Below are 447,673 nucleotides of genomic sequence, written 5' to 3'. Positions count from 1 at the left end.
GCCTGAACATGGCCGCCATCGAGCCGGCCGAGGATGCCGGCGAAGGCGTGTGGCGCCCGCGCGGCCGTGGCAACAAGCGCTCCGCCCGGCGCTATCGCCTGTGCCACAACCACACCGCGCAGAACGCCTGCAACTTCGCCGTTCCCGTGGACGACCCCAACCCGCTGTGTGCCGCCTGCCGCCTCACCCGCGTGCTGCCGGACCTGTCGGTGCCGGAGAATCCCGCGCGCTGGTACCGCCTGGAGGTCGCCAAGCGTCGCCTGTTCTATACGCTGGGCAAGCTGGGCCTGCTCGCGACCGCGCCCAAGGATGGGGCCGCGGACGGCCCGATCTTCGAGTTCCTGGCCGACCTGCCCGGCCAGCCGGTGATGACCGGCCACGCGCAGGGCCTGATCACGATCAACGTCGCCGAGGCGGACGACGCCGAGCGCGTGCGTCGCCGCGTGGAGATGCACGAACCCTATCGCACGCTGCTCGGGCACTTCCGCCACGAGTCGGGGCACTACTACTGGGACCGCCTGATCGACGAAGGCGGGCGCGTCGAGAGCTTCCGCAAGGTCTTCGGCGACGAAACCCAGGACTACCAGCAGTCCTTGCAGGCCCACTACGCGCGCGGCGGCACCTTGCCGGACTGGCAGGAGGAGTTCGTGAGCGAGTACGCGAGCTCGCACCCCTGGGAAGACTGGGCCGAGACCTGGGCCCACTACCTGCACATGGTGGACCTGCTGGAGACGGCCGCCTCGTACAACACGCGCCTGACCATCCCCGGGCAGGAAGTCGAGATCGACGAGGTGGTGAACCCGCTGGAGTCCGGCCACCCGGACTTCGACGCGCTGGTGGAGCAGTGGGTGCCGGTGACGCTGCTCCTGAACAGCCTCAACCGCAGCCTGGGCCAGGAGGACGCCTATCCCTTCGCGCTCTCGCAGGGGGCGCTGGAGAAGCTGCGCTACGTGCACGACGTGATCTGCGAAACGCGCTCGGACTCCGCCAACCAGGGACCCGACGCCAAGGGCTCGTCGCGGGTGGCGAGCGATCGCGCCGCCGAGGCCGCCACGACGGCAAACGCGACGACCTGAGCGGAGCGTGCCGATGCAAAGGGCCGCGCGAGCGGCCCTTTGCATTGGCGACGGATCAGCCTGGGCTGAGCTGGTTGTCCACCGAGCGCACGTTGGGAATGGTGCGGGCGATCTCGGTGGCCTGCTCGCGGGCAGGCCGGTCGGGCGCGTTGCCGCGCAAGGTTACCTCGCCGTCGTTGCTGTGCACGTCCACCCGGGACGCGACCAGGCGCGGGTTGGAAGCGATGGCCGCCTTCACCTGCTCCGCGATGAGCACGTCGGGATCCAGCACGCTGGTATCGCCCTTGGCGCCCAGGCTGTTGACGAAGCCCACCTGCTCGCCCTTGCCCTTGTTCTGCACGCCGACCGCGGCATCGGCATCCTTCGCGCCGTCCATGCCCTGGCGGTTGATCTCCACGTTCGCCTGCGCAGGCGGGGGCATCCCGGACTTCTCGGCACGGTCGCCACACGCGGCCAGCGTGGCGGCGAGGGCCACCGAGGCGATGAAGGCGGCGCCGCGGCCGCTGCGGGTGTTCATCTTGCTTCTCCCTGAAACGCCGGGACACGGGCGCTGGTGGCCCACTGGATCCAAGGTACGACGCCTTGCGCGCGGCGCCCGTCGGGTCGCCTTGGCGGTGCGTGTAGGAAGCTTCAGCTATCCGCTTCCACGTCCTGGAGGACTCTCTCCAGCCGCGCCGCCAGCGTCTCGGTCGTCAATTTCTCGCGGAAGCGCTCGACCATCAGGGGCAGGCTCATGGGGCTGGGATGCCGCAGCTGCACGAAGACGAGCTTCTTCTCCCGCATGCGCCGCAGCGTGTCGGCAAGGCGGGAGAGCTCCAGCTCCTGGCTGAGCACTTCGTTTTCCGCCTGCGTCAGCAGCAGGTTGGCCGCGTCGTACTTGCGGAAGACCTCGTAGAACAAGGCGCTGGACGCCTGCAGCTGGCGCGCGGACTTGGGCTGGCCGGGGTAGCCCTGGGAGATGAGGCCGGCGACGCGGGCGATCTCGCGGAAGCGCCGCTGCGCCAGTTCTGTGGAGTTCAGCGACGCGAGCACGTCGTGCAGCAGCTCGTCGCCGGAGAACACGCGCTGGCTCGTCACCGGCTCCACGTCGAAGGGCCCGGCGCTCACCAGTTCCAGGCCGTAGTCGTTGATCGAGATGCTGAAGGTGTTGGGCCGCTCGCGCGCCAGGCGCCAGGCCAGCAGGCTCGCCAGTCCGAGGTGCACGTTGCGGCCGGCGAACGGATGGATGTACAGGTGCTGGCCTTCGCGCGACTGGTAGGCCTCCACCAGCAGGGTGCCGGGCGTCGGGATCTGCGACAGCCGCTGCTGCGTGAGCAGCATGGGGCGCGCGGCCTGCAGCTCGGGTTCGAGGAACTCGCCGTGCGCGGCGTTCTGCATCATCTCCAGCACGGCGTCGGACAGCTCGGTGGACAGCGCCATCTTGCTGCCCTGCCAGGTCGGCACCGTGCCCTTGTTGCGCGTGGCCTTGCGCACATAGGCGGCCATGTCGCGCACGCGCACGAACTCCAGCAGGCGGCCGGCGAAGAAGAAGTGGTCGCCGGGCTTGAGCCGCGCGATGAAGCCCTCCTCCATGGTGCCGAGGTTGGCGCCCGTCAGGTACTTCACCTGGATGGCGGCGTCGCTGACGATGGTCCCGACGCCCAGCCGGTGCCGCTTGGCCACGCCCTTGTCGGCGACGCGGTACACCCCGTCCTCGCCGCGCACGATGCGGTGGTACTCGGGATAGGCGGCCAGGCTCTCGCCGCCACGCTCGCAGAACACCAGCGTCCAGTCGAACTCGGCGCGGGTGAGCGTGCGGTACGACCACGCGGTGGTCACCTCCGCGTAGAGTTCGTCGGCACGGAAGCCGCCGCCCAGCGCCACGGTGACCATGTGCTGCACCAGCACGTCGAAGGGCTTGGACGGCGGGGTGCGCTTCTCCACGCGCCCCGTGCGCGCCGCCCAGCGCGCGGCCGCCGCTTCGATGATCTCCATGGTGTTGGTGGGCACCAGCGTCACGCGGCTGGGCCGGCCGGGCGCGTGCCCGCTGCGACCGGCGCGCTGCAGCATGCGCGCGACGCCCTTGGCGGAGCCGACCTGCAGCACGCGCTCGACCGGCAGGAAGTCCACGCCCAGGTCCAGCGAGGAGGTCGCCACCACCGCGCGCAGCGTGCCCTCCTTGAGGCCCTGCTCCACCCACTCGCGCGTCGCCTTGTCCAGCGAGCCGTGGTGCAGCGCGATGTGGCCGGCCCAGTCCGGCCGCGCCTCCAGCAGCAGCTGGTACCAGATCTCCGCCTGCGAACGCACGTTGGTGAACACCAGCGTGGTGCCGGAACGCTCGATCTCCTGCACCACCGGCAGCTGCATGCGCGCGCCCAGGTGGCCCGCCCAGGAGTACTTGCCGGGGTCCGGCGGAATCAGCGTGTCGATGACGAGCGTCTTGTCGATGCGCCCGCGCACGAGGCGCGGCGCCGGCTCGGGGTCGGGGCCGCACAGCACGTGCATCGCGTCCTCCAGGTTGCCCAGCGTCGCGCTCAGGCCCCAGGCGACCAGGCCCGGATGGAAGCCGCGCAGGCGCGCGAGCGCCAGCTGCGCCTGCACGCCGCGCTTGCTGCCGATCAGCTCGTGCCATTCGTCGACCACCACGTACTCGACGCTCGCGAGCTCCTCGCGCGCGTTCTCGCGCGTGAGCATGAGGGTCAGCGACTCGGGCGTGGTGACCAGCACCGTCGGCATGCGGCGGTCCTGGCGCGCGCGCTCCGCCGACGCCGTGTCGCCGGTGCGCAGACCGATGGTCCAATTGGGCGCCAGGTCCTGCAAGGGTGCGGCGAGCGCCTTCGTCGTATCGGAGGCCAGTGCACGCATGGGCGTGAGCCAGACCACGCGCAGCGGCTCGGGCGAAAAATCGGGGTCAGATTCCAAATTCGCTGAGCGAACGCTCCTGGCCTTCGGGCCGCGGCGCGACGCGCCGCTGCGAAATTGGAATCTGACCCCGATTTTTCGCCGCAGCAGCGCGTCCAGCATCCCGAGCCAGACGGCGTAGGTCTTGCCCGAGCCGGTGGTGGCGTGCAGCATGCCGCTGCGTCCCTCGGCCACCGCCTGCCACACCTCCTGCTGGAAGGCAAAGGGCTCCCAGCCCCGCCCCTGCAACCAGGCGGTCGCCTGCGCGCCGGGAGCCGCTGCGGCCGCCGCGTCCATCGCTCAGCCCATCTCCAGGCGCGCGCGGCCGCCGCGGCGGCGGTCCGCCTTGGGCAGGTCCGCCGCGTCCACCATGACTTCGGCCTGCGCCTGCAGGCGCACCAGCATGGCGTCGAGCTGCCGCACCTCGGTGGCCGACAGCGGCGACAGCAGGTCGCGGTTGATGCCGCACACCAGCGGGTACAGCGCCTGGTACAGCGAGCGGCCCTTGTCGGTCAGCGCGAGCTGGGCCTGGCGGCGGTCCGCGGCGCCCGCCTGGCGCCGCACCAGCTTCTTGGCCACCAGCGAACTCACCGCGCGCGAGGTGCGTGCGCGATCGAGCTGGATGGCTTGCGCCAGCCCGGAGGACAGGATGTCCTGCTCCTGCGCCAGGCGCGCGATCACCCGCCACTCGCGCCGCGTGATGCCGAAGCGGCCTTCGCACAGCCGGATGACCATGCTGCCGCCCACCGACAACAGGCGGCTGAGCTTGTAGAGCAGGAGTTCGTCCAGGCCGGCGGGTGGGCGCGCAGCGGGCATGCGGGTTTGTGCCGAAAATGATTGATTTGAACAATCGATTGTGCGGCAACCAGAATGCACGCAGGCGGGCCGCGGCCCACTGGAGATCGCCATGCAACGAAGAATTCTCACCCTGGCCGCGCTGAGCGCGGCCCTCCTGGCCGGCGCCGTCCACGCGCAGGAAAAGCCCCCGCTCAGGATCCTCGTCGGCTTTCCGCCCGGCGGCTCGGCGGACGTCATCGCGCGGCTCGTCGGCGACGCCTTGCGCGAGGACTTCTCGCCCGTGGTGGTCGAGAACCGGCCCGGCGCGGGCGGGCGCATCGCCCTGGCCGCCGTGAAGAACGCCAGGCCGGACGGCCAGACCGTCATCATCCTGCCCAGCGGGCCGATGGTGCTGTTCCCGCACGTGTACAGGAAGCTGGAGTACGACGCGGTCAAGGACTTCACCCCTGTGTCGCTGCTCGCGCGCTTCCAGTTCGGCGTGGTGTCCGGTCCGGCGAGCAACGTCAGGAGCGTCGCGGAGATGCTGGCCAAGGCCAAGGCGGACCCCAAGAGCGCCACCTACGGCTCGGCCGGCAGCGGCACGCTGCCGCACTTCATGGGCGTGATGATGGAGCAGGCCGCGGGCGTGCCCTTCACGCACATCCCCTTCCAGGGCAGCTCCCCCGCCAACACCGCGCTGCTCGGCGGGCACGTGGGCTACAAGTTCGACGTGGTGTCCGAGACGGCGGAATTGCACCACGCCGGCAAGGTGCGCATCATCGCCGTGACGGGCAGCAAGCGCGACCCGCAGGTTCCCGAAGTGCCCACCCTGAAGGAGCAAGGCATCCCCATGGAAGCCACCGCGTGGTTCGCGATGTACGCGCCGGCAGGCCTGCCCGCGGCCACGCTGGCGCGGCTCGAGAAAGCCGTTGCCACCGCGATCCGCAAGCCGGCGATGCAGGAGCGGCTGCAGAAGCTGGGGTATGAACCGGTCGGCTCCGGTTCGACCGAGCTCGCCGCCGCACAGAAGGCGGACCTGGCGCGCTGGGAACAGCCGATCAAGGCCACCGGCATCACGCTCGACTGACATGCGACAAGCTCCTTTCCCGTTCTCCCGCCGCGGCTGCGTCGCCGCGCTGCTGGTCCTCGCCGCCCTGCCCGCGTTCGCCCAGGCGCCGTCCTGGCCGACGCGCGCGGTGAAATTCGTCAACAACTTCCCGGCCGGGGGTCCGTCCGACCTGATCGCGCGCTCGGTCGCCGACGTGCTGCAGAACCAGTTCAGGCAGCCCTTCGTGGTGGAGAACAAGGCCGGCGCCAGCGGCAACATCGGCGCCGACGCGGTCGCCAAGGCCGCGCCGGACGGCTACACCGTGCTGTTCGGCATCGACAGCACCTTCACCGTCAACCCGCACATCTACAAGGGCATGCCCTTCAAGCCCGCGGACCTGCGTCCGGTGCTGGTGATGGCGTCTTCCGGTCTCCTCGTGGGCGTCCATCCTTCCACCGGCTTCAAGACGCTGGGCGAGCTGGTGAACGCCGCGAAGGCCAGGCCGGTGACCTTCAGCTCCGCGGGCAGCGGCAGCCCCGGCCACCTCGCCGCCGAGGTGATGACCGAAGCCACCGGCGCCAAGATCACGCACGTGCCTTACAAGGGCAACACGCCGGCCGTGACGGCCATCCTGGCCGGCGAGGTGAACGGCGGCGCGCTCGCCACGCCCGGCATGCTGCCGCACGTGAAGGCCGGCAAGATCGCGCCGCTGGCGGTGACCAGCCGCAAGCGCTCCACGCTCGCACCCGACATCCCCACCGTCGCCGAAGCCGGCCTGCCGCAGCTCGAACAGGAAGTGCTGTACCTGGCCATGGTGCCCGCCGCCACGCCGGAAGCGATCGTGCAGGCGCTGCAGAAAGGCATGGTCGACGCCCTCGCCCGGGCGGACGTGCGCGCGCGACTGGAGAACCTGGACCTGCACTACGAGGGCCTCGCGGGCGCGGCCGCCGGCAAGCGGCTGGCCGAACTCTCCGATCGCTATGGCAAGGTGATCCGGGCCACGGGCATGAAGGTGGAATGAACATGAAACGACCCAACATCATCTTCATCGTCGCCGACGACCTCGGCTTCGCGGACCTGGGCTGCTACGGCGGACGCGAGGCGGAGTTCGGCGCGGTGTCGCCGCAGCTCGATGCGCTCGCCGCGAACGGCTTGCGCTTCACGCAGGGCTATTCCAACTCCCCCGTGTGTTCGCCCACCCGCTTCGCCCTCATGACGGGCCGCTACCAGTACCGCCTGCGCGGGGCGGCGGAGGAGCCGATCAACAGCCGCAGCCGCGGCAGCAGCACGCTGGGCCTGCCGACCGAGCACCCGACGATGCCTTCGCTGCTCAAGGCCGCCGGCTACCGCACGGCCCTCATCGGCAAATGGCACCTCGGCTACCCGCCGCACTTCGGCCCGCTGCGCTCCGGCTACGACGAATTCTTCGGCCCGATGTCGGGCGGCGTCGACTACTTCACCCACTGCAGTTCCAACGGCCAGCACGACCTCTGGTTCGGCGAGGAAGAGCGGGCGGAGGAAGGCTACCTCACCGACCTGCTCTCGCGCCGCGCCGTCGACTGGATCGACCGCATGGCCGCGCGCAACCGCCACGAAGGCGAGGCGCCCTTCCTCCTGAGCCTGCACTACACGGCGCCGCACTGGCCCTGGGAAACGCGCGACGACGCCGCACTCGCGCAGGAGGTGAAGGACAACCTCTTCCACCTCCACGGCGGCAACATCCACACCTACCGCCGCATGATCCACCACATGGACGAAGGCATCGGCTGGGTGATGCAGGCGCTGCGCAGGCACGGCATGGACCGCGACACGCTGGTGATCTTCACCAGCGACAACGGGGGCGAGCGCTTCTCCGACAACTGGCCCCTGGTGGGCGGCAAGATGGACCTCACCGAAGGCGGCATCCGCGTGCCGTGGATAGCGCACTGGCCCGCCGTCATCCCGGCGGGACGCACCAGCGCGCAGCAGTGCATGACCATGGACTGGACCACGACGGTGATCGCCGCCGGCGGTGCGCAAGCCGATGCCGCCTATGCGCTGGATGGCGTGTCGCTGCTGCCGGTGCTGGCCGATCCTGCGCATGCCTTCGCGCGCCCGCTGCACTGGCGCATGAACCACCGCGGGCAACGTGCGCTGCGCGATGGCGACTGGAAGTACCTGCGCGTCGATGGCCACGACTACCTGTTCAACATTCCCGCCGACGAACGCGAACGCGCCAACCTCGGCGGCCGTCAGCCCGCGCGCCTGGCCGACATGCGCGATGCCTGGGAAAGCTGGAACAACACGATGCCCCCGATCCCCGAGGATGCGACGGTCAGCCTGGGCTACTCCGTGAAGGACATGCCGCAACGCTGATGGCCAGCGCCGTCCTCCCGCAGGCGGAGTCCCGCAGCGCCTGTCGTCAGGCAGGCGACGCTCCCGCGCGGGCATACTTGCGCCGATGTCGTCTCTTTCCCGCTGGTTGCCTTTCCTGAACTGGCCGCGTCCCACCAGGGAGCTCCTGCACAGCGAGGCCATCGCCGCCCTTACGGTGGCGGTGGTCATGATTCCGCAATCGGTCGCCTATGCGGGCCTCGCCGGCATGCCGCTGGTCACGGGCCTGTATGCGACTTTCCTGCCGGCACTGGTCGCGGTCCTCTTCAGCGCTTCCACGCGGCTCTCGGTCGGTCCTTCGGCCTTGAGCAGCGTGCTGGTGGGCGCCTCCCTGGTCGGCATGGCGCAACCGGCGAGCGCCAGCTGGGTGGCCCTGGCCGTGTGGCTCGCCTTGCTGGCCGGCCTGCTGCAACTGGTGGTGGGGCTCACGCGTTCCGCCTGGGTGTTGAACCTGGTGAGCTCGCCGGTGCTCGCCGGCTTCAGCCAGGCCGCGGCGCTGCTGATCATCGCCTCGCAGCTGCCGGCGCTGATCGGGCTGGAAGGCTCGCTCGCACAGCTGCTGCATTCGCCACGCATCGACTTCCAGGCGCTGGCCTACGGCGCGGTGAGCCTGGCGCTGTTCGTCGCCGCCAAGCGCGTTGCGCCGCGGCTGCCCATCATGCTGATCGTGCTGGCCGCGGCCGGCGCGATCGCGTACTTCTCGGGGTATTCGCGCCATGGCGCGGTCGTGGGCGCCTTGCCGCAAGGCCTTCCCGCCCTCTACTGGCCCGACTGGCCGGGATGGGACCAGTTCTCCAGCCTGATCGCGCCCGCCCTGGTGCTGGCGCTCGTGAGTTCGCTCGAGATGGCCTCCAGCGCGAAGATCGAGAGCCAGCGCGATGGCAAGCGCTGGGACGCGAGCCAGGACCTCGTCGGCCAGGGGGCCGGCAAGCTGGCGTCGGCCTTCTCCGGCGCCTTCGCCACCAGCACCTCGTTCTCGCGCTCGGCCCTCACGCTCTATGCCGGTGCGAAGACGGCGTGGGCCACGGTGATCGCCACCGGCTTCGTGCTGCTGGTGCTGCTGTTCCTGACGCCGGCGCTGTCGCACGTGCCCCGCGCCGTGCTCGCGGCCGTCGTCGTGGCCGCCGTGTCCAGCCTGTTCAAGCCGCGCACCTTCGTCGAGCTGTGGCGCATCGACCGCGTGGAAGCGGTGACCGCCGGCGTGACCTTCGCCGTCACGGTGCTGTCGGCGCCGCGCATCTACTGGGGCGTGCTCACCGGCGTGCTGCTGGGGCTGGCGCACTTCCTCTACCTGCGCCTGCACCCGCGCATCATCGAAGTGGGCCTGCATCCGGACGGCAGCCTGCGCGACCGCCACCTGTGGAAGCTGCCGCCGCTGGCGCCCCAGCTCTTCGCGCTGCGCATGGACGCGGAGCTGGACTTCGCGTCGGCCACCGCGATCGAGCGCGACATCGTGGAACACCTCGCGACCCACCCGGAGGTGCGGCACGTCTGCCTGTTCGCGCAGCCGATCAACCGCATCGACGCCACCGGCGTGGAGATGTTCATGCAGTTGCGCAAGACGCTGGCCGAACGCGGCGTCACGCTGCACATCAGCGGCATCAAGCTGCCGGTGGAGCGCGTGCTGGCCCGGGCCGGCGCCCTGGGCGAGGGGCCGCTGCTGAAGATGTACCGCACCGACACCGAGGCCCTGGTCGCCTTCGGCCGCCTCAGCCCCTGATCACTTGGGGCGCGGCCGCGGCAAGGTGCTTCCCGGTGCGCTCAGCCGGCCCTCGCGCAGCTCGCCCACTGCTTGCGTCAGCGCGCGGGCGACGTTGCGCACTTCGTCCTGCACGGCCTGGTCGCGGTCCAGCGTCGCGTGGCTGGTGGCATAAGGCTCGTAGTAGCCGATGTAGCGGTCCAGCCGGCTGGTGGGGCCGGCGTCGATCAGGCCCATCCAGTCCAGCCAGTCGCACAGGGCGCGCCGCGTTCCTTCGATGCCGGCCACGTCCCCGTGCACGATCACGCCGTAGGTGCGGCCCGCCAGGTGCTTCGGGTAGTCCCAGCCCGCGAGCTCCACGGCCTTGGCCTTTTCCGCGTCCTTGCCGCCCGTGCGTGTCGGATCCGGGTTGCCGCCATCGGCGCACACCAGCCGGTCGATCATCAGCTTCAGGGGGCTGGCCATCGTGTACCAGTGCGTGGGCGTCACGAGCAGCACGCCATGGGCCGAGACCCAGCGCTCGTAGATCTCGTTCATCCAGTCGTTCACCTGGTTCGTCGCGTGGTTGGGATAGCAGCTGCACGGCCAGTGGCACAGCGGCATGGCCGTGGACACGCAGCCCTTGCAGGGATGGATGTGGCGGTCGAAGTCCGAGGTCAGCTGGCTGAGGTCGAGGAAGTCCACCTCGATGCCGGATGCGCGCAGCGTCTCCTGCGCGATGCCCGCGAGCCGGAAGGTCTTGGACATTTCACCGGGGCAGGTGCCGTCGTTGCGGGGCGAGCCGCAGATGACGAGCACGCGCGAGCGCGTGGCCGGGTCTTCCCACCGCTGCTGCGCGGCCAGCAGGCGCTGGCGCGCCTCGTACCATTCGACGGACAGGTCGTAGTCGGGATCCGCGAACCCGGCACCGGCCTTGCGCGTCACGGGGGCCTTGCGTCCCTTCGTGTAGCCCTGCCACGCGATCTCCTCGAGCCGCGCGATCGCCTCGTCCTCGGGACGGAAGGCGGGGTCGAAGAAGCGTGCGCGGAAGCGCTCGCGGAACTCCTCGCGCGTGTGCAACCCGCCCCACTGCCCCTTGCGCACCTCGGGTTTCATCTCGGCCGCTCCTTGTGGCTGGAAGGCCGCCAGTCTCCCTCAAACGCGGCGCTTGCGGTGGCGCGCGAAACCCAGCAGGTAGACGATCGCATTGAACGCCACCAGGCTGCTTCCCAGCAGGACCTGCAGGCCCGGCGTCAGCGCTGCCGGATAGAGGAGGGGCAGCAGGTAGTGCTCGATGAAGCTGCCTTCGTAGCCTGCCGCGCCGCCGGCCGCGCGCAAGCGGTTCTCCAGCGGCGTCAAGGGGCAGATCCAGCCCTGGAACTCGACCCAGGCCGCCCACGCCAGCGCCGGCAGGTGCAGCAGCACGGCCGGGCGCCAGTACCAGGTCCACAGGCCGCCCAGGACGGCGAAGCAGATGAACAGCAGGTGCAGCAGCAGCACCACGTCGGCCAGCAGGCGCCAGAGCATGTCAGGCGCTCACGATCCAGCCTTCGAGCGGGTCCAGGTCCTGAGGCAGCCCGTAACGAGGCGCGCCGTGCTGCGCCGCCCACGCGGCCTGCACCAGGCACAGCACCGCGTCCAGGCTGTCGCCGCTGGCGTCCCCCACGAGCGCGTCGCCTTGCGCATGCGTCAGCTTCAGGCGCAGCCCCAGGCGCGTGCGGCCCTGCTCCAGCGCCGTGACGATGTCCTTGCGGGCGATCAGCCGGTCGGGTGTCTGCTTGGCCTTCTCGTCGCTCTTGTAGCTGCGGCGCCCGATCAGCTCGCGCGCCAGCAGGCCGGGGTAGGCTTCCAGGGCGACGCGCTGCGGGTCGCCTGCGTGCAGGCCGGGCAGGTGCACGCCGGCTTCCAGCAACAGCGGCACCGCCGCATGCAGCATGTACGCCACCGGCGGGTTGACCCACTTCATCGAGGGACTGGACCCCGCCAGCTTGTCGAAGCGCCGGTGGGCGAACTTGGACCCCACGGGCCGCGCGGCCGTGTAGGCGGCGAAGGTCTCGCGGATCTGCGGCCGCGTGAGGCCCGTGTAGTGCCGCATGCATTCGCGCCAGTCCGTGGGCCAGCCCAGGTGCTCGACCAGCTCGCGCGGCAGGCCGAAGGGCACGTCGAAGCCGCCGACCCAGGGCTGCGGCTCGCGCAGCCAGGCGCCGAAGGCTTCAAGGGTGGGCAGCTTTTCCAGCCGCTGCAGCTGCACGCGGCCGGAGCCCGCGTGGCCGAGGGCGAGCACGATGGGCTTGCGCTTCGTCGGCGTGCTGGAGAAGTCGCAGCCGACCAGGAGCGTCATGCCGCGCGGACGGGACTCAGGTGCGGCCGCAGATGGCGGCGGTGGCCGTGAGGTCCTCGAGCAGCGACAGCGAGACCTTGCCGGAGACGGCGTACGGGTCGAGCTCCGGCTTCTCGGAGTACTTCAGGAGGATGGACTGGTTCAGCTGGGACACGTTGACCTGGCCCATGCTCCAGCCGCTGAAGCGCCGCTCCGAGATTTCCTCGTAGTGCAGCAGCGCGACGTCCTTGTGGCGGGCGTCCTTCTGGATGGTCCCGTACAGCTCGCTCACCTGCATGCGGCCGCCCTCGATGCACTGCAGGAAGATGCCGCCGCCGTAGCAGAGGATGCCGGTGATGCCGGTCATGGCGTTGTGCTGCCGGGACTGCGTCAGGATGGACTCGATGGCCTCGGCGCCCGTGTCCACGGCGCGGCTGCAGTAGAGGAGGCGGACCAGCATTCAGTCCTTCTGCGGGATCAGTGCGAGGAATTCGCGGCGCAGGGCGGCGTCCTTGAGGAAGGCGCCACGCATCACCGAGTTGATCATCTTGCTGTCCAGATCCTTCACGCCGCGCCAGGCCATGCAGTAGTGGCGCGCTTCCATCACGATCGCCAGGCCATCGGGCTGGGTCTTGCGCATGATCAGGTCGGCCAGCTGCACGACGGCCTCTTCCTGGATCTGGGGGCGGCCCATGATCCACTCGGCCAGCCGCGCGTACTTGGACAGGCCGATCACGTTCGTGTGCTCGTTGGGCATCACGCCCACCCACAGCTTGCCGATGACGGGGCACAGGTGGTGGCTGCAGGCCGAGCGCACCGTGATCGGACCCACGATCATCAGCTCGTTGAGGTGCTCCGCATTCGGGAACTCGGTGATGGCGGGTGGCTTCACGTAGCGGCCCCGGAACACCTCGTTGAGGTACATCTTGGCCACGCGGCGCGCCGTGTCGCCGGTGTTGTGGTCGTTGGTGGTGTCGATCACCATGCTGTCCAGCACGGCCTGCATCTTCTCCTCGACCTCGTCGAGCAGCTTGTCCATCTCGCCCGGTTCGATGAAATCGGCGATGTTGTCGTTGGAGTGGAAGCGCTTGCGCGCCGCGAGCACGCGCTCGCGGATCTTCGCGGACATGGGCACGCCCTCGTCGGGTAGGGCCGGAGTGAGCTGGCTGGACGGATCGGCTTTCATCAGCATGTTGGACTGTAACACCGGGGTTGCGACCCCGGCATGGACGCTACGAACCCAGCAGGCGTTCCAGGTCCTGCAGGGTATTGGCCTCGTGCAGGGGCTTGTCCTGCCGGATCCGCAGCATCCGTGGAAAACGCACGGCAATGCCGCTGCGGTGACGGCCGGAGCGGTTGATGCCCTCGAAGCCCAGTTCGAAGACCAGGCCGGGTTTCACGCTGCGCACCGGACCGAACTTGTCCACCGTGGTGCGGCGGATGACCGCGTCCACCATGCGGAACTCCTCGTCGGTCAGTCCCGAATACGCCTTGGCGAAGGGCACGAGCTGCAGCGCGTCGGGCTGCGGCGGCTCCTTGCGGGCGATCGCCTCGACCACCGCATCCGCTTCCTCCTTGTCCGCAGGGGCCCGGTTCCACACCGCGAAGGTGTAGTCCGTGTAGACCGACGAGCGGCGGCCGTGTCCCGGCTGCGCGTAGACCAGCACGCAGTCGATGGTCATGGGGTCGATCTTCCACTTCCACCACAGGCCTTCCGCCTTGGTGCGGCCGGTGCCATAGGCCGCGTCGAGGCGCTTGAGCATGAAGCCCTCCACGCCCAGTTCGCGCGAGCGCTCGCGGCGGCGCGCGAATTCCAGCCAGGATGGCGCCGTCTCCACCGGCGACAGCTTGAAGTCCGTGCCCGCGAGCAAGGCTTCGAGCCGATCGCGCCTTGCCTTCTGCGTGAGGCCGCGCACGTCCGCGCTGTCCTGTTCCAGCAGGTCGTAGGCCATGAAGCTCACCGGCGCGTCGGCCAGGATCTTCTTCGTGAGGTTCTTGCGGCCGATGCGCTGCTGCAGCAGGGAAAAGGGCGCGGGGCGGTCCAGGAGTTCCCCGGTTTCCGGGTCGGCCCCCTGCTTCCACACGAGGATCTCGCCATCGAGGACGGTGCCGTCCGGCAGCGCCTGGGCCAGCGCCTCGATCTCCGGGAAGCGTTCCGTCACCAGCTCCTCGCCGCGCGACCAGACCCACACGCGGCCGGCGCGCTTGACCACCTGGCCGCGGATGCCGTCGTACTTCCACTCCACCAGCCAGTCGCCGACGTCCCCCAGGCGCGCGGCGAACAGCTCCGGCGGCAGGTCCAGCTGGTGCGCGAGGAAGAAGGGATAAGGCTGGCCCGCGTCCGGCTGCTCGGGCACGCCCTCTTCCGCCTTCGCCACCAGCTGCCCGTAGCGCTCCGGCGAGGGCATCACCTTGCCGTCGGTGTACCCCATCATGCGTTGCGCGACCCGCTTGGCATCGATGCCCGCATGCGTCGCGAGCGCCCGCTGCACCAGCAGCTTGCTCACGCCCACGCGGAAACCGCCGCCCACCAGCTTCACCAGCAGGAAGCGGCCCAGCGCGTCCAGCTCGCGCAGGTAGCCCGCCACCCGTGCCGCGACCTCCGCCTCGGGCAGGCCGCGCAAGGGCAGCAGGCGGTCCTCGACCCACTCCGCGAGGCCGACGTCCGAGGGCGCGTCACCCCGGGGCAGCACCAGCGAGATCGTCTCGGCCAGGTCGCCCACGGACTGGTAGCACTCGTCGAACAGCCAGTCGTCGATCGCGGCCATCTCGCAGGCCAGCGCGACGAGCGATCCGGTCTTGACCACCTGGCGCGGCTTGCCGCCCGCGAGGAAATACACCGCCCACGCCGCATCGCGCGCGGGCGCCTCGTCGAAGTAGCGCGTCAGCGCCTCGACCTTCTCGTTGGTGGACGTCGTCGCGTCCAGTTCGCTGAACAGTTTCGCGAAGCGGCGCACTAGCTTGCCTCCGGCGCCGGCTGCAGGTCCGCTTCGACCACGTCGTCCCCGTACTCGGTCTGGAAGGAGCCGGCCTGCAGGCCGCGTTCGGCGAGGTAGCGCACCATCGCGCCGGAACTGCCGTGCGTGACGATCACCCGCTGCGCACCGGTGGCGGTGATGGCCTCCAGCAGGCCGGGCCAGTCCGCGTGGTCCGACAGCACGAAGCCGCGGTCGTAGCCGCCGCGACGGCGGTTGCCGCGCACCTGCATCCAGCCGCTGGCGAAGGCGGTCTGGGCGTCGCCGAAGCGGCGCAGCCAGGGGCTGGCCGCGGCGCTGGGCGGGCACACCACCAGGCAGCGGCGCAGGTCCGCCTTGTCCTTGACCTCGGTCACCATCCGCGTGTCGGGCAAGGCCACGCCGGCGGCGCGGTAGGCCTCGTTCAAGGGGCGCACCGCGCCATGGACGATGATGGGGCCGATCGACGGGTCGACGCCGCTGAGCACGCGCTGCGCCTTGCCGAAGCTGTAGCAGCAAAGGACGCTGGCCCGCGCGTGGGTGGCATTGCGGGCCCACCAGGCGTTGATGTCCGCGAACAACTCGTCGTCGGGACACCAGCGGTAGATCGGCAGGCCGAAGGTGGATTCGGTGATGAACACGTCGCAGCGCACGGGTTCGAACGGCAGGCAGGTGGGGTCGGGTGCCACCTTGTAGTCGCCGCTGGCCACCCAGACCTGGCCGCCGTGCTCCAGCCGCACCTGGGCCGAGCCGAGCACGTGGCCCGCCGGATGCAGCGACACCGTCACACCGTGGTGCACGATGCGCTCGCCGTAAGGCAGCGTCTGCAACGCGATGTCGCCGAGCCGCGCGCGCAGCACGCCTTCGGCCGCAGCGGAGGCGAGGTAGTGGCCGTTGCCGTAGCGTGCGTGGTCGGAGTGCGCGTGCGTGATGACGGCCCGTGCCACCGGGCGCCAGGGATCGATGTAGAAGTCGCCCGGCGGGCAATACAAGCCCTCGGGCCGCTGCACGACGAGGTCGCTCACAGGTACTTCTTCCCCTGGATCATGAGCAGCGCCCGCATCACCATCAAGGCCAGCCGCTCCTTCACGCGCTGGCCGACGGATCGACGCTCGTACGCGGCGGGGTCCATCCGCGCGCCCTCGTGCATGGCGTGCACCAGGCGTTCGCGCAGCCGCTGCGCGAAACCCTCGTCTTCCACCACCACGTTGGCCTCGCGCGCGAGCAGCAGGCTCAGGGGGTCGAGGTTGGATGAGCCGACGGTGGCCCAGCGGCCGTCCACCACCGCGACCTTGGCGTGCAGGAAGCTGGGTGCGTACTCGTGGATGTGGACGCCGGCGCGCAGCAGCGCGCCGAAGACCGGCCGGGAGCCGTAGTACTGCATGAAGTATTCGTAGCGGCCTTGCAGCAGCAAGGCGACGTGCACGCCGCGCCGCGCCGCATTCACCAACGCGCGGCGCATGCGTCCGCCCGGCACGAAGTAGGCGTTGGCGATGATGATCTCGTTGCGCGCGCGGCCGATCGCGCGCAGGTAGGCGCGTTCGATCACGGCACGGTTGCGCAGGTTGTCGCGCAGCAGCAGGGCCGCGCGGGCGTTGCTCGCGTCCTGGTTCGCAGGCGGCGGCTGCGACGCCGCCCGGTAGCCGGCGCGCCAGAGTTCCAGCGCGCCCGTCCAGTGGGCGCGCTTCAACTGGCCCACCGCGACGATGCGGGCCCACTGGCGCTGCATCGTTTCGTGCATCTGCGGCACCAGCGGCCCTTCGACGCGCAGCGAGAAGTCCAGCCGCGGGGACGCGAGCGGGCCGTGGTTGGGGTCGTGGAAATCGTCCAGGATGTTGATGCCGCCGCAGAAGCCCACGGTCCCGTCGACGACGCACAGCTTGCGGTGCAGCCGCCGCCATTGCCCGGGCCACAGCAGGCCCAGCGCGCCGGTGCGCTGGTACAAGGCCCACTGCACGCGCGCCTCGTCGAAGCGCGACTGCCAGAAAGGCGGCAGCTGTGGCGTGCCGAAACCGTCCATGACGAGGCGCACGGTCACGCCGCGGCGGGCCGCGCGCTCCAGCGCGTACGCGATCTCCGCGCCGGTGCCGGTCGCGTCGAAGATGTAGGTCTCCAGCATCACCTCGCGGGTGGCGGCGTCGATCGCAGTGACCAGGGCGGGAAAGAAGTCGCGGCTGCCCTCGAGCAGTTGCAGGTGGTGTCCGGCGCGCAGCGGTGGCGGATGGGCCATGCGCCGTCTGCTAGTCCAGTGAAACAGGGAAATAGCACCCCCCGCCGGGGCGAGAAGGGGCGCAGGAGTAGGCGCGGTTCGCAGCCCAGGCTGGCCGCCTGGGCAAGGACCGCAACGACCTCCTGCGCCCCTTATCGCCCCGGCCCGTCGGGTGAGCGCCAGAAAGGCCGCATGCGTTGTTGCAAATCCTCGCCAGGTGTCCAACCTGGCTGCGGTTTGCGCCTGGCCTGCGGCCTTTCTGGCGCTCACGGGGGGTGCTATTTCCCTGTTTCACTGGACTACAGCTTGAACTCCGCGATCAGCGGCAGGTGGTCCGACATGCGCCACCAGATGCGGCCGCGGGGAATCTCGATGCCGACCGGCTTCAGGCCGCGGGCATAGACATAGTCGAGCTGCGCCAGGGGCAGCCGCGAAGGATAGGTGGCGGCGCGTTCACCCACGAAGTCGCGGAAGCCATGCCCGCACAGGACCGGCCGCAGCTTGCCGCCCCAGTCGTTGAAGTCGCCCGCCACCAGGACCGGCGCGCCGCTCGGGACCTCGCGCTCGATGAAGCGCACCATCTGCTCCACCTGGCGCACGCGGCTGCCGGCGATGAGGCCGAGGTGCAGCACGATGACGTGCACCACCCGGCGCTTGACCTTCAGCTCCACGTGCAGCAGGCCGCGCTGCTCGAACCGGTGGTCCGACATGTCCTCGTGGCCCTGGGTCACCACCGGCCAGCGCGACAGCAGGGCGTTCCCGTGCTCGCCGTGCTTGGTCTTCGCGTTGGTCTGGTACACGGCGGAGTAGCCTTCCGGGCAGAGGAACTCCGCCTGCGGCAGCTCCGGCCAGCGGGTGAAGTACTGTTCCTCGCGCCGGTGGAGCTTGCGCACCTCCTGCAGGCAGACGACGTCGGCGTCGAGCTGCTCCACCGCATGGCCGATGTTGTGGATCTCCAGCCGCCGCGCCGGGCCCAGTCCCTGCACGCCCTTGTGGATGTTGTAGGTGGCGATGCGAAGGACGCTCATGAAATGAATTCTGGCAGCATCAGGATCGCTTCGGCGTTCGAAGGAGAGAAGCAGGTGTCCGCCGCCTGTCGGTAGGGCAGCCACTGCCAGGCCGTGTGCTCGCGCGGGTTGAGCGTCACGGGCGTGCCGGCCGGCACGCACAGGCCGAACACGTGTTCCCGGTTGCGCCACACGCCGGGGGCGTAGCGGTGCAGGTAATGGGAGTAGATCGTGTAGACGTTCTCGAGATTCCAGTCGGTCAGCGTGCCGATGGACGCGTCGATGCCGGTCTCCTCGCGGACCTCGCGCACCGCGGTTTCGCGGAAACTTTCGTCTTCGTGGTCCTTGGACCCGGTCACGGATTGCCAGGTGCCCGGGGTGTCGGCCCGGTTGATCAGCAGCACGTCCAGGGCGGACGTGTGGATCACGACCAGGACGGAGAGCGGGATCTTGTACGGGCGCGGCGTCACCGGCGCATTCTGCCGGGAATCCCATCAGCGCAGAGGCGCGCAGGGCAGCAGAGGATGTGCAAGGAAGCCTCCCTGCAACCCCTTGCGCCTCTGCGGTGGAGGGTCCTACTCCGTCTGCGGGTTGCGCAGCCGGATGTGCAGCTCGCGCAGCTGCTTTTCGTCCACCGGACCCGGGGCCTGGGTCAGCAGGTCCTGGGCGCGCTGGGTCTTGGGGAAGGCGATCACGTCCCGCAGCGACTCGGCGCCCGTCATCAGCATGACGAAGCGGTCCAGGCCGATGGCGATGCCGCCGTGCGGCGGCGCGCCGTACTGCAGCGCGTCCAGCAGGAAGCCGAACTTCGCCTTGGCTTCCTCTTCGCCGATCTTCAGGGCGCGGAACACCTTGCTCTGGACTTCCTCCCGGTGGATACGCACCGAGCCGCCACCGAGTTCGATGCCGTTGAGCACCGCGTCGTAGGCCTTGGCCAGGCAGCGGCCCGGGTCGGTCTCCAGCCAGTCCTCGTGGCCGTCCTTGGGCGAGGTGAACGGGTGGTGCACCGCGTTCCAGCGCTGCGCGTCCTCGTCGAACTCGAACATGGGGAAGTCCACCACCCACAGCGGCTTCCACGCGCCCTGGATCAGGCCCTTGGCCTTGCCGAACTCGCTGTGGCCCACCTTCACGCGCAGCGCGCCGATGGCGTCGTTGACCACCTTGGCCTTGTCGGCGCCGAAGAAGATCAGGTCGCCGTCCTGCGCGCCCGTGCGCTTGAGGATCTCGGCGATCGCGCGGTCGTGCAGGTTCTTCACGATCGGCGACTGCAGGCCCTCGCGGCCCTTGGCCACCTCGTTGACCTTGACCCACGCCAGGCCCTTGGCGCCGTAGATCTTCACGAACTCCGTGTAGCCGTCGATCTCGCCGCGGCTCATCTCGCTGCCGGCGGGCACGCGCAGGCCGACCACGCGGCCGTCCTCGGCGTTCGCCGGGCCCGAGAACACCTTGAAGTCCACGTCCTTCATGACGTCGGTCAGCTCGGTGAACTCCAGCTGCACGCGCAGGTCCGGCTTGTCGGAGCCGTACAGGCGCATGGCGTCGGCATGCTGCATCACCGGGAAGGCGCCGATGTCGATGCCCAGCACGTTCTGGAAGGTGCTGCGGATCATGCCCTCGAACATCGTGCGGATCTCTTCCTCCTTCATGAAGGAGGTCTCCACGTCGATCTGCGTGAACTCGGGCTGGCGGTCGGCGCGAAGGTCCTCGTCGCGGAAGCACTTGGTGATCTGGTAGTAGCGGTCGAAGCCGGACACCATCAGCAGCTGCTTGAACAGCTGGGGCGACTGCGGCAGCGCGAAGAACATGCCGTCGTGCACGCGCGAAGGCACCAGGTAGTCGCGCGCGCCTTCCGGGGTGCTCTTGGTCAGCATCGGCGTCTCGATGTCGATGAAGCCGTTGGCGTCCAGGAACTTGCGCACTTCCATCGTCACCTTGTAGCGCAGCATCAGGTTCTTCTGCATGTACGGGCGGCGCAGGTCCAGCACGCGGTGCATCAGGCGCGTGGTCTCCGACAGGTTCTCGTCATCGAGCTGGAACGGGGGCGTGACCGAGGGGTTGAGCACCGTCAGCTCGTGGCACAGCACCTCGATCCTGCCGCTCTTGAGGTTCTCGTTGGTGGTGCCGGCGGGGCGGGCGCGCACGACGCCCTTGACCTGGATGCAGTACTCGTTGCGCAGGCCTTCGGCGGCCTTGAACATCTCGGGACGGTCCGGGTCGCACACGACCTGCACGTAGCCTTCGCGGTCCCGCAGGTCCACGAAGATCACGCCGCCGTGGTCGCGGCGGCGGTTCACCCAGCCGCACAGGGTCACGGTCTGGCCCATCAGGGCCTCGGTCACCAGGCCACAGTAGGTGGTACGCATCGATTGGGACATGGGAAAGCTCTCGGGGAGAAAACGGGCCGGCGGGAAGCGCCGGCTTCAGCGGTTCGCGGGGGCGGTGGCCGGGACGACGACGCCCATGGACACCACGTACTTCAGCGCCTCGTCGACGCTCATCTTCAGTTCGATGCAGTCGCTCTTGCGCAGCATCACGAAATAGCCGCCCGTGGGATTGGGGGTCGTGGGGACGTAGACGCTGAGGTATTCCTCGCCGCGCAGGTAGGTCATGACGTCGCCGCCGGGGGCGCCGGTGACGAAGCCGATGGTCCACACGTCGGGGCGCGGCCACTGCACCAGCACCGCGGTGCGGAAGGCGTTGCCGCTCTCGGAGAACAGCGTGTCCGACACCTGCTTGACGCTGGAATAGATGCCGCGCACCACCGGGATGCGGGCCAGCATCCGGTTGCCCAGGTTGACCAGCTTGCGGCCGACGAAGTTGCTGGCGATGGCGCCGACGATCAGCAGGATGGCCAGCGTCAGCAGCACGCCGAAGCCGGGGATGTGCACCCCGATCAGCCGGTCAGGCCGCCAGGCCTCGGGCAGGATCAGCAGCGTCTGGTCGAGGGTATCGATGACCCAGCGCAGCACCGCCACCGTGATGGCGACCGGGACGATGACGAGCAGCCCCGCCAGCAACCATTTGCGCAGGGCGTGCATCGCTTCAGTGGCAGGCGCAGGACGCGCCGCAGCCGCCGGCCGACGCGCTCGGCGCGTCCGTCTTGGCCGGGGACGCCGGAGCCTCGCCCTTGCCGGAGTCGGCGGGCTTGCTCTCGGCCGCCGCCGGGGCGGGGGCGGACGCCGCACCGTTGCTGCGGAAATCCGTGGCGTACCAGCCCGAGCCCTTGAGCTGGAAGCCGGCGGCGGTGATCTGCTTGGCGAACTGGTCGGCGCCGCAGGCCGGACACTCGGTCAGCGGGGCGTCCGAAATCTTCTGCAGGACATCCTTGGCGTGGCCACAGGAGCCGCACTTGTAGGCGTAGATGGGCATGGCTGTGTCAGTCGTGGGATGCAAAGCCCTCAATTATAGGTGTCCCACCGAAAACCAAGCCCCGCGGGGAAATCGCCGGGGTGGGCGCTCACCGCGCCGGCATCCCCGCCACGTGGTGCACCAGCTCGTGCCGGTTCCTCAGGACCTGCGGCATCAGCGATCCCGCGATCATGCCCGCGAAGGCGGCCACCAGGCCGGCGAGCTGGCCGGGGAAGGCCTTGCCGAGCGCCTCGCCGCCCACCTGCGGGAAGAACAGCACCCACACCGCCACGCCCGCGGCCACCGAGCACACGGCGCCCTGGGTGGTCGCCCGCTTCCAGTACAGGCCCATCACCAGCGGCACGAAGGCGCCGACCAGGGTGACCTGGTAGGCCGTGGACACCAGCTCGTAGATCGAGGTGCCCTTCATCGCCACGGCGTAGGCCAGCACCAGCGCGGTGAAGGTCACGATGGTCGCCCGCATGGCGAACAGCTGCTCCTTGTCGCTCATGCGGGGGCGCATGTTCTTCAGGATGTTCTCCACGAAGCTGGTGGACGGTGCCAGCAGGGTTGCCGAGGACGTGCTCTTGATCGCCGAGAGCAAGGCGCCGAAGAACAGGATCTGCATCACGAGCGGCATCTTCGTCAGCACGAAGGTGGGCAGCACGCGCTGGTAGTCGTTCTTGGCCAGCTCCATGGCGCTGTCGCCCATCACCACCACGGCGCTGGCCACGATGAACATGGGGACGAAGGCGAACAGGATGTACGAGGCGCCGCCGATCACCGCGCCGTTGCGGGCGGTCTTCTCGTCCTTGGCCGACATGACGCGCTGGAACACGTCCTGCTGCGGGATGCTCCCCAGCATCATGGTCACGCCGGCCGCCACGAAGAAGGCCATGTCGGTCAGGGAGGCCTCGGGGAAGAAGCGCCAGAGGTCCTTGGAGGACGCGAGGGCCAGCACCTTGTCGGCGCCGCCGGCCAGATCGGCGGAGAAGATCGCGATGACGGCCAGGCCGATCACCAGCACGATCATCTGGATGAAGTCGGTCCAGGCCACGGCCAGGAAGCCGCCGATCACCACGTAGACCAGCACCGCCAGGGTGCCCACCACCATGCCGGTCGTCTCCGACATGGCGCCGTTGGTCAGCACGGAGAACACGAGGCCCAGGGCCGTGATCTGCGCCGCCACCCAGCCCAGGTAGCTCAGGATGATGGCCAGGGAGCAGAACACCTCGATGCCGCGCCCGTAGCGCAGGCGGTAGAAGTCGCCGATCGTCAGCAGGTTCTGCTTGTACAGCCGGGTGGCGAAGAACAGGCCCACCAGGATCAGGCAGGTGCCGGCGCCGAAAGGATCTTCCACGATGGCGTTCAGGCCGCCCTGCACGAAGCGCGCCGGGATGCCCATCACCGTCTCCGCCCCGAACCAGGTGGCGAAGGTGGTCGTGACCACCATGATCAGGGGCAGCCGGCGGCCGGCGATCGCGAAATCGGTGGTGTTGTGGATCCGCGTGCCGGCCCAGACCCCGATCGCCAGGGTCCCCAGCAGGTACAGGACGACAAAGGCAACGAGCGTGTAATTCATGGTCCCAACCCCCTCTCTCCCGCACCTGTCGGGCTGCGCGGCATTATGCCGAAGGGTCCCCCGGCCTAGAAGATCCGCATGCGGAGGAACAACAGGAGCATGCCCACCATGCCGATGGCGAATCCCAGGCCGGAATAGATGATGGTCTGGAGGAGCCGGTTGGTGCGGCGGAGTTCCGCCATCAGTTCATCGGCGTCCTCCTTGAGGATGCCGCGCTCGTGCCGCAGCCGGCGGTGCAGCAGGTGCGGCAGCTCGGGGAGGATCTTGGCGTAGCGGGGCGCCTGGTCGCGCAGCTCCTGCCACAGCTTCTGGGGACCGATCTGGTCCATCATCCAGCGCTCCAGGAAGGGCTTGGCCGTGCTCCACAGGTCCAGGTCCGGGTCCAGCTGGCGGCCCAGGCCCTCGATGTTCAGCAGGGTCTTCTGCAGCAGCACCAGCTGGGGCTGGATCTCCACGTTGAAGCGGCGCGAGGTCTGGAACAGGCGCATCAGCACCATGCCCAGCGAGATCTCGCGCAAGGGCCGGTCGAAATACGGTTCGCACACCGTGCGCACCGCGCCCTCCAGCTCGTCGACGCGCGTGCCCGGCGGCACCCAGCCCGACTCGATGTGCAGCTCCGCGACGCGCTTGTAGTCGCGCCGGAAGAAGGCGGTGAAGTTCTGCGCCAGGTAGTCCTTGTCGAACTCCGTGAGCGTGCCGATGATGCCGAAGTCCAGCGAGATGTAGCGCCCGAAGGTGCCCTGGGCCACGCTCACCTGGATGTTGCCCGGGTGCATGTCGGCGTGGAAGAAGCCGTCGCGGAACACCTGGGTGAAGAAGATGGTGACGCCGTCGCGCGCGAGCTGGCGCAGGTCCACGCCGTGCTCGCGCAGCCGCTCCGTCTGGCTGATGGGGATGCCGACCATGCGCTCCATCACGATGACTTCCGGGTGCACGAAGTCCCAGTGCATCTCCGGGATCATCACCAGGTGCAGGCTGGTCATGTTGCGGCGCAGCTGCGCGGCGTTGGCGGCCTCGCGCACCAGGTCCAGCTCGTCGTGCAGGTACTTGTCGAACTCGGCGACCACCTCGCGCGGCTTCAGCCGCCGGGCGTCGGCCGAGGCCTTCTCCACCCAGCGCGCCATCATGCGCATGAGGTCCAGGTCCTTCTCGATCACCGGCAGCATGCCGGGCCGCAGCACCTTGACCGCCACGTCGCGCACCTCGCCCGAGCGCAGCCGCGCGGTGGCGAAATGGACCTGCGCGATGGACGCGCTGGCCACCGGCTCCTGCTCGAAGGACTCGAAGACGGCGTTGAGCGGCCGGCGGAAGGCCCGCTCGATCGTCGCCACCGCCACCTCGGAGGGGAACGGCGGCACCCGGTCCTGCAGCAGGGCAAGTTCGTCGGCGATGTCGGGCGGCAACAGGTCGCGGCGGGTGGACAGCACCTGCCCGAACTTGACGAAGATCGGGCCCAGGTGCTCCAGCGCCTGGCGCAGGCGCTGCCCGCGCGGGGCATCGAGCTGCCTGCGGCGGCCGAAGGTGATGATCCGGGCCAGCCCGCGCAGACGGAAGCCGGAGAGCACCAGCTCGTCCAGCCCGTAGCGGAGGATGACCCAGAGGATGACGATGGCGCGCACGTAGCGCGTCATCCGCCTGCCTGCCCCGGAGTGCCGGGTGCCGCGGGGGCGGCGGTGCCGGCCGGCGCCGCGGCCGGTCCGCGGCCCGCGAACTGGCGCACGGCCTCGGCCATGCGCCGCATGGCGCCGCCCATGGCGTGGGCCGGCGCGTCGCCGAAGACGCGGGCGAGGTCTTCCTCGAGGTCCCAGCGCACGTGGTCGACCAGCCACTGCACCTCGGCTGCGAGCTGCACGTCGCCGGCGATGCGCACGGCCGGCTTGTCGCCGCGCAAGGCGGTCTGCGCCAGCGCCCAGGGCGACTCCTCGGTCAGCGTCAGCGTGAGGTCGGCCGCCTGCGACGCGGGGCCGAGGTCCAGCAGGCCCGCCGGCGTGGCGAGCAGCCGGACATTGAAATGGCGCCAGTGCGCCTCCACCAGCCGCCCCGCCTGGCGTTTCAGGCGCGCCTGCGCTTCCGGTTCCTGCTGCAGCACGTGATTGAGCAGCAGCACCAGGCGGTGCTGCATTTCCTGCACCATCCACGCAGGAGGCTGCAGCGCCTGGCCGACGCGGTCGAAGAGCTGGTCGAGGAAGGAAGGGGATGCACTGGCCATCCCCCGATTATGGGCGTACGGCGTTCGGCGTTGACGGGGTCCAGCCCCGTGCAACGCCTGACCCTGGCGCTATTGCAGCGCTTGCACCCCGGCCACCAGCCAGCCGGCCGTGCCGTCCTTGGGCTTGATCATGTTCCAGACCTCGCGGAAGGGTGCGGGACCCGCGGAGGGGTCCTCGCGGATCATGCCGGAGAACTCCACGCTGGCCATGAATTCCGTGGCGAGCTCCTCGATGCCGAGCAGTTGCGCCTCCAGCAGGACCACGTCCGTCTTCTGCGGCGTGGCGCCCTGCGCGCGGTCGCGGTCGGCGATCTGGCTGCGGATCTCCTGCAGCATCTCGTCGGTCATCATGCTGCGCAGGGTGGCGAGCTCGCCGCGGTCCCAGGCATCCTGCAGCGTGAGGAAGTTGCGCTTGGCGGCCTCCAGGAAGCCCTGGGTGTCGAAGCCGGCCGGGACGCCCCAGTTCTGCGTGCCCTGCAGCGCGTCCTGCTGCCCCTGGGGGGCGAGGGCGGAGCCGATGCGAACGCTGCCGCGCGCCGCGTCCTGCGCATGCTGCGCATCGAAACCGCTTTCCCACGGCCGCGCCGACGCATCGTTGCCCACCTTGTGCGGGTTGTACTGGCGCGGCGACAGCGGCTGGTCGGCGCTGAGGCCGCTGTTCTGGTAGGAGCCGCGCGGCATGCCGGCGGCGGCCGGTTGGGCGGAGCGGCGGCGCATCATGCCCACGGCCATCAGGACCAGCAGGCCCACGAGCAGCAGCAGCATGACGTTGCCGAAGCCGGCGCCGAAGCCCAGCGCATGCGCCAGCGCGGCGAGGCCCAGGCCGGCGGCCAGGCCGCCCAGCATGCCGCCCCAGCGGCTGCGTTGCGGCTGCGGCGCGGTGGCGGGGGACGGCGCGTCAGGCGCCGTGCTGCGTTGCGCGTTGGCGGGTGCCGTGGGCGTGGCCGTCGGCGGGGTGGCCTGGCGCTGCGTCACGTTGGACGACTGGCGCCCGATCGAGCCGCCGCCGCCCATGCGGCGGGCCGCATCGGCGTCCATCGCCCCCAGGGCCAGCACGCCGGCGAGCAGAACGGTCCAGAGTTTCATGCGTCTCTCCTTTGCCTGCGCAGATGCGGCCTCAGCACTTGATTGCAACATGCAGGGCGGCAACGCCGGCCGTGAGGTTGTGGTAATCCACGTGCCCGAAGCCGCTCTGCTTCATCATCGCCTTCAGCTCCTCCTGCCCCGGATGCATGCGGATCGACTCCGCCAGGTAGCGGTAGCTCGCCTCGTCGCGGGCCACCAGCCGCCCCAACCGCGGCAGGATGTTGAACGAATACCAGTCATACGCCTTTTCCAGGGGCTTCGCCACCTTGGAAAACTCCAGCACGAGCAATTTGCCGCCCGGACGCAACACCCGGTGCATCTCGGCCAGCGCGGCACCCTTGTGCGTCATGTTGCGCAGGCCGAAGCCGACGCTGACGCGGTCGAAGCTCTCCGGCGCGAAAGGCAGTTTCTCCGCGTCGCAGACCAGGGTGGGAAGGACGATGCCGGCATCGAGCAGCCGGTCCCGTCCGACGCGCAGCATGGCGGCATTGATGTCGGTGTGCACCACCAGGCCCTCGCTGCCCACCTTGCGCGCGAACGCGCGGGCCAGGTCGCCCGTGCCGCCGGCGATGTCCAGCACGCGCTGGCCGGGGCGGATGTCCGCCGCGAGCACGGCGTAGGCCTTCCAGGCCCGGTGCAGGCCCATGGACATGAGGTCGTTCATCATGTCGTAGCGCGGCGCGACGGAATCGAACACGCCGCGCACCCGGCGGGCCTTCTCGCGTTCCTCGACGGACTGGAAGCCGAAGTGGGTCTGGCTCATGGCGCCCCTCCGTCAGTGCCCGCAGGCGTGACCCGCCTTGGCGGGCATGGCGGCGTCGCGGTCGACCCCGGCCTCGCCCAGGCGGCGGGTGTAGTCCTCCCACAGCTGTGCCTGCTGCGTCCCCAGGAAGTAGAGGTAGTCCCAGGAGAAGATGCCGCTGTCGTGCCCGTCCGAGAAGGTCGGCTTGACGCCGTAGTTGCCCACGGGCTCCAGCGACACCACCTGCACCTCGCGCTTGCCGGTCTGCAGCACCTCCTGGCCGGGTCCGTGCCCCTGCACCTCGGCGGAGGGCGAGTACACCCGCATCAGCTCGAACGGGATGCGATAGGTGGAACCATCGGAAAAGCCCACCTCCAGCACGCGCGAGGCGCCGTGCAGGGTCAGGGCTGTGGGGGAAGGGGTGTCGCTGCGCAAACCGGCCATGGGCGCAGTTTACGCGGCGGCTTCGCTAAAACCGGATACCGAGCGTGACGTAGAGCCGGTCGTCGCCTTTTTGCGGCGAACCCGCGTTGAGCGCCAGCGGCACGCGGCTGCCACGCACCAGCTTGCCGTAGTCGGCGGTCGCCACCAGCGCGCCGCGCACGAAGCGCAGGCCCACGCCCACGCTCGCCAGGTGATCCCAGGCGGGATTGGTGAGGTCGTCGGGCTTGTTGTTGCGTACGTAACCGGCGTCGGCGAAGGCCAGCAAGCGCAGCCCCGGCGCCGGCTCGGGCGTGAGCAGTTCCACCGTCACGGAAAGGCCGGAGTCACCCGTCACCGGACGGTCGGCGTCGGTCCCGCGCACGGAGCCCACGCCGCCGATGCCGAACTGCTCGCCCGCGATCATCACGTCGGGGCTGTACTGGAACAGGGCGCGCGTGTTCAGCAGCCAGCCGGTGAACACGCCGCCGGTCATGCTGGCCGCGCCGCGCACGGCCTTGAAGTGCACGGTCTCGATGCGCGGATCCTCGCTCCGGTGGGAGGCCAGGTCGTTGTGGGAACCGGATCCCGTGTTCCACGCGAGTTCGAGGTTGTAGCCCCATGCGGAGTTGTCGGCCTCGGTGCGCGCCGTGTAGCCGAGCGTGAGCGGACGGCTGCGCCGGTCTTCCTGCCCGAACGGCAGGCCGTTCAGCAGCCCGGCATCGAACACCTTGTCCTCGAGCCCGAAGGACAGGTAGCTGCGGCGGCCGCCTTGGGGCGGCAGGTACTGCGTGTACGCGGCCGCGAAGGTGTGCCCGGCGCCCGTGCTGCGGAAGCCGCCGAAGTCGCCGACGACGTCCGAGCGCGTGTAGGTGGCACCGATGACCCCGCCCCACGCGTACAGCGGCACCTTGTACGTCAGGCCGAACTGCTTGACGTCGTCCGTGCGCTCGACGGAGGTCGTGTACGCGGCGACGAACTGGTGGTCGCGGTTCCACAGGTTGGTATGGCCCGCGGTCAGGATCACGCGGTCGCGTCCGGTCGACTCCGGCCCGGTGTTGGCGACGGCCACGCCCGCGGTCCAGGGACGCTGCTCCTTCACGGTGATGGTCGCGTCGATGCGGTCCGGCTCCGCGGACTCGCGCAGCCCCACCTGCACCTGCTTGTTCGGGTTCTCGTTGGCGATCGCCGTCTGGACCGCGAGGGTGCGGAAGTTGGGGCTCCCGCCTTCGCGCAGCTCCGGCAGCGTGCGCCGGATGTTGCCCTCGTCGTGGATCCGCGCGCCTTCGATGGCGACCTTGCCGATCGTGAACTTCACGATGTCCAGGCGCACGGTCGCGCCCACCTCCTGCGGCGGCAGGGCGACGCGGTGCAGGCCGTGGCCGCGGGCGCGCAGTTCCGCCTCGAGGGCAGCCGTGGCCTGCTGCAGCGTGGCCAGGGTCGCGTCGGCGCGGACGAAAGGCGCCAGCACCCGCTGCGCATCCGCTTCGCCGATCGGGTTCTCGCCGCCGATGCGAAAGCCCCGGATCGCGAACACCACCGGCGCGGCGGGCGTCGCCATCGGCGGCTCCGGGCGCGGCGCCGCGGGAGGGAGGGTAGCCTGCGCCTCGGCGTTGCCTGCGGCGAGAGCGACGAGGGCGAGCAGGGCGTGCCGCGCTGCGCGCGGCGGGACGGTGCCAGTCATGTTTCTATGCCGCTCGTTCTTCTTGGGGGAACCGCCTGCCACGCGGGCGTCTATTTGCAGACCTGGCTGCCGCGCACGCCGGACTCGCCCAGCACGCTCATGAGCAGCGGGTTGCGCGAGGTCGGCAGCGGAATGCGATCGAAGTCCATGAACCGGGGGATGAAGGTCGGCCGCAGGGTGTCGCCCCCCGGGCCCGCGAAGCCCGCCTCGCCGCGGCCGAGGTGCAGCACCTCGCCCAGCGTGGCGATCTCGATGTGCCCGTCGCGCACGAACACGAACAGGCCCTGCTCCGCGTCGGACAGGTCGGCCTCGGCGAACAGCCTGGCCGGCAAGTTGACCTGGTCGGGGCGTGGCAGCGTGCTGCCGGGCTCGTTGGCGATCGGGACCAGCGCGCCGCTGGCCGGGATGAAAACGCCCTGGCCGGCCTGCAGCACCTGCAGCGCGGCCTGGCCGGCCTGGCCGACCTCGATCGCACCCAGCCAGGTCCACAGGGTGAGGCCCGTGTCCGCTTCGCCCGGCTCGGCGGCACAAGGCCCGGTGCAGGTGAGGTCGAAGCCGGTGCCGCGGACACCGATGCTGGCCGTCGCGGTGCCGAAGCCCACGTTGCGGTTGTTCGCCCGCGCGATCAGCCCGGTGAGCGCCCGGATGGAGCCGCGCAGCACGGACACCAGGAACCGGCCCTCGGCCGCGTTCCGGTCGTCGTAGACGAAGTTGTCGATGCGAAAGCGCGCCTGCGAGCCGAGCGCCACGCGCGTGTCGTCGCGAAAGGCGAGCACGGCTTGCGCGCCGCGGGCCGTCTCCACCACGTCGCCGGGGTAGACGCTGCCGCCTTCGACGACGCGGCGGCGGTTGCCGGCAGCGTCGGTCGCGAAGATCTCGCCCTGCACGCCCGTGAGCCTGGCGCTGGCCTGGACGGCGTTGGGTCGCGCGCTTTCCTGCACCTGGCTGGACTCCTGCGCGCACTCGCGGGTGGTGCACAGGCGGGCGTCGAAATCGGTGCCGCGGATGCCGATCGTGGCGGTGCTGGTCTGCACGCGCGCGGCGCTGGGCGAGCCCTTGACAAGCAGGCCGGTGACCGCGCGGAAGCCGCCGCGCACCAGTTGCATCAGCATGCCGTTGTCCGACGCGTCCGGGCGGAACCGGTATTGCTGCAGCACCAGCTCGGAGTCGGGGCGCACGGTCACGCGGGTGCCGTCCTGCAGCCGCACGATGGCGAACGCCCCTTGCGAAGTGGTCAGCCGGTCGCCTTCGCGCAGGGGAAGGCCGCGGCCCAGGGTGCGCGGCGCCTCGCCAGGCGCCTGGGCGAAGCCGACGCCGCGCGCGAACTCCACTTCACCCGCCGTATGGGCCCGCGCGGGCGCCAGCACCAGCAGCAGGCTCGCGGCAACGAGCGACGCGAGCCACTGGAATCGACGGGGGCCAGGCATGGGAGGAACCTCCGGGAAGCGCTGTCGCAACTCGACCGGGTGGGTTATACACGGTCACCGCGGGACACGGTGCCCGCCGCCCGGGGGAGGCAGCCGCTTCCCCCGCGCGGGATGTCACGAACGCGGGTGTTTCAGGCCGCGCCCGGCAACACGCGCCGCAGATCGTCCTCGAGCGCCGGCAGGCGCGCGGCGACTTCCTGCAGCCGCAAGGCGTCCGCCGGCCGCTGCGGGCTGGCCCAGACCGCGCCGGGGAAGTGGCTGTCCCAATCGAAGCGGGCGATGACGTGCCAGTGCAGGTGCGGCACCGCGTTGCCGAGGGAAGCGAGGTTCACCTTGGCCGGCTGCAGGTGACGGATCAGCGCCTGCTCGACCGCGACGGCCACGTCGAGGCAGGCCATGCGGTCGGCAGCGGCGAGCTGCGAGAACTCGCGCATGTGCTCCTGCCACACCACGCGGTAGAAGGCGGGAAAGCCGGGCTCTTCGGCGTGGATCAGGCGCCACCTGGGCGCCTGCACGACCACCCGGCCGCCGGCCGCATCGCACAGCGCGCAGCCCGCGGGATTCACACCAGCACCCGCTCGATGCCGCCGTTGTTCGCAGCCGCCACGTACTGCTTCATCCAGTCCTCGCCCAGGATCTTGTTCGCCATCTCCACGACGATGTAGTCGGCCTCCAGCAGGCCGTTCTGCAGGTCGTGGTTGTAGCGGTGCATGCCTTGCAGGCAGCTCGGGCAGCTGGTGAGGATCTTGATGTTGCCCTTCTCCGGCACGGCCCCCGAGGCGCGCAGCGCCGCTTCGTCCTTGCGCAGCTCTTCTTCCTTGCGGAAGCGCACCTGCGTGGCGATGTCGGGGCGCGTCACGCCGAAGGTGCCGGACTCGCCGCAGCAGCGCTCGGACTTGCGCACGTTCTCGCCCATGAGCGCCTTCACGGTCTTCAGCGGCTCCTGCAGCTTCATCGGCGAGTGGCACGGGTCGTGGAACAGGTAGCCGCCGGCGCCTTCGAGCTTGATGCCCTTTTCCAGCAGGTACTCGTGGATGTCGATGATGCGGCAGCCGGGGAAGATCTTGTCGAACTCGTAGCCCTGCAGCTGGTCGTAGCAGGTGCCGCAGGAGACCACCACCGTCTTGATGTCCAGGTAGTTCAGCGTGTTGGCCACGCGGTGGAACAGCACCCGGTTGTCGGTGATCATCTTCTCGGCCTTGTCGAACTGGCCCGAGCCGCGCTGCGGATAGCCGCAGCACAGGTAACCTGGCGGCAGCACCGTCTGCACGCCCGCATGCCACAGCATGGCCTGCGTCGCCAGCCCCACCTGCGAGAACAGCCGTTCGGAGCCGCAACCGGGGAAATAGAAGACCGCTTCGGATTCCGCGTTGGTCGCCTGCGGGTCCCGGATGATGGGGACGTAGTCCTTGTCCTCGATGTCCAGCAGCGCGCGCGCGGTCTTCGTCGGCATGCCGGCAGGCAGCTTCTTGTTGACGAAGTGGACCACCTGCTCCTTGATCGGTGCGGGGAAATGCGTCTCCGGCGGCTTGTTCACCTGCAGGTGCGCCAGGGCGCGCAGCACCGTGTTGCCCAGGCGCTGGGCCCGGAAGCCGACGCCCACCATCAGCCCGCGGATCACCTTGATCGTCTCCGGGCTGGTGGCGTTGAGCATCAGCATCGCGGCGGCATTGCCGGGCCGGAAGCTCTTCTGCCCCATCTTGCGCAGGAGGTTGCGCATGTTCATCGACACGTCGCCGAAGTCGATGTTCACCGGGCAGGGGTTCACGCACTTGTGGCACACCGTGCAGTGCTCGGAGACGTCCTCGAACTCCTCCCAGTGCTTGATGGACACGCCGCGGCGCGTCTGCTCCTCGTAGAGGAAGGCCTCCACCAGCAGCGAGGTGGCCAGGATCTTGTTGCGCGGGCTGTACAGCAGGTTGGCGCGCGGCACGTGGGTGGCGCACACCGGCTTGCACTTGCCGCAGCGCAGGCAGTCCTTGATCGAATCGGCGATCGCGCCGATGTCCGACTGCTGCATGATGATCGACTCGTGCCCCATCAGGCCGAAGGACGGCGTGTAGGCGTTGGTCAGGTCCGCGTACACCGAGGTGTCGGCGTCCACTTCGCCTGCGGTCGAGGGGCGCAGCAGCTTGCCCTTGTTGAAGCGGCCCTCGGGGTCGACCCGCTGCTTGTAGTCGGCAAAGGGCGCGATCTCCTCGTCGGTGAGGAATTCGAGCTTGGTGATGCCGATGCCGTGCTCGCCGGAGATCACGCCGTCGAGCGAGCGCGCCAGCACCATGATGCGCTTCACCGCCTCGTGGGCCGTCTGCAGCATCTGGTAGTCGTCGCTGTTGACGGGGATGTTCGTGTGCACGTTGCCGTCGCCGGCATGCATGTGCAGCGCCACCCAGACCCGGCCCTTGAGCACGCGCTTGTGGATCGCGTTCACTTCGGCCAGCAGCGGCGTGAAGGCATTGCCGGAGAAGACGGCGGCCAGCGGAGCGCGGATCTGCGTCTTCCAGCTGGCGCGCAGCGAGTGGTCCTGCAACTGCGGGAACAGCGTCTCCACGCCGTCCAGCCAGCCCTGCCACTGCGCGCGCACGTCGCGGATCAACGCGATCGCCTGCTGCACGCGGTCCTCCAGCAGTTCCGCCGAGGGGATCTCGCCGGCATCGTCCTGCCGGCCGAGCGGCAGGTTGCCGCGCGCGAAGAAGACTTCGAGTTCGCCGGCGAGCTGGATCTTGTTGCGCAGGCTCAGCTCGATGTTGATGCGCTCGATGCCGTCGGTGTACTCCGCCATCCGCGGCAAGGGGATCACCACGTCCTCGTTGATCTTGAAGGCATTGGTGTGCTTGCTGATGGCGGCGGTGCGCTTGCGGTCCAGCCAGAACTTCTTGCGCGCTTCCGGGCTGATCGCGATGAAGCCCTCGCCGCTGCGCGAATTCGCCAGGCGCACCACTTCCGACGTCGCACGCCCGACCGCATCGGGGTCGTCGCCGGCGATGTCGCCGATCAGGACCATCTTGGGCAAGCCGCCCCGCTTCGATTTCGTCGTGTAGCCGACCGCACGCAGGTAGCGGTCGTCCAGGTGCTCCAGGCCGGCGAGCACCACGCCGCTGCGGCGCTGCTCGGCGAACATGAAGTCCTTGATCTCCACGATGCTGGGCACCGCGTCCCTGGCGTTGCCGAAGAACTCCATGCAGACCGTGCGGGTGTGCGCCGGCATGCGGTGCACGACCCAGCGCGCGCTGGTGATCAGGCCGTCGCAGCCTTCCTTCTGGATGCCGGGCAGCCCGGAGAGGAACTTGTCGGTGACGTCCTTGCCCAGGCCTTCCTTGCGGAAGCGCGAACCCGGGATCTCCAGCCGCTCGGTGCGGTCCGGCTTGTTCCAGTCGATCCGGTTCGACGCGCCGAAGTAGCGCAGCTCGAAGGTGGCGACCGGCGCGTCGTGGATCTTGCCCAGGTTGTGGTCCAGGCGCACGACCTCCAGCCACTCCGCGTCGGGCGTGACCATGCGCCAGGACACCAGGTTGTCCAGGGCCGTGCCCCAGAGCACGGCCTTCTTGCCGCCGGCGTTCATCGCGACGTTGCCGCCGATGCACGAGGCCTCGGCCGAGGTCGGGTCGACGGCGAACACGAAGCCCGCCCGTTCGGCGGCATCGGACACGCGCTGCGTCACCACGCCGGCCTCGGTCCAGATCGTCGGCACCGGCTCCGCATGGCCGGGGATGGCGATCTTCTCGACCTCGGTCATGGACTCGAGCTTCTCGGTGTTGATCACCGCGCTCTTCCACGTGAGCGGGATCGCGCCGCCGGTGTAGCCGGTGCCGCCGCCGCGCGGGATGATCGTCAGGCCCAGCTCGATGCAGCCCTTGACCAGGCCGGCCATCTCGGCCTCGGTGTCGGGCGTCAGCACCACGAACGGGTACTCGACCCGCCAGTCGGTCGCGTCGGTCACGTGCGAGACGCGCGACATGCCGTCGAACTTGATGTTGTCTTTTGCCGTATAGCGGCGCAGCAGGCGTTGCGCGCGCGCACGCAGTTCCGCGGTCTTGGTGAAGGCGCGGTCGAAGGCTTCGACGGCGCGGCCCGCATCCGCCAGCAGTTCGCCCACCAGCGCGTCGCGCTGCGGGTCGCCCTGCGCGTCACGCCGCTTCTCGACTTCGCCCAGGCGGTGGTGCAGCGCCTCCACCAGCTGGCGCCGGCGCTTGGGGTTGTCCAGCAGGTCGTCCTGCAGGTAGGGATTGCGCTGGACCACCCAGATGTCGCCCAGCACCTCGTAGAGCATGCGTGCCGAGCGGCCGGTGCGGCGCTCGTCGCGCAGGCGATCGAGGATCTCCCAGGCGCGCGAGCCGAGCACCCGGATCACGATCTCCCGGTCGGAGAACGAGGTGTAGTTGTAGGGGATCTCGCGCAGGCGCGGGGCGTCGCCGTCGACGGCCGCCATGAGTTGTTCGAGTGTCGTTGGCGCGTTCATCGTGTCAGGGCTGTGTCAGCCAGACGTTCACTCGGCTGAAGGGGGATGTTACCGCAGCGCAGCAAGGCCGAGGCGGCGGTCATGGGAAACCCGCTTGCCGCGCTGGGGGCGCCTCTGTCTAATGCCCGGTCACCCGAAGACCGTAGAGTTACGGCCTTCACCGCAATCCGTTCAGGAGTCATCGAATGAAAATGAAGCTATCCGCCCTGGCGCTCACCGCCGCCCTCTTCGCCGCTGCCCCGGCGCAGGCGCAGACGGAGATCCAGTGGTGGCATTCCATGGGCGGGGCCCTCGGCGAGTGGGTCAACGACCTGGCCAAGGACTTCAACGCCAGCCAGAAGGACTACAAGGTCGTCCCCACGTTCAAGGGCAGCTATGCCGAGTCGATGACCGCCGGCATCGCGGCCTATCGCGCGGGCAATGCACCGCACCTGATCCAGGTGTTCGAAGTCGGCACCGCCACGATGATGGCCGCCAAGGGCGCGATCGTGCCGGTGGCGCAGGTGATGACCCAGGCCGGCCTGAAGTTCGATCCCAGCATCTACGTGCCTGCCGTGGCCGGCTACTACACGGCGCCGAACGGCCAGATGCTCAGCTATCCCTTCAACAGCTCGACGCCCGTCTTCCACTACAACAAGGATGCCTTCAAGGCCGCCGGGCTCGATCCCGAAAGCCCGCCGAAGACCTGGCCGGAAGTGGCGCTCGCCGCGGCCAAGCTCAAGGCTTCCGGCCACAAGTGCCCCTTCACCACCAGCTGGATCAGCTGGACCCAGCTGGAAAGCTTCTCGGCCTGGCACAACGTCCTGTACTCGACGAAGAACAACGGCTTCGGCGGGCTGGACACGCGCCTGGCCTTCAACAGCCCGCTGCACGTGCGCCACATCGAGAACCTGGCCAACATGGCCAAGGGCGGCCTGTTCGTCTACAAGGGCCGCGAGAACAAGGCCGACGCCACGTTCGTCTCGGGCGAGTGCGCCATGATCACCGGGTCCTCGGCGCTGGCCGGCAGCGTCAAGCGCAACAGCAAGTTCGGCTACGGCATCGGCGCCCTGCCCTACTACCCGGACGTTCCGGGCGCGCCGCAGAACACCGTGATCGGCGGCGCCAGCCTGTGGGTGATGGCCGGCAAGAAGCCCGACGAGTACAAGGGCGTCGCGCAATTCCTCAACTACTTGTCGAAGCCCGAAGTGGCGGCGGCGAGCCACCAGCGCACGGGTTACCTGCCGGTGACGAAGGCGTCGTTCGAACTCACCGAAAAGGGCGGCTTCTACAAGCAGAACCCCGGCTACGACGTCTCGGTCAACCAGATGGTCCGCAAGACCACCGACAAGTCGCGCGGCGTGCGCCTGGGCAACTTCGTGCAGATCCGCACCATCATCGACGAGGAACTCGAAGGCGTCTGGCAAGGCAGCAAGTCCGCCAAGGAAGCCCTCGACAACGCCGTCAAGCGTGGCAACGAGCAGCTGGAGCGCTTCCAGAAAGCCAACAAGGCCTGACGCCACCGCCGTCGTTCCCGCCCAGGCGGGAAGCCAGGGCAGGAAGGAAAGCCCCGCGCCGCGGGGCTTTTTCTTGCCAGCCCGGGGCTGCCCGCCTGCGCGGGCGTGACGGATCACAGGCAACGCACGCGTTCAGACACAATACGCCGCCATGGAGAAAAGGGTCCTGTTCAAGTCCGCCTGGCTGCCGTGGGTGCTCATCGCACCCCAGATGGCCGTCATCCTGGTGTTCTTCTTCTGGCCGGCGGGCCAGGCCCTGTACCAGAGCGTGCTGCAGGAGGACGCCTTCGGCGCCACCCGCGAGTTCGTCGGCCTGGAGAACTTCAAGCGGCTGTTCTCCGATCCGGGCTACCTGGTGTCCTTCCGCGTGACGGCCGTCTTCTCGGCGCTCGTCGCGGCCGGCGGGCTGGCGATCTCGCTGCTGCTGGCCGTGATGGCGAACCGCGTCGTGCGCGGCGCCGGCATCTACAAGACCCTCCTGATCTGGCCCTACGCGGTGGCGCCGGTGGTCGCCGGCGTGCTGTGGCTGATGATGTTCGCCTCGCCCTACGGGGCGATCCGCTACGCGCTAATCCAGATGGGGTTCGAATGGAACCACGTGCTCAATGGAAACCACGCGATGGCGCTGATCGTCATGGCGGCCATCTGGAAGCACATCTCGTACAACTTCCTGTTCTTCCTGGCGGGCCTGCAGTCGATCCCGACCTCGCTGATCGAGGCCGCGACCATCGACGGCGCCGGCCCCTGGAAGCGCTTCTGGAGCATCGTGTGGCCGCTGCTGTCGCCCACCACGTTCTTCCTGCTCGTCATCAACGTCGTCTATGCCTTCTTCGAGACCTTCGCCATCGTCGACGCGGCCACCAACGGCGGCCCCGGCAAGGACACGTCGATCCTGGTCTACAAGCTCTACTACGACGGCTTCAAGGCGATGGACATCAACGGCTCGGCCGCCCAGTCGGTGGTGCTGATGGTGATCGTCGTCGCGCTCACCGTCATCCAGTTCCGCTTCGTGGAAAAGAAGGTCCACTACTGATGGTCCAGCGCAATCCCATCCTCGATTTCTTCTCGCACCTGATCCTGGTGGTCGGTGTCGTGGTCATCTTCTTCCCGATCTACGTCACCTTCATCGGCTCGACGCAGACCTCGCAGCAGATCAGCTCCAGCTACCCGATCTCGTTGCTGCCCGGCAGCAACATCGTCGAGAGCTACCGGTTCGCGCTGTTCGGCGGCAAGACCGAGGCCGGCGCGACGGTGGCGCCCGCGCTGCCGATGATGGGCATCAGCCTGGCCAGCGCGCTGATCATCGCGATCGGCAAGATCGCCATCTCCATCCTGTCGGCGTTCGCGATCGTGTATTTCCGCTTCCCGGCCAAGAACATCGTGTTCTGGATGGTGTTCCTCACGCTGATGCTGCCGGTGGAGGTGCGCATCGGGCCGACGTACGAGGTCATCTCCGACCTCAAGATGCTCAATTCGATGGCGGGCCTGACCGTGCCGCTGATCGCGTCGGCCACCGCCACCTTCCTGTTCCGGCAGTTCTTCCTGACCGTGCCCGACGAACTGGTGGAAGCGGCACGCATGGACGGGGCCGGGCCGATGCGCTTCTTCCGCGACGTGCTGCTGCCGCTGTCCAAGACATCGATCGCCGCGCTGTTCGTCATCCAGTTCATCTACGGCTGGAACCAGTACCTCTGGCCGCTGCTGGTGACCACCGACGAACGCATGTACCCCATCGTCATGGGGATCAAGCGCCTGCTGTTCGGCGAGGTCTACATCGAGTGGAACGTGGTGATGGCCACGGCCATCCTGGCGATGCTGCCGCCGGCCGTGGTGGTGATCCTGATGCAGAAGTGGTTCGTCAAGGGCCTGGTGGATACGGAAAAGTAGGAACCTGCGTGACAGGCCGGGAAATTGCGCAGCGCATGGCTGCCCTGTCGCCAACCGATTAGAAACATGGCCTCCATCTCTCTTCGCAACGTCGTCAAGAAGTACGGCAAGGGCAAGCAGGAACTGCAGGTGATCCACGGCGTGAACGCCGAGATCGCCGACCGCGAGTTCGTCGTCATCGTCGGGCCGTCCGGCTGCGGCAAGTCCACCCTGCTGCGCATGGTCGCCGGCCTGGAGGAAATCAGCGGCGGCGAGATCGCCATCGGTGACCGGGTGGTGAACAGGCTCGAGCCGGCCGAGCGCGACATCGCCATGGTGTTCCAGAACTACGCGCTCTACCCGCACATGAGCGTGTTCGAGAACATGGCGTACGGCCTGAAGATCCGCAAGATGCCGATGGCCGAGATCAGGCAGCGCGTCGACAAGGCGGCCGGCATCCTGGAACTGGCGCACCTGCTCGATCGCAAGCCGCGCCAGCTCTCCGGCGGCCAGCGCCAGCGCGTGGCCATGGGCCGCGCCATCGTGCGGCAGCCGCAGGTCTTCCTGTTCGACGAGCCGCTGTCGAACCTGGACGCCAAGCTGCGCGCGCAGACCCGGCTGGAGATCCAGAAGCTGCACCGCGAACTGGGCATCACGTCCCTCTTCGTGACGCACGACCAGGTCGAGGCGATGACGCTGGCGCAGCGCATGATCGTGATGAACGCGGGCCGCATGGAGCAGTTCGGCACGCCGGAGGAGGTGTACCACCGGCCGGCGTCGACCTTCGTGGCCAGCTTCATCGGCTCGCCGCCCATGAATTTGCTCAAGCAGGCGCAGGGCGGCCGCGACGGCGCCATCACCGGCATCCGTCCCGAGCACCTGGACGTGAGCGACACCGGCTGGGAAGTGCGCACGGAGACGGTGGAACTGCTGGGGGCCGAACGCCTCGTCTACGGGCGCCTGAACGGCGAGCAGCTCATCGTCCGCATCGAGGAGGGGCAGCCCTCGCCGGTGGCCGACCAGGTGATCAAGGTGACGCCCCGCGCGGACCGGCTGCATTGGTTCGACGCCGGCACCGGCAAGCGGATCGCGGCATGACGGCCTGGCCGTACGCGCGCTGGATCGCCCATCGCGGCGCGGGCAAGCTCGCGCCCGAGAACACGCTGGCCGCCTTCCGCCTCGGGGCGGAACACGGCTACCGCATGTTCGAGTGCGACGTGAAGCTGTCGGCCGACGGCGTGCCCTTCCTGATGCACGACGCGACGCTGGAGCGCACGACCAATGGCCTGGGCACCGGCGGCGACCAGCCCTGGGACCAGCTCGCGCGGCTCGACGCCGGCAGCTGGCATTCGCGCCGGTATGCGGGCGAGCCGCTGCCCAGTTTCGAGAACGTCGCGCGCTACTGCCTGGCCAACCGCCATCTCCTGAACATCGAGATCAAGCCGACGCCGGGACACGAGGCGAAGACCGGCGAGGTCGTCGCGAACTACGCCGAGCGCCTGTGGCGCGGCCAGCACGTGCCGCCGCTGCTCACGTCGTTCCGCCCGGAGTCGCTGCAGGCCGCCCTGCAGGTGCAGCCGCAGCTGCCGCGCGGGCTGCTGCTGGACACTCTGTGGGACGGCTGGTGGGATGTCGCGCAGCGCCTGCAATGCGTGGCCATCGTGTGCAACCACGCGCTGTGGGATGCAGCCACCGTGAAGAAGGTGCAAGCCGGCGGCATGCGCTGTCTGAGCTACACCGTGAACGACGAATGGGCGGCGCAGCGGCTGTTGCAGCTGGGCACCGACGGGATCATCACGGACCGGGTGGAGCTGTTCTCGCCGGCCTGAAGCGGCGGGGTTCGCTGGCGCTCAGCGCAGATCGCCCGCCAGCGACGCCAGCGTCTCCGGCGCTATCGCCACGTGCGCCGGATAGTGCGTGTGGTCGCAACCCAGTTTCACCGCCGCGCCCGCCTTCACCGCCGCGCGCATCGCCGGCGTGAGCTCGAAGCGCAGGAAGTGCACCGCCGACGTCTTCTCGTCGTTCTCGCGCTCCAGGTCCTCGTCGGCGATCGCGTACACGCGGGCGTGGCCCTCGACCTCCACGAACATGCGCTGGGCCACGCCGATCAGCCGCGCGAGTTCGCGCCGGCGCTCGTTCTCGTCCGGGTACTCGATGAGCATCGTGGCCTTCCAGTTGCCGCCGTCCGGCACCAGCGGCGCATAGGCATCGATCTCCTGCTGGATGCCCTCCTCCTCGAAGATCTTCTCGATGCGCAGCATCTCCTGGATCTGGTAGCGCATCGTGAGTTCGCTTTCGAACTGCACGGTGAGGTTCTCGCCGAGGTGCACGTTGCGCAGCTTGCGGTGCGCCACGAGCTCGCCGTGGTGCAGCTTGCGCCATTTCGCATAGGCCTCCAGCGTCATGAGGCTGTCGGCCGTGATCTTGCCGGTGAGTTGCATGGCTGGAATTCAGTCCAATCCGTAGGCCATCCGCAGCAGCGAGATGGGATGCTCCAGCCGCGGCGTGCCGAGGCCGTTGCGGTCGAAACCCTGGTCGATGTGGTGCCCGCCCAGCGGGCAGTCGGAGCTGATGTAGTCGGGCGCGCCGCCCTGCGGGTGCTCCGCCATCTTGCGGAACAGCGGCCGGCCGATCTTCATCGCGACCTCGTGGTAGGGCTTCTTCACGCCGAAGGTGCCGGCATGGCCGGAGCAGCGCTCGTTGGTGTGCACGAAGGTGCCGGGCACCATCTTGAGCAGCTCCTCGGTCTTCTTGCCGAAGTTCTGCACCCGCGTGTGGCAAGGCACCTGGTAGCTCACCTTGCCCAGGGGCTGGGGGAACTCGGTCTTGAGCAGGCCGTCGCGGCGGCGCGCGGCCAGGTACTCGAAGGGATCCCACATGGCTTCCTTGACCGCTTCCACGTCGGCCTCCCCGGGGTACATGAGCGGGATCTCCTGCTTGAACATGAGGGTGCAGCTGGGGACGGCGGAGAGGATGGCGTAGCCCTCCTTCGCGTACTTCAGCAGCACCGGCACGTTGGCGCGCTTGGCGGCGTCCACCGACTCCAGGTCGCCGAGCTCCAGCTTGGGCATGCCGCAGCACTGCTCCTTGTTCACCAGCACGTAAGGGATCTCGTTGTGCGCCAGGACCTTCAGCAGGTCCAGGCCGATGCCGGGCTCGTTGTAGTTGACGTAGCAGGTGGCGAAGATCGCGACCTTGCCCGGCGTGCGTTCGCCGTCCTTGACCGGCAGGTCGGCGGCTTTCGGCGCGGCACTGCGGAACTTGCGCGTGGCCAGCGCCGGCAGCCAGGCATTGCGGTCCACGTGCAGCGTCTTTTCCATGGCCGCGCGCATCGGCTTGGTCTGGTTCACCGCGTTGGCAATCTGCACGACCACCGGGATGCCGGCGAACTTGCCGTGCACGTCGGTGGAGGACAGGAATTTCGAGCCGAAGTCCACGCCGCCGTTCTTGAACTTGATCGCCTTGGCGCGAAGCATGGTGTGCGGGAAGTCCACGTTCCACTCGTGCGGCGGCACGTAGGGGCACTTGGTCATGTAGCACAGGTCGCACAGGTAGCACTGGTCGACGACCTTCCAGAAGTCCTTCTTCTCGACGCCGTCGATCTCGCCCGTCTTGCCCTCGTCCACCAGGTCGAACAGCGTGGGGAAGGCGCCGCACAGGCTCACGCAGCGGCGGCAGCCGTGGCAGATGTCGAAGATGCGCTCCAGCTCCTGGAGGGTCGCGCCCTCGTCGTAGTACTCGGGCGATTTCCAGGCGATGGGGTGGCGCGTGGGCGCCTGGAGATTGCCTTCGCGGACGGCCATCTTGTCTCCGTGGAGCGGGGTGTCTATGGGAGGGCTGGGGTCGGGACGCGCGCCGGCAGCGCCCCCACCCCAACCCTCCCCCAGTGGGGGAGGGACAGGCCGGATCAGTCGGCCAGTTCGTTCAGCGCCTTCGTGTAGCGGTTCGCGTGCGAGCGCTCCGCCTTGGCCAGGGTCTCGAACCAGTCGGCGATCTCGTCGAAGCCTTCCTGGCGCGCGGTCTTGGCCATGCCGGGGTACATGTCCGTGTACTCGTGGGTCTCGCCGGCGACGGCGGCCTTGAGGTTGTCGCGCGTGGGGCCTATGGGCAGGCCGGTGGCGGGGTCGCCGACCTGTTCCAGCCACTCCAGGTGGCCGTGGGCATGCCCCGTCTCGCCTTCGGCCGTCGACCGGAACAGCGCCGCCACGTCGTTCTGGCCCTCGACGTCGGCCTTGTTCGCGAAGTACAGGTAGCGCCGGTTGGCCTGGGACTCGCCCGCGAAGGCGGCCTTCAGGTTCTCTTCCGTCTTGGAGCCTTTGAGTGCTGCCATGGAGATCTCCTTCTGCGTGGATGAACAGGGGAAGCGATGCGCTCCGGCCGGGCCGGAGACGCTGCAAGCGTAGTGACGCGCCCGGGCGCCGTCTAATAGTGAGCCTCAATGCACCCTATGGAACAAGGCTATTCGTTTTCCGTGATGGATAAGTGTTGCCAAACGCCTTGCGCAGGCGCTCTGGAGCGGGGGAGAGCGTTACGGTATAGTAAACGCGTTACGCATAGGTAAATCCAGGAGCTTCCATGGCCGCCGTCATGAAGGACGCGGGCGCGCTGCCCGCCCCCGCGCCGATCCACCAGCTGCACCACGTCGCCTACCGCGCCAGGGATGCGGAGGAAACCCGCCGCTTCTACGAGGACATCCTCGGCCTGCCGCTGTACCACATCATCCAGAGCGACGTCGTGCCGAGCACGGGCGAGTACTGCCCCTACACGCACTTCTTCTTCCGGCTGCAGGACGGCTCGTTCATCGCCTTCTTCGACCTCGGCGACGACGTGGCCGCCGAGCCGTCGGCCAACACCCCCAAGTGGGTGCAGCACATCTCCTTCCGGGTCGACTCGATGCAGGCGCTGCGGGACATGAAGGCCCGGCTGGAGGCCAACAGCGTCGAGGTGCTCGGCATCACGGACCACCACATCTTCCACAGCATCTATTTCTTCGACCCGAACGGGATCCGCCTGGAGCTCACGGCCCAGCTCGCGGACGAGTTCCAGATGCTGCAGGAGAGCAAGACCGCCCATGCGCGCCTGAAGGAGTGGACGGCGCGCAAGGAGCAATGGCGCGCCGACCGCGCCGCCGGCAAGGCGGCCGCGCCGCTGAAGCCCCAGCAGAACGACCGTCCCGAGTTCGTCAAGAAGTGACGGCAGCGCCGCCGTCCCGCGGCTGACCGGGATCCAATTCCAACGAGGAGACACGCCATGGCGGAGAGCTACGCCGAGACGGCGCTCACCAACGGCTACCAGTTCGCCCAGGGCAGCGGCTACCAGCTGCCCGAATACGCCTTCCGCGAGCCGCCGGAGATCGCCTCCGGCCAGGCGAGCCACCACCCGATCGTCATCGTGGGCGGCGGCATCACCGGGCTCACGGCTGCCTGCGCGCTCGCGCAGTACGGCATCGAGGCGGTACTGCTGGACGAGGACAACACGGTCGGCGTCAAGGGCGCTTCCTCCCGCGGCATCTGCTACACGCAGAAGTCGCTGGAGATCTTCGAGCGCCTGGGCGTGTACGAGCGCATCGCGGCAAAGGGCATCCAGTGGAGCGTGGGCCGCACCTTCGCCGGCCAGCACGAGGTCTATTCCTTCGACCTGCGGCAGCAGAGCGCCTACAACCTGTCGACGCAGCCGCCCTTCATCAACATCCAGCAGTTCTACATCGAGGCCTTCCTGGTCGACCGCATCGTGGAATTGGGCAACGTGGACCTGCGCTGGCAGAACCGCGTCACCGCGTTCCGGCAGGACGGCGAATGCGCCACGCTGTCGATCACGACGCCCGCCGGCGAGTACCAGATGCGCGCGGACTACGTCATCGACGCGACCGGCTCGCACAGCCCCTTTCGCCAGTGGGTGGGCGCCTCCGTCACGGCGAAGAAGGGCGACGACCGCTGGTGCATCGCGGACGTGCGCTTCCGCAAGCACCCGCCGGTGGAGCGCCACACCTGGATCGAGGCGCCGTTCAACGAGAACCGCGCCGTCTGGCAGCACCTGATGGGCGACGACGTCTGGCGCATCGACTACCAGATGGCGCCGGACGCCGACCCGGCGGAGGTGAGCCGCGAGGACGTGGTGCGCGAACGCCTGGCGCGGCAGTTCGGCGCCGACGCGGGCATCGAGATCGTCTGGGTCGGTCCTTACGCCTACCGCAGCGAATGCGTGGACGAGATGCGCCATGGCCGGGTGTTCTTCATGGGCGACTCGGCCAAGGTCGTCAGCCCCTTCGGCGCCCGCGGCGGCAACACCGGCATCGCCGATGCGGACAACCTGGCCTGGAAGCTGGCCGCGGTGATCCGCGGCCGTGCGGCGCCGGCGCTGCTGGACAGCTACCACGAGGAGCGGCACGAGGCGGCCAGGCAGAACGTGATGGTGACCAACCGCACGGCCCGCTTCCTGCGCCCCGCCACGCCGGTGGAGAAGCTGTTCCGGGACGCGGCGCTGAGCCTGGCCAAGCAGCACCCGTTCGCCAGGCAGTTCGTGAACACCGGCCGCATGGCGATCGCCAACCCCTACACCCGCTCCAGCGCCTGCGACCGCACCGGCGGCCTGTCGGTGCAGAACGTGTCCTTCGCCTGGCCCGACGGCTCGCCCGGGCGGGTCAACGACCTGCTGCGCTGGGCCGACGGCCGCCTGCTGGTCCTCCTCTTCGGCTCGGTCGGCCAGGCCTCCCTGGCGCGGCTGCGCGGCCTGTGCGAGTCCGCCCCGGTGCGCTGCGTGCAGGTCCTCGGACCCGACGACCCGCCCGGCGCCCTCGAACACGTGCGCGACCCCAAGGGGCACCTGCAAGGCGCCTGCCACGTGTTCGGCCACGCCTGGGCGCTGGTGCGACCGGACAGCTACGTCGCGGCGACGGGCGAAACCGTCGACGCCGCCCTGGTGCACGCCGTCGGCCAGGCCCTGGGCACGGCGCTGGAGGAGGAAGCCGCATGAAGACGCAACTGAACCTGCAGGACGCCGACGGCTTCTACGAGCAGCTGCTCGACGCCCACCAGGGCCTGTCCGAGCAACAGTCCGCCCTGCTCAACGCCCGCCTGGTGCTGCTGCTGGCCAACCAGGTCGGGGACGCCCGCGTGCTCAAGGAGTGCGTGGAGGCGGCGAGGGCCTTGCCCGAGTAAAGGCCCGCCGCCCCGGTCCGGCTGGCCCCGGCCCATAAAATCACCCGGGTGAGCAACGAACAACCCGGGCTGAACAGCCTCTCCAAGTCCTTCGAACCCGCCGCCATCGAGGCGAAATGGGGCCCGCTGTGGGAGCAGCGCGGCTACGCGCGGGCGGGCTACCGCGGAACCGGCAAGGCGCTGCCGGGCGAGCCCTCCTTCGCGATCCAGCTGCCGCCGCCGAACGTGACCGGCACCCTGCACATGGGCCACGCGTTCAACCAGACCATCATGGACAGCCTCACGCGCTACCACCGGATGCGCGGCTTCAACACGCTGTGGGTCCCCGGCACGGACCACGCGGGCATCGCCACGCAGATCGTGGTGGAGCGCCAGTTGCAGGAGCAAGGCATCAGCCGCCACGACCTGGGCCGCGCCGAGTTCGTCCGCAAGGTCTGGGAGTGGAAGGAGAAGTCCGGCAACACGATCACCACGCAGATGCGCCGCATGGGCGACAGCGTCGACTGGTCGCACGAGTACTTCACGATGGACGAGAAGCTCTCGAAGATCGTGACCGAGACCTTCGTGCAGCTGTACCGGCAGGGGCTGATCTACCGCGGCAAGCGGCTGGTGAACTGGGATCCGGAGCTCAAGACCGCCGTGTCCGACCTGGAAGTGGAGAGCGAGGAGGAGGACGGCTTCCTCTGGCACATCCGCTACCCGCTGTCCGACGGCTCCGGCGCGCTGACCGTCGCCACCACGCGTCCCGAGACCATGCTCGGCGACGTCGCGGTCATGGTGCATCCGCAGGACGAGCGCTACCAGCACCTGGTCGGCAAGACCGTGAAGCTGCCGCTGTGCGACCGCGACATCCCGGTGATCGCGGACGACTACGTGGACAGGGCCTTCGGCACCGGCGTGGTGAAGGTCACGCCCGCGCACGACCCGAACGACTACGCGGTGGGCCTGCGGCACAAGCTGCCCATGATCGGCGTGCTCACGCTCGACGCCAAGATCAACGAGAACGCACCGGCCGCCTACCGCGGCCTGGACCGCTTCGAGGCGCGCAAGAAGGTCGTGGCCGACCTCGAGGCGCAGGGGCTGCTCGCGGAGACCAGGAAGCACAAGCTGATGGTGCCGCGCTGCGCCCGGACCGGCCAGGTCGTGGAGCCCATGCTGATGGACCAGTGGTGGATCGCCATGACCAAGGTCGGCGACGGCGATCCCACCGGCAAGTCCATCGCGCGGAAAGCCATCGACGCCGTAGAGAGCGGCGCCGTGCGCTTCGTGCCGGAGAACTGGGTCAACACCTACAACCAGTGGATGAACAACATCCAGGACTGGTGCATCTCGCGCCAGCTCTGGTGGGGGCACCAGATCCCGGCCTGGTACGACGAGGAGGGCCGGGTCTACGTGGCCCGCAACGAAGCGGAAGCCCAGGCGCAGGCGCCCGGCCGCAAGCTCACGCGCGATCCGGACGTGCTGGACACCTGGTACTCCTCCGCGCTGGTGCCCTTCTCCACGCTCGGCTGGCCGGAGAAGACGCAGGACCTGGATCTGTACCTGCCGTCCAGCGTGCTGGTGACCGGCTACGACATCATCTTCTTCTGGGTCGCCCGGATGATCATGATGACGACCCATTTCACCGGCCAGGTGCCGTTCCGCGACGTCTACATCCACGGCCTGGTGCGCGACTCGCACGGCAAGAAGATGAGCAAGTCCGAAGGCAACGTGCTGGACCCCGTGGACCTGATCGACGGGATCTCCCTCGCACCGCTGCTGGACAAGCGCACGACCGGCCTGCGCAAACCCGAGACGGCGCCGCAGGTGCGCAGGAACACGCAGAAGGAGTTCCCCGAAGGCATCCCGCCGTACGGGGCGGATGCCCTGCGCTTCACCTTCGCTGCGCTCGCCACGCTGGGCCGCTCGATCAACTTCGACTCCAAGCGTTGCGAGGGCTATCGCAACTTCTGCAACAAGCTCTGGAACGCCACGCGCTTCGTGCTCATGAACTGCGAGGGCCAGGACCTCGCCGAAGCGGGCGCCACGCTCACGCCGGCGGACCGCTGGATCGTCTCGCTGCTGCAGAAGGCCGAAGCCGAGGTCGCCAAGGGCTTCGCCGAATACCGCCTGGACAACGTCGCCAACACGATCTACCAGTTCGTGTGGGACGAGTACTGCGACTGGTACCTGGAGATCGCGAAGGTGCAGATCCAGGTGGGTGACGAGGCGCAGCAGCGCGGCACGCGGCGCACGCTGATCCGCGTGCTGGAAGCCATCCTGCGCCTGGCGCACCCCGTGATCCCGTTCATCACCGAGGAGCTGTGGCAGAAGGTCGCGCCGGTCGCGGGCAAGAGCGGCAACTCGGTGAGTGTCGCGCCCTACCCGGAAAGCAATCCCGCCAACGTGAGCCCCGAAGCCGAAGCGTGGATGGGCAAGCTCAAGGCCGTGGTGGACGCCTGCCGCAACCTGCGCGGCGAAATGAACGTGTCGCCTTCGACCCGGCTGCCGGCGTACGTGGTGGGCGATGCGGAGTTCGTCCGGGCGGCGGCCCCCGTGCTGCAGGCGCTGGCGAAATTGAGCGAGGTGAAGGTGTTCGACGACGAGGCGGCGTGGGCCGCGGCCGCGCAGGCAGCACCCGTGGCGGTTGCGGGCGATGTCCACCTGTGCCTGTACATGGAGATCGACGTCGCCGCCGAAAAGGCGCGCCTGGCCAAGGAGGAGAAGCGGCTGGAAGGCGAACTCGCCAAGGCGAACGGCAAGCTGTCGAACGCGGCCTTCGTGGCCAAGGCGCCGCCCGCGGTGATCGAACAGGAGCGCAAGCGCATCGCGGACTTCGCGGCGGCGCTGGAGAAGATCCAGGCGCAGCTGCAGCGCCTGGGGTAAGCCTGTCCTTGCGGGCGCGAGCCGCAATCCTCGGGGCGCCGCATCGGCCGCCCCGCGGAGCGTTTCTCAAGGCCGGGACGGCGTACCGGAAGCGTCGGGCAGCGGTGCCGGCCGGCTGTCCGGCGGCGACACCGAATCCAGCCCCATGGAAGTGCTGAAGATGGACTCGAAGCCGCAGTGGTGCGGGGCGGCCAGCGTCTCGTGCAGGCGCTGCGCCACGTACCAGCTGGCGCGCACCCGCGATTCCCGGGTCCAGGAGCCCATGCGCGGCGTCAGGAAGAGGTTGCGCTGCCCGTGCAAGGGCGTGCCGCGCGCGGCGAAGCCGGCTTCGGCGCCGTCGAGCATCGCGGCTTCTATCCTGCCGTCGGCCAGCGCGCGGGCGAAGGCCTCGGGTTCAAAGATCGAGGTGCGGGTCGTGCCGGTCCACACCTGCCCGGGGCGGCAATGCGCCAGCACCTTGTCGTTGATGAAGTGCTCGTAGCGCGAGGCGTACAGCACCTGCACGGTGATGGCGTCCGCGTGCGCCACCAGGTCCTGCAGCGCCACCGGCTGCACCTTCAGGCGCTCCCACATCGGCGAGGTGTGGTGCACCGCGGGGTCGTATCCGATCAACTTCACGCCCAGGGCGTCCAGCATCGCGGCCAGCGCATGCGCCGAGGGCGCCAGCCCGAGCAGGCCCACGGTGCTGCCGTGCAGTTCCCGCCCGAGGGTGGCCGGCGCATGGCGGTCGCCCTTGAGAGCGGTCCCTATGCCGCGGCGAAACAGCAGCAGCAGGCTGGCCAGCAGGTACTCCGCGTTGGAACGCACGTGCGCATTGATCGGCTGGATGACGCGCACGCGATGGTCGCGGCAGGCTTCCAGGTCCGTGTTGTCGGTACCCACGTGCATGCGCCCGACGGCGCGCAGCACGGGGGCGAAGTCCAGGAATTCGCGGGTGACCATCACCTTGCGCGGGAGCACCAGCGCCTGGACGTTGTAAAGTTCAGTGCGCAGGGCGTGCAGGTCCTGCGCGAGTTCGGGCCGGTACACGGCCTGGTGCCGCGCCTCCAGCCAGGCCTGCGCTTCGGGGACGAGCCGCTCCAGCAGTAGGATTTCCAAGACAGATTCCCGGGTTGCAACCGCGCGGCGCACTTCTTCAGCACAATCGCCGCTTGCAGTGCCACCGGCGCACTCTAGCCATCACTCTACAGGCGGTCGATGAAAAAGTTCACACATGTCAACAAAGCGGTGTTCCCGGTCGCGGGCCTGGGCACGCGCTTCCTTCCGGCGACCAAGGCGCAGCCCAAGGAAATGCTGCCGATCGTGGACAAGCCGCTGATCCAGTATGCGGTGGAGGAGGCCTACGAGGCGGGGATCCGCCACATGATCTTCGTCACCGGCCGCAACAAGCGCGCCATCGAGGACCATTTCGACACCGCCTACGAGCTGGAAACCGAGCTGGAAGCCAGCGGCAAGCACGAACTGCTGTCGCTGGTGCGCAGCCTCGCGCCGGACGACATGGACTGCTCCTACGTGCGCCAGCCGCGTTCGCTGGGCCTTGGCCACGCGGTGCTGTGCGCGGAGCACATCGTGCGCGACGCCCCGTTCGCGGTGCTGCTGGCCGACGACCTGATGGTCGGCGCCGACGGCGGCCCCGGCGTGCTGGCGCAGATGGTCAAGGTGTTCCAGGAAGTCCAGAGCTCGGTGCTGGCCGTGCAGGAAGTGCCGCGCGAACACGTGAAACGCTACGGCATCGTGGCCGGCGACCCTGCCGGCGAGCGCCTGGTGAAGGTCAAGCAGATGGTCGAGAAGCCCTCGCCCGAGCAGGCGCCGTCCCGCCTGGGCGTCGCTGGGCGCTACGTGCTCACGCCCAGCGTCTTCGAATGCATCGCGCGCCAGCCGCGCGGCAGCGGTGGCGAGATCCAGCTCACCGACGGCATCGCCCAGCTGATCCCGACCGAGGGCGTGTATGCCTACAGCTACGAAGGCAAGCGCTACGACTGCGGCAGCAAGCTGGGATTCCTGGAAGCCTCCGTCGAATTCGCGCTCAAGCACGACGAGGTGGGGCCGGCTTTCCGCGAGTACCTCGCGGGCGTGCAGGCGCGCTAGGCGAGCGCGATCCTCTGGGTTCCGCTCCAGGTCTTGCCCGGGGCGAGCTCGACCGGCTGGGCGACGGCGCCTGCTTCCACGCAGAGCATGCGCAGCCAGTCATCCGGCGGCATGTCGCCCAGGCTTGCGGCTTTCGCGGGGCCCGGGTTCCAGACGACCGTGTCGCGAAAGCCTTGCTGCGTGATGCGCCGCGCCGGGTACCCCGGTTCGCTGAGGTCGAGCGGCCGGCCGGCCTCGCGGTACACGCGGTCGGTCTCGTCCGTGATCGCCAGCACCGGATCGGTTTCGGTGCGGATGGCGGCGGCGCCCACCATGTCTTCGTAGTCCAGTCCCCGCAGGCCGGCCAGCCGTACCGCGCGCACGTCGCCCACCCGCAGATACGTGTGCAGGGCGGCCGTGAAGATCCACGGCGTGCGCCCGGTGTTCGCCGCCTGCAGCTCCAGCTCCAGCCAGCGCGGCCCCAGGCGGGCGGCCAGCACGACACAGAAGGCACGGTCCCAGGCGCCGGACATGGTGGAGTCCAGCTGGAAGCGGCATTCCGTGACCTCCCCGTGCGCCGTGGGCGGCACGAGGAGCTGCCAGACCTGGGTCCGGACGAAACCATGCTTGGGCAGCACGCCGCGCCCGGAGAACTGCGGAAAGCACACCGGCGTGCCGCCGCGCACCGCCACCCCCGGCGCTGCGCGCGAGATGGGACTCAGGTAGATCTGCTCGTCCCCTCCCGCGGGTCGCCAGGACAGCAGCTGCGCCCCGTGGGTGGCCAGCCTGGCCTCGTCCCCCGCGCGGTTGCGCAGCACCACATCCGCGCCGGAGGCAGGACCTTGCATCAGCGCCGACGCAGGACGTGGATGAACTCGTCGCCCACCGTCTGCTGCTCCACCAGCTCGTTGCCCGTCTGCCTGGAGAACGCCTGGAAATCCCGCAGCGATCCGCCGTCGGTGGAGATGACCTTGAGCAGTTGGCCGCTGCGCATGTCGGTGAGGGCCTTCTTCGCCTTGAGGATGGGCAAGGGGCAGTTCAGGCCGCGCGTGTCGATTTCCTTGTCGATGTCCATCACGTCTCCCGCCGCTGGGACTCCATGTACTGCGGTTCGTGGCCCTGGCTGCGCAGCCAGTCGGCCAGCGCATGGCCGGTGCCGGCCGGCCAGCAGCGCACCTGGTCGTACGCGAACAGCTTGTAGTCGACCAGTTCCGGCGAGAGCTTCACCTCGCCCTCGCACACCGCATGGTAGGCGATGATGACCTGGTTCATGCGCTGGAAATCGTAGACGCCGATCAGGTCCAGCGAAATCGCGCGCAGGCTCGTCTCCTCGGCGATCTCCCGCGCGATGCCGGACCGGGGCGTTTCGCCGGCTTCCATGAAGCCGGTGATCAGCGCATACATCTTGTGCGCCCAGGCCGCGTTGCGGGCGAGCAGGATGCGGTCCTGGTACTGGATCACGGCCGCCAGCACCGGCGTCGGGTTGTTCCAGTGCGTCCAGCCGCAGGCAGGACAGCGCAGCCGCTGCTTCTCGCCGCCATCCTCCTGCTGCGCGATCCACGCCAGCGGCGTCGCGCACTGCGGGCAGAACCTGTAGTCGGCACTCACGCGGGGAACACGCCGGTGGACAGGTAGCGGTCGCCGCGGTCGCACACCACGAACACGATGGTGGCGTTCTCCACCTGCTGCGCCACCTGCTGCGCAACCCAGCAGGCGCCGGCCGCCGAGATGCCGCCGAAGATGCCCTCCTCGCGCGCGAGCCGCCGGCACATGTCCTCGGCGTCCTCCTGGCTCACGGACACCAGCTCGTCGACGGCACTCGGGTCGTAGATCCTGGGCAGGTACTCCTGCGGCCACTTGCGGATCCCGGGAATGCGCGAACCCTCGCGCGGCTCCGCGCCGATGATGCGGATTGCCGGATTCTTCTCCCGGAGAAATCGCGACACGCCGGTGATCGTTCCGGTGGTGCCCATCGCGCTCACGAAGTGCGTGATGCGGCCGCCGGTCTGCTCCCAGATTTCCGGCCCGGTGGTTTCGTAGTGGATGCGCGGGTTGTCCGCGTTGGCGAACTGGTCGAGCACGCGGCCCTTGCCCTCGCGCTGCATGTTCTCGGCAAGATCGCGCGCATATTCCATGCCGCCGCTCTTGGGCGTGAGCAGGAGCTCGGCACCGAAGGCCTTCATGGTCTGCGCGCGCTCGATCGAGAGGTCCTCCGGCATGACCAGGACCATGCGGTAGCCCATGATCGCCGCGGCCATGGCCAAAGCGATGCCGGTGTTGCCCGAGGTGGCCTCGATCAGGGTGTCGCCCGGCTTGATCTCGCCGCGCTCCTGCGCGCGCCGGATCATGGACAGCGCCGGGCGGTCCTTCACCGAACCTGCCGGGTTGTTGCCTTCGAGCTTGCCGAGCAGGACGTTGCCGCGTTTCTGGTTGTCCTGCAAGCCGATGCGCTGCAGCGCCACCAGCGGAGTGTTGCCGATCGCGTCTTCGATCGTTGGATAGTGCATGCATGGCACTGTGCCATAATTTCCCGCTCCCTCTCTCCAGCTGCCGGAGTGGCGAAATCGGTAGACGCAGCAGACTCAAAATCTGCCGGTGGCAACACCGTGCCGGTTCGATTCCGGCCTCCGGCACCAATCCATCCAGCGATCGATCCAGGAGCACGCGTTTGCGTCCTGCTCGTATCGGTTGCCGCACGCAGCCCCTGCGTTGAGCGTGACCTCGCGTGACAGTGCCCTTCGGGCCGCGCCGCCAAAGTGCTTGCAGTCGTCGCGCACCTCATCCGCCTGGTGCCCCGTGGATCTTCCGGGTTGAATGCGGTTTGCTCGACCGTACGACCGCGAGAGCATCGGAAGCGTTGCTAACACCCCTGTAACAGCCGCGCTACCCGCCAGCGCCCACACTCCCGGTCCCTATTCCTGCCCGCGCGCCGGTTTCCCTCGGGCGGGTGTCGTTCAAGCCAGCGGCCATCGCATCGGCCTGCTATGGACACAGGAAGGAGTTGCCAGACCGTACGGGTAGCAATAAAGTGCGACTCGTTGTCGCGAGTTGTTGAAAAGGTTTTCAGTTCAGAAGAGCGATCCCCGTGAGAAAAGGAAACGCGTCGTGCTGTCTGTCTCCACCTTGCTGGTCGTTGCGGCCACCCTCGCCGGCTCATTCACGTTAGCCCAAGCGCTCGTGCTGAGCGCACACAAGCACGGGCACCTCACCATGGACATGCCAGGGGCAGTCCAGAAATTCCACTCTATGCCCACGCCGCGAGTGGGTGGCATCGCGATCTACCTGGCGATGACCGGCGCCTGGATCTTCCTTGCCAAGCCGCGGGAAACCGCCCTGCTGACCACCTTGCTGCTCGCCGGGATGCCGGCGCTGCTGGTGGGTCTTGCCGAGGACGTGACCAAGCGCGTGAGCGTGCGCACACGTCTGCTGGTCACCATGGGCAGCGGCGGCCTGGCTGCCCTGTGGACCGGGATCGGCCTCACCCGCGTCGACATCCCACCGGCGGACCTGCTGCTGTCCTACTGGCCCTTCGCTGTGCTATTCACGGCCTTTGCGGTCGGCGGCGTCGCCAATTCCATCAACATCATCGACGGCTTCCACGGCCTTGCCAGCGGCACCGTGATCATCTCGTCGCTCGCCCTCTCGGCCATCGCCTTGGGGGTAGGCGACGTGCCGCTCGCCGGCGTCGCGGTTGTGCTCGCCGCCGCCGTCGGTGGATTCTGGCTGGTCAACTTCCCGTGGGGCAAACTGTTCCTCGGCGACGGCGGCGCCTATTTCTCGGGCTTCGCGCTGGCTTGGCTGTCCGTGGAACTTCTTGCTCGCAATCCGGCCGTATCCCCTTGGGCCAGCGTATTGCTGTGCGGCTATCCCACCATCGAGGTCGTCTACAGCATCGTACGCCGCAGCCGGGGCCGCCGCTCGCCAGGGCAGCCGGACCGACGCCACCTCCACAGCCTCGTGGCGACGCAACTGGTGCACCCACGCCTCGGCGCGTTACCAGCCAACCTACGCAACGCCGCCGTCTCCGTCCTGATGTGGATCTGCGCCATCGTGCCCGTGGTACCTGCACTTTTCTTCCACGGCCGCCCGGAAATTCTCGTGCCTGCCCTGTTGCTTTGCGCAGCGGGTTACCACTTGCTCTACCGCCGCATGTCCGTGGCCGCGGAGCCCGACCTGGCCGATGCGCCGGCCGACGTAGGCGCCTGAGCCCGCCCGCCGCCCACGCGCCCGCGCTCAGCGGCCGTTCTTGACGGCGAAATCCTCCAGGCTGCGGCCTTCCTGCAGCGCCTTGGTCACCCATTGCGGCTTGCGGCCGCGGCCGCCGGACCAGGTTTCGCCATTGGGGCCGCGGTATTTCGCCGCCGATTTGGCGGATTTGGCCGCCTTCACGCGCGAATTGCCGACGGGCCCGGAACGGGCAAATCCCAGGTCCGCCGCCGTCAATCCATAAAGCTCGATCTTGGTCTTGATATCGGCGATGGCATCTGCGATTTCCTGCTCCCGCATCCTTTCGGCTTCCGCCAGAAGCTTTTCGGCCTGTTCCTTCAATTCGAGATAAGTCGCCACGCAATTTCCTCCGCAATGTCGCGGGCCATTATGCAAAAAACAATACGCGGCGCCGGTGCGATGTTCCCGCCTCCGGGAATGTCCCTTTGGGGCAACTTGCAGTGCAGCATTTTTTGCAGCATCCTGATTGCCAACTTCGGAGGAAGGCCGTGTCGCTCCAGTCCGTGGCAAGCCGGCTCGCCGGCATGATCCTCCTGGCTCTCGCCGGGGCTGCATCCGCCCAGGCCGCCCTGTCGCCGCAGCAGGCCAGCGTCGATGCGATCACGCGGGCCATGGAGGCGGTCGTCGGCTTGCAGATCACCACGGCGGACGGTGCGCGCTCGGCGGAGACGCTGGGCAGCGAGCGCGAAGGCTCGGGCGTCGTGATCGGCAGCGACGGCCTGATCCTCACCATCGGCTACCTCATTCTCGAAGCGGACAGCATCCAGGTCACCACGCACGACAGCCGCGTCATCCCCGCGCGCGCGGTCGGCTACGACCAGGCCACCGGCTTCGGGCTGGTGCGCTCGGTGCTGCCGCTGCGCGGCATCCAGCCCGTCGCGCTCGGCGATGCACGTGAAGTGCCCGCGCGCAGTTCCCTGCTGGTGGCCACCGGCGGCGAGGACGGCGGCATGGGGCTGACGCAGCTGATGGGCAAGCGTCCCTTTTCCGGCTACTGGGAGTACCACATCGACAGCGCGCTGTTCACGAGCCCGCCCCTGCGCAACCACAGCGGCGCACCGCTGTTCAACCAGCGTGGGGAACTCCTGGGGATAGGCAGCCTTTTCGTCGGCAATGCGCTGGGCAACAGCGAGCAGGTGCCCGGGAACATGTTCGTCCCGGTCGACCTGCTCAAGCCGATCCTCGCGGAGATGCAGCAGACCGGCAGCACGCGCGTCAGCCGCCGCCCCTGGCTCGGGCTCAGTTCCACGGAACAGGGGGGGCGTATCCAGATCGTGCGCGTCAATCGGGACAGTCCCGCCCAGGACGCCGGCCTGTCCGCCGGCGACTTCGTGCTCGCCATCGACGGCGAGAAAGTCAGCACGCTCGAGGGTTTCTACAAGAAGCTGTGGGCGCGTCCCGAGCCGGAAAGTGAGGTACAACTGACCATCCTGCACGGGGCGCAGGTGCTGCAGGTGACGGTGCGCGCAGTCGACCGGATGAAGACGATCCGAAAACCCGAGGGAATCTGATCCGAAAGCCCTGTCCGACAGGGCCTCCGGATAAACGCTGACAGGGATCCGGGCGCCGGTCCTTAGCCTTGGCACTGCAATCTGAAGAGGGGCGCTCATGTCGACGGAAGTTCCAGGGTCCATGGAAGCGCAGCCGGCGAAGGCTGGCTGGCGGCCCTGGCTGCGCGTGGTGCTCGCCGCCGGCGCGCTGCTGCTGCTGTCCGAGGCGCTCTGGCTGTGGCAGACCTGGCCGGTGCGCGAGCTCCTGCAGCCCACTTCCACCGAGGCCCAGTCACCATGACGCACCCGCTGCTGCGCCGCGCCGTGGGCCTGCTGCGGGCCCGCTCCCCCGCGCTGACGCTCGCGTGGCTGGTGCTGGGCGTCTGGGCGTTCGGCATCGTCGTGGCCGCGGTGCAGCTGGACGGATGGCGCCAGGACCTCTCGCGCATGCTGCTGCAGCTCAATGCGGATGCGCGCTTCCGCGCCCGCGCCCCGAGCCGCGAAGCCGTGGACCCGGAGTGGTACCGCCGCAAGGCCGTGGCACTGCTCGCCGCGACCGAGCGCCTGCAGCAGGACGCGGCCTGGACCTCCTTCCTGCCCGGCTCCTGGCACGCCTTCGACAACCTCGAGGAACAGGTGCAGTCGCGGCTGGCGCGCGAGTTCGGCGACATCGTGGTGGAAACCCTCAGGCGCGAGCTCTATGCCCGCGCGGCCAAGCTCACCGGCGTGCCGCTGGCGCGCGGTTCGGGCGACCTGCAGATGGGCGCCGACTGCCAGTCGCCGGTGCCGCAGAACCTGGACCGGCGCCTCACCGCCGCCGCCGAGGACCTGCCCGAGTTCGTGGCCGTCGCCGACTACGTCAGCAACGTGGAGCGGCTCGACGGGGCGGTGCAGTCCTTCCTGTCGCTGCAGTACGCCGGCGGGCAGCCGGAACAGCTGCGCAAGCTGGTGGCCTATACCCTGGGCAAGGACCTGCCCGGCGCGCTCGAAGGCGCCGTGCGCATGTTCCAGGGCAGCGAGGAAGTCAACATCGAACCGGCGCTGATGCAGTCGCGGCTGCAGTGGGCCGCGCGCTGCTCGCTGCTCAAGGCCATGGGGGCGCTGCACACGCGGCTGCTGAACACCAACGACCTGTTCGCGCTGGAACAAGGCTACATCGAGCGCAGCAACGGCTTGTTCGGGCCGGCAACGCGCACCGCCGCCTTCGACCGCACGCTGGAACGCTACAAGGCCGTGCATGCGCTGCTGGAGGACCAGAACGCGCTGCTGTCCAAGGGACGCAACGACTGGATGCGCCAGGGGACGCTGCAGCTCGGAGGCGCCTACCAGGACGTGCTGCGGCGCGTGGAGCGCACCCGCCTGCTCGGGCCCGAGACCATGCAGCAGCTGCAAGGGCAGTCGGGTGCTGCCTTCATCGAGTTCCGGCGCCAGTTCGAGCTGGCCTTCGGCAAGCAGGGCGAAGCGGGCATCGTCTGGCTCGCGAGCGAGAACCGCTTCGGCCTGTCGTCGGAGCGCGCGGCGCTGCGACTGGGCCTGTCCGCGCTGCTCAAGACCTCCTTCATGGCGGAAACGGCGCCGCCCGCAGCCGGCAAGGATGCGGCGCGCGACACCGGCTCCCTGCCCAAGGCGCTGCAGGAAGCCAAGGCGCTGGCCGCGGAACGCGCGCGCGCCGTGGCGGAGGTGCTGCCGCTGTTCCCGCCCCACGCGCAGCCGGTGGTTGCGCGCGTGGTCGATGCGCGTGTGTCCGAACTGATCTACCAGCGGGCCTTCCGCACGCTCAAGGCCGGCCTGACTGCCGACGCCCAAGGGCCGCTCGACACCGCGGCGTTCCGCCAGCAGCGCGAACAGGTGCTCGCCCTGCAGGCCGTGCTGAAGGAAACCGGCGGCGCCGGGCTGGGCGAGCGCCTGGTGGCCACGCTGGACGGCGAGCTATTGCGCCGGCTGGCGTCCCTGCAGGACGACTGGCGCCAGCAGCCGCTGCAGGACGTGCGCGCCATCGACTTCAGCTGGTGGCAAGGCGAGAGCCTGGCGCTGGCGCAGACCCTGGGCGCCGCGGACGCCGGGTCGCCGGTGCCGCCGTCCTTCAGCCGCACGGCCACGCGGCTGGACCTGCTGGTGCAGCAGGCCAAGCCGCTGCTCGCGCTGGGCAGCCCCGCGCTGGCCCACGATCCGGCGGCGGCGCGCTGGCTGCAGCTGCAGGCGGAACTTGAACGCTATGCGGCACGCGCCAGCGACAGCAGCCTGCTGCGCCTGGAGCGTTACGTCGCGGCCGTGGGCCCCGACCTCAGGCGCGACAACTGCGCCGAGCGGCTGGCGGCCAATACGCCGGTGGCCGAGGCGGAAGACGAGATCGCCCAGCGCCACCTGCAGATGCACCAGGCGCTGTCCCAGCGCTGCCACGAGCTGCGCGTGCAGGCCGCGCTCACCGGCGCCTCGCTCACGCAGTGAGCGCCCTCAGGCACGCAGGCCGCTTTCGACGGTCTCGTGCCGCAGCCGCAGGCGCAGCTCCTTCTTCAGCCGCGTGTTGTCCAGGCGGCGCGATTCGCCCATGAAGCTCAGGAGCACCAGCGGCAGTTGCTCCTGCGCGGTGTGGCGCGGCACCCGCGGCGGCCGCGGCAGCCCATACAGGTCCGCGGCCAGGTCGAAATAGTCGCCCATCTTCAGCTCGCTGTCGTCGCTGGCGTTGTACACGCGCTGGGCCCGCCCACGCCACAAGGCGGCCAGCACGGCGCGGGCGAGGTCGTCGGCGTGGATGTGGTTGGTGTAGACGTCGTCCTGCGGCACGAGCACCGGCGTGCCGCGCAGCAGCCGCTCCCGCGGCGTCCCGCCGGCGCGGTCCGGCGCGTAGATGCCCGGGATGCGCAGCACGCTCGTTCGCGCCCCGGTGGCACGCCCGAAGAAGCGCACCTGGCGCTCCGCGTCCACGCGCCGTTGCGCGCGCGGCGTGCCGGGAGCGACGGCGCGCTCTTCCCGCACCCGGGCGCCGGCGCAATCCCCGTACACGCCGCTGGTGGAGGCATAGACCAGCACCTGCGGCGGGTTGCGCAGGCGCAGCGCCCGCAGCAAGGCGCTAGTGCGCGCATCCCGCCACCAGTCCCGCGGCGGCTCGGCGGGCGGCGGCGCGAGGTGCACGACACGCTGCGCCAGCCCGGCCAGCCGGCCGAGCCCCGCGCGGTCGTCGAGGTTGCCTTGCAGCGGCACGATGCCGGCGGCACGCAGCAGCGGCACGCGCTCGGGCGAGGAAGTCAAGCCCAGCACGCGGACCCGGGGCGGCAGCGCACGCGCGGCGCGCAGGCCCACGTCGCCGCAGCCGACGATCAGCACGCGCAGCCGGCGAAAGCGCCCGGGCAGCGCGCCGAGAGGGGTCTGGTTTGAGGGCAAAATCGCGCCAGCGAAGACGAAAGAGCCCAAGGATATCCAAAGCATGACTGCCGCCCCCGGAGCCGCCGGACCGTTCACGATCACCGTGCAGCCCAGTGGCCGCACGTTCTCCACAGAGAGCGGCGAGGCCATCCTGGCGGCCGCCATCCGCCAGGGCGTGGGCATGCCCTACGGCTGCAAGGACGGCGCCTGCGGTTCCTGCAAGTGCAAGAAGCTCGAAGGCACCGTCGTCCACGGGCCGCACCAGAGCAAGGCCCTGTCGGAGGAGGAAGAGGCTAAGGGCCTGATCCTCACCTGCTGCGCGGTGCCGCAGACGGACATCCTGCTGGAGTCGCGCCAGGTCACGGACGAGAGCGCCTTCCCGGTTCGCAAGATGCCGGCGCGCGTCACATCGCTCGAGAAAGTGTCGCACGACGTCATGATCGTGAAACTCCAATTGCCGGCCAACGACACCATGCGCTACCACGCCGGCCAGTACATCGAGTTCATCCTGCGCGACGGGGCCCGGCGCAGCTACTCCATGGCCAACGCGCCGCACAGCGGGCCGGGGGTCGAACTGCACATCCGGCACATGCCCGGGGGCAAGTTCACCGACCACGTGTTCACGGCGATGAAGGAAAAGGAGATCCTGCGGGTGGAAGGTCCGTTCGGCAGCTTCTTCCTCCGGGAAGACTCCGACAAACCGATGATCCTGCTCGCCTCGGGCACCGGCTTCGCGCCGATCAAGGCGCTCCTGGAGCACATGCAGAACAAGGGCATCCAGCGTCCTGCCACCCTGTACTGGGGCGGCCGCCGCCCTGGCGACCTGTACATGGACGCCTGGGTGCGCGAGCGGCTGATCGACCTGCCGCAGCTGAGGTACGTGCCGGTGGTCTCCAATGCCCTGCCCGAGGACAACTGGATGGGCCGCACCGGCTTCGTGCACCGGGCGGTCATGGAGGATTACCCTGATCTTTCGGGCCACCAGGTCTACGCCTGCGGGGCGCCGATCGTCGTCGACTCGGCGCGGGAGGAATACAGCACCCGCTGCAAGCTGCCACCCGAGGAGTTCTTTGCGGACTCCTTCACCACGGAGGCGGACAAACACTAAGAAGGAAGCGTGCAACTGCGCTTGTAAGGGGCGCCCGAGTTCCGTAGGATGCCCCTTCAACTCCCGGGGGTGCGTATGTCTCCGATCACTTCGCGGTGCGGGCTTGCTGCAGTCCTTCTGTGCATCACCACGGTGTGCGTCGCGCAGGCGCAGCCGGGCGCCTCGGGGTCCACGCCGGCCGACGGCGTGTTTCGACCAACGGCCCTGGAGGAAAAGGAAGACCAGCGCAGGTCGTCCCAGGCCCCGGCGCAACTCTCCCCCGTGTACACGATCGGCAAGGAGTACCGGGTCGGACCGAATGACCTGCTGGACATCGAGATCCTGAATCTCGAGAACGCCAAGCGGATGGTGCGCGTGAACGCCGGCGGGGTGGTCACCCTGCCGCTGGTCGGCCAGGTCACCGTCGCCGGGCTCACGCAGCAGCAGATCGAGGAGCACGTCGCCAGGCTTTACGGCGAAAAATACCTGCAGGACCCGCAGGTCTCCGTGTTCATCCGGGAATTCACCACCCAGAGGATCACCATCGACGGCGCGGTCGGAAAGCCCGGCATCTACCCCCTGGTCGGCGACATGACGCTGTTGCGCGTCATCGCGCAGGCGGGAGGCTTCGGCTCCATCGCCAAGCGCTCGGAAGTGATGCTGTTTCGCAAGGGCGACGGCGGCGAGCGCCAGGTCGCCACGTTCAACGTGGACAGGATCCGCGCAGGCGAGGACCAGGACCCCCCGATCCGGGGCGAGGACCTGATCGTGGTGCAACGCGATCCCAATCGGGCCTGGCTGACCGATTCCCTGTTCCGAGACGTCCTGAACGTGTTCAATCCGCTTTCCTATATCCCCAAGTAAGGCAGGTTCCACTCCCACCAACCCGTGCAGTCGCCTCGCAAGGCACGGCCGAAACACCCTCGCAAAACATGTCCACGTCCGAACTCTCGCGCGATGATGCGTCCGGCTTCGCGCCGCACGGGTCGAATGAACTGGCTGTACGCCAGCCATACCAGCTGCAGACCGGCGCGAGCCGGTCGGACGAAGAACAGATCGGCGACGACTCGCTGACGCTCACGGACATCGGCCGGATCCTCCTCAAGCACAAGTGGACGCTGCTGCTGGTCGTCGCGATCACGTGCACGATCGCGGCCGTCCGCACTTTCCTCAGCACGCCGGTCTACCGCTCCACGGTGATCCTGCAGATCGACCGCGCGACGCCGAGGGTGGTGCGCTTCGAACAGGACCCCGAGCAGGAGCGGATGGGGAGCGACGACATCTCGATGCGCACGCAGCAGGAACTGCTCAAGAGCCGTTCCCTGGCCGAGCGCGTCATCGACGAACTCCGGCTCGATCGCTCCACCCAGGCCGCCCAGGCGCCCCTGACGTTGACGCCGACGCAGCTCGGGGAAGACGGCGACGCGCCGCCCGCCGAGACCCGCTCCGCCGACTACCTGGACCGGCTGATCGCGGGCTACCGCAAGATGACGAACCCCAGCGTGCGAAGCACGGAGGTCCTGGGGCGGGAAGCGATCATCAGCAAGTTCCTGGGCTCGCTGTCAGTCGAGCCCGTGCGCAGTTCCCGGCTCGTGAAGGTGCACGCGGACAACACGGACCCGCAGCTCGCCGCGAGGATAGCGAACGCGACGGTCCAGGCGTATATCGCGATGGCCATGGAGCGGCGGCTGGAAGCTTCTTCCTATGCGAAGAGCTTCCTCGAGGACCAGATCAAGCAGACGAAGGCGAAGCTGGAGGACTCCGAGCGCCGGCTGAACACGTACGCGCAGGCGAACCAGATCCTCACGCTGGATGACAAGACCAGCGCGATCTCCGCCACCTACACCGATTTCGCAAGCGCGCTCGCCAAGGCCGAACAGGAGCGCATCAAGTTCGACGCCATCGTGGCGGAGGTCAGGCGCAATCCGGAAGCGTCGCTGGCCGTCATCGAGAACAAGTCGGTCCAGACATACAAGGAGCGGCGCGCCAAGCTGCTCATCGAGTACCAGGAAAACCTGCGCATCTTCAAGCCGGACTATCCGAAGATGCTGCAGATCAAGGCGCAGATCGGCGAGACCGAAGCGCAGATCAAGGAGGAGGTGCAGAACGTCCTCGGCAGCCTGCAAGCCCAGCGCGATTCGTCCTTCAAGCAGGAAGAGTTGCTGCGTGAAAAGCTGAACCAGACCCGCAAGCAGGTGCTGACGACGCAGGATCACAGCATCGACATGAACCTGCTCAAGCGCGAGGTCGACACCAACCGCCAGCTGTACGACAACCTGCTCCAGCGCTTCAAGGAACTGGGTGTCTCCGGCGCCATCGTGAGCAACAACATCTCGGTCGTGGATTCGGCCGAGCCTTCGCTGTTCCCCTACAAGCCGGACATCGCCGCGAACCTGCTGATCGGCATGGTGGCAGGCCTGCTGCTTGGTGCAGCGATCGTCGTCGGGCTGGAGATGATGGATGACTCCATCAAGTACCCGGACGAGGTGGAACGGGTGCTGGGGCTGCCGCTCATGGGCATGATCCCGAAGATCGCCCGCAAGCGGAACGCCCAAAGGGCGGTGGCGCTGGAGGTGCACGACGACCCGCGCTCGACGCTCGCCGAGGCTTACCGGTCGGTGCGCACCGCGCTGCAGTTTTCCACGCCTGAAGGTGCGCCCAAGCGCCTGGTCATCACCAGCACGACCCGCAACGAAGGCAAGAGCACCACTTCACTGGCACTCGCGATCAACTTCGCCCAGATGGGCCAGCGCGTGCTGCTGATCGATGCGGACATGCGCAATCCGACGGTGCACAAGCTGCTGGGGATGCCGAACGATTTCGGCCTGTCCAACCTGCTGTCGAGCGACAACCGGGGCGAGAAGATGATCACGCCCACGTCCATCCCGAACCTTTCCGTGCTGACCGCCGGCCCGATCCCGCCGAACCCGGTGGACTTGCTGACCGGGCCCAAGCTGCTGCTGCTGCTCAATATCACGGCCGCCCTGGGCATCGACTACGTCGTCGTGGACGCTCCTCCCATGCTGGGTCTCGCCGACGCGGTGGTGCTCGGGAACCAGCTGCAGAACGTGCTGTATGTCGTCCAGGCGAGTTCCACGCGCAGGACCCAGATCAAGCATGCGCTGCGCCGGCTCCGGCAAGGTGGCCTGATGCCGAGGGGCGTCGTCCTCACCCAGACGCTCAAGCATGCGATGCAGCAGGATTACGGCACGTATTACGGGTACGGTGCGGAGAGCGGGGAAGGCCCGGCGGCCCTGTCGCGCGCAACCTAGGGCGAACATGACCAGGGCAACCGGGTCGGCGAGGGATCTCCACGACGCGCTCCTGGAGTATTCGACCGCGCCGGGGAAGTACCAACTCCTGCTGCGCCATCCGGCTGTCCTTTTCGCCGCCATCCCCGAGATCCTGCAACTGGCGGCTGGCCGTGGCTTGCCGGCCGGCGGGGATGCCCAGCAAGTACGGGAGTCCGCTGCATTCTTCATCCGCGCAGCACTCCTGTTCCCCGGTGCCGACCACTACGCGGTCCTTGGCCTGCGTTCGGGCGAAGAAGCCCCGGACCTCAAGGAACGCTACCGGCTGATGATGCGGCTGATCCATCCCGACTTCGCGCCGGGCGGCGGTGGCTGGCCGGCGGACGCGGCAGTGCGCGTGAATCGCGCTTACGAAGTGCTCTCTTCGGCCGTGCAGAGGCGGCAGTACGACGACCAGCTGGCCGCGGCGGCGCGGGTGCAGCGGCCCCCGGCGGCGCGGCCATCCGCACCCCATGCGAGGCCGTCGGTGCGCAAACCGGTGGAAGCGCCCCTGCGGTGGCGCAAGGGCGCGAAGGTGGCGTGGGCACTCGCGATTGGCGTCCCGGTCGCACTTCTGCTTGCGCCCCGGCCCGAGCCCGACCACCTGGTGCAACGCGCGCCCGCACCGGGCGCGGCGCCACGTGCCAGCTCCCTGCCGCAGCCGTCCGCGCCTCCTGAGGCGCAACCCGCGCCCGTCGCGCCACCGCCCGACCAGGCCGCGGCCGCTGATTTGCCGGCGCCCGCCCTGCCTGCCCCGATACTGGAAAGCCCAACCCGGCACGCGCACGCACAGCGCAGCGCCCCCGCCGCCCCGAACATTCCCGTGACTGCAGCTCGGGCCCAGCCCTTGCCGTCGGCCCCGCAACCCCCTTCGCTGTCGCAGCCGCGACCCTTGCAGGCGCCGCAGCCCTTGCCGACGCCGCAACGTTCCGTCGAATCCGCAGCGCTCCCGTCCATGCCTGTTCCCCCCCTCGAGCGGCCGAACGCGAGCGTCCCCTTGCTGCTCGCCACGGTGCCCGGCACCCCGGCGCCGCCGAGGCTGGCATCGACCGTGCCAGCGTTGCCGGTGCCGACGTTGAGCGACGCGCAGCCCCTCATCACCCAGATGCTCCAGCTGCTCGAGGCAGGCAGCGGCGAGCAGTTGCTGCGCTTGCTCGACGCCGACGCGCGCAGGGACCCGGCCGCACAGTCGCTCTCGCGGCAATACGACCAGTTCACGCGCCCGATCCGGATCGTCCATGTCGAGTTCGACGGCGAACCGCGCGAAGGAAAGCTGCTGGTCACGGGCCGCATCCGGTTGCACGCCGGCGAGCCGACGATCGGCTCGTCCGGCGAGAAATTGCTGTTGCGGGCCGAATTCGCGCAGCGCGGCGGAAAGACCCAGCTGACGAGCCTCAGCGGCGGCCCGGATTGAGGAGTGATGATGCGACTCGCGATGCACCGCTGGATCCTCGCAGCTCTTGGAGCCTTCGCGGCCGCCATGCTGTTCGGGCAGGCCCTGTCCACGCACCTGCACAATGCCTGCGTCGAGCTGGACACGCCGTACCTGCCGCTTTGCCCTGAGCAGCGGGAGGAAGTCGCCCGCGCCGAACTGCTGGACCGGCTCGAACGAAACCCCGGCGATTCGACCGCGTGGACATCGCTGCTGGCGGGCGATACCACCCGCAGCGCGCTTCCCGGGGCGATCCTCGTGGCTCCGCACCAGCACGCCGTCGCGCGATGGCGCGCGCTGCTCGCCCTGGAATCGGGCAAGCTGGAGGAAGCGGTCGCCGTCTTGGTCGGCATCCTGCGGTACCGCACTTCGCCCGAAAGCGCGAAGGTTCTTGCGCAGATCGCCGTGACGCCGGAGGGCCTCGGCCTGCTGCGCCCGCACATGCGCACCGCGCAGAGATGGTTGCCGCAGGTGCTGGCCGCCGGCCGCGGCCTGAAGCAGTCCCCCTCCGAACTGCTGCCGCTGGTGGCGATGGCACAGTCGCAGGGGCGCATCGCCCCGCAAGTGGGCCAGGACTACATGCGCTCCCTGAAGGCGGCGGGCCTCTGGCTGGACGCCTACGGCTTCTGGGTGGCGCAGCACAAGGACGTGGTGCCCCTGCTTTACAACGGCAGCTTCGACCAACCCTTCGCGTCCGAAGGCTTCGACTGGGAGATCCGGCCGACGCTCAGGAGCCGCGCGGGCTACCTGGTCGACCAGGAATCGGTGGCGCGCCGCGGACTGGTGCTGGCCGTCGAATTCACGGGGCGCACCTTCACGGTCCCCGTGGTGCGCCAGTTCCTGTTCACCCCGCCCGGCACCTACCGCCTGCGCGGCGACTACATGGTGCTGCGGCTGCGGTCCGAGCAAGGGCTGGCCTGGACGGTGCAGTGCCCGGGCAAGCGCAGCGAAGTGGGCCGCTCCGAGGCGCTGCGTGACACGGGCGGCGCATGGCGCCAGCTGGAGTTCGAATTCACCGTTCCGGCCGACTGCGGGCCGGTAGTGAGCGTGCAGCTCCAACCATCTTCGCCCCTGGACGCACAACTGGGCATGCGGGGAGCAGCGGCTTTCGACGCGTTCAATCTTGCGCCGTCGGTGTCCGGCAGTGTTCCGCCGGATCCGGTGCAAAGGAACATGCGTGCCATCGTGCCCGTCCACCGCACCAGGAGCCCCGCATGTTGCTGAAGCCGGCGAATTCCATCGACGCGTATTCGCTGGAGGGCGAGGACAAGGGGCTGGTCGGCGCGGTTGCCTTCATTGCGCTGCTCTTCCTGATCATTGCTTCGCCCTTGATGCGGGGCGGCAACCGGCACGTCGCCCTGATCGCGCTGGAAGGCGCGGGGCTCGTCTTCCTGGTGGCGCTCATCCCCGCGGCGGTCACCATCCACACGCGCCTCACGTGGCGGTCCGTTCTGATTGCGTTCGTGCTGTTCAGTCCCTTGTGGCTGGCGTTCCTGTACCTGTTTCCCATCCCGGCATCCCTGTGGGTCCTGGCGCCAGGCCGCGACCTGTACCCCGCAGCCCTGGCCTCCGTCGGCGTGGACCTGAATGCCAGGCTGCCCCTGTCCCTGGTCCCGGACGCCACGGCGGCCTCCCTGCTCTCGGGCATTCCGTTGGTGGCCGCGTTCATCGCCGGGTTTGCCTTGCGGGTGCCGCAGGTGGAGCGCATCCTCGCCGCGTTCCTCGTCGTCGCCTTCGTGGAAGTCGCCATGGGCCTGCTGCAGGCCGGCGGAGGAGCGAGCTCGACGCTCTATTTCGGCGTGCCTGGCGGGCGCCCGTTCGCCACGTTCGCCAACCCCAACCACTTCGCGAACTACCTCGGCATGGCCCTGGTGGTGTACATCTGGTTCGCGAGCAGCAAGACGCAGTCGCGCCGGCGCCAAAGCCATCGCGGGATGGAGGCGCGGACGCGGCTGGTCGCCCTCTGGGGTTTCGGCGCCTTGCTGCTCGTGCTCGGCATCCTGCTTTCGCGCTCGCGCGGCGCGGCGTTGGCCGGCCTGACGGCCGCCTTGTGCGCGTTCGCCCTCGCCTTCGCCTCGGGATCCCGGTTGCGCTACTTGCGCCTGCTGCTCGTCGCCTCCTTCGTGGTGCTGGTCGGCGCCGTGGCCATGATGGGTTCGGACCTCCTGGCCACGCGTTTCAGCCTGCAGGTGATCGGGACCAGCGCCGAGATTCGCAGCCTCCTTGCGAAATCGACCATGGAAGGCGCCGCGCTCTTTTGGCCGCTCGGCGCCGGGTGGGGCACCTTCGGTACCGTGTACCCCCGCTTCCAGCCTCCGGCCATCGTCGGCAGCGCCGGCTACGCCCACCACGACTATGCGCAGCTGCTGTTCGAAGGCGGCATCTTTTCCGTGCTCCTGATGGCCGCCGTCGCGGTCCTGCTTGCCGCGCGCGCCATCGAGCTGCTGCGCAATGCGCGCCGCCGCGGCCGCCTGCGCAGCGAGGAAATGATGAGCGCGGTGTGCGGCGTCGGGCTCGTGGGGTTCCTGCTGCATTCCTTCATCGAGTTCAACATGCACATCCCCGCCAACGCGATCATGGCGTGCCTCCTGGCAGGCATCTACCTGCGTCCGCTGGGCCACGACACGACCAGGGAACCGGTAGCAAAGCATGATTGACCTGCACTGCCACATCCTGCCTGCCATCGACGATGGATCGCGCAGCCTCGACATGTCGCTGGAGATGGCGCGGATGGCCGTCGACGACGGCATCACCATGATCGCGTGCACGCCGCACATCTACCCCGGGCTGTACATGAACGACACCGCGGGCATCAAGGCCGCCCGCGACAACCTGCAGCGCGAGTTCGACCAGCGCGGCATCCCGCTCCAGCTCACCACCGGCGCCGACGTGCACCTGGTCCCCGGCCTGGTCGACGGCCTGCGCTCGGGCATCGTGCCCACGCTGCACGACACGCGCTACCTGCTGCTGGAGCCTTCGCACCACGTGGCGCCACCCCACTTCCAGGAATCCGTGTTCCGGCTCGTGGCGGAAGGCTACGTGCCGGTCATCACGCACCCGGAGCGCCTGACCTGGGTCGAGGACAACTACCCGGTGTTCGGCGAGCTCGTGAAACAGGGGGCGTGGATGCAGCTCACCGCCGCGTCGCTCACGGGCTTGTTCGGCGCGCGTGCCCAGTACTGGAGCGAACGCTTTCTCGACGACGGGCTCACGCACATCCTGGCGACCGACGCGCACTCCAACGGCCGCCGCTCGCCGGTGATGTCCAAGGCGCGTGCGATCGCCGAGCGCATGCTCGGGCGCGAAGAGGCCGAGCTGCTCGTGCGCGGCCGGCAGGAATGCATGCTGCGCAACGTTCCACCTTCGGCCGTGCCCCCGCGGCCGGACGTCGAGCCGCGGCGCGAAGGCTGGTTCCAGAAGCTGTTCGGCGGCCGCTGATCAGCGGTGCCGGGCGCGCCAGTCGGCGTACGCCTGGTCGATGCGGCGTTGCCGCGCCCCCGCATCGAGGTCCGTCGTCGGCGCGGCGGCGCCCGCCCCCATCTTCCGCGTCGCGTGGTGCGCGCTCGCGTGCGTCTCGACCTTCTTCTGGCTCTTCTTGTGCACCTTCGCCGGCGCGTGCGCCTTTTCCGCGGGTGCCGCCGCGGGTGCCGTGCCGTCGCCGGACATCTTGGCGCTGCCACCGGGTGCCTGCGCGAGGGCGGTGCCGCCGGCGAGCGCCAGCGCGATGAGCAATGCGGGGATCTTCATGGGGGTTCCTTTCTGGAGGGCCTCTCTCACAACGCAATGCCGCGAGCGGCGCGCGTCGGACGCCGCAAAAGCGCGGCGTGGGAGAAGGCAGACCCAGCCATGCCCGGCGGACTTGCGACAATGGCGGCATGAAACGCCGAGCACTGATCCTCTCCTCCCTCAGCGCGGCCGCCGTCGCCGCCGCTCCCGCAGCCCGGGCACAGGCCCGCCCCATCCGCATCATCGTGCCCTATGCCGCCGGCGGCCCGATCGACGTCACGGCGCGCGTGCTGGCCGAGCGCGTGAAGGACTCGCTGGGCCCGGTGATCATCGAGAACCGTCCGGGCGGCGGCGGCAACATCGGTGCCGATGCGGTGGCGAAGTCCGCGCCCGACGGAACGACCATCGGCATCTCCGCCGTGGCCACGCATGCGATCAACCCCTGGTTGTTCTCGAAGATGCCGTACGACGCGGTGAAGGACTTTTCGCCCATCACGCAGATGGTGCGCGTGCCCAACGTGCTGGTCGTGAACGCGGAGACGGCGGCGCGCCTGAAGATCAACAGCCTAGGCGACCTGATCGCGTACGCGAAGGCGAACCCGGGCAGGCTCAATTACGGCAGCGGCGGCAACGGCAGCGCCGGGCACCTGGCCGGCGAGATGTTCAAGCGTGACGCCGGCATCTTCGCGGTGCACATCCCGTACAACGGCGGCAATCCCGCGCAGCTGGCCCTGCTCTCCGGCCAGGTGGACTTCAATTTCGACAATCTCGCAACAGCCGCGCCCAACATCCGATCCGGCAAGCTCAAGGCCCTGGCCGTGACCACCTTGAACCGCTCGCCCAGCCTGCCCGACGCGCCGCCCGTTGCCGATACGCTGAAAGGCTTCGCCATCGACACCTGGTGGGGCCTGGTCGGCCCGGCCGGCATGCCGCGCGAGGTAGTGCAGAAACTCAACCAGGCCTTTGTCGCGGCGCTGAATTCCCCGGAAGCGAAGACGCGCTTCGCCGGACTGCTGGCCGAGCCCGTGCCCACCAGCCCCGAGGAATTCGGCCGCTTCATGCAGGCCGAACTGACCAAATACGAGAAAGTGGTGAAGGCCTCGGGCGCTAAGGTGGATTGACAGCTGAGCCGCGGCTCCTACAGGCCTTGTGAGATTTGTCTGACACCGGCTACCTCAGCCGCGCTGGACATTGGGCACAACTACAACGAGGAGCCCGCCATGAGGTCGCTGTGCAATCTCCTGGGTTTGGTGGTCGCAATCGCGGCGGTCGGCACGGCCGCGGCGCAGACGAGTGGCGCGCTGCGCTGGCGCGCGAACAGCGCTCCGCTCGGGCTGCAGGCCGCGGGTGCGCAGGCTCCGCTACCCTGCGGCAGCTACACCCTCTCGTGCAGCGACAGCACGACCTTGCCCCTGTACACGAGCGTCACGGCACCGCGAAGCCTGAGCATGCAGGTGAGCCCGAACGAGGCCACGTCCATGCGCCTGGCAGGCACGCAGGGGCTGAACGTCAAGTTGGTCGGCAAGGCGAGCATCGCCCCGGAACTGGGTGTGTACGGCCGCGTGGGGACGACGCTGAACCGCACTGCGCCCGCGCTTGGCGGCACGGCGAACGGGGAAAGCGGCCTGACCTATGGGGTCGGCTTCAGCTGGGACTTCTCGCGCAGCGCATCGGCTTCCATGGGGCTGGACAGCTATGACATCCGGGGCAGCATGGGGGACCAGCGGGAGGTGCGTACGAGTTTGGGGTTGCAGTGGCGGTATTGACTTGCGCTATCAAGGCAACAGCAGAATCTGCACGCGACGCCACGATAATCCAGGGATCAATAAGTCAACGACCGAGCACGTGATCCCATCGGCACAGGACCGCAGGCAGCGGCCGGGTCTTCTGGCGCTGGCCGTCGTCGTTCTGTTGATTGGCACCACGATGCCCGGCGCCCTGAAGGGGAGCATCGAAGGCGAGCTTTGGCACGGCTGGCCCTGGTCGGCTTTCGCGCATTTCACCCTCTTCGCGCTCATCGCCGCGACCCCCGCGTATGGCGAAGACCGCTGGTGGCCTTTCAGGGCGGCGGCCCTCGCCCTCGCCTTGGCGTTCATCACCGAATTCCTGCAGCAATTCGTCCCGGGGCGACACCCGCTCGTGCGCGACGGGTTCATCGACCTGGCGGGAACGCTCACGGGGCTGATGATCGCGGTGGCGCGACGCCGATGAAAAAAGCCCGCCGAAGCGGGCTTTTCATCCAGAGAGCGGGGATCAGGAACCCGAACCGCCGGTGGCCGGCGTCACCGTCACGGTGCCCACCACGACGCCGTCGACGATCACGTCGCCGGACGGAGTGACATCCACCGTCAGTTGAACGGCGGCCGACGTGTTGGTACCCAACACGAAAGTCACCGCCTTCGCGGCAGCCGCTGCGTCCACGGCCACGCCCGCCGTCGGGATCTTCAGCTCGCACGGGCTCACTTCCACGCGCGCGCCCACTGCCAGCTTGGAGCCGGCCGCGAAGGTGGAGTCCGTCACGGTGAAGATGCACGAGCCGAAACTCAGGTTGCCGCTCGCGTTGCCTTCCGACGAAGCCACGCTGAAGGTCGAAGCGCTATTGACGGTAAGCGTCGTCGGGCTGCTGGTACCCAGGGCCGTGACGCCGGTCGCGAAAGCGAAGGACTCGCCAGTGACCGCACCCACCGACTTGGCGGTGATGGGAGCGGTCGTATTGCTGGACGCGGCGAGAGGCGCCGAATCACCGCCACCCCCGCCGCCACATGCGACGAGCATGGCGGAGGCCGCCAGCAGCGAAAAGAGGCCGAGGCCGAGCTTCTTCAAAATTCAAACTCCTTGTGCGTGTTGCTGCCAAAAGGACTTCCTTGGCAAGCCTTCGAGGGTACTGGTTTTGTGTTTAAACGTAAACCATCGGGGACCTGAATGCGCCCGATCTGTAGTTTTGTCATCCGTGGCGACTTTAGTGTTCATCTACAATCGAACCCCAAGAATGTGTTTTCCAACACAATTCGATGCGCTCCCAGTTTGCAAACATTCAGTAACGAACGCAGAATCGCGGGTTCACCTCAGGTAATCACCGCCCTCCAGCCTTTCGCCAGGTACGCCGCCGTCCCTCGAGGTTCGGGGACCGTTCCCGCGCCCTGACACCGCTTCTCCTCATGCGTTCCTGTTTCGCCCTCATGGTGGGGGCCACCGCGTCCTTGTGCCTCGCCCAGACGCCCCCCACCACACTCACACAGGCCGGCTACACCGGCTTGGGGATCACGCCCAACGCACATCTTCTCGGCTGGGGGCGCATGGAGTTCGCGTACGACAACCAGCTCCCCGGTGCCGTGCGCAATCCCTCCGGCCACAACTACGTCCTCGGTTTTGGATTGCTGCCGAACCTCGAGATCGCGGGGCGACTGGCTGCCAATTCCCCACTGGACCGCAGCTGCTTTGGCCCACCGGGCTGTGGCGTGCGCGATCTCTCGGCGTCCGCGAAACTGGGCATCGGGCTGGATGCCGCAGGCCGCTTTCGCATCGCAGGCGGCGCGACGGACGTGGGCGGGGCCGCCACCAATTTCCGCAGCTACTACGGAGTGCTCACGTACAACGAAGGGCGTTGGGAAGCGAGCGCCGGATACGCTCGCAACAGCAGCAGCGGCTCCAACGCGCCGCGCTCACCACTCGACGGCCCATTCGCCGCCGCGGCCTGGCAGCCGTTGCCCTGGGTGCGCGGGCAAGTGGAATACACCGACGGCAATGCCTGGGCGGGGGTGCGCCTGTTCGCTCCCAGGGAGTGGCTGCCGGATGGGTGGTCTGCCTACCTGGGCGCCAACCAACGCCTGACCAGCACCACGCTGACCGAAAAGACGTGGCTGAGCGCAGGCTTGTCCATCCCCCTGTACAAGGTCCCCAAGCTGCCGGCGGGTGGCGAGCAGGTTCCACCTCCGGCTTTGCGCGGGAACCAGCAGCCACTGCCTGCGTACGAAGCCCTCACAGCCCCGGTGCCTGGCCTCGCGTGGCCTCAGCCGCAGCCCTCATCGGCGCGTACGTCCTCCTCGCCTGTCGATGATGGCCGGCTCCACGAGCTTGCCGCAGCACTCCGCGCACGGGGGCTGGAAGACCTCTGGGTCGGCCGGATGGAAGATGGCTCGGTAGCCGTGCGAGCCAACAACGCGACCTACAACTGGAACTCGGTGGATGCGCTCGGCGCTGCACTGGCAGCGATCGCCCAAGCGCTCGGGGAGTCCAGGACCGCGTACCGCTTCGTGCTGACACAACGCCAGACCCCGTTGGTGGGCGTGACGGGACAAGCCGACTGCCTCCGGCAATGGATTCAGAGCGACACACCCGCTTGCGCAGCGGGAGAGCTCTCCACTCCGGGGACCACCGTCCTGGACCGCTTGCACACGGGCGCAAGCTGGGTCGTTCGCGGCGAGTCACCGAGCTGGAAAACCCTGCGCGTGAGCCTCAGCCCCGTGCTGCGCACGAACCTCGGAACGGAGGTCGGCGCCTTCGACTACTCACTGGGGGCCAATGTGGGGCTGCAACTTCCGCTCTGGGCCGGGGCCAGCGTGGAGGCACGGTACGACGTGCCCTTGGCAAACAGCGCCAATTACGAGCCGGGCGGACTCTTTTACGGCCGCCGGGTGCAATCCCGCTTGGAGCGCGCCGCCTTCACCCAGACGCTTCGCCTACCCCTGGAAACCTGGATGCGCGAGTCTGACGACGTGAGCATCCATCGCCACGGGCTCGGCAGCGTGGTGGCACAAGGGTCCATCGGCCGGTTCGGCAATTTCTACGACGGCGTGCACGGCGCGCTTCGCTGGGAGCCGGGGGACGGCAAGCACAGGCTCAGTGCGGAAGCAGGATGGTTCGAGCACCAGGAGTTCGGCCTCGCGGGCTCGCCTGGGCCACGCAATCCCAGGCCTGCCCTCGTGCAATACCGCTACCACCTGGCCCCGACGCGTACCTACTGGGAAGCGACGGCCGGCAACTTCATGAACAACGACTACGGGTTCCAGCTTGGCCTGCGGCAGTGGTTCAGCGACGTGGCAGTGCACGTGTACTACAAACGAACGCAGTTCGAGAACACGTCCGCGCGTCAGTTCGTGGGGATCCAGGTGTCCGTACCCATCGGCCCGCGCAAGGACATGAACCCGAACGGGATCCAGGTGACGGGCACGCCCCGGTTCACGCACGGCATCGAATCGGTGGTGCGGGAGACTGCAAACGCGGTGAGCACAGGGTACGGCGCATTGCCGCCGGTTCCGTCGCTCGAGAGCGTGTTCAATTCGGACCGCGCGGGCCTGGCGTACTTCCAGGACAACGTACCCCGTATCCGGGATGCCGCAAGGCAGTCCGCGCGGTAGGGACCTTTTCACGTTTAACGAAACCAGCCGAAAGGCCGAAGTGCAACGGTCGAGCTGTACGTTAGAGTTACTCGCTTCGCCTCGCGCGACATAAGAACATGGGGCTCATGCATCGCTTTATTCCCGGCCGGCTGGCCACGTTGATGGCGCTCGCCGTGGCCTTGCTGCAAGGCTGCGCCGTCGTCACGGCGCCAGGCTTCGACTATGCCGACCCGGCGGATCGCACGAGCATCACGCTGGGGCAGTACGTCCCCGCGGATGCGGCGAATCCGCCGCAAGGCGTCGTGACGCCGATCACGCCGCAGCTGATTCAGGCCGAACGGCTGCAGCAGCCCGCCGGGGTAGCGGCGGATATCCAGGCGCTCTTTGCCACTGCAAAGCCGTACACGATCGGGGTGAGCGACATCTTGCAGGTCGTCGTCTACGACCACCCGGAACTGCTGCCAAGCGCAGGGACCGTGGTCAACCAGCAGGCCGACCCGACAGGCATCAGCAGTGCCCCGGGCTTCATCGTCGATGCGAACGGCCAGATCTTCTTCCCGCACGCAGGCCGCGTCACGGTGGCGGGACTGACGGAGGCGCAGGCCGCCGAGATCGTCGCAAACCGGATCCGCCGCGTCATCAAGGACCCGCAGGTCACCGTTCGCATCAACTCCTTCCGCAGCAGGCGGGCGTATGTCGATGGTGAGGTGCGGGTGCCGGGCACGCAGATCTTCACCGATGTCGCGATGACACTCCCGGAGGCGATCAACCGCGCCGGCGGCGTCACGGCCAACGGAGACCGTTCCTTCGTCACGCTCACGCGTGCAGAGAAGACCGTGGTGATCGACCTCCTGCGCCTGCAGGAGCTGGGCATCAATCCCACCCGGATCCTGCTGGAAAACGGCGACCTGGTGACGGTCCGTCATCGCGAGGAGCGAAAGGTGTTCGTGATGGGCGAGATCCTTCGGCCGACGGCTCTCCAGATGCGCAACGGCCGCATGACGCTGAACGAGGCTCTCGGCGAGGCAGGCGGCCCGAACCTGGGGACGGCCAACACGGACCAGATCTACGTGATCCGCAACAACACGGAAGGCCAGCCGGTTGTCTTCCACCTCAAGGCGAACAATCCAATTGCGCTGGCCTTGGCGGAAAGCTTCCCCCTGCGTCCGCGCGATGTGGTTTACATCGACCCCGTGCCGCTGGTGTACTGGAACCGCATCATCAGCCTGATCCTGCCGAGCGCGCAGGCGCTGAATCTTGGACGGCAAGTGATCAGTCCATGAAGTCCATCCTGGTCCTGTGCGAGGGCAACATCTGCCGCAGCCCGATGGCCGCGGGCCTGTTGGCCGCAGCTCTCCCCGACCTGAGCGTTCGCTCCGCGGGGCTGGGTGCGTTGGTGGGCGAGCATGCACAGGAGAAGGCCGTGTCGCTGATGCGCGATCGCGGCATCGACATCAGCGGCCACCGTGCCCGCCAAGTCACGCGGGGCATGTGCCTCGAATCCGACGTGATCCTGGTCATGGACCGCGAGCAACGCCAACGGCTGCAGGACATGTACCCGGAAGCTTGCGGCCGCGTGTTCCGCATCGGTGAGTACGCGGATCTGGATGTTCCCGATCCTTACCGACAACCCACGCAAGCCTTCCGGCACGCGCTCAATTTGCTCGACCTGAGCATCCAGCCTTGGCTGCAACGCATCCAGAGACTTTGAAGAGCCCACCATGAATGCTCCGCACCCGTTGCAGAACCAATTGCTGGCCCGTCCCGCGCCGATGGAAGATGATGAAGACACCATCAATCTGGTCGAATACTGGGACATCCTCGTCGACAACCGCTGGCTCATAGGCGCTGTAACGGCCGTCGCGTTAGCGGTCGGAGTCACTTATGCGGTGCTCGCCCGGCCGGTCTACGAGGCCAACACGCTGATCCAGGTCGAAGACAGCGCGGGCAGCGCCAAGGACCTGATCGGCCAGGCGGCCGGGCTGGTGGACGTCAAGACAGCAACCTCCGCCGAACTTGAAATCCTCCGCTCACGTCTCGTGATCGGCCAGGCCGTGGACGGCGCACGGCTGTACATCTCCGCGCGCCCTCGCTATTTGCCCTTGGTCGGCTCCATGGTGGCGGCTCATTCCAAGGACTTGTCTGAGCCCGGCTTCCTTGGCGTGTCCGGCTACGTCATGGGCACGGAGTCGATCACCGTGCCGACGTTCAACGTTCCCCGGGACATGGAAGGCTCGCCATTCCGCCTGAGCGTGCTGGAGGGCGGGCAGTTCGTCCTGCGTCACGTCGATCACAACCAAGTATGGCGCGGGTCGGTGGGGAAGCCTCTGGTCGCGAACACGCCCTCGGGTGTGCTCGAACTCACCGTGAGCAGCCTGGAAGCCAAGCCCGGCGCCGACTTCGAACTGGTGCGCCGCTCGCGACTCGCGGCCATCGAGGATCTGCAGGCGACGCTGCGCCTGACGGAAAAGGGCCGGCAGTCCGGCGTGATTGAAGCCACGCTGCGTGGCGGCGATCCGGATCAACTCACGACGATCCTGAATGGTATCGGTCGCCAGTATGTGCTCCAGAACACCGAGCGCAAGGCGGCTGAGGCCGGCAAGACCCTGGCTTTCCTGGACACGCAGCTGCCGCAGTTCAAGAAGCAGCTCACGCAAGCCGAGGAGCAATACAACAGCTACCGCAACCAGCAGGGGACGGTTGCACTCGACGAGGAAGCGAAGCTGGTGCTGGCGCAAAGCGTCGACCTCCAGGCCAAACTGATGGAGGCACAGCAGAAGCGGCGTGAACTCATTGGCCGCTTCACTTCGGAGCATCCGTCGGTGAAGACCCTGGATGACCAGATCGCTGCCTGGACGAACGAAATCGGGCGCATGAATGCGCGCATTCAGCGCATGCCCAACGTGCAGCAGGACGCATTGCGCCTGGAGCGCAACGTGAAGCTCAATAGCGAGCTGTACCAGCAACTGCAGAACAGCGCCCTGCAGCTGCAACTGGTGCGCGAAGGCAAGATAGGCAACGTGCGCGTCATCGACGAAGCCGCCCGGCCGGAAAAGCCGGTCGGTCCAAACCGGCTGGCTGTCCTCGGTGTTGCCGGCATCCTCGGCCTGCTTGGTGGCGTGATGTTCGCCCTAGCACGCAACGCATTCTTCCGCGGCGTCCGCAATGCGCAGGAGATCGAGGCCGAGACCAACCTCAACGTCTACAGCACGATTCCTCTCAGCACGGTCCAGGAGTCCCTGGCGCGCAAGGCCTCCGAGAAACAACCTGGCTTGCATGTGCTCGCGGCTCAGATGCCCGACGACCCCGCCGTGGAAAGCCTGCGCAGCCTGCGCACGGCGCTGCAGTTCGCGATGCTGGAGGCACCGAACAACCGCATCATCATCACCGGCCCCACTCCGGGTGTTGGCAAGAGCTTCGTGTCCGCCAACTTTGCCGCCCTGCTCGCAAGCACAGGCAAGCGCGTGCTGCTGATCGACGCCGACCTGCGGAAGGGCCCGCTGAGCGAGTACTTCGGCGTTCCGCGCACGGGCGGCCTGTCGGAACTGGTGCTCGGGTCGATTTCTGCCAAGGAGGCCGTGCGGCGCAACCTGCTGCCCAATCTGGACCTGATCACCACGGGCAAGAGACCGCCCAACCCGGCCGAACTCATGACGAGCAGCGCGCTGATGGCGTTGTTGCAACAGTTCTCTGCGCAGTACGACCTGGTGATCATCGACACGCCGCCGGTGCTGGTGGCAGCGGACACGCCATCCATCGCGGCGCAAGCCGGCACCTTGCTGCTGGTGGCGCGCGCAGGCGAGACGCAAATGGGTGAAGTCCACGAGTCCGCGAAGCGTCTCACGCATGCAGGCAAGAGCGTCACCGGCGTCCTGCTCAACGCGCTCGACCTGAGCCGCCGTCACTACGGCAGCTATGCGTACAAGTACGGCGGGTACCGCTACCGCGAGTACAGCTACACAGAGTCGCGCTAGGGCTCATGGGCCTGCCCTCCGCTCGCACGGATCGTGCGGGAACGCGCTTGCGTGGGGAAAATCCCGCACCGCGTGATGTATTTTGGCCTAAGTGGTCTTGTGTAGCTCAGCAGTTGAAATAGAATTCATAACGTTCTGTCACAAGGCGTGCCAGAGGGGGGACGGCCGCAAAGTCCCAAAGTAGTAACAAAAAAAGCAGTCGGAGGGTGCCCCATGCTGAGCTCATACGCCGCCATCGGCGTCACGGTGGTCGCGTCGTTTGCGCTTGCGTATTTGTTGGTGGTGAGCGCGAACAAGCACGGCCATCTCACGATGGATCGGCCAGGCGCCATCCAGAAGTTCCACGATGTCCCCACGCCTCGCGTCGGCGGTGTAGCGATCTACATCGCGCTGACGGTGGGCTGCTTTGTCATGCCCGGCGCAGCCGAGCGCAAGTTGCTCGCCACGCTGCTGCTCGCCGGCATGCCGGCGCTTTTGATCGGGCTGCTGGAAGACGTGACGAAGCGGGTGGGCGTGAGCACGCGGCTGCTGGTCACGATGGCCAGCGGGGCACTGGCCGTGTGGGTGACAGGCACCGGCCTGACGCGGGTCGAAATCGGGCCCGTCGACATGCTGCTGTCGTACTGGCCCGTCGCCCTGGTCTTCACGGCGTTCGCGGTGGGCGGGGTGGCGAACGCCATCAACATCATTGACGGCTTCCACGGCCTCGCGAGCGGCACCATGATGATCTCGCTGGGTGCCTTGGCCGCGATCGCTCTCAGCGTCGGCGATCTCCCGCTGGCGCTCGTCGCAGTGTTAGTCGGTGCCGCCGTGTGCGGCTTTTGGTTGGTGAACTTCCCCTGGGGCAAGTTGTTCCTGGGAGACGGGGGCGCCTACTTCGCCGGCTTCGCGCTGGCCTGGCTTTCCGTAGAAGTCCTTGCGCGCAACGCGAGTGTCTCGCCCTGGGCCAGCGTCCTGGTGTGCGGCTATCCCACCATCGAAGTCGCTTACAGCGTGATACGGCGGCGAAAACAACGGCTCTCGCCGGGGGCTGCCGATCGCCACCACCTTCACAGTCTGGTGGCTACGCAGATCGTCCAGCCGCGTCTGCAATACCTTAGCCCCAACCTGCGCAATGCCTCTGTGTCCCTCGTGATGTGGCTTTGCGCGCTTGCGCCAGTGGTGCCGGCCGTGCTGTTCCCGTCTCGGCACGACATTCTGCTGGCCGGCTTGCTCGCCTGCTTCCTTGGTTATCACCTTTTCTATCAACACGTGGCTGCGTCGGCTCCTGCCATGAACGAGCAGCCCGATCGTGTGGACGTTTGCGCCTAAAGGGCGTGGCTTCTACGCAAGAGGATTCAGATGCGATTGAGTGTCATCATCATCGAGTATCGGTGCATGAACACCGTACATGCATGCCTAGATACAATTGCCAAGCACCTTGGCGGCGTCTCTCATGAGTGCATTGTCCTTTCGAATTCGTCCTACTCAGACACCGAGATTCGGGAGCACCAGTCGCGTCTCTCGCCTCGAGTCAAGTTTATCTCGAGCGGCGACAACTTGGGATACGCAGGTGGCGTGAATGCTGCTCTCAAGTACGCAGCCGGCGAGTACATCTATCTGCTGAATCCTGATGTGCTACTGGCGGATAGTGCTGCAATTGACTTGATGGAAGCCATGGATGCTGACAGGGCATGGGCTTTCGCAGGACCCCAGGTCCGTGACAGTGCAGGCAGCGTACAACCCTCGTGCCGTCGGTTTCCGAAGCCCTGGACCTTTCTGCTTGTGAGAAGCTATCTAGCTGCTCTCCCCGGATCGTCGAAAGAGCTCCACCGCTATCTGATGCAGGATTGCTCCCGGGAGGGGAGGCAATGCGTCGACTGGCTCTCAGGCGGCGCTATGCTGCTAAAGGCCTCGGCGATCAAGACGATTGGCGGCATGGATGCTCGGTTCTTCCTCTACATGGAAGACGTTGATTGGTGCAGAGCAGCTTGGCAGCGTGGCTTCAAAGTCGTTTACGCGCCAGAATCGATAGTGATCCACTCGGGTCAGCACCAAAGTATCTCGACCATCCTGAACCGCCATTTTTGGTGGCACCTCAGCAGCTTGGTCAAGTACTTTGCCAAGCACCGGGGTATGTCGCTGCCGACGTCGGACCAATACGAGAGGTCCCGTTCACCGAGTCTCCTCGGCGAACTGGCTTAGGCCTCGGCCACGAGGGTTACGTCGCCTTACTTGACAGCGTGTCTATGGCGTGTGGCATGAGTCGCCGGGCGCGCCCCAATGCCAGCGGTGACCCAGATGATAGTAAGGCATTTCGTTCCTCGCGCCCAGCTAGCGTCAAGAAGCGAGGACACAAGGAGCGCGACACCCATCTGCTCGGAACTGCTTCGCCGAAGAGCGCGATTCGAGAGGGCCCATCGTCAAAGTTCCAGCCATTTCTAGGACGCCTCGCGCTTGAGCACAACAGCAACATGCCAAGAGCTACGTGTAGCAAATTTGACGTTCTCGTTCAAGAACATTCCCGCGGCCCAACTCGGCTGTTAGAGTGCTCACCAATGAGCTGGGGCCCGCAGCCAGTGAGTAGCAGTGGTCAAAGCGTCCTTCTCGGATTCGAAGTGCCGTCTCGAGGTTGGCGATCTGTCACGCCCACGAGCATGACCAAGGAGGCGAGCTTGGCGAGCGCGTTTCCGGCACGAACGGCCTCCGAATATGAAGCTCCGCACGCCGGGATTCGACCCTTAGAGCAGAAAGCGCGTCGCAAACCTGCGATGCCGGTATCCACAGTCGTCTTTGAGCCTTTCTCATGAACACACATCCGCAGGGCAGCGCGGCAGCTGCGGCGTTGCCCGGACAGAAAGGTCTCGGACCGGTCGCCTACGTCGTTTCCATGGGGAACGGAATGGAATCGTTCATATACCGCGAAGTTGACGCGCTCTACGCAATGGGCCTGCGCATCGTTCTCTTTGCCACGAAATTCAAGTACAACGACGTATTTTCGCCGAAGCCGGATTGGACGTGTTTTGCACTGCCAATGCCGAAGCTTCTTGGAAGACTGCCGCTTCTCATGGCGAGGGCGCTGGCCCATCCGAAACTGCTCGTCGAAGCCATTCGCTCGAAGAGCACTGCGGACTTTATATTCGCGCTCCACTTCGCTCCGATCATGCTTCGCCAAGGGGTGGCCCAAATACATTGCCACTTCGGGGATCACAAGCTTTTCGTGGGCTACTACTGCAAAAGAATCACTGGATTGCAGTTGAGCGTCACGATCCACTCGCACGAACTCCACGTAAATCCAAACGAAGCAATGTTTCGGAAGGCTATCCTGACCTGCGATCGCGTATTTGCCATATCCGATCTAGCCGTGGGAATCTTGAAGGAAAGATACTCCGTATCTCCCGAGCGGTTGATTCTTAGTCGCCTTTGCGTTGACACAAGCGTGTGGCGCAAGCGTCGCCCCGTGCGGGTCCTCACGGTGGCACGATTCCAGCCTCAAAAAGGCTTCGAAGATCTTTTCAAGGCTGCCCGGCTTCTCGCCGATACAGACATTGAGTTTGTTGTCGTCGGCTTTGGTCCACTTGATGTGAGAGGTTTGGCGCGTGATGCAGGCGTGGACCACAAGGTGAGCTTCTTCGACAAGCTTGGAGGCGCGCAACTACGGCTGCTGTACCAGTCGTGCGATATCTACTGCCTGCCGTCCATCACGCACTCGGAACAAGGTAAGGAGGGTGTTCCCGTCGTGTTGATGGAAGCGATGGCCTGCGGTATGCCCGTCGTCGCAACCCGATGCGGAGCAGTCGATGAAATTGTCGAAGACCTATTAGTCGATGAATCCTCACCGGAGCAGATCGCACAAGCAATACTGAGGCTCGCTGGAGACGAGCGGCTGCGCAGCTCTCTAGGGTCGCGGAATCGGAGCATCGTGGAATCGAAGTACTCGGCGTCGAACGTCCATGCATTCGCACGCGAGTTGCTGCTTGAAGTGGGGTGAGAGACGTAATGGCAACGATCGTGTTTGTCGCACATGGCGTACGCCGCGCCAACGTTCAACTGCAGCCCTGGCGCTACCTTTATGAGCTCGCCGTTCATTTTGCGAAAACCCAGCCGGTGGTTTTCGTCACCGACTCAGACGCTGCAGAAATCGATGAGGAATGGAGCCCGCAGCTCAGAGTAATCTCGACCCGCTTTCTGTCGCCAAGATACAGGACTCAGCTTGAGGCGCTCATCAAGTCGAATCAGCCGGAGCAAATCTGGTGGAGCGTAACACCACGTTCAGTGCTCTACCGTGCGAGTTGGAGGCGGCTCGGGATTCCGCTCGTTGCCGTGGTCACTTGTCCGCTGTACTCCTGGAGTCTGCTTCTGGGGGCGCTAGCGATCGGCGTCCCCTGGGCGGAGCTCAGTGCATTGATCCGGCAGAGATTGGTGCCGAGATGGGCATTCGCGGCGCTGCTAAACGACAACGCGGTGGCAGGCATCGTCACGCAGAGTCTGAACAACCGTCGGCTCCTTATTGCGGCAGGTGTCCAGGACGAAAAGATTGCCCATGTTCCTGTCGGTATTGATCACTCAGACGCGCAGAGCGTGCCGCTGTCGGAGATCGTGCGCGCGCGCACAAGGCTCGGGTTTCCCAGCGACGCCGTGGTGTACGTATATCTGGGCGCAGCACGCCGTATCCGGGGCTTGCCTGGCTTGCTTTCTGCATTTTCGATTGTGTGTCAGCAGCACTCGAACATGTTTCTGGCAGTACTCGCACGAGGGGCCGATGATGCGGTCCAGCGTTCAATTCAGCGTTCCTGTGCGAAGCTCAAGATTTCTCATCGCGTCAAGGTTGTTGGAGGATGGCTCTCACGCGACGAGGTGTGGGCCCACCTTGAAGCGAGCGATGTTGTCACTCTTCCATTCGTAGTAGTGCCTTCCGACGTACCCATAGCGATACTCGAGGCGCTTGCTCGAGGTAAACCGGTCATAGCGTCTGCTGTTGACGGCATACCTGAGCTCGTTGAAGGCCGGGGCGAGGTTGTGCACCCGCTGAAACCTCGCCACCTTTCTGAGGCGCTGGCGCGATTCGCTACGGACGTGAAGTACAGGCAGGCGATGGGCTCAGCTGCGCGCGAGTTCATGCGCACTTACCCAACTTGGCCAGCGGTCGGAATAGTTGCCGCACAAGCGCAACAAACTTGGGGGAGGCCGAGATGAACATCCCTTCAATTATCTACGTCACGGGGATCGACGGAAGCGGCAAGACGACCGTTGTGGAGTGGCTCGGACGTGAACTACAGCAGCGCGGGTGCAAAGTCGAAGTTCGCTGGTTGCGCTTCAACCACCTGCTGACCAAGCCGCTGTTGGCATTCTGTAGGCTTGTTCGACTCACCAGATACGAATCAGTTCAGGGGATTCGAGTCGGCTATCACGACTTCCATCGATCGCTTGTCGTGTCTTGGTTATTCATTGCTCTTCAGTATCTCGATGCTGCCCTCGTGCATTTCGCGTACATGGCGCGCCGTTCGAAACAGGACCGGCAAGTCCTGATCTTGGATCGCTACGTCTACGATATTTTGATCGACCTGATGATTGACACTAGGGTTCCACAATTGGACAAAACCTGGATCGGTCGTGCGTTCCTTAGGCTTCTCCCCCCGGAGTCCGCCGTGATCGCTTTGAGACGTAGTCGCGCTGATCTCGTAGTGGCCAGGCCGGAGTCTGCGGTAGACAGCAACTTCGGCTGCAGGCTCGCACTGTATGAAGAGTTGGTGACAAGGCAGAACCTGAGAGCAATAGAAAACGACGATACGTTGCAGAGTCTTTTGGATAAAGTTGCCAATCGGGTTGGTCTGAGAACATGAAGCCGAAAAAGCTGCCTGGCTTTTTGACCAACGGCGCCTCCATCGCTTTCTTCCAATCGAAGGTGGGCCGGCTGTCGTCAAACTGGGTTCTTCAAGGCATGCTGTACATGAACCCCGTGGAAGTCGCCCTGAAGCTCACGCTGGACGTAGTTGTCACGGTATTCTTCGTTGCACTTTGGGGATCCGACTCACATCCCCTCGTGTGGGTTGGCGCTGCCGCCGCTGCGCACAGTATCAACTGGGTCATCAATGGCCAGCCGGTGGCACTGTTCTTCCACCTCGACTGGGGCAGAAAAGATGCTGCTCAGTTTATTAGATATGTGGAAGGCTTGCACGATCGGCTGCAGGGCCGGGCCTACATCGCTGGCGCCGCGTCTTTCGGAAGTCTTTCTAAAGGCAAATACGGAGCGCGTTCGGACATCGACATTCGAGTTGTGCTGAGTGGGCACCCGCTAGAACGACTGCGCACCGCGATCTTCTGTTTGAAGGAACGTATTAGGGCCCTTGTCTTCCTATTTCCTCTGGATCTGTATGCGTTCGACCTCGACGAACTCCAGCGGAAGATGAAGGCGGACGAGGTTCCCGTCTTGTTTTGGGATCCTGGCAATGTTATCCATGCCGTTTACCCGCAGACGCTAACTTTCCAAGAGTTTAGAGGCCGCTTTCGAAGGGGCGTTTTGGGAGAGGTGACAGAATGAGCGTGTGCGTAGTCTGCTCCGCAGGTGGGCATCTCTCTGAAGCCATCGGTGCGGTCCGCCTCGTGAAGGCACCCATCTACTACGTAACCTATGACCAGCCTCACGTACGTGATCGGCTCGGACAAGAGGAAATGTATTTCGTAGTCGACCCGCACGTCAGCGCTCGACTTTTTGTTGTGAATGCCTGGCAGTCGTTGTCGATTTTTGTGCGTAAGCGTCCGAAGGTCGTTATCAGCACCGGCTCTGGAATAGCGCTTGCAACGTGCTTGCTCGCGAAGCTTGTGGGTAGTACTGTCATTTACATCGAGAGCGGAGCTCGAGTCCGCACACTTTCTCGCACAGGGAGACTTTTGTACCGATTCGCCGATGTTTTCATCGTGCAGTGGAAGGATCTCAGTGAGCAGTTCTCGGAAGCAATATACGGGGGCCCGCTGCTTTGATTCTTGTCCTTCTTGGCACCAACCCATATTCCTTCGGACGCCTTCTGGAAGCGGTAGACCGGTGGGCAACCGATTCCGGTGAACACGTAATTGCGCAGACTGGGTATACGCCACCGAAAGGGTTGCATGTGGAGTGTCATCCCTTCGTTGCCCATTCGCAGATTCTGCGCTGGATCGACCAGGCAGAAGTCGTGATATGCCAAGGAGGCCTCGGAAGCCTCCGAGATTGCCTTGTGGCGGGAAAACCTGTCGTTGCGGTTCCTCGAAGGCCGGAGTTAGGGGAGAGTCAGGACGTTCAGGCCGAGATAGTAGAAGCCCTCGCTAGGGAAGGCCGGGTCGTTCCAGTCGACGATGTTCGCGCCCTTGCAAGCGCCATAGAACGAGCTCGCCGGATGCCCATCCCGAAGCGCCCGGATTCGCGCATTCCGCAGATTGTTGCTGACAAAGTTCATTCTCTTCTGGGGCTGTCATGAACACCCTCCAAAGCAATCCGTTATAGCGAAGTACTAGGGAGGGAACGCTGTGGTTAGCTGGAGGCACCCTGTTGCGCAAGTGATAGCGGCACTGTGCGCGTTGTTGGTCATTCTGCCGGTACATACCGCCTCCGCTGAACCTAGCGTGGTGGGACCGCTCACGCGCGTGTTCCCATCTATCCATCCAGTGCACTTGCGCGCGAAGCACGCAGAGCTTTGGGCTGCCCGCAACGAGTACGAGACGTTCCAGATTGTCCTTGGCTCGGGCCCTGCAGCCCTTGTCAGCAAGGTCGTGGCCTCAGATCTAAGGAGAGCGGACGGGAAACTCCTGTCTGCAGACAACTTCGAATTCCGCTTTCCCGGTTATGTACATGTAGGGAAACACACCCCCAGCACCGCCGAACTAGAAATGGAAGGGACCGTGCCGGGACCTTTTCCGGATCCGTTGGAGATTCGCCCGGTAACCAGTGCTCCGATACACATTCTATGGGGAACGTGGTTCGTACCGCCGGGGACACCAGCCGGTGAGTACAAAGGCGAAATCACCATTTGGTGTGGATTAACGCCCATCACGGTCCCGGTGGCGCTACACATATGGAACTTTACGCTTCCGGCTCGCCCCAGTTTCTATATGACGAACTGGGTGCATCTCTCCCAGATCGAGTCTGGGTTTCATGTCGTACGCGGGACGCGTGAATTCTGGCAGGTAGTAGATCGGGTTGCCGCGGACATGGCGCGTCATCGGCAGAGCGTTATCTACACACCCCTGAATCTCATTTCAGCGAAAGAAAACCGTGACGGAAGCTATAGCTTTGACTTCACGCAGTACGAACGCTGGGTCCAGGTCTTTCGAACTCATGGCTTCGAACTGTTCGAGGGTTCTCATTTGATGGGTCGCTCGGGCTCGAACCTGCTAGTCCCGGACACCGCACCAAGACTAACGGCACGGTCCCCGCATGTGGACGTGAAGACCGCCGAAGGTCGGGCGTTCCTTGATCGGTTTCTGCACGACTTGCATGTGATAAACGTGCGTCTGGGCATCGCCGATCGTTACCTCCAACATGTACTGGACGAGCCCTCCCAGGGGCACATGCCGCTGTACGCACATGTCTCCACGCAAGTGCACAGGTGGCTTCCCGGTGTTCCAGTCATTGATGCGGTCACGCTGCCGTCGTCCAAAATTAAGGGGGCGATAGACATGCCCGTGCCGCTGCTTGGCTCCCCGATCCGACCATCTTCGCCAACGAGCAAGTGGGGGCAGTGGTGGTATACCGCGGTGGTTCCCACCGGAAAGGCACCTAATCGGTTTATCGATTATCCACTAGTGAAACTGCGTGCGATCCCTTGGCTAAGCTGGGGAAACGGGGTTCGGGGGCATCTCCACTACGCTTACAACTGGTGGTACACCCCATCGGGGCGGCCCGTCAGACTCGACGTCGAACAGTCAGGCAGCTACCCTCCGGGCGACGGCTTTCTCGTGTATCCGCCTCACGCAGGAGGGCGGGATCCTGTCACGAGCATGCGCTGGGAGGCGTTCCGAGACGGGATGGAGGACTACGAGTATCTCGTACTCCTCGAGAAGGCTCGGGACGCTTTAATAAGTGTGAGTGGCGAGAGCGGGGCAGCCTTGGCGCGCGATGTGAACGTCGTCATTCAGATGGTGCGCGCAAAGTTCGATGGCACTGAGACGTACCCCCGCGACCCTCGAGTATTGGAGGAACTCCGTTACCGAGCAGGAGACGTTTTGAATCGTGCGGCGACGCATGTGTCACTCGATTAGTCATGGTTGAACAACAAACAGCACCGGCGGCAGCGCATCAGCAACGAAGCCTCGTCGCTCGTACGGCCACAGTCACTCTCGCGGGGACGATTTTTCAGCTCGCAATTACTTTTGTATCCGGATGGCTGGTGGCGCGTGTCATCGGGTCGGCCGCGTTCGGCGTTTTCAACATCGCGCGAAGCCTGTGCGAAACGACTACCGTGTTCACGAAACTGGGCCTTGACATTGGCGTCGTTAGGCATTTCGGGGCGCATCCACCTGAACGCTTCGCCCAGCAGAACGGACAATTTCTCAGGGTAGCGCTAACCGTAGTGATTGCCGTTTCCGCGTTGCCAGTGGCTGCCGCTTTTCTCGGCGGCGCCAACTGGTTGGAGGGTCACGTGTATGTCTATCCCGAGTTCGGGAACGTGATTTCCGTCATGTCCTTGGCAATTCCTTTGATCGCCATCACCCAAGTGCTTGGGGGAGCTTTTCGCGGCTACCTCTTTGCGTACCCCCGAGTAGTCGCAGAGCTTTTTCTCCAACCAGTGGTGAGGGTATTGGCGATTCTCGTTCTGTTCCTGGCTGGGTGGCGACTCTGGTCGGTCGTTACGGCAACAGTGGTGTCGTTTGCTGTTTCATCGTTATACCTACTCTGGATCGCACGCCAGCGGGACATTTTTGGGCATTCGCATCGCCCCTCGTTTCAACAAAGTGTAACGTGGTCGGAGTTCAGGCGGGTGGCGTCCTACTCCTTTGTCATTTCCCTTACGGTGTCAGTTGCTGTGCTGCTGCAGAAAGTGGATGTGATGATGCTTGGATATTTCGCTCCTGCAGCCGACGTGGGCCGTTATGCACTCATTCAGATGCTGACCGGGCTAATTTTGATCTTCAACGGTGCGTTGAACCAAGCGGTCGCACCGCTGCTCGCTCGACTATTCAAAGAGGGTGACGTCGGGGAGATGCGGAGGCTTATGGATCAACATACGCGATGGGTGGCGCTGGCATCTTTGCCTCTCTTTTTTGTCATAGGCTTTCTTGGTAGTCGATTCACGCCCATCTTCGGCCGTGATTTCGAGATCGACACGATACCTGTGGCGTTGCTGGCATTCAGCCAACTAGTCCTCGCGATAATGTCCTCTGCAGGTTTCCTGCTCTCCATGACAGGTCGCCACATGCTTGAATTCCACACGATGCTATTCGCGCTGCTCTGGAACGTCGTATTGAATCTAGCGTTGATTCCTCGTTTTGGACTTTCGGGCGCGGCCGCTGCAACTCTCCTTTCAGTAGTGTTGGCGAACTCGCTGAGGATGTGGCAGGTGTATCGCGTGCTTGGCTTCGTGCCTTTGAACCGGCAGATTGCTCGGATCTCTGTCGTTGGCTTTGGATCGTTTGCATTTGCATTCGCCACCATGAGCACTTTCAATTCACGTACGGGAATGGCCTCCGCCGTCGTGGAGGGCTTGCTTTTTCTTTGCCTATACTGCTGTTTCGCGTACAAGCACGCGACAACTGAGGACGATCGAGCGATCATTGCGAAGGTGATCCTGCGACTGCTGCCTAGAAAGGCAGCATGAAAATCGCACTGTTCGGACTGCATTTTGCAGAGTACACATACGCCCTCGCTCGATCCTTGGTGCATCAAGGACACGAAGTCCTCGTGTACTTGACCCACGACAATGCTGTTCAGGAGCTCGGGGAGGAATTCTTAAGTGCCGATATTCCTCGCCTTGAGATTCGCTTTCTTCCCAGACTCGGCCCAGGAAGCGGCCGTCTCCTCATTGAGACCTTTCGTCTGAATAGACAGCTTACTGCGTTCAGTCCAGACGTCATTCACTATCAGGAATCACTGAGTTATGTATTCACCTTACAGTGGTGGCTAATTAGGCGCGCACCTCTTGTGCTAACCATCCACGATCACGTGCCTCATTCTGGCGCCGATTCGCGTCGCGGATGGCTGCCCCGGCTTCATCAGCGGCTACTCCGACACTTTGCCGACGCCATTGTTGTGCATGGTGAGAGGATTCGACGTGAGACTGTTGAACTCTTGAGGCCAGCTAAACCGGTGTATTCAGTCCCTCACGGACCGATTGGCCGCATAACGTCTAAGATGCCCGCAGCGGAATGGGAACCTGGCGCGCTCTTGTTTTTCGGTCGCGTAGAGGAGTACAAGGGACTCACATATCTGATTGCGGCTATACGCCAACTCGCGGCGGCAGGACTCAAGCCAAAGGTCATCATCGCCGGACGCGGCAGCGACCTCGACAGGCACCGAGCGCAGATAGCAAGCGATCCCCAGTTCGAACTCCACGAGGCCTTCATCGACCCGGTGGACCTGCAGTCCTTGTTTACCCGCGCTAACGCCATCGTCTTACCATACACCGACGCTACGCAAAGCGGCGTAGCTGCGATGGCGCTACAGTACGGACGGCCCGTCATCGCTACCGATGTAGGTAGCTTGGCGGAGATGGTGCGCGATGGCGTAAACGGACGGCTCGTTCCGGCTTGCGATTCGGCAGCTTTCGCGGCAGCCATCCGCGAAATACTGGAGGACCATGAATTTGCCAAACGTTTGTCCGCTGGCGCTCGGGAGCTAAGTGCGAATGAGTTGTCTTGGCAAGTCATCGGTGAGAGGACAGTCAGAGAAGTCTATTCGGTCGCGATAACAGCTGCATCCAGCAGCTACTTGCTCTGACTCGGGACCAATAATGAGCGACTACGTTCTATACGCACTAGCACCGGTGGGACTTCCCCTGCTTTCTTGGATCGCAATACGGCGGCCACAGCTGATCCCAGCCTTTGTCTTTTTGACGATGTGCATAGTTGGCGCGATTCTGCAGGAAACTGGACTCCAGAGCATCTCGCTTCTCAAGAGTGCGCTACTGCCGTACCTGTTTGCTCTGCTTCTGTTGGTGCGTATTGCGGAGCACAAGAGGTTGCGCGTGAGAGCAATGCTGCTGACCATAGCATTCATCTCAGCGGTGATTATTTCCAGCAGCATGGGTGGCGTGCGATTTGAGGTCGTACGCCCCTACCTCGGTACGCTAGTGATCGCTTTGGTGATTTCGCTTTGCCCCCCGCAGGCGCGAACAGCCCGACACCTTGTAATCGCCTTTTCCACATGGGCCCTTGTGAGCTTGGCGGCCGCGCTCATAGGTGGCACCGGTTGGGAACAGCACGCAGACCTTGCACACACGGGAGAACGAGTATCTGGCCTTGCCGGCACGTCGACGCAGATGGGTGTGTATTGCGTTCTCGGACTCAATGCGTTGCAGGTCTTCATTTATGAATCTCGCGAGACCCTAAAGCGATGGGCTTTTATAGTTGCGAGTATCGCAGTCCTCCTTGCGTTACTGGCCACGTTGTCGCGCGCGTCTGTCACCGCGTGGTTGATAACAAGTCTGTTCATTCACTACCGGCTGCGCGGAATGAGGCTTATCAGCATGATCGGGCTCGCCGCGGCGGGAGCGGGCATGTTGGGTGCGGCGATGTTCTTTGATTTGGATACGGCCATCCTTGGCCGCTTCGGAATTGTGGACGAGGATCCGTCAGCTTTGTACAGGATGGTCTTGTTCGAACAGGCTGTAGATAAATTCCAGCAAAACCAACTTTGGGGTATCGGCTTGAGTCAGGGCGGGCTGGACGCTGACAATGTTGTAGTCAATAGCCATAACACGTTTCTGCAACAGCTAATGGAGGGCGGCGTGATCGGATTTCTTCTGTTCGCCTCTCTGCTCACGCACGCATATCTAAACCTCGGCAGACGAGCCCTCAGGCGCGAGCACAACCAAGGCGGCCCGTTTTTCCTCGCACTCCAAGGTATGTTGCTGTCGATATTGATTAACGGCATGTTCCATGACCTCTCGTACTTCACCCCGCTATGGGTGCTTGTGGGCGCTGGCCTGATGAGTGCGCCAAGACAAAAGTCGCGAGCCCTGAGGAATAGTATTCGCCGAATAGGCATGGGCTCGCCACCCGTTAACGGTATCGTTGGAATTCGTCAACACCAACCAGAATGAGGCCAAGCAATGGACACCCACAGCGCTAATCATTTGCTTGCGAAAGAGCGAGGGACGCCACGAATTCGCGTCCTTCATATGCTCGGTTCCCCGCAAACTGGAGGAGCGGAGACCAACCTTCTCGCGCTCCTCCCAGACATGGATCACGTGAAGTACGAGCACGCGGTCGCATTTGGGGGTACTGGACTCTTGGAGGCCGAGTTTGTGAAAAAGGGAGTGCGATGCATACGCCTCTCGCCCCGGCCGTTGTCGCTGCGATCTATTGCACACGCTCCGTCGATGCTTCGGAAAATGCGCAGCTTCGCTCCAGATGTCATCCACTCCCACTTGGATTTAGGGAATTTTTACTCCCTTCTTTTCTGTGTAGTTAGCAAAGCGAAGCTCATATTGCATCTTCACGGTTTGGGCATCGTCCCTTACGACTTGCTTTCTGGTCGGGGCGTGAAGCATCGTGTATGGAATGCGATTTCCCGTCTTTATCGACGTGCTGACCACGTGATCGCCATCTGTGATTTTCAGCTTCGTTATCTCGAGCGTTTGAAAATCCAACGCCGCCGGATATCCGTCATTCCAAACGGAACGACTATCGACACTGCCGCTGAGCCAATGAACGGGCCACAAAGTGACGACTATCGCTTTGTCATGGTGGGGAGATTCTTCCCAGAGAAGGATCATTCCTCCTTGATCAAAGCGTTCGAGAGAGTCGCGCGTAAGCTACCCAACGTGCGGCTGGTTCTTGCCGGCGACGGACCGCTGCGTGCCGAGGTTCAGCGGCAAATTCGCGCCTTGCACTTGGGCGAGCGAGTCGAGCTACTCGGGGTGCGCCGCGACATCCCCCAAATTCTCGCGGGATGCCATTGTTTTGTACTTAGTTCCCGATGGGAATTGCATCCTATAAGTATCCTCGAAGCCATGCACGCCAGTCTGCCGGTGATTGCAACCAAGGTGGGTGGCGTGCCGGATACCGTTGTTGACGGACAGACAGGCCTGCTGGTTCGCGCTGAGGACACGGATGCGCTCGCGGATGCCATGTTGAGGATAGCGAGCGATTACACAGCCAGCTTGAAGATGGGGCGTAACGGCCGCTTGCGGCTAGAAGAACATTTCTCCAACGCGATGGTGGCTAAAAGAATAGAAAGCGTCTACGAACGCATTCGATATCGTGCAGAGTAAGTTACTTGAGGATCTCGATTGCTACGCGTTCAGGAAAAGCTGGCCGCGTGCCCTGTGCGTTCTCGTTCCGCTGTTCTATCCGTGCACTTGGCCTGTGATCGTGTACCGTTTTGGGTCGTGGGTCGTTGGCCTGCGGAATCGCTGGGTTCGGCTTCCTTTGTATCTGACTTACTTCCCCCTGAAACGAATCACAGAACTGCTAACCACGATCGAGATTTCTGAACATGCAGAGATCGGGGGCGGGTTCTTTATCGCTCACCTCGGCAACATCGTAATAGGCCACCACACGAAAATTGGACGTCACGCGTCGATGCATCAAGGCGTCACGATCGGGGGGGGAGGCAAAGGCGGGACGTTTCCCGAAATCGGGGACTGTGTCTATTTCGGGGCTGGAAGCAAGATCGTGGGCGCAGTGAGCATTGGGTCCAATGTCGTCATCGGTGCTAACGCTGTCGTCACGAAAGATGTGCCCTCGGACGCCGTAGTTGGTGGGATCCCTGCGAAAGTAATCAACTACAACGGAAGCGGAGAATTCATACACTACAGAAGCAAGTGAATGACGCCCAGGATTGACGTGCACTGCGTGCGCCACCTGCATTTCCGATTAAATTTCGCCCGGAGTTTGGTTCAACATGGCGGCTACCGGCTCGAATTAATCACTCCCCCAAATACGCTGCCCTTACCTTCGGATCATTCAGCATCTGCTTCGCATCCCCGCTCATGCTGATCAACCCCGACTCCATCACGTAGCCCCGGTCCGCGAGCTCCAGCGCGCGGCTGGCGTTCTGCTCCACCAGCACGATGGTCACGCCTTGCGCGTGCACCTCGCGCACGACTTCGAAGATCTTGTCCACCATGATGGGTGACAGGCCCATGGAGGGTTCGTCCATCAGCAGCACCTTGGGGCGGCTCATGAGGGCGCGGCCCATGGCGAGCATCTGCTGCTCGCCACCGGACATGGTGCCGGCGAGCTGGTCCTTGCGTTCCTTCAGGCGCGGGAAGGTCGTGAACACGCGGTCCATGTCTTCGGCGATGGCCGCCGTGTCCTTGCGGATGTGCGCGCCCATCTGCAGGTTCTCGGTGATCGTCATGCGCGTGAACACGCCGCGGCCTTCCGGCACCATGGCCAGGCCCTGCTTGACCATGTCCCAGGCGCCCCGGCCGCGGATGCTGCGGCCCATGAACTCGATGTCGCCTTCTTTCAGGGGCAGCAGGCCCGTGATGGCCTTCATCGTCGTGGTCTTGCCCGCGCCGTTCGATCCGATCAGCGTGACCAGCTCGCCCTCGCGCACCTCGAAGTCCACGCCCTTGACGGCCTGGATGCCGCCATAGGCGACCTTCAGGCCGCTCACCTTCAGCAGCACCTCGCTCATAGCGAAACCTCCGTGCTACGCACTGCGGTACGAGCCCCTTCGGGCGGCCGTGCGGGGCTCATGTCACGTCTCCGGTGGGCAGCGCCTGCGTGGGCTTGTGGCTGTGCCCCAGGTAAGCCTCGATCACTTTCTCGTCGCGCTGCACGTCGTACGGCGAGCCTTCCGCGATCTGCTTGCCGTAATCCAGCACCGTCACCCGGTCGCACAGGCCCATGACCAGTTTCACGTCGTGTTCGATCAGCAGGATGGTGCGGCCGTCCTTGCGGATGCGGTCGATCAGCTCGCGCAGCACCACCTTCTCGGTGGAGTTCATGCCGGCCGCGGGCTCGTCGAGCGCGATCAGCTGCGGGTCCGTGGCCAGGGCGCGGGCGATCTCCAGCCGGCGCTGGTCTCCGTACGACAGCGTGCGCGCCTTGAACTCCGCCAGCCGGCTGATGCCGACGTAGTCGAGCAGTTCGCGCGCCCGCTGGGCGATCTCGGCTTCTTCCGTCTTGAAGCCCTTGGTGCGGAGGACGGCTCCGATCAGGCCCGAGCGCGTGCGCACGTGGCGCCCCACCATGACGTTTTCCAGCGCCGTCATGTCGGCGAAGAGGCGGATGTTCTGGAAGGTGCGCGCGATGCCCGCGCGCGCGACTTCGTGCACGGCACTGGGCGTATACGGCTTGCCCGCCAGCTCGAAGCTGCCGCTGTCCGGCGTGTACAGGCCGGTGATCACGTTGAAGAAGGTGGTCTTGCCGGCGCCGTTGGGCCCGATCAGGCCGTAGACCTGGCCACGCTGGATGGTGATGCCCACGTCCGAGAGGGCCTGCAGCCCGCCGAAGCGCTTGGAGATGCCGGCGACGCGAAGGACGGTTTCCGTCATGTTCTTGTTGACCTCACTCGCTCGGGGACATCGCGGCGCTCGGCTTCGGTTCGCCGCCCGCAGCCTTGGCAGTGCCGTTGGCGGCCTGCAGCGACTTGCCGTGTTCCGACGTCGGCCAGAGGCCGCGCGGTCGCAGCAACATCACGATGATCATGGCCAGCGCGATCAGCAGCTGGCGCAGGATGGATGCGTCCAGCCGGCCACCCGTGACGGACTGCAGGTCGAACACGCCCGACACCCAGCGCAGCACCTCGGGCAGCGCGGAGAGCAGGACCGCGCCCAGGATCACGCCCGGCAGGTGGCCGATGCCGCCCAGCACCACCATGGCGACGATCATCACCGACTCCATCAGGCTGAAGGACTCGGGCGAGATGAAGCCCTGGAAGGCCGCGAACATCGTGCCGGACACGCCGCCGAAGGTGGCGCCCATGCCGAAGGCGAGCAGCTTCATGTTGCGGGTGTTGATGCCCATGGCCTTGGCGGCGATCTCGTCTTCACGGATCGCCATCCAGGCGCGGCCGATGCGCGAGAGCTCCAGCCGATGGCAGATGATGACGCTGGCCACCACCAGCAGCAGGAACAGGTAGTAGTAGAGCGTGACCGAGTTGATCGCGTAGTCCTCGGTGACGTCGAGGCGCTGCGACAGGTTCAGCCCGGGGATGCCGAACGCATCGAACTTCATCAGCGTGACGCCGTCGATCTGCGACAGGCCCTTGGGCCCGTTGGTGAGGTTCACCGGGTGGTCCAGGTTGTTCAGGAACACGCGGATGATCTCGCCGAAGCCGAGCGTCACGATGGCCAGGTAGTCACCGCGCAGCTTCAGCGTGGGCGCGCCCAGCACGATGCCGAAGAAGCCCGCGACCGCCGCCCCGAGCGGGATGACCAGCCACACCGAGGTGTGCAGGCCTTGCGGGAACATCGCCGCGAACCACGGAAAGTTTTCCGACAGGTGCGGCGACGCCATCAGGCCGTACATGTATGCACCGAGGGCGAAAAAGGCGACGAAGCCCAGGTCCAGCAGTCCGGCGTAGCCGACCACGATGTTCAGGCCCAGGGCCAGCAGCACGTACAGCAGCGCCGAGTCGGCGATGCGCACCCAGAAGTTGCCGGCGGACTGCAGCAGCAGCGGCAGGATCGCGAGCGCGAGCGCGCCCAGCACCCAGACCACGGTCTTGTTCTGCTTGTTGATCATGGCGCGGGCTCCTTCAGGCGCGGTCCGCGACGCGTTCGCCGAGCAGGCCGGAGGGCCGCAGCGTCAGCACCACGATCAGGACGATGAACGCGAAGATGTCCGAGTAGTGGCTGCCCAGCACGCCGCCGGTGAGCACGCCCAGGTAGCCGGACCCGATCGATTCGATCAGCCCCAGGAGCACGCCGCCGACCACGGCGCCGGCCAGGTTGCCGATGCCGCCGAACACCGCCGCCGTGAAGGCCTTCAGCCCGGGGAGAAAGCCCATGGTGTGCTGCACGGTGCCGTAGTTCGACGCGTACATCACGCCGGCGATGGTCGCCAGCACCGCACCGATGATGAAAGTGGCCGAGATCACCATGTCGGGCTTGACCCCCATCAGCGCCGCAACGCGCGGGTTCTCCGCGGTGGCACGCATGGCCCGCCCGAGGCGCGTGTAGTTCACCAGGTACATCAGCACCGCGAGCGACACCGCCGTCATGCCCAGGATCATGATCTGCGTGGTGGTGATCACCGCGCCGGCGAACTGGATGGGCGTGGGGGGCAGCAGCGTGGGATACGGCTTGTAGTTCGGCTTGAAGATGATCATCGCCAGCGTCTGCAGCAGGATGGACATGCCGATGGCGGTGATCAGGGGCGCGAGCTTGGGGCTGTTGCGCAGCGGCCGGTAGGCGACCTTCTCGATGGTGAAGTTCAGGGCCGCCGCCACCACGCAGGAAATCACGAGGGCCACGATCAGCAGCAGCCAGCCGGGAATGCCCGGCATCGCCTCCTGCGCGTTGGTGATGATCGCCCAGCTGGTGAGGGCTCCCACCATCAGCACCTCGCCGTGGGCGAAGTTGATCAGGTTGATGATGCCGTACACCATGGTGTAGCCGAGGGCCACCAGGGCATACATGCTGCCGAGGACCAGACCGTTGATGATCTGTTGCAGCAGGACTTCCATAGAAGTTTTCTCCGGTTTCTTCGCCGCCTGTCGTGTCGATGGACGCCTTCGTGGGACGGCCTCGCCATCTAGCAAAAAACCCGCCATGCGGATCCGTGGGCGGGTTCTTGGCGCGCGATTGTAACGGGGCTACCTGACAGCGCCCGCACCCGTTTTCCTAGGGGTTTGTCCCTTGTTCCCTGGCGTTGCGCTCGCGCAGTTCGCGCAGCTTGTCGGCAATGCGGATTTCCAGCCCGCGCTCCACCGGGCGGTAGAAGCGCGGTTCCTTCATGCCCTCGGGGAAGTAGGTCTCGCCGGCCGCGAAGCCGCCTTCTTCGGCATGTGCGTAGCGGTACTCCTTGCCGTAGCCCAGGTCCTTCATCAGGCGGGTGGGCGCATTGCGCAGGTGCATGGGCACCGGCCGCGTGCCGTCCTTGCGCACCAGCGCGCGCGCCTCGTTGTAGGCGACGTAGACCGCGTTGGACTTGGGCGCGACCGCCAGGTACACGAGGCACTCGGCCAGGGCGAGCTCGCCCTCGGGGGTGCCCAGGCGCTCGTACACGTCGGCCGCGTCCAGGGCGAGCCGTAGCGCGCGCGGGTCGGCCAGGCCGATGTCCTCCACCGCCATGCGGATCATGCGGCGGGAGACGTAGCGCGGGTCCACGCCGCCATCGAGCATCCGCACGAACCAGTACAGGGTGGCGTCGGGATCGGAGCCGCGCACCGACTTGTGCAGCGCGCTGATCGTGTCGTAGAACTGCTCGCCGCCCTTGTCGTAGCGGCGCATGCGCTCGCCCAGCACCTTCAGCAGCCATTCGTCCGTCACCTCCGGGCGCTTTTCCTTGGTGGCGGCGACCGCCAGCGTCTCCAGCGTGTTGAGCAGCCGCCGGGCGTCGCCGTCGGCATAGGCGATCAGGCGGTCGAGCGCAGCGGGCTCGATCGCGGGCACGGCCTTGATCGCCTGCGCGCGCTGCACGATCTGCTTCAGGTCGTCCTCGGACAAGGGCTGCAGCACGTACACCGCGGCACGCGAGAGCAAGGCCGAATTCACCTCGAAGGACGGGTTCTCGGTGGTCGCGCCGATGAAGGTGAACAGCCCCGACTCCACGTGCGGCAGGAAGGCGTCCTGCTGGCTCTTGTTGAAGCGGTGCACCTCGTCGACGAAGACGATGGTGCGCCGCCCATGCCCCTGCGCGACCTGCGCCTGCTCCACCGCCTCGCGGATGTCCTTGACGCCGCCCAGCACCGCGCTGATGGTGATGAACTGGGCGTCGAAGGCGTCGGCCATCAGCCGCGCGATGGTGGTCTTGCCGGTGCCGGGCGGCCCCCACAGGATGCAGCTGTGAGGCTGGCCGGACTCGAAGGCGATGCGCAGCGACATCCCCTCGCCCAGGAGGTGCTGCTGGCCGATCACTTCGCCCAGGGACTGCGGCCGCAGGCGCTCGGCCAGGGGAGCGTGGGCGGATTTGCTGCTCATGCGGGGCAGTTTATATTGCGCCCATCATGGAACCGGCCCTGTGGTCTTCGCTTTCCGCCCTCTTCGGCGTCATCATCGGCGGCGGCATCAGCTGGCTGCTGAACCGCCAGCAGCTCGCCAACCAGCTGCGCATGCTGCAGGAGCAGCACAAGGTGGAGTTCATGGCGGAGACCACCGCCCGCCATTTCCTCAGCCACAAGAGCTTCACCGACCGCTCCTTCGAGACGCTGCGCAACCACCTCGGCGGCTTCGCCGACGACGAGTTGCGCAAGATCCTCGTGCGCGCGGGGGCGATCCGCGTCTACCGAGAGGACGGTTCGGAGTGGTGGCGCTTGCTGTCCCGCATGGAGGAATACATCGAACGCAAGCAGCTGGACCAGATCGCGCGGGAGATTTGACCGACTTGCTCCTTCCCCCTTTGGGGGAAGGTTGGGATGGGGGCGTTGCGCGCACATTCGAGCGCCCAAGTGCCCCCACCCCTGCCCTCCCCCAGAGGGGGAGGGAGAAAGACGAGCGACCCTCCCGCAGAGTGGGAGGGAGATAAACCTCAAGGCGCCTCGACCACGTCCACGCCCTTCGGCGGCACGAAGCGGAACACGTCCGCGGTGATCGGCGCGTTCACCTGCATGTTGCTGAAGGTCATCACCGAGCGCTGGCCGAAGGAGTCCAGGATCTCGAGGGCCGCGAGCTGCTCGCCGCGGAAGCCCACCTTCATGCTCGTGAGCTGGCCGTCCTTCTGCCTCGGCGTGGCCTGCACCCATTGCAGCCCGCCCGCGTCCGGCAAGGCCTGCAGGTCGAAGTCGCGCTTGATCGTCTCGATGTCGGGCGAAGCCGCGATCACGGCGGCCGGCGTCTGCGCCAGCACGCGCGCCTGGCGGCGCTGGCTCACTTGATTCAGGTCCTTGTCGTGCAGCCACACGGTCTTGCCGTCGGCGACGATGGTCTGCGCGAAGGGCTTGCGGTACTCGAAGCGGAAGCGGTCGGGCCGCTGGAACTCGAACGACCCGCTGGAGGTCTTCACCCGTCCGGCCTGGCCGTCACGCGCCGGTCCGGTGATGGTCTGGGTGAACTCCGAGCGGCCGGTCTTGGCGGTGCGCACGAAATTCTCCAGGCTCTCCAGGGCGCCCGCATGGGCGGCCAGGGCGAGGGCGGACAGCGCGAAGCCGGCAAACAGTTTCTTGATCATGGACTCTCCCAACAGTACATTGTCCGTTGGGTGGAGCCCTGCGGGCGAAGTTCGTTACGAAGCGTTATTCCACCCGGCCGGGAACCAGGATCTCGCGCTGGCCGCGCCCGTTCATGGGACTCACCAGCCCCGCCTTTTCCATCGCTTCCAGCAGGTTCGCGGCCTTGTTGTAGCCGATGGCCAGGTGGCGCTGCACCAGCGAGATGCTGGCCTTCTGGTTCTTCAGCACCACTTCGACGGCGCGGTCGTACAAGGGGTCGGCCTCTCCGCCTGCGCCGCCTTCGCCACCGAGGAGGTCACCGCCCTCGTCGTCCACCGTGCCGCCTTCCAGCAGGCCCTCGATGTAGTTCGGTTCGCCCTGCTCCTTCAGGTAGGCCACGACGCGGTGCACCTCCTCGTCGCTGACGAAGGCGCCGTGCACGCGCACCGGCAGCCCGGTGCCGCTGGCCATGTAGAGCTGGTCACCCATGCCGAGCAGCGCTTCGGCGCCCATCTGGTCCAGGATGGTGCGGCTGTCGATCTTGCTGGAGACCTGGAAGGAGATGCGCGTGGGGATGTTGGCCTTGATCAGGCCGGTGATCACGTCGACGCTGGGCCGCTGCGTCGCCAGGATCAGGTGGATGCCGGCGGCGCGCGCCTTCTGCGCCAGGCGCGCGATCAGGTCCTCGATCTTCTTGCCCACCACCATCATCAGGTCGGCGAGTTCGTCGATCACCACCACGATGTAAGGCAGGCGCTCCAGCGGCTCGGGGCTCTCGGGCGTGAGGCTGAAGGGGTTGTAGAGGAACTGCTCCTTCGCCTTCGCCTCGTCGATCTTGTTGTTGTAGCCGGCCAGGTTGCGCACGCCCAGCTTGGACATGAGCTTGTAGCGCCGCTCCATCTCGGCGACGCACCAGGTCAGGCCATTGGCCGCCTGCTTCATGTCGGTGACGACGGGCGCCAGCAGGTGCGGGATGCCCTCGTAGACCGACATCTCCAGCATCTTGGGATCGATCATCAGCAGGCGCACGTCACGCGCCTCGGCCTTGTACAGCAGGCTGAGGATCATCGAGTTGATGCCGACCGACTTGCCCGAGCCGGTGGTGCCGGCCACCAGCACGTGCGGCATCTTGGCCAGGTCTGCCACCACGGGATTGCCCACGATGTCCTTGCCCAGGCCCAGCGTGAGCTGCGACTTGGCCTCGTTGTAGGCCTGCGAGCCCAGGATCTCGGACAGCTTGATCGACTGCCGCTTGGCGTTGGGCAGTTCCAGCGCCATGTAGTTCTTGCCCGGGATGGTCTCGATCACGCGGATGGACACCAGCGACAGCGAGCGCGCGAGGTCCTTGGCGAGGTTGACGATCTGCGAGCCCTTGACGCCCGTGGCCGGCTCGATCTCGTAGCGCGTGATCACCGGGCCGGGCTGCGCCAGCACCACCCGCACCTCGACGCCGAAGTCCTTGAGCTTCTTCTCGATCAGGCGCGAGGTCATCTCCAGCGTGTCGGAGGAGACGGTTTCCTGCCGTGCCGAAGCGCCATCGAGCAGGTCCACCTGCGGCAGCTTGTTGTCCGGCATCTCGGAGAACAGCGGCTTCTGCCGCTCCTTGGCCACGCGCTCGCTCTTGGGCACGTCCACGATCACCGGCTCGATCAGCACCGGGGTGGGATGGTGCTCCTCGATCTCGATGCGCTCCTCTTGCAGCGTTTCCTCGCGCTCCCTCGCGGCGCGCTCGCCGAGCGCCAGGTCCACGGCCATCTCGCGCTTTTCGCGGCGCGACTCGATGAAGGCATCGATGCTGCCGCCGATGCGCTCGGCGACGTGGCTCCAGGAGAAACGGAACACGATGCCCGCGGCCAGCACCATGAGGGCGACGAACAGCAGCCCCGAGCCCGGAAACCCCAGCCACTTCATCGCGGTGGGGCCGACCAGGTAGCCGAGCGCACCGCCGGCGTGGTCCGGCAGCCGCGGCTCGAACCGGTACAGGCGCGACCACTCGAGGCCGGCGCTGGCGGCCAGCAGCACCGCCAGGGCGATCCAGAACGCGACCTTGCCGTGCAGCCAGCGGTGCGCGGCCGGCTCCGGTGCGGCTTCGCCGCCGCGCATCCAGCGCGCGAGCGAGGCGAGCCAGGCCCGCAGGCCGGCGGCGAAGCACCACCAGGCCGAGTAGCCAAGCAGGAAGAAGCTGCCGTCGGCCAGCCAGGCGCCGAAGCGGCCGCCCCAGTTGCGCACCGGGCCGCCGTCGCCGGAGGTGGAGAAGGCGGCGTCGGCGGGCGAATGCGAGAAAAGCGCGAGCAGCCAGAAGACCAGGGCCGCTGCTCCGAGCACCAGCGCCGTCTCGTGGGCAAAGCGGGCCAGGCCCGCGCGCGAACCGGACGGCGCGGGCGCGGCATCCGTGAGGGTGTTCAGGGAGTACGTCATGCGCAAGCAGGAGCTTAGCGCAGGGGCACGAGGACACCGCATCGAAGAACGTCATCCCGGGCTCGAGCCGGGATCGATGGGGCCGAAAACCAACACGCGGCAGGGTGCCGCGCCGCAGGCGGTGCGGGTGCAGCCCGCAACGGCATCACCCCAGCGTCGTCAGCCGGTCCTTCACCAGCATCGAGCCGTCTTCGCGCGTCTCGATGAAGCCGCGGTCCTCGAGGTCCTTCATCACGCGGCTGACCATCTCGCGCGAGGCGCCGACCATCTTGGCGATGTCCTGGCGGGAGATGCGCTCGCGGATGGTCATGAGGCCTTCGCGATCGGGCTGGGCGAATTCCAGCAGGGCGCGCGCCACGCGCCCGTACACGTCCATGAGGGCCAGCGACTCGATCTTGCGGTCGGCCTGGCGCAGGCGCTGCACCAGGCCCTTCATGATCGCGTACGACATCGAGCTGTTTTCCGGCAGGCAGCGCGCGAACTCCGCGCGGCCCAGCGTCAGCATGTCGGTCTGCACTTCCGCCCGGCAGGTGGCCGAGTGCGGCTCGTTGTCGATCAGGCTCATCTCGCCGATGTAGTCGCCCGGATTCAGCGTCGCCAGGATCACCTCGCGCCCGCGCTTGTCCGAGGTGACGACGCGCACGCGGCCGGTCAGGATGATGAACAGGGTGTTGGTCTTCTCGCCCTGCTCCACGATGGTCTCGCCGCGCTTGAACCGGCGCTTGACGACCGCGTCGGCCACCGCCTCGGCCTGGTTGGAGGTCAGCAGGGCAAACAAGGGCACCCGGCGGATCAACTCCAGGTTCGACAGCATCGACATGTTTCAAATCCCTCCTGACGTGGCGGCCGCGATGGGTTCTTACAATCCCTTTGATTGAGAAGCCGCAAGCATCGGCCCTGCGCGCATGCTGGATACTTCTCGAATCGCCGCCAAATGTACACCGACCTGTCGTGTTTCCCACACAGGTCTTGACCCATGAACAACAAGCACGCCAAAGTACTGATCCTCGGTTCGGGCCCCGCCGGCTACACGGCCGCCGTCTATGCAGCCCGCGCCAACCTGCAGCCCGTGCTGGTCACCGGCATCGCGCAGGGCGGACAGCTCATGACCACCACCGAGGTGGACAACTGGCCCGCGGACGTGCACGGCGTGCAGGGTCCGGAACTGATGCAGCGTTTCCTCGAACACGCCGAACGCTTCAAGACCGAGATCATCTTCGACCACATCAACAAGGTCGACTTCAGCAAGCGCCCGTTCACGCTGACCGGCGACAGCGGCACGTACACCTGTGACGCGCTGATCATCGCCACCGGCGCGTCCGCCCAGTACCTGGGCCTGCCGTCGGAGCAGGCGTTCATGGGCAAGGGCGTGAGCGCATGCGCCACCTGCGACGGCTTCTTCTACCGCGACCAGGTCACCTGCGTGATCGGCGGCGGCAACACCGCGGTCGAAGAGGCGCTGTACCTGTCCAACATCGCCAGGAAGGTCTACCTCGTGCACCGCCGCGACAAGTTCCGGGCGGAGCCGATCCTGGTGGACAAGCTGCGGCAGAAGGAAGCCGAAGGCAAGATCGAGCTGAAGCTGTTCAAGGTGCTCGATGAAGTGCTGGGGGACGCCAGCGGCGTCACCGGCATCCGCCTGAAGGACACGCAGACCGGTGCCGTGGAGGACATCAAGCTGCAGGGCACGTTCATCGCCATCGGGCACAAGCCCAACACCGACATCTTCCAGGGGCAACTGGAGATGAAGGACGGCTACATCCTGACCAAGTCCGGCCTGGCCGGCTTCGCCACCATGACCAGTGTGCCCGGCGTGTTCGCGGCCGGCGACGTGCAGGACCACATCTACCGGCAGGCCATCACCAGTGCCGGCACTGGCTGCATGGCGGCGCTGGACGCGCAGAGGTTCCTCGAGCAGGAGGAGTGAACAGGGCAGGTCGTCCCGGGCCTGGCCCGGGGATCCATGGGGCGGCCGGTCGCGCGCCCCATGGATTGCGGCTCAAGCCCGCACTGACCCCGGGGTTGGCGGGCCAGGCCCGCAAGGCCGGAGTTGGCTATAATCGCGGGCTTCGCCGGATTCCGTCCGGCCGGTTACCGCCCCCGTCAGGGCGAGGTGAGCCCCTCACGGGAGTGACGGGCGGATCATGGAGAGTCAGATGTCACGCGTCTGCGAAGTGACGGGCAAGGGCCCGATGGTGGGGAACAACGTCTCCCACGCCAACAACAAGACCAAGCGCCGGTTCCTGCCGAACCTGCAATACCGCCGTTTCTGGGTCGAGAGCGAGAACCGCTTCGTGCGCCTGCGCGTTTCCAACGCCGCTGTGCGCCTGATCGACAAGAACGGCATCGACGCTGTGCTGGCGGACATGCGCGCCCGCGGCCAGGCCTAAACCCAGGAGCACACACCATGGCAAGCAAAGGCGGTCGCGAGAAGATCAAGCTGGAGTCCACCGCGGGCACCGGCCATTTCTACACCACGAGCAAGAACAAGAAGACGATGCCGGAGAAGATTTCGATCATGAAATTCGACCCGAAGGCCCGCAAGCACGTCGAGTACAAGGAAACGAAGCTGAAGTGAGCGCGGCGCCTGCGGGCGCCAGGTCACTTCATTCCCGCCCAGGCGGGGATCCAGGAAGCCCCGCATCGCGGGGCTTTTTCATTGCGGGTCCAGGAAGCGCACCCGCCCCGACTCCAGCTCGTAGATGGCGCCGACGAGCTTCATGTCGCCCAGCGCCAGCCGCGTGCGGGCCTCGGGCGTGCGGCGCAGCTCGCGGATGGTGTGGCGCACATTGGCTTCGACCGCGGCGTGCAGCAGGGTCTCGTGCGGCTGCTGCGCATCCAGCCCGTCCAGCGCGGGCACGATCTCTTCCAGCAGCACCTCGATGCGGTGCCCGTGGGTCGCACCCTGGAACCGCGAGGCGATGGCGGCGTCCACCGCGCCGCAGCCTTCGTGGCCCAGCACGACGAACAAGGGCGTGCGCAGGTGCGCACCCGCGTACTGCAGCGTGCCCAGGATGGACGGGCCCAGCACGTTGCCCGCGACCCGCACGACGAAGAGTTCGCCGAAGGACGCATCGAACACCAGCTCGGGCGGCACCCGGCTGTCGCTGCAGCCCAGGATGGTGGCGAAAGGATGTTGCCCGGTGGCCAGTTCGGCCAGCACCTCCTTCTGCACCGTGGGAAAGCGCGCCTCGCCGCGCACGAAGCGCTCGTTGCCTTCTTTCAGGCGCGCCAGCGCCTCGGCAGCGGTCAGTCCCGGCGTGGAAGTCGCGGTCATGCACAGGATGCTAGGGCGCGCCTGCGCCGGGGTGCATCCGGGGCAGGGGCAGGTCGTCTGTCCCGGCCTTGCAGGAGAGATGCCATCGCGCTTGGCGGGAAGCTCCGACAAGCCCGGTCGGATGCTGTCCGGATCATCTGCAGGTTCCGCCACAACCATGGAGAAAGAACGATGAGCATCCTCGGCAAGATCTTCGGCCGCATCTTCCCGCACGCGAATGCGGGCCAGGCGACCGTCGCCACCCCCTCGGCGCCGCAGCCCGCCAACACCCAAGCCGCCGCGCCCGCGCGCCCGGCGACGCAGCCCGGAGCGACGCAGGCCGCGCCGCAGCAGGCCGGCGCTGGAGCCGCTGCGACGATGGAGCGGGTGGACGTGGAGAAAGTGCTGGACGGAATGGCCGCCGGCAGCCAGCAGAAGCTGAACTGGCGCACGTCCATCGTCGACCTGATGAAGCTGGTCGGCATGGACAGCACCCTGGACGAGCGCCGCGAGCTCGCCGACGAACTGGGTTACACCGGCGACAAGGGCGACACGGCCAAGATGAACATGTGGCTGCACAAGGAAGTGCTGCGCCGCATGGAGCAGAACGGCGGGAAGGTTCCCGCCAACCTGCTGGACTGAGCCTTAGCGGCGGCGAGCGTCGTAGGGGCGGCGGTCCTGCGCGTCCACGACGCCGTCGCCATCGCTGTCGCGGTAGTAGCGGTTGTCGTAGTAGCGGCCGTTGGCTTGCGCGCCGTACACGGGGCGGCCATAAGGGTCGACACCGGCCGTGCCCGTGCCGGCCGAGGCGACCATGGTGTGCCGGCCGGCGCCGTCCACCACCCACAGCCGGCCGTACTCGTCACGGTAGGAGCCCTGGACCGTGTCGTGCGCGGACGCGGCCGGCGCGCCGTAACCAAGGATGTTGGTCAGGATGCCGCCCAGGTCCTGGGCCGACGCAGCTCCGCCCGCCGCCAGGCCAGCGGCCGCTGCCGCCGTGAGAATCCATTTTTTCATGCCGTCACTCCTGTTGTTGCTGCTCCCATTGAAAGGGTCGCAGCGCCGGCGGCCTAGAGGCCGGAGCCCACGCGCAGGTGCGTCCAGCACGACAGCTCGCGTAGGAGCAGGATGCTCAGCACGGCGGCCATGAAAAAAGCCCCGCGTCGCGGGGCTTTTCCGGGGCAAGCAGCTGGCTCAGGCGTGAGCGGCGCGCAGCTTCAGCGAGAACCGGCGCAGGGCCTCGATCCCGCTTTCCTCGGCGCGGCGGCACCAGGCCTGCAGGTCGACGGCGAGCTGCTCGCGCGACTGGTTGGTGTTGAGCCACATCTGGCGCAGCTCCTCGCGCATGCTGACCATCTTGTCCAGCACCGGGTGCGCGGCACGCACCTGGTCCAGCTGGGGACGGGCCGCTGCCGGCACCTTGTCCGCGTCACGGTGCAGCCAGCGCTTGGCCGCCTTGAGCATGCCGGCTTCCTGGCCCTTGGCCTTGAGCTGGGCCAGCTCGGCCTTGCAGACACCGCGCAGTTCGCGGGCGTAGCCAGCCATCACCTCGTAGCGGTTGGCAATGAGGGCTTCCAGCGTCTTCTCGTCCGCCACCGGCTTGATCGTGCCCAGGCGCAGCTTGGGCGGCACCTTCTTCACCGTGGCCCAGCCGATCTTCGACATCAGGCTGATGTAGAACCAGCCCAGGTCGAACTCGTACGGCTTGACGGAGAACTTGGCGGACGTCGGGTACGTGTGGTGGTTGTTGTGCAGTTCCTCGCCGCCGATGATCAGGCCCCAGGGCGACACGTTGGTGCTGGCGTCCGGTGCCTCGAAGTTGCGGTAGCCCCAGTAGTGGCCGATGCCGTTGATGATGCCGGCGGCGGTGATCGGGATCCACAGCATCTGCACGGCCCAGACGGCCAGGCCGATCGCGCCGAACAGGGCCACGTTGATGATCAGCATCAGGGCCACGCCCTGCCAGCTGTAGCGCGTGTACAGGTTGCGCTCGATCCAGTCGTTGGGCGTGCCATGGCCGAACTTGGCGATGGTTTCCTTGTTCTTGGCTTCCGCGCGGTAGAGCTCGGCGCCGCGCCACAGCACCGTCTCGATGCCGCGGGTCTGCGGGCTGTGCGGGTCGTCGACGGTCTCGCACTTGGCGTGGTGCTTGCGGTGGATGGCGACCCATTCCTTGGTCACCATGCCCGTGCCCAGCCACAGCCAGAAGCGGAAGAAGTGCGACGGAATCGCGTGCAGGTCCATGGCCCGGTGAGCCTGGGCGCGGTGCAGGAAGATGGTCACCGCGGCGATCGTGATGTGCGTGGTCGCCAGCGTGTACAGCACGACCTCCCACCAGGACAGGTCCCAGAGCCCGTTGGCGAGCCAATCGATTGCCGCGTTCAGCACGGCCCAGTCGGGTAGCAACATGAAGGAAAAGTCTCTTTCTCTTGTAAGACAACGCGCGCAGGAATCCCCCTGCGACGATGTTGGAGGGATTTTAAGTCCCGGGGTTCAGTCGCGCAGCCTCTTTTTTCGTCCAAATCCTTGTCACGACTGGACTTTTTCCCAGGCGGCGGCATAAAAACCGTCCGTGCCATGGCGGTTGGGCCATAAGCGAAGGTCGTTGCCGTCCGCACTGCAGAGGCTGCCCGGCGCCGGCACCTTGGCCTGCTCCAGCAGCTCTTCCACGCGCAATCGCCGGAAACCGGGGTGTGCAGCGGTGAAGGCGGCCGCGATGTCCTCGTTTTCCGCCCGCAACAGGCTGCAGGTGGCGTAGACGATACGGCCGCCGGCTTTCAGCAACCTTGCAGCGCTTTCGAGAATGGCCGCCTGCTTGGCCGTCAGCTCCGCCAAAGCCTGGGGCGACTGCCGCCACTTCAGGTCGGGGTTGCGCCGCAGGGTCCCCAGCCCGGAACACGGCGCGTCGACGAGCACGCGGTCGATCTTGCCGGCCAGGCGCTTGATGCGTTCGTCCCGCTCGTGGGCGATAGCGGCGGGATGCACGTTGGACAGCTTGCTGCGCGCAAGCCGCGGCTTGAGGTTGTCCAGCCGGTGCGCGGAGACGTCGAAGGCGTACAGGCGCCCCGTGTTGCGCATGGCCGCGCCCAGCGCCAGGGTCTTGCCCCCCGCCCCGGCACAGAAGTCCACCACCATCTGCCCGCGGCGCGCGTCCGTCAGCAGGGCCAGCAGCTGGGACCCCTCGTCCTGCACTTCCACGGCGCCACGCGCGAACGCGTCCAGCTTCGTGAGCGCGGGCTTGCCCTCCACGCGCAGCCCCCATGGGGAATACGGCGTGGGCCTGGCGTGAATGCCGGCCTGCTCCAGCTCGCGGCGCACGTCCTCGCGCTTGTCGGTGAGCGCGTTGACGCGCAGGTCCAGCGGGGCGACCTGCTCCAGCGCAGCCACCAGCGGCCAGAAATCGTCGCCGACCTGGGACTTCAGCGGCTCGGCCAGCCAGTCCGGCAGGTTGTGCCGGAAGCGCTCGGGCAGCGCGGCGACGTCGATGCCGTCGCAGTGTTCCAGCCAGGCCTTCTCCTGGTCCGTGAGCGCACCCTGGAGGAAATCGCGCGGCCCGGCAAAGGCGAGGATGGCCAGGCGGCGCTCGCGCGGGCCGCTGCCGGACTGCGCGAGGTGCTCGTACAGCAGCTTGCGCCGCAGCAGCGCATAAGCGGTTTCGGCGAGCGTGGCGCGCTCGCGCGGGCCGAGCGAGCGGTGCTCACGAAAGTAGTGCGAGACGATCGCATCGGCGGGATGGTCGAACTTCAGGACCTGCGCGACCAGTTCGGCGCAGGCCTCCAGCAAGGCTTTGGGGTGCATGGTTCCTAGAGGGCCGGCAGCAGCTGCGCGATCGCCCGGGGATAGAGGATGTGCTCCTGGGTGAGCACGCGTGACGCGACGGTCTGGGCCGTGTCGCCCCGCAGGATGGGCACCACGCCCTGGTCCAGGATCGGGCCGTGATCGAGTTCGGCGGTGACCTGGTGCACGGTGGCGCCGGCGAAGCGGCAGCCCGCGTCCAGCGCGCGCTGGTGCGTGTGCAGGCCGGGGAAAGCCGGCAACAAGGAAGGATGGATGTTGAGCAAGCGCCCCTGGTAGCGCGCCACGAAACCGGGCGTCAGGATGCGCATGAAGCCCGCGAGCACGACCAGCGCGGGCTGGTGCCGGTCGATCGCGGCGGCCAGCGCATCGTCGAAGGCCTCGCGCGTGGCGAACTGCTTGTGGTCCACCGTCTCCGTCGCGATGCCCTGCTCGCGCGCGAACGCCAGTCCGCCCGCATCCGCGCGGTTGCTGATCACGGCCTTGACCTGCGCGCCCAGCCGCTTGCGCCAATCCTCCCGCTCGGCGGCGCGTACGATGGCGGCCATGTTGGAGCCTCCGCCGGAAATCAGGATCACGATGTTCTTCATGTCGAGCGCAATTATCCGGGAGGCCCGCCCCGCACGGCCGCCCGAAGGGGCGTTCACCGCAGCGCGCAGCGCGGAGGTGCTCCTGTGACCATGGAGCCGCTGACCGCCACGGAGGCGCGCGTGCTGGGCACGCTGATGGAGAAGGCGCGGACGGTCCCGGACAGCTACCCGATGTCGCTCCATTCCATCGTCTCCGGCTGCAACCAGAAGAGCAGCCGCGACCCGATCACCAACCTGGGCGAAGCCGAAGTGCAGGAAGCGCTGGACGGCCTCAAGCGACGGTCGCTCGCCTTCACCATGCGCGGCAGCCGCACCGACCGCTGGGAGCACAACTTCCAGCGCGCCATGGTGGTGCCGGAGCAGTCCGCCGTGCTGCTGGGGCTGCTCATGCTGCGCGGGCCGCAGACCCCCGGCGAGCTGCGCATCCATTCCGAGCGCTGGTACCGCTTCGCCGACATCTCCTCGGTCGAGGCTTTCCTGGAAGAGATGCGCGACCGCAAGGAGGAGCGCGGCGGCGCGCTCGTCGTGCAGCTGCCCCGCGCGCCCGGGGCGCGTGAAGCCCGCTGGGCGCACCTGCTGTGCGGCCCGGTGGACACCAGCGCACTGGCGCAGCAGGAGGTGCGGCCGCCGGCGCAGGAAAGCGGCCCGCTCGAAGCGCGGGTCGCCGCGCTGGAAGCCGAGGTGGCGCAGCTGCGCGCGCTGGTGCACGATCTGGCCACCGAGCTCGGTTTGTCGCCGCCCGGACAGGCCGAAACGAACGACCGTGCTTAAATAACCCGTTGCAGAAATTCCCGAGGCGCCGGAGACGATTCATGGACCTTGCTTTCACCCCTGAAGAACAGAAGTTCCGCGAGGACATCCGCGCCTGGGTGCGCGCGAACCTCCCGCAGGACATCGCCCACAAGGTGCACAACGCCCTGCACCTCACGCGCGAGGACATGCAGCGCTGGGCCAAGATCCTGGGCAAGAAGGGCTGGCTGGGCTACGGCTGGCCCAAGGAATTCGGCGGCCCCGGCTGGACCGCCGTGCAGAAGCACCTGTTCGAGGAAGAGTGCGCCTTGGCCGGCGCGCCGCGCATCGTGCCTTTCGGACCGGTGATGGTCGCGCCCGTGATCATGGCCTTCGGCAACCCCGAGCAGCAGAAGCGCTTCCTCCCCGGCATCGCCAGCGGTGAAGTCTGGTGGAGCCAGGGCTACAGCGAGCCGGGTTCGGGCTCGGACCTGGCCTCGGTCAAGACCCGCGCCGAGCGCAAGGGCGACAAGTACATCGTCAACGGACAGAAGACCTGGACCACGCTGGCGCAGTACGGCGAGTGGATCTTCTGCCTGGTGCGCACCTCCACCGAAGGCAAGCCGCAGACCGGCATCTCCTTCCTGCTGATCGACATGAAGTCGCCGGGGGTCACCGTGCGGCCGATCATCATGCTCGACGGCGGCCACGAGGTGAACGAGGTGTTCTTCGACAACGTCGAAGTGCCGGCGGAGAACCTGATCGGCGAGGAAAACAAGGGCTGGACCTACGCCAAGCACCTGCTGTCGCACGAGCGGACCAACATCGCCGACGTCAACCGCGCCAAGCGCGAACTCGAGCGCCTCAAGCGCATCGCCAAGAGCGAAGGCGTCTACACCGACCAGCGCTTCCGCGACGAGATCGCGAAGCTGGAAGTGGACGTCGTCGCGCTGGAGATGCTGGTGCTGCGCGTGCTGTCGGCCGAGAAGTCGGGCAAGAACCCGCTGGACATCGCGGGGCTGCTGAAGATCAAGGGCAGCGAGATCCAGCAGCGCTACTCGGAGCTGATGATGCTGGCCGCCGGTCCTTACGCCATCCCGTTCATCCGCGAAGCGATGGAAGCCGGCTACCAGGGCGACTACGTGGGCGCGGCGACGCTCGCGCCGCTGGCCGCCACCTACTTCAACATGCGCAAGACCACGATCTACGGCGGCTCCAACGAGGTGCAGCGCAACATCGTGGCGCAGACCGTCCTGGGCTGAGGAGCAAGACATGGATTTCAACTTCACCGACGACCAGGAACAGCTGCGCGACGCCGTGCGCAAGTGGGTGGACCGCAGCTACACCTTCGAGCGCCGGCAAGGCATCGCCAAGGCGGGCGGCTTCGACCGGGCGGCCTATGGCGAGCTCGCCGAGCTGGGCCTGGCGGGCCTGTACGTGAGCGAGGAGCACGGCGGCATGGCCATGGGCCCCGTCGAGGCGATGGTGGTGCTGGAAGAACTCGGACGCGGCATCGTGCTGGAGCCGCTCGCGCAGACGCTGGTGGCCAGCGGCTTGCTGGGCGCCTATGCGCCCGATGCCGTCAAGGCGCAGTGGCTGCCGAAGATCGCCTCGGGCGAGGCGCTCGTCGTGCTGGCGCACCAGGAACGCAAGGCGCGTTACCGCCTGGACGCATGCGAAGCCACGGCCACGCAGGCCGGCGGCGGCTGGAAGGTGTCGGGCGACAAGAGCATGGTGCCCGCCGGCGACCAGGCTGACGCCTTCATCGTGCCGGCCCGGGCCGACGGCAGGATCGCCCTCTTCCTCGTGGAGCGCGCCGCCCAGGGCGTCACCACCCGCGGCTATCCCACGGTGGACGAAAGCCGTGCGGCCGAAGTGAGCCTGCGCGATGCGGGCGCGACGCTCGTGTGCGCCGACGGCCTGCCCGCGCTGGAGCACGCCGTGGACATCGCCATCGCCTGCGCCTGCGCCGAGGGCGTGGGTGCGATCGACAAGACGATGCAGCTCACCGCCGAATACATGAACACGCGCAAGCAGTTCGGCGTGACGCTCGCCACCTTCCAGGCCCTGCGCCACCGCATGGCGGACATGAAGATGCAGCAGGAGCTCGCGCGGTCCATGAGCTATTACGCCTCGCTCAAGCTCAATGCGCCTGCGGACGAACGCCGCCGCGCGATGGCGCGCGCCAAGTACCAGCTGGGCGTGAGCATGCGCTTCGTGGGGCAGCACTCGGTGCAGCTGCACGGCGGCATCGGCGTGACCGACGAATACGCGGGCAGCCACTACTTCCGGAAGCTCACGCAGCTGGAGCTGCAGTACGGGGATACCCTGCACCATCTCGGCGAGGTGTCGGAAAGAATGCAGGACACCGCGGGCGTGTTCGCCTGAAACAGCCCCGCAAGGTCAACGCCCGCGGCCCGCGGGCGTTTCTTTTTGGGAGTACCACGACGATGTCCAGCCGCCGCCAGTTCCTTGGGGCAGCCCTTTCGCTGACCGCCACCGCCTGCACGACCGGCCCCTTCATGTCCGAGCACCCGCCCATCGTCTTCGTCCACGGCAACGGCGACAGCGCCGCCCTCTGGCAGACCACGATCTGGCGCTTCGAGTCCAACGGCTGGCCGCGCGAGCGCCTGGTCGCCATCGACCTGCCTTACCCGATGGCGCGGGCCGAGGACAGCAAGCCGGAGCCGGGACGCAGCTCCTCGGCGGAGTACATGACCTTCCTCCGCGCGCAGGTGGACAAGGTGCTGCTGGCCACCGGCGCGCGCCAGGTGGTGCTGGTGGGCAACTCCCGCGGCGGCTACGCGATCCGCAACTACATCCAGAACGGCGGCGGCGCCGCGAAGGTGAGCCATGCGGTGCTGGGGGGCACGCCGAACCACGGCGTGTGGAACGTCCCCGGCCGCGCGCCGGACAACGAATTCGCCGGCAACGGGGCTTTCCTGCAGGCGCTCAATGCACCGAAGAATGGCGCAGGCGACGAAGTCGTGGGGCCGGTGAAGTGGCTCACGCTGCGCTCGGACAACAACGACAAGTACGCGCAGCCGCTCGGCACCTGGATCGGCGACCCGAAGCTGAACACCGGCGTGACCTACGCCGGCCCGGAGCTCAAGGGCGCGACCAACATCGTGCTGCCGCGCGTGGACCACCGGGAGACATCCTTCTCGCCCGCCGCTTTCGCCGCGACCTGGCGCTTCCTCACGGGCAAGGAGCCGCGCACCACGGAGATCGTGCCCGAGGACCGCGTCCTGCTGCGCGGCAAGGTCACGGGGCTGGGTGCTTCGTCCACCGACCCGGCCAGCGGCAACGTGGGCAACAACCTGCCGCTGCCCGGTGCCCGGCTGGAGGTCTACGCGATCGATGCCGCCACGGGCCAGCGCCAAGGAGCGCCGGCGCATTTGCAAACCATAGGCGCGGACGGGTCCTGGGGCCCTTTGCAGGCGCAGCGCGGCACGCATTACGAGTTCGTCGTCAGCGCGCCTGGCTACGCCACGACCCACATCTACCGCAGCCCCTTCCCGCGTTCCAGCGACCACGTGCACCTGCGGCCCGAGCGCATCCCCGAGACGGACCGTGCCGGCCCCGCGCTGGTCATCCTGACCCGCCCGCGCGGCTACTTCGACCCTGCCCGTGACCGGATGAGCTTCGACGGACAGAGCCCGCCGCCCGGGGCGCTGCCGGGAGCGGGCGTATCGAGTTCCCGCATCAAGCCGAACGGGCCGCCACGGGCCGTGGTGGCGGAGTTCAACGGCGAAAAGGTCGTGGGGCGGACCTGGCCGACGGCGGGCAACGAGGTGAGCGTGCTGGAGCTGACCTACTGAGGCAGGTCATTGCGCGCTCGACCCGCGATCCCTTCCCGGGTCAAACCCGGGATGACGGTGTCTGGGGCGCCGAACCTAGGAGTCGTGCAGCCGCGAATTCTTCGGCAAATGCGCCATCAGGAACTCCATCTGGTCGGCCAGGATGCGGCGGTTGCGCAGGATGAAGTCTTCCCAGAGGCTGGGCACGTAGGGCGCGTACAGGAGCGACATGCCCGCCTGCTCCGGCGTGCGGCTGCCCTTGCGGTGGTTGCAGGCCCGGCAGGCCGTGACCACGTTCATCCAGTGGTCCTTGCCGTTCTGCGCGAAAGGCACGATGTGCTCGCGGGTGAGCTCTTCCTCTTCGTGCAGCTCGCCGCAGTAGGCGCAGATGTTGCGGTCGCGCGAGAACAGCTTGCCGTTCGTGAGGCCGGGCTTGAGTTCGAAGGGGTTGATGTTCGGCACGCCCTTGGTGCCGATGATGCTGTTGACCGTGATCAGCGACTGCCGGCCGGTGTGCGCATTGATGCCCCCGCGGAAGATGGCCACCTCCGCGCCTGCCTCCCACCGGACCTGGTCGGCGGCATAGTGCAGGACGGCTTGCTCCAGCGAAATCCACGACTGGGGCAGTCCCTGGGCGGACAGCTTCAAGACCTTCAAAACGCGCCTCCATTCCAGAACGAACAGACCGACTGCGTCCCGGGAGCGTGGGGCCGCCCAGGCTCCCGGGCGTGAGAGACAATATACAGTGTTTTGACGGCGCGCTTGTGGCAGGCCATCGGTGCGTTGGCGCCGTCCAACGTGCGCTCCCTGCTACAAAAACGATACCACCTTCGATGCAGATCCTGCGCGGCTTCCACCACCCCCAGATCGCCCGGGCGTGCGCGCTCACCATCGGCAACTTCGATGGCGTGCACCGCGGCCACCAGGCGATGCTGGCGCTGCTGAACAACGAGGCGCGCCACCGCGGCGTGCCCAGCTGCGTGCTCACCTTCGAGCCGCACCCGCGCGACTACTTCGCCGCCCTGCACCGCAAGCCGGAACTCGCGCCCGCCCGCATCGCCACGCTGCGCGACAAGCTGACCGAACTCGCCAAGTGCGGGGTCGAGCAATGCGTGATCCTGCGCTTCGACGCGCGCCTGTCCAGCCAGCAGCCGGAGGCCTTCATCTCCAATGTCCTGGTGCAAGGCCTCGGTGCGAAGTACGTGCTGGTCGGCGACGATTTCCGCTTCGGCGCCAAGCGCGCGGGCGACTACGCCATGCTGGATTCGGCCGGCAGCCGCCTCGGTTTCGACGTGGCCCGCATGAACAGCTACGAAGTGCACGGCCTGCGCGTGTCGAGCTCGGCGGTGCGCGAGGCGCTGGCCCGCGGCGACATGGCCGGCAGCGCCGCCCTGCTGGGCCGCCCCTACAGCATCAGCGGCCACGTGGTCCATGGCCGCAAGCTCGGGCGGGAGCTCGGGTTCAAGACGCTCAACCTGCGCTTCGCCCACTGGAAGCCGGCGGCCGGTGGCATCTTCGCCGTCCGGGTCCACGGACTGGGCGAAGCGCCGCTCGAAGGCGTCGCGAACCTGGGCATCCGCCCTTCGCTGGACCCGCGGGACGCCAATGGCGGCCGCGTCCTGCTGGAGACCCACTGCCTGCAATGGCCTGCCGGCCTGGGTGACGAGGGGGGGTACGGTAAAATCATCCGCGTGGAACTGCTGCACAAACTGCACGACGAGCTGCGCTACGACGGCCTCGAGGCCCTGCAGGCGGGCATCGCGCGCGATTGCGACGCCGCGCGGGCGTTCTTCGCGTCCACGCACGCCGAGACGCGCCGGCAGACCACGCGCGACCGAATTTGAATTTGTCATTGCGGCCTCGAGCCGCAATCCATGGCTCTCCGTTCCCCGATGGATCCCGGCGCGACGCCGGGATGACAGATCAAGGCTTTCCATGACCGACAAGACCGATTACCGCGCGACCCTGAACCTGCCCGATACGCCCTTTCCCATGCGCGGCGACCTGCCCAAGCGGGAGCCCGGCTGGGTGAAGGAGTGGGAGGACCAAGGGCTGTACAAGCGCCTGCGCGAGGCGCGCTGCGGCCGCCAGAAGTTCGTCCTGCACGACGGCCCGCCCTATGCCAATGGCCAGATCCACATGGGGCACGCGGTCAACAAGATCCTCAAGGACATGATCGTCAAGTCGCGCCAGCTCAAGGGGCTGGACGCGGCCTACATCCCCGGCTGGGACTGCCACGGCCTGCCGATCGAGAACGCGATCGAGAAGAAGTTCGGCCGCAACCTGCCGCGCGACGAGATGCAGGCCAAAAGCCGCGCCTTCGCGACCGAGCAGATCGGCATCCAGATGGGCGACTTCAAGCGCCTGGGGGTGCTGGGCGACTGGGACCATCCGTACAAGACCATGGACTTCGTCAACGAGTCCCTGGAGATCCGCGCCTTCAAGCGCGTGATGGAGCGCGGCTTCGTCTACCGCGGCCTGAAACCCGTGTACTGGTGCTTCGACTGCGGCTCCTCGCTGGCCGAGTTCGAGATCGAGTACGCCGACAAGAAGTCGCAGACGCTGGACGTCGGCTTCAAGGCCAACGAACCGGCGAAGGTGCATGCGGCCTTCGGCCTCGCGCCCCCGCCCCAGCCCTCCTCCGGGAGGGCAGGCAGCGAAGACATCTTCGCCGTCATCTGGACGACGACCGCGTGGACCATCCCGGCCAACCAGGCGCTGAACCTGAACCCGGAGATCGTCTACGCGCTGGTCGACACGCCGCGCGGCCGCCTGATCCTGGCCGAGGTGCTGGTCGAGAAGGCGCTTGCGCGCTACAAGCTCGAAGGCCGGGTGCTCGCCACCACCGAAGGCAGGAACCTCGGCGGCCTCGAATTCCGGCATCCGCTGTACGACGTCGACCCCGGCTACAGGCGCCTGTCGCCCGTGTACCTGGCCGACTACGCGACCGCCGAAGATGGCACCGGCATCGTCCACTCCTCGCCGGCCTATGGCCTGGACGACTTCAACAGCTGCGTCGCCCATGGGGTGAAGTACGACGACATCCTGAATCCGGTGCAGGGCAACGGCTCCTACGCGCCCGATTTCGCGCTGTTCGGCGGCGAGAACATCTGGAAGGCCGTCCCCCACATCATCGACACGCTGGACAAGGCGGGGCGCCTGTTCGCCACCGAAGCGATCGTCCACAGCTATCCGCACTGCTGGCGCCACAAGACGCCGGTGATCTACCGCGCCGCGGCCCAGTGGTTCATCCGCATGGACGAAGGCGCCGGCGTGTTCACCAAGGACAAGGCGCCCGACACGCTGCGCAACATGGCGCTCAAGGCGATCGAGGAGACCAGCTTCTACCCGGAGAACGGCCAGGCCCGCCTGCGCGACATGATCGCCGGCCGGCCCGACTGGTGCATCTCGCGCCAGCGCAGCTGGGGCGTGCCGCTGCCGCTGTTCCTGCACAAGGACTCGGGCGAGCTGCATCCGAAGACGCCGGAGATCCTCGACGTCGCGGCGGACATCGTGCTGGCCGGCGGGATCGAGGCCTGGAGCAAGGCCTCCACCGAGGAGATCCTCGCCAAGGTGGGCGCCGCCGCCGATGCGCCGGCCTACAGCAAGAGCCAGGACATCCTGGAAGTCTGGTTCGACTCGGGCACCACGCACACCACCGTGCTCAAGGGCTCGCACGCGGGGGCCGCGCACGAGAGCGGCCCCGAGGCGGACCTGTACCTGGAAGGCCACGACCAGCACCGCGGCTGGTTCCACTCCTCGCTGCTCACCGCCTGCGCCATGTACGGCCGCGCGCCCTACCGCGGCCTGCTCACGCACGGCTTCACCGTGGACAGCCAGGGCCGCAAGATGTCCAAGTCGCTGGGCAACGGCGTCGATCCGCAGGAGACCAGCAAGAAGCTGGGCGCGGAGATCATCCGCCTGTGGGTGGCCGCCTCGGACTATTCGGGCGACATCGCCGGCGACGACAAGATCCTCGCGCGCGTCGTGGACGCGTACCGGCGCATCCGCAACACCCTGCGCTTCCTGCTGGCCAACGTGAGCGACTTCGACCCGGCGCGGGACGCCGTGCCGCTCGGCGAGATGCTGGAGATCGACCGCTACGCGCTCGCGCGCGCCGCCGAATTCCAGGCGGAGGTACTGGCCCACTACGAGGTCTACGAGTTCCACCCGGTGGTGGCGAAGCTGCAGGTCTATTGCTCCGAGGACCTGGGCGCCTTCTACCTCGACGTGCTGAAGGACCGCCTCTACACCACGGCGCCCCGTTCACTGGCGCGCCGCAGCGCCCAGACGGCGCTGTGGAACATCACGCATGCCATGCTGCGCTGGATGGCGCCCTTCCTGTCCTTCACGGCCGAAGAGGCCTGGAAGCTGTTCGGCAGCTCCCCGTCCATCTTCCTGGAGGAGTACGCCGAGATCGGCGGACCGGACGCGACGCTGCTGGCCAGGTGGAGCCGCATCCGCGCCATCCGCGACGCGGCCAACAAGGAGATCGAGGCGCTGCGCGAGAAGGGCCGCGTCGGTTCTTCCCTGCAGGCCAACCTCGTGATCACGGCGCCACCTGAGGACCATGCGCTGCTCGCCAGCCTGGGCGAGGACCTGAAGTTCGTCTTCATCGCCTCCGCCGTGAAGCTGCAGGCGGGCGCCGAGCTCGCGATCGAGGCCCATCCCAGCACGCAGGCCAAGTGCGACCGCTGCTGGCACTGGCGCGCCGACGTCGGCGTCGACGCCGAGCACCCGGCGATCTGCGGGCGCTGCGTGAGCAACCTGTTCGGCGCGGGCGAGCCCCGGGAGCACGCCTGATGGCCCGCACCACCTCCTTCACCCGTTCCGGCTTGCAGTCGCAGGGCATCCTGCCCTGGCTGGGGCTGGCGCTGATCGTCCTGATCGCCGACCAGTTCACCAAGGTCCTGATCCTCGGCTCCTACCAGTACGGCGACTCGACCACCATCGCGCCCTTCTTCAACATCGTCCGGGCGCACAACACCGGCGCCGCGTTCTCCTTCCTGGCGGCGGCCTCGGGCTGGCAGCGCTGGCTGTTCGTGGGCATCGGGGCGGCGGCCACGCTGTTCATCCTCTACCTGCTGCGCAGCCATGCCGGGCAGCGGCTGTTCTGCTTCTCGCTGGCCTGCATCCTCGGCGGCGCGGTCGGCAACGTGATCGACCGGCTGCTGCACGGCTACGTCGTCGACTTCCTGCAGTTCCACTGGCAGCAGCGCTGGTACTTCCCGGCCTTCAACGTGGCCGACACGGCCATCACCATCGGCGCGATCGGGTTGATCCTCGACGAGCTCCTGCGCGTGCGGCGCAGCAAATAGTTCGCGTGCGGGGGCGCGCACGCCGCCTCCGTGCACTACGTCATCCCCCGCGCGGGGATGACGGGCCGTGTGTGGACAGCAAGATACGGCTTTACCCTGTCCTCGGCACGGGCGGCGTATCATTGTTTCAAACATGAAGCATCTGCTGAACCTGCTGGCAGCCGTGGCGCTGCTGGTCTGGGGCACATATCTCGTTCGCACCGGCATCCTGCGCGTCTTCGGCGGCAACCTGCGCCACGTGCTCGCGCGCAGCATCGCCACCCGCCCCACCGCCGCCATGGCGGGGCTCGGCGTCACGGCGCTGGTGCAGTCCAGCACCGCCACGGCGCTGATCGTCTCCTCCTTCGTGGGCCAGGGCCTGGTCGGCCTCGCCACGGCGCTGGCGGTCATGCTGGGGGCCGACGTCGGCAGCAGCCTGATGACGGTGGTGTTCTCCTTCGACCTGTCCTGGCTGTCGCCCCTGTTCATCCTGGTGGGCGTGGTGCTGTTCATCACCCGCCAGTCGACGCCGCTCGGCCGCTTCGGCCGCGTGCTGATCGGCCTCGGCCTGATGCTGCTCGCCTTGCGCCTGGTGGCGGAGTCCACCGGCATCATCGTGCGCGCCCCGGCGGTCAAGGCCATGCTGGAGTCCCTGTCCAGCGACATCCTGCTGGAGATCACGGTCGGCGCCGTGCTGGCGGTGCTGGCCTATTCCAGCCTCGCGATCGTGCTGCTCACGGCCACGCTGGCAAGCTCCGGCGCCATCCCGATCGACGTCGCCCTGGGCCTCACGCTGGGTGCGAACCTGGGCAGCGGCCTGCTGGCCGTGGTCGCGACCGCGAATTCGGCGGTCGAGGTGCGCCAGGTGCCCATGGGCAACCTGGTGTTCAAGGCCGTGGGCGTGCTGCTGGCCGCGCCCTTCGTGGGCCTGTGGGTGCGGCACGCCAGCCCCTACATCGCCGAACACGCGACGCTCGTGGTCCTGTACCACCTGACGTTCAACTTCCTCATCGCGGTCGGCTTCCTCGGGCTGACGCACCGGGTTGCCGGGCTGGTGGAGCAATGGCTGCCGAAGGCCGACAAGAACATGGTGGCGGGCCGGCCGCACCATCTCGATCCCTCGGCCCTCGTCACGCCGTCCCTGGCCATCTCCAATGCCGCGCGCGAAGCGCTGCACCAGGCCGACATCGTGGAAACCATGCTGCTCGGCATGCTGCGGGTGATCAAGGACAACGACCTGCGCCTGGCCGAGGAGCTGCGCAAGATGGACGACACGGTCGACCAGCTCTACTCCGCCATCAAGTACTACCTGACCAAGATCTCGCGCGAGGCCCTGGGCGACGAGGAAAGCCGCCGCTGGACGGACATCATCAGCTTCACGATCAACATGGAGCAGATCGGCGACATCATCGAGCGCATCCTGCTGGACATCGAGGACAAGAAGATCAAGAAGGGGCGCCGCTTTTCCGACGCGGGCATGGCAGAGATCTGCGAGCTGCACGCGCGCCTGGTGGACAACCTGCGCCTGGGCATGAGCGTGTTCCTCAACGGCTCGGTGCGCGACGCCCAGAAGCTGCTGGAGGAAAAGGCGCGCTTCCGCGACCTCGAGCGCGCCTACGCCGGCACCCACCTCACGCGCCTGAGCGAGAACACGATGCACAGCATCGAGACCAGTTCGCTGCACCTCGACCTGATCAGCGACCTCAAGCGCATCAACTCGCACATCTGCTCGATCGCCTACCCGATCCTCGACTCCGCCGGCGCGCTGGCGCCCAGCCGCTTCCGCGCGCCGGACAGCCGCCAGGGCGCGCTGCTCTGAGGCGTCCGCGCACCCGCCGCGTTCATCCGGCGTAGTGCCGCAAGGCGGCGCGCACCTGCTCCGCCCGGGGGATGGGTTCCACCGCACCGTAAGCCTCGGTGGAAAGCGCCGAGGCGACCACCGCATAGCGCGCAGCGTCGGGCAATGCGTCGCCCGCGACGATGCGCGCCAGCAGCGCGCCGCCGAAGGTGTCGCCGGCCCCGGTGGCGTCCACCGGCGTGCAGCGGTGCGGCGGCAGCCGCCAGCGCTGCACGCCGTCGCTGACCAGTGCGCCCTGCGCGCCCATCTTCAGCGCGACGACCTTCGCTCCCAGGCCCAGGCAGAAGTCGAGCAGCGCCTCCGGCTCCCGCAGGCCGCTGATCGCCTGCACGTCGTCCAGGCTGGGCAGGCAGATGTCGCTTTGCCGAATGAGCTCGCGCATCACCGCGCCCGCCCGCGCGATCGGCCAGAGCTTCAGGCGCAGGTTGGTGTCGAAGGAGACCTGCACGCCGGCGGCCCGGGCGGCCGCCACGGCGGCGAAGCAGGTGTCGCAGGCGCTGTCCGAGAGGGCGGCGGAAATGCCGGACAGGTGCAGCACGCGGGCCTGCGCGATGCGCTCGCGCGGCAGGTCTTCGGGGCGCATGCGGCTCGCCGCCGAGCCCTTGCGGAAGAAGCTGAACTGGTGGCCCCCCGCATCGTGCGTCACGAAGTACACGGCGGTGAAGCCTTCCGCGTCGGTCCGCACGCCGGCGTCGTCCACGCCTTCGGCGCGCCACAGGCCGCGCAGCATCGCGCCGTACACGTCGTCACCGACGGCCGACAGGTAGCCCACGGTCGCGCCCTGGCGTGCCGCTGCGATCGCCGCATTGGACGTGTCGCCGCCGAAGCCCTGCAGGTAGCTGCGGCCTCCTCCGGCGCCCGTCTGGTTGAATTCGACCATGGGCTCGCCCAGGGCCAGGATGTCGATCGCCACGGCTGCTCCCTCATCTTGTCAGGAGCCGTACTGTGCCAGCAGTCGGGCGCGATGTACGCGCGCGTCGGTGTGCCCCCTAGGCCGCGGCCCGAGCCGTGGACCCGCTGGATGCAGCGTCCGCCGCCGGGGTGTCGTGGCGCTGCGCGAGCTCGGCGCAGTAGGTGATCAAGGCCTCGAGCTCGGTGGACTTGTCGAAGCAGGCATCGGCGCCGAGCTGCTGGCAGCGCCAGCGCACGTCACGCGTGGAGTGGTTGGAGAGGATGACGACCTTCTGGCCGGGCTGGCGCTTGCGGCAGGCCTCCAGCACGTTCATGCCGCTGCCTTCGCGCAGGAAGAGGTCGATGATGGCCAGGTCCCAGGGATTGGCGGCGAGCCAGCGCCTGGCCTCGTGCTCGGATTCGGTGGCGCCGACCGGCTCGAATTTGGCCAGGTCCTTCAGGGTTTCGATCAGGTTGTCCCGGATCGTCGAGCTGTCCTCGACGATGTAGGCACGAAAGGTCATGGCATGGTCTCCGGCGGACAGGCGGCTGTGCCTGCCTCGTGGACGACTGTAGGCCTGGCCCTACGGCCCGGCTGAAAGCCCGCAAGCCAAGCCCTTGTAGGAAACGCATCACTCCAGCCGAACGGCCGTGCAGGGTCGCAGTTCGGCTGGCAGGCGGCTACAGCGTCAGGATGGTGCTGCCGGTGGTCTTGCGCGCCTCCAGGGCCTGGTGCGCTTCGCGCACCTGCGCCAGCGGGAAGCGCTGGTCGATGCGGATCTGCACCTTGCCGCTGGTGACGACGTCGAACAGGTCGTCGGCCATCTGCTGCGTGGCTTCGCGCGTGGCGATGTGCGTGAACAGCGTCTGGCGCGTCACGTAGAGCGAGCCCTTCACGCCCAGGACGCCGGGCGCGAAGGGGGCCGGCGGGCCCGAGGAATTGCCGAAGCTTGCCATCAGGCCGAAGGGCCGCAGGCAGTCCAGGGACTTGTCCCAGGTGTCCTTGCCCACGGAGTCGTACACCACCTTCACGCCCTGGCCGCCGGTGATCTCCATGACGCGGGGCTTGAAGTCTTCCTTGTTGTAGTTGATCACGTGCGCCGCGCCCAGCGACTTGGCCAGCTGGCACTTCTCCTCGCTGCCCGCCGTGCCTATCAGTTGCAGCCCCAGCGCCTTGGCCCACTGGCAGGCGATCAGGCCCACGCCACCCGCGGCGGCGTGGAACAGCACATAGTCGCCCGGCTGCAGGCCGCCTTGCGGCAGCGTGCGCTTGAGGAGGTATTGCGCGGTGAGGCCCTTGAGCATCATTGCCGCGCCGGTCTCGAAGCTGATGGCGTCGGGCAGCTTGCACACGTTCTTGGCCGGCATCACGCGCAGTTCGGAGTAGGAGCCCGGCGGATGGCTGGCGTAGGCTGCGCGGTCCCCCGCCTTCAGGTGCGTGACGCCGGCGCCCACGGCCTCGACGATGCCCGAGGCTTCCATACCCAGCGACAGCGGCATGGCCATGGGGTACAGGCCGCTGCGCTGGTAGACGTCGATGAAGTTCAGTCCGATGGCCTTGTGGCGGATGCGGATCTCCCCGGGGCCGGGGTCGCCGACCTGCACGTCGACGATTTCCATCTGCTCGGCGCCACCGTGCTGGCGGATCTGGACGGCTTTGCTCACGGGGGTCTCCTGCGTTGTGGTCGGGGAATGGCGCGCATCCTGCCACGAAACCGCCGGCGCCGCCTCGGGGCCTTCGGCTAAAGTGCCCGGCTGCCCGCCCGTCCCCCATGAACCAGCGCCTGACCTTCTCCACCGTCCTCTTCCTGACGCTTCCGCCCCTGATGTGGGCAGGCAACGCGGTGGTGGGCCGCGTCGTCGCGCCGCTGGTGCCGCCGCTGATGCTCAACTTCATGCGCTGGGCCATCGCGTTCGTGCTCCTGCTGCCCTTCGCGTGGCGCCTGCTCGGGGCGGGGAGCCCCCTGTGGGACCGGATCGGCCGCTACGCGGTGCTCGGCTTCCTGGGCATCGGCTGCTACAACGCCCTGCAGTACCAGGCCCTGAAGACCTCGACGCCCATCAACGTCACCCTGGTCGCTTCCAGCATCCCGGCCTTCATGCTCGGGCTGGGCGCGGCCTTCTTCGGCCAGCGCATCACCGGCCGCCAGGTGCTGGGCGCTGTGCTGTCCATCGCGGGCGTGCTGCTCGTGCTGTGCCGCGGCGAGCCTGCGCACCTGGCGGAGGTGCGCTTCGTGCCCGGGGACCTCTACATCCTGCTGGCCACCGCCGCCTGGGCGCTGTACAGCTGGCTGCTCACGCGGCCCGGCGACCCGCCCGCGGTGCGCTCCGACTGGGCGGGTTTCCTCATGGCGCAGCTGGTCCCCGGCCTCGCCTGGTCGGGTATGTTCGCGGCCGCGGAAACGGTCGTGAACCCCCAGTCCATCGTGTGGGGCAAGCCGCTGCTGCTGGCGCTGGCCTTCATCGCGACCGGACCGGCCATCGTCGCGTACCGCTGCTGGGGCGCGGGCGTGCAGCGCGTGGGCCCCAACATCGCCGGCTTCTTCTCCAACCTGACGCCGCTGTTCGCCGCGATCCTGTCGGCAGCCTTCCTCGGCGAGCCGCCGCGCCTGTACCACGCGCTTGCCTTCGTGCTCATCGTGAGCGGCATCGTGGTCACGTCGCGACGCTAGCAGCGCGCACGGGGCCGGCGTTGCCGGCTTCCGGTGCTCAGTAGGTGCCGGGGTAGGCGCCGCCGTCGATCAGGACGTTCTGACCCGTGATGTAGCTCGCATGGGCGCTGCACAGGAACGCGCAGGTCGTGCCGAACTCCTCGGGCGTGCCGAAGCGCTTGGCCGGGATGGTGTTCATGCGCTGCTGGCGCATTTCGTCCACGGTCTTGCCGGCCTTCTTCGCGCCGCCTTCCAGCGTCGTCTTGATGCGGTCGGTGTCGAAGGTGCCGGGCAGCAGGTTGTTGATCGTGACATTGGCCGACGCCAGCTTGCTCGTGCGCGCGACGCCGGCGACGAAGCCCGTCAGGCCGCTGCGCGCGCCGTTGGACAGGCCCAGGATGTCGATCGGCGACTTCACCGAGCTGGAGGTGATGTTGACGATGCGCCCGAAGCCGCGCGCGGCCATGCCGTCCACCGTGGCCTTGATCAGCTCGATGGGCGTCAGCATGTTGGCGTCCACCGCCTTGATCCAGGCGTCGCGGTCCCAGTCGCGGAAATCGCCGGGCGGTGGCCCGCCGGCATTGGTCACCACGATGTCGTAGTCCTTGCGGAAGCCGAAGACCTTCGCCCGGCCCTCGGCCGTGGTGATGTCCACCGCGATGGCTTCCACCTGCGTGCCCTGCGGCGCTTCCTGCCGCAGGCGCGCCGCCGCCGCCTCCAGGGCTTCCGCCCCGCGCGCCACGATCACGACGTGCACCCCTTCGCGCGCGAGTGCCTGCGCACAACCGAAACCGAGACCCTTGCTTGCGCCGCACACCAGCGCCCATTTGCCCGCGATACCCAAGTTCATAGAATGCCTGCCAGAAAGGATTGACCCGCGCATGATACGCACCGCCTTGCGTGGTGCGGCGCTGGTGTTCCTGCTGCTGGCTTCGGCCTGGACGCGGGAGGCCGCCGTCCCCCCCGACCAGCGGCGCTGCGGTCACGCTGAGCACGCCCCGCCAGGGAGCGTGCCGCGCAGTGCCCTAGCGTGCGTTTTCCAGGTACCAGTACTTGCGCTTGCGCGTCGGCGTGACGGTGGGCTTCACCTTCGTGCCTTCGATGCCGGAGTTCTTGGAGTTCGGGCCGCCGATGATGAAGGGCACCTGCTTTTCCACCGTCTGCTGGCTGCCGTCGGCGGCCGTCACCGTGTAGGTGACGCTGACCACGCCCACCACCGGGCTGGGCGGCAGGCCGCCGCCCTTGATCTGCTGGAACGTTGCGGCCTTGCAGAACAGCGGCGCGGAATAGCTCTTGGCCTCGCCGAGGTTGTTCACGCACACCCCCGGCTGGGCCGGCGTCGGCCGGTTGGTGCTGAAGTAGGTGATGCCCGCGGCGGTCACCGGCGCGTTCACGGCCTTTTCCCCGTTGCTCGAGAAGGGGATGTAGCAGCCATTTTCCATGGAGGCGGCGCCGCCGACCAGGCCCAGCTGGCTCGGCACGATGGGCGTGGGCAGCGGATCCGGCCTGCCCTTGGCCGTGTTGGTGTCGTAGAGGGTGAAGAAGCGGTCGTCGCTGGTGGTCGCGAGCGGCTTCTCGCGGTCGCCGGTGGCGAGCAGCACGGCGGCGAACGTCCGGGCCAGCACGACGTCGGGCGGGTAGAAGAACTTGCGGATGGTGGTGGCGCCGGTGGAAAGCGCCGCCACCTTGTACATGCTCCAGTCGGCCGCGCCCTGGCTCGTGGGCGTCTCGAAGTCGATCCGGTACAGGTTGCCGCCGACATCCACCGCGTAGGCGCGGTCGACCAGGCCGTCGTAGTCGGCGTCCACCAGCGAGATGTCCGCGGGGACGCTGCGATCGGTGTCGAACTTCTTCACCACGCTGCCGTCGGTGGCGTCCAGCACGAGGACGGCGTTGCCCATGGTCGTCGTGCCGGGGGGCGTCAGGTCCTCGGCACCAGCGTCGTAGCCCGCGCCCATGATCAGCACCGGGTTGGTGTAGCCGCGCAGGCGCGCCACCTTCGGCTCCGACCAGGTCTGGCCCAGCACCGGGATGTCGGTGTTCGACTTCTTCCACAGGAAGACGGGCTGCGCCGGATTGGTCACGTCGAGCGCGTAGAGGAAGCGGCCGCCGCGGCGCATCGCCGCGAACAGGACCACCTTCTCGGCGACGCCCCGGTTCATCTTCTGGTACACCCCGATCGGGCCGTCGGCGAAGTAGTCGCGCGGCGCCGGGTCCGACGTGCTGGGCGTTCCGGGCATGATGGTCGTCGACAGCCGGATCAGCGGCGCGTTGCCGCGCAGGCGCTTGATGTTCTTCAGGTGTTCCTCCGGGATGAAGCCCCAGAGTTCCTGGCCGGCGCCCGTTCCGGACTGGTTGCCGTTGACGGCCCGCAACAGGCCGTCGTTGGCCCCGTAGAACACGACCACGCCGGTGTCTCCGCCGTAGTTCACCACCGCCGGCCGCGAGTGCAGCACGTCGCCGTGCACGCTGGGGCGGATGTTCACGCTGCCGCCGGGTCCTCGTTCGTCGCCGGCGTTGTCGTTGCCGCGGAACCAGTTCACCAGCAGGTCGCGCTCCGCGTCGGTCGTGACGTTCAACGCAGTGCGGGACACGTTGGTGGTGTTGAACTGCGTGCCGGTGGTGGTGGCGAGATTGGTGTTGCCCGTGCAGCCGATGCAGGTGAGGATCTTGCGGCTGGCCTGGCTGGTCGCGTAGGTCTCGCGGATCAACTGGGCCACGCCGCCCTTCTCGACCACCTCGCCGTCGGGCGCGTCGGAGGTCAGGGACGCGTCGAGGGAGCCCAGCGGCTGGTTGACCCAGAAGGTGCTGGGATGGGACCAGTACGAAGTCGCTTCCGGGTTGATGAAGCCGGTGGCGCCCGTGATCGCTGCCTTGCCGTAGGGGTCCACGAGGCTCAGGCTGTCCGTGGTCACGTCGTAGCCGAAGCGGAACTGCTTGAGGTTGCCGCGCCAGCGCGGCTTGCTCGTGCCGTCCGGACGGAACATGCCCATGAACACCTGGTTCAGGTAGGTGCCGCGCGCGTTGACCGACACCGGCAGGCTCGCGGAGGCGAACACGCTGTTGACCGACTGGATCTTGTTGAAGATGCTGCGCATCGCGGCATCGAGCTGCGTGCCGACGTCGTCGCCCGCATAGAAGTACTCGCCGCCGCTGGCGGAGGCCATGCTCTTGAGCAGCGGGCGCCAGTCATCGGCCTGCGCCGCCTTGGCCACGTCGATGGTGAAGGTGGTGATGGACTGGTCGGACTGCTTCATGAAGCGCGCCCACTCGTCCGCGACGAGGCCCTGGTACTTCGTCACGTTCATCACCAGTTGCGTGGGCGCCGGGAGCTTGGTGTCCGCGTGCGTGTTGTTGAACTCGGTGATTGCGGCGTTCAGGCGGCCGCGCGCCGAACCGGAGGCGGTGTCGCCCCATTCGTTCGTCTTGCCCGCGGGGCCGTTGCTGATGAAGATGACGTAGTTCGGCGCGCAGTTGCCGACCGCGAACGAGTTGTTGTAGTTGGGCGAACTGCTGGCGGTGACGGCGTTGCCGGGCGTACCGTAGATCGCGACCTCGGCCGGGATCTTGGCGTTGGTGTTGCCGGCGTAGTCCACCTTCACTTCGCTGCCCGGCACGCCGATGATGGGCCTCTTCCCGGCGAAGTAGTGCCAGGCTTCCACCATGCCCATGGACGGCGACACGGAGTTCATGTCGGTCTTGTGGCCGCCCTTGTTGGGCGTGTCGTCCGACCACGAATCCACCAGGTTCACCAGCTTGGTGCGGTAGCCCGTATCCACCGGCCGGATGCCGGCCCAGACGAACGCGCCTCCGTCGGTGCCGGATTGCTGGGTGAACATCGCCATGCCGACGCGGAACTTGTCGACCGGCAGGGAGCTGAACGTGGACTTGAACGCCCTCTTCAGTGCCAGGTAGTCCCAGTTCGCCCCGTTGTCCACGATGATCAGGACGTTGGGCATGTCCTGGGTCGAAGGAATGCCGCTGTAGATGTCGATGTCGCTCGTGTTCTGCGACTGGGCCGGGATGGAGTGCAGCGCCGCGAACAAGGTGACGGCCACGGCGGAGAGCTGGCGCAGGAAGTGTCCCATCGTGTGTGTCCTTCTCTTCTTCTTACTTGCAGGAGTTCATGGCGTCGGTTTCCAGCACGCGGATGGCCACGCCCTGGTTCACCGCCACCAGCGCGCCGCTGCGGTCGTCCTGCACCTGCGCGCGCACGTTCCACTCCGTGCTGGAGCACAGCGAATTGCCCGCGATGCCCCCCGCTTCGCCATCGTCGAGGCCACCCGTGTTGACCACGCCGGACTTCATGCACGCGAGGTCCGCGGGCAGCGATGCATCGAGTTCCACCGTCTTGATCGGCCGCATCCGGTAGCACTTGGGCTGCGGGGTCAGCGTGACCCTGTAGTCGGCAGTGCCGTTGCCGTCGACGTCCACGTTCACCGCGTTGGCGGCCACGATGTCGGGGTTGCTGCTGAAGGTCGGCGAGCTGAGCGTCTGCTCCACGGCGACCTGGGCGGCGCCCAGCGCCTCCTGGCGCGCCTGCATGTTGCCCACCACCCGCAGGTTGGTGCTGGAACCGTCGAACGCGCTGATGGCGAACAGGCTCATGAGGATCAGGAAGATCAGCGCCACGACCAGGGCGGTGCCGTTCTGGAACTTCTTCTGGCCGGTCATTCGCGCAGTCCCGCAATGCTGTTGAGGCGCACCGTCGTCGAATAGGCGCGACGCTTGTACGCGTCGTCGAACGGGCCGATCGAGGTGGTCGACGCCGTGCCGTCGAGACCGATGTCGTAGGTGCGCGTGTCGGTGAAGCCCGCCGAAGACTCCGTGGTTCGCGCCAGCACGTTGACGCGCACCGCGACGACGTTGCCCCACCCGGCCGCCGCGGCTGCCGTGGAGGCCGCGCCCGCGCCGGGGCCGTTCAGGCCGATCCAGCTGTTCGGGAGCGCATCGGCATCGGTGTCGAAGCCGTAGTCGAAGCCGATGCGCTCTATGCCTTCGGCGATGGGCGTCACGACCACGTGGTCGCCCTTGAGTTCCAGCCGCTTGAGGGTGGGGATGGTGTCGACCCCGCAGTCGCTGCAGCTGGAGACGTAGTACACCCGCGACTGATACCGGCGGACCTTGTTCACCGAACCGTCCATGTTCTTCAGCACGAGCGGAGCGGCGGTGGTCGCCGCCTTGTAGGTGGCGTTCAGATCCGAGGTGTTGTTGGACGCCTGCACGTACACGTGGCCGACTTCCATGCTCGCCACGGGCACGGCGGTGGTGACGAGCCGGCGCACCACGAGCGCCGGCGTGCCGGCGACGTGGTGGTCCAGGCAGCCGAGCGCATCGGCTTCGTCGCCGGTGAGGCCCTGCACGCCGAAGGGCAGCTTGGGCGGGGCCGCCGCGCGCTTGGCCTCCAGGTCGGCCGCGACCGCGGCGCTGGGCGAGCAGGGCGACACGGTGGCGGCCATGCCCTCGGCCACCGCTTCGCCGAAATACCCCGCCACGCTGAGGTCCTCCGCAAGCAGGTCCACCGAATAGCGCCCGTTCTCGATCTGGCGCAGGCTCTTCTCGTGTTCGGCCGCCGACTTGCTGCTGTTGGCGAAGAGCACGGCGAGGCCCGCCACCAGCATCAGGCCGATGGTCACGCCGACCATCAGTTCGATCAGGGAGAAGCCGCCCTGCCGGCCGGGTGCGCGCTGCTTCATGGTCATGAGGCGGTCAGGTTGGCGATGCGGATCACGGTGGACACGCCGCGCCGCAGGTTCTCGCTGGCGTAGGCGCCGCTGCCGCAGGTCAGGGGCGTCGCCCCGGTGGCCTGCACGCCCTGCCACACGACGCTCACCATGTACTGGTCGCTGCCGAGGCTGGCGATGCAGCCGCGCGCCGCGGTGATTGCGCCGACCTTGTTGCCGGCCTGCTGTTCGGCCGCGCCGCGCAGCAGCTGCGCCCACTGGCACAGGTCGCGGGCCGCGACCGGGGTCACCGGGCAGGCGCCGGGGTCGGTGGCGCCGATGTTGACGGCGACATAGGAAGCAGCCGCGGTGCGATTGAGGTTCATGCGCTGCGTGATGTCGTTCAGCAGCACGAGCGCCTGGGCGCGCTGGTAGCCCTCGAAGGTGCCCACGACGGTGCGCGCCTGCAGGCCCACGTAGCCGAGCACACCGAAGGCGACGATCAACATCGCGACCAGCACCTCGAGCAGCGTGAAGCCCTTCTGGGCGGATGCCTTTCTCATGACGGGCACTCCACGGAAGTGGATTTGGGGCGTCCGGACGGATCGAGCGAGATGCAGCGCTTGCCGGTGCTTCCCGTCAGGCCGATGCGCACTGCGGCATCGGTCGTGACGACCCGGCCATCGACGTCGAACGTGATCAGGGCCGGGCCGCTGGTGACGGCGACACCGGGGCGATCACGCTGGGCGAGCGTCCCGCCGGCGAACTGCACGCTCCAGCCGCCGCCCCAGCCCGCGGCCGAGGGCACCAGTTGCACGGTCGCGCGACGCTTGACCGCTTCGTTGCGTGCCAGCACCAGGTCGGACACGAGGTTGTAGCTGGCGGCGCGCAGGCGCTGCGCCGAGACGAGCTTCTGGAAGCCCGGCACGCCCAGCCCGAGCAGGACCGCCGCCACCATCAGCGTGACGATGAATTCGATGAGGGTGAGGCCTCGCTGGCGGGCGCCCCGCCGGGATGGGAGTGCGCGGACCATGGCTACCAGCACCCGTTGGGCGCCTTCGCGCCGGTGTTGTCGAGGGTGAGCGTGCCGCACTTGTCGGCCGCCTGTCCGCCTCGGGGCGCGGCGGTCAGCGTAAAGGTCGGCGCGGCGCCGGCGCCGAGGGCGAGGCTCACGTTGTAGTGGTTCGCCACGTTCGGCGGCACGGGCACGTTGAGCGCATCGACCGTGGCCGCATAGGCACGGGTGTCCAGCAGGAACTGCTGCTGGCGGCTCGCCAGCGCCATCAGCGTGCTCTGTGCATCGGCGCGATGCGACTTGCGCAGGTGCTGCGTGTAGGAGGGATAGGCGACAGTGGTCAGGATCGCGACGACGGCCACGGCAATCATCAGCTCGATGAGCGTGAATCCCGACTGAATGCTTTCGTTGTTGTTCATTGTTCCGTACCGCCATGCTGGTAACGGAACCGCATTCTGCCGTGCTCGGCTATGGGCGCGCGTGCATACTGCTCAGTCGGCCGGACACGTGTGATCAGCGGCCCACACGTGGATTCCTTCTTAAGCAGAATTCATTCATCGACGCTGCGTGCGCGCCGCGCGCGTGAAGACGAAGATCCCGGCGATGACCAGCGCCGTGCCGGCCGCGATCCACGGCGTGAACGGCTCGCCGAGCAGCCACACGCCCAGGAGGATGGTCGACACCGGTCCCACCATCCCGGTCTGCGCCGTCACCGAAGCCCCCACGCGCTCGATCGCCATCATCACCAGCAGCACGGGCACCGCGGTGCACACGACGGCATTGAGCACGGACAGCCAGACCACCTGCGGCGCGACGGCGAAGGCGCTGTCCACTGGCCGCAGCACGAGGTACTGCGCGATGCACAGCACGCAGGCCACGCTGGTGGCCAGGCCGACGAGCCGCGTCGAGCCCAGGCGCTTGACCAGCTGGCCGCTGTAGACCATGTACACGGCGTAGCTCACGGTGCTCAAGAACACGAGCAGTGCGCCCAGGGGCACATTGCTGCCTTCCACGCGCGCTTCCATGCCGAACACCAGGACCACGCCCAGGTAGCTGATCGCCATGCCCGCGAGCTGCCTGCGGTTCCAGGGCTTGCGATGCAGCAGCCAGGCAAGCAGCAGGACCAGCGTCGGGTTGAGGTAGAGGATCAGGCGCTCGAGCGACGCGGTCACGTACTGCAGCCCGAGGAAGTCCAGGAAGCTCGCCAGGTAGTAGCCCGTCACGCCAAGTCCCAGCACGCCGATCCAGTCCGCGCGCGTGAGCGCAGGCTGCCCGCGGCCCGCCCACCACGCCATGGCCGCGAAGATGGGAAAGGCGAACAGCATGCGCAGCATGATCACGGTCACGGCGTCGACGCCGTAGCGGTACGCCAGCTTCACGATGATCGCCTTGCCGCTGAACGCCATGGCGCCCGCCAGCGCGAGCACCACGCCGGACAGCGGCACGGCGCGCGGCTCAGTGCCCGAGGAGCCGCGCATGCAGTCGGCGCAGCGAGAGCCACACGCCCAGCGCCACCAGCGGGATGGCACTGGCGGCCGTGGCCTCCGCGCTGAACGGCCAGCCGAGCGCCTGTGCGCCCTTGGCGAGGTAGCTCACCAGGCCCACGATGTAGTAGGTGATCGCCGCGACCGACAAGCCTTCGACGGTCGCCTGCAACTTCAGCTGCAGGTCCTGGCGCCGGTTCATCGTCGCGAGCAGGGCCTGGCTGCTTTGCTGCTGCTCGATCTCCACGCGGGTGCGCAGCAGGTTGCTGATGCGCGAGACGCGCTGCGACAGCGCATCCTGCCGGCGCACCGACCAGGCGCAGGTCGCGCGCGCCGGCGACAGGCGCCGCTCGATGAATTCGCCCAGCGTCTGCAGGCCGCCCAGCTTGGCCTCGGCGATGTCCTGCACGCGCGCATCCACCAGTTCGAAATACGCGGCGCTGGCGGAAAAGCGCGCGTGCGTGGCGGCGTAGTGGCTCTCCACCTGGCCCGCGAGCCGCGTGAGGCGGTCCAGCAGGTGCTTCTCCTGGTCGCGGCCCGCCACCCGGATCGCCTCGGCCAGCGCCGCCAGTTCGATTTCCGCGACCCCCAGCAAGGCGGACGACTCGCGCGCGGCGGGCAGCCCCAGCAGCGCGGCCATGCGGTAGGCGTCGATTTCCAGCAGCCGCTGCACCAGCCGGCCCAGCCGGCGGGAAGGCATGCCGTCGGCCAGCAGCACCATGCGGGAGTAGCCGTCGGCGTGGATGGCGAAGTCGGTGTAGACCTCGCCCTGGCCGCCCGCGACGGTGGAGCCGACCAGCGTGTCCTCGCGCAGCAGCGAGCGCGTGAGGGCCTGCTGCGGCAGCTCGCGCGTCGGCAGCACCCACAGGTGCAAGGCGGCCAGGCACTGGCCCGGCAGGGCGGCGAGCCACTCCTGGGGCACCTCCTGCACCGCCGTGGGCGGCTCGTGCCCGCCGAACGCGGCGTCGTCGAAGGCGCGGGAGAAGGTCCAGGTGACGAACTCGGTGTGCAGTTCCCAGCGCACGCGAAACCCGGCCACCTCCATGCGCACGTGCGTGATGCCCGCGGCCGGCTCCGGCAGGTGATGGTCCCGCAGCAGCGCGGCGAGATGCACGCGGCTCGCTTCGCGCGCGGCCGCATCCCCCGTCATGACCAGGTGCGAGAGCACCAGCGGCGCGCTCATCGCCTCCGGCGGGCGGGCATGGATCTCGTTGTGCAGCACCACCCGTTGCGGGTGCGCGGTCGGCTGGGCCATGCGCGGATTGTGGCGCAAGAAAAAGGGCGCCCCGCGGGGCGCCCTTCTCATCTCGCGAAGCCGTCGCTCGCGCGATCAGTCCTCGACGAAGGCTTCCTCGCGCTTGTTCTTCACGGCGGGCAGCGCCACGATGACGATCAGCAGCAAGGCGGCGGCGAGCAGGCCCGCGGACAGCGGACGCGTGACGAGCACGCTCCAGTCGCCGCGAGACAGCAGCAGGGCGCGCCGCAGGTTCTCCTCCATCATCGGGCCCAGGATGAAGCCCAGGAGCAGCGGCGCGGGTTCGCAACCGAGCTTGATGAAGATGTAGCCCACCACGCCGAAGATCGCGACCATCCAGATGTCGAACACGTTGTTGTTCGTGGAGTAGACGCCGATCGCGCAGAACAGCACGATGGACGGGAACAGCCAGCGGTAAGGCACGGTCAGCAGCTTGATCCACATGCCGATCAGCGGCAGGTTCAGGATGATCAGCATCGCGTTGCCGATCCACATCGAGGCGATCAGGCCCCAGAACAGCTGCGGGTTGCTGGTCATCACCTGCGGGCCCGGCTGGATGTTGTGGATGGTCATCGCACCCACCATCAGCGCCATCACCGCGTTGGGCGGGATGCCCAGCGTCAGCAGCGGAATGAAGGAGGTCTGCGCACCGGCGTTGTTGGCCGCCTCGGGGGCCGCCACGCCGCGGATGTTGCCCTTGCCGAACGGCACTTCGCCCGGCCTCAGCTTGGTCTTCTTCTCGATCGTGTAGGCCGCGAAGGCCGACAGCAGCGCACCGCCGCCCGGGAGAATGCCCAGCGCGCAGCCCAGCGCCGTCCCGCGTAGGACGGCCGGCAGCATGCGCTTGAAGTCGTCCTTGGTCGGGAACAGCCCGGTGACCTTGGCCGTGAACACTTCGCGGTGCTCGTCGCTCTTGCCCAGGTTGGAGATGATCTCGCCGTAGCCGAACACGCCCATGGCGATCGTGATGAAGCCGATACCGTCGGTGAGTTCCGGGATGTCGAACGAGAAACGCGCGACTCCGGAGTTCACGTCGGTGCCGACCAGCCCCAGCAGCAAGCCGAGCACGATCATGCCGATCGCCTTGACCAGGGAGCCTGAAGCCAGCACCACGGCGCCGATCAGGCCCAGCACCATCAGCGAGAAGTATTCGGCGGGGCCGAACTTGAACGCGACTTCGGTCAGCGGCGCCGCGAAGGCGGCCAGGATCAGGGTCCCCACGCAGCCGGCGAAGAACGATCCGAGGCCGGCGGCGGCAAGCGCTGGTCCGGCGCGGCCCTGCCTTGCCATCTGGTAGCCGTCGATCACCGTCACCACCGAGGACGATTCGCCTGGCAGGTTCACCAGGATGGCGGTGGTCGAGCCACCGTACTGTGCGCCGTAGTAGATGCCGGCCAGCATGATGAGCGCGGACACGGGCGGCAGCGCGTAGGTGGCCGGCAGCAGCATGGCAATGGTCGCCACGGGGCCGATGCCCGGAAGCACACCGATGAGCGTGCCGAGCACGCAGCCGATGAAGGCGTACAGCAGGTTGATCGGCGTGAAGGCGACGCCGAAGCCGATGGAAAGATTGCTGATCAGGTCCATGGTGTCTCTCTCAACCGGAAATGAAGCTGGGCCACACCGGGAACTGCAGTTTCAGCAGCAGGATGAAGGCGAGGTAGCTGCCGATGGCCAGCACGGTCGCGAGGACCGCCACCTGCTTGTTGCTGTGCTCTTCACCGGCCATGCTGGCGATGAAGGTGAGCGCATAGATCGCCACGATCAGGCCCATGGCGGGGATTCCGAATTTGGGCAGGCCCGCAAGCAGCACGCCGAACACCAGGTTCGAGAAGATGATGAAGAACAGCGGCTTCCAGGCGAAGGCGCCGATCTTCTCGCCGTCTTCCGTCTCCACCACCAGCGACTCGAACACGATGAACACGCCGATGAGCGACATCAGGATCCCGAGCATGAGCGGGAAATAGCCGGGGCCCATGCGGGCGCCTTCGCCGACGGTGTAGCTGGTGGCGCCCCAGGCGAACGCGATGCCGAACGCCAGGAACATGAGCCCGGACCAGAAATCCTTCTGGCTCTTTATTTTCATGCTGTCTCCAGGGAAGGGAATAGAACCGGCGGATTTTGCGGGCAAAGGGCCGCCCTCCCCATGTGGGTTCCACCTACATCCGGTTACCCGACCGCAAGCTGACTTCCCCACCGGCTGGCGGGTCAATTCATTCCAGTGGCGGGGTCGCGCTCAGCACTTCCTCGAGCGTGGTGAGGCCCTCCGCGACGCGCAAGGCGCCCGCGAGGCGCAGCGGCCGCATCCCATCGGCGATGCCCTGGCGGCGCAGCGCCTGCAAGCTGGGCTCCTTGTGCACGAGGTCCTTGAAGGCATCGCCCACGGCCAGCAGTTCGTACAGCCCCATGCGGCCGAGAAAGCCCGTCATGCGGCAGTCCACGCATCCCACGGGGCGGTAAGGCTGCCAGCTGCCGCTGATCTTCCAGGGCTTCACCACCTCTTCCAGCGCCTCGCGCGCGGTCGCGCCGTCGGGCTCCTTGCACTGGCGGCACAGCGTGCGCACCAGACGCTGAGCCAGCACGCCCAGCACGGTCGCATTGATCAGGTACGAGGGCACGCCCAGCTCCATCAGCCGGCTCACCGCCGAGGGCGCATCATTCGTATGCAGGGTGGAGAAAACGAGGTGGCCGGTGAGCGCGGCCTGCACGGCCATCTCCGCCGTGGCCAGGTCGCGGATCTCGCCGATCATGAGGATGTCCGGATCCTGCCGCATCAGCGCGCGCAAGCCTTCGGCGAAGCCGAAGTCCAGCTGCGGCTGCACCTGCGTCTGGTTGAACGCCGGCTCGATCATCTCGATCGGGTCCTCCACCGTGCTGACGTTGACTTCCTCGGTCGCGAGCCGCTTGAGGGTCGAATAGAGGGTGGTCGTCTTGCCCGAGCCGGTGGGCCCGGTGACCAGCACGATGCCGTGCGGGCGCTTGACCAGTTGCTCCCAGCGCTGCGCGTCGTGCGGCGAGAAGCCGAGCGCGTCGAGGTCCTTGACGGCGGTGTCCGGATCGAAGATGCGCATCACCATCTTCTCGCCGAAGGCCGTGGGCAGCGTCGACAGGCGCATCTCCACCTCGTCGCCGCGGGGGTTGCGCGTCTTGATGCGGCCATCCTGCGGCCGGCGCTTTTCCACCACGTCCATGCGGCCGAGCAACTTGACGCGCGCCGTCATCGCATTGAGCACCGTCATGGGCATCTGGTAGACCGGGTGCAGCACGCCGTCGATGCGAAAGCGGATCACGCCCTGTTCGCGCCGGGGCTCCAGGTGGATGTCGCTCGCGCGCTGGTCGAAGGCGTACTGCCACAGCCAGTCGACGACTTGCACGACGCCCTGGTCATTGGCGTCGAGCTGCTTGTTGCTGCGCCCGAGCTCCACCAGCTGTTCGAAGCTCGCCGCGCCGCTGTTGCCGCCCGTCTTCTGGGCCGCGCGCACGGACTTGGCCAGCGCGAAGAATTCGGCGGTGTAGCGGTGGATGTCCTGCGGATTGGCCACGACGCGGCGCACGACCCGCCGGGACTGGCGCTCCACTTCCTCGACCCAGTCGGACTGGAAGGGCTCCGCCGTCGCCACCGTCACCTGCGCGGCCGTGACCGCCACCGGCAGCACCTTGTGGCGCTCGGCGTAGGCGGCGCTCATGACATCCGCCACCTTGGAGACATCCACCTTCAGCGGGTCGATGCGCAGGTACTCCAGCTGCGCGCGCCCGGCGACGTACTGCGCCAGCGCCTCGATGTCCAGCGGCTTGCCGTCGGACACCCGTGCCATCGCCACGGCGGCCAGCCGCACCAGCGGGTGCTGTGCGCTTTCGGCCTGCGAGCAGCGGGCGATGGTGCGGCGAGCCTCCTCGGCGGAAATGACCCCGTCCTCCGACAGCCACTCGACCAGCTGCTGCCAGTGCAAGGGGCCGCGCGGGTGGGTGCGGGCGGAGATCCCGGGCTTGGCTTGCGCGCTCATGGCTGCATGGTACTCAGGCACTGGGCCGGAACACGCGCAGCCATTTGCGCGCCGGCAGCCCCCATCGGGCCTCGATCACGTCCGCCCGCTCCGAAAGCAGCCCCCGCACGGGGTGCTGCGGCTCGCGCAGTGCCAGCACCACGGTGTTGCCTTCACGCGTCGGTTTGAAGGACCACACCGCGTCGGCGCCGAAAGCGGACTGGATGCGCTTGAGGCTGCGCTCGTAGCTGGAGGAGCGGCCGAACAGGTTGACGGTCATGCAGCCGTCATCGGTCAGCAGGTGGCGACAGTCGCGGTAGAAGGCCTCGCTGTCCAGGACGGGCGCTGCCGCCTCGTGGTCATAGAGGTCCACCTGCAAGGCGTCGACCTGGCCCTGCCAGTGCGCGTGCGCGGCGACCTCCGCGGCGTCGCCGAGGATCACGGACAGCTTGCCGTCGTCGCCAGGCAGCTTGAACCACAGCCGGCACGCGGCGACCACCTGCGGGTTCAGCTCGATGGCGGTCGTCTTCATGCGCAGCTTCTTGCGGCAGAACTTGGTCAGGGCGGCCGCCCCCAGTCCAAGCTGCATCGCATGGCGTCTGGCAACCGTCTGCGGCTCGACGAACAGCAGCCAGGCCATCATGCGCTGCACGTATTCGAGGTCGAGCGCGAACGGGTCGTCCAGCCGCATCGAGCCCTGGATCCATTCCGTGCCCAGGTGCAGGTAGCGGATGTCGCCATGGTCGGAGAAATTGACTTCGGGGAGCGCGCGGGCGGAGGTTTTCACGGCCGCGGATCATACGGGGCGTGGGCATCGGCCCACGCGCGGGACCCGTCCGTCGCGGCCGGCCGGCAGGCGAACCAGTGCCGCAGGCGTTTCGTGACGCACTTCACGCTTTCCACCCCCAAAAAGATCAGTTTTGGTTACAAGATGTTGGCAACACCCGCATAGATGTAACCCAATGACCGACTTCGTGCCGGAATCCTCGTGGATCGAATCGCCGCCATCGGACGGCGCGACCTTCTGGGAATCCTCGCGTGCCGTCCCGCTCCAGGAGCCGGCGGCCCTGCGCAACGGCGGGCGCCCCGCCGCCGCGCTCGCCGCCGACGTGAATGAATTGCTGGAGTCCATGGCCCGCAAGCGGGTTCCTCGCCTCGATTCGGTCCGCCAGCGCCTGCAGGAGGCCCGCGCCGGGCTGCCGCTGGACGAGGTCGAGGCGGCCTTGCAGGCCCTGCAGGCCGCCACGGGCGCGGTCGACTTCCTCGCCGGCCGCAGCGGCGGCGAGCGTTCGGCAGAGTTCCTGCGCCACGGCGAAGAGCTCGTCGCCGCCCTGCGCCGCCTCGGCCCGGCGCTGGCGGACTTCGTGCAGCGTGAAGCCGTCGGTGGCCCGGTCACGCGCCTGGTGTGGATGGACCTGGTGGTCGAGTCGGCTTCCCTGCGCAAGCGGGTGCGGCAGGCGGCGCGCTGGCTGGCCGAGATGGACCACGACCTGCTCCAGCGGCGCAAGGGCGCCAACTCGGCCGTCACCCTGCTCGCGATCGACGAACTTGCCCGCCGCGGCGCCGGCATGCACGGGCGGCTGCAGGCCGTGCACCGCCTGTGCACCCAGGCGCGTGCGGTGCATGCGCTGAGCGAGCGCATGGCCGCCGACCGCGCCGGCCTGTGGACCACGCTGCAGGAGCGCCTGCTGCCCGCGTGCAGCCGCCTGGACGAAGCGCTGCAGCCGCTGCTGCACGCGGCGTCCTACCGGGTGCTGGTGCCCACCGAACTGATCGGACCGATAGACGCCAGCCACGAACTGCAGGTGGTCGTCACCCAGGCGGCCGCTGTCATCGCCCGCCTGGCAAGCGGCCAGCGCGAGCTCGCGGCGGAATTCGGGATCATGGAAGGGAAGGCGCGCGAACTGCTGCCGTAGCGCGCAGCAGGCAGGCCATGCGCGGCAAGGCCTCGCAGGCATTCAGGAAAGTGGCTTCGGCCAGCGCCCCGGCTTCGATGCCGCGTTGGCGGGCGAGCACCGCTGCGATCCGCGGCAGCTCCCCGGGTTCATTGCGCCCCTGCGCCGCCCCTGCTGCGCGTTCTTCGGCGGTCCGGTAAAGCCAGTGCGGCGGGATGTCGGGCGCATCCGTTTCGAGCACCAGTGCCGACAGGGGCAACGCGCCGGCAAGCCGCCGCACCTGCAATGCCCGCTCGTAGGTGACCGTGCCGCCGAAGCCCAGCTTGAACCCCAGCTTCACGAACTCGCCGGCCTGCTGCGCGCTGCCGTTGAAGGCGTGCGCGATGCCCGCGACCCCGGCCTGCCGCAGGTGCTTGAGCAGTTGGTCGGCCGACCGGCGCACGTGCAGCAGCACGGGCAGCCCGTGGCGGCGCGCCAGGGCCAGCTGCTCGCGATAGAACAGCTCCTGCCGCGGCCCGTCCAGGCCGGGCACGAAGTAGTCCAGGCCGATCTCGCCAACGGCCACCAGGCGCGGGTCGTCCCGGTGCGTGGCGAGAGCACGGTCGAGCAATACCAGGTCCTCCTCCGTCGCCGCGTCCGTGCACATCGGATGGATGCCCAGCGCATAGCTGTCCCCATGCCGGTGCGCCAGCGCGCGCACCGTTTCGAAGTTCGCCGGGGCGACCGCGGGGATCACGATGTGGGCGACACCGGCGGCGGCCGCGCGGGCGCGCACCGCAGTGCGGTCGGGGTCGAATTCCGGCGCGTCCAGGTGGCAATGCGTATCTATCCACATCGTGTCCCGCATGATGCCGCAAGGCCGTGCACATGCCGGGAAACCGTGATACCGTGTGCCATCGCCAGGGCTGTCATCGTGGTGGCCCCCGGTCGCACGCAACCGCCAAGGATCACGATGCGCAGGCCCGCCCTCTACAGCTCCAGCCGCCCTGCCCGCGCCGCGCCGGCGCTCCCAGAGGCGCAGCCCTCCTCCCCCGACCAGGCCCTGCCCGAGGCGACCGCCGCGGCGCCGCGCCGCCGCCGCTTCGCGCTCTCCGCCTCCAGCCCCGCCTTGCTGTGGAGCGCCATCCTCGTGCTCGGGATCGCGCTCGCCTCCAGCCTGCTGCTGCACCCCGGGCAGCGCCGCCTGACGCAGGAAGACATCAACGCGGCGGTGCTCAAGACCATGGAGACGCACGTCATGCCGTCGGAGTACGCGCGGGCGTACGAGAACGTGCGGCCCGCCGTCGTGCGCGTGGTGAGCTATGTGAAGAAGAGCCGCCTGCGCGAGGAAGACCAGAAGCTGGCGGCTAAGAGCGCCAAGCCCAAGCCCCTGGGTCCGGCCAAGGAGGACCTGACCGGCGAGGGCGACGAGATCGAGAACGGCGTGGGCACCGGCGTGGTCATCATCGACAAGGGCGTGATCCTCACCAACCTGCACGTCGTCAACGGCGCCGACCGCATCAAGGTCATCTTCTTCGACGGGCTGGAGGCCGCGGCCACCATCACCGGCGTGCAGGCGGAGAACGACCTGGCCGTGCTGCAGGCGAGCAAGATCCCCGACGACCTGATCGCGGCGACGATGCGCTCCACCGCCGACCTCGCGCCGGGCGACAAGGTGCTGGCCGTGGGCTTCCCCTTCGGCATCGGCCCGTCGGCCTCCGGCGGCATCGTCTCCGGCCTCGGCCGCGTCTTCCGCTCGCCCGAAGGCAAGCAGGAGATGAAGAACCTGATCCAGTTCGACGCGGCGGCCAACCCGGGCAACTCCGGCGGGCCGCTGGTCACGATGGATGGCGAGGTGGTGGGCATCGTCACCGCCATCCTCAACCCCACCTCGGCGCGCACCTTCCTGGGCATCGGCTTCGCCGTGCCCATCGAGAACGCCGCCTCGGCCGCCGGGCTGCCGCCGTTCTGACGGCGCGCCCTTCCTTTCCACCAGCAGGACCTCCATGGAAACCTTGACTCGCACGGACAGCGCCACGGCGCAATTGATGGAACAGATCCTCTACGAGGTCAAGCGCGTCGTCGTCGGGCAGGACCGCTTCCTCGAGCGCGTCATGGTCGCGATGCTGGCGCAGGGCCACCTCCTGGTGGAGGGCGTGCCGGGCCTCGCGAAGACGCTGACCGTCAAGACCCTGGCCAACACCATGCGGGGGCAGTTCAAGCGCATCCAGTTCACGCCGGACCTCGTGCCCGCGGACCTGGTGGGCACGCGCATCTACAACCAGAAGAACGGTGACTTCGCCACCTCGCTGGGCCCGGTGTTCGCCAACCTGCTGCTGGCCGACGAGATCAACCGCGCGCCGGCCAAGGTGCAGAGCGCGCTGCTGGAAGTGATGCAGGAGCGCCAGGTCACCATCGCCGGCGAGACGCACAAGGTGCCCAGCCCCTTCCTGGTGATGGCCACGCAGAACCCGATCGAGACCGAAGGCACTTACCCGCTGCCCGAGGCGCAGGTCGACCGCTTCATGATGAAGGTGCTGGTGGACTACCCCACCGACGAGGAGGAGTTCGTCATCGTCCAGCGCGTCACGGGCCCCAGCGTCGACGTGACGCCGGTCGCCACCACCGAGCAGCTGGCCGCCTTGCAGAAGGAATGCCGCGAGATCTACGTCGACCCGTCGCTGGTGCAGTACGCGGTGAAGCTGGTGTCGGCCACCCGCCAGCCGGATCGCCACGGCCTGAAGGAACTGAGCCGCTTCATCACCTACGGCGCCAGCCCGCGCGCGACGATCGGGCTGGTCGAAGGCGCCCGCGCGCTGGCCATGCTGCGCGGCCGCGGCTACGCGCTGCCCGAGGACATGGTGGACCTGGTGCCGGACGTGCTGCGCCATCGCGTGGTGCTCTCCTACGAGGCCCTCTCCGACGGCATGAGCGCCGATGCGGTGGTCCAGAAGATCATGGCCAAGATCCCGGCTCCGGCCAAGCCGCTCGAACATGACAAGCTGGTGGCGTAGGAAACCCGCGGCCGAAGCGCAGCCGGCCCTGCTGGCGCCGGCCGCGCAGGCCCACCACGCCGAGCACGTCCTGCGCCGGCTGGAGTGGAAGGTCATCCGCCGGCTCGACGGCCTGCTGCAGGGCGACTACCGCACGCTGCTGCGCGGCGCCGGGCTGGACCTGGCCGACCTGCGCGAGTACCAGCTGCACGACGACGTGCGCCACATCGACTGGAACGTGACGGCGCGCATGCAGACACCGCACGTGCGCGTGTTCACCGAGGACCGCGAGATGTCGGCCTGGTTCCTGCTGGACCTGAGCCCCTCGGTGGACTTCGGCTCGGGCGAGCTGCGCAAGCGCAATGTCTCGGCGGAGTTCGTCGCCGTGCTGGCGCGCCTGCTCACGCGCCACGGCAACCGCGTCGGGGCCATGCTCTATGGCTCCGGCGTCGACACGGTGATCCCCACGCGCAGCGGCCGCCGCCACGTGCTGCACCTGCTGCACAGCATGCTGGACCGGGTGACCGCCGAAGGCAGCCCGACCCGCCTGGCGGACCTGCTCACGTCGGCGGCCAGCCTGATCAAGCGCCGCTCGACCGTCTTCGTCGTGTCGGACTTCATCAGCGAGCCCGGCTGGGAAAAGGCACTCGCCCTGCTCGCGCAGCGCCACGAGGTGGTGGCGGTGCGCGTGCTCGACCCGCTGGAGCTGGACCTGCCGGACCTCGGCCTCCTCACGCTGCGCGACGCCGAAAGCGGCGAGCAGGTGGTGGTGGACACGCACGACACGGGCTTCCGCAAGCGTTTCGCGCGCATCGCGGCGCAGCGCGAGGCGGAGCTGCGCGAGGCCCTCGCCAAGTGCGCCGTCGACGCGCTGGAGCTCTCCACCGACGCCGACCTGGTCGACGCCATCGTGCGCTTCGTCGAGATGCGCAGGCGCCGCAGCCAACTCGCTGCCGGCAGCCTGCCCGCGCACCTGCGGCACGTGGCCTGAACCTGGAGAATCGAAGCATGCAATTCCTCTGGCCCCAATTCCTCTGGCTGCTGCTGGCCCTGCCGCTGCTGGTGGGGCTCTACGTGTTCCTGCTGCGCCGCAAGAAGAAGCTGGCGGTGCGCTATGCGTCGCTGTCGATCGTCAAGGAGGCGATGGGTGCCGGCTCGCAGGTGCGCCGCCACATCCCGCCGCTGCTGTTCCTGCTGGCGATGACGGCGCTGCTGCTGGCGGCGTCGCGCCCGGTGGCCGTCGTCACGCTGCCGTCCAACCAGCAGACCATCATCCTGGCCATGGACGTGTCGGGCAGCATGCGCGCCACCGACGTGCAGCCCAACCGCCTGGTCGCCGCCCAGACGGCGGCCAAAGCCTTCCTGCAGGAGCTGCCCCGGCACGTGAAGGTGGGCGTCGTCGCCTTCGCCGGCTCGGCGCAGGTCGCGCAGCTGCCGACGACCAATCGCGAAGACCTGGTCACCGCCATCGACCGCTTCCAGCTGCAGCGCGCCACGGCCACCGGCAACGCCATCGTGATCTCGCTGGCGACGCTGTTCCCCGACGCGGGCATCGACCTGGAGTCCATGCAGGGCGGCCAGCGCATGCGCGGCTTCTCGCTGGACAACGACAAGAAGCCCAAGAAGGAGTTCACGCCGGTGGCGCCGGGCTCCTATCCGTCGGCGGCCATCATCATGCTCACCGACGGCCAGCGCACGACGGGCGTGGACCCGCTGGAGGCCGCCAAGATCGCCGCCGACCGCGGCGTGCGCGTGTACACGGTTGGCATCGGCACGGTGGACGGCGAGACGATCGGGTTCGAGGGCTGGTCCATGCGCGTGCGCCTGGACGAGGAGACGCTCAAGGCGATCGCGCAGAAGACCTCGGCGGAGTACTTCTATGCGGGCACGGCCACGGACCTGAAGAAGGTCTACGAGACCCTCAGCTCCAAGCTGACCGTGGAGAAGAAGGAAACCGAGATCTCGGCCCTGTTCGCGCTGGCGGCGGCGGCGCTGGCCCTGCTGTCCGCCGGGCTGTCGCTGGTCTGGTTCAACCGGATTCTGTGAGGGCGGGGTAGGAGCCGGGCGCATTTGCCGTGGCAGGGGCCGCGCCCCTGTAGGGTGACGCGGCGCAGCCGCGGACAGTGAGCGCAAGCGAACCCCACCGCCGCGCGCAGCGCCTCACACCGTCGCTGCCGCCTCTTCCGTATCCAGCTTTCCCAGCGTCAAGCGCACCAGCCGACCGCAGCGCGCGGCCAGGTGCTCGTCGTGCGTGACCATCACGAACGCCGTGCCGCGATCACGCGCCAGCCGCAGCATCAACTCGAACACCGTGTCGGCTGTCCGGCGGTCCAGGTTGCCGGTGGGTTCGTCCGCCAGTACGCAGGCCGGATGCGCGACCAGGGCGCGGGCAATCGCCACGCGCTGGCGCTCGCCGCCGGACAGCTCCGCCGGCCGGTGCTTCATGCGCTCCTTCAGCCCCACCGCCTCCAGCATCTCCGCCGCCTGCCGGTGCACCGCCTCCAGCGGCTCGCGCCGGATGCGCAGCGGCATGCCGACGTTGTCCAGGGCGCTGAACTCCGGCAGCAGGTGATGGAACTGGTAGACGAAGCCCAGGTGCTGGTTGCGCAGGCGCCCCTGGGTCGCCGGATCCAGCCGCGCGAGATCGCGCCCCATGAGTTGCACCGAACCAGAGGTGGGCGCGTCCAGCCCGCCCAGCACGTGCAACAGCGTGCTCTTGCCGGAACCCGAAGCCCCGACCACGGCGAGCGTTTCGCCCGCGTGCACTTGCAGGTCCACGCCGCGCAGCACCTCGACGTCCAGGCCGCCTTCGCTGAAGCGCTTGGTCAGGCCCTGGCAGGAGAGCACCACGCCGGTGTGCGGCGTCACGTCATTCATAGCGCAGCGCCTCCGCCGGGTTGACGCGGCTCGCGCGCCAGCTCGGATACAGCGTGGCGACGAAGGCCAGCGCCAGCGAGATCAGCGCGATCGGCACGATGTCGTTGGCCTGCGGGTCGCTGGGCATGCGGTTGATCAGGTAGATGTCCTTGGGCAGGAAGCTCGCGTTGAGCGCGTGCTCCAGCGCCGGCACGATGGTGTCGATGTTGAAAGCCACCGCCAGCCCCAGCAGCAGGCCCGCGAGCGTGCCGATCACGCCGACGGCGGCGCCCTGCACGACGAAGATGCCCATGATGCTGGACGGGCTCGCGCCCAGCGTGCGCAGGATCGCGATGTCGGCGCGCTTGTCGGTTACCGTCATCACCAACGTGCTCACCAGGTTGAACGCCGCCACCGCCACGATCAGCGTCAGGATGATGAACATCATGCGTTTTTCCAGCTGCACGGCGGCGAACCAGGTGCGATTCTGCCGCGTCCAGTCGCGCACGAGGAAGTCGCCGGACAGCTGCGTGGTCAGTTCCGCGGCCACTTCGCGGGCGCGGTTCAGGTCGCGCAGCTTCAGGCGCACGCCGGTGGGGCCCTCCAGCCGGAACAGGCGCTCGGCGTCCTCGATGTTCACCATCGCCAGCCCGCTGTCGTACTCGAAGTGGCCCGAATCGAAGGTGCCAACCACCGTCATCTGCTTCAGGCGCGGCACCACGCCGGCCGGCGTGACCTGGCCCCCCGGCGCGATCATGGTCACGGGGTCGCCCTCGCGCACGCCCATGTTGCGCGCCAGCTCCGCCCCCAGCACGACGCCGAACTGGCCCGGCACCAGCTTGTCCAGCGTGCCCTGTGCCGCGGCGGCGAGGTCGGTGACCTGCCCTTCCATCTTCGGGTCGATGCCGCGGACGATGGCGCCGCGCATGTCCTCGCCCCGCGCCAGCAGCGATTGCGCGGCGACGAAGGGAGCGGCACCCACCACCTCCGGGTTCCTGCGCACTTCCTGCAGCGTGCGCGCCAGGTCCGGCAGCGCGCCGCCGCCGGGGCCATAGACCTCGATGTGCGAGACGACCCCCAGCATCCGGTCCCGCACCTCCTTCTGGAAGCCGTTCATGACGGACAGCACGATGATCAGGGCGGCCACGCCCAGCGAGATCCCCAGCATCGAGACGCCCGATATGAAGGAGATGAAGCCGTTGCGGCGGGTCGAGCGGCCGGCGCGGGTGTAGCGCCAACCCAGCACGAGCTCGTAGGGAAGCGCCATTCGCGCCCCTTCAGTGGGTGGATTCCATCGGGCGCGATTGTGGCATCCCCGACAATACGGCTGTGTCAGACGGAGTCCACTTGCTCGTTCCCTTCGCGGCCTGCTCGGCCGCGGAGTGCGCACAGGTCCTGCAAGGCCTGGCTTTACCCAACCTCCAGCGCCTCGCCCGTCGCCTGGGCGTGGAGTCCGCCGACCTGGGCGATCCGGCCAGCCTGTCGCCGCCCCACGAGCGCGCGCTGGCGCGTGCACAGGGACTGCAAGCGGCGGACGGACTGATTCCGCTGGCGGCCCTGCAGGTGCGCCACGCGGACCCGACGGAGCCGGGCGCCGGCTGGGCCTGGATCCATCCGGCGCACTGGCGGGTGGGGGCGGACCACATCGCCATGGCCCACCCCCAGGAGCTGCAGCTGGACGCCGAGGACTCGCACGCCCTGCTGGAGGCCATGCGTCCCTGGTTCGACGAGGACGGCATCACCCTCGCCTACGACGCCCCGCTGCGCTGGCTGGCACGGGCCGACCTCTTCCGCAGCCTGCCCACCGCTTCGCTGGACCGCGTCGCAGGCCGGCGCATCGAGTCCTGGCTGCCCTCCGGTGCCAGGGGAGCCCCCGTGCGGCGCCTGCAGCAGGAGATGCAGATGCTGCTGTACACCCTGCCGCTGAACGATGCGCGCGAGCGCGGCGGGCAGCTGCCGGTCAATTCCTTCTGGGTCAGCGGCTCGGGCGCGCTGCCGCCGCATGCCGACGTCGGCCCGGTACCCGGCCTGCAGGTGTCGCCCTACCTGCGGGATGCGGCCCTGCTGGGTGACTGGCATGCCTGGTCGGCCGCCTGGCAGCAACTGGATGGGCGAGAATTCGCCCGCCTGCTCAAGGACCTGGACCAGGGCCGGCCGGTGCGCCTCACGCTCTGCGGCGAGGTCGGCGCGCGCACCTGGTCGTCCGCCGCCCCGCACGGCGGCTGGCGCCGGCTCACCCAATTTTTCGCCGCCCCATCGGCGGCCAGCCTCCTGGAGGGCCTGTGAAGATCATCACCCGTGACGTGCCACCGCGCGCCGCCTGGGCACTGGAACAGGCGGGCATCCACCCCCTGCTCGCGCGCCTGTATGCGGCGCGCGGCGTCGCCGGCAAGGAGGAACTGGACAACGGCCTCGGCCGCCTGCTCGCGCCCGCGACGCTCAAGGGCGCCAGCGAAGCGGCCTGCCTGCTGGCCGACGCCATCGCCGCGGACCGCAGGCTGTGCATCGTGGCCGATTACGACTGCGACGGCGCGACGGCCTGTGCCGTGGGCGTTCGCGGCCTGCGCCTGCTCGGCGCGAAGAACGTCTCGTACCTGGTGCCGGACCGCGTGGTCGACGGCTACGGCCTCACGCGCAGCATCGCCCAGCGCGTGCACAAGCTGGGCGCCGACCTGCTGATCACCGTGGACAACGGCATCGCCAGCATCGACGGCGTCGCGGCCGCCCGCGAGCTGGGGCTGCAGGTGCTGGTGACCGACCACCACCTGCCCGGCGCCACCCTGCCGCAGGACGCGCTGATCGTGAACCCCAACCAGCCCGGGTGCGGCTTCGAGAGCAAGGCCATCGCCGGCGTCGGCGTGATGTTCTACGTGCTGCTCGCCGTGCGCGCGGAACTGCGCGCACGCGGGGTGTTCGACGAGCGCACGCAGCCCAAGCTCGATGCGCTGCTGCCGCTGGTGGCGCTGGGCACGGTCGCCGACGTGGTGAAGCTGGACGCGAACAACCGGCGCCTGGTGGCGCAAGGGCTGCGCCGCATCCGCGCGGGCGCCTTGCCTTGCGGGCTCGCGGCCTTGTTCCAGGTGGCCGGACGCAAGGGGGAGACGGCGACGACCTTCGACTTCGGCTTCGCGCTCGGCCCGCGCATCAATGCGGCCGGCCGCCTGGCGGACATGACGCTGGGCATCGAATGCCTGCTGACGGAAGACGCCGCGCGTGCCGACGAACTCGCGCGGACGCTGGACGGCATCAACCGCGAGCGGCGCGAGATCGAGGGGGACATGCGCGAGCAGGCGCTGGCCATGGCGGAGGCCCTGTTCGAGGAGGGCGAAGAGCCACCGCCCGCCATCTGCGTGTTCGACCCGGACTTCCACGAAGGCGTGGTGGGCATCGTCGCTTCGCGCATCAAGGACAAGCTGCATCGTCCGACCTTCGTGTTCGCCGCGAGCCAGGCCCCGGGCAAGGAGCACGAACTCAAAGGCTCGGGGCGGTCCATCCCCGGCTTCCACCTGCGCGACGCACTGGACCTCGTGGCCAAGCGCCATCCGGGGGTGCTGCTGCGCTTCGGCGGCCACGCGATGGCGGCAGGCTGCACCATCGGCGAAGAGCACCTCGAGGTGTTCGAACAGGCGCTGGCGCAGGTCGCGCAGGAGTGGCTGGACGCCGCCACGCTGCTGCGCAGCCTGCACACCGACGGGCCCCTGGCGCCCGAATACCGGCGGCCCGACCTGGTCGACACCTTGCACCAGGAGGTGTGGGGCCAGGGCTTCGCGCCACCCATGTTCAGCGAGGAGGTGGAGGTGCTGTCCCAGAAACTGGTGGGCGAAAAGCACCTGTCTCTGAAGCTGCGCCACCAGGGGCAGCCCGTGGACGGCATCTGGTTCGGCCGCACGCAGCCTCTGCCCGGCAAGGTGAAGATCGCCTTCCGCCTCGACGCGGACGAATGGCAGGGGGTGCGGAGGGTGCGCTTCCTGGTGGAAGGCGCGGAGCTGTAACGCGGGGCGACGCCACCCGAAAACGTAGCGTGGCGCGTCAGTTGCGAGGCATAGGGTGGCGCGGCGTCAGCCGCGGAAGGTGAGCGAAGCGAACCCCACCGCCGACGCGAACCCCGCCGCCTAAGCCGTCCCCAGCACCGGCATCCCCGAATGCTGCGGATCGTCGAAGTAGGCGAACAGGCGCGTCGCCACCTTGTCCAGTTCCTTGTCGTCCATCGCGCGGGCGCAGGCGAGCTGCCACATGGCGTATTCGCGGTCGCCCAGCATCATGTCGGTCTTCACGCAGCGGCCGTGACCCGCCATCAGCAAGGCGAAGCTGGCCAGCAGCCGCGTCGGGCAGTAGTTGGCCTCGTCGAAGACTTGCTGGTCATCCGACGCATCGAGCGAGCCGCTGGCCATGGCCGCGACCGCCGGACCGGAGCCAGGGTGCGCATGCAGGAAGCTCATGGCCGGACCTCAACGGAAGCTGAAGCTGACCGGCACTGCGGCGGACACCTTGGGGGTGCCGGCCGACGCCTGCGCCTGCAAGCCGCTGCGGGTGGCGCAGCTCGCGATGGTGGAACCCGGGATGTATTGCAGGCAGTCCGACAGCGCCATCTGCTGCACCACCGTCTCGTTGTGCCGCGCTTCCGCCTTGCGCACCTGGTGGCTGCACAGGAGCCAGAAGGCGAACAGCTGTCCGGCCGCGATCGCGCCGAGAAGCACCCAGAACATGCGGGAGTGCGCGGGCTGCGTGTCGACGGCGTGGACGGTGAGGGAGGACATGGCGGGACTTCCTTGAGGTAAGTCGATCGTAGGCCTCCGCCTGCTGCCGCGCCAGAGTGGCGTGCGCGAGATTCTGTAGGACGACTTCCAGACGCGACCGTGGGCGACTTGCCGACCCTGCTGGACGCGGTGACGAGCCCGTGCCAGCTGCATCGGACTGGTGCGTCCACGCGCCCGTAGCCCGCGGCATTGCGCACGCCGCCGTTGCTCCGCGGCCACCCGGGCGTGACGGGCGCTCGGGGAAAGTCGCCGCAAGACACGGGAACGCCTGTGAATCGGGGGGCGAGCCGGAGGCCGCTGCTTCCCCGGTACTCTTCCGTTCCGCCATCCGAAGCGAGCGCACACGTGGCGCCCTCGCGCAGCCCCTATTTGGCCTGCAAAGCCGGTTGCGCCGCACCCGGGCGGCCACGAGGTCTCAGGCCTTGGGCAGCGTCACCCCATGCTGGCCCTGGTACTTGCCGCCGCGGTCCTTGTAGCTCACGTCGCATTCCTCGTCGCTCTCGAAGAACAGAACCTGCGCGCAGCCCTCGCCCGCGTAGATCTTCGCGGGCAGGGGCGTGGTGTTGGAGAACTCCAGCGTCACGTAGCCTTCCCATTCCGGCTCGAAGGGCGTGACGTTGACGATGATGCCGCAGCGCGCGTACGTGCTCTTGCCCAGGCAGATGGTCAGCACGTTGCGCGGGATGCGGAAGTACTCCAGCGTGCGCGCCAGCGCGAAGCTGTTAGGCGGGATGATGCACACGTCGTCGTGGAAGTCGACGAAGCTTTTCTCGTCGAAGTTCTTCGGGTCCACCACCGTGCTGTGGATGTTGGTGAAGACCTTGAATTCCGGCGCGCAGCGGATGTCGTAGCCGTAGCTGGAGGTGCCGTAGCTGATCACCCGGCGGCCGTCCACCTCGCGGACCTGCTTCGGCTCGAACGGCTCGATCAGGCCATGCTGTTGCGCCATGCGGCGGATCCACTTGTCGCTCTTGATGGTCATGCGGAAGGCTCCTGGGCCGGGATTGTAGGGCGGCCGTTCACGTAGGCCGCCTGCACCACCCGGTCGTCCCCCAGCACGATCAGCGAGAACAGCAGTTCGTCGAGGTTGCGGGCACTGCGCGTCTTCCGCGCGAGCAGCGGCGTGGCCTGCGGATCGAGCACCAGGAAATCGGCTTCGCAACCCGGTCGCAGGTTGCCGATCACGCCGTCCAGTCCCAGCGCCTCGGCCGCGCCCGCGGTGTGCTGCCACCACAGGTTCTGCGGGCTCAGGCCGATGCCCGGCTTGGTCTGTCCTTCCCGCGCCACGTAATACGCGGCCAGCATCGTGTGGAAGGGCGAGAAGCTGGTGCCGCCGCCGACGTCGCTGGCCAGGCCGTGGCGGAAGCCGACGCGCAGCGCCCCTTCGTAGTCGAAGAAGCCGCTGCCCAGGAACAGGTTGCTCGTGGGGCTCACCGCGGCCGCCGCGCCCGTGTCGCGCATCAGGGCACGGTCCTCGTCGTCGAAATGGATGCAGTGCGCGTAGATCGAGCGGTCGCGCATCAGCCCGAAGTCCTGGTAGATCGACAGATAGCTGCGCGCGGACGGAAAGAGCTCGCGCGCCCAGCGGATCTCGTCCTTGTTCTCCGCGACGTGCGACTGGATCCACACGTCGCGGTGCTGCGCGGCCAGTTCACCGGCACCGCGCAACTGCGCCTCGCTGCAACTCGGCGCAAAGCGCGGCGTGATCGCGTAGCCGAGCCGGCCGCGGCCATGCCAGCGGCGGATCAATGCCTCCGTGTCGACCAGCGACTGTTCGGTCTCGTCGCGCACGCCATCGGGCGAATGCCGGTCCTGCAGCACCTTGCCGGCGATCATGCGCAGCGAGCGCGCTTCGCTTGCCTCCATCAGCGCGTCGACCGAATGCGGGTGCGAGGTGCAGAAGGTGAGCGCGGTGGTCACGCCGTTGCGCAGCAGCTCGTCGAGGAAGACCTGTGCGACCCCCGCCGCGTACCCGTGGTCCGCGAAGCGCGCCTCGTGCGGGAAGGTGTAGTTCTCCAGCCAGGGCAGCAGGCCGTCGGCGGGCGAGCCGATCACGTCGGTCTGCGGGAAGTGGACGTGCAGGTCGACGAAGCCCGGCGCCAGGATGCGCCCGGGCAGGTGCGTGACCGGCACGCCCGGATAGTTGCCGGCCAGCGCCGCGTGGGCACCCGCCGCCCGGACCACCTGCGCGCCGGTGGCATCGGGGCCGACCACCAGCAGTCCGTCCTCCTCGTAGCGGGCGGAACCGTCGTCCGCGAAGGACAGGAGGGCGGCGCGGTAGGCGTGCATGGACCTATTGTCGGACCTTCCCCTGGACGCCCGATACGAGATAGTCCATGAGGAGTATCTGCTGGTCCGTCAGCGCCTGGCCCTGGGCCGCCACGGTCCTGCCTTCGTTGTCCACGATGGGGCCCGCGAAAGGCCGCAGCTTGCCCGCCGCGATGTCCTTCTGGCGCGCGAGCACCTCGTCCTGCACCGCCTTGGGCACCTTGCTGCCGAAATAGCCGACGCGGATCATGCCTTCCCTGACGCCGCCCCAGACGTTGCCCGGCTTCCACTTGCCATCGAGCACCGCCTGCGTGCGCCGCTTGTAGTAGTCGGCCCACTGGTGCGTCACGGCGACGAGCTGCGCGTCGGGTGCGACCTTGCGCATGTCGGAGTGGTAGGCCACCGCGAAGCGCCCGCGCTCCTGCGCCGCGGCCATCACGGCGGTGGAGGCGGTGTGGAAGGCCAGCACGTCCGCGCCCTGGTCCATCAAGGCCATCGCGGCGTCGCGCTCCTTGCCCGGGTCGAACCAGGTGTTCAGCCAGGTGACCTTCACCTGCGCCTTCGGGTCCACCGAGCGCATGCCGAGCGTGAAGGCGTTGATGCCCTGCAGCACCTCGGGGATGGGCAGGCCCGCGACATAGCCCGCGAGGTGCGACCTGGTCATGCGCCCGGCGGCGACGCCGGCCAGGTAGCGGCCTTCGTAGTAGCGCGCGTTCGCGGCGGCGACGTTGGGCGCGGTCTTGTACCCGGTGATCGATTCGAACTTCACATCGGGGAAGTCCTTCGCCACCTTCAGCGTCGGCTCCATGTAGCCGAAGCTGGGCGTGAAGATCAGCCGGTGCCCCGTGCTCGCGAGGTCGCGGATCACGCGCTCCGCATCGGCTCCTTCCGGCACGTTCTCGACATAGGAAGTCTTCACGCGCTCGCCGAATGCCGACTGCACGGCAAGGCGTCCCTCCTCGTGCTGGCGGACCCAGCCCGCGTCCGTGAGGGGCGCCACGTAGACGAATCCCACCTTCAGCGGCTCGGCCTTCTGCGCGTGCGTGGGGAGTGCGATGCAACTGGCCGCCATGGCGATGGCGGCGAGGTTTTTGTACATGGTGTTCCTCGACATGGCCCCGGGATTCGACAAAGAAAAAAGGCCGCCGGGGCGCGACCTCATGCGTCGATTGTAGGTGCACCGACCATTCGGCAGCTTCGACCGGGGGAGATCGAAGCGAGCGCCCGGATCACGAATCCGCGCCGGCGCCCTGCCCCGCCGTCATCTCCGGATGGCTCTTCAGCCAAAGCCGGATGCGCTCCGGGTCCTTCATGCGCGCGATCTTGCTCGCGGAATCCAGGAACACCATGATCAGCTTGCGACCCGCCAGCTCCGCCTGCATCAGCAGCGTGTAGCCCGCTTCCCGGATGTAGCCCGTCTTCTGCACCCCGATGTCCCAGCTGCCGCTGCGCACCAGCCGGTTGCTGTTCACGTACTGCAGCGCGCCCTTGTCCGTGGCCAGCCGGTAGCCCGGCGAGGTGGTGTAGCGCCGCAGCAGCGGGTGCTCGTACGCCTCGCCGGTGAGCAGGGCCAGGTCATGGGCGCTGGAGCGGTTGCCGCTCGAGAGGCCGGTGGGTTCCACGTAGCGCGTCTGGCGCATCCCGAGCTGCGCCGCCTTGACGTTCATCGCGCTCACGAACGCGCTCTCCCCGCCAGGGTAGGTACGCGCCAGCGCATGCGCCGCGCGGTTTTCGCTGGACATCAGCGCCAGGTGCAGCGCCTGCGCGCGCGTGAGTTCGGTGCCCACCTCCAGGCGCGACCTGCTGAATTTCACCACGTCGACGTCGTCGCCCGTGATCGTGATCTTCTCGTCCATCGGCAGCTTCGCTTCCGCCACGATCAGCCCCGTCATCAGCTTCGTGAGCGAGGCGATCGGCTGGACCGAGCCGGCGTTCTTGCCGAACAGGACTTCGCCGGTCTCCTGGTCGATCACGTAAGCCGCGCTGGCGCTGACGCGCAGCGGCCCCGCGGGCTGGGCGCGCGCGGCCACCGCGTTGCTGGACTTGCGCGCGTGCGCGAACCTCTTGGTCCGGGTGGACTTCGTCGCCATGACCGCCTTGCGGGAATGCGCAGGCTTTTTCTTCGCGCTCGCATGCTGCACGGAGCGCGCCTTGGCGGCTTCGGCAGGCTGCACGCCCAGCGTCGCCAGCAGCGGAAACAACAGGTAGACGAGCCAGCGGCTGGCCCGCCGCGCAGGGACTTCTCGCGTCATAGGGTGGTCAGTGCCGTCCTACGCGCGGAAGTTCCCTCGTCGGGCCAGCAGGTGCCGGGCGCCTGGGCGGTGGCCGCCCATCGGTGCTTTGCGCGTGACGCCGCGCGCGGCGCCCTGTCCGTCTACTGGCGTTCGGCGCCCGCCACCAGCCCGCCGTACAAGGGCAAGGGCACGGTTTCCGCTTCGCGCGGATCGGGCAGCCCGGGCACTGGCTGTTCCGGGTCCACGAGCGTGGGTTCCCAGGTGCGTTCGAGCCAGCGGGGAAGGCGCAGGAGGTCGGTGAGGCGTGGCATGGCAACGCGACAGTACGCGCAGTGTCCGTCGCACGCCAGCCGCAGCCGGCTTAAGCCCCGCTGGGAAAACGCTTAAGCCGCAGCGGCGAAGAAGGCGTCGAGCCGGTCGACGTAGTGCGCTTTGCGCGACGGCTCCGCGAACGAACCCTCGAAGCTGTTGCGCGCCAGCCGGTACGCGTGCTGCCGGTCCAGCCCGATGGCGGCCGCCGTCTGCAGGAAGTTGTCGTTGATGTAGCCGCCGAAGTAGGCCGGGTCGTCGGAGTTGACCGTGACGCACAGGCCGGCATCGAGCAGCCCGCGCAGGTTGTGCTGCTTCAGCTCGGGGAACACGCACAGCTTCAGGTTGGACAGCGGGCACACCGTGAGCGGGATGCGCTCCTGCGCGAGCCGCTTCATCAGCACCGGATCCTTGGCCGACTGCACGCCGTGGTCGATGCGCTCGACCTTCAGCACGTCGAGCGCGGACCAGACATAGGCCGGCGGTCCTTCCTCGCCGGCATGGGCGACGAGGTGCAGGCCCTGCTGCCGGCACCTGGCGAACACCCGCGCGAACTTCTCGGGCGGATGCCCCATCTCGCTGGAATCGAGGCCGACGCCGATGAAGTGCTCGCGAAAGGGCAGCGCCTGCTCCAGCGTCTCGAAGGCCTCCGCCTCGCTGAGGTGGCGCAGGAAGCACAGGATCAGTTCGGCATCGACGCCCAGTTTCTGCGCGTCCTTGCAGGCCCGGGACAGGCCGCGGATCACGGTCTCCATCGCCACGCCGCGGGCCGTGTGCGTCTGCGGGTCGAAGAAGATCTCGCTGCGGATCACGTAGTCGGTCGCGGCCTTGCGCAGGTAGGCCCACGCCATGTCGTAGAAGTCCTGCTCGTGCAGCAGCACGCTGGCGCCGGCGTAGTAGATGTCGAGGAAGCTTTGCAGGTTGGTGAAGGCGTAGGCGCGCCGCAGTTCGTCCACGCTCGCATACGGGAGCGCCACGCCGTTGCGCTGCGCCAGCTGGAAGATCAGCTCGGGTTCCAGGGAACCCTCGATGTGGATATGCAGCTCCGCCTTCGGCATGGTGGCGAGCAGGGACGGGAGATTCATCGCAGGACTCCGAAGGTGATGGCCTGGCGGGAAAGATAACGGCGGTAGGCGGAGGAGGCTCGGTCGGCGCTGGTGTGCAACTCCGCGCGCAGGTCCAGCGGCAGCCGCCTGGGCTGCTGCGATTCGAGCACGGGCTGGTCCTGCCGGAAGATGGTGTCCTGGAAGGCACGCAGCTTGTCGTTGGGCGATGCGAAATCGGCGACAGCGAGACGGAACCACACGACGCTGCGCTCCTGCTCCACCGGTGCGATGAACAGCGCGATCGCCTCGCGCCAGTCGGCCACCGCGGTCTTGCCGGCTTCCGGGATCTTGGTGAGCACCGCGGTGTAAGGGGCGCTCACCTCGTAGGTGTACTCCACCTGCGCGGGGGCGGTGGAATGGAGGTTCGACTGCGGCTGCCAGGCCTTGCACTGCGTCGCACGCAGGCCGGTGGGCGTTTCCTCGACCCGGTAGTCGTCGATCGCGGACGCGCCGCGGGCGCCCAGCCAGCCTTCGTGCACGAAGGCGAAGTGCGCGAGGTCCAGGAAGTTCTCGACGATGCGCGGGGCGCTGGTTTCCACGGTGTAAGGGCCGCAGTTCAGCTTGCGCAGGCGGGCGTCGTCTTCCGCAGTGAACGCCGGCAGGGCGACGTCGCCGGGTGCGAGCCGCACCCACACGAGGCCGTGCGACTCACGCGCCTGGAACCCCTGCACGCAGTGCGTCGCGGGTGGGGTGAAGGTGGGCAGCGCCGGCACGTGCAGGCATTGTCCCGACGGCGCGAACTGCCAGCCGTGGTACGGGCACTCGAGGTGCCCGTCCTCCACCCGGCCCAGCGACAGGCGCGCGCCGCGGTGCGGGCAGCGGTCCGGCCAGGCGTGGACCGCACCATCCGGATCGCGCCAGAGGACGATGTCTTCGCCGAGCAGGCGCGCGGCGTGCGGCGCGTCCCGCACCACCTCGCTGCCGGCCACCGGATGCCAATGCTGTCGTTCGATCATGCCTGCATGCTACCCAGCCATGTCATTGCGGGCCCGACCCGCAATGCCAGGGGAAAAGACAAAGGGCCGCACGAGCGGCCCTTTTGCACGTCTTGCTACCGCCTTACTTCTTGTCCGCGCCCGGCACCTTGCCTTCGACGCCCTTGACGTAGAAGTTGATGCCGCCCAGGAACTTGTCGTCGGCCACGGCGTCCTTGGCCAGGATTTCCTTGCCGGTGTTGTCGGCCAGGGGACCCTTCCAGATCACCAGCGAGCCGTCCTTCAGGCCGGCCTTCACCTTTTCCAGCTGCTGCTTGGCGCTGTCGGGCACGTCCGCCGCGACGGACACGAAGTCGATCGCGCCTTCCTTGACGCCCCACCAGCTCTGGCCGGTCTGCCAGGTGTTGTTCAGCACGTCGCCGATGGCCTTCTTGTAGTACGGGGTCCAGTTGATCACCGCGGAGCCCAGGTGCGCCTTGGGACCGTAGCTGCTCATGTCGCTGTCCCAGCCGAAGGCGCGCTTGCCCATCTTCTCGGCGGTCTGCAGCACGGCCGACGAGTCGGTGTTCTGCATCAGCACGTCGGCGCCGCCGTTGATCAGGGCCGTGGCCGCTTCGGTTTCCTTCGGCGGATTGAACCAGTCACCGACCCACACGACCTTGGTCTTGACCTTGGGGTTCACCGACTGGGCGCCCAGCGTGAAGCTGTTGATGTTGCGCACCACCTCGGGGATGGGCACCGAGCCGACCACGCCCAGCGTGTTGCTCTTGGTCATGCTGCCGGCGACGATGCCGGCCATGTACGCGCCTTCGTAGGTGCGGCTGTCGTAGGTGCGCAGGTTCTCGGAGGTCTTGTAGCCGGTGGCGTGCTCGAACTTCACGTCCTTGTTGTCGGCCGCGACCTTGAGCATGGGCTCCATGTAGCCGAAGGTGGTGCCGAAGATCAGCTTGTTGCCCTGGCCCACCATGTCGCGCATCACGCGCTCGGCGTCGGCCGACTCGGGCACCTTCTCGACGAAGGAAGTCTCGATCTTGTCGCCGAACTCCTGCTGCACCGCCTTGCGCGCGTTGTCGTGCGCGAAGGTCCAGCCGCCGTCGCCCACCGGGCCGACGTAGGCGAAGGCCACCTTGAGCTTCTGCGGCGCCGCCGGGGCGGGGGCCGCGGCCGGGGCCTGGGCGGCCGGCGTGGGCGCCGGAGCCGGTGCGGGGGTCTCCTGCTTGCTGCAGGCGGCCAGGCCCGCCACCGCGGCGGCCAGGGCCGCCACGTGCAGCAGAGCGCGTTTCTTGGTATCGATCATTGCTTCCCCTCTTCGAGGTCTTGGACGAAAGTACGAATTATGTTCCGGGATAAAACGGTTTTCCAAGCGAGGCGGGCATGTTGACCCGGATCCAGGCCGGATTGCGGGAGATCAGCGCCAGCACCACGATGGTGGCCAGGTAGGGCAGCATCCCCAGGAACTCGCTGGGAACCTCCACCCCGGTGCCCTGCAGGTGGAACTGCAGCATGGTGACGCCGCCGAACAGGTAGGCCCCAAGCAACACGCGTGCCGGACGCCAGGTGGCGAAGGTGGTCAGGGCCAGCGCGATCCAGCCCTTGCCGGCCACCATGCCTTCCACCCACAAGGGCGTGTAGACGATCGAGATGTAGGCGCCGGCGAGCCCGCAAAGCGCCCCGCCGGCAACGACGGCGCCCAGGCGGATGCGGCGCACCGGGTAGCCCAGGGCATGCGCGGACTCGGGCGACTCCCCCACCGAGCGCAGCACCAGGCCGGAGCGCGAGCGGTACAGGAACCACATGAGCCAGGCCACGAGCGCGATGGCCAGGTAGACCATGGGATGCTGGCGGAACAGCGCCGGCCCCAGCACGGGGATGTCGCCCAGCAGCGGGATCGCGAAGTGCGGCCGCTCGGGCAGTTTTTCCTGCACGTACTTGATGCCGGCGAAGGCGGAGAAGCCGGCGCCGAACAGGCTCAGTGCCAGCCCGGTCGCGTACTGGTTGGTGTTCATCCAGATCACCAGCAGGCCGAAGGCCGCCGCCAGCAGCGCCCCGGCGCCGATGCCGGCGGCGAACCCGATCCAGTCGTTGCCCGTGTGGACGACGGTGGCGAAACCCGCGATCGCGGCGCACAGCATCATGCCCTCGGCGCCGAGGTTCACGATGCCGGCCTTCTCGTTGATCAGGAGGCCCAGCGCCGCGATGGCCAGCACCGTGCCGGCATTGAGCATGGAGGCGAAAAGGAGTGCGTATTGGTCCATGGTTCAGATCCCGGCAGCCTTCGTCAGATCGCCTGCTTTGCAGCCAGGAAGCGGACGCGGTAGGCCATGAGCGTGTCGCAGGCCAGCAGCGTGAACAGCAGCAGGCCCTGGAACACGCCGGTCAGCGACTTGGGCAGGCCGAGCCGCGACTGCGCCAGCTCGCCGCCTATGTAGAACATGCTCATGAGGATGGCGGAGAACACCATGCCCACCGGGTGCAGGCGGCCGACGAAGGCCACGATGATGGCGGCGAAGCCGTAGCCCGCCGGCACGTAAGGCGTGAGCTGGCCGATGGGGCCGGCGACTTCCAGCGCGCCGGCCAGGCCGGCGGCGCCGCCCGAGACCAGCAGCGCGGTCCACAGTGCCTTGCGCGAGGAGAAGCCCGCGTAGCGCGCCGCCGCCGGCGCCAGCCCGCCGACCTGCTGCGCGAAGCCCGCCCGGGTGCGGAACAGGAAGACCCACAGCGCCGCGACGCCGACCAGCGACAGGATCACGCCGATGTTCACGCGCGAGCCGGCAAACAGCCGCGGGATCTGCGTGGCCGCCTCGAACGTCTTCGTCTGCGGGAAGTTGTAGCCGGCCGGGTCCTTCCAGGGCCCGAACACCAGGTAGTTGAGCACCAGCGTCGCCACGTACACGAGCATCAGGCTGACCAGGATCTCGTTGGCATTGAAGCGGTCGCGCAGCAAGGCCGTGATGGCCGCCCAGGCCATGCCGCCCACCACGCCGGCCAGCAGCACCGCGATCACGATCAGCCGGCTCGAGTCCTTGCCCGCGAGCAGCGCGACGCCGCCCGCGACCACCGCACCGATGACGAACTGGCCTTCGGCGCCGATGTTCCACACGTTGGAGCGGAAGCACACCGCCAGCCCCAGCGCGATCAACAGCAGCGGGGTGGCCTTGACCATCAGCTCGCCGATGCGGTAGCCGGAACTGATCGGCTCCCAGAAGAACACCTGCAGGCCGCGCACCGGGTCCTTGCCCAGGGCGACGAACAGGATGCTGCCCAGCACCACCGTGACCAGCAGCGCCAGCAGCGGCGAGGCGATGCTCCAGAACTTGGACGCCTCGGGGCGTGCTTCCAGCTTAAACATTGTTGCTCCCCTGGCCTTGCTCCTGGATTTGCTCCCTCTCCCCCCTGGGGAGAGGGCTGGGGTGAGGGGCATCGCGCAGCGCCTGCACCACCCACAACCCGCTCATCCACTCGCCGATCTGCGTGACCGTCGCCCGCGCCCGGTCGACGCTGGGCGACAGCCGCCCCTTGGCGATGACGTGCATGCGGTCGCTGATCTCGAACAGTTCGTCCAGCTCCTCCGACACCACCAGCACGGCGCAACCCGCGTCGCGCAGCGCCAGGATCTCCGAGCGGATCTGCGCCGAAGCGCCCACGTCCACGCCCCAGGTGGGCTGCGACACGATCAGCAGCCTGGGCTTCGCATCGATCTCGCGGCCGACGATGAACTTCTGCAGGTTGCCGCCCGAGAGCGACTTGGCCGCCGCGTCCGGCCCGCCGGCCTTCACGTTGAAGCGCCGGATGATCTCGGCGGCCTGCGCACGCAGCGCACCGGTGCGGATCCAGCCGCTCCTGCCGACGGCATCCGTGCGCGTGAGCAGGAGGTTCTGCGCCAGGCCCAGCGTGGGCACCGCGCCGCGCCCCAGGCGCTCCTCCGGCACGAAGTGCAGGCCCAGATGGCGGCGCCGCGCCGGCCCGAAGCGGCCCGCGGCCTTGTCGCCGACCTGGACCATGTCCGGCGCGGCGCGCCTGTCCTCGCCCGAAAGCGCGAACAGCAGCTCGCGCTGGCCGTTGCCGGACACGCCGGCGATGCCCACGACTTCTCCCGCGCGCACCTCGAAGGAGATGTCGTCCAGGTCATGCCCGAACTGGTCTTCGCGCGGCAGGGTCAGGTTCTTCACGCGCAGCACCACCTCGCCCGGCTGGCGCTCATGGTGCTCGAGCTGCGGCGGCTCGGCGCCGATCATCATGCGCGACAGCGAGGCATTGCTCTCGCGGCGCGGATCGGTCACGCCCGTGACCTTGCCGCCGCGCAGCACGGTGCAGGCGGTGCACAGCTCGCGGATCTCGTGCAGCTTGTGGCTGATGTAGAGGATGCTGCAGCCTTCGGAGGCGAGCTGCTTGAGCACCACGAACAGCTTCTCCACCGCCTGCGGCGTCAGCACCGAGGTCGGCTCGTCCAGGATCAGCAGCTTGGGATTGGTCAGCAGCGCGCGGATGATCTCCACCCGCTGCATCTCGCCCACCGACAGCGTGTGCACGGGGCGCGACGGGTCCACGTCCAGCCCGTACTCCTGCGCCTTGGCACTGATGCTGTGGGTGACCTGCTGCAGCGTGAGGCTCTTGTCCAGGCCCAGCCAGACGTTCTCCGCCACGGTCAGCGTGTCGAACAGGCTGAAGTGCTGGAACACCATGCTGATGCCCAGCGCGCGCGCCTCCTGCGGGTTGCGGATGTGCACGGGCTGGCCGTTGAACATCACGCTGCCCTCGTCCGGCTTCAGCGCCCCGTAGATGATCTTCATCAGCGTGGACTTGCCGGCGCCGTTCTCCCCCAGCACGGCATGGGTCTCGCCGGGTTGCACGGTCAGCGAGACGTCGCTGTTGGCCACCACGGAGGGAAAGCGCTTGGTGATGTGCGCCAGCTGCAGTCGCGGGATGCTCAAGGGCGGACCTCCGTCAGGCAGTGGGCCGCAGCCCGGCGGCCACGGCCTTGGCCCGCTCGCGCAGCCAGCGGCCCGCGGCGGAAGGATGGCTGCGTTCGTGCCACAGCTGGTAGTAGACGAGTTGGGGGAAAGGCACGGGACAAGGCAGGATCTGCACCGGCAGCTGGCTCAGGTAGCGTTCACAGAATTGCCGTCCGGTGGTCAGGATGAGCAAGCTCGATGCCACCATCCGCGGCAGCAGCCCGAAATGCGGGCAGCGGGCCGTGATGTTACGCGCAAGCCCCTGCGCCTCCAGGAACTCATCGATGACGCCGCGCGCGCCCGGATGCGTGGGCGTCGGCGCCACATGCTCGGACTCCAGCCAGCTTTCCTTGGTCCAGCCCCGCTTCACGGCGGGATGGTCGCGCGAGACGAGGCACACGATCTCATCGGCGAACAGCCTGGCCAGGTGCAGGTCTTCCGGCGGCTGCAGCCAGTTGCCGATGACCAGGTCCACGTCGCCGCCGGCGAGCTGCGCGTGGTAGTCGGCGGCGGCGGTCAGCGGGTGGATCTCGACCTGGCTGCGCGGCGCCAGGTGCTTCACCTGGGCGACCAGCTGCGGCAGGAACTCGGGGTCGAGGTAGTCCGCGGCGGCGATGCGGAACACGGGCGAGGAGGTCTGGGGCTCGAAACCGCGGGCCTCGGAAAACATCACCTCCGCGGCACGCAGGATGCTGGCGCTGGGCTCGATCATGCGCAGTCCCGCATCCGTGGGCACCATCGCGGCGCCCGAGCGCACCAGCAGGGGGTCGCCGGCCAGTTCCCGCAAGCGCTTGAGCGACGCCGACACCGCCGGCTGGTACATCCCCAGCTTGAGGGCGGCTCGCGACACGCTTCGTTCGGTCAACACGGTATGCAGGACCCTGATCAAGTGGAGGTCGATCTTGTCGAAAAGAATCTGGTCCCTCATACCTTTGCCTGCATCCGGCCCATAAGGCCACCGGTATGGCGGTGGCCAAGGGTTCCCCCTAACCTCCGCGTTGTACTCCCCAGTAGAAAAACCCATACTGAATCGCATGGAAGCCAAGACGATCCGATTTGTCCGGCGTGGCGAGCTCGTCCGCGTGGCCAATGTACCACCCGACCGAACGCTGCTGGAGGTGCTGCGGGAAGACCTTCAGTGCACCGGCACCAAGGAAGGCTGCGGCGAAGGCGACTGCGGCGCGTGCACCGTGGTGATCGCCGAGCCCGAGGGCGGCGCGCTGAAATACCGTGCCATCAACAGCTGCATCCGCCTGGCCCACTCCGTCGATGGCATGGCCGTGTGGACGGTCGAGGACCTCGCCGGCGAGGACGGCGGCCTGCATCCCGCGCAGGAGGCCATGGTGCAGTGCCACGGTTCGCAGTGCGGCTTCTGCACGCCCGGCTTCGTCATGAGCCTGTTCGGCATGTACCAGAACCACGTCTGCCAGGGGCAGGCGATCACGCGCGAGCTGGCGCAGGAAGAGCTGTCGGGCAACCTGTGCCGCTGCACCGGCTACCGGCCCATCCTGGATGCCGCGCAGCAGATGGAACAGCTGCCGCGCGTGTCCGTGGACGAAGCGGCGATCCTCGCGCAGCTGCAAGCGCTGCGCCCGGACGCCGGACAGGTGCCGGCCGCCGGCGGCTACCTCGCCCCGCGCTCGCTGTCCGAGCTGCTGGACCTGCGCGCCCGCCAGCCGCAGGCGCAGCTCGTTGCCGGCTGCACCGACGTGGGCCTGTGGGTGACCAAGATGCACATGCAGTTCCCGGTGGTGCTGGACGTGACCCGCGTGGCGGAACTCAGGCGCGTGGAACGCTATGACCACCACATCGCCATCGGCGCCGCCGTCACCTTGACCGAAGCCTACGAGGCGCTCGTCGCCGACCGGCCGCAGCTGAAGACCTTCGCGAACCGCTTCGCCGGCCTGCCGGTGCGCAACTCCGGCACGCTGGGCGGCAACGTCGCCAACGGATCCCCCATCGGCGACTCCATGCCGCTGCTGATCGCGCTGGGCGCGCACGTCGTGCTGCTGTCCGCGCGCGGCCACCGCGACATGCCGCTGGAAGACTTCTACACGGGCTACCGCAAGAACGTGCTGGCCCCCGACGAGGTGCTGGCGTGGATCAAGGTGCCGCGGCCGGTCAGCCCTCAGCGTGGCCCGCTCCCGGCGGGAAAGGGGGAGAACGGTGCTGGCGCGAAGGAAGGGATGGAATTCCTGCGGGCGTACAAGATCTCGAAACGCTACGACGACGACATCTCCGCCGTCTGCCTGGTGGTGAATGCGCGCCTGCAGGACGGCGTCGTCGCCGCGATCGGGATCGGGGCGGGCGGCGTCGCTGCGACACCGGCGCGCGCGGTGAAGACCGAGGCGGTGCTGCGCGGCCAGCCGTGGACGCTGGAGGCCGCCAGGCAGGCCACCGCCGCCCTGCGTTCCGAGTTCCAGCCGATCGGAGACATGCGCGCATCGGCCGCCTACCGCTCCGAAGTCCTGGGCAACCTGATGCAGCGCTTCTGGCTGGAGAGCCAGGGCCTGCAGCACATCAACCTGGAGAGCTTCCGCCTGGCGGAAGCCACGACGCCATGAACGCGCCCGAGAAGTTCCTGGCCGGCCCGGCGGCCGCTGCCGCCACCGGCACCTCCCATGCCCACGAGAGCGCCCGCGCGCAGGTCGCGGGCGCGGCCACCTACGTCGACGACGTGCCCGAGGTGCGCGGCACGCTGCACGCCGCGCCCATCCTGTCCAACGTCGCGCGCGGCAAGCTGCTGGGCGTGGACACGGCCGAAGCGCTGCGGATGCCGGGCGTCAGGGGCGTGATCCTCGCGCAGGACATTCCCGGCGATCCCATGCTCGCCACCTTCACGCACGACGAACCCATCTTCGCGCGCGAGACCGTGGAGTTCATCGGCCAGGTCGTGGGCGTGGTGGTCGCCGAGACGGTCATGCAGGCGCGCCGCGCGGCGCGCAAGGTGAAGCTGGAGATCGCTGCGCTGCCCGCGGTCGTCGACGTGCGCGAAGCGGTGAAGGCGCAGAGCTTCGTGCTGCCGCCGGTGACCGTGCGCCGCGGCGATCCCGAGCAAGGCATCGCCCGGGCACCGCACCGCCTGGCCGGCTCGCTCGACGTCGGCGGCCAGGAGCATTTCTACCTGGAGGGCCAGGTCGGCTACGCCCTGCCCCTGGAACAGGACAACTGGTGGATCCATTCCAGCACGCAGCATCCGGGCGAGGTGCAGCACTGGGTGGCGCACGCGCTCGGCCTGGACAACCATGCGGTGAAGGTCGAATGCCGGCGCATGGGCGGCGGCTTCGGCGGCAAGGAGACGCAGGCGGGCCACATCGCCGTGTGGGCGGCACTCGCCGCGCGCAAGCTGAAGCGGCCGGTGAAGATGCGCCTGGACCGCGACGACGACTTCATGGTCACGGGAAAGCGCCACCCGTTTGCCTATGACTACGAGGTGGGCTTCGACGATGCCGGCCGGGTCACCGGCCTGAAGCTGATGCTGGCCGCCAACTGCGGCTGGAGCGCCGACCTGAGCGGCCCGGTCGCGGACCGCGCCGTCTTCCACGTCGACAACGCCTACTTCCTCGGCGACGTGGAGATCGTCTCCTACCGCTGCAAGACCAACGTGCAGAGCCACACCGCTTTCCGCGGCTTCGGCGGGCCGCAAGGCATGATCGTGATGGAGGCCATCCTCGGCGACATCGCGCGCGCGCTGGGCAAGGACCCGCTGGACGTGCGCAGGGCCAACCTCTATGGCGTGACCGAGCGCAACGTCACGCACTACCAGATGCCGGTGGAGGACAACATCCTCGAGCCGCTGATCGCGCGGCTGGAGCAGGACGCCGGGTACCGGCGGCGGCGCGCGGAGATCGCCGCCTGGAACGGGAAGAGCCCGGTCATCAAGCGCGGCATCGCGCTGACGCCGGTGAAGTTCGGCATCTCCTTCACCGCGACCTTCTTCAACCAGGCGGGCGCGCTGGTGCACGTCTACACCGACGGCAGCGTGCAGGTGAACCACGGCGGCACCGAGATGGGCCAGGGCCTGCACACCAAGGTCTGCCAGATCGTCGCGGACGAACTCGGCATCGCGTTCGAGAAGGTGCGCATCAGCGCCACCGACACCAGCAAGGTGCCCAACGCGAGCGCCACCGCCGCCTCCAGCGGCACGGACCTCAATGGCCGGGCGGCGCAGTTCGCGGCGCGCCAGGTGCGCCAGCGCCTGGCGGAGTACGTCGCGGCGAAGCAGAACTGCCGGCCCGAGCAGGTGATCTTCGCCCATGGGCAGGTGAGCGGCCCGGAAGCGGTCATGACCTGGGAGCAGTTGCTGGACGACGCCTACCATTCGCGCGTGCAACTGTGGAGCGACGGCTTCTACAAGACGCCCAAGATCCACTACGACAAGCACACCCTGACCGGGCGGCCGTTCTACTACTTCGCCTACGGCGCCGCCTGCAGCGAGGTGGCGATCGACACGCTGACCGGCGAGAGCCGCGTGCTGAAGGTGGACATCCTCCACGACGTGGGCACCTCCATCAATCCGGCGATCGACATCGGCCAGATCGAAGGCGGCTTCATCCAGGGCATGGGCTGGCTCACCACCGAGCAACTGGTCTGGAACGACAAGGGCTACCTCGCCACGCACGCGCCCAGCACCTACAAGATCCCGGCCACCGGCGACGTGCCGGAGCACTTCAAGGTGGACCTGTGGCCGGAGGCCAACCGCGAGGACAACGTCGGCGGCAGCAAGGCCGTCGGCGAGCCGCCCTTCATGCTGGCGATCAGCGTATGGGAGGCCTTGCGCGACGCGGCCGCCGCCGCACGGCCGGACGGACGGGTGCACATGGATGCACCGGCGACCGCGGAGAACGTGCTCAACGCCGTGCAGGCACCGGCCTGACGCTCAGTACCCGGGCGGCGCGAACTGCTGCCGCGTGGTCTCGGTGTCGGACCACTCGTAGACCAGTTGCGTCGGCGGCCCTTCCGGCATCTGGCTCGGGTCCACGCCGCTCAGGCGCTGGATCTGCTGCTTGAACCACAGGGCGAAGCTTTCCTGCGACTGCGCGAACGCCTGCGACGCGGTCGCCACGTCACGCACCTGGGTGAGCCCGATCACCAGGTTGCCTTGCGGCGTCTGTTGCAGGTACCAGGATTCGTGGGTGACGCCGTGGGCCTGGTAGAACGCGTCACGCTGGGCGTCCCGCGGGCCGTTGAGCTCGGCGATCATCGCCTGCAATTCGGCAGGCGGCTGAGCGAGGGGGAAGGCACGGACGAGCAGTGACATGGCGGACTCCTGCGACAAGGGGTCGGTCACTGTCCTCCTGCCGTGCCGGGCACCGCATCGCCCAAAAGAAGGAAGCGGCACACCGCTGCCGCGCCGCGGGGGGATGTCGGCCTCACTCGGGCCACCTGCGCTGCTTGAACCACTGCGCCAGGAAGTCGATCAACAGCCGCACCTTGGGCGTCAGGTGCTTGCGGCTCTGGTACACCGCATGGATGCCCAGGGTCAGGGAGCGGTACTCGGGCAGCACTTCCACCAGCCGCCTGGCCTGCAGGTCCTCGCCCACGAGAAACGTGGGTTGCAGGATGAACCCCTGGTGCTGCAGCGCCGCCGCGCGGCACACGTCGCCGTTGTTGCTGCGGATGCAGGGCTGCGTGCGCACGCGCACGACGCCCTCGGGCCCGGTGAATTCCCACTCGTCGCGGTCGGACCAGTAGCTGTAGGCGACCACTTGGTGCGCGGCCAGCTCGGACGGGTGGCGCGGCCGCCCCGCCTTGCGCAGGTACGCGGGCGACGCACACAGCACCATGCGCGTGCGGGCCAGTTCGCGGCTCACCAGCGTGGAACTGGGCAGGCGCGCGATGCGCACCGCGATGTCGAAGCCTTCGTCGGTGAGGTCGTCGATGCGGTCGGACAGGTTGACCTCCAGCGACACCTTGGGGTGTTTGCGCCGGAACGCGCCCCACACCCCGGCGAGGTGCTGGATGCCGAAGCTCACGGGCCCGCTCACCCGCACCAGTCCCACCGCCTCGCGGCTGCGGCTGCTGATCTCGGCCTCGGCTTCGTCCATGTCGGCCAGCAGCTGGCGGGCGCGGGCGTGGAAGACCTCGCCCTCCTCGGTGAGAGACAGCTTGCGTGTCGTGCGATGGAGCAGGCGCACGCCCAGGCGCGCCTCCAGTTCGGCCACGTGCCGCGACACGGCCGCCTTGGACAGGGCGAGCCGGTCGGCGGCGGCGACGAAGCTGCCCGCGTCCACCACCTCGGTGAAGGAGCGCAGCGCGAGGAATCGGTCCATTGTCTTGCTCTGCGAAACACTCATTCCCATTGGAGCATGTTTATCTTGCGGTGCGCGACAACTACATTCGGCGCATGGCCGCTCGCCGGCCCTTTTGCAAGGAATCCATCATGTCCCGCATGCCTGTCCTCTTCGTCTCGCACGGTGCGCCCACCTTCGCGCTGGAGCCCGGCCTGCTCGGCCCGCGCCTCACCGCCGCCGGCAGGAAGCTGCCCCGTCCGCGCGCCGTGCTGGTGGTGTCGCCGCACTGGATGACGCGCGGCGTGCGCGTGGCCAGCACGGCAACACCCGCCACCGTGCACGACTTCGGCGGCTTCGACCGCGCCCTGTACCGCATCGAGTACCCCGCGCCTGGCGCGCCGGAGCTGGCAGCGCGCACGGTGGAGGTGCTGCGGGCCGCCGGCTGGCCGGCGCAAGCCGATGCCGAACAGGGCCTGGACCACGGCGCCTGGGTGCCGATCCGCTTCCTTTACCCCCAGGCGGACGTGCCCGTGTTCCAGGTGTCCCTGCCCGCGGACCTGACGGCGGCGCAGGCCTATGCCCTGGGCGAAGCGCTGCAGCCGCTGCGCGACGAAGGCGTGCTGGTGGTGGGCTCCGGCTCGCTGACGCACAACCTCTACGAATTCCGCCTGCAGGGGGGCGAGGACGCGGCGTACGCCCGCGAGTTCGCGGCCTGGATCCGGCAAGCCGTGGAAGCACGCGACGACGAGCGCCTGCAGCAGGCGCTGGACATTGCGCCGCACGCGCAGCGTGCGCACCCGACGCCAGAACACTTCCTGCCGTTGCTGGTCGCCGCCGGCGCTGCCGGGGGCGAGCCCGAGGCGCAAACGCTCGAAGGCGGCATCACCTACGGCGTGCTGGCCATGGACTCCTACCTGTTCGGAGCGCAAGCATGAGCGCGTCCTTGCTGCTGCAATCGCCGCCGGCGCCCACGCACCTGTTCCTGCTGTTCCACGGCGTGGGCGCCAGCGCGCAGGACCTGGCACCGCTGGGCGTGCGCCTGGCGCAGGAGTTTCCCGACGCCGCCGTGGTGAGCGTGGCCGCTCCCGACCGGTCGGACCTCGGACGCGGCCTCCAGTGGTTCTCGGTGATGGGAGTGACCGAAGCCAACCGGCCGGAACGCATTGCCGCCACCCTGCCCCGCTTCGTCGCGGCCGTGCAGGCGTGGCAGCAACGGCTGGGCGTGGGTCGCGACAACACGACCCTCGTCGGCTTCTCCCAGGGCGCGATCATGTCCCTGGCCGCCAGCGAGCAGGAGAACCCGCCCGCCGCCCGCGTGGCCTCCCTGTCCGGCCGCTACCCTGCGTTGCCCACGCGGGCGCCGCACGGCGTGCGGGTGCATTTCGTGCACGGAGATGCCGATCCGGTGATCCCGGCCGCGCATGCGCAGGCCGCGGCGCAGGCGCTGCGCTCACTGGGTGCAGAGGTGACGCTGGACGTGCTGCCCGGCCTCGCGCACGGCATCAGCCGCGACGCGGAGGACGTGCTGGTCGCGCGACTGAAGGCCTAGCCGATGTTGATCACACGCGCATTCGGGAAGCGCGTGAACGGGTCGTAGCCGCGCAGGCCTTCGCGCAGCGTGGGCTCGTGGTTCTGCGCGATGCGGGCGCGCTGGCGCGCATCGGCCTTCCGCATGGTGTCCACCAGGACCTCGTCGAAGCGCAGCAACACCGGCGCCGCATACGGGTACTTCGCATGCGGGTCGTCCAGGATGGACCAGGAGATCACGACATTGCCGTTCGCCATCTGGGCCGCGATCGAATGCGGCGGGAACAGGTGGCGGTACGACTGCCAGAACGCCGCGCGCACGTTGTCGAGCGTGCCCACGCTGAGCGCGGGCGGCTGGCTGCTCTCCGGTGCGGAGGCAGGCCGGATGTCGCTGCCGGCCCAGCGCGACGGGGACCAGAAGGAGGCCTTGCCCGTCCGCTCCGCGCGCGCGCTTGCTGCTTTCGTACCCATGGCCAAACTCCGAAGATGGGCGGATCGTAGGAGTCGCCTGCGCTCGTGGTTGTAGGACATTCCCGACAGGCCGATGAGCTGCCGACGCATGGCGCTGCGGCGGCGGCGGCCCACGACCTAGAGCGAATGGATCCAGTCAGCGATCACTTCCGCCGTCTGCTGCACCAGGGCAGGCTGGCCCGCGAGATAGTGGTTGCCCCCGGGGATGTCGACATTGCGGATGCGCGGCCCGCCGGCCGCCAGCCAGGCGGCACGCGTGCTCGGAAACGTGGACTGGTCGCCTGTATAGGTGCACAGCAGGGTCGGCACGGACGTGCGCGCCAGGTTGCCGGGACCGTCGGCCCGGCTGCGCGGCGACCACTGCGACAGCCACGCGGTCAGCGACGTGACCCGGCCCATCTGGCTGGCCGCGTAGTTGACCGCGCGGGCGCCGTTCGCCCCGGCCCCCCACACGCTGCCCACCGGCCGGTCGTTCGCGTCGAGGGTGAGGTCCAGGAAACGCGGGTCCGCGTGCGTGCGGTAGACCACGAACACCTCGTCGCGCGGGCTGCCCGGCGCCGTGAGGGCGCGCAATTGCCGCAGGCGCTCGCCCACCCACTGGTCGACGCGTTCATAGCGTTGCTGCTGCGCATTGCGGAAGCGCTCGAGGAAATCGTGGCTGAAAGGCGGGGCGTTGGCCGGGTCGTACATGTCCAGCGACGGGTCGCGGGACAAGCCGTCCCGCTCGTCGGTCAGCGATGGATCGATCCAGTTGCGCATGAGGGTCGAGCGGCCTTCGTGCGCCGCGCACAGCGCCAGCCCTTGCACCGGTGGCAGGTCCTGCGGCGACAGGCGCGCCGGGTCCCCGTCGACCATGTGCTCGATGGTCAAGTGCTCGGCCTGCGCCTGGTAGAAGCAGGACAAGGCGGCGCCGCCCGAGTTGCCGACCAGCACCACCTTGTCGTAGCCCTGCGCCCGCAGGAACTGCACGCCGGCGCCCAGATCCTGGATCACGCGCTCCATCAGCAGCAGCGTGTCGTTGCCCGCATAGCGCGAATTCAGGCCCATGCAGGCCACGCCGCGGGCCGCCAGCGGCTCGATCAGGTAGTGGCCCATGAAGTTGCTCGTGGGGTGCATGACGATGGCCGCGGCGCGCTTGGGCCCCGGCGGCTGCATCCAGGCGCCGTAGATGCGCGGGCGCAGCAGCTGCAGCCCGGACTGGCTTTCCATCGCAGCGCCGGGCTGCACGTCGATCGTTGCGAGTTGGAGGTCGGGCATGGCCCGATTGTGTCTCCTCGTGGTGGCCGGCCCGAGCGCGACTATGATGCGCGCCAGGGAAACCAATAACGCCGACCAGACGCGTCAACCGCGCGGAGCCGGCCGACACCGCCAGATATGCCGAACATCGCCGCCCTCCTCAAGGACGAGATTGCCCGCATCGCACGCAAGGAAGTGCGCGCGCAGACGGAAGACGTCCGCAAGGCCTCCGTCCAGTACCGGACCCACATCGCCGGCCTGCGCCGCCGCATCGACGAGCTCGAGCGCGAGCTCAAGCGGGTGCGCAAGGGCGCGACGCGCGCGGCGCCCGCAACGGCGGAGGAAGATGGCGACAACAGTGGCACGCACCGGCGCTTCAGCGCCACCCGGCTGGCGGCGCAGCGCCACAAGCTGGGCCTGTCCGCCGCGGACTTCGCCGCCCTGATCGGCGTGTCTGGCCAGTCCGTCTACAAGTGGGAACACGGCGAAGCGCGCCCGCGGGCCAAGCAGCTCGAAGCGATCGCTGCGCTGCGCGGCATCGGCAAGCGCGAAGCGCAGACGCGGCTGGAACAACTGAAGTAGCGGCGTCGCAGCGCCGTTGGGCGGCCGCGGCGCTCACCGGCCCTTGGCTGCCGGCGCGCAGCGCCGTCGGGTGGCGTCGGCGCGGCGCCGGCAGGTGAACGACGTGACTCCCACCGCTTCGCGACGAATCTTCGGTGGGGTTCGCTGCGCCCACCACCACCCCTACAAGAACCACAGCCTTGCGCTGACAAGCACAGCCGCGCGCGAGGCCCAAGCTCTGGCACATGGATGCTCCTTCCGTTCAGCTGTCCCGCACCGAGCTGGATTTCCTGCACCGCCTGCTGCTGGACCTGCAGTGGCGCGCCGGCGCCGCAGCGGGCGACGACGAGCAGGTCGCGGCACTGGAACTGGCGCTCGCGATGCTGCGCTGGGACGGCGAGCCGCCGCCGGCGCTCGAAGCACAGGTCGGCCTCGGCGCCGCCGTGCAGCTGAAACTGGGGGCCGACGCCATGGTGGCCTGGCGGCAATGGCGCGAAGAGCGCCGCCGCGCGGCCCTCACTGCCTGAACAGTTCCTGGATCTGCTCGCGCAGCCAGCGGTTGCCCGGGTCCGCCTCGAAGCGCCGGCTCCAGTGCAGCGACACGGTGAAGTCGCGCTGCGGAAACGCCGGCTCCACGATCGCATACCCCCCTTCGAAGCCGCGCGCGATGTTGCGCGGCATGATGGCCGCGAGATCGGTCGCCTTGACGATCTCCGGCAGCACCAGGAAGTGCTCGGTCACCAACCGCAGCCGGTCCTCCACGCCCACCTGCTGCACGATGCGCAGCGTCTCGGCATGCGAGCGCACCGCCACGAACTCCAGTTCGCGCATCCCCTGCAAGAGCGCCGCGCCCGCGCGCCGCCTGCGCGTGAAGGGGTGGCCCTCGCGCAGCAACACGATGTAGCGATCCTCCAGCAGGCGCAGGCGCTGGCTGTCCTTGACCATGGGCAGGAAGCCGAACGCGAAGTCGATGCGGCCGGCGTCCAGCGCCTCCATGATTTGCTCGCGCGGCACCGGATGCGTCTGCACGCGCAAGTTGGGGGCGCGCTCGCGCAGCACCACCATGAGCTCCGGCAGGAAGCGGCTCTCGCCGATGTCGCTCATGTGGATGTGGAAGGTGCGGCTGGAGCGCGCCGGGTCGAAACCGGCACTCTCCCCCAACGCCTGCTCCAGGGTCGCGAGCGCCTGCCGCACGGGGTCCGCCAGGCGCTGTGCCTTGGGCGTCGGCTGCACGCCCCCTGCCCTGCGCATGAACAGCGGGTCCTGGATCAGGGTGCGCAGGCGACTGAGGCCCTGGCTGGCGGCGGGCTGCGTGAGGTCCAGCAGTTCGGCTGCACGGCTGACGTTGCGCGTGCGGTAGACCGCATCGAACAGGCGCAGGAGGTTGAGGTCGATGTCCTTGAGATGCATCGGCTGAATGAAGCTTCAGCCGATTATGCGGTTCCCGCCTCTACTTGGCCGCTGGTGCCGCTGGTGCCGCGGCCGGCGCAGGGAACCTGGCCGCGAAGTACGCCAGCGTGTCCAGGTCTTCCACCGGGATCTGGCTCACGGCCTGTGGCATCGCCTGCGTGTAGGCGGGACGCGTGCCCGCATGGTAGCCATGCAGGCTGTCTTTCAGGTAAGCCTCGTGCTGGCCTGCGATGCGCGGCACCTGCTGGCCCCCGCCCAGGTCGGCACCGTGGCAGAAGACGCACTTGTGCTGATCCGCCAAGGCCTTGCCCTTGGCCATGCGTGCCGCGTCGGGCGGCGTCGCAGGCGGCGGGGCCGGCACCGGCGGCAGCGTGCCGATGTAGTCGGAGAAGCCACGCATGTCATCGTCGGTCATGGTCTTCGCCACGGCCGTCATCGCCGCGTTGCTGCGACGGCCTTCGCGGAACAGGAACAGCTGCGTGATCGCATAGAGCGAGGGCTGGCCGGCCAGCACCGGCGTGAGCGGGTCGACCGCGCGCCCGTTGGCGCCATGGCACGCCGCGCACAGGCTGGCGAAGCGCTCCGCATACGACGGCTTGGCAGCCGGCGCGGCGGGCGCCTTGGCAGCACTCCCCGCAGCCTTGGCAGCCGGGGCCTTCTGCTGCCCGTCGGCCTGCGGGGAGACCACCACCAACACCAGCGCCGTCGCACAGGACAGCAGGACTGCGGCCCCTTTGGTCATCACTTGCCGTAACTGATGCGGTAGATCGCACCGGCGTGGTCGTCGCTCACGAGCAGCGAGCCGTCCTTCATCACCAGGAAGTCCACCGGGCGGCCGAGGTACTCGTTGTTCTCGATGAATCCGGTCATGAAGGGCTCGACCTTGGCGCCGCCCTTGCCGTCAGGCCAGGCGACATAGACGCCGTTGTACTTCTTGCTGCGGTTCCACGGGCCATGGATGGCGATGAACATGGCGCCCTGGTACTTCGCCGGGAACATCTTGCCGGTGTAGAACTTCAGGCCGAGCGAGCCGGCGTGCGGGCCCAGCAGCGCGGCGGGCTTCTGGTAGTCGGAGCACGACTTGCCCCAGCCGAACTCGGGGTCGGGGATCGTGCCCTGGTGGCAGAACGGATAGCCGAAGTGCTGCTTGCCCGGCTGCGTGACCACGTTCAGTTCGTCGTTCGGCAGCTCTTCGCTGAACCAGTCGCGGCCGTTGTCGGTGAACCAGAGGTTGCCGGTCTTGGGATCGAAGTCGAAGCCGACCGTATTGCGTACGCCCGAGGCGACTGTCTGGACGTCCGTGCCATCGAGCTTCATGCTGAAGATCTTCGCCCATTGGCCGGGGTCGCAGATGTTGCAAGGCGCCCCGACCGGGTAGTACAGCCTGTCCTTGTAGACACGGATGAACTTCCAGCTGTGGTCGCTGCCGCCGGGGAGATCGTCCTTGAGCACCTTGCTCGGTTCGCCGAGGTTGTCCAGCTTGTCCTCGACGTTGTCGTAGCGGACGATGCGCTTATGCGTCGCGAAGTACAGCGAGCCCTTGTAGAAGTCGATGCCGGTCGCCTGCTCGGTCTTGTCGATGATGGTCTTGGGCGTGCGCTTGCCGTCCACGGCTTTCTCGGGGATGGCATAGACCTTGTTGCCGACGAACAGGGTGCTGACGAAGATGTTGCCCTTGTCGCCCTGGCGCAGCTCACGCGCATCCAGCACGCCCGAAGCCCAGGTCTCGACCTTGAAGCCGGGGGGCAGCTTGAACTTGGAAGTGGGCAGCTTGTCGGGCGCGGTGGGAATCGGGAAGGCCGGCACCGGCGCCATCTTCATCGCGCTGTCGTTCGCCTTGGGGCGCCCCTTGGCCCATCCGGGCTCCTCGGCCGGTGGCGATTGCGCGAGCGCCGAAAGCGCGACGCCGCAGAGGGTTGCAAGCACAAGCGAGCGAACGTGCACCATGACTTGTCTCCGTTGGTTTTGGGAGCGCCGATTCTGATCCATGCCCAGCAGGGGAGCAATAAGCAGATGAGCCGGAATTCGAAAGTCCAGCTCGGCCATTTGTTACCAAATTCCAGAACGTGCCGTCATGCCTTGCCCGCATACCGCTTAGTCGCCTCATTGGATTGATCGATGGCGCCGCTTCGCGGACACTGGCACGTTCCCCGGAGGTAGGCTTTGGAAGTTTCATTCAGCAAGGAAATCGAATCGTTGCGCCTGGGCGCGGGCGACACCTTCCACGGCGAGGGCATCCTCGCCATCACCAAGGCCCTCCTGCAGTCCGGGGTTGCCTACATCGGCGGCTACCAGGGCGCGCCCGTGTCGCACCTGCTGGACGTGATGGTCCAGGCCAAGGACTACATGGACGAGCTGGGCGTGCACGTGGAGGCCTGCTCCAACGAGGCCTCGGCCGCCGCGATGCTGGGCGCGTCCATCCACTATCCGCTGCGCGGCGCCGTCACCTGGAAGTCCATCGTCGGCACCAACGTCGCTGCCGACGCGCTGTCCAACCTCAGCTCGCCCGGGGTGACCGGCGGGGCGCTGATCGTCGTGGGCGAGGACTACGGCGAAGGCGCTTCCGTGATCCAGGAGCGCACGCACGCGTTCGCGCTGAAGTCCACCATGTGCCTGCTGGATCCGCGGCCGGACCTCGGCGTCATGACGCGCATGGTGGAGGAAGGCTTTCGCCTGTCCGAGACCTCCAACATGCCGACGATCCTGGAGCTGCGCATCCGCGCGTGCCACGTGCGCGGCAGCTTCGAGGCCAAGGACAACGTCAAGCCGCCGGTCTCCACGCGCCAGCTGATGGAGGACCCGGCCGGCTTCGACTACATGAAGCTGGCACACCCGCCGGTGACCTTCCGCCAGGAAAAGCTCAAGGGCGAGCAGCGCATCCCCGCCGCGCGCAGGTACATCGTGGAGCACAAGCTCAACGAACTGTTCCCCGGCAAGCACGAAGACCTGGGCATCATCGTGCAGGGCGGCATCTACAACGCCTTGATCCGCAGCCTGCAGCAGCTGGGCCTGGCAGACGCCTTCGGCGAGACCCAGGTTCCGATCCTGTGCCTGAACGTGACCTATCCGCTGGTGCCCGAGCAGGTCGCGGACTTCTGCGTCGGCAAGCGCGCGGTGCTGGTGGTCGAGGAAGGCCAGCCCGAGTTCATCGAGCAGGAGATCGCCACGCTGCTGCGCCGGCGCGACCTCCAGACGAAGCTGCACGGCAAGGACCTGCTGCCCATGGGCGGCGAGTACACGGTGGAGGCGCTCTCCGTCGGCCTGACGCAATTCGCGTCCAGCTACCTGCCGGGCCCCGCCGTCGAGGAAGCCAAGCGCTGGCTGGCCGGCAACAAGGAGCGGCGCGACGCGGTTGCCAAGGCCACCCGGCCCCTGCCGGCCCGTCCGCCGGGTTTTTGCATCGGCTGTCCCGAGCGGCCGGTGTTCTCGGCGCTCAAGCTCGCGCAGGAGCAGATCGGCAAGGTGCACATCGCCGCCGACATCGGCTGCCACGCGCTGGCCACCTTCGAACCCTTCTCCAGCGGCCATTCCATCCTGGGCTACGGCATGTCGCTCGCATCGCGCGCGGGCGTGTCGCCGATGATGCAGCGGCGTACCCTGGCCATCATGGGCGACGGCGGCTTCTGGCACAACGGCCTGCTCACGGGCGTGCAGAGCGCGCTGTTCAACAACGACGACGCGGTGCTGCTGATCTTCAAGAACGGCTACACCTCCGCCACCGGCACGCAGGAGATCATCTCCACGCCGCAGGAGGACGCGAAGTACAGCGCCTCCGACAAGGGGGCCAGCATAGTCCACACCAACCAGACGATCGAGTCCGCGCTCAAGGGCCTGGGCCTGCAGTGGATGCGCACGGTGAACACCTACGACGTGGAGCAGATGCGGCGCACGCTCACCGACGCTTTCACCAGCGACTTCAACGGCCTGAAGGTGATCATCGCCGAGGGCGAATGCCAGCTGGAGCGCCAGCGCCGCGTCAAGCCCTGGATCCAGTCGCTGCTGAAGAAGGGCGAGCGCGTCGTGCGCGTGAAGTACGGCGTGGACGAGGACGTGTGCAACGGCGACCACGCCTGCATCCGCCTGTCCGGCTGCCCGACGCTCACCATCAAGGACAACCCCGATCCGCTGAAGGTGGACCCGGTGGCGACCGTGATCGACGGCTGCGTGGGCTGCGGCTTGTGCGGCGCCAACGCGCACGCCGCAACGCTGTGCCCCAGCTTCTACCGCGCCGAAGTCGTGCAGAACCCCCGCTGGCACGAGCGCCTGCTCCACTCTTTCCGCAGCGCCGTCGTGCGTGCGCTGCAACCGGCATGAAGACCCAACCCATCACCCTGCTGGTCGGCGCCCTGGGCGGCGAAGGCGGCGGCGTCCTGACCGAATGGCTGGTCGACACTGCGCTTCATGCCGGCTACGCGGCGCAAGCCACCTCGATCCCCGGCGTGGCCCAGCGCACCGGTGCGACGACCTACTACATCGAAGTGTTCCCGGTGCCCGTCTCCGAGCTGGGAGGCAAGCGTCCGGTGTTCAGCCTGAACCCGGTGCCGGGTGCGCTCGATGCGCTCGTGTCCTCCGAACTGCTGGAGACGGCGCGGCAAATCGGCAACGGCCTCGCATCGCCGGACCGCACGCTGGTCATCTCGTCGTCGGCTCGTGCGCTCACGACCATGGAGCGCATGCAGATGGGGGACGGGCGCATGGACACGGGCGAGCTCGTGAAGGTCGTGCAGCAGTTCAGCCGCGTGCACCATGTGTTCGACATGAACGTGATCGCCAAGGAAAGCGGCACGGTGGTGAGCGCCGTGCTGCTGGGCGCCATCGCGGGCAGCGGGCTGTTCCCGTTCCGGCGTGAGCATTACGAGGCGGTGGTGAAGGCCGGCGGCCGGGGCGCGGATGCGAGCCTGCGCGGGTTCGCGAAGGCCTTCGAGATCGTGGCGAAGGGGAAGGTGCAGGCCGACTTCCTGGAGCAGGTGATGGGGGCGAACAAGCTTTCATCCGGCATGCTCACCAACGAGGGCTCGGTGCTCCAGAGCGATGCCGCGGCCGACGCGACCGCCGCGGCGACACGCAGCAGCGCGTCGGCAGCGCCGCACGCCGCGCGCTTTCCCGCGCCCGTGCGCGAGATGTTCTCCCTCGGCCACGCGCGGCTGCTGGAGTACCAGGGCCAGGCCTACGCCGACCTGTACGTCAAGCGCCTGCAGTCCGTCCTCGAGGCCGAAACCGATGCCGACCCGCAAGGCACGCACGGTTACGCGATCACCCGCGAGATGGCGCGCTGGCTGGCGCTGTGGATGGCCTTCGACGACATCGTGCGCGTGGCCGACCTCAAGAGCCGCGCGTCGCGCTGGACGCGCGTGCAGGGTGAGGTCAAGGCGGGCGAGGACGAGCTGCTGAAGGTCTACGACCATTTCAAGCCGGGCGTTCCCGAATTCGCGGCCATGCTGCCCCCGTCGCTGGCCGGCCGGCTGGTCGCGTGGGACCGCAAGCGCATCGCGCGCGGCAAGCAGGCCTGGGCCCTGCCCCTGAAGATCGGCACGCACAGCGTGTTCGGCATGCTGGCCCTGCGTGTGCTGGCCAGCACGAAGGCGCTGCGCCGGCACGGCAGCCGCTTCGCCCTGGAGCAGCGCATGATCGAGCAGTGGCTGCAGGGCGTGGTGCAAGGCACGCAACGCCTGTGGGAGCTGGGGCACGAGATCGCGCTGTGCGGCCGGCTGATCAAGGGCTATGGCTCCACCAACGAACGCGGCAAGGAGAACCTGCTGCACGTGCTGGAGCACCTGGCCATGGGCGGCGTGCCGGCCGAAGCCGCTGCCGCGGTGCGCGCAGCGCGCGTGGCCGCGCTGGCCGACGATGCGGGCAAGGCACTGGACGTCGCACTGGTGCAGCACGGCGCCCCGCCGCGCCCGGTGAAGGCCGTGCCCATCCACTGGGTGCGCAAGCCCCGCGGCCTGGCCGCCGGCGAAGAGACCAACCTGAAGGCGCACTGAAGCGATGCAAGACCTGATCAACATCTCCGACGTGCCGGTGGTCGAGCGCCAGCATGCGCGCGCCGGCCTGTTCCACTCGCAGTCCCTGCTCAATGGCACGGAACGCACGCCGGAGAACTTCTACCTGCAGCTCTCGCACCTGCACGACGACTTCTTCTCGCCGCGCCATCGGCACAACTTCGACCAGGTGCGCGTGCAGCTCGTGGGCGACGCCAGCTTCACGCGCGACGGCGTCATGCGCCCGGGCATGGTCGGCTACTTCCCCGAAGGCGTGTACTACGGACCGCAGGAGAACGCCGGCGAGTCGAAGACGCTGGTGCTGCAGTTCGGCGGCGCGAGCGGCAGCGGCTACATCTCCGAAGAACGCTTCCAGCAGGGCGTCGAGGAGCTGAAGGCCTTCGGCAGCTTCGACAAAGGCGTGTTCCATCGTCCGAAGGAGGACGGCGGCCGGAAGAACCAGGACGCCTACGAAGCGGTGTGGGAACACATCCACGGCCGCAGGATGGAGTACCCCCGGAGCGAGCACGCCGAGCCGGTCTTCATGGACCCGCAGGCCGTCGCCTGGCAGGACGAGCCCGGCGCCCCCGGCGTGCAGCGCAAGCTGCTGGGCGTGTTTTCCGCACGCAAGACCCGCATCAGCGTCCTGGGCATCGCCGCCGGCGCCACGGCCACGCTGGCCCCGCATTCCATTGCCTTCGTGTTCTCCGGCCGCGGAGCGACGGCCGGCCAGCAATGGCGCCAGCACGCGACGCTGCGCACGGGCGCGGAAGCGGGGACCCTGCGGGCCGAAGAAGCCAGCGACGTGCTGGAACTCCACATCCCGCCGCTCGGCCTCGCCGGGAACTGAGGGAAACCACGATGGCGGCACGGCGGTTTTCGTTATACAAAGTAACGGTTCATGAACCAGGAGAAGAAAACGATGCGTAACCGATTCACGATGGCGGCCTTGGCCGCCGCCCTCGCACTGGCTGCCGGCTGGGCGCAAGCGCAGGACAAGGCGGTGACGATGAAGCTTTCGAGCTGGGTGCCGGCGCAGCACCCGCTGAACCCGAGCCTGCAGGCCTGGGCCGACGACATCAAGAAGGCGTCCAACGGCACCATCAACGCCACGCTGTTCCCGAGCGAGCAGCTGGGCAAGGCCTTCGACCACTACGACATGGCGCGAGACGGGATCGCCGACTTCGCGTACGTGAACCCGGGCTACCAGCCGGGCCGCTTCCCCATCTTCGCCGGCACGTCGATCCCCTTCCTGTTCGCCAACGGCAAGGGCGGCACCGCCGCCATCGACGCCTGGTACCGTCAATACGCCGAGAAGGAGATGAAGGACGTGAAGTTCTGCTTCGCCTTCGTGCACGACCCCGGCACCTTCCACGCCCGCAAGAAGATCACCCTGCCCTCCGACATCAAGGGCATGAAGATCCGTCCCGCCACCAGCACCATCGGCCAGATGGTCACCTCGCTGGGGGGCACCAACGTGCAGGCTTCGGCGCCCGAATCGCGCGACATGCTGGAACGCGGCGTGGCCGACGCCCTCACCTTCCCGTGGGGTTCCGTCGTGCTGTTCGGCATCGACAAGGTGGTCACGTTCCACATGGACGCGCCGCTGTACGTGACGCCGTTCGTGTGGGTGATGAACAAGGACAAGTACAACGCGATGTCCGCCGCCCAGAAGAAGGTGATCGACGACCACTGCACGACCGAGTGGGCGGAGAAGGTCGCGACGCCCTGGGCCGATTTCGAGTACGGCGGCCGCGCCAAGATCGGCGCCCAGCCCGGCCACGAAATCTACAAGCTCACGCCGGAGCAGATGAAGGCCTGGCACGACGCCATGGGTCCGGTGGAGGCGCAGTGGGCCGAAAGCGTCAAGAAGGCGGGCCAGGACCCGAAGAAGGTCATGGACTCCCTGAAGGCCAACCTGGTCAAGTACAAGGCCGCGCTGTAACCCCGAGCAAGCCTGCGGGGCCGTGCCTGCCCGCCTTGGGGAGGCCGGCCCTTTTCTTTGCGGAACGAGCCTGTGAAAAAGCGGAACTTCGCCGACAGTTTCATCAACACCATCGAGTGGCTCGCCGCCATCTTCGTGGGCCTGGTGGCGCTGAACATCTTCGTGAACGTGCTGCTGCGCAAGTTTTTCAGCACGTCGATCCCCGACTACTACGACTTCGGCCGGCTGCTCCTGGGCATCCTGATCTTCTGGGGCATCGCCGCCACCAGCTACCGCGGCGGCCACATCACCGTGGACCTGGTCTGGTCCGCGGCCAACCAGAAGTGGAAGCGCATCATCGACGTGTTCGCCACGCTGGTGCTGCTGTTCGTCGTCGCCGTGCAGACCTACACGCTGTACGACAAGGTGCACGTCACCTTCTCCGACAACATCCAGACCGCGGACCTGAACATCCCTACCTGGCCCTTCGCGCTCATCGCATGGGTGGGTGACGTCTGCGCCGTGCTGCTGATCGCGGTGCGCACGTTCCGCCTGGTCTTCAAGCCGGAGTCGCTGCACGACGAGCACTACGAACAGAAGGCGATGGAATAAGAACAATGAGCAACGACCTCATCGCCCTGCTGGGCTTCGTCTCCCTCTTCGCGCTGATGCTGCTGCGCGTGCCCGTGGGCATGGCCATGGGCCTGGTGGGCATCACCGGCTACGGCTTCATCAACGGCTTCGGCCCGGCGCTGAAGCTGGTGGGCCAGACGTCCATGCGCACGGTGACCGACTACACCTTCGGCGTGATCCCGATGTTCATGCTGATGGGCGCCCTCGTGTCCGTCTCGGGCGTCAGCCGCGAGCTGTTCAAGGCGGCGAATTCCATGATCGGCCACCTGCGCGGCGGCCTCGGCGTGGCGACCGTCGTGGCCTGCGGCGGCTTCGCGGCGATCTGCGGTTCGTCCGTGGCGACGGCGGCCACCTTCTCCGGCGTCGCCTACCCGGAGATGCGACGCTTCGGTTACCCGCAATCGTTCGCCACCGGCGTGATCGCCGCGGGCGGCACGCTGGGGGCCATGTTGCCGCCTTCCACGGTGCTCGCGGTGTACGCGATCCTGACGCAGCAGGACATCGGCAAGCTGTTCATGGCCGGCATCATCCCCGGCCTGCTGGCGATGCTCATGTACGTGATCACCATCATGATCATCGTGCGGGTGAAGCCGGACTGGCTGCCGCGCGGCGAAGCGAAGTCCTGGTCCGAGCGCGCCGCCGACCTGAAGAGCGTGTGGGCGCCGCTGGTGCTGTTCCTGTTCGTGATCGGCGGCCTCTACGGCGGCTTCTTCACGCCGACGGAAGCCGGCGGCGTGGGCGCGAGCGGCGCCTTCATCCTGGGCATCCTGCGCGGCAAGCTCGATCGCGCCAAGATCAAGGAAGCGCTGCTCTCGGCGACCCGCACGGCCGCCGCGGTGTTCACCGTGCTGATCGGCGCGCTGATGTTCGGCTACTTCCTGACCATCACGCAGACGCCGCAGAAGCTCACCGGCTTCCTCACTTCGCTGGGCGTCGGCCCCTATGGCGTGCTGATCCTGATCATGATCATGTACCTCGTGCTGGGCTGCCTGATGGACGCCATGGCCATGATCATCCTCACGGTGCCCATCATCTTCCCGGTGATCATGCACCTGGGCTTCGACCCGATCTGGTTCGGCATCATCATCGTGATGACCGTGGAGCTCGGGCTGATCCATCCACCGGTGGGGATGAACGTCTTCGTCATCAAGTCCGTGGTGCAGGACGTGACGTTCACCACCATCTTCCGCGGCGTGCTGCCGTTCGTGGCGACCGACATCATCCGCCTGGTGATCCTCATCTCCTTCCCGATCATCGCGCTCTGGCTGCCGGGGAAAATGGGTTAATCGTGAGCAAGGAAGTCATCTACACCGTCCAGGTCGAGTTCGGCCACTGCGACCCGGCGCGCATCGTCTGGTTCCCGAACTTCTTCCGCTGGATCGACCACGCGTCGCGCTACTTCTTCATCGAATGCGGCGTGCCGCCCTGGCACGAGACCGAGAAGACGATGGGCATCATCGGCACGCCGGTGGTGGACTCGCATTCCCGGTTCATCAAGACCGCCACCTACGGCGACACGCTGCAGTTCCACGTGAGCATCCCCGAGTGGCGCGGCAAGAGCTACGTGCAGCGCTACCGCTGCTTCCGCGGTGCCGACGCCATCATGGAATGCGACGAGGTGCGCATCTTCGCGGCGCGGCGCGACGACGATCCCTCGCAGATCCGCGCCGTGCCGGCACCGGAGGAGATCCGGCGCCTGTGCACGTGAGCGCGGTTCAGGCCGCCTGCGGCCGGATGTTCTGGTTCACCCGGAACAGGTTGGCCGGATCGTACTTCGCCTTGATCGCCGCCAGCCGGTCGTAGTGTTCGCGGTAGGTCGCGCGCACCCGCTCCTGGCCTTCGTCCATCATGAAGTTCACGTACGCGCCGCCCGCCGAGTAGGGGTGCAGCGCGTCCCAGTAGTTGCGGCACCAGCTCGCGATGAGTTCGGCGTTCGCCGGATCGGGGTCGACGCCCACGATCACCTCCGCGAACTTCGCGTCGCGGTAGGCGAAGGGGGTGTCGTTGCGCCCGACGCGGTGCACGGCGCCGTCGATCGGGTACAGGTGCATGCTGGACTGCCAGGTGGGCATGCGTGCCCCGTGCTCCACATGCCGGGCGATCGCCTCGTCGGAGAGTTCGTTGACGAAGTCCGCGCGCCAGTACCACTGGTGGCCCGGCGGGTAGATCGGGTCGAACGCACTCTGGAGAACCGGGTAGGGCATGGGCTGGATGCCGTAGAGCGCAGGCTCCATCGCGCGCACCGGGGCCAGGTCGCGGTCGGCCTGGGCCGCGCTGCCGCTGTGGCACCAGACGACGCCGCACATCTTCTTCAGGTGCAGGGCCTCCGGGAACGGGGGGCCGGGTGGCACCGTGAGGAAGGCAAAGAAGCCGTTGAGCTCGGTCGGCGCCTGCACGATGAAGTCGCGGTACCACTTCATCACGCGCTCGGCCTGGTCCAGGGGCCACAGCGTCGGCCCCGCATGCACCGTGCCGACCGCGTGCAGCTTGAACTCGAAGGACGTGACCACGCCGAAGTTGCCGCCGCCGCCGCGCACGGCCCAGAACAGGTCCTCGTTTTCGCGCGCGCTGGCCGTCACGAAACGCCCATCGGCCAGCACCACGTCCACGCCCAGCAGGTTGTCGATGGTCAGGCCGAACCGGCGCGCCAGGTGGCCGATGCCGCCGCCCAGCGTGAGGCCGCCGACGCCGGTGGTGGAGATGATGCCGGCCGGGGTGGCCAGCCCGAACGCATGGGTGGCGTGGTCCACGTCGGCCCAGGTGCAGCCGCCCTCCACCCGCGCCGTGTGCGCCCTGGGGTCCACGCGGATGCCGCGCATGGCGCCCAGGTCGATGACGAGGCCGTCGTCGCAGGTGCCCAGCCCGCCGCCGTTGTGGCCGCCGCCGCGCACCGCCAGCAGCAGCTTCTCGTCGCGGGCGTGGTGCACGCAGGCGATCACGTCGGCGACGTCGGCGCAGCGCGCGATCAGCGCCGGCTTGCGGTCGATCATGGCGTTGTAGACCTTGCGCGCGGTTTCGTAACCGTCATCGCCGCGCTGCAGGAGCTTGCCGCGCAGTTGCGCGCGCAAGGCCTGGACGGAGGGGGTGTCGCTCATGGTCGGCTCCTCGGTGGATGGGAGCACCCAGTCTAGGAAGCGCCCGCGCGCGCCGCCATGGACAGCATTGATCAATTTGCGCGAGCCCTGCCATGCGCCGCGAATGGTCAGACCTGACTAGTTGACCCTGCCGGGCCCAGCCCGCAGAATTTCCCTTCCGAGGCCGATGGAGGTCCCGTGGCCCTGTTCCTCATCGAACGCAACTTCCCCGGCGCGCTGGAGCTCGACGCGCAAGGGGTGGCCGCGATCCACGCGGTCAATGCCGAGGTGGGCGTGAACTGGCTGTACTCCTTCCTGTCCGCCGACCGCCGCAAGACCTACTGCCTCTACGAGGCGCCGAATGCGGAGGCGATCCGCGAGGCGGCGCGCCGTGCCAGGGTGCCGGCCGACATGATCATCGAGGTCTCGCACCTGCAGCCCGAGCTCGTGCGCTGAAGGTTCCGCCATGACCCTGCCCTGTCCCCGCTGCGGCCGCCGGACGCGGCCGGATGCGCGCTTTTGCGACGGCTGCGGGCTGGGCCTGCCCGGCGCGGACGAAGCGGAACCCGCCGCGGCGGACCCGGACGCGCAGGACTGCGGGCGCGAAGCCGAACTCGCGGTCGTCGAGCAGCGCGTGCGGGCCGCCCTGGCCGGCAGCGGCGGCACGCTCGCGTTCTGCGGCGAGCCCGGCATCGGCAAGTCGCACACGGCGCAGGAGGCGGCGCGGCGCGCCGGTGCGCGTGGCATGCACGTGCTCTGGGGACGCTGCAAGGAGGAACCTGGGGCGCCGCCCTACTGGCCCTGGCTCCAGCTGCTGCAGTCCTGGATGGATGGACACGACGACGCTGCCCTGCAGCGCGCGCTGGGACGCGGCGCGGACGCCCTGGCCGATCTGCTGCCGGAGCTGTCGCAGCGCGTGCCGGGACTGCGCCCGCAACCGGCGCGGCGCGATTCGCTCCAGGCCCGCTTCCGCATGTTCGAAGCGGTGGCGGCCTTCTGGAAGCGCGCGGCGCTCGAGCAGCCGCTGCTTGTGGTGCTGGAGAACGTGCACTGGGCCGATGCCTCCTCCCTGCGGCTGCTGGAATTCCTGGCGCCCGCACTGCCGCAACAAGCCCTGCTGGTGCTCCTCACCTACCGCGACATGGAGCTGTCGCGCCAGCATCCGCTGTCCGCCACGCTCGCGGCGCTGGCGACGGAGACGGCGTTCGAGCGCGTGCGGCTGGCGGGCCTGCCGCGCGCGTACACCGCGCGCCTGATGCAGCGCGCCGCCGGAGCGGGCGTGCCGACGGCGCTCGTGGACGAAGTGCATGGACGCACGGAAGGCAACCCGCTGTTCGTGGGCGAGATGACGCGGCTGCTGCTGCAGGAAGGACTGCTCGGGCCGGCGGCGGCAGCCTGCCGCGGGGGGCCGCAACGCATCCCCGAAGGCATCAAGGAGGTGATCGGCCGCCGCCTCAATCGCCTGGCGGAGGCGACCAACCAGGTGCTCTCGTGCGCCGCCGCGATCGGCCGCCAGTTCGATGCGGGACTGCTGCTGCGCGTGCTGCAGGACGTGGACGTGGACGAGGACGCGTGCCTGCGCGCGCTGGAAGAGGCGCTGCAGGCGCGGGTGCTGGAGGCGCTGCCGCAGCCCGGCACCTACCGCTTCGGCCACGCGCTGTTCCGCGAAACGCTGTACGAAGAGATCGCGGCGCCGCGGCGCAGCCGGCTGCATCTTCGGGTGGCGCGGGCGATCGAGGAGAGCGGCGATGCCGGCCCGGGAGCCCTCGCGGCCCTGGCCTGGCACCACGCCGCCGCCCTGCCCGGCGGTGACCCGGTGCGCGCCGCCGGCCATGCGCGCCGTGCGGCTGAACAGGCCGCGGCGCTGCTCGCCCACGAGGAGGCCGCGCGCTACTACGCCCTGGCCCTCGACTGCATGGAGGCGGGCGGCAGTTTCCCGCCGGGCCTGCGCTGCGAGCTGCTCAATGCGCTGGGCGAGGCGCACAACCGCGCCGGCGATTACGTCCTGGCGCGGCAGGTGTTCGAGCAGGCCGCACGGCTCGCGCGCCACGAGCAGCACGCCGGGGAGCTCGCGCGCGCTGCCATCGGGTTCGAGGTGGCGACGTGGTGCCCCGGCCTGCCGGGCGTGGCGGCCGCGCGCTGGCTGCGCGAGGCGCTGGACCTGGCGCCCGCCGAGGACCTCGCGTCGGTCGCGCGCCTGCTCAGCGCGCTCACGCGGGCCCTGATCTACAGCGGCGAGGAAGCGCAGGCCATGCGCGTGCATGGGCAGGCGCTGGCCACCGCGCGCCGCTGCGGCGACCCGCAGGTGATCGCCACGACGCTGGTCTCCACGCTCTCGGCGCGCTGGCAGCACGAGCGCCGCTGCGAGCGCAGCGCGGCGGCCGAGGAGGCGCGCCGGCTGGCCGCCTCTGTCGGCGACCGCGCACTGGAAGTGGATGCCTCGGCCTGGATGACCTTCGACCGCTTCGAGGCCGGCGACATGGACGCCTGGCGCGCGGGCGTGGCCGAGTACGAGCGCCATGCGGAGGACCTGCGGGAGCCCTTCCTGCTCTATGTCGCGGCCTCCTCGCGCACCATGCACGCGCTGCTGGAAGGGCGCTTCGCCGATGCGGAGGAACTCGCCCGCCAGACCTACGCCGTGGGCGCGCGCATGCCCGGCCTCGACGCGGCCGGCGTGTACGGCGTGCAGATGTTCACCTTGCGGCGCGACCAGGGCCGGCTGGCGGAGCTCGGTCCCGCCGTGCAGCGCTTCGTCGACGACAGCGGCGGCGCCCACGTGTGGCGCCCCGGGCTGGCCATGGTCTATGCGGAACTGGGCCAGCTGGAGGACGCACGGCGCGAGTTCGAACTGCTGGCGGCCGACGACTTCGGCGGCATCGCGCGCGACGGCGTGCGCGCCGCCAGCATCGCCTACCTCGCGCAGGTGGCCGCGGCGCTGGGAGACGCCGCGCGCGCGGAGCGGCTGTATGCGCTGCTGCTGCCCTTCGCCGGGTGCAACCTGATGGCCGGTACCACCATCGCCTGCCTGGGGGCGGGCGACATGCTGCTGGGCCTGCTCGCATCCACCATGCACCGCTGGGACGCCGCGCAAGCGCACCTGCGCGCGGCCCTGGCCTTCAACGAGCGGCAGGGCGCCCGGCCCGGGCTCGCGTACACGCGCCAGCACCTGGCGGCCATGCTGCTGGCGCGCGACGCGTCCGGCGACCGCGCCGAGGCCCGCGGCCTGCTGGCCGCGGCGGCGGCCGAAGCGCAGAGCCTGGGCATGCGCGCCCTCGAACAGCGCGTCGCCACCTTGCAGGGCCAGGCCGGGCCCGCGCGCACCTACCCCGCGGGCCTGAGCGAGCGCGAGGTGCAGGTGCTGCGCTTCGTGGCGGCGGGCAGGAGCAACCGGCAGATCGCCGACGTCCTGTTCGTCAGCCCCAACACGGTGGCCAACCACGTGCGCAGCATCCTGAGCAAGACCCGGTCGAGCAACCGCACCGAAGCGGCGGCGTTCGCGATCCGCAACGCCATGGGCGGCCCGCCGGCCTGAGCCCGCGCCGGTTCAGGACGCCTTGGCGGTCCGCTTGCGGGCCGGGGCCGCAGACGCCGGGCGTACGTCGCAGCGCAGGACGTCGCGCATGTAGGCCAGGCTCGCGTTCTTCGCTTTCGTGGTCTCCGCCGCGGTGCAGTCCGCCGGGACCCAGATCCCTTCGTAGCCGCGCAGGAAGGCGTCGGCCGCCGTCATCTGCACGCACATGTCGGTCGCCAGCCCCGCCAGGATCAGTTCCTTCGCGCCCATGTCCTTGAGCAGCAGTTCCAGCGCCGAACAGAAGAACGCCGAGTGGCGCGGCTTGAGCAGCGTGATGTCGCGCGGCCGCGGCGCCACCAGCCGTGCAATCTCGCCGCCGAGGTCGTCGCGCGCGCAGCACTGCGCCACCAGCGCCTGGAAGTCCGACTGCCAAACGCCGTAGTTGTCGTTGGCGTACACGACGGTCACCTGCTCGGCTTGCAGCTTTTCGCGCAGACGCACCGTCGCGCGCGCCGCGGCCAGGGCCGGGCGTGCCAGCCTTTCCGCTCCCGGGAAATTGAGCGGGTTGATGAAGTCGACGAGGACCAGCACGCGCGGGCTGCGCGGCACCTTGGCAGGTTTCATGGGTGCAAAAGCAAACGGCGCCCATGGTAGGGCGCCGTCCGGCTGGCTCCTGTAGGAAGCCGGCTTTACTTCTTGCCGAGGCCCATGCGGGCAGCGCCTTCCGTGTACAGCTTCGTCTTGCCGGCCATGAAGCTGTCCATCTCCTCGACGCCGACGTTCACGAGCTCGAAGCCGGAGGCCGCGGCCTTCTCCTTCATCTCGGGATCGTTGTTCAGGGCGCGCCACAGGTCGGAGATGCGCTTGCGCTCGGCCACCGGCGTGGACTTGGGCATGCCGATGCCGCGGTACGCCCCGTCGATCCAGTCGACGCCCAGTTCCTTGAAGGTGGGCACGTCCGGCATCAGCGGGTGGCGCTTCTCCATCGCCACGGCGATGGGACGCACGCCCTTGTCCTTGTTCGCGATCGCGAAGGGCACGTAGGTCATGGCACCGTCCACCTGGCCGCCCAGCACGGAAGTCGCCAGGTCGCCCGTGCCCTTGAACGGGACATACAGCGTCTTGATGCCGAAGGCGGCGTCCAGGCGCTCGTGCGCGGCGTGGTTGGCCGAGTACTGGCCCGAGCCCGCGAGGCTGAGCTTGCCCGGTTCGGCCTTGGCCGCGGCAAGGAATTCCTTGAAGTTGTGGATGTTGCTCTTGGCGCTGACCACCAGGATGTCCGGCGTGAAGTGGAACCAGAACACCGGCGTGACGTCCTGGGTCTTGTACTGCACGTCGCCCTGGATCGGCTGGAAGACGATGTGGGGCAGGTTGACGCCCACGACGTTCAGGCCGTCGCCGGGCAGCTGGTTCATCTGCGTCCACATGAGCGCACCGCCGGCTCCGGCCTTGTACTGCACGATGGTCTCGATGGCGGGGCACTTCTTCTTCAACACACCCTGCTGGTGGCGCGCCGACAGGTCGGACTCGCCGCCGGGCGGGAAGGCCTGCCAGTACTGGACGTTGCCCGTGGGGCAGGTCACCGTCTGCGACCAGGCCAGGGGAGCGAGCGCGGCGAGGGCCAGCGCGGCGAGAGTGCGTTTCATGTCTGTCTCCTTGTTATGGACTGCGAAGCCCAGCGTTGTGGCACGGAATCAGCGGTTCTTCAACCGGGAAACCACGGCGGCGGTCACCTCCGCGGTCCTGGCCTTGCCGCCGAGGTCACCGGTGTGCAGCCTGGGATCCGCAGTGACTTCCTCGACCGCCTTCATCAGGCGCGCCGCGGCTTCCTTCTCGCCCAGGTGCTCCAGCAGCATCACGCAGCTCCAGAAGGTGCCGACCGGGTTGGCCAGGCCCTTGCCCATGATGTCGAAGGCCGAACCGTGGATGGGCTCGAACATGCTGGGGTAGCGGCGCTCGGGATCGATGTTGCCGGTGGGGGCGATGCCGAGGCTGCCGGCCAGCGCCGCGGCCAGGTCGCTCAGGATGTCGGCGTGCAGGTTGGTCGCGACCAGCGTGTCGAGCGAAGCGGGTCGGTTGACCATGCGCGCGGTGCAGGCGTCGACCAGTTCCTTGTCCCACTTCACGTCCGGGAATTCCTTGCTCACGGACAGCGCGATCTCGTCCCACATCACCATCGCGTGGCGCTGCGCGTTCGACTTGGTGACCACGGTGAGCTGCTTGCGCGGGCGCGACTGGGCCAGCTTGAAGGCGAAGCGCATGATGCGCTCGACGCCCGCGCGGGTCATCATGCTCACGTCGGTCGCCACTTCGATCGGGTGGCCCTGGTGCGCGCGGCCGCCGACGCCGGCGTACTCGCCTTCGGAGTTCTCGCGCACGATCACCCAGTCCAGGTCCTTGGGCGTGCAGCGCTTCAGCGGCGCGTCGATGCCCGGCAGGATGCGCGTGGGCCGCACGTTGGCGTACTGGTCGAAGCCCTGGCAGATCTTCAGGCGCAGGCCCCACAGCGTGATGTGGTCGGGGATGTGCGGATCGCCGGCGGAACCGAAGAGGATGGCGTCCTTGTCGCGCAGCGCCTCGAGGCCGTCGTCCGGCATCATCTTGCCGTGCGCGCGGAACCAGTCGCCGCCCCAGCCGAAGCTGCTGAATTCGAAGCGGAAGCCGGCGCCGGACGCGGCCAGCGCCTCCAGCACTTCCTGGCCGGCGGGAACCACTTCCTTGCCGATGCCGTCGCCCGGGATGCAGGCAATCTTGTAGGTCTTCATGGGATGTCCTTTCGCGCCAGACTTTAGGGCCTGGCGGGCGGAAAGAACGCGGGCAATTTCATCCCATTGTTAACCTGGGTGGCATGAATCCGCCCAGCTCATCCCGGCCTGGGGCCGCGATCCGTGGCGGGTCCGACCCGGCGCCGCATGGATTGCGGGCCGCAGCCCGCAATGACCCGGTGCGTCAGAGCGCCTTGTTGAGGTCTATGTCCAGGCCGGCCTGCTTCATCTGTCGCGCGAGCAGCAGCTTCCACACACCCCCGTTGTCCACGGGAATGCGCACCAGCGAATCCAGCCCGGGCGCGGAGGACTGCGCCGGCACCAGCAGGCACACGCGCGCGGCGCCCAGCGCGCCGAGCAGGAAGCCCGTCTCCAAGGGACGGTCCGAGCGCATCAGCACGGCGAAGCGCACGGGGCGCAGCTTCTCCAGCGTCTCCGGCGAAGGGGTGGCACCGGAACCGCCGGTGACCGTCTCGATGCCCATGTCCTTGAGGAAAGCGGCCAGCGCTTTCGCCGCCTCGTCCCCGGCGCGGCAGACGACGGCCACGCGGGCCATGGCGCTGTCGGAGGGGACGGCAGTGGTGCTGGCAGCACGGGCGGGTGTGGGTGAAGGGGTCGCTGCAGGCGTCGGCGCAGGCGTCGGCGCGGGTGTTGGCGCAGGCGTCGGTGCCGGTGTCGGTGCCGGTGTTGGCGCGGGCGTCGGTGCCGGTGTCGGCGCGGGCGTCGGTGCGGGCGTCGGTGCAGGCGTCGGTGCGGGTGTCGGTGCGGGTGTCGGTGCAGGTGTCGGTGCAGGGGTCGGCGCGGGCGTCGGTGCGGGCGTCGGCGCAGGCGTCGGTGCGGGCGTCGGCTCCGGCTCGGCTGCCGCTTGCGGATGCTCCATCCGGTGCTTCAGCTTGGCCGCCGCGGCCTCCAGGCGGCTTGCTGCGCTCGCCACCGCCTTGCGGATCTCGGCGTGAAATTCTTCCACGGTGAAGCGGTCGCCGAAGGTCGTGTCCAGGGCCGCGTCGATCGGGGGGACGGCGAATTCGCGGTACAGCGCGCTGCCGGCGCCGAAGGCCTCGGCGACGAGCTTGTTGACGTTCTTCTGCACCACCTCCAGGCGCGTGTCCCAGCGGTCCTGGATGCCGGTCGCATCGAAGGTCTTGAGTTCCTTCACGCGTCGCGCGATGCGATCGAGCACGGCCTCCACCTCCGCCCGGCCCTGCGCGCCGCTGCCTGCCGGCTTTGCGTTCGACATGCTTTCTTCCTCCTTGGGCCACTGTACCAGCGGCTCCCGCGCAGGGATCCCGCCGGCCGGGGCAGAATGCGCGCAATTCGCCTCGCCGCCACATGTCCGCGCACACCGCCTCGCAGGAAATACAGTTCTTCAGCGTCCTGATGCGCTGCGGCAGCCTCGCGGCCGCGGCGCGCGAGCTGCAGGTCAGCCCGCCGGCGGTGAGCAAGCGGCTCGCCGCCCTCGAAAGCCGCCTCGGCGTGACCCTGCTGCACCGGACCACCCGCCGGCTGATGCTCACGCACGAGGGCGAGACCTACCTGGCGCACGGGCGCCGCATCCTCGGCGAGATCGAGGCGCTGGAACGCGAGCTGCAAGGCGCGCGCTCGGAACCCACCGGCGTGCTGCGCGTGAACGCCACCCTGGGCTTCGGCCGCATGCACGTGGCGCCGGCGATCGCCACCTTCGCCAGGCTCTACCCCAAGGTGGAAGTGCAGCTGCAGCTTTCGGTGAACCCGCCGCCGCTGACCGACGACGCCTTCGACGTGTGCGTGCGCTTCGGCGAACCGCCCGACGCCCGCGTGGTGGCGCGCCTGCTGGCGCCGAACCGCCGGCTGCTGTGCGCCTCGCCCGCCTACCTGCAGCGCCACGGCACGCCGCGCACGCCGCACGAGCTCGCCGGCCACAGCATCATCGCGATCCGCCAGGGCGACGAGGCCTACGGCTCCTGGCGGCTGCGTTCGGGCAAGCGCGTCGAGACGGTGCGGGTGCGCGGCAACCTGAGCACCAACGACGGCGAGATCGCGGTGAGCTGGGCCCTCGGCGGCCTCGGCATCGTGCTGCGCGCCGAGTGGGACATCGCGCGCTACCTGCGCAGCGGCCGGCTGCAGCAGGTGCTGGAGAACTGGCAGACACCGCCGGCGGACATCCATGCCGTGTACCCGGTGCGGCACCAGGGCACGGCCCGGGTGCGGGTGTTCGTGGACCATCTCGCGCAGGAGTTCGCCAGGCGCTTCACGGCCTGAGCGGCACTGCACAATCCCGGCCATGGAACTGAACCCCATGGACAACCTGGAGGCGCGCGCCTCGCGCCTGAACGCCACCGTCGCCGTCACCGTCGCCCTGCTGGGGACCGTGATGGGCGTGTGCAAGGTCAAGGACGACAACATCGTGCAGGCCATGCAGCAGGCGCAGGCCGACAAGGTGGACCACTGGTCCTTCTACCAGGCACGCAACCTGCGCGAGGAACTCGCCCGCGCCACCACCGTGCAGCTGAAGCTGCAGGCGGCGGGGCGCGCGCAGCCGGAGCGCGCCGGCTACGACGAGGCGATCGCCCGGTACGAGTCGCTCGCCACCGAGCAGGCGCAGAAGAAGGCGGAGCTGCTGCAGCAGGCGCAGCAGGACCAGAAGAACTATGACGCGCTGAACGATCGCGACGACCAGTTCGACCTGGCCGACGCGGCGATCTCGATCGCGATCGCCGCGCTGGCGGTCGCCTCGCTCACGCAGGCCTGGTGGCTGTACGCGCTGGCACTGGTGCCCGGTCTGTTCGGCAGCTTCATGGGCTTTGCCGGCCTGGCGGGCTGGCCGGTGCACCCGCAGTTTCTCGCCGGCCTGCTCTCCTGAGGCCGGCTCAGAGCACCAGCATTGCGCGGAAGTCGTTGACGTTGGTGTGGGTCGGCCCGGTCACCACCAGGTCGCCCAGCGCGCTGAAGTAGCCGTAGGCGTCGTTGCGGGCGAGGAAGGCGTCGACCTTCATGCCTTGCGCGAGCGCGCGGGCCAGGGTGTCCGGAGCGACGAAGGCGCCGGCGTTGTCTTCCACGCCGTCGATGCCGTCGGTGTCCGCCGCCAGGGCCCAGACGCCGGCCTGCCCTTGCAGCGCCTGCGCCAGGCCGAGGCAGAACTCACCGGCGCGGCCGCCGCGGCCGCGCGGCGTGCCTTCCGGCTGCTTGCGCACCGTGACCGTGGTCTCGCCGCCGGAGAGGATCACGCAGGGACGGCCGAAGGGCTGCCCGCGCTGCGCCACGGCGCGCGCGATCGCGGCGTGCACCTTGCCCACCTCGCGCGACTCGCCTTCCAGTTCGTCGCTGAGGATGTGCGCGTCGATTCCGGCGGCACGCGCCGCGGCCGCGGCCGCCTCCAGCGACTGCTGCGGCGTCGCGATCAGGTGCACCGGCTGGTCCGCGAAGGCCGCGTCGCCCGGCTTGGGCGTCTCCAGCGCACCCTGCTCCAGCAGGCTCATGATCGCGCCGGGCACCTCGATGGCGTAGCGCTGCAGGATCGCCACCGCGTCGGCGCAGGTGCTCGCGTCGGGCACCGTGGGGCCGCTGGCGATGACCGAGGGATCGTCGCCCGGCACGTCGCTGATGGTCAGCGTCACGACGCGCGCCGGCGCACAGGCCGCCGCCAGCCGCCCGCCCTTGATGCGCGACAGGTGCTTGCGCACGCAGTTCATCTCCACGATGTTGGCGCCCGACTCCAGCAGCCGGCGGTTGATGCGCTGCTTGTCCTCCAGCGTCAGGCCTTCGGCGGGCAGCGTGAGCAGCGCCGAGCCACCGCCGGAGATGAGGCACAGCACCAGGTCGTCGGGCGTGAGCCCGCGCGTGAGCGCGAGGATGCGCTCCGCGGCGCGCAGGCCGGCCTCGTCCGGCACGGGATGCGAGGCTTCCACCACCTCGATGCGCTGCGGCAGGCCCGCGGGACGCGGGGGCGTGTGGTGATAGCGCGTGACCACGAGGCCGGACAGCGGCGCCTCCGCCGGCCAGAGCGCCTCGACGGCCTGCGCCATCGCGCCGCCGGCCTTGCCCGCGCCCAGCACCAGCGTGCGGCCGCGCGGCGGCGGCGGCAGGAAGCTGGCGGTGTTGTGCAGCGGCAGGGCGCGGTGCACCGCGGTGCGGTACAGGTGCTCGAGGAAGGCGCGCGGCTGCGCGCGGGGATCGGGGGCGGTCATGGGCGGTCTCCAGCGCGGATTGTGCCGCGCGCCACGCCCGCTAGCGCGCGGGCACCGGCGCGAACAGCACGGTCACCACGCCGTTGGGCAGGTACTCGTTCTGGCCGTAGAAGTCGAAGGCGACCAGCAGGCGCACCTGGCTGCCGGCGCGCGCCTGCACCAGGCTGCATTGCTGCACGGCGGCGAGGGCGCCTGCGCGCAGGTGGGAGCTGAAGGGCCCTTGCTCCAGCACGGGGTTCACCAGCCGGCCATCGGGGCCGACCTCGGCGCGCACGAGCGCGTGTCCGTGCTCGAAGTCCTGCAAGGACTGGAAGGGATATTGCTGCGGCCCGCAGACCGGCCCTGCCCCGACGGCGCCGGGGTCCGGCGGGATGGCAGCGGGCCAGGGTGCCGCGCACGCGGCAAGCCCGAGGGCGGCGGCGAGGCAAAGCAGGCGGGTGCGCATCGCGACAGTATCGCGCGGATCGCCGGGCATGGGGCCGCCGGAGGCTCACTCCGTCTTGGCGCCGGCCTGGAACCACTGGCCGATCAGCGCCCGCTCGCCATCGGTGATGCCGGTCGCATTGTTCAAGGGCATGGTCCTGGCCACCACGGCCTGCTGGTACACCGCCTGCGCATGCTGCTTCAGGCCCTCGGGCGAGTCGAGCCTCACGTTCTTCATCTGCAACTGCGGGCCGTGGCACTGGTAGCAGCGCTGCTCCAGCACCTTGTGCACGGCGGCGTAGTCCGCCGCCGCCGGCGGCACCCTGGCGGCGGCGCTTGGCTCGGGCGTGAGCCACACGAGCGTGCCGGCGATCAAGGCGACGCCCACCAGCGCGTAGCCGACGGGATGGCGGTTGCGCCCCAGCTTCCAGCCGTGCCGCATGACGAAGAACTGGCGGATCGCAGCGCCAGCGAACATCATCAGCACCAGGACCAGCCAGTTCAGCTTGTGCGTGTAGAGGAAGCCGTAGTGGTTGGACAGCATCGCGAACAGCACCGGCAGCGTGAAGTAGGTGTTGTGCACGCTGCGCTGCTTGCCGCGCCAGCCGTGGATCGGGTCCGGCGCCTCGCCCGCCGCGATGGACTTCACCACCTTGCGCTGGCCGGGGATGATCCAGAAGAACACGTTGGCGCTCATGGCCGTGGCGATCATCGCCCCGACCAGCAGGAAAGCCGCGCGCCCGGCGAACCAGTGGCACGCCAGCCAGGCCGCCACGCACACCAGCGCGAACACCAGTGCGCCGACGATCGCGTCCCCGTTCCTGCGACGGCCGAACACCCGGCAGATGGCGTCGTACAGCATCCAGAACACCACGAGGAAGCACAGGGCGACGGCCACCGCGGCACCCGGCGACCAGTTCACGAGCGACTTGTCGACCAGGTAGCTGCCCGCGTTCCAGATGTACGACACGGTGAACAGCGCGAAACCCGAGAGCCAGGTCGAATAGGCTTCCCAGTAGAACCAGTGCAGGTGCGGCGGCAGCTGCGGCGGCGCGACCGCGTACTTCACCGGGTGGTAGAAGCCGCCCCCGTGCACGGCCCACAGTTCCCCGGTCACCCCTTCGTCGCGCAGCCTGGCATCCGCGGCGGGAACGAGGCTGCTGTCGAGGAAGACGAAGTAGAAGGAGGACCCGATCCAGGCGATCGCGGTGATGACGTGCAGCCAGCGCAGCAGGAGGTTGGCCCAGTCGAGAAGATAGCTTTCCATGCTTCTTGCCGATTGACCTGCTCACCACCGCGGGCGCTCTGAGCAGAGTGGGTCGCGCACACTCCTTGCCGGGGTCGGATTCCAATTTCCCGGCCAGGAGGCGCCGCTGCGACTGTGGACCGGAGTGTATACACTCCGGCGGCTTCATGAAAGCGGGACTTGCAGCAGCTGCGCCGCGACCGCCACCGCGATCACCTCCGGCTCCTTGCCCGTGATTCCGGGGATGCCGATGGGACAGGTGATGCGCGCCAGTTCCCCTTCCGTGAAGCCGCGTTCCTCCAGCCGGTGGCGGAAGGTCGCCCACTTGGTGGCGCTGCCGATCAGGCCCACGTACGGCAGGTCGTCGCGCTCGCGGCGGCGCTTCAGGCAGGCGGCAACGATGTCCAGGTCCTCGGCGTGGCTGAAGCTCATGATGAGCACGCGCGACCCGGGCGCGAGCTCACCCACCGCGGCATGCACCGGGTCCGAGTGCTCGCACTGCACCGTGTCGGGGACGTCCTCGGGAAAGATCTCGTCGCGGCTGTCGATCCAGGTGATGGCGAAGGGCAGCGTGCGCAGCACGCCCACCAGCGCCTTGCCGACGTGTCCACCCCCGAACAGCGCCACGGGCGTGCGCTGCGCCTGCAGGCGTTGCGCGAGGACGGGCGCGTCGGCGGCCGTGAGGCGCTCGTAGCGCAGGTGCACGACCCCACCGCAGCACTGCCCCAGGGCCGGCCCGAGGGGATAACGCAACACCGCTTCGCCGCCCGTCTGCGACAAGCGGCGGCGCGCCTCCTCGATCGCCTGCAACTCCAGGTGGCCGCCGCCAATCGTCCCCGCCACCGCGTCGCGAAAAACCGCCATCCAGGCGCCCGCCTCGCGCGGCACCGATCCCGCCGTGGCGTGGACGCTGACCAACACCCCGTCCGCGGACGCCAGGCGTTTCGTGACTTCTTCAATGGCGGACATTCTTTACAGTGAAGCGGGACGCAAGGACGCGAAGCGTTTGGTAACCATGGTCATCATTGCGGCAAGCGCTGCCGTTGTAGATTGGACCCGCACGCGCCCGCGTGCCATCGCGAGGAGTAGCTGACATGAAGTATCGCCCGAGCCTGCGTTCGCTGACACCTGCCATGCTGGCCGGCACCGCCGCCTTGCTGGCGTCCTGCAGTTCCGCGCCGCCGCCGGCCGAACAAGCGCGCGCCGCCGTGGTCAAGCCCGCGGAAGGCCCGGTCGCCCAGTCGGCGCACCCGGCGCCGGCCATGATGATGAAGACCTCGGCCGCGACGAACCCGCGCGCCTACCGCCAGGACGCCGCGCAGCACCTGTACAGCCTGAACCAGGATCGCATCTGGAAAGGCCGCATGCCCCCGCTGCTGTACGCAGTCGGCGTCCTGCAGGTGGAAGTGGACGGCCAGGGCAACGTGCGCAACCTGAACTGGATGCGCGCCCCCAGGCACGCACCGGAAGTGATCGCCGAAATCGAGCGCACCGTGCGCGCCGCCGCGCCCTACCCCGTGCCCGCCCGCATGGGCAAGGTGGTCTACACGGACACCTGGCTGTGGCACAAGACGGGTCGCTTCCAGCTGGATACGTTGACGGAAGGGCAGGACTGAGCGCTTCCTGCGGCATCGCGCAAAGCGGCCTGCGGGCCGCTTTTTCCTGGCGGTGCGCCAGCGACCCCCCCCCCCTCACGACCCCCGGTACGTCGAATAACTCCACGGGCTCACCAGCAGGGGCACGTGGTAGTGCTGGTCCTCGTTGGCGATGCCGAAGTCCAGCGTGACACGGTCGAGGAAGGGAGGGTCGGGCAGCTGCACGCCGCGCGTGCGGAAGTACGGAGCCACGTCGAAGACCAGCCGGTAAGTGCCCTTCTTCAGGCTCGCGTTGTCGAACAGCGGGCCCTCCGGGCTGCGGCCGTCGGCATTCAGCACGAAGCGCTTGACCAGGGTGGCGCCGCCGCCGGCGGTGGTGGAATACAGCTCCGCCGCCATGCCCGCCGCGGGCGTGCCATGCATGGTGTCCAGGACGTGGGTGCTCAGGCCCATGGCGATCTCCGGGGATTGTGGACCGGAGTGTATACAGTTTTGGCGCCCGCGGCTATCATGCGCCGCATGGAGCCGTCCACCACCCGCACCATCGTCGACGCGCTGACGCGCGCGATCGTGGAGCACCGGCTGCAGCCCGGCACCAAACTGGCGGAACAGAAGCTCGCCGACCACTTCGGCGTATCGCGCACGCTGGTGCGGCAGGCCCTGTTCCAGCTGGTACAGAAGCACCTGGTGAAGATGGAACCCGCGCGTGGCGCCTTCGTCGCAGCGCCGACCGTCGAGGAGGCACGCCAGGTGTTCCAGGTGCGCCGCCTGCTGGAAGCGGAGATGGTGCGCGAGTTCCTGCGCAAGCAGACGCCGGCCAAGCTCAAGGCGCTGCGGGAGCACGTGGCGCAGGAGAAGGCGGCGATGGCGGGCAGCGACGTGAGCGAACGCCAGCAGCTGCTGGGCGACTTCCACGTGCGCATGGCCGAACTCGCCGGGAACGCGGTGCTGGCGCAGATCCTGCGCGACCTCGTCTCGCGCAGCTCCCTCATCACGCTGATGTACCAGCGGGACAGCTTCGAGCCGCACTCGCAGGAGGAGCACGTGGAACTGATCAAGGCGCTCGCCGCGAAGGACGAGAAGCGCGCGGTCAAGCTGATGGAAGAACACCTGCGGCACGTCGAGGAAAGCCTGGCCTTCGACCGCAACGTCCCCACCCACGACATCGCACTGGCACTGGCATGAGCACCGTCTACGACTCCACTGCGCCCTACCCGCGCGACCTCGCCGGCTATGGCCGCAACCCGCCCCATGCGAAGTGGCCGGGCAACGCGCGCATCGCGGTGCAGTTCGTGCTGAACTTCGAGGAAGGCGGCGAGAACGCCACGCTGCACGGCGACCCCGCGTCCGAGCAGTTCCTGTCGGAGATGTTCAACCCCGCCGCCTTCCCCGGCCGCCACCTGAGCATGGAAGGCATCTACGAATACGGCTCGCGCGCCGGCGTCTGGCGCATCCTGCGCGAGTTCGAGCAGCGCCGGCTGCCCCTCACGGTGTTCGGCGTCGGCTCGGCGCTGCAGCGCTGCCCCGAGCTCACGCAGGCCTTCGTCGAGGCCGGCCACGAGATCGCCTGCCACGGCTGGAAGTGGATCCACTACCAGGACGTGCCCGAGGACGTCGAGCGCGAGCACATGCGACTGGGCATGGAGGCGATCGTCAAGCTCACGGGCGAACGGCCCCTGGGCTGGTACACCGGCCGGGACAGCCCGAACACGCGCCGGCTGGTCGTGGACTACGGCGGCTTCGAATACGACAGCGACTACTACGGCGACGACCTGCCCTTCTGGATGAAGGTGAGCAAGTCCGACGGCAGCACCGTGCCGCACCTCGTCGTGCCTTACACGCTGGACTGCAACGACATGCGCTTCGCCCTGCCCCAGGGCTACTCGCACGCCGATCCCTTCTTCCAGTACATGCGCGACAGCTTCGACGCGCTCTACGCCGAAGGCGACGAGGCGCCGAAGATGATGAGCGTCGGCATGCACTGCCGCCTGCTGGGTCGCCCCGGACGCATCACCGCGCTGCAGCGCTTCCTGGACCACGTCGCGAAACATGACCGTGTGTGGGTGTGCACGCGCCTGGACATCGCGCGGCACTGGAAGCAGGTCCACCCCTACGAGGAGGCCTGAATGGCCATCACCCTGGAACAAATCAACGCCGCGGATGCGGCCGAAGCCGCGCGCCTGCTGGACGGGCTCTACGAGCACTCGCCCTGGATCGCCCAAGCCGCGCTGGCGCAGCGGCCCTTCCGCTCCTTGGGCCACCTGAAGCAGGCCATGGCGGACATCGTGCGCGACGCGGGCGAGGCCAGGCAACTCGCGCTGATCCGCGCGCACCCGGAGCTCGCCGGCAAGGCGATGGTCGCGAAGACGCTCACCAGCGAATCGACCAGCGAGCAGGGCAAGGCGGGCCTGACCGACTGCACGCCCGAGGAGTTCGCGCGCATCCAGCAGCTCAACGCCGACTACAACGCCAGGTTCGGCTTTCCCTTCATCCTGGCCGTGCGCGGCCCGCGCGGCACCGGCCTGCACCGGCGCCAGATCATCGACACCTTCGCCCGCCGGCTGGACAACCACCCGGACTTCGAGCGCGCCGAGGCCTTGCGCAACATCCACCGCATCGTGGAGCTGCGCCTGAACGACAAGTTCGGCGTCGAGCCGGCGCTGGGCAACCTGGTCTGGGACTGGCAGGAGCAGCTCGCGCGGCAAAGCGACCCGGGGTACCAGGAGAAGGGTCAGCTGACGGTCACCTACCTCACCGATGCGCACCGCGCCGCGGCGAAGGAGATCGCGGACGTGATGCGCCAGGCGGGGTTCGACGAGGTGGAGACGGATGCGGTCGGCAATGTCGTGGGACGCTACCGCCCTGGCGCCGCTTCGGCGAAGTACCTCCTCACCGGTTCGCACTACGACACGGTGCGCAACGGCGGCAAGTACGACGGACGCCTGGGGATCTTCACGCCGATCGCCTGCGTGCGCGAGCTGTCGCGGGCGCAGCGCCGCCTGCCTCTGGGCATCGAGGTCGTCGCCTTCGCCGAAGAGGAAGGGCAGCGCTACAAGGCCACCTTCCTGGGCTCGGGCGCTCTCACCGGAGACTTCGACCCCGCCTGGCTGGAGCAGAAGGACGCCGAGGGCATCACCATGCGCGAGGCGATGCGGCAGGCCGGCCTGCCCGCGCAACGCGAGGCGATCCAGGCCTTGAAGCGCGACGCCGGGCGCTACCTCGGCTTCGTCGAAGTGCACATCGAGCAGGGCCCGGTGCTGAACGAACTGGACATCCCGCTGGGCATCGTCACCTCCATCAACGGCGGCCGCCGCTTCCAGTGCGAAGTCACCGGCATGGCCAGCCACGCGGGCACCACGCCGATGGACCGCCGGCGGGATGCCGCCGTGGCCGTGGCGGAACTGGCCTTGTTCGTCGAACAACGCGCGGCGCGCGACGGCGATTCGGTGGGCACCATCGGCATGCTGCAGGTCCCCAATGGCTCCATCAACGTGGTGCCGGGCCGCTGCCTGTTCTCGCTGGACCTGCGCGCGCCCGACGATGCGCAGCGCGACGCCCTCGTCAACGACGTCCTGGCGAAGCTGAAGGACATCTGCGAGCGGCGCGGCGTGCACCACGTGGTCGAGGAAACCATGCGCGCTGCCGCCGCCCCCAGCCATCCGGCCTGGCAGCGGCGCTGGGAAGCCGCCGTGGAGTCGCTGGGCCTGCCGCTGTACCGCATGCCCAGCGGCGCCGGGCACGATGCCATGAAGCTGCACGAAATCATGCCCCAGGCCATGCTGTTCGTGCGCGGCCAGAACGCGGGCATCAGCCACAACCCGCTCGAATCCACCACCAGCGACGACATGGAGCTGGGCGTGCGCGCCTTCCAGCACCTGCTGGAGCAGCTCGCCAGGGAGACCGCATGAACGACCACCAGAAACTCGACGCCTGGATCGACGCGCACTTCGACGAGGAGGTCCGCTTCCTGCAGGAGCTGGTCCGCGTCCCCACCGACACGCCGCCCGGCGACAACGCCCCGCATGCCGAGCGCACCGCCGAACTGCTGGAGGCTTTCGGCATGGAGGCGGAAAAGCACACCGTGCCCCAGGGCGAGGTGCAGGCCTACGGCCTGCAATCGATCACCAACCTGGTCGTGCGCCGCAAGTACGGAACCGGCCCCACCATCGCCCTGAACGCGCACGGCGACGTGGTGCCTCCCGGCGAAGGCTGGACGCATGACCCTTACGGCGGCGAGATCGCGGACGGCAGGATCTACGGGCGCGCGGCGGCCGTGAGCAAGAGCGACTTCGCCAGCTTCACGTTCGCGGTCCGCGCGCTGGAATCGCTGGCGGCGCCGCTCAAGGGTGGCGTCGAACTGCACTTCACCTACGACGAGGAATGGGGCGGCGAGCTGGGCCCCGGATGGCTGCTGAAGAAAGGCATCACCAAGCCCGACCTGATGATCGCCGCCGGCTTCAGCTACGAGGTCGTCACCGCCCACAACGGCTGCCTGCAGCTGGAGGTCACCGTGCACGGCAAGATGGCCCACGCCGCCATCCCGCACACGGGCGTGGACGCGCTGCAGGGCGCCGTGCAGATCCTCAATGCGCTGTACGCGCAGAACACGCGCTACCAGCAGGTCACGTCCAGGGTTCCCGGCATCCGGCACCCGTACCTGAACGTGGGCCGCATCGAAGGCGGCACCAACACCAACGTGGTTCCGGGCAAGGTCATGTTCAAGCTCGACCGCCGCATGATCCCCGAGGAGAACCCGCAGGAGGTCGAGGCGAACATCCGCCAGGTGATCGCCGAGGCGGCGGCGCGCCTTCCGGGCATCACGGTGGACATCAAGCGCCTGCTGCTCGCCAACGCGCTGAAGCCCTTGCCCGGCAACAAACCGCTGGTTGAAGCGTTGCAGAAACACGGCAAGGAAATCTTCGGCCAGGACATCCCCGCGATGGGAACGCCCCTGTACACCGACGTGCGTCTGTATGGCGAAGCCGGGGTTCCCGGCGTGATCTATGGCGCCGGGCCGCGCACCGTGCTGGAGTCCAACGCCAAGCGCGCCGACGAGCGCCTGGAACTGGAGGACCTGCGCCGCGCGACCAAGGTCGTGGCGCGGGCCCTGTACGACCTCCTTCGTTAGGCTGCGCGGCCCGCGGGCGCGCCGGCTTCACCACGACCTTGCGTAAGACACCCACGGCCCGCCGGCGCGCCACGCCACGCCGACCACGGCCCCGTCCGGCAAGGGCTTGGTGAGCAGGAATGCCGAGCCGACGCCGATCACGGCGCCGCCCACCACGTCCGTGGTGGAGTGATGGTGGTGGCGGACGCGCTCGTACGCAGTGACGGTGCCAAGCACATAGAAAGGCCAGGCTTCGTCCAGGCCGTAGCGCCGGTGCACGAAGCCGGCGGCCGCGAACACGATGGAGGTGTGGCCGGACGGAAAGCCATAGCCGGTACCGTCGGGGCGCGGGCTGTTCACCACACGCTTGGCAACCTCGGTGGTTCCCTGCGCCAGCAGCGTGGACAGGCCCCACTGCTTGAATCCGTCCAGGTCCTGGTGATAGAGCGTGAGGCCGGCGGCTGCCAGGGGCACGGCAATGGCCAGCGCATCGCCCACCGGATCCGCCGTGGCGGTCACCTGCGCGCTCGCGGGCAGCGGGGCGAACCAGCCGATGCAGATCGCCAGCAGGACGGCCGCGCAAATCCTCATGGTCCCGCTCCTGAAGAAGGACCAGGCCACTGTTTGCCGCCCGGCTTAATTCGCGCTTAAAGGCGGTCGCGTGCCGCGTGCTATACAGCCGCATGCCCCCTTCGAACGCAGTACGCGCAAGCGCATCGACCGGCGACGCCGCGCCCACGCGCATCGCCACGCACAGCGGCAGCTTCCACGCCGACGACGCCTTCGGTGTCGCGGTGCTGGCCGCGCTCCATCCGCAGCACGAGATCGTCCGCAGCCGCGACCCCGCGGTGCTGGCGGGAGCCGATTACCTGGTGGACGTCGGCGGTGAGTGGGACGCCGCACGCGGCCGCTTCGACCACCACCAGCGCGGCTTCGACGGCCGGCGCGCGGGTGACGATGGGCCGGCCGAGGGCTATGCGAGCGCCGGCCTGGTGTGGCGGGAATTCGGCGACGCCTATGTGCGGCAGGTCATGCAGGAACTCGGCGCAGACGTGAGCGGCGATGCCGTCTCGCGCATCGCGCAGGACGTGGACGCCTCGCTCGTGCGCTACCTGGACCTCGTCGACACCGGCGCGCAGATGGTGGCGCCCGGCGTATTCGGCCTGTCCAGCCAGGTGGCGCTCCTGAACAGCAGCTGGCTGGAGGAACAGGGACTGGACGGTACGGCTCTCGCGGCGTTGCAGATGGAGCGTTTCCGCGAAGCCATGGAGCTGGTGCAACGCCAGCTGCATCGCCTGGTGCTGCGCCGCATCGGCCAGGAACTTGCCGCGGCCAAGGTGCGCGCGGCCGGCCGGCTGCTGGACGGCCGCGTCCTCTACCTGAAGGAAGGCGGAATGCCCTGGACCGCCGTCGTGGTGCAGGAGATGCCGCAGGTGCTGCTGGTGGTCTATCCGGAAATGGACGAGCGCGGGCAACGCTTCGTCCTGCGCACCGTGCCGGCTGCGACCGAATCGTTCGCGAATCGCATGGACCTGCCGCGCGCCTGGGCCGGTCTGCGCGACCGGCAGCTGGCCGATGTCACCGGGGTGGCGGACGCGCTCTTCTGCCACACCAACGTCTTCATCGCGGTGGCAGGCAGCATGGAAGGCGCGATGCGCCTTGCGGAGCTCGCGCTGGACGCAAGAGCAGCGGGCTGACGCACAAGGACACGCCGCGCTCTTGCGGAAGAAAAAAGCGGAGCACCAGGACCGCCGCTCCCGCGCCACGGCAAACCGAACGACCGCTCCAGGCGGGGGGGTTCGTGCGATGCGCGTCCAGGGTTTGCGCACAGCACGACCGCACAGGAGGGCTTTCCGGTTCGCCCGGGATCCCAGGCTCCAGGGCCAATGTCGTCGGCGATCCTTAACGGCCGCTTAAGCGCCTGGAGCCGTTGGTCGGTTCAGGCGCAGCCCTGGGTGTTCACGTACAAGGCGTACACCGAATGGCTCGCGGCCATGAAGAGCCGGTTGCGGTGGCGCCCGCCGAAGCAGAGGTTGGCGCAACGCTCGGGCAGGTGGATGTGCGCGATCGCCTTGCCGTCCGGCGCGAACACGCGCACGCCGTCGAGGCCTTCCGGGTCCACGCCCGGTGCGCCGTTGCTGCCGAAGCCGCACCACAGGTTGCCGGCCACGTCGACGCGGAAGCCGTCGAAGGCGCCCGGGCCTTGCGCATCGGCGCCGATGCGCTTGTTGGACAGCGTGCCGTCCTTCGCGTGGTCGTAGGCCCAGATCTTCCGGTGCGGCGCGGCGCGGCTCTCCACCACGTAGAGAACGGACTCGTCGGGCGAGAAGGCCAGGCCGTTGGGTGCGTTCAGGTCGGTGATCACCTGCTGCAGCTTGCCGTCCGGCGCGATGCGGTACACGGCATGCGGCAGTTCCTGCTGCGCCGGCTCGCCTTCCCAGTAGCCGCCGATGCCGAAGCTCGGGTCGGTGAACCACACGCTGCCGTCGCGCGCGCAGACGATGTCGTTGGGGGAGTTCAGGCGCTTGCCTTCGAAGCGGTCGGCCAGCACCGTGACGCTGCCGTCGTATTCGGTGCGCGTGACGCGCCGCGTGAGGTGCTCGCAGGACAGCAGCCGCCCCTGGCGGTCGCGGAAATGCCCGTTGGCGTTGTTCGACGGAATGCGGAAGTCGCTCACCGTGCCCGAGGCTTCGTCCCAGCGGATCACGCGGTTGTTGGGAATGTCGGAGACCAGCAGGAAGCGGCCATCGCCGAACCACACCGGCCCCTCGGCCCAGCGCAGGCCGGTGGCGATGCGCTCCACGTGCGCGCTGAACAGGCGCAGCGCGAGGAAGCGCTCGTCCAGCACCTCGATGGCGGGATCGGGGTAGCGCAGGCTGGGCGTGAAGTCGCTCATCACTCGGCCTTGATGCCCGCGGCCTTGATGACCTTGGCCCACTTGGCGACCTCCGCCTTCTGGTACTCGCCGAGTTCCGCCGGCGTCATGGTGGACGGGGCCATGCCGAAACTCTTCAGGCGCGCCTGGACTTCGGGCGTGGCGACGATCTTCATGATCTCCGCGTGCAGGCGGTCCACGATGGGTTTGGGAGTGCCAGCGGGGGCGAACACGGCCTGCCACGAGCCCATGTCGAAACCCTTCTGGCCGGCTTCGGCGATGGTGGGCACGTCGGGCAGGGACTCCAGCCGCCTGGAGCTGCTCACGGCGATGGGGCGCAGCTTGCCGGCCTGGATGTGCGGGCCGACGATCAGCGTGGTGTCGAACATCATGTCCACCTGGCCGCCGATCACGTCCTGCACCGCCGGGCCGCTGCCCTTGTAGGGAACGTGCGTGAACTTCACGCCGGACTGGTAGGCCAGCAGCTCCAGCGCCATGTGCGGCGAGGTCCCGTTGCCAGGCGACGCCGACGACAGGCCGCCCGCCTTTGCCTTGCTGGCGGCGAGCACGTCGTTGAGCGTCTTGTAGGGGCTGGAGGCGGGCACCACCAGCACCAGCGGGCCGGAGCCGAGCATGGCCACGGGCACGAAGGAGGTGACCGGGTCGTAGTCCAGCTTGGGGTACAGGCTCACGTTGATCGCGTGCGAGCTGATGGTGCCGCCCAGGATGGTGTAGCCGTCGGCCGGTGCGCGCGCGGCGAGAGTCGAGCCCACGCTGCCGCCCGCGCCGGGCTTGTTGTCGATGACCACGGGCGTGCCGAGCGCAGCGCTCAGGGGCTGGGCGATCAGGCGGGCGAGCGTGTCGGTGTTGCCGCCGGGCGGGAAGGGAACGACGTAGGTGATGGCCTTGCCCGTGGGCCAAGTGCCCTGGGCGGCGGCGGGCAGCGCGGCGAACGCGCCCGCCAGCAGCAGGGTGGCGAGGAGCGAGCGGCGAATCAGCTGGCGAGCTTGCATGGATATCCCTTGGTTGTCTTCAGAAACGGGGCTGGCTACCCGTGAAAGCTGGATCGTATTTCTTCATCTGCCCCAGGTCATCGCGGTTGCGGATCCCGCAGCGCTGGTAGTTGTCGTGCAGGCGGGCCAGCGCTTCCCGGTCGATGGTGACGCCCAGGCCGGGACCGGTGGGCACGCGCACACTGCCTTCCTCGAACAGGATGCGGCCCCCCGCGACGATCTCTTCATCCTGCCACGGGTAATGCGTGTCGCAGGCATAGGTCAGCTGCGGCACGCTCGCGCACAGGTGCGTCATGGCGACGAGGCTGATGCCCAGGTGGGAGTTGCTGTGCATCGACAGGCCCAGGTCGAAGGTGCGGCACAGCGTGGACAGGCGCTGGGTGGCGCGCAGCCCGCCCCAGTAGTGGTGGTCGCTCAGCACGATCTTCACCGGGCAGCCCGCATCGGCATTGCGCCGGAACTCGGCGAAGTCGGTCACGACCATGTTGGTGGCCAGCGGCACCTCGCATGCGCGCGCCACCGCCGCCATGCCGTCCAGGCCGGGCGCGGGGTCCTCGTAGTACTCCAGCACGCCGCGCAATTGCTGCACGATCCTCAGGCTGGTTTCGACCGTCCAGTTGGCATTGGGATCGATGCGCAGGGGCGTGCCCGGAAAAGACCGCGCCAATGCGAGGATGCCCGCGGCCTCCTGCTCGGGCGGCAGTGCGCCGGCCTTGAGCTTGATGCTGCCGAAGCCGTACTGGTCGACCATGCGGCGCGTCTGCGCCACGAGCTGCTCCGGGGTGAGCGCTTCGCCCCAGGGATCGGGCGCGTAAGGCTTGCCGACGTGCTCCGCGTACTTGTAGAACAGGTAGGCCGAGTAAGGCACGCGATCGCGCGCCGCGCCGCCCAGCAGGTCCACCACCGGCGCGTTCGCCAGCTGGCCCTGCAGGTCCATCATCGCCACTTCGAAGGCGCTGACGACCTTGGCGACGTTCTTCGAGACGTGCATGCCCGGCGCCAGCGAAACCTGCTGGCCCAGGAACTCGGAGGCGGCTGGCTCGCGCGGCGCGACCAGCGCACCCACGCGGCTTTCCATTTCGTTCAGGGACCAGGGCGACAGCCCCGTGAGCGCGGGCGCGGCCCTGGCCAGCACCTCCAGCATCGGCAGGTCGCCGTAGCTTTCGTTGATGCCCACGAGACCCGAATCGGTCTCGATCTCGATGATGGAGCGCAGCGCCCACGGTTCGTGGATGCCCGCCGCGTTGAGCAGCGGCGGATCGCGAAAGGCGATGGGCGTGACGCGGACGTGCCGGATGGCGTGCGAGGTCTTCATCGGCCTTCAGCGGATCATCAGGCGCGGCAGCCAGAGCGAGAACGCGGGCACGTAGGTCACGAGCAGCAGGCAGACCGTGAGGGCGCCGTAGAAGGGCAGGATCGAGCGCATCACCTGTCCCACCGAAATCTCGCCGATGGCGCAACCGACGAACTGGGTCGTGCCCACGGGTGGGGTGTTCAGGCCGAGGGCGCAGTTGATCAGCATGATGACGCCGAACTGCACCGGGTCCATGCCGAACTGCACCGCGATGGGCAGGAAGATCGGCGTGCAGACCAGGATGGTGGCGGCCATGTCCAGGAAGGTGCCGAGCAGGAACAGCAGGATGTTGATCATCAGGAAGATGACCCACGGCTCGCTGCTGATGCTCTGCATCAGGGCACCGGTCTTCTGGGGCACTTCGTACAGCGCCATGAAGTAGCCGAAGGCGGACGAAATGCCGATCAGCAGCAGCACGACGCCGGTGGTCTTGCACGCCTTGGCACAGGCCTTGAGGAAGTCGTGCCAGGTGAGAGACCGGTAGACGAGGGCCGTGACCAGCAACGCCCACAGCACCGCGGTCGCGGCCGATTCGGCCGGCGTGAAGACGCCCGACAGGATGCCGCCCAGGATGATGAAGACGACCAGCAGGCCGGGCATGGCGGCCATCATGGCCCGGAGCACCTCGCCCCAACCGGGGAACTTGCCGCGCGTCGCATAGCCACGCCTGACCGCGACGTAGTAGGCCGCACCCAGGTTGCACAGCGTCAGCAGCAGCGCGGGCACGATGCCGGCCAGGATCATGGACAGGACGCTGACCGAAGCGATGCCCGTGGTCGCCAGGGTGAAGATGATGAGGTTGTGCGAGGTCGGCATCAGCACGCCCACCAGGGCGGCGTGGGTGGTGACGTTGACCGCGTAGTCCGCGTCGTAGCCTTCCTTCTTCATCAGCGGGATCATCACCGAGCCCATCGCGGACACGTCGGCGAGGGCCGATCCGGAGACGCCCCCGAACAGCGTGCAGCCCACGACGTTGCTCATGCCCAGGCCGCCGCGCACGTGGCCCACGAGGCTGTTGGCCAGGCGCACGATGCGATCGGCGATGCCCCCGTAGAGCATCAATTCGCCCGCGAACACGAAGAAGGGGATCGCCATGAAGGAGAACACCTGCATGCCACCCACCATCTTCTGGAAGATGATGGGCACCGGCACGCCCGCATACAGCACGGTGGCGATCGACGACAGTCCGATCGAGAACGCGACCGGCACGCCGAACATCAGCAGTGCCAGAAAGGTGACGGAGAGGACGACCAGTTCCATGAAATGCGCCTTGTCGGGGGGATCAGTGCCAGGCGGGCACGACTTCTTCGCCGCGCAGCAGGGCCAGGATGTGTTCGAAGGAGAAGAGCACGATCAGCACACCGGCGATGACCAGCGCCAGGTAGTCCAGCCCCGCGGGCACGCCCAGCATCGGGTCGAGTTCGTTCCACTTCATGCGGGTCCAGAGCCAGCCGCTCGTGATCATGAAATAACCGAACAGCGCGACCAGGGCGTGGATCAGCACCTCGATCTTCAGGCGGAAGCGCTCGGGCAGCAGCGTCACCAGCGACTCCAGGCCGATGTGGCCCGCGTCGCGCACGCCCACGGCCACGCCCAGCGCGGTGATGTAGAGAACCAGCTGCAGCGCCAGCGCCTCGGTCCACGTGGGCGTGTCGTTGAAGACGTAGCGGCCGACCACCTGGGTCTGCACCGAGATCACCAGCAGGAGCAGGCCGACGATGGCCAGCATCAGGCAGGCCTTGCTCAGGAAGGCGCAGAACCGCGTGTAGAGATGGTTCGCGGGGGGACCGCTGCCGACGGCAAGGTCTTCCTCGGTGACGGGTGTGGAGGTCATGGATGCGCCAGTTGGGAGGCAGACGGAGGCTGGACGGGAAACAGGCGCACGTCCGGGGCCGCCCGGGAAGCGGCGGTGCGAACGTGCGAGCGGCCAGGGCTTACTTGGTGTCCTGCGCGGCCTTCACCAGGCGCTGCAGGTCCGGCGTGGTCATGAACTTCGCGTAGACCGGCTTCATCGCGTTCTGGAATTCCGCCTTGTTGACGTCCTTCACCAGCTGCGCGCCGGCCTTCGTCACGACGTCGATGGCCTTGGCGGTCTGCTCGTCCCACTTCTGGCGCTGGAACTTCACCGATTCCTTGGCCGTCTCGCGGAACATCTGCTGTTCGGCGGGCGACAGCTTGTCGAAGAACACCTTGGAGATGACCAGCATCTCGGGCGCCATCGAGTGTTCGGTATAGGAGTACACCTTGACGGCCTCGTAGTGCTTGAAGCCTTCGTAGGAAGGCTCGTTGTTCTCGGCGGCGTCGATCACGCCCGTCTTGAGGGCGGTATAGACCTCGGCGGTGGGCATGGGCGTCGCGTTGGCGCCCATGGCGTTGGCCACGGCCACCCACAGGTCGGACTGCTGCACGCGGATCTTCAGGCCCTTCGCGTCGGCCAGCGTGCGCACCGGCTTCTTGGCGTAGATCGAACGCGCGCCGCTGTCGTAGAAGGCCAGGCCGACCAGGCCCTGGTGCTCGCAACCCTTGAGGATTTCCTCGCCGACCGGGCCGTCCAGCACCTTGCGCATGTGGTCCACCGAGTGGAACAGGAAGGGCATCGTCGGCACCAGGCTCTTGGGGCAGATGCTGTTGAGCGAACTGATGTTGACGCGGTTCATCTCCAGCGCGCCGATCTTCACCTGGTCCAGCGTCTCCTTCTCGCTGCCCAGCGCGCTCTTGTTGAACACCTTGATCTTGTACTTGCCGCTGCTGCGCTTTTCCAGCAGCTCGCTCATGTGGCGCACGGCCGTGACGGTGGGGTAGTCGTCGCTGTTGTGGACGTCGGCCGAACGCAGCTCGACGGCTTGGGCGGCGCCCGCCAGGCCGATGGCGGCCAGCAGGGCGACGAGGGGGCGGATGGATCGCTTCATGGTTGTCTCCTGGAGGTGGAAGTGAACGGGATCAGGACGTTTCGAAAGGCCCGAGGTGGACGAAGCCGCCGGCCTGGTAGATAACCGCGGGGTCGTTCAGGTCGAGCCGGGGCTGCGCGGCCTCCTTGGCCGCGCGGAAGGGTTCGGAGCTGTCCTGCGGCCGGTAGCCGATGTGGCGCGCAGACGTGTTGTCCCACCAGGTGGTGGTGTTGTCGGACATGCCGTAGATGATCGTGTGGCCCGCCACCGGGGCGGTGAGGCTGGCGACGACCAGGCGTTCCAGGTCGTCGAAGCTCAGCCAGGTCGCCAGCATGCGGCGGTCGCGCGGCTCGGGGAAGGAGGAGCCGATGCGCAGGCACACGGTCTCGATGCCATAGCGGTCGAAGTAGAAGCGCGAGAGGTTCTCGCCGAACGCCTTGGAAATGCCGTAGTAGCCATCCGGCCGCACCGGCATGGAAGGGTCGACCACCTCGTCCTGGCGGTAGTAGCCGGTGACGTGGTTGGAACTCGCGAACACGATGCGCTTGACGCCGTGCTTGCGCGCCGCCTCGTAGACGTTGTACGTGCCGACGAAATTGGCCTGCAGGATCGCGTCGAAGGGCTGCTCGGTGGAAATGCCGCCCAGGTGCACGACGGCATCGATGCCGGCCAGCAGGTCATGCACCGCGGCGCGGTCCTCCAGCTTCGCCTCGACCACCTCCTCGCCGGCCTGGGCCGGTTCCATGGTCGCCAGGTCGCTCACGCGCAGCAGGCTGCAGCGCTTGCGCAGGCGCGGACGCAACTGGCGACCCAGGCCGCCGGCGGCGCCGGTCAGCAGGATGCGTCCTAGGGACACGGTGGGAAGGGGCGACTCCATGCTTTCCTTTCGTCGGGGTCCTGCTACATTAGGGCTGGACCCGGTTGTCGTCTGTTATCAGTCGTCGTACAAGTATTCCCGGACAACAGCCTGTCTCCACAGAGGGTTTACCCGCATGACCGAAGTCGCCGCCCGCCGCCGCCCCCGCAGCCTTGCCCACGACGTCGTCGACGCCCTGGGCGGTCGCATCCGCGACGGCTCGCTCACGCCGGGCGAGAAACTCCCCACCGAGGCGGCGATCATGGAAGAGTTCGGCGTCAGCCGCACGGTCGTCCGCGAGGCGATTTCCCGGCTGCAGGCCGGCGGCCTGGTCGAAACCCGCCATGGCGTGGGCACCTTCGTCGTCGGCCTGGGCGAAGGCTCCGCCTTCCGCATCTCGCCCGAACAGCTCGGCACGCTCAACGACGTGATCGAGGTGCTGGAGTTGCGCATCGCCGTCGAGACCGAAAGCGCCGCCCTGGCGGCCATGCGCCGCACCCCGGAGAACGTCGAGGCCCTGCGCAACGCGCTCGCGGCGTTCACCAGCGCGGTGGAGGAAGGCCGCGACGCCGTCGGCCCCGACTTCCAGTTCCACCTCGAGATCGCCCGGGCCACCCAGAACCACCACTTCATGGACCTGATGGGAACCCTGGGCGGGATGATGATCCCACGGGCGCGCCTGGAGCCGCCCGGCCCGCTCACGCCGGAGCGCCAGGCCTACCTGCGCCGGGTGAACGCGGAGCACGAGAGCATCGTCGACGCGATCAGCCAGCAGGACCCGGAAGGCGCCCGGGCCGCGATGCGCACGCATCTCGCCAACAGCCGCGAGCGCAGGCGGCGGTTGGCCGAAGGGCGCTAAACCCTTTCGCGTTGTCGGACATCCTTGCTAACGCGGTCCGGGCAGTTGTACGATGTCCTATCTCTTGACCGGACACACCATGACCCCCAACGAATTGAAGAAGGCCCTCTCCACCGGGCTGCTCTCCTTCCCGCTGACCGACTTCGACAAGGAGCTGCGCTTCGATCCGAAGGGCTACGCCGGCCGCCTGGAGTGGCTGATGCCCTATGGCGCCACGGTGCTGTTTGCCGCCGGCGGCACGGGTGAGTTCTTCTCGCTGGAGCCGACCGAGTACGCGCAGGTGATCAAGACCGCGTCCGAGACCTGCAAGGGCCGCGTGCCCATCGTCGGCGGCGCCGGCGGCGGCACCACCCTGGCCATCAAGTACGCGCAGGAAGCCGAGCGCAACGGCGCCGAAGGCGTGCTGCTGCTGCCGCACTACCTGACCGAAGCCACGCAGGAAGGCCTGGTGCAGCACGTCGAAGCCGTGTGCAAGAGCGTGAAGATCGGCGTGATCGTCTACAACCGCGGCGCGACCCGGCTGACCGCCGACTCGCTGCTGAAGCTGGCCGAGCGCTGCCCCAACCTGATCGGCTTCAAGGACGGCACCGGCGACATCGAGCGCATGGTCTCCATCCGCCAGAAGCTGGGCGACCGCTTCGCCATGATCGGCGGCATGCCCACCCACGAGGTCTACGCCCACGCGTACAAGGCCCTGGGCGTGCCAACCTATTCCTCCGCGATCTTCAACTTCATCCCGCGCACGGCGATGGAGTTCTACAACGCGTACTGGGCCGGCGACACCGCCACCACCGGCCGCCTGATCGACGAGTTCTTCCTGCCCTACCTGGCGATCCGCGCCAAGGGCGAAGGCTATGCCGTGTCCATCGTCAAGGCCGGCGCGACCATCGTCGGCCACGGCGCCGGCCCGGTGCGCCCGCCGCTGTCGGACCTCAAGCCCCAGGAAGTGGAAGAACTCGCCGCACTGATCCGCAAGCTCGGCCCGCAGTAAGGCCGGCGAAGAAAAGGAGACCTCCCCATGATCAAGAAGACCCTGATGGGCCTGGCCCTCGCCGCCGCCGCCGCGAGCGCCTTCGCCGCCTACCCCGACAAGCCCGTGACGCTGGTCGTGCCCTTCCCGCCGGGCGGCTCCACCGACGCCATCGCCCGCGTGCTGGCGCAGAAGCTGCCCGAGAAGCTGGGCGGCACCTGGATCGTCGACAACAAGCCGGGCGCCACCGGCACCATCGGCGCGGCCTTCGTCAAGCGCGCGCCGGCCGACGGCTACACGCTGTTCGTGTCCTCCCTGGGCCCGTTCGTGATCGCACCGCACTTGATCAAGGGCGTGCAGTACGACGCCCTGAAGGACCTGGACCCGATCACGGTCGCCGTGCAGGCGCCCAACGTGCTGGTCGTGCCCGTCAACTCCGCCGACAAGTCCCTGGCCGACCTGCTGGCCCACCTGAAGAAGACCCCCGGCAAGGTGAGCTTCGCCTCCTCCGGCAACGGCTCCTCCGACCACCTCTCGGCCGAACTGTTCTGGCAGCAGACCAAGACCGAAGGCCTGCACGTGCCCTACAAGGGCGGCGGCCCGGCCATCAACGACCTGCTGGGCGGCCAGGTGGACGCTGCGTTCGTCAACATCAACAGCATCATCCAGCACATCAAGGGCGGCAAGGTGCGCGCGCTGGGCATCTCCTCCGACAAGCGCTCGCCGCTGCTGCCGGAAGTGCCGACCCTCGCCGAGCAGGGCGTCAAGGGCGCCGAAGTGCAGTCCTGGCAGGCCGTGGCCGCGCCCAAGGGGCTGCCGGCGGACATCAAGCAGAAGCTGTACACCGCGATCGCCGGCATCCTCAACGAGAAGGACGTCAAGGACAAGCTGCTGGCGCAGGGCTTCGAGATCGTGGCCGACACGCCGGAGCATTTCGCGAAATTCCAGGCCGAGGAATTCGGCAAGTGGAAGCAGTTGATCGAGACCCGCAAGATCACGGCTGACTGACCATGAGCGCCCCCGTCGTCAAGACGATGCGTGTGGTCCCGGTCGCCGGCCGGGACGACATGCTCCTGAACCTGTCGGGCGCGCATGCGCCCTTCTTTACCCGCAACATCGTCCTGGTGACCGACAGCGAGGGCCACACCGGCCTCGGTGAAGTCCCCGGCGGCGAGAAGATCCGCCAGACGCTGGAAGACGCGCGCCCGCTGGTGGAAGGCCAGTCGATCGGCAACCTGCAGGCCATCCTCAATGCGATGCGCACCAAGTTCGCCGACCGCGACTCCGGCGGCCGCGGCCAACAGACCTTCGACCTGCGCACCACCATCCACGCGGTGACGGCGGTGGAATCGGCCCTGCTGGACCTGCAAGGCCAGCACATGGGCGTGAGCGTCGCGGCCCTGCTCGGCGAAGGCCAGCAGCGCGACGCGGTGCAGATGCTGGGCTATCTCTTCTACGTGGGCGACCGCAGGAAGACCAACCTGCCCTACGCCTGCGAGCCGGACGCGAAGGACGACTGGTCCCGCCTGCGCCACGAAGAAGCGATGACGCCCGAAGCGATCGTGCGCCTGGCCGAAGCCGCGCAGCAGCGCTACGGCTTCCAGGACTTCAAGCTCAAGGGCGGCGTGCTGCGCGGCGACGAGGAAGTCGAAGCCGTGACGGCGCTGCACGAGCGCTTCCCGACCGCACGCGTGACGCTGGACCCGAACGGCGGCTGGCTGCTGAAGGACGCGATCCGCCTGGGCCGCAAGATGCAGGGCGTGGTCGCCTACGCCGAAGACCCGTGCGGCGCCGAGGACGGTTTTTCCGGCCGCGAGGTGATGGCGGAATTCCGTCGCGCCACCGGCCTGCCCACCGCCACCAACATGGTCGCGACCGACTGGCGCCAGATGGCGCACTCGCTCGCGCTGCAATCGGTGGACATCCCGCTGGCCGACCCGCACTTCTGGACGATGGCGGGTTCCGTGCGCGTGGCGCAGACCTGCCGCGACTGGGGCCTGACCTGGGGCTCGCACTCCAACAACCACTTCGACATCTCGCTGGCGATGTTCACGCACGTCGGCGCCGCGGCGCCCGGCAAGGTGACCGCGATCGACACGCACTGGATCTGGCAGGACGGCCAGCGCCTGACGAAGAACCCGCTGCAGATCGAAGGCGGCTACGTGGAGGTGCCGAAGAAGCCGGGCCTGGGCATCGAGATCGACGAGGCCGAGCTGCGCAAGGCCAACGCGCTGTACCAGCAGCACGGCCTGGGCGCCCGCGACGACGCGATCGCGATGCAGTTCCTGGTGCCGGGCTGGAAGTTCGACCCGAAGCGGCCCTGCCTGGTGAGAGAGTGAATTTCTCCTTCCCCCTCTGGGGGAAGGCCGGGATGGGGGCGCTCGACGGTCAAAGCGCCCCCACCCCAACCCTCCCCCAGTGGGGGAGGGAGTGATCCAGAGACAGGAGAGTCCCAATGTTCAAGAACCTCATCGGCGGCGAGTGGGTCGAGTCGACCCGCGTTTCCCGCAACATCAACCCCTCGGACACCCGCGACCTCGTGGGCGAGTACGCCCAGGCCAGCGCCGACGATGCGCGGCAGGCCATCGCCGCGGCCACCAGGGCGCAGCCCGCCTGGGGCATCGCCACGCCGCAGCAGCGCTTCGACATCCTGGACGCCGCCGGCGCCGAGATCCTGGCGCGCAAGGCCGAACTGGGCGACCTGCTGGCGCGCGAGGAAGGCAAGACCCTGCCCGAAGCCATCGGCGAAGTGGTCCGCGCCGGCAACATCTTCAAGTTCTTCGCCGGTGAAGCGCTGCGCTCCGGCGGCGACGTGGTCCCGTCCGTGCGCCCCGGCGTCGGCGTGGAAGTCACGCGCGAGCCGGTCGGCGTCGTCGGCCTGATCACGCCCTGGAACTTCCCCATCGCGATCCCCGCCTGGAAGATCGCGCCCGCCCTGGCCTATGGCAACGCCGTGGTGCTCAAGCCCGCAGACCTCGTGCCGGGCAGCGCCTGGGCGATCGCCGACATCCTGCACCGCGCGGGCCTGCCCGCGGGCGTGTTCAACCTGGTCATGGGCCGCGGTTCCGAAGTCGGGCAGGTGCTGCTGGACGACAAGCGCGTGCATGCGATCAGCTTCACCGGCTCGGTCGCCACCGGCCAGCGCATCGCGCAGGCCTGCGTCGCGCGCATGGCGAAGTTCCAGCTCGAGATGGGCGGCAAGAACCCGATGGTGGTGCTGGACGATGCCGACCTGGACGTCGCCGTCACGGCGGCGCTCAACAGCGGCTTTTTCTCCACCGGCCAGCGCTGCACCGCGTCCTCGCGCCTGATCGTCACCGAAGGCATCCACGACCGCTTCGTCGCCGCGATGGCGGAAAAGATGAAGACGCTCACTGTGGACGATGCGCGCAAGAAGGGCACCGACATCGGCCCCGTGGTCGACGACAAGCAGCTCGCGCAGGACCTGGAATACATTGCCATCGGCAAGTCCGAAGGCGCGAAGCTCGTCGCCGGCGGCGAGGCGCTGGGCAAGAACGCCGACGGCGCCCCGGGCCACTACCTGCGCCCGGCCCTCTTCACCGAGACCAGCAAGGACATGCGCATCAACCGCGAAGAGATCTTCGGCCCGGTGGTGAGCGTCATCCGCGCGAAGAACTACGACGAGGCGCTGGCCCTGGCCAACGACACCGAATTCGGCCTGTCCGCCGGCATCGCTACCACGTCCCTCAAGCACGCGACGCACTTCAAGCGCCACGTGCAGGCCGGCATGGTGATGGTGAACCTGCCCACCGCGGGCGTGGACTACCATGTGCCGTTCGGCGGCCGCAAGGGTTCGAGCTTCGGCCCGCGCGAGCAGGGACGTTACGCCGCGGAGTTCTACACGACCGTGAAGACGGCCTACACCCAGGCCTGAGCCCGGGCCCGGCCTGGGCCCACCCATACCGGAGGAGCTGCCATGAGGGAAAACCGCCTGCGCACTTTGTGGAAGTCGGGAGGCGCGGCCGTCAACGGCTGGCTCGCGATCCCCAGCGGCTTCTCCACCGAGGTCATGGCCCAGCAGGGCTGGGACGCTCTGACCATCGACCTGCAGCACGGCGTGGTCGACTACAACGGACTCGTCCCCATGCTGCAGGCCATCTCCACGACCGACACGGTACCGGTGGTGCGCGTGCCCTGGCTCGAGCCCGGCATCCTGATGAAGGTGCTGGACGCCGGCGCCTACGGCGTGATCTGCCCGATGGTGAACTCGCGCGAGGATGCGCAGAAGCTGGTCGCCTGGACGCACTATGCCCCGCGCGGCACGCGCAGCTTCGGCCCCGTGCGTGCCCTGCTCTATGGCGGCGCCGACTACCCCGAGCACGCCAACGACACCATCGTCACCTTTGCGATGATCGAGACCGCGGCGGCGCTGGACAATCTCGACGCGATCTGCTCCGTCGAAGGCCTGGACGCCATCTACATCGGCCCGTCGGACCTGTCGCTGGCCCTCGGCTGCAAGCCGGCGTTCGACGACGTGGATCCCAAGGTCGCGCAAGCCATCGACCACATCCTGGACCGCGCCAAGGCGCACGGCCTGGTCGCGGGCATCCACAACGGCGCGCCGCCGGCAGCGCTGGCCCGCATCGCCAAGGGCTTCCAGTTCGTCACCGTCAGTTCCGACGCGCGCCTGATGGCCGCCGGGGCGCAGCAGGTGATGGCCGCGATGCGCGCCGGCAAGCCGGCAGCCTCCTCCTCCGGTTCGTACTGACCCCTCCCCAGAAAGGCAAAAGCCATGAAGATCGGATTCATCGGCCTGGGCATCATGGGCGCGCCCATGGCCAGGCACCTCGCCGACGCCGGCCACCAGCTGTACGTGCACACGCGCAGCCAGGTGCCGCCCACGATCGCCGAAACGAGCGCGGTGCGCTGCGCCAACGCCGCCGAGGTCACCAGGCAGTCCGAGGTGATCATCACCATGCTGCCCGACACGCCGGACGTGGAGACGGTGCTGTTCGGCGAGAACGGCATCGCCGCCGGCCTGCAAGGGGGCGGCGCGCGCAAGGTGGTGCTGGACATGAGCTCCATCTCGCCGACGGCGACCAAGGCCTTCGCGCAGAAGGTCAACGCGCTGGGCGCGGACTACGTCGACGCGCCCGTGTCCGGTGGCGAAGTCGGCGCCAAGGCGGCGTCGCTCACCATCATGTGCGGCGGCGACCCGGCCGTGTTCGAGCGCGTGAAGCCCCTGCTGGAGAAGATGGGCAAGAACATCACGCTGGTAGGTGGCGTCGGCGACGGCCAGACCACCAAGGTGGCCAACCAGATCATCGTGGCGCTGAACATCGCCGCCGTCGGCGAGGCGCTGCTGTTCGCGAGCAAGGCCGGCGCCGATCCGGCCAAGGTGCGCCAGGCGCTCATGGGCGGCTTCGCCGCCAGCCGGGTGCTCGAAGTGCACGGCGAGCGCATGGTCAAGCGCACCTTCAATCCCGGCTTCCGCATCGCGCTGCACCAGAAGGACCTGAACCTCGCGCTGCAGGGCGCCCGCGAGCTGGGCGTAGCGTTGCCGCAGACGGCCAGCGCCGCGCAATTGATGGCCGCCTGCGCCGGCAACGGCATGGCCGGCCTGGACCACTCCGCGCTCGTGCGGGCGCTGGAGCTGATGGCAGGCCACGAAGTGGCGAAAGCCTGAACGCGACCCGCGACCCGCAATCCAACCCATGTCATCCCGGGCTCGACCCGGGATCCATAAGGCGACCGATCAGGCGCCCATGGATTGCCGGTCGAGCCCGCAATGACAACTTCCAAGGAGACACGACACATGACGATCCAACGACGCAAGGTGCTGCAGGCCACTGCCGCTTTCATCGCCGCCCCCGCCGCGTTCGCCCAGGCCGACAAGTGGCCCAGCAAGCAGGTCCGCATCGTGGTGCCCTACCCGCCGGGCGGGTCCTCGGACATCCTCGCGCGGGCCGTCAGCAACCTGCTGGCGGAGTCGCTCAAGCAGACGGTGATCGTCGACAACAAGCCGGGCGCAAATGGCAACCTCGGCGCCGATCTCGTCGCTAAATCCGCGCCTGACGGCTACAACCTGCTGCTGTGCGACGTGGGTGCGCTGTCGATCTCGCCGGCCATGTACCCAAAGCTGGCCTTCGACCCGTCGAAGGACCTGCGCGGGGTGACCATGCTCGCCTACTCCCCCCACCTGCTGGTGGTCCATCCTTCCGTGCCCGCCAACAACCTCAAGGAACTGGTGGCGCTTTCGAAGCAGAAGGAGCTGAATTTCGCCGTCAGCGGCACCGGCGGCGCACCACACCTCGCGGGCGTGTCCCTGGCACAGGCCAGCGGCGCGCGCTGGCAATACGTGCCCTACAAGGGCGGCAGCCAGGCGATCACCGACACGGTCGGCGGCCAGTGCCAGGTCATGATGAACGGGATGCTGGCCACGCTGCCGCACGTGCAGGGCGGCAAGCTGAAGCTGCTGGGCGTGTCCAAGGGCACGCGCATGCCCTTGATCGGCGACGTGCCTACGATCGCGGAACAGGGCGTGCCGGGCTTCGAGTCGGGCAGCTGGCAGGGCGTCCTGGTGCCGCGCGGCACGCCGGAAGCCATCGTGCAGAAGCTGAACGCGGAACTCGTGGCCGCGATCCGGAACCCGGAAGTGCGCGGCCGTCTCGCGGGCCAGGGCGCCGAGGTTGTGACCATGACGCCCGTGCAGCAGGACCAGTTCTTCGACAAGGAGCGCCGCCGCTGGGCCCAGGTGGTCGCCTCCGCGAACATCAAAGCCGAGTGATGGCCGAGCCCCTCTACATCACGATGCACGCGGCGGACAACGTCGCGATCGTGGCCAACGACGGCGGGCTGCCGCCCGGCACCGTCTTCGCGTCCGGCCTCACCTTGCGCGACAAAGTGCCGCAGGGGCACAAGGTGGCGCTGGTCGATATTCCGGCCGGCTCCGCCGTGCTGCGCTACAACGTGCCGATCGGCTATGCCGAGAAGGACATCGCGGCGGGCAGCTGGGTGCACGAGCGCCTGCTGCGCATGCCGCAGGCGCGCAGCCTCGAGGACCTGCCGTTCGCCACCGCGGCGCGCGACGAAGCGAAGCCGCTGGAGGGCTACACCTTCGAGGGCTTCCGCAACCCGGACGGCTCGGTGGGCACGCGCAACATCCTGGCCATCACGCAGAGCGTTCAGTGCGTGGCCGGCGTGACCAACTTCGCCGTCGACCGCATCAAGCGCGAGCTGCTGCCCCGCTATCCGCACGTCGACGACGTGGTGGCGCTGGAGCACGGCTACGGCTGCGGCGTGGCGATCGACGCGCCCGATGCCGTGATCCCGATCCGCACCCTGCGCAACATCAGCCTGAACCCGAACTTCGGGGGCGAGGTGATGGTGGTGAGCCTGGGCTGCGAGAAGCTGCAGCCGGAACGCCTGCTGCCCCCCGGCACCATCCCGATCGCGGACACGCGCGGCGAAGCGCCCGAGCTGGACGTGGTGTGCCTGCAGGACGAGGCGCACGTCGGCTTCATGTCGATGGTGGACTCGATCATGCGCCAGGCCACGGTGCACCTGGAACGCCTGAACCAGCGCCGGCGCGAGACCGTGCCGGCCAGCGAGCTGGTCGTCGGCGTGCAGTGCGGCGGCAGCGATGCGTTCTCCGGAGTGACGGCCAATCCGGCGGTGGGCTACTGCGCCGACCTGCTGGTGCGCGCGGGCGCCACCATCATGTTCTCGGAAACCACCGAGGTGCGCGACGGCGTCGCCCAGCTCACCTCGCGCGCAGCCACGCCCGAAATCGCCCAAGCCATCGTGCGCGAGATGGGCTGGTACGACGAGTACCTGCGCCGCGGCTCGGTGGACCGCAGCGCCAACACCACGCCCGGCAACAAGAAGGGCGGCCTGTCCAACATCGTCGAGAAGGCGATGGGCTCCATCGTCAAGTCCGGCAGCTCGCGCATCGCCGGCGTGCTGTCGCCCGGCGAGAAGGTCAAGCAGAAGGGCCTGGTGTATGCGGCGACGCCCGCCAGCGACTTCATCTGCGGCACCCTGCAGCTGGCCGCGGGCATGAACCTGCACGTGTTCACCACCGGCCGCGGCACGCCTTACGGCCTGGCCGAAGTGCCCGTGATCAAGGTGGCGACGCGCAGCGACCTGGCGCGGCGCTGGCACGACCTGATGGACGTCAACGCCGGCACCATTGCCGAGGGCAAGGCGACGATCGAGGACGTGGGCTGGGAACTGTTTCGCCTCATGCTGGACGTCGCCAGCGGCCGCAAGAAGACCTGGGCCGAGCAGTGGAAGCTGGCCAACCAGCTGGTGCTGTTCAATCCGGCGCCGGTGACCTGAGCGTGCGCGTGTCAGAGGGGCCGGCGAGCTGTAGTGCGAATCCCTCTCGCCACCGCCCCCATTGCATGGCAATCTCGGGGCCGGCACTGTCGCCACGCACTGAAAAAGACCATGCACATTCCCAGGAACCTGATCCTTGCCACAGCCTTCGCGGCTGCGCTCAGCGCCTGCGCCTCAATGCCCTGGAACACCGTGCGCATCGGAGGCAGCATGTCGGGTTCGGAGGAGGTCCCCGTCGTGAACACCGCGGGTCGCGGCATGGTCGAAGGCACGTACAACAAGGAAACGCGCAAGCTGGCCTATACGGTCACCTATACGGGCCTGAGCGGCGCCGCGACAGCCGCCCACTTCCACGGCCCGGCGTCGAGCGGACAGAACGCCGGCGTCGTCCTGCCGTTCGCGAATCCGGCGGATCCGATCAAGGGTGAAGCGACGCTGACCGAGGCACAGGCCGCGGACCTGCTCGCCGGGCACTGGTACGCGAACGTGCACACCCGCGCGCATCCGGGCGGGGAAATCCGCGGTCAAGTGATGGCCAAGTGAGCGCCGCATGGCCCAGCTCTCCCTGGATGAAATCGCCCGCTACCAGCACGAAGGCTGGGTGAAGCCCGCGTGGCGCCTGCCCCGCGAACGCACGGACGCGATGCGCGAGGCGCTGGACGAGCTCATTGCGCGAAACCCTGGCGTGCGCCCGGAAAAGCTCGTGTCCGCGCACATCGAAGGCGACAACGGCGAAGGCGTGCGCGGCAGCGCGGCGTTCCTGGAACTCGCGCGCGATCCGGAAATCGTCGACCTCGTCTCGGGCGTGATCGGCGAGGACGTGATCCTCTGGGGCTGCCACGTGTTCTGCAAGCCGCCCGTGGACGGCTACGAAACGCCCTGGCACCAGGACGGCCACTACTGGCCGATCCGGCCGCTGGCCACGTGCACCGTGTGGGTCGCGCTGGAAGCATCCGACCGCGGCAACGGCTGCCTGCGCGTGGTGCCGGGCTCGCACGCGGCGCGCACGCTGCATCCGCACCTGCACGAAGACCGCACCGACCTCACGCTCAACCAGCGCATGGCCGCCGGTGCGTTCGACGAGGCGCAGGCCGTGGACGTCGAACTGGAACCGGGCGAGATGTCCCTGCACGACGTGTACATGATCCATGGCGCGCGGCCGAACACGTCCACGCGCCGCCGCACGGGCGTGGCGCTGCGCTACATGCCTTCGACGTCGCTGTTCGATCGCAAGCTGCGGCCGTCGGACGGGAAGACCGGCGTGGCGGTGGATTTCGGGCGCAGGCCCCTGTGGTTGTTGAAGGGGGTGGACCGCAGCGGCAACGATTTCGTGACCGGGCACCGCTGACGCGGTGGCGGTGGGGTTCCCCTGGCGCTCACGTGATCCCCAGGAACGAGTCCAGGATGTGGAAGTGATCGTCGTGGAACTGCTCCTCCAGTGACGGCAGGTCGGCGATCGGCACCCATCTCGCTTCCGCCGCGTCGTCGCTGGCCGCGATCTCGGGCAGCATGCGTTCGCCCAGGTCGAAATGGAACGCGTGCGTGATGACGCGGCCCCGCTGGCTGCGGTCCGGGTGGTCGAACACGCGCGTGGCCTTCAGCGCGTGCTCCATCTCGGAGGGCAACAGTTCGAAGCCCGTCTCTTCCTGGAGTTCGCGCACCGCCGACTGGTAGGCCGTCTCGCGCTGCTCGATGAAGCCGCCCGGCACTGCCAGCAGCCCCTTGCCGGGCGCGCGACCTCGCCGGATCAACAGCACCCGGTCGGCGACGCGCACGACCGCATCGACCGTCACGAACACCGGCGGGTACGGCGAGCCCGCCCACTTGTCGTGTTCCTCGGACAGCTCCGCCCATTCCTCGCGCAGGCGCGCCAGGAAGGGCAATTGCGCCCAGGACCGCAGGAAATCCACCATCGCCGGCGGCACCTGGCTGGCCAGCGCCGCAAGTGCCGTCTCGATCGTCGGGGAGGCATAGAGCACCGCACGCAAGGACTTGCCGTGCACCTCTCCCTGTCGGCCCACGTCGTGCAGGTCCCAGCCGGGAAAGGCGTCCAGGTAGTCGGTGGTGGCGTCCTTGCGATGCCCCACCAGCACGATGCGCGTGTTCGGCGAACCGGTGAGCTTCGCCATCTCCTCCTGCACCTGCCGGGCCCACCGCTTCTCGTCGTACACGTCACGCACCGGGAGAAAGGTCACGCGGGCACGCTCCTGCTCGTCCAGCACGAGCCGGATCGCCCCGACGCGTTCGTCGAAAGTGAAGGGGTTGCGGGGCGAGCGCGCCTGGTGTGCCGAGCCGACCAGCACCGCAACGCGCGGGGCGAGCTCCAGGGCTTCGCGCAGCAGCGCGAGCTGGGCGTTGTGGAACAGCTGGAAGCGGCCGATGCAGACCGCCCACTCGGGCTTGGCTCGCGCCATGGGCTCAGGGCTGCATCAGCAGCTGCATCGTGCGCTGGCCCGCGCGCCGCTGCGGCGGCAGGCCCTTGGCGGTGAGTTCCGCGGCGATGGCATCGCGCGTGTTGCGACCCATCACGCCGTCCGGCACCACCTGCGCGTGGCCACGCTGCAGCAGCCAGGCCTGCAGCTGCTTGACCTGGGCGCGGCTCAGGCCAGGGTCGTCCGTCGGCCACGCCGTGGCGAAGTCGGAGCCGCCCCCGATCTTGCGCGCGAGCAATGCAACCTCCATCACGTAGCGCACCGAGCGGTTGTAGCGCAGGATGGTGTCGAAGTTGCGCGAGACCAGGAAGGCCGGGCCCGGCAGGCCCACGGGGAAGAAGGGATAGAGATCGGGGTCGCCGGCCAGTTGCAGCGGCCGCTTCTCGCCGCCGGGGCCGACTTCCATCCAGCCTTGCGCGTTCCACTGCGACTGTTTCTGCACGCGGTCCGCGAGCCGCTTGGCCTCGCCGCCGGTATTGAACTCCGCCTGCAGGGCCGCCGGTACCGCGACCTCCACGTACACCGGCAGGCTCATGTCCCACCCCCCGCGCAGCTTCAGATGGTTGGCGGTTGTCGCCCAGGCATCGGCCTCGGACTGCACGATGTCCGCATAGCCGTCGCCGTCGAAGTCCACGGCGAGCTGCTCGAAGCTGTCCGGAACGAACTGCGTGCGGCCGAAGGCGCCGGCCCAGGAGCCGACGAAGTTCTCGGGATGCACGCGCTTGTCCCGCAACACGCGCACGGCGGCGAATGCGCGTTCCCGCGGCGCGCAGCTTCCCGGCGTGTTCGCGGTCTCCGCACACGGGCGCAGGCAGGCCAGGCTCAGCGTCGCGTCGAGCACGGGGATGCGGCCCTGCGAAGGACCGAAGTTGGTCTCGATGCCATAGATCGCGACCACGATCTCCTTGGGCACGCCGAACTGCTGTTCGATGCGCTGCAGCGTGGCCGCATTGGCGGCGAGGATGCGCTGGCCGTCCTGCACGCGCTGCGCGTCGGTGACCCCCGCGAGCTCGTCCCACCAGTAGGTGGGCTCGCCGGCCTGCACCAGCAGCGACTGCCGCACGCGGTCGTCGTAGCGCGCGTTGGTCGCGAACTGGTCGAACTCCTCGCGCGTGAGCGGGCGGCCCGAGAGCGCGGTCTGGCCGGCCAGGTTCTGCACGCAGGCCTGGAACTGCTCGGGCGGCATGGGTTGGTCGAGCAATGCGGCCTGGCTGGCGAATGGCAAGGCGGCCAGCAGGGCCGCGGCGGACAAACGGAAGAGGTTCATGGCACGCATGGCGCGGGCCAGTATAGGAAGCGCGTCCGCAGCGTGGGGCCGCGCGGCGCGAGGATGCGCGCTCGGCCTACAGCAGGAGCTCGGCGCTAGTGTCCTGCGGGGCAGAACACTAGTAGTCGGCCGCGAATTCGTCCGGCGGCACGAGGTTTGTCAGGGCCCGGAAGGCGCCCACCACCAGCAGCACCTCGGCGACCACCAGGAAGGGCAGCGGCGTCAGCATCGCGACGAGTTGCGGGGCGCTGTTCCAGACGGCATCGTCCAGCGGCACGAGGTCCATCACGCGCGCGAGCAGGCCCGTGGCCACGGCCACGCCGAACGCATAGGCGGCGATCCCCACCAGCAGGATGCGCAGGCCGCGGCGCGGGAACAGCAGGCGACGGTGCACCTGCGCCATCTGCACGAACAGCGCGACCAGGCCGGCCGCCAGCGCGAGCTCGGTCATCCAGCGCTGCACGCCGATGCGCGCGAGCAGCCCGTGGGCGCGATCGAGCTGGTCCAGCGTGGAGAAGAAGGCGGCGAGCAGCAGCGTGAGGGCGACGTAGAGGCGCTTCATTTCCTCCTCCGGCGCGGCAGCAGGGATTCGACGTCGTCCGGCACCGACTCCAGGTTCACCAGCACACCGACGAGGCACACCAGCACGCCGAGCCGCGCAGAGAATTCGACGGCCTGAAGCACTGCACCGTCCGACACCTGCACGCCGCCTTGCGCGATGGCGTCGCGCAGCCAGGCGCCGGCCCATTCCTCCGACCAGCTCGCGTGCGACAGCAGGAACAGCAGCGAGAACAGCGCCAGCAGCACGATCCACGGGTTCCAGCGCGGGAGCCGATGCGCCAGCTCCGCATCGCGCGCCAGCAGCAGCGCGGGCGCCACGGCCACCAGGGCGCAGATCCCGGCGAGGTCGATCCCGGCCAGGCCCACCGTGGACGGCTCGATGCCGCCTTCCTTCAGCAGGACCCGCACGGGAAACAGCAGGGACAGCAGCACGGCCAGTCCCAGCAGAACGGATGCTCTTCGCAACATTTCGGTGCGCCTCCCCTCACATTCGTCGTCCGGTTATACCGGCGGGCCTCGGGCGCCCCGGGGAGCGCCGCCGCGCGGTCAGGGGCGCACGACGAGCGTCGTTGCGAACCCGCACCGCGGGCGGCGGTCCGCCCTGCACCGGAAAAAATGCACAGTGCTGCGGCGGTCGCGATCTTCGTTACTTTGCCGCGGCCGAGCCACCCCGCCGGAGGGGGGAAACCGACGCGGGATCGTTTCTAATACGGGGCGCGCCCTGGCGGGCCCGACGGGGGTCCGCCTCCTGCCCCGGCCTCCGGCGGCCCGCGCCCTACCCTGACGCTTCGTGTTCGCACCCCTGGGTGCAGAGGATTGGCTTTTTTGCGCAGCACCCCCGCCCGTTCCGCACTGGTCCGCCACCTGGCCGGCTGGATGCCCGCGGACGCGGAGCCCGCCGGCATGGACTTCGCCGAGCGCCTGAGCCTGTGGCTCAACGCCTTCGACGCGATCCACCTGCAGGCGGCGCACCAGGCCATCCGCGCGGTGCCGGCCGCAGCACCTGCCACCGCGCAGCGGCGGGGCACGCGGACGCAGGACGTCGCGGAAGACTTCCGCCAGCTGCGCGCCCTGCTTTCGCAGGCGATCGCGCGCGACCCCCTGGCGGATCTCGACGCGGCGGAGAAGGCGCAGGCCGGCTACGCCCCGTACCAGCGCCGCCACCAGGAGCTGCAGCGCCAGATGGAGCAGATGGTGGGCGCGCTGCGCGACCACGCGCGCCAGGTGCTGCTGCGCGCCACGCCGCGGCTGCGGCAGCTCGCCACGCTCGACGCCGCCATGGAACAACTGCTCGCACGCCGGGAACAATCGCTGCTGCCCCAGGTGAGCAGCGTGCTCGCGCGCCGCTTCGCCGAACTGCGCCGCGGCGGCGACGGCAGCGGCGCCTGGCGCACCACTTTCGAAAGCGACTGGCGCCACGCGCTGCTCGCCGAACTCGACCTGCGCCTGGAACCGGTCGCCGGGCTCGTCGATGCACAGAGGACGGAATGGAACAACCCACGATGACCAAGATTTCTTTCGCCGGGGCCTTCGCGGCCGGCCTGGCGGTCCTGGCCTGGATCGGCTTCGGATTCCTGGGTTCGAGCTGGCTGCCCTTGCTGGTGACGGCGCTGATCGCCGGCGCGTACCTGCTGGGGGCCTTGGAGCTGCGGCAGTTCCGCGCAGCCACCGGCGGCCTGCGCTCCGCGCTTGCCGCCCTGTCCGAGCCGCCCGCTCGCCTGGGCGACTGGCTGTCGCGCGTGCCCGCCTCCTTGCGCGAACCCGTGCGCATGCGCGTCGAAGCCGAGCGCGGCGTGCTGCCCGGCCCCGCGCTCACGCCTTACCTCGTCGGCCTGCTCGTGATGCTGGGCATGCTCGGCACCTTCCTGGGCATGGTGATGACCTTCCAGGGCGCGGTGTTCGCGCTGGAGGGCTCGACCGACCTGTCCGCGATCCGCGCGGCGCTCGCGGCGCCCATCAAGGGCCTGGGCCTGTCCTTCGGCACCTCGGTGGCCGGCGTCGCCGCCTCCGCCATGCTGGGCCTGATGTCGGCCATCGCCCGCCGTGAGCGCCTGCAGGTCGCGCGCGTGCTCGATGCACGCATCGCCAGCGCGCTGCGGCCCTTCTCGCTGGCGCACCAGCGGCAGGAGACCTTGCGCGCGCTGCAGTCGCAGGCGGGGGTGCTGCCCGAGGTGGCCCTGACGCTGCGCGCGCTGATGGAGCGCATGGAGCGCCGCAGCGAACAGCTCGACACGCAGCTGCTGGAGCGGCATGCGCTGTTCCAGCGCGAGGTCACCACCGCGTACGACACGCTCGCGGCCAGCGTCGGCACCTCCCTGCAACAAAGCCTGGCCGCCGGCGCGCAGGCCGCGGGCACGGCGATCCGCCCGGTGGTCGAAAGCGCGATGGCGCAGGTGGTGGGCGAGTCGCAGCGCCTGCACGAGCGCCTGGCCGGCGTGGCGCAGTCGCAGGCAGATGCCTTGTCGCAGCAGTTCGCGGGAACGGTCGCAGCGGTGAGCGAGACGCTCGCCAGGCAGCAGGAAGTGCACGCCAAGGCCGAACGCGAACGCCTCGCCGCGTGGACGGACTCGCTGCAGTCGCTGGCGGGCTCCCTGCAATCCGAATGGCAGCGCACGCATGCGCAGGTCGCGCAGCTGGTGGACCACTCGCGCGAGCAGCTCTCCGGACTGCGCGCGGACGAAGCCGAGCGCGGCCAGCTCGCCGTGGCGCGCCTGGGCGAGCTGCAGGGCGCGGTCGCGCAGCACCTGGCCGATCTCGGTGCCGCGCTGGAAGCGCCGCTGACGCGCCTCCTGCAGACCGCCTCGGAAGTCCCGCAGGCCGCGGCCGGCGTGATCACCGAGCTGCGCCAGGAGATGAGCCGACTGGGCGACAAGGACAACCTCGCGCTGCAGGAACGCACGCAGCTGCTCGAGCAACTGCGCTCCCTGATGCAGGCCGTGAACACCGCGGCCGGCGAGCAGCGCACGGCCACCGAGGCGCTGGTGGCCTCCGCTTCCTCGGTGCTGGAACAGGCAGGCGAGCGTTTTGCGCAGGTCCTCGAGGCGCGCGGCGCGCAGGCCGGCGAGGTCGCGGCGCAGGTGGCGCAAGGCGCGCAGGACGTCGCGCAGCTGGCCACGGGCTTCCAGCAAGGCGTGCAGCAGTTCCAGGAGAGCAACGAGAAACTCATCGCGACGCTGGGCCGCATCGAGAGCTCGCTGGTGCAGTCCACCGCGCGCAGCGACGAACAGCTCGCCTACTACGTCGCGCAGGCACGCGAAGTCATCGACCTGAGCATCGCCTCGCAACAGGGCCTGGTGGAGCAGCTGCGGCAGGCGCAGGCCAAGCCCGCCGCCAAGCCTGCGCCGGCGCTGGAGGAGGCGCGGGCATGACGGATGCGGACGAACTCGAGAGCGGTGGCGCGTTCGGCCCCGTCTGGGCGGTCTTCGCCGACCTGATGACGGGCCTGCTGGGCGCCTTCGTGCTGGTGCTGCTGGGCGTGCTGGTGGTGCAGATGGACCTGGTCAACAGCCTGCAGTCCGAGATGGAGAAGCGGCGCATCGAGGAACAGCGCCGCATCGCGCTGGAGAAGGCGCTGGCGATCCCGCTGGCGTCCGGGCGGGTCACGCTGGACAACGGCCGCATCGGCATCAGCGGCAGCGTGCTCTTCCCGCTCGGCTCCGACGAGCTGCGGCCCGAAGGGCGCCAGGTCCTCAGGAGCCTGGTGCATCCGCTGCGGGTGTACCTGGGCGAACGCAACGAGATGCTGATGGTCAGCGGCTTCACCGACGACCGCAAGGTGCAGGACGGCAACAGGCGCTTCGCGGACAACCTGGAGCTGTCGGCGCAGCGCGCGCTCACCGTCACGCGCGCCCTGATCGAGGAAGGCATGCCGGGCGCGCAGGTGTTCGCGGCGGCCTTCGGCGCGGAGCAGCCGGTGGCGTCGAACGCGAACGAGAAAGGGCGGGCCATGAACCGCCGGGTGGAGATGGCGCCGGTGCCACGCGCCGCCAAGCCCGCGCCGGCGAAGTGATGGCCTCCCCGCTCGCCGAGCTCAACGCGCACATCCGGCGGGCCCGCGCCGCAGCCGCGGAGCCGCTGCTGCCGGGCGAAGTGCACGACGAGGAGGAGCTGCGCAGCGTGCGGCGCTTCCGCCGCATGTGGAACGGCCAGCTCGCCTTGCAGCAGCTGGCCGAAGCGGCGGCCCGCCAGCCCGCCAACGCCGGGCCCCTGAACTCGCACGTGCTGGTGCTGCGCTCCCTCGCGCTGATGCGCGAACTCTCGCCGGAGTACCTGCGGCGCTTCCTGGTGCAGATCGAGGCCTTGCAGTGGCTGGAGCGCGCGGCAGAGAGGATGCCGCGCGAGCCGGCCAAGGGTGCCGCGGCGGCGAAGACGCCGCGCAAAGGCAAGCGCAAGGCGGGATGAAACCAGGGGCACTGGGACACTTGCGCCGGCGAGACCTGTTGCTTGCCTGGCTGATCGCGACGGCGTTCAGCGGCCTGCCCTCGACCCTGCTGGCGCTCGCGATGGGGACGGATCCGCTCGAAGCCACGCGGGCGGCGGGCGCCATGATCCTCGCGCCCGACGCCGGAACACCGGCACTGTTCGCCGCTGCCGCGCTCGTGCACCCGGCCGTCTCCGCGTTCTGGACGTTCGTGTTCGCCCTGCTGCTGCCGCGCCGCCACACCGCGCTCTGGGCCGTGGCGGGAGCGGCCCTGGTCGCCCTGCTGGACCTTCGCATCGTCGCGCCGCTGCTGTTCCCGTCGATCGCGGCACTGCCGTTCTGGCCGCAATTCGCGGATCACCTCCTGTGGGGATGGCTGCTGGGCGCAACGCTTCAGGTCCGGATGCGGCGCGCCGGGCGGCCGCAGGACGGCGAGTGAGCAGGACCGTCCTGCGTCAATTTGACAGGCTGCTGGTGGGCGCGCGCGGCGGGTTCGCGCCCTCCCCGCCAGGATCAATACCCGAGGGCCTTCAGGCCTTCCAGCGTCCTGCGCGTGATCTCCATCGTCCTCTCCCGCTCCTTGCCCGCCAGCGGCAGGCGCGGCGGCTTCATCGCTTCGCTGCTGCCCGTGATCATGTGCTCGGCCAGCTTGATGTGCTGCACCAGCTTGACCTCGGTGTCCAGGTGGTACAGCGGCGTGAGCACGCGATACAGTTCGCGCGCCTTGGCGTACTCGCCGGCATTGGCCAGCTCCAGCAGCTTCACCGAAGCCCGCGGCACGGCATTCGCCATCCCCGAGACCCAGGCCGTGACGCCCAGCACGGCGCTTTCGAGGATCAGGTCGTCCACGCCACACACCACGTTCAGGCGGGTGCCGAAGCGGGTGATCAGGTCGGTGACGCGGGTGACGTCATAGGACTCCTCCTTGAGCGCCACGATGTTCGGCTCGGCCAGCAGCTGCTCGACGACGTCCGGCGTGAGGTCCACGCCGTAGCCGCGCGGGTTGTTGTACAGCAGCAGGGGCAGCTCGGTGGCGCGTGCCACCGAGCGGTAGAACTCCACCGTCTCGCGTGCGTCCGACTTGTAGGTCAGGCCCGGGAACACCATGAAGCCGGAGATGCCCAGCTTCTGCGCTTCGGCCGCGTAGGCGGTGGCGCGCTGCGTGCTGGTCTCGGCCAGGCCGGAAATCACGGGCACGCGGCCCGCGGCCGCTTCGACCGTGGTGCGCAGCACGGCGAACTTCTCCTCGGGCGCCAGCTGTGCGTTCTCGCCCACCATGCCCATCATCACGACACCGGCGACGCCGTCGCCGATCAGGCGCTCCACGCCGGCGCGAATGGCCGGCAGGTCGAGCGACAGGTCAGGCTTCAGCTTGGTGGTGACTGCGGGGAACACGCCCCGCCACTGGATCGTCTTCATGTTGCGGGTCTCCTCAGGAAATCGCGGAAATCTCCGGGCGCAGGCGGCCCGGCTGCACGACGCGGCACAAGGCCTCGACGAAGAAGAAGTCACCGAACATGGTGGCGCTGTCCACGCCCTCCTTGTGCGGCCGTGAATAGCACGAGTGCTTGAGCGCGCCACGGTGGCTGTCCTCGCTGGCGAAGGCCTCGCGGCACAGGTTCTCCAGCATCTCGCAGCCGGCCGTGCTCCAGCGCTTGGCGGCTGCCGCGTCCGGGTGGATCCGGCCCATCTCGATCAGTGCGGAGGCGACCACCGCGCCCGCGGCGGTGTCGAGGATCTTCGCGTCCTCGCCGGTGGCGTCGAAGTCGTAGGGCGGGATCTTGCGGCCATCGAGGCGACGGATGTAGTAGTCGGCCAGCTTCTCGGCGAGCTGCAGGTATTCGACCTTGCCGGTCTCGCGCGCAGACGTGACATAGCCGTAGATCGCCCAGCCCTGGCCGCGCGACCACGCGGACTCGTCGGCAAAGCCCTGGAACGTGTAGCCCCGCACGCGCTCACCGGTGACCGTGTCGTACTCCACTGCGTGGTACGTGGACAGGTCCGGACGGATGAAGCCCTTGGCCGTCATCTGCGCATGGGCCTCGGCGGCCAGCGCGAAGCTGCCATCGCCGCTGTGGCGTGCAGCCCAATACAGCAGCGGCAGATTGGCCATGGTGTCGATGGCGGAGCTGCAGCGCGCCCGCGCATCGCTCAGCGGCCCCCAGGAAGCGATGTAGCTGCCGCTCCGCGTGTTGACGATGCGGGCGCGCAGCCGCTCGGCGGCCTTCATGGCGATGTCCGCATACCAGGTGTCGCCGGTCACGTGATAGGCCGGGATGGCGCTGCTGTCGAAGATGAAGCCGATGTCGTGCGTGTTGCCGTCGTCCGCGCGCTGCGCCACCAGCCGCATGCGCTCACGCATCCAGCCCAGGTACTTCCTGTCCTCGGTCTGCAGGTAGGACGCGCACAGCAGGCCCACCCAGAAGCCGCAGAACCAGTTGCCGTGGCTCCAGGCCTCGCCCTGGTAGCCCGCCGACAGCGACGCGGGCAAGGTGATCCAGCGGCCGTCCGGCGCGGTCAGCTGCGGAAATTCGACGCCGATCGTGCGCTCGTCGTCCGCCACCTTGGCGGCCAGCCGCGTGAGTGTGGAGGCGAACAGCTTGTGCTGCGGCGCCGTGGCTGCGATGGGGTTGGTCATGCCTGTCTCCTTGTCGTCAAAGTTGCCGGGCGAGCAGTCCGCGCGCCGCGAGGTTGTTGAACAGTGCCCGCAGTCCGAACTGCCAGGGCGCCACGCGGTCACTGGTGTTGACCACGTTGCGCAGGCCCCCGAGGCGGAGGCTGCGGATGGTGACGACGTCGCCCACGTGATGCGTGAAGCCCCGGCCCGGCGCGTCCCGGTCTTGCGCGGGCGCAAAAAGCGTTCCGAGAAACAGCATGAAACCGTCCGGGTACTGGTGGTTCTCGCCGATGGTCTGCGCGACCAGGTCCAGCGGGTCGCGGCTGATCTCGCGCATGGTGCTCGCGCCCCGCAGCACGAAGCCGTCGCGGCCTTCGACCAGCAGCTCGATGTCCTCGCGGCGCACGTCATCCAGGGTGAAGCTCTCGTCGAAGAGGCGGATGAAGGGGCCGATGGCGCAGGAGCCTGCGTTGTCCTTGGCCTTGGACAGCAGCAGCGCGCTGCGGCCTTCGAAGTCGCGCAGGTTCACGTCGTTGCCCAGCGCCGCGCCGACGACGTCGCCGCGGCTGTTGACGGCAAGCACCACCTCCGGCTCCGGGTTGTTCCACTCCGACTTCGGGTGGATGCCGATCTCGGCCCCGCTGCCGACCGAGGAGAGCACCGGCACCTTGGTGAACACCTCGGCGTCCGGGCCGATGCCCACTTCCAGGTACTGCGACCACATGCCCTGCCTGATCAACAGGGCCTTCAGCTCCTGGGCGCCGGGCGAACCGGGCTTGATGGCGCGCAGGTCGCCACCGATGGCCTTCTCCACGTCGGCGCGAATGCTCTCGGCCTTGCGCAGGTCGCCGCCCGCGCGCTCCTCGATCACGCGCTCCAGCAGGCTGCTGGCAAAGGTGACGCCGCTCGCCTTCACCACCTGCAGGTCGCAGGGCGCCAGCAGGCGCGGCAGGACCTGGGCCAGGGAGCCCAGGCGCGCGCCGGTCATCGCACGCACGGACCGCGCCGGCTGCGGCAATTCCAGCAGCGAGGACATGGTGGACGCGTGGGCGCTGATGTCGTAGACGCCGTCGTCGCGCACCGCGACCACGGCGGGACCATGGACTTCCGGCAGCCACACGCGGCCGACCAGCGTGCCGGCGCAGCCGTCACGCGGCAGGACTTCTTCCGGCTGGAGGGAAAGCAGGTTCATTCGAATTCTTCCGGTTAGCGAGCCAGGTGCCGGTGAGCACCAGCAGGAACCCGGCGACGTGGGCGGGCATCACCACTTCGCCGAGGAACACCACCGCCGTCGCCAGGGCGGACAGCGGCAGCACGTTGAGGAACACCGCCGTGCGGCCGAGGCCCAGCCGCGCGATCCCATGGCTCCAGGCGAGTCCGCCCAGGGCGGTGGAGAACAGGCCCGAAGCGAAGATCAGTACCCAGATGGAGGCCGGCGCCTGCCATGCTTCTGCGGTCCACACGCCGGGCTGCACCGCCGCGTGCACGACCAGCATGGCCCCGCCGATCAGGTGCATGTACCAGGCGATGGCGACCGCCCCCATCCGGCCGGCGAGCCGGCGCATGACGGCACCGCCGCCGACGTAGACCAGCATCGATGCGATCAGCAGTGCATCGCCCACGCCCTGGAAGCGCAATTGCGCTCCGCTGCGATTGAGGATCACGACGGCGGCGCCGGCAACGCCCAGGCCGACACCCGCCAGGCCGGCGGAACCGAGCCGCTCGCCGAAGATCAAGGCGCCCAGCAGAACCGACAGCAGCGGGTTCAGCCCCAGGGCAAGCGCCCCATTGGTGGCCGTGGACAGGGCGAGCCCCTGCGTCAGCAGGATCTGGTGCGCGTACACCATCAAAAAGGCGGCGGCAGCGAGCGCCAGCAGGTCCGCCCCGGCGATCCGGCGCAACCGGAAGCCGAGCGGCCGCGCGACCAGCGCGATGAAAGCGAAGGCCACCACGGTGCGGATCGCCGCGAGGTGGACCGCATCGAAGTGCGCGGCCATCACCTTGATCATCACCACGTTGGCGCCCCAGACGCTCACCGTGGCCAGGAGCATCGCGACGACGCGCGACCTGCCGGGTTCAGGCAAACTTCAGCTCCTTGAGCGCGGACAGGCCGGCCATGACCTTCTCGCCGGTCTGCTTGCTGACCACCGTGTCGAGGATGAGGATGCGCTTGGCGTCCTTCTTGCCCACCACGGTGACCTCCACGTTGACCGTGTCGCCGATGAACACCGGGCCGAGGAATTTCAGCTCCTGGCCGACGTAGGCGTAGCCCGGACCGGTGAGCCTGGTGTGCGTGGTCGACACCAGCGCGCCGGTGAAAAGCCCGTGCACCACGCGCCGCCCGAAGGGCGAGCGCGCCGCGAACTGGTCGTCCATGTGCAGCGGGTTGAGGTCACCCGACAGGTGGCCGAAAGTGTCCACTTCCGTCGCGGTGATGGTCCGCTCCAGGCGCTGCTTGCGGCCGATCTCGACGTCGTCGAAGTTCAGGAACGAGGATGTCATGCAGCCTCCCTTGCCTGCGCGGCCAGGGCGACCCCTTCGGCGATCAGCTGCTCGATCTCTTCCTCGCTGTAGCCCGCTTCGGCCAGCACCTCGCGGGTGTGCTCTCCGAGCGCCGGGGGCATGCGGCGCAGGGCTGGTGCCTTGCCGTCGTAGCGCACCGGGTGCGCCATCAGCCGTACCGGGCCCGCCTGCGGATGGTCCACTTCCATGACCACGCCGTTGTGTTCCACCTGCGGGTCGGCTTCGACCTGTTCGTAGTCGTTCACGGGCGCGTACCAGATGTCGTGCTCGTCGAAGGCGCGCATCGCGGCGGCGGTGGTTCGCGCCAGCAGCGCCTTGGCCACGAGCTGGTGGACCCGGTCGCGCTGCCGTACGGGGTCCTTGGGATGGTCCAGCGACGCCAGTTCGGCGGAATCGAAGGCCGCCCCGAGCTTGGCGGTGGTGGTGAGCGAGATCGCGATCCAGCCATCCGCCGTCTTGTACACACCGTAGGGCGCGGGATGGAAGCGCGAGCCCATGGCCGGGGAGCTGCGCTTCCACAGCGGACCCTTGTTCAGGTAATAGGTGAACGGCTCGATCTGCAGGTCCAGCGCGGCGTTCAGCAGGTTGCTCTCCACCATGCAGCCCTTGCCCGTGCGCTCGCGCTTCTGCAGCGCCGCCACGATGCCGAAGGCAGCCAGCGCGGCGGCGTGCTGGTCGACGATGGCGGACCCGACCGGGGTCGGCGCAGACGCCCCATCTCCCGACAGCATCGCCATTCCGCTCATCGCCTGCAGCAGCAGGTCCTGGCCCGGGCGCTTCTGGTACGGGCCCGTCGAGCCGTAGCCGGTGCAGGAGCAGTACACGAGGCGCGGGTTGATCTTCTTCGCGTCTTCGCAGCCGAAGCCCAGCTTGGCCAGCACGCCGGGGCGGTAGTTCTCCACCAGCACGTCGGCCTCGGCGACCAGGCGCCGCACGACCTCACGTGCTTTCTCGTTGCGCAGATCGAGCTGGATGGCGCGCTGGTTGCGGTTGCCGAGCAGGAAGAAGATGGACACCCCTTCCTGGAAGGCGTCGAACCCCGCCCATCCGCGCTCGAAGGCGCCCTTGGGCGGCTCGATCTTGACCACGTCCGCGCCGACGTCGGCGAGCATCTGCACGGCCGAGGGACCCTGCAGGAAGTGGGTGAAGCTGATGACCTTGATGCCTTCGAGCATGTTGTTCTCTCCCTGTTGCCTTGTCTATTGCGCGAGCAGGTCGCGCGAAATGATCATTCGCTGGATTTCGGAGGTGCCTTCGACGATCTCCAGCACCTTCGCGTCGCCGAAGGCGCGCGCGACCGGGTACTCGCTGATGACGCCGTAGCCACCGTGGATCTGGATCGCCTGGTGCGCGGCCTCCATGGCGCGCTCGGTGGTGAACAGCTTGGCCATCGAGGCCTGCTGGTCGAAGCGGCGTCCCGCGTCCTTCTCGGCCGCTGCGTCGTACAGCATCAGCCGTGCCGCGTGTGCGTGCGTGGCCATGTCGGCCAGCTTGAACTGCAGCGACTGGAACTCCGTCAGCGCCTTGCCGAAGGCCGTGCGCTCCTTCATGTAGGCGCGCGCGCGGTCCAGCGAACCCTGCAGGATGCCCAGGCCGAGCGCGCCGATCAGGATGCGGCCGGTGCTGATCTGCGCCAGGGTCTGCCGCAGGCCGTGGCCGCGCGTGCCGAGCAGGTTGCCCACGGGAATCCTGCAGCGGTCGAAGTGCAGCTCGCACGTGCTCGAGGCACGCCAGCCGATCTTGGTGAGCTTGCGTCCGGTGCTGAACCCCGGCGTGCCGGTCGGCACGATGAAGTTGGAGATCTCCTTGCGGCCGTCCTCTCGCGTACCGGTCACCGCCGCGATCACCACCGGCCCCGTCACATCGGTGCCGGAATTGCTGATGAAGGTCTTGGCACCGCTGATGATCCAGTGCTCGCCGTCCTGCGTGGCCTTCGTGGCGATGTTGGCGGCATCGGATCCGGCATTCGGTTCCGTCAGCCCGATGGCGCCGATCCTGCGGCCCTCCAGGATCGGGCGCAGATGCGCGTGTTTCTGCGACTCGTTGCCATACGCGTTCAGCAGGCTGGCGACCGAGGAATTCGCCATGAGGGAGTTGGCCACCGCGCAGTCGATGCGCGCCAGCTCCTCCAGCACGATCACGAACGACAGCCAGCTGCCGCCGCCGCCGCCGTACGCCTCGGGATACGGCAGGCCGGTGAAGCCAAGCTCGCCGGCGCGCTTCCAGATCTCGTAGGGGAAGGCTTCCTCCTCCCACAGGCGCTGCGAGATAGGCGCGATCTCCTTCTCCGCGAAGCGCCGCACGGCGTCGCGCATCATCGTGTGTTCTTCTGTGAGCCAGTGCGGCATGTTCATTTCTCGAGGAAGTGGCGGAACCCCGCAGTCGCGTGCGGCGTCCCGAAATTCAGGGCATAGGTCGCGGCCTCGAACTCGAGGCCCGCGGCCAGGGGCAGGTCCGCAGCGCGGTTGACCGCGCGCTTGGCCATCTCCACCGCGAACGGATGGTGGCGCGTCACCGATTCGGCAAGCGCCCGCGTCTCGGCGCGCAGCGCCTCGGGTTCGGCGACGCGCGCCAGGAAGCCGAAGTGGCGGCACTCCTCCACGCGGTAGTGGCGCCCGGTCAGCACCATCTCCTTGGCATGTGCCAGTCCCATCTTCTTCACGGCGAGCTGGGTGCCACCCCAACCGGGCATGGTGTTCAGCGTGATTTCGGGAAAGCCGAATCGCGCCGTGGTGGCCGCGACGATGAAGTCGCAGGCCAGCGCCAGCTCGAAGCCGCCGCCGAGCGCGTAGCCGTTGACCATGGCGATCGTCGGCTTGGCGAACTCGTGCAGCCGCTGCATCAGGCGATGGCCCGCCACCATGTCGCGGTAGGCCGCGATCGGGTCCATCGCCGCGAGGGCGGCGACGTCATTGCCCGCCACGAAGGCCTTGCTGCCGGCACCCGTGATCACCACCGCAGCCGTGGCCTCGTCGGCCGCCGCGACGTCCAGCGCCGCGTCGACTTCGGCCAGCAGCCCCGGCGCGAAGGCGTTGTGCTTCTCCGGCCGGTTGATGGTGATCCACCGCACGCGGCCTTGCTGCTCCTGCAGCAAGCGTGGGGACAAGCCGTCGCTCATCGCCTACAGCACCTTCAGGTAGGTCTGGCCTTCGGCGACGACGAGCCCGGCCTGGTTGGTGACGGTCGCATCGAACACGCAGGTGTTGCGGTCCTCGTCCTTGCGGACCAGCACCAGCTTCGCCGTCACCGTGTCGCCGATGTACACCGGTCCCTTGAACGTGATGTCGTAGCGATACGAGACGGCGCCCGGATTCGGCGCCTTGGCCGCCATGTAGCCCATCACCGTGGCGAGGAAGCCCACCGACAGCGCGCCCTGTGCGATGCGGCGCTCGAAGCGGGTCTTCTTCGCGAACTCCTCGTTCACGTGCACGCCGTAGAAGTCGCCGACGATGCCGGCGAACCCATAGACATCGAAGTCGGTGACGGTCTTGGCGAACTCGCCGTGGTCGCCCACGGCGTAACAGTCCATGTGCGGTCGCTTGGCCATGCTTACTTCACCGCCTTCTTGGCCGCCTGGACCTTGCCGTACAGGGCCTTGCCGTCCGGGATGGCGGCGAGCAGGCCTTCGTCCACCTTCGCGCTGGTCTGCTTGAGGTTGTCGACGTTGGGCTCCACCACGGTCACGCCCGCCTTCTTCATGCTGGCGATCGAGTCGGCGTAGGACTTCTTGTAGTAGGTGCGGCTCTCGGCGAGGGCCTCGCTGGCCGAGTCCTGCAGGATCTTGCGCTGGTCCGGGGTGAGCTTGTCCCAGGTGGCCTTGGAGGCGATCAGCAGCGCCGGCAGGTAGTGCACGCGGGTGATGTTGTAGTACTTGGAGACCTCGACGAACTTGTCCATCACGAACTGGTCGGGCGAGGTGTCGGCACCGTCGACCACGCCCTGCTGCAGGGCCATGTACACGTCGGGATAGGCCATGGGCGTGGGCTGGGCGCCGAACGCCTCGTAGGCCTTGACGTAGCCGGGCGACTGCATGACGCGCAGCTTCATGCCGGCCATGTCGGCGCCAGTCTTGATCGGCTTGGACGAGAACACGTTGCGCTCCATCACGGACAGGAAGCCCAGGCCGACCAGGCCGTACTTGGGCAGCATGTCGAGGAACTCCTTGCCGACCGGGCCGCCCAGCACCTGGTTCGCCTGGTCCACGCTGTCGAACAGGTAGGGCATGTCGAACAGGCTGTAGGCCTTGACGGTGTTGGTCAAGGGTGCCTGCGCGGTGATGAACATGTCGAGGCCACCGGTGCGCGCCGTCTGGATCATCTTCACCTCGCCCCCGAGCTGCGACTGCGGGAACACGTTGATCTTGATCTCGCCGTTCGACTTCTTCGCGGCGATCTCCGCCATGCGCTTGCTGGCGATCTGGTAGTGGCTGTCGGGCGCCAGCGTGTGGCCCACGTTGAGGCTCACCGGTGCGGCGAACGCAAAGGCGGTGGCGAACATCGAGGCGGCGGCGATGCTGCCTGCACCTGCAATCGTGAATTTCATGGCGTCTCCTGGTTTGGTGGTTGGACGCCGGATGCTAGGAAGGAGCGCGTGCGAAGCGGTAGGACCCGATTGCGGATTGCTTGGACTTTTCGACGACCTAGTGTTTGCCCTAGGCGGGAAAGTGCAAGTGATGCGGCGAAACGTCCTACCGACTGCCGCGGGGCGATCGATACATTCGCGTCAATCCTTTCCGGGAGCCTTTCATGCGCTCATTGATCTGTCTCGTCGACGCCCTCAACAAGGGCCTTGGCCTCTTCTGCGGTCTCGCGCTGGCCGCGATGACCGCACTCATCTTCCTGCAGGTGCTCGTGCGTTTTGTCTTCGCAAAGCTGCAGATCCAGTTCAGCGTGCCCTGGACCGAGGAGCTCTCACGCTATCTCATGATCTGGGCCGTGTTCGTCGGTGCCGCGATCATCGCCCGGCGCGCCGACGCGCTGGCGGTGGAGGCACTCGTCCTCGCCGTGCCGCCGACGCTGGGGCGCGCCATCAAGTTCAGTGCCCATGGCTTGGCGCTCGTCTTCTATGGCTGCATCTTCATGCTGGGCCTGGACTGGATGGAGTTCGGGCATAGCGAGAACGCGCCCGTGCTGGGCGTCCAGATGGCCTGGGTCTACGCGTCGATGTCCGTCGGCGCCGCGCTGACCATCATCAACGCCCTGACGCTGCTCGCCGAGGTCTGGTTGGACAAGAAGGACATCCTCGACGTCATCGACAACGAAGCCGACGAGGCGGTCCAGGAAATGGACCTCTCCCTGCAACCCCAGAAAGCCTGAACATGGTCACCGCTCTGCTCGTTGCCGTTCTCGTCCTGCTGTTCTTCAGCGTCCCGGTCGCGGTTTGCCTGGGCTTTGCCTCACTCATCGCGCTGCACGTGAAGGGGCTGCCGCTGGTCAACCTGGCGCAAGCCGTGTACGAATCGCTGGACTCGTTCCCGCTGATGGCCGTGCCCTTCTTCATCCTGGCCGGCCACCTGATGCAGACCGGCGGCATCTCCCGCCGCCTGATCGCGCTGGCCAATGCCCTGGTGGGCTGGTTCCGCGGCGGCCTGGGATCGGCCTCGGTTCTCGCATCGATGTTCTTCGCGACGATCTCCGGATCATCGTCCGCGACCACCGCTGCCATCGGCTCCACGCTGATCCCCGCGATGGAGAAGAAGGGCTACCCGAAGCCGTTCGCCGCGGCCACCTGCGCGGCGGCAGGCGAGTTGGGCGTGATCATCCCGCCTTCCATCCCGATGGTGGTCTACGGCCTGGTCGCCAACGTGTCGATCGGCGGCCTCTTCCTCGCGGGCTTCCTCCCCGGCCTGCTGATCGGACTGTCGCTGGTGGCCACGATCGTGGTCATGGCGCGTTGGCGCGGCTTCGACAACACGCCGGCGCAGTCCTTTGCGCAGTGGCGCGCGAACCTCTGGAAGGCCTTCCGGGACTCGTTCTGGGCATTGCTGATGCCCTTCATCATCCTCGGCGGAATCTACGCGGGCGTGTTCACGCCGACCGAAGCCTCCGTCATCGCCGTGGTGTACGGCTTGCTGGTGGGTCTTTTCGTCTACCGCGAACTGAAGTGGCGCGAGCTGCTGCCGGTGTTCTCGAAGTCGATGGTGGCCACCTCCCTGATCATGCTGATCGTGGGCTACGCCGCCATCTTCGGCTACGTGCTGACCATCGAGCAGGTGCCGCAGAACCTGGGCAAGGCCATCGCCCAGTTTTCCTCGAGTCCCATCGTCTTCATGCTGCTGGTGAACGTCCTGCTGTTCGTGGCCGGCACGGCCCTCGAGGCACTGGTCACCATCATCCTGCTGGCGCCCATCCTCGCGCCCGTGGCGGCGACGTTCGGCATCGACCCCATCCACTTCGGCATCGTCATGATCGTGAACGTCGCGATCGGCATGCTGACCCCGCCGGTGGCGGTGAACCTGGTCGTGGCCTGCAAGATCGCCAACCTGCGCATGAGCCAGCTCACCCGGCCGGTGTGCCTGTACCTGAGCGTGCTGACGCTCGACGTGCTCGTCATCAGCTACGTGCCGGCGATCTCCACGTGGCTGCCGCACGCGATGAAGTGAACGCAAGCCCGCCCCTGCGGCGCGCTATTCGGTCATGCGGACGAGGCTCTGGCGGAACTCCACCGGCGTGCGGCCGGTGTGCTTCTTGAAGCAACGGCTGAAATAGGCCGGATCGTCGAAGCCGAGCTCCGAGGCGACCTGCGCCACCTGGACTCCGGAATGCGCGAGCATGCGCTTGGCTTCGAGGATCACGCGGTCGCGGACCAGCTGCGCCGTGGTGTTTCCAGCGCAGCGCCTGGCAGCATCGTTCAGAGCGCGTTCGGTGCAGCGCAACAGCCGCGCGTATTCTTCGGGCTCCTGCACCGTGGCGAACTTCTCGTCCAGCAAGGCCTTGAACCGGCGGAACAGCAGCTGCGCGCGGCTGCCCACTTCCGTGCCCACCGTGGGCACGGCGACGCGCGAGGCCTGCACCAGCAGGATGAACAGATAGGACCGGATCACGTCCTGCGCGCGGTAGCCTTCGTTCTCGTATTCCTCCCGCAGGCGCTCGAGCGTGCGGCGGATCTCCTGGACGGCGCGACCTTCCGTATAGACGGCGTGGACACGATGCTCGTGGTCGTACACGGGGATCTGCGTCAGCATGTTCTTGTCCTGCAGCTGCAGGGCGAAGAACTCCGAGCTGAAGCTGATGGTGTAGCCTTCCGTATCGTCGGACAGCTCGAAGTCGTGGACCTGGCCAGGCCCCATGAAGAACAGTGCTCCCGGCCGCACCTCGTACTTCACCTCGTCGATGATGTGCTGCCCGGTACCGCGGTCGATCCAGACGATATGGAAGAAGTCATGCCGGTGGGGGTAGGGCAGCGTCGCCATCAGGTTCTGGACCGGCGCGAAGTGGAAATGCGCCGACTTGATGACGGAACCGTATTCGAAGTCCTCGATCCGGAACAGGGGCAGGTCACAACAGGCGGGCTTCATGGCTTCTGGTGGCAACAGCTCCCCGCATGCTAGCAGCGGCCGGACACCGAGCGCCGGCTCACGGACCGTCGCCTTTGGGCCCCTGTTGCGGCAAGTGCCTCCCGTCCGAGTTCTCGGCCGTACCAGCGCCGCGCGAGCCGCTGCGGTGGCCTCCCCCGTTCGTGTGCTGCTCGTGGTTTTCGACCGGGCGTGCTTCATCGCCGCTCACCTCGTGCGGGTTCCTGTCGCTCTTGGCAGGCAAGTTGGGCGGGCTGTGGTGTGTCATGGAGAACCTCTTGCGTTCGCTTCATGGTCCTCCTGATGGGCCGGCCGCTTGTCGGCGCCCGTGGACGGACCTGGTGGGACAAGCTGCCGCCGGCCAGAGCGGCCGTGCGCTGTCGCTCGACCGGAGCCTGAGACGGACGCCTGGACGCGTGCGCGAGACCCGGAGCAGCCTCTGGCGAGCCAGCCTGCCCGTGGCCCGGAAGGCCCCATACTTCGGACAGGATTAGTCACCGGGGAGCTTGCCGTGCCAGAAATCGCCACGCGCCTGACGCAGAAGTTGGGGCTCCGGCACCCTGTCGTGTCCGCACCCATGGCGTTCGCGGCGGGTGGTGCGCTGGCGGCGGCGGTCAGCCGCGCCGGCGGGCTCGGCCTGATCGGGGGCGGCTATGGTGACCTCGTCTGGCTGCAGCAGCAGTTCGCGCTGGCAGAAGGAGAACGCATCGGCGTGGGCTTCATCACCTGGTCTCTTGCGAAGACGCCGTCGCTGCTGGGCGCGGCGCTGGCGCACCGGCCTGCCGCAGTGATGCTTTCCTTCGGCGACCCGCGGCCCTTCGCCGCGCCCATCCACGCTGCGGGAGCGGCACTGGTCTGCCAATGCCAGGACATGGCGCACGTGCGCGATGCCGTGGAGGCCGGGGCGGACGTGGTCGTCGCGCAGGGAGCCGAGGCGGGCGGCCACGGCGCGCTGCGCGGTACCTTGAGCTTCGTCCCGGAGGTGGTCGACTACCTTGCCGGGCATGCACCCGACACCGTGCTTCTCGCCGCCGGCGGCGTGGCCGACGGCCGCGGCCTCGCGGCGGCCTTGATGCTGGGCGCCGATGGCGCACTCGTCGGCACGCGCCTGTGGGCGTCCCGCGAGGCGCTGGTGAAGGAGGGGCACCACGGGGCAATCCTGGCGTCGACTGGCGACGGCACGCTGCGCACCCGTGTTCCCGATGTCGTGCGGCAGCTGTCGTGGCCGGACGGCTTCACGGCCCGCATCCGGCGCAACGCATTCACGCAGCGCTGGCACGGCCGCGAGGACGCGCTGCGGGAAGCCGCTGCGGTGGAAGGACCCCGCTACGCGCAGGCGTTCGCGGCGGGAGACCCGGAACAAGCGGCCGTGTGGTTCGGCGAGGCGGCGGGCCTGGTGCACTCGATCGACCCCGCCGCGGTGATCATCGAGCGCATGGTGTCCGAAGCGCTCGAGCGCATGCACTGGGGCGCAGGGATGCGCAGCGGCTGAGCCACGCCCGCGTGGGCGGGGCCCACCCACGCGCGTCACGTTTGCTGCCAAGATCGCACTCCATGCTCGCCACGCTCGCAGCTTCAATCGTCGACATCGTGCTGGGTTTGCAGGTCGCCGGCACCGACCCGGCCGCGGGCAATCGCGTCTCGCTGGAGGGCCTGGCGTTCGGACCCGCGGAGGGAGGTGCTCTCGAAGTCCGGATCCGCAAGCTCGAGGCCGTTGCGCTGCGGCTCGCATCGGGGGCGCTCGTCGTGGAGGTCGGCCGCTTGACGCTGCACGAGCTCGTCGCGCACCTGCGCAACGTCGACGGCAAGCCGCGCCTCGAACGGGTCGACGCAGCGAGCGCGGAACTTTCAGGCATGAAGGTCCACGGACCCTCGATCCTCCTGCAGCAGCCCCAGGCGGGCTTGCCTGCGGCACCGGTCGTGGCCCCTGCATCGCCAACCGGCCAAGGCCCGACAGGCGAGGCAGTCGCGGGCCCCTGGTGCCTCGGCCCGCTCGCCGCAGCGGACGGCACCATCCGCGCCGACATCGTCGATGCGCAGTTGCTGTTCGATGCGGACGTGACGGTGCCGATCCGCCACGGCTCCATCGACTTCAACGATGCGAGCGTGGAACACGTGGGTCCGGATTCGCGCATGGGCGTCAGCCGCATGGGGCTCTACGTCGATGCTCCCAACGGGCGCAGTTATCTCTACCAGTTCCCTTCGGCTCCCGTCGCGGGTGTCGAGTACGAAAAGCGGGGCGCCTTGCTGGGCCCGTGGGTCACCGGCCGCGGCAGCCTGCGGTTGCAGGAATTCGGCGAGAGCATGGTGCGGCAGCCGCCGGCGGGAGCGGCCTTGGGCTTCACCGAGCAGGCGCGTGTGCTGTTCGACCGCACGGCAGTCTCCGGCGAGGTGCAACTCGGCGACGGCAAGTTCGCCGCGCCTGGCGTGCAAGCCGAGGTGGTGGGACGCGCGGACGGGCGCAATGCCGTGCGCGTCCACTCGGAAGCGGTCGGGCGCGGCCTCACTGTCGACATGCCTTCCCTGTCCGCACGGAACGCGGCCGTGGGCACCGGGAACACGCAGGTCACCGGCGACGACGTCGCTGCAGCGCTGACGCTCCAGTTCTTCGTCGAAGGCGCGCAGATGCGCTTTGCGGTCGATGTCGCCACCTTGAAGATCTCGGGGCTGCGGCTTCCGATGCAGCGGCCAGCCACCTAAAAGGGTGTCAGCCTCGCGGGCCCGGTGCCTGCTACTGCGCCGGCTTCCCTCAGCGCCGCGACGCGCGCTTGCGCTTTGCGGCCGGTGCGGGTGCGATGCCGGCCATCTGCGAAAGAACTTCGCTGACGGACGCGGTGTCTTCCTCGGCGCGTCCTTGTGCCATGGCCGCGTTGTAGATCGGCACGCACGCGCTGAAGAGAGGCGTGGGGCAGTCCACCGACCTGGCCATGTCACCGATCACCTGCATGTCTTTCTGCCAGACCGCGACCTTCATGGTCGCCGGCGTGTAGCTGCGGCGGATCATGAATGGCGTCCGCAGCCGCATGACGCCGGTGCCGATGACCGGACTGGGCCCGAACAGATCCAGCACCTGTTGCGGATCCAGCCCCAACTTGCGCGCGAGCGCCACGGACTCGGCACACGCGACGTTGTAGATCGCGACCAGGTGATTCGCCGCAAACTTCATGCGGGTGCCATTGCCGAACGCGCCGACATTCGGAACGTTGTCCGTGAAGGTGCGAAGCAGCGGCTGAACCTTGCGGACCGCCGCGGCAGCGCCGCTGCAGTAGATGGTCCAGGCGCGGTCCTTCATCCGGGCCGCGGTGCCGCTGATGGGGCAGTCGAGCATGGTCATGCCGCCGCGTTGCAGTTCCTTCGCCGCGGACTCCTTGTCGGCCAAGGGCAGCGTGCTCGTCTCGATCACCACGAGTCGCTTTGCCCGTGCCGGGTTCTGGCTGGCCAGGAGCGCATCCACGGTGGCGCTGAGCGCGGCGCTCGTCGACAGCGAGACGATGACCACATCCGACGCCTCGGCGACCGCGCCGGCGGACGCGAGCACGCGTCCCCCGGCCTTCTTCAGGCGTTCCTTCGCTGGCCCCGCAACGTCGAAACCAACCACGGCGTGGCCATTCCTGAGCAGGGTCTCGGCCATCTCGCCGCCCATGATGCCGAGGCCGATGATGCCGATGGGCGTTGGAGTACTGTTCTCTTTCATGAATTGGTACGCAGGTCGGCGCCGCGTGGGTGCGGACCTGCCCTGTGCAAAGATCAATCCGCCTTGATGTTGGCTGCCCGGACGACGGCGCCCCACTTCTTGATCTCATCCTTGATGTAGGCGCCGAACTGTTCCGGAGTGTCGCCAACCGGGATCGCACCCTGCTGGTTCAGTTTCTCCCGCACGTCGGGCTGCTGCAGGATCTCGGTGATCTCCCGATTCAGCTTCATCACGATGGGTGCAGGCGTACCAGCCGGTGCAACCATGCCCACCCAGGAGTAGGCCTCGTATCCGGGGACAGTTTCCGCGATGGTCGGAATGTCCGGCAAGGACGGGACGCGCGTGGCGCTGCCGACCGCGATGCCGTGCAGCCGTCCCTGACGCACGTACTCGATGACCGAAGGAATGCTGCTGTAAAGCATCTGGACGCGGCCAGCCAGCAGGTCGGCCACCGCGGGTCCCTGTCCCTTGTAGGGCACGTGGGAGGTTTCCACCTTCGCCATGGAGTTCAGCAACTCGCCGGCGAGGTGGCCGGAATTGCCGCTGCCGGGAGATGCGAAGAAGACCTTGCCAGGCTGTGCACGAGCCGCGCTGATGACTTCCTGCATGGTCCTGGGGGTGAATGACGGGTGCGTGACCAGCAGCAGGGGGAAGTTGACCATGTTGGTGATCGGTGCGAAATCCTTCACCGGGTCATAGGGCAGCTTCGGGTAGAGACTGGGATTGACTGCCATCGGCCCGGCGGCCGCCACGCCGATCGTGTACCCGTCAGGCGCCGCAGTAGCCAACGCCTGCAGCCCGATGATGCCGTTTCCACCCCCCTTGTTGTCGATCACGACCGACTGGCCGAGCCGCTCCGTCAGCTTCACGCCGACGATGCGGGCGATGACGTCGTTGCCGCCGCCAGGCGGGAACGGCACGATGAGGCGGATCGGCTTGTTGGGATACGCCTGTGCGAATGCCGACGCGGCGAACAGAGCAGTCACGGCGACGCCAACCCGGAGGGCTTTGCCCACGAAGTACTTCAACATGTTGTCTCCTTGTAATTGTCCGACGTTCACCCCGCCGCGCATGAGGCACGGCGGGCGCTGCGATTAGGCAGCCATCGTTTTCCTGCGCCCGACGCCGCCCGCCTTCTCCTTGACGGCGGGTTTGCGCTTGGCGCTGGCTTTTGTACTTGTCTTCGCGGCCCGCTCCGCCTCCTTGTTCGCCTTCTCCAGGGCTTCGATCTCCGGCAGCGCGGTGCGGATCACCTGGAAGGCATCGACCGAGGCAGGTCCTCCGCAGTAGATGAACGAATGCAGCAGGAGCTCACGAATCTCCTCCTTGCTGACGCCATTGCGCAGGCAACCCCGCAAGTGCAGCCTGATCTCGTGCGGCCGGTTCAGAGCGATGCACATGGCCACCGTCAGCAGGCTGCGGGTCTTGAGGCTCAGGCCCGGGCGCGTCCACACCTTGCCCCACGCGAACTCCGTGAGCAGTTCCTGGAAGGGAAGCAGGAGTTCGTCCGCGCTCTCGAGCGTCTTGGCCACGTAGTCCGGACCCAGCACCTTCTTGCGAATCGCGAGTCCTTCATCGAATGCTTTGCTTTTCATCGTTTCCTCGTTGCGGCGGTCTGCCACTGTTCAGTTTTGTTTCCGCACCAGTTCCAGAGTGCGCGCCGCGATTTGCTCCGCGTCCGGAATCAGCGCTCGCTGCAGGTGCGGCGCCGACGGAATCCGGCAATCCCGGGTCGCCACACGCTCCACCGGTGCACGCAGGCAACCAAAAAGCTCGCTGCCGACGCGTGCAGCGATTTCGGCGCCGAACCCCCCGGTCTGCACGGCCTCGTGGGCGACGACAAGACGACCGGTCTTCCGGACGCTCTGCATCAACGTGTCCCAGTCGAAGGGATTCAGCCATCGGGCGTTGATCACCTCCGCGGAGACTCCGGCGTCCTGCAGCCTGTCTGCCGCCGAAAGCGCCTGCAGCAACATCGCGCTCCACGACAGGATCGTCACGTCGCTGCCGACACGCATCACCTCGGCATGCCCGATGGGCGGCACCGGACCGCCCACAGTGACGCTCTGCTTTTCCCCGTGGTACAGGCCACGGTTCTCGATGATGAGGGTGGGGTCGTCGCAGTGCACCGCCGAGAGCGTCATGGAGTACGCATCCTGCGCCGTGGCCGCCAGCCCGACGCGCAGTCCCGGAACGTGCGTGTAGAAGGCTTCGAGATTCTGTGAATGTTGGGCGCACGAGCCCGGAAGGAATCCCTGCTGCGTGCGGATCGTCACCGGCGCTTGCAGTCGGCCCGCCGACACGTAGCGCACGTTGGCCGCCTGGTTCACGATCTGGTCCATGGCAACGAGCGTGAAGTCGATCCACATGATCTCGACGATCGGCCGCAAGCCCGTCATTGCCGAGCCTACCGCCGCGCCCAGCATGGCCGTCTCGCTGATCGGGGTGTCGAACACCCGGTCACCGAACTCCGTCTTCAGGTTCTTGGTCACGCCGAAGATGCCACCGGCCTCGCCGACGTCCTCGCCATAGAGGATTGCGTTGTCGAACGTGCGCAGGGACCGTTGCAGCGCCAGGTTGACGGCCTGCGCGTAGCTCAGCTCCACGACCTGTTCCGGGTGCTGGAGTTCATGCATAGAGGTGCTCCTCGACCTTGTTCACGTCGGCCGCCGGCGCAGCCAGGGCGGCCTGCGCCGCGTTCTCGTTCTCTTCGCGCAACCTGGCTTCGATCGCGTCGAGTTCGCCTTGGTCGACACCGAGCTCCAGCAGTGCCTGTTGCGCACGGACGATGGGCTCGCCCTTTTTCGCTTCGGTCACTTCCCCTTTTGGCCGGTAGGACTGCATATCGCCGTAGTAATGGCCGACCAGCCGCTGGGTCATGGCTTCGACGAGCGCCGGGCCGCGTCCCGCGCGAGCCGCATCGACGAAGCTGGCGACCGTGCGCCGCACGACCTCCGGATCGTTGCCGTCCACGCGCACGCCCGGAAAACCGTAGGCTTCCGCACGCTGGTACATCTCGCCCTGACGGACCATCTTGTGGGTCGGCGTCAGTTCGGAATAGGTGTTGTTCTCGCAGACGAAAATCAGGGGGAGGTCCTGATACGCGGCGAAGTTCATCGCCTCGTGAACGCCACCCTGGTTCATCGCACCTTCACCGAATGCCGTCAGCACCACCCGGCCCTTGCCTTCCATCTTGGCACTCAGGGCAGCCCCCAACGCAATGGCGGCACCCGCGCCGACGATCGAGTTCTCCCCGTAGAAGCCCCAGTCAGCCGCGCTGAACTGCGCCGAGCCACCCCGGCCCTTGCACACGCCCGTCTCGCGCCCCAGGAGTTCGCCGAACGCGCTTGCGATCGGCACGCCGCATGCCAGGGCCCAGCCATGGCCGCGGTACGTCGCGAACACCCGGTCATCGGCCGTAAGTGCCGCGCGTGCTCCGACGTAAATGGCTTCCTGCCCGATGCACAAGTGGATCGAGCCCACGATCGTCTGCTGCTTGCGCAGCTCGGTGACCTTTTCCTCGAACAGGCGGATGCGAAGCATCGCCTGCAGGTACCCGGTCAGAACGGCGCGTTCCGGCGCCGCACGGTACTGGCTCATGTCATGTCTCCCGCGTTCTTGAGCGCTGCATCGTAGGCAGCGCACGCAGGTAGCGCCAATGGAGATTTCCGATGCCGGGCATCGGGAAACGCCGCCCCAGCGTTTTCAGCGACGGCCGCGGCGCAGCCGGGCACGCCCGGTGCTCACACCTAAACCGAGCCTTTCACCACCGTCAGCAGCGCCTGGATCAGGGGGTCTTTCTCACGGGAAAGCAGGTAGATGAACGACAGCGTGGCGCTGGTGCTCCCCTGCTCCCAGACGAAGATCTTTCCCTCCTTGGCCGCGGAACGCGCGCGCTGTTCGCGCAGGAGGCACAGGCCAACGCCTGCAGTGGCCAGGTCCTGCGTGATGGCTTCGCGGTCCGTTTCGACCACCTTGCGCGGCGTCACGCCGTGGCGCGCCAGCAGTTCCGTCACCAGGCCAGGGTAGGAGCCGAGCGGCGGCACCCAGATCCAGGGCAGGCTCCCGATGGCGGCCCAGCCCTCGCGCTCGACCTGCTCGCGCCACGCCGTGGGCACCGCGATGAAGTAGCGGATTTCCCGCACAGGCACAGCACGCACTTCCGGGTCGCCAATGCTTCCGATGAAGAACCCGGCATCACGTTGCCCTGCCTTCACCTCGTTGAGCGCCCATCCCGACAGCCCTTGGCGGATGACCACGGTGATCTCGGGATACTTCACGCGCATGTCGTTCATGATCTCGCCAAGGCCGAGCGTCTCCGGATCGTTGACGACGGCCAGCCGGATCTGCCCGGCCAGCGTACCCGCGTGCTGGCGCGCCTCGGCCAACACTTCGTCTGCCAAGCTCAGGATCTGCAGTGCCTTGGGCAGCACTTGTTGCCCGAACGGAGTCAACTCGACACCGGACGCAGCACGGACGAAGACTGGGGCGCCCAGCTCACCCTCGAGGAGTTTGATGTGACCGCTCAGTGTGGGTTGCGTCAAGTGCAGGGCATGCGCGGCCTGCGTGATGTTCCCCATGCGAGCTACTGTGACGAAGGTTCGGAGTTGGTAGATTTCCATGTTGCAGAGGAATACCCTGGCCATCTGGAAGGTATCAGATCCTCACTGGGGTACCGCAAGCCGTCGAGCTGCGCGTGGCCCCCGACTCGCCGACCGCGCGAACAATTGATCGCCGATGCCACGCGTGCAACCTGGACGGGAAAAGATGGCCGACCGGCCCGTGCTACTTCGCGCGCAGGCGATCCTGGCCGAAGCGGGCGCTTTGCGTTGACCCGCTCTCAGCGCGGCGGTGGAAGCTCCAGGCGATAGAACGCGGCGGCGTTGTCCACGAAGAAGCGGCGGCGCTCGCCTTCGGAGAACCCTTCCAGCATCCGTGCCACGGAGCGCACCAGGGTGTCGTAGTCGATCCGCAGGCCGGCCACGGGGAAGTTGCTCGCGAACATGCATCGCTCTATGCCGAAGATGCCGATGGCGCGGAGCACGATCTGCCGGTTCGATTCGAAATCCCACGGCTGGTCCTTGAGCCCGAACTCCGACACCTTGAGGCACACGTTCGGTTCGCGGGCGAGCGCCTCCATCGCGCGCTGCCACGCGGCCAGTCCTTCGGGGCTGCGGTCCCAGGGAAAGCCGGTGTGGTTCAGCACGATCGCCGTGCGCGGGAACGCGCGCGCCACCTCCGCCGCCTCGTACAGGTGCCAGTAGGGAACGCGCAGGTCCCAGGACAGGCCGTGCTTCTCCAGGCGCGCAAAGCCTTCCAGCCACCGCGGATCCTGCATCGTGCCGGGCGCGCCGGGGGTCATGCCATCGGGCGCCAGCGAGGTCACGGGCTTGGAGCGGATGCCGCGCACCAGCGGGAAGGCAGCCTGGCGGGCCAGCACCTCCTCCGCGTTCGGTGTGTGGAACCAGGCGTGCGCCACGATGGCCGTGGGCATGCCCTCGCGCTGGTGCACTTGCGCGAGCCAGCGTGTTTCGCCCACCTGGTCCCCGCGGTCCCACTCGGCCTCGCAGTGCACCGTGGCCAGCACGTTGTGGCTGCGCGCGTCACGCCGGTAGTCGTCCGCCAGGTAGTTGCGCTTCAGGGGGGTGTAGTCGCCCATGAAGAAGTGCGCCTCCGGCTGGTCGGACAGCCAGGGGTAGCAGTTGGCCCGCAGGTCCCACAGGTGGTGGTGCGCGTCCACCAGCGTCACCGCGCCGGGCGCCTCCACCCACCGGCCGTGGATGGTCGGGCCGGTGGCCGCGCTCACACGTGCTGGCCGCCGTCCACCATGATGGTCGAGGCGGTGATGAACGATGCTTCGTCGGACGCCAGCCAGAGGATGGGACAGGCCACCTCGCGCGGGTCCGCCCAGCGTTCCTGCAGGTTGTATTTCGACTTCTCGGCCAGCAGGTCCTCGCGTGTGCGGCCAAGGCGCTTCACGTGGAAGGGCGTCAGGGTCAGGCCCGGGCACACCGCATTCACCCGCACCTTGTGCGGCGCTTCCTCGAACGCGAGCGTGCGCGTCATGGACAGGATGCCGGCCTTGGTGACGTCGTACTGGCCCATGCCGGCGCGCGGGTTCACGGCATGCGTGGAGGAGACGTTGACGATGGAGCCGCGGCCGGAACGCCGCAAGGCGGGCAGCGCCTCGCGCGCCAGGTACGCGTAGCTGAGGAGGTTGGCCTTGAGGATGCGGTCCCAGGTCTGCGCCTTCGCTTCGGCCAGCGGTTCGTACGAACGGATGCCGGCCAGGTTCACAAGCACGTCGAGCGCGCCAAAGCGCTCGAGGACCTCCTCGACGATCGCGCGCGCGGCCTGTTCCTGGCCGACGTCGGCGCGGATTTCCAGCACCTGCGCTCCGGGCACCTGCTCGCGGATGCCGGCGGCCACCTCGGCCAGGGGCGAGCCGTCCAGGTCGACGAGGGCCACGCGCGCGCCTTCCTCGCAGAACAGCTGGCCGGCCGCCGCGCCGATGCCGCCGGCCCCGCCCGTGATGATGGCCGTGCGGCCTCCGAGCCTCTTCTGGTTCATTGCTGCTTCCCTGTTGTTCAACTGAGCGTGACGAGTTCGCCGGGCATCTCGATCTGCCCGCGCACGGCGCGCCACAACGCGATCACGCTGTACACGCACATGAGCGTTCCGCACAGCGGGATGGCCGCGTACCACCACATCTTGTCGACCTGCAGGAAGGGCGTGGTCTCGCCGGACTGCCGCAGGAAGTCCCAGCCCGCCCACGTGAGGACGAGCGCGATCGCGAGCATGGCGAGCTGGATGATCGACTCGAGCACGCGCCGGCCCGCGGCGTCCAGCATCCGCTCGACGAGGTCCACCTTGTAGAGGGTGCCTTCCCGCCAGAGCGCGAGCGCGCCCAGGAAGGTCATCCAGACGAACAGCAGTTCCACCAGCTCGTCGTACCCTGGCACCTTGAACACCGGCAGCATGCGCTGGAGGATGCCCAGCGACAGCAGCACGAACAGGCCCAGGAAACAGGCGCACACGCCCCAGCGGCACGCGCTGGCAACGCCGCGGTCCATCCGTGCGAGCAGTTCGTTCATCACATCACTCCCAGGCCGAAGAAGTGCGGCAACCAGGTGGAGACGGCCGGCACGTAGGTCACGATCATCAGCACCACGAGCAGCGCGAGCAGGTAGGGGGCGAGTTCGCGCACGACGTCCGCGATGGGCACCTTGGCGATGCCGGAGACCACGTACAGGCACAGCCCCACCGGCGGCGTGACCAGGCCGATCATCAGGTTCAACACCATGATCACGCCGAAGTGCACCGGGTCCACGCCGATCGCGGCCATCACCGGCGCCAGGATCGGATAGGCGATGATCATGATCGCGATCGCCTCCAGGAACATCCCGAGGATCAGCAGCACGACGTTCACCAGCAGCAGGATGACCCACGGGTCGCTGGAGAGGGCCAGCAGCGCCTTGAGGATGGCATTGGGCACCTGCTGCTGGATCAGCACCCAGCTGAAGGGCGCCGCCATTGCGATGATCAGCATCACCTGCGCGGTCTGGCGGCCCGTTTCCCACAGCGTGTCCCAGAAGCCGCGCATGCTCAGTTCGCGGTAGAAGAAGCGCCCGAGCAGGAAGGCCAAGGCGGCCGCGACCACCGCCGCCTCGGTTGGCGTGGCGATGCCGGTGAAGATCACCACCAGGATGGCCGGCGGCAACGCCAGTGCAGGCGCGGCTTGCTTGAGGATCGCCAGCGCTTGCGCCAGGCCAGGCCAGCCCGCCGAGCGAGGCAGGTTGTTGCGCACCGAGACGATCGCGATCGCGATCATCAGGCCCAGCCCCATCAGCAGCCCTGGCACCACGCCGGCCAGGAACAGTGCGCCGACGGAGACGTTGGCCAGGCTGCCAAAGATCACGAACGGAATGCTGGGCGGAATGATCGGGCCGATGGTGGCCGAGACGGCGCTGATCGTCGCCGAATAACGCGGGGTGTAGCCCTCCTTGACCATCGCCCGGATCTCGATCGTGCCGAGGCCCGCGGCATCGGCGACGGCGGAGCCGGACATGCCGGCGAAGATCATGCTGCCGAGCACGTTGACCTGCGCCAGGCCGCCGCGGATCTTGCCCACCAGCAGGTTGGCGACCGCGAAGATGCGCTCCGTCGTGCCGCCGACGTTCATCAGGTTGCCGGCGAGGATGAAGAAGGGAATGGCCAGCAGGGGGAACGAGGTCGTCGCCGCATAGGTGCGCTGGATGAAGATCACCAGCAGGTCGGGACCGGAGGTGACGAGCATGGTGCCCGCCGCCACGAGCGCCAGGCCTCCCGCGATCGGGATGCCTCCGAGGATGGTCAGGCAGACGGCGAGGAGGATCCCGGTGATCAGCATCGGCGCACCGGCCTCAGGCGCGCGCGGCCGTGACCATCTTGCTCCAGGCGTTCCAGGTGTCGTCGCCCAGGCTCTTGCGCAGCGTGTCGTAGGCCGGGCCCATCTTGGCCCGGAACGGCGCCACGTCCGGGCGGCTGATCTGCACGCCCGCCTTCTGCATCTGCGCGAGGTATTCCTCCTCGCGTTCGCGCACGCCCTTGCGCGCGGCGGCGCCGGCGATGGCGGCTTCCTCGCTGAGGATGCGGCGCTGCGCGCCATCCAGCTTGTTGTTCCAGGAGCGCGGGTTCGCCGCCAGCATGATGGTGGCGTAGATGTGGCGGGTGAGCGCAACGTGGCTCTGCACCTCGAAGAACTTCGCGGCGAAGGTGGTGCCGATGGGGTTGTCCTGCCCGTCCACCGTCTTGTTGGCCAAGGCGAGGTACACCTCCTGGAAGGCGACCGTCTGGGTGTTGGCGCCCAGCGCCTCGAACGCCGCCTTGATGGCGAGCTCGGGCGGGACCCGGATCTTCATGCCGCGCACGTCGTCCGGCGCATTCACGGCCTTGCGGCTGTTCGACAGCGCGCGGAAGCCCCACTCGAAGTTGGCGATCCAGGTGAAGCCGGCGGTGGCCAGCTGCTGCGTGAGCCAGTCCTTCGCGGTCACGTCGAGCGTTTTGTACGCGTGTTCGTAGCCGTCGAACTGGTAGGGGATGTTGATCACGCCCACCGACTTCGAGATCGCCTCGATGTTGGCGGGGTTCATCAGGATCATGTCGATCGCGCCCAGCCGCGTCTGCTGCGCCGTCTCGACGGGCGAGCCGAGCGCGTTGTTGGGGAACAGCGTGAGCTTCACCGCACCCGAAGTCCGGTCGAAGACCTTCCGCGCCATCTTGTCCGCTTCCACGTGCACGGGGTGCGTCAGGTCCGCGGGGTGCGTGAGCTTGAGCTCCACCGCCGCACGGGCGGTGAGCGCGGAGGAGGCGACGGCGGCGGCGGCGCCCTTGAGAACGGCGCGGCGGCTGAACGGGGTGGGCATGCTCTTGTCTCCTGTCGGTGGTGTCGGGGCGCCCCTCTGCGTGAGCGCCGGACCATCTTGCATACAAGGTTTGGCAACGTCAAGGGAGCAAACCCCGCGCGCGCTCCTACGCCGATGCAGCCGTCGGCAGCGATGCGACCACCACGGACAAGCCCTTGCGCACGTGCTCGCGCATGGCCTGCGCGACACCGGCAGCGTCGCGTGCAGTCAAAAGTTCAAGGATCCTGGAATGCTCGCCGGTTGCTTCCTGCCAGCGCTCCGGCCACTGGTTGGACGCGTAGCGCGCGCGATCGACGCGCAACGCCAGCAGGTCCCACACCCACAGCAGCACCGCGTTGTCGGCGTACTCCACGATGCGCCGGTGGAACGCCTTGTTCGCTGCGAAGTAACCGGTCAGGTCCTTGCGCGCATGGTGCGCCAGCATGGTGTAGTGCAGGATGCCGAGTTCAGCGACCTGGGCGTCGGTGAGCCTCGGGGTAGCGAGCTCTCCAGCTAGCGCTTCGATAGCAGAGACCACCTGGATCAGGTCGCTCGTCTCGCCCGCGTCGAGCGACGCCACCACCGGCGAGCGGTTCGGCAGCGCCTGCAGCAGGCCTTCCTGCGTCAGCGCCTTGAGCGCCTCGCGCACCGGTGTGCGGGACACCGCGAGTTGCTCGCACAGCTCGCGTTCGTTCAGCCGCTGGCCCGGCGCGAGCGCGCCGCTGACGATCATCTCGCGCAATGTCGCCAGCGCGTTGCCATTGAGGTCGCCCTTGCGCGGCGCCGCCGCGCCGCCGCGCGCGCGGGCGGGCTTTGCCGACGCCGCCGGTGCGGCCTTGCCGCTGCGCGCGCGACCGGCGCTGGACGGACGGGAAATGGAGCTCTTCACTTTGCCACTTCTTGTATGCAAGAATAAATTATGAACCTCCAGCAGATCTTTGGCCGCCACGCCCGGACGACCGGCGCCGCATTGCCCGTGGGCCTGGTCGGCGCGGGCGAGTTCGGGGCCACGTTCGTCGCCCAGGCCGCGCGCATGCAGGGCCTGAAGGTGACCGCCGTGTGCGACCGCGACCTCGAGCGCGCCCGCTCGGCAGTGGCGGCTGCGGGTCATCCTGCGCATCGCATGCGTGCCTGCGCGACGGTGGCCGAGGCGCGCGCGGCAATCGATGCAGGCGCCATCGCGCTGCTGGATTCGGCGCAAGACCTGGTGCAACTGCCCCTGGTGGCCGTCCTGGAAGCCACGGGCGACCCCGAGGGCGCCGCGGCCACGGCGCGTGCCTGCATCGCCGCGGGCAAGCACGTCGTGCTGGCCACCAAGGAGGCGGAGATCGTGGTCGGGGCGGAACTCGCGAGTCGCGCCGCCGAACGCGGCGTGGTGCATTCGCCGGTCGACGGGGACCAGCCCAGCCTGCTGATCGGCCTCGTGGGCTGGGCGCGCATGCTCGGCCTCCCGGTCGTCTGTGCCGGAAAGTCCAGCGAATCCGACTTCGTGTGGGACGCGCAGGCGGAAACCGTCACCGCCTGGGGGCGCAGCGTGCCCGCGCCCGCGTACCACGATGCATTCTCACGCGCCGACGCAGCGGGCCTGGGCATGCGTCATGCGCTCGCGTTCGCACGCACCACCGTGCCGGACCTGTGCGAGATGGGCATCGTCGCGAACCACACCGGCCTGATGCCGGATTGCGCGTCGCTGCACGCGCCCATCGCGCGCACGATCGAACTGCCCGCCCTCTTCCGCCCGCGCGCCGAGAGCGGACTGCTGGCCGGCAGCGGTCGCGTGGACATGTTCAATTGCCTGCGCCGGCCCGACGAGCTCAGTTTCGCAGGCGGCGTGTTCGTGGTGGCGCAAGCGCCTGACGCAGCGACCGGTCGGCTGTTCGCGGCCAAGGGAATGCCGACGTCGCCGGATGCGCGCTACGTGCTGCTGCACAACCCCGTGCACCTGCTCGGCGCCGAAGCCGCCGTCTCCATGCTGTCCGCCGCGCAACTGGGATGCTCCACGGGTGGCCCGGAGGTGAAGCCGCTGGTGGACCTCGTGGCGACTGCGGCCCGCGACCTCGAGCCCGGCGAGTTGCTGCAGATGGGCGCGCGCCACGAGATCCCCGGCCTCGGCCATGCGCTTCAGCCCGCCTCGCCGCTCGGTGAAGACGGGCCGGTGCCGTATTACCTCGCGCTTGGCGCTCGCGTGCGCAAGCACGTGCCGCGCGGGCAGCCCCTGCGCGGCGGCGACCTGGACCTGCCTTCCGGCGGCGCGCTGCGTGCATTGCGTGAGGCGCAGGACCGCCGCTTCTTTCCGCGATGAGCTTGCGGGGACGGTCGGTCTGCCCGGCAGGGAACAAGTTGCGCTAAGGTTCACCCCCATGAACCCCGTCGACCCCCTCAACATCCGCGTTGAACAGGCTTTCGGCGTCTGGCGGGACAAGCGTCAGCAGCTCCAGGAGACCAGCCAGGCGCTGGAACAGGCACTGGACGACTTCGCGCATGGCAGAGCCCCCGAACCCCTGGAGCTCAAAGCCGAGCTGGAGAAGCTGCGCGCGGAGTGCGACAGCCTCTTTCTGGAAATCCTGGCCGCCGTCCGCGCCGCCCAGGCGGCCGGGGTCCGCTAGCCGTCACGCCGCATTACCGCGAATGGGCAGCACGAGCTACGCGTAGCCCGCTCAGGGCTTGGAGGTTCGGGCGAATCGGCCCCCGCGCATGCCGGCCAGCGTGGCCGGCCGGCCCTGGAGCGTGGTGCCATTGAGTGCAGCAGCCAGGTCGCGCATGTCGTCCAGCATGCGCTGCAGCTGCGTCGTGGCCGCCTCCCGCAGCACGATCGTCTCTTCCACTTCCGCGCGGGTGGGAACGCAGCCGGGATCGCGGGCAAGGACCTTCGCGAAAAGCTCTTTCTCGGCGGCGGCGGCGCGCCGCTCCGCTTCGCGCCACGCGGCCAATGCCGAAGTTTCGAACTGCATGCTGCACCCCAGGGAAAAGGTGCGCGGGCAGGCTGGCGGAGCGTTGAGGTTCTACGGCTTCGAGGCACAAAGAAGAAGCCGACCAGTGGACAGGCACATCCTACGCCCTCTGCTGGTGACGTGCCTGCCAAGCCGGCCGTCGAGCAAGTGTCGGAAGCAGACGCAGGGCGTCGCCAGCGCCGCGGCCGGCCTTCGCCGAGCGATGACAGGCGCCTCATTTTTTCGACAGCGAGACGGCCCGGCCGTTCGCGAGCTTCCCGGTGAGCTGCCCGTTGCTCATGGTGAGGGTCGCGCGCTGCTCGATGCAGCCGGCGATGACCTGGCCGCCCCGGATGTCGAGGATCACGGCGTCCGCGGTGCTCTCCACGCTCACGGGAAAGTCCTTGCCGAAGCACGGGTTGCCGCGTGCCCCCGCAACGACGGGATTCATTCTCCAAGTTCCTGCATTGCCGTTGATGGTCACCTCCACCGGCACCGGCCTGCCGCCATTGCCCTCCATCGTCCCGACCCACTGACCCGAGGCGGCGTCGGGCTGGGCGAAGGCCGCGGACAGCGTGCAAGCGAGAACGGCGGCCATGGATGTGCGAACGTGCATGGGGTGCTCCTGGTTGGTCCGCGCGGCGGCGGGCACCCCACTCTAGGCACGGGTCGCTTTCCGCAACTACGTCCTTTCGGAGGATGGAGGCAGCTCAAGCGTGCCCGTGCCCCTGCTCGCGTGCAGCCTGCGCGTTCCCTGCATCGCCTCCCTGCAACCACGCGAGATGCCTGCGGGCATCGGCGGCGCTCTCGAAGATGTGCGGCGCCACCCCGCGCTCGAGCAACGCGTCGCCCAGCTTCGCGCGCAGGAACGCACTGGTCGTGTAGCGCGTCACCCGTGAATAGTGGCGCGTGGCGAGTTCACGCACCATGTCCATGTACGCATCGAGCGCATCCGGCAACACCGTGAAGTTGTCGTAGTCCACGAGCGCCGGCACCTTGCCCTCGAGCGAGGTGAGCCGCTCGACCAGCGCCGCGCGGATCGCCTGGACGTCGTCGATGTTGCGGACCGTGAGACCTTCGAAGTTCGCGAAGAAGATGCCTTGCGCGGCATCGAACAGGAAGCGCTGCGACAGCGGCAGCACCAGCAGCGTGTCACGCAGCCCCATCGGTGCCGGCGAGAAGATCGCCGCATCCATGGTCTTGAGGCGCGGCGAGACGGCGGGACGGAAGGCCATCTTCGCCAGCACGTCCCGTTCCACGTCGATGCCCGGCGCGATCTCCACCAGCTCGAGCCCCTGCGCGCCCAGCCGGAAGACGCAGCGCTCGGTGATGTACAGCGCCTCCTGCCTGCGCTGCCGCGCGACGGCGCCGCTGTAGGTGACGTGCTCCACCTGCTCCAGGAACTTGCACACGCTGCCTTCCTGGCGCACCGCCAGCCTGCCCTCGTGCACCTGCACCTCCAGCCCGCCGGTGTTGAAGGTCCCGACGAACACGACCTTCTTCGCGCTCTGGCTGATGTTGATGAAGCCGCCCGCTCCCGCAAAGCGCGGGCCGAAGCGGCTGACGTTGAGGTTGCCTTCGCGGTCGGCCTGCGCCAGCCCGAGAAAGGCGACGTCCAGCCCGCCGCCATCGTAGAAATCGAACTGGTAAGGCTGGTCGAGGACCGCCTGCGTATTGACCGCTGCGCCGAAGTCGAGGCCGCCCGCCGGAATGCCGCCGATGACGCCAGGCTCCGCCGTGAGCGTGAGAAGGTCCCCGATCTTTTCCTCGGCTGCGACCGCGGCGATGCCTTCGGGCATGCCGATGCCCAGGTTCACGACGCTGTTCGCCTTCAGCTCCATGGCTGCGCGCCGCGCGATGATCTTGCGTTCGTCCAACGGCAGGGGCTGCTGGCGCCCGGGCGGCACGCGGATCTCGCCCGAGTAGGCCGGGTTGTACGGCGTGGTGAACGTCTGCCAGTGGTTCTCCGGCCGCGCCACCACGACGCAATCGACCAGCACGGCCGGCACCTTCACCTGGCGCGGATGCAGCGCCCCGCGGTCCGTCACGCGCTCCACCTGGGCGATGACGATGCCGCCGCTGTTGCGCGCCGCCATGGCGATCGACAAGGACTCCAGCGTGAGGGCCTCGCGCTCCATCGTCAGGTTGCCGTCGAGGTCCGCGGTGGTGCCCCGGATGATGGCGATGTCGATCGGGAAGGCCTTGTAGAACAGGCATTCCTCACCCCCGATGCGCGTCACTTCGACCAGCGGCTCGGTGGTGCGGTCGTTCATCCGCCCGCCGTTGCGCCGCGGGTCGACGAAGGTTCCCAGCCCGATGCGGCTCAGGTGCCCCGGCCGGCCGCCTGCGATGTCGCGGAACAGGCAGGAGATCACGCCCTGCGGCAGGTTATAGGCTTCGATTCGGTTCTCGATGGCGAGCCGGCCCAGCCTGGGAACCAGGCCCCAGTGCCCGCCGATCACGCGGCGCAACATGCCCTCGTGCGCGAGGTGGTTCAGGCCGCGCTCCTTGCCGTCGCCCTGCCCCGCGGCGTAGACCAGCGTGAGCTCGCGCGGCTCACCCTCCGCGTGGAACCGCTGCTCCAGCGCGATCGCGATTTCCTCTGCGAAGCCGATCCCGACGAAGCCGGAGGTGGCCACCGTATCGCCGCTGCGCACCAGGCGGACCGCATCGGCCGCCGAAACGAGCTTGCCGGCGTGGTAGGGACCCGCGGCGGACGGTCCGCCTTCCACGATGCGCGCGCGTTCCATCATTCGGCTCCTCGAACTCGGCCATTCGGCCCGTCTCGCCCACTCCATCGTATGTTCGACGGGCTTGCACGACAATACAAGCGGCATGAGGAAACAGGCAGAGCACCGCATCCGGGGGGCCGCGTCGCTGGCGCGCCCGGGGTGGACCTGGGCCGCCGCCATCCTCATGAACGCTCCCATGGTCGCAGGCGCCATCCTCGTGGGCTGCTTCGCGTGGACGGCGGACGAACCCGCGCTCGTTGCGCTCGCCGGCATCCTCTTCGGCCTGGCCCTCCTGTGGGCGGTGCTGGTGACGCTGGAGTCATGGCGCGTGCTGCGCCGGTTCACCCGGATGCAGTTGCTCTCGCGCTAGGCGGGCGCCGACGCCCTTCCACACCGCACGCCATCCCAGCCGCGCCGCCGTTGCCAGGACGGCAGTGGCCGCCAGCATCGCGCCCATGTGGACTGCGACGGCCAGCAGCGCGCGCCACAGCGAACCGGACGCGGTGATGTCCCGCGCCGGCATGTCGCCGCCACACAGCGGCACGAGCGCCGGCACGAGCATCCATCCGGCGCCGGAGGCCGTCCCGGCGATGAACGACCACAGGGCGAGGCCCGGGGTCCACGCATTGCGATGCCCTGCGCCGCGCAGCCGCCGGACCACGGCGACCAGCAGCAAGCCCCCGGCCAGCCACTGCGGCACCAGCGGATCGAACGCCAGCCCGAGCTGCAGCGCGACCGGCACGGCAGCCGCCACGGTGAGTACCGACGCAAGGTGGCCCGCCGCCAGCGGCACCAACGCGCCCGCCACACTGGCCTTGCCGTCCACCCGCTGGGCGCAGGCCGCAAGAGCCCATCCCGCCGCCGGGTTCAGGCCATGCAGTGCGCCGGCGGCCGCCACTGCGAGCCAGGGCCAGAGTCCATCGGTCATGGTGGCAGCTCCGCGCGAGCCTCAGGCCTCGCAATGCGGGCAGGCCGCCGCGGGAAGGGCCGCCTTCTCGGGCGCCGGCTCGAAGCGCTGCCCGGGCTCGTAGCGGTCGTGGTGCCGCACCCACTCCATCTTGTAGAACACGTCGCGCTCGTTGCGCCCCTGCGGCACGAGGTCCAGGAGCACGTACGTGCCCATCATCGCTTCCACCCCGCGGCCGTAGGTCGAATAGGTGTGGAACACCTGGCCGGCGTCGTCCCGGAAGAACACGCTGATGCCCGGCGCTTCCTCCGCCGGGAAGTAGCCCTTGCGGTAGTTGTAGCCGACCTCGCCCGTGGCCAGCTCCTCGGGCGTGAAGCTCACGCCGAAGTCGAAGTTGAAGTCGCTGCCGTGCGAGGACACCCAGTCGAACTTCCATCCCATGCGCTCGCGGAAACGCAGGATGTCGGGCAGCGGCGCACGCGAGACGGCCACGAAAGCGACGTCGCGGTGCGCGAGATGGACCGTCATGCCGTCGGTGTGGTCGGCCATGAACGAGCAGCTGGGGCAGCCCTGCTCCCAGCCCGGCCCGAACATGAAGTGCTGCACCACCAGCTGCCGGCGCTCGCCGAACAGGTCCGCCAGCGTGCGCTTGCCGCCGGGCGTGTCGAAGACATAGTCCTTGCGCACGTGCCGCCAGGGCAGCGCGCGGCGCTCGCCGGCGACCTGGTCGCGCAGGCGCGTGAGCTCCTTCTCGCGCGCCAGCAGCCTGGTGCGTTCGTCCGTCCAGCGCGCGTCGGAAACGACCGGGTGGCTGGTGTTAGGGGTGCTGGTGATGGTGGTCATGCTGTGCTCCTTGGCTCGGTGAGCCGGTGCTGTGGGTCTGTCCATGCGGCGGCTCGACCCGGATGGCCGCCGTGTTGCTGGCTGGATTCCGCTAGGTGCGGGAGGCTTTCGGGCGGCGCACGGCGCGGACCTTGCCGCCGCCCCCGCCGCCGCCGCCGCAATAGAACAGGTCGGCGCCGTCGGACTCGAGGCCGCTGACGTTGACGCCCTGCGGCATCTGCAGCCGCTCGAGCACCGCGCCGTCCCGCGGGTCCACGCGGCGCAGCTCGCTCTCGTCGCCTTCCCAGGTGCCGTGCCACAGCTGGCCGTCCACCCAGGTCACGCCGGTGACGAAGCGGTTGGACTCGATCGTCCTGCGGATGGCACCTGTGTCGGGATCGATCTGGTGGATCTTGCGGCTGCGGTAGTTGCCCACCCAGAGGCTGCCCTCGGCCCAGGTCAGGCCCGAGTCTGCGCGCTCCCCAGGCGCGGGAATGGACGCCAGCACCTCGCCCGTGGCCGGATCGATCTTGTCGATGCGCGACGCGGCGATCTGGTACAGGTGCTTGCCGTCGAAGGCCGTGCCGGCATCGCACGCCCGCTCCAGCGCACGCGTGACCTCGCCGCTCTTCGGATCGATGCCCAGCAGGCGCGTGCCGGTGGCGGCCCACACGAGGCCATTGCCGTAACTCACGCCGGCGACCTGCGTGGCCCCGGCGAAAGGCCCGTACTCGCGCACGACCTCGGCCGGCGTGGGCGCGACCTGCTCCTTGTCGCTGATGCTCTTGGTGCTCATGGCGGAGTTCCTGTCGGCGTCCGGATGCGGCGCCATGGAGGGGACTCTATGCGCCGGGCAGCCAAGCGGGGAGTAACAAGATTGTCGTGAAATCCACCAGCGGCGCCGCCAGCCAGCGCCGCGCGCGCGCCTGGCCGATGGCGCGCACCTGCCCCGACGCCTGCAGTTCGGCCAGGGCGCGCTGCACGGTGCGCTGGCTCGCACCGAGCGCCAGCGCCAGGGCCGATGTCGACCAGGCCGCGCCATCCGAGAGCAGCGCCAGCAAGGAGGCCTGCTCTCCCGGGATCGGCGGTGCGAGCATGACGACGCCGGATTTGCCGCGGGGCTGCAGCACGAACCCCTTCGCAGTTGCCGCGATGTCCGCCATGGCGCGCACGAGCGCGCGCAGCCGGCCAATCTCCACGCGCAGGCGGGCGCGATGCGTTTCGTCGGGACGCCGGGTGCGGAAGGCGGTGGCGATCAGTGCATCACGCGGCACGCCTTGCGGCCACGCCTGCGCCAGGGATTCGGCCAATGCGAAGAGGATGGGCCTGCGCACCAGTGGCTGCCAGGCCCCGCCCCGTGCGAACCCGCGCCTGCACGCGTCGAGCACCAGGGCGTCGGAGGCGAGCAGCGCTTCGACGTCTTCCACGCGCAGCGCCTGCTCGATCCCGCCCGTGCGGCGCCGGGCCGCGGGGCGGTCCAGCGCGGCCCGCGCCTCCGCGACTTCGGCGATGAGGGCCGGAATGCCCGCACGGTAGGCGGCCTGGTCCGCGCGCGCGAGTGCCTCCTTCGCGGGCCGCGCATGCAGCGAGCGCAAGGCCAGCTCGGCGCGGGCCAGTTCGGTGACGGCGCCGAGCGTGGCGGGCAATCCGCCCGCGTCGACGGATTGCAGGATGACTGCTGCCTCGGCGACACGGCCCACCAGCAGCAAGTGCCGGGCGGCGACGACGCGCGCGTGCATGGCATTGGCGCGGTCGCCGTGCCGCTCCAGCGTTGCCGCCGCGTCGGTGAGTCCCCGGGGCAGGCCGGCCAGGTCGCGCATCGCCAGCGCCACCTCCGCCTCGGCCACCACGCAACGCGCACGGGCCGCCGGCTCCCGGGCACCGAAGGCTCCTGCCGCGCGCCGCAGGAGTTCGCGCGCACGGGTGTGCTCGCCCAGTTGCGCCATCGCGATGCCGCGCAGGGCCAGTGCCGGCGGGTCCTCGCGCAGCGCCACGCCTTTGAGCGCGCCCAGCGCATCGCCGGCGGCGAGGGCGCGTGCGGAGGCGGCGATCAGCGAGTCCATGGCGCAAGCGTATCGCGAGCGCCCGCTCCCGCGCCCCAAAAAAACTCAGCCGCGGGCCTTTGCGCTCAGGTCAGCTCGAACCGGATCATCCGCGCGATGCCGCGTCCTCCGATGAGGGCCGATGCATGGCCCCAGGCGGCCAGGCGCTCGTTGCCGATACGCAGCATGCCCGAGTGATTGGAAAGATCGTCGTCCTCCTCAGGCCGGTTCCGCGCGAAGCCGAGTCCCCGGCGTGCCGTCTCGACGTTCTCCGGCTTGCCCGTGAGGAAGGTCCACCCCTTCCCGATGCGGTTCAGCTGCATGTAGGCGCGCAGGGCGGCCGGGTCGTCGTCCAGCGGCGTCAGCGACAGCGAATAGAAGTGGATGTCGTTCGCGAAATCGTCCAACAGCCGCTGCGCCTCCAGGATGTGCTGCGTGACGGGTGTGCAGATGTTGCTGCACACCGTATACATCACGTTGAACACCACCTTGCGGTCCCTGAGGACGTCGTCGTAGAAACGCACCTCCTTGCCTTCGTGCGTCAGCAAGGGCACGTTGGGAAAGCGGCGTGCCCGCATCAGTTCGCGCGGCTCGTTCTGCACCGCACGCGCCGAGCGTGTGGCCGCCAGCATCCCCGCGCCGCCCAGCACGGCGGCCGCGCCGGCCAGCAGGCTTCGCTTCGCAATGTTCGTCATGAGTGCCTCTGAAGTTTGTATCTGGTTGGAGCGCAGGTTCGGGTCAGGGCAGGGTCTTGGTGTCACCGACATCGCTCACGGCGAACAGCAGCATCATGGCGTGGTCTTCGTGCACGACGTTGTGGCAGTGGATCGGGAAGACGCCCACATAGTCGGATGCCTTCACGACATACTCCACCGAGTCGCGCGGGCCCAGGCGCACCACATCCTTGCGCCCGTATTCCTGGTTGGCGCTGGGAGTGGCGACGCCGTTGCGCTTGGTGATGCGTCCCTCGAAGCTGTGCGCGTGGATCGGGTGGGACCAGCCGCGGCCGCCGTTGAACACCCACGTTTCCGTCGTGCCGCGCTTCATCGTGAAGCGGACCACGTCGCAGCTCAGTGGCCTTCCGTTCACGACCCATTGCCCGTTTTGCTGGTCGAAGTCGAACGTGCGGGTGATGACCGACGTGCCCAGCGGCGGCAGCGAGATCGGCGCGAAGCTGGTGATCGTTGCCGGGTCGGCGCTCGCGTCTGCCACCGCGGCGCCGATGCGGAATTCCACCAGCACGTTGGTCGGATCCGCGGCGGCGTTGAGGCCCGTGTTGTCCGTGTTCCACGAGCTGGTGCGGCTGCCGCTCCAGCTGCCGCTCCAGGAACTCCCGCTCCACGAGCTGCCGTCCCAGGAACTTCTCTCGGGTCCCACGCCATCGGTCTGGACCAGCCGGTTTTCCAGCCACAGGCGCGTCGCGCCCGGCGCCGGCCCGCCGACGGCCGTGATCTTGGCGAAATCCACGATGATGTCGGCGCGTTCCGCGACGGAGAGCAGCACGCTGGTCGTCTGCAGCGGTTTGGGCAACAGGTTGCCATCGTTCGAAATCCGCCAGAACGGGATGGACTGCGCGGGATTGTCGGGATTGGTCAGGAACAGCTCGTAGAAACGGGAGGGCCCCTGATCCAGCAGGCGGAAGCGGTAACGGCGCTTGGAGACGTTGAAGAACGGCTGGATCTTGCCGTTCACCATGTACTTGTCACCCAGGTGGCCGTCCACGTCCAGCGTGTCGAACGCCGCCTGCCCGGTGCTGGGGTCGATGCGCACGTCCGTGAAGATCACGGGGATGTCGTACTGCGGGAAGGTGGGCAGCCTGAAGCCCGTGGTTTCGTTGCCCGTGTCGTACTCGTTGAAGACCAGGTGGAAGCCGGCCAGTCCCTTGTAGACGTTCTCCGCGGTGTGGCCTTCGCGGTGATCGTGGTACCAGAGCGTCCCGAGCGACTCGCGCACGTCGCCGTCGGGCGTGCCGGCATTGGTGAAGCCCGCTCGCTTCATGTTGTAGTAGTAGTCGTAGTACTGGCCCGGGAAGAAGAACCGTCCCTGCGTGGCCGGCGCTTCGGAAACGGAACCGCGGTTCGGGTCGCACGGGCCACCGTCGCTGTCCGGCGCCGTGTGGAAGTTGTGCAGGTGGGTCGAGATCTGGTTCTTGCCGAAGCCGCCGCTGGCCGCGCCCGTGGGCAGGTTGTTGAACCGGCGCACGAGCACCGCGGTGTTCGCGCCGGCCTGGTAGCGGGTCACGATCGTGGGCATCGGCGTCATCGGCTTGTCCACCGTCAGGTCCGCGCCGCCCAGGTTCGCACCCCAGAAGTTCAGTTGCTGCTGCAACTGCGGGTGGATGGAAGTGGGCGGCACGGCACCGAAACGCTGCACGTAGAAATGCTGCGGTTCGGCCAGGCTGCGGTACTGGTGCGGCTCGCCTCGGCCCTCGTAGGGAAGGCGGGTCGCCGGATTGGTCGCGCGATTCGGCGCGGTGGTGGGTGGCTGGGCGAAGCCCGGGTCCGACAAGGGCCGCTCCTGCAGCACCGGCATGATCGGCATGGCCTCCATGAACGGCGTGGTGTGCGGACTCGCGGGCGGGGCACTCCATCCCGAGCCCGGCGCCAGGGCCGCGCCGGCGGAACCGCCCATGGCAGCCGAGCCAAGGGCCAGGCTCGCTTTCAGCGCGCTTCGGCGGCTGGGGCTCTGCAATGGTTGTTCACGTTTTCGCATCGGGTCTCCTGGCAGCTTGCGTGTGGAAAGAAGCGGACGCCCCGGCGCCGGTCGCCTCGGCGCGCGCGACGCCGGGGGCAGGTTCCCTGAGCATTCGCGGTTGATCGCAGGGAACGTGCCGAAGGAGCGCGCACCAGGTGCCACGCCGAAGTACTGCCGGATCAAGTACTTAGGTGCGTCGCCCCTGGCGCAAGGAATTCCTGCGGCTGGATCTTCTTTCCCCACAACCGGGGAAATTCCCCGCTTGTGGCGGGGCGTCGATCGCCCCGCGTCCTGAGCGCCTTTCATGGCCGCTTACCATGGAGGCTGCCGTCGATGCGGGGAGCAAGCCCATGTGCCGGAACATCAAGACCCTGTTCAATTTCGAGCCCCCGGCGAGCGAACTCGAGATCCGCGATGCCTCGCTGCAGTTCGTCAGGAAGCTCAGTGGCTTCAACGTGCCGTCCAGGGCCAATGAAGCCGCTTTCGAGCGCGCGGTCGACGAAGTGGCCGCGTCGGCGAGGACCTTGATCCAGTCGCTGGTGACCCACGCCGAACCCCGCACGCGCCAGGCGGAGGCCGCCAAGGCGCGCGAGCGTTCGGCCGCGCGCTTCGGCGAGAGGGCGTGACGACCTCGGCCCAGCGCTTCGTCTCGCCGGCCACGAACTCGCCGAACGCCAGGCCGCAGGAGGAAGGATCAGCTCACGCGCCAGCCCACGGGCTGTGATGGAAGGCATAGCGACCGAGCTCGCGCGCGCCGCCGTCCGCCACGGCCACCAGCGTGAGTTCCATCGTGTGGGCGGGAAGCTGCCGCACCTGTGCGAGCGACGAGAAGAACAGGACTTCGCCCGAGGCCGCATCGAAGGGCAGGTCCTCCAGGCGATGTGGCGCGCCGGGTTCGGTCGACACGCGCACGATCGCATCGAGCCGCTGCACGCCCTGCAAGGGCGCGTCCAGCCGGGTGACCAGCAGTTCGTCGTCGGGGGCCACCGTGCAGTTCACGCTGCCGTTGTGCGGCAACCGGTACTCGCGGATGCGCACGCCTTGCGCATCCAGCTGCCGCAGGAAGCCCGCGCCGGCAAAGGCCATCACCGACCCGGCGCGGAACGCGCCGCGCACCCCGGCGCCGAGCGCGACCAGGCCATCGAGCAGCTCGCCGCAGGCATCGCACTGCATCAGGTGCGCGTCGACGCGCTCGGTGGCCGCGTCGTCGGTGTCGCGCAGCCAGTAGTCCAGCAGCGTCGCCAGCGGCAGGTGGGGGGCGGATGCGCTCACGTGACCGCTCCCGACGGGTCGACGCAGCGGCGCAGCTTCTCGATGCCGCGGTGCCGGATGACACGCACGTTGCCCGGCGACAGCCCGAGGTCCGCGGCGACCGCCTCGGACGGCTGGTCCTCGCAGAAGGTCAGCACGAGCACGGAGCGCTCGCGCTCCGGCAGGCGCTGCAGGCAGTCGGCCACGCGCTGCTGGTCGAGCCGGGGCGCCACGTGCACGTCCGCGATGCCCACCGCATCGCCGTACAGCTGCAGCAGCCGGTCGCGCCGGTGTTCCGTGCGGCGCTGGTCCAGCACCGTCATGCGACAGGTGCCGAGCACGAAGGACAGCACCCGCTCCGGCTCGCGCAGGCGGCCGTCGCGCAGCTGTTCGATGGTCAGCGTCATCACGTGCTGCATCAGGTCTGCCGCCGCATGCGGGTCGCGCAGGTGGCGCAAACCGTAGCGACGCACCCGCGGCGCGAGCAGCCGGTACAGCTCGGCCTCCGGCTCGCTCGCCTCGCCCGGCGCGGCGCCCGCGATGCGGCGCGCGGCACGCACTTCGGGGCCGTGGTCGTCCGTAACCAGGGGCGGGTCTTCCACGCGGCAAGCATAGCAACGGCCGGGTCAGGCCGCGCAGAAAAATTGCTGTAACGCCCGGCGGGCTGGCGCCACAACCTGACTCCTTCCACTCTTCTTCGCGAGGCCGCCCCATGGTCACCAACCCGCAGACCGGAACGAACATCCACGAGATCGCCGACGGCATCTACCGCATCAACACGCCGGTCGCCCTGCCGGACGGACAGGCGTTCAGCTTCAACCAGTACCTGCTGGTCGACGAGCAGCCGCTGATGTTCCACACGGGCGGGCGCTTCCTGTTTGCCGCCGTGAGCGAGGCGATCGCCTCCGTCATGCCGCTGGCGAAGCTGCGCTACGTGAGCTTCTCGCACACCGAGTCGGACGAATGCGGTGCGCTCAACCAGTTCCTCGCCGTCGCGCCCGAGGCCGTGCCGCTGTGCAGCCAGATCGCCGCGATGGTGTCCATCGGCGACCTCGCCGACCGCGCGCCGCGCGCAATGGCCGATGGCGAGACGCTCGTGCTCGGCCGCCACGCGGTGCAGTGGTTCGACACGCCGCACGTGCCGCACGGCTGGGACGCGGGCCTGCTGATGGACACGAGCACGGGCACCCTTTTCTGCGGCGACCTCTTCACCCAACCCGGCCAGGGCAAGGTGCCGCTGACGCAGGGCGACGTGCTGGGCCCCAGCGAAGCCTTCCGCCAACCCATGGACTACTTCGCGCACGCGCCGCAGACGGCGGCCACGCTCGCGCGGCTGGCGCAGCAGAAGCCGCAGACCCTGGCCTGCATGCACGGCAGCGCCTGGCACGGCAACGGCAGCACGCTGCTGCGGCACCTGTCCGAGGCGGTGACCAGCACGCGCTGACCGTCGCGCTAGGCGGTCCAGCAGCGCACGACGCCGTTGGTCCAGCCGAAGCCGTCCTGCAGCGGATACTCGCCGCCGCCGCCCCCGGTCGGGGCTTCGTGTTCGTGCGAGCGCAGCGCGTACTTCTCGACCAGCTTGCCGTCGCGCTCGTACACCGTCTGCACGGACCGCATCCAGCGCGCGCGGATCTCGTCGGCCAGGCCCTGGCAGCCGCAACGTGCCAGGCCTTCGACGGCCATCCACTGCAGCGGGGCCCAGCCGTTCGGGCGGTCCCACTGCTCGCCGCTCGCGGCCTCGGTGGTGCCCAGTCCGCCGGGAGCCAGCAGGCGCGCGCGCAGCGTGGCCGCCACCCTGCGCGCCTGCTGCGGGCTCGCGAGTCCGCAGAACAAGGGGGTGGCGGTCGCGGCGGTCAGCACGGCACGGCGCCGGTGCAGGCGGCAGTCCCAATCCGCGTACAAGCCTTGCTCCGCGTCCCAGAAGCAGCGGTCGATGGCGAGCGCACGCTGCGCGGCCCGGCGATCGAACTCCGCGGTGGCCGCCGCGTCGCCGGTGGCGCGCGCCAGCCGCGCGATGCTGGCCTCCAGTGCGTGCAGGAAGCAGTTCAGGTCCACCGGGAGGATGTCCGTCGTGCAGGTGCTGGCCAGCCCCTCTCGCGGATCGCGCATCCAGCGGCTGCTGAAGTCCCAGCCGGATTCGGCCGCGGCGCGCAGGTCGCGCCACACCTCCTGGCGCGGACGCCCGCTGCGTCCGGCCGTGGCCACGTCCTCGCGCCACGACTCCTCGCGCGGCGTGCAGCGGTCGTCCCAGTAGCGGTTGAGGACGGTCCCGTCGGGAAGGGCGACCGCGCGGCGGTGCGCCGTCCCCGGCCCGAGCTCGCGTTCGCCATCCATCCAGAACGCATGTTCGCGCCGCAGCTGCGGCAGGTACTCGATGCCCGCCGCGCCGCCACACGCCTCGCACATCTGCGTCATCAGCGCGAACAAGGGCGGCTGCGAGCGGCTGAGGTAATAGGTGCGCGTGCCGTTCGGCACATGGCCGTACACGTCGATGAGGTGCGCGAAGTTGTCGGTCATGCAATGGACCATCTGCTGTCGCCCGCTCTCCGCCAGCCCCAGCATCGTGAAGTAGGAGTCCCAGTAGTACAGCTCGACGAAGCGGCCGCCCGGCACCACGTAGCAGTGCGGCAGCTGCACGAGCGAGCCGCGCACCGGGTGCGCGTGCGGCTCGCGGGTGAGGAAGGGCCAGAGGCCGTCGATGTGCTGCGCGAGCGACTGGCCCGGCACGAACACATACGGGGCGCGCGCGGGTTCCGGCGGCCCGAAGTGCTGCTGCACGAAACGGCGCAGGTCGAAGCCGGGCCGATCGCGCTGCGCGCGGTAAGAGCGCAGGATGGCAGCGGGATCGTCGCGCGGCGCGCAGTCGACGAAGGTCTTGCTGTCCTCGAACACGCGCTGCTGCTGCACGTCGACGAAGAGCTCCTGGTAGCGATCGGCCGGCGTGCACACGTCCGCCGGGGGTGCGCTGGCCGCCGCGGCGTTGCGGGCAGCGGGGTGCACCTTCCGGTCGCTCACTGCTCGCGGTAGTTCCACAGGAGACCGCCGTCGACCACCATCGTCGCGCCCGTGATGTAGCGCGCGTCCTCGCTCGCCAGGAAAGCGACGACACCGGCGACGTCGGAAGGCTCGCCGAGCCGGCCCGCCGGGATCTGCGCCAGCAGCGCCTGCAACTTGGCCGCGTCGTTGAGCAGGGTCGTGTTGATCGGCGTGCGGATCGCGCCGGGCGCAACGTTGTTGACCGTGATGCCGAACGGCGCGAGCTCCAGTGCCATCGTGCGCATCAGCATCTTCAGGCCGCCCTTGCTGGCGCAGTAGGGCGCGAAGTGCGGAAACGGCAGGTCCTCGTGCACCGAACTCACGTTGACGATGGCGCCGCCGCTGCCGGCCTCGCGCGCATGCAGCGCAAATGCCTGCGACAGGAACATCGGTCCCTTGAGGTTGGTCGCCATCACCTGGTCGAAGTCCTCTACGGTGATGTCGAGCACGCCGGCGCGCCGCTCGATGCCGGCGTTGTTCACGAGGACGTCGAGCTTGCCGAAGGTGGCGACCACCTGCCGCACGAGCTCCCGTGTCTGCTGCGGCAGCGACACGTCCGCGGGAAAGACCTCGCAGCGGCGGCCCGAGCTTGCCGCCACCTGCTGCTGCGCCAGGCGCGCGCGCTCGTCCGGCCGCAGCACGTTGAGCGCGATGTCCGCACCCTCGCGCGCCAGCCTGTGCGCAATGCCCAGCCCGATGCCTTGCGCGGCACCGGTCACCAGCACGACCTTGCCCTGCAAGCGGGAATTCGTCGCTTCCTGCATGTCCAACTCCCTGCGCGCGGCGCGCGGCGCGCCCGACGAGGGCCAGTATGGGGCCCGCGGCGGCGTTCGTGGCGCGAGCTTGCTAGGATTGCCGCATCTGCCCACCTCCGATCGCTCCCGATGCAAGCTCCCGCCACCAACCCCGCACCGCTGTCCCCGTTCCACCTGGCCTTCCCCGTCCACGACCTGGCACTTGCGCGAAAGTTCTACGGCGAGACGCTCGGCTGTCCCGAAGGCCGCAGCTCGGAAGAATGGATCGACTTCAACTTCTACGGCCACCAGATCGTCGCGCACCTGGCGCCGGGCGAAACCGGCTCGGCGCAGCGCAATGCGGTCGACGGGCACGGCGTGCCCGTGCGCCACTTCGGCATCGTGCTGCCGATGAAGGACTGGGAAGCGATGGCCGAGCGCCTGAAGGCGCAAGGCACGGCTTTCGTCATCGAGCCCTACATCCGCTTCCAGGGCCAGCCGGGCGAACAGGCAACCATGTTCTTCCTCGACCCCTCGGGCAACGCCCTCGAGGTCAAGGCGTTTGCCGACATCAGGATGCTGTTCGCGAAATGACGCTGCCGGCTTGCGTCGGGGCCTGACGCGCCCGGCCGCCACGGACGGCCGTCGCTCAGCCCGCCGCTTGCGTCCCGGCGACACGGCCGGTGACGAGCGCCTGTGCCAGTCCCCCCATGTACGAGGCGCCGGACACGCCACCGACATCGCAGCCGGCGGCGAACAGGCCGGGGATGGGCGAAACCTGCAGCTCGCTGGCGGGCGCCCTTGCCAGCGGCAGCATCGACACGGAGGCAGCGCGGCGCAGCACCCGCATGTCCAGGTCCACGCTGAGCCCGCCGCAGGTGAAGGTGATCGCGGCACGCACCAGCGCCGCGGTGAACGGAGCCTGCGCCACCGCGTGAGGCTCGCCGCGGCGGGGTGGCTGCAGCGCATGGCCTTCCCCCGCGCGTATGGCGGTGTTGAACTCCCGCAAGGTGCGCAGCACCTCATGCGGCGGGAAGCCCCACGCCTGCATCTGTCCCGCCAGGGCTTCCAGGGTGTCCGCCTGCACCACGGGGCCGCCGGCCTGGCGCGCCCGCTCGACGATCACGCGTGCCAGCGGGCCTGCATCGTACGGCCGGTCGGCGGTAGCGGCGTCGAACACGTACGCCGCGGTGGCGTCGCGCTGGCGGGCGATGGCGATGTTGAGCGTCTCTTCACCCGTTCCCGCCGATTCGTCGGCAAAGCGGCGGCCCTCCAGGTTGACCGCGACGGCCATGGTCCCGTACTTGTGGCTCATCTCCTGGAAGCGGTCGGCGCCGAAGCGTGCCGGCGGCGCGCTCATGGCATGGCCGTAGAACGCGTCGAGTGCAGGCGTGACCGCCGCGCCGGCGTCGAGCGCAGCCAGCAGCCCGTCGCCCGTGCTGCAGGGATTGGCGCGCAGGTACATGTGCTGCGCCTGCTGGCTGACGTGGCGCGCCAGCAGTTCGGCATTGCCCTGGAACCCGCCGGTGGCGAGAACCACCGAGGGCGCCGCCGCCTCGATGCAGCCCTCCCCACCGAACGCACGCGCACCGACGACGCTGCCATCGGCCGTCAGCAGGTCCTGCAGGCCTGCGGATGCCACCAGCACACCGCCGCGCGCGCGGATGGCATCGCACAGCGCAGCGCTCATCTGCGGGCCGCTGGCAGGCCGCCCGTGGCCGTACCCGAAGTAGTGCTGGGTGGGCTGCAGCTGCACGCCGTGCGACACCAGCCATTCCATCCCTGCGCTCAGTTGTTCCACCACCAGGTCCTGCAAGGCGGGATCCCCTTCGCGCAGGCGCTGGCGCACGTCGTCACTTCTCATGAACGACCAAACGATGCCGTTGGACAGCGCCATGGAGCCGCCGAAGCGCGTGCCTTTTTCGAGCACCAGCACGCGGGCGCCCCTTTCGGCTGCTGCGAGCGCGGCGCACAGCCCCGCCATTCCCCCGCCCAGCACGAGGACGTCCGCTGCGAATGTTTTCCTGGTCTCGGTCATGGTCCCGAAGTATGGCGACCTCGCGGCAGCGCACCGGCCGCGCATATGGATGTGTCTGCCTCGGATTACGCCCAGGTAGGCTTCGCTGCCGCCCCGATGTGGGCAACCTCCGAGGCTGTCTCTGCCAGCAGCGTCCTATGGTGAACTCTTCTCTCCCCCAACGAAGGACATCGACATGAGCATTGACAATCCCGAAAAGAAGAAGGCAGCCGGTACGGGCATGGGCGCAGTGGGCGGCGCGGCCGCGGGCGGCGTGGTGGGCGGAGCGACTGCCGGTGCGTTGGCCGGCGGCGTGACGGGCCCGGTGGGTGCGGCGATCGGGGCCGCGGTGGGTGCCGTGGCGGGCGCCGTGATGGGCAAGAAGGCCGCGGATCCGGCGGTGGAAGACAGCTACTGGCGCGAGAACCATACGACCCGCCCCTACGCGCGCAAGGACGTCGGCTTCGACGACTACCAGCCCGCGTACCGCGCCGGCGTGGAATCCTACAACCGCAACCCGGGCCGTTCGTTCGACGAGGTGGAACCGGAACTCGGGCGCGACTGGAGCCGCGCGCGCGGCAAGTCGTCCCTGGAATGGGAACATGCCCGTCCCGCTGCGCGTGACGCCTGGGAACGGGTCAGCAATGCCACCGAGCGGGCCATCCCCGGCGACTCGGACAAGGACGGCCGCTGATTCCGGTGCGCGCGTAACCAATGCCCTGTCATTCCCGTGAAGGCGGGAACCAGGGCTTCCAAGGAAAGCGGCCAATGGCCGCTTTTTTCATGGCCGCACCGGGTCCCGCCTGCGCCGGATGCGGCTCCAAGCTGCGCGATCCTCCCAAATACCTCTTCCCTCGCGCGGCTGCAGGGCCTAGCATCGCCCCGCAAGCAAGGGGGAAGAACCGATGCACTCCATCTGGCCCGAGGAGAACGGGGACGAGTTCGCGCGCCGCCGCGCTGCCGTGCAGCAGGCGCTGCACCAGCGGGGCGTGCGCAGGCTGGTCCTCACCTCGATGGAGGGCATCTACTACCTCACCGGCGCCACCTACGAGCCGCTGGAGCGGCCGGTCTTCCTGATCGCGGACGCGGAGCTGCCCGACTACCGTCTGCTGGTGCCCTTGCTGGAGCGGACCCACCTCGAGAAAGCCTGGGGCGTGCGGCCGGCCGGGATCCACACCTACCGCGAATACCCCGCCCCTGCCGGCGAGGCCTGGGCGGACCGCATCCTGCCCCTGCTCGACGGCCGCTCCTTCCTGTTCGAACCCGGCACCCCGTTCGAGATCGCGGACCTGTTCGCCCGCTCGCGCGGCAAGCCGGCCGACGTGCTCGGGCCCATCCGCCTGGTCAAGTCGCGCTGGGAGGTGGACCAGATCCGGCGCGCGGCCAAGTACGCGGACTGGGGCCTCGCGAAGGTGCTGGCGGCCAGTTACTACGGCGCGACCGTCGCGGAGGCCTATGCGGCGGCGAGCCAGTGGCAGCGCAAGGTGATCCGCGAAGTGCCCGACTTCGACGCGCTCGCGACCAAGGCGATCTTCGCGCCCTGGCCCGCGCCGCTGTCGGCCGAGCCGCATTCCGTGCCGCCCTTGCGCATGAAGCTCGAAGGCGGCCCGCACGTGGCACTGGCGCTCACGCGCGTGAACGGCTACGCGGCGGAATGCGAGCGGACCTTCTTCACCGCGCCGCCGACCCCCGAGGAGCGCGGCCGCTTCGAGCTGATGCGGGCCGCGCGCGAACTGGCCATCGGGCTGGCACGACCGGGTGCCTCGTGCCACGACATCGATGCCGCGGTGAACCGGTTCCTGGCGGAAAAAGGCTGGACGCCTTCCTTGCGGCTGCACCGCACCGGGCACGGCTTCGGGCTGGGCAACCACGAGCCGCCCTGGATCGCCGAAGGCAGCACGGACGTGCTCGCGGCGAACATGGTGATCTCCATCGAGCCCGGGCTGTACCAGACCGGCGTCGGCGGCTACCGGCACTCCGACACCTTCCTCGTCACCGAGGACGGCGTGCAGCGCCTCACCTCCACGCCGGACGCGCTGGCGGACCTCACCTTGCGCAGCCGCTCCTTCAAGCACCGCGTGCGCGCGGCGCTCGTGAGCCGGGCCTTGGGAACGCATTCCCGTCCCGTCCACGGAGTGCACATCGAGACACGCGCCTCCGGAGTGGGCGGGGCGGGCCCGCGAGCGTGAGATCGCCATGCCGCGCTTCGTTGCGCCATTCGGGGGCTTGCTGCTTGTCGCCTCGTTTGCGGCAGCGCAGGCGCAGCCCCTGAGCCTGGCGCTGCCGATCCAGTGCCGGCCCGGGGTCGACTGCGAGATCCAGAACTTCGTGGACCGCGATCCCGGCCCGGAAGCCGGGGACTACCTGTGCGGCACGCGGACTTACCAGGGGCACGATGGGGTCGACTTCCGCCTGCCGAGCCTCGCGCGCCAGCGACAAGGCGTCGCGGTGCTGGCGGCTGCGGACGGCCGCATCGTGCGCGCGCGCGACGGCGTCGCCGACGTGTCCGTGCGCGCGACGGGAACGTCCGCGGTCCAGGGGCGCGAATGCGGCAACGGTGTCGTCGTCCGCCACGAGGGCGGCTTCGAGACGCAGTACTGCCACCTGGCCGAGGGCAGCATCGCGGGGCGGCCCGGCGATGCGGTGAAGGCCGGCGACGTCATCGGCCGCGTGGGCCTCTCGGGGCAGACCGAATATCCGCACCTGCACTTCGTGGTGAGAGAGGCCGGCGCCACCGTCGACCCGTTCGCGTACGGAGCGCCGCAAGGCGCATGCGAAGCGGGCCGCAGCCTCTGGCGCTCCGAGCTGCGCGAGGCCCTCGCGTACAAGGCGCGCGTCGTCCTGAACGCGGGCTTCGCGGCACAGGCCGTGAGCATGGAGGCCATCGAGGAAGAGCCGGCCGCGCCCACGCGGGACGCGCCGGCACTGGTGGTGTACGCACGTGCCCTCGGACTGAAAGTGGGCGACGTGCAGACGGTGACATTGAAGGACCCGCAGGGTACGCTGCTCGCGGTGAACACCGCGCAGCCCTTGCCCCGCAACGAGGCGCAGAGCATGTTGTTCGTGGGCGTGCGCCGTCCCGCCAACGGATGGCCGCCGGGACGGTATGGCGGCCAGTACGTGGTGCGCCACGGGGGCAGGACGGTGCTGGAGCGAAGCTTCGAGTTCACACTGTAAGTAATCGCACGTACCGGCGCAGCGTCGAATTGTTGATTCTTCACGGGGCACAACTGCTCACTTTTTGTCTCGGACATGAGCGGTCTTGAGCCCTTAGTATTCAGGCCTGCCTCACCCATGTAGGCATTTCGCCCGCGAAGCGAATCGGCGCTGTCCGATATGGTCATCACGCTCGCGGACCTTTCCTGCCGCTATCCCGACGGAAGCACAGCGGCCAAAAACCCGGAGTTTTAACCTCATGCAGGAAGTCGTCCTGGAATTTTCCCGTTTGGGTCTCGTTTACGTGCACCTGATTGCCTGTTGCCTGGCCATCGCCCTGGTCATGAAAAGCGATGTCGCCATGGTCAAGGCCATGCTCAAGGGGGACCGCGCATCCGACCTCGCGCACATGGAGGAGATGAAGAGCCTGAAGACGATCGTCAGCGCCGCCTTGGCAGTCCTCTGGGCAACCGGCACCGCCATCGTCACGCTCGATGCCGTCACCAAGGGCGGCTGGCACTATTTCGCCAATCCCAAGATCCAGGCCAAGATCCTGATCGTGGTGCTGCTGACCCTCAACGGCGTCGTACTGCACAACCTCGTGCTGCCCTGGCTGGAAAAGGCCGGCTCCCTGCTGAAACTGTCCTTCCACCGGATCACGCTGGCCACCTTCGCCGGCACCGTTTCGGGCGTGTCCTGGATGTACGCCGCCATGCTGGGCGTGGGCCGGCCGCTGTCGTGGAAGTACTCGCTCGGCCAGATCATGGCCGCCTACCCGGTGCTGATCGCCGGCGGCTTCATCGGCATGCTGGCCGTCACCGCCTGGTGCAAGTACCGCAAGGAGCCGGGTGCGTACGAACTGGCCGGCCGCATGCACGCGCTGGCCCGTATCAGGGCGCGCTGAAATCGGGAAGCGGGAGCCGATCGGCCCCCCCTGGAGAGCGTCCCGGGGAGGCCCTCCTGCCGCTGCAGGAGGGTCTCACTCCGATGGCCGGCGTCGATCGCTGCACGCCAGTCGCGAATCAGGTCGGGCCGCTGAACTCTCGCACGAGTTGCTGCAGGTCTTCACCCGGTGGCCCGTAGCTCACGACGCGAACGTCCAATCCCCAGCCGCGTGCCTGCTGCAGTGCACGCCGGATGGCGGCAGCGATCCACTCGGGTCGGTTGCCGAAGGCGCCGCCGCCTAAAAGCGTGAGGAACACCTGGTTGCTGCCTCCACGCGCGGCACTCAGCCAGCCGGCGCGCAAGGTGGCCTCGTAGGCGGCTTCCAGAACCAGGCTGGCAAACCGTGTCCACAGGCCCATCGAAGCGATGCGGTTGTAGCTGACCGGCAGGGCCGAGCAGAAGACCTGTGACACGGTGGGCCCCGGCTCCACGTCGGTCAGGCCCACGCTCCAGTGCAGCCCGATGCGCAGGAGGCAGCGCAGGTCGTCGATTGCGCTCTCGCTCGCGGCGGCCAGGCGACGGTCGATGCCGGCCAGCCCCTGCGCCGTGAACAGCGCGTAGCCGTTTTCCATGCGCCACAGGCTGCCGTCCTCGTTGCCCAGGGCCTGGCCGAGGTCCCGCAGGCCATCGATCTGGCGCTTCCGCGTCTGGCCTATCGTCCCGTCCGGGAAGCGGACCAGGTAGTTGCGGAAGATCGTGGCCGCGCCCGCGGCGATCGCGCACGCCGGCCCCTGCGTGCGATCGCTCGCGTAGCGGGTCACGCCGTCCTCGGGCGAAACGTCCGGGCCGACCATCTCGAGAAGGTTGAACTGGGAGGCCACCTGGAACAGCGCGCCGGCATTTTCCGCCGCGGCATGCAGCTTGCGCGCATCACCGCGGACCAAGCCGACGCGCGTGGGGCCCGCCTGGGCCAGGTGGGCCGTGCGCGCCCGCAGTTCGCCGAGACTGGGCATCTCCAGGGAGCCCACGCTGTAGGACCTCGTGCTCGCATCCGAAACGAGCTGCCCCATGACCACGCGCAGGCGCCGCTGCGTCTGCACGTAAGGGCCCTCCGGAAAGCCCGTGATCGCTTCGAACCAGTCCATGGACATCGATGATGCCCGCATCTAGGAACTTCTCCGGGACTCCCTCTGCCCCAGCCCCAGGAAGGGCGAGGGCACGCCGGCACGGACCAGGCGGATCTTGCCGATGCAGTCGCGGATCATCCTGCGGTTCTCCTGCAGCACCGAGCCGTCCGGAGGCCCGCCCCGGCCCGGCTTGCTGGCCCGGCCCCTGGCTGCCAGCAGGCGCTGGAGTCGGGCGAGCAGGTGCGCTTCCTCCGCTGTCACGACTCGCCGCTCCCGAACACCACCGCTGGCTGCATTGCGCATCTCCCGTCAAGCTGAAACGGAAGGTTATGCCGGCAAGCGCGCAAGCCCCATCATTCCGATGGGGGAGGGCTGAAGCCCAAGACCCTACGGCCGCACCGGCTGGGCCGGGTCGGCCGATGCGATGTCGGCGTCGCGCAGGCGGCGGACATAGGCGAGCAGTTCGTCCAGGTCCGACTTCAGGAACACGGCGTCCGCCCCCAGGCGTTTGCAGCTCTCGGCCACGACAGGCGTCGTGAAGTTGCTGAAGACCGCGATGTGCCGGAACCTGCGCAGGCTCCTGGCGTGATGGATGATTCCGAATCCGGAGCCGCCCGGCAGCAGCAGCAGATCGGTGATGAGGAGGTCGCACGGCTCGCTGCGGTGAAGCAGCCAGTCCGTCGCGTCGAATTCGGAGTTCGCGTTCCCGACGACTTCCACCCCGCCTTGCAGGGTCAGCAGTTCGACCAGGGACTCGGTTGCCGTCTTGTCGTCTTCGGCAATGAACACGGTGAGGGCCATGCGCGCGGCGGCCTCAGCAGGGCTTGGCCCGTGGACCTGTCGTCGGGCACGACCCGTCCCAAGGTCGGATCAACATTCCCTCGCGCAAGTCGGGCCGGAAGAACTCCATGCCGGGACTCTAATCAGATGGTAATCGGGCATGTGGCTCTGCCGCGGAAATGCGCCAACGCGTGACCGCATCAGGATTAATTTTCACGCTCCGTGGCGCGGCAGGGCCGATTGCAGCCGTGCAGCACGTCGCGTCCGCGTTCAGATTAACATGCAATGTGCGCCCCAGCTGTTGCTGCCGGGCACCTACGACAATTGCATTACAAGGAAAGTGCATGGCCGTCCGGGCATCGATCGTCGAGGACTCGCACTAGTGTTCTTCCGCAAACTCTTCTCCCGGCGGGAGCGGTGGCTCGACCAGGAACGTACGGATTTTCGCGACATCGATGGTGCGAAAGGCGGCGCGGAAGCGTTGCCCTCGGAATACGAACGGCAGATCTCCCTCGTCCTGCGCCGCTGGGGCATCCCGGAGAGCTGCGCGTCGATCGAGGTCATCCAGTTCGGAGACGGGGGTGACGGCCGGCAGGTCTTCGTGGCGCTGGTGCGGATCTTCGCCTGGGAGCGCCGGCCGGCACTGCGGCTGATGTTGGGGCTGCCGCTGCTCGAGCGCAAGGTTCGCAAGGCCATCCGCGCGCATTGGGTGTCCGACATGAGCCACTTCGGCGGACTGTGGCTGCACGCGTCCGAACGCATCGCCCAGTCCGAAGCCGACACGGAACTGCGCCACCTCATTGCCTCCCTCACCCACCCGCGCCCCTCGAGCTGGAGCGAACTGCGGGGACACGCCAGCCGTCCGGCCGCACTCCGTTAAGGGAAAGCTCGGCGCGATGAGCCTCGTCGGCAGCGCTGAGCTTCAGTGCGCCCCGGCCAGGCTTGCCGCGATGTTGATCGACAGCCCCAGGACAGCGAGGTTGAAGAAAAAACTCAGGACGGACTGCGCCAGCACCGTGCCGCGCATGGCGGTCGTCCGCACCGCCACGTCCGAGGTTTGCACGGCAACTGCGATGGTGAAGGCGAAGTACATGAAGTCGACGTACGACGGCGACTTGAGGGCGTCGGGGAAGACCAGCGGCAGGCGGTTGGCGGGCGCCGAGTAGTACAGGTGGGCGTAGTGGAAGGTGTAGAGCGCCGCGAGCAGGAACCACGAGCCGAGCACCGTCAACACCGTGATGCCGTAGACGAACAGCGATCGTTCACCGGCGTCGTGGCCGTGCGCGAGTTCCACCATGATGGCAGCGAGACTCAGGACGGCGGCGCTGCACATGATCACCATCAGGCCGGCGCTGCTGGCGTCCTCCTGCCTGGCGATCCCGCGCACACCTTCCGCACTGGTTCGCAGCATCAACCAGCCCAGGGCCGCGAGGTAGGGCCAAACTCCCAGGTTCCACGCAACCAGCATCCGCGCGGTGAAGGTCCACGCCTGCGGCAGGAAGAAGAAGGCTGCCGTCGCCGCTGCGCCGGCAGCGAGAAGCCGGGGCCGGTGCAGCCCGACCTGGCGGAAGCGGGTGGCCAGTGAACTCATCTTTCAAGCGTAACACCCGGACCCCAGGGGTCGCGATCGGCGGGACGCGCCGGGTCGCAAAACGCAGCCAACTCATCCTTAGGCGATGAGACGGGCGAGGCAGAAGTGATGCCGATTGTGGTGCTCTGCCACAAGTCGTATAAGGCACCTGGACCATACCGTCCAATACAACGAGGAGACATCCCATGGTGCAAGTCCGCGCACGCCTGTTGCTGGCCAGCGCAGCGATTACCTTGTTCTCGACCGCGGCGCTGGCCGACGGAGTCGGCGTGCGAATGGATCCCGGCGATCCGGCGACTGCACCCTTCCCCACCAACCGTTTCACGGTCTACGACGGCACGCAGAACACCCTGCGCCGCGTCAACCTGCCCAAGCCCGATTGCAGCGTGCGCGTGAGCGATTGCCAGGACATCGACGTGATCAACACGCTCGACGGGTTTTCCACGCAGCCGCGCATCACCGTGCCGTTCACGGGTGCCATCGATCCGAGCACCGTCAACAGCGACACCATCTTCCTCGTGAACCTGGGCGACACGCTGACCCTGCGCGGGTTCGGCGAGCGCGTGGGCATCAACCAGGTGATCTGGGACCCGCTGACGAAGACGCTGGCGTTCCAGAGCGACCAGCTGCTGCAGCAGCATTCGCGCTACCTGCTGGTCGTCACCGACGGCGTGCGGGACGCCAACGGCAAGAAGATCAAGAGCGATGGCAATGGCGACGAGTTCGGCATCGCCAAGGGACGCGACGAAGGCGGCGCCGACTACCGCCGCGAGCTGCGCGATGCCATGCACAGCGTGCGTGGAGGCGATCGCAAGATCGTGGCAGCCAGCCTGTTCAGCACGCAGAGCGCCACCACCGAGCTGGCCAAGATCAATCGCCAGATCAAGCACTCGACGCCCGCACCGGTGAACTTCAACGTCGGCACCTCGGGCGGCGGCACCGTGCGCGCCCTGTTCCCGACGGCCTCGCTGACGGCGATCCAGTTCCAGCGGCAGACCGGCACGGCGCCGACGTTCACGAGCAGCTTCCTGCCCACGCCGGCGCTGAACATCGTTCCCGGGTCGGTGGCGCAGATCGCCTACGGCGTCTTCGCCTCGCCCGACTACGAGACGGCCGACAAGTACATCCCGGCCACCGGAACACTCACCGGTGCGCCGCAGCCGCAAGGCACCAACAACATCGTGGTGCAGATCTTCCTGCCCGCAGGCGCCAAGCCGGCCGGCGGCTGGCCGGTGGCCATCTTCGGCCACGGGTTCGGCGACAGCATGTACGGTGCGCCCTGGGTGGTCGCCTCCACGCTCGCCTCGCGAGGGATCGCCAGCGCCTCGATCAACGTGGTCGGCCATGGCGGCGGCGCCCTCGGCACGCTCAACGTCCTGCGCCCGAGCCCCGCGTTGCCGGTGGTGGTCCCCGCCGGTGGCCGCGGCATCGACCAGGACGGCAACGGCACGATCGACTCCACCGAAGGCAGCAGCGCCGCGCCGCCTCGCACGGTGATCAGCAGCCGTGACGGCCTGCGGCAGACCGTGGTCGACCTGATGCAGCTGGTGCGCGAGATCGAAGTGGGCGTCGACGTCGACGGGGACGGCACGACCGACCTGGATGCGCAACGCATCTACTACGCCGGCCAGTCCTTCGGCGGCATCTACGGCACCATGATCCTGGGCACCGAGCCCTCGATCAAGGCCGGCGTGCCCAACGTGCCGGGCGGCTCGATCATCGAGATCGTGCGCCTGAGCCCGGTGTTCCGGCCGCTGGGCGGCATCGCGCTGGCCAGCCGCATCCCGTCGCTGATCAACAAGAGCAGCCCCAGCGGCCTCGAGTTCAACGAGAACATCCCGCTGCGCAACCAGCCGCCGGTGATCAACAACGTGCCGGGCGCGATGGACATCCAGCGCGTGTTCGACTGGGACCAGTGGGTGCAGCAGCCCGGCAATCCGGTGTCGTATGCGGCCCAGATCCGCAAGCAGCCGCTGCCGGGCGCAGCGGCCAAGCCGGTGATCGTCCAGTTCGCCAAGGGCGACCAGACCGTGCCGAACCCGACCACCAGCGCCATCCTGCGCGCCGGCGACCTCGCGGACCGCGCCACCTACTTCCGCAACGACCTGGCCTACGCAGTGAACCCGGCGGTGGGCAAGAACCCGCACACCTTCCTGACCAACGTGGTAGGGGCCGGCGCGCCGTACGCGATCGCTGCGCAGATGCAGATCGCCACCTTCTTCGCCACCGGGACGGTCATCGACCCGGATGGTGCCGAGCCAATCTTCGAGGTGCCCATCGCCGGACCGCTGCCGGAAGTGACGAACTTCATTCCGTGACGCGCCAGCCGGCGCCACCACGCCGGCATCGCGACCCATCGGCCCGCGTGCGAGCAACCCTTCGCGCGCGGGCCGCGCGCACAGGAGCCCCCATGGTGAGCACCGAATTCCTCGTCACCTCCCTGGTCGTCGTCCTGGTCCCCGGGACCGGCGTCGTCTACACCGTGTCCACCGGCCTCGCGCAAGGCAGGCGCGCGAGCGTCTTTGCGGCCTTCGGATGCACCCTGGGGATCCTGCCCCACCTGCTTGCCACCATCCTGGGGCTGGCCGCCGTCATGCACACCAGCGCGCTGGCTTTCCAGTTGCTCAAGTACGCGGGCGTCGCCTACCTGTTCTACCTGGCCTACGCCACCTGGCGCGACACGTCGACGTTCCAGATCGAGGAGCCCGTCATCGCGTCGCCGACGTCCCTGGTGCTCAAGGCATTCCTCATCAACATCCTGAACCCCAAGCTGACCATCTTCTTCCTGGCCTTCCTGCCGCAGTTCGTGACGCCGCGGGCCGGCCAGGCGCTGCCGCAGCTCCTGCTGCTCAGCGCCGTCTTCATGGCGATGACCTTCGTGGTGTTCGTGCTGTATGGGTGCCTGGCGCATGCGTTCCGGGCGCTCGTGATCGAGTCCCCGGCGGTGCAGCGCAGCCTGCGCTACGCCTTCGCCTCGGCCTTCGCGGCCTTGGGCGCGAAGCTGGCGGTAGAGCGCTGAACGAAAGCGGCCGCCGCGACCTTGTCGCGCCCCGGTCCTAGCCTGCCTGCAGGACGCGAATCAGCGCGTCGATCACGTCGTTGCCGTCCGCCGACTTTAGGCGGTGCTGCTTGAGCGAGCGCGCGAGGTCCGCCTGGCCCAGCACCCGGTAGTCGGAACGGATCAGGACGTTGGCGATGGCCCGCTGCACTTCGACCGACCTGGACACCGTGTAGAGGCGCGCGATTTCGCGCAGGCTTTCCGCATCCGTCAGGCGTTGCCGCGACAGGGTTTCGAGTGCGGCGACCTGCGCATCGGCCGCCGGCATGCGCGCGATGCCCGCTGCGATGTTGCGCAGGTCCCCGACGTCGGCCAGCGGCCGATGCCGCAGGTAGGCCTGGGCCATCGCGATGTCGTCGGCATTGGCGCTGGTCACGGCGCGCACGACGCGCGCATGCGCCTCCGTGCTGCCCAGGCATGCCAGGGCCGCGGACGGAGCCAGCTTGGCCGACTTCAGCGCGCCGGCGGCCAGCGCATGCAAAGCGGGATCGTTCGCGAGCGGACGCCCGGCCGCGCAGGCCAGTTCCACGTCGTCGCGGCCGACGCGGTCGCGCGCGATCTGGTCGCCGATGGTGCGCACCAGTTCGGCTTGTTCCTGCGCCGGCGTCAGCCAGCCGATGTTCCTGGCCAGCGCCACCATGCGCATGCGGACCGTCGAATCACCCGCATCGCGCGCCGCTTCGAGGTAGCGCCCGCGTGCGGCGCGGTCGTCGGCAATCGCTGCGAAGGCCGCGGCCGTCGTTCCCGCCACCCGCTGGGTCGCCTTGATGGAAGAAGCGAAGCGCTCCAGGTGCCCCAGGAACATGCGGACTTCGGCCACGTCGCGCTGCAGCACCTCGTGCATGAACGCGACCCGCTGCGCATCGGAGAGGCGGTTGTCGATGAACCGGCAGGCGTCGCGGCGCACGGCCGCCTGCGGGTCGGCATCCGACAAGCCCGGCGTGACGGTCAACGCCGTGCGCGAAAACGCGCCCATCAACTTGCCACTGACCTGGCCGGACCCGATCTCGGCAACCGGCGTCGACTGGAAATAGCGATCGAGCAGCGGGCCGGCGGTGCGCCCCAGCGGCGCCAGCGAGGAGAAGCCGTAGATGACCGGCACGTCCTTGAAGATGTGGCGCATGCGATCGCGGTTGCTGCCGCCATGCAGTTCACCGAGCAAGCCCGCGGCGCGCATGGCTTCCGCGGGCGAGCGGCCCGAGCGCAGCAGGCCGCGCACGATGTCTTCGGTGGCGTTCTGGCGCGGCTCCGGCTTGAGCGTATTGCAACCGAAGAGGTAGACCTCCTTGAGGTGCGAGAACACGCCCGGGCAGGAGTCGCTGCAGGAGGCACGCTCCATTTCCTCGACGGCCAGGTACTCGCTCTGGTCGTGCCGGTCGGTATAGAACTCGTCGCCGCCGTCGAAGTGGCCGGAGATGATCAGCGCGTCGCATTGCACGCGCTGCTGGCAGGCGGAGGCCAGCCAGTCGGGCCGGCCACGCTCCACCAGCTCCACGAACTGGTAGTCGCCGGGCGGCAGGTGACGGCGGAAGCTCTCGCGTTCATCGGGCGAATTGACCGTGATGGTGCACACCGTCTTCGGCGCAGCCGCGGCCGCGAACGAGACGGCGGCCGCCAGGCATGCGCCCAGCAGCGTGAGCTTCCTCGGGATCGACAGGGTGGACATGGGGCGTGGACTGCCGCAGCGGCGCGCCGCGAAGGCGGCCAGTATTCCACAGCCCCCTGGCTCTGCGGCATGCGGCGCGCTGCGCAGGCCGCACGAAGCCCAAACTCAGGAAGATTCCTGCAGGCGCTGGATCAGGGCGTCCACCATGTTGCCCCCGGGCGACGTCTTCACGCGGTTTTCACGCAGCGTGTGCAACAGCTCCGTCGAAACGACCGACTTGCGGTCCGCCCGGATCAGCACGCCGGCGATCGCGTTCTGCACCGTGCCCGAGCGGGTGCGCGCGAACAGTTGTCGCAGCGTATCCACCGATTCCCGGTCCGACAGGTAGTGCCGGGCCAGCACATCGAGGGCGCGGGCCTGCGCCTCGGGTGCGTTCATCTTCGCGATCGCCTGCGTCACCACGCGCAGCTCGCTGGCATCGGCCAGGGGGCGGTGCCGCAGGTAGGCTTGCGCGACGCGGACATCGGCGTCGGCCGGGCTGGCCAGCCGCTCCAGCACGCGATCGCGCGCGCCGGCGTCGCCGAGGCAGGCAAGGACGGCGGAATGTCCGGCGCTCTCCGCGCGGGCGGCCTGCCCGAGCGCGCCGTCGAACTCGCCCCGCTTGTTCAAGGTGCAGGCCAGGTCCACGTCCGGGGCGGAGACCTCCTTGCGGGCCAGCACCGCGCCGAGCATCGCCGTGACTTCCTCGCGCCGCTGCTGCTGAGACAGCCACCCCAGGTCGTAAGCGACGTCGATCATGCGCGCGCGGGTCACCGGGTCATCGGCATCGCGGGCGAAGGCGAGATAGCGCTCGCGCGAGCCACTGTCGCCGCCGATGCGCTTGAGTGCCGCCGCGACTTCCGGTTGCTGGCGCTCACTGGCCGTCAAGGTGTCGGTGACCCGCTCGATGCGATCCAGCAGCAGGCGGGATTCGGCCGTGGGCCGTTGCAGCATCCCGTGGACGGCCGCCAGCCTGTCGGCGGGAGACAGGCGATCGTCCGCGAACTTGCACACGTCCTGCCGCAGGGCGCCGAGGGGATCGCCCGCCGAGATGCCGCGCGCCGCCACCATGTCGTGCGAGGAGAACTGCCGCAGCAAGCTGCCGCTCGCGCGGCCCTTGCCCACCTCGGAGCTCCCGGTCCCCTGGAAGTAGCGGTTCAGGACGGAACCCGCGACGGGACCGAGCGGCGCCACCGAGGCAAAGCCGTAGATCACCGGCACGTCCTTGAACAGCAAGCGCATCCGGTCACGGCTGCTCTCGCCACGCTGCTGGCCGAGCACGCGGGCCAGCCGCGCTGCCTCGTCCGGGGAGCGACCTTCGCGCGCGTAGCTGCGCGCCACCTCGCCGGAGATCGTGTGCTGCGCCTGCGGGTTCATCGTGTTGCAGCCGAACAGGTAGACCTCCTTGAGGTTCGCGAACAGGCTGGGGCAGGAGCCGGAACAGGAGACGCGCTCCAGTTCCTCGATCGGGAGGAATTCGTTCCTGTCCAGGGCATCGGAGAAGAACACGTTGCCCTCGCCGTGGTGTCCCGAGATCACGAGGACGTCGCAGGACACCTTGGCCTCGCACGAAGAGGCCAGCCAGTCGCGGCGGTTGCGTTCGACGAGTTCGACGAACTGGTACTTGTCCGCGGGAAGGAAGCGGCGGAACGTTTCCTTTTCATCGGCGGAATTGATGGTGATCGTGCACACCGTCTGCTTCTCGGCGAGCGCGAACAGCGGCAGCAGGCAGGCGGCCAGCAGGCACAGGGGGCGGACAAGACGCATCACGATCGAACCTCGCGGCAGGATGAGGTCCGCATCGTCTGCCGCGCCATGCACGCAAGTTCGTAGGAACGGGCCGGGCGGGCCGTGTCGGTTTCCTCGCAAATGCGCGTGGGCCCCGCCTTGGGGCACGCAACCTCATCTGCGCCGGCGCGGGTTTCGCGAGGGCGCGTGCGCAACAAACGTAATCGTCTGCGTGCGAGACGTCCTACGCCGCCGTGGGGCAAGTTCCTTCCGCCAGAGGGCGGCCCATCCGGGAACCTACAGGCTCAGCCGACCGGTGTCCGCCGTTGCGGCGCCGTCGCGCCTCGAGCTGGAGATATCGAATGAAGAAGAGAGTCGTAGCCGTTCCGCTGGTCGTGTCGATGCTGGTTGCAGCTTGCGGCGGGGGCTCGAACAGCGTCCGCTCGGCGGATCCCGGCGTTCCGTCCGACCTCACCACGCGCGGCAGCCTCGTCCCCCTGCTGCGCTCCGCACTCGTTGCGGGCAGCGCCAACCTGCTGCTCAACCCGAGCTTCGAGGCCGGCCTCGCGAGCTGGGAGAACTGGGGCAACCTGCTGGTCGTCGACGGCGCCGGTGCGTCCGGCACCACGCGCGCGCTGCGCGTGGGGACCGCTGCCGGCGGCAGCGCCCAGAACGTCACCACCGTCACCGCCGGCAAGCGTTACCGGCTCAGCGGCCAGGCGCGCGTGACCGACGCCTCGGAGACGGTGGTCGTTGGCGTCAACATGGTGGACCAGTTCGGCACGAACGTCGCCGAGGAGGCCGTGCGGATCACCAATACGGCGTTCTCGCTGGCCAACGTCGAGATCGTCGCTCCCTCGAATGCGGTGAAGGCCCAGGTCTACGTCTGGAAGAACGGCGGTCCCGGCTACGCTTTCGTCGACGAGCTCACATTGACGGAAGTCGTGGTCACCGCCGCGCCAAGCCTGGTGACCAACGGCGGCTTCGAGACCGCGCTCGACGGCTGGGAGAACTGGGGCAACGCGTCCGTGGTCACCGGCCAGGCGAGCTCCGGCGCCTCCGCGGTGCGTGTCGGTGCCGGCGCCGGCGGCGTGGGCAACACGGTGTACGGCATCCAATCCGGCAAGGCCTACCGGGTCAGCGGCCAGCTGAAGGTGAGCGACGCCTCGGAGGTCGGCTATCTTGGCATCGCCTTCCTCGATTCCTTCGGCAAGCACCTGCTGGAACAGAACGTGCCCGTGCGCTCCACCAGCTACACGGCGGCACAGCTCGAGATGGTCGCGCCGCCCAACACCGAGCGGGCGCTCGTGTACCTGTGGAAGAACGCCGGCAGCGGCTTCGTCTACGCGGACGACATCGCCTTGAACGCCGCGGCGGCTGCACCAGCACCGGCACCGGCTCCCGCTCCCGCACCCGCACCCGCACCCGCGCCCGCACCCGCGCCCGCACCGGCTCCTGCACCTGCACCCGCCCCTGCACCCGCCCCTGCACCCGCCCCTGCGCCCGCCCCTGCGCCCGCCCCTGCGCCTGCGCCTGCGCCTGCGCCTGCCCCTGCACCCGCGCCTGCGCCTGCGCCTGCGCCTGCCCCTGCACCCGCGCCTGCCCCGGCACCGGCACCGGCACCTGCGCCCGCGCCCGCGCCCGCGCCCGCGCCTGCGCCCGCTCCGGCACCCACCCCCGCACCGCCGACCGACTTCGGGGTGGTGCCGCTGGGCATCTGGCCGACCACGCTGTTGCAGGCCGGTCGCGACAACGATGCGTACTGGGTGGAGGACGGCGTCTGGGCCCCCTGGGGCCTCACGCGCGGCAACTTCGCGGGCATCGATGGCACGACCTACGAGCAGTACACCGGCGTGAGCCCGAAGGTGGGTCCCAACGGCGAGATCGCGGCGCGCATCGCCTGGAAGTGGGGAACCTGCTGCACCGAGATCAAGAGCTTCCCCAGCATCATCAGCGGCCAGAAGCCGGGCTGGTTCAACACCTGGACCACGCCGGGCGGCTTCGACATCCGGCTGCCCAACGGAAGCACCTCGCAGGTCTACCCCTCGGGCCGCACCCCCGGGACCTTCTTCCCGCTGCAGCTGCCGATCGCCTCGCTCAAGACCTCGTTCGCGCACAAGCACATGGCGCCGCCGACGGGACGCGGGCACCTGGCTTACGACATGTTCCTGCAGGACTCGCCGACGCAGGTCAACGGGTTCGGCCCGGGCATCACGCACGAGATCATCGTGCCGGTGGACTACTGGGGCGGCTATGGCGTGTACCCGACGCGCAACCCGAACTGGTACGACCACGACGTCACCATCGACGGCATCCTGTACCACGTCTACGTCTTCAAGGACGCGACCGGCCGGGTGCTCTCGAGCTTCAATGGCGGCTGGAAGTTCATCGTGTTCGAGCCGGACCAGCCGATCCCTCCGGGCACGCTGGACCTGGCAAAGATCGTCAACTACGTGACCACGCGCAAGGACGTGTTCGGCACCCGCTGGGCCAATGGCAATGAATACCTGGTCAGCGTGGAGCTGGGCATCGAGCCGCAGGTGGGCACGGGCGATATCCAGGTGAACAACTTCCGCGTCTGGCGCTGAGCAGGGTCCGGCCAGCGCCCCCCAGTCGACCGCTTCGGCGCGGAATTGCCGCTCGCAGTCCCCGCCGACGCACGACCGGTGCATCCGTCACCGGCCATTCCGCGCCATTCAGGCGTCCGGAGAAACCCTGAATTTCACTCGTAGTGCAGGAAAAGTTCGCAGGCCGAAAGTATCAGGCCGCAACAATCAGTGTCCGCTCGCGCGAGCTGCAACAGCAGCTCCACGGCTGAGCAGCGCAAACGCGTACCTCAGCCATTGCCGCCGCCTCTGAAACACTCCCGTCCAGTTGCAGCACGACCTTTACGCTGCTGACCGCCCGTTGCTGACATTCTGTCTTGCAACGAAAGTCGTACGACAGGACCACTAGCTGGACCGTGTCACGGGTGTCGGGCATGTCCGGGATGTAAACATCCGGCTCAGCGGGCTTACCGTTTGTAGGACCCAGCTTAGTGCCATGTAGGCGCCGTCTGACTAACATCGCGGCCGCTGGGTCACTGACCCCCTTGGCACAACAAGAGCCCGTGAGCGGGCCCCCCTCCTACCTCATCAGAAACTCCATGATGGAACTCAAGCACAAGCACAACCCAGTTCCAGCGCGACTGCGCTACAGCGGCACGGCCGTCGCCCTCGCCGTGGCCCTGAGCGCCTGCGGCGGTGGCTCGAGCACGGCCGACCCGGCCGTGGAAGCCGGCGTTCCCGCCGACCTGGCCAGCCGCGGCGGCGTGGTCACCTCCCTGCGCTCGGCCCTGATCACGAGCAACAACCTCCTGGTCAACGGCAGCTTCGAGTCGGGCATGGCGAACTGGGCCAACTGGGGCGGCAACCCCCAGACCATCGACGGCGCCGGCGCCGCGGGCACCTGGCGTGCGTTCCGCGTGGGCACCACGGCCGGCGGCACCGCGCAGGACGTCACCGGCCTCACCGCCGGCACGCGCTACCGGCTCAGCGGCCAGGCGCGCGTCAGCGACCCCTCGGAAACGGTGGTGCTCGGCGTCAACATGGTCGACCAGTGGGGGACGAACGTCGCCCAGGAAGCCGTGCGCGTCACGAACACCGCCTTCGCGCTGGCCAACCTCGAAATCACGGCACCTGCGAACGCCGTGAAGGCCCAGGTGTACGTCTGGAAGAGCGGCGGCGCGGGCTACGCGTTCGTCGACGAGCTCACGTTCGCTCCCGCAGCCGCCATCGCGCCGACAGCGCCCGTGGCCAGCGCCAACCTCGTGAGCAACAACGGTTTCGAGACCCAGCTCCAGGGCTGGGAGAACTGGGGCAATGCCGCGGCGGTGACCGGACAGTCGAGCTCGGGCACGTACGCAATACGCGTCGGCACCGGTGCGGGCGGCGCGGGCAACACGGTGTCCGGCATCCAGTCCGGAAAGGCCTACCGCGTCAGCGGAAAGCTGAAGGTCAGCGATGCGTCGGAAGCCGTGTTCCTCGGCATGGCCTTCCTCGACAACTGGGGCAACCACCTGCTGGAGCAGAACGTGCCGGTGCGCGCCACCGGCTATACCACGGCACAGCTGGAAATGGTCGCGCCCCCCAACACCAGCCGCGCGCTCGTGTACCTCTGGAAGAACGCCGGCGGCGGTTTCGTCTACGCGGACGACATCGCGCTGAGCGCCACCACCGGCACGACCGCGCCGGCCCCAGCTCCCGCACCTGCGCCCGCGCCGGCCCCCGCTCCCGCTCCGGCGCCTGCTCCCGCGGGCACCGACTTCGGCATCGTGTCGACCGCCTCCTGGCCCACCACGCTCCTGCAGGCCGGCCTGGACAACGATGCATACTGGATCGAGGACGGCGTCTGGGGAGCCGCAGGCCTCTGGCGCGGCACGTACACCGGCGTGTACGGCTCGACGTACGAGCAGTCCACCGGCGTCAGTCCCAAGGTCGGGCCGAATGGCGAAGTTGCCTTCCGCACCTCGTGGAAATGGCCCACCGGGAGCACCGAGGTCAAGAGCTTCCCGAGCGCGATCAAGGGCAACAAGCCCGGCTACTACAACAGCTGGACCAAGCCGGGCGGCAACGACGTGCGCCTGACGAACGGCACCATCTCGCAGGTCTACCCCTCGGGCAAGACGCCGGGCTCCTTCTTCCCGCTGCAACTGCCGATCGCGTCGCTCAAGAGCTCGTTCACCTACAAGCACATGAGCCCGCCCACCGGCCTCGGTCACCTGTCCTACGACATATGGCTGCAGAATACGCCCAACCAGGTCAACGGCTTCGGTCCCGGCATCACGCACGAGATCATGATTCCGCTGGACTACTGGGGTGGCTACGGCACGTACCCGCACCGGAATCCGCAGTGGTACGACCATGACGTGACCATCGACGGCAACCTGTTCCACGTCTACATCGTCAAGGACGGCAGCGGCCGGGTGCTCTCGAGCTTCGGTTCGGGCTGGAAGTTCATCGTGTTCGAGCCGGACCGTCCCATCCCCCCGGGCACGCTCGACCTGGCCAAGATCATCAACTACGTGAGCACGCGCAGCGACGCCTTCGGCCAGCGCTGGGCCAACGGCAACGAGTACGCGGTCAGCGTGGAGCTGGGCGTTGAGACGGTCGAGGGAACCGGGGACGTCCAGGTCGGCAACTACCGCGTCTGGCGCTAGGGTGGCGGCGGCGCGCACATCGCGCCGGCATGCAGCGATATGTGAAGCCGTCGCGGCGCCGCAAGGTGCCGGCGACGGCTTCACGTTTCCAATTTCACAATCGGTACCGTCCTACAGACCCCGAGGCAGACAGCGCCGAATGATCAGCGGGTGTCTGCCAGTGACCTCCCTCTCGCATTCGGACGATTCCAGTTGCTGGACGCCGTGCGCCACGACGGCGCGACGACCTTCCACGATGCGTTCGACCACGAACTCGGACGCCAGGTCACGCTGATCACCTCCCCGGCCGGGACGGACCTGGCCGAAGAAGGCAGGCTCGCCTTCCGCTTGCCCAGGATGCGGCACCCCAACATCGTGTCCGCGCTCGCCGCCGGTGTGCACGGCAAGGTCGCTTACGTCGCGGCCGAGCCCGTGGAGACGGAACCGCTGTCGGCCTTGCTGGCGCGGGCCGGCCGCATTCCGGTGTTCCAGGGCCTGGCGCTGGCCCTGCAGTTGCTGTCCGCGCTCGATCATGCGCATGCGCGCCGGATGGTGCACGCCGACATCGACGTGGACCACGTGCAGGTCACGCGGACCGGGCTGCTCCAGCTGCCTGCGGCTGGATGGTCCTTGTCGAACGAGCGGCAACCGAACCTGGAAGCCGCAGCGCGTATTGCGCAGGTGCTGCTGTCCGGCGTGTGCTCTTCGCGCATGCGGCAGGCACTGGACGAGGTGCTGCTGCGCGCTGCAGCGGCGGACCCCGAGGCGCGCTACCGCGACGCGGACGCGTTCTCCCTCGCGTTGATGGCGGCCGCCGGCCTGCCCGCGTGGACCCGCGCGCCGGTGACGGAGCGTCCCGTTCCCGCTGAGCCGCAAGCGGGGCTGCTGCCCGTGCCGATGGCTGCGCCCGTTCCCACGATGCCGGGGCCGGTGTCCATCCCCGACGTGATGCATGCGACGGAGCATGCGTCCCGAAGGCCCATGGATCGCCATCGCCTCGGGCGCAACCTGATGGCGGCCTGTCTCGCCGCAGCCTTGCTCGCGCCCAACCTCATCCGGAACAACAGCGTCACCGGCAAGGATGACGCGCCGCCGCGAGTGGCCTCGCCGATGGCGACATCACCCGCCCCCGCAGTGCCCGCTCCGCCCGCTGCGCCCGCCACGCCCGCTGCGCCCGCCACGCCCGCGGCGCCAGAGCGCGTGGCGCTCGCACCCGCTCCAGCCTCGGCCGTGGACACCGTGTCGAATGCCCCGCCGGCCGTGGCCCCGCCGGCCGCCGCTGCGGCGATCCCACCCGAGACGGCTGCGCGGCTCCCCCGGCCCCCGCAGCACAGCGCACGGAATGCCGTCGTGCCGCCGGCCGCCCGCACTCGCCCCACGCCGTCGGTGCGTCACCCCCAGGTCGCCACCGCGGCGACGACGCGCCCGCGCGCGCCACGGCCGCGGCCTGCAGCGACGCTGACCGCGGCATCGGGATGTCCGTACGAGCTGCGGATCGCACGTGACCTGTGCGAGGCTCAGCAGTGCATGCGCGCGGAGCTGCGCAACAGCCCGCAGTGCGTGCGGATGCTCGCGGAACAACGAGCGGCGCTCGCGCGTTTGCGCGGCACGCCGGACTGAACGCGCCTCGCGCCTCTGCAGGCGCAATCTTTCCTCTCCGATTCGCGAACGCGCCTTTGCGCGGGCCATTGGGCGGCTGCGTACGGCGCGAATTTTTCGCGGTGCGCGGTAACGCAGCGCAAGCTTTGTACGGCCCAATTCCGCGCGCGCGCAGCTGAGGCATGGGTGCATGGTGCAACTCTGATGCGTTCCGTCATCTTTCTTGCACGGGCGCAGCAAGCCGGAGGGCGGCGAGGCATCGCGGGGCATCGCCATGGTTGGGCTGTCGCTCGGGGGGGCCGGCCGCGGGCAATGGAGCAGGCGCTCCGAGCGCGCGGCGCGATGCGATGGCGTGTTACCGGCACCCGCCGGCTACGTCTTTTGGCGCACATGGCGTTGGTGGGCGCCTGCTTACCATGCGCGCCTTCTTCTCGAAGCTCCTCGCAATGCACTCCGCACGACGAGTGCACGACACCGGCCCCAGTCCGGCCACCCACCAGCGCCCCATGCAACATCCCCTTCCCCTTGCCCGTTCCCTACGACTCAGTGGTGCCCTGCTTTCCGCCGTCTTCGCCGTGACGGCCTGTGGCGGCGGCGGCTCCAGCGAAGCGGTCGCCGATGCCGGCACGCAAGGCACGACGCCGACCCCGAATGCAGAAATTGCGACGCATTCGGCGCCCGCGCCGGGCACGGCGCCGGTCACCACGCTTGCACCCGCACCCGCAGCGGCACCCGCTTCCGTTTCCCCTCCCGCACCGGGGCGTACAGTCGCAACCGCTCCCGCAGCCGCACTCGCTCCCGCACCCGCACCCGCACCCGGGTCGACCGCGTTCGACTTCGGCGTGGTGCCGCTGGCCGCGTGGCCTGACACGCTGCTGCAGGCCGGCCGCGACACGGAGGCCTACTGGATCGAGGACGGCGTCTGGGCCCCGTGGGGCCTCACCCGCGGCAACTTCACGGGCGTCGACGGCACGCACTTCGAGCAGTACACCGGCGTGAGCCCGAAGGTGGGTCCCAACGGCGAGATCGCGGCACGCATCGCCTGGAAGTGGCCGACCTGCTGCACCGAAATCAAGAGCTTCCCCAGCATCGTCGCCGGCCAGAAGCCGGGCTGGTTCAACACCTGGAGCACGCCGGGCGGCTTCAACGTGCGGCTGCCGAACGGAAGCATTTCGCAGGCCTTCCCCTCCGGCCGCACGCCCGGCACTTTCTTCCCGCTGCAGCTGCCGATCGCCTCGCTCAAGACCTCGTTCGCGCTCAAGCACATGAGCCCGCCCACGGGACGCGGGCACCTGGCGTACGACATGTTCCTGCAGGGGTCGCCGACGCAGCACAACGGCTTCGGCAAGGACATCACCCACGAGATCATCGTGCCGGTGGACTACTGGGGCGGCTACGGCACCTACCCGACCCGCAACCCGCAGTGGTACGACCATGACGTCACCATCGACGGCATCCTGTACCACGTCTACGTGTTCAAGGACGGGACTGGCCGCGTGCTCTCGAGCTTCAACGCCGGCTGGAAGTTCATCGTGTTCGAACCGGACCAGCCGATCCCTCCGGGCACGCTGGACCTGGCCAAGATCGTCAACTACGTGACCACGCGCAAGGACGCCTTCGGCACCCCTTGGGCCAACGGCAACGAACACCTGGTGAGCGTCGAACTGGGCATCGAGCCGGAAGTGGGTACGGGCGATATCCAGGTGAACAACTTCCGCGTGTGGCGCTGACGGGTTGAGGCCGAGCGCCCTCACCTGCTGAGCCAGCCTCGGCTGACAGCGTCCACCGACATCTGCTGACAAGGAGACGTAACCAACTCCCCCGAAGCTCCGCAGTTGGAACGCACGAGTTGCGTGGCGGGGGACCGAAATCAATCGGTTCGCCACGGATGTTCCGGCAGCAGGCTTCAAGCAGGGAGAAGGCAGATGACCAGCTGGGTGTTCACACGATTCCTCCGTTGGGGAGGCGCCGCAGTCGCGGTTGCAGTCGTCCTTGCCGTTGCCGGCTGCGGTGGCGGCGGAAGTGGCGATGCCGGCCCCGCAGCGCCAGCCGCGGGCTCATCGGCGCAAGCTAACCCAGTCGAAGACTTCGCCCTGGCGCAGCAGTCCGTGAGTACGACTGCCGGAACCGTGACGCCGCTTGCGTCCGGAAACATGCTTTCCAACCCGGGTTTCGAGAACGGCACAGCGGGCTGGGTGGACTGGGGCAACACCGGCGTGGCGACTGGACAGGCGAGCACCGGCAATGCGGCGCTGCGCCTGGGAAGCGCCGCGGGCGGCGCCGGCCAGGAGATCGCAGGCATCGTGCCGGGCCACAGGTACCGGTTGAGGGCGCAGGCCAAGGTCAGCGCCGCCTCCGAGATCGCATACATCGGCGTCAATTTCACCGACGCCTCGGGCGCGCCTTTCACGCAGAACTCGGTGCTCGTCTCCAGCACCGCCTACACGACGGCCAGCCTCGATGTCGTGGCACCGCCGGACGCGGCCAGAGCACTCGTGTACGTCTGGAAGAACGCGGGCAGCGGCCAAGCTTTCGTCGACGACTTCGCGCTGCAAGACGCAGGTGACGCGCCGCCGGCACTCGCGTCGTCGGGCAACCTGGTGGCCAACGGAGGCTTCGAAGGCGGGCTCGCGGGCTGGATGGACTGGGGCAACACCAGCAGGTCCATGCCGGCCGCGGCCGGCATTTTCGCGACACAGGTCGGCACCGGCGCCGGCGGATTCGGCCAGGACGTGCGCGGCATCGTCGCCGGCAGCAGCTATCGCGTGAGTGCGCAGGCCAGGGTAAGCGACCCGGGCGAGACCGGCTACCTCGGCGTGATGTTCATCGACGACGCCGGCACCGGACTGCTGGCACAGAACGCGGTGTTCCGTTCGACGACCTATGCGTCCGTGCAAGCCGATGTGACGGCCCCGGCCGGTGCAACGAAGGCCCAGGTGTTCGTCTGGAAGAACGCCGGGGAGGGCTTCGTCCATGTCGACGAAGTGGCGCTGGTGCAGGTCGCCCCTGCCACCGCGGCCCCTGGCGCGCCCGTCGTCCTCGCAAACGTGAACTCGATTGCGCGCGGCGTGGCCGTGCTGAACAGCGGGATGCGCGTGGCCGCCTGGAGCGACGACGCCGGCGTGCACAGCCAACGCTTCGACGTGCGAGGCAGCCCGGTGGGCAGCGCGACTTCCATCGCCGCCAGCGGCACCTTCACGGGCGTGGCGGCGCTCGCAGGCGGCGGCTACGTCATCGAATACAGCCAGCCTGGCGTGGTGCTGGTGCAGGTCATGGACGCGACCGGCGCCCTGGCCGGCGCGCCGGCGGTGGTCCGCACGCAGGCGCAGGTGGAAGCGCAATCCGCGGGCCTGCGAGATCCGGCGCTCGCCGGCGGAGCCGGCGTCTACCCGCTCGGCGACGGTGGCTTCGCCGCGCAATACCGCGAGTCCCACGTGGTGACGGTCCCCGGCGACTTTCCGATCAGCTTGATGGCACGGCGCTTCGACGCGCTCGGCAACGCGCTCGGCGCGCCCGCGGCACTCGCGTCGGAGATCCCCGGCAGGCCCGCTACCAGCGCGTCCACGCCGGGCGGAGGGCTCGCCACGGCCGCGACCTTGCTCTGCCCCTGCGCGGGAAGCGGCCTCGCGCAGGTCACCGTGCGCGATGCGGCCCTGCAGAGCCAGGGCGGCTACCAGTCGCCTCCCTTCGACCAGACCACCGCCCAGGGTGGCGTGGGGCTGGGCAACGGCAACTACATCGCGATCTGGACGACGATCCCGTCGGGGCCGCAAGCCCCGCAGGTGAAGGGACAGGTGTTCGCGCCGCAGGCGGGCAGTGTCACGCCGGTGCTGACGTTCGCCAATGCCGGCGCGGGCGCGCGCGTGACCGCCCTCGCAGGTGGCGGGTTCCTGCTGTCCTGGGGCGACTTCGCGCAGGCCTTCGATGCGAATGCGCAGCCCCAAGGCGCCGTGCTGCAGATCCTGGACGGGAGCATCGCGGCAACGCCGGATGGCGGGTTCGTCGTGGTCGCGCAGGTCGGAATGCAACTGGTCGAACAGCAGTACCGCGTCGGCATTTGAGACGCGCGCAAAGCGGGCCCGGCTGAGCCATCTCCCGGGTTTGTGCGACAGACAGTTCTTATCGCTTCTTACAAAGAGCGGGGATTCTTGTCACGTTCAAATTCGGCTCCGCCGAGTTAAATCGTCCTCCTTAGGCTGTGGACAGGCGGTCGGGCCCCAGGAGGCGAGACATGCAAGATCAGGTGGAGCCGTGGGTGCTGGGTTCCGGGACCTGGCATCGTGACCGGCGGTCCGAGGAGTGGCGGCTCGTCGCCACGCGGGCCGGGGCCGCTGTCGATCCGAGCGTCCCGGCGCGGGACGTTGCCCGCCTGGTCGACGCACGCCCCGACCCGGACAGCGGCAAGTGGTTTCCGCCCGATTTCAGGTACTCGCTGCTCACCGGCGCTCCCCTGCCTGCTCCCTCCCCTTCGCCGCAGCCGTCCTGGGTGCCACCCTTCGGCGAATCCCCCGTCTCGCCGGCGGAACGCGTGGCCCGGGGCGTGCGGCGCACATCGGTCCCGCTGGCGCTGGCGCGGGCAGACGAACGCTCGGCGACTGACCGGCCCGAGGTCACCCTGCCGCCGCTGCCGCGGGGCCAGTACCGCTTCGTCGTCGACAGGTTCGACGTCGCCTGCCCGACCCTCCTGGCCATCGAGCCCGAACAAGGCAAGCTCTCGGTGCTGCTGCCGGAGTCGCTGCAGTGGATGCCGCTGCAGCCCACGGCAAGCAGGAGCTGGGCGCAGCGCCTGCGCAACCCGCGCGGCTGGCGCATGGAGCTTGTCCACGGCGAGGGCCAGGCCACGGCGTATTGCCCGTCCGTGACGGGGCTCGCGGCGATCACGCCCAGCGTGTTCGGGCTGCGCTACAGCGTCGACTTCGCCGGGGACGGTCCCGCGGTGGGCGGCGCCGTGGCATGGGGAGGCGAGATCTGGCTTCCCGTGCACGGGAAGCGCGGCATGGTGCACCTGGTGGGCCAGCCTTACGGCAAAGGCGGGCACACGACGATCGTGTTGTCGACGCAGGCCCCCGTGCCGGCCCATGGGTTCGAAGCGCCCGTCTTCAACGACCTGCACGTCACCTGGCCTTGCGAGCAGGGCCAGCTGGTGCTGCAACTGGACGCCGACGGCCAGAAGCAAGTCGCGTGGATCCCATGGCCCGCGGAGCTCAAGCCCGTCTTCGGCATGGGCTGCCCCTACATGCAGCGCAATGGCAGCTTCTGGCAGTTGTGCGCGAGGAACGACGGTGCGGCCTTCGACCATGTGCAGATGGCGGTCGCGTCGCCCGAATCCGCATCGCTGGACGCGCTGCGCCTGTGCACGGGACGCGTGTGCTACCGCGATACGTCGCGCATCGACGACGGCCGATGGCGGCGGACGCAGGCGGACGGGCCCGCCGAAGTCGTGGTGCCCTTGCTCGAGTCCGCGCAGGATGGGGTGGTGCTGGGGCTCCGGATGGAAGCGCGCCACGGGGTACCCGCGCACCTCGGCAACGAGCCGAGCCGCGCCATCCTGCAGGTCGAGGCGGAGGGCCAGCCCGCGGTGTCGTTCGGCGAGATCGTGGTGACGAGGCCATGGCTGGCGCTGCCGTTCGTGCACGACGGCCATCTCTGGATCCACCATCCCGACCTGGCGCGCGCGCTCGGCTGGCAACTGAAGGCCTAGCGTCATGAGCGTCACCGCGACCCCGCGCGCGAGCTGCAGCTTCTGCCGCGAGGCATGGTTCGGCAACGTCGCCTACTGCCCGTATTGCGGGCATGCGTCGACCGGGGCACGCGCGACCGCAGCGAATCCGCCAACCGAAGCAGCCGTCCCCAAACCGGTCGACATCGCGCCCGTGCCTCACGTCGCGCCCGTGCCTCACGTCGCGCCCGTGCCTCACGTCGCGCCGGTGCCCCATGTCGCACCGGTGCCCCACGTGGCGTCGGTGCCCCACGTGGCGTCGGTGCCCCACGTGGCGTCGGTTCCCCACGTCGCATCGGTGCCCCACATCGCACCGGAGCCCCGCGAAGCGGCGCCGGTCCACGTCGCGTCGGTGCCCCATGTCGCGTCGATGGTCCACGTCGCACCGGTAGCCGAGTTCACGCCGGCGACCAGCGTCGCCTCGGCTGCGGGCGTCGCGCCCGCAGCCGGCGTCGCGCCAGCGGTGGACTTCGCGTCATTGCCCGACGTCGCACCGGCGGTCGACTTCGATCCCTTCGACCCATCGCCCGATGGCGGCGCGGAGCGCCGGCACGCGAAGCACGCCGTGCCCGTCGACAAGCCGCGTGCGCGCTGGTCGCCCCTGGCACTGGCCACGGTGCTCGGCTGCATCGTGCTCGCCGCGGTCGTGCTCTTCGCCGGCCAGCTGGGCCTGAAGTCCGGCCAGGCAGGAATGCAGGGCGCGGCGCGTGCGCCGGCCGCGGACGCTGCACGCAGCGTCGCGCTGCAGCCGGCCGCGGCCGTGCCTGCATCGGGACCCGCCGTGACGCGCGCCGACGTGGAGCCGGCGGGGCAGCAGCCGGCACCGCCGCCGCCCGCACCCAAGCGGGCGCTCTGCTCGGTCGCCAACGAGGCGGCGGGCTTGTGCCGTGCGCAATGAACCTGGACACCGAAGGAGACGTCATGCATGCAGTAGATGGAACGGTCCGGACCTGGCTGGGATGGGTGCTCAAGGTGCTGCTGTCCGCGGCCCTGCTGACCGCGGCGGCTTCGGCCGAAGTCATCGTGACCGGCGGCAAGACCGGCACGTACTACCAGATCGGAAACAACCTCAGGGACTTCGTCGCGCCCTCGCTGGAGGTGCGGGAATCCAAGGGCTCCTGGGCGAACGTCGAGGAGCTGAGCCAGACCAAGGGGGTCGGGCTGGCGATCGTGCAATCCGACGTCTATGCGGCCTTCGTGTACCTGCGCGACAGCCCGCAGGTGCCGCGCGAGACCCGCCGGCAGTACGCGCAGCTGCTCGCGAGCCTGCGCGTGTTCATGCCGCTGTACCGCGAGGAGATCCACTTCCTGGTCCGCAAGGACAGCCCCCTCGAATACATCCACCAGATCAAGGGCTCGCGCATCTGGATGGATGCCGAGAAGAGCGGCACCTACCTCACCGCGCTGAACATCTACAGCAAGATGTTCAAGGAAAGGCCCGTCATCGTGGCGCCCTTCGTGAATCCCACGGTGACCGGTGACGACGAAGGAACGAAGACCCGGCGTTCGGCCCTGATGGTCCTGGGCGATCCCGACTACTACAAGGATTTCCCGAAGATGGACGTGGTCGTCCTGGTGGGCGGCCAGCCGCTCAAGCTGCTGGCAACGAACATTCCGGACAACCTGAAGCTGCTGAAGTTCGACCCGAACCACCCCGCATCGGCGAAGCTGCTGCAGGAATACCAGAAGGCCGACATCCAGAAGGCGAGTTATCCCGCGCTGAACATCGCCGATGCCACCCTGCCCTCGCTTTCGGTGGACTCCTACCTGATCACCGCGAGCTTCATCGACGCGGACCGCCGGCAGTTCGTGTCCGCGCTGGCGGACGGCTTCTGCGAAAAGTTCGACGTCCTGCAGGCGAAGGGCCACCCGAAGTGGAAGGCCCTGACCTGGAAGCCGGGATCGCCCCTGCCTGCGCTCAGCGCGGGCTGGCAGTACTCGCCGCTGGCCAGGGAACGATTGAGCCGCTGCCAGGTGCAGGAAGCGGCTGCGCCTCCGCCCAGCGCGTGCAAGCCGCAGGACCGGTTCGCGGGGCTGTGCCGGTGATGCGTGGGCGCCGGCGTCTGCTGGTGGTGGCCGGCGGCGCCTGGGGCACTACCGAAGCACGTAGCTGGCCAGGACAGCTTGCACTTCGTAGATGCTCAACTTCTTGTTGAACTGTTTCTGGATGGGAGCGGCCGCGCCCGAGATCCAGATCTTGAGTTCCGCGTCCAGGTCGAACGTGCCGGCCGTTTCGACACTGAAGTGCGTGATGCTCTTGTACGGGATCGAGTGGTATTCGACCTTGCTGCCCGTCAGGCCCTGCTTGTCCACGAGCACGAAGCGCTTGTCGGTAAAGACGAAGTAGTCCCGGATCAGCTGGTAGGCATGCTGGACCGACTCTCCAGGCGCCAGGATCTGCGCGAACTCCTGCTGGATCCTTGCCGGGTCGATCTTCGCTGCGTTTCCGAGCATTCCGTCGAGAAGTCCCATCTCACCTCCTGTTGATCGCGGGGGTTATACAGCAGGGGAGTGCCGGATCCGCAGGCAGCTTCCCTCCCTGGATGCACGCGTCCGCTATGCGTGGCCCATGCGATCGGGCCAGTATTTGAATCGGAGAGGCGAACCTGATGCGGGCTAACTCTCCTGCCCGCGCGCAGCGCGCGTGCTAGCCTGCTCCTGCGCCCGCATCCGGAGGACCGCATGCCCGATTTCCCCGCCGACCTGGCCGACGCACCAGCGCATCTGCTCGGACGCCTCTTCGCCTCCGGCGCGGCGTCGCCCGTGGAAGCGTGCCGCGCCGTGCTGGCCCGCATCGAGCGTTTCAATCCCGAGTTCAAGGCGTTCGTGCGCGTGGACGCGCAAGGCGCGCTGGACGCAGCGCGCGCGAGCGAGGCGCGCTGGCGCGGCAGGACGGCGCTCGGGCCGCTGGACGGCGTGCCGGTGTCCATCAAGGACCTGATCCTCACCAAGGGCCTGCCGACGCTGCGCGGCAGCTTCACGGTCGACGAGGACCAGCCGTGGGACGTCGATGCGCCGGTGGCGGCCCGGTTGCGCGAAGCGGGCGCCGTCCTCCTGGGCAAGACGGCGACGCCGGAATTCGGCTGCAAGGGCGAAACCAATTCGCCCCGCAGCGGCTTGACGCGCAATCCCTGGAACCCGGCACGCACGCCGGGCGGCTCGTCGGGTGGCGCCGCCGCCGCGGTGGCGCTGGGGATGGGCCCCATCGCCGTCGGCACGGACGGCGCGGGTTCGGTGCGCATCCCGGCAGCCTTCTGCGGCACTTTCGGCCTCAAGCCCAGCTTCGGTCGCGTGCCGGCCCATCCTCTGTCGCCCATGGGAACGGTGGCACACCTGGGGCCGCACACCATGGACGTGCGCGACGCGGCCCTGGCGATGAACGTGATGAAACGTCCCGACGCGCGCGACTGGACCTCGCTGCCGCCCAACGACGACGACTACACCGCCGTCCTGCGGCAGGGCCTCGCCGCGCTGCGCATCGCCTGGTCGCCGCGCCTGGGCTATGCGCAGGTGCACCCCGAAGTCGCGGCGGCCGTGCGCGCTGCGGTGGACTCGCTCGCGGACGCCGGCGCGCACGTCGAAGAGGTGGACCCCGGATTCGAGGATCCGCTCGAGATCACCACCGGCCTGTGGTTCGCCGGCGCCTGGATGGTGTGGAACACGCTCACGCCGGAGCAGCAGGCGCGCACCGATCCGGACTTCCGCGCACAGGCGCAGCTGGGGAGCCAGGTGTCGGCGCTGCAGCTCCAGCAATTGCACGTGCGTCGCGGCGCGCTCGGATCGCACATGCGGCAGTTCATGGAGCGTTACGACCTGCTGGTGACGCCCTCGGTCGCGGTGCCCGCCTTCGAGATCCGTCCGCCGGGCTCGGTGCCCATGTCGCCGCAGGCGATGCTCGCGTGGACTCCCTTCAGCTATCCGTTCAACCTGACGCAGCAGCCTGCGTGCACGATCCCCTGCGGCCTCACCGCCGACGGACTGCCGATCGGCATCCAGTTCGTGGGGCCGATGTTCCGGGACGAACTCGTGCTGCGCGCCGCGGCCGCGTACGAGGCTATCCGGCCTATCCCGCGGCCGCCGCTTGCCGTGGATCGCACACCGTAATCCTGACCGCGCTCGCTTCGCCCCGAAGCGGCGGGTGGACGGCCCTACCAGCCCGTGCCGTACGTGGACTCGAAGTCGTTCTTGTCGTTCACGTACTTGATCATGTCCGGGTACATCGGGTCGACGTTCTTCATCTGCCAACTGGCGATCTTGTACCGTAGCCAGCGCCACAGGAACACGATCATGTTGGTTTCGAGGACGGACATGGGTTTGCCCCACGGACCGGTCCTCTTCCCGGGGGATCACGGCGGCGCCGATCGCCCGGGCGCGGAGGAACCCGGCCGGCTGGGCCTGCCAGTATCTGCGGGACCGGGGCGCGCCGGACACCGGCCGTCCGCATTCCCCTTCCTTGCGTCGGAATCGCGCAACTTTTGGGTGCGCCCTGGTGGCCTGCGCGCGCTTCGGACGCGGCAGCCGCCCCATCTCCGACGCTGTCAGCGCGGGCTCACTTCTTCGGAGGCGAGCCCATCTTGCCCTGCATCACCGCGAGCAGGTGCTGCTTCGCTTCGGCCAGTTGCGCCTTGTCGGCGTCGTGGACCTTGCGGAAGAAGGCGGCGCACTCCGGCGAGTTCGCAGCTTCCGCATCCTTGATGTACTGGTCGTACGCCATCAGCGCCTGCGCCTTGTTCTGGATCAGCGTGACCCAGTCGTACTCGAGGTCGCTCAGCGGATGCCGATCGGCGGACTTTTCCTGCATGACCATTCCTTTCCCCGATGAGAGGGTGTGCAGGGCAGGATACGACAGAGCCGCACGCCGGTGTGGCTCAACCAGTCCTCCAGCGCGCGGGAACTCAGCTCCGTCCTTGCGCGAAGGCCGCCGTCGCCGCCACCTGGCCGCCGACGTCGAGGTCCGCCTCGCTCACGCCGGCAGGCAGCACGATCACGCCGTCGTCGTCCGCGACCAGCCGGTTGCCGGGCGTGAAGCTCACGCCGCCGAACTGCAGCACCACGTCCACCGCCCCCTTCCCCTGGGGAAGGGCGCGGCGGGGCACCGTCCCCAGTGCCTTGACGCCGATGTCCATCGCGTCCAGTTCATTGCGGTCGCGCACGCAGCCGTTGACGACCACGCCTTCCCAGCCATTGCGATGAACGATGCCGCCCATCACATCCCCGAACAGGGCACGCCATGGCAGGCTCGCACCATCCACGACCAGGACCTGCCCCGCGCCGGGACTGTGCAGGAGGTCACGCAGCGCAGCCAGTCCTTCGTCGCACCGCACCGTGCGGATCGTCCCGGCAAAACTTCGCCTGCGGCCGAAGCCGGCAAAAGCAAGCTCGCACACCTGCGCGTCGGCGCAGGCATCACAAAGGTCCGACGTCTTCCAGTTCATGGCCGTAGTCTCGCCGATTGGCAGGTGGCGGGAGAACTCTGGCAGACTGCCTGCGGCGCGCGCGCGAACCCTTCGGCTGTTCGTCTCGGCAGGTCGGGCCACGCGCAACGATCCAGCCGCACCGGAGGGCACCGTGGAGCACAAACGGCAGGAACTCGCTTTCGCCAAGCGCAAGGCCGGCTTGCTGCTGGCCGCCGCGGCATGCATCTTCGCGATGACGATGCTGGTCACGCCGAACCCATGGGTGCTCGCCGTCCGCGCGATCACCGAGGCAGCGATGGTGGGCGGGCTGGCCGACTGGTTCGCGGTGAGCGCACTGTTCCGCCGCATCCCCACCGGCATTCCCTTCATCACGGCGCACACCGACGTCATCCCGCGCAGCAAGGACCGCATCGCCGAGAACCTCTCCGCCTTCGTCAAGGAGAAGTTCCTGGCGCCCCAGACGCTGGTCGAACTGATCCGCCAGCACGACCCGTCGCGGTATGTCGCCGACTGGCTCACCGTCCCGGCGAACGCGCGGCGCCTGGGGTCGTATCTCGCACAGGCCACGGAAGGCGCACTCCACCTGGTCGAGGACGAGCGCATCGAACAACTCGTGCGCGACGCCGCCCGGCAGGTGTTCAAGGGGGTGGACCTGACCGGCGCCCTGCGCGGCGTGCTGGACACGCTGACCAGCAATGGCCGCCACGACCAGCTGCTGGAACAGGCGCTGGACCGCGCCCTGCGGCTGATGGATCGTCCGGAGACGCGCGCCTGGATGGCAGCGCAGGTGATCGACTGGCTCAGCCAGGAGCATCCGCGCAAGCAGCGGATCCTGCCCAGGCAATGGATCGCGCAGAACGTGGCGGCTGCCATTGCGGATGCCGTCACCGGCCGCCTGGAGAGCATCCGCGCAAATCCGGCACACGCCTACCGGCAGCTGTTCGACCAGTGGGTGCGCGATTTCGTCGTGCGGCTGCAGTCCGACCCCGCGTTGCAGGCCCGCGGCGAAGACATCAAGCAGTACCTCCTGAACGACGACGCCTTCGGGACCTACGTCGGCAGCCTCTGGGGTTCGCTCAAGGCATGGCTGACGCAGGACCTGCGCAATCCGCAGTCGGTGTTCCACCAGAGCGTCGCGGCCGGCGGTGCATGGCTCGGCGAGCAACTCACGCGGGACCCGCAGCTGCGCCAGGCTCTGCGCGCGCAACTCGAGGCGGCCGCCACCCGGCTCGCGCCGCAGTTCGCCGAATTCCTGACCCGCCACGTGCGCGACACCGTGCGCGAGTGGGACGGGCGCGAGATGGCGGACCAGATCGAACTCAACATCGGCAAGGACCTGCAGGCGATCCGCGTGAACGGCACGATCGTCGGCGGCGCGATCGGCCTGGGTCTGCACCTGCTCACGCTGGTGGCGGGCCGCATTGGCGGGTGAATCCTTCGGCTTAATCCTTTGGTTTTCAAGATCGCCGGAAAGGCTCCGATTCACTTACGAATGGTTTCCGCGAGGAGGAATTTGTCGTGAGTCTCGGCATGATGGCGGGCTCTCTGCGCCCCATGCTCAACCACAAACACCTCAACCGCGTCTCCAACTACGCGCGCCACATCGCCTACTGCTTCAGGCACACGCGCCGCGGTTACCGCACGACTGCCGCCATGTCGCTCGCCTACCTGGGCCTGCACATGAAACTGTTCAGGGGACGCACCCAGACCGTGACGCTGCAGTTGCACGACTTCGATGTCGACCTCGACATGCACTCGCGCGAAGTGGCGGGGCTCTGGGAGATCTTCCAGGAACGGCAGTACCTGGAGTTGCCCTCGACCGGAACGGACGAGAAGCGGGTGGTGGTGGACGTGGGCGCGAACGTCGGCTTCTTTTCCATGAAGCAGGCGCTGCAGTTCGGTGACAAGCTCAGGCTGATCGCCTTCGAGCCCGATCCGTGGACCTACGAGCGCCTGCAGAAGAACCTGGACCGGATCCGCACGCGGACCGCCGCGGACATCCGGTGCGTCAACAGCGCCCTCGATGCCCGCCGCGGCGAAGCGAAGTTCGTGCGCGACGTGTCCGTGGAAAGCCACGTGGTCGATGGCGACAGCGATGCGGACGGCATCACCGTCCAACTCACCACCCTCGATGCCGTGGTGGAGCAGGAAGGCTTGAAGAAGATCGACCTGCTGAAGATCGACGTCGAAGGCCACGAGATGAAGGTGCTGGCCGGCGGGCAGGAGAAGGCGCTGTCGATCACCGACAACATCACGCTGGAGTATCACCAGCCGCAGTTCGTCCAGGAGATCGACGAGTTCCTGCGGCCGCATGGCTTCCGCCTGGTGAACCACAACGCCGAGAAGGCCATCCTCTCCTATACGAAGGACAAGGCACAGGCGGAGTTGGCCGCGGCAGCTTGAAGGCGGGCGCACGTCAAAGCGGGTCGCTGCGGCGACGCAACTGCTGCTCCACGCGCAGCACAGCAAAAGCCCGTAACCGCGCTGACGCCTCCGTTACGCGCTTCTCTCTCCTCCGGGGGGGCAGGTCCGGGCAGCACGGGTGCTAGATTCCGCCGGGAGGGGGGAAACCCATGCGCGACGACGCGAGCGACGGACGAGGTCCGGGCGCGATTCCATCCTTGCAGCCGGCCACCTCCCGGCGTGCGAAGCCCGACTGGGTGGGGCTCAACCTGATCGGTTCCTCCGAGCGATTCCGCCAGGCGCTGCAATACCTGCTGGAATGGGCCCGGGTCGACGCCACCGTGCTGGTGTGCGGCGAAACGGGCACCGGCAAGGAACTGGCGGCACGCGCCATCCACTACCTGAGCGCCCGCCACGGCGGGCCGTTCGTGCCGGTGAACTGCGGGGCGATCACCGACAGCCTGCTGGAGGCCGAGCTCTTCGGCCACGTGCGCGGCGCCTTCACCGACGCCAAGCAGGACGCGCGCGGCATGATCGCGCTCGCACGCGGCGGCACGCTGTTCCTCGACGAGATCGATTCGCTCAGCCCGCGGGCGCAGGCGGCGATCCTGCGCTTCGTGCAGGACCACAGCTACCGGCCGGTGGGTGCGGCCCGCTTCGAGGACGGGGACGTGCGGGTCATCGCGGCCAGCAATGCCGACCTCGAAGCCCTCAGCCGCGCCGGCCACTTCCGCCAGGACCTGCTGTTCCGCCTCAACCTGCTGAGCGTCACGCTGCCGCCCCTGCGCGAACGCGAGGGCGATGCCTTGCTGCTCGCGCAGGCCTTCGTGCGCCGGCTCTGCGCGCAATACGGCCTCCGGCGCGAGCTGGACGAAGCGAGCGCCGCCGCGCTGCAGTGCCGCCATCCCTGGCCGGGCAACGTGCGCGAACTCGAACACCGCGTCCACCGGTGCTTTCTCATGGCGCACGGAGAACGCATCGACCTTGGCCTGGTGCCGCCTGCAGGCGCCGCCGCCGTCGAAGCGCCGGTGCATCCGGGCCTCGCGTTCGCTGCGGCGAAGGCGCAGGTGATCGCGGACTTCGAGCGGCGCTATGTCCACGAACTGCTGCTGCGGGCGCAAGGCAACCTGAGCCTGGCGGCGCGCCTCGCCGGCAAGGAACGCAGCCGCTTCGGCAAGCTGGTGAAGAAGTACGGGCTGCAGCGGCCCGCCGCCGGCGAGGCGGACTCCCCGCTGCGCTGATCCCCCTTTCCCTCCTGCTGCCGCGCCCCCGAACGGGCGCGCACGCGCGCGCTCGCAGCGGGGCGCCGCCGCCCCACCCTGGCGGCCGTGCCTTGGGCGCAAGCGCCGCAGCTGCAGCGCAAGTGCTTGATTTGCTTGGCTGCCACCACCCGCTCGCCCCTGGTCCGCCGCTTGCAGTACGGGGACACAGGCACTGCACGGGCGGGTGCGATGAACACAGCGTGCCCGACCCCCGACGAGGTCGCGCAATGGATCGTGAGCTACCTCTCCCGCCATCCCGCCGCGGCGGACACGCCGCGCGGGATCCAGCGGTGGTGGCTCGCGCCGGACTACGGCGAGGCCCCGCTGGACGTGGTGGTGCAGGCACTCAAGAAACTCGAGAGAGGGCATGTGGTGGAAAAGCGCAAGAAGAAATCCCGCGGCGTGCCGGACCTCTACGGCCGCGGGCCCGCGTTCCCCGCGCAGCCCTGAGCCATGGCCAGCTACCTCGCCATCGCCGCCGTCGCACGCACCGTGCTGCGCCTGCTGGAGCAGCAATGTCCGCGCGAGGAATTCGCCGGCACGCCGACCTTCACGCTGTACCAGAGCCACGACTTCGGCGACGCGGCGATCACCGAGGGCTTCTCGGTGATGCTGTACCGCGTCACCGTCAACAGCGCGCGCAACCAGCCGCCGCGGCGCCTGCCCGACGGAACGCGGCGGCGACCGCCCCTGCCGGTGGACCTGCACTTCCTGCTCACGCCCTGGGCCGCGGAGGCCGAACGCCAGCTGCGCCTGCTTGGCTGGGCGATGCGTTTCGTGGAGGACAACTCGCTCCTGCCGGCCAACGAGCTCAATCACTCGCTCAGCCGGCGCGGCCGCGCGGTGTTCGAGCCGGAGGAGATGGTCGAACTCAGTTGCGACCCGCCCGGCCTGGCCGACTACCTGGGGCTGTGGGATAAGTACAAGGCGCGCTGGCAGACCTCGGTCACCTACGTCGCGCGCATGGTGCGGCTGGACTCCGAAGTGGCGATGCGCGACGAGGGCCTGGTGCAGGTGCGCCGGCTCGAAGCGGGCACCGAGAAATTCGCGGAGGCGGGAGCGTGAGTGCCGTATCGCTGCATCCGCGGCAGCTGCGCGACAGCCACGACGTGCTGGAACTGCGCGCGCTGTTCGGCGTGCTGTTCCGCGACAGCTTCGACGGCCGCATCGTCGCCGAGGGGCTCGACGTGGAACTGCGGCGCGCGGGCAGCGGCCCCTGGCAGCGGCTCGCATCGCATCCGCACGGCGCCTTCGCCGTCCACACGCTGCGCGGCCTGCGGCGGCCGCTCGAAGGCTCGCCGCCCACGCGGCGCTACGAGCTGCGCATGCACGATGCGCTCGCGCGCTTCCTGCCGCTGGAAGTCGCCGTGGACCTGCCGACCGAGGGCCTGTACGACCCGATGCTGGATCCCGGTTCGCCGCCAGCGAGGGAACCGGCGATCCCCTTGTACAGCGCGCCCGGCCGCACGGTGGTGGGCGGCGCCGGCACCGTGCGCGCCGCACTGCGCCGCGCCTCCGATCCCGCGCGGCCCGCTTCCTGGGCCCGCATGGAGCTCTGGTTCGGCACGACGCGCCTGGGCGAAGGCGTGGCCGACCAGGGCGGCGAACTGCTGCTGCCCTGCCGCCTGCCGCCGCCGCGCGATCCGCCGCTGCATGGCTCGCCCCCCACGCCCGCGGCCGGCTTCGAGCGCCTGCGCTGGGACGTGAACCTGCGCGCCTTCTGGGACCCGGCCCTGGCCGGCCGCGAGCGCCCGGACCTGCACGTCCTGCACACCCAGCCCGAGGTCGCGCTGCTGCGCGGCGCCGTTTCGCCGTCCACGCCACTGGGCCCGCAGGTCCTGCGCGCGGGCCTTCCCCTCGTCGCGCGCAGCGACGGCTCCCCCTTCCTGTTCGTCGGCGCCTGAGCCGAAAGGAGATCCTCCATGCCCGAATACCTGGCTCCTGGCGTCTTCGTCGAGGAAGTCTCGTTCCGCGCCAAGTCGATCGAGGGCGTGTCGACGACCACCACCGGCTTCATCGGGCCGGCCCGCTTCGGGCCCGTGCACCTGGAGCCGGATATCGTCACCAGCCTGGGCGACTTCGAACAGGTCTACGGCGGCGGCGACGAACTGGTCTTCGCCGACTCGGGCACCGCGCCCAATTTCCTGTGGCACGCGGTGCGGGCGTTCTTCACCGAAGGCGGCAAGCGGCTGTACGTCTCGCGCGTGTACCAGTCGGGCGCCGGCGGCGACCGGCCGCAGCTGTTCGAGCCCCTCGACCCGGACCAGGAGTTCTCGGTGTCCGCGCCCACGGGCCCGAGCGACAACCTGCGCTACGCCGACGGCCACGCACGGGTGGTCGACCTCGTCGGCGCCGGGCTGATGGTGCGCGCGCGCCACCCGGGCGCCATGGGCAACTGGCGGGTGCGCTTCACCCTGCGCGCGCGCAGCAACATCCTGGGCTCCGCGATCGACCCGGTCACGCGCCGGCGCCGCACGACGGTGGGGGCGCTCAACCACCGCGACCTGGTCTGGGCGCGCGACATCACCAGCCCGCAGGTCGCCGGCGACCTCGGCCGCTTCTATCTCGCCCTCTGGGACGAGGACGACGCCGTCTGGCGCTTCCAGCAGGTGGCCAGCGGCTCGCCGCCCTCGGCGGTCTCCGGCACGCAGACGCTGGACGAACTCTTTCCCGACCCGGTGCCGGCCGCCGGCGACACGCTGCGCGTGGTGACGCTGGGCGTGACGCTGCTGTCGCGCGACGGTACGCGCGAGATCGCCACCTGGTCCGACCTGCCCATCGACCCCGCCCACCGGCAGGGGGCGAGCGGCGACTCGGTCTTCGACCGTTTCGCCACCTCGCCCGCGTCTGCGGCGGACGCGCGGCTGCTGCCGCTGGTGATCGCGCGCGACGCCACGGCCATCGCCAGCGCGGCGGACGTGCTGGCGGTCCTCTTCGACGGCGATGCCCTGCCGCTGCTGGACCCGACCGATGCGCAGGAGGCGCGCAACGTGCGGGTGGAGGACAAGATCGGCATGGGCGTCTGGGCCGACTTCCTGATCACCGGCGGCCATGACGGCGAGCGCCCCGGCGCCGGCGACTACGAAGGCGAGTCCGACCCGGCGCGCTCGTTCGCGCTGGGCCTGCGGCAGTTCGAGGACGTGGAGGACATCTCCATCGTCGCCGCACCCGGCTCCACCTGGGACTACGCCAACTACGACGAGGACGCCGACGCGATCCACGGCCTGCTGATCGCGCACGCCGAACGGATGCGCTACCGCGTCGCGGTCCTGGACAGCGCCGAGGCCCAGTCCATCTCGGAAGTGCGCAACATGCGCGCCCGGCTGGATTCCAAGTACGCGGCGCTCTACTACCCGTGGGTCACCGTGCTGGACCCGGTGACGCGCAACGAGATCGACCTGCCGCCCAGCGGCTTCGTCGCGGGCATCTATGCGCGCAACGACATCGAGCGCGGCGTCTACAAGGCGCCGGCCAACGAGGTCGTGCGCCTGGCGCTGGGCTTCGAGACGCTCCTGAACAAGGGCCAGCAGGAAGTGCTCAACCCCGAGGGCATCAACTGCTTCCGCTTCTTCGAGGGCCGCGGCATGCGCCTGTGGGGCGCGCGCACGATCAGCTCGGACCCCGAGTGGAAGTACGTCAACGTGCGGCGCTACTTCGCCTACCTGGAACGCTCGATCGACAAGGGCACGCAGTGGGCGGTGTTCGAGCCCAATGGCGAGCAGCTGTGGGGCAACGTGCGGCGCACGATCGAGGACTTCCTGCTCAACGAGTTCCAGAACGGCGCCCTGCTGGGCGACAAGCCGGAGAAGGCGTTCTTCGTGCGCTGCGACCGCTCCACCATGACCCAGAACGACCTCGACAACGGCCGCCTGGTCTGCCTCATCGGCGTGGCGCCGCTGAAGCCGGCCGAGTTCGTGATCTTCCGCATCGGCCAGTGGACGGCCGATCGCAAGGTGTGACCCCCAGGAGAACGCGATGGCGACCCTCAGAGACCGTCCCTACGTGCAGTTCAACTTCCTCGTGGACCTGGGCAGCGGCAGCACCGAAGGCCCCGAGGCCGGCTTCCAGGAGGTGAGCGGCGTCGGCATGGAAGTGACCGTGTCCGAATACCGCAACGGCAACAGCCGCGAGAACAGCGTCATGAAGATCACGGGGCTGAACAAGTCCACCGACGTGACGATGAAGCGCGGCGCGATCGGTTCGCTCTCGCTCTACAACTGGCTCAACCAGATCCGCAACGGCGACCAGAACGCCTTGCGCACGGTGACCATCCACCTGCAGAACGAGGACCACACGCAGGTGGTGCAGACCTGGAAGCTGCTGCGCGCGCGGATCATCAAGCACACCAGCGGCCCCTTCAACGCCAAGGGCACGGACGTGGCGATGGAGGAACTGGTGCTCGCCTACGAGCGGCTCGAGATGGAGTGATCTCGTGGCCCGCATCCCGCCGCCGCCGCGCCGCCTGCCGGGCGTGCTCTTCGAGGCGCCGCCACCGGCGCCCGACGAAGCGCTGCCGCGCATGGACATCGCATTCTTCGCCGGCTTCGCCGACCGCGGCCCGCTGGAGCGGGCGACGGCGGTGGAAAGCCTGGCGCAGTTCGAGGCGCTGTACGGCAGCGGCATCGTGCTGGCGCGGGATACGCAAAGCGGCGAAGTGGTCGCCGGCCTGCTGCATCCGTGCGTGCGCAGCTTCTTCAGCCAGGGCGGCCGGCGCTGCTGGATCTTGCGCGTGGCGGGTGCCGGCGTGGAGCACGCCCGCTTCCCGCTCGCCGGCTTGGTGCAGGCGGAGCGCGACGCGGGCACCTGGCGCTTCGGGCCGGCAACCGTGCGTGCGGCCGATGCGGGCAGCGGCGCCGACGCCTTGCGAGTGTCACCGCGGCTCGCGGCGCGACCGCTGCGCGTGCGCCCGCTGCGCCGCGCCGGCGAGGGCCTCGTGCTCGACGCGTCCGTTGGAGTGCTGCCGGACCTGCGCGTCGGCGACCTGCTGTGGCTCCCGCTCGGTGCGCTGCGCCTGCAGGGGCGCATCGAAGCGCTCGCCGCGGACGGCACGCGGTGCGAGATCACGCTCGGTCCCATGTGCGCACTGGCCGAGCCCGAGGTCTCGCCTGCGCTGGAACCCATCGGCCTGGCGGGAGAGGAGAGCACCAGTCCGCCCTCCCTCCTCGGCGCGGAGTGGGAAGCAGGCGGTCGCTTGCGCCTGCGGCTGCGCCGCGCGGCGCCCTGGCCGCAGGCGGGCGCGACGCTCGGCATCCGTTTCGCTGCCGCGGGCGCGGGCTGGATGGCGCTCGAACAGGTCGTGGTGCTGACGCCGCCGGATCGCGAAGGCTGCGCCGGGATCGAGCTGCTGGGCCGCCCTTTCCTGCCCGCCCCGGCCGACGCGGCACTGGACGACTGGATCGACAGCGGCGACGACGTCGTCGGCCGCCGCCTTCGGCTGGACCTGCAGGTGCGCGAAGGCGCCGGCCAGCCCGTGTTCGCGTCCGACCTTCCATTGACCGCACGGGCCGGCGAGACTGGCCTCGGCCTCTCGGACCCTCTCCAGTTCGCGCTCGCCGGCGAGCGCGTGCCCGAAGACCGCCTGCACTTGTGGCTGCCCCTGGCGGACCTGGCCGGCTTCGAGGCCGGCCTCGCGCCCCTGCCCTCGGCCCGCACGCCGCTGGAGCGCGACGGGCTGGATCGCTTCGACTGGGACCTGTTCGTGGAGCCTGCACTGGCGCCCTCGCCCGCCGACGTGCTCGCCGACCGGGCCGAGGCGCTGCGCCTGGCCGGCGACCGTCCGCGGCCGCTGCATGGCCTGCATGCCTTGCTGGGCGGCGCGCCCGAGGCATTGGTCGACGAGCCGACCCTGCTCGCGATTCCCGATGCCGTGCACGCCGGCTGGGATCCCGCCGGTGCGCAGCCCGCGTGGCAACTGCTGCCGTTGCAATCGCAGCCCCTCGAACCCGACGCTGCCGAGACCTTCCGCGACTGCGACGCGGCCCCCTTGCCCGCACCCGGGTTCGTGCAGGGCGGCGACCCCGACGCCACCGGCCAGTTCACGCTCGAATGGACGCAGGTCGTCCCCGGCGCCACCTACACGCTGGAAGAAGCCGCGGACGACGCGTTCGCGACGGCAGCCGTCATCCACGAAGGGACCGCCACCCGCTTCACGGTGCTCGGCAAGCCGCCCGGCGCGGTGGCCTACCGCGTGCGTGCGGCGCTGGGCGCGCGCAGCAGCCCGTGGTCGCAAGGCGTACGGATCGAGGTGGGCGTGCTGGAGTACGCGACGCGGCCCTGGCGCGACGACACGCTGCTGGAACTGCACCGCCTGATGCTGCGCTGCGCCGCCGGCCGCGGCGACCTGCTCGCGGTGCTCGCGCTGCCCGCGCACTACGACGTGCGCGACGCCGCCGAGCACGCGGAGCGCCTGCGCGAGAACGTGGCCGACGACCGCACGCTGTCGCACGGCGCGCTCTACCACCCGTGGATGGTGATCCGCCGCGTCGACACGATCCTGCGCTTCCCACCCGACGGCGCCGCCTGCGGGCAGCTGGCCGAATCCGCCCTGCGCCGCGGCGCCTGGATCGCCGTGGCCCACCAGCCGCTGCGCGACGTGGTGGCGCTGACGCCGCCCGGCATGTCGCCCACGCTGGACCAGCGGCAGCAGGTCCTCGACGCACAGGTGAACCTGCTGCGCAGCGCGCCCATCGGGTTCATCTTTTCCAGCGCCGACACGCTCACGCGCGACGGTGCATGGCGGCCCGTGAACGTGCGCCGCCTCATGTGCCTGCTGCGCCGGCTGGCGCTGCGGCGGGGCACGGCCTACGTCTTCGAGCCGAACGGGCCCGTCCTGCAGCGCACGGTGGAACGCGGCTTCGCGGCGGTGCTCGATGACCTCTACCGGCGCGGTGCCTTCGCCGGCGCGCGCCCGGCCGATGGTTACCGCGTCGAGGCCGCCGGCGAGGTCAACACGCCGGGCCGGCGCGACGCCGGCCAGTTCTGGGTCCAGCTCAAGGTGGCGCCCGCCCTGCCCCTGAGCTTCCTGACCGTGCGGCTCGCGCGCGAGGGCGAGCGCGTGCGCTCGCAGGAGGTTCATTGAACCACCCCCGAAGCGCCTTCGGCGCCTCCCCCTCGAGGGGGCGCCCCCAGCGGCCCGGCGAAGCCGGATCCGCGGCGGCACTGGACTGCGCCTCGCGCTTTCGTGCGCCGCGTTCTGCTTCAGCACCGGAGGAATGAGATGACTGCCGCCGTTCCCTTCACCGCCTTCAACTTCTCGGTCGAGATCGTGCCGGATGGCGCCTCCTCGCCGCTCGTGAGCGCGGCCTTCGCCGAGTGCGACGGCCTGGAACTGGGCATGGAGATCAAGACCATCCGCGAAGGCGGCAGCAACGACCGCCAGGTGCGGCTGGCCGGCCCGGCGACCTACGGCAACCTCACGCTCAAGCGCGGCATGACCGATGCGAGTTTCGAGCTGTGGCAGTGGATGAGCGACAGCCTTGCCGATCCCAGCCTGCGCGCCGGGGCCGAAGTCGTGCTGTACGCCGCCGACGGCACGACCGAACGCGCGCGCGTCGTGCTCGAACGCTGCGTGCCGATCAAGCTGAAGGTGCCGGCCCTGAACGGCAAGGACGGCGCGGTGGCGGTGGAAGAACTGCAGCTCGCCTACGAGCGCTTCACGGTCAAGCGGGGGAACTGAGCATGGCGCAGCAGAACACGGCCAAGGCGCAGCTCGTCGAGCTGGACGAGGCGCTGAAGGACCCGAAGTCCGGCGGCAAGACGGTGACGGTGCAGTTCAACCCGGACTCGCTCAAGCTCACCTTCGCCAACCAGGTGCAGAACAACACGAACAGCAGCAATGCCGGCAGCAGCGGCGGCGGCAGCGGCTCCGGCGGGTCGGGCGACCAGGCCGCCGGCACGCAGGGCCGCCAGTTCGTCGGCGCCGGCACCACCAAGCTGGCGGTGCAGCTCTGGTTCGATGCGAACGCCACCGGCGAGGGCGGCGACCGCGTGGACGACGTGCGCCGGCTCACGCAGGACGTCATCTACTTCATCACGCCGCAGGAGGCGAGCTCGGACCCGACCAAGTTCCTGCCGCCCGGCGTGCGCTTTTCCTGGGGCTCGTTCCTGTTCAACGGGCTGGTCGACGGCATCGAGGAGACGATCGACTTCTTCTCGCCCGACGGCAAGCCGCTGCGCTCGACGATCTCGCTGACGCTGTCGCAGCAGACCATCCTGGTCTCCAGCTTCAGCGGCAGCGGCCGCATTCCCGGCCGCCCCAAGGCGCCCGGCACCTCGCCCATGACGCCGGCCGCGATGGGCAGCACCTTGCAGGGTCTCGCCGGTGCGGCGGGGGCGGGCGCCGGCAACTGGCAGGCGATCGCCGCCGCCAACGGCATCGAGAACCCGCGGCTGCTGCAGCCCGGCCAGCTGATCGACCTGTCGGCGCGGACGCTGCCCAGCCTGTTCTGAAGGAGCCGCGATGCCGGTCGTCATCAACGAATTCGAAGTGGTGGACACGCCTGCCGGCGAGGGCGCGCGCGTCCAGCCGGCAGCGCCGGCCGCCGCGCCGCCGCGGCCCGATCCGCAGGACCTGCGCCGCTGGCTGGCCGAGCAGGCCGAGCTCCAGCTGCGCCTGGAGGCGAACTGACATGGACGACGGCCGCAGCGCGATCGCCTCTGCCCGCCCCGCCTTCACGGTAGGCGGCGAGGACCAGCCGAAGCTGGATGCCGGCCTGCTGCGGCTGGCCTGCGGCGAGACCGAGGCGGGCCTCGCGCACTGCGAGGCCGAGTTCGGCAACTGGGGCGAAAAGGACGGCCACACCGGCTTCCTCTGGTTCGACCGCAGCAAGCTGGAGTTCGGCAAGGACTTCGTGGTGAAGATCGGCAGCAGCACCGTCTTCGACGGCCGCGTGATGGCGCTGGAGGGGCGCTTCCCGCCGCAGGCCCCCCCGACCCTGGTCGTGCGCGCCGAGGACCGCCTGCAGGACCTGCGCATGACGCGCCGCACGCGCGTGTTCGAGCAGAAGAGCGAGGCCGACATCGCGCGCCAGATCGCCAACGACCACGGCCTCACGCCGCAGATCGACATCGCCGGCAACGCGCAGGACGCGACGGTGCAGCTGAACCAGAGCGACCTCGCCTTCCTGCGGTCGCGCGTGTTCGCCGCCGACGGCGAGTTGTGGCTGGAAGGCAAGACGCTGCACGCCGGCAAGCGCGGCTCGCGCACCGACTCGCAGCTGGAGCTGGTGCACGGCGCGCGGCTGCGCAGCTTCACGGTCTGCGCCGACCTCGCGCACCAGCGCACGTCGGTGCGCTGCACCGGCTGGGACGTCGCCGGCAAGCAGGCGATCTCCGCCGAGGCGACCGCGAGCGCGATCTCGTCGGAGGCGAGCGGCGGCACCAGCGGGCCGGACGTGCTGCAGCAGGCGCTGGGCGCGCGCAAGGACTGCTTCGCCCATGCGGTGCCGCTGGACGACGGCGCCGCGCGCGGCTGGGCCGAGGCGCACCTGCGCGCGGCGGCGCGCCGCTTCCTGCGCGGGCGCGGCGTGGCCGATGCGGACGGGCGCATCCGCGTGGGCCGCAAGCTCAAGCTCGAGGGGCTGGGCCCCCTGTTCTCCGGCATGTACGGCGTGGTCGAAGCCTGCCACCGCTTCGACCTCGCCCAGGGACTGTGGACGGAATTCGTCGTCGAACGCGCCTTCATCGGGAACCCCTGACATGCAGGTCACCGAACGCCCCATGCTGGAAGCGCTGCTCGCCGCCCGTGCCGCCGAGGGCTGGGGCGGCGTGTTCCACGGCGTCTATCCCGCGCTGGTGGTGGACATCAAGGACCCGGACTCGCAGGGCCGCGTGAAGATCAAGCTGCCGTGGTCGCCCGACCCGGACGGCGCGGCCTGCGAACTGTGGGCGCGCGTCGCCACCCTCATGGGCGGCAACAACCGCGGCACCTGGTTCATCCCCGACACCGACGACGAGGTGCTGGTGGCCTTCGAGGCCGGCGATGCGCGCAGGCCCTACGTGCTGGGCGCGCTCTGGAACGGCAAGGACAAGCCGCCCGAGTCCATGGACGGCGGCGGCAACAACGACAAGAAGGTGATCCGCTCGCGCAACGGCGTGAAGGTCACGCTCGACGACCAGGATGGGCAGGAGAAGCTGATCCTGGAGACGCCCGGCGGCCAGAAGGTGACGCTCAAGGACGGCCCCGGCGCGATCGAGATCGTCGACAGCAACGGCAACTCGGTGAAGCTGGAGAGCGCCGGCATCACGATCAACGCGTCGGCCAAGGTGACGGTGCAGGCCGCCCAGGTCGCGGTGTCGGCCAGCCTGGTGCAGGTCGACGCCGGCATGTCCAAGTTCTCCGGCGTGGTGCAGGCCGACACGGTGATCGCCAACAGCGTGATCAGTGCGTCGTACACGCCGGGCGCCGGCAACATCTGGTGAGGACCGCGATGGCGAACCACGACCTGGCCTGGACCGCGCCGCAGCCGTTCTGGACCTCGCCCTCGGGCAGCGTGCAGGACGCGCTGCGCCAGCCGCAGATCCTGCGCTTCGCGAGCGACGAGTTCATCCCGCAGCTGCTGGCACAGCTCGAGCAGGACCCGGCGGCGCTGACCCAGTACGCCGTGTACAAGGAAACCTGGCGCGGGCCGAGCGGCGCCGCACCCGCGCCGGCGCACCGCTGGCTGGAACGCGAGCCGAAGCGGCTGGGGCTCGTGCGGCGCGCGCTGCTGCAGCGCAAGCGGGCCAACGGCGAAGAGCTCGTCGCTGGAGGCAGCGACACGGCGTCCGTGCTGAAGCTGTACCAGCCGGCGCACCTGCGCCACTATCTCGTGGGCGGCTCGCTGGTGTGCCGCACGCCGGGCCTGCCGGACCGCGCGGTGGACCCGGCGCGGCACAAGGTGTCCTTCGTCGTCCGCCGGTTGTTCCCGCACGGCAAGGACCCGCTGAAGCTGCCCACCGCGGACGAGGCGCTGGGCGTGCCACCGGAGAACCTCGCCGGCTGGGACGAGTACGCCTTCGTGCTGCAGGGCAAGGCGGGCGCCTGGCGCAAGGTCGCCACTACGCAGCAGCCCGCGGTGAATCGCGTGATCGCCGGCGAGGAACGGCTCGCGATGTTCCCCGCGCCCTTCGTGCAGGACGACGGCCATGCGCGCCGGCTCTACATCGGCAACGTGCCGGTGGGCAAGCGCGAGGCCTACCAGGCCGCCGCGGCCGCGCCACCGGCACCGCTGCCGGGCTCGGGGGAGCCGGACACGCCGGCCGGCCTGGATGCGCGCGTCGCGCTGTTCCACACCCAGGTGCTCGCGCGCTGGAAGGCGCTGGCCAACCAGGTGATGCGCGTGACGCTCGGCGGACTCCTGGTGGACGCGCGGCCGGATGCGCTGTTCGTTCTTCCGGACAGCCACGTGATCCCCTCGCCCCGGACGACCCTGGACCCGAAGGCACTCGACGTGCTGCGTCTGTCCCGCGGCCCGCTGCTCACCGCGTCCTGGTATCTGCTGCTCGACCTGCGTGAATTCCTGGACGAGTACCTGGGCGAGGACTTCCTGGCGGGGGGCCATGCGGCCGGGTCGCCCAAGCAGGTGCTGTTCGACGCCCTGAACGGCTCCGCCTTCCATCCGGATCTCCTTGCGCAGGGAACGCCGACCACGGGGCTCCCCGCCGTCTTCCTGAACAACGTCTACGGCGTGGCCGACGTGCAGACGAACCTCGTCTCCGCGCTGCGCTCCATCTCCGGTGTCAAGGCGGGCCTCGAGCGCGTGAAGACCAGCTTCGAGCTGAAGGCCTCCGGCAACAAGCCCGCCGACTGGCCGTCCTTCCTGTTCCTGTTCGCCGATCCGTGGTTCGGGCCCCTGCTGCCTGCGGGCACCAGCCCGACCCCGCCGGCCGACGACTATCTCGTGGAGAAGCTGCAGGCGCGCATCGACCACCTCGCCACCCTGCTGGAAGACGCGCTGGAGACGCCCGCCGAAGGCCAGCGCCTGCCCGAACCCGCGCTCGCCACCATGCAGCCGGCCGACATGCGCGACGCCTGGTACGCCATCCGCCTCGTGTACGAGCGCCCCGACTGCGCGCCTTTCGAGGCGACGGTGGTCAGCGCGCCGACGCGTCCCTTCCAGATGGCCGGCTTCTTCGATCCCGACGCGCCCGCGCGGCCGATCCGCATCGGGCTGCCGGTGGACATCAGCCCGAACGGCCTGCGCAAGTTCGACAAGAACACCGCCTTCATGCTGTCCGACATGCTGTGCGGCCAGATCGACCGCATGAAGGGCATCGGCTTCGTGGACCTGGTGCTGAGCGTGCTGCCGTGGCCGTTCCACAAGGACCTGAACGTGCCGGAGAAGGGCGACTGCAGCAAGGGCGGGCTGTCGCTGGGCGTGATGTGCTCGCTGTCGATCCCGATCGTCACGATCGCCGCGCTGATCCTGCTGATCATCATCGTCAGCCTGCTGGACTTCGTGTTCCGCTGGATGCCGTTCCTGGTCGCCTGCTTCCCGCTACCGGGATTCAAGGGGAGGAAGTGATGGACGCCGCGCGCCTGTACGGCCAGGGCATGGGCTTCCCGCCGCGCGTGGGCCCGGACGGGCGCATCGCGTGGTCCAGCGGCGAGGACAACATCCGCGAGTCGCTGCGCATCGTGCTGATGACGGAGCCCGGCGAGCGCCTGCGCCTGCCCACCTTCGGCGCCGGCCTCGGCCGCTTCCTGTTCGAACCCAACACCGTCGCCACGCACGCCCTGATCGCCGAGCGCATCCGCGACGCAGTGACGCGGCACGAGCCGCGCGTGCGCGTGCAGCAGGTCGACGTCGCTGCCGACCGGGCCGACCCGCACGCGGCCATCGCCGCCATCACCTATCGCCTGGTCGCCACCGGCGCCCTCGAGCGCGTGTCGCTCGCGGTGCCCGTGGGCGGCGGCGCCTGAGGCCGTCATGCCGCTGACTCCTCCCGCCATCGACGAACGCCCGTTCCAGGACCTGGTGCGCGACACCCTCGCCCGGGTGCCGGTGCACACGCCCGAATGGACGCAGCTGGGCGAGAGCGACCCGGGCGTGACGCTGGTCGAACTGTTCGCTTTCCTCACCGAGAGCCTGCTGTACCGCGCCAACCGCGTGCCGGAGGCCAGTCGCTTCAAGTTCCTGCGCCTGCTCGGCCTGCCGCTGGCAGCGGCGCAGCCCGCCCGCGGACTCGCCGTGCTGCGCAGCGACCGGCCGGAGCCGCGCGCCGACACGCTGCCGGCGGGAAGCGAACTGCGCGCCGGCGACATCGCGTTTCGCACGCAGAACACGATCGACGTGCTGCCGGTGGAAGCGCGCGCCTACGTGAAGTTCCTCGTCACCAACGCGAGCACGGACGAGGCCTACTACCGCCTGCTCTATTCGGCGGCCGAGGAGCCGGATGCGGTGCTCACCATGTACGAAACGCGCGTGCTGGATGCACGCTCGCCGGTGGACATCGCGCGCGACACCGTCGACGGCGCGCTCTGGCTCGCGCTGCTGCACGCCAAGGATGCCGATCCGGAAGCGGTGCGCGCGCAACTCGCCGGCCGCACGCTGGCGGTCGGCCTGCAGCCCTACGTGGAGGACACGCCCAAGGTGCTGGGCACCGATGGCGCCGGCGGCGCCGACCAGCCGGGGCGGCTGGTGCGCTACGAAATGCCCGCGCTCGCCGCGACGACCACCGTCGCCGGTCGCCGCCAGGCCGCCTGGCGCGTGCGCGACGCCCGCACGACCGACGACGTGCTCGCCGGCCCCGGCGTCGTGGAGGTGCCGCTGCCGGCGGCGGCCGAACTCGACACCTGGCGCGACCTCGACCCGCTGGAAGCCGGCGTCGGCGACTTTCCGCCCGCCATCGACGATTCCGCGCTGGCCGGCCGCGTGCTGACCTGGTTGCGCGTGGTGCCATCGGCGTCGGCGCGGGCGCGCTTCCTGTGGGCCGGCATCAACGCGGTGCGCATCGAGCAGCGCGTGCCGGTGACCAACGAGCTGCTGGGCGAAGGCGACGGCCGGCCCGACCAGGTGTTCAAGCTGGCGCGGCCCGGGGTCGTCCCGGGCTCCGTGCGCCTGGACGTGCTGCACGCGAACGAGCGCAAGCGCTGGCAGCCGATCGACGACCTGGTGGCCGCCGGCCCCGAGGTCGGCCAGCGCGACCCGCAGCGCGCGCCGGGCCAGGTGGCGCAGGATCCGCGGCCGGCCGAGGTCTTCCTCGTCGACGCGGAAGCGGGCGTGCTGCGCTTCGGCGACGGCCTGCGCGGCCGCCGGCCGCCGGCGGGTGCGCGGCTGGTCGCGCACTACGAGGTCTGCGAAGGCGTGCGCGGCAACGTGACGCCGCATGCGATCACGAGCGGCCCCGCCCTGCCGCCCGGCGTCAAGCCGGACAACCCGCTGCCCACGTGGGGCGGTGCCGACGCGGAGTCGGTCACCAGTGGCGAGAAGCGTGTCGCCGGCTTCATCCGGCACCGCGACACGCTGGTCACGCGGCAGGACTTCATCGACATCGCCCGGCGCACGCCCGGCGTGGACCTCGCGCGCGTGGAAGTGCTCGCGGCCTGGCACCCCGACCTCGGCGCCGGCGAGCCCGGTGACGCACCCGGCGTCGTCACGTTGATGCTGGTGCCGCGCAACGATCCGCGCCAGCCGGGCGCGCCCGCCCCCGACGCCGCGCTGCTGGACGCCGTATGCCGCCACCTGGATCCGCGCCGGCTCGTCACCACGGAACTGGTGCTGCGCGGGCCCGACTACGTGCCGGTGTGGATCTCGCTGGGCATCACGGTGGCCGGCGGCTTCACCGTCCCGGAGGTGCGCGACGGCATCAAGCGGCGGCTGATCGAGTACCTCGCGCCCGCGCGCGACGCGGAGCGCGCCGCGGCCGAAGGCGTGAGTGCGCTGGCACTGCCCGGCATGAAGAACGGCTGGCCGCTGCGCAAGGCGGTCAATCGGCTGGAGCTGATGGCGGAGGCGAGCCGCGAGCCGGGCGTGCTCCGCGTCGACGAGCTGCTGCTCGCGCAGGGCACGAGCGGCGCCACGCCGGAGGTGCCTGTGGTGGGACTGCAGCTGCCGCGCATCGCCGGCCTGTCGGTGGAAGCGGGCGCGGCGGTGCCGCTCGATGCGCTGCGTGGCGCCAGCAGCGGCGGCGGCCAGGCGGGCCGTCGCGTGGTGCCGGTGCCCGTCGTGCCGAAGGAGTGCTGAATGCGCGACGCGAACGGCAGCCGCTTCGAACTCCTGCTCGGCGAGGAGGACTGGGGCCGCTGCACCTTCGTCGAGGGCCCGCAGGCGGGCCGCACGCTGGCGCAGGTCTGGGCCGACACGCGCGCGGACGAGGCGCTGGTGTTCGATGCCACGCAGCAAAGCCTGATGCTGGCGCCGCGCATCGCGCGCTTCCGGGCACCTCCCGGCGACACGCCGGCCGATCCGCAACGCCGCCTGGGCGCGGCGAGCGACGCGTTCGGCAACGTGTACTGGGTCGCCGAAGGCGGCGCGCGCATCGACGTGCTCAATGGCGGCACCCGCACGCCGTCGGTTCATTCGACCGCCGCAGAGCCAGCGCCGCCGGTGCCGCGCGGGGACTTCGCGCCGCTGGCGCCGCACGCGCCACCCGCGCCACCTTCGCTGCGCGGCCTTGCGGTCACGAGCGAGCACTACCTCGTCGCGGGCGTGCGGCCGCATGCCGGCGGCAACGGCGGACTGCGCGCGTTCGACCTGCTCGCGGGCGGCCCGGCGCTGCCGCTGCGCTGGCCTGCCGCCTGGCCCTTCGACCCGTTCGCGCTCGCGCCGCGTCCTTGCGGCGGCGTGGCGGTGCTCGATCGCACGCACGCGCGCGTGTGGCGACTTGGACGGAGGCTCGGCATGCAAGGCGTGTTCACGGTGGAGGAGGACGACGCGTCGGCGCCGGACGACTTCGCGCCGCACGACGCGCACGCCGCGGCTCCTGTCACCGCTGGCGCCGCGCCAGCGGCGCAGCGCCCCTGGTTCGACCTCGTGGTGGACGCCGCCGGTGGCGCGGACCCGGTCGCCCTCGTCGTGCTCGCCGACGAGGCGGTGCTGGTCATGGACGGCCAGGGCAGCGACGGCTTCGCGCTGCTGTCGCTGTACGTCGGCGGCAACCTGCAGGCCCGGGCCTCCACCCGCGTGATCCTCGACGTCCTGGACGAGGACGAGCAGGCAGGATTCGTGCTGCGCGGCCACGACTGCGCCCTTGCGCCGACGCCAGCGGACCAGCCCGAGCGCCTGGTGATCGCATCGCAGGAAGGCAACCAGGCGTACGCCTTCGACCTGCTGCGCGAAGGCGCCAGCCTGCAGTTGATGCCGCAACGCAGCTTCCTGCCCATGCGCCGCTTCGGCAGCCGCGGCCTCGTGCGGCGGCTGCCGGACGATCCGGCTCGGCTGCCGGAAGACACCGGCCTGCGCTACGACGGCCTGGGCACCTGGTTGCCGCTGGTCGCCGAGAAGCGCCCGCGCTATGCGTCGCACGCGGTGCTGGAAAGCTCGCTCGATCCGCGCTACTGCCTGGACAGCGGCGAGCCGGCCTGCACCTGGCACCGCATCGTGTTCGACGGCTGCGTGCCCTCGGGCAGCCATGTGCGCATCGCCTCGCGCGCGGGCGACAGCCTGGAGCTGCTGCAGGATGCCGCCTGGCACGACGAGCCCCTGCCCATGCTGCGCCCGGACGGCAGCGAGCTGCCCTGGATCCAGGACGGCCCGGCCGCGCACACCGACGCGGCGCAGGGCCACGGCGCGTGGGAACTGCTGCTGCAGCATGCGCACGGCCGCTACCTGCAGCTGCGCCTGCGGCTGGAGAGCGCGGACGAACTCGCGAGCCCGCGCATCTTCGCCCTGCGTGCGTGGAACCCGCGCTTCTCGTACGCGCGGCGCTACCTGCCCGCGGTGTACCGCGAGGACGAGGCGTCGGCCGATTTCCTGGAACGCTTCCTCGCCAATTTCGAAGGCATCTTCACCGCGCTGGAGGACCGCATCGCCGGTGCACCCGCGTTGTTCGACGTGCGCAGTGCGCCGCCGCAGGTGCTGGACTGGCTGGCGAGCTGGCTGGGACTGGTGCTGGACGACGCGGTGAGCGCCGAACGCAAGCGCCTGCTGATCCGCTTCGCCGTCCCGCTGTTCCAGTACCGCGGCACCACGCAGGGCGTGCGGCTCGCGACCGAGCTGGTGCTGTCGCCGTGCGTGCGGCCCCAGGACTTCGTGCTGCCGCAGCGTTCGCAGCGCCAGCCCTACGGCATCCGCATCGTCGAGCGTTTCCTCACGCGCCGGTTGCCGCGCGTGCTGCTGGGCGAGACGGTGCTCGATGCGCCGCGGCTGGTTGCCGAAGGCGCGCGCTGGACGGCGGCCGATGGCGCCGACGGCCTGCATCGGCGGTACCGCGCGGCGCTCGCGGCCGACGGCATCGCGGGTGCGGACACGGCGCACTACGCACCGGTGCCGCCCGCCGATGGCGCGGATACGTGGGCCCGCTTCAGCGCGGAGACACTGGGCGCCGTGCCGCAGCTCGCAGCAGCGTTGTCGCAGCGCTGGTCCGCCCACCTCGCCACGCTGGAGAACGCGCACCGCTACGGGCTCGGCCCGGGACTGCCGCGCAACTGGCCGGCCGACGATGCCGATGCGCAGAAGCTGTGGCGCGATTTCCTTTCGCCCCAGAGCCTGGGCCCGGAGCTGCGCCGCTGGCTCACGCGCTGGCAGCTGTTCCTCGCACGCCGTTACCGGCGGGTGGACGCCTACCTGCAGGCCTGGGGCGCGGACTGGCCCGAGTTCGCCCTGATTCCGCCGCCCGACGTGTTGCCGTCGGCGCCGCAGGCCCTGGCCGACTGGGTGCTGTTCGAAACACGCCTGGAAGCGATGGCACAGGCGGCGCACCGCTTCAGCGTCCTGGTGCCGAGCAGCGGCCCGCTGGCGGAGGCCGGCGCGCTGCAGCGGCAGATGGACTGGGCGCGCAAGGTGGTGCTGCTGGAAAAGCCGGCGCACACCACCTTCGACGTGCGTCCCTACTGGGCGATGTTCCGCACCGGCTCCGCAAGGCTGGGGCTGGACACGCTGCTGGGCGAGGGCAGCCGCGCACCGTCGCTCGCGCCGCAACTGTTCGCCGGCCGGGGCCACGTGGGCGCCAGCCGCGTCGCCTTTGCTCCCGCGGTGCCGCCCGACCGCCTCTTGCTGGCCTGCTGATCGAGGAGAGAACACCATGGGATGCTGCGCACCGAATGCCGTGGGACCGGGTCCCGCAGCGGCCGATCCGTGCAAGCGGGTCAATTACACGCTGGGCATGCTGCTGGGCGTGGACGACTTCGTGCAGGAGTCGGCATACCACGGGGCGCGTCGGCGCGAGATGGCGCGCGAGCTGTTCGGCTACGGCACCGTGCACGGACTGCAGGTGGTCGTCGAGCCGGAGGACGACCGCGGGCCGCGCGTGCGCGTCATGCCCGGCATGGCGTGGCTGCCCTCCGGCACGCCGGTGTGCGTCGACAGCCCGCAGTGCGCGAACCTGAACGACTGGCTGGCGGCGCATGCGGCCGAACTGCCGCCGCTGGCCAGCGGCGACACCCTCCCGCTGTACCTGGTGCTCTCGCATGCGCAGTGCCTCACGGACAACGTGCCGATTCCTGGCGAGCCATGCCGCGACGATTCCGAGCTGATGCAGGCCTCACGCGTGGCCGACGGCTTCCGGCTCGATCTGCGGCTCGCGCCGCCGCCGCAGCGCGAGGAGGACGCGATCCGCGACTTCGTCGCCTGGCTGCTGGACGTGCCGCTGGCCGCCAGCTCCCCGCCATTGGACGAGGAGGCATTCGTCGAGCAGCTGCGCGCCGCCGCACACGCCTGGCTGGCACCGACCTCCCCACCGACCTCGCCGCCGGACTACATGATCGGCAGCGCGCCCGCGGGCACGAGCGAACAGCTGCTCGCCACGGCGCTGCGGCTGTGGACCACGGAGTTGCGGCCGCTGTGGATGGCGCGGGCCGACTGCGGCTGCAACGCCGAACCGATCGCGCCCCGGGACGATGCCCTGCTGCTGGCCGAACTCGACGTCACGGTCATCCCCGGCTCGCCGAACCTGCAGGTGAGCGACACCGAGGGTGCCGTGCGGCAGGAAGAGCGGCGCCGCCCCTACGTGCTGAGCCTGCGCATGCTGCAGGAGCTGATCACGCTGCACCCGGTGCCGGATCCGGCGGAGACCGTCGCGGGCGAAACGAGCTTCGACCAGGCCCCCGCCGTCGGTGTGTCGCTGCACTACGCGCGGGCCGACCACACGCACGGCACGCCGCCGCTGCCCACGCTGGAAGGCGACGTGCAGGGCGCGGTCGGCAGCACGTGGATAGACGCGCTGCAAGGCGTGAAGCTGCTGGCGGGCAGCCCGCTGGTCGACGGCCAGGTGCTGACGGTGCAGGGTGGCCAGTGGGTGCCGCAGGCCCTGCCTCCGCCGCCACCCCCGCCGGCCTTGCCGGCGCTGGGGGGCGACCTGACGGGGACGGTTCCCAATGCGCACGTCGCGAGCCTGCAGGGCGTGACGCTCGTGACGCCGACGACGCTGATCAATGGCGAGGTGCTCACCCTCAGTGGCGGCCAATGGAAGCCGATGCCGCTGCCCACACCGGCGCCTGCGCCCACTGCGGCGCCCCTGCCTTCCCTCGGCGGGGACCTCTCCGGCCCCATCGCGAACGCGCGGATCGCCAGCCTGCAGGGCGCCGCACTGGTGGCGCCCGCCACGCTCACCGAGAACCACGTCCTCACCGTGCAGGGCGGGCAGTGGGTGCCCAAGGCCCTGCCGCCGCCACCCCCGCCGCCCACGCCGGCTCCCCTTCCTGCCCTGGCGGGCGACGTGACCGGCACCATCCCCGGCAACACCATCACGAGCCTGCAGAAGATGCCGGTCGTCGCGCCTGCCCCCAACGACGGCGACGTCCTGTTCTTCGACGGCACCACGTGGATCCCGAAGGCACTGGACGCCGGCGCGAACCTGCAGTGCGTGGGCCGCGGCAACGAACTGCCGTACGACATCGTGGCGGCCGCCGAAGTCACCATCGTCGTCGCGGCGGACAAGCCGCCCATCTCCAGGAGATTCGACCACCGGTACGGTGCGCTCACCTTCGGCGCGATCAACGTCGGCAACAGGGAAGCCACCATCGAGTTCATCCTGCAGGTTGCCGACCCGGAGCGGACAGGCTTCATGGTCAAGCTCACGCCGATCCGCCTGAAGTTCCCCTCGCTCGTCTGCCTCGCGGGGCGCATCAAGACCGGCGACCCCAAGGTGACCATCCCGGTGCTGCTCGAAACCGCGCAGACCTTCGAAGGCGAGGCGGAGTTCGCGTTCCAGATCGAAATCAGCCACTACGCGGAGAAGCTGACATGAGCGCCGACGCCATCACCGCCGGCACGCCGCTGCTCGCCGAAGGCATCCGTGCGGTCAACTTCTTCAACGGGCGGCTCGTCACCAGCGGCGACCTCTCGCGCGACCAGCAGGCGCGGCGCGACGGCGACGCGCGCCTGGGCCAGGCCAACGGCAGCGGCGTCGTGCGCGGGCTCGAGGTCTCCATGGACGGGCAGGCGGGCGATCGCCGCCTCGCGATCAAGGCCGGCCTCGCGGTCAACGCCGCCGGCCAGACCCTGTGCCTCGGCGCCGACCAGCTGCTGGCGCTCGTGCCCTCGGCCGATCAGGCGGCCCCAGAGACCGGCGGAGGCTTCGGCGCATGCGCCCAGCTTTCCGGCGGCACGTACGTCGCCGGCGACGGGCTCTACATCGTCACCCTTGCGCCCGTGGTGCGGCCGGACGGCCGCGCACCGGTGCTGGCGCTGGAGCCGGGCAACGTGCGGTGCAACACCGACGTGATGGTCGAGGCCGTGCAGCTGCGCTTGCTGCGCATCGGCGATGCGCTGCTCGATGCGCACGGCCTGGACACCGACGTGATCGGCGATGCGCCGGTCTCGTGCCTGCGCAGCAGCGTGGCGGCGGCGTGCTTCGGGCTGCCGCACCAGCAGGCCGCGCACGTGGCGCCGGGGACCGCGCCGGCGTTGAACCTGCTGGACGACATGCGCGATCGGGGATTGGCGCAGTGCGACGTGCCGCTGGCGCTCGTGTTCCTGACCACCAGCGGCGGGATCCGCTTCGTGGACCGCTGGGCGGTGCGGCGGCGGATCGCTTCCGGCATCGCCGCTGCGGGCTGGAGCGCGTGGCTCGGTGAGCCGATGGACGCGACGGCCCAGGCGCAGCTGGCGCAGTTCCAGGAGCAGCTCGACGACGTCCCGACCGGATCGCTCCCCGGGCTGCAGGCGTCGAACTGGTTCACCTGGCTGCCGCCGGCGGGCTTCCTGAAGACGAGGACGACGACGGTCGCGTGGGAAGCCTTCCTCGGCGCGCGCAAGCCGGCGCGCGTGGTGGCGCTGGCGCCGGGCGACGCGCCGGCGGTGCTGGCCGAAGCCCTGCGCCGCGATGCCGTGTCCATCGCCTCGGGCACGGCGCCTGCATTCCGCGTCTACGAGATCACCGGCGGGCCGCGCGTGTTCGTGCGCGACGCCCCCAATGCGCGCCACGCGGAGGAAGTCTGGTTCGACCGCGACGCCGCCGGCATGGCCTCGGCGTGGAATGTCCAGGCGGCGATCGAGGCACTGTGGTCGCGCAGCTGCGTGCAGCTCGTGGTCCGCAGCGTGGCCGACTTCGACCGGCTGGCGTCGCGGCTGCGCGGGGAGTCCGCGACGGATCTGGTGCTGTGCATCGAGCCCGGCACCTACGGCCTCGGCGAGCCGGTGCGGATCGAGGGCAAGCGCCACGTCACCGTCCGCGGCCATGGCCACGGAACCCTGCTGCGGTGCGAGGGCAGCCAGGCCGCACTCGTGGTGAGCCGTTGCACCTCCCTGGAGGTCTGCGACCTCGCGCTGGCAGGACACAAGCCCGCCGCCGGCGCCGACAAGGACATCGGGCGTGGCGGCGCGCTGCTGGCGATCGACGTTCCGGACGTGAGGGTGCGGCGGGTGCGCGCCACCTGCGGCGGTGACGAGGAGCTCCTTGCGGGAGCGCTGGTGGTGACCCATCGCGATTCGAAAGGCGATGCCGCGCGCCACGTGCTCGTCGAGGATTGCGCCCTCCTCGTCGGCCCCGGCCAGCAGGGGCTCGCGTGCATCCACTGCGACGTGGTCACGCTGCGCAACAACGTGGTGCGGCCGGCCAGGGAAGACCGTCCGATGCGGCTCGGACTGGTGGTCGCCGGTGCGTTCGCGAGCGAGGTGCGCATCGAGCAGAACCTCGTCTACGGCGCCGCGCAGGGCATCAAGGTAGCGCTGTCGCAACAGGAGAAGAAGGAGGGCGAGGCGCTGAAGGTGGAGCACCTGACCGTGCAGGGCAACCGTGTGGAGGTGGCCCTCATGGAAGGCGCGAAATCGAGTCCCCCGCCGTACTTCGGCATCGGGGTCGGCAACGCCGAGTCGGTGCTGATCCGCGACAACCGGCTGCTGGGCGGCGAATGGCCGGGCTCGCTGCACGAGCTCAACATGGGCGTCCACCTGCACGGCGAGTACGGGCCGCGCGTGCTCGTGCGCGAGAACCACGTGACGGACTTCGACATCGGCGTGGAACTGGAGCCGACCGGAGAGGAGGTCAACAAGGGCGCCCTCTGGTCCGTGCACGGCAACGTGTTCCGCACGCGGGTGATGCTCGTCGCGCCGGAATGGGTCAAGGCCGCGTCGCTCGAGGGCGACACGAACGTGCAGGTGTGACATGATGCGAATGACACGTGTGGATGCCGCGGTAGGTGCGGCGCGGATGGACGAGGGCGAGACGGGTCCGGATCGTGCGATCGCAAGATCGTTTCCGGGCTGTGATCCGATCGAGCGCGGACGACGTGGCCAAGCGGGTTCGAATCCCGTCCACGCGGGAGCGGGTGGATTCCCGCTCCGGTCTTCTTCCGTGCGGGGCGTGGGGCGATGAAGTCCCATGCCATCCGCACCGCCCGCGTGCCGGCGCGCCTGTCGCAGCGGCGCGTGACGCGGCCCACCCTCGAGCGCTGGCTGGCCGATGCCGACCCGGCGCGGCACGGCCTGCCGGCGCAGGCGATCGTGCTGGTGCGGCGGCTGCAGTCGCCCTGGACGGCGCTGGTGCACCCCGAAACCGGCACGCGCTATGGCGCCCTCGCCTCGGCACTCACCGGCGCAGCGCGCCCCGCGCTCGGCGAATTCCGGGGCGACGTCGTGTGGTTCGCCGACGAGGCGGAGCTGCTGGCGTGCCTGGCGCGCGCAGCGCTCGCGGGCGACCTGGTGCTGCAATGGTGGTGGAAGCTGGTGCTGCGCGAGCTGGCGCCGGAGGCCGCACGGGCGCGCTGGCTGCAGGCGGTGCATGTCGCGCCGCGCGCATTGACGCGCCTGGAAGAACCCGCCGCCCGGCGCTGGCTCGGCACGTGGACGGTGCCCGAGCAGCGTCGGCTGGTGCAGGGACTCGCGCGCGTCTTCCCGCTGGCGGACGAAGCGGTGTTGGAAGAGATGGCGCGCGCGGAAACGGTGAGGCCTGCGAATCCGGGCAGTGCGCCGCAATGCGCGTCGCCAGACGAAGCGTTGCTCGCCACGACGCATGCGTCGCCCGGCGACGGCCTGCGGCGCCTGCTGCTCGCACTCGCGCGCGAGCCGATGGCTGCGCGCGACGCGCACCGTGTGCACGCCCTCTGGCATGCGGGGGTCACGGCATCCGCCTCCCGGATTGCCGCGGCGGCCTCCGCGGGGGCCCAGGCGTCGACGCCGACGTACCCTGTCATGCGCGACGTGCCCGACCCTCCTGCGCGAACACCGCACATCCCAGGCGCATGGCCCGCCGTGCCGAATGCGTCCACGCTCGATGCCTCCGGGCCTGCCGTGAGCGAGGCGCTGCTCCCGGGCCTGCAGACGAACGCGCCTGCCACCAGCGTCGCCATCGACGCCGCGGCCCCGGCGGCGAGCGTGGGGACCGGGGACGTGCTCTCCACGCCCGTCGCGCCCGCGGCCTTGCTGCGCACCGGGTTCGGCGGGGTCCTGTTCCTGCTCAACGCCGCCCTGCAATTGGGCCTCTACGGCGATTTCACCCAGCCGCGCAAGCCACGCACCCTGGACTGTAGCCCCTGGCGTTTCCTGCTCGCCAGCGGCCGGCTGTACGCCGGCCGCGCCTTCGCCGAAGACGCGCTTGCGGCCTGGCTGCGCGAGCGCGCGCCGCAGCGGCCGCCCGGCGCCCGCCCGCGGCATCCAGGTCTGTGGCGGTCGCTGCGCGAACGCCTGCAGCTCGCGCTCTGCCTCGATGACACGCACGACCTCGTGGCTGCATTGCTGCGCCAGCCCGCGGACGTCGCGGACGCCGGCGAACGGATCGACGTGCACATGGACCTCGCGGCGCTGCCCCTGCCGGTGCGCCTGTCCGGTCTCGACCGCGACCCGGGCTGGATTCCCGCCGCCGGCTGCGACGTGCGCTTCCATTTCCACTGACCATGGACGCCTCCACCACGCTGCCTTCCAGCACGCCCGCGGCGCACCTGCGGCTGGCGCTGCTGCGCACGGCCATCGCCCTGATGCAACGCGCGACGCTGCTGCTGGCGCCGCTGGGCGAGCTGCTGCAACGCTTCCCGGTCCTGCAACATCACCTGGACGCCGCCGCTGCGCTCGGGCTGGAAGGCCGCACGCTGGAGGAGGCGTTGCCGCTGCTGGACGAGCGACTCTGGAGCGGCCACGAGGCGGCCCTGCCCCTGCGCCGCCTGCGCGGCGCGCTCGGGGGCGACGGGGAAGCGGTTGGCGTCTTCCTGCTGTGCGCGCTGGCCGACGAAGACCCGGCGCTGCAGCCCTTCATCGACGCGCTCGGCGGCCGCGAGGGGCGGCCCACGCGCGGGACCCTGCCGGGCGAGCAGGACCTGGCCATCGAGGCCTTGCTGGCCGGCGGCTTCCTGGTCGAGGTCGAAGGCCGCTGGCGCGCGCTCGCGGTGCCGCCGCCGGTGTGGCAGGCCGCGCAAGGGCGCAGCCCCGGCTACACGGCGCATGCGGCGCTGCCCCTGTGGACCGACCTGGTCCTGCCGGCGCAACTGCATACGACGCCTGGCAGCGGCAGTGCGTGCTGGGTGCTGCGCGGGCCGGACGGCAGCGGACGTCGCGCGCTGGCCGGCGCCCTCGCCCGCGACGCCGGGCTCGGCCTGCTGGAGCGCCCCGATCTCGAGCCGGCGCAGCTGGCTGCGTGCGCAACGCTGCTGCACGCCATGCCGCTGCTGGCACTGGCCCCGCAAGCGGGCGAATGCGCGCTGGTGCCCCCGCTGCCTGGCTGGGACGGCCCGATCGCGGTGCGCGCGCCGCCGCAAGGCGGCGTCGCCGCCGAACGGCGCGCGCTGCACTGGCTGGAACTGGCCATGCCCGAGCCGGCGGAACGGCTGCGCCACTGGCAAGCCGCCCTGGGCCGCGCCGTCGTCGATCCCGCGCTGGTGACGCTGCGCCTGCCGCGCGGCCGCATCCACCGCCTCGCGCGCGAGGTGGGCGCGGACGCAGCGGAGGTGGCCGCCGCGGTGGATGCGCAAGGCGCCTTCCTCCTCGACGGATTGGCACAGCGCGTGCCCGCGCTCGGTGCGCAGGAAGCACTGACCGTTGCGGACGAACTGGAGCAGGAGTTCGACCTGCTGGTGGCGCGCTGCCGCCATCGCGAGGCGCTGCCCGCGCTGCTGCCCGCCGCCTTCGGCGCGGCAAGCGCCGCCGGCGTGCGCGCGCTGTTCAAGGGCCCCAGCGGCACCGGCAAGACGCTGGCCGCGCGCCAGCTCGCGAACGCCCTGGGCCGGCCGCTGTTCCGCGTCAACCTTGCCGGCACGGTCAGCAAATACATCGGCGACACCGAACGCAACCTGGAACGCGTCTTCGCCGCCGCCGAGACGCTGGACATCGTGCTGCTGCTGGACGAGGGCGACGCCCTGATGGCGGGCCGCACCGGCGTGAGCAACGCCAACGACCGCTACGCCAACCTGGAAACGAACTACCTGCTGCAAAGGCTGGAACGCTACGAAGGCATTCTCGTGGTGACCACCAACGCCGCGGAGCGCATCGATGCAGCTTTCGCCCGGCGCATGGACGCGACGCTGGAATTCGCGCTGCCCGACCCGCAGACGCGCTACCGCCTCTGGCGCGCACAGCTCCCGCCTCGCCATCGCGTCGGCCCCGAGGCGCTGGAGGAGGTGGCGCTGCGCTGCGGCCTGAGCGGCGGGCAGATCCGGAACGCGGCCCTGCATGCGACGCTGCTGGCGCTGGAACACGGCGCCGGACCGGGCGAGGACGAGCTCGCCGCCGCGTTGCGGCGCGAATACCGCCGCGCGGGGCAGGCGTGTCCCTCGCTGGTCATCGGGGAGACGGCTTGACGCACGAACTGCTCGCACCGCGCGAGACGGCGCCCTCCTTCCGCGGCGGCAGCGCGCCGGTGCAGCGTGCGGCGCTGCGCGTCTCTTCGCCCGAGGATGCCGGCGAACGCGAGGCCGTTTCCGCGGCCAGCGCGGTGATGCGCATGAACACCCCGGTCCTGTCGCGCGGCCCGCCGGCGACGATCCAGCGGGCCGCGCCGGCCGGGGCCGCGGCCACGACGGCGCCGGGTGGCGCCAGCGGCGGCCAGCCCTTGCCCCTGAGCGTGCGCCGCTTCATGGAACCGCGCTTCAACGCCGACTTCGGCGGCGTGCGCATCCACACCGATGCGGAGGCCGCGCGGGCGGCCCAGCGCCTGGGCGCGCGCGCCTTCACCGCCGGCAGCCACGTCTATTTCGGCGCCGGGCAATACCAGCCCGACACGCCAGCGGGCCTGGAGCTGATCGCGCACGAACTCGCCCACACCGTGCAGCAGAGCGCGGCACCGCGCAGCACGGTGCAGCGCAGCGCCGACCTCACCCTCACGCCGCAAAGGCGCGGCATCGTGCAGCGGCTCGGCCTGAGCGACATCCTCGACGGCCTCGCCGACCTCGCCGCCAACGTGCCCGGCTATACGCTGCTGACGCTGATCATCGGCCGCAACCCGATCAACATGCGGGTCGTCGAGCGGACGCCGGTCAACGTGCTGCGCGCCTTCATGGGCCTCATTCCCGGCGGCGAGCTGCTGTTCCAGATCCTGCAGCGCTACAACGTCATCCAGCGCATCGGCGACTGGATCGTGGCCCGCGCGGAGGAACTGGGCCTGAACTTCCAGGCGGTGCGCGACGCCTTCAACCGCTTCACCGACTCGCTCGGCTGGCGCGACATCTTCAGCCCGGGAGACGTGTGGACGCGGGCGCGCAACATCTTCACGCCCATCGTGGCGCGCATCACCAGCCTCGTCGGCGGGCTGGTGTCGCAGGCGATCACCTGGCTGAAGGAAACCTTCATGCAGCCCCTGTCGGAGTTCTGCCGGCAGATCCCGGGCTACGGCCTGGTCACCGTGCTGCTCGGGCGCGACCCCTTCACCAACACGCCCGTGCCCCGCACCGCGCTGAACGTCGTGCGCGCCTTCGCCGAGTTCATCCCGGGGGGTACCGAGAAGGTGAACCAGCTGGTGGAGTCGGGCGCGCTGCAGCGCTCCTACGACTGGTTCATCGCAGAGACGACGGCGCGCAACCTGACCTGGGCGCGCGTCACCGGCACCTTCGCGGCGGCGTGGGCGACGCTGCGGCTGGAGGACGTGCTGCACCCCATCGACACCCTGCAGCGCATGATCGGCCTGTTCCGGCCCCTGCTGTCGGACCTGGTGGGCTTCGCCGGCGCGGCGCTCATGAAGCTGCTGGAGCTGATCTACGAGGCGGCGATGGGCGCGGGCGGCCGCCGCATCCTCGCGATCCTCACGCGTGCGCGCGCCACCTTCATCGTCATCATCCGCAACCCGGTGGGGTTCCTGCGCAACCTGCTGGGCGCGGTCGGCCAGGGCGTGCGGCAGTTCATGGCCAACATCCTCACGCACCTGCGCGACGGCGTCATCGCCTGGCTGACCGGCCCGGTGGCCCGCGCCGGCGTGCAGATGCCCGAGCGCTGGGACGTGCGCGGGATCATCTGGTTCGTGCTGCAGATCCTGGGCCTGACCTGGGCGCGCGTGCGCGAGAAGCTCGTGCGGCTGCTCGGCGAACGGGTCGTCGGCGCCCTCGAAGCCGGTTTCCAGCTGCTGCAGGAAATCCGCGAGCGCGGCCTCGTGCAGGCCCTGCGCGACCGGGTCAGCGAGTTCTTCGGCAACCTGCGCGACTCCGCGCTGGGCGCGATCCGCAACTTCATCCAGCAGCGGCTGGTGATGGCCGGCATCACGCAGCTGCTGTCCATGCTCAACCCGGTGGGCGCGATCATCCAGGCGATCATCAAGACCTACACGACGGTGCAGTTCTTCATCCAGCGCATCAACCAGATCCTGGACCTGGTGGAGTCGGTGGTGAACTCCATCGCCGCCATCGCCGCCGGCGCGATCGGCGCCGCCGCCAACTTCGTCGAGCGCACCATGGCGCGCACGATCCCCGTCATCCTCGACTTCCTGGCGCGCTTCATCGGGCTGGGGGACGTTGCGGGACAGGTGACGACCACGATCCGCAACCTGCAAGGCGCCGTCGACCGCATGCTCGATCGCGCCGTGGACTGGATCCGCAACCAGGCGCGCAATCTCGCGAGCCGCGCACTGGGCGGCAACCCCGATGCCCCCGCGGGCGAGCGCGTGCGCAATGCCCTGCGCGAAGCGGTGCCCGTGGTGAACCGCTATGCCGGCCGGCGCGTGGGGGCGCTGATCCTGCGCCCGCTGCTCATCCCCATCAAGCTGCGCCACCGCCTGAGCCGGCTCGATGTCGTGCCGCAAGGGCCGGTGTGGGGTGTCGTGGCAGCAGCGAGCCCCGATGTGATCGAGCCGACTTCGGCACAGGTGGAGACCGTCACGGGCACGGGCATCGTGGGCATGACCAGCCGGATCGAGTACCGCAGCGGCACGCTCATCGGCACGGGGAACCCGGTGGGCACCGAGATGATCGCCAATCCGCTCGGGCCCGACCATCCCGCGGGCCAGCAGCCCAGCGGCGGCAACATCTGGACGATGCTGGTGAGCGACCCCGGCGAGACGAACGACCGCAAGTACATCCGCGGGCACCTGCTCAACCACCAGGTCGGGGGCATGGGCACGGCCCAGAACCTGTTCCCGATCACGGCAGCGGCCAACGATCGCCACGAGAGCGAGTTCGAGAGCCGAATCAAGACCTGGGTCAACACGGAGCGCAGGTGGGTGTTCTACAGCGTGCGCATCGCGAACGTCGTCGTGGACGTCGGCCCGCGTCGCGCAATCGCCAACAACAAGATCAACGCCGACATCATCTGCTCCGCGCACGTCGTCGACCCCGCGCAGCCCACCGCGCGCCACAACCCGATCACCGCGACCATCCAGTCGCGCTTCCGCGGTGCCGCTGCGGTGGCGGCGGCAGCCGGTGTCGCCGGCCCCGTCGCGGTCCCGGTCCGGGCAGCCGACCTTGCCGCGACCGTGGCCATGCCGGCGGGGGCGGAGTACCGGCTCGACATGCGCATCTTCAACGCCGTCCAGGCGGCGCGTGGACGCAGCAAGACGGACGCGCAGATCCTGGCAGCGATCCAGAACGTCAGCGGCGTCGGGAGCGCCATCGCCGCGACCGTGATGCGTGCCGTCGGGCTCTCGCCGCCGGGCGGCGACATAGCGAGCCGGCTGCTGACCCCCGAGCGCAGCAACCTCACCCAGGCCAACGGCAGGGCGGCAGCGATCGCGGGCGCGCTGAACGCGTTGACCTGAGCCGCATCCGCAGCAGAAGCCCCCATGACAGCCACCCTCGTCTCCTCCCAACGCCTCCAGGACTTCCGCGGGCGGCACGCCGGCGCCGACATCGTCGTCTGCGGCTGCGGGCCCTCGCTCTCGTCGTTCCGGCCGGTCGATGACCTCGTCACCATCGGCGTCAACGACGTCGGCCGCCTGTTCGACCCGACCTACCTCGTCGTGGTGAACCCGCGCAACCAGTTCCGCGCCGATCGCTTCCGCCATGTCGAACGCTCGCGCGCGCAGGCCTTGTTCACGCAACTGGACCTCGGGCCTGTCGATCCGCCGGTGGTGCGGTTCCCGCTCGGCACCTACGGCGGCACGGACGCCACGGAGGGCGCGCTGCACTACACCCAGAACTCCCCTTATGTGGCGGCCTGCCTCGCCGCCTGGATGGGTGCGCGCCGCATCGGCCTGCTGGGGGTGGACTTCACGGAGCATCATTTCTTCGGCGCCACCGGCCGGCACCCGCTGGCCGCGCAGCTGGCGCGCATCGATGCCGAGTACGCGGCCCTCGGCCAGGCGCTGGGCCGCCGTGGCGTCGAGCTGCTGAACCTCAGCCCCGTGAGCCGGCTGCAGGGGCTGCCGCGGGCGGAGCTGCACGCATTCGTCCATGGCGGGGTGGCGGCGCCCGCACCGGCGCAGCGCCGCGTGTTCATCGTGAACTACCACTTCCTCTCCTGTGGGGAGGTGTTCGCGCACGGGCTGCGCCACGCCGCGCAGGAGCTGGGCATCGTGCACGCCGAGGCCGGCTGGGACGATCCACTGCTGCCGCGCAAGATCGCCGACTTCCATCCGGACCTCGTGCTGGTGGTGCATGGCCGCCGCTTCGCGCAGCGCTGGGGCGAGCGGCTGCGCGGATGGCGCACCGCTGTCTGGCTGACCGACGAGCCCTACGAGGTCGACGACACGGCCGGCTGGTCCGCGCGCTTCGACCATGTGTTCGCCAACGACCGCACGACGCTGGACCGGCACCCGAACGCGCACTACGTGCCCATGTGCTTCGATCCGCAGGTGCACCGCGACGAGGGCGGTGCGCGGCGCCATGCGGTCGGCTTCATCGGCGGCGCCAACGCGACGCGCGAACGCTTCCTGCTGGCGCTCGCCGAGGCCGGCCTGCTGTCCTATGTGGTGGGCGGGCCCTGGCGCGCGCCAGCCCTGCGGCGGCTCTGCCTCGCCGGCAACGTCCCGGCCGAGCGCACGTCGGAGCTGTACCGGCAGACCGAGATCGTCGTCAACGTGTTTCGCGAGACCCACCACTACAACGCGCGCGGGGCCGTGGCCGAGGCGATGAACCCGCGCATCTACGAGGCGCTCGCCTGCGGTGCCGCGGTGGTCTCCGAACGACGTGCCGAGGTCGCGGAAGTGTTCCCCGAGCTGCCGCAGTTCGACCGGCCGCAGGAACTGGTGGACACGGTGCGGCGCCTGCTCTCGGACCGCGGCGCGCTCGCCGACCTGCGCCGGCAGTGTCGCGCGCGCCTGGCCGGCCACGGCTACGGCGACCGGCTGGCGCGCATGCTGGCGCTGGCTGGCCTGCCGGTCGAGCGGCGCGAGGCGCCACCCCCGCGACCCACGGAGGCCCTCATGCCCGTCACGCCCATCGCACCCGCCACGCCGCCGCGTCCCGCGCGCACCTTGCCCACCCACGCGTCGCGGCCGCACGTCGCACCGAGCGGCAGTGTCGCGCACCTGGAGTTCCTGCCCTTCGACGCACCGCCACGGCGCAACGTCCTGTACCACGTGTGGCCCGTGCGGGGCAGCACCTGGCGCTGGAACCTCGAGCAGCTGCTGCGCCGCGTCGACCTGTTCAACGGCCGGCGCATCGTCGGCATCGTGAGCGACGAGCGCTCCGAAGCCCCCGAAGCCGTGCAGGCGATGCTGGAGGGGCACGGCTTCGATTGCGTGCTGGAAGCCAACGACGGCCGCGGCGAGGCCGTGACCTTCGCGGCGATGCTGCGGCAGGTGGCCTCCTTCGACCGCAACGAGCTCTCCTGGTATGGGCACGCCAAGGGCGTGAAGTACGAGCCCGCGTTCCCGCCCGCCGTGCGGCGCTGGGCGGAGGTGCAGTACGCGGTCACGCTCGACGACTGGGCGGCGGTGCGCGACCAGATGCAGCGCTATGCGATGACGGGCATCTTCCGCAAGCACGGGCGCTTCCGCAATCACCACGAACTGGGCGACTGGCATTACAGCGGCACCTTCTTCTGGATGCGCCACGCCCACCTGTTCCGCCGCCGCTGGCAGGAAGTGCCGCAGTTCTACGGCGGCGTCGAGGCCTGGCCCGGCACGCTGTTCCACCGCGACGAGACCGGCTGCCTGCTGCTCGACGCCCTGCGCGAGCTGCCCTACCAGGACCGCTTCTGGTCGCAGCGCGGCGACCCGGCGTTTCGCCGCTGGCAGGAGGGCCGGCGCGCCATCGCCGCGCCAGCCGACCTGCAGTCGCCGCGCGCCTTCGAGGGCCACACCCAGCCGCGGCTGGAACAGAAGCCCGACGAATTCTCCTGGTGGCTGGACGCGCTGCTGCGCGAACCCGTGCGCAGCGTGCTGTTCATCGGCGCCGGCTGGGGCGGAGAGGAGTGGCACCTCGCGCGGCGCTTCCATGCCGCCGGCCGCGAGGTGGCCATCAGGACGTTGGCCGCGTCGGCGCGGCGCGAGTGGCACGAGGCGGCGGCGGACGCGCGCGAGCGCTTCGGTGCCGGGCCGGCCCTCGTGGCCGAAGCGCCCGCCACGGCGGACGCGGTCTTCATCGACGGCGACCACGGCTACCGCGCCTGCCGCCACGATGTGGAGCTCGCGCGCAGCCTGGGGCCGCGCCTGCTCGCGCTGCACGACATCGTCGACTCCGACTGGCATGCCCACAACCGCTGCTGCGTGTCGCGCGTGTGGGCCGAGCTGCGCGCCGGCCAGGCGACGGAGGAGCGCGCGGGCGCGGACTGGGGCGGGATCGGCCTGCTGCGCCTGGCGCCTTGAGCGCGGGCCGTCAGGCGACCTGGACGAGCCCGATGCCGAACCCCGGATCCCGCCAGTCGACGGAAACCTTGCGCGCGGCCTCCAGCGCCGCCCAGTGCTGCGCCGAGCCGCCGGCGTTCATGCCCTTGTGGTATTCCGACTCGGTGATGTCGTGCAGGCCGATCCAGCCGCCTGGACGCACCAGCGAACCATACATCTCGTAGTCGGCGCGCACGCCGGCCAGCGTGTGGTCGCCGTCGATGAAGAGGAAGTCCAGCGGCTCGCCCTCGAGCATCGCGACCACCTGCGCGCGGGTGGCGGGATCGTGGGAGTCGGCCTTGATCAGGCGCACGTCGCCGAAACGCGCCTGGAAGTCGGGCAGGCGCTGGTGCACCGGACCGCCGATGCTGCCGCTGTCGATGCCGATCTTGCGGCCGCTGGCCAACGCGCACCACAGCGCGAACGACCCTCCGCCGTAAACGCCGATCTCCAGCACGTGGCGCGGCCGCAGCGCGAGCAGCACGCCCGCGACGACGCAGAACTCCTCCACGCGTTGCTGCACGCCCAGGGCTTCGCAGTGCTTCATCGCTTCGTAGAGCGCTATGTGTTCAGCCATGTCGCGGTCTCCTCAGTTGCGGCGCGCGTCAGAGGCGCGTGCGCCAGGCGGACCATATGTGATCGACGTCGCCCTGCCAAGGGCGCGTCTGCGCGAGGCGGTAGTGGTTGAAGCCGGCATAGCCCACCCAGCCGCGGGCCAGCGCCTGCGGATACACGCAGAACGTCGGCACGCCCAGGCCGGCGGCGATGTGCGTGATGCCGTTGTCCACGCCGGCGTACGCCCCGCCTTCGGCGCAGGCCCTGGCGATGTAGGCCACCGCAGCAGGCAGCGGCAGCCGCAGCACGCACAGCGGGATGCCGGGCGCCGGATCCGTGTCGCGCAGCAGCACGACGTAGTTCTCGATGCGACCGGCCTGCAGGAAGCGCTCGATCAACGCCCCCCAGGCCGTCCAGGGCAGGTTCTTGTTGCCGGCAATATCGGCCACCGCTGCATTGCTGGCGGACAGCGGCGAGATGACCAGGCAGCGTGGAGGCACCCCGAGCTCGCCGAGCGCCTGCGGCCGCACCGGAACGTGCGGCAGGATGTCCGCCGCCTCCAGCTCGACCCCGATCATCCGTCCATAGGCCTGGGCGATGTGCAGGTGCTGCTCCCCGCCGATGCGGAACGCCACCTGCACGTCCATGAGAAAGCGCTTGTCGTAGCCGGCGTAGTCCATGCGGCGGATGCGCTCCCAGTCGGCATCGAACAGCACCTGGTCGCACACGCCCATGTGCGGCATGTCGACGAACACGGAGCGCGCTGGCCCGTCCTGCAGCAGCCAGTGCACCTCCTCCTCGGGATGCAGCCGCCGATACCGGCGCAACGCCGCCGTCTGCGTGACGGTGTCGCCGATCAGGTTGACGCTGGCGAACAGCGTGCGGGTGCCACTCACCTTAAGTCACGCCTCGCTCGGCGCAAGTGGGGGCGAGCGAGCAGCGCCGTCAAGGTCATTCCCCCATTCTGCGGGACGTACGTTCCGAAGCCAAGCCGCCCTCGTTCCAGGAACAGGCGGCGGGGGGTGGATCAGTCCCCGGTGCGCCTTGACCTGGGTTGATAACACTTGAGCCAGCAGGCCACCGCCGTCGATGCGCAGCCCAGCGAGTGAATCTCCTCTTCGAAGCCGAGCAGCGACGCCAGGCGGGCCTCGGCTTGCACACAGACGAACCCGGCCACCAGTCGCTGTTCGAGCACGCAGACCCCGCGCCCGCGCAGGACTTCGCTCACCGATTCGAGGTGCTCGCGCGTGGCATCCACGCGCACGCGCATGATCGGCTCCAGGATGTTGCGCCCGCCCGCGTCGAGAAGGCTTCGAACCTCCGGGTCGCCGAAGCTCACTTCGCCCCAGTGCGAACCGCGCACCACGGCCCTGCGCGCCTCCCCCAAGGCGCGTTCGTTCAGGGCAAGGATCTCGCCCTGCTCTCCCGCGCGGATGATCGCGAACCTCGATCGATTGCCCTCGGCGTTCCTGAGAGGGAGCGGCGCCAGGGAAGCTGGACTGCCGCTAACCAGTTGCCAACGCTGTCGCAGTGGGAAGCGCTCGTGCGCCGACTCCTGTCCGAAGTCGACGAAGAAGTCGGAACCGCGCTGCTGGCGGTCATTGGTCATCGTCTGCATGGATGCACTCCTCTCGGTCGGTGTCATTTGCGATGCGCAAGCAGCCCGACCGCTGCATTGCCGCCGGCGAACGAAGGGGACACAGGACGGCCCCGGGAGATCCGGAAGTGGCTGCGCGCCGCGCTGCCTTGCGCCAGCTCAGTCTTGGTAGCCGCGCGTCATTGCGCCTGCTGCGGGCGCCAGCGCCAGGAGGAGCGCCCGGCGATCAGGCGAAGTTGCTGGATCGCCGGGCGAGGAGATGTGCTGTCGGTCGATGGTGCTGCGTGGCACCACCCGAACTTTCCCGCACGTGCCACTGCGGGCCAAGCCAGCATGGCTCGGTGTGCAGGGCCGGGACGTGGAGGAGCAACGTGGTCACGCTGTAGAGTGTAGTCCCTGCCATGCGAACGGATGCTGAATCTGGCAAGGCTTCGAGGGGCATTCACGCTTCGAACAGGTCAAGCCGCGAGGGTCCGGATGCGACGGACTGTCCAGCAGAGACGTCATGGGCGCGGTGGGGCGAATGTCTTGTGGTGCAGCGCCTTCCATGTTGAGATGTACGTCCTGCCGGAGGCGGCAGCATCGCCGTGCATGCATCTGGAAAGGAGGCTGCAATGATCGTGGTCGTTTTCCGCGCCCGCGTGCGCGAAGGAGTCGACATGGCCGCCCTGGAAGCCCTGGGCATGCGCATGTACGAATGCGCCAGCGCCATGCCGGGCTTCGTGTCGTACAAGGACTTTGCCGCTGCCGATGGCGAGAGCGTGACGATCGTCGAATTCGCATCCGAACCCCAGTTGCTCGCTTGGCGCAACCACCCGGAGCACGTGGTGGCGCAGGAGCGCGGCCGCCGCGAGTTCTTCTCCGCTTACCAGATCCAGGTCTGTGTGCAGCAGCGGGCGTATGGATTCACGCTCGCCGAAGGCCGCACCGAGCTCGCCTGAGGGACGGTGAAACGCTGCGGAGGATTCCGTGAACGATCCGGCCCTTTTCGACAGGCTGCTCCAGTGCCCACCGGCCGTCCTCGATGCGATCGCGGTCCAGCTCCGGCTGAACAGCGCGTTCCTGCCGGGGCCCAACGAGCCGGTCGCGACGCGCGCCAAGGCCATCCTCGACCTGCTCGCGCCGCGCGGAGCCGCGGGGAAAGCGGCGCTGCAGGCCGCTCTCGACAAGTTGATCGGAAGCGCCGTGGAGGAAGAGGAGCCGCAGCAGAAGCAACAGAAGCAGCAGGTGATCCTCATCCTGGCCGCCAACCCGTTCGGCACCGACGGCCTTGCGCTCGACCGGGAAGCCAAGGCCATCCGGCAGCAGCTCGATCAGGGCGATCACGGCCGCCAATACCGGGTCGAGTCGGAAACGGCGGTCTCGGCGACCGACCTGTCCAGGTTCCTGCTCAAGCACCGCCCCTCGATCGTCCACTTCAGCGGACACGGCAGTTCCACTGGCGAGATCGTCCTCGAGGGCGAGCAGCGTGAGCCGCGCGCGGTCCCCGCACACGCCCTGGTCAACCTGTTCGGCGTGGTCGAGGGAACGGAAGCCGTGGTCCTCAATGCCTGCTATTCGGTCGAGCAGGGCGCGGCACTGGCTAAGAAGGTACCCCATGTGATCGGCATGTCGCGCGCCGTCGACGACGATTCCGCCGTGCGCTTCGCGGAAGGGTTCTATCGCGGGCTCGCCTTCGACGTCGGCTACGAGAAGTCCTTCCGGCTGGGATGCGCGCAGATCGACCTGGCAGGCTTGCGCGGCGGCGACGTTCCGCATTACCTGCGCAATGGGGTCGACGTCGACACGGGCCGGCCGCCGGAGCCGGTGGCGCGGATGGCCGCAGCGCCGGCCGCCGCGGTGACACGCGGGGCGAAGGCGGCCCCCTCCCAGGACGAGGATGGAGCCTGCCTCTACCAGGTCTGGTACGGCACCAATCGCCGGCCGAACGACCCGAACGACCCCTCGCGCGGATACTCGTCCGAGCGCGACGACGAAGGCCGGGTTTACTGCGGCACCTGCAAGGTCAGCGTGCCCCGGTCGCACCGCATCGGCTCCATCGGTTCGGCGTGGTGGAAGCGCTGGCTGCGGCTGGAAGACGATCGGCTGAAGATCGACGAAATCCGCCAGTTCGAGGAAGCCGCGTACTGGCGCGCCCTGGCGGACACGCTGGCCGGCTACGAGGCCGGGAGCCGGCGTGCCCTGGTCTTCATCCACGGCTTCAACGTTTCGTTCGAGGAAGCGGCCCTGCGCGCGGCGCAGATCGGCGTCGACCTGAAGGTCCCCGGCATCACCGCGTTCTACAGCTGGCCGTCCAAGGCCAGCCTGTTCGGATATGCGGCCGACGAGGCCAGCATCGAGGCCAGCGAAGCGCAGGTGTCGAATTTCCTCACCCGCATCGCGTCGGAAAGCGGGGCCGAGCGCGTCGACGTGCTCGCGCACAGCATGGGCAACCGCGCCCTGCTGCGCACGCTGCAGCGGATCATGGCGCAGGCGGAGGCCGCGGCAGGTGTGCGCTTCGGCCACCTGCTGCTGGCCGCCCCCGACGTGGACACGGGCGTCTTCCGCGGCCTGTCGGACGCCTATGCGCGGCTGGCGCAGCACACCACGCTGTACGTTTCGTCGAAGGACCGCGCGCTGGCCAGCTCGGGCATCGTGCACGACCATCCCCGCGCCGGCTTCTCGCCCCCGGTGGTCGTGACGCAAGGCATCGACACGATCGAAGTGTCGAACATCGACCTGACCCTGCTCGGGCACGGCTATTACGCGGCCGCCCGCGACGTCCTGCACGACATGCACGACGTGCTCGTGAATGGCGCCCCACCGGCGGCGCGCCTGGGACTGATCACGACGAAGACCGTCGCCGGGCAGGTCTACTGGAGGATCGGAGCATGACGAAGGACAAGGTCGGGTGGGCGGAGACGATCCGCAAGATCTACAACCGGCTGATCCAGTGCACGGAGGCGCAACTGGACTACATCCAGGTCCAGCTGGGCTTGCCCTCCGCGCTGATCGCCAGGCAGGTCGCAGCGTCGCGCGCCAAGGTCATGATCGACCTGCTCGAAACCCGACCCGACAAGGACTGGGTGAAGATCATCAACAGCATCCTCGACCAGGGAGCCGACGCCTACCTCGGCGACCGGCTTTCCCCCATCAAGGACTTCCTGATCGATGGCGGCGCGACCGGCGGCACGTCCGCGGAATCGGTGGGGACGATCAAGGATTTGCGGGAACGACTGACCGAAGTCGGGGAGCTGAATGGTCCGCTCGACATCAAGGTGCGCGGCACGCTGTTTCCCGCCGCGCTGCTGACGGCGGGTTGGTGGGAGCGCAGCCGGGCGGTCAAGTCGCTGGCCATCGCCTGGAAGAATCCGCTGCAGGAGTGGTTGTTCAAGGGCTTCGATCTCTGGGCGCCCTCCTGGGACGTCTGCTGGGGCGCCATCGACCCGAACGACACATCCAAGCAGTACTACATCGCGCAGCTGACCGAGGGCGACGAGGCCGATTCGCTGCCGGTCATCATCGGCCGCGAGCGCGCCGCGCGGCTGAGCCAGGAATTCGGCGACAGCTGGGGCGGCTTCGAGGCGACGGTGGTGGGCAGGCTCGGGCACCGCTACCAGTTCGAGCAGAAGTTGCCGCTGAACGAAAAGCGCAGCGCACTCGATTTCTACATCTCGGTGGAGGACGACAACAAGCGGCACAAGATCAACCGCCTGAATGCACCGACCGAGCTCTATTCCGCCTATCTCTGGAAGGTGCTCGCGCCCGAGGACTGGTACCGCAACAATCCCTTGCTTGCGCTCGACGAGGTGTACTTCGTCTGGGAGCACACGAACTTCGCAGCCAAGGATGCCGTCGACTACAACCTCGCGAGCCTCGAGCACAAGGAACAGCTGATCGCCAGGAACCATCCGGGGAGCAAGCTTCTGCTGCTGCAGAAGTCGCACTCGATCGTTCCCGGCGTCCCGCAATGGCCGGTGGACCGCTTCTATCAGTCCTACCTGATGCAAGGCAAGGAGATCTGAGCGCCACCGCGAACGTCGTGCGGGTCCGCTTCGGCCCGAGCGCCCTCGAGATGTCGAGCACGTGCTCAGGGCTGCGAGGGGAGCGTGAGGAGCCGATGGCTTGCCCTGCGGACTGCCGGACGAGACGCTGAGCTTGGCCCGGCTGCTGCTGCGCAAGGCGCCGTGCGCCTACGCGCCCGTCCCCTTGGTCATCCTAGACTCGGGCAACCCTCAAGGACGCACCCATCATGCAAACGACCTCCCGTCTCACCCCTGCCTCTGCCATCGAGGTGCCGGAGATCGACAGCGACGAACCCGTCGTCGTGATCCCGGTCGCGAGCGTGGCGCCGCTCGACGGCCGCCCGGATGGCGAACGCATCAACACCTTCACGCTCGCCCCGAAAACCAGCGACCGGACCCGCGCGGGTTTGGCTGGCGACGCCATCGGCGAGCTGCGCGAGCGCGTGCTCGGCAAGCCGCTGACCTATCTGGCTGCAGCGTTCTCGCTCGGATTCGCCCTGGCCCGCGTGCTGCGTTGAATCCGGGCCACGTTCGCCTCTGCACACCGGAGCGCAGGCCTTCAGAGCCGGCTCAGGCCTCGCTCAGATGTTTGCCGACGAGCCCGGTCATCTCGAACATCGTGACCTCGTCCTTGCCCATGACCGCCTTGAGCTTGTCATCACAGAGGATGTTGCGCTTGTTGGCGGGGTTCTGGAGATTGCGCTCCTTGATGTAAGCCCACAGCCGCTTGGTGACTTCCGTGCGCGGCACCGGCTCCGGGCCGATCACGGCAGCCAGCTGCGGGCTCGGCTTCAGGGCCTTCATGAAGGCGGACGTCTTCTGGGGTGATTCAGGTTGCTTCATTGGCTCCCTCCGATACGGAAAGCCGGCAGCATACCCGACCCCCCGCCGCTGCCGACAGGACGGGTGCCGGGATCTTCCCACCCGTGCCGCCAGGGGCTTTCGGCTTTGCAACTAAACTGCTGTCGCAGGTGAAGAACTCCGATCGAAGGTAACTTCGCCTGGCGAATCCGCGCACAACTGAGCAGTCCGCGCACTGCCCAAGGGACGGGCCGCACCGGTACGCACGCCTGTCCACCAAGAACATGAACACGACCCAAGACTCGCCCGTCCCAGCCCGATCCTCCCGCGCGCAGGCCGCCGCACGCAAAGCGCCGCGGCCGGTACACCCCCTTCTCCACAAGCTGTTCGAGTTGTACCCGCGGCTGTTCGGTGCGCGCTTCCTGCCGCTCAAGGTCGGCGTCTTCGAGGACCTCGTGGCGGCGCACCCCGAGGCGCTGCCCGCGGCGGAGCTCAAGGTGGCCCTGGGGCTGCACACACGGTCGACGCGTTACATCGAGGCCGTGGCCTCGGGCCTGGCGCGGCACGACCTGGAGGCCAGGCCGGTCGAGCCCGTGGCTCCGGAGCACGTGCACCATGCCGTCCTGGAGTTGTACAAGCGCCGCAACGGCAAGGCGCCGGAGCGGGCGCGCGCACTGGCCGTCGAGCAACTGGCCGCTGCGATCGAGGCCTCCGGGCTGAGCCGGGAAGCCTACCGCGAGCGCTTCACCTCGCCCGTCGACGAGCTGCATTCGCTGCTGGAAGATGCCTTGGCGATCGTCGCGCAAAAGAGCGCGCGCCGCGAAGCCCTGCAAAACGCCTTCAAGGCCAGCGGCAAGTCGGTGGCCGAGTTTGCCGACATGTATGGCCTGGACCCGAAGGAAGCGAAGAAGCTGCTGGCGTGACGGCCCCAGCCCACGAGCAGGGATGAACCTGGACTTTCGTCATTCGCTGCCGAAGGCGGCCGCGCTCGCGATGGTCGTCGCGCATGCGACGGCCGCGCAATCGGCCTCCCCTGAGCCCAGCTTCGAGGTCGGGTACCGGGCGTGGGAGGTCGTGACGGAGCTCGCGCGCAGCAACGCCGACCCGGCCATCAGCGGCGAGTGCGGCAGGACCTTCCGCCCTTTCGTGATTCCCGGCCTGCGCAGGCAAACCAGGCAGGAGGAGCAGCTGGCGGCAGCCACCTGCCAGGACGCCGCCCGATCCGCGTGCGCGAACACCAAGCTGCGCAAGCCCGCGGAGACGGTGAAGAAGTGCGAGGAGTTCAGGTAGGCGCACGCCCGCCTCGTGTTCGATTCTCTCGTGGCGCCAGGTGCGACAGGCTCGATGAGATCTACATGCCGGCCCCGGTGCCGGAGAACGGCTCGCAGCGCCAGGTCCTGACCTGCAGGCTGCCCGAAGCACCCGTCTCCGTCGCCGCGTCCAGCGCGTCGACATCGCGGCCGCCGCAGAATGCGATCGCCTTGGACCGCATGTCGCGCTCGTTCGTGAGCTGGGGGTTCCAGCGAATGCGGATGGTGTCACTGCCGGCGGACACGATTTCGGCCTTTCCGCCCTGGCTGATCGGGGTGCCGGCGCATCCCGCAAGTGCTGCAGCCAGCAGCACGGCGTCGAGTTTTCGCATGGGAGTCCTCCCGACGCGACCATTCTGGAGCGACCGGGGCATGGGTCGCAAGCTTTCTCCCGCATGAGGTCATGGTGGGAAGGGACGGCAGCTTCGCCAGTGAACTCGACCACGGCAGCCGCGGTCGCGGTGCGGGAGCACGCGCTGGCTCAGAGCAGCGCCACCAGGTCGGTCGTGCCAGGGTCGATGCCAGCCTGCGAAAGCAATGTCGTCACCTGGCCGCGGTGGTGGGTCTGGTGGTTGAAGAAGTGGGTCAGGGCCTGCCACGCCGGGTGCTCGCGCTGCACGCCACTGGTGTTGGCGTAGCGCATGGTGGAGCGCGCGAAGGCGGGCGGCAGTGCCTGCAGCCACGCCTCGATGGCGGCGTCCAGCGCGCGCCGCGCCTGCCGCAGCTGCGACCAGTCCGCGTACAGCTCGGTGCCATGCGCCGCACCCGCGGGCAGCTGAAGCACCTCGGCCGGCACCGCCGGCGACCCGGGCTGGGCCACCAGTCGCCCGAGCCAGACGCGGTCGCCCCACAGCAGGTGGTTGAGCGTGCCATGCACCGAGCCAAAGTAGGCACCGCGGTCCTGGCGCCGTTGTGCGTCGGTCAGGCGCTCGCAAGCGTCGTAGAGACGTTCGTTGAACCACGCGTTGTAGCGGGCCAGCCAGCGGTAGTTGGCGTGCAGTGCGTCGTCGCTCATCGCGTCATTTTCCGCGTAAATCGGGAAGGGTGAGGCTGACCCCGACACAGGCGAAACCCCGCACACCCGCGATCCAGGCGACACGATGCAGGTGGCGCCGACGCGGCTCGCGGCTTCGACTTGCCGGTGGCGATCCAATCGTCTGCGAGCGCGTGCGTTCGGTCGTGAGACGGTCGAACGCTTTGCCTACGCGTCGACTGCCTTCGCGGCCGATGCCGGCAGCCCGAAGACCCGATCGAAGGCCCACGTGAACGCGATCGCGTAGACGAAGAAGAACACGAGGAGCCCCAGGTTCGCCACGAACGCCGCTGCTGCGGAGATGTCCAGCCACAGCGACATGACGGGAACGAGGATGACCGCCAGCCCTCCCTCGAACCCGGCTCCGTGGGCAAGCCTCCTCGCGAAGGAGCGGCCACGCACGATTTGTCGCGATTCCCAGCGCTCGAAGAGCCAGTTGAAGGCGTAGTTCCAGGTGAGCGCAATGGTGGACAGCACGACGGCGAGCGTGAAGGTGGATGCTGGCCGCTTGTCGAACGACAAGCTCAGCGCAGGCCCCACCACGGCGATGGCGATCGCCTCGTAGAGGACGGCCTGGAGAACGCGGCGGTGCAACGGTGACATCGTGGGCGAGAAGAGTACGCGGGCGGCCCCGCGCCTCGTGGCAAGGGCGGGTCCTGACGCAGAAGATTACGGGTGACGGCGTGCACGCGCAGCGCGACGGGCGAGAAGCCCGGGGCCGCATGGGTGGTTCTGCCGCAACAAACGCCTGCGCGCGGCGCGCCGGTGCACGCTAGAAGAAGACCACGACGTTGCGCCCCTGGACCGCGAGGACAGCGGACTCCGGCCGGATCTCTCGCAGCTGGATGCCGCCCCCGAGATCGGCTCCCTCGCGCACGACTTGTCCATTGACGATGAGAAGACGCTTCGCCGGATCCGCGGAGTACGTGCCGCCGACGATCACCAGGCTCGGACTTCCCGAAGGAAGTCCACGCACGGGTTGGGTCGTCGCTGCAGGCGCTAGGGGTGCGCGCGCCTCGGGCGCCGGACTTGGGGCGGCTGGCGGGGTTGGCGTGGCCGGCGCTGGTGAAGTTGCAACGGGTGCCTGCGGGCCGGCCATCAATGGGGCGGTCGATGCAGCAGCCGGGGCCGCTGCGGACGGGACCCCAGCATCAGGACCGCTTCCCGGAACCACACCGCTGCTGCCAGCGGCTTGCGGGGCCGCGGCCGCGGCGGCGGGAGGCGTGTAGCCACTCATCGCGGACGGCGGCCGGCCACGCATGGACGTCTGCGCATGAAGCACGAGGGGCGCGCATCCTGCTGCTGCTGCAAGCACGGCCGAGAGCAGCCTCGCGCAGGCGCGGCCATGGCCGCTGGAGATGGGCTGTCGCATGCCAGGTCGACACGGCGCAGTTGTACTGAGATTCTTCATTCGCCTCTTCTGCCCGCCAGGGATCGGCCGGGACACTGGAGACAGACCTGAAGAACAGCCAGGAGTTCGCCGGTGATGTAACCAGATCCACGCGCAGGGCAGCCCCCAGCAGCGTTACCATGTGGCCCCTCATCGGCGTGGATGCGGTGTGGGCTCGCGCGCGGCGAGCACCACTGCGTTACCGCACGTACTGATCCACGAAGTCGGCGCCCAGGCCCGCCTCGGCATAGTGCTTGCGGCACATCTCGATCTTGGTGAACACGTCCTCGTAACCGGTCACCTTGCCGGCCTCGTCGACGTACACCATCGCGCCGTGGATGTTGAAGAAGGTGATCATCTCCTGCGCGCCGACCTGCTCGTCGACGACGAGCGTGTGGATCTCGCCGGGGGGCTCGTAGACGAACGCACCTTCCTGCGCGATCCAGTCGTGTTCGAGGTAGCGCCAGCTGCCCTTGAGCACCATGCCGGTCACCCACGACGGGTGGATGTGGCGCGAGAGCACGCCGGACTTGCGCACGCGCAGCAGGTTGCACCAGCTGCCGGTGACCGTGTTGAGCAGCAGCGGACGGAACCATACGTCCCTGGCCTGCGGAACCCACACGCGCTCGTCGTCGGGAATCGCCTTCTGCGCGATCTCCGGCCGGATGCCGGGCAGCTGCGTGATCATGGTCTGGTCCTTCAGGTGATGAGATAGCCGCCATCCACGGGCACGACGGCGCCCGTGACGAACACGGCGTCGGCGCTGGCGAGGAAGAAGACGGGTCCCGCAACGTCCTCCGGCGTCCCCCAGCGCTTCATCGGCGTGCGCGCGAGGATGGGGGCGCTGCGCGCGGCGTCGTCCTGCAGCGCCTGCGTCAGCGGCGTCGCGATCCACCCGGGCGCGATGGCGCAAGCCGACGACTCGCAACTCGAACGCCCCCGCTCGCTCACGGAGCTGGCCGAGGAGCGCATCCGCAGCCTGATCGTGACCGGCGCGTTCGCGCTGGGCGAGCAGCTGTCGGAGGTGCAGCTGGCAGGCCGGCTCGGCATCAGCAAGACGCCGGTGCGCGAAGCGCTGCTGCGGCTGCGGCACGGCGGCTTGGTCGAGATCCACCCGCAGCGCGGCACCTTCGTCTTCACGCTGGACGAGGCGGGCCTGGACCACGTCTGCCAGTTCCGCACCGTCGTCGAATGCGAGGCGCTGGCGGATGCCATGAAGCACCGGCCGGCGGAACTGATGCAAGCGCTGGACGGCTGCATGGCGGACCTCAAGCGAGCGGCGGCCAAGGGCCAGCTGCGCGAGTTCCCGCGCCTCGACACGGAGTTCCACAACGCGCTGGTGCGCAGCTGCGACAACGTCTACCTGAAGACCGCGTACGAACTCGTGGCGTCGCAAGTCGCCGCCTTGCGCTACCGGCTGCCCACCCATAGCGCGGATGTCCGTCATTGCCAGGGGGAGCACGCCGGGCTGGTGGCCGCCGTGCGGGAGGGCGATGCCCGCAAGGCGCGCGCACTCCTCAAGGCGCACATCCAGAGCACGCGCGAAAGCTACCTGCTCGCCTGCCGCCAACCGGCTGCTGCCGCGGCGTAAGCGGCCGCGCATGGCGGCCGGCGGCGGGGCCCCGTGCTCAGGTGTTCCAGTCGTCCCCGCCGTTGTCGACGCCAAAGTCTCCGCCGGCGGCGTCATCCCAGCCGCGGTCGTCGGCAATGCCGAAGTCCTGGCCGCCCATGTCCGCGTTCGGGTCCCTGCGGCCTTCGCCCGTGAAGGCGCCGATGCCCGCATCGCGCGCAAGCGGGGAATCGGCGGCGGAGCCTCCCTCGCTCGACGGCTGGGGCAGGGGGCGGCCTTCATGGTCGAAGATGCGGCGGCCGATCTCCTGCGCGGCGACCGCGCCGGCGCCGACGGCGAGACCCGTGGCCAGGCCGCGGCCGAGCGTCGAACCGAGCGACGACCGTGCGGCCGGCGGCACGTTGCCGTAGCCGTAGCCGGGCGGCGGCACGTTGCCGTAGCCGGGCGGTGGCATGTTCGCGTCCTGGCGCCCGAACGCCGTGTCGAGACCCTGGGGCGGCGGATACGCGGCCGGGGGCGGGGCGGCGCGCTTGCGCGAGCGCAGGAAGAAGATTCCCGCGATGAAGATGAGGGCCACCAGCAGCAGGGCACCCATGGGGAACCCGCCGCCCGAAGGGGGTGGCGCTTGCGGCGCCATCCGGCGTGCATCGGTGGGCGCGGGCACCACCGGCCGGGCGGCCTGCCGCGGCTGCGAGAGTTGCTCGACCTGGGCGCGCAGTGCGGTCACCGCCTCCGGCCTGGCGAACGGCAGCCCGGGCGCAAGCTTGTCCGCGATCTGCAGTTCGGTGCGCGCGGCGGCGGCATCGCGCTGCCGCGCCGCGATCTCCGCCTTGACGTAGTGGGCCTTGGCACTGTTCGGATGCCGGGCGACCACCTGGTCGACCATGGCGCGGGCGTCGGCGAGCTTGCCGCTGCTCGCCGCTTGGTAGATGTCGTCGACGGTGGGTTCCTTCGCGTCCTGCGCGAACGCCGCCGCGGCGGCCAGGGCCAGCAGCAGGCTGAACAGGAAGGCGAACAATCGCTGGGTACGCATGGGCGCAGCCTCCGGGGAATCTCGATGGGCGGAATATGGGGCCGGCGCACCGCCCGCACAAGCCTGCCGCGCCACCAAAGGGCAAGCACGGTTGACAAAGCCCGGGCCGGTGGTCTACCCTTGGTAAGACCACGGTAAGGCAGCTCCCCGACGGGGCTGCGGCATGTCGCAAGGGGCCCCCTGAATGTCCAGAGACGAATCACGCTCAAAGCACGCGATCGCGGTGCCACGCTGGCCGGCGATCGGCCTCGCGAACGACCACGCCGGATTCCTCCTGAAGGGATTCGTCAAGAACGTCCTCTCGCAACACTGCGACCAGGTCATCGACGTCGGGGCGAACTCGGACGCTCCGGTCGACTTTCCGGATGTCACGCGCCAGGCGATCAACCTCATTCGCGACGGCAAGGTCAGGCGCGTCATCCTCGTGTGCGGCACCGGCGCGGGCGCCTGCATCGCGGCCAACAAGATCCCCGGCATCCGCGCCGCGGTCTGCCACGACACCTTCGTGGCACGCCAGGCCGTCGAACACGACGATGTCAACGTGATGTGCATCGGGGCATGGATCATCGGGCCGCAGGTGGCGCGTGACGTCATCGAGACCTTCCTGTCGGCCGAATTCAGCACGGAAGAGCACTTCCGCCGCCGCGTCGAGAAGCTCGGCGAGCTGGAGCGGGAAGCGGCGCGGTCCCTGATGCAGGGCAGCGAAAAGGGGTGAGCCGGTTCCCGCGATGAACAAGCCGATCAGGATCACCCAGCAGGCCGACGCCAAGGAGGACGGGTACGACCGCGTGCTGTCCTTCCTGCGGGACGAGCTGATGTCCGGCCGCCTGAAGACCGGCGACCGGCTGCTGCCGGAGCGGGACCTCGCCAGCGCGCTCGGCGTCAGCCGCCCGGTCATCCGGGAGGCGCTGACGGCACTGTCCACGCTGGGAGCGGTCGAGATCCGGCGCGGCTATGGCACGGTGGTGCGGGAGCCCAACTTCACCGCGCTCGCGGACTACTTCAGCCTCGTCCTCGCCCAGCAGGCAGGCGCGGTGGACGACGTGATGCAGGCGCGCATCGCGATCGAGCGGCAGGCGATCCGCCTGGCGTGCACGCGCGCGCTCGCGCCGGACCTGGAAAGGCTGGCGCAGGCGCTGCAGGCCATCAAGGAAACCATCGACGATCCGGCGCAGGGCGGCGCGGCGGACTTCCACTTCCACTCGATGATCGTGGAGGCGGCCCACTCCCCGGCCCTCTCCAGCGTCTACGCCGCCGTCGCCAAGCTGCTGCAGGCATCCCACCTGGAACGCCGCAAGGTGATCGCCAGCGTGCCCCAGGTCGACGCGTACCTCATCGACCACCACGAGGCCGTCCTGTCGGCGATCCGCCGCAGGAATCCCGCCGAAGCGGATGCGCTGCTGACGGAGCACTTCGAGATCGGTGCGAACCTGCGCGCGGATGCCGCAGCGGCCGCCGCGCAACGGCCCGGCAGCAAGCGCAGCACCCAGAAGGCATGACGCCCGACATCGTCGTCTTCGGCAGCATGAACATGGACCTGGTGGTCCGTGTGGCACGCGCTCCGCGCGGCGGCGAGACGCTGCAGGGGCGCTCGTTCCTCACCAATCCCGGCGGCAAGGGTGCCAACCAGGCCGTCGCCTGCGCCCGCCAGGGCGCGCGCGTGGCCATGGTGGGATGCGTGGGCGACGACGACTTCGGCAAGACCCTGCGCAACGCACTGGTTGCGGATGGCATCGACGCCACCCATGTCCGCACGGCCGGCGAAAGCACCGGCGTCGCGGTCGTGATGGTCGACGACGAAGGCGAGAACCGCATCACCATCATCCCCGGCGCCAACGACTTGCTCGAGGCTGACCCCGCGGCGCTGGCCGGGCAGTACCTCCTCCTGCAGTGCGAAGTGCCGATGCCGGAGGTGGTGTCGGCGGCCAGGATCATGCACGCCAGGGGAGCGACCGTGGTGATGAACCCGGCGCCCGTCTGCCAGCTTCCCGACGAACTCTGGTCGCTGGTCGACATCCTGGTGATGAACGAGATCGAGGCCTCGGAACTGTCCGGCCTGCCCGTGGCCGACCCCGCCAGCGCGGCGGCGGCGGCGACCTCGCTGCGCCGGCGCGGACCGGCGACCGCGATCGTGACCCTGGGCAGCCAGGGCGTGCTGGTCGCGGATGAAGCCGGCTGCCGCCACTTTCCCGCCAACGCCGTGCGCGTGGTCGATACCACCGCCGCGGGTGACACGTTCATCGGCGCGATGTGTGCAGCGCGCGCCGCGGGGCAAACCATGGACGCCGCCGTGATGCGTGGCATCCAGGCCGCCACGATCTGCGTGACCCGGCCGGGCGCCCAGGCAGCCATCCCCTACCTGCACGAACTGGCCGGCCCATGACCTACAAGTTCGACTTCACCAGCGTCCTGGCGCAGTGGCCGCTGTTCCTGCACGGCGCCTGGCTGACCCTGAAGCTGTCGCTGGTCGCCACGCTGCTCGGCCTGCTGATCGGAACCTTGTGCGCTATCGGCCGCGGCAGCCACAACCGGTTCGTGGCGCGCTCCTGTGCAATCTATGTCGAGGCGATCCGCAACACGCCCTTGCTGGTGCAGATCTTCCTGGTGTACTTCGGGCTCGCCAGCATCGGCCTGAAGGTGCCCGCCTTCGTCGCCGCCGTGCTGGCGATGGTCATCAACGTCGGCGCCTACACCACCGAGATCATGCGCGCGGGCATCGAGTCCATCCACCGCAGCCAGATCGAGGCGGCGGAGTGCCTGGCGCTGTCGCGCGCGCAGATCTACTGGCACGTGATCCTGCGGCCGGCCATGGAACGGGTCTATCCCGCGCTCACCAGCCAGTTCGTGCTGCTCATGCTCGCCACGTCCATCACGTCGCAGATCTCCGCCGAGGAGCTGACGGCCATCGCCAACCGGGTGCAGTCCGACACGTTCCGGTCCTTCGAGACCTATGCGGTGGTGGCCGTGTTCTACCTCCTGCTGTCGCTCGTGATGCGGGGCGCCTTCTGGGCCGCCGGACAGGCGCTGTTCACGCGCCGCCGCAAGCTGGGAACGCCGCTGTGAACGTCGCCTTCAACGCGAACCACGTCGTGTTCCTGCTGCAGGCGGCGGGCTGGACCCTGGTGCTGTCGCTGATCGCGTTCGTCGGCGGCGGACTGCTCGGGTTCATCGTGGCCCTGTGCCGCATCTCGTCGATCCGGTCGCTGCGCTGGCTGTCCACCGGCTACGTGCAGCTGGTGCAGGGCACGCCGCTGCTGATCCTGATGTTCCTGGCGTACTTCGGTCTCAGCATCGCCGGCCTGAGCCTGCCCGCCCTGGTGGCGGCGGGTCTCTCGATGACGATCTATGTCAGCGCGTACATCGGGGAGATCTGGCGCGGCTGCATCCAGGCCGTGCCGCGCACGCAGTGGGAAGCCGCCGAGTGCCTGGCGCTTTCCAGGGTGCAGCGCATGCGGCTGGTGATCCTGCCCCAGGCCTTGCGCATCGCCACCCCGCCGACGGTGGGCTTCATGGTGCAGATCGTCAAGAACACCTCGCTGGCCTCGGTGGTCGGCTTCGTCGAACTGGCCCGCGCCGGCCAGGTGGTGAACAACTCCCTCTTCCAACCGTTCCTGGTCTACATGCTCGTTGCCGGTCTCTATTTCCTGCTTTGCTTCCCGCTGTCGTGGTGGAGCCGGCAGCTCGAACGCCGCCTGCTGGTGGCCCATCGTGTGGAGGTGGCTGCGGCATGAGCGTCATCCAGCTGGAAAATGTCCACAAGAGCTTCGGCGGGCTGAAGGTGCTCGACGGCGTGAGCTTCCAGGTGAACAAGGGAGAGGTCTTCGCCATCATCGGCCGCAGCGGTTCCGGCAAGAGCACCGCGCTGCGCTGCATCGACCGGCTGGAGCGCATCGACCAGGGCCGCATCCAGGTGTGCGGCCACGAGGTGAGCGACCCTAAGCTGGACCTGCGCCAGCTGCGGCGCGACGTCGGCATCGTCTTCCAGAGCTACAACCTGTTCCCGCACCTCACGGCCGCCGAGAACATCGCGCTGGCGCCGCGGCACAGCAAGGGCAAGACGCGCGCCGAGGCGAAGGCGCTGACCGAGCGCGTGCTGGCGCAGGTCGGCCTGTCCGACAAGGCCGACAGTTATCCGGAGCAGCTTTCGGGCGGCCAGCAGCAGCGCGTGGCCATCGCGCGCTCGCTCGCGATGGAGCCGCAGGTCATGCTGTTCGACGAAGTGACGTCGGCCCTGGACCCGCAGCTCACGGGCGAGGTCCTCAAGGTGATGGCCGACCTGGCCGCCGGCGGGATGACCATGGTGCTGGTCACCCACGAGATGGCTTTTGCCCGCAACGTCGCCGACACCACGCTGTTCATGCACAAGGGCCGCGTCTGGGAGCAAGGCGGCCCCGCCATGTTCGACCGGCCGCAGACGGCGGAACTGCAGCAGTTCCTCGGCTCCGGCCTCTGAGAATTTCTTGCCCACCACCAATGGAGACATCATGAGCCTCAAGAACCTGACCCGCCGCGCCCTGCTGCTGGCCACCTTGTCCACGGCGGTCCTGGCCGCGCATGCGGACACGCTGGACAACATCCGCGCGGCCAAGAAGATCCGCGTGTCGATCGACCTCGCGGTGCCGCCTTCGGGCATGACCGATGCGAACATGAAGCCGACGGGCTCGGACTACGACGTGGCCGTGCTGCTGGCCAAGGACCTGGGCGTCGCGCTCGAGGTGGTGCCGACCGTCGGCGCCACCCGCATTCCCAACCTGCAGACGGGCAAGGCGGACATCATCATCTCCACGCTCGCCTGGACGCCGGAGCGTGCCAAGGTCGTCGACTACTCGATCCCGTACGCGCCGCAGATCTCGCTGGTGGGCGGCATCAAGAGCCTCAACGTCAAGAGCATGGCGGACCTGGCCGGCAAGAGCGTCGCCGTCAACCGCAGCACCACGCAGGACAAGGACCTGACGGAGAACGCCAAGGGCGCCAACGTGGTCCGCTACGACGACGATGCCGGCGTGATCACGGCCGTGGTGACGGGCCAGGCCGACCTGGTGGGCACGTCGAGCGCGCTGTTCAAGACGATGCAGGAAAAGGCGCCGCAGCGCCAGCTGGAGCAGAAGTTCGTGCTGCGCGTCAACGACCTGGGCATCGGCGTGCGCAAGGACGACCCGAAGCTGCTGGCCTGGATCAACGACTGGGTGAAGGCCAACCACGCCAACGGCAAGCTGAACGAGATCTTCAAGAAGTACCACGGCACCGACATTCCGAAGGACGTCGTGGAGAAGTGGGTCAAGTAAGGGCGGCATGCTGTCGCTGATCGACACCCACCACCACTTCCTCGACCCGCGGGCGCACTACTACCCGTGGTTGAACGATGCGGGGGCGCCTGCGCATCGTTACGGCGACCACTCGGCGCTGAAGCGGCCCTACCTGCCGGCGGACTACGCTCGCGACACCGCGGGCGTGAACCTGGTGGGCAGCGTGCACGTGGAGGCCGACTGGGACCCGAAGGACCCGGTGGGCGAGATGCGGTTCATCGCCTCGCTGCGGGCGCAGTGCGGCCTGCCCTCGGTCGCCGTGGGGCAGGCCTGGTTGCACCAGGCCGACGCGGCGAGCACGCTGGAACAGCTGGCCGCTTTCGATTTCGTGCGCGGCATCCGGCAGAAGCCGCGCGCCAACGCGGCCCCCGGTGGCCCTCCGGGGGGCATGACGGACACCACCTGGCTGCAGGGCTATGCGCGGCTGCAGCCGCTGGACCTGCACTACGAATTGCAGACGCCGTACTGGCACCTGCATGAGGCCGCGCGCGTGGCCGCCGACTTCCCGGACACCCGCATGGTCATCAACCATGCAGGCATGCCGTCCGACCGCAGCGAGGAAGGCCTGCGGGCCTGGCGCACGGCGCTGGCCGGGATGGCGGCGCACCCCAACGTCGCGATCAAGATCAGCGGCATCGGCGAAGCCGGCTACAAGTGGCGGCTGGACGCCAACCGGCGCGTGGTGCTGGAGGTGATCGACCTGTTCGGGGTGGACCGCTGCATGTTCGGCAGCAACTACCCCCTGGACAGCCTGTGCGCGCCCTTCCAGGCCATCTTCGACACCTTCGCCGGGTACGTCGCCGGCTTCAGCGAACGGGAGCGCGCGCAGCTCTTCGTGGAGAATGCGCGCCGGATCTATCGCATCCCGGCGTAGTGCGTCGAGCGACAACAAGGAAGAAACGATGAGTGGACGAACGAGCCTCCTGGCTCGCGGTGTGGCGCTGGCGGGCGGAGCGGCGCTGGTGTGGCGGCGCTGGACCCAGGGCCCGATGCCGCCGGCGGCGGTGGGCGGCGCTCCGCACATCCCGCCGGGCCGGCCCCAGGGCGCCGTGCCCACCCTGAAGATGCCCACCGCGCGCGGCTGGGCAGCCGGGCAGACGCCCGTGGCGGCGCAGGGACTGAAGGTCAACGCCTTTGCGGCGGGATTGAAGCATCCGCGCTGGATCCACGTGCTGCCCAATGGGGACGTCGCCGTGGCCGAGGCAATGCAGGCGCTGCGGACGCCGAAAAACGTGTTCGACCACGCGATGGTGGCGACCCTGCAGCGCGCGGCCGCCATCGGCGAGAGCCCGAACCGCATCACGCTGCTGCGTGACGCGGACGGCGACGGCGTCGCGGAGACCCGCGACACGCTGCTGCAAGGCCTGCGCCAGCCCTTCGGCATGGCGCTGGTCGACGGAACCTTCTACGTGGGCAACACGGATGGCGTGGTCGCGTTCCCGTACACCCCGGGCGCCACGCGCATCGAGGCGGCCGGGCGGCCGCTGACGAAGTTCAAGCCCGGCGGGCACTGGACGCGCAGCCTGCTGGCCAGTCCCGACGGACGTCGCCTCTATGTCGGCGTGGGATCGCTCACCAACATCGGCGAGCTCGGTGTCGAGGTCGAGGACAGGCGCGCCTGCATCGTCGAACTGGACCTGGCGAGCGGCCGCGACCGCATCTTCGCCGCCGGCCTGCGCAACCCGGTCGGCATGGCCTGGCATCCGCAGACCGGCGAGCTGTGGACCGTGGTGAACGAACGCGACGGCCTGGGCGACGAAACGCCGCCCGACTACCTGACCGCCGTGCGCGAAGGCGGCTTCTACGGCTGGCCGTATTGCTACTGGGGCCGGACGGTCGACGACCGCGTGCAGCCGCAGGACGCCGCGCTGGTGGCGCAGGCGATCACGCCGGACTATGCGCTGGGCGGGCACACGGCCTCGCTCGGCCTGTGCTGGATGCCGCGCGGCACGCTGCCCGGCTTCGACGAGGACGGCATGGTCATCGGCCAGCACGGCTCCTGGAACCGCAGCATCCTCAGCGGCTACCGGGTGGTGTTCGTGCCGTTCGCGAACGGGCGCCCGACCGGGCAGGCTCCACGCGACATCCTGTCGGGCTTCCTGGCCCCGGACGAAAGCGAATCCTACGGGCGTCCCGTGGGCGTGGCGATCGGGCCCGACCGGCAATCGCTGCTGGTGGCGGACGACGTGGGCGACGTCATCTGGAGAGTCGGCGGGCGCTAGCCGCTGCGCGTCAGCCGTGGACGCCCACCGAGTGCGGGCGTCCCGGGGAGGACCCCGGTCACTCCCAGGTTTCGATCACCCGGCTGTCGTCCCGCAGCCCCAGCCCCGCCGCGGCCGCGCGCTGGAAGCGCTCGCTGGCAACGGCGAGCAGCGGCAATTGCGCCCCGCAGGCTTCCCCGGCGGACATCACCAGGCCGCTGTCCTTGACGAAGATGTTGACGGCACTGGTGACTTCCACGTCGGTGCCGGCCACCATGCGCGGCCCGCGGTCCGACAACATCCAGGAGCCAGCGGCGCCCTTCTCGACCAGCCTGAGCACGGCTGCAGGATCGAGACCGAGCGATCGCGCAAGGCTGAGGGCTTCGGCGGCGGCGACGATGTGGACGGCGCAGAGATGCTGGTTCACCACCTTGATCGCCTGCCCGTCTCCGAGCCGTTCCCCGGTCACCCGCACCGATCCCATCGCCGCGAGGATCGTCGTCGCCTGCGCCACGTCATCGGCGGAACCGGCAGCGAAGATGACCAGTTCGCCGGTCCGGGCGCGTGCCACCCCGCCCGTCACCGGCGCGTCCACCACGCGGGCGCCCGCGCGCTGCAGGACCTGCCCCTGCTCGCGCACGCATTGCGGCCCCACGGTGGACATGATCAGCCACAGCTGGCCGCGCACCGAACCGCTGACGCGCTCGACCAGGCCGGCCAGCTGGTCCGGCGTGGCGACCATCACCACGACGACCTCCGCTGCCGGCGCGGCGGCGAAATCCCGGACCGTGTCGATCCCGCTGGCTTTCGCTTTCGCGATCGCGCCCTCGGACACGTCGACGCCGGTCACTTGGTGTCCCGCGCGCTGGACCTGCAGCGCCATCGGCAAGCCGATGGCCCCCACACCGACGAAGGTGACGTTCACGGCGCCCTGCCCTTCAAGCCAGCCAGCCCTTGATCCGGCCGGCGAGTGCATCGGTGCTGATGCCGTAGCGGTCGTGCAGGGTCGGCAGCGCGCCGGCATCGAGGAACGCGTCCGGCAGCCCCGCCAGCTGGAATGCCGCCGGCTGGACGCGATGGCGCAGCAGCGTGCTGGCCACGGCCTCGCCGAGGCCGCCGATGACCGAGTGGTTCTCGGCCACGACCACCAGGCGGTTCTTGTAGCGCACCGCCTCGACGATCGCTGCCTCGTCCAGCGGCTTGATCGTCGGGCAATGCAGCACCGCCACGCCCACCTTGTCCGCCTGCAGCGCGTTCGCCACCTCCAGCGCGCGCATCGTCATGAAGCCGCTCGAGATGACCAGCACGTCGCCGCCCTCGCGCAGCATCTTGGCCTTGCCGAGCTCGAACCGGTAGCCGGCGACCTCGTCGAGGACCAGGGGCACGTTCCCGCGCAGCAGGCGCATGTACACCGGCCCCTTGTGCGCGGCGATCTGCGGCACCGCCTGCTCGATGTCGAGGGCATCGCAGGGGTCGACGATGGTCAGGCCCGGAATGCCGCGCATCATGGCGATGTCCTCGGTGGCCTGGTGGCTGGGGCCGTAGCCCGTGGTCAAGCCAGGCAGCGCGCAGCATATCTTCACGTTCAGGTTTTCCTCGGCGATGACCTGGTGGATGAAGTCGTAGGCGCGCCGTGTCCCGAAGACGGCATAGGTGGTGGCGAACGGCGTCAGGCCTTCCTTGGCCATGCCACCGGCGGCGGCCATGAGCAGCTGCTCGGCCATCCCCATCTGGTAGAAGCGCTCGGGATAGGCTTGCGCGAACAGGTGCAGGTCGGTGTACTTGGCCAGGTCGGCGGTCAGGCCGACGATCTCCCGGTGCTGTTCGGCCAGCGCCACCAGTGCCTTCCCGAACGGCGCTGCCTTGACGCGCTGCCCCTCGGCCGCGATCGACGCGATCATCGCGGAGGTGGTCAGGCGCGGCTTCTTTTCCATCACGGTGTTCATGCGAGGGCTCCTTCGGATTGCATGTAGGGTTGGGACTGGTCGAGGATGTGGATCGCCTGTTGCCACTCCGGGGCGTCGACGCGGATGAAGTGGTTCTTCTCGCGCGTCTCCAGGAAGGGCACGCCCTTGCCCATGAGGGTGTCGAACAGGATGACGCGCGGCTTTCGCTCGCCGAAGGCGCGGGCGCGGTCGAAGGCGGACACCACGGCCGCGAGGTCGTTGCCGTTCACGCGCTGGACATGCCAGCCGAAAGCCGCCCACTTGTCCGCCAGCGGCTCGAAGCCCAGCACCTTGCCGGACGGGCCGTCGGCCTGCTGGTTGTTGATGTCGACCAGGCAGACCAGGTTGTCCAGGCGATGGTGCGCGGCGCCCATGGCGGCTTCCCAGGTGGAGCCTTCGTCGAGTTCGCCGTCCGACATCGAGTTGTAGACAAAAGCCGGGTTGCCCTTCTGCTTCAGGCCCAGCGCGATGCCGACGCCGATGGCCAGGCCCTGGCCCAGCGAGCCGCCGGAGATCTCCATGCCCGGCGTGTACGTGGCCATCCCGGACATCGGCAGCCGGCTGTCGTCGCTGCCGTAGGTCTCCAGTTCCTCCTGCGGGACGATGCCCGCCTCGATCAGCGCGGCGTAGTGCGCGATCGCGTAGTGGCCGTGGGACAGGAGGAAGCGATCGCGCCCTTCCCATTCCGGCTCCGCGGGTCGCAGCGCCATCGCGTGGCAATAGGCCGTGGCGAGGACGTCGGCCCAGCCCAGGGCCTGGCCGATGTAGCCTTGGCCCTGCACTTCGCCCATCCGCAGGGCGAAGCGCCGGATCCGGTAGGCGCTTTGTTCGAGCTTCGACAAGTCAGACATGGAATCTCCTGGCAAGAAAAAAGAGGGAGGGATGCGGTCCGGTGCGGCACCGCTCAGAGGAACCCGGTGGAAATCCAGGGAACGGCGGCGACGAGGACGGTGCCGATGAACAGGGCGACCATGTAGCCGACGATCGGCTTCATTCCCTCGTTGGGATGGATGCGGCTGATCGCGCAGGCCGCGTAGTACCCGACACCGAAGGGCGGCGCGAACAGGCCGATGCCCATGGCGAGCGTGACGACCATCGCGTAGTGCACCTCGTGGATGCCCACTTGCCGGGCGATCGGGAACAGCAGCGGGCCGAGCAGGACGATGGCCGGGATGCCCTCGAGCACCGAGCCGAGGATGATGAAGGCGACCAGCGAGACGGCCATGAAGGTGACCGCGCCGCCCGGCAAGGCCTTCATCGTGTCGGCCAGGGCCGTCGAGAAGCCGGACTGGGTCAGCGCCCATGCCATGCCGGTGGCCGCACCGATGATGAACAGGATGGAGCCGGACAGCGCGGCCGTGCTGACCAGCATCGGGTAGATCCGCTTCCAGTCGAACTGCCGGTACACCAGGATGCCGGCGATCACCGCATAGGCAATCCCGATGGTGGAGACCTCGGTGGCGGTGGCCACGCCCTCGACCACGGCGGCGCGGATCACCACTGGCAGCGCAAGCGCCGGAACCGCCACCATGAACGACTTGGCGATGTCGCGGCCGGAAGCGCGGCGCACGCCTTCGAGGTTCTCGCCGCGATAGCGCCACCAGACCAGTGCGGCCAGCGTCACGCCCACCACGATCCCCGGCAGCAAGCCGCCGGTGAACAGGGCGGCGATCGACACGCCCGTGGCGGAGCCGATCGTGATCAGCACCAGCGACGGCGGGATGGTCTCGGTCTGCGCACCCGTTGCGGACAGCAAGGCGACCAGCTCGCCGGGCCTGGAGCCGCGCTTCTGCATCTCGGGGAACAGCGCCGGCGCCACCGCCGCCATGTCGGCCGCCTTCGAACCGGAGATGCCGGAGACGAGATACATCGCCCCGATCAGCACATAGGACAGGCCGCCGCGCACGTGCCCCAGCAGGTTCGCCAGGAAGGAGACCATGGCCAGGGCGATGCCCGTCATCTCGATCAGCAGGCCCAGCAGGACGAACAGCGGGACGGCGAGGAGGATGAGGTGGCTCATGCCTTCGTCCATCCGGCCGACCAGCACGATGGTCGGCGTGCCGGTGGTCAGCGCGATGTAGCCGAAGGTGGCGAGCCCGAAAGAGAAGGCGATCGGCACGCCGAGCAGCACCAGGGCCCCGACCCCGAACACGAAGAACAGCAGCAGGTTCCAGTTGCCCAGCGGCTTCATCGCGTCACCGACCAGGGCCATGCCGCCGACCACCAGGGCGACCAGTCCGAGCGCGAGCACCACGTCCTTCAGCCGGCCGAGGCGCAGGATCTGCAGGATGCCCACCAGCAGCATCAGCCCGAGCCCGATGGGCAGTGCCGCCGCGCGCCAGGAGTTGGCGATGCCCATCGCCGGCGTCGTGACGCTCATTTCGTCCTGCGCGAACTCGTAGGCCGGATGGACGACGAAGGCAACGAAGGCAATGCCTGCTGCCACCGCGACCAGGTCCAGGAAGGCGCGGGACCTGGGGTCCAGCTTTCCGACGACGGCCGTCATGCGCATGTGTTCCCCGCGCTGGAAGGCGATGATCGATCCCAGCATCGCGAGCCAGAGGAACAGGATGGACGCAAGTTCGTCCGACCACACCAGCGGCTGGTGCAGGACGTAGCGGCTCGTGACGCCCATCAGCAGCACGATCACCTCGGCCAGCACCAGCAGTGCGGCCGGGACTTCGACGAGCGTGGCGACCGCCTTGTTCAGGTGGGCCAGCCAGCCGGCTGTTTCATGCCGCGCGCCCTCCAGGGCATGCGCGGTGTCGCTTGGGATGTCCATCGTTTCTCCTTCCGGAAGAGAGTGGGCGGGTGCAGCCGGCGTTCAGCCGAGCTTGCCGGAGACCTGCTCGAGGAGACCCCAGGCGGCGGCGCCGTACTTGGCCTTCCAGTCGCTGTAGAAGCTGGTCGTCGCCAGCTTCTTGCGGAAGTCGTCCTGCGGCACGGTGACGAAGTTGATCCCCTTGCCCTTGAGGTCCGCGGTCAGGTTGGCCGTGAGCCTGGCGACGTCGGCGCGCTGGTCGCCGGCGGAGCGGTCGATCTCGCGGGTGACGATCTGCTGCAGGTCGGCCGGCAGCTTCTGGAACGAGCGCTTGTTCCCGAGCACCCAGTAACCGTCCCACACGTGGCCGGTGAGGCTGCAGCTTTTCTGGACCTCGTACAGGCGCGCGGTCGCGATGATCGCCAGCGGGTTCTCCTGGCCCTCGACCACCTTCGTCTGCAGCGCGGTATAGACCTCGTTGAAGTTGATCGGCGAAGGGGCGGCACCCAGGGCCTGGAACAGCGACGTCAGGGGCGGGGCCGGCGGCACGCGCAGCTTGAAGCCCTTGAGGTCGTCCGCGCCCTTGATCTCGCGGGTGGACGAAGTGACGTGGCGGAAGCCGTTGTCCCAGATCCTGGAGACCGTGAAGATCGGCGTCTTGGCGATCTCGGCGCGGATGTGGTTGCCCAATTCACCGTCCATGGCCTTCCACACGTCGTCGTAGCCCTTGAAGGCGAAGGCGACGCTCGTGATGCCCGAAAGCGGCACGAACGTGGACAGGATCAGCGACGACAGGTTGAAGAAGTCGACCGAGCCGTTGCGCACCTGCCCCAGCAGGTCGGTGTCGCTGCCCAGCTGGTTGGCCGGGAACAGCTTGATGTTGACGCGGCCCGAGCTGGCCTCGCGGATGCGGTCCAGGGCTTCCTTGGCACGCAGGTTCACCGGGTGGGTGGGATCCTGGCCGGTGGCGTACTTGAGCTCGAATTCGGCCGCGTCGGCGCGCCGCGTCGCGATCGAGAACAGCGGCAGCGCGGCGGAGGCCAACACTGCACGGCGCGAGAGGGTGAATCGCTGGTTCGTCATGATGAAGCTTGTCTCCAATGGGTTGCGGGTGCGCGGAAGCAGTCGCACGCGGGCGTGGCTCGCCCTTCGGCCACGGCACCCTCCGTGGCACGTGCGTGCGGTTCGAGGCGGGAACGGGAAGGCCGCGCGCGAGGGCGCGGCCGGACTTCAGTGGATCAACATGCCGCCATTCACGTCGAGCGTGATGCCGGTGCAGTAGGCGGACAGGTCGCTGGCGAGGAACACGCAGGCGCCCGCGATGTCCGAGGCGCGGCCCAGGCGCGCAAGGGGAATGCTTTCGGCGATCTCGACCTTCTTGGAATCGGTCAGCTTGCCCTGCGTGATGTCGGTTTCTATCAGTCCCGGCGTCACGCTGTTGATGCGGATGCCGTCGATGCCGAACTCGCGCGCCATCGCCTTCGCGAGGCCGAGCACGCCTGCCTTGGCCGCCGAGTAGTGCGGGCCGCCGAAGATGCCGCCGCCGCGCTGCGCCGAAACGGAGGAGATGCACACGATGGAGCCGCTCTTGGCCGCGCGCATCGCCGGCAGCACGGCCTGGGACATGTGCAGCGTTCCGCGCAGGCTCACGTCCAGGATGCGGTCGTAGTCGGCGCCGGTGATGTCCAGTGTCTTGACCGGCTGCGTGATGCCGGCGTTGTTCACCAGCACGTCGACGCGGCCGAAGGCCTGGAGCACGGCGGCAACCGCGGCGTCGCACGAGGCCTTGTCGGTGACGTCGGCGACCAGGCCGATGTGGCCGCTGCCCAGGCGGGACGCCGCGGTTTGCGGCTCGGCGCGCGCGAGGTCGAGGATGGCGATCCTGGCGCCCTGCTCGGCCATGAGGCGGGCAGTCGCGAAACCCAGGCCGTTGGGCCCGGCGCCGCCGGTGATGACGGCGACTTTGTCTTTCAGAAGCATCGGGGGTCTCCAGGTGGAAGCGGTGTGGAGCGAATGGTCGGCGCGGGCCAACCTGAAGACAAGCGATATGTCGTCAGGCTAGGATGACGCCTCGTCATCTGAGCCCCGGGTTGACCCTATGCCTGCCCTGCCACCAGTCACCAACCTGCTGGCCTTCGAGGCCGTCGCTCGCCGGCGCAGCTTCGCACTCGCCGCAGCGGAGCTGCACCTGACGGCATCGGCCATCAGCCACCAGGTCGCGCGGCTGGAGTCGGACCTGGGCGTGCGGCTCTTCGAACGCAGTGCGCACGGCGTGCGCCTGAGTGTGGCGGGCGAGCAGTACCTCGCGCGCGTGGGCGGCGCACTGGCAGCCTTGACTTCAGCGACCGAGGACCTGCGGCAGGGGGTGAGCAACAGCCTCTACGTGCACTCCGCCCCCAGCATCGCGAGCCTGTGGCTCATGCCGCGCCTGCGCGCCTTTGCCCAGGCCTATCCCGACATCTCGCTGAACCTGTCCGCGGCCCACACCCACAGCGACTTCGCGCTGGGCCAGGCGGACATCGACATCCGCTACGGCGTGCCGCAGTGGCCGGACCTGGAAGTGGAGCCGCTGTTCGAGGAACGGGTCGTGCCGCTGGCAAGCCCTGCCTTCATCCGCGAGCACCGGCTCAAACGCATCGAGCAGCTGCTGGACGTCCCCCTCATCCAGAGCAACGTCAGCGTGGTGCAGTGGTCCGACTGGTTCGCGGCCGTGTCGGACAGGCGTGCGCCGGAGCGCTTCGCGGTGCGCTTCGACCGCGCGCAGATGTCGCTCGACGCGGCGACGCAGGGACTGGGCGTGGCGCTCGAAAGTGCCACGATCGCCGGCGGGCACCTGGCGGAAGGAAGGCTCAAGCCGGTCTTCGGCCTCGAGAAGGCCGTGAAGCTGAAGGCGCACTTCGCCGTCTATCCCACGCGGCATGCCCGGAGGCGGCCGGTGGAGGCGTTCCTGACGTGGCTGCATTCGGAGGCAGCGAAGACGTAGCAGCGCCGCTGGTGCCGCGCTTGTCTTCCCTCAGCGCACCGCGTGCGCGCTGAACCCCGCCTCCGCCCACGCCTCCGCGCTGCCGCGCGTCAGCCGGAAGCCCGGGGAGACGCGGGCCTCTCCCAGCACCTCGCCCGCACCGGTGGCGCGCAGCACGGCCGATGGATTGTCTTCGTCGGGCTCGATGTCCAGCGTGACGCGCACGCGGCCGCCGTTGGCGGAGATCTCCACCTCCCGGTGCAGCACGGCATGCAGCTGCTGTTCGTGCCGGCGCACGAATTCGGCGGCCGTCTTCACCAGCGTGCTGAACGCCGAAGTGTCCAGCGGCTTGGGATTCTTCTTGTCGCGGCCCATGGTCCACGGGCCTACCAGGGCCGGTTCGACCTGGCCGTCCGGCGTCATGGCGACGGCCCAGCCGTCGTCGTCCTCGTTCTTGATCACGCGGGCCGTCCAGCCGTTGTCGCGCCACACGCGCGCCTCGTGGATCACCTCTTGCCCGGGATCGCTGTCGTTTTCGTTCATGATGCGATTGTCGCGCCGCGCCAGGCCTTGCCATCGCGCCCGCGGCCCCCAGATGCGTGAGTTCCGCCCCGCCGGCAAGCACCCGGCCAACAACAAACCTGATGTCCGAGACCTTCGCGCCTCACGACCAACCCGCACCCCTCGCGTCCGACCTGCCCCTGGCGCACCCGAACTGGGTGGTCTACGACCAGGTGGCCTTCGTCGCCCGCATCGTGGCTTCCTCCCTCGAAGTGCCCGCCAAGCTGCGCGGCACGCTGCGCAGCCTCTGGCGCACACCGGCCACGCCCGAACTCGAGGCAAGGATAGACGCGGCCGCGGCAGACCCGGGCTTTCGCGGGGAGTTCCTCCGCAACGGCGGCGACCCCCTCGTCGCCACCTGCCTGGGCCTCCTGCACACGCTGGCGGCCTTGGGTGAACATGCCCGCCCCGTGGAGCTGCTGCGCGAGCTCAAGCTCGCGGGTGAGCAACTGGCCGCGGCGCTGGCCGCGGGCGACGTGTGCCAGCCCAGGCTCTGGCGGCCCGAGGAGCGCGCCGAACGGCTGAGGCAGCTGCAGGGCGAAGCGACCGGGCTCAGCAAGGCCGAGCGCAAGCAGTTGCGCCTGGCCGAAGAGCGCGAAGCCCAACGCGCCAGGGACGAACGGGCCGCGCGGCTGCGCGAGGCGGAAGAGGCGCGGATCGCGCAGGTCGCGGGCGAGTTGCAGGCGTGGCTGCACGCGCGCAACGTCGGCGCGGAACGCTTCGACCTCGCTACCTTCGAGCAGCTGCAGTCCGGCCAACTCCTGCGCGACTTCAGGGACGTGCACGGCGTGCATCCCTCGCCGACCGCGCTGCGCAAGCTGTTCGACCTGGCGCCGGCGGTTCACGAACAGCTTGCAGACCACCAGGCGCAGCAGGAGCGGCGCGCACGCGAGCAGAAGCTGGCGCGCCAGCAGTGGGAGCAGACCCTCGTCGGCGACGAGCAGGCGCTGGAGCTGCTGTCCATCCTGCGTGCCGAGCTCGACGAGTGGACGGCGCTGCAGCGGCTGCCGGTCGCCGTGCACAGGACTTCGCGCAAGGCAGGCCAGGAAATTGTGCAGGTCCTGTTCGATCCCGCGGTGCTCGCGACCCTGTCCGAGGAGCAGATTGCCGAGTGGCGCGCGGCGGACCTGGAGACACTGCCGCCGCAGGAGCGGTCGACCCCGCCCGCGGCGTCGCGCGGATCCAGGCGCGCCGCCGGCTGGCGCAGGCAATCGAGGCGGCGAAAGCGGCGCACCACTGCGAGGCACGCCAGCAGGATGACGGCACCCTCCTCTTCACCAAGGCCGCGAGCGTGCCCGTGGTGGTCACGGTGTCGGCCGACGATGTCCAGACCTGGCCGGCCCTCGTCCGGCTGCAGGCCAGCGTGCCGGGACCCCGGACCGACGGCGAGGTCGGCAACCTGTCCGCGCGCGTCGGCGCCTTGTTCGCCGCCGACAGGCTCGCCGGCATGGGGCAGGCGATCTCCAACGCGGTGACGGACCTGCTGGCGGAGTACGCGAACGCGCTCTCGGCCTCGCAGCGGCAGGAATTGCTGGCCGGCCTCAGGCAGGCCCTCGCGCAGGGCCTGCGCCAGCAGGACGTGGCCAGCGACCTGAAGAACACCCTGGTGGCTTCCGTGGGCCAGCTGCTGCGCCGCATCGAGGAAGAGCGCGCCCAGGAGCTGGTGCGCCTGAAGGACTACCCGCAGGCCTTCCCCGTCGCCCGCGCGCTGGAGCGGACCATCCACTTCCGGCTGGGGCCGACCAACTCGGGCAAGACGCACGACGCCCTGGAGTCCCTGAAGAAGGCCGCGTCCGGGGTGTACCTGGCGCCCCTGCGGCTGCTGGCGATGGAGATCCGCGACCGGCTGGTCGCCCAGGGCATCCCCTGCAACCTGCTCACCGGCGAGGAACACGACCTGATGGAGGGCGCGCGGCACACCGCCTGCACCGTGGAGATGATGAGCCCGGAGCGCGAGGTGGATGTCGCCGTCATCGACGAAATCCAGATGCTGCAGGACCCCGCCCGCGGCTGGGCCTGGACCTCCGCCCTCGTCGGCGCGCCCGCGCGTGACGTGTACGTGTGCGGCGCGGATACGGTGCACCAGCGCTGCGTGGAGGTGCTCGACGCCATCGGCGAGCGCCACGAGACGGTGGTCCTGCAGCGCAAGACCCCACTGGTGCTGGAGGACACACCGGTGGCCAGCCGCCGCGGGCGCAAGCACGCAGACGCGGGGCTGCAAGCGGGCGACGCCGTCATCGCCTTCTCGCGCAAGGACGTCCTGACCCTGAGCGCGCGCTACCGCGAGCAGGGCCTGTCGGTCGCCACCATCTACGGCGCCCTGGCGCCCGAGGTCCGGCGCACGGAGTCGGAGCGCTTTGCCAGCGGCGAGGCCGACATCGTGGTGGCCACCGACGCCATCGGCATGGGCCTGAACCTGCCGGTACGGCGCGTGATCTTCTCGACCGTCCACAAGTTCGACGGCGTCGCGACCCGCCTGCTCAACGCCGCGGAGGTGCAGCAGATCGCCGGCCGCGCGGGGCGCTTCGGCATGCACGCCGAAGGGCGCGTGTCCACGCTCGACCGGGAAGACCTCGCCCACGTGCGCCGCATGCTCGCCGAGCCCCAGCCCAGGATGCGTTCGGCGCTGGCCATCGCACCGAGCCCGTGGCACATCGAGTCGCTGTCGCAGCTTCTCGGGACGCGGCAGGTCGCGCCCATCCTCTCGTACTTCGCCTCGCGCATCGCCGCCAGAGGCTCGCTGTTCGAGACCGCAGCGCTGGAGGAGCAGGTCGGCCTGGCGCGGGTGGTGGACCGGATGGCCGGCAAGCTGTCGCTGGCGGACAAGTTCACCTTCAGCTGCGCCCCCATCTCGCACGACAAGGAAAACGAGTTCGCGTCCTTCGAGGCCTGCCTGCTCGCGTTCGTGAAAGGGCGCACGCTGCCCCTGCCCCGCCACGGCGACTGGCTGCAGGATCGCCTGCCCGGCTTCCTGGAGGAAGCGGAGTTCCTGAGCAAGGACGTGAGCCTCTACGCCTGGCTGTCGTACAAGTTTCCGCAGGTCTACTGCGATGGCGAGGCCGTGCCGGAACTGCGCGCGCGCCTGAGCCGCTACATCGAGCGCGAACTGCTGCGCCAGGGCGGCTTCGGCATGACGTCCAGGGAAGCCTTCCAGAGCCGGCAGCGGCGGTGATCGTCGGGGACGGCGGGCTGCGTGGCCGGTGCTGCGCAGACGGGGATCAATGCGGTTGCGTGTTGCCGATCGCCTTGTTGACCGCCACGAACCAGGTGCTCAGTCGCCCGTTGCTCGCGGCCAGATCACGACGGGCCTGCAGGTAGGCCCGCTGGCTGTCCAGCACCGCGATGAAGTCGACGGTGCCGCCGTCGTAGCGGGCCTGGACCAGCTTGAGCGCCTGCTCCGCGCTGTGCACCCGCTGGCGCAGTTCGCCGGCCTGCCGGCGCTCCCCGCTGTAGCCATTGAGGGCCTCGTCGATCTCCTGCCATGCCTGCAGCACCGTGCGCTGGTAAGCCACCGCCGCCTCCTGCTGCTGCAGGCTGCGCAGCTCCACTTCGCTTCTTCGCCGGCCGTTGTCGAACAAGGGCACGTTGAAGCTCAGCGCGCCCCACCAGGTCTGGCTGGCGGCATCGAAGAAACGGCTGCCGATGTAGGAGTCGTAGCCGGCGTGCGCACCCAGCGTGATGCTGGGATACAGGTTCGCAGTGGCCACGCCGACGCTGGCGGTCGCACCGTGCAGACGCGCTTCGGCCGCGCGGATGTCGGGACGGCGGCGCGCCACTTCCGATGGAAGCCCGAGTGCGAGATCCGGCAAGGCACCGGCCGCGTCGGCGGTCGTCGGCAACAGCTCCGCGCGCAGCGCTCCGGGACGCTCTCCCAGCAGCACGGCGATGCGGTTGACGCTCGCGGCTTCCTGCGTGAGCAGCGCCGGCAACTGCGCCTTCAGCCCGGAGGTGTCGGCACGTTGCCGTTCGACATCCAGGTAGTCCATCACGCCCGCCCTCGCCCGCGCCTCCAGCAGGCCCAGCCGGTCTTCGAGCGCGGCGATGTCCTCGCGCAGCAACCGGATCTGCTGCTGCGTGGTCCGCAGCTCGAAGTAGTTGCGCGCCACATCGCTCGCCAGGCCCAGGCGGGCGAGATCCAGGAGTGCCGCCTGGCGTGCCACGTCGGCGTCGGCCGCCTCGATGGAACGTTTCACCCGGCCCCACAGGTCGAGTTCCCACGACGCATCGAAACCCAGCTGGTAGTAGTTGAAAGGCTCGGCGATCAGCTTGGCCAGGGCATCCCGATTGGGAAAACCGACGGCATCGACCAGGCGCATGCCGGCGTTGTTCTCGCTCTGGGCCTGCCGTGTCACCTTGGCACCGAATCCCGCCTCGGGCAGCTGCTGCGCGGCGACACCGCTGCGCTGCGCGCGCGCCTGGGCAAAGCGCAAGGCGGCAGTCACCAGGTCCGGGCTGGCCTCCACGGCGCGCTGTTGCAGGCGATCGAGCACGGGGTCGCCGAAGGCGCGCCACCAGTCCGGGGGCAGGCTCTCGTCGACGGCCACGGGGACACGCAGGCTTTCGTCGCCGCTGCGCCAAGTCGACCAGTCCTGCGGCGCCGCCGTTTCGGGTTTCACGGCGTCGGGACCGACGACGCAGGATGCGAGGGCCGCCGCCAAGCAGAGGGCGGCAGTGGTGGATCGGACGCTCATGGGACGACCTCCCGGATCAAGCCAGACGGTTGCGGAACAGCCATGCTGCAAGCGGCAGCGTGACGGCGGCCAGCACCAGCAAAGGCACGAAGTCGATGGCAACGTCCGCCAGGCCTGCGCCTTCGAGGTACACGCGCCGCACGATGCTCATGCCGAAGCGCAAGGGATTGACGTAGGTGGCGATCTGCAGGACGCGCGGCATGTTGCCCACCGGCGTCAGCAGCCCCGAGAGCAACATCATCGGCATCAGCAGCAGGAAGGTGTAGAGCATGGCCTGCTGCATGTTCAGGGCCAGCGCGGAGATCGAGAGGCCGACGCCGACGGCGGCTGCGTTGAAGGTGAGCAGGCCGAGATAGAGCAGCCACACCGACCCGTTCATCGGGATCCGGAACCAGAACAGGATGACCAGGAAAATGATGGTCGACTGGAGCAGCCCGATCACGATCGCGGGAATGGCCTTGCCCACGAGGATCTGCATGGGCGTCAGCGGCGTCACGAGCAGCTGGTCGAAGGTGCCGTGCTCGCGTTCGCGCGCCACCGAGAGCGCGGAGATCAGCAGCGTCTGCAGGAAGCTCAAGGCGGCGATCAGCGCCGGCATCACGTTCCAGCGCGATTCCAGGTTGGCATTGAACCAGGCGCGGCGTTCGATCGTCACCGGGGGCGCGGCATGGGCCAGCGAACGGTTGTAGCTGGAAACGATGGACGTCACGTACGCAGCCGCGGCGCCCGCGGTGGAGGAATTGCGGCCGTCGAGAATCAGCTGCAAGGGCGCGGAGCGGTTCGATGCCAGCCGCGCCTGGAAATCCGATGGAATGCTCAGGACCAGCAGCACCTTGCCACTGTCGATGGCCTCGGCGATCTGCCGGGGTGAAGTGAGCGTCGCTTCGCGGAAGAACACGCCCGTGCCGTCGACGTGGGCCAGCAATTCCATGGAGGCGGCGCCGCGGCTTTGGTCCAGCACCGCATAAGGCACATGCGTGAGGTCGAAGGTGGCGCCGTAGCCGAACAGCAGTGACTGCACCAGTGCCGGCGCGAACAGGATCGCCCGGGTCGCGGGGTCCTTGAGCAGGGCCAGCACCTCCTTGCGGATCAAGGCGGCGATCTGCAGGACGCCCGCGATGAACGCTGCGTTCATGGCGTCAGTCCAGCGACTTGCGCATCGTGCGCGCCGTCGCGAAGCCGAGAACGAGCGCGTACAGGCCCAGGATCGCGCAACTGCGCAGGAACAGCGGCCAGTTGTCGCCGGCCAGGAACTGCGTCTTGACCAGCCCCATGAAGTGGGTCGCCGGCAAGATCTGCGCGACCAGCTGGATGAGGGTCGGCACGTTGCGCAGGTCGAACACGAACCCGGACAGCATCATCGCGGGCATGAAGCTGACCAGCAGGGAGACCTGGCTGGCCTGGAACTGGTTGCGCGTCTTGCCCGAGATCGCCAGCCCCATCAGGAGGGAGACGAGCAGGTACAGGAGCGACGCGGCGAGGATGGCCAGCAGCGAGCCGCGCATCGGCACCTGGAACAGGAACCGGCCCAGGAGCAGGCACACGGCGAGGTCGATGGACCCCACCACCAGGTAGGGCGCCAGCTTGGCGAGCAACAGCTCCACCGGCCGCACCGGCGTGACGAACAGCGGCTCCAGGGTGCCCCGTTCCCACTCGCGCGCGATCAGCAGCGAGGTCAGGAAGGCGCCGATCAGCGTGAGGACCAGCACGAGCAGGCCGGGGACCAGGTACCAGGTGCTGTCGCCCGTTTCGTTGAACCACATGCGCTGGACCACCTCGACACCCGCGCCCGCCATGGGCTGGGCGCCGGCGCGATCCGCCTGCTTGCGGGCCGAGCTCGCCAGGGCACCGGCCACGTAGCCTTCGATGGTCGATGCCGTGACCGCGTCCACTCCGTTGAGCAGCAGCTGGATCTGCGCGTCCAAGGCCGCCAGCCGGCGCGAGAAGTCCACCGGCACGCGCAGGATGGCGCCCACCTTGCCGGCCATCATCGCGTGCTCGGCGTCGGCCATGCTGGTGACCCAGACCGGCGCGAGGTAGTCGGTCCCTTCCAGGCCCCGCACGGCTTCGCGTGCGGTGGGCGAGTTGTCCTCCATGACCACCGCGATGGGCGCTTGCGTCACGTCGAAGGAAAGGCCATACCCGAACAGCAGGATCAGCACCACGGGCAAGAGCAGGCCCACGGCGAGGTTGCTCCGGTCGCGCAGCATCTGGCGCGTCTCCTTGCGCACCAGTGCCACCAGCCTCTGCATGAAGCCGCGGTTGCTCACGGGCCCGCCTGCGTTGCCCCAGGCGGGCGCCGGGCCCGGCCTTGCTCCACGATCGCGATGAAGGCGCTGTTCATGTCCATGTCGGCGCCCTGCCCCCCGCCGGCCTGCTCGCGCACTTCGCGGGGGGTGCCCAGCGCCAGCATGAGGCCCGCGTCCTGGATCGCGATGCGATCGCAGTACTCCGCTTCCTCCATGAAGTGGGTGGTGATGATGACCGTGACCCCGTCCTGGGCCAGCGCGGTGATCGTCCGCCAGAAGGCGCGGCGCGCCAACGGATCGATGCCGCTGGTGGGCTCGTCGAGAAACAGGATTTCGGGCTCGTGCAGGAGGCCCGCCGCCATCGCCAGCCGCTGCTTGTAGCCGCCCGGCAGCGTGCCGCTTTGGGCGGCAGGCTCCAGGCCGAACTGTTCGACCATGGCGGCAACGCGCTTGCGCAGCCCGTCGCCCCGCAGGCCGTAAGCGCCGCCGAAGAACTCCAGGTTCTCCCCCACGGTCAGGTTCCCGTACAGCGCGAACTTCTGCGACACGTAGCCGATGCGCGCGCGTGCCTGGGCGCGCGCGCGCCGCAGGTCCAGGCCCGCCACTTCCAGGTGGCCGCTGGTGGCGGGCAGGAGCCCGCAGAGCATGCGAAAGGTTGTCGTCTTGCCCGCGCCGTTGGGACCCAGCAAGCCGAAGATCTCGCCGCGCGCCACGTCGAACGAAGTGCGGGCCACCGCGGTGAAGTCACCGAACTTGCGCACCAGGTCCCGCACGGAAATGACCGGCTTGTCGGCGCCTTGCCGCGCATCACGCGGCGTGGCGGCGGCCCTGGGCGCAGGGAGCGCTTCCGCGCGCGCGTGCTGCTCGCGCAGCATGATCATGAAGGCATCCTCGAGTTCTTCCGGCCGTGCCTTCGCCGGCGCCTCCCCGAGCAAGGCGTCCAGGCGCGCAGCGTCCCCTTGCGGCTGGCGGATGAAACTCACATCGCCGGCCCTGGGAACCGCATCGACCACCAGGTCCCGCGCGTCGATCAGCTTCGCCTGCAGGTCGCGCGCGGGTGTCCCCGGCGGGGGCGATGCCACGAAGGTCAGGCCGCGCGCGCGCTGCCGCAGCGCCGAGGGCGCCCCTTCGGCCAGCAGCCGCCCGCGATGCATCACGAACACCTGGCCGCAGCGTTCGGCCTCGTCCATGTAGGCGGTGCTGACGATGACACTGAGCTGCTCGTCGTCCACCAGCTGCTGGACGATCTTCCAGAGATCGCGGCGCGACAGCGGATCGACGCCCACGCTGGGCTCGTCGAGCAGCAGCAGGTCCGGCGAGCGCACCAGCGTGCAGGCCAGGCCCAGCTTCTGCTTCATGCCCCCCGACAGCTTGCCGGCGGGCCGTTCCGTGAAGCGGGCCATGTCGGTCATCTCCAGCATGCGGGCAAAACGCTCGCGCCGCTCTTGCGGCGGCACGCCATGCAGGTCGGCGTACAGATCGAGGTTTTCCTGCACGCTCAGGTCCTCGTACAGGCCGAAGCGCTGCGGCATGTAGCTGATGCGGTCCTGCACCTGCTGGGGGTGGGCCGCGGCATCGCCGTCGAGCACCGTGAGGCTGCCTGCGTCCGGCTTGAGCAGCCCGGCGATCATGCGGATGAACGTCGTCTTGCCGGCGCCGTCGGGGCCGACGATTGCAGTGAGCTCCCCGCGTCGGATCTCGAGCGAGATGTCGTCGACGGCACGCAGCGGCTCGCCGCCGGGCGCAGGGAAGGTCTTGCGCAGCTGGCGAGCGACGACCGTCGTCCCCGACGCGCTCATGGCGGCGGACCGAGAGCGATGCGGACGGTGGCCGGCTGGCCGAGCCGCAAGGCGTCCATCGCGTCCGCCACCAGCACCCGCACTTCGTAGACCAGGCTGGTGCGCAACTCCTGCGTCTGCACGGACTTGGGCGTGAACTCGGCCACCGAAGAGATGTAGCCCACCTGCCCGGCGATGGGATGGTCGGGCGCGCTGTCCGTGAAGACCCGCGCCGCCATGCCGGGGTGGATGCGGCCGAGGTCGACCTCGCGCACATAGACGCGCACCCATTTCGGATCGGTCAGCGCCAGGGCGAACACGGGCCGCTGCGGCGTGGCCATGTCGCCGGGCTCCAGCAGGCGCGAGCGCACCACCGCGTCCGCGGGTGCCTTGAGCTGGCCCTGCGAGATCTGGTGCTGGAGCAGCGCCATTTGCGCCTGGGTCGCCACCAGCTGCGCCTCGCCACCGGCGACGTCTTCGCTGCGGGGCCCGAGTTCGACCAGGCGCAACGCCTCGCGCTGGTCTTCGACCCTGGCGGCGGCGACCTGCACGTTGGTCTTGGCGCGGTCCAGGTCCTGCGGACTGACCCCGCGCCCCTGCGTGTCGGCCGCCACGGCCTGCAGGCGCTCCAGTTCGTGCGCGGCACGCGAAGCTTCGGCCTGGGCGGCGGCCAGCCGGCTGCGGGCCTGCAGGACTTCCTGCGGGCGCGAGCCGTTGCGAAGGCGCAAGAGGTTCTGCTGCTGGACATTGCGCTGCGCCGCCGCCTGTTCCGCCTGCAGGGCCAGGGTGCGGGTGTCGAGGACGCCCAGCACGCTGCCGGCCTTGACGCGATCGCCCTCGTTGGCGCGCAGCTCGAGCACCCGGCCGGTTCCGTCGAAAGCCAGCGAGACCTGCCGGATGTCGACGTTGCCGTGCAGCACGAGTTCATTGCTGGCGCGCTCTTGCCCCATGAACCACCAGGCCGCGGCCGCGATCCCGAGAACGACAACAACCGACCCTGCGATGAGTTGCTTCTTCATGCGGTGGATTCCCGGTGAGCGCTGGTAACGCGCACGAGCGCATCGGCCCGGCACCGTAACCCCCATCGCGCTCAGGGACTATTGGCCTTTGGTCTCGGCAAGGCCCCGTCGCCAGGCTGCGGCGCAGCCCGGCCCGGTGATCACGCGTCGCGGGCAGCGGCCGCCGGCGAACTTTCACCGACCGTCACGGCGCGCGGCGTCGGGCCCACCGCACGCGTGACCACGGCAATGCCGCCGCAGACCAGGGCCAGCGCCAACAGGTTCTTCCATTCGAGCACCGACTCGCCCAGGAAGATCGCCGACAGCCCCGCGCCGAAGATCGGCACCAGGAAGTTGAACACCGCCACCAGCGACACGGGGTTGTGCTTGAGAAGGACCGTCCACAAGGTGAAGGCCACCGCGGACAGCAGCACCATGTAGGCCATCAGGGCGGCGGCCTGCCAGCTCCAGTGCGCCAGCGTTCCGCCGGCTGCCTGGCCGACCAGCAGCAGGATGGCGCCGCCGATGGCGAGTTGGGCACCCGTCATCGTCACCGCATCCATCCGCTGCGACAGCCGCTTGCCGTAGATGGAGGCGGCGGCCAGCACGAAGGCGGCGATCACCACGAAACCCTCGCCCAGCAGCGTGAAGTCGAACTGCGCCAGCGCGGGACTGACGTTGACCACCAGCACCCCCGCGAATCCCACGAGGCACCCGAGCGTCTTGCGCAACGTGAGCCGTTCCTGCCGGTACACGAAGTGCGCCAGCAGCACGCTGAAGAAGGTGCCGGTGGCGTTCATGATCGAGCTTTTCACGCCGCTCGTGTGCGCCAGGCCGATGTAGAAGAAGACGTACTGCAAGGCGGTCTGCGTCGCGCCGAGCGCCAGCAAGGCACCCAGGTCACGCGGGGTCCGCACGCCGGACCTGCGGCCGGTGGCCCATGCCAGCCCGAGCAGCACGAAGCCGGCCAGCAGGAAGCGCCAACCGGCGAACAGCATCTTGCCGCCGAGGTCGTCCGGGGCGATCTGCAGCAGCGCATACCCTCCCTTGATCGCCGGGTAGGCACTGCCCCACAACAGGCAAGAGAAGGTCGCGAGCCAGACGACCACCAGGGGCCGGGCGAAGAAGGAAGCAGCTTGGGACGGAGGTGAAGGCATGGGCAGGTGAGAGACGCGGGTCCACGCGCTGCCTGCATGGGCAGGCGCGAGCCGCGCATGTTCTCACGCCGGTGGCTTCGGCCCGAAGGGCGCCGAAGCCACCCGGGGCTCACTGCACGTTGCCGGTGACGGAAGCGTTGCCGGTGAGCGTGAACCTGCAGGTCCTGGTCTTGTTGCCGCCGCTCGAACAAGCCCCCGACCACACGGCGCTGCGGCCGTTGCCGACGCTCAGGGTGATCGCCGTGTTGCCGGCAAAGGCCGCCGATCCCGAGCTTCCGACCGCGACACTGATCCCCGCCGGACTGGACAAGACGCGCTCCCCGTTGCGCCCCGTGGCAGCGACGGTCAGCGTGAACTGCGTGCCGGGCGCGGCGGACGGGCCGATCGCCAGCGTGGCCGTCCGGGTGACGCCGGCCAGCGCAGCGGACAGGGTTGCCGTGGTTGCCGCGCCGACCGCACCCGTGGTCACGGTGAAGCTCGCGCTCGTCGCACCGGCGGGGACGGTCACGCCGGACTGCACCGACGCCGCGTTCGAACTGCTCGCCAGCGAGACCAGTGCGCCGCCACTGGGCGCGGGCGCGCTCAGGAACACGGTCCCGGCCGATGGCGTTCCGCCGACCACGCTGCCCGGGTTCAGCGACACCGAGGACAGGGTCGGCACGACGGGTGCCGGTGCGGTCACCACGAGCACCAGCGAGCGCGCCACGCCGTTGAAAGTTGCCGTGAGCGTCACGCTCACATCCGCCGGGACGACGGTGCTCGTGAGGATGAACGACGCGCTGGTCGCACCCGCCGCAACGGTGACGCTGGACGGCGTGGTGGCCGCGGTGGAGTTGTCGGCCAGGGTCACGACCGCGCCGCCGCTGGGCGCCGGCGCTGTCAAGGCGACGGACCCGTTGAGGAAGCCGCCGCCGGCCACGCTGCCTGCGCTGAGCGACAGCGAGGACAGCGTGGCGTTGGTCGCCGCGCTGCCCGGCGCGATCAACAGGAGCGCCGTCGGGCCCGGTGAGCTGGCGCCTTGCACGCGCACGCCTAGGGTCAGGTTGAAGGTCAGGGTGACCGGCTTCGTCGCGATCGGGAAGCTGGCGCTGGTGGCGCCGGCCGGAACCGTGAATCTGGCCGGAAGGGTCACCGGCGCCGTCGGTGGCGGCGGATCGATCGTGATCACCGTGGGCGTGGCCTGGGCCGAACTCAGGGTCACCACGCCGGTGGCGGCATTGCCACCCACGACACTGGCCGGGTTGACGGCGAGCGCGGCCAGCAGCGGCGGCGGCGGCAGCACGGTCAGGCTCGCGCTGCGGGCCGTGCCCAGGATGCCCACGATCCTGGCGCTCGTCCCGTTGGGGACGGAGTTGTTCGTGCCCACCGGGAAGCTGGCGGTCCTGGCGCCGGCCGGCACCGTCACGCTGGCGGGCACCGTGGTGGCAGCCGAATCGTCGCTGAGCCGCACGACCGCTCCGCCGGAGAAGGCCGCACTGCTCAAGGTCACGGTTCCCGTTGCCGTCGCGCCCGCCACGACGGTGGTCGGGTTGAGCGTCAGGGCCGACAGGGTCTGGCCCGAGAAGGCCGGCGACGTCGCCGCCGCATTGATCTTCGCGACGAAGCCGTCACCCCACAGGATCAGCAGGTCGCCGTTGAAGATCCTGTCCAGCGCGCCCGGCGTGGTCGGGAAGTCGCTCGATCGCGTCGAACCGGTGACGTAGATGTTGCCGGCCGGATCGAGCGCGATGGCACGGCCGCCGTCGGCATTGTTGCCGCCGAGGAGGGTCGAATAGAGCAGGTCCGAGCCGCCCGGGTTCAGGCCCGTGACGAAGGCATCCGACACGCCGTTGAACGAGAGATCGAATCCGTCCAGCGTGACCGGAAAGTCTTCGGCGCTGGTCGCGCCCGTGATCCAGGCATTGCCGGCGGCGTCCACGGCAATGGCGCCAGGCCCCGCGCCCCGCAGGAAGGTCGAGTAGACGAGGGCCGAACCCGCGGGGTTCAGCTTGGTGACGAAGCCGTCGCCCTGGCTGGCGGCAAAGACGGTGTCGTAGGCGCCCGGCGTGGTGGGGAATTCGGGCGAGCCGGTGCTCCCCGCGACGTAGGCGTTGCCGGCCGCATCGATCGCCAGTCCGGCGCCGTCGTCCGAGCCGGTGCCGCCCAGGAAGGTGGAATAGACCAGCGCCGAGCCGGCTGCATTCAGCTTGATGACGAAGGCATCGAACTCGCCGTTGTGTGCGGTGTCGAACGCGCCCGCCGTGGTCGGGAAATCCGCCGACCGGGTCGACCCGACGACGAAGGCCTGGGCGGCCGCGTCGACCACGATGGCGTTCGCGATGTCGCTCACCACGCCGCCCACGAAGGTCGAATAGACGAGCGCCGTGCCGGTGGCGTTGAGCTTGGTCACCAGCACGTCGTACTCGCCGTTGTGGCTGGTGTCGAAGGCGCCCGCCGTGACCGGGTAGTCGCGCGAGACGGTTTCGCCGGTCACGTAGGCGTTGCCGCCCGCATCGACGGCGATCGCGCGCAACTGGTCGTCGTCGATGCCGCCGAGATAGGTGGAATAGACCAGCGCCGAGCCGGTGGGGTTCAGCTTGGTGACGAAGCCGTCGTCGATGGTCTGCGGGCGCGGCGTCTGCGGGATGTTGGGCATGCGGTCGAACGCGCCGGCCGTCGTCGGGAAGTCGGCGGATTGCGTCTTGCCCGTCACGTAGGCGTTGCCTGCCGCGTCGATCGCGATGGCGCGGCCGAAGTCGGCCTGCGAGCCGCCGAGATAGGTGGAGTACACCAGCGCCGTTCCGCTGGCGTTGAGCTTGCTGACGAAGGCATCGGGGCCGTTGAAGGAGTCACCCGGCGTCCGGTCGAAGGCGCCCGTGGTGGTGGGGAAATCGAGCGATTGGGTGGTACCGACGACATACGCGTTGCCGGCGGTATCGACTGCGATGCCGGCACCGTCATCGCCGGCCGCGCCGCCCAGGAAGGTCGCATACTCCAGCGCGGGGTCGATGATCAACGCGAGGTCGGGCCGGTATTCGGCGCCGACTGTAAAGCGGTAGGCGTGCCCGGCGCCGTCGCCACCGTCGAGGACATAGCCGCTGCGCACCGGCACGCGGGTGCCGCCGACCTCCTGCCAGGAGACGGGCGCCGCATCGCGCAAGGTGCCCAGTGCCGAGTGGATCAACAGGCCGCCGGCGTCGTCCAGCGCGAGGCCGTCGGCCCCGGCATAGGCCAGCCGGATGTCCTCGGGCCGCGCCCCGGGACGGACCCGGAACTCGTACTTCAAGGTGCCGCCTTGTCCGCGCACGGCCAGGTCCACGCCCGGCCACAGGTCGCGGTACACGACCTGCGCATAGCCACGCAGTCCCGTCTGCCAGCGCGCCGGGTCGTTGCCGCGGAAATAGTGCGACTCGGCCGCCGCGCGTTCCTCGCCCTCGACGCCGGCTTGCCCGTTCGCTCCGACGAAGCGCAGCGCGAGGGCGACGCGCTGCGGCGCGTCCTTGGTCATCGACAAGACGATCTGGTCGCGGGTGACGAAGAAGGCATGCCGCGCGCCGCGGGCGTAGAACTGCACGCGCGGATCGGTCTGGCCCTGGTTCTCGACGAAGGTGAGAGGCAGCCTGGCGTAAGCGTCGAGAACGCGCGCGCGCTGCGCGTCGTCCCTGCCCTCGCAAGGCCTGAGCGTCGACGTGCCTGTCGCTGCAGCCGGGCAGCCGGCTGCCGCGGTCGGCAGCAGGAGCGCCACGGTGAGGGTCGCTGCCAGGATCAACCAGTGCCGCAGGCGTGGGGTCGCGTTCAAAGGACACCTCCTTCGACCAACATCCGCCTGTGAATGGACCCGGATCGCGCCCGGCGATCTCGCCTTCTTGCCCTGCCTTCGGCTGCCGGCAGCGGCTGGCGCCAGCGCCCGCCGCAACCTGCCCCCTGTGCATCGCCTCCTCGTCGGTGGCGTGGCATCCTTGGGCGCGAAAAGTATAGGAGCACCGCTGCCTCGCGTGGCTGCGGGCGCGGCAAGCTCTACCTTCCGTTGCCGCTGTTTCCGCATGCCTATGATGGCCCATGCTCGTCACACCTCCCCACTTCATTCCGCTGCACGCGGAGCAGCCCGGCGCACAGGAGCACATCTTCGTTTTCCGTGGCGGGACACTGCTCGTGCGTGAGGCCGACCGGACCTTGCCCGACGCGGCGGCATGCACCGTGCTGGGCGTGCCGCTGAACGAATCGCGCGCCGTCGGCATGCTGGGCGAACACTACTGCCGGGCGGTCTGGGTGGACGCCGCCGCGCCGGACCCCGCCGAGGGCTTCGCTTTCCGGCCGCTGCGTTCCCTGTTCGGCGTGCTCGATCCGCATCTGCTCGCGGTGGCCGGCCGCGCGTTCCAGATCGCCGAGTGGGCGCGCACGCACCGGTTCTGCGGCGCCTGCGGCGGGACCATGGAAGCGCTGGCGGGCGAGCGCTGCATGCGCTGCACCCGGTGCGGCCACGCGGCATACCCGCGCATCTCCCCGGCCATGATGGTGCTGGTGAAGAAGGGCGACGCCATCCTGCTGGCGCGCAACGTGGCAGCACCCGGCGGCCGCTTCAGCGCGCTGGCCGGCTTCCTCGAGGCGGGCGAGTCGGTGGAGGACGCGGTGCATCGCGAGGTGTTCGAGGAGGTCGGCTTGCGCGTGCGCGACCTGCGCTACTTCGGCAGCCAGTCGTGGCCCTTCCCGCACTCCCTGATGATCGCCTTCACGGCGGAGTGGGAGAGCGGCGAGATCCGCGTGGACGGCGCCGAGATCGTCGAGGCGCGCTGGTACGGGCCCGGAGACCCGTTGCCGGAATTCGCGGTCGGGGTCTCGATCTCCGGGGAGCTGATCCGCGCCAACCTGCCGCGCGCTGCAGCCTAGTCCCCGAGCGATCCGCTAGTCGCCGCCCTGCGAACCATCGCCTTGCGCCTTCGCCGCCGCCGCGCGCAACTTGTCCTTCTTGCTCGGCCGCTTTCCCTTGATGCCGCCCGTGCCCGCGTCCGAGCGCACCGGCTGCTCCAGCTCCACGGGCTCGAAGCCGGCAATCTGCTCGCGGTCCAGGCGAGCGTCCTGCCGCTTCTCGATCAGGCGCATGTGGGCCTCGGTCGCGGCACTGACGAAGCTCACGGCGATCCCCCTGGCGCCCGCGCGTGCCGTGCGGCCGATGCGGTGCACGTAATCGTCCGGTGAGCGCGGCAGGTCGTAGTTGACCACCACGTCCAGCCCGGCCACGTCGATGCCGCGCGCGGCCAGGTCGGTGGTCACCAGCACGTTCACGGCGCCTTCGCGCAGGTCCTGCAGCACGCGCGTGCGCTGGGACTGGCTCAGGTCGCCGTGGAACGGCGCGGCCCGCACGCCGCGGCTGGCCAGCTTGTGCGCGACGTGCTCGGTGGCGTAGCGCGTGGCCACGAACACCAGCACGCGTGACCAGCCGGCTTGCTGCACCAGGTGCCGCAGCAGCTCCGTACGGCGTGCGGCGTCGACGGCAATCGTCCTCTGCTCGATCTCCGGGATCGCCTCGACCTGCGAAGCGGCCTCGACGCGCACCGCGTCGTGCAGCAGCGTATCGGCCAGCGCCTGCACGTCCGGCGGGAAGGTCGCCGAAAAGAGCAGGTTCTGGCGCTGCGCCGGCAATGCGGCCAACACGCGCTCGCGCTCGGCGGCGAAGCCCAGGTCCAGCAGGCGATCGGCCTCGTCGAGCACCAGCGCCTGGATCGCGTCCAGCCGCACGGCATTGCGATCGAGCAGGTCGAGCAGCCGCCCGGGCGTCGCGACGACGATGTCGGCGCCGCCGCGCAGCCGCATCATCTGCGGGTTCACCGACACGCCGCCGTGGACCACCTCGATCTTCAGGGGCCGCGCCGCGGAAGCGCCCAGGCGGTGGAACACGTCGCCGACCTGCACCGCGAGCTCGCGCGTGGGCACCAGCACCAGCACGCGCACGCGCCGGAAGCCCTCCTGGCCGCGGGCCAGGAAGCGCTGCAGCAGCGGCAGCGCGAAGGCCGCGGTCTTGCCGGAGCCGGTGGGCGCCAGCCCCAGCAGGTCCTGCCCGCGCAGCAGCGGCGGAATGGCCTCCACCTGGATCGGGGAGGGGGTGGTGAAGCCGGCCTGCGCGCACGCCTGTGCGAGCGCGGGGGAGAGCCCCAGGGAAGCGAACGTGGGGACGCTCATGGGTGAAGCGAAGGGCGAGGCAAGGACAGTCCCTGGGGATGCGGTCAAAGGCGCATTGTCGTGGCTGAGGGTCGCCCTTGCCTTGCCCCCCCGGGACAGGGCTTTGTTCCCCCCTGGCATCCGCTCGTTCTGGCGGGACGCCGCGCGTCAAAGAGAGCGCAGGAACTCCACGAGCAGGCGATTCACCTCCTCGGCGCGCTCGCGCTGCACCCAGTGCCCCGCCCCTTCGAGCAGGTGCGTGCCGCGCAGGCCGGGCAGCACCTGCGGCAGGCGGGCCACCCGCTGGTCCATCCCGGCGAAGCGCAGCACGTCGTCCTTGCTGCCCGCGATGAAGAGGGACGGTTGCCGGATCACGCAGCCGCGCCACGCGGCCATCAGTTCGGACGAGCGGCGGATCGCGCGGTACCAGTTCAGCCCGCCGCGAAAGCCGGTGCGCGCGAACTCGCCGGCCACGGACGCGAGATCCTGCGCGTCCACCCAGGGCGGCAGGACCTCGGGGTCCTCGGTCACGTCGAGGAATCCCGCCCCGGGCGGCAGGATGCCCGCGACGATCCGGCCCGGGCCTTCGCCGGACATGCTGTACGTGATCCGGCGCAGCGTGGCCGCGGGGTCGCGCTCCAACTCCGCCTCGGCGACGCCCGGCTGCTGGAAGTACTGCATGTAGAAGCTGGTGACGCCGGCCTTGGCCAAGGCGGACAGCAGGTCCACCGAGGATGGCGGCGTGTAAGGCACGCTCATGCCCACGACGGCGCGGAACATGTCCGGCCGCAGCAGCGCGCTGTTCCAGGCGGCGGGCGCGCCCCAGTCGTGGCCCACGATCACCGCGGTGGTCTCGCCCAGCGCCCGGACCAGGCCGACCATGTCGCCTGCGTGGTGGACCATCGTGTACTCGTCGGGGCTGGCCGGGGCGTCCGTGCCGCCGTAGCCCCGCATGTCGGGCGCCGCCGCGCGGAAGCCCGCCTGTGCGAGCGCGCCCATCTGCGCGCGCCAGGACATCCAGCTTTCGGGAAAGCCATGGCACAGCAGCACGAGCGGACCTTCGCCCTGGGTCGCCACCCGCATGCGGATGGTGCCCACGTCGAGCACCTGGACCTGGGGCTGGTCCTGCGCGCTCACGCGATGCTCCCGAGCAGCTGCGGCAGCCTCGCCCCCGCCGCTTCGCCCGCCGCTGCCACCTCGTGCAGCAACTGCTTGACCTGCGGCGTGATCTCCACGCCTTTGAGGATGACGGCCTGGCCATTGAGCCGGCACTGCGCCAGCCAGGCCTGCAACTGCGCATTGCCCCTGCCCGCCGCCGCATTGCGCAGGGTGACGGCCCACATGCGCAGCCAGTCCAGCGGGACCTCGGGGCCAGGCACGGGCGCGCACAGCGCGTTCTTCGCGGCATCGTCCTGCCCGTGGCTTTCCACCCAGGCGATGATCGCCGCGCTGAAGAGGGGCTGGCACCAGCGCACCATCAGGAGGTTGATCGTGTCGCCGTCGAAGACAGGAACCCTGGGCGCGGGCTGGATCGCGCTGGCGCTGCAGTTCACGTAGAGCGTGTCGGGGTCGGCGGCGACGGTACCGCGCTCCAGCAGGATGCGCCCGGGTTCGATCGCCTGCACGCGCCCCAGGCGCACCACATCGGTGATCCGCCGCAGCTGCGCGAGCTCGCCGCGCGAGAGGACCGCGCAGCGGTAGGTGCTGGGCTCCACGCGCGGATCGATGCGCATGAGCACCTGCCGCTCCTCGAGCATGTGCAGCAGATCGGGCAGGTCCTGCGCGCGCGCGATCGACTCGAACTGGGCGATGGTGTTGCGCAGGGCCCGCTCGTATCCGTCGACGCCGGGCTGGACGTTGCCCCGGTCCATCACCCAGGCATCGCGCGGCATGATCCAGCGCATGCGATCGGGCGCGGCACCGTTTTCCAGCAACCAGATGCACGCGTCCATGCCGGTCTTGCCCGAACCGACGACGGTGTAGTGCGCGTACGGATGCTCCAGCCGCGGCAGCTCGTTGGGCGGCACGCAGCGCACGCCGGCGGCCAGCTCGTAGCGCGGCGCATGGGTCGAAGGAATTTCGGTGCGGGCGTGGGTCGCGTCGACCCGCCTGCGTGCGACGCGCACCTCGCGCTCCTCGCCGCTGACCAGGGAGCGCAACCTATGGATGCCGCCTGCGCCGCCGAGGTACTCCGTCTTCGGGAGCCACTCGATGCGGCCGGAAGGAAGGAAGCGATCCCGCATCACGGTGTCGAAGTGCGCCAGCACCTCGGGCCCCGAGGCCAGGCTGAACATGCCCTGGTTCACCCCGCGGGATTCCCTGGTCCATGCGGCGAGCTCGCGCGAGGCGACGCCGTACCAGGCCGCCGGCTGGTGCAGCCGCACGAAGGAGTACGCGTCGTTCCAGTGCCCGCCCACGTGTCCGCGCCGGTCCACCATCAGCACGCGCGCCCCGGGAGACTCGGTGAGCAGCGTATCGACGAAAGCCATCGCCGTGGCGCCCGCACCGACCACCAGGTAGTCCGTTTCCAGCATCGGCATGCGTCCCTCCTGCAGGAGTGAAGGGCGCAGTGTGGCGGCCGCGGCCGGCGCGGTCAACGGACGGGAGAGCTCACTCCGACAAGGCCAGGCGCAGCTCGTGCGGCGCCAGGCCGGCCTGCTTCACGACCTTGGACCACCTGGCGAGTTCGGCCTCCACCTTGGCCGAAAGCGAAGCCGGCGTTCCCGGCTCGACCTGTGCACCGTGGCTGCGCAAGCGCTCGATCACCTCCGGGTCCGCCAGCACCTCGTTCAGCAGGCGATTGAGCTGGTGGAGGATGGCGCCAGGCGTTCCGGCCGGCGCGAACAGGCCGTACCACTGCGCGGCGTCGACACCCGTCACACCGAGTTCCGCCAGGGTGGGCACGCCCGGCAGGCCGGCGAGCCGCTTCGGGCCGGTCACGGCCAGCGCCCGCAACTGGCCGGTGCGGATGAAGGGGTGGGCGGTGAAGAGGCTGGGGAACATGATCTGCGCCCGCCCGGACACGGTGTCGGCGATCGCCGGTGCGGCCCCTTCGTAGGTCGCGCTGGCCAGCGCCGTACCGGTGCTGAGCTGGAACAGTTCCGCCGCGAAGTGCGGTGGCGTGCCGTCGCCCGCCGACGCGTAGCCGTAGCGTCGGGGTGCGGCCTTGAGCTTCGCGATGAGCGTGGCCACGTCGGCCGGGACCTGGTCCGGGTGGCCCACCATCAGGGTGGGCGACGAGCCCACCATCCCGATCGGCGCGAAGTCGCGCACCGGGTCGTAACCGACCTTCTGCAAGGCCGGATTCATCGCATGGGTGCCGATGTAGCCGAACAGGATGGTGTGCCCGTCGGGTTCGGCATGCGCCACGTACTCGCTGGCGATCGCCCCGTTCGCACCGGCGCGGTTGTCCACCAGCACTTCGCGTCCGAGCAAGGGACCGAGCCGGGCGGCGATGATGCGCGCCATCCTGTCGTTGCCGCCGCCCGCGCGGGTCGGAACGATGATGGTGACGGGCTTGTGCGGAAAAGCCGAGGGCACCTCGGCCGCCACTTCGGGCCGCGAGAACACGTACTGCGGCAAATGCAGCTCGCCCTGCATGATCTTGCGCGCGGTGCGCACCAGTGCGGCGCTCTCCACCGTGGCATCTTCCCCGTCGCCCTTCAGCTCGACTTCGACGTCGATCTGGCCGGCCGGATGCAACACCACGAGGGCATGGCGTCCGGGTTCGCGCGGCATGGCGCTCGCCACCGTGCCGGGCAAGGCGAACGCGCTGGCGACGCCGATGGCCCCGGTGACGGCGTGCGAGGCGTGGCAGCGCCGCGGCGTGAAATAGCGGGACGTCACGCTGTCGGGCGAATCGCCCGCGCTCACCAGCACGGGCTTGGGGATCACGCTGTTCGACACGTCGCCCAGCCCCATCATGCGGCCGGCCTCCAGGCGCAGGGACTCCAGGCGTTCGAGCAGGGCCGCGTTCGCATCCAGCACCGCGGGCTGTTCGCGGCCGGTCAGGCCGAGATCGGCGGCACGCACGATCATCAGCGGCATCGCCGCGTCGATGCAGGTCACCTGGACCCCGGCGATGGTGTCGATGCGGCGGCCCGTCGGAAAGACGGAGCCGGTGACGGCGCCCCAGGCGTCGAGGAAGTTGAGCAGCACGGGCGCCGCCGTTCCCGCCACGCCGTCGATGCGCGCGTCCCCTTCATAGGTCACGCGGCCGCCCGGCGTGCGCACGGTCACGTCGATGCGCGAGCCGGTGTTCACGTTGTGCACGCGCACGGTGGTCGTGCCCTGCCCGGCGGCGACCAGCCCCTGCTCGATCGCGAAGGGCGCCACGCCCGAGAGCATGTTGCCGCAGTTCGGGCGCGTGTCGACCGAGCGATGGCCCACGCCCACCTGGGCGAACAGGTAGTCGAGGTCGCAGCCGGGCCGCGTGGAGCGGGAAACGATGGCGACCTTGCTGTTGAGCGTGCTGCCACCCCCGACGCCATCGAGCTGCAGCGGATCGGAGGCACCGATGGCCCCGATCAGCGCCTCGTCGCGGGCCTCGTCACCCTCGGGCAGCCACTCGCGCAGGAAGAACGGGCCCCGCGAGGTGCCGGCGCGCATGAGGACGCAGGGGATGACCTTGCTCATGTCAGTCGGCGGTGAGCTTGGCGGCCTGGACCACCTTCTTCCACTTCACCTGCTCCTGCTCCACGTAGCTGCGCAGCTGGTCGGGCGTCATGGTCGACACCTCCGCGCCATGGCCTTCCAGGCGCTGGGCGACCGACTTGTCGGCCAGGACCTGGTTGAGCGCCTTGTTGAGCTGGTCGATGATCGGCTTGGGCGTCTTCGCCGGCGCGAAGATCGCGTACCACTGCGACACGTCGACCCCGTTGATGCCCTGCTCCTTGAGCGTGGGCACGTCGGGCATCAGGGCCGAACGCTTCTCGCCGGCAACGCCCACCGCCTTCAATTTGCCACCCTTCACATAAGGCATGGCCGTGAACAGGCTGGGGAACATCACCTGGGTCTGGCCGCCGATGGTGTCGGTGATCGCCGGCGCCGAACCCTTGTAAGGCACGTGCAGCATGGAGGTCCCCGTCGCCAGCTTGAACATCTCGGCGGCGAAATGCGGCGCGGTGCCGTTGCCGGCGGAGGCATAGCTGATCTTGTCCGGGGTCGCCTTGAGCAGCCCCACGACATCCTTGGCGTTGTTCGCCTTGACCGCGGGGTTCACCACCATCAGCGTGGCCGACGATCCGACCATGCCGACGGGCTCGAAATCCTTGACGGGGTCGTAGCGCAGCTTCTGCAAGGACGGATTCATCGCGTGGGTCGCGACGTAGCCCAGCATCAGCGTGTAGCCGTCAGCGGGCGCCCGCATGACGAACTCGCTGGCGATGGCGCCATTGGCACCGGCCTTGTTGTCGACGATGACGGGCTGCTTGAGGATGGCCGACATCGCCTGGCCGACGGTGCGCGCCATGGCGTCGTTGGCGCCGCCCGCGGCGGTGGGCACCACGATCGTGATGGCCTTTTCAGGGTAGGCCGCGAAGGCGCTGCCGCACGCGAACAGGGTGGTCATGGCGGCTGCGGCGCCGATCAGGGGAAAGCCAGTGAAACGCATTTGTCTGCTCCGGTGGATGGGGGGTCGCAAGTGAAAGGGCTGTTGTTCTTGGACTGACCCCGATGGTCCGGCGGACGGCATTCCTTGTGAATTGCATGTTTAGAATCGATTGATGCGCACCGTGGATCAGTGAAGTTCATCGGGGGACCCGCAGATGGCCATCAACTTCAACCTCAACGACCTCCAGGCGTTCCGGGCGGTCGCCGAACTCAGCAATTTCCGCAAGGCGGCGGAAGCGCTGCACGTCTCGCAACCGGCCTTCAGCCGGCGCATCGAGAAACTGGAGGAGGCCCTGGGCGTGCAGTTGCTGGAACGCACCACGCGCCGCGTGGTCCTGACCTCGGTCGGGCGGGACTTCGACCGGAAGGTGCAGCAGCTCCTCGATGACCTGGACCACACCCTGCTCGGGATCCGGGGCGTGGCGGCCACGCGCATGGGCGAGGTGTCGATCGCCTGCGTGCCGTCGACCGTCTACTACTTCGTCTCGCAGGTGATCTCGCGCTACCACGAGCGCTATCCCAAGATCCGGGTCAAGGTGTTCGATGCGAGCGCGAACGAGGTGCTGACGGCGGTGGCGCGCAGCGACGCCGACTTCGGACTGAACTTCGTGGGCAGCCAGGAGCCGGACATCGAATTCAAGCCGCTCATGGAGGAACGTTTCGTCGCCGCCTGCCGCCGCGACCATCCCCTGGCGAAGAAGCGCCGCGTCACGTGGACCGAGCTGGCGCAGTACGACTACATCTCCGTGAGCAAGGCCTCCGGCAACCGCCTGCTCCTCGACCAGGCCCTCTCCGGCTTGCCCGGGCGGCCGCAGGGCATCTACGAGACGCAGCACGTCACGAGCATGCTCGGGCTGGTGGAAGCAGGCCTGGGCGTGGCGGCGGTCCCCTCCATCGCGATGCCCGGCGCGGACCATCCGCTGCTGGTCAGCGTCCCCCTGTTCGATCCGGTGGTCAGCCGCAAGATCGGCCTGATCCGGCGCAAGGGACGGGCGCTGACGCCGGCGGCGCAGCAGCTCTATGCGTTCTTTTCCGAGATGAAGGCCAGGCGCGGCAAGTCCGCGGACCGCCCCGCCGTGGCCTGATGCGCGCGGGCCGGGGCGCCGGCCCGCGCGCGGCGTCAATGGGCGGTGCCGGAGCTGCCGAGCGCCGGCTCGTAGTCGGGGCCGCCCTCTTCGAGCTCGTGCTCGGTGTTGGCGTAGTTTTCGCCCAGTTCGCGCTGCAGCACCTCCCGGTCGCAGGCGTTTTCCCAGATCGCGACCACGACGCAGGCCACCGCGTTGCTGATGGTGCTGGTCAGCGCCCGCGCTTCGGACATGAACCGGTCGATGCCGACGATCAGCGCCACGCCGGCCACCGGCAAGTCGGGCATCACGGTGAGCGTGGCGACCAGGGCGACGAAGCCACTGCCGGTGACGCCGGCCGCGCCCTTGGACGTCAGCAGCATGACGCCCAGCATGGCGGCGATCTGTCCCCAGGACAGGTGGATGTCGCAGGCCTGGGCGATGAACATGGAGGCCAGCGTCAGGTAGATGGCGGTCCCGTCGAGGTTGAAGGAATAGCCGGTGGGCAACACCAGGCCCACGACGCCCTTCCTGCAGCCCAGGCGTTCGAGCTTGAGCAGCAGGCGGGGCAGCACCGGCTCGCTCGACGAGGTGCCCAGCACCACCAGCAGTTCTTCCTGGATGTAGCGCAGCAGCTGCCACAGCTTGAAGCCGTGCATGCGCGCCAGCGTGCCGAGCACCACGACCACGAAGAAGAGGGAGGCGATGTAGAAGGTGCCGATCAGCAGGCCGAGGGAACCGATCGACTGGATGCCGTAGCGCCCGACGGTGAATGCCATGGCACCGAACGCACCCACGGGAGCCAGCCGCATGATGATGCCGAAGGCGGCAAAGAGCATGTGCGCGAAGCCGTCGATCCCCTCCAGCACCGGCTTTCCGGCGCTGCCGATGCGGGTGAGGCCGAACCCGCAGAGGACGGCCAGCAGCAGGACGGGCAACACCTCGCCCTCCGCGAAGGCACCGAAGAAGGCGTTGGGGATGATGTGCAGCACGAAATCCGTGAATCCATGGATGTGCACCTGGCTGGCGAAACGGCCGGCCACGGAGGCATCCAGGTTCTTCGGGTCGATGTGCATGCCCAGGCCGGGCTGCAGCAGCAGCACCGCGGCCAGGCCGGTGAGCAGCGCCACGATGGTCAGGGCATAGAACAGGCCCATCGCCTTGAGGAGCGTCTTGCCGATCTCCTTCGAGTCGCCGAGCGACGTGATCCCCGTGACGATGGTGCAGAACACCACCGGCGCGATCATCATCTTCACCAGCTTGACGAAGCCGTCGCCGAGCGGCTTGAGCGCCGCGCCGAACTCGGGCCAGTAATGCCCGACGGCGATGCCGAGGACCAGGCCGATGAGGACCTGCACGTAGAGGAGCTTGAGAAGCTTCGAGAAGTTCACGATGTCGTCTCCGGTTCTGGGGGCGTGGGTATCCCGGCACCGGTCTGCGCCGGTGTTCCTCTTGCTGCGATGGAAGCCTGAGCGGCCGGGTCAGCGCCGGTGGGCGAGGACCCTGTCCACCATCACGCCGGCCTGGCCCAGGTGGTTGGCGGGTTCGCACATCGCTTCGAGCTGGGCCCGGGTGACGTGCTTGCTGATTTCGGCGTGCGCCGCCAGGATCTCGATCAGGGGACGGTCCTGCTTGATCGCCTCGCGGCACAGGTCGTACACGAGGTCGTGCGCGTATTCGCGGCCGATGTAGGGGCCCAGTCCCATCATCACGGCTTCGGACATGACCAGCCCGTTGGTCATGTCGATGTTCGCGCGCATGCGGCCCGCGTCCACCTCGAGCCCCTTGAGGACGAACTTGGTCTGCTTGAGCGCGCCCGACATCAGGCAGAAGATCTCGGGCAGCGCGACCCACTCGATTTCCCAGGGGCCGGTGGAGCGCTCGTGGTCGGCCACCATCGCGTCCATCAGGGCCGCGGCATGCTGGCGCGCCACCGAGATGTTCGCGTGGATGTAGAGGCAGGAGATCGGGTTGCGCTTTTGCGGCATCGTCGAGGACGAGCCCCGGCCCGGCGCGTACGGCTCGAACACCTCCGCCACCTCCGTCTGCATCATCAGCTTGACGTCCATCGCGATCTTGCCCAGCGAGCCGCCGACCAGGGCCAGGAAGTTGCCGACTTCGGCCACGGTGTCGCGCACGGTGTGCCAGGAGATCAGGGGCTGGGCCAGGCCCAGTTCCTTCATCAGGCCGGCCTGGGTTTCCATCGCACCCTTTTCCAGCGAGGACAGCGTGCCGGAGGCGCCGCCGAACTCGCCCATCAGCACGCGCGGTTTGAGTTGCTGCAGCCGCTCGCGATGGCGATCGATGCCGGCCAGGATGCTGGCCATCTTGTAGCCGAAGGTGATGGGGGTGGCCTGCTGCAGGTTGGAGCGGCCGATCACCGGGGTGTCGCGGTACTTCTTCGCCAGCGACGCGAGCGCTTCGCCGATCTCGTCGAGGTCTTGTTCGACCAGCGCGAGCCCTTCGCGCATCTGCAGCACCGCCGCCGTATCGGTGATGTCCTGGGTGGTCGCGCCCCAGTGGCAGAACTCGCCGAGCCGGTCGCGGCAATTGGCGTTGATCTGGTTGACCACCGCGATGATCGGGTAGCCGATCTGCTCGGTCTTGGCCTTGAGCTTGTCCCAGTCGATCTGCGACAGGTTGCAGTTGCGGACGATCTCGTCCGCCGCCTCTTTCGGGATGATGCCCAGCTGGCCCTGGACCTTGGCCAGGGCGCGTTCGATGTCGAGGTACTTGGCGGTGCGGTTTTCGTCCGACCAGACCTCGCGCATGCGCGCGTCGCTGAACATGTCGCCGAAGATGCGCGAGTCGATGATGGTGGAAGCCATGGTGTGTTGTCTCTCGGGTCGGGGAAGGGAAAGGGTCAGTCGCGGGCCAGGCCCAGGGTGCGCTGTGCCTGCAGCACCACGGGGCGGTCGACCATGCGGCCGTCGAGCCGGGCGGCGCCCGGGGATGCGGCATCCGCCGCGAGCACGCGCCGCGCCCACGCGAGCGCCTGCTCGCTGGGCCGCAGCGCGGCGTGGATGGGGGCGACCTGGCTGGGGTGGATGCACAGCTTGGCGCCGAAGCCCTGGCTGCGGGCCAGGGCCAGGTCGCTGCGCAGGCGCTGCGGGTCGTCCAGTTGCGGCGTGACGCCGGCTACCGGCGAAGGCAGGCCCGCCACGCGCGAGGCCAGTGCGATGCGGCTGGCCGCGTAGGCCAGGCCCGATGCGTCCTCGGTGATGTCGATGTCGAGATCGAGGGCGAAATCCAGGGTGCCGAACACCAGGCGTGAAGCGCCCCCGGCCGCCACGCTGGCGACCTCGGCCACGCCGCGGGCGCTCTCGACCAGCGCGAGCACGTTCGCGTCCGGCAGCACGGCCTTGGTCGCGGCGATCTGCTGCGCGGATTCCGCCTTGGGCAGCAGGACGCCGGTGGCCCCGGCCTCGCGCAGCGCCAGCAGGTCGTCCGCGAACCACGGGGAGTCGGCATCGTTGATGCGCACGACGATGCGGGCCCGCTCGGCCGGGGCCGCCTCGGCGAACCAGTTCGCGATCGCTTGGCGGGCCGACGCCTTGTCGCTGGCTGCGACCGCGTCCTCGAGGTCGAGGATGACGACGTCGGCGCCGCTGGCCAGGGCCTTGCCGAAGCGCTCGGGGCGCGTCCCCGGAACGAACAGGTAGGTGCGCGCCTGGGTGGAAGGGTCGAACATCGCGTCGGCCCTCAGACGGCGTTCGCGCCATGCAGCGCGGCGATCTCCGACGGGCCGTAGCCCAGTTCGGCAAGGATCGCATCGGTGTGCTCGCCCAGCGCGGGCACCGGGTCCATCCGGGGACCGACGTCCCAGGTCCCGGGCGGCAGCATGGCGGGCAAGCTGCCTTTGGGCGAGCCGACTTCGGTCCAGCGGCCGCGCGCCTGCAGCTGCGGATGCGCCCACAGTTCGTGCATGGTGTTGACGCGGGCGTTGGCGATCTGCGCGCGTTCGAGCCGCTCGACGACCTGGGCGCCGGTGAGCGCCGAGAACGCCTCCACGATGATCCGGCGCAGCGCGTCGCGCTCGGCCACGCGCTTGAAGTTCGCGGTGAAGCGCGGGTCCTTGGCGAGCTCGGGGTGCTGCAGCACCTTGTCGCAGAAGCTGACCCATTCGCGCTCGTTCTGCAGGCCCAGCATCACGGTGGTGCCGTCACCAGCCGGAAAAGGGCCGTAGGGATAGATGGTGGCGTGGCTGGCCCCGGTGCGCGGCGGCGGCGGGGCGCCTTCGAAGGCGTAGTACAGCGGATAGCTCGTCCACTCGGCGAGCGACTCCAGCATCGAGATGTCGATGCGCTGGCCCTTGCCGGTCTGGCCGCGCTGCAGCAGCGCGGCGAGGATATTGCTGTACGCATACATGCCGGCGGCGATGTCCGCGATCGACGGGCCGGCCTTGCACGGCTCCTCGGGGGTGCCGGTGACGGAGACGAAGCCCGCCTCGCTCTGGATCAGGAGGTCGTACGCCTTCTTGTCCCGGTACGGGCCGGGGTGGACCGGGTCGTCGCCGTAGCCCGAGATGTCGCACACGATCAGGCCCTTCTTGATCGCGGAGAGGCGCTCGTAGCCCAGGGCCAGGCGCGACGCGGCGCCGGGCGCGAGGTTCTGCACCACGACGTCGGCCTTCTCGACCACCAGGCGCTCCAGGATCCTGGCCGCTTGCGGATGCTTGACGTCGAGCGTGAGGCTTTCCTTGGAGCGGTTGGTCCAGACGAAGTGCGAGGCCAGGCCGCGGACGCGCTCGTCGTAGCCGCGCGCGAAGTCGCCCGAACCGGGCCGCTCGATCTTGATGACGCGTGCGCCGAGGTCGGCGAGCTGGCGGGTCGCGAAGGGTGCGGCGATCGCGTGTTCCAGCGTGACGACGGTGATGCCCTTGAGTGGCTGCATGTTGCTGTCTCCGGTTGGCGCGTGGATCAACGCAGGACGGCGGTCGCGTCCATGGTCAGCCAGCCGTCGTGGTCGGAGGCCCAGAGCCGCACGGTCTTGCCGTCGGCCTGCGGCTGGCCGCTGACGTGGAAGGCATTGAGGTCGAACGTGGGGCGGACCGCCTTGAAGCGGAAGCTCGCCACGTCGGCGTCGGGCATCTGGCGCCGCAGCAGGTCCATCAGCAGCGTGGCGATCAGCGGGCCGTGCACGACGAGGCCGGGATAGCCTTCCTCCTGCGTCACGTACTGGCGGTCGTAGTGGATGCGGTGGCCGTTGAAGGTGAGGGCGGAATACCGGAACAGGAGCACGTCGTCCGGAACGATCTGGCGGCGCCAGGCGGCGTCGGCCGGCGCGGCCTGCGGCGGCGGCGCGACGTCGTTGGGGCCCTGCGCCTCGCGGTAGACGATGTCGTGGAACTCGACCAGGGCCGGATCGGAGCTGTCGTTGCACCGCACTTCGTGGCGCACCTTGACGAAGACGAGCTGGCCCGTGCGGCCTTCCTTGCTGGACACGTCGTCGATGGTGGAGGTCCGGGCGACCCGGTCGCCGACGCGGATCGGCGCGCGGAAGTCGAACTGGCTGCCCGCCCACATGCGTCGCGGCAGCGGCACCGGCGGCAGGAACCCGCCGCGCTTGGCATGGCCGTCCGGGCCGATGTCGCTCTGCCGGTGCATGGGCAGGAAGTACAGCCAATGCCACAAGGGCGGCAGGGCCGTGCCGGTGGTGACCGGACTCGCGGGATGGTCGAGCGTGGCCGTCAGCGCAATGACGGGGGTGGGATAGATCGTGTCCCGGACGGTCTCGCTGCGTCCGATCCAGGAACGGAGGTCCTCTTGCTGTGTGCTCACTGGCGTCTCCAAGGCTGGCTGTGCCGGGCCGGCTTCAGCTCTGGGACGGAGTGTGGGACCTGCCCACCCTCAGGTGAATTGCAATGTTTGGACGGATTGATGCATGCCGTCGATCAGCCGCAGCGGGACCGTGCGGCACGGCTGCCAGCAGGATGGCCGCCGCGCGAGGGCTACGCGCGCGCGGCGGGAATTACGAGCTCCGCCGCGCCTCGCGCTGCCCGAGCCCCAGGAAGGGGGACGCGACACCGGCGCGCAGCAAGCGCAGCTTGGTGATGCAGGAGCGCAGCATCCTGCGGTTCTCCTGCACCACGGATGCATCCAGGGGACCGAGACGCCCGGCCGCCTTGCTGCCGCGGCTGCGCAGGGCCAGCATGCGCTCCATTCGCGCCAGCAGGTGCGCCTCTTCCCGCGTGACGGCTGCCTGCCCGAATCCCATTGTGTTTTTCATGCGTACCTCGCAACGGAAGTGAGAACGTGAGGTTAGGCCTGTAACACTTCTTTCGCATCGCTCCAATGGCAGAGGGTAGTCCTTCCGGGCATCCCCTGGGCAGGATATTTCGGTGTCGCCCATCACGGGACCGCCCACGGCACCACGCCGGTGCAGACCCGTGGTGTAGTTGCCGCATGGCCAAGCGACCGGGGATCTTCCCCACCTTCTTCCTGTCCGGCTTCGAGTGCTCCACCTTCCTCTGGAAGGACCGCAAGCGCCGCGACCTCGTGGCCGAGACGCGGCACCGGCAGCACGCACTGGAGGATTACCGGATCCTGCAGGGCCTGGGCATCGCCGTCGCCCGCGAGGGCATCCCCTGGCCGCTGGTGGAGGGCCCGTCCGGGTACCGCTTCGAGCTGATCGCGCCGATGCTGGAGGCCATGCGCGCGACGCGCATCACCCCCATCTGGGACCTGTGCCACTACGGCTACCCGGAAGACCTCGATCCGTTCTCGGAGCAGTTCTGCACGCGCTTCGCCAACTACTGCGGCGCGGCGGCGCAGCACGTCGCGCGCCACCTGCCGGGGCCGTACTTCTTCACGCCGATCAACGAGATCACGTTCTTCTCGTTCTGCGCCGGCGAGTGGGGCTGGGTGGCGCCGTACCGCAACACCCGCGAGGACCGGATGAACCTGCGTGTCGCCTTGTGCAGGGCGGCGATCCGCGGGGTCAACGCGATTCGCGAGGTGCTGCCCGACGCCCGCATGGTCCATGTCGATCCGCTGATCCAGGTCATCGCCCCACCGGACCGGCCCGACCTGAAAGAGGCCGCCGCGCACGAGACCTTCGTGGACAGCTTCATCGCCTGGGACATCCTGTTCGGCAAGTCCCACCCGGAACTGGGCGGCGCGCCGGAGATCCTGGACATCGTGGGCATCAACAACTACTCGTTCGGGCAGATGGAATACCGCGAACATGGCCCGCACCAGGCGCTAGACCCTGGCCACGAGGGGATCCAGCCGCTGTGCACGCTGATGGCGCGCGTCGCCGACCGGTACCGGCGGCCGATCGTGATCAGCGAAACGAGCGGCATGAACCAGGGCCGGCCCGACTGGCTGCGCGACGTGATGAACGAAGCCATGGCCGCCGTGAACCAGGGCATGGACCTGCACGGCATCTGCCTGTATCCGGCGATCGACATGCCCGACTGGCACACGGGCCGGTGGCTGCACAACGGGATCTGCGACCTGGTGGAGGAAAACGGCGAGCTGCGGCGCGTGCCGTTCGGCCCTTACGTCGACGAGCTGCGCCGCTGGCAGAAGGAGCTGAACCGGGTGACCGCGGTGGACGAGGACCCGTACAGCGACCCGGTCGAACTGCAGGACGTGATCGACGCGGCGCAGCGCCTGCGCCCGGTGCCGGACGCGGACTGGCACTAGCAGCCTGGGGGGTTGGCAATCCGCGACAATGGCCGTTCTGCCCACGAACGCCATGCAAACCAAGCGCATTTCCCTCCCCTCCGTCGTGTTCGCGCTCGCCGCGGGCGCCCTGATCCCCACCTCCACCTCCTTTGCGGCGCAACACCAGGCCGCCAAGCCGGCGCGCAAGAAGGCCGCAGCCGCGGCGCCCGCCCCGGCGGCCACCCCCGGCCAGACCGCAGTGGCCGGCGGCGCGCCGGCGCTGGCCGCCAAGGCCTGGCTGCTGATGGATTTCGAATCCGGCGAGGTGCTCGCCTCGGCCAACCCCGACGAACCGCTGCCGCCCGCGTCCCTGACCAAGATGATGACCAGCTACCTGGTGGAGCAGGCGCTGCGCTCGGGCAAGCTCAAGAAGGACGACCTGGTCACGGTGAGCCAGAACGCCTGGTGCCGGGGCTCGAGCACCGAGTCGTGCATGTACCTGCCGCTGAACAGCCAGGCCAAGGTGATCGACATCCTGCGCGGCATCATCATCCAGTCCGGCAACGATGCGTCCAAGGCGATCGCCGAACACATGGCCGGCTCCGAGGAGGGCTTCGCCAAGCTGATGAACGCCGAGGCCAAGCGTCTGGGGATGACGCACACGAACTTCGTCAACGCCACCGGCCTGCCCGACCCGGCGCACAAGGCGTCCGCGCGCGACCTGGCCATCCTGGCACGCGCGATCATCCGGGACAGCCACGACTACTACCCCATCTACGCGGAACGCGACTTCACCTACCACGGCATCAAGCAGGGCAACCGCAACGCCCTGCTCTACACCGATCCCACCGTCGACGGCCTGAAGACCGGCCACACGGCGGATGCGGGCTACTGCCTGGTCACCTCGTCCAAGCGCAACGACATGCGGCTGATCTCGGTCATCCTCAACACCAGCAGCGCGCAGGCGCGTGCCGACCAGACGCGCACGCTGCTCGGGTGGGGCTTCGGCAACTTCGAGAAGGCCACGCCGATCGCGCCGAACGTGGTGGTCGGCACGGCCAAGGTGAGCTTCGGCAAGGCGGACACCGTTGCGGCCGGCCTCGGATCGCCGTGGACGCTGACCGTGCCGCGCGGCCAGCAGGTGCAGACCGCCGCGCAGCTCAAGCCCGACCTGGAGGCGCCGATCACCAAGGGCGCCGTGATCGGCAAGGTCGTCGCGACCTCCAACGGCAAGCCGATTGGCGAAGCACCCCTGGTCGCACAGGCCGACGTGGAACGCGCCGGCTTCATGCTGCGCATGTGGCAGCACGCGGTCAAGTTGGTCGGGAAGTGAACGAGGGCGGCGACGCGGCTTCAGCTGCCAGGCGTCGCCTGCCGGAACTGCTTCTGCGCAAACCGCCACGCCATGCGTGACGCATCAGGCCCCAGGGCGTCGCTGAACGCCTGCCCCGCGGTGCCGCCGCTCCAGGCGTGGCCCAGGCTGGCCACCTCCATCAAGGTCGCCACGGTGGCGCCCCTGCGCCTGAAGTCCGTGACCGTCGCCGCGTAGCGCTTGCCGCGCTGCAGGCTGCGTTGCGCGCCGCCGCGGGCGCCCGCCGCCTCGGCCCAGACCTGCGCGGCGGCCAGGCCGTTGTTCGGGGCGACCACCGTGTCCTCGCGCCCGTGGATCACCAGCAGCGGCGGCAGTGCAGCCGGCGTGTCGACCGGCTTGGCGGGCAGCGGCCTGGTGTTGCGCAGTCCGTGCATCGCACCCACCGCGGAGAGCGTGGAATAGGCCGTGCCCGGGGGAATGCCGGAGTGCATGATGACCGCCTTGAACCGCCCGGGCTGCCGCAGTGCGAGCAGTGCCGCCATGCTCGCGCCGGCCGACAGCCCCGCCACCGCGATGCGGTCGCGATCGGCCGAATACAACATGCACACCTGGTCGATCGCACTGGTGATCGAAGCTGCCTCGCCATAGGCGCGTCCCGCCGAGGTGTCGAACCAGTTCCAGCAGCCTTGCGCATTGGCGGCGCGATCCTGCTCGGGATACAGCACCTGGAACCGTTCCCGCGCCGCGATGGCATTCATGCCGGTGCTGGTGGCGAAGCTCTTCGCGTCCTGCCGGCATCCGTGCAGCATGACCATCATGGGCAGGCGCTCGCCGAACTTGACCCCCGGCGGGCGATACAGCCGCCAGCGCCGCGCGCCACCTGCTCCCATCGCCACGCCGGAAAGCCACTGGCCCGCGCCAGGCGGCGGCGTGCGCTGCTGCAGCGCGGGGGCCAGGAAGGTCTTGGCGGTGCGTTGGTTGGCAAAGGCAACCGCGCCGGCCACGGCCGCGACGCTGCCTTCCACGACCTTGGCCCATCGGCCGGCGCGGGAGCGTGGCTTCAGCGTCGCACCTTCTTGCGCGCAGTGGACTTGGCAGCCGGGCGGGGCGTCCAGAAATCGACGATCTGCCGCATGACGTCGGCCTGGGCCGTGGCGACCTGCCTCTTGGCCGCGGCCGTCGCGTGCCCGCGCGCAGTGCTGGCCGTCCGGTTGGCGGCGCTCAGCCACATGCTCATGAACGGGTTCTTGCTGATCCAGGGATTGGTCATTGATGCTGCTTGAAGTGGATCTGCAGGAGCATGGGGCAGATGGTGCGGCGCGCAAAGCCGGCGCCAGCCTGTTCGTTCGTCGCCCCTGTCCTACGTATTTCCAGTCACTGGGCGGGGTCGACATGGTGGAGCGCGGACTCGGAGAGCTGCGCGTGACGCGCCTTCCTTCAGCTGCGTTGCAGGACGACCTGCGTGCCGGCCCGCAACGTGTTGTGCACTTCCGCCACCGCGTCGGTTTCGCGCAGCAGCCTGTCGATGTCTGCAGCAGCGGCGTCCGACTCGACTGCCGCGCGGTAGCGGATGTCCGTGGCGGCCAGCCCGATCCCCGGAAACTCCGCCTGCACCTCCACGTCGACTGCAGTGACCGCGATGCCCAGGCGGGCCGCTTCCCGGAACAGGTCGTTGCAGTAGCAGGTGGCCAGCGCGAGCATCAGGAACTCGCCGCCGTTCACCTCCGATCCCCTCCCCGTTGCCTTGGCCCCGACCTGCACCTTGCGGCTGTTTCCGGCAGTGGCCACTTCCACGTCGTGCGTGGCGGCGGTATTCCTGACCCTGGCGGTGATGTGCATGCGGACTCCTTTGCCAAGGCGCTACGGCTGCACGGCCTCGTACTTTCCCCGCCGCACTCCCTCCAGGTTCACCCCTTCGACGCGGATCAGGCGCGCTGCGCCCTCGCGGCGCGGCGCATGGATCTCGCCTTCGTTGTACACGTGCGCGACGCCGGGCGTCAGCGCGTATTCGCGCACCTTCCTCACCTGCGCGCGCCCGTCCGGGGAGACCGCGCCTACCGGCACCCAGTCCGTCATCAGCGTCACGCCATCGGCTTGGCCGTAGATGGCCCAGGACGGCCCGTGGTCGTGGGGGCCGCCATTCCTCGCGTCGGTGTAGCGGTGCGCCAGGATGCAGAAGCCCAGGTCGGGATCCTGGTAGACCACCTTGCGTTCCGGCGAAGCGTCGTCGAACAGGCTGTCGACGAAGGCGCGATCCTTCAGCGCGGCGCGCAGGAGCGTGGCGACCTGCTCGCGGCCGGCCGGGCTGTCGTTGACCTGGAGGATGGCGCGGACCTGGGCCGCGAAGGAGGGGAGGGACAGGGACATGGGGCTCCTTGGCTTGACGGATGGGGAAGGGTGCGGTGAGCATAGGAATTCAAGTCGACTTCAAGTCAAGGGAATCCCGCATGGACATCGCGGAAGTGGCGCGCAGGTCGGGCATCAGGGCCTCCGCCCTGCGCTTTTACGAGGAGAAGGGCCTGATCGCTTCGGTCGGCCGGCAGGGGCTGCGCCGCCGGTTCGCGGCGGGCGTGCTCGACCAGCTGGCGCTCATCGCCCTGGCGCAGACCGCCGGCTTCTCGCTCGACGAGATCCGCGCGATGTTCTCTCCCGATGGGCAACCGGCCATCGACCGGCAAAAGCTGGCCGCCAAAGCCGACGAGATCGATCGCACCGTCAAGCGCCTGCAGGCCGTGAGCAGGAGCCTGCGCCATGCGGCGGTGTGTCCCGCGCCCAGCCACATGGAGTGCCCCACGTTCCGGCGCCTGCTGCAGGCCGCCGGCAGCACGCCGCGGGCGCAGGCCGGGCGCATTTCCCCGCGGCGACCTTGAGGCTGCGGGCGGGGCGTATCGCCCCTCGCCGCCCCGATCCGTGCAAGGATCGGGCCTGCCGCGCGTCCATGAAGTGCGGCACCGTTTCCTTGCCTGCATGAGCTCCTCGCCCCTTCATTCATTCGCCGTCGAAACCATGCGCGCGCATGGCCTGCTCCCCGCGTTCAGCCCGCAGGCCCTGCGGGAAGCCGCGCTGGCGCAAGCCGGCCCACAAGCGCAGCGCGGCGACATCCGCGACCTGCGGCCACTGCCCTGGTTCTCCATCGACAACGACGACACCCGCGATCTCGACCAGCTCAGCGTCGCCGAGCCCCTGGACGCCGGTGTGGTTCGCCTGCGGGTGGCCGTGGCGGACGTCGACGCGATGGTGCCGCCCGGCGGCGCGGTCGATGCCCATGCCGACGCCAACACCACATCCGTGTACACGGCCGCGGGCGTGTTTCCGATGCTGCCGGAAGTCCTGTCCACCGACCGCACCTCCTTGCACCAGGGCGAGGAGCGGCTGTCCGTGGTGGTCGACATGCTGGTGCAGCCCGATGGCAGCGTCGCGGCGTCCGAGCTGTACCGGGCGGTCGTGCTCAATCGCGCCAAGCTCACGTACGGGCGGGTTTCGCAGTGGCTGGAAGGCGACGCGCAGGCGCTGCCGCAGCTCGCATCCGTGGCCGGGCTCGAACAGCAGCTGCGCGTGCACGACGCCGTGGCCACGCAGCTGCGGCAATGGCGCCAGCGGCGCGGCGCGCTGAACGTGAGCACCGTCTCCGCGCGTCCCGTCTTCCAGGACGACCGGCTGGTGGACCTGCAGCCGGATGAAAAGAACCGCGCCAAGGACCTCATCGCCGACCTCATGATCGCCGCCAATGCCGCCACGGCCCGCTTCCTGGCCGAGCGTGGCTTTCCTTCGCTGCGCCGCTTCCTGCAGTCGCCGCGGCGCTGGGATCGCATCGAGGCCCTGGCGGCAAGCCATGGCGTGACGCTGCCCACGGACCCGGACCCGGTCGCGCTCGACCGCTTCCTGTGCGAGCGCCGGCACGCCGACCCGCAAGGCTTTGCCGACCTGTCGCTGCGCATCGTGAAGATGCTCGGCTCGGGCTCCTATGTCGCGGCCGCTCCCGGGGATCGGGCTCTGGGCCACTTCGGCCTGGCGGTCAGCGACTACGCGCATTCCACCGCCCCGAACCGGCGTTTCCCCGACCTGGTGACGCAGCGGCTGCTGAAGGCTGCGCTCGCCGGCGACGCGCCGCCTTACGCGTTCGATGCCCTGGAGCAGATCGCCCGCCACTGCACCCTGCAGGAGGACAACGCCAACAAGGTCGAGCGGCAGGTGCTCAAGGCCGCCGCTGCCTGGCTGCTGCAGGACCGCATCGGCGAAGCCTTCGATGCCATCGTGACCGGCGCCTCGCCCAAGGGCACCTACGTGCGCATCGCGCGGCCCCTGGTGGAAGGAAGGCTGGTGCTCGGACACGAGGGCGCGGACGTGGGCGATGCGCTGGAGGTGCGGCTGGTATCGGTCGACGCGACGCAGGGCTTCATCGACTTCGAGCGGGGCTAGAATCCCACTGCGGGGACAAGAGCAGACTCCCCGCGCGCCAGCCAAGAGGCTCCCGCCTCCAAGTTCTGCTCCTCGTGATGGTCCTGCCCATCGAGGAGCCGACCTTGTCCACACCTTCCCTTGCCCTGCTCTACCCCGGCGATCGCGCCATGCGGGAGCGCGCCGATCCCGCGGAAAGCCGCTTCGCCGCCTTGTTCCAGGCTTTCACGGACGCGGGCGTCACCGCTGTCCCCGCCGTGTACGACGACGCCTTCGCCGAGGAGGTGGAGGAGCAGTTGCGCGCCTGCCGCCTCGTGCTGGTCTGGTGCAATCCCATCGACGGCGGCCGGCGTCGCGACCGGCTGGACGCGATGCTGCGCCGCGTTGCCGATTCCGGTGTCGTCGTGAGCGCGCACCCCGACACCATCCTGAAGCTCGGGACCAAGGACGTCCTCTTCGACACGCGCGACCTCCCCTTCGGCAGCGACGTCCGCCGCATCGACAGCCTGCGGCAGCTCGAGGAGGAGTTGCCAGGCAGACTGCAGGCCGGTGCGCGGGTGCTGAAGCAACACCGGGGCCACAGCGGCATCGGCATCTGGCACGTGGAGGCTGCGGACCTCGCACGCAAGCCTGCGCTCCTGCGCGTGCGCCACGCGCAGCGCGGCAGCCCGGAGGAAGTGATGGAGCTGCCGGCGCTGCTGGCGACCCTAGCCCCGTATTTCGAGCCGGCCGATGGCGGCCACATGATCGACCAGGCCTGGCAGCCCCGATTGGTCGACGGCATGATCCGCGCCTATCTCGTCGCAGACCGGGTCGAAGGCTTCGGGCAGCAGTCGATCAATGCCCTGTACCCGGGTGAACGCGGCGAGCCGGCGCCGCAGCCCGGCCCGCGGCTCTATCACCCCGCCGACGCAGCGCCATTCCAGGACCTGAAGCGACGTCTCGAGGGCGGATGGATCGAGCTGCTGGGTGCCCGCACCGGCGTGCCGCGCGAGCAGCTGCCCTTGCTGTGGGACTGCGACTTCCTGTTCGGCGATGCGCCGGCCGGCGGTGCGCAGCGCTACGTGCTGTGCGAGATCAACGTCAGCAGCGTGGCACCCTTCCCCCCGTCGGCGATCGAGCCGCTGGTAGCCGCTGTCCGGCGCCGCCTCGGGCGGATCTGATTCAATCACCTGTACTGCCCTTTTCCGCCATGACCGTCGACCCACCCGTCCAGCTCGCACGGCCCGAGGACGCCGCCGACATCGCGGCGATGTCGCGCGACCTGATCGAGCCCGGCCTGCCCTGGACCTGGCGTCCGAGCCGGGTGCTCTCGGCCATCCGCAATCCCGAGATCAACGTCGCCGTGGTCCGGGTGGACAGCGCGCTCGCCGCGTTCGGCATCATGGAGTACCTGGACAGCGATGCCTACCTGGCCCTGCTCGCCGTGCGCCGCCGGCACCAGCGCCAGGGCATGGGCACGGCGGTCTTGCGCTGGCTGGAAGCGTCGGCGCGCGCGGCGGGGGCCGAGCGCATCCGGCTGGAGGCGCGGCGGGACAACGCCCCCGCACGCAGCTTCTACAACGAGCTGGGCTACCAGGAGGTCGCGATCAAGGCAGGACGCTACAGCGACGGCATCGACGGGGTCGTGCTGGAGAAATGGCTGCGGGCACGGCAGCCGTAGCGCCAGGGTTGCTCAGGTCGGCATCTCGGCGGTAGCCAGGATGGTCGGCTCCTGCGCGGGCTCCACCCTGGACGTGCGCCGCCGGGACATCACGCGCTGGAACTCCAGCCAGATGGCACCCGCCGCCGCGAGCGCCAGCCCGGCTCCGGTCCACATGAGCACCGAGCGCATGCGGGCGACTTCCGAGCGTGCGTCCCTCACCTGGTGGTCGGCGTTGATGAGGGTCTGTGAGGTGCGTCGCTCGACGTCGAGGACGGCGGCCAGCTCCTTGCGGACGGCCGCAAGCTGGGCGAGCGCCGCCGCAGCCGCCGCCTTTGCCTTGTGCAGCTCTTCCACCAGCGAAGCGTCTGCCTTGGCCGCGCCGCCCTCCGCCGGCAGCGCTTCCGCGGCCGGGGGCGGGAACAGGGGCTCGGCCGGCGTGGTCAAGGCCACCGGCCTGGGTTTGGCCTTCAAGGGAAGCTCGGAAGCAGCCTGCCGGGCAACTGCCTGCGGTGGCGGCGCGGCCTTCGCAGTGGAGACGTTCGTCAGCATCAGGAAACTGCGGCTGACGGCCTTGGCACCGCAGCCCACGCGGACATTGACCGTGACGGGCTGTTCATTCACGTTCGCCGGTGAGGTCACGAGCAGGTTTCTCTTGAGGCCATGCCCTTGCACATGGAGCGTCGAGCGCGACACGGGCGCGCTGCCGTAACGCACGTTGGCGCTGGCGCAGGCACGCTCCGTGGGGTCATCCACGGCGAACGGGATGTTCACCTCCAGCGGACGACCGGTGACGGGCTTGCCCCTGATGGGTCCCACCGTCGCGGCCGAAGCGCTCCCCACGGCAAGCAGCAATCCCAGCAACGCGGCTTTTGAAGTCTGCGCCATTTCGCCTCCTCCGCAACCAGACTGGTCACGCCAACAGCAGCACGGGGCTCGTCAGCATGCATGTTGTGGCGCTGGCTCGGCGCGTTCAACGGCGGGAATGTAAAAAGACCGGGAAAGACCCACGCCGTTTACACGCGGCTCATGAATCGTTACGCACTTGTCAGCCCGCTTCGCGCGCGAGCTTTGCCCGCCGCTGGATTTCCCTCGCGCTCGGCTGGTCCTGGACGAACGATCCGGCAGGAACCTCCCCTGCCGGAACGTAGGTGCTCATCACGACACCGCTTGGCGAGGTCTCCGACGCAAGAAGCCGCAGAGCGCCGGGCTGCGCACCGGTTTCGAACAGCCGCTTGCCCTGCCCGAGCACGACCGGGAAGGTCCACACGTTGTACTCGTCGATCAGGGAGGCGGCGCGCAGGGTCTGGATCAGGTTGCCGCTGCCGATGATCTGCAGGTCCTGCCCGGCCTCGGTCTTGAGCCGGGCCACCGCCGCGGCCACGTCACCGTGCAGCAGCGTTGCGTTGTTCCATTCGAGATTCTTCAGCGTGCGCGACGCGATGTACTTCCTGGCCGCGTTGAGATTCCCTGCGATCGGGTTGTCGGCCGGCTGGTAGGGCCAGTACGCTTCGAAGATCTCGTAGGTCCTGCGGCCGAGCACGAGCTCGCGGTCCTTGCCGTCGAAGCCCTGCATGGACCGGCCCATGGCGTCGTCCCAGTGCCGGAAGGTCCAGCCGCCGAACGGGAAGCCGCCGGTGGGATCCTCGTCGGGCCCGCCGGGCGCCTGCATGACGCCGTCGAGCGAGACGAAGGTGGATGCGATCAGCTTTCTCATGGCGGAACTCCTGGTCGGGCATGGACGATGGTTGCTTCATCTCCATGACGAACGAGGCCCGCCTGTTTCGACACGGGCGCGCCGCCCACAGGCCCCATCTGTCCTTGCACCAGCCGCACGCGCCTTCCTCGCCGCCGTTGCCGACGATCGCGTTCCACAGGCGATCGGTCTCAGCCTGGTCGTCGGTCGCGACCTGGAAGGAGAAAGCCTCGTTGTGCGGCCGAGCTGGATGTGGCGCCGCCAACCCCCTATGCTGGCGGCTCCTTCGAGAGGAGCGGCCCATGATCAAGATGAACGTCCTGTACCCCGGCGCGCCCGGTGCGCGTTTCGACCACGCCTACTACCGCGACAAGCACATGCCGATGGTGGCCAGCCGCCTGGGCGAGGCCTGCGTCTACTACTCGATCGACAAGGGCCTCGCGGGCGGGGCGCCGGGCGCGCCCTCGCCCTACCTCGCCGCATGCAGCTTCACCTGCAAGTCGGTGGAACTGCTGCAGCAGGCGCTGGGAAAGCACGGCAAGGAGATCATGGCGGACGTCGCGAACTACACCGACGCGCAGCCCGTGATCTGGATCGGCGAAGTCGTGGTGGAGCGAAGCTGAGGGCCTGCGCGCTCACTTCACAAGCCTTGCCGCGCGGTCTAGGATGGCTTCCCTTCTGCACGCCGGCCGCGCGCCGCCCTGGCGCACCGGCCCGAAAGAGGTAGCTCCATGGCCGCGCGTTCCATCGCTTCGTTCTCGCTGAGCTTCGGCCTCGTGTCGATCCCGGTCAAGCTGTACTCCGCGACCGAGTCCTCGGGTGCGGTGAAGTTCCACCTGCTCACCCGCGACGGCTCGCGCGTGAAGCAGCAGTACGTGTCGGAAAAGGACCAGTCGGTGGTCGCGCGTTCGGAGATGGTCAAGGGCTACGAGTTCGACAAGGACCGCTTCGTGCTCTTCACGCCCGAGGAACTCAAGGCGCTGGAGGAGTCCGGCAGTGCCACGATCGACATCCTGTCCTTCATTCCGGTCGCGTCCGTCGATCCGCTCTTCTACGACAAGGCCTACCTGCTGGCACCCGACAAGCGCGGCGGCAAGCCCTACGCGCTGCTGGCCGAGGCGATGCGCCGCAGCGGCCGCTGCGCCCTGGCGCGCTGGTCCTGGAAGGCCCGGCAGCACGTCGTGCAGATCCGCCCCGCGGAAGACGGCCTCGTGCTGCAGCAGTTGCTCTATGCGGAGGAAGTGCGATCGCTCAAGGACCTCGCGATCGAGCAGGTGGAAGTGTCGCCGGGCGAGCTGCAGCTGGCGCTGCAGCTGATCGACCAGATCTCCACCGACAGCTACGATCCGACGCAGTACGTCGACGAGGAGAAGAAGCGCATCCTCGCCGCGATCGACGAGAAGATCGCCGGCAAGGAAGTCGTCGCCTCGGCGCCTGCGCAGGAGCAAGGCACGGCGCAGATCATCGACCTGGTCGAAGCCCTGCGTGCCAGCCTGCGCAAGCCTGCGGCCGCCAGCGTGCCGGCGATCGAGACGCAGCCCGTCATCGCCACCAAGGAGCGCAAGGGCGCCAAGCGCGCGGCCGCCGCGGTGCCCGTCCCCGTCGCAGCGCCGGCACCCGCGAAGGCACGGGCGCGCAAGTGAACCGGTGACGCCAGCCGACGCCGGTTCCACGCTCACGCTGCGCCGCGTCCAGGCCATGCTGGGCCTGTCGCGCCGCACGGTTGCCGGCCTCATCGACGCGGGCTTCGTGCGCCCCGAGCGCGGCCGCCGCAACGAGTGGCGCTTCACCTTCCAGGACCTGATGCTGCTGCGCACCGCCCACGCGCTGCAGGCGCAGAGCATTCCGCCGCGGCGCATCCTGCGCTCGCTGGCGCAGCTGCGCGCCACGCTGCCCGCGGAGCTTCCCCTGAGCGGCCTGCGCATCACCGCGATCGGCGCGGACGTCGCGGTGCGTGACCGCAATGGCCGCTGGCAGTCCGACAGCGGCCAGCTGCTGCTGGACTTCGACCTGGCGCCGGTGGCTGGCAGTGTCGCCATCCTCGATCACGCGTCTTCGCACGCGCCCACGGAGGTCGACGCGCAGGCTCTCTTCGAGCGCGCGGTTTCGCTGGAGGACAGTGACCCGGCGGCCGCGGAGGCTGCCTACCTGCAGGCGCTCGCGGTCGACCCGCGTCTGGCGGATGCCTACGTGAACCTGGGCGCCATGTGGTCGGACGCGGGCCGCTACGCCGAAGTGGTGCGCCTGTCCGACGCCGCGCTGGAGCACTGCCCCGCGTCGGCGCTGCTGCACTTCAACCGCGCGGTGGCGCTGGACCACCTGGAACGCCTGGAGGAGGCGGCCGCCAGCTACGAGCAGAGCCTGGTGTACGACGCCACGCTGGCCGACGCGCACTTCAACCTCGCGCGGCTGCACGAGCAGGCGGGCGACCAGCGCGGCGCGCTGCGGCACTACAGCGCGTACCGCCGGCTGCAACGCTAGGCGCTAGCGCGGCCGGGCCTTCTCCGCCATCACCGTCAAGGCCATGCCGGCGAGCACCAGCGCCGCCGCGACGCCGAAGCCGAGCGGCCCTTCCGGCACGACCCAGGTGGGGTACTGCGGATAGGCCTCGGCCAGCGTGTGCAGCGGCGCGAGCTTGGTCTCCGCGCGCACCGCGTTGGTGTTGGACAGGCCGGCGCGCGCGAACGCCGCACCCAGGATCAGGATGCAGCCGGCGAGGAACAGGGTCTTGCCCAGGACCAGGGCGTGGCGCGGAGAGCGGGCGATGCGGGAGCGGAGCCAATGCATGGGGCGACTCTAACGCGTCCCGTGCGCGCCCAGTCTGGCGAGCTGCCACCCACTGCCGAGCGCGCACTTTGCGCAGCGGCGACGACCCTCTATGCTCGCGCCATGAGCCCGGCATGGGCCTGCGACCGGTGGAGGATAGCGATGAACATGCGTCCCGTTCGCCCGCTGTTGCTGGCAGCGCTGCTGCTGTCCGCGTGCGGCACCCAGGTGGTCAACCCGGTCACCGGCCGCACCGAACTCTCGGTGATGGACGAGGCGTCCGAGATCGAGGAAGGTGCGAAATCCCACCAGGAGGTGCTCAAGGAGTACGGCGTCTATGCCGAGCCGCGACTGCAGGCGTACGTGGACGCACTGGGCCAGAAGCTCGCCAGCCAGTCGCACCGCGCCCACCTGAAGTGGACCTTCACGGTCCTCGATAGCGCGGAGGTCAACGCCTTCGCCTTGCCCGGCGGCTACGTCTATGTGACCCGCGGCATCATGGCCTACCTCGACAGCGAGGCCGAGCTCGCCGGCGTCATGGGCCACGAGATCGGTCACGTGACCGCGCGCCACGGTGCACAGCGCGCCACGCGCGAGAAGGCGGCCGGCATCGGCGTGATCGCAGCGAGCGTGCTCGGCGCGGTGCTCGAAGTCGGCGGCGTGAGCGGCGCGGGGAACCTGGCGGGGCAGGTGTCGCAGGCCGCCGCGGCCGGCTACATCGCGTCCTACAGCCGCGACCAGGAATCGCAGGCCGACCAACTGGGCGCCGAGTACCTCTCGCGCAACCGCTACGACCCGCAGAACATGATCGACGTGATCCAGGTGCTCAAGCGCCAGGAGCAGTTCGCCGTCGACACGGCCAAGGCCGAAGGCAAGCCCGCGCCCTCGGGCTCGAACTGGCTCGCCTCGCATCCGGCCAACGACAAGCGGCAGGCCGACATCAGGGAGTACGCCACCCGGTACAGGAACCAGGGAAGCTACGCCGACGACGGACGCACCCGCTACCTGCAGGCCATCGCCGGCATGACCTTCGGCGACAGCACCGAGCAGGGACTGGTGCGCGGGCGCAACTTCTACCACGAGGAGCTGGGCATCGCGCTGACGGCGCCGCAAGGATGGAAGTTCCAGAACGCCCCCGACGCCATCACGGTGGTCAATGCCGCCGGTGACGCCGCCCTGCTGGTGCGGCTGGTGCCGACCAAGGCCGGCAACACGCACGAGGAAGTGATCCGGAACGTTCTCAAGCCGGTCGATGGCAAGACCGAACGCCGTACGGTGCATGGCCTCGCCGCCACGCACTTCGCGGGGACCATCCGCAACCAGCAAGGACAGGGCCGCACGGTGGTGGTCACGCTCGTGACCGGACCGGACGGCCGCAACTACTGGCTGCAGCCCGCGGCGAAGAGCGCGGAGGCGCGCCAGCGGGCGCAGTCCGGTCTGGCCGAAGCCGAGTCCTCCTTCCGCGTGATGACGCCCGCCGAACGCGCCGCGGCCAGGCCATGGAGCGTGCAGGCGGCGCCATTTCCACGCGGCGGCTTCGGCGAACTGGCGAGATCGTCACCCTTGCCGCCGGCGACGGCGGAGGCACAGCTGAAACTGATGAATGGTGTCTACGGCGGCGGTCCGGATCCGCAGGTGGGGACGATGGTGAAGGTGGTGCGTTGAGGTAGGCAAGCCGTGGCGCCGGCGCGCAGGAAGAAGTCGATGCCCGCCGGCGCAGCGATCCTGATGCATTCCTGATGGGCCCGGTGGTAGTCTGCGACGACGATGAGTGCCGATCTCCAGGTCGCCGTGCCCACGGCTGCAGCTTCCCGCCCGAAACGGGATGCGGCGGTCGCTGTCGCCCTCCTGGCGGGAGCGACGGCCATCGGCTTCGTGCTGGACCAACGCGCCTCCCTGACCAGCGAGGCCATGGTGTACGTGCTGGCGGTCGTGCTCGCGTCGTACACGATCTCGCGCACGGCCGCCCTGCTGAGTGCCGCGGCGGCGGTGGTGTGCCTCAACTTCTTCTTCATCGAGCCGCGCCACACGCTGCAGGTCGACGCCCCGGAGAACGTGACGGCCCTGCTCGCGATGCTGGGCGTCGCGCTGGTCATCAGCCACCTGGGCGCCGTGTCGCGGCGCGAGACGGAGGCGGCCCGGCTGAACGCGCGCCGGGCGCGGCAGCTGCAGGAACTGGCCACGGAACTGGCCGATTGCTCGATGCCGCAGGACGCGCTCGTTCTTGCACGGCGCTACCTGGGCCAGGCCTTTCCCGGCCCGAGCCATGTCGCACTCGTGGACGCCGAAGGCGAGCTGCAGCTCCCCGAGGGCCAGCCCGAGCTGCGCGACGGCATGCAGGCATGCATGCGGGAAACCGCGACCCTGGGCCCCGGCACGGGCCGCTGGCCGGGCCTCGCGGCGTGGTACCTGCCGCTCAAGACCGAGCGCCACGTGGGCGGTGCCGCCTGCGTGCGCAACGTGCAGGCCCGCGACGTCGACGGGCTGGAGCATGCACAGGCCATCTGCGCCCTGGTCGGCCAGGCGCTCTGGCGCATGAAGCTGTCGCAGTCGGTGCATGCGGCCGAGGAGCAGTCGCAATGGCACAAGGCCCAGAACACCTTCCTCGCCGCGATCTCGCACGATTTCCGCACGCCGCTGGCCACCATCATGGCGGCGGCCTCCGCGCTGGAGATGCAGCGCCACAAGCTCGCGGAAGCGGAGCAGGCGAACCTGCTGCGATCCATCGTCGCGGAGGCGGAGTACCTGGCCACGCTCACCGAGAACACCCTGCAGCTGGTGCGCCTGGAGAACGCCGGCGCGCTGCGGCTGGACTGGCAGTCGGTGGAGGAGATCGTCGGCGCGGTGCTGGCTCGCGTGCGCGCGCGCGACGTGGCCCGGCGCATCCGCTCGCAGGTCCCGTCCGGCCTCCCGCTGATCCAGGGCGAACCCGTCCTGCTTGCACAGCTGCTGGAGAACCTGCTGGACAACGCGCTGAAGTACAGCGCCGACCTCATCGAGCTCACGGTGAGCGCGGAAGGCGGGCACATGGAGATTGCCGTGCACGATCGCGGCGAGGGCATCGCCGCCGGCGAGGAACTGACGATCTTCGAGCCCTTCCGGCGCAGCGACCGGTCGGGCCAGCGCGGCACCGGCCTCGGCCTGGCCGTGTGCCGCGCCATCGCGCGCGCGCACGGCGGCGAGCTGACGAGAGTCGCCAGGCCCGGTGGCGGCAGCAGCTTCAAGCTGCGCCTGCCGATCGCACGGACGCAACCGGCGCCGGAACCGGCATGAGCGCCCCGCACGACGGAAAGAGGGCCGTCCCGTGAGCCTGCGTGTCCTGGTGATCGAGGACGATCGCCAGATCCGCACCCTGCTGCAGGCTTCGCTGGGTGCGGAAGGCTTTTCCGTCCAGACCGCGGTGTCGGTGAGCGAGGCGGCCGCGCTGCTGCGCAACGCGCTGCCCGACCTGGTCCTCCTGGACCTGGGTTTGCCGGATGGTGACGGCGCGGACCTCGTGCGGGAGATCCGGCGCAAGCACAGCCTGCCGGTGCTGGTCGTCTCGGCACGCCACCAGGAGACGGAGAAGGTGAAGCTGCTGGACGCCGGCGCGGACGACTATCTCACCAAGCCCTTCAGCGTGGGGGAACTGCTGGCCCGCATGCGGGTGGCGCTGCGGCATCGCGGCACCACCCTGGAGCCGGGCTGGAACCTGTACGAGCACCAGGACCTGCGGGTCGACCTGGAAACGCGCGCGGTCACCGTCGGCGGGCAGCCGGTGCACCTGACCCCCACCGAGTACAAGCTGCTCGCGCGGCTGGTCCGCAGCGCGGGCAAGGTCGTGACCCATCGCCAGCTCCTGTCCGACGTCTGGGGCGCGGAATTCTCCGAACACACGCATTACCTGCGGCTGTACATGGGGCAGTTGCGGGCCAAGATCGAGCAGGCGCCCGCCGAGCCCCGCCACCTGCTCACGGAGACGGGCGTCGGCTACCGGCTCGCGGCCGGTTGACGGCCCATATGCTTTCCTGACGCGGCCTTGGGCAGAGTTGCGGCTTCGACGTCCTCGGGAGCTGCAATGACAACGAGCGTGCATCGCGAGAGCCAGGCGGCATTGACGCTGGGCGCGCTGGGCGTGGTGTATGGCGACATCGGCACGAGCCCCCTCTACACCATGAAGGAGGTCTTCAACCCAGAGCACCAGCTGGCCCTCGACACGGCCAACATCCTGGGCTCGGTGTCCCTCATCCTCTGGGGGCTCGTCTTCATCGTGACGCTCAAGTACGTGCTGCTGATCCTGCGGGCGGACAACCGCGGCGAAGGCGGCATCGTCGCCCTGACCGCGCTGGCCGCGAAGGCCGCCGGGCGCACGCCGGGCCGCAGGCTGGCCCTCACGCTGGTCGGCGTGTTCGGCGCATCCCTGTTCTACGGCGACAGCATCATCACGCCGGCCATTTCGGTGCTCAGCGCGGTGGAAGGCCTCGAGGTCGTCACGCCGGCGCTCAAGCCCTACGTGCTGCCCATCTCGCTGGGCGTGCTGATAGCGCTGTTCGCCGTCCAGAGTTTCGGCACCGGCGTGGTGGGCAAGCTGTTCGGCCCGATCATCGGCGCGTGGTTCCTGGTGCTGGCGGTCGCGGGCCTGCTGCAGATCGTGCAGCAGCCGGCCATCCTCGCCGCGCTCGATCCCGTGCACGGCCTGCGCTTCGCGGCGCGGCATGGCTGGCGCATCTTCATCATCCTGGGCGCGGTGGTCCTTGCGTTCACGGGCGCCGAAGCCCTGTACGCGGACATGGGCCACTTCGGCAAGCGGCCGATCCAGCTGGCCTGGGCCGGCCTGGTGCTGCCGGCGCTGGCCTTGAACTACATGGGGCAAGGCGCCCTCCTCATGCGCGACCCCGCCGCCCTGGAGCATCCGTTCTACCACCTGTTCTCCGGCGGCCTGCTGGTGCCGGCCGTGATCCTGGCCACGGCGGCGACCATCATCGCCTCGCAGGCGGTGATCACCGGCGCCTACTCCCTGACCCGCCAGGCCATCCAGCTGGGGCTGCTGCCGCGGATGGAAACGACCTACACCTCCGAGAAGGCCATGGGGCAGATCTACCTGCCCGTGGTGAACTGGATGCTGCTGGTGGCCGTGGTCCTGGCGGTGCTCGGGTTCGGCAGTTCCTCGGCGCTGGCATCCGCCTACGGCATCGCGGTGACGATCACCATGTTCACCACCACGCTGCTGACGTTCTTCGTGGTGCGGCATGCCTGGCGTTATCCCCTGTGGCTGGCCGGACTGGCCACCTTCGTCTTCCTCGCGGTCGACGCGGTGATGGTCGTCGCCTGTTCGCTCAAGTTCATGGAAGGCGGCTGGTTCCCGCTGGTGCTGGGGCTGGCGATGTTCACGGTGATGGCGAGCTGGCGCCGCGGCCGGGAGCTGCTCGTGCGCAGCATCACGCAAGGGGACCCCGAGCTCGTTCCCTTCCTGCAGGCACTGGGTGCGGACCCGATGCCGCGCGCGCACCGGACCGCGGTCTACGCCGTGGCCAACCCGGACACGGTGCCGCAGGCCCTCATGCACAACCTGAAGCACAACCAGGTCCTGCACGAACGCAACCTGATCCTGACCGTGGCCTTCCAGGACATCCCCTGGGTTCCCGAGGCCGAGCGCGTGTGCGTGCAGCCCCTCGTTCCCGGTTTCTGGAAGGTCACGGTGAACTACGGCTTCATGGACTCCCCGAACATTCCCGAGGCGCTCGGTCGCTGCAATGGCGGCGCCCTGAACGTCAACCTGTTCGAGACCACGTACTTCCTCAGCCGGGAAACCATCGTCCCGACCCGGCAGCCCGGGATGATGTTGTGGCGCGAGAAGCTGTTCGCCTTCATGGCGCGCAACGCCGGGAACATCGCCGACTTCCTGCGCCTGCCCGACAACTGCGTCATCGAGCTGGGCACGCGGGTGCAGATCTAGCGGCGCCCCGGCAGATGCGCGGCCTTATTGCTTCGCCCCCTTCAGCTGCTTCTCCACCACCTGCTGCAGCGCCGAGGAGGTGTTGGTCGCCTGGCACGAAGCCATGTCGCTGCCCGCGGGAGGCGCGAGCTTGGCAGCCGGCACGCCGCAGGCGGTGGCTGCGACAGGGGCCGGCACCTGCACGGACGCTGGGAGCTTTTCGACTTCGACGTTGATGTTCCTGGCGATCGTGTCGGCCACCGTGCCGAGGTCGACGTTGACCATGCCTTGCGCCTGCTGCGCGAGGACCGAGGTGGCGAACAGGCCGGCGAGCACGAGAAGGGAAGACTGAGAGCGCTTCATGGCAACTCCTTCGGTGAAACGAGGGACCCGCAGGGTAGCCGCAGCCCCGGCGCCTGCGCGCTCAGCACTCCACTCTTACCCGGCTTACGGATGCCTACCGCGCGTGACCGCAGCCACCCGGCAGCAAGGAAGCCGCCCTCGGGCAATGGGCTCGAATCGCGCCGACGTCTGCTTACGCATCGTCGATCTCGCGCTACCTCGCACCCTCCCTCGCAGGCGATGCAAACACCACTTACACCTCGTAGTGGCCCTCGGGTTTCCTACGAGGAGCTCCCATCGCCTCCGACAAGCCGTCGATGCGCCGCCACCTAGCGTGGATGCATCGCCGGAATGGTCCGGCGCAACACATCGAAGGAAGCCACATGCAATCGAACAAGGACAACCAGGGCGGCAAGACCCACGCCAACAAGAAGACGCATGCCAGCGGTACGGTGTCGGACAAGGCGGCCGCGAAGAAGGCGGCGCGTTCCAGCGGCTCCCCCACCGGCCCCATGAAGCACGGGGAAAAGAAGACCACGCCCCGCTGAGGTTGGCGAGGCCTCGCGACCCGGCCGACGTGATCGGCTGACGCGAGGCACTTATTTTTCCCTGCATGGCCGCAGCCGGCCCCGTGGCACCGTGCTGCGAGACCCACCACAACAGGAGAGATTCCCATGGCAGCAAGCAAGAAGACTTCCAGCCGCGGCCGCGCCCAGGACCGTTCCAAGGTCGCCGGCGGCCAGGAGCACGAAGTGCGCTACGAGGCGAACAAATCCGGCGCCTCGGCTTCCGAAGTGAAGCGCGCGGTCAAGAGCGAAGGCAACAGCCGCAAGAAGGTCGAGAAGAAGCTCGCGAAGTAGGCGGCGCGCCTACCCAGCTGCCGCGTCGCTGCGGCAGCTGCCGCGTCGCAGCTCAGGCCGCGACGCCTCCGGAACTGCTGGTCGACCCGAGACGGCGTCGAAGGCCTGCGCCCGCATGCAACGCGCCCACTGCTGTCCCGTTCGGCGTGTCCTGTAGCTCTTCAGGCCCCACCGCCGATCCACTCACTTGAACGAAAAGCCTGCGAGGCCAGCCTTTCCGTTCAAGCCCGGGCGAGCGGAGATCGGAAGAATTCGTGTGCATCGGACCCACCCCGGAGCACACCATGACGCCCTTCCCCCTGCGCACGTTCGCCTTCGCCACCCTCGCTGCCCTGGGCACGCTGGGCCTGGCCGGCTGCAGCACGCCACCCACGGACCTGGATCTCTCGCTGGAAAAGCAATCTGCCGCAGGCATCTACCGCGTGGCGCTGGTACCGCCGGCGCAGGCGCCCGCCATCAACCAGATGCACAGCTGGAATGTGAAGCTGGCCACGCCGGACGGTGCCCCCGTGCACGGCGCCAGCTTCACCGTGGACGGCGGCATGCCGCAACACGGACACGGCCTGCCGACGCGGCCGCGCGTCACCCGTGAGCTCGCCGCAGGCACGTACCAGCTCGATGGCATGAAGTTCAGCATGACGGGCTGGTGGGAGGTGAAGCTCGCCGTGCAAGGACCCCGAGGCTCCGACAAGGTGACCTTCAACACCGTGGTGAACAACCCCTCGGTGCGGCCGTGAGCAAGACCATCCTCCAGTCCGCCGCGCTCTGGGTGCTCGCCGTCGCGGCGGCGGTTGCGGCAAGCGCTGTCACTGCCGCGGCCGGCGAGGCCCTGGACAAGGTCGCCATGCGGGACAGGTGGTCGGCCCAGGAGGTGGCCACCCTCGCCTCGATGCGGCTGAAGGAAGCAGGCACGCGGCCGGCCGACGCCTCGAATGCCTACGAGCAACGGGCCGATGCTGCCGCACTCGGCCGCGCGCTCTTCCACGACACGCGCCTGAGTGCGAACGGCCAGGTCGCATGCGCCAGCTGTCATGCGGCCGACCGCCAGTTCCAGGACGGCAGGCAGTTCGGCCAGGGCATCGCCACCGGCAAGCGCCGCACGATGCCGGTGATGGGAGCGGCCCACTCTCCCTTCCTTTTCTGGGACGGCCGCAAGGACAGCCTCTGGTCGCAGGCGCTCGGCCCGCTGGAGGACGCCGCCGAGCACGGCGGCAACCGGGTGCGCCTGGTGAAACTGGTGCAGGCGCAGTACCGGGACCGCTACCAGGCGGTGTTCGGCGCGATGCCTCCCCTGGGCCAGCTCCCAGACGATGCGTCCCCGGGCGGCACCGAAGCCGAACGGGCGGCGTGGGCCGCCATGCCGCAGCGCAGCCGCGACGCGGTGAACCGGGTGTTCGCGAACATGGGCAAGGCGATCGCCGCGTTCGAGCGCAGCATTTCCTACGGCGAGTCGCGCTTCGACCAGTACGCGCAGGCCACGGCGTCCGGTGACGGCGCGGGGCAGCAGATCCTGTCGCAGCAGGAGGTGCGCGGCCTGCGCCTGTTCCTCGCGAAGGGCCAGTGCGTCACCTGCCACAACGGGCCGCTGCTCACCGACCAGGCGTTCCACAACACGGGTGTGCCGCCGATCGACCGCGGCAGGCCGGACCGGGGCCGGGCGGACGGACTGCGCAAGCTGCTGCAGGACGAGTTCAACTGCCTGGGGCGCTACAGCGACGCGAAGCCGGAGCAATGCGGGGAGCTGCAGTTCCTCGCCGGGGACGACCCGGCGCAGCTCGCGGCCTTCCGCACGCCGGGCCTGCGCAACGTCGCGGATCGCGCGCCCTACATGCACGCCGGCCAGTTCGCCACCCTGGAACAGGTCGTGCAGCACTACGCCGCTTCGCCGAAGGCGGTGCTGGGACACAGCGAGCTGGCGCGGCCCGGGGAGATGCACGCGCAGCGGCAGGCGATCCGCCTGTCCCCGGCGGAGATCCAGGACCTGGCGGCCTTCCTCGGGACGCTCAGCGGCCCCGTCGTTCAGGGCAGGTGACGGTGTGCACGGGCGCGGTTGCTCAAGGGGCCGCGCATCTGCAGGACGGACGGCGGCAGCCCGAACATCGTCCGCGCCGTGCGCGAGAGGTGCGCCGAGTCCGCGAAGCCGGCGGCGTGCGCCGCGCCGGAGAGCGACTCGCCCTGCATGAGAAGCGTCCACACGTGCAGCAGCCGGCGCCAGAGGACGTAGGTGCGCAGCGGCATGCCGGTCTCCTCCACGAACAGGTGGCGGAAGCGCCCGGGCGAGAGGTTCGCCGCCCGGGCCACCTCCGGCAGCGTCACGGGCTGGTCCACTTTCTGCCGGATGTACTCCACGGCCGCCAGCACCCGCGGGTCGGAGGGCTCGCGCGCCGTGGTGCCGGCGAGGTCGCGCACCATCTGCATGCACACCGCCTGGACGGCGTCGTAGCTCTGCTCGATGCGCCAGGCCCTTTCCAGGCGCATGGCATCCGCCGCGATGCTGTCGCCATCCAGCAGCTCGAGGCGGCCTTGCAGGCGCGCGGACAGCGCCTTGCCCTCGGGTGTTTCCGGTTCGATGAAGAGCACCACGCTGGTCGCGCAGCCGCTCACGTCGATGGTGTGGATGGCGCGCGAGGGCACCAGCGCCGCCGTGCACGCCTGCCACGGACCTTGGCGGCCGAACTGCACCCGCAGCCCCGCGGGAGCGCCGATCGCGAGCTGGATCGCGTAATGCGCGTGCGGGGCGATCGGGGCGCCGCCCCCGCCTTCACCGATGAAGCCGCACACGCCGGTCCAGGCGACGAAGTCGCCCCGGTAGCGGCTGGCGGGCGCTGCTTCCATGAACCTCACTCCGCCCGGGACGGGAACCGCGCGGCCGCCCGGTCGCGGAACAAGGCGGCGCGCGCGAGCAGCGCGGTGGTGATCGGCACCGTGATCGCCAGCAGGATGATGATCGCCCAGTGGTGGAGCGCCAGGCGCTGCGTGGTCGCCGTCACGTGCACGATGGAGGCCAGCGTCACGGCCCAGCTCCCCAGGGTGTTGGCCAGGGCGGGCGCGTGCATGCGCAGCGCGAAGTCCGGCAGGCGCCAGAGGCCCGTGGCGGCCGTGAGCACCAGGGCGCCACTGGCCAGCAGCAGCAGGGAGACGACGACTTCCATGATCATTCGATCACCTCCCCGCGCAGCAGGAACTTGGCGAAGGCCGCGGTGCCGAGGAAGCCGAACACCGCCATCAGCAAGGCCGCCTCGAAGTAGGTACTGCTCTGGTAGCGGATGGCCAGCACCAGCATGCCCAGCAGCGCCACCAGGAAGAGGAAGTCCAGCGCCAGGACGCGGTCCTGCGCCCGCGGCCCGCGGAACAGGCGCATGAGCCCCAGGATCATCGCCATGCCGTACATGACGAGCGTCGCGGTGATGGCCATCTGCAGCAAGCTCATTCGAAGATCTCCTGCAGCGGCCGTTCGTAGCGTGCCTTGTAGCTCGCGATGAAAGCCGCTTCGTCGGCCAGGTCGAACACGTGGATCAACAGGCTCGTGCGGTCCGCGGCCAGCTCCGACCACACGGTGCCCGGCACCACCGCGGTGATGATGGCCAGTGCGGCCAGGCCGTGCGCGTCGCGCAGGTCCAGCGGCACGTGGACGAACTCACCGCGCGGCGGACGCCGGCCGGCGCGCACCACGCCGGCCGCCACCTCGATCGCGGAACGCACGACGTCGCCGCCCACGCGCAGGATCAGGCGCGCGAGCACGAGCGGCTTGTGCAGGCGCGGGCTGCGCGGTTTCAGCGGCGCCGCCATCAGGGGCACGAGCAGGCCGACGAGCAGCCCGAGCAGCAGGTGGACGGGCGCCAGCGAATCGTTCAACAGCAGCCAGAACGCCCACAGCGCGGCGGACAACCAGGGAGAGGGAAGCCAGCGCCTCATCGCGATCCTCCTTCGGGTCCGGGCACCGGGCGCGTATTCATCACCGCGTCTATGTAGCCCGTGGGTGCGTGCAGCGCCTGCGCCGCCGCGCCGGTGAAGCGCAACACGTGCTCGCCCCCTGCGGCCAGCAGCAAGCACGCGGCCAGGAGCAAGGTGATCGGCGCGGCTTCCACCAGGCGAAGGCGTTGCACCGGCCGGCCGCTGGTGGCCCAGAAATGCACGATGAAGGCACGCAGCAAGGCAATCGACGCGGTCAGGCTCGAGACGATGAGAAGGCCGAAGAGAACCCAGGCGGCCATCGGCGCTCCGGCGACGCGGTGCGCCTCCAGCGCACCCTGCAGCATGGCGACCTTGCCGACGAAGCCGGACAGCGGCGGGAGTCCCGCGACCACCAGCGTGCACAGCAGGAAGCTGGCCCCGAGATACGCGACCGGCGCCGGGATCGCGCGGCCCACGATCGGGGCCTCGCCGTCGTCGAGGTTCACCAGCGCGCCCGCGGCCTCGCCGAAGGCCAGCAGGCCCTCCCCGAGGTCGGCCACCGGTGGATCGACTTCGGCCTGGCGCCGGCGCTCCACCAGTTCCGCCAGCAGGAACAGCGCTGCCGCCCCGAGGGTGGAGCTGCCCAGGTAGAACAGCGCGCCGGCCGTGAGCGCGGGTTGATCCAGTCCGATCGCGGCGATCACCGTCCCCGTCGACGTGATGATGCTGTAGCCCGCCAGCCGGCCGATCTGCTGGGACCGCAGCATGCCCACGGCGCCCAGCGCCAGGGTCGCGAGCCCGCCCCAGACCAGCAGGCCGCTGCCGAACTGCGCCGACGAACCCGCCGTGGCGGGAAAGCACAAGGTCCAGGTCCGCAGGACCGCGTACGCGCCGACCTTCGTCAGCGTCGCGAACATCGCCGCGGACGGTGCGCTGGCTGCGGAATACGCGGCGGGCAACCAGAAGTTCAGCGGCCAGAAGGCCGCCTTGGCGAGGAAGGCGACCGCCAGCAGCGCCGCCGAGGCGTGCAGCAGGCCGAGGTCCTCCCGCGGGACGAGGGGCAGCTTGCGCGCGATGTCCGCCATGTTCAGCGTGCCCGTCACCCCGTAGAGGAGCGCCACGCCGATCAGGAACAGGAAGGAGGCCAGCAGGTTGACGACGATGTAGTGCAGGCCGGGACGCACGCGGCTCGTTCCGCCGCCGTGCAGCAGCAGCCCGTAGGACGCCGCCAGCAGCACTTCGAAGAAGACGAACAGGTTGAACAGGTCGCCGGTCAGGAACGCGCCGTTGAGTCCCAGCAGCTGCAGTTGCAGCAGCGGATGGAAGTGCACGCTGGCGCGATGCCAGCGCGCCAGGGAGAACAGGAGCGCGGCGAAGCCCGCGCAGGCGGCCAGCAGCAGCATGCCGGCCGCGAGCGGGTCCAGCACCAGCACGATGCCGAAGGGAACCGGCCAGTTGCCCGGCAGGTAGACGGCGAGCGCCGCCGGGTCCCGCGCCACGCGCGCCACCAGCCACAGCGCCAGCAGCAGGCTGGCGAACATGGAGACGACGTTCAGGCTGGCCTGGGCGCGGCGCCGGCGGCCGCCCATGCCGATCAACAGGGCCGCCGTGGTGAGCGGCAGCAGCACCGGCAAGGCCAGCAGATGGGCGCCGAGAGGGAGCACGCCGTTCATGGGCGCTCCTCCTCGCCATCCACGTGGTCGCTGTCGGTCAGGCCGCGCAGCGCCAGCAGCACCACCAGGAACAAGGCCGTCGTGGCGAACCCGATCACGATGGCCGTGAGCACCAGCGACTGCGGCAGGGGGTCGGTGTACTGCACCAGGTCCGGGCTGAGTCCGGGCTTGACGATGGGCTCCTTGCCGAGCGAGAGGCTGCCGACGCTGAAGATGAACAGGTTGGTCGCATAGGACAGCAGCGACAGGCCCACGAGGACCTGGAAGGTGCGCGGCCGCAGCACCAGCCAGACGCCGGCTGAGGTGAGCACGCCGATGGCGATGGCGATGACGACTTCCATCAGGCCCCCGCTCCCGGTCCGCGCCGCCGCGCCCGCAACGACTGGTGGGCCAGCGCCGTCAGCAGCAGCATGGAGGACCCGAGCACCACCGCGAACACGCCCAGGTCGAAGATGGCGGCACTGGGCAGGTGCAGGTCGCCGAGCACGGGGACGATCACGTGCGCGGTGTGCGTCGTCAGGAGCGGGTAGCCGAGCACGAGGGCGCCGGCACCGGTGAGCACCGCAACCAGCAGCCCCCCGGCGGCCCACCGGGGCGGGTCGATGCTGAGCTGGTCTTCCACCCATTGCGTCCCGCCCACCAGGTATTGCGCGAGGAACGCGATGGTCACGGTCAGCCCGGCGACGAAGCCGCCGCCCGGGAGGTTGTGTCCGCGCAGCAGCAGGTGGAAAGCGACCACCAGCGAGATGGGCAGCATCAGGCGCACGAGCACCGCCGGCACGAGCAAGTAGCCCGAGGCGGGATCCTGGTCGGGGGGCACGTCCTGCGGCCGGACCAGGTCGGTGCCGGTGTCCGGCGGCAGCGCGCGTTGCTGCGGCGGCAGCACGGTGACTTCGCGCGGCGGGCGGAACCGCCGCAGCAGCGCGAAGACGGTCAGTCCGACCGCCGTGAGCACCGTGATCTCTCCCAGCGTGTCGAAGGCGCGGAAGTCGACCAGCATGACGTTCACCACGTTGCGGCCGCCGCCTTCCGGCAAGGCGTTGTCCAGGAAGAAGGTGGAGATGCTTTGCGCGCCCGTGCGCGTCAGCAGCGCATAGGATACCGCCGCGAGGCCGGCGCCGAGCAGCACCGAGAGCACGAGGTCCCGGCTGCGGCGCCAGTGGGCGCGCCCCCGGGACTGCAGGCGGTGTTCGTCCACCGGCTTGGGCAGCCAGCGCAGGCCGAGCAGGAAGAAGATGGTGGTCACCGCCTCCACCGCGATCTGCGTGAGCGCGAGGTCCGGGGCGGAGAACCAGGCGAAGGTCACGCACACCACGATGCCGACGACGCCGAGCAGGGTCAGTGCGAACAGCCGGTGCTCTCGCGCCTGCCAGGCGGCGCCGATGGCGGCCGAACCACCCACCAGCCACAGCAGCACGAAGTCCAGGGTGACGGGAACGCGCTGGCGCGAGCCCCACTCCAGCGGAACGACCAGCGCCGACGCGAGCGCGGCCGCGCCGGCGACCACCAGCATCCACAGCACTTGCTGCTGCAGGTGCCGGCTGCCCGTGCGGCGCAGGATGCCCCGGGCGGCGGTGAAGAGCGCGACCAGCACGCCTTCGAAGATCCGCTTGCCGTCCAGCCGGCCGATGACAGGTGTGGTCTGCAGGCGGCCGTGGCTCTTTCGCCTGCGCAGGACGAGGTACAGGACCGATCCGCCCGCCAGCGCGACCAGGCTCATCGCCAGTGGTGCCGTGAAGCCGTGCCAGATCGACAGGCTGTACTCCGGCAACTCGCCACCCACCATGGGGCGCGCGGCAAGCGCGAGCACGTTGCCGATGGACAGGTTGGGCACGATGCCCACCACCAGGCAGGCCAGCACCAGCAGGGCGACGGGCAGGCGCATCCAGGCGACGGGTTCGTGCGGCGAGCGCGGCGTGTCGCGCGTGGGCTCGCCGAAGAAGACGTGGTGGGCGATGCGCAGCGAATACACGACCGCGAACACGCCCGCGAGGGTCGCCGCGACCGGCAGGCCGAATTCCAGCGCGGGCGAGAACTGCATGAGGACCGTCTCGGCGAAGAACATCTCCTTGGACAGGAAGCCGTTGAGCAGCGGCACGCCGCCCATCGCAGCGCAGGCGATGATCGCCAGCGTTGCCGTGCGTGGCATGGACGCGTACAGGCCGTGCAGCCGCCGCATGTCGCGGGTGCCGGTCTCGTGGTCGATGATGCCGACGGCCATGAACAGCGAGGCCTTGAAGGTCGCGTGGTTCATGATGTGGAACACCGCCGCGACGGCGGCCAGCGGGCTGTCCAGGCCCAGCAGCAGGGTGATGAGGCCGAGGTGGCTGATCGTGGAGTAGGCGAGGACCCCCTTCAGGTCGTTCTGGAACATGGCCACGTACGCGCCCAGCAGCAGCGTGATCAAGCCCGCCCCGCCCACCAGGTAGAACCAGGTGTCGGTGCCCGCCAAGGTGGGCCACAGGCGCGCCATCAGGAACACGCCGGCCTTCACCATCGTCGCGGAATGCAGGTAGGCCGAGACGGGCGTGGGCGCCGCCATCGCGTGCGGCAGCCAGAAGTGGAAGGGGAACTGCGCGCTCTTGGTCAAGGTGCCCAGCAGGACCAGCACCACGATGGGGACGTAGAGCGGGTGTGCCCGCACCTTGTCGCCCGCCGCCAGCACGGCGTCGAGGTCATAGCTGCCGACCACGTTGCCGAGGAGCAGCACCCCGGCGAGCAGGCACAGCCCGCCGGTCGCCGTGACGATGAAGGCCATGCGCGCGCCGCGGCGCGCGTCCTTGCGGTCGTGCCAGTACCCGATCAGCAGGAACGAAAAGAGGCTGGTGAGTTCCCAGAACACCACCAGCTGCACGAGGTTGCCGGACAGCACCACGCCGAGCATCGCGCCCATGAACCCCAGCAGCAGCGAGTAGAAGCGTGCCGCCGGATCGTCGGGCGAGAGGTAATAGCGCGCATAGAGAACGACCAGCGCGCCGATGACGCTGACGAGCATGCCGAACATCCAGGCGAAGCCGTCGATGCGCACGACCAGCGTGACGCCCAGGCTCGGCAGCCACTGCACCGTGTCGCGCGCGACCGCGCCCGCAGCGATGCCAGGATATTCAAGCGCGAGGCCGCACGCGACCGCGAGCGCGACGGCCCCGGCCAGCAGCGACTCCCAGTTGCGCGCGCGGGTCGGCACCATGGCCGCGAGCGCGCTTGCCGCGAAGGGCAGGAGGACGATCCACCACAGGCCCATTCGCTAGGCCGCGTTCTTCAGGGAATTCATGGCAGCTCCCGATCCGGGTGCCGAAGTCTATTCCCGTCCGGTACGGCGGGGCGCGCCGCGGCCGCGTCCAGCGCCTTGCGCGCCTCCGAGCAGCGTTGGACCGTGGCACGCCACGCGTGCCACAGGCTGGCATCGTGAGAGGGAGAGCCGGGCAAGCGGTCCTTCACCGCGGACCAGGCCGACCGCTCCGCGGCAATCGCCGCGGCAAGCTCCTGTTGCAGATCGCGTTGCATCGTGGCGCTCCTTCCCCCCGCATCATGCCGTCATCGCGAGCCTCCTTCCAGCGCCTCACGCGCCCGCCGCACGCCCGCACCCCGGATGCGGGAGGCGGCGATGGGCGCCGTCCTGTGCCAATACGCGTGCGGCACGACCAGCACGTCGCTGCTGCCCCAGCTCAGGACCCGGTGGGCGACGCTTCCGCAGAGGAAGTCCTCCCAGGCCGAGCTGCTGGATTTTCCGACCACCACCAGCTCGGCGTCCGAGCGCTCCTGCTGGATCACGGTCTGGCGTCCGGGGTCGCCGCGTCCGATCACGGCAAGCAGCCGGTTGCGGCGGGCGTCGAAGGAGTCCGTCAGCGTCAGCATGCGCTCCTGCGCGCGCGTGCGGCATTTCTCGCGGAAGGCGCGCACGGCCTGCTCCGTAGCCTCGGCCGACCGCAGCCGCGCCTCGTCCAGCGTGCTGATCGCGTGGAAGACCTGCAGGTCCGCCTGGGCCTCGAGGCCGGCGGCGAACCCCACCAGCGCTTGCGATTCCGGCGAAAAATCGACGGCCACCAGGATGCTCCGGTAGCGCGCGTCACCGCCGCGGCGGCTCACGAGCACGGGGCAACTGCTGGATCGCAGCACGCGCTGCAGGGGCTGCCCGCGGAAGAACGCCGCCGTGGAGCGCTCGCGCCGGTGCGGCAGGACCATCAAGTCCATGCCCCTGGCTTCGGCGACCAGGTCTTCGACCCTGCCGGCGCCGACCGCGGCCGTCCGCACGCGCAACCCGAGGCTTTCCTCCAGCTGCCTGGCCATGTTCGCGAGGCGCGTCGCGGCGTGGACCGGAACGTCCGCGCCGGCCGCCGGCATGTACATCAACTTCAGGCTTGCGCGGTGTGCCTGCGCAAGCTGCCACGCGCGCCGCACGGCCGCGTGCTCGCGCACGGAAAGGTCCGTGGCGACCAGAATGGTCCTGATACTCATGTCCTGTTCCTTGGTTGCTGCCCGCGGGTGTCGCACCCGCATGGCAAGTCACGCTGTGAGAGAGCTGCCGGGCGACTACGTCAGGTAGTCGCCGGTCGCCTCCGGCTGGAACAGGATGCTTTCGATCCGGGCCACGCTTTCCCCGCCGCCGGGGCCGGTCCACCTGGCGGTCGCGCCGACGGGCAGGCCGATGAGGCCCATGCCGGCGGGAGAGAGCACCGAGATGAAGCCCTTGGCAGGATCCGCGTCCGTCGGGTAGCACACCACCAGGACCTGGCGGCGCTGCATCTTCAGGTCGCGGATGATCAGCTGCGCATACATGGTCACCACGTCGGGCGGGATGGCCCGCGGCGGCACCACGTCTGCTTCGTCCAGCAGGTCGACCAGCTGCGGCATCGCGTTGGCGGCCGTCAGTCTTTTCAGTCGAGTGAAGTCCAGCTCGGTGAGCTTGCGCTCGCCGTCATTCGAGTTGCGCATGAAAGCACTCCATTCGAGTGCGAGCCCTGCCCGGTGGCCGGACTCGCGATGCGCGCCGGGTTCCTGCCCGGCGGTCGATGGATAGCGCTTGAAGGGGAAGTGGCGACCGCCGGGCCTAGGAATGTGCGGGCGTTCGCTGCAGGCCCGCCCGCGACAGGACGTACGCACGCGCCGCCACACCCTGCGCAGCAAGGGCGAAGGTGGCGGAACAGAAGCGATGCGACGGGGCTTGGCGTGCCATGGTGGACAGTATAGGGGGCCAGGGCGGTTTCACTGCAACTGCATTCTGGCAAGGAATGCAGGGGCATTGGCGGGATGCACGATCTCCCGCCGGCGCAGGCGCCCCTTCAGGAACCCGACGCGCCCGACCGCGATCGGCCCGACTTTGCGGGACGCGTCGGCGCGACGCGCAAGGAAGGGCTCCCCGGCTGCGCCAGGCGTTCGGCGATGAAGTCCAGGAACAGCCGGGTCTTGTACGGGATGCCCTCGCGTGCGAGCACGGTCGCGCCCGCCTGCACGGGCGGCGCCTGCCATTGCGGCAGCAACTGCACCAGCCCGCCTGAAGCGACGTACGAATCGGTCATGCGGTTCGGAAGCAGCCCGATGCCGGCGCCACCGACCACCAGTTCCCGCGCCAGGCGCATGCTGTTGACGGCGATGCGGCCGGCCATCTTCACCGTCTGCCGGCCGTCCGGCCCGCGCAGCGCGAACGCGGCTTCCCGCTTCTGCACGTCGGTGATCACGAACGGATGCGATCGCAGATCCTCCGGCGCGCGGATGGCACCGATACGCGCGAGGTAGGCCGGACTCGCATACAGGCCGCGCGGCAGGGTCGCCAGGCGCCGGTAGGTGAACCCGGAAGACTTCAGCTGGCCGAAGTGGATGGCGACGTCGTAGCTCTCGGCGATCAGGTCCACGGTGTGCGTGTTGACGTCGATCTCCAGGCGCAGCTCCGGAAAGCGGATCGCGAACTCGGAGATGGCGGCGCCCAGCCAGGAAGAACCGAATTCGTTGGGCATGCTCACGCGCAGCGTGCCCTGCAGCTTGGAACGGCTCTGCTCGGTCGCGGTCCGCACCAGCGCCAGTTCGTTGGCAATGGTCTCGCAGTGCGCGAACACCTCGCGTCCGACCTCCGTGGGCGCCAGCCGGCGCGTGCTGCGCTTGATCAGCAGCGCCCCCATTGCTTCCTCCAGGCGGCCCAGGCTGCGGCTGATGGTGGACTTGGCGATGCCGAGCCTGGCACTGGCACTGCTCATGCCGCCGCTGCGCACGACTTCGTGGAACAGCATCAGGTCGTCGAGGCGGGTCGTCGCGGGCATCGGTGGTGATGGGATTTGCCGGAGCGATTGTTCCGGTTGCGGAACACAGTTTTGACGAGGAACGCCTTCCGGTCCATCGGGGCGCGCCCTAGACTGGCCCGAGCGTCATCACATGGGACAGCAAGTTGGACAGCATTGCCCCGCAGGCGGATGCCTGGCCCAGGCACCTTCCGCGCAGCCTGCCGCGGCCGGCCACCACGCTCGCGTACAACCTTGCGGTGTCCGCGGCGCGCTATCCGGACCGGCACGCCATCGGCTTCTTCGGCCGCGACCTCAGCTACCGCGAGTTCGCGGCGCAGGCGGAGCAGTTCGCCGGCTGGCTGCAGCGCCGCGCCGGGGTGCGTCCCGGTGAGCGGGTGGCGCTGTTCCTGCAGAACTCGCCGCAGTGGCTCATCGCATTCCATGGCGCGCTGCGGGCGGACGCCGTCGTCGTGCCGATCAGCCCGATGAGCCGGGCCGACGATGTCGCCCACTACCTGCGGGACAGCGGGGCGAAAGTCATCGTGTGCGCGCAGGATCTCGCCGATGCCGCCATTGCCGGCGCCCGGTCGACGGACCTGCGCCACGTGGTGGTGGCGCGGTATGGCGACTACCTCCCGCAGGCTCCGGGCTTGCGCGTGCCCGAGTGGCTCCGCGCAGAGGGGAGGGCATTCGACGGGACTGTCACCTGGCAATCCGTCCTGGCGGCGGACGAGCGTCCCGGCGCGTCGCAGTCCGGGCCGGACGACCTGTGCCTGCTGCCTTACACCTCGGGGTCGACCGGCGTGCCCAAGGCCTGCATGCACACGCATGCGAGCTTCATGCACACGGCGGCCGGCCAGGTGCTCTGGCACGGGGACAACGCGGCGACCGTGTTCCTGGGCGCGCTGCCGATGTACCACGTGTCGGGCCTGATCAAGAGCGTGAGCTGCCCGATCCTCGCCGGCGCCTGCGTCGTGCCCCTGCCGCGCTGGGACCGCGCGGTCGCCATCGAGCTGATCGAACGCTACCGCGTGTCCCACGTGGGGATTGCCCCGACGGCAATCATCGACCTGCTGTCCGGCGACGATCTCGCGCGGCACGATCTCACCAGCGTTCGGCGCGTGGCCGCGGGCGGCGCCTCCATGCCCGCCGAGGTCTGGCAGCGCCTGCATGCCACCTTCGGCCTGCCCTTCATCGAGTCCTACGGGATGACGGAGACGGCAGCCACCACGCACATCAACCCGGTCGACCGGCCGAAGGCGCAGTCGGTGGGCATCCCTTTCTTCGACACCGATGCCATCGTCGTCGACCCGGACACGTTGCGGCCGCTGCCGGCCGGTGAACGCGGCGAGATCCTGGTGCGGGGGCCGCAGATGTTCCGCGGCTACTGGCAGCGCGAGCAGGAGACGGCGCAAGCCTTCGCCGAGGTCGAGGGCCGCCGCTACTACCGCAGCGGCGACATCGGCTATTTCGACGACGAAGGCTACTGGTACATCACCGACAGGCTCAAGCGCATGATCAATGCGTCCGGCCTGAAGGTCTGGCCGGCGGAGGTCGAAGGCAAGCTGTATGCGCACCCCGCGGTCCAGGAAGCGTGCGTCATCGGCACCCGAGATCCGTATCGTGGCGAAACCGTCAAGGCGCTGGTCGTGCTGCGTGCGGCCAGCCGCGGCCAGGTGAGCGAGCAGGACATCATCGCCTGGTCGCGCGACTGCATGGCCGCCTACAAGTATCCCCGGGTGGTGGAGTTCGTCGACTCCCTGCCCAAGTCCCCCGTCGGCAAGATCCTGTGGCGCGAGCTGCAGGACCGCGAGAACGCGCGCGGCGCCGGCGGCAGTCCTCACCAAGCCAAGGAGCGCTCATGACTTCTCGATCGAGGCGGGCGCTGCTCGCCGCAGGCGCAGGCGCCTTCGCCGCGCCCCTGCTGGGGCTGCCGCGCCTGGCGCTGGGCCAGCAGCTGGATACCGTGCACCTGGTCACCGGCTTTCCGCCGGCCGGCACCACGGACGTGGTGTGCCGCAACGTGGCCGAGCGGCTGCGCGGCGTGCTCGCGCCCAACGTGCTCGTGGAGAACATGAGCGGTGCCAACGGCCAGCTGGCCCTGCGCCACATCAAGGGCGCGAAGCCGGACGGCACGCGGATGCTGCTGACGCCCGACTCCATCGTGGCGGTGCATCCCCACATCTACAGCAACCTCGGCGTCGATCCGTTGACGGAGCTGGCGCCGGTATCGATCGCCTGCGAGTTCGTCGATGCGCTGGCCGTCGGGGAGCTGGTGCCGCGCAGCGTGCGCAACCTGGGCGACTTCGTGCAATGGTGCAAGGCGAATCCCACCCAGGCCAGCTACGGCGTGCCCGGCTCGGGCTCGATCCCGCACTTCATGGGTGCGCTGTTCTCGGCCGAAAGCGGCGCCAACCTCAAGCATATCCAGTACCGCGGCTCGCAGCCCGCGGTGCTCGACGCCATCGGCGGGCACGTCGCAGCGGTGTGCGCGCCGGTCGGTGAATTCCTGCGCGAGCAGGAGACGGGGCGGATGCGCATCCTCGCGACTTCCGGCAGCGCGCGCACGCGCTTCGCCCCCGACGTGCCGACCTTCGCCGAGCAGGGCTTCAAGGCCATCGTGGTGGAACAATGGATGGCGTTCTACCTGCCGCCGAAGGCCAGCCCCGCGATCGTGCAGCAGGCGCAGGCGGCGCTCGCCCAGGCGCTGGCGTCCAGGCAGGTGGCCGAGGCTTTCGCCACCTTCGGGCTGGAGCCCGCATCGTCCACGCCGGCGCAGCTGGCCCAGCGCACCCGCACCGACTATGAACGCTGGGGCCAGGTGGTCAAGAGCACCGGTTTCAAGATCGCCTGAGCCGCACGCATGGAACTGGTCACCTACGAGCTCGATGGCCCGGTCGCCCTGATCGGGCTGAACCGGCCGGAGAAGAGGAACGCGATCAACGAGGCGGTGATCGCCGCCTTGCACGCGGCCGTGGTGCGGGCCGGCGAAGAGGCGGACGTGGGCGTGATCCACGCGCATGGCCAGCACTTCTGCGCCGGGCTCGACCTGGGCGAGATGCTGGCGCGGGTGACCGGAGAGAAGAAGCCGGCACGCAAGCGCCAGCGCCACCCCTGGCATGCGGCCTTCGACCTGGTCGCGCGTGGACCGATCCCCTTCGTCGCGGCCCTGCAGGGCGCGGTGGTCGGCGGCGGCCTGGAACTGGCGACGGCGGCGCACATCCGCGTGGCCGACGAGACCGCGTTCTTCGGGCTGCCCGAAGCGCAGCGCGGCATCTTCGTGGGCGGTGGCGGCACGGTGCGCATCCAGCGCATCGTCGGGTACAGCGTCATGGCGGACATGATGCTGACGGGCCGCATCCTCGACGTGCGCGAAGCGCAGCAGGTGCACATCGTGCGCTACCTGACGCCGCCGGGCGAAGCCCTGCGCAAGGCAAAGGAGCTCGCGCAGCGGATCGCCCGCAACAGCATGGAGACGAACTGGAAGATCACCAACGTGCTGCCGCGGGTGAACGACCTGTCGCACGACGACGGCCTGTTCATGGAGTACCTGACCGCCAACATGGCGCGCGGGCCGGAAGCGGCCGAACGGCTGCGCGAGTTCGTCGAAGGACGGGCCGCCTCGCTGCGGCCCGAAGCGGGCAGCAGCTGAGGGAGAACGCCCGGGCCGCCGCGCCCGGGTGTCACGCCGGCGGCAGGAAGGCGGCGGCGCGCTCCGTGCGGCGCGGCAGGTCCTGGAAGCGCCCGCCCTGCGTGGCCAGCGAGGCCAGCAGCGGCGCCGGCGCGAAGCGCTCGCCGTGGGCCGCGGCCAGCGCGAGCAGCTGTCCGTGCAGGTCTGCCAGGCCGACCTCGTCGGCGTAGTACATGGGGCCGCCGCGGTACGCGGGCCAGCCATAGCCGTTCAGCCACACGGCGTCGATGTCGGCGGCGCTCGCCACCACGCCTTCGTCCAGCAGCTTCGCGCCTTCGTTCACCAGCGCCCCGAGCAGGCGCAGGCGGATCTCCTCGTCGGCGACGGGGCGCCGGACGATGCCGGCCGCACGCGAGCCCTCTTCCAGCAGCGCGATCACCGCCGGATCCGCGAGCGGCTTGCGGCCGCCTTCCTCGTAGCGGTAATAGCCCTTGCCGGCCTTCTGCCCGACGCGCCCCGCCTCGAACATCCGGTCGATCAGCCAGTCCTTCTCGCCGCTTTCCTGCCGCCGGCGGTAGTCCAGCTCGACCCCGGACGTGAGATCGGCCAGCTCGAACGTCCCCATGGGGAAACCGAACTCGCGCAGCACCGCGTCCACCTGCATCGGCGTGGCGCCTTCCAGCACGAGTTGCCGCGCCTCCGCCTCGCGGCGGCGGAACATGCGGTTGCCCACGAACCCCGGGCAGACTTCCACCAGCACCGGCGCCTTGCCCAGGCGCTGCGCGAGGCCCAGGGCCGTCGCGATGGCGCGGTCCGAGGTGCGCCGGCCGCGCACCAGCTCGACCAGCTTCATCACGTGCGCCGGGGTGAAGAAGTGCAGCCCGATCACGTCCTGCGGCCGGGACGTCGCTTCGGCGATCGCGTCGATGTCCAGCGTCGAGGTGTTCGTCCCGAGCAGCGCCCCGGGTTTGGCGTGACGGTCCACGGCCGCGAACACCTCGCGCTTGAGCCCCAGTTGTTCCCAGACCGCTTCGACGACAACGTCAGCCGCGCTGATGGCCGCCAGGTCGGTTCCGCGGGTGACCAGCGCCAGTCGCTCCTGCGCTTCGGCGGCCGTGATGCGGCCGCGCTGGACGCGGGACTGGAATTCGGCGCGAACGCGCGCAACACCCCGATCCAGGGCGGCCGCGTCGCGTTCCACCAGCGTCACGGGCAGCCCCGCAGCGACCATCGCGATGGTGATGCCGACGCCCATGGTGCCCGCGCCGACCACGGCGACGGACCCGATCGCTTCCGGCTTGCACGGCGCAAGCTCGGGAAGCTGCGCCGCGCCCTCGGTGGCCTGCTTCGCATGGGCGCGCGCACGCTGCGCCGCAGGCGTGGTGAACGCCAGCTCCATTCCTTCGGCACCGCGCCGGAAGTCCACCTGCACCGGGTCGCCGATGGCCAGCGCGTGGACGTCGGCGTCGAGCACCACGCTCGTGAGGCGCACGCCCTCGTCCAGTTCGATCACCGCGGGCGCCGTCGGCGTGGGCGCCTTGCGCACGACGGTGAACGCATACAGCCTGCCGCGACCGGAACTCTCGACCCATTCGGTGCGCTCGCTCATGCAGAACGGGCAGCGCACGCGCGGATAGAAATGCAACTGGCTGCAGGCCGCGCACCGTTTGAGCAGCAGGCGGTTGCGTGCGGCCGCCTCCCAGAACGGGCGGTTCTCCGGATACGCTTCGAGCGCGGTCTTTTCCTGGGTCATGCTCCCTCCGCCTGCAGGATCAGCGTCCCGGCGACGTGGTAGCCGGCCAGCGAGCCACCGGTGGCGTGCACCAGCACGTGCTCACGGTTGGCGACCTGCACCGCCGGATGCGCTTCGCCGCGGCATTGCCGCACCGCCTCCAGGATCTTGGTCATGCCGCCCTTGTTGCCGGGGTGGTTGTTGCACAGGCCGCCGCCGTCGGTGTTGACCGCCAGCCGGCCCACCCCCGACACGAGCTGGCCATCCTGCACGAAGCGGCCGCCCTCGCCCTTGGCGCAGAAGCCGAGGTCCTCCAGCTGCATGATCACGGTGATCGTGAAGCTGTCGTACAGGGAGGCATAGGCCAGGTCCGCGGGCGTGATGCCTGCTTCGGCGAACGCAGCCGGGCCGGACCAGACGCCGGCCGAATACGTGAAGTCGATGCGCCCGCCGTCGTTGTGCTTCACGGCTTCGGCCGACCCGGCCAGCTTCACCTTCGGGCGCGAGAGCTGCCGCGCGATTTCGGAGCGCGCAAGCACGACCGCACCGCCGCCGTCGCTGACGACGCAGCAATCGAGCCGGTGCAACGGGTCTGACACCAGGGGCGAGGCGAGCACGTCCTCGACGGTGACGAGCTCGCGCCGCATGGCATTCGGGTTGTGCTGTGCATGGCGCGAGGCGGCGACGCGCACCCACGCCAGTTGTTCGGGGGTGGTCCCGAATTCGTGCATGTGCCGCTGCGCGACCATCGCGTACGCGTGGACCATGGAACGCGGCACGGCGGAGAGGAAGGCGCGGTCGGGATCCTGGCTGCGGTCGACACCGGACAAGCCCACGCCCGAGCCCGTCGCGAGCGGTCGATCGGCCTGCGTGACGAGGGCGACGTTGCACTTGCCGGCCTGGATCGCCTGGGCGGCGTGGCGCACGTGCAGCACATAGGAAGAACCGCCAGTCTCGGTGCTGTCGATGTGGCGCAAGCCGCGCAGGCCGATGTACTCCGCCATCGTGACGCCGCCCAGCCCGGGAGCGTCGGCGCCGCAAAAGTAGCCGTCCACGTCCTGCAGCGCCAGGCCGGCGTCGGCGAGCGCACCGTGCGCCACCTCGGCATGCAGCTGTGCAGTCGAGACCCCCTCCGCCCGGCGCGAGGGATGTTCGTAGATGCCGGCAATGTAGGCCGGGCCGTTGTTGGCCATGCGCGCGAAACCCGGTGATAGGACTGCGGCATGGTAGGACCGTCGAGGCCGCGCTGGAACGCGCAAAGCCACAACACAGTGTTGCGGAGGCGGAACGGGCGCCGGAGCGCGCGCCGGCCCCTACTCCATCTTCAGCACGATCTTGCCGACGTGCGCGCCCGCCTCCATCGCCCGGCGCGCGGCATCCAGGGCCTCGAAGGGAAAGACCTGGTCCACCAGCGGTACCACCCGGCCCGAGGCCATCAAGGGCAGCAGGTCGCGGCCGAAAGCCGCGGCGGCGGCGATGCGGTGCTGCACCGTTCGCATCTTGTTCGACACGCCGAACAGCTGCAGCCGCTTCTTGTGCAGCGCCATGATGTCCAGCTCCGCGCGCACGACGCCGTCGACATAGCCCACGGTCGCCAGGCGGCCCTCGAACGCCATGGCCTCGATGCAGGCGGCGAACACGGAGCCGCCGACGGTGTTCACCACCAGGTCGACCCCGCGTCCGCCGGTCGCCTCCAGCACGGCCGGCACGAAGTCCGGCGCCCGCGTGGCCAGGGCCACATCCAGCCCCAGGCCCTGCAGGCGCTGCAGCTTGGCGGGCGAACCGGAGGTGCCGATCACGCGCGCACCGAGCGCCCTGGCCACCTGCAGCGCCGCCACGCCCACGCCCGAGGAGATGCCGGTGACCAGCATCCACTCGCCTGCCCGCAGGTGCCCTTGCGCCATGAGCATGTCGTGCGCGGTGAGGTAGGTCACGGTCGCACAGGCGGCCTGTTCCCAGGACAGGGTCTGCGGCACGACGAACGCTTCGCCCGCCTGCATCAGCCCGTACCCGGCGAAGGCGCCGTCGCAGCGTCCCATCACGCGGTCCCCGACGCGGAATCCGGTGACGCCCTCGCCCACCTCGGTCACTTCCCCGGCCGCCTCGAAGCCGGCCGGGCGCGCCGGGGCACCCGCGGAGTGCAGCCCATGGCCGGCGATGAACTCGCCGCGGTTCAGCGCCGCGGCGCGAATGCGCAGGGCCAGTTTCCCGCGGCCCGCGCGCGGCACCGGCAGCTCGCGCTGTTCCAGCGCCATGGCGCCGGCTTCGGTGCGGATGCACCAGGCTTTCATGGTGCCGGCCATCATTCGCGTTCGATCTTCGCCTGCTCCACCACGCGGGTCCAGCGCTCCATGTCGCGCCGGATCTCGGCGCCGAACTGCTCCGGCGACACCGGGTGCACGTCGTAGCCGGCCTTGTTCAGGCGGGCCACCAGCTCCGGGTCGCGCAGCGCCTGCTCGGACGCCTGCTGCAGCCGGGTCAGCACGGGCCTGGGCACGGCGGCCGGCGCCAGCACGCCGTACCAGACTTCATAGGCATCGGACACGACGCCCGCCTCCACCACGGTGGGGACCTCGGGCAGTTCCGCGAAACGCTGCCCCCCCGTGACGGCCAGGCCGCGCAGCTTGCCGGACCGCACGTGCTGCACCATGGGCGCCGCGGTGGAGATGACGAAATCCACCTGCCCGCCCACTGCGTCGGTGATCGCAGGCGCCGTGCCCTTGTACGGCACGTGGTTCAGGTTGGCGCCCGTATTCAATGCAATCAGTTGCCCGAACAGGTGCGGCCCGGTGCCCACGCCGGGTGACGCGTAGTTGAGCGGCCGCGTCCTGGCGAGCGCGATCAGTTCCTTGAGCGTCTTCGCCGGCAAGCCCGGATAAGCCGCGATGAGCGAGGCGGAACTCGCCACGCGGGCGACCGGCGCGAAGTCGCGCAGGCTGTTGTAGCGCAGGGACTTGAACAAGGCCGGGTTGGTCGCCAGGAACTCGTTGCCGAACAGCAGCGTGTAGCCGTCCGCCGGTGCGCGCGCCACCAGTTCGGCGCCGATGTTGCCCGATGCGCCGGGCCGGTTGTCGATGACGACCGGCTGGCCGAGCAGCGACGCGAGCTTCTCGCAGAAGGCGCGGGCGGCGTTGTCGGCGCCACCACCTGCCGGGAAGGGCACGATCATCTTGATGGGACGCTCGGGCCAGGACTGGGCCTGGGCGGCGCCGGCGCCAAGCGCCAGCAGGGCCAGCGCGAGCACGGAGCGACGCGAAGGGGAACGGAACATTGAAGGTCTCCTTGTTGATGGTTGGTGTTCTACACGACGCCCTGCTCGCGCAGCCGCCGGATCTGGTCCTGGCCCAGGCCGGCCTCGCGCAGGATCTCGTCCGTGTGCTCGCCGCACTCCGGCGCGGCGGCCCGCACCGACGCCGGCGTGCGCTGCAGGTGCACGGGCTGGGTCACGAAGGTGCAGGCCGTGCCCGAGCGCGTGGTCGCCTGCGCGGTGGCGCCCATGTGGCGCACCTGCGGGTCGGCGAACACCTGCGGCACGGTGTACAGCGGGCCGGCCGGCACGCCGGCGCGGTTCAGGCAGTCGACCCAGTGGTCCACCGGCTGGCCGGCGAACACGGCCTCGATCTGCGCCGTCAACGTGGAGCGATTGGCGATGCGGGCCTGCTCGCTGGCGAAACGTTCGTCCTGCTGCCACTCCGGGTGGCCGAGCGCCTCGCAGAAGCGGCGCCAGTTGCCGCTGCCGGCCACGCCCAGGTTGAGGCAGCCGTCCTGCGCCCGGAACAGGCCCATGGGGCTGGCCGTCGGATGGTCGTTGCCGCATGGCTGCGGCACGGCGCCTTCGTTCAGGTAGCGCGCCGCCTGGAAGTCCATCATCGCGATCAGCGAATGCAGCAGCGAGGTGTGCACCCACTGGCCCTGGCCCGAGCGCTCACGCTCCAGCAGCGCGGCGAAGATGCCCAGTGCCAGGTACAGGCCGGCGCTGGAGTCGGCGACGGCGATGCCGGCGCGCACCGGCTGCCCGGGAAAGCCCGTCACCGAGGTCAGTCCGCCCATGCCCTGGATCACCTGGTCGAAGCCGGGGCGCCCGGCATACGGACCGTCCTGGCCGAAGCCGGAGATGCTGGCCAGGATGATGCGCGGGTTGATCGCCTGGAGCGACTCGTAGTCCAGCCCGAGGCGGTGCTTCACGTCCGGGCGCCAGTTCTCGACCACCACGTCCGCCGTCGCCACCAGCATGCGCAAGGCAGCGATGCCTTCCGGCTTCTTCAGGTTCAGGGTCAGCGAGCGCTTGTTGCGGTTCAGGTTCTGGAAGTCGCCGCCCTCGCGCTTGTCCACGAACATGTTGTCGTTCGCATCGACGCCCGGCGGCGGCTCGATGCGGATCACGTCGGCGCCGAAGTCCGCCAGCATGCGCACGCAGGTGGGACCGGCGCGCACGCGCGAGAGGTCGAGCACGCGGAACGGGGCCAGCGCCTGGCCTGCCTGGATGCGGGGCATGTCAGCGTCCCTTCCATTGCGGCCGGCGCTTCTCGCGCAGGGCGGCGCGGCCTTCGGCGAAGTCCTCGCTGGCCATCAGGCGCTCTTCGCGCTCGCGCAGCCGCTGCAGGTCCCACTCGCCGCGGCCGATCTCGCTGAGGGATTGCTTGAGGGCGTCGAGCGACAGGGGCGCGAGCGATGCCACCTGCGCGGCGAGCGCGTCCACGCGCGCGCGCAATGCATCGCGTGGCAGCAACTCCTGCAGGTACCCGACGCGCAGCAGCGTCTGCGCATCGATCGCCTCGGCGGTGAGGAAGGCGCGCTTGGCCACGCTCACGCCCAGGCGCGACACATAGCGGCGCAGGCCGCTGGGATAGTAGTGCAGCCCCAGGGACGCGGCGGGCATGCGCATCTCGATGCCTTCGGCGCCGAGCGCGAGGTCGCAGGCCAGCACCAGGTCGGTGGCGCCGCCGTACACGCTGCCCTCCAGCACGCAGAGGGTGACGGGACGCAGCCGCTCCGCGGCCTCGACCACGTGCTCGAAGGTTACCTCCGGGCGCGCGCCGTCGAACTCGCCCGCGTGGTAGCCGGCGCTGAAGACGGGCCGGTCGGGCAGCACCTGGGCGTCCAGCACCAGCACCCGCACGGAGGCGTCGGCATCCAATCGCCGGAAGCTCTCCAGGAGGAACACGAGGTCCTCGTTGTGCAGGCGGTTGCGGTAGGCCGGCCGGCTCAGCGTGATGCGGGCGACGCCTTGCGCCACCTCCAGCTGCGGCGGACGCGAATCTTCGGGGAGGTCGGGGCTCATGGGCGCAGCATACGGAGCCTGGGGCCTGCCGGAGGCAGAATCACATATGTGATTCAACATCAGGAATGTGGATGGCCGAACCGTCGGTGAAGTCGGCGCGCCGCGCCATGGAATTGCTGGAGTTCTTCGCCGAATCGCGGCGGCCGGCCAGCGTGAACGAGGTGTCGCAGTCCATGGGCTGGCCGCAGTCGAGCACCTCCGTGCTGCTGC

General features: G+C 68.9%; 420 protein-coding genes, 1 tRNA gene and 2 pseudogenes (2 of these 423 only partly in view). 200 read left to right on the top strand and 223 right to left on the bottom strand.

Features of this window, described 5'->3' with window-relative positions:
* Nucleotides 1–1,076, top strand: the 3' portion of a protein-coding gene (locus AC3EGR_RS02685) for a zinc-binding metallopeptidase family protein (protein ID WP_488544885.1). Its footprint begins 97 nt before the window's first position; 1,076 of the gene's 1,173 nt are visible here — the last part of the coding sequence; its start codon lies beyond the left edge, outside the window; the stop codon is at nt 1,074–1,076.
* Between the two features lie 55 nt (nt 1,077–1,131).
* On the opposite strand, the gene AC3EGR_RS02680 is transcribed toward AC3EGR_RS02685, so the two are convergent.
* The 3 genes from AC3EGR_RS02680 to AC3EGR_RS02670 all read right to left on the bottom strand — a co-directional run bounded on the left by AC3EGR_RS02680 (nt 1,132) and on the right by AC3EGR_RS02670 (nt 4,772).
* Nucleotides 1,132–1,593, bottom strand: a complete 462-nt coding sequence (locus AC3EGR_RS02680; protein WP_488544884.1) for a BON domain-containing protein — start codon at nt 1,591–1,593, stop codon at nt 1,132–1,134.
* A 113-nt stretch (nt 1,594–1,706) separates the two neighbouring features.
* Complete coding sequence (locus tag AC3EGR_RS02675) at nt 1,707–4,253, bottom strand: ligase-associated DNA damage response DEXH box helicase (RefSeq protein WP_488544883.1); 2,547 nt, start codon at nt 4,251–4,253, stop codon at nt 1,707–1,709.
* Nucleotides 4,254–4,256: 3 nt separating this feature from the next.
* Complete coding sequence (locus tag AC3EGR_RS02670; protein WP_488544882.1) at nt 4,257–4,772, bottom strand: MarR family winged helix-turn-helix transcriptional regulator; 516 nt, start codon at nt 4,770–4,772, stop codon at nt 4,257–4,259.
* A 91-nt stretch (nt 4,773–4,863) separates the two neighbouring features.
* Between AC3EGR_RS02670 and AC3EGR_RS02665 the strand changes: the two genes are divergently transcribed.
* The 4 genes from AC3EGR_RS02665 to AC3EGR_RS02650 all read left to right on the top strand — a co-directional run bounded on the left by AC3EGR_RS02665 (nt 4,864) and on the right by AC3EGR_RS02650 (nt 9,874).
* Nucleotides 4,864–5,820 (top strand): Bug family tripartite tricarboxylate transporter substrate binding protein, encoded by a 957-nt coding sequence (locus AC3EGR_RS02665; protein ID WP_488544881.1) that lies wholly within the window; start codon nt 4,864–4,866, stop codon nt 5,818–5,820.
* 1 nt (nt 5,821) lies between these two features.
* Entirely contained in the window at nt 5,822–6,802 is a 981-nt protein-coding gene (locus AC3EGR_RS02660) for a Bug family tripartite tricarboxylate transporter substrate binding protein (RefSeq protein WP_488544880.1), read from the top strand.
* A gap of 2 nt (nt 6,803–6,804) precedes the next feature.
* A complete protein-coding gene (locus AC3EGR_RS02655) occupies nt 6,805–8,136 on the top strand; it encodes a sulfatase family protein (protein ID WP_488544879.1) in 1,332 nt (443 codons plus the stop codon).
* An 85-nt stretch (nt 8,137–8,221) separates the two neighbouring features.
* Nucleotides 8,222–9,874 carry a SulP family inorganic anion transporter gene (locus AC3EGR_RS02650; RefSeq protein WP_488544878.1) on the top strand — a complete coding sequence of 551 codons (1,653 nt, stop codon included), beginning with the start codon at nt 8,222–8,224 and terminating at the stop codon, nt 9,872–9,874.
* Here AC3EGR_RS02650 and AC3EGR_RS02645 read toward each other — a convergent pair whose 3' ends face one another.
* The 23 genes from AC3EGR_RS02645 to AC3EGR_RS02535 all read right to left on the bottom strand — a co-directional run bounded on the left by AC3EGR_RS02645 (nt 9,875) and on the right by AC3EGR_RS02535 (nt 35,279).
* The gene (locus AC3EGR_RS02645; RefSeq protein WP_488544877.1) at nt 9,875–10,948 is read right to left on the bottom strand and encodes a flavodoxin family protein; all 1,074 of its coding nucleotides are present in this window, start codon (nt 10,946–10,948) and stop codon (nt 9,875–9,877) included.
* Between the two features lie 39 nt (nt 10,949–10,987).
* Nucleotides 10,988–11,359: a DUF2784 domain-containing protein gene (locus tag AC3EGR_RS02640; protein WP_488544876.1), complete on the bottom strand. Its 372-nt coding sequence runs from the start codon at nt 11,357–11,359 to the stop codon at nt 10,988–10,990.
* Nucleotide 11,360: 1 nt separating this feature from the next.
* Entirely contained in the window at nt 11,361–12,173 is an 813-nt protein-coding gene (locus AC3EGR_RS02635; protein ID WP_488544875.1) for a DUF429 domain-containing protein, read from the bottom strand.
* A 16-nt stretch (nt 12,174–12,189) separates the two neighbouring features.
* Complete coding sequence (locus AC3EGR_RS02630; protein WP_488544874.1) at nt 12,190–12,612, bottom strand: BLUF domain-containing protein; 423 nt, start codon at nt 12,610–12,612, stop codon at nt 12,190–12,192.
* A complete protein-coding gene (folE, locus tag AC3EGR_RS02625; protein WP_488544873.1) occupies nt 12,613–13,344 on the bottom strand; it encodes a GTP cyclohydrolase I in 732 nt (243 codons plus the stop codon).
* Between the two features lie 40 nt (nt 13,345–13,384).
* Nucleotides 13,385–15,109, bottom strand: coding sequence for an ATP-dependent DNA ligase (locus AC3EGR_RS02620; RefSeq protein ID WP_488544872.1), 1,725 nt, complete (start codon nt 15,107–15,109; stop codon nt 13,385–13,387).
* A complete protein-coding gene (locus AC3EGR_RS02615) occupies nt 15,109–16,131 on the bottom strand; it encodes a ligase-associated DNA damage response exonuclease (protein ID WP_488544871.1) in 1,023 nt (340 codons plus the stop codon). The genes AC3EGR_RS02620 and AC3EGR_RS02615 overlap by 1 nt, the downstream gene beginning before the upstream one ends.
* A complete protein-coding gene (gene clsB / locus AC3EGR_RS02610) occupies nt 16,128–17,336 on the bottom strand; it encodes a cardiolipin synthase ClsB (RefSeq protein WP_488544870.1) in 1,209 nt (402 codons plus the stop codon). Before clsB ends, AC3EGR_RS02615 begins: the two co-directional genes overlap by 4 nt.
* A gap of 278 nt (nt 17,337–17,614) precedes the next feature.
* The gene (locus AC3EGR_RS02605; RefSeq protein ID WP_488544869.1) at nt 17,615–18,343 is read right to left on the bottom strand and encodes an endonuclease/exonuclease/phosphatase family protein; all 729 of its coding nucleotides are present in this window, start codon (nt 18,341–18,343) and stop codon (nt 17,615–17,617) included.
* A complete protein-coding gene (nudB, locus tag AC3EGR_RS02600; protein ID WP_488544868.1) occupies nt 18,340–18,792 on the bottom strand; it encodes a dihydroneopterin triphosphate diphosphatase in 453 nt (150 codons plus the stop codon). The genes AC3EGR_RS02605 and nudB overlap by 4 nt, the downstream gene beginning before the upstream one ends.
* A gap of 105 nt (nt 18,793–18,897) precedes the next feature.
* Nucleotides 18,898–20,697, bottom strand: a complete 1,800-nt coding sequence (gene aspS, locus AC3EGR_RS02595; RefSeq protein WP_488544867.1) for an aspartate--tRNA ligase — start codon at nt 20,695–20,697, stop codon at nt 18,898–18,900.
* Between the two features lie 45 nt (nt 20,698–20,742).
* Nucleotides 20,743–21,360, bottom strand: a complete 618-nt coding sequence (locus AC3EGR_RS02590; RefSeq protein WP_488544866.1) for a DUF502 domain-containing protein — start codon at nt 21,358–21,360, stop codon at nt 20,743–20,745.
* A gap of 4 nt (nt 21,361–21,364) precedes the next feature.
* The gene (locus tag AC3EGR_RS02585) at nt 21,365–21,691 is read right to left on the bottom strand and encodes an FmdB family zinc ribbon protein (protein ID WP_488544865.1); all 327 of its coding nucleotides are present in this window, start codon (nt 21,689–21,691) and stop codon (nt 21,365–21,367) included.
* Nucleotides 21,692–21,779: 88 nt separating this feature from the next.
* Entirely contained in the window at nt 21,780–23,252 is a 1,473-nt protein-coding gene (locus AC3EGR_RS02580; protein WP_488544864.1) for a high affinity choline transporter 1, read from the bottom strand.
* Between the two features lie 65 nt (nt 23,253–23,317).
* The gene (gene ubiB, locus AC3EGR_RS02575; RefSeq protein WP_488544863.1) at nt 23,318–24,883 is read right to left on the bottom strand and encodes a ubiquinone biosynthesis regulatory protein kinase UbiB; all 1,566 of its coding nucleotides are present in this window, start codon (nt 24,881–24,883) and stop codon (nt 23,318–23,320) included.
* Nucleotides 24,880–25,461, bottom strand: a complete 582-nt coding sequence (locus tag AC3EGR_RS02570) for a hypothetical protein (RefSeq protein WP_488544862.1) — start codon at nt 25,459–25,461, stop codon at nt 24,880–24,882. Before AC3EGR_RS02570 ends, ubiB begins: the two co-directional genes overlap by 4 nt.
* Before the next feature lie 69 nt (nt 25,462–25,530).
* Nucleotides 25,531–26,547: a Tim44 domain-containing protein gene (locus tag AC3EGR_RS02565; protein WP_488544861.1), complete on the bottom strand. Its 1,017-nt coding sequence runs from the start codon at nt 26,545–26,547 to the stop codon at nt 25,531–25,533.
* A gap of 31 nt (nt 26,548–26,578) precedes the next feature.
* On the bottom strand, nt 26,579–27,310 hold the full coding sequence (gene ubiE / locus AC3EGR_RS02560) for a bifunctional demethylmenaquinone methyltransferase/2-methoxy-6-polyprenyl-1,4-benzoquinol methylase UbiE (protein WP_488544860.1): 732 nt from the start codon (nt 27,308–27,310) through the stop codon (nt 26,579–26,581).
* A gap of 12 nt (nt 27,311–27,322) precedes the next feature.
* Nucleotides 27,323–27,733: a gamma-butyrobetaine hydroxylase family protein gene (locus tag AC3EGR_RS02555; RefSeq protein WP_488544859.1), complete on the bottom strand. Its 411-nt coding sequence runs from the start codon at nt 27,731–27,733 to the stop codon at nt 27,323–27,325.
* A 25-nt stretch (nt 27,734–27,758) separates the two neighbouring features.
* The gene (locus AC3EGR_RS02550; RefSeq protein WP_488544858.1) at nt 27,759–29,393 is read right to left on the bottom strand and encodes a ShlB/FhaC/HecB family hemolysin secretion/activation protein; all 1,635 of its coding nucleotides are present in this window, start codon (nt 29,391–29,393) and stop codon (nt 27,759–27,761) included.
* 50 nt (nt 29,394–29,443) lie between these two features.
* Nucleotides 29,444–30,820 (bottom strand): FecR family protein, encoded by a 1,377-nt coding sequence (locus AC3EGR_RS02545; protein ID WP_488544857.1) that lies wholly within the window; start codon nt 30,818–30,820, stop codon nt 29,444–29,446.
* 131 nt (nt 30,821–30,951) lie between these two features.
* The gene (locus tag AC3EGR_RS02540; RefSeq protein ID WP_488544856.1) at nt 30,952–31,386 is read right to left on the bottom strand and encodes an HIT family protein; all 435 of its coding nucleotides are present in this window, start codon (nt 31,384–31,386) and stop codon (nt 30,952–30,954) included.
* Nucleotides 31,383–35,279: a DUF3683 domain-containing protein gene (locus AC3EGR_RS02535; protein ID WP_488544855.1), complete on the bottom strand. Its 3,897-nt coding sequence runs from the start codon at nt 35,277–35,279 to the stop codon at nt 31,383–31,385. Before AC3EGR_RS02535 ends, AC3EGR_RS02540 begins: the two co-directional genes overlap by 4 nt.
* A 185-nt stretch (nt 35,280–35,464) precedes the next feature.
* On the opposite strand from AC3EGR_RS02535, the gene ugpB reads away from it, so the two are divergent.
* The 5 genes from ugpB (at nt 35,465) to ugpQ (ending at nt 40,470) form a co-directional block, all read left to right on the top strand.
* Entirely contained in the window at nt 35,465–36,775 is a 1,311-nt protein-coding gene (gene ugpB, locus AC3EGR_RS02530) for a sn-glycerol-3-phosphate ABC transporter substrate-binding protein UgpB (RefSeq protein ID WP_488544854.1), read from the top strand.
* A gap of 151 nt (nt 36,776–36,926) precedes the next feature.
* Nucleotides 36,927–37,808 carry a sn-glycerol-3-phosphate ABC transporter permease UgpA gene (gene ugpA / locus AC3EGR_RS02525; protein WP_488544853.1) on the top strand — a complete coding sequence of 294 codons (882 nt, stop codon included), beginning with the start codon at nt 36,927–36,929 and terminating at the stop codon, nt 37,806–37,808.
* Nucleotides 37,808–38,662 (top strand): sn-glycerol-3-phosphate ABC transporter permease UgpE, encoded by an 855-nt coding sequence (gene ugpE, locus AC3EGR_RS02520; RefSeq protein WP_488544852.1) that lies wholly within the window; start codon nt 37,808–37,810, stop codon nt 38,660–38,662. Before ugpA ends, ugpE begins: the two co-directional genes overlap by 1 nt.
* 66 nt (nt 38,663–38,728) lie before the next feature.
* The gene (locus tag AC3EGR_RS02515; protein WP_488544851.1) at nt 38,729–39,739 is read left to right on the top strand and encodes a sn-glycerol-3-phosphate import ATP-binding protein UgpC; all 1,011 of its coding nucleotides are present in this window, start codon (nt 38,729–38,731) and stop codon (nt 39,737–39,739) included.
* Nucleotides 39,736–40,470 carry a glycerophosphodiester phosphodiesterase gene (gene ugpQ / locus AC3EGR_RS02510; RefSeq protein WP_488544850.1) on the top strand — a complete coding sequence of 245 codons (735 nt, stop codon included), beginning with the start codon at nt 39,736–39,738 and terminating at the stop codon, nt 40,468–40,470. The genes AC3EGR_RS02515 and ugpQ overlap by 4 nt, the downstream gene beginning before the upstream one ends.
* A gap of 21 nt (nt 40,471–40,491) precedes the next feature.
* On the opposite strand, the gene AC3EGR_RS02505 is transcribed toward ugpQ, so the two are convergent.
* From AC3EGR_RS02505 to AC3EGR_RS02495, 3 genes are all read right to left on the bottom strand, one after another.
* Entirely contained in the window at nt 40,492–41,082 is a 591-nt protein-coding gene (locus AC3EGR_RS02505) for a DUF3501 family protein (RefSeq protein WP_488544849.1), read from the bottom strand.
* A gap of 9 nt (nt 41,083–41,091) precedes the next feature.
* Nucleotides 41,092–42,444 carry a heterodisulfide reductase-related iron-sulfur binding cluster gene (locus AC3EGR_RS02500; protein WP_488544848.1) on the bottom strand — a complete coding sequence of 451 codons (1,353 nt, stop codon included), beginning with the start codon at nt 42,442–42,444 and terminating at the stop codon, nt 41,092–41,094.
* Between the two features lie 104 nt (nt 42,445–42,548).
* Nucleotides 42,549–42,971, bottom strand: a complete 423-nt coding sequence (locus tag AC3EGR_RS02495) for a rubrerythrin family protein (protein WP_488544847.1) — start codon at nt 42,969–42,971, stop codon at nt 42,549–42,551.
* 245 nt (nt 42,972–43,216) lie between these two features.
* Here AC3EGR_RS02495 and AC3EGR_RS02490 point away from each other — a divergent pair, with 245 nt between their 5' ends.
* The 4 genes from AC3EGR_RS02490 to AC3EGR_RS02475 are packed head-to-tail and all read left to right on the top strand — an operon-like array spanning nt 43,217 to nt 48,663.
* Nucleotides 43,217–43,834 carry a VOC family protein gene (locus AC3EGR_RS02490; protein WP_488544846.1) on the top strand — a complete coding sequence of 206 codons (618 nt, stop codon included), beginning with the start codon at nt 43,217–43,219 and terminating at the stop codon, nt 43,832–43,834.
* Nucleotides 43,835–43,891: 57 nt separating this feature from the next.
* Nucleotides 43,892–45,613 carry an FAD-dependent oxidoreductase gene (locus AC3EGR_RS02485; RefSeq protein WP_488544845.1) on the top strand — a complete coding sequence of 574 codons (1,722 nt, stop codon included), beginning with the start codon at nt 43,892–43,894 and terminating at the stop codon, nt 45,611–45,613.
* Nucleotides 45,610–45,798, top strand: a complete 189-nt coding sequence (locus tag AC3EGR_RS02480; RefSeq protein WP_488544844.1) for a DUF2783 domain-containing protein — start codon at nt 45,610–45,612, stop codon at nt 45,796–45,798. Before AC3EGR_RS02485 ends, AC3EGR_RS02480 begins: the two co-directional genes overlap by 4 nt.
* A 48-nt stretch (nt 45,799–45,846) precedes the next feature.
* Nucleotides 45,847–48,663 carry a valine--tRNA ligase gene (locus AC3EGR_RS02475; RefSeq protein ID WP_488544843.1) on the top strand — a complete coding sequence of 939 codons (2,817 nt, stop codon included), beginning with the start codon at nt 45,847–45,849 and terminating at the stop codon, nt 48,661–48,663.
* Nucleotides 48,664–48,729: 66 nt separating this feature from the next.
* Here AC3EGR_RS02475 and AC3EGR_RS02470 read toward each other — a convergent pair whose 3' ends face one another.
* Nucleotides 48,730–49,761, bottom strand: a complete 1,032-nt coding sequence (locus AC3EGR_RS02470) for an NAD(P)-dependent oxidoreductase (protein WP_488544842.1) — start codon at nt 49,759–49,761, stop codon at nt 48,730–48,732.
* Nucleotides 49,762–49,860: 99 nt separating this feature from the next.
* Here AC3EGR_RS02470 and galU point away from each other — a divergent pair, with 99 nt between their 5' ends.
* Complete coding sequence (gene galU / locus AC3EGR_RS02465; RefSeq protein WP_488544841.1) at nt 49,861–50,751, top strand: UTP--glucose-1-phosphate uridylyltransferase GalU; 891 nt, start codon at nt 49,861–49,863, stop codon at nt 50,749–50,751.
* On the opposite strand, the gene AC3EGR_RS02460 is transcribed toward galU, so the two are convergent.
* The 4 genes from AC3EGR_RS02460 to cysM are packed head-to-tail and all read right to left on the bottom strand — an operon-like array spanning nt 50,748 to nt 53,237.
* Complete coding sequence (locus tag AC3EGR_RS02460) at nt 50,748–51,578, bottom strand: D-hexose-6-phosphate mutarotase (RefSeq protein ID WP_488544840.1); 831 nt, start codon at nt 51,576–51,578, stop codon at nt 50,748–50,750. The genes galU and AC3EGR_RS02460 overlap by 4 nt on opposite strands.
* Nucleotides 51,578–51,805 (bottom strand): sulfurtransferase TusA family protein, encoded by a 228-nt coding sequence (locus AC3EGR_RS02455; protein WP_488544839.1) that lies wholly within the window; start codon nt 51,803–51,805, stop codon nt 51,578–51,580. Before AC3EGR_RS02455 ends, AC3EGR_RS02460 begins: the two co-directional genes overlap by 1 nt.
* The gene (locus AC3EGR_RS02450; RefSeq protein WP_488544838.1) at nt 51,805–52,338 is read right to left on the bottom strand and encodes an NUDIX hydrolase; all 534 of its coding nucleotides are present in this window, start codon (nt 52,336–52,338) and stop codon (nt 51,805–51,807) included. Before AC3EGR_RS02450 ends, AC3EGR_RS02455 begins: the two co-directional genes overlap by 1 nt.
* Nucleotides 52,335–53,237, bottom strand: a complete 903-nt coding sequence (gene cysM, locus AC3EGR_RS02445) for a cysteine synthase CysM (RefSeq protein WP_488544837.1) — start codon at nt 53,235–53,237, stop codon at nt 52,335–52,337. The genes AC3EGR_RS02450 and cysM overlap by 4 nt, the downstream gene beginning before the upstream one ends.
* A 42-nt stretch (nt 53,238–53,279) precedes the next feature.
* Between cysM and AC3EGR_RS02440 the strand changes: the two genes are divergently transcribed.
* Nucleotides 53,280–53,366, top strand: a tRNA-Leu gene (locus AC3EGR_RS02440).
* A gap of 469 nt (nt 53,367–53,835) precedes the next feature.
* A complete protein-coding gene (locus AC3EGR_RS02435) occupies nt 53,836–54,936 on the top strand; it encodes an MraY family glycosyltransferase (protein WP_488544836.1) in 1,101 nt (366 codons plus the stop codon).
* Nucleotides 54,937–54,963: 27 nt separating this feature from the next.
* On the opposite strand, the gene AC3EGR_RS02430 is transcribed toward AC3EGR_RS02435, so the two are convergent.
* Nucleotides 54,964–55,296 carry an H-NS histone family protein gene (locus tag AC3EGR_RS02430; RefSeq protein WP_488544835.1) on the bottom strand — a complete coding sequence of 111 codons (333 nt, stop codon included), beginning with the start codon at nt 55,294–55,296 and terminating at the stop codon, nt 54,964–54,966.
* Between the two features lie 149 nt (nt 55,297–55,445).
* Between AC3EGR_RS02430 and AC3EGR_RS02425 the strand changes: the two genes are divergently transcribed.
* The 3 genes from AC3EGR_RS02425 (at nt 55,446) to AC3EGR_RS02415 (ending at nt 58,895) form a co-directional block, all read left to right on the top strand.
* Complete coding sequence (locus AC3EGR_RS02425; protein WP_488544834.1) at nt 55,446–56,468, top strand: S1C family serine protease; 1,023 nt, start codon at nt 55,446–55,448, stop codon at nt 56,466–56,468.
* 97 nt (nt 56,469–56,565) lie between these two features.
* The gene (locus tag AC3EGR_RS02420) at nt 56,566–56,748 is read left to right on the top strand and encodes a hypothetical protein (RefSeq protein ID WP_488544833.1); all 183 of its coding nucleotides are present in this window, start codon (nt 56,566–56,568) and stop codon (nt 56,746–56,748) included.
* Nucleotides 56,745–58,895, top strand: coding sequence for a hypothetical protein (locus AC3EGR_RS02415; RefSeq protein WP_488544832.1), 2,151 nt, complete (start codon nt 56,745–56,747; stop codon nt 58,893–58,895). Before AC3EGR_RS02420 ends, AC3EGR_RS02415 begins: the two co-directional genes overlap by 4 nt.
* Before the next feature lie 6 nt (nt 58,896–58,901).
* Here the strand turns inward: AC3EGR_RS02415 and AC3EGR_RS02410 are convergent, their stop codons facing one another.
* On the bottom strand, nt 58,902–59,828 hold the full coding sequence (locus AC3EGR_RS02410) for an SDR family oxidoreductase (protein WP_488544831.1): 927 nt from the start codon (nt 59,826–59,828) through the stop codon (nt 58,902–58,904).
* Nucleotides 59,829–59,871: 43 nt separating this feature from the next.
* Here AC3EGR_RS02410 and AC3EGR_RS02405 point away from each other — a divergent pair, with 43 nt between their 5' ends.
* The 7 genes from AC3EGR_RS02405 to AC3EGR_RS02375 all read left to right on the top strand — a co-directional run bounded on the left by AC3EGR_RS02405 (nt 59,872) and on the right by AC3EGR_RS02375 (nt 69,057).
* Nucleotides 59,872–60,918, top strand: coding sequence for a CDP-6-deoxy-delta-3,4-glucoseen reductase (locus AC3EGR_RS02405; RefSeq protein WP_488544830.1), 1,047 nt, complete (start codon nt 59,872–59,874; stop codon nt 60,916–60,918).
* Between the two features lie 186 nt (nt 60,919–61,104).
* Nucleotides 61,105–61,761, top strand: a complete 657-nt coding sequence (locus AC3EGR_RS02400) for a polysaccharide biosynthesis/export family protein (RefSeq protein ID WP_488544829.1) — start codon at nt 61,105–61,107, stop codon at nt 61,759–61,761.
* A gap of 68 nt (nt 61,762–61,829) precedes the next feature.
* Nucleotides 61,830–64,169 (top strand): GumC family protein, encoded by a 2,340-nt coding sequence (locus tag AC3EGR_RS02395; protein WP_488544828.1) that lies wholly within the window; start codon nt 61,830–61,832, stop codon nt 64,167–64,169.
* 7 nt (nt 64,170–64,176) lie between these two features.
* Nucleotides 64,177–65,601 carry a J domain-containing protein gene (locus AC3EGR_RS02390; protein WP_488544827.1) on the top strand — a complete coding sequence of 475 codons (1,425 nt, stop codon included), beginning with the start codon at nt 64,177–64,179 and terminating at the stop codon, nt 65,599–65,601.
* Between the two features lie 6 nt (nt 65,602–65,607).
* Nucleotides 65,608–66,843: a hypothetical protein gene (locus AC3EGR_RS02385; RefSeq protein WP_488544826.1), complete on the top strand. Its 1,236-nt coding sequence runs from the start codon at nt 65,608–65,610 to the stop codon at nt 66,841–66,843.
* Nucleotides 66,834–68,276 carry an O-antigen ligase family protein gene (locus AC3EGR_RS02380; protein ID WP_488544825.1) on the top strand — a complete coding sequence of 481 codons (1,443 nt, stop codon included), beginning with the start codon at nt 66,834–66,836 and terminating at the stop codon, nt 68,274–68,276. Before AC3EGR_RS02385 ends, AC3EGR_RS02380 begins: the two co-directional genes overlap by 10 nt.
* Complete coding sequence (locus AC3EGR_RS02375; RefSeq protein ID WP_488544824.1) at nt 68,269–69,057, top strand: tyrosine-protein phosphatase; 789 nt, start codon at nt 68,269–68,271, stop codon at nt 69,055–69,057. Before AC3EGR_RS02380 ends, AC3EGR_RS02375 begins: the two co-directional genes overlap by 8 nt.
* On the opposite strand, the gene AC3EGR_RS02370 is transcribed toward AC3EGR_RS02375, so the two are convergent.
* Entirely contained in the window at nt 69,058–69,366 is a 309-nt protein-coding gene (locus AC3EGR_RS02370; protein WP_488544823.1) for a hypothetical protein, read from the bottom strand.
* Between the two features lie 128 nt (nt 69,367–69,494).
* On the opposite strand from AC3EGR_RS02370, the gene AC3EGR_RS02365 reads away from it, so the two are divergent.
* The 3 genes from AC3EGR_RS02365 (at nt 69,495) to AC3EGR_RS02355 (ending at nt 71,556) form a co-directional block, all read left to right on the top strand.
* Nucleotides 69,495–70,466 carry a Bug family tripartite tricarboxylate transporter substrate binding protein gene (locus AC3EGR_RS02365; RefSeq protein WP_488544822.1) on the top strand — a complete coding sequence of 324 codons (972 nt, stop codon included), beginning with the start codon at nt 69,495–69,497 and terminating at the stop codon, nt 70,464–70,466.
* 99 nt (nt 70,467–70,565) lie between these two features.
* Nucleotides 70,566–71,111 (top strand): hypothetical protein, encoded by a 546-nt coding sequence (locus AC3EGR_RS02360; protein ID WP_488544821.1) that lies wholly within the window; start codon nt 70,566–70,568, stop codon nt 71,109–71,111.
* 79 nt (nt 71,112–71,190) lie between these two features.
* Nucleotides 71,191–71,556 (top strand): VanZ family protein, encoded by a 366-nt coding sequence (locus tag AC3EGR_RS02355; protein WP_488544820.1) that lies wholly within the window; start codon nt 71,191–71,193, stop codon nt 71,554–71,556.
* 42 nt (nt 71,557–71,598) lie between these two features.
* Here the strand turns inward: AC3EGR_RS02355 and AC3EGR_RS02350 are convergent, their stop codons facing one another.
* Entirely contained in the window at nt 71,599–72,168 is a 570-nt protein-coding gene (locus AC3EGR_RS02350; RefSeq protein ID WP_488544819.1) for a hypothetical protein, read from the bottom strand.
* Between the two features lie 335 nt (nt 72,169–72,503).
* Here AC3EGR_RS02350 and AC3EGR_RS02345 point away from each other — a divergent pair, with 335 nt between their 5' ends.
* The 18 genes from AC3EGR_RS02345 (at nt 72,504) to AC3EGR_RS02260 (ending at nt 93,598) form a co-directional block, all read left to right on the top strand.
* Nucleotides 72,504–74,702 carry a YjbH domain-containing protein gene (locus AC3EGR_RS02345; protein WP_488544818.1) on the top strand — a complete coding sequence of 733 codons (2,199 nt, stop codon included), beginning with the start codon at nt 72,504–72,506 and terminating at the stop codon, nt 74,700–74,702.
* 98 nt (nt 74,703–74,800) lie between these two features.
* Nucleotides 74,801–75,967 (top strand): polysaccharide biosynthesis/export family protein, encoded by a 1,167-nt coding sequence (locus tag AC3EGR_RS02340; protein ID WP_488544817.1) that lies wholly within the window; start codon nt 74,801–74,803, stop codon nt 75,965–75,967.
* A complete protein-coding gene (locus tag AC3EGR_RS02335; RefSeq protein WP_488544816.1) occupies nt 75,964–76,395 on the top strand; it encodes a low molecular weight protein-tyrosine-phosphatase in 432 nt (143 codons plus the stop codon). The genes AC3EGR_RS02340 and AC3EGR_RS02335 overlap by 4 nt, the downstream gene beginning before the upstream one ends.
* Before the next feature lie 10 nt (nt 76,396–76,405).
* A complete protein-coding gene (locus AC3EGR_RS02330; RefSeq protein ID WP_488544815.1) occupies nt 76,406–78,658 on the top strand; it encodes a polysaccharide biosynthesis tyrosine autokinase in 2,253 nt (750 codons plus the stop codon).
* A gap of 213 nt (nt 78,659–78,871) precedes the next feature.
* A complete protein-coding gene (locus tag AC3EGR_RS02325) occupies nt 78,872–79,969 on the top strand; it encodes an MraY family glycosyltransferase (RefSeq protein WP_488544814.1) in 1,098 nt (365 codons plus the stop codon).
* Between the two features lie 30 nt (nt 79,970–79,999).
* The gene (locus tag AC3EGR_RS02320; RefSeq protein ID WP_488544813.1) at nt 80,000–80,842 is read left to right on the top strand and encodes a glycosyltransferase family 2 protein; all 843 of its coding nucleotides are present in this window, start codon (nt 80,000–80,002) and stop codon (nt 80,840–80,842) included.
* 601 nt (nt 80,843–81,443) lie between these two features.
* Complete coding sequence (locus AC3EGR_RS02315; RefSeq protein WP_488544812.1) at nt 81,444–82,628, top strand: glycosyltransferase family 4 protein; 1,185 nt, start codon at nt 81,444–81,446, stop codon at nt 82,626–82,628.
* Nucleotides 82,629–82,636: 8 nt separating this feature from the next.
* Nucleotides 82,637–83,833: a glycosyltransferase family 4 protein gene (locus AC3EGR_RS02310; RefSeq protein ID WP_488544811.1), complete on the top strand. Its 1,197-nt coding sequence runs from the start codon at nt 82,637–82,639 to the stop codon at nt 83,831–83,833.
* The gene (locus AC3EGR_RS02305) at nt 83,830–84,480 is read left to right on the top strand and encodes a hypothetical protein (RefSeq protein WP_488544810.1); all 651 of its coding nucleotides are present in this window, start codon (nt 83,830–83,832) and stop codon (nt 84,478–84,480) included. The genes AC3EGR_RS02310 and AC3EGR_RS02305 overlap by 4 nt, the downstream gene beginning before the upstream one ends.
* The gene (locus AC3EGR_RS02300) at nt 84,477–85,178 is read left to right on the top strand and encodes a nucleotidyltransferase domain-containing protein (protein WP_488544809.1); all 702 of its coding nucleotides are present in this window, start codon (nt 84,477–84,479) and stop codon (nt 85,176–85,178) included. The genes AC3EGR_RS02305 and AC3EGR_RS02300 overlap by 4 nt, the downstream gene beginning before the upstream one ends.
* Nucleotides 85,175–85,618, top strand: coding sequence for a PssD/Cps14F family polysaccharide biosynthesis glycosyltransferase (gene pssD, locus AC3EGR_RS02295; RefSeq protein WP_488544808.1), 444 nt, complete (start codon nt 85,175–85,177; stop codon nt 85,616–85,618). Before AC3EGR_RS02300 ends, pssD begins: the two co-directional genes overlap by 4 nt.
* Nucleotides 85,615–86,091 (top strand): glycosyltransferase, encoded by a 477-nt coding sequence (locus AC3EGR_RS02290; protein ID WP_488544807.1) that lies wholly within the window; start codon nt 85,615–85,617, stop codon nt 86,089–86,091. Before pssD ends, AC3EGR_RS02290 begins: the two co-directional genes overlap by 4 nt.
* 631 nt (nt 86,092–86,722) lie before the next feature.
* The gene (locus AC3EGR_RS02285; protein ID WP_488544806.1) at nt 86,723–87,871 is read left to right on the top strand and encodes a DUF4091 domain-containing protein; all 1,149 of its coding nucleotides are present in this window, start codon (nt 86,723–86,725) and stop codon (nt 87,869–87,871) included.
* Between the two features lie 2 nt (nt 87,872–87,873).
* Nucleotides 87,874–89,427, top strand: coding sequence for a flippase (locus AC3EGR_RS02280; protein ID WP_488544805.1), 1,554 nt, complete (start codon nt 87,874–87,876; stop codon nt 89,425–89,427).
* Nucleotides 89,424–90,545 (top strand): glycosyltransferase family 4 protein, encoded by a 1,122-nt coding sequence (locus AC3EGR_RS02275; RefSeq protein ID WP_488544804.1) that lies wholly within the window; start codon nt 89,424–89,426, stop codon nt 90,543–90,545. Before AC3EGR_RS02280 ends, AC3EGR_RS02275 begins: the two co-directional genes overlap by 4 nt.
* A 13-nt stretch (nt 90,546–90,558) precedes the next feature.
* Complete coding sequence (locus AC3EGR_RS02270) at nt 90,559–91,869, top strand: O-antigen ligase family protein (protein WP_488544803.1); 1,311 nt, start codon at nt 90,559–90,561, stop codon at nt 91,867–91,869.
* Between the two features lie 9 nt (nt 91,870–91,878).
* Nucleotides 91,879–93,042: a glycosyltransferase gene (locus AC3EGR_RS02265; RefSeq protein ID WP_488544802.1), complete on the top strand. Its 1,164-nt coding sequence runs from the start codon at nt 91,879–91,881 to the stop codon at nt 93,040–93,042.
* 310 nt (nt 93,043–93,352) lie between these two features.
* Nucleotides 93,353–93,598 carry a hypothetical protein gene (locus tag AC3EGR_RS02260; protein WP_488544956.1) on the top strand — a complete coding sequence of 82 codons (246 nt, stop codon included), beginning with the start codon at nt 93,353–93,355 and terminating at the stop codon, nt 93,596–93,598.
* A gap of 100 nt (nt 93,599–93,698) precedes the next feature.
* On the opposite strand, the gene AC3EGR_RS02255 is transcribed toward AC3EGR_RS02260, so the two are convergent.
* The 5 genes from AC3EGR_RS02255 to AC3EGR_RS02235 all read right to left on the bottom strand — a co-directional run bounded on the left by AC3EGR_RS02255 (nt 93,699) and on the right by AC3EGR_RS02235 (nt 98,868).
* Entirely contained in the window at nt 93,699–94,415 is a 717-nt protein-coding gene (locus tag AC3EGR_RS02255) for an ABC transporter ATP-binding protein (protein ID WP_488544801.1), read from the bottom strand.
* Nucleotides 94,416–94,473: 58 nt separating this feature from the next.
* Nucleotides 94,474–95,277: an ABC transporter ATP-binding protein gene (locus AC3EGR_RS02250; protein WP_488544800.1), complete on the bottom strand. Its 804-nt coding sequence runs from the start codon at nt 95,275–95,277 to the stop codon at nt 94,474–94,476.
* 13 nt (nt 95,278–95,290) lie between these two features.
* Entirely contained in the window at nt 95,291–96,469 is a 1,179-nt protein-coding gene (locus AC3EGR_RS02245; protein ID WP_488544799.1) for a branched-chain amino acid ABC transporter permease, read from the bottom strand.
* A gap of 13 nt (nt 96,470–96,482) precedes the next feature.
* A complete protein-coding gene (locus AC3EGR_RS02240) occupies nt 96,483–97,412 on the bottom strand; it encodes a branched-chain amino acid ABC transporter permease (protein WP_488544798.1) in 930 nt (309 codons plus the stop codon).
* Nucleotides 97,413–97,569: 157 nt separating this feature from the next.
* Nucleotides 97,570–98,868 carry a replication-associated recombination protein A gene (locus AC3EGR_RS02235; protein ID WP_488544797.1) on the bottom strand — a complete coding sequence of 433 codons (1,299 nt, stop codon included), beginning with the start codon at nt 98,866–98,868 and terminating at the stop codon, nt 97,570–97,572.
* Between the two features lie 26 nt (nt 98,869–98,894).
* On the opposite strand from AC3EGR_RS02235, the gene AC3EGR_RS02230 reads away from it, so the two are divergent.
* A complete protein-coding gene (locus tag AC3EGR_RS02230) occupies nt 98,895–99,266 on the top strand; it encodes a hypothetical protein (RefSeq protein ID WP_488544796.1) in 372 nt (123 codons plus the stop codon).
* A gap of 149 nt (nt 99,267–99,415) precedes the next feature.
* Here the strand turns inward: AC3EGR_RS02230 and lolA are convergent, their stop codons facing one another.
* From lolA to AC3EGR_RS02215, 3 genes are all read right to left on the bottom strand, one after another.
* Complete coding sequence (gene lolA / locus AC3EGR_RS02225) at nt 99,416–100,054, bottom strand: outer membrane lipoprotein periplasmic chaperone LolA (protein ID WP_488544795.1); 639 nt, start codon at nt 100,052–100,054, stop codon at nt 99,416–99,418.
* 64 nt (nt 100,055–100,118) lie between these two features.
* Complete coding sequence (locus AC3EGR_RS02220) at nt 100,119–102,452, bottom strand: DNA translocase FtsK (RefSeq protein WP_488544794.1); 2,334 nt, start codon at nt 102,450–102,452, stop codon at nt 100,119–100,121.
* A gap of 145 nt (nt 102,453–102,597) precedes the next feature.
* Nucleotides 102,598–103,272 (bottom strand): Crp/Fnr family transcriptional regulator, encoded by a 675-nt coding sequence (locus AC3EGR_RS02215; protein WP_187074439.1) that lies wholly within the window; start codon nt 103,270–103,272, stop codon nt 102,598–102,600.
* 156 nt (nt 103,273–103,428) lie between these two features.
* On the opposite strand from AC3EGR_RS02215, the gene trxB reads away from it, so the two are divergent.
* The 3 genes from trxB to rpmG all read left to right on the top strand — a co-directional run bounded on the left by trxB (nt 103,429) and on the right by rpmG (nt 105,030).
* A complete protein-coding gene (trxB, locus tag AC3EGR_RS02210) occupies nt 103,429–104,379 on the top strand; it encodes a thioredoxin-disulfide reductase (protein ID WP_488544793.1) in 951 nt (316 codons plus the stop codon).
* Nucleotides 104,380–104,608: 229 nt separating this feature from the next.
* Nucleotides 104,609–104,842 carry a 50S ribosomal protein L28 gene (gene rpmB, locus AC3EGR_RS02205; protein WP_330906791.1) on the top strand — a complete coding sequence of 78 codons (234 nt, stop codon included), beginning with the start codon at nt 104,609–104,611 and terminating at the stop codon, nt 104,840–104,842.
* Between the two features lie 17 nt (nt 104,843–104,859).
* A complete protein-coding gene (rpmG, locus tag AC3EGR_RS02200; RefSeq protein WP_013902511.1) occupies nt 104,860–105,030 on the top strand; it encodes a 50S ribosomal protein L33 in 171 nt (56 codons plus the stop codon).
* 78 nt (nt 105,031–105,108) lie between these two features.
* Here rpmG and AC3EGR_RS02195 read toward each other — a convergent pair whose 3' ends face one another.
* Nucleotides 105,109–105,729 carry a carbonic anhydrase gene (locus tag AC3EGR_RS02195; RefSeq protein ID WP_488544792.1) on the bottom strand — a complete coding sequence of 207 codons (621 nt, stop codon included), beginning with the start codon at nt 105,727–105,729 and terminating at the stop codon, nt 105,109–105,111.
* A gap of 171 nt (nt 105,730–105,900) precedes the next feature.
* Here AC3EGR_RS02195 and AC3EGR_RS02190 point away from each other — a divergent pair, with 171 nt between their 5' ends.
* Entirely contained in the window at nt 105,901–106,350 is a 450-nt protein-coding gene (locus AC3EGR_RS02190) for a DUF3597 domain-containing protein (RefSeq protein WP_488544791.1), read from the top strand.
* A 3-nt stretch (nt 106,351–106,353) separates the two neighbouring features.
* Here AC3EGR_RS02190 and AC3EGR_RS02185 read toward each other — a convergent pair whose 3' ends face one another.
* The 4 genes from AC3EGR_RS02185 to purN form a co-directional block, all read right to left on the bottom strand.
* On the bottom strand, nt 106,354–106,725 hold the full coding sequence (locus AC3EGR_RS02185) for a hypothetical protein (RefSeq protein ID WP_488544790.1): 372 nt from the start codon (nt 106,723–106,725) through the stop codon (nt 106,354–106,356).
* Between the two features lie 177 nt (nt 106,726–106,902).
* Nucleotides 106,903–108,117 (bottom strand): DesA family fatty acid desaturase, encoded by a 1,215-nt coding sequence (locus AC3EGR_RS02180; protein ID WP_488544789.1) that lies wholly within the window; start codon nt 108,115–108,117, stop codon nt 106,903–106,905.
* A 120-nt stretch (nt 108,118–108,237) separates the two neighbouring features.
* Nucleotides 108,238–109,506: an RsmB/NOP family class I SAM-dependent RNA methyltransferase gene (locus tag AC3EGR_RS02175; RefSeq protein ID WP_488544788.1), complete on the bottom strand. Its 1,269-nt coding sequence runs from the start codon at nt 109,504–109,506 to the stop codon at nt 108,238–108,240.
* A gap of 5 nt (nt 109,507–109,511) precedes the next feature.
* Nucleotides 109,512–110,093 carry a phosphoribosylglycinamide formyltransferase gene (gene purN, locus AC3EGR_RS02170; protein ID WP_488544787.1) on the bottom strand — a complete coding sequence of 194 codons (582 nt, stop codon included), beginning with the start codon at nt 110,091–110,093 and terminating at the stop codon, nt 109,512–109,514.
* A gap of 90 nt (nt 110,094–110,183) precedes the next feature.
* Between purN and AC3EGR_RS02165 the strand changes: the two genes are divergently transcribed.
* The 4 genes from AC3EGR_RS02165 to AC3EGR_RS02150 all read left to right on the top strand — a co-directional run bounded on the left by AC3EGR_RS02165 (nt 110,184) and on the right by AC3EGR_RS02150 (nt 114,643).
* Nucleotides 110,184–110,864 carry a YceH family protein gene (locus AC3EGR_RS02165; protein ID WP_488544786.1) on the top strand — a complete coding sequence of 227 codons (681 nt, stop codon included), beginning with the start codon at nt 110,184–110,186 and terminating at the stop codon, nt 110,862–110,864.
* Nucleotides 110,865–110,905: 41 nt separating this feature from the next.
* Complete coding sequence (locus AC3EGR_RS02160; RefSeq protein WP_488544785.1) at nt 110,906–112,084, top strand: acyl-CoA dehydrogenase family protein; 1,179 nt, start codon at nt 110,906–110,908, stop codon at nt 112,082–112,084.
* A 10-nt stretch (nt 112,085–112,094) separates the two neighbouring features.
* Nucleotides 112,095–113,210 carry an acyl-CoA dehydrogenase family protein gene (locus AC3EGR_RS02155; RefSeq protein ID WP_488544784.1) on the top strand — a complete coding sequence of 372 codons (1,116 nt, stop codon included), beginning with the start codon at nt 112,095–112,097 and terminating at the stop codon, nt 113,208–113,210.
* A gap of 62 nt (nt 113,211–113,272) precedes the next feature.
* Complete coding sequence (locus tag AC3EGR_RS02150) at nt 113,273–114,643, top strand: alpha/beta fold hydrolase (RefSeq protein WP_488544783.1); 1,371 nt, start codon at nt 113,273–113,275, stop codon at nt 114,641–114,643.
* 75 nt (nt 114,644–114,718) lie between these two features.
* Here the strand turns inward: AC3EGR_RS02150 and AC3EGR_RS02145 are convergent, their stop codons facing one another.
* On the bottom strand, nt 114,719–115,279 hold the full coding sequence (locus AC3EGR_RS02145) for an HNH endonuclease (RefSeq protein ID WP_488544782.1): 561 nt from the start codon (nt 115,277–115,279) through the stop codon (nt 114,719–114,721).
* Nucleotides 115,280–115,455: 176 nt separating this feature from the next.
* Between AC3EGR_RS02145 and AC3EGR_RS02140 the strand changes: the two genes are divergently transcribed.
* From AC3EGR_RS02140 to AC3EGR_RS02125, 4 genes are all read left to right on the top strand, one after another.
* A complete protein-coding gene (locus AC3EGR_RS02140; protein ID WP_488544781.1) occupies nt 115,456–116,466 on the top strand; it encodes a bifunctional riboflavin kinase/FAD synthetase in 1,011 nt (336 codons plus the stop codon).
* Nucleotides 116,467–116,557: 91 nt separating this feature from the next.
* Nucleotides 116,558–119,425, top strand: coding sequence for an isoleucine--tRNA ligase (gene ileS / locus AC3EGR_RS02135; protein ID WP_488544780.1), 2,868 nt, complete (start codon nt 116,558–116,560; stop codon nt 119,423–119,425).
* Entirely contained in the window at nt 119,425–119,940 is a 516-nt protein-coding gene (gene lspA / locus AC3EGR_RS02130; RefSeq protein ID WP_488544779.1) for a signal peptidase II, read from the top strand. Before ileS ends, lspA begins: the two co-directional genes overlap by 1 nt.
* Before the next feature lie 133 nt (nt 119,941–120,073).
* Nucleotides 120,074–121,738 carry a Na/Pi cotransporter family protein gene (locus AC3EGR_RS02125; RefSeq protein WP_488544778.1) on the top strand — a complete coding sequence of 555 codons (1,665 nt, stop codon included), beginning with the start codon at nt 120,074–120,076 and terminating at the stop codon, nt 121,736–121,738.
* 22 nt (nt 121,739–121,760) lie between these two features.
* Here AC3EGR_RS02125 and AC3EGR_RS02120 read toward each other — a convergent pair whose 3' ends face one another.
* From AC3EGR_RS02120 to AC3EGR_RS02110, 3 genes are all read right to left on the bottom strand, one after another.
* On the bottom strand, nt 121,761–122,657 hold the full coding sequence (locus AC3EGR_RS02120; protein WP_488544955.1) for a sugar kinase: 897 nt from the start codon (nt 122,655–122,657) through the stop codon (nt 121,761–121,763).
* 109 nt (nt 122,658–122,766) lie between these two features.
* Nucleotides 122,767–123,192 (bottom strand): response regulator, encoded by a 426-nt coding sequence (locus AC3EGR_RS02115; protein WP_488544777.1) that lies wholly within the window; start codon nt 123,190–123,192, stop codon nt 122,767–122,769.
* A 157-nt stretch (nt 123,193–123,349) separates the two neighbouring features.
* The gene (locus AC3EGR_RS02110; RefSeq protein WP_488544776.1) at nt 123,350–124,333 is read right to left on the bottom strand and encodes a quinone oxidoreductase family protein; all 984 of its coding nucleotides are present in this window, start codon (nt 124,331–124,333) and stop codon (nt 123,350–123,352) included.
* A gap of 107 nt (nt 124,334–124,440) precedes the next feature.
* Between AC3EGR_RS02110 and AC3EGR_RS02105 the strand changes: the two genes are divergently transcribed.
* On the top strand, nt 124,441–125,340 hold the full coding sequence (locus AC3EGR_RS02105) for a DMT family transporter (protein WP_488544775.1): 900 nt from the start codon (nt 124,441–124,443) through the stop codon (nt 125,338–125,340).
* A 37-nt stretch (nt 125,341–125,377) separates the two neighbouring features.
* Here the strand turns inward: AC3EGR_RS02105 and AC3EGR_RS02100 are convergent, their stop codons facing one another.
* The 13 genes from AC3EGR_RS02100 to AC3EGR_RS02040 form a co-directional block, all read right to left on the bottom strand.
* Nucleotides 125,378–126,169, bottom strand: a complete 792-nt coding sequence (locus AC3EGR_RS02100) for an SDR family oxidoreductase (protein ID WP_488544774.1) — start codon at nt 126,167–126,169, stop codon at nt 125,378–125,380.
* A gap of 175 nt (nt 126,170–126,344) precedes the next feature.
* Nucleotides 126,345–129,407, bottom strand: coding sequence for a pilus assembly protein (locus tag AC3EGR_RS02095; RefSeq protein WP_488544773.1), 3,063 nt, complete (start codon nt 129,405–129,407; stop codon nt 126,345–126,347).
* 22 nt (nt 129,408–129,429) lie between these two features.
* The gene (locus tag AC3EGR_RS02090; RefSeq protein WP_488544772.1) at nt 129,430–129,993 is read right to left on the bottom strand and encodes a pilus assembly PilX family protein; all 564 of its coding nucleotides are present in this window, start codon (nt 129,991–129,993) and stop codon (nt 129,430–129,432) included.
* Complete coding sequence (locus tag AC3EGR_RS02085; protein ID WP_488544771.1) at nt 129,990–131,021, bottom strand: PilW family protein; 1,032 nt, start codon at nt 131,019–131,021, stop codon at nt 129,990–129,992. The genes AC3EGR_RS02090 and AC3EGR_RS02085 overlap by 4 nt, the downstream gene beginning before the upstream one ends.
* Nucleotides 131,018–131,545, bottom strand: a complete 528-nt coding sequence (pilV, locus tag AC3EGR_RS02080; RefSeq protein WP_488544770.1) for a type IV pilus modification protein PilV — start codon at nt 131,543–131,545, stop codon at nt 131,018–131,020. The genes AC3EGR_RS02085 and pilV overlap by 4 nt, the downstream gene beginning before the upstream one ends.
* On the bottom strand, nt 131,542–132,015 hold the full coding sequence (locus tag AC3EGR_RS02075) for a GspH/FimT family pseudopilin (RefSeq protein WP_488544769.1): 474 nt from the start codon (nt 132,013–132,015) through the stop codon (nt 131,542–131,544). The genes pilV and AC3EGR_RS02075 overlap by 4 nt, the downstream gene beginning before the upstream one ends.
* Before the next feature lie 2 nt (nt 132,016–132,017).
* A complete protein-coding gene (locus tag AC3EGR_RS02070; RefSeq protein ID WP_488544768.1) occupies nt 132,018–132,416 on the bottom strand; it encodes a type IV pilin protein in 399 nt (132 codons plus the stop codon).
* 135 nt (nt 132,417–132,551) lie between these two features.
* On the bottom strand, nt 132,552–133,475 hold the full coding sequence (locus AC3EGR_RS02065) for a DMT family transporter (protein WP_488544767.1): 924 nt from the start codon (nt 133,473–133,475) through the stop codon (nt 132,552–132,554).
* Nucleotides 133,453–134,736 (bottom strand): DUF3422 family protein, encoded by a 1,284-nt coding sequence (locus AC3EGR_RS02060; RefSeq protein ID WP_488544766.1) that lies wholly within the window; start codon nt 134,734–134,736, stop codon nt 133,453–133,455. Before AC3EGR_RS02060 ends, AC3EGR_RS02065 begins: the two co-directional genes overlap by 23 nt.
* A 75-nt stretch (nt 134,737–134,811) precedes the next feature.
* On the bottom strand, nt 134,812–136,323 hold the full coding sequence (locus AC3EGR_RS02055) for a tripartite tricarboxylate transporter permease (RefSeq protein WP_488544765.1): 1,512 nt from the start codon (nt 136,321–136,323) through the stop codon (nt 134,812–134,814).
* Between the two features lie 10 nt (nt 136,324–136,333).
* Entirely contained in the window at nt 136,334–136,822 is a 489-nt protein-coding gene (locus tag AC3EGR_RS02050) for a tripartite tricarboxylate transporter TctB family protein (protein ID WP_488544764.1), read from the bottom strand.
* Between the two features lie 127 nt (nt 136,823–136,949).
* Nucleotides 136,950–138,740, bottom strand: a complete 1,791-nt coding sequence (gene tfpB / locus AC3EGR_RS02045; RefSeq protein WP_488544763.1) for a type IV pilus assembly ATPase TfpB — start codon at nt 138,738–138,740, stop codon at nt 136,950–136,952.
* Nucleotides 138,741–138,753: 13 nt separating this feature from the next.
* On the bottom strand, nt 138,754–139,506 hold the full coding sequence (locus AC3EGR_RS02040; RefSeq protein WP_488544762.1) for a class I SAM-dependent methyltransferase: 753 nt from the start codon (nt 139,504–139,506) through the stop codon (nt 138,754–138,756).
* Nucleotides 139,507–139,681: 175 nt separating this feature from the next.
* Here AC3EGR_RS02040 and AC3EGR_RS02035 point away from each other — a divergent pair, with 175 nt between their 5' ends.
* Nucleotides 139,682–140,635 carry a hypothetical protein gene (locus AC3EGR_RS02035; protein WP_488544761.1) on the top strand — a complete coding sequence of 318 codons (954 nt, stop codon included), beginning with the start codon at nt 139,682–139,684 and terminating at the stop codon, nt 140,633–140,635.
* Here the strand turns inward: AC3EGR_RS02035 and AC3EGR_RS02030 are convergent.
* Entirely contained in the window at nt 140,601–141,461 is an 861-nt protein-coding gene (locus tag AC3EGR_RS02030) for a TatD family hydrolase (RefSeq protein ID WP_488544760.1), read from the bottom strand. The genes AC3EGR_RS02035 and AC3EGR_RS02030 overlap by 35 nt on opposite strands.
* Nucleotides 141,462–141,566: 105 nt before the next feature.
* Here AC3EGR_RS02030 and AC3EGR_RS02025 point away from each other — a divergent pair, with 105 nt between their 5' ends.
* The 4 genes from AC3EGR_RS02025 to AC3EGR_RS02010 are packed head-to-tail and all read left to right on the top strand — an operon-like array spanning nt 141,567 to nt 145,632.
* Nucleotides 141,567–142,565 (top strand): S1C family serine protease, encoded by a 999-nt coding sequence (locus AC3EGR_RS02025; RefSeq protein ID WP_488544759.1) that lies wholly within the window; start codon nt 141,567–141,569, stop codon nt 142,563–142,565.
* A gap of 34 nt (nt 142,566–142,599) precedes the next feature.
* Complete coding sequence (locus AC3EGR_RS02020) at nt 142,600–143,607, top strand: AAA family ATPase (RefSeq protein ID WP_488544758.1); 1,008 nt, start codon at nt 142,600–142,602, stop codon at nt 143,605–143,607.
* Nucleotides 143,588–144,577 (top strand): DUF58 domain-containing protein, encoded by a 990-nt coding sequence (locus AC3EGR_RS02015; RefSeq protein ID WP_488544757.1) that lies wholly within the window; start codon nt 143,588–143,590, stop codon nt 144,575–144,577. Before AC3EGR_RS02020 ends, AC3EGR_RS02015 begins: the two co-directional genes overlap by 20 nt.
* Nucleotides 144,578–144,594: 17 nt before the next feature.
* The gene (locus tag AC3EGR_RS02010) at nt 144,595–145,632 is read left to right on the top strand and encodes a VWA domain-containing protein (RefSeq protein WP_488544756.1); all 1,038 of its coding nucleotides are present in this window, start codon (nt 144,595–144,597) and stop codon (nt 145,630–145,632) included.
* Between the two features lie 114 nt (nt 145,633–145,746).
* Here AC3EGR_RS02010 and lolD read toward each other — a convergent pair whose 3' ends face one another.
* Together lolD and AC3EGR_RS02000 are read right to left on the bottom strand one after the other, a co-directional pair.
* Nucleotides 145,747–146,463, bottom strand: coding sequence for a lipoprotein-releasing ABC transporter ATP-binding protein LolD (gene lolD / locus AC3EGR_RS02005; protein ID WP_488544755.1), 717 nt, complete (start codon nt 146,461–146,463; stop codon nt 145,747–145,749).
* Nucleotides 146,456–147,709, bottom strand: a complete 1,254-nt coding sequence (locus tag AC3EGR_RS02000) for a lipoprotein-releasing ABC transporter permease subunit (RefSeq protein ID WP_488544754.1) — start codon at nt 147,707–147,709, stop codon at nt 146,456–146,458. The genes lolD and AC3EGR_RS02000 overlap by 8 nt, the downstream gene beginning before the upstream one ends.
* Before the next feature lie 80 nt (nt 147,710–147,789).
* Here AC3EGR_RS02000 and AC3EGR_RS01995 point away from each other — a divergent pair, with 80 nt between their 5' ends.
* Together AC3EGR_RS01995 and recJ are read left to right on the top strand one after the other, a co-directional pair.
* Nucleotides 147,790–148,728 carry a phosphoglycerate mutase gene (locus AC3EGR_RS01995; protein WP_488544753.1) on the top strand — a complete coding sequence of 313 codons (939 nt, stop codon included), beginning with the start codon at nt 147,790–147,792 and terminating at the stop codon, nt 148,726–148,728.
* The gene (recJ, locus tag AC3EGR_RS01990; protein WP_488544752.1) at nt 148,725–150,434 is read left to right on the top strand and encodes a single-stranded-DNA-specific exonuclease RecJ; all 1,710 of its coding nucleotides are present in this window, start codon (nt 148,725–148,727) and stop codon (nt 150,432–150,434) included. Before AC3EGR_RS01995 ends, recJ begins: the two co-directional genes overlap by 4 nt.
* 120 nt (nt 150,435–150,554) lie before the next feature.
* On the opposite strand, the gene AC3EGR_RS01985 is transcribed toward recJ, so the two are convergent.
* The 14 genes from AC3EGR_RS01985 to AC3EGR_RS01920 form a co-directional block, all read right to left on the bottom strand.
* The gene (locus tag AC3EGR_RS01985) at nt 150,555–150,881 is read right to left on the bottom strand and encodes a hypothetical protein (protein ID WP_488544751.1); all 327 of its coding nucleotides are present in this window, start codon (nt 150,879–150,881) and stop codon (nt 150,555–150,557) included.
* A 9-nt stretch (nt 150,882–150,890) separates the two neighbouring features.
* Complete coding sequence (locus tag AC3EGR_RS01980; RefSeq protein WP_488544750.1) at nt 150,891–151,199, bottom strand: hypothetical protein; 309 nt, start codon at nt 151,197–151,199, stop codon at nt 150,891–150,893.
* A gap of 415 nt (nt 151,200–151,614) precedes the next feature.
* Nucleotides 151,615–152,181 (bottom strand): dCTP deaminase, encoded by a 567-nt coding sequence (gene dcd, locus AC3EGR_RS01975; RefSeq protein WP_488544749.1) that lies wholly within the window; start codon nt 152,179–152,181, stop codon nt 151,615–151,617.
* On the bottom strand, nt 152,178–153,488 hold the full coding sequence (gene guaD / locus AC3EGR_RS01970) for a guanine deaminase (RefSeq protein WP_488544748.1): 1,311 nt from the start codon (nt 153,486–153,488) through the stop codon (nt 152,178–152,180). The genes dcd and guaD overlap by 4 nt, the downstream gene beginning before the upstream one ends.
* A 4-nt stretch (nt 153,489–153,492) precedes the next feature.
* Nucleotides 153,493–154,566: a BMP family ABC transporter substrate-binding protein gene (locus AC3EGR_RS01965; protein WP_488544747.1), complete on the bottom strand. Its 1,074-nt coding sequence runs from the start codon at nt 154,564–154,566 to the stop codon at nt 153,493–153,495.
* 130 nt (nt 154,567–154,696) lie between these two features.
* Nucleotides 154,697–155,719, bottom strand: a complete 1,023-nt coding sequence (locus tag AC3EGR_RS01960; RefSeq protein WP_488544746.1) for a D-alanyl-D-alanine carboxypeptidase family protein — start codon at nt 155,717–155,719, stop codon at nt 154,697–154,699.
* Between the two features lie 122 nt (nt 155,720–155,841).
* Nucleotides 155,842–156,012, bottom strand: coding sequence for a hypothetical protein (locus AC3EGR_RS01955; protein ID WP_488544745.1), 171 nt, complete (start codon nt 156,010–156,012; stop codon nt 155,842–155,844).
* Nucleotides 156,013–156,084: 72 nt separating this feature from the next.
* Nucleotides 156,085–157,095 (bottom strand): adenosine deaminase, encoded by a 1,011-nt coding sequence (locus AC3EGR_RS01950; RefSeq protein ID WP_488544744.1) that lies wholly within the window; start codon nt 157,093–157,095, stop codon nt 156,085–156,087.
* Nucleotides 157,092–158,072, bottom strand: a complete 981-nt coding sequence (locus AC3EGR_RS01945) for an aromatic ring-hydroxylating dioxygenase subunit alpha (RefSeq protein WP_488544743.1) — start codon at nt 158,070–158,072, stop codon at nt 157,092–157,094. Before AC3EGR_RS01945 ends, AC3EGR_RS01950 begins: the two co-directional genes overlap by 4 nt.
* A 103-nt stretch (nt 158,073–158,175) precedes the next feature.
* Nucleotides 158,176–159,348, bottom strand: coding sequence for a BMP family ABC transporter substrate-binding protein (locus AC3EGR_RS01940; RefSeq protein ID WP_488544742.1), 1,173 nt, complete (start codon nt 159,346–159,348; stop codon nt 158,176–158,178).
* Nucleotides 159,349–159,385: 37 nt separating this feature from the next.
* Nucleotides 159,386–160,306 carry an ABC transporter permease gene (locus tag AC3EGR_RS01935; RefSeq protein ID WP_488544741.1) on the bottom strand — a complete coding sequence of 307 codons (921 nt, stop codon included), beginning with the start codon at nt 160,304–160,306 and terminating at the stop codon, nt 159,386–159,388.
* A gap of 23 nt (nt 160,307–160,329) precedes the next feature.
* On the bottom strand, nt 160,330–161,400 hold the full coding sequence (locus AC3EGR_RS01930) for an ABC transporter permease (protein WP_488544740.1): 1,071 nt from the start codon (nt 161,398–161,400) through the stop codon (nt 160,330–160,332).
* Nucleotides 161,393–162,982 (bottom strand): ABC transporter ATP-binding protein, encoded by a 1,590-nt coding sequence (locus AC3EGR_RS01925; RefSeq protein ID WP_488544739.1) that lies wholly within the window; start codon nt 162,980–162,982, stop codon nt 161,393–161,395. The genes AC3EGR_RS01930 and AC3EGR_RS01925 overlap by 8 nt, the downstream gene beginning before the upstream one ends.
* A 13-nt stretch (nt 162,983–162,995) precedes the next feature.
* On the bottom strand, nt 162,996–163,931 hold the full coding sequence (locus AC3EGR_RS01920) for a LysR family transcriptional regulator (protein WP_488544738.1): 936 nt from the start codon (nt 163,929–163,931) through the stop codon (nt 162,996–162,998).
* A gap of 106 nt (nt 163,932–164,037) precedes the next feature.
* Here AC3EGR_RS01920 and xdhA point away from each other — a divergent pair, with 106 nt between their 5' ends.
* The gene (gene xdhA, locus AC3EGR_RS01915) at nt 164,038–165,567 is read left to right on the top strand and encodes a xanthine dehydrogenase small subunit (protein WP_488544737.1); all 1,530 of its coding nucleotides are present in this window, start codon (nt 164,038–164,040) and stop codon (nt 165,565–165,567) included.
* A complete protein-coding gene (xdhB, locus tag AC3EGR_RS01910) occupies nt 165,564–167,879 on the top strand; it encodes a xanthine dehydrogenase molybdopterin binding subunit (protein WP_488544736.1) in 2,316 nt (771 codons plus the stop codon). Before xdhA ends, xdhB begins: the two co-directional genes overlap by 4 nt.
* Nucleotides 167,880–167,882: 3 nt before the next feature.
* On the opposite strand, the gene AC3EGR_RS01905 is transcribed toward xdhB, so the two are convergent.
* Together AC3EGR_RS01905 and AC3EGR_RS01900 are read right to left on the bottom strand one after the other, a co-directional pair.
* Nucleotides 167,883–168,263 (bottom strand): hypothetical protein, encoded by a 381-nt coding sequence (locus AC3EGR_RS01905; RefSeq protein ID WP_488544735.1) that lies wholly within the window; start codon nt 168,261–168,263, stop codon nt 167,883–167,885.
* 112 nt (nt 168,264–168,375) lie between these two features.
* Entirely contained in the window at nt 168,376–169,275 is a 900-nt protein-coding gene (locus AC3EGR_RS01900; protein WP_488544734.1) for a LysR family transcriptional regulator, read from the bottom strand.
* Between the two features lie 110 nt (nt 169,276–169,385).
* On the opposite strand from AC3EGR_RS01900, the gene AC3EGR_RS01895 reads away from it, so the two are divergent.
* Both AC3EGR_RS01895 and ypfH read left to right on the top strand, forming a co-directional pair.
* On the top strand, nt 169,386–170,171 hold the full coding sequence (locus AC3EGR_RS01895; RefSeq protein ID WP_488544733.1) for a dioxygenase family protein: 786 nt from the start codon (nt 169,386–169,388) through the stop codon (nt 170,169–170,171).
* Nucleotides 170,168–170,785 (top strand): esterase, encoded by a 618-nt coding sequence (gene ypfH / locus AC3EGR_RS01890; protein ID WP_488544732.1) that lies wholly within the window; start codon nt 170,168–170,170, stop codon nt 170,783–170,785. The genes AC3EGR_RS01895 and ypfH overlap by 4 nt, the downstream gene beginning before the upstream one ends.
* On the opposite strand, the gene AC3EGR_RS01885 is transcribed toward ypfH, so the two are convergent.
* Together AC3EGR_RS01885 and AC3EGR_RS01880 are read right to left on the bottom strand one after the other, a co-directional pair.
* Complete coding sequence (locus AC3EGR_RS01885) at nt 170,782–171,234, bottom strand: hypothetical protein (protein ID WP_488544731.1); 453 nt, start codon at nt 171,232–171,234, stop codon at nt 170,782–170,784. The genes ypfH and AC3EGR_RS01885 overlap by 4 nt on opposite strands.
* Nucleotides 171,235–171,351: 117 nt before the next feature.
* Nucleotides 171,352–172,491 carry an alpha/beta hydrolase gene (locus AC3EGR_RS01880; protein ID WP_488544730.1) on the bottom strand — a complete coding sequence of 380 codons (1,140 nt, stop codon included), beginning with the start codon at nt 172,489–172,491 and terminating at the stop codon, nt 171,352–171,354.
* 117 nt (nt 172,492–172,608) lie between these two features.
* On the opposite strand from AC3EGR_RS01880, the gene AC3EGR_RS01875 reads away from it, so the two are divergent.
* Both AC3EGR_RS01875 and AC3EGR_RS01870 read left to right on the top strand, forming a co-directional pair.
* Nucleotides 172,609–173,052: a helix-turn-helix domain-containing protein gene (locus AC3EGR_RS01875; RefSeq protein WP_488544729.1), complete on the top strand. Its 444-nt coding sequence runs from the start codon at nt 172,609–172,611 to the stop codon at nt 173,050–173,052.
* A 224-nt stretch (nt 173,053–173,276) separates the two neighbouring features.
* Nucleotides 173,277–173,558 carry a hypothetical protein gene (locus AC3EGR_RS01870; RefSeq protein ID WP_488544728.1) on the top strand — a complete coding sequence of 94 codons (282 nt, stop codon included), beginning with the start codon at nt 173,277–173,279 and terminating at the stop codon, nt 173,556–173,558.
* Here AC3EGR_RS01870 and AC3EGR_RS01865 read toward each other — a convergent pair.
* From AC3EGR_RS01865 to AC3EGR_RS01855, 3 genes are read right to left on the bottom strand one after another with little or no spacing between them, the layout of a single operon-like run.
* Nucleotides 173,548–174,441 carry a LysR family transcriptional regulator gene (locus tag AC3EGR_RS01865; RefSeq protein ID WP_488544727.1) on the bottom strand — a complete coding sequence of 298 codons (894 nt, stop codon included), beginning with the start codon at nt 174,439–174,441 and terminating at the stop codon, nt 173,548–173,550. The two genes, AC3EGR_RS01870 and AC3EGR_RS01865, sit on opposite strands and share 11 nt — an antisense overlap.
* A gap of 40 nt (nt 174,442–174,481) precedes the next feature.
* On the bottom strand, nt 174,482–175,183 hold the full coding sequence (locus AC3EGR_RS01860; protein WP_488544726.1) for a c-type cytochrome: 702 nt from the start codon (nt 175,181–175,183) through the stop codon (nt 174,482–174,484).
* The gene (locus tag AC3EGR_RS01855; protein WP_488544725.1) at nt 175,183–176,388 is read right to left on the bottom strand and encodes a PQQ-dependent sugar dehydrogenase; all 1,206 of its coding nucleotides are present in this window, start codon (nt 176,386–176,388) and stop codon (nt 175,183–175,185) included. Before AC3EGR_RS01855 ends, AC3EGR_RS01860 begins: the two co-directional genes overlap by 1 nt.
* Nucleotides 176,389–176,604: 216 nt before the next feature.
* On the opposite strand from AC3EGR_RS01855, the gene AC3EGR_RS01850 reads away from it, so the two are divergent.
* From AC3EGR_RS01850 to AC3EGR_RS01820, 7 genes are all read left to right on the top strand, one after another.
* The gene (locus AC3EGR_RS01850) at nt 176,605–178,755 is read left to right on the top strand and encodes a thiamine pyrophosphate-dependent enzyme (protein ID WP_488544724.1); all 2,151 of its coding nucleotides are present in this window, start codon (nt 176,605–176,607) and stop codon (nt 178,753–178,755) included.
* The gene (locus tag AC3EGR_RS01845) at nt 178,752–180,425 is read left to right on the top strand and encodes an indolepyruvate oxidoreductase subunit beta family protein (protein WP_488544723.1); all 1,674 of its coding nucleotides are present in this window, start codon (nt 178,752–178,754) and stop codon (nt 180,423–180,425) included. The genes AC3EGR_RS01850 and AC3EGR_RS01845 overlap by 4 nt, the downstream gene beginning before the upstream one ends.
* 4 nt (nt 180,426–180,429) lie before the next feature.
* Complete coding sequence (locus AC3EGR_RS01840) at nt 180,430–181,272, top strand: hypothetical protein (RefSeq protein WP_488544722.1); 843 nt, start codon at nt 180,430–180,432, stop codon at nt 181,270–181,272.
* Nucleotides 181,273–181,344: 72 nt separating this feature from the next.
* On the top strand, nt 181,345–182,367 hold the full coding sequence (locus tag AC3EGR_RS01835; protein ID WP_488544721.1) for a TRAP transporter substrate-binding protein: 1,023 nt from the start codon (nt 181,345–181,347) through the stop codon (nt 182,365–182,367).
* A gap of 72 nt (nt 182,368–182,439) precedes the next feature.
* Nucleotides 182,440–182,958: a TRAP transporter small permease gene (locus AC3EGR_RS01830; RefSeq protein WP_488544720.1), complete on the top strand. Its 519-nt coding sequence runs from the start codon at nt 182,440–182,442 to the stop codon at nt 182,956–182,958.
* A gap of 5 nt (nt 182,959–182,963) precedes the next feature.
* Nucleotides 182,964–184,265 carry a TRAP transporter large permease gene (locus tag AC3EGR_RS01825; protein ID WP_488544719.1) on the top strand — a complete coding sequence of 434 codons (1,302 nt, stop codon included), beginning with the start codon at nt 182,964–182,966 and terminating at the stop codon, nt 184,263–184,265.
* A 2-nt stretch (nt 184,266–184,267) separates the two neighbouring features.
* The gene (locus AC3EGR_RS01820; RefSeq protein WP_488544718.1) at nt 184,268–184,687 is read left to right on the top strand and encodes an acyl-CoA thioesterase; all 420 of its coding nucleotides are present in this window, start codon (nt 184,268–184,270) and stop codon (nt 184,685–184,687) included.
* Nucleotides 184,688–184,694: 7 nt separating this feature from the next.
* Here AC3EGR_RS01820 and AC3EGR_RS01815 read toward each other — a convergent pair whose 3' ends face one another.
* Nucleotides 184,695–186,074, bottom strand: a complete 1,380-nt coding sequence (locus tag AC3EGR_RS01815; RefSeq protein WP_488544717.1) for an FAD-binding oxidoreductase — start codon at nt 186,072–186,074, stop codon at nt 184,695–184,697.
* Between the two features lie 177 nt (nt 186,075–186,251).
* Here AC3EGR_RS01815 and AC3EGR_RS01810 point away from each other — a divergent pair, with 177 nt between their 5' ends.
* Together AC3EGR_RS01810 and AC3EGR_RS01805 are read left to right on the top strand one after the other, a co-directional pair.
* Nucleotides 186,252–186,509: a nickel-binding protein gene (locus tag AC3EGR_RS01810; protein WP_488544716.1), complete on the top strand. Its 258-nt coding sequence runs from the start codon at nt 186,252–186,254 to the stop codon at nt 186,507–186,509.
* Between the two features lie 10 nt (nt 186,510–186,519).
* Complete coding sequence (locus tag AC3EGR_RS01805) at nt 186,520–189,585, top strand: helix-turn-helix transcriptional regulator (RefSeq protein ID WP_488544715.1); 3,066 nt, start codon at nt 186,520–186,522, stop codon at nt 189,583–189,585.
* A gap of 12 nt (nt 189,586–189,597) precedes the next feature.
* Here the strand turns inward: AC3EGR_RS01805 and AC3EGR_RS01800 are convergent, their stop codons facing one another.
* From AC3EGR_RS01800 to AC3EGR_RS01785, 4 genes are all read right to left on the bottom strand, one after another.
* Nucleotides 189,598–190,188, bottom strand: coding sequence for a cysteine hydrolase family protein (locus tag AC3EGR_RS01800; RefSeq protein ID WP_488544714.1), 591 nt, complete (start codon nt 190,186–190,188; stop codon nt 189,598–189,600).
* Nucleotides 190,189–190,253: 65 nt separating this feature from the next.
* Complete coding sequence (locus AC3EGR_RS01795; protein WP_488544713.1) at nt 190,254–191,210, bottom strand: tripartite tricarboxylate transporter substrate binding protein; 957 nt, start codon at nt 191,208–191,210, stop codon at nt 190,254–190,256.
* 48 nt (nt 191,211–191,258) lie between these two features.
* The gene (locus AC3EGR_RS01790) at nt 191,259–192,329 is read right to left on the bottom strand and encodes a tartrate dehydrogenase (RefSeq protein WP_488544712.1); all 1,071 of its coding nucleotides are present in this window, start codon (nt 192,327–192,329) and stop codon (nt 191,259–191,261) included.
* Nucleotides 192,330–192,513: 184 nt separating this feature from the next.
* Nucleotides 192,514–193,566, bottom strand: coding sequence for a hypothetical protein (locus AC3EGR_RS01785; RefSeq protein WP_488544711.1), 1,053 nt, complete (start codon nt 193,564–193,566; stop codon nt 192,514–192,516).
* Between the two features lie 92 nt (nt 193,567–193,658).
* On the opposite strand from AC3EGR_RS01785, the gene AC3EGR_RS01780 reads away from it, so the two are divergent.
* Both AC3EGR_RS01780 and AC3EGR_RS01775 read left to right on the top strand, forming a co-directional pair.
* Nucleotides 193,659–194,567 (top strand): LysR family transcriptional regulator, encoded by a 909-nt coding sequence (locus tag AC3EGR_RS01780; protein ID WP_488544710.1) that lies wholly within the window; start codon nt 193,659–193,661, stop codon nt 194,565–194,567.
* 22 nt (nt 194,568–194,589) lie between these two features.
* Complete coding sequence (locus AC3EGR_RS01775) at nt 194,590–195,168, top strand: DUF4337 domain-containing protein (RefSeq protein ID WP_488544709.1); 579 nt, start codon at nt 194,590–194,592, stop codon at nt 195,166–195,168.
* A 7-nt stretch (nt 195,169–195,175) separates the two neighbouring features.
* Here the strand turns inward: AC3EGR_RS01775 and AC3EGR_RS01770 are convergent, their stop codons facing one another.
* From AC3EGR_RS01770 to xdhC, 4 genes are all read right to left on the bottom strand, one after another.
* Nucleotides 195,176–196,492, bottom strand: coding sequence for a glycerate kinase type-2 family protein (locus AC3EGR_RS01770; protein ID WP_488544708.1), 1,317 nt, complete (start codon nt 196,490–196,492; stop codon nt 195,176–195,178).
* A gap of 40 nt (nt 196,493–196,532) precedes the next feature.
* On the bottom strand, nt 196,533–196,937 hold the full coding sequence (locus AC3EGR_RS01765; protein WP_488544707.1) for a hypothetical protein: 405 nt from the start codon (nt 196,935–196,937) through the stop codon (nt 196,533–196,535).
* Nucleotides 196,938–196,982: 45 nt separating this feature from the next.
* Nucleotides 196,983–198,182: a urate hydroxylase PuuD gene (locus AC3EGR_RS01760; RefSeq protein WP_488544706.1), complete on the bottom strand. Its 1,200-nt coding sequence runs from the start codon at nt 198,180–198,182 to the stop codon at nt 196,983–196,985.
* Nucleotides 198,183–198,326: 144 nt separating this feature from the next.
* Nucleotides 198,327–199,130, bottom strand: coding sequence for a xanthine dehydrogenase accessory protein XdhC (gene xdhC / locus AC3EGR_RS01755; RefSeq protein WP_488544705.1), 804 nt, complete (start codon nt 199,128–199,130; stop codon nt 198,327–198,329).
* A 125-nt stretch (nt 199,131–199,255) separates the two neighbouring features.
* Between xdhC and AC3EGR_RS01750 the strand changes: the two genes are divergently transcribed.
* Complete coding sequence (locus AC3EGR_RS01750; RefSeq protein WP_488544704.1) at nt 199,256–199,777, top strand: hypothetical protein; 522 nt, start codon at nt 199,256–199,258, stop codon at nt 199,775–199,777.
* Nucleotides 199,778–199,852: 75 nt separating this feature from the next.
* Here the strand turns inward: AC3EGR_RS01750 and uraH are convergent, their stop codons facing one another.
* Nucleotides 199,853–200,209 (bottom strand): hydroxyisourate hydrolase, encoded by a 357-nt coding sequence (gene uraH, locus AC3EGR_RS01745; RefSeq protein ID WP_488544703.1) that lies wholly within the window; start codon nt 200,207–200,209, stop codon nt 199,853–199,855.
* Nucleotides 200,210–200,266: 57 nt separating this feature from the next.
* Here uraH and AC3EGR_RS01740 point away from each other — a divergent pair, with 57 nt between their 5' ends.
* From AC3EGR_RS01740 to AC3EGR_RS01725, 4 genes are read left to right on the top strand one after another with little or no spacing between them, the layout of a single operon-like run.
* Nucleotides 200,267–200,941 (top strand): GntR family transcriptional regulator, encoded by a 675-nt coding sequence (locus tag AC3EGR_RS01740; protein ID WP_488544702.1) that lies wholly within the window; start codon nt 200,267–200,269, stop codon nt 200,939–200,941.
* Nucleotides 200,938–201,882: an allantoinase PuuE gene (puuE, locus tag AC3EGR_RS01735; protein ID WP_488544701.1), complete on the top strand. Its 945-nt coding sequence runs from the start codon at nt 200,938–200,940 to the stop codon at nt 201,880–201,882. The genes AC3EGR_RS01740 and puuE overlap by 4 nt, the downstream gene beginning before the upstream one ends.
* Complete coding sequence (gene uraD, locus AC3EGR_RS01730) at nt 201,883–203,664, top strand: 2-oxo-4-hydroxy-4-carboxy-5-ureidoimidazoline decarboxylase (RefSeq protein WP_488544700.1); 1,782 nt, start codon at nt 201,883–201,885, stop codon at nt 203,662–203,664.
* Nucleotides 203,661–204,884: a M20 family metallopeptidase gene (locus AC3EGR_RS01725; protein WP_488544699.1), complete on the top strand. Its 1,224-nt coding sequence runs from the start codon at nt 203,661–203,663 to the stop codon at nt 204,882–204,884. Before uraD ends, AC3EGR_RS01725 begins: the two co-directional genes overlap by 4 nt.
* 27 nt (nt 204,885–204,911) lie before the next feature.
* Here AC3EGR_RS01725 and AC3EGR_RS01720 read toward each other — a convergent pair whose 3' ends face one another.
* Entirely contained in the window at nt 204,912–205,454 is a 543-nt protein-coding gene (locus tag AC3EGR_RS01720; protein WP_488544698.1) for a phosphatase PAP2 family protein, read from the bottom strand.
* 92 nt (nt 205,455–205,546) lie between these two features.
* Here AC3EGR_RS01720 and AC3EGR_RS01715 point away from each other — a divergent pair, with 92 nt between their 5' ends.
* Nucleotides 205,547–206,560, top strand: a complete 1,014-nt coding sequence (locus tag AC3EGR_RS01715; RefSeq protein ID WP_488544697.1) for an MYG1 family protein — start codon at nt 205,547–205,549, stop codon at nt 206,558–206,560.
* Between the two features lie 242 nt (nt 206,561–206,802).
* Here the strand turns inward: AC3EGR_RS01715 and AC3EGR_RS01710 are convergent, their stop codons facing one another.
* From AC3EGR_RS01710 to AC3EGR_RS01680, 7 genes are all read right to left on the bottom strand, one after another.
* Complete coding sequence (locus AC3EGR_RS01710; RefSeq protein WP_488544696.1) at nt 206,803–207,759, bottom strand: SMP-30/gluconolactonase/LRE family protein; 957 nt, start codon at nt 207,757–207,759, stop codon at nt 206,803–206,805.
* The gene (locus AC3EGR_RS01705) at nt 207,759–208,751 is read right to left on the bottom strand and encodes a Bug family tripartite tricarboxylate transporter substrate binding protein (RefSeq protein WP_488544695.1); all 993 of its coding nucleotides are present in this window, start codon (nt 208,749–208,751) and stop codon (nt 207,759–207,761) included. The genes AC3EGR_RS01710 and AC3EGR_RS01705 overlap by 1 nt, the downstream gene beginning before the upstream one ends.
* Before the next feature lie 19 nt (nt 208,752–208,770).
* Nucleotides 208,771–210,066, bottom strand: a complete 1,296-nt coding sequence (locus AC3EGR_RS01700; RefSeq protein ID WP_488544694.1) for a glucarate dehydratase family protein — start codon at nt 210,064–210,066, stop codon at nt 208,771–208,773.
* 6 nt (nt 210,067–210,072) lie between these two features.
* Nucleotides 210,073–211,365, bottom strand: a complete 1,293-nt coding sequence (locus AC3EGR_RS01695; protein ID WP_488544693.1) for a TRAP transporter large permease — start codon at nt 211,363–211,365, stop codon at nt 210,073–210,075.
* Nucleotides 211,366–211,387: 22 nt separating this feature from the next.
* Nucleotides 211,388–211,834: a TRAP transporter small permease gene (locus AC3EGR_RS01690; protein ID WP_488544954.1), complete on the bottom strand. Its 447-nt coding sequence runs from the start codon at nt 211,832–211,834 to the stop codon at nt 211,388–211,390.
* 205 nt (nt 211,835–212,039) lie between these two features.
* On the bottom strand, nt 212,040–213,014 hold the full coding sequence (locus AC3EGR_RS01685; RefSeq protein WP_488544692.1) for a TRAP transporter substrate-binding protein: 975 nt from the start codon (nt 213,012–213,014) through the stop codon (nt 212,040–212,042).
* Between the two features lie 31 nt (nt 213,015–213,045).
* Nucleotides 213,046–213,870, bottom strand: a complete 825-nt coding sequence (locus tag AC3EGR_RS01680; RefSeq protein ID WP_488544691.1) for an NAD-dependent epimerase/dehydratase family protein — start codon at nt 213,868–213,870, stop codon at nt 213,046–213,048.
* 115 nt (nt 213,871–213,985) lie between these two features.
* Here AC3EGR_RS01680 and AC3EGR_RS01675 point away from each other — a divergent pair, with 115 nt between their 5' ends.
* The 11 genes from AC3EGR_RS01675 (at nt 213,986) to AC3EGR_RS01625 (ending at nt 225,327) form a co-directional block, all read left to right on the top strand.
* Complete coding sequence (locus AC3EGR_RS01675) at nt 213,986–214,708, top strand: FadR/GntR family transcriptional regulator (protein ID WP_488544690.1); 723 nt, start codon at nt 213,986–213,988, stop codon at nt 214,706–214,708.
* Between the two features lie 79 nt (nt 214,709–214,787).
* A complete protein-coding gene (gene kdgD, locus AC3EGR_RS01670; protein ID WP_488544689.1) occupies nt 214,788–215,699 on the top strand; it encodes a 5-dehydro-4-deoxyglucarate dehydratase in 912 nt (303 codons plus the stop codon).
* Between the two features lie 27 nt (nt 215,700–215,726).
* Nucleotides 215,727–216,686: a Bug family tripartite tricarboxylate transporter substrate binding protein gene (locus AC3EGR_RS01665; RefSeq protein ID WP_488544688.1), complete on the top strand. Its 960-nt coding sequence runs from the start codon at nt 215,727–215,729 to the stop codon at nt 216,684–216,686.
* Nucleotides 216,687–216,688: 2 nt separating this feature from the next.
* On the top strand, nt 216,689–218,017 hold the full coding sequence (gene gudD, locus AC3EGR_RS01660) for a glucarate dehydratase (protein WP_488544687.1): 1,329 nt from the start codon (nt 216,689–216,691) through the stop codon (nt 218,015–218,017).
* Nucleotides 218,018–218,133: 116 nt separating this feature from the next.
* On the top strand, nt 218,134–219,573 hold the full coding sequence (locus AC3EGR_RS01655) for an aldehyde dehydrogenase family protein (RefSeq protein ID WP_488544686.1): 1,440 nt from the start codon (nt 218,134–218,136) through the stop codon (nt 219,571–219,573).
* Nucleotides 219,574–219,615: 42 nt separating this feature from the next.
* Nucleotides 219,616–220,407 (top strand): HpcH/HpaI aldolase family protein, encoded by a 792-nt coding sequence (locus AC3EGR_RS01650; RefSeq protein WP_488544685.1) that lies wholly within the window; start codon nt 219,616–219,618, stop codon nt 220,405–220,407.
* 24 nt (nt 220,408–220,431) lie between these two features.
* Complete coding sequence (locus AC3EGR_RS01645) at nt 220,432–221,325, top strand: 2-hydroxy-3-oxopropionate reductase (RefSeq protein WP_488544684.1); 894 nt, start codon at nt 220,432–220,434, stop codon at nt 221,323–221,325.
* Nucleotides 221,326–221,454: 129 nt separating this feature from the next.
* Complete coding sequence (locus AC3EGR_RS01640; protein WP_488544683.1) at nt 221,455–222,426, top strand: Bug family tripartite tricarboxylate transporter substrate binding protein; 972 nt, start codon at nt 221,455–221,457, stop codon at nt 222,424–222,426.
* Entirely contained in the window at nt 222,426–223,979 is a 1,554-nt protein-coding gene (garD, locus tag AC3EGR_RS01635) for a galactarate dehydratase (RefSeq protein WP_488544682.1), read from the top strand. Before AC3EGR_RS01640 ends, garD begins: the two co-directional genes overlap by 1 nt.
* Before the next feature lie 111 nt (nt 223,980–224,090).
* On the top strand, nt 224,091–224,522 hold the full coding sequence (locus AC3EGR_RS01630; protein ID WP_488544953.1) for a CHRD domain-containing protein: 432 nt from the start codon (nt 224,091–224,093) through the stop codon (nt 224,520–224,522).
* Nucleotides 224,523–224,529: 7 nt separating this feature from the next.
* Nucleotides 224,530–225,327 carry a phytanoyl-CoA dioxygenase family protein gene (locus AC3EGR_RS01625; RefSeq protein ID WP_488544681.1) on the top strand — a complete coding sequence of 266 codons (798 nt, stop codon included), beginning with the start codon at nt 224,530–224,532 and terminating at the stop codon, nt 225,325–225,327.
* A gap of 28 nt (nt 225,328–225,355) precedes the next feature.
* Here AC3EGR_RS01625 and AC3EGR_RS01620 read toward each other — a convergent pair whose 3' ends face one another.
* The 4 genes from AC3EGR_RS01620 to AC3EGR_RS01605 all read right to left on the bottom strand — a co-directional run bounded on the left by AC3EGR_RS01620 (nt 225,356) and on the right by AC3EGR_RS01605 (nt 228,707).
* On the bottom strand, nt 225,356–226,393 hold the full coding sequence (locus AC3EGR_RS01620; RefSeq protein ID WP_488544680.1) for an NUDIX domain-containing protein: 1,038 nt from the start codon (nt 226,391–226,393) through the stop codon (nt 225,356–225,358).
* Nucleotides 226,394–226,397: 4 nt separating this feature from the next.
* Nucleotides 226,398–227,678, bottom strand: a complete 1,281-nt coding sequence (locus AC3EGR_RS01615) for a lytic murein transglycosylase (protein WP_488544679.1) — start codon at nt 227,676–227,678, stop codon at nt 226,398–226,400.
* Nucleotides 227,679–227,796: 118 nt separating this feature from the next.
* Entirely contained in the window at nt 227,797–228,240 is a 444-nt protein-coding gene (locus AC3EGR_RS01610; RefSeq protein ID WP_488544678.1) for a hypothetical protein, read from the bottom strand.
* Nucleotides 228,237–228,707: a hypothetical protein gene (locus AC3EGR_RS01605; RefSeq protein WP_488544677.1), complete on the bottom strand. Its 471-nt coding sequence runs from the start codon at nt 228,705–228,707 to the stop codon at nt 228,237–228,239. Before AC3EGR_RS01605 ends, AC3EGR_RS01610 begins: the two co-directional genes overlap by 4 nt.
* Nucleotides 228,708–229,064: 357 nt before the next feature.
* On the opposite strand from AC3EGR_RS01605, the gene AC3EGR_RS01600 reads away from it, so the two are divergent.
* Genes AC3EGR_RS01600 through AC3EGR_RS01580 form a run of 5 tightly spaced genes read left to right on the top strand, consistent with a single transcriptional unit; the run spans nt 229,065 to nt 233,098 of the window.
* Nucleotides 229,065–229,745 carry a DUF3348 family protein gene (locus AC3EGR_RS01600; RefSeq protein WP_488544676.1) on the top strand — a complete coding sequence of 227 codons (681 nt, stop codon included), beginning with the start codon at nt 229,065–229,067 and terminating at the stop codon, nt 229,743–229,745.
* Nucleotides 229,742–231,607: a hypothetical protein gene (locus AC3EGR_RS01595; protein ID WP_488544675.1), complete on the top strand. Its 1,866-nt coding sequence runs from the start codon at nt 229,742–229,744 to the stop codon at nt 231,605–231,607. Before AC3EGR_RS01600 ends, AC3EGR_RS01595 begins: the two co-directional genes overlap by 4 nt.
* On the top strand, nt 231,604–232,248 hold the full coding sequence (locus AC3EGR_RS01590; protein ID WP_488544674.1) for an OmpA family protein: 645 nt from the start codon (nt 231,604–231,606) through the stop codon (nt 232,246–232,248). The genes AC3EGR_RS01595 and AC3EGR_RS01590 overlap by 4 nt, the downstream gene beginning before the upstream one ends.
* On the top strand, nt 232,248–232,640 hold the full coding sequence (locus AC3EGR_RS01585; RefSeq protein ID WP_488544673.1) for a DUF2894 domain-containing protein: 393 nt from the start codon (nt 232,248–232,250) through the stop codon (nt 232,638–232,640). Before AC3EGR_RS01590 ends, AC3EGR_RS01585 begins: the two co-directional genes overlap by 1 nt.
* A gap of 38 nt (nt 232,641–232,678) precedes the next feature.
* On the top strand, nt 232,679–233,098 hold the full coding sequence (locus tag AC3EGR_RS01580) for a hypothetical protein (RefSeq protein ID WP_488544672.1): 420 nt from the start codon (nt 232,679–232,681) through the stop codon (nt 233,096–233,098).
* Between the two features lie 74 nt (nt 233,099–233,172).
* Here AC3EGR_RS01580 and AC3EGR_RS01575 read toward each other — a convergent pair whose 3' ends face one another.
* Genes AC3EGR_RS01575 through AC3EGR_RS01530 form a run of 10 tightly spaced genes read right to left on the bottom strand, consistent with a single transcriptional unit; the run spans nt 233,173 to nt 242,341 of the window.
* A complete protein-coding gene (locus AC3EGR_RS01575) occupies nt 233,173–234,078 on the bottom strand; it encodes a dihydrodipicolinate synthase family protein (protein ID WP_488544671.1) in 906 nt (301 codons plus the stop codon).
* 13 nt (nt 234,079–234,091) lie between these two features.
* Nucleotides 234,092–235,297 carry a glycoside hydrolase family 88 protein gene (locus tag AC3EGR_RS01570; protein ID WP_488544670.1) on the bottom strand — a complete coding sequence of 402 codons (1,206 nt, stop codon included), beginning with the start codon at nt 235,295–235,297 and terminating at the stop codon, nt 234,092–234,094.
* Between the two features lie 16 nt (nt 235,298–235,313).
* Nucleotides 235,314–236,468, bottom strand: coding sequence for a fumarylacetoacetate hydrolase family protein (locus AC3EGR_RS01565; RefSeq protein WP_488544669.1), 1,155 nt, complete (start codon nt 236,466–236,468; stop codon nt 235,314–235,316).
* Nucleotides 236,425–237,360 carry a DMT family transporter gene (locus AC3EGR_RS01560; RefSeq protein WP_488544668.1) on the bottom strand — a complete coding sequence of 312 codons (936 nt, stop codon included), beginning with the start codon at nt 237,358–237,360 and terminating at the stop codon, nt 236,425–236,427. Before AC3EGR_RS01560 ends, AC3EGR_RS01565 begins: the two co-directional genes overlap by 44 nt.
* On the bottom strand, nt 237,353–237,778 hold the full coding sequence (locus AC3EGR_RS01555; protein WP_488544667.1) for a MaoC family dehydratase: 426 nt from the start codon (nt 237,776–237,778) through the stop codon (nt 237,353–237,355). The genes AC3EGR_RS01560 and AC3EGR_RS01555 overlap by 8 nt, the downstream gene beginning before the upstream one ends.
* Complete coding sequence (locus AC3EGR_RS01550; RefSeq protein WP_488544666.1) at nt 237,775–238,974, bottom strand: CaiB/BaiF CoA transferase family protein; 1,200 nt, start codon at nt 238,972–238,974, stop codon at nt 237,775–237,777. The genes AC3EGR_RS01555 and AC3EGR_RS01550 overlap by 4 nt, the downstream gene beginning before the upstream one ends.
* Nucleotides 238,975–238,998: 24 nt before the next feature.
* Nucleotides 238,999–240,147, bottom strand: a complete 1,149-nt coding sequence (locus tag AC3EGR_RS01545; RefSeq protein WP_488544665.1) for an acyl-CoA dehydrogenase family protein — start codon at nt 240,145–240,147, stop codon at nt 238,999–239,001.
* Between the two features lie 2 nt (nt 240,148–240,149).
* Nucleotides 240,150–240,905 carry an enoyl-CoA hydratase/isomerase family protein gene (locus AC3EGR_RS01540; RefSeq protein WP_488544664.1) on the bottom strand — a complete coding sequence of 252 codons (756 nt, stop codon included), beginning with the start codon at nt 240,903–240,905 and terminating at the stop codon, nt 240,150–240,152.
* Between the two features lie 15 nt (nt 240,906–240,920).
* The gene (locus AC3EGR_RS01535) at nt 240,921–241,346 is read right to left on the bottom strand and encodes a MaoC family dehydratase (RefSeq protein ID WP_488544663.1); all 426 of its coding nucleotides are present in this window, start codon (nt 241,344–241,346) and stop codon (nt 240,921–240,923) included.
* Between the two features lie 2 nt (nt 241,347–241,348).
* A complete protein-coding gene (locus tag AC3EGR_RS01530) occupies nt 241,349–242,341 on the bottom strand; it encodes a TRAP transporter substrate-binding protein (protein ID WP_488544662.1) in 993 nt (330 codons plus the stop codon).
* A gap of 203 nt (nt 242,342–242,544) precedes the next feature.
* Here AC3EGR_RS01530 and AC3EGR_RS01525 point away from each other — a divergent pair, with 203 nt between their 5' ends.
* Both AC3EGR_RS01525 and AC3EGR_RS01520 read left to right on the top strand, forming a co-directional pair.
* Complete coding sequence (locus AC3EGR_RS01525) at nt 242,545–243,114, top strand: TRAP transporter small permease (RefSeq protein WP_488544661.1); 570 nt, start codon at nt 242,545–242,547, stop codon at nt 243,112–243,114.
* Between the two features lie 2 nt (nt 243,115–243,116).
* Nucleotides 243,117–244,400, top strand: coding sequence for a TRAP transporter large permease (locus AC3EGR_RS01520; RefSeq protein WP_488544660.1), 1,284 nt, complete (start codon nt 243,117–243,119; stop codon nt 244,398–244,400).
* A 24-nt stretch (nt 244,401–244,424) separates the two neighbouring features.
* Here AC3EGR_RS01520 and AC3EGR_RS01515 read toward each other — a convergent pair whose 3' ends face one another.
* The gene (locus AC3EGR_RS01515; protein WP_488544659.1) at nt 244,425–245,315 is read right to left on the bottom strand and encodes a helix-turn-helix domain-containing protein; all 891 of its coding nucleotides are present in this window, start codon (nt 245,313–245,315) and stop codon (nt 244,425–244,427) included.
* 508 nt (nt 245,316–245,823) lie between these two features.
* On the opposite strand from AC3EGR_RS01515, the gene AC3EGR_RS01510 reads away from it, so the two are divergent.
* Entirely contained in the window at nt 245,824–246,804 is a 981-nt protein-coding gene (locus tag AC3EGR_RS01510) for an NAD(P)H-dependent flavin oxidoreductase (RefSeq protein ID WP_488544658.1), read from the top strand.
* A gap of 62 nt (nt 246,805–246,866) precedes the next feature.
* Nucleotides 246,867–248,012 (top strand): hypothetical protein, encoded by a 1,146-nt coding sequence (locus AC3EGR_RS01505; protein WP_488544657.1) that lies wholly within the window; start codon nt 246,867–246,869, stop codon nt 248,010–248,012.
* Between the two features lie 49 nt (nt 248,013–248,061).
* Here the strand turns inward: AC3EGR_RS01505 and AC3EGR_RS01500 are convergent, their stop codons facing one another.
* The 12 genes from AC3EGR_RS01500 to AC3EGR_RS01445 all read right to left on the bottom strand — a co-directional run bounded on the left by AC3EGR_RS01500 (nt 248,062) and on the right by AC3EGR_RS01445 (nt 259,338).
* Entirely contained in the window at nt 248,062–249,006 is a 945-nt protein-coding gene (locus AC3EGR_RS01500) for an NAD(P)-dependent oxidoreductase (protein ID WP_488544952.1), read from the bottom strand.
* Nucleotides 249,007–249,059: 53 nt separating this feature from the next.
* The gene (locus AC3EGR_RS01495; RefSeq protein WP_488544656.1) at nt 249,060–250,037 is read right to left on the bottom strand and encodes a Bug family tripartite tricarboxylate transporter substrate binding protein; all 978 of its coding nucleotides are present in this window, start codon (nt 250,035–250,037) and stop codon (nt 249,060–249,062) included.
* A 63-nt stretch (nt 250,038–250,100) separates the two neighbouring features.
* Nucleotides 250,101–250,628 (bottom strand): carboxymuconolactone decarboxylase family protein, encoded by a 528-nt coding sequence (locus tag AC3EGR_RS01490; protein ID WP_488544655.1) that lies wholly within the window; start codon nt 250,626–250,628, stop codon nt 250,101–250,103.
* A gap of 3 nt (nt 250,629–250,631) precedes the next feature.
* Nucleotides 250,632–251,642: an alpha-ketoacid dehydrogenase subunit beta gene (locus AC3EGR_RS01485; protein ID WP_488544654.1), complete on the bottom strand. Its 1,011-nt coding sequence runs from the start codon at nt 251,640–251,642 to the stop codon at nt 250,632–250,634.
* On the bottom strand, nt 251,635–252,606 hold the full coding sequence (locus tag AC3EGR_RS01480) for a thiamine pyrophosphate-dependent dehydrogenase E1 component subunit alpha (RefSeq protein WP_488544653.1): 972 nt from the start codon (nt 252,604–252,606) through the stop codon (nt 251,635–251,637). The genes AC3EGR_RS01485 and AC3EGR_RS01480 overlap by 8 nt, the downstream gene beginning before the upstream one ends.
* 149 nt (nt 252,607–252,755) lie before the next feature.
* On the bottom strand, nt 252,756–253,628 hold the full coding sequence (locus AC3EGR_RS01475) for a LysR family transcriptional regulator (RefSeq protein WP_488544652.1): 873 nt from the start codon (nt 253,626–253,628) through the stop codon (nt 252,756–252,758).
* Nucleotides 253,629–253,846: 218 nt separating this feature from the next.
* Nucleotides 253,847–254,812: an amidohydrolase family protein gene (locus tag AC3EGR_RS01470; protein WP_488544651.1), complete on the bottom strand. Its 966-nt coding sequence runs from the start codon at nt 254,810–254,812 to the stop codon at nt 253,847–253,849.
* Nucleotides 254,809–255,576: an SDR family NAD(P)-dependent oxidoreductase gene (locus AC3EGR_RS01465; protein WP_488544650.1), complete on the bottom strand. Its 768-nt coding sequence runs from the start codon at nt 255,574–255,576 to the stop codon at nt 254,809–254,811. The genes AC3EGR_RS01470 and AC3EGR_RS01465 overlap by 4 nt, the downstream gene beginning before the upstream one ends.
* Nucleotides 255,577–255,593: 17 nt before the next feature.
* A complete protein-coding gene (locus tag AC3EGR_RS01460; protein ID WP_488544649.1) occupies nt 255,594–256,100 on the bottom strand; it encodes a TRAP transporter small permease in 507 nt (168 codons plus the stop codon).
* Nucleotides 256,100–257,395 carry a TRAP transporter large permease gene (locus tag AC3EGR_RS01455; protein WP_488544648.1) on the bottom strand — a complete coding sequence of 432 codons (1,296 nt, stop codon included), beginning with the start codon at nt 257,393–257,395 and terminating at the stop codon, nt 256,100–256,102. Before AC3EGR_RS01455 ends, AC3EGR_RS01460 begins: the two co-directional genes overlap by 1 nt.
* A gap of 13 nt (nt 257,396–257,408) precedes the next feature.
* Complete coding sequence (locus AC3EGR_RS01450; protein ID WP_488544647.1) at nt 257,409–258,410, bottom strand: TRAP transporter substrate-binding protein; 1,002 nt, start codon at nt 258,408–258,410, stop codon at nt 257,409–257,411.
* Between the two features lie 106 nt (nt 258,411–258,516).
* Nucleotides 258,517–259,338 (bottom strand): GntR family transcriptional regulator, encoded by an 822-nt coding sequence (locus tag AC3EGR_RS01445; protein ID WP_488544646.1) that lies wholly within the window; start codon nt 259,336–259,338, stop codon nt 258,517–258,519.
* Here AC3EGR_RS01445 and AC3EGR_RS01440 point away from each other — a divergent pair.
* Together AC3EGR_RS01440 and AC3EGR_RS01435 are read left to right on the top strand one after the other, a co-directional pair.
* Nucleotides 259,309–260,691, top strand: a complete 1,383-nt coding sequence (locus AC3EGR_RS01440) for a hypothetical protein (protein WP_488544645.1) — start codon at nt 259,309–259,311, stop codon at nt 260,689–260,691. The genes AC3EGR_RS01445 and AC3EGR_RS01440 overlap by 30 nt on opposite strands.
* Before the next feature lie 58 nt (nt 260,692–260,749).
* On the top strand, nt 260,750–260,995 hold the full coding sequence (locus tag AC3EGR_RS01435) for a hypothetical protein (protein WP_488544644.1): 246 nt from the start codon (nt 260,750–260,752) through the stop codon (nt 260,993–260,995).
* A 51-nt stretch (nt 260,996–261,046) separates the two neighbouring features.
* On the opposite strand, the gene AC3EGR_RS01430 is transcribed toward AC3EGR_RS01435, so the two are convergent.
* From AC3EGR_RS01430 to AC3EGR_RS01420, 3 genes are all read right to left on the bottom strand, one after another.
* A complete protein-coding gene (locus AC3EGR_RS01430; protein WP_488544643.1) occupies nt 261,047–261,340 on the bottom strand; it encodes a hypothetical protein in 294 nt (97 codons plus the stop codon).
* A 214-nt stretch (nt 261,341–261,554) separates the two neighbouring features.
* Complete coding sequence (locus tag AC3EGR_RS01425) at nt 261,555–261,935, bottom strand: hypothetical protein (protein ID WP_488544642.1); 381 nt, start codon at nt 261,933–261,935, stop codon at nt 261,555–261,557.
* 94 nt (nt 261,936–262,029) lie between these two features.
* A complete protein-coding gene (locus AC3EGR_RS01420) occupies nt 262,030–264,069 on the bottom strand; it encodes an acyl CoA:acetate/3-ketoacid CoA transferase (RefSeq protein ID WP_488544641.1) in 2,040 nt (679 codons plus the stop codon).
* An 85-nt stretch (nt 264,070–264,154) separates the two neighbouring features.
* Here AC3EGR_RS01420 and AC3EGR_RS01415 point away from each other — a divergent pair, with 85 nt between their 5' ends.
* Nucleotides 264,155–264,421, top strand: a complete 267-nt coding sequence (locus tag AC3EGR_RS01415) for a hypothetical protein (RefSeq protein WP_488544640.1) — start codon at nt 264,155–264,157, stop codon at nt 264,419–264,421.
* Here AC3EGR_RS01415 and AC3EGR_RS01410 read toward each other — a convergent pair.
* The 6 genes from AC3EGR_RS01410 to AC3EGR_RS01385 all read right to left on the bottom strand — a co-directional run bounded on the left by AC3EGR_RS01410 (nt 264,371) and on the right by AC3EGR_RS01385 (nt 270,453).
* Nucleotides 264,371–264,979, bottom strand: coding sequence for a hypothetical protein (locus tag AC3EGR_RS01410; RefSeq protein WP_488544639.1), 609 nt, complete (start codon nt 264,977–264,979; stop codon nt 264,371–264,373). The two genes, AC3EGR_RS01415 and AC3EGR_RS01410, sit on opposite strands and share 51 nt — an antisense overlap.
* A 21-nt stretch (nt 264,980–265,000) precedes the next feature.
* Nucleotides 265,001–265,801, bottom strand: coding sequence for a DUF899 domain-containing protein (locus tag AC3EGR_RS01405; protein WP_488544638.1), 801 nt, complete (start codon nt 265,799–265,801; stop codon nt 265,001–265,003).
* A gap of 91 nt (nt 265,802–265,892) precedes the next feature.
* Nucleotides 265,893–266,576: a Vgb family protein gene (locus AC3EGR_RS01400; RefSeq protein ID WP_488544637.1), complete on the bottom strand. Its 684-nt coding sequence runs from the start codon at nt 266,574–266,576 to the stop codon at nt 265,893–265,895.
* A gap of 46 nt (nt 266,577–266,622) precedes the next feature.
* The gene (locus AC3EGR_RS01395; RefSeq protein WP_488544636.1) at nt 266,623–267,843 is read right to left on the bottom strand and encodes a helix-turn-helix domain-containing protein; all 1,221 of its coding nucleotides are present in this window, start codon (nt 267,841–267,843) and stop codon (nt 266,623–266,625) included.
* Nucleotides 267,844–267,908: 65 nt separating this feature from the next.
* Nucleotides 267,909–268,517, bottom strand: a complete 609-nt coding sequence (locus AC3EGR_RS01390; RefSeq protein WP_488544635.1) for an SCO family protein — start codon at nt 268,515–268,517, stop codon at nt 267,909–267,911.
* Between the two features lie 43 nt (nt 268,518–268,560).
* Entirely contained in the window at nt 268,561–270,453 is a 1,893-nt protein-coding gene (locus tag AC3EGR_RS01385; RefSeq protein ID WP_488544634.1) for a multicopper oxidase family protein, read from the bottom strand.
* A gap of 413 nt (nt 270,454–270,866) precedes the next feature.
* Here AC3EGR_RS01385 and AC3EGR_RS01380 point away from each other — a divergent pair, with 413 nt between their 5' ends.
* On the top strand, nt 270,867–271,142 hold the full coding sequence (locus tag AC3EGR_RS01380) for a DUF2277 domain-containing protein (RefSeq protein WP_488544633.1): 276 nt from the start codon (nt 270,867–270,869) through the stop codon (nt 271,140–271,142).
* A 73-nt stretch (nt 271,143–271,215) separates the two neighbouring features.
* On the opposite strand, the gene AC3EGR_RS01375 is transcribed toward AC3EGR_RS01380, so the two are convergent.
* Complete coding sequence (locus tag AC3EGR_RS01375; RefSeq protein ID WP_488544632.1) at nt 271,216–271,788, bottom strand: hypothetical protein; 573 nt, start codon at nt 271,786–271,788, stop codon at nt 271,216–271,218.
* A complete protein-coding gene (locus AC3EGR_RS01370; protein ID WP_488544631.1) occupies nt 271,785–272,369 on the bottom strand; it encodes an RNA polymerase sigma factor in 585 nt (194 codons plus the stop codon). The genes AC3EGR_RS01375 and AC3EGR_RS01370 overlap by 4 nt, the downstream gene beginning before the upstream one ends.
* 110 nt (nt 272,370–272,479) lie before the next feature.
* Between AC3EGR_RS01370 and AC3EGR_RS01365 the strand changes: the two genes are divergently transcribed.
* Entirely contained in the window at nt 272,480–273,211 is a 732-nt protein-coding gene (locus AC3EGR_RS01365; protein ID WP_488544630.1) for an oxygen-binding di-iron domain-containing protein, read from the top strand.
* An 8-nt stretch (nt 273,212–273,219) separates the two neighbouring features.
* On the opposite strand, the gene treF is transcribed toward AC3EGR_RS01365, so the two are convergent.
* Both treF and AC3EGR_RS01355 read right to left on the bottom strand, forming a co-directional pair.
* The gene (treF, locus tag AC3EGR_RS01360; protein ID WP_488544629.1) at nt 273,220–274,782 is read right to left on the bottom strand and encodes an alpha,alpha-trehalase TreF; all 1,563 of its coding nucleotides are present in this window, start codon (nt 274,780–274,782) and stop codon (nt 273,220–273,222) included.
* Nucleotides 274,779–275,567, bottom strand: coding sequence for an SDR family NAD(P)-dependent oxidoreductase (locus tag AC3EGR_RS01355; RefSeq protein WP_488544628.1), 789 nt, complete (start codon nt 275,565–275,567; stop codon nt 274,779–274,781). Before AC3EGR_RS01355 ends, treF begins: the two co-directional genes overlap by 4 nt.
* A 120-nt stretch (nt 275,568–275,687) precedes the next feature.
* Between AC3EGR_RS01355 and AC3EGR_RS01350 the strand changes: the two genes are divergently transcribed.
* Nucleotides 275,688–276,131, top strand: a complete 444-nt coding sequence (locus AC3EGR_RS01350) for a VOC family protein (protein WP_488544627.1) — start codon at nt 275,688–275,690, stop codon at nt 276,129–276,131.
* Between the two features lie 55 nt (nt 276,132–276,186).
* Here AC3EGR_RS01350 and AC3EGR_RS01345 read toward each other — a convergent pair whose 3' ends face one another.
* Complete coding sequence (locus AC3EGR_RS01345) at nt 276,187–277,575, bottom strand: FAD-dependent oxidoreductase (RefSeq protein WP_488544626.1); 1,389 nt, start codon at nt 277,573–277,575, stop codon at nt 276,187–276,189.
* 175 nt (nt 277,576–277,750) lie between these two features.
* Between AC3EGR_RS01345 and AC3EGR_RS01340 the strand changes: the two genes are divergently transcribed.
* The 4 genes from AC3EGR_RS01340 to AC3EGR_RS01325 all read left to right on the top strand — a co-directional run bounded on the left by AC3EGR_RS01340 (nt 277,751) and on the right by AC3EGR_RS01325 (nt 281,614).
* Nucleotides 277,751–278,248, top strand: a complete 498-nt coding sequence (locus AC3EGR_RS01340) for a glycine zipper domain-containing protein (protein ID WP_488544625.1) — start codon at nt 277,751–277,753, stop codon at nt 278,246–278,248.
* A gap of 211 nt (nt 278,249–278,459) precedes the next feature.
* Complete coding sequence (locus AC3EGR_RS01335; RefSeq protein ID WP_488544624.1) at nt 278,460–279,743, top strand: M24 family metallopeptidase; 1,284 nt, start codon at nt 278,460–278,462, stop codon at nt 279,741–279,743.
* A gap of 7 nt (nt 279,744–279,750) precedes the next feature.
* Nucleotides 279,751–280,731, top strand: coding sequence for a M23 family metallopeptidase (locus AC3EGR_RS01330; protein ID WP_488544623.1), 981 nt, complete (start codon nt 279,751–279,753; stop codon nt 280,729–280,731).
* Nucleotides 280,732–280,969: 238 nt separating this feature from the next.
* Entirely contained in the window at nt 280,970–281,614 is a 645-nt protein-coding gene (locus tag AC3EGR_RS01325) for a hypothetical protein (RefSeq protein WP_488544622.1), read from the top strand.
* 118 nt (nt 281,615–281,732) lie between these two features.
* Here AC3EGR_RS01325 and AC3EGR_RS01320 read toward each other — a convergent pair whose 3' ends face one another.
* The 3 genes from AC3EGR_RS01320 to AC3EGR_RS01310 all read right to left on the bottom strand — a co-directional run bounded on the left by AC3EGR_RS01320 (nt 281,733) and on the right by AC3EGR_RS01310 (nt 283,523).
* Nucleotides 281,733–282,740: a hypothetical protein gene (locus AC3EGR_RS01320; protein WP_488544621.1), complete on the bottom strand. Its 1,008-nt coding sequence runs from the start codon at nt 282,738–282,740 to the stop codon at nt 281,733–281,735.
* Between the two features lie 21 nt (nt 282,741–282,761).
* The gene (locus AC3EGR_RS01315) at nt 282,762–282,983 is read right to left on the bottom strand and encodes a hypothetical protein (RefSeq protein WP_488544620.1); all 222 of its coding nucleotides are present in this window, start codon (nt 282,981–282,983) and stop codon (nt 282,762–282,764) included.
* A 126-nt stretch (nt 282,984–283,109) separates the two neighbouring features.
* Nucleotides 283,110–283,523, bottom strand: coding sequence for a response regulator (locus AC3EGR_RS01310; RefSeq protein WP_488544619.1), 414 nt, complete (start codon nt 283,521–283,523; stop codon nt 283,110–283,112).
* A 361-nt stretch (nt 283,524–283,884) separates the two neighbouring features.
* On the opposite strand from AC3EGR_RS01310, the gene AC3EGR_RS01305 reads away from it, so the two are divergent.
* Nucleotides 283,885–284,382 carry a hypothetical protein gene (locus AC3EGR_RS01305; protein ID WP_488544618.1) on the top strand — a complete coding sequence of 166 codons (498 nt, stop codon included), beginning with the start codon at nt 283,885–283,887 and terminating at the stop codon, nt 284,380–284,382.
* A 42-nt stretch (nt 284,383–284,424) separates the two neighbouring features.
* On the opposite strand, the gene AC3EGR_RS01300 is transcribed toward AC3EGR_RS01305, so the two are convergent.
* Nucleotides 284,425–285,093, bottom strand: a complete 669-nt coding sequence (locus AC3EGR_RS01300) for a DUF1345 domain-containing protein (RefSeq protein WP_488544617.1) — start codon at nt 285,091–285,093, stop codon at nt 284,425–284,427.
* A 185-nt stretch (nt 285,094–285,278) separates the two neighbouring features.
* Between AC3EGR_RS01300 and AC3EGR_RS01295 the strand changes: the two genes are divergently transcribed.
* Both AC3EGR_RS01295 and AC3EGR_RS01290 read left to right on the top strand, forming a co-directional pair.
* Nucleotides 285,279–287,411: an Ig-like domain-containing protein gene (locus AC3EGR_RS01295; RefSeq protein WP_488544616.1), complete on the top strand. Its 2,133-nt coding sequence runs from the start codon at nt 285,279–285,281 to the stop codon at nt 287,409–287,411.
* A gap of 92 nt (nt 287,412–287,503) precedes the next feature.
* Entirely contained in the window at nt 287,504–288,112 is a 609-nt protein-coding gene (locus AC3EGR_RS01290) for a LysE family translocator (protein WP_488544615.1), read from the top strand.
* A gap of 37 nt (nt 288,113–288,149) precedes the next feature.
* Here AC3EGR_RS01290 and AC3EGR_RS01285 read toward each other — a convergent pair whose 3' ends face one another.
* On the bottom strand, nt 288,150–289,817 hold the full coding sequence (locus AC3EGR_RS01285; RefSeq protein ID WP_488544614.1) for a hypothetical protein: 1,668 nt from the start codon (nt 289,815–289,817) through the stop codon (nt 288,150–288,152).
* A 105-nt stretch (nt 289,818–289,922) separates the two neighbouring features.
* Entirely contained in the window at nt 289,923–291,563 is a 1,641-nt protein-coding gene (locus tag AC3EGR_RS01280; protein WP_488544613.1) for a hypothetical protein, read from the bottom strand.
* Between the two features lie 323 nt (nt 291,564–291,886).
* On the opposite strand from AC3EGR_RS01280, the gene AC3EGR_RS01275 reads away from it, so the two are divergent.
* From AC3EGR_RS01275 to AC3EGR_RS01240, 8 genes are all read left to right on the top strand, one after another.
* Nucleotides 291,887–294,112 (top strand): carbohydrate binding domain-containing protein, encoded by a 2,226-nt coding sequence (locus AC3EGR_RS01275; protein ID WP_488544612.1) that lies wholly within the window; start codon nt 291,887–291,889, stop codon nt 294,110–294,112.
* A gap of 521 nt (nt 294,113–294,633) precedes the next feature.
* Nucleotides 294,634–296,721 carry a carbohydrate binding domain-containing protein gene (locus tag AC3EGR_RS01270; protein ID WP_488544611.1) on the top strand — a complete coding sequence of 696 codons (2,088 nt, stop codon included), beginning with the start codon at nt 294,634–294,636 and terminating at the stop codon, nt 296,719–296,721.
* Between the two features lie 192 nt (nt 296,722–296,913).
* Nucleotides 296,914–298,320 carry a serine/threonine-protein kinase gene (locus AC3EGR_RS01265; RefSeq protein ID WP_488544610.1) on the top strand — a complete coding sequence of 469 codons (1,407 nt, stop codon included), beginning with the start codon at nt 296,914–296,916 and terminating at the stop codon, nt 298,318–298,320.
* Nucleotides 298,321–298,805: 485 nt separating this feature from the next.
* Nucleotides 298,806–300,029 (top strand): hypothetical protein, encoded by a 1,224-nt coding sequence (locus tag AC3EGR_RS01260; protein WP_488544609.1) that lies wholly within the window; start codon nt 298,806–298,808, stop codon nt 300,027–300,029.
* A gap of 423 nt (nt 300,030–300,452) precedes the next feature.
* Nucleotides 300,453–302,360, top strand: a complete 1,908-nt coding sequence (locus AC3EGR_RS01255) for a carbohydrate binding domain-containing protein (protein ID WP_488544608.1) — start codon at nt 300,453–300,455, stop codon at nt 302,358–302,360.
* A 170-nt stretch (nt 302,361–302,530) separates the two neighbouring features.
* A complete protein-coding gene (locus AC3EGR_RS01250) occupies nt 302,531–304,000 on the top strand; it encodes a hypothetical protein (RefSeq protein WP_488544607.1) in 1,470 nt (489 codons plus the stop codon).
* A 4-nt stretch (nt 304,001–304,004) separates the two neighbouring features.
* On the top strand, nt 304,005–304,916 hold the full coding sequence (locus tag AC3EGR_RS01245; protein ID WP_488544606.1) for a hypothetical protein: 912 nt from the start codon (nt 304,005–304,007) through the stop codon (nt 304,914–304,916).
* Between the two features lie 23 nt (nt 304,917–304,939).
* Nucleotides 304,940–306,064 (top strand): TAXI family TRAP transporter solute-binding subunit, encoded by a 1,125-nt coding sequence (locus AC3EGR_RS01240; RefSeq protein WP_488544605.1) that lies wholly within the window; start codon nt 304,940–304,942, stop codon nt 306,062–306,064.
* Between the two features lie 48 nt (nt 306,065–306,112).
* On the opposite strand, the gene AC3EGR_RS01235 is transcribed toward AC3EGR_RS01240, so the two are convergent.
* Complete coding sequence (locus AC3EGR_RS01235) at nt 306,113–306,490, bottom strand: PH domain-containing protein (RefSeq protein WP_488544604.1); 378 nt, start codon at nt 306,488–306,490, stop codon at nt 306,113–306,115.
* A gap of 210 nt (nt 306,491–306,700) precedes the next feature.
* On the opposite strand from AC3EGR_RS01235, the gene AC3EGR_RS01230 reads away from it, so the two are divergent.
* Nucleotides 306,701–308,122 carry an amidase gene (locus tag AC3EGR_RS01230; RefSeq protein ID WP_488544603.1) on the top strand — a complete coding sequence of 474 codons (1,422 nt, stop codon included), beginning with the start codon at nt 306,701–306,703 and terminating at the stop codon, nt 308,120–308,122.
* Nucleotides 308,123–308,166: 44 nt separating this feature from the next.
* Here AC3EGR_RS01230 and AC3EGR_RS01225 read toward each other — a convergent pair whose 3' ends face one another.
* The 3 genes from AC3EGR_RS01225 to rraA form a co-directional block, all read right to left on the bottom strand.
* Nucleotides 308,167–308,328: a hypothetical protein gene (locus AC3EGR_RS01225; RefSeq protein ID WP_488544602.1), complete on the bottom strand. Its 162-nt coding sequence runs from the start codon at nt 308,326–308,328 to the stop codon at nt 308,167–308,169.
* Between the two features lie 239 nt (nt 308,329–308,567).
* Nucleotides 308,568–308,819 (bottom strand): hypothetical protein, encoded by a 252-nt coding sequence (locus tag AC3EGR_RS01220; protein ID WP_488544601.1) that lies wholly within the window; start codon nt 308,817–308,819, stop codon nt 308,568–308,570.
* A 94-nt stretch (nt 308,820–308,913) separates the two neighbouring features.
* On the bottom strand, nt 308,914–309,453 hold the full coding sequence (gene rraA, locus AC3EGR_RS01215; protein WP_488544600.1) for a ribonuclease E activity regulator RraA: 540 nt from the start codon (nt 309,451–309,453) through the stop codon (nt 308,914–308,916).
* A gap of 133 nt (nt 309,454–309,586) precedes the next feature.
* Here rraA and AC3EGR_RS01210 point away from each other — a divergent pair, with 133 nt between their 5' ends.
* The 24 genes from AC3EGR_RS01210 (at nt 309,587) to AC3EGR_RS01095 (ending at nt 345,770) form a co-directional block, all read left to right on the top strand.
* Nucleotides 309,587–310,867, top strand: a complete 1,281-nt coding sequence (locus AC3EGR_RS01210) for a DUF445 domain-containing protein (RefSeq protein WP_488544599.1) — start codon at nt 309,587–309,589, stop codon at nt 310,865–310,867.
* 122 nt (nt 310,868–310,989) lie between these two features.
* Complete coding sequence (locus AC3EGR_RS01205) at nt 310,990–311,838, top strand: FkbM family methyltransferase (RefSeq protein ID WP_488544598.1); 849 nt, start codon at nt 310,990–310,992, stop codon at nt 311,836–311,838.
* A 170-nt stretch (nt 311,839–312,008) separates the two neighbouring features.
* The gene (locus AC3EGR_RS01200) at nt 312,009–313,079 is read left to right on the top strand and encodes a sigma 54-interacting transcriptional regulator (RefSeq protein WP_488544597.1); all 1,071 of its coding nucleotides are present in this window, start codon (nt 312,009–312,011) and stop codon (nt 313,077–313,079) included.
* 210 nt (nt 313,080–313,289) lie between these two features.
* Entirely contained in the window at nt 313,290–313,550 is a 261-nt protein-coding gene (locus AC3EGR_RS01195; protein ID WP_488544596.1) for a hypothetical protein, read from the top strand.
* Nucleotides 313,551–313,553: 3 nt separating this feature from the next.
* Entirely contained in the window at nt 313,554–314,165 is a 612-nt protein-coding gene (locus AC3EGR_RS01190; protein WP_488544595.1) for a Pvc16 family protein, read from the top strand.
* Nucleotides 314,162–315,004 (top strand): hypothetical protein, encoded by an 843-nt coding sequence (locus tag AC3EGR_RS01185; RefSeq protein WP_488544594.1) that lies wholly within the window; start codon nt 314,162–314,164, stop codon nt 315,002–315,004. The genes AC3EGR_RS01190 and AC3EGR_RS01185 overlap by 4 nt, the downstream gene beginning before the upstream one ends.
* An 18-nt stretch (nt 315,005–315,022) precedes the next feature.
* Nucleotides 315,023–317,059: a phage tail sheath family protein gene (locus tag AC3EGR_RS01180; protein ID WP_488544593.1), complete on the top strand. Its 2,037-nt coding sequence runs from the start codon at nt 315,023–315,025 to the stop codon at nt 317,057–317,059.
* A 16-nt stretch (nt 317,060–317,075) separates the two neighbouring features.
* The gene (locus AC3EGR_RS01175; protein ID WP_488544592.1) at nt 317,076–317,528 is read left to right on the top strand and encodes a phage tail protein; all 453 of its coding nucleotides are present in this window, start codon (nt 317,076–317,078) and stop codon (nt 317,526–317,528) included.
* A gap of 4 nt (nt 317,529–317,532) precedes the next feature.
* Nucleotides 317,533–320,178 carry a hypothetical protein gene (locus tag AC3EGR_RS01170; RefSeq protein ID WP_488544591.1) on the top strand — a complete coding sequence of 882 codons (2,646 nt, stop codon included), beginning with the start codon at nt 317,533–317,535 and terminating at the stop codon, nt 320,176–320,178.
* A gap of 138 nt (nt 320,179–320,316) precedes the next feature.
* A complete protein-coding gene (locus tag AC3EGR_RS01165; RefSeq protein ID WP_488544590.1) occupies nt 320,317–320,775 on the top strand; it encodes a phage tail protein in 459 nt (152 codons plus the stop codon).
* 2 nt (nt 320,776–320,777) lie between these two features.
* Nucleotides 320,778–321,548, top strand: coding sequence for a CIS tube protein (locus tag AC3EGR_RS01160; RefSeq protein WP_488544589.1), 771 nt, complete (start codon nt 320,778–320,780; stop codon nt 321,546–321,548).
* Between the two features lie 10 nt (nt 321,549–321,558).
* Nucleotides 321,559–321,726 carry a hypothetical protein gene (locus AC3EGR_RS01155; protein ID WP_488544588.1) on the top strand — a complete coding sequence of 56 codons (168 nt, stop codon included), beginning with the start codon at nt 321,559–321,561 and terminating at the stop codon, nt 321,724–321,726.
* Between the two features lies 1 nt (nt 321,727).
* Nucleotides 321,728–322,795 carry a phage late control D family protein gene (locus AC3EGR_RS01150; protein ID WP_488544587.1) on the top strand — a complete coding sequence of 356 codons (1,068 nt, stop codon included), beginning with the start codon at nt 321,728–321,730 and terminating at the stop codon, nt 322,793–322,795.
* 1 nt (nt 322,796) lies between these two features.
* A complete protein-coding gene (locus AC3EGR_RS01145; protein WP_488544586.1) occupies nt 322,797–323,519 on the top strand; it encodes a phage baseplate assembly protein V in 723 nt (240 codons plus the stop codon).
* Between the two features lie 8 nt (nt 323,520–323,527).
* The gene (locus AC3EGR_RS01140; RefSeq protein WP_488544585.1) at nt 323,528–325,603 is read left to right on the top strand and encodes a hypothetical protein; all 2,076 of its coding nucleotides are present in this window, start codon (nt 323,528–323,530) and stop codon (nt 325,601–325,603) included.
* Complete coding sequence (locus AC3EGR_RS01135; RefSeq protein ID WP_488544584.1) at nt 325,603–326,001, top strand: GPW/gp25 family protein; 399 nt, start codon at nt 325,603–325,605, stop codon at nt 325,999–326,001. Before AC3EGR_RS01140 ends, AC3EGR_RS01135 begins: the two co-directional genes overlap by 1 nt.
* A 7-nt stretch (nt 326,002–326,008) precedes the next feature.
* On the top strand, nt 326,009–328,264 hold the full coding sequence (locus AC3EGR_RS01130; RefSeq protein WP_488544583.1) for a baseplate J/gp47 family protein: 2,256 nt from the start codon (nt 326,009–326,011) through the stop codon (nt 328,262–328,264).
* On the top strand, nt 328,265–331,246 hold the full coding sequence (locus AC3EGR_RS01125; protein ID WP_488544582.1) for a phage tail protein: 2,982 nt from the start codon (nt 328,265–328,267) through the stop codon (nt 331,244–331,246).
* A gap of 16 nt (nt 331,247–331,262) precedes the next feature.
* On the top strand, nt 331,263–333,425 hold the full coding sequence (locus AC3EGR_RS01120; RefSeq protein ID WP_488544581.1) for a hypothetical protein: 2,163 nt from the start codon (nt 331,263–331,265) through the stop codon (nt 333,423–333,425).
* Nucleotides 333,422–335,782 carry a hypothetical protein gene (locus tag AC3EGR_RS01115; protein WP_488544580.1) on the top strand — a complete coding sequence of 787 codons (2,361 nt, stop codon included), beginning with the start codon at nt 333,422–333,424 and terminating at the stop codon, nt 335,780–335,782. The genes AC3EGR_RS01120 and AC3EGR_RS01115 overlap by 4 nt, the downstream gene beginning before the upstream one ends.
* Nucleotides 335,783–335,989: 207 nt before the next feature.
* Nucleotides 335,990–337,507: a hypothetical protein gene (locus AC3EGR_RS01110; RefSeq protein WP_488544579.1), complete on the top strand. Its 1,518-nt coding sequence runs from the start codon at nt 335,990–335,992 to the stop codon at nt 337,505–337,507.
* A gap of 2 nt (nt 337,508–337,509) precedes the next feature.
* Nucleotides 337,510–339,402, top strand: a complete 1,893-nt coding sequence (locus AC3EGR_RS01105; RefSeq protein WP_488544578.1) for an ATP-binding protein — start codon at nt 337,510–337,512, stop codon at nt 339,400–339,402.
* On the top strand, nt 339,399–342,779 hold the full coding sequence (locus AC3EGR_RS01100; RefSeq protein ID WP_488544577.1) for an eCIS core domain-containing protein: 3,381 nt from the start codon (nt 339,399–339,401) through the stop codon (nt 342,777–342,779). The genes AC3EGR_RS01105 and AC3EGR_RS01100 overlap by 4 nt, the downstream gene beginning before the upstream one ends.
* A gap of 24 nt (nt 342,780–342,803) precedes the next feature.
* Nucleotides 342,804–345,770, top strand: a complete 2,967-nt coding sequence (locus AC3EGR_RS01095) for a glycosyltransferase family protein (protein ID WP_488544576.1) — start codon at nt 342,804–342,806, stop codon at nt 345,768–345,770.
* Between the two features lie 10 nt (nt 345,771–345,780).
* Here the strand turns inward: AC3EGR_RS01095 and AC3EGR_RS01090 are convergent, their stop codons facing one another.
* The 3 genes from AC3EGR_RS01090 to AC3EGR_RS01080 all read right to left on the bottom strand — a co-directional run bounded on the left by AC3EGR_RS01090 (nt 345,781) and on the right by AC3EGR_RS01080 (nt 347,961).
* The gene (locus tag AC3EGR_RS01090; protein ID WP_488544575.1) at nt 345,781–346,365 is read right to left on the bottom strand and encodes a class I SAM-dependent methyltransferase; all 585 of its coding nucleotides are present in this window, start codon (nt 346,363–346,365) and stop codon (nt 345,781–345,783) included.
* 28 nt (nt 346,366–346,393) lie between these two features.
* Entirely contained in the window at nt 346,394–347,239 is an 846-nt protein-coding gene (locus AC3EGR_RS01085) for a glycosyltransferase family 9 protein (RefSeq protein WP_488544574.1), read from the bottom strand.
* 131 nt (nt 347,240–347,370) lie between these two features.
* On the bottom strand, nt 347,371–347,961 hold the full coding sequence (locus AC3EGR_RS01080; protein WP_488544573.1) for a hypothetical protein: 591 nt from the start codon (nt 347,959–347,961) through the stop codon (nt 347,371–347,373).
* 593 nt (nt 347,962–348,554) lie between these two features.
* On the opposite strand from AC3EGR_RS01080, the gene AC3EGR_RS01075 reads away from it, so the two are divergent.
* From AC3EGR_RS01075 to AC3EGR_RS01060, 4 genes are all read left to right on the top strand, one after another.
* On the top strand, nt 348,555–348,881 hold the full coding sequence (locus AC3EGR_RS01075) for an antibiotic biosynthesis monooxygenase family protein (protein WP_488544572.1): 327 nt from the start codon (nt 348,555–348,557) through the stop codon (nt 348,879–348,881).
* A gap of 28 nt (nt 348,882–348,909) precedes the next feature.
* A complete protein-coding gene (locus AC3EGR_RS01070) occupies nt 348,910–350,814 on the top strand; it encodes an alpha/beta hydrolase (protein WP_488544571.1) in 1,905 nt (634 codons plus the stop codon).
* Nucleotides 350,811–351,944, top strand: coding sequence for a hypothetical protein (locus tag AC3EGR_RS01065; RefSeq protein ID WP_488544570.1), 1,134 nt, complete (start codon nt 350,811–350,813; stop codon nt 351,942–351,944). The genes AC3EGR_RS01070 and AC3EGR_RS01065 overlap by 4 nt, the downstream gene beginning before the upstream one ends.
* A 227-nt stretch (nt 351,945–352,171) precedes the next feature.
* Nucleotides 352,172–352,462, top strand: coding sequence for a hypothetical protein (locus tag AC3EGR_RS01060; RefSeq protein WP_488544569.1), 291 nt, complete (start codon nt 352,172–352,174; stop codon nt 352,460–352,462).
* Nucleotides 352,463–352,514: 52 nt separating this feature from the next.
* Here the strand turns inward: AC3EGR_RS01060 and AC3EGR_RS01055 are convergent, their stop codons facing one another.
* Complete coding sequence (locus tag AC3EGR_RS01055; protein WP_488544568.1) at nt 352,515–352,787, bottom strand: SWIB/MDM2 domain-containing protein; 273 nt, start codon at nt 352,785–352,787, stop codon at nt 352,515–352,517.
* Between the two features lie 242 nt (nt 352,788–353,029).
* Here AC3EGR_RS01055 and AC3EGR_RS01050 point away from each other — a divergent pair, with 242 nt between their 5' ends.
* Entirely contained in the window at nt 353,030–353,668 is a 639-nt protein-coding gene (locus AC3EGR_RS01050) for a ProQ/FinO family protein (RefSeq protein ID WP_488544567.1), read from the top strand.
* Between the two features lie 22 nt (nt 353,669–353,690).
* On the top strand, nt 353,691–354,035 hold the full coding sequence (locus AC3EGR_RS01045; protein WP_488544566.1) for a hypothetical protein: 345 nt from the start codon (nt 353,691–353,693) through the stop codon (nt 354,033–354,035).
* A 61-nt stretch (nt 354,036–354,096) separates the two neighbouring features.
* Here AC3EGR_RS01045 and AC3EGR_RS01040 read toward each other — a convergent pair whose 3' ends face one another.
* From AC3EGR_RS01040 to AC3EGR_RS01015, 6 genes and pseudogenes are all read right to left on the bottom strand, one after another.
* Nucleotides 354,097–354,387 carry a hypothetical protein gene (locus AC3EGR_RS01040; protein WP_488544565.1) on the bottom strand — a complete coding sequence of 97 codons (291 nt, stop codon included), beginning with the start codon at nt 354,385–354,387 and terminating at the stop codon, nt 354,097–354,099.
* 149 nt (nt 354,388–354,536) lie between these two features.
* Nucleotides 354,537–355,070, bottom strand: coding sequence for a DinB family protein (locus tag AC3EGR_RS01035; RefSeq protein WP_488544564.1), 534 nt, complete (start codon nt 355,068–355,070; stop codon nt 354,537–354,539).
* Nucleotides 355,071–355,256: 186 nt separating this feature from the next.
* On the bottom strand, nt 355,257–355,691 hold the full coding sequence (locus AC3EGR_RS01030; protein ID WP_488544563.1) for a PACE efflux transporter: 435 nt from the start codon (nt 355,689–355,691) through the stop codon (nt 355,257–355,259).
* Nucleotides 355,692–355,860: 169 nt separating this feature from the next.
* Nucleotides 355,861–356,064: a general secretion pathway protein GspB gene (locus AC3EGR_RS01025; RefSeq protein ID WP_488544562.1), complete on the bottom strand. Its 204-nt coding sequence runs from the start codon at nt 356,062–356,064 to the stop codon at nt 355,861–355,863.
* A 613-nt stretch (nt 356,065–356,677) separates the two neighbouring features.
* Complete coding sequence (locus tag AC3EGR_RS01020; RefSeq protein WP_488544561.1) at nt 356,678–357,166, bottom strand: 2,4'-dihydroxyacetophenone dioxygenase family protein; 489 nt, start codon at nt 357,164–357,166, stop codon at nt 356,678–356,680.
* 11 nt (nt 357,167–357,177) lie between these two features.
* A pseudogene (locus AC3EGR_RS01015) lies at nt 357,178–357,387 on the bottom strand (SDR family oxidoreductase); the annotation flags it as partial.
* On the opposite strand from AC3EGR_RS01015, the gene AC3EGR_RS01010 reads away from it, so the two are divergent.
* Nucleotides 357,314–358,069, top strand: coding sequence for a GntR family transcriptional regulator (locus tag AC3EGR_RS01010; RefSeq protein WP_488544560.1), 756 nt, complete (start codon nt 357,314–357,316; stop codon nt 358,067–358,069). The pseudogene AC3EGR_RS01015 and the gene AC3EGR_RS01010 sit on opposite strands and share 74 nt — an antisense overlap.
* 37 nt (nt 358,070–358,106) lie before the next feature.
* Here AC3EGR_RS01010 and AC3EGR_RS01005 read toward each other — a convergent pair whose 3' ends face one another.
* On the bottom strand, nt 358,107–359,081 hold the full coding sequence (locus AC3EGR_RS01005) for a hypothetical protein (RefSeq protein WP_488544559.1): 975 nt from the start codon (nt 359,079–359,081) through the stop codon (nt 358,107–358,109).
* Nucleotides 359,082–359,265: 184 nt separating this feature from the next.
* Between AC3EGR_RS01005 and AC3EGR_RS01000 the strand changes: the two genes are divergently transcribed.
* The 9 genes from AC3EGR_RS01000 to AC3EGR_RS00960 are packed head-to-tail and all read left to right on the top strand — an operon-like array spanning nt 359,266 to nt 366,609.
* On the top strand, nt 359,266–359,796 hold the full coding sequence (locus tag AC3EGR_RS01000) for an RpiB/LacA/LacB family sugar-phosphate isomerase (protein WP_488544558.1): 531 nt from the start codon (nt 359,266–359,268) through the stop codon (nt 359,794–359,796).
* Between the two features lie 13 nt (nt 359,797–359,809).
* Nucleotides 359,810–360,580: a FadR/GntR family transcriptional regulator gene (locus AC3EGR_RS00995; protein ID WP_488544557.1), complete on the top strand. Its 771-nt coding sequence runs from the start codon at nt 359,810–359,812 to the stop codon at nt 360,578–360,580.
* Nucleotides 360,577–361,464 (top strand): ribokinase, encoded by an 888-nt coding sequence (rbsK, locus tag AC3EGR_RS00990; protein ID WP_488544556.1) that lies wholly within the window; start codon nt 360,577–360,579, stop codon nt 361,462–361,464. Before AC3EGR_RS00995 ends, rbsK begins: the two co-directional genes overlap by 4 nt.
* Entirely contained in the window at nt 361,461–362,144 is a 684-nt protein-coding gene (locus AC3EGR_RS00985) for an amino acid ABC transporter permease (protein ID WP_488544555.1), read from the top strand. Before rbsK ends, AC3EGR_RS00985 begins: the two co-directional genes overlap by 4 nt.
* Nucleotides 362,141–362,812 (top strand): amino acid ABC transporter permease, encoded by a 672-nt coding sequence (locus tag AC3EGR_RS00980; RefSeq protein WP_488544554.1) that lies wholly within the window; start codon nt 362,141–362,143, stop codon nt 362,810–362,812. The genes AC3EGR_RS00985 and AC3EGR_RS00980 overlap by 4 nt, the downstream gene beginning before the upstream one ends.
* On the top strand, nt 362,809–363,534 hold the full coding sequence (locus tag AC3EGR_RS00975; RefSeq protein ID WP_488544553.1) for an amino acid ABC transporter ATP-binding protein: 726 nt from the start codon (nt 362,809–362,811) through the stop codon (nt 363,532–363,534). The genes AC3EGR_RS00980 and AC3EGR_RS00975 overlap by 4 nt, the downstream gene beginning before the upstream one ends.
* 31 nt (nt 363,535–363,565) lie before the next feature.
* Nucleotides 363,566–364,366: a transporter substrate-binding domain-containing protein gene (locus AC3EGR_RS00970; RefSeq protein ID WP_488544552.1), complete on the top strand. Its 801-nt coding sequence runs from the start codon at nt 363,566–363,568 to the stop codon at nt 364,364–364,366.
* A gap of 7 nt (nt 364,367–364,373) precedes the next feature.
* Nucleotides 364,374–365,261 carry an amidohydrolase family protein gene (locus AC3EGR_RS00965; protein ID WP_488544551.1) on the top strand — a complete coding sequence of 296 codons (888 nt, stop codon included), beginning with the start codon at nt 364,374–364,376 and terminating at the stop codon, nt 365,259–365,261.
* Nucleotides 365,262–365,289: 28 nt separating this feature from the next.
* Nucleotides 365,290–366,609: a PQQ-dependent sugar dehydrogenase gene (locus AC3EGR_RS00960; protein ID WP_488544550.1), complete on the top strand. Its 1,320-nt coding sequence runs from the start codon at nt 365,290–365,292 to the stop codon at nt 366,607–366,609.
* A gap of 58 nt (nt 366,610–366,667) precedes the next feature.
* Here the strand turns inward: AC3EGR_RS00960 and AC3EGR_RS00955 are convergent, their stop codons facing one another.
* From AC3EGR_RS00955 to AC3EGR_RS00930, 6 genes are all read right to left on the bottom strand, one after another.
* A complete protein-coding gene (locus AC3EGR_RS00955) occupies nt 366,668–367,513 on the bottom strand; it encodes an NAD(P)-dependent oxidoreductase (RefSeq protein ID WP_488544549.1) in 846 nt (281 codons plus the stop codon).
* 13 nt (nt 367,514–367,526) lie between these two features.
* The gene (locus AC3EGR_RS00950; protein ID WP_488544548.1) at nt 367,527–368,534 is read right to left on the bottom strand and encodes a transketolase family protein; all 1,008 of its coding nucleotides are present in this window, start codon (nt 368,532–368,534) and stop codon (nt 367,527–367,529) included.
* Nucleotides 368,531–369,385 (bottom strand): transketolase, encoded by an 855-nt coding sequence (locus AC3EGR_RS00945; protein WP_488544547.1) that lies wholly within the window; start codon nt 369,383–369,385, stop codon nt 368,531–368,533. Before AC3EGR_RS00945 ends, AC3EGR_RS00950 begins: the two co-directional genes overlap by 4 nt.
* Nucleotides 369,386–369,438: 53 nt before the next feature.
* Nucleotides 369,439–371,316 carry a TRAP transporter large permease gene (locus tag AC3EGR_RS00940; protein WP_488544546.1) on the bottom strand — a complete coding sequence of 626 codons (1,878 nt, stop codon included), beginning with the start codon at nt 371,314–371,316 and terminating at the stop codon, nt 369,439–369,441.
* 42 nt (nt 371,317–371,358) lie between these two features.
* The gene (locus AC3EGR_RS00935; protein ID WP_488544545.1) at nt 371,359–372,378 is read right to left on the bottom strand and encodes a TRAP transporter substrate-binding protein; all 1,020 of its coding nucleotides are present in this window, start codon (nt 372,376–372,378) and stop codon (nt 371,359–371,361) included.
* A 147-nt stretch (nt 372,379–372,525) separates the two neighbouring features.
* The gene (locus AC3EGR_RS00930; protein ID WP_488544544.1) at nt 372,526–373,275 is read right to left on the bottom strand and encodes an SDR family NAD(P)-dependent oxidoreductase; all 750 of its coding nucleotides are present in this window, start codon (nt 373,273–373,275) and stop codon (nt 372,526–372,528) included.
* 118 nt (nt 373,276–373,393) lie between these two features.
* On the opposite strand from AC3EGR_RS00930, the gene AC3EGR_RS00925 reads away from it, so the two are divergent.
* Nucleotides 373,394–374,278 (top strand): LysR substrate-binding domain-containing protein, encoded by an 885-nt coding sequence (locus AC3EGR_RS00925; RefSeq protein ID WP_488544543.1) that lies wholly within the window; start codon nt 373,394–373,396, stop codon nt 374,276–374,278.
* Between the two features lie 30 nt (nt 374,279–374,308).
* On the opposite strand, the gene AC3EGR_RS00920 is transcribed toward AC3EGR_RS00925, so the two are convergent.
* On the bottom strand, nt 374,309–374,800 hold the full coding sequence (locus tag AC3EGR_RS00920; RefSeq protein WP_488544542.1) for a hypothetical protein: 492 nt from the start codon (nt 374,798–374,800) through the stop codon (nt 374,309–374,311).
* Nucleotides 374,801–374,901: 101 nt separating this feature from the next.
* Between AC3EGR_RS00920 and AC3EGR_RS00915 the strand changes: the two genes are divergently transcribed.
* A complete protein-coding gene (locus AC3EGR_RS00915; protein WP_488544541.1) occupies nt 374,902–376,293 on the top strand; it encodes a hypothetical protein in 1,392 nt (463 codons plus the stop codon).
* Nucleotides 376,266–377,990 (top strand): helicase-related protein, encoded by a 1,725-nt coding sequence (locus tag AC3EGR_RS00910; RefSeq protein ID WP_488544951.1) that lies wholly within the window; start codon nt 376,266–376,268, stop codon nt 377,988–377,990. The genes AC3EGR_RS00915 and AC3EGR_RS00910 overlap by 28 nt, the downstream gene beginning before the upstream one ends.
* A 46-nt stretch (nt 377,991–378,036) precedes the next feature.
* On the opposite strand, the gene AC3EGR_RS00905 is transcribed toward AC3EGR_RS00910, so the two are convergent.
* The 7 genes from AC3EGR_RS00905 to AC3EGR_RS00875 all read right to left on the bottom strand — a co-directional run bounded on the left by AC3EGR_RS00905 (nt 378,037) and on the right by AC3EGR_RS00875 (nt 389,469).
* Complete coding sequence (locus AC3EGR_RS00905; protein WP_488544540.1) at nt 378,037–379,509, bottom strand: efflux transporter outer membrane subunit; 1,473 nt, start codon at nt 379,507–379,509, stop codon at nt 378,037–378,039.
* 16 nt (nt 379,510–379,525) lie between these two features.
* Entirely contained in the window at nt 379,526–380,644 is a 1,119-nt protein-coding gene (locus AC3EGR_RS00900) for an ABC transporter permease (RefSeq protein WP_488544539.1), read from the bottom strand.
* 4 nt (nt 380,645–380,648) lie between these two features.
* Nucleotides 380,649–381,761, bottom strand: a complete 1,113-nt coding sequence (locus AC3EGR_RS00895) for an ABC transporter permease (RefSeq protein ID WP_488544950.1) — start codon at nt 381,759–381,761, stop codon at nt 380,649–380,651.
* 14 nt (nt 381,762–381,775) lie between these two features.
* Nucleotides 381,776–383,557, bottom strand: a complete 1,782-nt coding sequence (locus AC3EGR_RS00890) for an ATP-binding cassette domain-containing protein (protein WP_488544538.1) — start codon at nt 383,555–383,557, stop codon at nt 381,776–381,778.
* Nucleotides 383,554–384,555, bottom strand: a complete 1,002-nt coding sequence (locus AC3EGR_RS00885) for an HlyD family secretion protein (RefSeq protein ID WP_488544537.1) — start codon at nt 384,553–384,555, stop codon at nt 383,554–383,556. The genes AC3EGR_RS00890 and AC3EGR_RS00885 overlap by 4 nt, the downstream gene beginning before the upstream one ends.
* A 140-nt stretch (nt 384,556–384,695) precedes the next feature.
* Entirely contained in the window at nt 384,696–385,691 is a 996-nt protein-coding gene (locus tag AC3EGR_RS00880; RefSeq protein ID WP_488544536.1) for a DMT family transporter, read from the bottom strand.
* 109 nt (nt 385,692–385,800) lie between these two features.
* The gene (locus AC3EGR_RS00875) at nt 385,801–389,469 is read right to left on the bottom strand and encodes a DUF7948 domain-containing protein (protein ID WP_488544535.1); all 3,669 of its coding nucleotides are present in this window, start codon (nt 389,467–389,469) and stop codon (nt 385,801–385,803) included.
* A gap of 260 nt (nt 389,470–389,729) precedes the next feature.
* On the opposite strand from AC3EGR_RS00875, the gene nudC reads away from it, so the two are divergent.
* Nucleotides 389,730–390,557: an NAD(+) diphosphatase gene (gene nudC, locus AC3EGR_RS00870; RefSeq protein ID WP_488544534.1), complete on the top strand. Its 828-nt coding sequence runs from the start codon at nt 389,730–389,732 to the stop codon at nt 390,555–390,557.
* A gap of 15 nt (nt 390,558–390,572) precedes the next feature.
* Here the strand turns inward: nudC and AC3EGR_RS00865 are convergent, their stop codons facing one another.
* The 5 genes from AC3EGR_RS00865 to AC3EGR_RS00845 all read right to left on the bottom strand — a co-directional run bounded on the left by AC3EGR_RS00865 (nt 390,573) and on the right by AC3EGR_RS00845 (nt 397,437).
* On the bottom strand, nt 390,573–391,847 hold the full coding sequence (locus AC3EGR_RS00865; RefSeq protein WP_488544533.1) for a DEAD/DEAH box helicase: 1,275 nt from the start codon (nt 391,845–391,847) through the stop codon (nt 390,573–390,575).
* Nucleotides 391,848–391,994: 147 nt separating this feature from the next.
* Complete coding sequence (locus AC3EGR_RS00860) at nt 391,995–392,963, bottom strand: alpha/beta fold hydrolase (RefSeq protein ID WP_488544532.1); 969 nt, start codon at nt 392,961–392,963, stop codon at nt 391,995–391,997.
* Nucleotides 392,960–394,366 (bottom strand): NAD(P)-binding protein, encoded by a 1,407-nt coding sequence (locus tag AC3EGR_RS00855; protein ID WP_488544531.1) that lies wholly within the window; start codon nt 394,364–394,366, stop codon nt 392,960–392,962. Before AC3EGR_RS00855 ends, AC3EGR_RS00860 begins: the two co-directional genes overlap by 4 nt.
* Before the next feature lie 70 nt (nt 394,367–394,436).
* Nucleotides 394,437–396,461 carry a 4-oxalomesaconate tautomerase gene (locus tag AC3EGR_RS00850; RefSeq protein ID WP_488544530.1) on the bottom strand — a complete coding sequence of 675 codons (2,025 nt, stop codon included), beginning with the start codon at nt 396,459–396,461 and terminating at the stop codon, nt 394,437–394,439.
* A 1-nt stretch (nt 396,462) separates the two neighbouring features.
* Nucleotides 396,463–397,437, bottom strand: a complete 975-nt coding sequence (locus AC3EGR_RS00845; RefSeq protein WP_488544529.1) for a Bug family tripartite tricarboxylate transporter substrate binding protein — start codon at nt 397,435–397,437, stop codon at nt 396,463–396,465.
* Nucleotides 397,438–397,591: 154 nt separating this feature from the next.
* On the opposite strand from AC3EGR_RS00845, the gene AC3EGR_RS00840 reads away from it, so the two are divergent.
* The gene (locus AC3EGR_RS00840; protein WP_488544528.1) at nt 397,592–398,521 is read left to right on the top strand and encodes a LysR family transcriptional regulator; all 930 of its coding nucleotides are present in this window, start codon (nt 397,592–397,594) and stop codon (nt 398,519–398,521) included.
* A 35-nt stretch (nt 398,522–398,556) separates the two neighbouring features.
* Here the strand turns inward: AC3EGR_RS00840 and dctA are convergent, their stop codons facing one another.
* From dctA to AC3EGR_RS00810, 6 genes are all read right to left on the bottom strand, one after another.
* Nucleotides 398,557–399,891 carry a C4-dicarboxylate transporter DctA gene (gene dctA / locus AC3EGR_RS00835; protein ID WP_488544527.1) on the bottom strand — a complete coding sequence of 445 codons (1,335 nt, stop codon included), beginning with the start codon at nt 399,889–399,891 and terminating at the stop codon, nt 398,557–398,559.
* Nucleotides 399,892–399,981: 90 nt separating this feature from the next.
* On the bottom strand, nt 399,982–401,328 hold the full coding sequence (locus AC3EGR_RS00830) for a class-II fumarase/aspartase family protein (protein ID WP_488544526.1): 1,347 nt from the start codon (nt 401,326–401,328) through the stop codon (nt 399,982–399,984).
* Between the two features lie 35 nt (nt 401,329–401,363).
* A complete protein-coding gene (locus AC3EGR_RS00825) occupies nt 401,364–402,191 on the bottom strand; it encodes an HpcH/HpaI aldolase/citrate lyase family protein (RefSeq protein WP_488544525.1) in 828 nt (275 codons plus the stop codon).
* An 11-nt stretch (nt 402,192–402,202) separates the two neighbouring features.
* The gene (locus AC3EGR_RS00820; protein WP_488544524.1) at nt 402,203–403,393 is read right to left on the bottom strand and encodes a CaiB/BaiF CoA transferase family protein; all 1,191 of its coding nucleotides are present in this window, start codon (nt 403,391–403,393) and stop codon (nt 402,203–402,205) included.
* A 26-nt stretch (nt 403,394–403,419) separates the two neighbouring features.
* A complete protein-coding gene (locus tag AC3EGR_RS00815) occupies nt 403,420–404,280 on the bottom strand; it encodes an HTD2 family dehydratase (RefSeq protein WP_488544523.1) in 861 nt (286 codons plus the stop codon).
* Between the two features lie 190 nt (nt 404,281–404,470).
* On the bottom strand, nt 404,471–404,728 hold the full coding sequence (locus AC3EGR_RS00810) for a hypothetical protein (RefSeq protein ID WP_488544522.1): 258 nt from the start codon (nt 404,726–404,728) through the stop codon (nt 404,471–404,473).
* Nucleotides 404,729–404,904: 176 nt separating this feature from the next.
* Between AC3EGR_RS00810 and AC3EGR_RS00805 the strand changes: the two genes are divergently transcribed.
* Nucleotides 404,905–406,149, top strand: a complete 1,245-nt coding sequence (locus tag AC3EGR_RS00805) for a glycoside hydrolase family 1 protein (protein ID WP_488544521.1) — start codon at nt 404,905–404,907, stop codon at nt 406,147–406,149.
* A 52-nt stretch (nt 406,150–406,201) separates the two neighbouring features.
* Nucleotides 406,202–407,443 (top strand): D-alanyl-D-alanine carboxypeptidase family protein, encoded by a 1,242-nt coding sequence (locus tag AC3EGR_RS00800; protein ID WP_488544520.1) that lies wholly within the window; start codon nt 406,202–406,204, stop codon nt 407,441–407,443.
* Between the two features lie 20 nt (nt 407,444–407,463).
* Here AC3EGR_RS00800 and AC3EGR_RS00795 read toward each other — a convergent pair whose 3' ends face one another.
* The 4 genes from AC3EGR_RS00795 to AC3EGR_RS00780 form a co-directional block, all read right to left on the bottom strand.
* The gene (locus tag AC3EGR_RS00795) at nt 407,464–408,447 is read right to left on the bottom strand and encodes an extracellular catalytic domain type 1 short-chain-length polyhydroxyalkanoate depolymerase (protein WP_488544519.1); all 984 of its coding nucleotides are present in this window, start codon (nt 408,445–408,447) and stop codon (nt 407,464–407,466) included.
* Between the two features lie 35 nt (nt 408,448–408,482).
* Nucleotides 408,483–408,692, bottom strand: a complete 210-nt coding sequence (locus AC3EGR_RS00790) for a hypothetical protein (RefSeq protein ID WP_488544518.1) — start codon at nt 408,690–408,692, stop codon at nt 408,483–408,485.
* Between the two features lie 167 nt (nt 408,693–408,859).
* Nucleotides 408,860–409,261, bottom strand: coding sequence for an OsmC family protein (locus AC3EGR_RS00785; protein ID WP_488544517.1), 402 nt, complete (start codon nt 409,259–409,261; stop codon nt 408,860–408,862).
* Between the two features lie 21 nt (nt 409,262–409,282).
* Nucleotides 409,283–409,789, bottom strand: a complete 507-nt coding sequence (locus tag AC3EGR_RS00780; protein WP_488544516.1) for a hypothetical protein — start codon at nt 409,787–409,789, stop codon at nt 409,283–409,285.
* Between the two features lie 80 nt (nt 409,790–409,869).
* Here AC3EGR_RS00780 and AC3EGR_RS00775 point away from each other — a divergent pair, with 80 nt between their 5' ends.
* The 4 genes from AC3EGR_RS00775 to AC3EGR_RS00760 all read left to right on the top strand — a co-directional run bounded on the left by AC3EGR_RS00775 (nt 409,870) and on the right by AC3EGR_RS00760 (nt 413,483).
* Entirely contained in the window at nt 409,870–410,292 is a 423-nt protein-coding gene (locus tag AC3EGR_RS00775) for a helix-turn-helix domain-containing protein (RefSeq protein ID WP_488544515.1), read from the top strand.
* A gap of 136 nt (nt 410,293–410,428) precedes the next feature.
* The gene (locus tag AC3EGR_RS00770; RefSeq protein ID WP_488544514.1) at nt 410,429–411,841 is read left to right on the top strand and encodes an RNB domain-containing ribonuclease; all 1,413 of its coding nucleotides are present in this window, start codon (nt 410,429–410,431) and stop codon (nt 411,839–411,841) included.
* 104 nt (nt 411,842–411,945) lie between these two features.
* A complete protein-coding gene (locus AC3EGR_RS00765) occupies nt 411,946–412,983 on the top strand; it encodes a Cj0069 family protein (RefSeq protein ID WP_488544513.1) in 1,038 nt (345 codons plus the stop codon).
* A gap of 29 nt (nt 412,984–413,012) precedes the next feature.
* Nucleotides 413,013–413,483 carry a GNAT family N-acetyltransferase gene (locus AC3EGR_RS00760; protein WP_488544512.1) on the top strand — a complete coding sequence of 157 codons (471 nt, stop codon included), beginning with the start codon at nt 413,013–413,015 and terminating at the stop codon, nt 413,481–413,483.
* 12 nt (nt 413,484–413,495) lie between these two features.
* On the opposite strand, the gene AC3EGR_RS00755 is transcribed toward AC3EGR_RS00760, so the two are convergent.
* The 3 genes and pseudogenes from AC3EGR_RS00755 to AC3EGR_RS00745 form a co-directional block, all read right to left on the bottom strand.
* Nucleotides 413,496–414,350, bottom strand: a complete 855-nt coding sequence (locus AC3EGR_RS00755; protein ID WP_488544511.1) for a hypothetical protein — start codon at nt 414,348–414,350, stop codon at nt 413,496–413,498.
* Nucleotides 414,351–414,510: 160 nt separating this feature from the next.
* On the bottom strand, nt 414,511–415,179 hold the full coding sequence (locus AC3EGR_RS00750; RefSeq protein WP_488544510.1) for a dihydrofolate reductase family protein: 669 nt from the start codon (nt 415,177–415,179) through the stop codon (nt 414,511–414,513).
* A 73-nt stretch (nt 415,180–415,252) separates the two neighbouring features.
* Nucleotides 415,253–415,408 (bottom strand): annotated as a pseudogene (locus tag AC3EGR_RS00745) (VOC family protein); the annotation flags it as partial.
* 52 nt (nt 415,409–415,460) lie between these two features.
* On the opposite strand from AC3EGR_RS00745, the gene AC3EGR_RS00740 reads away from it, so the two are divergent.
* The 3 genes from AC3EGR_RS00740 (at nt 415,461) to AC3EGR_RS00730 (ending at nt 417,639) form a co-directional block, all read left to right on the top strand.
* Nucleotides 415,461–415,781, top strand: coding sequence for an EthD family reductase (locus AC3EGR_RS00740; RefSeq protein WP_488544509.1), 321 nt, complete (start codon nt 415,461–415,463; stop codon nt 415,779–415,781).
* Between the two features lie 108 nt (nt 415,782–415,889).
* Complete coding sequence (gene ku, locus AC3EGR_RS00735) at nt 415,890–416,801, top strand: non-homologous end joining protein Ku (protein ID WP_488544508.1); 912 nt, start codon at nt 415,890–415,892, stop codon at nt 416,799–416,801.
* Between the two features lie 4 nt (nt 416,802–416,805).
* Nucleotides 416,806–417,639 (top strand): helix-turn-helix domain-containing protein, encoded by an 834-nt coding sequence (locus AC3EGR_RS00730; RefSeq protein WP_488544507.1) that lies wholly within the window; start codon nt 416,806–416,808, stop codon nt 417,637–417,639.
* 3 nt (nt 417,640–417,642) lie between these two features.
* Here the strand turns inward: AC3EGR_RS00730 and AC3EGR_RS00725 are convergent, their stop codons facing one another.
* The gene (locus tag AC3EGR_RS00725) at nt 417,643–417,945 is read right to left on the bottom strand and encodes a hypothetical protein (RefSeq protein ID WP_488544506.1); all 303 of its coding nucleotides are present in this window, start codon (nt 417,943–417,945) and stop codon (nt 417,643–417,645) included.
* Between the two features lie 147 nt (nt 417,946–418,092).
* On the opposite strand from AC3EGR_RS00725, the gene AC3EGR_RS00720 reads away from it, so the two are divergent.
* The 4 genes from AC3EGR_RS00720 (at nt 418,093) to AC3EGR_RS00705 (ending at nt 423,859) form a co-directional block, all read left to right on the top strand.
* Nucleotides 418,093–419,589 carry a M48 family metalloprotease gene (locus AC3EGR_RS00720; RefSeq protein ID WP_488544505.1) on the top strand — a complete coding sequence of 499 codons (1,497 nt, stop codon included), beginning with the start codon at nt 418,093–418,095 and terminating at the stop codon, nt 419,587–419,589.
* 102 nt (nt 419,590–419,691) lie between these two features.
* Nucleotides 419,692–421,197 (top strand): ATP-binding protein, encoded by a 1,506-nt coding sequence (locus AC3EGR_RS00715; protein ID WP_488544504.1) that lies wholly within the window; start codon nt 419,692–419,694, stop codon nt 421,195–421,197.
* A 31-nt stretch (nt 421,198–421,228) separates the two neighbouring features.
* A complete protein-coding gene (locus AC3EGR_RS00710; RefSeq protein ID WP_488544503.1) occupies nt 421,229–421,915 on the top strand; it encodes a response regulator in 687 nt (228 codons plus the stop codon).
* A gap of 66 nt (nt 421,916–421,981) precedes the next feature.
* Nucleotides 421,982–423,859, top strand: coding sequence for a potassium transporter Kup (locus tag AC3EGR_RS00705; RefSeq protein ID WP_488544502.1), 1,878 nt, complete (start codon nt 421,982–421,984; stop codon nt 423,857–423,859).
* A gap of 24 nt (nt 423,860–423,883) precedes the next feature.
* Here AC3EGR_RS00705 and AC3EGR_RS00700 read toward each other — a convergent pair whose 3' ends face one another.
* Nucleotides 423,884–424,201 (bottom strand): hypothetical protein, encoded by a 318-nt coding sequence (locus AC3EGR_RS00700; protein WP_488544501.1) that lies wholly within the window; start codon nt 424,199–424,201, stop codon nt 423,884–423,886.
* A 362-nt stretch (nt 424,202–424,563) separates the two neighbouring features.
* Here AC3EGR_RS00700 and AC3EGR_RS00695 point away from each other — a divergent pair, with 362 nt between their 5' ends.
* The 4 genes from AC3EGR_RS00695 (at nt 424,564) to AC3EGR_RS00680 (ending at nt 427,072) form a co-directional block, all read left to right on the top strand.
* Nucleotides 424,564–424,728 carry a hypothetical protein gene (locus AC3EGR_RS00695; RefSeq protein ID WP_488544500.1) on the top strand — a complete coding sequence of 55 codons (165 nt, stop codon included), beginning with the start codon at nt 424,564–424,566 and terminating at the stop codon, nt 424,726–424,728.
* Between the two features lie 126 nt (nt 424,729–424,854).
* Nucleotides 424,855–425,040, top strand: coding sequence for a DUF3606 domain-containing protein (locus AC3EGR_RS00690; protein WP_488544499.1), 186 nt, complete (start codon nt 424,855–424,857; stop codon nt 425,038–425,040).
* Between the two features lie 284 nt (nt 425,041–425,324).
* The gene (locus tag AC3EGR_RS00685) at nt 425,325–425,777 is read left to right on the top strand and encodes a FixH family protein (protein WP_488544498.1); all 453 of its coding nucleotides are present in this window, start codon (nt 425,325–425,327) and stop codon (nt 425,775–425,777) included.
* Entirely contained in the window at nt 425,774–427,072 is a 1,299-nt protein-coding gene (locus AC3EGR_RS00680) for a cytochrome-c peroxidase (protein ID WP_488544497.1), read from the top strand. Before AC3EGR_RS00685 ends, AC3EGR_RS00680 begins: the two co-directional genes overlap by 4 nt.
* On the opposite strand, the gene AC3EGR_RS00675 is transcribed toward AC3EGR_RS00680, so the two are convergent.
* From AC3EGR_RS00675 to AC3EGR_RS00625, 11 genes are all read right to left on the bottom strand, one after another.
* Complete coding sequence (locus AC3EGR_RS00675) at nt 427,060–427,875, bottom strand: helix-turn-helix transcriptional regulator (RefSeq protein ID WP_488544496.1); 816 nt, start codon at nt 427,873–427,875, stop codon at nt 427,060–427,062. The two genes, AC3EGR_RS00680 and AC3EGR_RS00675, sit on opposite strands and share 13 nt — an antisense overlap.
* A 5-nt stretch (nt 427,876–427,880) precedes the next feature.
* Nucleotides 427,881–428,198: a monovalent cation/H(+) antiporter subunit G gene (gene mnhG, locus AC3EGR_RS00670; RefSeq protein ID WP_488544495.1), complete on the bottom strand. Its 318-nt coding sequence runs from the start codon at nt 428,196–428,198 to the stop codon at nt 427,881–427,883.
* Nucleotides 428,195–428,470: a K+/H+ antiporter subunit F gene (locus tag AC3EGR_RS00665; RefSeq protein WP_488544494.1), complete on the bottom strand. Its 276-nt coding sequence runs from the start codon at nt 428,468–428,470 to the stop codon at nt 428,195–428,197. Before AC3EGR_RS00665 ends, mnhG begins: the two co-directional genes overlap by 4 nt.
* Nucleotides 428,467–428,955: a Na+/H+ antiporter subunit E gene (locus AC3EGR_RS00660; RefSeq protein ID WP_488544493.1), complete on the bottom strand. Its 489-nt coding sequence runs from the start codon at nt 428,953–428,955 to the stop codon at nt 428,467–428,469. The genes AC3EGR_RS00665 and AC3EGR_RS00660 overlap by 4 nt, the downstream gene beginning before the upstream one ends.
* On the bottom strand, nt 428,952–430,607 hold the full coding sequence (locus AC3EGR_RS00655) for a monovalent cation/H+ antiporter subunit D (protein WP_488544492.1): 1,656 nt from the start codon (nt 430,605–430,607) through the stop codon (nt 428,952–428,954). Before AC3EGR_RS00655 ends, AC3EGR_RS00660 begins: the two co-directional genes overlap by 4 nt.
* Complete coding sequence (locus AC3EGR_RS00650; protein ID WP_488544491.1) at nt 430,604–430,948, bottom strand: Na+/H+ antiporter subunit C; 345 nt, start codon at nt 430,946–430,948, stop codon at nt 430,604–430,606. Before AC3EGR_RS00650 ends, AC3EGR_RS00655 begins: the two co-directional genes overlap by 4 nt.
* Entirely contained in the window at nt 430,948–433,848 is a 2,901-nt protein-coding gene (locus AC3EGR_RS00645; RefSeq protein ID WP_488544490.1) for a monovalent cation/H+ antiporter subunit A, read from the bottom strand. The genes AC3EGR_RS00650 and AC3EGR_RS00645 overlap by 1 nt, the downstream gene beginning before the upstream one ends.
* A 26-nt stretch (nt 433,849–433,874) precedes the next feature.
* Complete coding sequence (locus AC3EGR_RS00640) at nt 433,875–434,111, bottom strand: hypothetical protein (RefSeq protein WP_488544489.1); 237 nt, start codon at nt 434,109–434,111, stop codon at nt 433,875–433,877.
* 30 nt (nt 434,112–434,141) lie between these two features.
* Entirely contained in the window at nt 434,142–435,062 is a 921-nt protein-coding gene (locus AC3EGR_RS00635; RefSeq protein WP_488544488.1) for a universal stress protein, read from the bottom strand.
* 75 nt (nt 435,063–435,137) lie between these two features.
* Complete coding sequence (locus tag AC3EGR_RS00630; RefSeq protein ID WP_488544487.1) at nt 435,138–435,539, bottom strand: GreA/GreB family elongation factor; 402 nt, start codon at nt 435,537–435,539, stop codon at nt 435,138–435,140.
* A gap of 347 nt (nt 435,540–435,886) precedes the next feature.
* Complete coding sequence (locus tag AC3EGR_RS00625; protein ID WP_488544486.1) at nt 435,887–436,858, bottom strand: LysR family transcriptional regulator; 972 nt, start codon at nt 436,856–436,858, stop codon at nt 435,887–435,889.
* Nucleotides 436,859–436,983: 125 nt separating this feature from the next.
* Between AC3EGR_RS00625 and AC3EGR_RS00620 the strand changes: the two genes are divergently transcribed.
* The 3 genes from AC3EGR_RS00620 to AC3EGR_RS00610 are packed head-to-tail and all read left to right on the top strand — an operon-like array spanning nt 436,984 to nt 440,471.
* The gene (locus AC3EGR_RS00620; protein ID WP_488544485.1) at nt 436,984–438,684 is read left to right on the top strand and encodes a long-chain-fatty-acid--CoA ligase; all 1,701 of its coding nucleotides are present in this window, start codon (nt 436,984–436,986) and stop codon (nt 438,682–438,684) included.
* Entirely contained in the window at nt 438,681–439,673 is a 993-nt protein-coding gene (locus AC3EGR_RS00615; RefSeq protein ID WP_488544484.1) for a tripartite tricarboxylate transporter substrate-binding protein, read from the top strand. Before AC3EGR_RS00620 ends, AC3EGR_RS00615 begins: the two co-directional genes overlap by 4 nt.
* A gap of 9 nt (nt 439,674–439,682) precedes the next feature.
* Nucleotides 439,683–440,471 carry a crotonase/enoyl-CoA hydratase family protein gene (locus AC3EGR_RS00610; RefSeq protein ID WP_488544483.1) on the top strand — a complete coding sequence of 263 codons (789 nt, stop codon included), beginning with the start codon at nt 439,683–439,685 and terminating at the stop codon, nt 440,469–440,471.
* A gap of 31 nt (nt 440,472–440,502) precedes the next feature.
* On the opposite strand, the gene AC3EGR_RS00605 is transcribed toward AC3EGR_RS00610, so the two are convergent.
* The 6 genes from AC3EGR_RS00605 to AC3EGR_RS00580 form a co-directional block, all read right to left on the bottom strand.
* Nucleotides 440,503–442,203 carry a 3-hydroxyacyl-CoA dehydrogenase NAD-binding domain-containing protein gene (locus AC3EGR_RS00605; protein WP_488544482.1) on the bottom strand — a complete coding sequence of 567 codons (1,701 nt, stop codon included), beginning with the start codon at nt 442,201–442,203 and terminating at the stop codon, nt 440,503–440,505.
* On the bottom strand, nt 442,200–443,375 hold the full coding sequence (locus AC3EGR_RS00600) for a thiolase domain-containing protein (protein WP_488544481.1): 1,176 nt from the start codon (nt 443,373–443,375) through the stop codon (nt 442,200–442,202). The genes AC3EGR_RS00605 and AC3EGR_RS00600 overlap by 4 nt, the downstream gene beginning before the upstream one ends.
* 120 nt (nt 443,376–443,495) lie before the next feature.
* Nucleotides 443,496–444,473 carry a quinone oxidoreductase family protein gene (locus AC3EGR_RS00595; RefSeq protein WP_488544480.1) on the bottom strand — a complete coding sequence of 326 codons (978 nt, stop codon included), beginning with the start codon at nt 444,471–444,473 and terminating at the stop codon, nt 443,496–443,498.
* An 11-nt stretch (nt 444,474–444,484) separates the two neighbouring features.
* Nucleotides 444,485–445,453: a tripartite tricarboxylate transporter substrate binding protein gene (locus AC3EGR_RS00590; protein ID WP_488544479.1), complete on the bottom strand. Its 969-nt coding sequence runs from the start codon at nt 445,451–445,453 to the stop codon at nt 444,485–444,487.
* Nucleotides 445,454–445,482: 29 nt separating this feature from the next.
* Nucleotides 445,483–446,676, bottom strand: a complete 1,194-nt coding sequence (locus AC3EGR_RS00585) for a CaiB/BaiF CoA transferase family protein (protein ID WP_488544478.1) — start codon at nt 446,674–446,676, stop codon at nt 445,483–445,485.
* Between the two features lies 1 nt (nt 446,677).
* The gene (locus tag AC3EGR_RS00580) at nt 446,678–447,463 is read right to left on the bottom strand and encodes an enoyl-CoA hydratase/isomerase family protein (RefSeq protein ID WP_488544477.1); all 786 of its coding nucleotides are present in this window, start codon (nt 447,461–447,463) and stop codon (nt 446,678–446,680) included.
* Nucleotides 447,464–447,534: 71 nt separating this feature from the next.
* Between AC3EGR_RS00580 and AC3EGR_RS00575 the strand changes: the two genes are divergently transcribed.
* Nucleotides 447,535–447,673: the 5' end (the start) of an IclR family transcriptional regulator gene (locus tag AC3EGR_RS00575; RefSeq protein WP_488544476.1), read on the top strand. It continues 602 nt past the right edge of the window; the window shows 139 of its 741 coding nt (coding positions 1–139); it begins with the start codon at nt 447,535–447,537; the stop codon falls past the right edge of the window.

The organism is Ramlibacter sp. G4-7 (genome assembly GCF_057784995.1).
Note: the sequence above shows the minus strand (reverse complement) of the source record. Positions and strands in the feature narration are given on the sequence as shown.

Coding starts and splice junctions, on each gene's coding strand:
- AC3EGR_RS02555 (WP_488544859.1), bottom strand. CDS start 27,733: ATGGCCGGTTTGCGCAGCGACACCCCTTCCCCCACAGCCCTGACCCTG.
- AC3EGR_RS02675 (WP_488544883.1), bottom strand. CDS start 4,253: ATGGACGCGGCGGCCGCAGCGGCTCCCGGCGCGCAGGCGACCGCCTGG.
- AC3EGR_RS00640 (WP_488544489.1), bottom strand. CDS start 434,111: ATGCAACGCGATCTGCAACAGGAGCTTGCCGCGGCGATTGCCGCGGAG.
- AC3EGR_RS01260 (WP_488544609.1), top strand. CDS start 298,806: ATGCAACATCCCCTTCCCCTTGCCCGTTCCCTACGACTCAGTGGTGCC.
- puuE (WP_488544701.1), top strand. CDS start 200,938: ATGAGCACCGTCTACGACTCCACTGCGCCCTACCCGCGCGACCTCGCC.
- AC3EGR_RS01125 (WP_488544582.1), top strand. CDS start 328,265: ATGCGCGACGCGAACGGCAGCCGCTTCGAACTCCTGCTCGGCGAGGAG.
- aspS (WP_488544867.1), bottom strand. CDS start 20,697: ATGTCCCAATCGATGCGTACCACCTACTGTGGCCTGGTGACCGAGGCC.
- rbsK (WP_488544556.1), top strand. CDS start 360,577: ATGACGCCCGACATCGTCGTCTTCGGCAGCATGAACATGGACCTGGTG.
- AC3EGR_RS01135 (WP_488544584.1), top strand. CDS start 325,603: ATGGACGCCGCGCGCCTGTACGGCCAGGGCATGGGCTTCCCGCCGCGC.
- AC3EGR_RS01285 (WP_488544614.1), bottom strand. CDS start 289,817: ATGTCCACCCTGTCGATCCCGAGGAAGCTCACGCTGCTGGGCGCATGC.
- AC3EGR_RS01955 (WP_488544745.1), bottom strand. CDS start 156,012: ATGCCACGCCTCACCGACCTCCTGCGCCTTCCCCGCTGGCTCGAACGC.
- AC3EGR_RS00715 (WP_488544504.1), top strand. CDS start 419,692: ATGAGTGCCGATCTCCAGGTCGCCGTGCCCACGGCTGCAGCTTCCCGC.
- AC3EGR_RS01565 (WP_488544669.1), bottom strand. CDS start 236,468: ATGAACCTGCTTTCCCTCCAGCCGGAAGAAGTCCTGCCGCGTGACGGC.
- AC3EGR_RS00830 (WP_488544526.1), bottom strand. CDS start 401,328: ATGGCTTCCACCATCATCGACTCGCGCATCTTCGGCGACATGTTCAGC.
- AC3EGR_RS01640 (WP_488544683.1), top strand. CDS start 221,455: ATGACGATCCAACGACGCAAGGTGCTGCAGGCCACTGCCGCTTTCATC.
- AC3EGR_RS01065 (WP_488544570.1), top strand. CDS start 350,811: ATGACGAAGGACAAGGTCGGGTGGGCGGAGACGATCCGCAAGATCTAC.
- AC3EGR_RS02580 (WP_488544864.1), bottom strand. CDS start 23,252: ATGAATTACACGCTCGTTGCCTTTGTCGTCCTGTACCTGCTGGGGACC.
- AC3EGR_RS02195 (WP_488544792.1), bottom strand. CDS start 105,729: ATGACCGCGACTTCCACGCCGGGACTGACCGCTGCCGAGGCGCTGGCG.
- AC3EGR_RS01220 (WP_488544601.1), bottom strand. CDS start 308,819: ATGCAGGAAAAGTCCGCCGATCGGCATCCGCTGAGCGACCTCGAGTAC.
- AC3EGR_RS01090 (WP_488544575.1), bottom strand. CDS start 346,365: ATGGCTGAACACATAGCGCTCTACGAAGCGATGAAGCACTGCGAAGCC.
- ugpA (WP_488544853.1), top strand. CDS start 36,927: ATGGAGAAAAGGGTCCTGTTCAAGTCCGCCTGGCTGCCGTGGGTGCTC.
- AC3EGR_RS02060 (WP_488544766.1), bottom strand. CDS start 134,736: ATGGCCCAGCCGACCGCGCACCCGCAACGGGTGGTGCTGCACAACGAG.
- AC3EGR_RS01710 (WP_488544696.1), bottom strand. CDS start 207,759: ATGAGCGACTTCACGCCCAGCCTGCGCTACCCCGATCCCGCCATCGAG.
- AC3EGR_RS02390 (WP_488544827.1), top strand. CDS start 64,177: ATGACCAGGGCAACCGGGTCGGCGAGGGATCTCCACGACGCGCTCCTG.
- AC3EGR_RS02490 (WP_488544846.1), top strand. CDS start 43,217: ATGGCCGCCGTCATGAAGGACGCGGGCGCGCTGCCCGCCCCCGCGCCG.
- AC3EGR_RS02325 (WP_488544814.1), top strand. CDS start 78,872: ATGCTGAGCTCATACGCCGCCATCGGCGTCACGGTGGTCGCGTCGTTT.
- AC3EGR_RS00970 (WP_488544552.1), top strand. CDS start 363,566: ATGAGCCTCAAGAACCTGACCCGCCGCGCCCTGCTGCTGGCCACCTTG.
- AC3EGR_RS02535 (WP_488544855.1), bottom strand. CDS start 35,279: ATGAACGCGCCAACGACACTCGAACAACTCATGGCGGCCGTCGACGGC.
- xdhB (WP_488544736.1), top strand. CDS start 165,564: ATGAACGCGCCCGAGAAGTTCCTGGCCGGCCCGGCGGCCGCTGCCGCC.
- AC3EGR_RS01950 (WP_488544744.1), bottom strand. CDS start 157,095: ATGAATCTCCCGTCCCTGCTCGCCACCATGCCGAAGGCGGAGCTGCAT.
- AC3EGR_RS01680 (WP_488544691.1), bottom strand. CDS start 213,870: ATGGAGTCGCCCCTTCCCACCGTGTCCCTAGGACGCATCCTGCTGACC.
- AC3EGR_RS01195 (WP_488544596.1), top strand. CDS start 313,290: ATGAACACAGCGTGCCCGACCCCCGACGAGGTCGCGCAATGGATCGTG.
- AC3EGR_RS01140 (WP_488544585.1), top strand. CDS start 323,528: ATGGCGAACCACGACCTGGCCTGGACCGCGCCGCAGCCGTTCTGGACC.
- AC3EGR_RS01400 (WP_488544637.1), bottom strand. CDS start 266,576: ATGAGCACCAAGAGCATCAGCGACAAGGAGCAGGTCGCGCCCACGCCG.
- AC3EGR_RS00685 (WP_488544498.1), top strand. CDS start 425,325: ATGACGCCCTTCCCCCTGCGCACGTTCGCCTTCGCCACCCTCGCTGCC.
- AC3EGR_RS00720 (WP_488544505.1), top strand. CDS start 418,093: ATGCGTCCCGTTCGCCCGCTGTTGCTGGCAGCGCTGCTGCTGTCCGCG.
- AC3EGR_RS00900 (WP_488544539.1), bottom strand. CDS start 380,644: ATGAACGCAGCGTTCATCGCGGGCGTCCTGCAGATCGCCGCCTTGATC.
- AC3EGR_RS02455 (WP_488544839.1), bottom strand. CDS start 51,805: ATGGACATCGACAAGGAAATCGACACGCGCGGCCTGAACTGCCCCTTG.
- AC3EGR_RS02180 (WP_488544789.1), bottom strand. CDS start 108,117: ATGTTGCTACCCGACTGGGCCGTGCTGAACGCGGCAATCGATTGGCTC.
- AC3EGR_RS02505 (WP_488544849.1), bottom strand. CDS start 41,082: ATGCAACTCACCGGCAAGATCACGGCCGACAGCCTCATGACGCTGGAG.
- AC3EGR_RS02035 (WP_488544761.1), top strand. CDS start 139,682: ATGACCGACTTCGTGCCGGAATCCTCGTGGATCGAATCGCCGCCATCG.
- AC3EGR_RS00825 (WP_488544525.1), bottom strand. CDS start 402,191: ATGTTCGACCCTTCCACCCAGGCGCGCACCTACCTGTTCGTTCCGGGG.
- nudC (WP_488544534.1), top strand. CDS start 389,730: ATGCTCGTCACACCTCCCCACTTCATTCCGCTGCACGCGGAGCAGCCC.
- AC3EGR_RS01795 (WP_488544713.1), bottom strand. CDS start 191,210: ATGAAACGCACTCTCGCCGCGCTGGCCCTCGCCGCGCTCGCTCCCCTG.
- AC3EGR_RS00935 (WP_488544545.1), bottom strand. CDS start 372,378: ATGACGAACCAGCGATTCACCCTCTCGCGCCGTGCAGTGTTGGCCTCC.
- AC3EGR_RS00845 (WP_488544529.1), bottom strand. CDS start 397,437: ATGCGTTTCACTGGCTTTCCCCTGATCGGCGCCGCAGCCGCCATGACC.
- AC3EGR_RS01665 (WP_488544688.1), top strand. CDS start 215,727: ATGATCAAGAAGACCCTGATGGGCCTGGCCCTCGCCGCCGCCGCCGCG.
- AC3EGR_RS01575 (WP_488544671.1), bottom strand. CDS start 234,078: ATGAAGACGATCCAGTGGCGGGGCGTGTTCCCCGCAGTCACCACCAAG.
- AC3EGR_RS01390 (WP_488544635.1), bottom strand. CDS start 268,517: ATGACGAACATTGCGAAGCGAAGCCTGCTGGCCGGCGCGGCCGCCGTG.
- AC3EGR_RS02495 (WP_488544847.1), bottom strand. CDS start 42,971: ATGGCAGCACTCAAAGGCTCCAAGACGGAAGAGAACCTGAAGGCCGCC.
- AC3EGR_RS01175 (WP_488544592.1), top strand. CDS start 317,076: ATGGCGACCCTCAGAGACCGTCCCTACGTGCAGTTCAACTTCCTCGTG.
- AC3EGR_RS00920 (WP_488544542.1), bottom strand. CDS start 374,800: ATGAACGAAAACGACAGCGATCCCGGGCAAGAGGTGATCCACGAGGCG.
- AC3EGR_RS01715 (WP_488544697.1), top strand. CDS start 205,547: ATGCCCCCTTCGAACGCAGTACGCGCAAGCGCATCGACCGGCGACGCC.
- AC3EGR_RS01845 (WP_488544723.1), top strand. CDS start 178,752: ATGAAGACCCAACCCATCACCCTGCTGGTCGGCGCCCTGGGCGGCGAA.
- AC3EGR_RS02345 (WP_488544818.1), top strand. CDS start 72,504: ATGCGTTCCTGTTTCGCCCTCATGGTGGGGGCCACCGCGTCCTTGTGC.
- AC3EGR_RS02000 (WP_488544754.1), bottom strand. CDS start 147,709: ATGGCGCTTCCCTACGAGCTCGTGCTGGGTTGGCGCTACACCCGCGCC.
- AC3EGR_RS01460 (WP_488544649.1), bottom strand. CDS start 256,100: ATGAACGAACTGCTCGCACGGATGGACCGCGGCGTTGCCAGCGCGTGC.
- AC3EGR_RS00895 (WP_488544950.1), bottom strand. CDS start 381,761: ATGCAGAGGCTGGTGGCACTGGTGCGCAAGGAGACGCGCCAGATGCTG.
- AC3EGR_RS01455 (WP_488544648.1), bottom strand. CDS start 257,395: ATGCTGATCACCGGGATCCTCCTCGCCGTCTGCCTGACCATCCTCGGA.
- AC3EGR_RS00725 (WP_488544506.1), bottom strand. CDS start 417,945: ATGCATTGGCTCCGCTCCCGCATCGCCCGCTCTCCGCGCCACGCCCTG.
- AC3EGR_RS00930 (WP_488544544.1), bottom strand. CDS start 373,275: ATGCTTCTGAAAGACAAAGTCGCCGTCATCACCGGCGGCGCCGGGCCC.
- AC3EGR_RS02120 (WP_488544955.1), bottom strand. CDS start 122,657: ATGGTCGAATTCAACCAGACGGGCGCCGGAGGAGGCCGCAGCTACCTG.
- AC3EGR_RS01060 (WP_488544569.1), top strand. CDS start 352,172: ATGCAAACGACCTCCCGTCTCACCCCTGCCTCTGCCATCGAGGTGCCG.
- AC3EGR_RS01420 (WP_488544641.1), bottom strand. CDS start 264,069: ATGGAACGCGCGCGCATCGTGGAAGGCGGACCGTCCGCCGCGGGTCCC.
- AC3EGR_RS01530 (WP_488544662.1), bottom strand. CDS start 242,341: ATGAAATTCACGATTGCAGGTGCAGGCAGCATCGCCGCCGCCTCGATG.
- purN (WP_488544787.1), bottom strand. CDS start 110,093: ATGAAGAACATCGTGATCCTGATTTCCGGCGGAGGCTCCAACATGGCC.
- AC3EGR_RS01290 (WP_488544615.1), top strand. CDS start 287,504: ATGGTGAGCACCGAATTCCTCGTCACCTCCCTGGTCGTCGTCCTGGTC.
- AC3EGR_RS01230 (WP_488544603.1), top strand. CDS start 306,701: ATGCCCGATTTCCCCGCCGACCTGGCCGACGCACCAGCGCATCTGCTC.
- AC3EGR_RS00580 (WP_488544477.1), bottom strand. CDS start 447,463: ATGAGCCCCGACCTCCCCGAAGATTCGCGTCCGCCGCAGCTGGAGGTG.
- AC3EGR_RS01310 (WP_488544619.1), bottom strand. CDS start 283,523: ATGGCCCTCACCGTGTTCATTGCCGAAGACGACAAGACGGCAACCGAG.
- AC3EGR_RS01075 (WP_488544572.1), top strand. CDS start 348,555: ATGATCGTGGTCGTTTTCCGCGCCCGCGTGCGCGAAGGAGTCGACATG.
- AC3EGR_RS01385 (WP_488544634.1), bottom strand. CDS start 270,453: ATGGGCGGTTCCGCCGGCGCGGCCCTGGCGCCGGGCTCGGGATGGAGT.
- AC3EGR_RS01685 (WP_488544692.1), bottom strand. CDS start 213,014: ATGAAGCGATCCATCCGCCCCCTCGTCGCCCTGCTGGCCGCCATCGGC.
- AC3EGR_RS01345 (WP_488544626.1), bottom strand. CDS start 277,575: ATGACCGAGACCAGGAAAACATTCGCAGCGGACGTCCTCGTGCTGGGC.
- AC3EGR_RS02645 (WP_488544877.1), bottom strand. CDS start 10,948: ATGAAACCCGAGGTGCGCAAGGGGCAGTGGGGCGGGTTGCACACGCGC.
- AC3EGR_RS01415 (WP_488544640.1), top strand. CDS start 264,155: ATGAGGAAACAGGCAGAGCACCGCATCCGGGGGGCCGCGTCGCTGGCG.
- AC3EGR_RS00850 (WP_488544530.1), bottom strand. CDS start 396,461: ATGAGCAAGGTCATCCCCTGCGTCCTCATGCGCGCCGGCACCTCGCGG.
- ileS (WP_488544780.1), top strand. CDS start 116,558: ATGACCGACAAGACCGATTACCGCGCGACCCTGAACCTGCCCGATACG.
- AC3EGR_RS01020 (WP_488544561.1), bottom strand. CDS start 357,166: ATGATCACGCAGCTGCCCGGCATCCGGCCGGAGATCGCGCAGAAGGCG.
- uraD (WP_488544700.1), top strand. CDS start 201,883: ATGGCCATCACCCTGGAACAAATCAACGCCGCGGATGCGGCCGAAGCC.
- AC3EGR_RS02235 (WP_488544797.1), bottom strand. CDS start 98,868: ATGAGCAGCAAATCCGCCCACGCTCCCCTGGCCGAGCGCCTGCGGCCG.
- AC3EGR_RS02315 (WP_488544812.1), top strand. CDS start 81,444: ATGAACACACATCCGCAGGGCAGCGCGGCAGCTGCGGCGTTGCCCGGA.
- AC3EGR_RS02515 (WP_488544851.1), top strand. CDS start 38,729: ATGGCCTCCATCTCTCTTCGCAACGTCGTCAAGAAGTACGGCAAGGGC.
- pilV (WP_488544770.1), bottom strand. CDS start 131,545: ATGAGAAAGGCATCCGCCCAGAAGGGCTTCACGCTGCTCGAGGTGCTG.
- AC3EGR_RS01405 (WP_488544638.1), bottom strand. CDS start 265,801: ATGACCACCATCACCAGCACCCCTAACACCAGCCACCCGGTCGTTTCC.
- AC3EGR_RS01280 (WP_488544613.1), bottom strand. CDS start 291,563: ATGCGTCTTGTCCGCCCCCTGTGCCTGCTGGCCGCCTGCCTGCTGCCG.
- AC3EGR_RS00600 (WP_488544481.1), bottom strand. CDS start 443,375: ATGGCCAACAACGGCCCGGCCTACATTGCCGGCATCTACGAACATCCC.
- lolD (WP_488544755.1), bottom strand. CDS start 146,463: ATGAATGACGTGACGCCGCACACCGGCGTGGTGCTCTCCTGCCAGGGC.
- AC3EGR_RS02670 (WP_488544882.1), bottom strand. CDS start 4,772: ATGCCCGCTGCGCGCCCACCCGCCGGCCTGGACGAACTCCTGCTCTAC.
- AC3EGR_RS01430 (WP_488544643.1), bottom strand. CDS start 261,340: ATGCAGTTCGAAACTTCGGCATTGGCCGCGTGGCGCGAAGCGGAGCGG.
- AC3EGR_RS02185 (WP_488544790.1), bottom strand. CDS start 106,725: ATGAAAAAATGGATTCTCACGGCGGCAGCGGCCGCTGGCCTGGCGGCG.
- AC3EGR_RS01930 (WP_488544740.1), bottom strand. CDS start 161,400: ATGTTTAAGCTGGAAGCACGCCCCGAGGCGTCCAAGTTCTGGAGCATC.
- AC3EGR_RS01645 (WP_488544684.1), top strand. CDS start 220,432: ATGAAGATCGGATTCATCGGCCTGGGCATCATGGGCGCGCCCATGGCC.
- AC3EGR_RS02245 (WP_488544799.1), bottom strand. CDS start 96,469: ATGATCAACAAGCAGAACAAGACCGTGGTCTGGGTGCTGGGCGCGCTC.
- AC3EGR_RS01440 (WP_488544645.1), top strand. CDS start 259,309: ATGAACCTCCAGCAGATCTTTGGCCGCCACGCCCGGACGACCGGCGCC.
- AC3EGR_RS01525 (WP_488544661.1), top strand. CDS start 242,545: ATGCGCTCATTGATCTGTCTCGTCGACGCCCTCAACAAGGGCCTTGGC.
- AC3EGR_RS02385 (WP_488544826.1), top strand. CDS start 65,608: ATGATGCGACTCGCGATGCACCGCTGGATCCTCGCAGCTCTTGGAGCC.
- AC3EGR_RS01055 (WP_488544568.1), bottom strand. CDS start 352,787: ATGAAGCAACCTGAATCACCCCAGAAGACGTCCGCCTTCATGAAGGCC.
- AC3EGR_RS00840 (WP_488544528.1), top strand. CDS start 397,592: ATGGCCATCAACTTCAACCTCAACGACCTCCAGGCGTTCCGGGCGGTC.
- AC3EGR_RS01960 (WP_488544746.1), bottom strand. CDS start 155,719: ATGACGCGAGAAGTCCCTGCGCGGCGGGCCAGCCGCTGGCTCGTCTAC.
- AC3EGR_RS01725 (WP_488544699.1), top strand. CDS start 203,661: ATGAACGACCACCAGAAACTCGACGCCTGGATCGACGCGCACTTCGAC.
- AC3EGR_RS00885 (WP_488544537.1), bottom strand. CDS start 384,555: ATGAAGAAGCAACTCATCGCAGGGTCGGTTGTTGTCGTTCTCGGGATC.
- AC3EGR_RS02365 (WP_488544822.1), top strand. CDS start 69,495: ATGAAACGCCGAGCACTGATCCTCTCCTCCCTCAGCGCGGCCGCCGTC.
- AC3EGR_RS00965 (WP_488544551.1), top strand. CDS start 364,374: ATGCTGTCGCTGATCGACACCCACCACCACTTCCTCGACCCGCGGGCG.
- AC3EGR_RS00630 (WP_488544487.1), bottom strand. CDS start 435,539: ATGCGCAACTCGAATGACGGCGAGCGCAAGCTCACCGAGCTGGACTTC.
- AC3EGR_RS00740 (WP_488544509.1), top strand. CDS start 415,461: ATGATCAAGATGAACGTCCTGTACCCCGGCGCGCCCGGTGCGCGTTTC.
- AC3EGR_RS02160 (WP_488544785.1), top strand. CDS start 110,906: ATGGACCTTGCTTTCACCCCTGAAGAACAGAAGTTCCGCGAGGACATC.
- AC3EGR_RS01860 (WP_488544726.1), bottom strand. CDS start 175,183: ATGACCAAAGGGGCCGCAGTCCTGCTGTCCTGTGCGACGGCGCTGGTG.
- AC3EGR_RS01825 (WP_488544719.1), top strand. CDS start 182,964: ATGAGCAACGACCTCATCGCCCTGCTGGGCTTCGTCTCCCTCTTCGCG.
- AC3EGR_RS00790 (WP_488544518.1), bottom strand. CDS start 408,692: ATGACCAATCCCTGGATCAGCAAGAACCCGTTCATGAGCATGTGGCTG.
- AC3EGR_RS00695 (WP_488544500.1), top strand. CDS start 424,564: ATGCAATCGAACAAGGACAACCAGGGCGGCAAGACCCACGCCAACAAG.
- AC3EGR_RS02405 (WP_488544830.1), top strand. CDS start 59,872: ATGACTGCCGCCCCCGGAGCCGCCGGACCGTTCACGATCACCGTGCAG.
- rraA (WP_488544600.1), bottom strand. CDS start 309,453: ATGAACTGGAAGACGTCGGACCTTTGTGATGCCTGCGCCGACGCGCAG.
- AC3EGR_RS00760 (WP_488544512.1), top strand. CDS start 413,013: ATGACCGTCGACCCACCCGTCCAGCTCGCACGGCCCGAGGACGCCGCC.
- AC3EGR_RS02285 (WP_488544806.1), top strand. CDS start 86,723: ATGACGAACTGGGTGCATCTCTCCCAGATCGAGTCTGGGTTTCATGTC.
- ugpQ (WP_488544850.1), top strand. CDS start 39,736: ATGACGGCCTGGCCGTACGCGCGCTGGATCGCCCATCGCGGCGCGGGC.
- lspA (WP_488544779.1), top strand. CDS start 119,425: ATGGCCCGCACCACCTCCTTCACCCGTTCCGGCTTGCAGTCGCAGGGC.
- AC3EGR_RS00635 (WP_488544488.1), bottom strand. CDS start 435,062: ATGAGTATCAGGACCATTCTGGTCGCCACGGACCTTTCCGTGCGCGAG.
- AC3EGR_RS02025 (WP_488544759.1), top strand. CDS start 141,567: ATGCGCAGGCCCGCCCTCTACAGCTCCAGCCGCCCTGCCCGCGCCGCG.
- kdgD (WP_488544689.1), top strand. CDS start 214,788: ATGACCCCCAACGAATTGAAGAAGGCCCTCTCCACCGGGCTGCTCTCC.
- AC3EGR_RS00650 (WP_488544491.1), bottom strand. CDS start 430,948: ATGGAAGTCGTCATCGCCATCGCCATCGGCGTGCTCACCTCAGCCGGC.
- AC3EGR_RS01740 (WP_488544702.1), top strand. CDS start 200,267: ATGCGCCGCATGGAGCCGTCCACCACCCGCACCATCGTCGACGCGCTG.
- AC3EGR_RS01330 (WP_488544623.1), top strand. CDS start 279,751: ATGCCGCGCTTCGTTGCGCCATTCGGGGGCTTGCTGCTTGTCGCCTCG.
- AC3EGR_RS02115 (WP_488544777.1), bottom strand. CDS start 123,192: ATGACCTTTCGTGCCTACATCGTCGAGGACAGCTCGACGATCCGGGAC.
- AC3EGR_RS02215 (WP_187074439.1), bottom strand. CDS start 103,272: ATGTCGATGCTGTCGAACCTGGAGTTGATCCGCCGGGTGCCCTTGTTT.
- AC3EGR_RS01205 (WP_488544598.1), top strand. CDS start 310,990: ATGCTCAACCACAAACACCTCAACCGCGTCTCCAACTACGCGCGCCAC.
- AC3EGR_RS02095 (WP_488544773.1), bottom strand. CDS start 129,407: ATGGGACACTTCCTGCGCCAGCTCTCCGCCGTGGCCGTCACCTTGTTC.
- AC3EGR_RS02635 (WP_488544875.1), bottom strand. CDS start 12,173: ATGACGCTCCTGGTCGGCTGCGACTTCTCCAGCACGCCGACGAAGCGC.
- AC3EGR_RS02240 (WP_488544798.1), bottom strand. CDS start 97,412: ATGGAAGTCCTGCTGCAACAGATCATCAACGGTCTGGTCCTCGGCAGC.
- AC3EGR_RS00590 (WP_488544479.1), bottom strand. CDS start 445,453: ATGTTCCGTTCCCCTTCGCGTCGCTCCGTGCTCGCGCTGGCCCTGCTG.
- AC3EGR_RS01650 (WP_488544685.1), top strand. CDS start 219,616: ATGAGGGAAAACCGCCTGCGCACTTTGTGGAAGTCGGGAGGCGCGGCC.
- AC3EGR_RS00960 (WP_488544550.1), top strand. CDS start 365,290: ATGAGTGGACGAACGAGCCTCCTGGCTCGCGGTGTGGCGCTGGCGGGC.
- AC3EGR_RS01770 (WP_488544708.1), bottom strand. CDS start 196,492: ATGACCGCCCCCGATCCCCGCGCGCAGCCGCGCGCCTTCCTCGAGCAC.
- AC3EGR_RS01595 (WP_488544675.1), top strand. CDS start 229,742: ATGACCAAGATTTCTTTCGCCGGGGCCTTCGCGGCCGGCCTGGCGGTC.
- AC3EGR_RS02250 (WP_488544800.1), bottom strand. CDS start 95,277: ATGACGGAAACCGTCCTTCGCGTCGCCGGCATCTCCAAGCGCTTCGGC.
- AC3EGR_RS02680 (WP_488544884.1), bottom strand. CDS start 1,593: ATGAACACCCGCAGCGGCCGCGGCGCCGCCTTCATCGCCTCGGTGGCC.
- AC3EGR_RS02155 (WP_488544784.1), top strand. CDS start 112,095: ATGGATTTCAACTTCACCGACGACCAGGAACAGCTGCGCGACGCCGTG.
- AC3EGR_RS00810 (WP_488544522.1), bottom strand. CDS start 404,728: ATGAAAAACACAATGGGATTCGGGCAGGCAGCCGTCACGCGGGAAGAG.
- AC3EGR_RS01465 (WP_488544650.1), bottom strand. CDS start 255,576: ATGAACCAGAAGAGGCTCGGAGGCCGCACGGCCATCATCACGGGCGGG.
- AC3EGR_RS00985 (WP_488544555.1), top strand. CDS start 361,461: ATGACCTACAAGTTCGACTTCACCAGCGTCCTGGCGCAGTGGCCGCTG.
- AC3EGR_RS02310 (WP_488544811.1), top strand. CDS start 82,637: ATGGCAACGATCGTGTTTGTCGCACATGGCGTACGCCGCGCCAACGTT.
- AC3EGR_RS01350 (WP_488544627.1), top strand. CDS start 275,688: ATGCAAGCTCCCGCCACCAACCCCGCACCGCTGTCCCCGTTCCACCTG.
- AC3EGR_RS01675 (WP_488544690.1), top strand. CDS start 213,986: ATGACCGAAGTCGCCGCCCGCCGCCGCCCCCGCAGCCTTGCCCACGAC.
- AC3EGR_RS01535 (WP_488544663.1), bottom strand. CDS start 241,346: ATGGCCAAGCGACCGCACATGGACTGTTACGCCGTGGGCGACCACGGC.
- AC3EGR_RS01815 (WP_488544717.1), bottom strand. CDS start 186,074: ATGAGCGACACCCCCTCCGTCCAGGCCTTGCGCGCGCAACTGCGCGGC.
- AC3EGR_RS01155 (WP_488544588.1), top strand. CDS start 321,559: ATGCCGGTCGTCATCAACGAATTCGAAGTGGTGGACACGCCTGCCGGC.
- AC3EGR_RS00610 (WP_488544483.1), top strand. CDS start 439,683: ATGGAACTGGTCACCTACGAGCTCGATGGCCCGGTCGCCCTGATCGGG.
- AC3EGR_RS01555 (WP_488544667.1), bottom strand. CDS start 237,778: ATGACATCCTCGTTCCTGAACTTCGACGACGTCGAGATCGGCCGCAAG.
- AC3EGR_RS02230 (WP_488544796.1), top strand. CDS start 98,895: ATGGAACCGGCCCTGTGGTCTTCGCTTTCCGCCCTCTTCGGCGTCATC.
- AC3EGR_RS01485 (WP_488544654.1), bottom strand. CDS start 251,642: ATGCATGAACTCCAGCACCCGGAACAGGTCGTGGAGCTGAGCTACGCG.
- rpmG (WP_013902511.1), top strand. CDS start 104,860: ATGGCAAGCAAAGGCGGTCGCGAGAAGATCAAGCTGGAGTCCACCGCG.
- cysM (WP_488544837.1), bottom strand. CDS start 53,237: ATGCACTATCCAACGATCGAAGACGCGATCGGCAACACTCCGCTGGTG.
- AC3EGR_RS00660 (WP_488544493.1), bottom strand. CDS start 428,955: ATGAGGCGCTGGCTTCCCTCTCCCTGGTTGTCCGCCGCGCTGTGGGCG.
- AC3EGR_RS01355 (WP_488544628.1), bottom strand. CDS start 275,567: ATGCAGGAAGCGACGAATTCCCGCTTGCAGGGCAAGGTCGTGCTGGTG.
- AC3EGR_RS02020 (WP_488544758.1), top strand. CDS start 142,600: ATGGAAACCTTGACTCGCACGGACAGCGCCACGGCGCAATTGATGGAA.
- AC3EGR_RS00605 (WP_488544482.1), bottom strand. CDS start 442,203: ATGACCCAGGAAAAGACCGCGCTCGAAGCGTATCCGGAGAACCGCCCG.
- AC3EGR_RS02340 (WP_488544817.1), top strand. CDS start 74,801: ATGGGGCTCATGCATCGCTTTATTCCCGGCCGGCTGGCCACGTTGATG.
- AC3EGR_RS02265 (WP_488544802.1), top strand. CDS start 91,879: ATGGACACCCACAGCGCTAATCATTTGCTTGCGAAAGAGCGAGGGACG.
- AC3EGR_RS02125 (WP_488544778.1), top strand. CDS start 120,074: ATGAAGCATCTGCTGAACCTGCTGGCAGCCGTGGCGCTGCTGGTCTGG.
- AC3EGR_RS00700 (WP_488544501.1), bottom strand. CDS start 424,201: ATGAAGCGCTCTCAGTCTTCCCTTCTCGTGCTCGCCGGCCTGTTCGCC.
- ugpB (WP_488544854.1), top strand. CDS start 35,465: ATGAAAATGAAGCTATCCGCCCTGGCGCTCACCGCCGCCCTCTTCGCC.
- AC3EGR_RS00755 (WP_488544511.1), bottom strand. CDS start 414,350: ATGGCGCAGACTTCAAAAGCCGCGTTGCTGGGATTGCTGCTTGCCGTG.
- AC3EGR_RS01235 (WP_488544604.1), bottom strand. CDS start 306,490: ATGGGACTTCTCGACGGAATGCTCGGAAACGCAGCGAAGATCGACCCG.
- guaD (WP_488544748.1), bottom strand. CDS start 153,488: ATGCACGCCTACCGCGCCGCCCTCCTGTCCTTCGCGGACGACGGTTCC.
- AC3EGR_RS00775 (WP_488544515.1), top strand. CDS start 409,870: ATGGACATCGCGGAAGTGGCGCGCAGGTCGGGCATCAGGGCCTCCGCC.
- AC3EGR_RS01700 (WP_488544694.1), bottom strand. CDS start 210,066: ATGAAGACCTCGCACGCCATCCGGCACGTCCGCGTCACGCCCATCGCC.
- AC3EGR_RS01150 (WP_488544587.1), top strand. CDS start 321,728: ATGGACGACGGCCGCAGCGCGATCGCCTCTGCCCGCCCCGCCTTCACG.
- clsB (WP_488544870.1), bottom strand. CDS start 17,336: ATGGCCCATCCGCCACCGCTGCGCGCCGGACACCACCTGCAACTGCTC.
- AC3EGR_RS01705 (WP_488544695.1), bottom strand. CDS start 208,751: ATGCAAGCTCGCCAGCTGATTCGCCGCTCGCTCCTCGCCACCCTGCTG.
- AC3EGR_RS00805 (WP_488544521.1), top strand. CDS start 404,905: ATGGCCAAGCGACCGGGGATCTTCCCCACCTTCTTCCTGTCCGGCTTC.
- AC3EGR_RS02150 (WP_488544783.1), top strand. CDS start 113,273: ATGTCCAGCCGCCGCCAGTTCCTTGGGGCAGCCCTTTCGCTGACCGCC.
- AC3EGR_RS00855 (WP_488544531.1), bottom strand. CDS start 394,366: ATGCCGATGCTGGAAACGGACTACCTGGTGGTCGGTGCGGGCGCCACG.
- AC3EGR_RS01695 (WP_488544693.1), bottom strand. CDS start 211,365: ATGGAACTGGTCGTCCTCTCCGTCACCTTTCTGGCACTGCTGATGTTC.
- AC3EGR_RS01655 (WP_488544686.1), top strand. CDS start 218,134: ATGTTCAAGAACCTCATCGGCGGCGAGTGGGTCGAGTCGACCCGCGTT.
- AC3EGR_RS01410 (WP_488544639.1), bottom strand. CDS start 264,979: ATGACCGATGGACTCTGGCCCTGGCTCGCAGTGGCGGCCGCCGGCGCA.
- AC3EGR_RS00655 (WP_488544492.1), bottom strand. CDS start 430,607: ATGAACGGCGTGCTCCCTCTCGGCGCCCATCTGCTGGCCTTGCCGGTG.
- AC3EGR_RS01040 (WP_488544565.1), bottom strand. CDS start 354,387: ATGCGAAAACTCGACGCCGTGCTGCTGGCTGCAGCACTTGCGGGATGC.
- rpmB (WP_330906791.1), top strand. CDS start 104,609: ATGTCACGCGTCTGCGAAGTGACGGGCAAGGGCCCGATGGTGGGGAAC.
- AC3EGR_RS01365 (WP_488544630.1), top strand. CDS start 272,480: ATGGTCACCAACCCGCAGACCGGAACGAACATCCACGAGATCGCCGAC.
- AC3EGR_RS01160 (WP_488544589.1), top strand. CDS start 320,778: ATGGCGCAGCAGAACACGGCCAAGGCGCAGCTCGTCGAGCTGGACGAG.
- AC3EGR_RS01450 (WP_488544647.1), bottom strand. CDS start 258,410: ATGCCCACCCCGTTCAGCCGCCGCGCCGTTCTCAAGGGCGCCGCCGCC.
- AC3EGR_RS01720 (WP_488544698.1), bottom strand. CDS start 205,454: ATGAGGATTTGCGCGGCCGTCCTGCTGGCGATCTGCATCGGCTGGTTC.
- AC3EGR_RS01035 (WP_488544564.1), bottom strand. CDS start 355,070: ATGAGCGACGACGCACTGCACGCCAACTACCGCTGGCTGGCCCGCTAC.
- AC3EGR_RS02085 (WP_488544771.1), bottom strand. CDS start 131,021: ATGACCATGAAGCAGCGCGCACCCGGCCGGCAGGGCGGCTTCTCCCTG.
- AC3EGR_RS01335 (WP_488544624.1), top strand. CDS start 278,460: ATGCACTCCATCTGGCCCGAGGAGAACGGGGACGAGTTCGCGCGCCGC.
- AC3EGR_RS02270 (WP_488544803.1), top strand. CDS start 90,559: ATGAGCGACTACGTTCTATACGCACTAGCACCGGTGGGACTTCCCCTG.
- AC3EGR_RS01240 (WP_488544605.1), top strand. CDS start 304,940: ATGCATGCAGTAGATGGAACGGTCCGGACCTGGCTGGGATGGGTGCTC.
- AC3EGR_RS01200 (WP_488544597.1), top strand. CDS start 312,009: ATGCGCGACGACGCGAGCGACGGACGAGGTCCGGGCGCGATTCCATCC.
- AC3EGR_RS02415 (WP_488544832.1), top strand. CDS start 56,745: ATGACGCACCCGCTGCTGCGCCGCGCCGTGGGCCTGCTGCGGGCCCGC.
- AC3EGR_RS01805 (WP_488544715.1), top strand. CDS start 186,520: ATGACCCTGCCCTGTCCCCGCTGCGGCCGCCGGACGCGGCCGGATGCG.
- AC3EGR_RS02630 (WP_488544874.1), bottom strand. CDS start 12,612: ATGCTGGTCCGCCTCCTCTACTGCAGCCGCGCCGTGGACACGGGCGCC.
- AC3EGR_RS00915 (WP_488544541.1), top strand. CDS start 374,902: ATGTCCGAGACCTTCGCGCCTCACGACCAACCCGCACCCCTCGCGTCC.
- AC3EGR_RS02550 (WP_488544858.1), bottom strand. CDS start 29,393: ATGACTGGCACCGTCCCGCCGCGCGCAGCGCGGCACGCCCTGCTCGCC.
- AC3EGR_RS01790 (WP_488544712.1), bottom strand. CDS start 192,329: ATGAAGACCTACAAGATTGCCTGCATCCCGGGCGACGGCATCGGCAAG.
- AC3EGR_RS01225 (WP_488544602.1), bottom strand. CDS start 308,328: ATGTCCGTCCTCGAAACCAACATGATCGTGTTCCTGTGGCGCTGGCTA.
- AC3EGR_RS01275 (WP_488544612.1), top strand. CDS start 291,887: ATGAAGAAGAGAGTCGTAGCCGTTCCGCTGGTCGTGTCGATGCTGGTT.
- AC3EGR_RS01895 (WP_488544733.1), top strand. CDS start 169,386: ATGTCCCGCATGCCTGTCCTCTTCGTCTCGCACGGTGCGCCCACCTTC.
- AC3EGR_RS02220 (WP_488544794.1), bottom strand. CDS start 102,452: ATGACGTACTCCCTGAACACCCTCACGGATGCCGCGCCCGCGCCGTCC.
- AC3EGR_RS01480 (WP_488544653.1), bottom strand. CDS start 252,606: ATGAGCCAGTACCGTGCGGCGCCGGAACGCGCCGTTCTGACCGGGTAC.
- AC3EGR_RS02655 (WP_488544879.1), top strand. CDS start 6,805: ATGAAACGACCCAACATCATCTTCATCGTCGCCGACGACCTCGGCTTC.
- AC3EGR_RS00975 (WP_488544553.1), top strand. CDS start 362,809: ATGAGCGTCATCCAGCTGGAAAATGTCCACAAGAGCTTCGGCGGGCTG.
- AC3EGR_RS02105 (WP_488544775.1), top strand. CDS start 124,441: ATGAACCAGCGCCTGACCTTCTCCACCGTCCTCTTCCTGACGCTTCCG.
- AC3EGR_RS01875 (WP_488544729.1), top strand. CDS start 172,609: ATGCCGAACATCGCCGCCCTCCTCAAGGACGAGATTGCCCGCATCGCA.
- AC3EGR_RS01550 (WP_488544666.1), bottom strand. CDS start 238,974: ATGCTCGAAGGCATCAAGGTCATCAGCTTCACCCACTTCCTGCAGGGT.
- AC3EGR_RS02260 (WP_488544956.1), top strand. CDS start 93,353: ATGCATCAAGGCGTCACGATCGGGGGGGGAGGCAAAGGCGGGACGTTT.
- AC3EGR_RS02545 (WP_488544857.1), bottom strand. CDS start 30,820: ATGCCTGGCCCCCGTCGATTCCAGTGGCTCGCGTCGCTCGTTGCCGCG.
- AC3EGR_RS01940 (WP_488544742.1), bottom strand. CDS start 159,348: ATGATCGATACCAAGAAACGCGCTCTGCTGCACGTGGCGGCCCTGGCC.
- AC3EGR_RS01620 (WP_488544680.1), bottom strand. CDS start 226,393: ATGGCGCGAGCCAAGCCCGAGTGGGCGGTCTGCATCGGCCGCTTCCAG.
- AC3EGR_RS00595 (WP_488544480.1), bottom strand. CDS start 444,473: ATGAAAGCCTGGTGCATCCGCACCGAAGCCGGCGCCATGGCGCTGGAA.
- AC3EGR_RS01840 (WP_488544722.1), top strand. CDS start 180,430: ATGCAAGACCTGATCAACATCTCCGACGTGCCGGTGGTCGAGCGCCAG.
- AC3EGR_RS01190 (WP_488544595.1), top strand. CDS start 313,554: ATGGCCAGCTACCTCGCCATCGCCGCCGTCGCACGCACCGTGCTGCGC.
- AC3EGR_RS01180 (WP_488544593.1), top strand. CDS start 315,023: ATGCCCGAATACCTGGCTCCTGGCGTCTTCGTCGAGGAAGTCTCGTTC.
- AC3EGR_RS02395 (WP_488544828.1), top strand. CDS start 61,830: ATGTCCACGTCCGAACTCTCGCGCGATGATGCGTCCGGCTTCGCGCCG.
- AC3EGR_RS02460 (WP_488544840.1), bottom strand. CDS start 51,578: ATGCAAGGTCCTGCCTCCGGCGCGGATGTGGTGCTGCGCAACCGCGCG.
- AC3EGR_RS02585 (WP_488544865.1), bottom strand. CDS start 21,691: ATGCCCATCTACGCCTACAAGTGCGGCTCCTGTGGCCACGCCAAGGAT.
- AC3EGR_RS01515 (WP_488544659.1), bottom strand. CDS start 245,315: ATGAAGCCCGCCTGTTGTGACCTGCCCCTGTTCCGGATCGAGGACTTC.
- AC3EGR_RS00820 (WP_488544524.1), bottom strand. CDS start 403,393: ATGCAGCCACTCAAGGGCATCACCGTCGTCACGCTGGAACACGCGATC.
- AC3EGR_RS01920 (WP_488544738.1), bottom strand. CDS start 163,931: ATGAGGGACCAGATTCTTTTCGACAAGATCGACCTCCACTTGATCAGG.
- AC3EGR_RS00925 (WP_488544543.1), top strand. CDS start 373,394: ATGCCTGCCCTGCCACCAGTCACCAACCTGCTGGCCTTCGAGGCCGTC.
- AC3EGR_RS00890 (WP_488544538.1), bottom strand. CDS start 383,557: ATGAGCGCGTCGGGGACGACGGTCGTCGCTCGCCAGCTGCGCAAGACC.
- AC3EGR_RS01300 (WP_488544617.1), bottom strand. CDS start 285,093: ATGAGTTCACTGGCCACCCGCTTCCGCCAGGTCGGGCTGCACCGGCCC.
- AC3EGR_RS01870 (WP_488544728.1), top strand. CDS start 173,277: ATGGATGCTCCTTCCGTTCAGCTGTCCCGCACCGAGCTGGATTTCCTG.
- AC3EGR_RS01935 (WP_488544741.1), bottom strand. CDS start 160,306: ATGGACCAATACGCACTCCTTTTCGCCTCCATGCTCAATGCCGGCACG.
- AC3EGR_RS02420 (WP_488544833.1), top strand. CDS start 56,566: ATGTCGACGGAAGTTCCAGGGTCCATGGAAGCGCAGCCGGCGAAGGCT.
- AC3EGR_RS01005 (WP_488544559.1), bottom strand. CDS start 359,081: ATGCGTACCCAGCGATTGTTCGCCTTCCTGTTCAGCCTGCTGCTGGCC.
- lolA (WP_488544795.1), bottom strand. CDS start 100,054: ATGATCAAGAAACTGTTTGCCGGCTTCGCGCTGTCCGCCCTCGCCCTG.
- AC3EGR_RS01800 (WP_488544714.1), bottom strand. CDS start 190,188: ATGAAACCTGCCAAGGTGCCGCGCAGCCCGCGCGTGCTGGTCCTCGTC.
- AC3EGR_RS01780 (WP_488544710.1), top strand. CDS start 193,659: ATGTCCGCGCACACCGCCTCGCAGGAAATACAGTTCTTCAGCGTCCTG.
- AC3EGR_RS01435 (WP_488544644.1), top strand. CDS start 260,750: ATGAACCCCGTCGACCCCCTCAACATCCGCGTTGAACAGGCTTTCGGC.
- AC3EGR_RS02660 (WP_488544880.1), top strand. CDS start 5,822: ATGCGACAAGCTCCTTTCCCGTTCTCCCGCCGCGGCTGCGTCGCCGCG.
- AC3EGR_RS01570 (WP_488544670.1), bottom strand. CDS start 235,297: ATGACCAACCCCATCGCAGCCACGGCGCCGCAGCACAAGCTGTTCGCC.
- AC3EGR_RS00910 (WP_488544951.1), top strand. CDS start 376,266: ATGGGGCAGGCGATCTCCAACGCGGTGACGGACCTGCTGGCGGAGTAC.
- AC3EGR_RS00780 (WP_488544516.1), bottom strand. CDS start 409,789: ATGTCCCTGTCCCTCCCCTCCTTCGCGGCCCAGGTCCGCGCCATCCTC.
- AC3EGR_RS02015 (WP_488544757.1), top strand. CDS start 143,588: ATGACAAGCTGGTGGCGTAGGAAACCCGCGGCCGAAGCGCAGCCGGCC.
- AC3EGR_RS01295 (WP_488544616.1), top strand. CDS start 285,279: ATGGTGCAAGTCCGCGCACGCCTGTTGCTGGCCAGCGCAGCGATTACC.
- AC3EGR_RS00705 (WP_488544502.1), top strand. CDS start 421,982: ATGACAACGAGCGTGCATCGCGAGAGCCAGGCGGCATTGACGCTGGGC.
- AC3EGR_RS02175 (WP_488544788.1), bottom strand. CDS start 109,506: ATGCACCCCAAAGCCTTGCTGGAGGCCTGCGCCGAACTGGTCGCGCAG.
- AC3EGR_RS02305 (WP_488544810.1), top strand. CDS start 83,830: ATGAACATCCCTTCAATTATCTACGTCACGGGGATCGACGGAAGCGGC.
- AC3EGR_RS01050 (WP_488544567.1), top strand. CDS start 353,030: ATGAACACGACCCAAGACTCGCCCGTCCCAGCCCGATCCTCCCGCGCG.
- AC3EGR_RS00995 (WP_488544557.1), top strand. CDS start 359,810: ATGAACAAGCCGATCAGGATCACCCAGCAGGCCGACGCCAAGGAGGAC.
- AC3EGR_RS02330 (WP_488544815.1), top strand. CDS start 76,406: ATGAATGCTCCGCACCCGTTGCAGAACCAATTGCTGGCCCGTCCCGCG.
- xdhA (WP_488544737.1), top strand. CDS start 164,038: ATGGAAGCCAAGACGATCCGATTTGTCCGGCGTGGCGAGCTCGTCCGC.
- AC3EGR_RS02140 (WP_488544781.1), top strand. CDS start 115,456: ATGCAGATCCTGCGCGGCTTCCACCACCCCCAGATCGCCCGGGCGTGC.
- AC3EGR_RS02070 (WP_488544768.1), bottom strand. CDS start 132,416: ATGAACAACAACGAAAGCATTCAGTCGGGATTCACGCTCATCGAGCTG.
- AC3EGR_RS01325 (WP_488544622.1), top strand. CDS start 280,970: ATGCAGGAAGTCGTCCTGGAATTTTCCCGTTTGGGTCTCGTTTACGTG.
- AC3EGR_RS01115 (WP_488544580.1), top strand. CDS start 333,422: ATGAGCGCCGACGCCATCACCGCCGGCACGCCGCTGCTCGCCGAAGGC.
- AC3EGR_RS00940 (WP_488544546.1), bottom strand. CDS start 371,316: ATGGACATCCCAAGCGACACCGCGCATGCCCTGGAGGGCGCGCGGCAT.
- AC3EGR_RS01105 (WP_488544578.1), top strand. CDS start 337,510: ATGGACGCCTCCACCACGCTGCCTTCCAGCACGCCCGCGGCGCACCTG.
- AC3EGR_RS02360 (WP_488544821.1), top strand. CDS start 70,566: ATGAGGTCGCTGTGCAATCTCCTGGGTTTGGTGGTCGCAATCGCGGCG.
- AC3EGR_RS01495 (WP_488544656.1), bottom strand. CDS start 250,037: ATGTTGAAGTACTTCGTGGGCAAAGCCCTCCGGGTTGGCGTCGCCGTG.
- AC3EGR_RS01945 (WP_488544743.1), bottom strand. CDS start 158,072: ATGATCGAACGACAGCATTGGCATCCGGTGGCCGGCAGCGAGGTGGTG.
- AC3EGR_RS02100 (WP_488544774.1), bottom strand. CDS start 126,169: ATGAACTTGGGTATCGCGGGCAAATGGGCGCTGGTGTGCGGCGCAAGC.
- AC3EGR_RS02275 (WP_488544804.1), top strand. CDS start 89,424: ATGAAAATCGCACTGTTCGGACTGCATTTTGCAGAGTACACATACGCC.
- ypfH (WP_488544732.1), top strand. CDS start 170,168: ATGAGCGCGTCCTTGCTGCTGCAATCGCCGCCGGCGCCCACGCACCTG.
- AC3EGR_RS01835 (WP_488544721.1), top strand. CDS start 181,345: ATGCGTAACCGATTCACGATGGCGGCCTTGGCCGCCGCCCTCGCACTG.
- AC3EGR_RS02050 (WP_488544764.1), bottom strand. CDS start 136,822: ATGAAAATAAAGAGCCAGAAGGATTTCTGGTCCGGGCTCATGTTCCTG.
- AC3EGR_RS02055 (WP_488544765.1), bottom strand. CDS start 136,323: ATGGACCTGATCAGCAATCTTTCCATCGGCTTCGGCGTCGCCTTCACG.
- AC3EGR_RS01165 (WP_488544590.1), top strand. CDS start 320,317: ATGACTGCCGCCGTTCCCTTCACCGCCTTCAACTTCTCGGTCGAGATC.
- AC3EGR_RS01880 (WP_488544730.1), bottom strand. CDS start 172,491: ATGCCCGACCTCCAACTCGCAACGATCGACGTGCAGCCCGGCGCTGCG.
- AC3EGR_RS01255 (WP_488544608.1), top strand. CDS start 300,453: ATGCTTTCCAACCCGGGTTTCGAGAACGGCACAGCGGGCTGGGTGGAC.
- AC3EGR_RS01865 (WP_488544727.1), bottom strand. CDS start 174,441: ATGCATCTCAAGGACATCGACCTCAACCTCCTGCGCCTGTTCGATGCG.
- AC3EGR_RS00665 (WP_488544494.1), bottom strand. CDS start 428,470: ATGAGCTTGCTGCAGATGGCCATCACCGCGACGCTCGTCATGTACGGC.
- AC3EGR_RS01340 (WP_488544625.1), top strand. CDS start 277,751: ATGAGCATTGACAATCCCGAAAAGAAGAAGGCAGCCGGTACGGGCATG.
- AC3EGR_RS02380 (WP_488544825.1), top strand. CDS start 66,834: ATGTTGCTGAAGCCGGCGAATTCCATCGACGCGTATTCGCTGGAGGGC.
- ubiB (WP_488544863.1), bottom strand. CDS start 24,883: ATGACGCGCTACGTGCGCGCCATCGTCATCCTCTGGGTCATCCTCCGC.
- AC3EGR_RS00800 (WP_488544520.1), top strand. CDS start 406,202: ATGCAAACCAAGCGCATTTCCCTCCCCTCCGTCGTGTTCGCGCTCGCC.
- AC3EGR_RS01110 (WP_488544579.1), top strand. CDS start 335,990: ATGAAGTCCCATGCCATCCGCACCGCCCGCGTGCCGGCGCGCCTGTCG.
- AC3EGR_RS02190 (WP_488544791.1), top strand. CDS start 105,901: ATGAGCATCCTCGGCAAGATCTTCGGCCGCATCTTCCCGCACGCGAAT.
- tfpB (WP_488544763.1), bottom strand. CDS start 138,740: ATGAGCGCGCAAGCCAAGCCCGGGATCTCCGCCCGCACCCACCCGCGC.
- galU (WP_488544841.1), top strand. CDS start 49,861: ATGAAAAAGTTCACACATGTCAACAAAGCGGTGTTCCCGGTCGCGGGC.
- AC3EGR_RS01045 (WP_488544566.1), top strand. CDS start 353,691: ATGAACCTGGACTTTCGTCATTCGCTGCCGAAGGCGGCCGCGCTCGCG.
- AC3EGR_RS02565 (WP_488544861.1), bottom strand. CDS start 26,547: ATGAAACTCTGGACCGTTCTGCTCGCCGGCGTGCTGGCCCTGGGGGCG.
- AC3EGR_RS02590 (WP_488544866.1), bottom strand. CDS start 21,360: ATGCACGCCCTGCGCAAATGGTTGCTGGCGGGGCTGCTCGTCATCGTC.
- AC3EGR_RS02605 (WP_488544869.1), bottom strand. CDS start 18,343: ATGAGCGTCCTTCGCATCGCCACCTACAACATCCACAAGGGCGTGCAG.
- AC3EGR_RS00645 (WP_488544490.1), bottom strand. CDS start 433,848: ATGGGCCTGTGGTGGATCGTCCTCCTGCCCTTCGCGGCAAGCGCGCTC.
- AC3EGR_RS01500 (WP_488544952.1), bottom strand. CDS start 249,006: ATGAAAGAGAACAGTACTCCAACGCCCATCGGCATCATCGGCCTCGGC.
- mnhG (WP_488544495.1), bottom strand. CDS start 428,198: ATGATCATGGAAGTCGTCGTCTCCCTGCTGCTGCTGGCCAGTGGCGCC.
- AC3EGR_RS00675 (WP_488544496.1), bottom strand. CDS start 427,875: ATGGAAGCAGCGCCCGCCAGCCGCTACCGGGGCGACTTCGTCGCCTGG.
- AC3EGR_RS02485 (WP_488544845.1), top strand. CDS start 43,892: ATGGCGGAGAGCTACGCCGAGACGGCGCTCACCAACGGCTACCAGTTC.
- ku (WP_488544508.1), top strand. CDS start 415,890: ATGGCCGCGCGTTCCATCGCTTCGTTCTCGCTGAGCTTCGGCCTCGTG.
- AC3EGR_RS01250 (WP_488544607.1), top strand. CDS start 302,531: ATGCAAGATCAGGTGGAGCCGTGGGTGCTGGGTTCCGGGACCTGGCAT.
- AC3EGR_RS02300 (WP_488544809.1), top strand. CDS start 84,477: ATGAAGCCGAAAAAGCTGCCTGGCTTTTTGACCAACGGCGCCTCCATC.
- gudD (WP_488544687.1), top strand. CDS start 216,689: ATGAGCGCCCCCGTCGTCAAGACGATGCGTGTGGTCCCGGTCGCCGGC.
- garD (WP_488544682.1), top strand. CDS start 222,426: ATGGCCGAGCCCCTCTACATCACGATGCACGCGGCGGACAACGTCGCG.
- AC3EGR_RS00615 (WP_488544484.1), top strand. CDS start 438,681: ATGACTTCTCGATCGAGGCGGGCGCTGCTCGCCGCAGGCGCAGGCGCC.
- AC3EGR_RS01855 (WP_488544725.1), bottom strand. CDS start 176,388: ATGGTGCACGTTCGCTCGCTTGTGCTTGCAACCCTCTGCGGCGTCGCG.
- AC3EGR_RS01690 (WP_488544954.1), bottom strand. CDS start 211,834: ATGCTGGCCATCGTCGGCCTGCTCCTGCTGGTGATCTCGGTGCAGACC.
- AC3EGR_RS01610 (WP_488544678.1), bottom strand. CDS start 228,240: ATGAAGCGCCTCTACGTCGCCCTCACGCTGCTGCTCGCCGCCTTCTTC.
- AC3EGR_RS00750 (WP_488544510.1), bottom strand. CDS start 415,179: ATGAGAAAGCTGATCGCATCCACCTTCGTCTCGCTCGACGGCGTCATG.
- AC3EGR_RS02650 (WP_488544878.1), top strand. CDS start 8,222: ATGTCGTCTCTTTCCCGCTGGTTGCCTTTCCTGAACTGGCCGCGTCCC.
- AC3EGR_RS02090 (WP_488544772.1), bottom strand. CDS start 129,993: ATGACCGGCCAGAAGAAGTTCCAGAACGGCACCGCCCTGGTCGTGGCG.
- AC3EGR_RS00905 (WP_488544540.1), bottom strand. CDS start 379,509: ATGAGCGTCCGATCCACCACTGCCGCCCTCTGCTTGGCGGCGGCCCTC.
- AC3EGR_RS01630 (WP_488544953.1), top strand. CDS start 224,091: ATGCACATTCCCAGGAACCTGATCCTTGCCACAGCCTTCGCGGCTGCG.
- AC3EGR_RS00625 (WP_488544486.1), bottom strand. CDS start 436,858: ATGCCCGCGACGACCCGCCTCGACGACCTGATGCTGTTCCACGAAGTC.
- folE (WP_488544873.1), bottom strand. CDS start 13,344: ATGCTGATGAAAGCCGATCCGTCCAGCCAGCTCACTCCGGCCCTACCC.
- AC3EGR_RS00865 (WP_488544533.1), bottom strand. CDS start 391,847: ATGAGCGTCCCCACGTTCGCTTCCCTGGGGCTCTCCCCCGCGCTCGCA.
- AC3EGR_RS02500 (WP_488544848.1), bottom strand. CDS start 42,444: ATGGCCGTCCGCGAAGGCAATCTCCAGGCGCCCACGCGCCACCCCATC.
- AC3EGR_RS01380 (WP_488544633.1), top strand. CDS start 270,867: ATGTGCCGGAACATCAAGACCCTGTTCAATTTCGAGCCCCCGGCGAGC.
- AC3EGR_RS01080 (WP_488544573.1), bottom strand. CDS start 347,961: ATGCAGACGATGACCAATGACCGCCAGCAGCGCGGTTCCGACTTCTTC.
- AC3EGR_RS02030 (WP_488544760.1), bottom strand. CDS start 141,461: ATGCGGGACACGATGTGGATAGATACGCATTGCCACCTGGACGCGCCG.
- ugpE (WP_488544852.1), top strand. CDS start 37,808: ATGGTCCAGCGCAATCCCATCCTCGATTTCTTCTCGCACCTGATCCTG.
- AC3EGR_RS02570 (WP_488544862.1), bottom strand. CDS start 25,461: ATGGCCAGTGCATCCCCTTCCTTCCTCGACCAGCTCTTCGACCGCGTC.
- trxB (WP_488544793.1), top strand. CDS start 103,429: ATGAACAACAAGCACGCCAAAGTACTGATCCTCGGTTCGGGCCCCGCC.
- AC3EGR_RS01000 (WP_488544558.1), top strand. CDS start 359,266: ATGTCCAGAGACGAATCACGCTCAAAGCACGCGATCGCGGTGCCACGC.
- AC3EGR_RS01905 (WP_488544735.1), bottom strand. CDS start 168,263: ATGTCACTGCTCGTCCGTGCCTTCCCCCTCGCTCAGCCGCCTGCCGAA.
- AC3EGR_RS02320 (WP_488544813.1), top strand. CDS start 80,000: ATGCGATTGAGTGTCATCATCATCGAGTATCGGTGCATGAACACCGTA.
- pssD (WP_488544808.1), top strand. CDS start 85,175: ATGAGCGTGTGCGTAGTCTGCTCCGCAGGTGGGCATCTCTCTGAAGCC.
- AC3EGR_RS01130 (WP_488544583.1), top strand. CDS start 326,009: ATGCCGCTGACTCCTCCCGCCATCGACGAACGCCCGTTCCAGGACCTG.
- AC3EGR_RS00950 (WP_488544548.1), bottom strand. CDS start 368,534: ATGAACACCGTGATGGAAAAGAAGCCGCGCCTGACCACCTCCGCGATG.
- AC3EGR_RS01425 (WP_488544642.1), bottom strand. CDS start 261,935: ATGCACGTTCGCACATCCATGGCCGCCGTTCTCGCTTGCACGCTGTCC.
- AC3EGR_RS00770 (WP_488544514.1), top strand. CDS start 410,429: ATGCGCGCGCATGGCCTGCTCCCCGCGTTCAGCCCGCAGGCCCTGCGG.
- AC3EGR_RS01545 (WP_488544665.1), bottom strand. CDS start 240,147: ATGCCGCACTGGCTCACAGAAGAACACACGATGATGCGCGACGCCGTG.
- AC3EGR_RS02075 (WP_488544769.1), bottom strand. CDS start 132,015: ATGGTCCGCGCACTCCCATCCCGGCGGGGCGCCCGCCAGCGAGGCCTC.
- AC3EGR_RS00785 (WP_488544517.1), bottom strand. CDS start 409,261: ATGCACATCACCGCCAGGGTCAGGAATACCGCCGCCACGCACGACGTG.
- AC3EGR_RS01585 (WP_488544673.1), top strand. CDS start 232,248: ATGGCCTCCCCGCTCGCCGAGCTCAACGCGCACATCCGGCGGGCCCGC.
- AC3EGR_RS01980 (WP_488544750.1), bottom strand. CDS start 151,199: ATGTCCTCCCTCACCGTCCACGCCGTCGACACGCAGCCCGCGCACTCC.
- AC3EGR_RS01765 (WP_488544707.1), bottom strand. CDS start 196,937: ATGCGCACCCGCCTGCTTTGCCTCGCCGCCGCCCTCGGGCTTGCCGCG.
- AC3EGR_RS02165 (WP_488544786.1), top strand. CDS start 110,184: ATGGAGCCGCTGACCGCCACGGAGGCGCGCGTGCTGGGCACGCTGATG.
- AC3EGR_RS01785 (WP_488544711.1), bottom strand. CDS start 193,566: ATGTCGAACGCAAAGCCGGCAGGCAGCGGCGCGCAGGGCCGGGCGGAG.
- AC3EGR_RS01885 (WP_488544731.1), bottom strand. CDS start 171,234: ATGGGTACGAAAGCAGCAAGCGCGCGCGCGGAGCGGACGGGCAAGGCC.
- AC3EGR_RS02375 (WP_488544824.1), top strand. CDS start 68,269: ATGATTGACCTGCACTGCCACATCCTGCCTGCCATCGACGATGGATCG.
- AC3EGR_RS02280 (WP_488544805.1), top strand. CDS start 87,874: ATGGTTGAACAACAAACAGCACCGGCGGCAGCGCATCAGCAACGAAGC.
- AC3EGR_RS01395 (WP_488544636.1), bottom strand. CDS start 267,843: ATGGACTCGCTGATCGCCGCCTCCGCACGCGCCCTCGCCGCCGGCGAT.
- AC3EGR_RS01030 (WP_488544563.1), bottom strand. CDS start 355,691: ATGTCACCGTTGCACCGCCGCGTTCTCCAGGCCGTCCTCTACGAGGCG.
- AC3EGR_RS01590 (WP_488544674.1), top strand. CDS start 231,604: ATGACGGATGCGGACGAACTCGAGAGCGGTGGCGCGTTCGGCCCCGTC.
- AC3EGR_RS01900 (WP_488544734.1), bottom strand. CDS start 169,275: ATGGACCGATTCCTCGCGCTGCGCTCCTTCACCGAGGTGGTGGACGCG.
- AC3EGR_RS00945 (WP_488544547.1), bottom strand. CDS start 369,385: ATGTCTGACTTGTCGAAGCTCGAACAAAGCGCCTACCGGATCCGGCGC.
- AC3EGR_RS01095 (WP_488544576.1), top strand. CDS start 342,804: ATGACAGCCACCCTCGTCTCCTCCCAACGCCTCCAGGACTTCCGCGGG.
- AC3EGR_RS01965 (WP_488544747.1), bottom strand. CDS start 154,566: ATGTACAAAAACCTCGCCGCCATCGCCATGGCGGCCAGTTGCATCGCA.
- AC3EGR_RS01145 (WP_488544586.1), top strand. CDS start 322,797: ATGCAGGTCACCGAACGCCCCATGCTGGAAGCGCTGCTCGCCGCCCGT.
- AC3EGR_RS02370 (WP_488544823.1), bottom strand. CDS start 69,366: ATGAAGATCCCCGCATTGCTCATCGCGCTGGCGCTCGCCGGCGGCACC.
- AC3EGR_RS01520 (WP_488544660.1), top strand. CDS start 243,117: ATGGTCACCGCTCTGCTCGTTGCCGTTCTCGTCCTGCTGTTCTTCAGC.
- AC3EGR_RS01505 (WP_488544657.1), top strand. CDS start 246,867: ATGCTCGCCACGCTCGCAGCTTCAATCGTCGACATCGTGCTGGGTTTG.
- AC3EGR_RS01985 (WP_488544751.1), bottom strand. CDS start 150,881: ATGAGCTTCCTGCATGCGCACCCTGGCTCCGGTCCGGCGGTCGCGGCC.
- dcd (WP_488544749.1), bottom strand. CDS start 152,181: ATGACCATCAAGAGCGACAAGTGGATCCGCCGCATGGCGCAACAGCAT.
- AC3EGR_RS01120 (WP_488544581.1), top strand. CDS start 331,263: ATGGGATGCTGCGCACCGAATGCCGTGGGACCGGGTCCCGCAGCGGCC.
- AC3EGR_RS01625 (WP_488544681.1), top strand. CDS start 224,530: ATGGCCCAGCTCTCCCTGGATGAAATCGCCCGCTACCAGCACGAAGGC.
- ubiE (WP_488544860.1), bottom strand. CDS start 27,310: ATGAGCCAGACCCACTTCGGCTTCCAGTCCGTCGAGGAACGCGAGAAG.
- AC3EGR_RS01320 (WP_488544621.1), bottom strand. CDS start 282,740: ATGGACTGGTTCGAAGCGATCACGGGCTTTCCGGAGGGCCCTTACGTG.
- AC3EGR_RS02640 (WP_488544876.1), bottom strand. CDS start 11,359: ATGCTCTGGCGCCTGCTGGCCGACGTGGTGCTGCTGCTGCACCTGCTG.
- AC3EGR_RS00690 (WP_488544499.1), top strand. CDS start 424,855: ATGGCAGCAAGCAAGAAGACTTCCAGCCGCGGCCGCGCCCAGGACCGT.
- AC3EGR_RS00585 (WP_488544478.1), bottom strand. CDS start 446,676: ATGCCCCGCATCCAGGCAGGCCAGGCGCTGGCCCCGTTCCGCGTGCTC.
- AC3EGR_RS01760 (WP_488544706.1), bottom strand. CDS start 198,182: ATGGAAAGCTATCTTCTCGACTGGGCCAACCTCCTGCTGCGCTGGCTG.
- AC3EGR_RS02335 (WP_488544816.1), top strand. CDS start 75,964: ATGAAGTCCATCCTGGTCCTGTGCGAGGGCAACATCTGCCGCAGCCCG.
- AC3EGR_RS01475 (WP_488544652.1), bottom strand. CDS start 253,628: ATGGAAATCTACCAACTCCGAACCTTCGTCACAGTAGCTCGCATGGGG.
- AC3EGR_RS02010 (WP_488544756.1), top strand. CDS start 144,595: ATGCAATTCCTCTGGCCCCAATTCCTCTGGCTGCTGCTGGCCCTGCCG.
- AC3EGR_RS01605 (WP_488544677.1), bottom strand. CDS start 228,707: ATGTTGCGAAGAGCATCCGTTCTGCTGGGACTGGCCGTGCTGCTGTCC.
- AC3EGR_RS01010 (WP_488544560.1), top strand. CDS start 357,314: ATGGGGGCGCTGCGCGCGGCGTCGTCCTGCAGCGCCTGCGTCAGCGGC.
- xdhC (WP_488544705.1), bottom strand. CDS start 199,130: ATGTCCGCCATTGAAGAAGTCACGAAACGCCTGGCGTCCGCGGACGGG.
- AC3EGR_RS02065 (WP_488544767.1), bottom strand. CDS start 133,475: ATGCGCGGCTCCTCGGGCACTGAGCCGCGCGCCGTGCCGCTGTCCGGC.
- uraH (WP_488544703.1), bottom strand. CDS start 200,209: ATGGGCCTGAGCACCCACGTCCTGGACACCATGCATGGCACGCCCGCG.
- AC3EGR_RS00880 (WP_488544536.1), bottom strand. CDS start 385,691: ATGCCTTCACCTCCGTCCCAAGCTGCTTCCTTCTTCGCCCGGCCCCTG.
- AC3EGR_RS01615 (WP_488544679.1), bottom strand. CDS start 227,678: ATGAACCTCTTCCGTTTGTCCGCCGCGGCCCTGCTGGCCGCCTTGCCA.
- AC3EGR_RS01775 (WP_488544709.1), top strand. CDS start 194,590: ATGGAACTGAACCCCATGGACAACCTGGAGGCGCGCGCCTCGCGCCTG.
- AC3EGR_RS01750 (WP_488544704.1), top strand. CDS start 199,256: ATGAAGTATCGCCCGAGCCTGCGTTCGCTGACACCTGCCATGCTGGCC.
- AC3EGR_RS02480 (WP_488544844.1), top strand. CDS start 45,610: ATGAAGACGCAACTGAACCTGCAGGACGCCGACGGCTTCTACGAGCAG.
- AC3EGR_RS01245 (WP_488544606.1), top strand. CDS start 304,005: ATGAGCGTCACCGCGACCCCGCGCGCGAGCTGCAGCTTCTGCCGCGAG.
- AC3EGR_RS02665 (WP_488544881.1), top strand. CDS start 4,864: ATGCAACGAAGAATTCTCACCCTGGCCGCGCTGAGCGCGGCCCTCCTG.
- AC3EGR_RS02255 (WP_488544801.1), bottom strand. CDS start 94,415: ATGAGCGAGGTGCTGCTGAAGGTGAGCGGCCTGAAGGTCGCCTATGGC.